The organism is Bacteroides mucinivorans (assembly GCF_034654355.2).
GTDB lineage: Bacteria > Bacteroidota > Bacteroidia > Bacteroidales > Bacteroidaceae > Bacteroides > Bacteroides nordii.
In genome coordinates, this window is record NZ_CP178179.1 from 1,095,761 (window position 1) to 1,557,133 (window position 461,373).

The 461,373-nt window shown below is 41.6% G+C and carries 307 protein-coding genes, 6 tRNA genes, 6 rRNA genes, 3 pseudogenes and 2 riboswitches (1 of these 324 running past the window's edge); of the genes and pseudogenes, 180 read left to right on the top strand and 142 right to left on the bottom strand.

What is annotated here, in order from left to right; genetic code table 11:
- Position 1: 1 nt before the first annotated feature.
- The 21 genes from VCM39_RS03810 to VCM39_RS03910 all read left to right on the top strand — a co-directional run bounded on the left by VCM39_RS03810 (position 2) and on the right by VCM39_RS03910 (position 43,721).
- Positions 2–1,120, top strand: coding sequence for a glycoside hydrolase family 26 protein (locus tag VCM39_RS03810; RefSeq protein ID WP_221650570.1), 1,119 nt, complete (start codon positions 2–4; stop codon positions 1,118–1,120).
- Between the two features lie 44 nt (positions 1,121–1,164).
- Complete coding sequence (locus tag VCM39_RS03815) at positions 1,165–2,577, top strand: T9SS type A sorting domain-containing protein (RefSeq protein WP_255586026.1); 1,413 nt, start codon at positions 1,165–1,167, stop codon at positions 2,575–2,577.
- A gap of 255 nt (positions 2,578–2,832) precedes the next feature.
- Positions 2,833–5,820, top strand: coding sequence for a TonB-dependent receptor (locus VCM39_RS03820; RefSeq protein ID WP_322933767.1), 2,988 nt, complete (start codon positions 2,833–2,835; stop codon positions 5,818–5,820).
- A gap of 12 nt (positions 5,821–5,832) precedes the next feature.
- The gene (locus VCM39_RS03825) at positions 5,833–7,644 is read left to right on the top strand and encodes a RagB/SusD family nutrient uptake outer membrane protein (RefSeq protein WP_322933768.1); all 1,812 of its coding nucleotides are present in this window, start codon (positions 5,833–5,835) and stop codon (positions 7,642–7,644) included.
- Positions 7,645–7,672: 28 nt separating this feature from the next.
- Positions 7,673–8,056 (top strand): hypothetical protein, encoded by a 384-nt coding sequence (locus tag VCM39_RS03830; protein WP_221650566.1) that lies wholly within the window; start codon positions 7,673–7,675, stop codon positions 8,054–8,056.
- A gap of 71 nt (positions 8,057–8,127) precedes the next feature.
- Entirely contained in the window at positions 8,128–9,531 is a 1,404-nt protein-coding gene (locus VCM39_RS03835) for a glycoside hydrolase family 28 protein (protein ID WP_322933769.1), read from the top strand.
- A 27-nt stretch (positions 9,532–9,558) separates the two neighbouring features.
- Positions 9,559–12,264: a glycosyl hydrolase family 28 protein gene (locus VCM39_RS03840; RefSeq protein WP_322933770.1), complete on the top strand. Its 2,706-nt coding sequence runs from the start codon at positions 9,559–9,561 to the stop codon at positions 12,262–12,264.
- Positions 12,265–12,477: 213 nt separating this feature from the next.
- Positions 12,478–15,714: a glycoside hydrolase family 2 protein gene (locus VCM39_RS03845; RefSeq protein WP_322933771.1), complete on the top strand. Its 3,237-nt coding sequence runs from the start codon at positions 12,478–12,480 to the stop codon at positions 15,712–15,714.
- A gap of 65 nt (positions 15,715–15,779) precedes the next feature.
- A complete protein-coding gene (locus VCM39_RS03850; RefSeq protein ID WP_322933772.1) occupies positions 15,780–17,105 on the top strand; it encodes a T9SS type A sorting domain-containing protein in 1,326 nt (441 codons plus the stop codon).
- 291 nt (positions 17,106–17,396) lie between these two features.
- Positions 17,397–19,595, top strand: a complete 2,199-nt coding sequence (locus VCM39_RS03855; protein ID WP_322933773.1) for an alpha-L-rhamnosidase C-terminal domain-containing protein — start codon at positions 17,397–17,399, stop codon at positions 19,593–19,595.
- A gap of 478 nt (positions 19,596–20,073) precedes the next feature.
- The gene (locus VCM39_RS03860; RefSeq protein WP_322933774.1) at positions 20,074–23,316 is read left to right on the top strand and encodes a TonB-dependent receptor; all 3,243 of its coding nucleotides are present in this window, start codon (positions 20,074–20,076) and stop codon (positions 23,314–23,316) included.
- Between the two features lie 16 nt (positions 23,317–23,332).
- Positions 23,333–25,249 (top strand): RagB/SusD family nutrient uptake outer membrane protein, encoded by a 1,917-nt coding sequence (locus VCM39_RS03865; protein WP_322933775.1) that lies wholly within the window; start codon positions 23,333–23,335, stop codon positions 25,247–25,249.
- 32 nt (positions 25,250–25,281) lie between these two features.
- Positions 25,282–26,532: a DUF5000 domain-containing lipoprotein gene (locus VCM39_RS03870; RefSeq protein WP_221650559.1), complete on the top strand. Its 1,251-nt coding sequence runs from the start codon at positions 25,282–25,284 to the stop codon at positions 26,530–26,532.
- Between the two features lie 49 nt (positions 26,533–26,581).
- Positions 26,582–27,286 (top strand): DUF4998 domain-containing protein, encoded by a 705-nt coding sequence (locus VCM39_RS03875; protein WP_322933776.1) that lies wholly within the window; start codon positions 26,582–26,584, stop codon positions 27,284–27,286.
- Positions 27,287–27,946: 660 nt separating this feature from the next.
- Positions 27,947–30,652 carry a glycoside hydrolase family 2 protein gene (locus tag VCM39_RS03880; RefSeq protein ID WP_323674028.1) on the top strand — a complete coding sequence of 902 codons (2,706 nt, stop codon included), beginning with the start codon at positions 27,947–27,949 and terminating at the stop codon, positions 30,650–30,652.
- Positions 30,653–30,660: 8 nt separating this feature from the next.
- Positions 30,661–33,240 carry a beta-mannosidase gene (locus VCM39_RS03885; RefSeq protein WP_221650557.1) on the top strand — a complete coding sequence of 860 codons (2,580 nt, stop codon included), beginning with the start codon at positions 30,661–30,663 and terminating at the stop codon, positions 33,238–33,240.
- A 22-nt stretch (positions 33,241–33,262) separates the two neighbouring features.
- Positions 33,263–34,834 carry a glycoside hydrolase family 28 protein gene (locus VCM39_RS03890; protein ID WP_322933778.1) on the top strand — a complete coding sequence of 524 codons (1,572 nt, stop codon included), beginning with the start codon at positions 33,263–33,265 and terminating at the stop codon, positions 34,832–34,834.
- Positions 34,835–34,918: 84 nt separating this feature from the next.
- A complete protein-coding gene (locus tag VCM39_RS03895; RefSeq protein WP_407934711.1) occupies positions 34,919–36,082 on the top strand; it encodes a glycoside hydrolase family 88 protein in 1,164 nt (387 codons plus the stop codon).
- A 10-nt stretch (positions 36,083–36,092) separates the two neighbouring features.
- Positions 36,093–37,556 (top strand): glycoside hydrolase family 28 protein, encoded by a 1,464-nt coding sequence (locus VCM39_RS03900; protein ID WP_322933780.1) that lies wholly within the window; start codon positions 36,093–36,095, stop codon positions 37,554–37,556.
- A 10-nt stretch (positions 37,557–37,566) separates the two neighbouring features.
- A complete protein-coding gene (locus VCM39_RS03905; RefSeq protein WP_322933781.1) occupies positions 37,567–42,351 on the top strand; it encodes a family 78 glycoside hydrolase catalytic domain in 4,785 nt (1,594 codons plus the stop codon).
- A 302-nt stretch (positions 42,352–42,653) separates the two neighbouring features.
- On the top strand, positions 42,654–43,721 hold the full coding sequence (locus VCM39_RS03910) for an SGNH/GDSL hydrolase family protein (protein ID WP_221650552.1): 1,068 nt from the start codon (positions 42,654–42,656) through the stop codon (positions 43,719–43,721).
- 187 nt (positions 43,722–43,908) lie between these two features.
- Here the strand turns inward: VCM39_RS03910 and VCM39_RS03915 are convergent, their stop codons facing one another.
- From VCM39_RS03915 to VCM39_RS03950, 8 genes are all read right to left on the bottom strand, one after another.
- Positions 43,909–45,189, bottom strand: a complete 1,281-nt coding sequence (locus VCM39_RS03915; protein ID WP_221650551.1) for an ABC transporter permease — start codon at positions 45,187–45,189, stop codon at positions 43,909–43,911.
- On the bottom strand, positions 45,189–46,370 hold the full coding sequence (locus VCM39_RS03920) for an ABC transporter permease (protein ID WP_221650550.1): 1,182 nt from the start codon (positions 46,368–46,370) through the stop codon (positions 45,189–45,191). Before VCM39_RS03920 ends, VCM39_RS03915 begins: the two co-directional genes overlap by 1 nt.
- 200 nt (positions 46,371–46,570) lie before the next feature.
- Entirely contained in the window at positions 46,571–47,563 is a 993-nt protein-coding gene (locus VCM39_RS03925) for an HlyD family secretion protein (protein WP_221650549.1), read from the bottom strand.
- A 204-nt stretch (positions 47,564–47,767) separates the two neighbouring features.
- Positions 47,768–49,237: a TolC family protein gene (locus tag VCM39_RS03930; RefSeq protein ID WP_221650548.1), complete on the bottom strand. Its 1,470-nt coding sequence runs from the start codon at positions 49,235–49,237 to the stop codon at positions 47,768–47,770.
- 364 nt (positions 49,238–49,601) lie between these two features.
- Complete coding sequence (locus tag VCM39_RS03935) at positions 49,602–50,576, bottom strand: IS66 family transposase (RefSeq protein WP_322933782.1); 975 nt, start codon at positions 50,574–50,576, stop codon at positions 49,602–49,604.
- 23 nt (positions 50,577–50,599) lie between these two features.
- On the bottom strand, positions 50,600–51,172 hold the full coding sequence (locus tag VCM39_RS03940) for a hypothetical protein (RefSeq protein WP_322933783.1): 573 nt from the start codon (positions 51,170–51,172) through the stop codon (positions 50,600–50,602).
- A gap of 78 nt (positions 51,173–51,250) precedes the next feature.
- On the bottom strand, positions 51,251–51,523 hold the full coding sequence (tnpB, locus tag VCM39_RS03945) for an IS66 family insertion sequence element accessory protein TnpB (RefSeq protein WP_413544826.1): 273 nt from the start codon (positions 51,521–51,523) through the stop codon (positions 51,251–51,253).
- Between the two features lie 70 nt (positions 51,524–51,593).
- A complete protein-coding gene (locus VCM39_RS03950) occupies positions 51,594–52,097 on the bottom strand; it encodes a hypothetical protein (protein WP_322933785.1) in 504 nt (167 codons plus the stop codon).
- 268 nt (positions 52,098–52,365) lie between these two features.
- Here VCM39_RS03950 and VCM39_RS03955 point away from each other — a divergent pair, with 268 nt between their 5' ends.
- The 5 genes from VCM39_RS03955 (at position 52,366) to VCM39_RS03975 (ending at position 65,622) form a co-directional block, all read left to right on the top strand.
- On the top strand, positions 52,366–54,078 hold the full coding sequence (locus VCM39_RS03955; protein ID WP_322934259.1) for an ISL3 family transposase: 1,713 nt from the start codon (positions 52,366–52,368) through the stop codon (positions 54,076–54,078).
- 496 nt (positions 54,079–54,574) lie between these two features.
- Positions 54,575–58,039, top strand: a complete 3,465-nt coding sequence (locus tag VCM39_RS03960; protein WP_322934097.1) for a SusC/RagA family TonB-linked outer membrane protein — start codon at positions 54,575–54,577, stop codon at positions 58,037–58,039.
- Positions 58,040–58,077: 38 nt separating this feature from the next.
- A complete protein-coding gene (locus VCM39_RS03965) occupies positions 58,078–59,829 on the top strand; it encodes a SusD/RagB family nutrient-binding outer membrane lipoprotein (RefSeq protein WP_322934098.1) in 1,752 nt (583 codons plus the stop codon).
- 18 nt (positions 59,830–59,847) lie between these two features.
- Entirely contained in the window at positions 59,848–61,722 is a 1,875-nt protein-coding gene (locus VCM39_RS03970; RefSeq protein WP_322934099.1) for a hypothetical protein, read from the top strand.
- Between the two features lie 96 nt (positions 61,723–61,818).
- Entirely contained in the window at positions 61,819–65,622 is a 3,804-nt protein-coding gene (locus tag VCM39_RS03975) for an endo-beta-N-acetylglucosaminidase (RefSeq protein ID WP_322934100.1), read from the top strand.
- A 265-nt stretch (positions 65,623–65,887) separates the two neighbouring features.
- Here VCM39_RS03975 and VCM39_RS03980 read toward each other — a convergent pair whose 3' ends face one another.
- Positions 65,888–66,301: a hypothetical protein gene (locus tag VCM39_RS03980; protein ID WP_322934101.1), complete on the bottom strand. Its 414-nt coding sequence runs from the start codon at positions 66,299–66,301 to the stop codon at positions 65,888–65,890.
- 299 nt (positions 66,302–66,600) lie between these two features.
- Positions 66,601–67,473 carry a hypothetical protein gene (locus VCM39_RS03985; RefSeq protein WP_221650543.1) on the bottom strand — a complete coding sequence of 291 codons (873 nt, stop codon included), beginning with the start codon at positions 67,471–67,473 and terminating at the stop codon, positions 66,601–66,603.
- A gap of 353 nt (positions 67,474–67,826) precedes the next feature.
- Between VCM39_RS03985 and mdh the strand changes: the two genes are divergently transcribed.
- Positions 67,827–68,768, top strand: coding sequence for a malate dehydrogenase (mdh, locus tag VCM39_RS03990; protein WP_322934102.1), 942 nt, complete (start codon positions 67,827–67,829; stop codon positions 68,766–68,768).
- Positions 68,769–68,844: 76 nt separating this feature from the next.
- Here the strand turns inward: mdh and VCM39_RS03995 are convergent, their stop codons facing one another.
- Entirely contained in the window at positions 68,845–69,747 is a 903-nt protein-coding gene (locus VCM39_RS03995) for a DUF6268 family outer membrane beta-barrel protein (RefSeq protein WP_322934103.1), read from the bottom strand.
- Between the two features lie 334 nt (positions 69,748–70,081).
- On the opposite strand from VCM39_RS03995, the gene VCM39_RS04000 reads away from it, so the two are divergent.
- Both VCM39_RS04000 and VCM39_RS04005 read left to right on the top strand, forming a co-directional pair.
- A complete protein-coding gene (locus VCM39_RS04000; RefSeq protein ID WP_322934104.1) occupies positions 70,082–70,915 on the top strand; it encodes a sensor histidine kinase in 834 nt (277 codons plus the stop codon).
- A gap of 2 nt (positions 70,916–70,917) precedes the next feature.
- On the top strand, positions 70,918–71,670 hold the full coding sequence (locus tag VCM39_RS04005) for a LytR/AlgR family response regulator transcription factor (protein WP_221650539.1): 753 nt from the start codon (positions 70,918–70,920) through the stop codon (positions 71,668–71,670).
- A 43-nt stretch (positions 71,671–71,713) separates the two neighbouring features.
- Here VCM39_RS04005 and VCM39_RS04010 read toward each other — a convergent pair whose 3' ends face one another.
- On the bottom strand, positions 71,714–73,774 hold the full coding sequence (locus VCM39_RS04010; protein ID WP_322934105.1) for a HelD family protein: 2,061 nt from the start codon (positions 73,772–73,774) through the stop codon (positions 71,714–71,716).
- 138 nt (positions 73,775–73,912) lie between these two features.
- Here VCM39_RS04010 and VCM39_RS04015 point away from each other — a divergent pair, with 138 nt between their 5' ends.
- Entirely contained in the window at positions 73,913–74,497 is a 585-nt protein-coding gene (locus tag VCM39_RS04015) for a phosphoglycerate mutase family protein (protein ID WP_221650537.1), read from the top strand.
- Positions 74,498–74,513: 16 nt separating this feature from the next.
- On the opposite strand, the gene VCM39_RS04020 is transcribed toward VCM39_RS04015, so the two are convergent.
- Positions 74,514–75,281: a LuxR C-terminal-related transcriptional regulator gene (locus VCM39_RS04020; protein WP_221650536.1), complete on the bottom strand. Its 768-nt coding sequence runs from the start codon at positions 75,279–75,281 to the stop codon at positions 74,514–74,516.
- A gap of 235 nt (positions 75,282–75,516) precedes the next feature.
- Between VCM39_RS04020 and VCM39_RS04025 the strand changes: the two genes are divergently transcribed.
- A complete protein-coding gene (locus VCM39_RS04025) occupies positions 75,517–75,957 on the top strand; it encodes a DUF6078 family protein (protein WP_251234563.1) in 441 nt (146 codons plus the stop codon).
- A gap of 255 nt (positions 75,958–76,212) precedes the next feature.
- Here the strand turns inward: VCM39_RS04025 and VCM39_RS04030 are convergent, their stop codons facing one another.
- On the bottom strand, positions 76,213–81,891 hold the full coding sequence (locus VCM39_RS04030) for a C10 family peptidase (RefSeq protein ID WP_413544827.1): 5,679 nt from the start codon (positions 81,889–81,891) through the stop codon (positions 76,213–76,215).
- Between the two features lie 751 nt (positions 81,892–82,642).
- Here VCM39_RS04030 and VCM39_RS04035 point away from each other — a divergent pair.
- The 10 genes from VCM39_RS04035 to VCM39_RS04080 all read left to right on the top strand — a co-directional run bounded on the left by VCM39_RS04035 (position 82,643) and on the right by VCM39_RS04080 (position 93,338).
- On the top strand, positions 82,643–84,106 hold the full coding sequence (locus VCM39_RS04035; RefSeq protein ID WP_322934107.1) for a tyrosine-type recombinase/integrase: 1,464 nt from the start codon (positions 82,643–82,645) through the stop codon (positions 84,104–84,106).
- A gap of 183 nt (positions 84,107–84,289) precedes the next feature.
- Positions 84,290–85,663: an ATP-binding protein gene (locus VCM39_RS04040; protein WP_322934108.1), complete on the top strand. Its 1,374-nt coding sequence runs from the start codon at positions 84,290–84,292 to the stop codon at positions 85,661–85,663.
- 10 nt (positions 85,664–85,673) lie between these two features.
- Entirely contained in the window at positions 85,674–87,017 is a 1,344-nt protein-coding gene (locus VCM39_RS04045; protein ID WP_413544828.1) for a PIN-like domain-containing protein, read from the top strand.
- A gap of 902 nt (positions 87,018–87,919) precedes the next feature.
- A complete protein-coding gene (locus tag VCM39_RS04050) occupies positions 87,920–88,108 on the top strand; it encodes a hypothetical protein (RefSeq protein ID WP_413544829.1) in 189 nt (62 codons plus the stop codon).
- A 143-nt stretch (positions 88,109–88,251) separates the two neighbouring features.
- Complete coding sequence (locus VCM39_RS04055) at positions 88,252–88,572, top strand: hypothetical protein (RefSeq protein ID WP_322934110.1); 321 nt, start codon at positions 88,252–88,254, stop codon at positions 88,570–88,572.
- A 64-nt stretch (positions 88,573–88,636) separates the two neighbouring features.
- The gene (locus VCM39_RS04060) at positions 88,637–88,966 is read left to right on the top strand and encodes a helix-turn-helix domain-containing protein (protein ID WP_322934111.1); all 330 of its coding nucleotides are present in this window, start codon (positions 88,637–88,639) and stop codon (positions 88,964–88,966) included.
- A gap of 4 nt (positions 88,967–88,970) precedes the next feature.
- The gene (locus VCM39_RS04065; protein ID WP_322934112.1) at positions 88,971–90,188 is read left to right on the top strand and encodes a primase-helicase family protein; all 1,218 of its coding nucleotides are present in this window, start codon (positions 88,971–88,973) and stop codon (positions 90,186–90,188) included.
- 331 nt (positions 90,189–90,519) lie between these two features.
- Complete coding sequence (locus VCM39_RS04070; protein ID WP_322934113.1) at positions 90,520–91,362, top strand: DUF3408 domain-containing protein; 843 nt, start codon at positions 90,520–90,522, stop codon at positions 91,360–91,362.
- Between the two features lie 200 nt (positions 91,363–91,562).
- Complete coding sequence (locus VCM39_RS04075) at positions 91,563–91,946, top strand: plasmid mobilization protein (RefSeq protein ID WP_322934114.1); 384 nt, start codon at positions 91,563–91,565, stop codon at positions 91,944–91,946.
- A gap of 6 nt (positions 91,947–91,952) precedes the next feature.
- Positions 91,953–93,338: a relaxase/mobilization nuclease domain-containing protein gene (locus VCM39_RS04080; protein WP_322934115.1), complete on the top strand. Its 1,386-nt coding sequence runs from the start codon at positions 91,953–91,955 to the stop codon at positions 93,336–93,338.
- Positions 93,339–93,641: 303 nt separating this feature from the next.
- On the opposite strand, the gene VCM39_RS04085 is transcribed toward VCM39_RS04080, so the two are convergent.
- The 5 genes and pseudogenes from VCM39_RS04085 to VCM39_RS04105 form a co-directional block, all read right to left on the bottom strand.
- A complete protein-coding gene (locus VCM39_RS04085; protein WP_322934116.1) occupies positions 93,642–94,283 on the bottom strand; it encodes a hypothetical protein in 642 nt (213 codons plus the stop codon).
- Positions 94,284–94,393: 110 nt separating this feature from the next.
- On the bottom strand, positions 94,394–95,500 hold the full coding sequence (locus VCM39_RS04090; RefSeq protein ID WP_322934117.1) for a hypothetical protein: 1,107 nt from the start codon (positions 95,498–95,500) through the stop codon (positions 94,394–94,396).
- Between the two features lie 355 nt (positions 95,501–95,855).
- Positions 95,856–95,928 (bottom strand) — tRNA-Phe (locus VCM39_RS04095).
- Positions 95,929–96,372: 444 nt separating this feature from the next.
- Entirely contained in the window at positions 96,373–97,911 is a 1,539-nt protein-coding gene (locus VCM39_RS04100) for a M20/M25/M40 family metallo-hydrolase (RefSeq protein ID WP_221650532.1), read from the bottom strand.
- Between the two features lie 23 nt (positions 97,912–97,934).
- Positions 97,935–98,252: pseudogene (locus VCM39_RS04105) on the bottom strand (MarC family protein); the annotation flags it as partial.
- Between the two features lie 285 nt (positions 98,253–98,537).
- Between VCM39_RS04105 and VCM39_RS04110 the strand changes: the two are divergent.
- A complete protein-coding gene (locus tag VCM39_RS04110; RefSeq protein ID WP_322934118.1) occupies positions 98,538–99,518 on the top strand; it encodes a linear amide C-N hydrolase in 981 nt (326 codons plus the stop codon).
- Positions 99,519–99,701: 183 nt separating this feature from the next.
- Here VCM39_RS04110 and thiL read toward each other — a convergent pair whose 3' ends face one another.
- The 6 genes from thiL to VCM39_RS04140 all read right to left on the bottom strand — a co-directional run bounded on the left by thiL (position 99,702) and on the right by VCM39_RS04140 (position 106,760).
- Positions 99,702–100,736, bottom strand: coding sequence for a thiamine-phosphate kinase (thiL, locus tag VCM39_RS04115; protein ID WP_322934119.1), 1,035 nt, complete (start codon positions 100,734–100,736; stop codon positions 99,702–99,704).
- Positions 100,737–100,840: 104 nt separating this feature from the next.
- Positions 100,841–101,650: a purine-nucleoside phosphorylase gene (locus tag VCM39_RS04120; protein WP_323674047.1), complete on the bottom strand. Its 810-nt coding sequence runs from the start codon at positions 101,648–101,650 to the stop codon at positions 100,841–100,843.
- Complete coding sequence (gene lpxK / locus VCM39_RS04125; protein WP_322934121.1) at positions 101,589–102,719, bottom strand: tetraacyldisaccharide 4'-kinase; 1,131 nt, start codon at positions 102,717–102,719, stop codon at positions 101,589–101,591. The genes VCM39_RS04120 and lpxK overlap by 62 nt, the downstream gene beginning before the upstream one ends.
- 10 nt (positions 102,720–102,729) lie before the next feature.
- Complete coding sequence (gene sppA / locus VCM39_RS04130; RefSeq protein WP_221650527.1) at positions 102,730–104,508, bottom strand: signal peptide peptidase SppA; 1,779 nt, start codon at positions 104,506–104,508, stop codon at positions 102,730–102,732.
- A 479-nt stretch (positions 104,509–104,987) separates the two neighbouring features.
- Positions 104,988–105,500, bottom strand: a complete 513-nt coding sequence (locus VCM39_RS04135) for a ferritin-like domain-containing protein (RefSeq protein WP_221651557.1) — start codon at positions 105,498–105,500, stop codon at positions 104,988–104,990.
- A gap of 105 nt (positions 105,501–105,605) precedes the next feature.
- Positions 105,606–106,760 carry an AraC family transcriptional regulator gene (locus tag VCM39_RS04140; RefSeq protein WP_221651558.1) on the bottom strand — a complete coding sequence of 385 codons (1,155 nt, stop codon included), beginning with the start codon at positions 106,758–106,760 and terminating at the stop codon, positions 105,606–105,608.
- A gap of 264 nt (positions 106,761–107,024) precedes the next feature.
- Here VCM39_RS04140 and VCM39_RS04145 point away from each other — a divergent pair, with 264 nt between their 5' ends.
- The 9 genes from VCM39_RS04145 to rrf (VCM39_RS04185) all read left to right on the top strand — a co-directional run bounded on the left by VCM39_RS04145 (position 107,025) and on the right by rrf (VCM39_RS04185) (position 117,350).
- Positions 107,025–107,759 (top strand): anti-sigma factor antagonist, encoded by a 735-nt coding sequence (locus VCM39_RS04145; RefSeq protein ID WP_221651559.1) that lies wholly within the window; start codon positions 107,025–107,027, stop codon positions 107,757–107,759.
- Positions 107,760–107,774: 15 nt separating this feature from the next.
- Positions 107,775–108,728: an ABC transporter substrate-binding protein gene (locus VCM39_RS04150; RefSeq protein WP_322934122.1), complete on the top strand. Its 954-nt coding sequence runs from the start codon at positions 107,775–107,777 to the stop codon at positions 108,726–108,728.
- Between the two features lie 10 nt (positions 108,729–108,738).
- On the top strand, positions 108,739–110,685 hold the full coding sequence (locus VCM39_RS04155) for a SpoIIE family protein phosphatase (RefSeq protein ID WP_322934123.1): 1,947 nt from the start codon (positions 108,739–108,741) through the stop codon (positions 110,683–110,685).
- 4 nt (positions 110,686–110,689) lie between these two features.
- Positions 110,690–111,097, top strand: coding sequence for an ATP-binding protein (locus VCM39_RS04160; RefSeq protein ID WP_221651562.1), 408 nt, complete (start codon positions 110,690–110,692; stop codon positions 111,095–111,097).
- A 1,092-nt stretch (positions 111,098–112,189) separates the two neighbouring features.
- Positions 112,190–113,713 (top strand): 16S ribosomal RNA (locus VCM39_RS04165).
- A gap of 153 nt (positions 113,714–113,866) precedes the next feature.
- Positions 113,867–113,940: transfer RNA gene (locus VCM39_RS04170), tRNA-Ile, on the top strand.
- A 91-nt stretch (positions 113,941–114,031) separates the two neighbouring features.
- Positions 114,032–114,105: transfer RNA gene (locus VCM39_RS04175), tRNA-Ala, on the top strand.
- Positions 114,106–114,274: 169 nt separating this feature from the next.
- Positions 114,275–117,160 (top strand): 23S ribosomal RNA (locus VCM39_RS04180).
- A gap of 79 nt (positions 117,161–117,239) precedes the next feature.
- Positions 117,240–117,350: ribosomal RNA gene (gene rrf, locus VCM39_RS04185) — 5S ribosomal RNA — on the top strand.
- Together the 16S, 23S and 5S rRNA genes with 2 tRNA genes alongside form the textbook arrangement of a ribosomal RNA operon.
- 234 nt (positions 117,351–117,584) lie before the next feature.
- Here the strand turns inward: rrf (VCM39_RS04185) and VCM39_RS04190 are convergent.
- Positions 117,585–118,457, bottom strand: a complete 873-nt coding sequence (locus tag VCM39_RS04190; RefSeq protein ID WP_221651240.1) for an NAD kinase — start codon at positions 118,455–118,457, stop codon at positions 117,585–117,587.
- 103 nt (positions 118,458–118,560) lie between these two features.
- On the opposite strand from VCM39_RS04190, the gene VCM39_RS04195 reads away from it, so the two are divergent.
- The 14 genes from VCM39_RS04195 (at position 118,561) to folE (ending at position 130,390) form a co-directional block, all read left to right on the top strand.
- On the top strand, positions 118,561–119,274 hold the full coding sequence (locus tag VCM39_RS04195; protein WP_221651282.1) for a pyridoxine 5'-phosphate synthase: 714 nt from the start codon (positions 118,561–118,563) through the stop codon (positions 119,272–119,274).
- Positions 119,274–119,996: a MotA/TolQ/ExbB proton channel family protein gene (locus VCM39_RS04200; protein WP_221651241.1), complete on the top strand. Its 723-nt coding sequence runs from the start codon at positions 119,274–119,276 to the stop codon at positions 119,994–119,996. The genes VCM39_RS04195 and VCM39_RS04200 overlap by 1 nt, the downstream gene beginning before the upstream one ends.
- An 8-nt stretch (positions 119,997–120,004) precedes the next feature.
- Positions 120,005–120,424: an ExbD/TolR family protein gene (locus VCM39_RS04205; RefSeq protein WP_289293795.1), complete on the top strand. Its 420-nt coding sequence runs from the start codon at positions 120,005–120,007 to the stop codon at positions 120,422–120,424.
- Positions 120,424–121,263, top strand: coding sequence for a TonB family protein (locus VCM39_RS04210; RefSeq protein ID WP_221651283.1), 840 nt, complete (start codon positions 120,424–120,426; stop codon positions 121,261–121,263). The genes VCM39_RS04205 and VCM39_RS04210 overlap by 1 nt, the downstream gene beginning before the upstream one ends.
- Positions 121,264–121,331: 68 nt before the next feature.
- Positions 121,332–121,883, top strand: coding sequence for a DJ-1 family glyoxalase III (locus VCM39_RS04215; RefSeq protein ID WP_221651243.1), 552 nt, complete (start codon positions 121,332–121,334; stop codon positions 121,881–121,883).
- A gap of 4 nt (positions 121,884–121,887) precedes the next feature.
- Entirely contained in the window at positions 121,888–122,550 is a 663-nt protein-coding gene (locus VCM39_RS04220) for a 2-C-methyl-D-erythritol 4-phosphate cytidylyltransferase (protein WP_322933178.1), read from the top strand.
- Positions 122,543–124,639, top strand: coding sequence for an ATP-dependent DNA helicase RecG (gene recG / locus VCM39_RS04225; protein WP_221651245.1), 2,097 nt, complete (start codon positions 122,543–122,545; stop codon positions 124,637–124,639). The genes VCM39_RS04220 and recG overlap by 8 nt, the downstream gene beginning before the upstream one ends.
- A 220-nt stretch (positions 124,640–124,859) precedes the next feature.
- Complete coding sequence (ndk, locus tag VCM39_RS04230; protein ID WP_221651246.1) at positions 124,860–125,324, top strand: nucleoside-diphosphate kinase; 465 nt, start codon at positions 124,860–124,862, stop codon at positions 125,322–125,324.
- 18 nt (positions 125,325–125,342) lie between these two features.
- Positions 125,343–126,224, top strand: coding sequence for a M23 family metallopeptidase (locus tag VCM39_RS04235; protein WP_221651247.1), 882 nt, complete (start codon positions 125,343–125,345; stop codon positions 126,222–126,224).
- A 109-nt stretch (positions 126,225–126,333) separates the two neighbouring features.
- Positions 126,334–126,876 (top strand): DUF1599 domain-containing protein, encoded by a 543-nt coding sequence (locus VCM39_RS04240; protein ID WP_007486889.1) that lies wholly within the window; start codon positions 126,334–126,336, stop codon positions 126,874–126,876.
- Positions 126,866–128,314: a BT_3928 family protein gene (locus VCM39_RS04245; protein ID WP_322933177.1), complete on the top strand. Its 1,449-nt coding sequence runs from the start codon at positions 126,866–126,868 to the stop codon at positions 128,312–128,314. The genes VCM39_RS04240 and VCM39_RS04245 overlap by 11 nt, the downstream gene beginning before the upstream one ends.
- A gap of 65 nt (positions 128,315–128,379) precedes the next feature.
- A complete protein-coding gene (tpiA, locus tag VCM39_RS04250) occupies positions 128,380–129,135 on the top strand; it encodes a triose-phosphate isomerase (RefSeq protein ID WP_221651249.1) in 756 nt (251 codons plus the stop codon).
- A 219-nt stretch (positions 129,136–129,354) separates the two neighbouring features.
- Positions 129,355–129,801: an SPOR domain-containing protein gene (locus VCM39_RS04255; protein ID WP_221651250.1), complete on the top strand. Its 447-nt coding sequence runs from the start codon at positions 129,355–129,357 to the stop codon at positions 129,799–129,801.
- 7 nt (positions 129,802–129,808) lie between these two features.
- Positions 129,809–130,390 carry a GTP cyclohydrolase I FolE gene (folE, locus tag VCM39_RS04260; RefSeq protein WP_002562578.1) on the top strand — a complete coding sequence of 194 codons (582 nt, stop codon included), beginning with the start codon at positions 129,809–129,811 and terminating at the stop codon, positions 130,388–130,390.
- Positions 130,391–130,485: 95 nt separating this feature from the next.
- Here folE and dnaG read toward each other — a convergent pair whose 3' ends face one another.
- From dnaG to VCM39_RS04305, 9 genes are all read right to left on the bottom strand, one after another.
- Positions 130,486–132,501 (bottom strand): DNA primase, encoded by a 2,016-nt coding sequence (gene dnaG / locus VCM39_RS04265; RefSeq protein WP_221651251.1) that lies wholly within the window; start codon positions 132,499–132,501, stop codon positions 130,486–130,488.
- A gap of 111 nt (positions 132,502–132,612) precedes the next feature.
- Positions 132,613–133,386, bottom strand: a complete 774-nt coding sequence (locus tag VCM39_RS04270) for a prephenate dehydrogenase (RefSeq protein WP_002562576.1) — start codon at positions 133,384–133,386, stop codon at positions 132,613–132,615.
- 104 nt (positions 133,387–133,490) lie between these two features.
- On the bottom strand, positions 133,491–134,552 hold the full coding sequence (locus VCM39_RS04275) for a bifunctional 3-deoxy-7-phosphoheptulonate synthase/chorismate mutase type II (protein WP_221651253.1): 1,062 nt from the start codon (positions 134,550–134,552) through the stop codon (positions 133,491–133,493).
- A 102-nt stretch (positions 134,553–134,654) separates the two neighbouring features.
- Positions 134,655–135,839 carry a pyridoxal phosphate-dependent aminotransferase gene (locus VCM39_RS04280; protein ID WP_322933176.1) on the bottom strand — a complete coding sequence of 395 codons (1,185 nt, stop codon included), beginning with the start codon at positions 135,837–135,839 and terminating at the stop codon, positions 134,655–134,657.
- Entirely contained in the window at positions 135,814–136,662 is an 849-nt protein-coding gene (locus tag VCM39_RS04285) for a prephenate dehydratase (protein ID WP_221651255.1), read from the bottom strand. Before VCM39_RS04285 ends, VCM39_RS04280 begins: the two co-directional genes overlap by 26 nt.
- 538 nt (positions 136,663–137,200) lie before the next feature.
- A complete protein-coding gene (locus VCM39_RS04290; protein ID WP_221651256.1) occupies positions 137,201–138,160 on the bottom strand; it encodes a tetratricopeptide repeat protein in 960 nt (319 codons plus the stop codon).
- A gap of 174 nt (positions 138,161–138,334) precedes the next feature.
- Positions 138,335–140,236 carry an ATP-dependent DNA helicase RecQ gene (locus tag VCM39_RS04295; RefSeq protein WP_322933175.1) on the bottom strand — a complete coding sequence of 634 codons (1,902 nt, stop codon included), beginning with the start codon at positions 140,234–140,236 and terminating at the stop codon, positions 138,335–138,337.
- Between the two features lie 127 nt (positions 140,237–140,363).
- The gene (gene recJ, locus VCM39_RS04300; protein ID WP_221651258.1) at positions 140,364–142,082 is read right to left on the bottom strand and encodes a single-stranded-DNA-specific exonuclease RecJ; all 1,719 of its coding nucleotides are present in this window, start codon (positions 142,080–142,082) and stop codon (positions 140,364–140,366) included.
- 787 nt (positions 142,083–142,869) lie between these two features.
- Positions 142,870–143,319 (bottom strand): acyl-CoA thioesterase, encoded by a 450-nt coding sequence (locus VCM39_RS04305; RefSeq protein ID WP_322933174.1) that lies wholly within the window; start codon positions 143,317–143,319, stop codon positions 142,870–142,872.
- Between the two features lie 79 nt (positions 143,320–143,398).
- Between VCM39_RS04305 and VCM39_RS04310 the strand changes: the two genes are divergently transcribed.
- From VCM39_RS04310 to VCM39_RS04365, 12 genes are all read left to right on the top strand, one after another.
- On the top strand, positions 143,399–143,962 hold the full coding sequence (locus VCM39_RS04310) for an L-threonylcarbamoyladenylate synthase (RefSeq protein ID WP_221651260.1): 564 nt from the start codon (positions 143,399–143,401) through the stop codon (positions 143,960–143,962).
- On the top strand, positions 143,963–144,532 hold the full coding sequence (locus VCM39_RS04315) for a sugar transferase (protein ID WP_002562567.1): 570 nt from the start codon (positions 143,963–143,965) through the stop codon (positions 144,530–144,532). It begins immediately after the preceding gene.
- Between the two features lie 8 nt (positions 144,533–144,540).
- Positions 144,541–146,331, top strand: a complete 1,791-nt coding sequence (locus VCM39_RS04320) for a chloride channel protein (protein ID WP_322933173.1) — start codon at positions 144,541–144,543, stop codon at positions 146,329–146,331.
- A 158-nt stretch (positions 146,332–146,489) separates the two neighbouring features.
- Positions 146,490–147,458 (top strand): methionyl-tRNA formyltransferase, encoded by a 969-nt coding sequence (gene fmt, locus VCM39_RS04325; protein ID WP_221651263.1) that lies wholly within the window; start codon positions 146,490–146,492, stop codon positions 147,456–147,458.
- Positions 147,459–147,801: 343 nt separating this feature from the next.
- Entirely contained in the window at positions 147,802–148,395 is a 594-nt protein-coding gene (locus tag VCM39_RS04330; protein ID WP_002562563.1) for an RNA polymerase sigma factor, read from the top strand.
- Between the two features lie 78 nt (positions 148,396–148,473).
- Positions 148,474–148,647: a hypothetical protein gene (locus VCM39_RS04335; RefSeq protein WP_002562562.1), complete on the top strand. Its 174-nt coding sequence runs from the start codon at positions 148,474–148,476 to the stop codon at positions 148,645–148,647.
- A gap of 68 nt (positions 148,648–148,715) precedes the next feature.
- Positions 148,716–149,366: a ribulose-phosphate 3-epimerase gene (gene rpe, locus VCM39_RS04340; RefSeq protein WP_322933172.1), complete on the top strand. Its 651-nt coding sequence runs from the start codon at positions 148,716–148,718 to the stop codon at positions 149,364–149,366.
- A gap of 3 nt (positions 149,367–149,369) precedes the next feature.
- Complete coding sequence (locus VCM39_RS04345; protein ID WP_322933171.1) at positions 149,370–151,478, top strand: ComEC/Rec2 family competence protein; 2,109 nt, start codon at positions 149,370–149,372, stop codon at positions 151,476–151,478.
- Positions 151,479–151,639: 161 nt separating this feature from the next.
- Positions 151,640–152,677, top strand: a complete 1,038-nt coding sequence (locus VCM39_RS04350; protein WP_221651266.1) for a DHH family phosphoesterase — start codon at positions 151,640–151,642, stop codon at positions 152,675–152,677.
- Between the two features lie 221 nt (positions 152,678–152,898).
- The gene (locus VCM39_RS04355) at positions 152,899–153,609 is read left to right on the top strand and encodes a DUF4827 domain-containing protein (RefSeq protein WP_221651267.1); all 711 of its coding nucleotides are present in this window, start codon (positions 152,899–152,901) and stop codon (positions 153,607–153,609) included.
- 46 nt (positions 153,610–153,655) lie between these two features.
- Positions 153,656–155,044: a phosphoglucosamine mutase gene (gene glmM, locus VCM39_RS04360; RefSeq protein WP_221651268.1), complete on the top strand. Its 1,389-nt coding sequence runs from the start codon at positions 153,656–153,658 to the stop codon at positions 155,042–155,044.
- Positions 155,045–155,503: 459 nt separating this feature from the next.
- On the top strand, positions 155,504–156,046 hold the full coding sequence (locus tag VCM39_RS04365; RefSeq protein WP_025868051.1) for a glutathione peroxidase: 543 nt from the start codon (positions 155,504–155,506) through the stop codon (positions 156,044–156,046).
- A gap of 3 nt (positions 156,047–156,049) precedes the next feature.
- On the opposite strand, the gene VCM39_RS04370 is transcribed toward VCM39_RS04365, so the two are convergent.
- Both VCM39_RS04370 and VCM39_RS04375 read right to left on the bottom strand, forming a co-directional pair.
- The gene (locus VCM39_RS04370) at positions 156,050–156,559 is read right to left on the bottom strand and encodes an NUDIX hydrolase (protein WP_221649500.1); all 510 of its coding nucleotides are present in this window, start codon (positions 156,557–156,559) and stop codon (positions 156,050–156,052) included.
- A 20-nt stretch (positions 156,560–156,579) separates the two neighbouring features.
- The gene (locus VCM39_RS04375) at positions 156,580–157,800 is read right to left on the bottom strand and encodes an S-adenosylmethionine:tRNA ribosyltransferase-isomerase (protein ID WP_322933170.1); all 1,221 of its coding nucleotides are present in this window, start codon (positions 157,798–157,800) and stop codon (positions 156,580–156,582) included.
- Between the two features lie 80 nt (positions 157,801–157,880).
- Here VCM39_RS04375 and VCM39_RS04380 point away from each other — a divergent pair, with 80 nt between their 5' ends.
- Positions 157,881–158,933, top strand: a complete 1,053-nt coding sequence (locus tag VCM39_RS04380) for a DUF2027 domain-containing protein (protein ID WP_221649502.1) — start codon at positions 157,881–157,883, stop codon at positions 158,931–158,933.
- A gap of 90 nt (positions 158,934–159,023) precedes the next feature.
- Here VCM39_RS04380 and VCM39_RS04385 read toward each other — a convergent pair whose 3' ends face one another.
- From VCM39_RS04385 to hemW, 10 genes are all read right to left on the bottom strand, one after another.
- The gene (locus tag VCM39_RS04385) at positions 159,024–159,380 is read right to left on the bottom strand and encodes a hypothetical protein (RefSeq protein WP_221649503.1); all 357 of its coding nucleotides are present in this window, start codon (positions 159,378–159,380) and stop codon (positions 159,024–159,026) included.
- Between the two features lie 247 nt (positions 159,381–159,627).
- Positions 159,628–160,230, bottom strand: coding sequence for a lysine exporter LysO family protein (locus VCM39_RS04390; RefSeq protein WP_221649504.1), 603 nt, complete (start codon positions 160,228–160,230; stop codon positions 159,628–159,630).
- Positions 160,227–160,511, bottom strand: coding sequence for a LysO family transporter (locus VCM39_RS04395; protein ID WP_221649505.1), 285 nt, complete (start codon positions 160,509–160,511; stop codon positions 160,227–160,229). Before VCM39_RS04395 ends, VCM39_RS04390 begins: the two co-directional genes overlap by 4 nt.
- A gap of 37 nt (positions 160,512–160,548) precedes the next feature.
- On the bottom strand, positions 160,549–161,352 hold the full coding sequence (locus tag VCM39_RS04400; protein WP_278598987.1) for a hypothetical protein: 804 nt from the start codon (positions 161,350–161,352) through the stop codon (positions 160,549–160,551).
- Positions 161,353–161,357: 5 nt separating this feature from the next.
- On the bottom strand, positions 161,358–162,413 hold the full coding sequence (locus VCM39_RS04405; RefSeq protein WP_322933169.1) for a DUF4249 domain-containing protein: 1,056 nt from the start codon (positions 162,411–162,413) through the stop codon (positions 161,358–161,360).
- Between the two features lie 5 nt (positions 162,414–162,418).
- Positions 162,419–165,100: a TonB-dependent receptor gene (locus VCM39_RS04410; protein WP_322933168.1), complete on the bottom strand. Its 2,682-nt coding sequence runs from the start codon at positions 165,098–165,100 to the stop codon at positions 162,419–162,421.
- A 210-nt stretch (positions 165,101–165,310) separates the two neighbouring features.
- Positions 165,311–166,195, bottom strand: coding sequence for a FecR family protein (locus tag VCM39_RS04415; protein ID WP_221649509.1), 885 nt, complete (start codon positions 166,193–166,195; stop codon positions 165,311–165,313).
- A 67-nt stretch (positions 166,196–166,262) separates the two neighbouring features.
- On the bottom strand, positions 166,263–166,688 hold the full coding sequence (locus VCM39_RS04420; RefSeq protein ID WP_221649510.1) for a hypothetical protein: 426 nt from the start codon (positions 166,686–166,688) through the stop codon (positions 166,263–166,265).
- A gap of 89 nt (positions 166,689–166,777) precedes the next feature.
- Positions 166,778–167,335 carry an RNA polymerase sigma-70 factor gene (locus VCM39_RS04425; RefSeq protein ID WP_221649511.1) on the bottom strand — a complete coding sequence of 186 codons (558 nt, stop codon included), beginning with the start codon at positions 167,333–167,335 and terminating at the stop codon, positions 166,778–166,780.
- 16 nt (positions 167,336–167,351) lie between these two features.
- Positions 167,352–168,485, bottom strand: a complete 1,134-nt coding sequence (gene hemW / locus VCM39_RS04430; RefSeq protein WP_221649613.1) for a radical SAM family heme chaperone HemW — start codon at positions 168,483–168,485, stop codon at positions 167,352–167,354.
- Positions 168,486–169,633: 1,148 nt separating this feature from the next.
- On the opposite strand from hemW, the gene VCM39_RS04435 reads away from it, so the two are divergent.
- The 3 genes from VCM39_RS04435 to VCM39_RS04445 all read left to right on the top strand — a co-directional run bounded on the left by VCM39_RS04435 (position 169,634) and on the right by VCM39_RS04445 (position 174,309).
- Entirely contained in the window at positions 169,634–171,790 is a 2,157-nt protein-coding gene (locus VCM39_RS04435; protein ID WP_007486948.1) for an elongation factor G, read from the top strand.
- A 262-nt stretch (positions 171,791–172,052) separates the two neighbouring features.
- Complete coding sequence (locus tag VCM39_RS04440) at positions 172,053–173,606, top strand: sensor histidine kinase (RefSeq protein ID WP_221649512.1); 1,554 nt, start codon at positions 172,053–172,055, stop codon at positions 173,604–173,606.
- A gap of 1 nt (position 173,607) precedes the next feature.
- Positions 173,608–174,309: a response regulator transcription factor gene (locus VCM39_RS04445; protein WP_002562540.1), complete on the top strand. Its 702-nt coding sequence runs from the start codon at positions 173,608–173,610 to the stop codon at positions 174,307–174,309.
- Between the two features lie 76 nt (positions 174,310–174,385).
- Here the strand turns inward: VCM39_RS04445 and VCM39_RS04450 are convergent, their stop codons facing one another.
- Complete coding sequence (locus tag VCM39_RS04450; RefSeq protein ID WP_221649513.1) at positions 174,386–174,562, bottom strand: hypothetical protein; 177 nt, start codon at positions 174,560–174,562, stop codon at positions 174,386–174,388.
- A gap of 131 nt (positions 174,563–174,693) precedes the next feature.
- Positions 174,694–175,140, bottom strand: a complete 447-nt coding sequence (locus VCM39_RS04455; protein WP_221649514.1) for a MarR family winged helix-turn-helix transcriptional regulator — start codon at positions 175,138–175,140, stop codon at positions 174,694–174,696.
- A gap of 160 nt (positions 175,141–175,300) precedes the next feature.
- Between VCM39_RS04455 and rpsF the strand changes: the two genes are divergently transcribed.
- The 3 genes from rpsF to rplI are packed head-to-tail and all read left to right on the top strand — an operon-like array spanning position 175,301 to position 176,378.
- Positions 175,301–175,645, top strand: a complete 345-nt coding sequence (gene rpsF, locus VCM39_RS04460; RefSeq protein WP_002562537.1) for a 30S ribosomal protein S6 — start codon at positions 175,301–175,303, stop codon at positions 175,643–175,645.
- A gap of 2 nt (positions 175,646–175,647) precedes the next feature.
- Positions 175,648–175,920 carry a 30S ribosomal protein S18 gene (gene rpsR / locus VCM39_RS04465; protein WP_002562536.1) on the top strand — a complete coding sequence of 91 codons (273 nt, stop codon included), beginning with the start codon at positions 175,648–175,650 and terminating at the stop codon, positions 175,918–175,920.
- 14 nt (positions 175,921–175,934) lie between these two features.
- A complete protein-coding gene (gene rplI, locus VCM39_RS04470) occupies positions 175,935–176,378 on the top strand; it encodes a 50S ribosomal protein L9 (protein WP_221649515.1) in 444 nt (147 codons plus the stop codon).
- A 474-nt stretch (positions 176,379–176,852) separates the two neighbouring features.
- Here rplI and VCM39_RS04475 read toward each other — a convergent pair whose 3' ends face one another.
- Together VCM39_RS04475 and VCM39_RS04480 are read right to left on the bottom strand one after the other, a co-directional pair.
- Complete coding sequence (locus VCM39_RS04475) at positions 176,853–177,068, bottom strand: hypothetical protein (protein WP_323673997.1); 216 nt, start codon at positions 177,066–177,068, stop codon at positions 176,853–176,855.
- Between the two features lie 158 nt (positions 177,069–177,226).
- Positions 177,227–178,900, bottom strand: a complete 1,674-nt coding sequence (locus tag VCM39_RS04480; RefSeq protein WP_221649516.1) for a long-chain fatty acid--CoA ligase — start codon at positions 178,898–178,900, stop codon at positions 177,227–177,229.
- A gap of 174 nt (positions 178,901–179,074) precedes the next feature.
- On the opposite strand from VCM39_RS04480, the gene mtaB reads away from it, so the two are divergent.
- Genes mtaB through VCM39_RS04495 form a run of 3 tightly spaced genes read left to right on the top strand, consistent with a single transcriptional unit; the run spans position 179,075 to position 181,955 of the window.
- A complete protein-coding gene (gene mtaB / locus VCM39_RS04485) occupies positions 179,075–180,391 on the top strand; it encodes a tRNA (N(6)-L-threonylcarbamoyladenosine(37)-C(2))-methylthiotransferase MtaB (protein ID WP_322933166.1) in 1,317 nt (438 codons plus the stop codon).
- Between the two features lie 5 nt (positions 180,392–180,396).
- Entirely contained in the window at positions 180,397–181,428 is a 1,032-nt protein-coding gene (locus tag VCM39_RS04490) for a glycosyltransferase family 2 protein (protein WP_322933165.1), read from the top strand.
- A gap of 5 nt (positions 181,429–181,433) precedes the next feature.
- Positions 181,434–181,955, top strand: a complete 522-nt coding sequence (locus VCM39_RS04495; protein ID WP_221649519.1) for a methylglyoxal synthase — start codon at positions 181,434–181,436, stop codon at positions 181,953–181,955.
- Positions 181,956–182,182: 227 nt separating this feature from the next.
- Here the strand turns inward: VCM39_RS04495 and folB are convergent, their stop codons facing one another.
- The 4 genes from folB to VCM39_RS04515 form a co-directional block, all read right to left on the bottom strand.
- Positions 182,183–182,554, bottom strand: a complete 372-nt coding sequence (gene folB, locus VCM39_RS04500; protein ID WP_322933164.1) for a dihydroneopterin aldolase — start codon at positions 182,552–182,554, stop codon at positions 182,183–182,185.
- 63 nt (positions 182,555–182,617) lie between these two features.
- Complete coding sequence (locus tag VCM39_RS04505) at positions 182,618–183,628, bottom strand: acyltransferase (protein WP_322933163.1); 1,011 nt, start codon at positions 183,626–183,628, stop codon at positions 182,618–182,620.
- 121 nt (positions 183,629–183,749) lie between these two features.
- The gene (locus VCM39_RS04510; RefSeq protein ID WP_322933162.1) at positions 183,750–186,452 is read right to left on the bottom strand and encodes a 4-alpha-glucanotransferase; all 2,703 of its coding nucleotides are present in this window, start codon (positions 186,450–186,452) and stop codon (positions 183,750–183,752) included.
- A 675-nt stretch (positions 186,453–187,127) separates the two neighbouring features.
- The gene (locus VCM39_RS04515; RefSeq protein ID WP_322933161.1) at positions 187,128–189,665 is read right to left on the bottom strand and encodes an adenosylcobalamin-dependent ribonucleoside-diphosphate reductase; all 2,538 of its coding nucleotides are present in this window, start codon (positions 189,663–189,665) and stop codon (positions 187,128–187,130) included.
- A gap of 285 nt (positions 189,666–189,950) precedes the next feature.
- Between VCM39_RS04515 and VCM39_RS04520 the strand changes: the two genes are divergently transcribed.
- Positions 189,951–190,691 carry an NADPH-dependent oxidoreductase gene (locus VCM39_RS04520; protein WP_322933160.1) on the top strand — a complete coding sequence of 247 codons (741 nt, stop codon included), beginning with the start codon at positions 189,951–189,953 and terminating at the stop codon, positions 190,689–190,691.
- A 52-nt stretch (positions 190,692–190,743) separates the two neighbouring features.
- Here VCM39_RS04520 and dnaA read toward each other — a convergent pair whose 3' ends face one another.
- The 3 genes from dnaA to VCM39_RS04535 all read right to left on the bottom strand — a co-directional run bounded on the left by dnaA (position 190,744) and on the right by VCM39_RS04535 (position 194,662).
- Positions 190,744–192,174, bottom strand: coding sequence for a chromosomal replication initiator protein DnaA (dnaA, locus tag VCM39_RS04525; protein ID WP_322933159.1), 1,431 nt, complete (start codon positions 192,172–192,174; stop codon positions 190,744–190,746).
- 348 nt (positions 192,175–192,522) lie between these two features.
- Positions 192,523–193,416 carry an MlaD family protein gene (locus VCM39_RS04530; protein WP_221649525.1) on the bottom strand — a complete coding sequence of 298 codons (894 nt, stop codon included), beginning with the start codon at positions 193,414–193,416 and terminating at the stop codon, positions 192,523–192,525.
- 10 nt (positions 193,417–193,426) lie between these two features.
- Entirely contained in the window at positions 193,427–194,662 is a 1,236-nt protein-coding gene (locus VCM39_RS04535; RefSeq protein ID WP_322933158.1) for an N-acetylmuramoyl-L-alanine amidase, read from the bottom strand.
- Between the two features lie 147 nt (positions 194,663–194,809).
- Between VCM39_RS04535 and VCM39_RS04540 the strand changes: the two genes are divergently transcribed.
- The 4 genes from VCM39_RS04540 to VCM39_RS04555 all read left to right on the top strand — a co-directional run bounded on the left by VCM39_RS04540 (position 194,810) and on the right by VCM39_RS04555 (position 197,423).
- Positions 194,810–195,694 (top strand): transporter, encoded by an 885-nt coding sequence (locus tag VCM39_RS04540; RefSeq protein WP_289294080.1) that lies wholly within the window; start codon positions 194,810–194,812, stop codon positions 195,692–195,694.
- 52 nt (positions 195,695–195,746) lie between these two features.
- Complete coding sequence (locus VCM39_RS04545; RefSeq protein WP_289294102.1) at positions 195,747–196,508, top strand: class I SAM-dependent methyltransferase; 762 nt, start codon at positions 195,747–195,749, stop codon at positions 196,506–196,508.
- Between the two features lie 92 nt (positions 196,509–196,600).
- Positions 196,601–197,023, top strand: coding sequence for a hypothetical protein (locus VCM39_RS04550; RefSeq protein WP_322933156.1), 423 nt, complete (start codon positions 196,601–196,603; stop codon positions 197,021–197,023).
- An 85-nt stretch (positions 197,024–197,108) separates the two neighbouring features.
- Positions 197,109–197,423, top strand: a complete 315-nt coding sequence (locus VCM39_RS04555) for a DNA alkylation repair protein (protein WP_323673996.1) — start codon at positions 197,109–197,111, stop codon at positions 197,421–197,423.
- 15 nt (positions 197,424–197,438) lie between these two features.
- Here VCM39_RS04555 and VCM39_RS04560 read toward each other — a convergent pair whose 3' ends face one another.
- The gene (locus tag VCM39_RS04560; protein WP_322933155.1) at positions 197,439–197,957 is read right to left on the bottom strand and encodes a methylated-DNA--[protein]-cysteine S-methyltransferase; all 519 of its coding nucleotides are present in this window, start codon (positions 197,955–197,957) and stop codon (positions 197,439–197,441) included.
- Positions 197,958–198,165: 208 nt separating this feature from the next.
- Complete coding sequence (locus tag VCM39_RS04565) at positions 198,166–199,329, bottom strand: DUF1343 domain-containing protein (protein ID WP_322933154.1); 1,164 nt, start codon at positions 199,327–199,329, stop codon at positions 198,166–198,168.
- Between the two features lie 74 nt (positions 199,330–199,403).
- Between VCM39_RS04565 and VCM39_RS04570 the strand changes: the two genes are divergently transcribed.
- Both VCM39_RS04570 and VCM39_RS04575 read left to right on the top strand, forming a co-directional pair.
- Positions 199,404–199,940 (top strand): HD domain-containing protein, encoded by a 537-nt coding sequence (locus VCM39_RS04570; protein ID WP_322933153.1) that lies wholly within the window; start codon positions 199,404–199,406, stop codon positions 199,938–199,940.
- An 88-nt stretch (positions 199,941–200,028) separates the two neighbouring features.
- On the top strand, positions 200,029–202,740 hold the full coding sequence (locus VCM39_RS04575) for a putative LPS assembly protein LptD (protein ID WP_289294086.1): 2,712 nt from the start codon (positions 200,029–200,031) through the stop codon (positions 202,738–202,740).
- A gap of 108 nt (positions 202,741–202,848) precedes the next feature.
- Here VCM39_RS04575 and VCM39_RS04580 read toward each other — a convergent pair whose 3' ends face one another.
- The 6 genes from VCM39_RS04580 to asnA form a co-directional block, all read right to left on the bottom strand.
- The gene (locus VCM39_RS04580) at positions 202,849–205,233 is read right to left on the bottom strand and encodes a T9SS-dependent choice-of-anchor J family protein (protein WP_322933152.1); all 2,385 of its coding nucleotides are present in this window, start codon (positions 205,231–205,233) and stop codon (positions 202,849–202,851) included.
- Positions 205,234–205,266: 33 nt separating this feature from the next.
- Positions 205,267–206,133, bottom strand: coding sequence for a hypothetical protein (locus VCM39_RS04585; RefSeq protein WP_221649535.1), 867 nt, complete (start codon positions 206,131–206,133; stop codon positions 205,267–205,269).
- 25 nt (positions 206,134–206,158) lie between these two features.
- Positions 206,159–207,655: a RagB/SusD family nutrient uptake outer membrane protein gene (locus VCM39_RS04590; RefSeq protein ID WP_322933151.1), complete on the bottom strand. Its 1,497-nt coding sequence runs from the start codon at positions 207,653–207,655 to the stop codon at positions 206,159–206,161.
- 14 nt (positions 207,656–207,669) lie between these two features.
- A complete protein-coding gene (locus tag VCM39_RS04595; protein WP_322933150.1) occupies positions 207,670–210,663 on the bottom strand; it encodes a TonB-dependent receptor in 2,994 nt (997 codons plus the stop codon).
- A 408-nt stretch (positions 210,664–211,071) separates the two neighbouring features.
- Complete coding sequence (locus VCM39_RS04600; protein WP_221649538.1) at positions 211,072–211,734, bottom strand: uracil-DNA glycosylase; 663 nt, start codon at positions 211,732–211,734, stop codon at positions 211,072–211,074.
- Between the two features lie 14 nt (positions 211,735–211,748).
- Positions 211,749–212,786: an aspartate--ammonia ligase gene (gene asnA, locus VCM39_RS04605; RefSeq protein ID WP_007486978.1), complete on the bottom strand. Its 1,038-nt coding sequence runs from the start codon at positions 212,784–212,786 to the stop codon at positions 211,749–211,751.
- A 219-nt stretch (positions 212,787–213,005) separates the two neighbouring features.
- Between asnA and VCM39_RS04610 the strand changes: the two genes are divergently transcribed.
- Positions 213,006–213,077, top strand: a tRNA-Arg gene (locus VCM39_RS04610).
- Positions 213,078–213,155: 78 nt separating this feature from the next.
- Here VCM39_RS04610 and VCM39_RS04615 read toward each other — a convergent pair.
- The gene (locus VCM39_RS04615; RefSeq protein WP_289294094.1) at positions 213,156–213,878 is read right to left on the bottom strand and encodes an HAD family hydrolase; all 723 of its coding nucleotides are present in this window, start codon (positions 213,876–213,878) and stop codon (positions 213,156–213,158) included.
- A gap of 102 nt (positions 213,879–213,980) precedes the next feature.
- Here VCM39_RS04615 and VCM39_RS04620 point away from each other — a divergent pair, with 102 nt between their 5' ends.
- Positions 213,981–214,457: a DUF5035 family protein gene (locus VCM39_RS04620; RefSeq protein ID WP_025866719.1), complete on the top strand. Its 477-nt coding sequence runs from the start codon at positions 213,981–213,983 to the stop codon at positions 214,455–214,457.
- Between the two features lie 71 nt (positions 214,458–214,528).
- Here VCM39_RS04620 and VCM39_RS04625 read toward each other — a convergent pair whose 3' ends face one another.
- From VCM39_RS04625 to lysS, 3 genes are all read right to left on the bottom strand, one after another.
- On the bottom strand, positions 214,529–215,866 hold the full coding sequence (locus tag VCM39_RS04625) for a glucose-6-phosphate isomerase (protein ID WP_195350742.1): 1,338 nt from the start codon (positions 215,864–215,866) through the stop codon (positions 214,529–214,531).
- A 144-nt stretch (positions 215,867–216,010) separates the two neighbouring features.
- Positions 216,011–217,006, bottom strand: coding sequence for an NAD(P)H-dependent glycerol-3-phosphate dehydrogenase (locus VCM39_RS04630; protein ID WP_002562504.1), 996 nt, complete (start codon positions 217,004–217,006; stop codon positions 216,011–216,013).
- A gap of 86 nt (positions 217,007–217,092) precedes the next feature.
- Positions 217,093–218,820 carry a lysine--tRNA ligase gene (gene lysS, locus VCM39_RS04635; RefSeq protein ID WP_044095590.1) on the bottom strand — a complete coding sequence of 576 codons (1,728 nt, stop codon included), beginning with the start codon at positions 218,818–218,820 and terminating at the stop codon, positions 217,093–217,095.
- Positions 218,821–219,655: 835 nt separating this feature from the next.
- Between lysS and VCM39_RS04640 the strand changes: the two genes are divergently transcribed.
- Both VCM39_RS04640 and VCM39_RS04645 read left to right on the top strand, forming a co-directional pair.
- On the top strand, positions 219,656–221,014 hold the full coding sequence (locus VCM39_RS04640; RefSeq protein WP_002562502.1) for an MATE family efflux transporter: 1,359 nt from the start codon (positions 219,656–219,658) through the stop codon (positions 221,012–221,014).
- A 98-nt stretch (positions 221,015–221,112) separates the two neighbouring features.
- Positions 221,113–222,045 carry an Rpn family recombination-promoting nuclease/putative transposase gene (locus VCM39_RS04645; RefSeq protein WP_195350747.1) on the top strand — a complete coding sequence of 311 codons (933 nt, stop codon included), beginning with the start codon at positions 221,113–221,115 and terminating at the stop codon, positions 222,043–222,045.
- Between the two features lie 11 nt (positions 222,046–222,056).
- Here VCM39_RS04645 and VCM39_RS04650 read toward each other — a convergent pair whose 3' ends face one another.
- Both VCM39_RS04650 and VCM39_RS04655 read right to left on the bottom strand, forming a co-directional pair.
- Positions 222,057–222,632, bottom strand: coding sequence for a Crp/Fnr family transcriptional regulator (locus VCM39_RS04650; RefSeq protein WP_322933149.1), 576 nt, complete (start codon positions 222,630–222,632; stop codon positions 222,057–222,059).
- Positions 222,619–224,001 carry an MATE family efflux transporter gene (locus tag VCM39_RS04655; RefSeq protein WP_289294104.1) on the bottom strand — a complete coding sequence of 461 codons (1,383 nt, stop codon included), beginning with the start codon at positions 223,999–224,001 and terminating at the stop codon, positions 222,619–222,621. Before VCM39_RS04655 ends, VCM39_RS04650 begins: the two co-directional genes overlap by 14 nt.
- 416 nt (positions 224,002–224,417) lie before the next feature.
- On the opposite strand from VCM39_RS04655, the gene VCM39_RS04660 reads away from it, so the two are divergent.
- Entirely contained in the window at positions 224,418–225,080 is a 663-nt protein-coding gene (locus VCM39_RS04660) for an AAA family ATPase (protein WP_025866722.1), read from the top strand.
- 98 nt (positions 225,081–225,178) lie between these two features.
- On the opposite strand, the gene VCM39_RS04665 is transcribed toward VCM39_RS04660, so the two are convergent.
- The gene (locus tag VCM39_RS04665; RefSeq protein ID WP_221649545.1) at positions 225,179–226,846 is read right to left on the bottom strand and encodes a putative transporter; all 1,668 of its coding nucleotides are present in this window, start codon (positions 226,844–226,846) and stop codon (positions 225,179–225,181) included.
- A gap of 230 nt (positions 226,847–227,076) precedes the next feature.
- Here VCM39_RS04665 and mutA point away from each other — a divergent pair, with 230 nt between their 5' ends.
- Positions 227,077–228,975, top strand: a complete 1,899-nt coding sequence (gene mutA / locus VCM39_RS04670; RefSeq protein WP_221649546.1) for a methylmalonyl-CoA mutase small subunit — start codon at positions 227,077–227,079, stop codon at positions 228,973–228,975.
- A gap of 41 nt (positions 228,976–229,016) precedes the next feature.
- Positions 229,017–231,164, top strand: a complete 2,148-nt coding sequence (gene scpA, locus VCM39_RS04675; RefSeq protein ID WP_002562495.1) for a methylmalonyl-CoA mutase — start codon at positions 229,017–229,019, stop codon at positions 231,162–231,164.
- A gap of 302 nt (positions 231,165–231,466) precedes the next feature.
- Here scpA and VCM39_RS04680 read toward each other — a convergent pair whose 3' ends face one another.
- Positions 231,467–232,753 (bottom strand): DUF4861 domain-containing protein, encoded by a 1,287-nt coding sequence (locus tag VCM39_RS04680; RefSeq protein WP_322933147.1) that lies wholly within the window; start codon positions 232,751–232,753, stop codon positions 231,467–231,469.
- Positions 232,754–233,028: 275 nt separating this feature from the next.
- Between VCM39_RS04680 and VCM39_RS04685 the strand changes: the two genes are divergently transcribed.
- From VCM39_RS04685 to VCM39_RS04715, 7 genes are all read left to right on the top strand, one after another.
- Positions 233,029–237,069: a two-component regulator propeller domain-containing protein gene (locus VCM39_RS04685; RefSeq protein ID WP_322933146.1), complete on the top strand. Its 4,041-nt coding sequence runs from the start codon at positions 233,029–233,031 to the stop codon at positions 237,067–237,069.
- Between the two features lie 538 nt (positions 237,070–237,607).
- Complete coding sequence (locus tag VCM39_RS04690; protein WP_195349740.1) at positions 237,608–240,766, top strand: SusC/RagA family TonB-linked outer membrane protein; 3,159 nt, start codon at positions 237,608–237,610, stop codon at positions 240,764–240,766.
- A gap of 21 nt (positions 240,767–240,787) precedes the next feature.
- Positions 240,788–242,278, top strand: a complete 1,491-nt coding sequence (locus VCM39_RS04695) for a RagB/SusD family nutrient uptake outer membrane protein (protein ID WP_221649549.1) — start codon at positions 240,788–240,790, stop codon at positions 242,276–242,278.
- 24 nt (positions 242,279–242,302) lie between these two features.
- On the top strand, positions 242,303–243,940 hold the full coding sequence (locus VCM39_RS04700; protein WP_221649550.1) for a choice-of-anchor Q domain-containing protein: 1,638 nt from the start codon (positions 242,303–242,305) through the stop codon (positions 243,938–243,940).
- Between the two features lie 79 nt (positions 243,941–244,019).
- Positions 244,020–246,182: a T9SS type A sorting domain-containing protein gene (locus VCM39_RS04705; protein ID WP_322933145.1), complete on the top strand. Its 2,163-nt coding sequence runs from the start codon at positions 244,020–244,022 to the stop codon at positions 246,180–246,182.
- Between the two features lie 16 nt (positions 246,183–246,198).
- On the top strand, positions 246,199–247,404 hold the full coding sequence (locus tag VCM39_RS04710) for a glycoside hydrolase family 105 protein (RefSeq protein ID WP_002562488.1): 1,206 nt from the start codon (positions 246,199–246,201) through the stop codon (positions 247,402–247,404).
- A 5-nt stretch (positions 247,405–247,409) separates the two neighbouring features.
- The gene (locus tag VCM39_RS04715; protein WP_322933144.1) at positions 247,410–251,414 is read left to right on the top strand and encodes a hypothetical protein; all 4,005 of its coding nucleotides are present in this window, start codon (positions 247,410–247,412) and stop codon (positions 251,412–251,414) included.
- Between the two features lie 192 nt (positions 251,415–251,606).
- Here VCM39_RS04715 and VCM39_RS04720 read toward each other — a convergent pair whose 3' ends face one another.
- From VCM39_RS04720 to VCM39_RS04730, 3 genes are all read right to left on the bottom strand, one after another.
- Positions 251,607–254,993, bottom strand: a complete 3,387-nt coding sequence (locus VCM39_RS04720; RefSeq protein ID WP_322933143.1) for a LamG-like jellyroll fold domain-containing protein — start codon at positions 254,991–254,993, stop codon at positions 251,607–251,609.
- A 361-nt stretch (positions 254,994–255,354) separates the two neighbouring features.
- Positions 255,355–257,604, bottom strand: coding sequence for an inorganic phosphate transporter (locus tag VCM39_RS04725; RefSeq protein ID WP_322933142.1), 2,250 nt, complete (start codon positions 257,602–257,604; stop codon positions 255,355–255,357).
- A gap of 63 nt (positions 257,605–257,667) precedes the next feature.
- Positions 257,668–259,746 (bottom strand): RNA degradosome polyphosphate kinase, encoded by a 2,079-nt coding sequence (locus tag VCM39_RS04730; RefSeq protein WP_322933141.1) that lies wholly within the window; start codon positions 259,744–259,746, stop codon positions 257,668–257,670.
- Positions 259,747–259,800: 54 nt separating this feature from the next.
- On the opposite strand from VCM39_RS04730, the gene VCM39_RS04735 reads away from it, so the two are divergent.
- Positions 259,801–260,292 (top strand): metallophosphoesterase family protein, encoded by a 492-nt coding sequence (locus tag VCM39_RS04735; protein ID WP_002562483.1) that lies wholly within the window; start codon positions 259,801–259,803, stop codon positions 260,290–260,292.
- Between the two features lie 125 nt (positions 260,293–260,417).
- On the opposite strand, the gene VCM39_RS04740 is transcribed toward VCM39_RS04735, so the two are convergent.
- The 6 genes from VCM39_RS04740 to VCM39_RS04765 form a co-directional block, all read right to left on the bottom strand.
- Positions 260,418–262,760: a GH92 family glycosyl hydrolase gene (locus VCM39_RS04740; protein WP_322933140.1), complete on the bottom strand. Its 2,343-nt coding sequence runs from the start codon at positions 262,758–262,760 to the stop codon at positions 260,418–260,420.
- Between the two features lie 248 nt (positions 262,761–263,008).
- Positions 263,009–268,345 carry an FG-GAP-like repeat-containing protein gene (locus tag VCM39_RS04745; RefSeq protein ID WP_322933139.1) on the bottom strand — a complete coding sequence of 1,779 codons (5,337 nt, stop codon included), beginning with the start codon at positions 268,343–268,345 and terminating at the stop codon, positions 263,009–263,011.
- 12 nt (positions 268,346–268,357) lie between these two features.
- A complete protein-coding gene (locus VCM39_RS04750) occupies positions 268,358–270,349 on the bottom strand; it encodes an alpha-galactosidase (RefSeq protein ID WP_221649557.1) in 1,992 nt (663 codons plus the stop codon).
- 112 nt (positions 270,350–270,461) lie between these two features.
- Positions 270,462–272,930, bottom strand: a complete 2,469-nt coding sequence (locus tag VCM39_RS04755; protein ID WP_322933138.1) for a glycosyl hydrolase family 95 catalytic domain-containing protein — start codon at positions 272,928–272,930, stop codon at positions 270,462–270,464.
- Between the two features lie 101 nt (positions 272,931–273,031).
- Complete coding sequence (locus VCM39_RS04760; RefSeq protein ID WP_322933137.1) at positions 273,032–275,062, bottom strand: VCBS repeat-containing protein; 2,031 nt, start codon at positions 275,060–275,062, stop codon at positions 273,032–273,034.
- A gap of 908 nt (positions 275,063–275,970) precedes the next feature.
- The gene (locus VCM39_RS04765; protein WP_322933136.1) at positions 275,971–280,020 is read right to left on the bottom strand and encodes a two-component regulator propeller domain-containing protein; all 4,050 of its coding nucleotides are present in this window, start codon (positions 280,018–280,020) and stop codon (positions 275,971–275,973) included.
- 538 nt (positions 280,021–280,558) lie between these two features.
- On the opposite strand from VCM39_RS04765, the gene VCM39_RS04770 reads away from it, so the two are divergent.
- From VCM39_RS04770 to VCM39_RS04800, 7 genes are read left to right on the top strand one after another with little or no spacing between them, the layout of a single operon-like run.
- Entirely contained in the window at positions 280,559–283,159 is a 2,601-nt protein-coding gene (locus VCM39_RS04770; RefSeq protein ID WP_322933135.1) for a fasciclin domain-containing protein, read from the top strand.
- Positions 283,160–283,183: 24 nt separating this feature from the next.
- Positions 283,184–286,498 carry a SusC/RagA family TonB-linked outer membrane protein gene (locus VCM39_RS04775; protein ID WP_289293143.1) on the top strand — a complete coding sequence of 1,105 codons (3,315 nt, stop codon included), beginning with the start codon at positions 283,184–283,186 and terminating at the stop codon, positions 286,496–286,498.
- Positions 286,499–286,542: 44 nt separating this feature from the next.
- Complete coding sequence (locus VCM39_RS04780) at positions 286,543–288,099, top strand: RagB/SusD family nutrient uptake outer membrane protein (RefSeq protein ID WP_322933134.1); 1,557 nt, start codon at positions 286,543–286,545, stop codon at positions 288,097–288,099.
- Positions 288,100–288,111: 12 nt separating this feature from the next.
- The gene (locus tag VCM39_RS04785; RefSeq protein WP_322933133.1) at positions 288,112–289,929 is read left to right on the top strand and encodes a fasciclin domain-containing protein; all 1,818 of its coding nucleotides are present in this window, start codon (positions 288,112–288,114) and stop codon (positions 289,927–289,929) included.
- 35 nt (positions 289,930–289,964) lie between these two features.
- On the top strand, positions 289,965–291,524 hold the full coding sequence (locus VCM39_RS04790) for a fasciclin domain-containing protein (RefSeq protein WP_289293146.1): 1,560 nt from the start codon (positions 289,965–289,967) through the stop codon (positions 291,522–291,524).
- Positions 291,525–291,566: 42 nt separating this feature from the next.
- Positions 291,567–294,728 carry a SusC/RagA family TonB-linked outer membrane protein gene (locus VCM39_RS04795; RefSeq protein ID WP_322933132.1) on the top strand — a complete coding sequence of 1,054 codons (3,162 nt, stop codon included), beginning with the start codon at positions 291,567–291,569 and terminating at the stop codon, positions 294,726–294,728.
- A 32-nt stretch (positions 294,729–294,760) separates the two neighbouring features.
- Positions 294,761–296,467, top strand: coding sequence for a RagB/SusD family nutrient uptake outer membrane protein (locus VCM39_RS04800; RefSeq protein ID WP_322933131.1), 1,707 nt, complete (start codon positions 294,761–294,763; stop codon positions 296,465–296,467).
- Positions 296,468–296,580: 113 nt separating this feature from the next.
- On the opposite strand, the gene VCM39_RS04805 is transcribed toward VCM39_RS04800, so the two are convergent.
- Positions 296,581–297,462 carry a hypothetical protein gene (locus VCM39_RS04805; protein ID WP_221649566.1) on the bottom strand — a complete coding sequence of 294 codons (882 nt, stop codon included), beginning with the start codon at positions 297,460–297,462 and terminating at the stop codon, positions 296,581–296,583.
- Positions 297,463–297,476: 14 nt separating this feature from the next.
- Positions 297,477–298,037: a DUF5034 domain-containing protein gene (locus VCM39_RS04810; protein ID WP_221649567.1), complete on the bottom strand. Its 561-nt coding sequence runs from the start codon at positions 298,035–298,037 to the stop codon at positions 297,477–297,479.
- Between the two features lie 152 nt (positions 298,038–298,189).
- Between VCM39_RS04810 and rfbA the strand changes: the two genes are divergently transcribed.
- Both rfbA and rfbB read left to right on the top strand, forming a co-directional pair.
- Positions 298,190–299,056 (top strand): glucose-1-phosphate thymidylyltransferase RfbA, encoded by an 867-nt coding sequence (gene rfbA, locus VCM39_RS04815; protein WP_322933130.1) that lies wholly within the window; start codon positions 298,190–298,192, stop codon positions 299,054–299,056.
- Between the two features lie 21 nt (positions 299,057–299,077).
- Positions 299,078–300,211, top strand: coding sequence for a dTDP-glucose 4,6-dehydratase (gene rfbB / locus VCM39_RS04820; RefSeq protein ID WP_221649569.1), 1,134 nt, complete (start codon positions 299,078–299,080; stop codon positions 300,209–300,211).
- 61 nt (positions 300,212–300,272) lie between these two features.
- Here the strand turns inward: rfbB and VCM39_RS04825 are convergent, their stop codons facing one another.
- Positions 300,273–301,169 (bottom strand): 1,4-dihydroxy-2-naphthoate polyprenyltransferase, encoded by an 897-nt coding sequence (locus VCM39_RS04825; RefSeq protein ID WP_221649570.1) that lies wholly within the window; start codon positions 301,167–301,169, stop codon positions 300,273–300,275.
- Positions 301,170–301,290: 121 nt separating this feature from the next.
- Between VCM39_RS04825 and VCM39_RS04830 the strand changes: the two genes are divergently transcribed.
- Positions 301,291–302,337: a metallophosphoesterase gene (locus VCM39_RS04830; RefSeq protein ID WP_322933129.1), complete on the top strand. Its 1,047-nt coding sequence runs from the start codon at positions 301,291–301,293 to the stop codon at positions 302,335–302,337.
- A gap of 187 nt (positions 302,338–302,524) precedes the next feature.
- Here VCM39_RS04830 and nadD read toward each other — a convergent pair whose 3' ends face one another.
- From nadD to VCM39_RS04855, 5 genes are all read right to left on the bottom strand, one after another.
- Complete coding sequence (gene nadD / locus VCM39_RS04835) at positions 302,525–303,097, bottom strand: nicotinate (nicotinamide) nucleotide adenylyltransferase (RefSeq protein ID WP_221649572.1); 573 nt, start codon at positions 303,095–303,097, stop codon at positions 302,525–302,527.
- Positions 303,094–303,660, bottom strand: a complete 567-nt coding sequence (gene gmk, locus VCM39_RS04840; RefSeq protein WP_221649573.1) for a guanylate kinase — start codon at positions 303,658–303,660, stop codon at positions 303,094–303,096. Before gmk ends, nadD begins: the two co-directional genes overlap by 4 nt.
- 54 nt (positions 303,661–303,714) lie before the next feature.
- Positions 303,715–304,593: a YicC/YloC family endoribonuclease gene (locus tag VCM39_RS04845; RefSeq protein ID WP_221649574.1), complete on the bottom strand. Its 879-nt coding sequence runs from the start codon at positions 304,591–304,593 to the stop codon at positions 303,715–303,717.
- Positions 304,594–304,717: 124 nt separating this feature from the next.
- Positions 304,718–306,316, bottom strand: coding sequence for a histidine kinase (locus tag VCM39_RS04850; protein ID WP_221649575.1), 1,599 nt, complete (start codon positions 306,314–306,316; stop codon positions 304,718–304,720).
- Positions 306,313–308,442 carry a HAMP domain-containing sensor histidine kinase gene (locus tag VCM39_RS04855; RefSeq protein ID WP_322933128.1) on the bottom strand — a complete coding sequence of 710 codons (2,130 nt, stop codon included), beginning with the start codon at positions 308,440–308,442 and terminating at the stop codon, positions 306,313–306,315. The genes VCM39_RS04850 and VCM39_RS04855 overlap by 4 nt, the downstream gene beginning before the upstream one ends.
- A 172-nt stretch (positions 308,443–308,614) precedes the next feature.
- Between VCM39_RS04855 and tsaB the strand changes: the two genes are divergently transcribed.
- The 7 genes from tsaB to rseP all read left to right on the top strand — a co-directional run bounded on the left by tsaB (position 308,615) and on the right by rseP (position 315,434).
- Positions 308,615–309,304 carry a tRNA (adenosine(37)-N6)-threonylcarbamoyltransferase complex dimerization subunit type 1 TsaB gene (gene tsaB, locus VCM39_RS04860; protein ID WP_289293158.1) on the top strand — a complete coding sequence of 230 codons (690 nt, stop codon included), beginning with the start codon at positions 308,615–308,617 and terminating at the stop codon, positions 309,302–309,304.
- A gap of 48 nt (positions 309,305–309,352) precedes the next feature.
- A complete protein-coding gene (locus tag VCM39_RS04865; protein WP_221649578.1) occupies positions 309,353–309,967 on the top strand; it encodes a DUF4290 domain-containing protein in 615 nt (204 codons plus the stop codon).
- 138 nt (positions 309,968–310,105) lie between these two features.
- Positions 310,106–311,410, top strand: coding sequence for a UDP-N-acetylglucosamine 1-carboxyvinyltransferase (murA, locus tag VCM39_RS04870; protein ID WP_221649579.1), 1,305 nt, complete (start codon positions 310,106–310,108; stop codon positions 311,408–311,410).
- Complete coding sequence (gene rimM, locus VCM39_RS04875; RefSeq protein WP_221649580.1) at positions 311,407–311,946, top strand: ribosome maturation factor RimM; 540 nt, start codon at positions 311,407–311,409, stop codon at positions 311,944–311,946. The genes murA and rimM overlap by 4 nt, the downstream gene beginning before the upstream one ends.
- A gap of 76 nt (positions 311,947–312,022) precedes the next feature.
- The gene (locus VCM39_RS04880) at positions 312,023–312,883 is read left to right on the top strand and encodes a M23 family metallopeptidase (RefSeq protein WP_002562453.1); all 861 of its coding nucleotides are present in this window, start codon (positions 312,023–312,025) and stop codon (positions 312,881–312,883) included.
- 3 nt (positions 312,884–312,886) lie between these two features.
- On the top strand, positions 312,887–314,062 hold the full coding sequence (locus VCM39_RS04885) for a 1-deoxy-D-xylulose-5-phosphate reductoisomerase (protein ID WP_322933127.1): 1,176 nt from the start codon (positions 312,887–312,889) through the stop codon (positions 314,060–314,062).
- 19 nt (positions 314,063–314,081) lie between these two features.
- Positions 314,082–315,434: an RIP metalloprotease RseP gene (gene rseP, locus VCM39_RS04890; RefSeq protein ID WP_221649582.1), complete on the top strand. Its 1,353-nt coding sequence runs from the start codon at positions 314,082–314,084 to the stop codon at positions 315,432–315,434.
- 67 nt (positions 315,435–315,501) lie between these two features.
- On the opposite strand, the gene VCM39_RS04895 is transcribed toward rseP, so the two are convergent.
- Positions 315,502–316,386 carry an FkbM family methyltransferase gene (locus tag VCM39_RS04895; protein WP_002562450.1) on the bottom strand — a complete coding sequence of 295 codons (885 nt, stop codon included), beginning with the start codon at positions 316,384–316,386 and terminating at the stop codon, positions 315,502–315,504.
- Positions 316,387–316,751: 365 nt separating this feature from the next.
- On the opposite strand from VCM39_RS04895, the gene VCM39_RS04900 reads away from it, so the two are divergent.
- The gene (locus VCM39_RS04900; protein WP_221649583.1) at positions 316,752–317,375 is read left to right on the top strand and encodes an HAD family hydrolase; all 624 of its coding nucleotides are present in this window, start codon (positions 316,752–316,754) and stop codon (positions 317,373–317,375) included.
- A 139-nt stretch (positions 317,376–317,514) separates the two neighbouring features.
- Here VCM39_RS04900 and VCM39_RS04905 read toward each other — a convergent pair whose 3' ends face one another.
- The 8 genes from VCM39_RS04905 to VCM39_RS04940 form a co-directional block, all read right to left on the bottom strand.
- Positions 317,515–318,915 carry an MFS transporter gene (locus tag VCM39_RS04905; protein WP_221649584.1) on the bottom strand — a complete coding sequence of 467 codons (1,401 nt, stop codon included), beginning with the start codon at positions 318,913–318,915 and terminating at the stop codon, positions 317,515–317,517.
- Between the two features lie 81 nt (positions 318,916–318,996).
- The gene (gene nrdG / locus VCM39_RS04910) at positions 318,997–319,467 is read right to left on the bottom strand and encodes an anaerobic ribonucleoside-triphosphate reductase activating protein (RefSeq protein WP_221649585.1); all 471 of its coding nucleotides are present in this window, start codon (positions 319,465–319,467) and stop codon (positions 318,997–318,999) included.
- A 106-nt stretch (positions 319,468–319,573) separates the two neighbouring features.
- Positions 319,574–321,967: an anaerobic ribonucleoside triphosphate reductase gene (locus VCM39_RS04915; RefSeq protein WP_221649586.1), complete on the bottom strand. Its 2,394-nt coding sequence runs from the start codon at positions 321,965–321,967 to the stop codon at positions 319,574–319,576.
- Between the two features lie 190 nt (positions 321,968–322,157).
- A riboswitch (cobalamin riboswitch) is annotated at positions 322,158–322,342 on the bottom strand.
- 102 nt (positions 322,343–322,444) lie between these two features.
- A complete protein-coding gene (trhA, locus tag VCM39_RS04920) occupies positions 322,445–323,095 on the bottom strand; it encodes a PAQR family membrane homeostasis protein TrhA (RefSeq protein ID WP_289293162.1) in 651 nt (216 codons plus the stop codon).
- A 702-nt stretch (positions 323,096–323,797) separates the two neighbouring features.
- Positions 323,798–325,708, bottom strand: coding sequence for a DUF3857 domain-containing protein (locus VCM39_RS04925; RefSeq protein ID WP_289293110.1), 1,911 nt, complete (start codon positions 325,706–325,708; stop codon positions 323,798–323,800).
- 7 nt (positions 325,709–325,715) lie between these two features.
- Positions 325,716–327,707: a DUF3857 domain-containing protein gene (locus tag VCM39_RS04930; protein WP_322933126.1), complete on the bottom strand. Its 1,992-nt coding sequence runs from the start codon at positions 327,705–327,707 to the stop codon at positions 325,716–325,718.
- 12 nt (positions 327,708–327,719) lie between these two features.
- Positions 327,720–329,738 (bottom strand): DUF3857 domain-containing protein, encoded by a 2,019-nt coding sequence (locus VCM39_RS04935; protein WP_002562442.1) that lies wholly within the window; start codon positions 329,736–329,738, stop codon positions 327,720–327,722.
- A 157-nt stretch (positions 329,739–329,895) separates the two neighbouring features.
- Positions 329,896–330,795 carry a diaminopimelate dehydrogenase gene (locus VCM39_RS04940; protein ID WP_221649591.1) on the bottom strand — a complete coding sequence of 300 codons (900 nt, stop codon included), beginning with the start codon at positions 330,793–330,795 and terminating at the stop codon, positions 329,896–329,898.
- 156 nt (positions 330,796–330,951) lie between these two features.
- On the opposite strand from VCM39_RS04940, the gene ruvA reads away from it, so the two are divergent.
- From ruvA to VCM39_RS04960, 4 genes are read left to right on the top strand one after another with little or no spacing between them, the layout of a single operon-like run.
- Positions 330,952–331,548 (top strand): Holliday junction branch migration protein RuvA, encoded by a 597-nt coding sequence (ruvA, locus tag VCM39_RS04945; protein ID WP_195349839.1) that lies wholly within the window; start codon positions 330,952–330,954, stop codon positions 331,546–331,548.
- The gene (gene sprA, locus VCM39_RS04950) at positions 331,545–338,936 is read left to right on the top strand and encodes a cell surface protein SprA (RefSeq protein WP_322933125.1); all 7,392 of its coding nucleotides are present in this window, start codon (positions 331,545–331,547) and stop codon (positions 338,934–338,936) included. The genes ruvA and sprA overlap by 4 nt, the downstream gene beginning before the upstream one ends.
- A 50-nt stretch (positions 338,937–338,986) precedes the next feature.
- Positions 338,987–339,976: a DUF3843 family protein gene (locus VCM39_RS04955; protein WP_255585550.1), complete on the top strand. Its 990-nt coding sequence runs from the start codon at positions 338,987–338,989 to the stop codon at positions 339,974–339,976.
- 2 nt (positions 339,977–339,978) lie between these two features.
- Positions 339,979–340,116, top strand: a complete 138-nt coding sequence (locus tag VCM39_RS04960) for a hypothetical protein (protein ID WP_221649594.1) — start codon at positions 339,979–339,981, stop codon at positions 340,114–340,116.
- A gap of 134 nt (positions 340,117–340,250) precedes the next feature.
- Here the strand turns inward: VCM39_RS04960 and VCM39_RS04965 are convergent, their stop codons facing one another.
- The 7 genes from VCM39_RS04965 to VCM39_RS04995 form a co-directional block, all read right to left on the bottom strand.
- Positions 340,251–340,988: a class I SAM-dependent methyltransferase gene (locus VCM39_RS04965; protein ID WP_322933124.1), complete on the bottom strand. Its 738-nt coding sequence runs from the start codon at positions 340,986–340,988 to the stop codon at positions 340,251–340,253.
- 214 nt (positions 340,989–341,202) lie between these two features.
- Complete coding sequence (locus VCM39_RS04970; protein WP_322933123.1) at positions 341,203–343,359, bottom strand: TonB family protein; 2,157 nt, start codon at positions 343,357–343,359, stop codon at positions 341,203–341,205.
- Between the two features lie 12 nt (positions 343,360–343,371).
- Positions 343,372–343,734 carry a BlaI/MecI/CopY family transcriptional regulator gene (locus tag VCM39_RS04975; RefSeq protein ID WP_195349826.1) on the bottom strand — a complete coding sequence of 121 codons (363 nt, stop codon included), beginning with the start codon at positions 343,732–343,734 and terminating at the stop codon, positions 343,372–343,374.
- 118 nt (positions 343,735–343,852) lie between these two features.
- Positions 343,853–344,056, bottom strand: a complete 204-nt coding sequence (locus VCM39_RS04980; RefSeq protein WP_221649597.1) for an Arc family DNA-binding protein — start codon at positions 344,054–344,056, stop codon at positions 343,853–343,855.
- Between the two features lie 134 nt (positions 344,057–344,190).
- On the bottom strand, positions 344,191–345,129 hold the full coding sequence (locus tag VCM39_RS04985; protein ID WP_289293096.1) for an SPFH domain-containing protein: 939 nt from the start codon (positions 345,127–345,129) through the stop codon (positions 344,191–344,193).
- A 500-nt stretch (positions 345,130–345,629) separates the two neighbouring features.
- A complete protein-coding gene (locus VCM39_RS04990) occupies positions 345,630–346,862 on the bottom strand; it encodes a PLP-dependent transferase (RefSeq protein ID WP_322933122.1) in 1,233 nt (410 codons plus the stop codon).
- Positions 346,863–346,898: 36 nt separating this feature from the next.
- On the bottom strand, positions 346,899–348,068 hold the full coding sequence (locus tag VCM39_RS04995) for a PatB family C-S lyase (RefSeq protein ID WP_322933121.1): 1,170 nt from the start codon (positions 348,066–348,068) through the stop codon (positions 346,899–346,901).
- 185 nt (positions 348,069–348,253) lie between these two features.
- Between VCM39_RS04995 and VCM39_RS05000 the strand changes: the two genes are divergently transcribed.
- The 4 genes from VCM39_RS05000 to rpiA all read left to right on the top strand — a co-directional run bounded on the left by VCM39_RS05000 (position 348,254) and on the right by rpiA (position 352,592).
- Positions 348,254–348,691 carry a hypothetical protein gene (locus VCM39_RS05000; protein WP_322933120.1) on the top strand — a complete coding sequence of 146 codons (438 nt, stop codon included), beginning with the start codon at positions 348,254–348,256 and terminating at the stop codon, positions 348,689–348,691.
- Positions 348,692–348,765: 74 nt separating this feature from the next.
- Positions 348,766–349,551, top strand: coding sequence for a Cof-type HAD-IIB family hydrolase (locus tag VCM39_RS05005; protein WP_322933119.1), 786 nt, complete (start codon positions 348,766–348,768; stop codon positions 349,549–349,551).
- Position 349,552: 1 nt separating this feature from the next.
- Entirely contained in the window at positions 349,553–351,601 is a 2,049-nt protein-coding gene (locus tag VCM39_RS05010; RefSeq protein WP_221649603.1) for a tetratricopeptide repeat protein, read from the top strand.
- 283 nt (positions 351,602–351,884) lie between these two features.
- On the top strand, positions 351,885–352,592 hold the full coding sequence (gene rpiA, locus VCM39_RS05015; RefSeq protein ID WP_221649604.1) for a ribose 5-phosphate isomerase A: 708 nt from the start codon (positions 351,885–351,887) through the stop codon (positions 352,590–352,592).
- An 80-nt stretch (positions 352,593–352,672) separates the two neighbouring features.
- Here rpiA and VCM39_RS05020 read toward each other — a convergent pair whose 3' ends face one another.
- Together VCM39_RS05020 and VCM39_RS05025 are read right to left on the bottom strand one after the other, a co-directional pair.
- On the bottom strand, positions 352,673–353,185 hold the full coding sequence (locus VCM39_RS05020; RefSeq protein ID WP_289293084.1) for a TlpA family protein disulfide reductase: 513 nt from the start codon (positions 353,183–353,185) through the stop codon (positions 352,673–352,675).
- 179 nt (positions 353,186–353,364) lie between these two features.
- Positions 353,365–354,213 (bottom strand): hypothetical protein, encoded by an 849-nt coding sequence (locus tag VCM39_RS05025; protein ID WP_221649605.1) that lies wholly within the window; start codon positions 354,211–354,213, stop codon positions 353,365–353,367.
- A gap of 154 nt (positions 354,214–354,367) precedes the next feature.
- Here VCM39_RS05025 and VCM39_RS05030 point away from each other — a divergent pair, with 154 nt between their 5' ends.
- Complete coding sequence (locus tag VCM39_RS05030) at positions 354,368–355,801, top strand: CCA tRNA nucleotidyltransferase (RefSeq protein WP_322933118.1); 1,434 nt, start codon at positions 354,368–354,370, stop codon at positions 355,799–355,801.
- Between the two features lie 262 nt (positions 355,802–356,063).
- A pseudogene (locus VCM39_RS05035) lies at positions 356,064–356,483 on the top strand (caspase family protein); the annotation flags it as partial.
- A 94-nt stretch (positions 356,484–356,577) separates the two neighbouring features.
- Here VCM39_RS05035 and VCM39_RS05040 read toward each other — a convergent pair.
- The 3 genes from VCM39_RS05040 to VCM39_RS05050 form a co-directional block, all read right to left on the bottom strand.
- The gene (locus VCM39_RS05040; RefSeq protein ID WP_221649609.1) at positions 356,578–357,738 is read right to left on the bottom strand and encodes a M24 family metallopeptidase; all 1,161 of its coding nucleotides are present in this window, start codon (positions 357,736–357,738) and stop codon (positions 356,578–356,580) included.
- 271 nt (positions 357,739–358,009) lie between these two features.
- Complete coding sequence (gene gdhA, locus VCM39_RS05045) at positions 358,010–359,347, bottom strand: NADP-specific glutamate dehydrogenase (RefSeq protein ID WP_221649610.1); 1,338 nt, start codon at positions 359,345–359,347, stop codon at positions 358,010–358,012.
- A gap of 287 nt (positions 359,348–359,634) precedes the next feature.
- Positions 359,635–361,749, bottom strand: coding sequence for a prolyl oligopeptidase family serine peptidase (locus tag VCM39_RS05050; RefSeq protein WP_289293071.1), 2,115 nt, complete (start codon positions 361,747–361,749; stop codon positions 359,635–359,637).
- Positions 361,750–361,890: 141 nt separating this feature from the next.
- Between VCM39_RS05050 and VCM39_RS05055 the strand changes: the two genes are divergently transcribed.
- Positions 361,891–364,860, top strand: coding sequence for a PEP/pyruvate-binding domain-containing protein (locus VCM39_RS05055; protein WP_221649612.1), 2,970 nt, complete (start codon positions 361,891–361,893; stop codon positions 364,858–364,860).
- Positions 364,861–365,083: 223 nt separating this feature from the next.
- On the opposite strand, the gene VCM39_RS05060 is transcribed toward VCM39_RS05055, so the two are convergent.
- From VCM39_RS05060 to VCM39_RS05070, 3 genes are all read right to left on the bottom strand, one after another.
- On the bottom strand, positions 365,084–365,308 hold the full coding sequence (locus VCM39_RS05060; protein ID WP_221649620.1) for a winged helix-turn-helix domain-containing protein: 225 nt from the start codon (positions 365,306–365,308) through the stop codon (positions 365,084–365,086).
- A 782-nt stretch (positions 365,309–366,090) separates the two neighbouring features.
- Positions 366,091–367,230, bottom strand: a complete 1,140-nt coding sequence (locus tag VCM39_RS05065; RefSeq protein WP_321028960.1) for a PDDEXK nuclease domain-containing protein — start codon at positions 367,228–367,230, stop codon at positions 366,091–366,093.
- Between the two features lie 131 nt (positions 367,231–367,361).
- The gene (locus VCM39_RS05070) at positions 367,362–367,799 is read right to left on the bottom strand and encodes a helix-turn-helix domain-containing protein (RefSeq protein ID WP_221651173.1); all 438 of its coding nucleotides are present in this window, start codon (positions 367,797–367,799) and stop codon (positions 367,362–367,364) included.
- 194 nt (positions 367,800–367,993) lie between these two features.
- Here VCM39_RS05070 and VCM39_RS05075 point away from each other — a divergent pair, with 194 nt between their 5' ends.
- Positions 367,994–368,272, top strand: coding sequence for a hypothetical protein (locus VCM39_RS05075; protein ID WP_025866752.1), 279 nt, complete (start codon positions 367,994–367,996; stop codon positions 368,270–368,272).
- A 161-nt stretch (positions 368,273–368,433) separates the two neighbouring features.
- On the opposite strand, the gene VCM39_RS05080 is transcribed toward VCM39_RS05075, so the two are convergent.
- From VCM39_RS05080 to VCM39_RS05105, 6 genes are all read right to left on the bottom strand, one after another.
- Entirely contained in the window at positions 368,434–369,768 is a 1,335-nt protein-coding gene (locus tag VCM39_RS05080) for an NADP-specific glutamate dehydrogenase (protein ID WP_221651175.1), read from the bottom strand.
- 221 nt (positions 369,769–369,989) lie between these two features.
- On the bottom strand, positions 369,990–370,166 hold the full coding sequence (locus VCM39_RS05085; RefSeq protein ID WP_002562412.1) for a hypothetical protein: 177 nt from the start codon (positions 370,164–370,166) through the stop codon (positions 369,990–369,992).
- Complete coding sequence (locus VCM39_RS05090; protein ID WP_221651176.1) at positions 370,163–372,451, bottom strand: NADP-dependent malic enzyme; 2,289 nt, start codon at positions 372,449–372,451, stop codon at positions 370,163–370,165. The genes VCM39_RS05085 and VCM39_RS05090 overlap by 4 nt, the downstream gene beginning before the upstream one ends.
- Before the next feature lie 217 nt (positions 372,452–372,668).
- Positions 372,669–373,151, bottom strand: coding sequence for a PepSY-like domain-containing protein (locus VCM39_RS05095; protein ID WP_221651177.1), 483 nt, complete (start codon positions 373,149–373,151; stop codon positions 372,669–372,671).
- A 122-nt stretch (positions 373,152–373,273) separates the two neighbouring features.
- Entirely contained in the window at positions 373,274–374,476 is a 1,203-nt protein-coding gene (locus tag VCM39_RS05100) for an ATP-binding protein (protein ID WP_221651178.1), read from the bottom strand.
- Between the two features lie 116 nt (positions 374,477–374,592).
- Positions 374,593–375,438, bottom strand: a complete 846-nt coding sequence (locus tag VCM39_RS05105) for a helix-turn-helix domain-containing protein (RefSeq protein WP_289293066.1) — start codon at positions 375,436–375,438, stop codon at positions 374,593–374,595.
- Between the two features lie 199 nt (positions 375,439–375,637).
- Between VCM39_RS05105 and VCM39_RS05110 the strand changes: the two genes are divergently transcribed.
- The 5 genes from VCM39_RS05110 (at position 375,638) to VCM39_RS05130 (ending at position 382,421) form a co-directional block, all read left to right on the top strand.
- Positions 375,638–376,768, top strand: a complete 1,131-nt coding sequence (locus VCM39_RS05110; RefSeq protein ID WP_221651180.1) for an efflux RND transporter periplasmic adaptor subunit — start codon at positions 375,638–375,640, stop codon at positions 376,766–376,768.
- Positions 376,769–376,790: 22 nt separating this feature from the next.
- Complete coding sequence (locus tag VCM39_RS05115) at positions 376,791–379,988, top strand: efflux RND transporter permease subunit (RefSeq protein ID WP_322933115.1); 3,198 nt, start codon at positions 376,791–376,793, stop codon at positions 379,986–379,988.
- A gap of 31 nt (positions 379,989–380,019) precedes the next feature.
- On the top strand, positions 380,020–381,393 hold the full coding sequence (locus VCM39_RS05120) for a TolC family protein (protein WP_195350137.1): 1,374 nt from the start codon (positions 380,020–380,022) through the stop codon (positions 381,391–381,393).
- A gap of 16 nt (positions 381,394–381,409) precedes the next feature.
- Entirely contained in the window at positions 381,410–382,009 is a 600-nt protein-coding gene (locus tag VCM39_RS05125; protein ID WP_322933114.1) for a TetR/AcrR family transcriptional regulator, read from the top strand.
- 205 nt (positions 382,010–382,214) lie between these two features.
- On the top strand, positions 382,215–382,421 hold the full coding sequence (locus VCM39_RS05130) for a hypothetical protein (RefSeq protein ID WP_322933113.1): 207 nt from the start codon (positions 382,215–382,217) through the stop codon (positions 382,419–382,421).
- 157 nt (positions 382,422–382,578) lie between these two features.
- Here VCM39_RS05130 and VCM39_RS05135 read toward each other — a convergent pair whose 3' ends face one another.
- Positions 382,579–383,859, bottom strand: a complete 1,281-nt coding sequence (locus VCM39_RS05135) for an O-acetylhomoserine aminocarboxypropyltransferase/cysteine synthase family protein (RefSeq protein WP_221651184.1) — start codon at positions 383,857–383,859, stop codon at positions 382,579–382,581.
- Positions 383,860–384,195: 336 nt separating this feature from the next.
- On the opposite strand from VCM39_RS05135, the gene VCM39_RS05140 reads away from it, so the two are divergent.
- Positions 384,196–385,251: an N-acetylmuramoyl-L-alanine amidase gene (locus VCM39_RS05140; RefSeq protein ID WP_322933112.1), complete on the top strand. Its 1,056-nt coding sequence runs from the start codon at positions 384,196–384,198 to the stop codon at positions 385,249–385,251.
- An 87-nt stretch (positions 385,252–385,338) separates the two neighbouring features.
- Complete coding sequence (locus VCM39_RS05145) at positions 385,339–386,277, top strand: homocysteine S-methyltransferase family protein (RefSeq protein ID WP_221651186.1); 939 nt, start codon at positions 385,339–385,341, stop codon at positions 386,275–386,277.
- Between the two features lie 34 nt (positions 386,278–386,311).
- On the opposite strand, the pseudogene VCM39_RS05150 reads toward VCM39_RS05145, so the two are convergent.
- The 4 genes and pseudogenes from VCM39_RS05150 to accC form a co-directional block, all read right to left on the bottom strand.
- Positions 386,312–386,689, bottom strand: a pseudogene (locus VCM39_RS05150) (DUF302 domain-containing protein); the annotation flags it as partial.
- A 361-nt stretch (positions 386,690–387,050) separates the two neighbouring features.
- Positions 387,051–388,586 carry an acyl-CoA carboxylase subunit beta gene (locus VCM39_RS05155; protein ID WP_322933111.1) on the bottom strand — a complete coding sequence of 512 codons (1,536 nt, stop codon included), beginning with the start codon at positions 388,584–388,586 and terminating at the stop codon, positions 387,051–387,053.
- 2 nt (positions 388,587–388,588) lie between these two features.
- Positions 388,589–389,098 carry an acetyl-CoA carboxylase biotin carboxyl carrier protein subunit gene (locus tag VCM39_RS05160; protein ID WP_322933110.1) on the bottom strand — a complete coding sequence of 170 codons (510 nt, stop codon included), beginning with the start codon at positions 389,096–389,098 and terminating at the stop codon, positions 388,589–388,591.
- Positions 389,099–389,178: 80 nt separating this feature from the next.
- Positions 389,179–390,690 (bottom strand): acetyl-CoA carboxylase biotin carboxylase subunit, encoded by a 1,512-nt coding sequence (gene accC, locus VCM39_RS05165; RefSeq protein ID WP_322933109.1) that lies wholly within the window; start codon positions 390,688–390,690, stop codon positions 389,179–389,181.
- Positions 390,691–390,825: 135 nt separating this feature from the next.
- Positions 390,826–391,041: riboswitch (cobalamin riboswitch) on the bottom strand.
- 172 nt (positions 391,042–391,213) lie between these two features.
- On the opposite strand from accC, the gene VCM39_RS05170 reads away from it, so the two are divergent.
- Entirely contained in the window at positions 391,214–393,460 is a 2,247-nt protein-coding gene (locus VCM39_RS05170; protein ID WP_221651191.1) for a cation:proton antiporter, read from the top strand.
- A 61-nt stretch (positions 393,461–393,521) separates the two neighbouring features.
- Here VCM39_RS05170 and VCM39_RS05175 read toward each other — a convergent pair whose 3' ends face one another.
- Positions 393,522–394,700 carry a multidrug effflux MFS transporter gene (locus VCM39_RS05175; protein WP_221651192.1) on the bottom strand — a complete coding sequence of 393 codons (1,179 nt, stop codon included), beginning with the start codon at positions 394,698–394,700 and terminating at the stop codon, positions 393,522–393,524.
- A gap of 314 nt (positions 394,701–395,014) precedes the next feature.
- On the opposite strand from VCM39_RS05175, the gene VCM39_RS05180 reads away from it, so the two are divergent.
- The 9 genes from VCM39_RS05180 to VCM39_RS05220 all read left to right on the top strand — a co-directional run bounded on the left by VCM39_RS05180 (position 395,015) and on the right by VCM39_RS05220 (position 415,187).
- Entirely contained in the window at positions 395,015–399,055 is a 4,041-nt protein-coding gene (locus VCM39_RS05180; protein ID WP_289293051.1) for a two-component regulator propeller domain-containing protein, read from the top strand.
- Between the two features lie 198 nt (positions 399,056–399,253).
- Positions 399,254–400,930 (top strand): T9SS type A sorting domain-containing protein, encoded by a 1,677-nt coding sequence (locus VCM39_RS05185; protein WP_221651195.1) that lies wholly within the window; start codon positions 399,254–399,256, stop codon positions 400,928–400,930.
- A 321-nt stretch (positions 400,931–401,251) separates the two neighbouring features.
- The gene (locus VCM39_RS05190; RefSeq protein WP_322933108.1) at positions 401,252–404,254 is read left to right on the top strand and encodes a TonB-dependent receptor; all 3,003 of its coding nucleotides are present in this window, start codon (positions 401,252–401,254) and stop codon (positions 404,252–404,254) included.
- A 12-nt stretch (positions 404,255–404,266) separates the two neighbouring features.
- Complete coding sequence (locus VCM39_RS05195; RefSeq protein ID WP_221651196.1) at positions 404,267–405,760, top strand: RagB/SusD family nutrient uptake outer membrane protein; 1,494 nt, start codon at positions 404,267–404,269, stop codon at positions 405,758–405,760.
- 39 nt (positions 405,761–405,799) lie between these two features.
- The gene (locus VCM39_RS05200; RefSeq protein ID WP_322933107.1) at positions 405,800–408,973 is read left to right on the top strand and encodes a polysaccharide lyase family 8 super-sandwich domain-containing protein; all 3,174 of its coding nucleotides are present in this window, start codon (positions 405,800–405,802) and stop codon (positions 408,971–408,973) included.
- A 43-nt stretch (positions 408,974–409,016) separates the two neighbouring features.
- Complete coding sequence (locus VCM39_RS05205; RefSeq protein ID WP_322933106.1) at positions 409,017–411,335, top strand: VPS10 domain-containing protein; 2,319 nt, start codon at positions 409,017–409,019, stop codon at positions 411,333–411,335.
- Positions 411,336–411,381: 46 nt separating this feature from the next.
- On the top strand, positions 411,382–412,995 hold the full coding sequence (locus tag VCM39_RS05210; protein WP_221651199.1) for a hypothetical protein: 1,614 nt from the start codon (positions 411,382–411,384) through the stop codon (positions 412,993–412,995).
- Between the two features lie 47 nt (positions 412,996–413,042).
- Positions 413,043–413,891, top strand: coding sequence for an alpha/beta hydrolase (locus tag VCM39_RS05215; protein ID WP_221651200.1), 849 nt, complete (start codon positions 413,043–413,045; stop codon positions 413,889–413,891).
- 474 nt (positions 413,892–414,365) lie between these two features.
- Complete coding sequence (locus VCM39_RS05220) at positions 414,366–415,187, top strand: helix-turn-helix domain-containing protein (RefSeq protein ID WP_289293041.1); 822 nt, start codon at positions 414,366–414,368, stop codon at positions 415,185–415,187.
- On the opposite strand, the gene pncB is transcribed toward VCM39_RS05220, so the two are convergent.
- The 6 genes from pncB to VCM39_RS05250 form a co-directional block, all read right to left on the bottom strand.
- The gene (gene pncB / locus VCM39_RS05225; protein WP_322933105.1) at positions 415,173–416,339 is read right to left on the bottom strand and encodes a nicotinate phosphoribosyltransferase; all 1,167 of its coding nucleotides are present in this window, start codon (positions 416,337–416,339) and stop codon (positions 415,173–415,175) included. The genes VCM39_RS05220 and pncB overlap by 15 nt on opposite strands.
- A gap of 61 nt (positions 416,340–416,400) precedes the next feature.
- Positions 416,401–417,384 carry an Acg family FMN-binding oxidoreductase gene (locus VCM39_RS05230; protein ID WP_322933104.1) on the bottom strand — a complete coding sequence of 328 codons (984 nt, stop codon included), beginning with the start codon at positions 417,382–417,384 and terminating at the stop codon, positions 416,401–416,403.
- Complete coding sequence (locus VCM39_RS05235; RefSeq protein ID WP_322933103.1) at positions 417,381–417,911, bottom strand: hypothetical protein; 531 nt, start codon at positions 417,909–417,911, stop codon at positions 417,381–417,383. Before VCM39_RS05235 ends, VCM39_RS05230 begins: the two co-directional genes overlap by 4 nt.
- Complete coding sequence (locus VCM39_RS05240) at positions 417,911–418,633, bottom strand: hypothetical protein (protein WP_322933102.1); 723 nt, start codon at positions 418,631–418,633, stop codon at positions 417,911–417,913. The genes VCM39_RS05235 and VCM39_RS05240 overlap by 1 nt, the downstream gene beginning before the upstream one ends.
- A gap of 8 nt (positions 418,634–418,641) precedes the next feature.
- Positions 418,642–419,244 carry a TetR/AcrR family transcriptional regulator gene (locus VCM39_RS05245; protein WP_221651206.1) on the bottom strand — a complete coding sequence of 201 codons (603 nt, stop codon included), beginning with the start codon at positions 419,242–419,244 and terminating at the stop codon, positions 418,642–418,644.
- Between the two features lie 191 nt (positions 419,245–419,435).
- Positions 419,436–420,215 (bottom strand): SDR family NAD(P)-dependent oxidoreductase, encoded by a 780-nt coding sequence (locus VCM39_RS05250; RefSeq protein ID WP_289293034.1) that lies wholly within the window; start codon positions 420,213–420,215, stop codon positions 419,436–419,438.
- 709 nt (positions 420,216–420,924) lie between these two features.
- Between VCM39_RS05250 and VCM39_RS05255 the strand changes: the two genes are divergently transcribed.
- The 12 genes from VCM39_RS05255 (at position 420,925) to leuB (ending at position 435,812) form a co-directional block, all read left to right on the top strand.
- Positions 420,925–421,791 (top strand): DUF6845 domain-containing protein, encoded by an 867-nt coding sequence (locus VCM39_RS05255; protein WP_322933101.1) that lies wholly within the window; start codon positions 420,925–420,927, stop codon positions 421,789–421,791.
- A 108-nt stretch (positions 421,792–421,899) separates the two neighbouring features.
- Entirely contained in the window at positions 421,900–422,364 is a 465-nt protein-coding gene (locus tag VCM39_RS05260; RefSeq protein WP_195350067.1) for a MaoC family dehydratase, read from the top strand.
- 1,363 nt (positions 422,365–423,727) lie between these two features.
- Positions 423,728–425,251 (top strand): 16S ribosomal RNA (locus VCM39_RS05265).
- A 153-nt stretch (positions 425,252–425,404) separates the two neighbouring features.
- Positions 425,405–425,478: transfer RNA gene (locus VCM39_RS05270), tRNA-Ile, on the top strand.
- Positions 425,479–425,569: 91 nt separating this feature from the next.
- A tRNA-Ala gene (locus VCM39_RS05275) sits at positions 425,570–425,643 on the top strand.
- A gap of 169 nt (positions 425,644–425,812) precedes the next feature.
- Positions 425,813–428,698 (top strand): 23S ribosomal RNA (locus VCM39_RS05280).
- Between the two features lie 79 nt (positions 428,699–428,777).
- Positions 428,778–428,888, top strand: a 5S ribosomal RNA gene (gene rrf / locus VCM39_RS05285).
- A gap of 528 nt (positions 428,889–429,416) precedes the next feature.
- Positions 429,417–430,913 carry a 2-isopropylmalate synthase gene (locus tag VCM39_RS05290; protein WP_221651489.1) on the top strand — a complete coding sequence of 499 codons (1,497 nt, stop codon included), beginning with the start codon at positions 429,417–429,419 and terminating at the stop codon, positions 430,911–430,913.
- A gap of 42 nt (positions 430,914–430,955) precedes the next feature.
- Positions 430,956–432,347, top strand: a complete 1,392-nt coding sequence (gene leuC, locus VCM39_RS05295) for a 3-isopropylmalate dehydratase large subunit (protein ID WP_221651488.1) — start codon at positions 430,956–430,958, stop codon at positions 432,345–432,347.
- A 78-nt stretch (positions 432,348–432,425) separates the two neighbouring features.
- The gene (gene leuD, locus VCM39_RS05300; protein ID WP_221651487.1) at positions 432,426–433,016 is read left to right on the top strand and encodes a 3-isopropylmalate dehydratase small subunit; all 591 of its coding nucleotides are present in this window, start codon (positions 432,426–432,428) and stop codon (positions 433,014–433,016) included.
- A 54-nt stretch (positions 433,017–433,070) separates the two neighbouring features.
- On the top strand, positions 433,071–434,603 hold the full coding sequence (locus tag VCM39_RS05305; protein ID WP_221651486.1) for an alpha-isopropylmalate synthase regulatory domain-containing protein: 1,533 nt from the start codon (positions 433,071–433,073) through the stop codon (positions 434,601–434,603).
- A 147-nt stretch (positions 434,604–434,750) separates the two neighbouring features.
- Positions 434,751–435,812, top strand: a complete 1,062-nt coding sequence (leuB, locus tag VCM39_RS05310; protein WP_002560888.1) for a 3-isopropylmalate dehydrogenase — start codon at positions 434,751–434,753, stop codon at positions 435,810–435,812.
- Positions 435,813–436,212: 400 nt separating this feature from the next.
- Here the strand turns inward: leuB and VCM39_RS05315 are convergent, their stop codons facing one another.
- Both VCM39_RS05315 and VCM39_RS05320 read right to left on the bottom strand, forming a co-directional pair.
- Positions 436,213–436,878 carry a phosphatase PAP2 family protein gene (locus VCM39_RS05315; RefSeq protein WP_322933252.1) on the bottom strand — a complete coding sequence of 222 codons (666 nt, stop codon included), beginning with the start codon at positions 436,876–436,878 and terminating at the stop codon, positions 436,213–436,215.
- A 51-nt stretch (positions 436,879–436,929) separates the two neighbouring features.
- The gene (locus tag VCM39_RS05320; RefSeq protein ID WP_322933253.1) at positions 436,930–438,762 is read right to left on the bottom strand and encodes an LTA synthase family protein; all 1,833 of its coding nucleotides are present in this window, start codon (positions 438,760–438,762) and stop codon (positions 436,930–436,932) included.
- 88 nt (positions 438,763–438,850) lie between these two features.
- Between VCM39_RS05320 and cysK the strand changes: the two genes are divergently transcribed.
- Together cysK and VCM39_RS05330 are read left to right on the top strand one after the other, a co-directional pair.
- Positions 438,851–439,801 (top strand): cysteine synthase A, encoded by a 951-nt coding sequence (cysK, locus tag VCM39_RS05325; RefSeq protein ID WP_221651483.1) that lies wholly within the window; start codon positions 438,851–438,853, stop codon positions 439,799–439,801.
- 117 nt (positions 439,802–439,918) lie between these two features.
- Positions 439,919–440,737, top strand: a complete 819-nt coding sequence (locus VCM39_RS05330; protein WP_322933254.1) for a tetratricopeptide repeat protein — start codon at positions 439,919–439,921, stop codon at positions 440,735–440,737.
- 10 nt (positions 440,738–440,747) lie between these two features.
- Here the strand turns inward: VCM39_RS05330 and recQ are convergent, their stop codons facing one another.
- Entirely contained in the window at positions 440,748–442,553 is a 1,806-nt protein-coding gene (gene recQ, locus VCM39_RS05335) for a DNA helicase RecQ (protein WP_221651482.1), read from the bottom strand.
- 291 nt (positions 442,554–442,844) lie between these two features.
- Between recQ and VCM39_RS05340 the strand changes: the two genes are divergently transcribed.
- The 7 genes from VCM39_RS05340 (at position 442,845) to hisS (ending at position 450,725) form a co-directional block, all read left to right on the top strand.
- The gene (locus VCM39_RS05340; RefSeq protein WP_221651481.1) at positions 442,845–443,312 is read left to right on the top strand and encodes a helix-turn-helix domain-containing protein; all 468 of its coding nucleotides are present in this window, start codon (positions 442,845–442,847) and stop codon (positions 443,310–443,312) included.
- A 186-nt stretch (positions 443,313–443,498) separates the two neighbouring features.
- Positions 443,499–445,550, top strand: coding sequence for a dipeptidyl peptidase 3 (locus tag VCM39_RS05345; protein WP_221651480.1), 2,052 nt, complete (start codon positions 443,499–443,501; stop codon positions 445,548–445,550).
- 5 nt (positions 445,551–445,555) lie between these two features.
- Positions 445,556–446,215 carry a DNA alkylation repair protein gene (locus VCM39_RS05350; RefSeq protein ID WP_221651479.1) on the top strand — a complete coding sequence of 220 codons (660 nt, stop codon included), beginning with the start codon at positions 445,556–445,558 and terminating at the stop codon, positions 446,213–446,215.
- A gap of 303 nt (positions 446,216–446,518) precedes the next feature.
- Entirely contained in the window at positions 446,519–447,007 is a 489-nt protein-coding gene (locus VCM39_RS05355; protein WP_002560897.1) for a Fur family transcriptional regulator, read from the top strand.
- On the top strand, positions 447,004–448,275 hold the full coding sequence (locus tag VCM39_RS05360) for an adenylosuccinate synthase (RefSeq protein WP_002560898.1): 1,272 nt from the start codon (positions 447,004–447,006) through the stop codon (positions 448,273–448,275). The genes VCM39_RS05355 and VCM39_RS05360 overlap by 4 nt, the downstream gene beginning before the upstream one ends.
- A gap of 125 nt (positions 448,276–448,400) precedes the next feature.
- Positions 448,401–449,081, top strand: a complete 681-nt coding sequence (locus tag VCM39_RS05365; protein ID WP_002560899.1) for a zinc metallopeptidase — start codon at positions 448,401–448,403, stop codon at positions 449,079–449,081.
- Between the two features lie 279 nt (positions 449,082–449,360).
- Complete coding sequence (gene hisS, locus VCM39_RS05370) at positions 449,361–450,725, top strand: histidine--tRNA ligase (RefSeq protein ID WP_221651478.1); 1,365 nt, start codon at positions 449,361–449,363, stop codon at positions 450,723–450,725.
- Between the two features lie 125 nt (positions 450,726–450,850).
- Here hisS and hydF read toward each other — a convergent pair whose 3' ends face one another.
- The 4 genes from hydF to VCM39_RS05390 all read right to left on the bottom strand — a co-directional run bounded on the left by hydF (position 450,851) and on the right by VCM39_RS05390 (position 456,088).
- On the bottom strand, positions 450,851–452,029 hold the full coding sequence (hydF, locus tag VCM39_RS05375) for a [FeFe] hydrogenase H-cluster maturation GTPase HydF (protein ID WP_322933255.1): 1,179 nt from the start codon (positions 452,027–452,029) through the stop codon (positions 450,851–450,853).
- 113 nt (positions 452,030–452,142) lie between these two features.
- Entirely contained in the window at positions 452,143–453,561 is a 1,419-nt protein-coding gene (gene hydG / locus VCM39_RS05380; RefSeq protein WP_322933256.1) for a [FeFe] hydrogenase H-cluster radical SAM maturase HydG, read from the bottom strand.
- A 24-nt stretch (positions 453,562–453,585) separates the two neighbouring features.
- Positions 453,586–454,638: a [FeFe] hydrogenase H-cluster radical SAM maturase HydE gene (gene hydE / locus VCM39_RS05385; protein WP_322933257.1), complete on the bottom strand. Its 1,053-nt coding sequence runs from the start codon at positions 454,636–454,638 to the stop codon at positions 453,586–453,588.
- Entirely contained in the window at positions 454,622–456,088 is a 1,467-nt protein-coding gene (locus VCM39_RS05390; RefSeq protein WP_322933258.1) for a monomeric [FeFe] hydrogenase, read from the bottom strand. The genes hydE and VCM39_RS05390 overlap by 17 nt, the downstream gene beginning before the upstream one ends.
- A gap of 205 nt (positions 456,089–456,293) precedes the next feature.
- Between VCM39_RS05390 and VCM39_RS05395 the strand changes: the two genes are divergently transcribed.
- Positions 456,294–456,449, top strand: coding sequence for a hypothetical protein (locus tag VCM39_RS05395; protein ID WP_002560905.1), 156 nt, complete (start codon positions 456,294–456,296; stop codon positions 456,447–456,449).
- A 154-nt stretch (positions 456,450–456,603) separates the two neighbouring features.
- Here the strand turns inward: VCM39_RS05395 and VCM39_RS05400 are convergent, their stop codons facing one another.
- Together VCM39_RS05400 and VCM39_RS05405 are read right to left on the bottom strand one after the other, a co-directional pair.
- Entirely contained in the window at positions 456,604–458,448 is a 1,845-nt protein-coding gene (locus VCM39_RS05400; protein WP_322933259.1) for a heparinase II/III family protein, read from the bottom strand.
- Positions 458,449–458,466: 18 nt separating this feature from the next.
- Positions 458,467–459,714 carry a hypothetical protein gene (locus VCM39_RS05405; protein ID WP_221650773.1) on the bottom strand — a complete coding sequence of 416 codons (1,248 nt, stop codon included), beginning with the start codon at positions 459,712–459,714 and terminating at the stop codon, positions 458,467–458,469.
- Positions 459,715–460,059: 345 nt separating this feature from the next.
- On the opposite strand from VCM39_RS05405, the gene VCM39_RS05410 reads away from it, so the two are divergent.
- Together VCM39_RS05410 and groL are read left to right on the top strand one after the other, a co-directional pair.
- Positions 460,060–460,332, top strand: coding sequence for a co-chaperone GroES (locus VCM39_RS05410; RefSeq protein WP_002560908.1), 273 nt, complete (start codon positions 460,060–460,062; stop codon positions 460,330–460,332).
- Positions 460,333–460,373: 41 nt separating this feature from the next.
- On the top strand, positions 460,374–461,373 hold the 5' portion of the coding sequence (gene groL, locus VCM39_RS05415) for a chaperonin GroEL (RefSeq protein WP_221650774.1). Its footprint extends 638 nt past the window's final position; 1,000 of the gene's 1,638 nt are visible here — the first part of the coding sequence; the start codon lies at positions 460,374–460,376; its stop codon lies beyond the right edge, outside the window.

The window sequence follows — 461,373 nt, forward strand, 5'->3', positions numbered from 1 at the left end:
CATGAAAAACTGTTTTTTTATAGGAGTCGTCATCATTACTCTTTTTTCCTGCAAAACATCCGTAGAGAATAAGTCTCCGACTGATCCACAAGCTACTCCTGAAACTGTAACACTATACAATCGTTTGTTTGATTTGGCTGAAAAAGGTATTATGCTGGGACATCAGGACAGTCCATTGTATGGGCATGGATGGTATGGTGATGAGGAGCGTTCGGACGTTAAAAATATGGTTGGAGACTATCCTGCTATGTTCGGCTTTGAATTAGGACACATTGAATTAGGTTCCGAGTATAATTTAGATTCAGTATATTTTAGCCGGATAAAAGAGCACGTAATAAAACATCATGCTCGAGGCGGTATTTCTTCTTTTAGTTGGCATGCAGATAACATCGCAACCGGAAACTCAACCTGGGATTGTGTACAGGATACAGTTGTACGTTCTGTTTTGCCTGGAGGTGATCTGCATAAGGAATATCTGGTATGGTTGGGACGTTTGGCTGATTTCTTTTTAGACCTAAAAGATGAAACGGGAACTTACATCCCTGTCATATTACGCATGTATCATGAGCATACCGGAGATTGGTTTTGGTGGAGCAGCCAACAATCTACCCCTGAAGAGTATAAACAGTTGTGGATAATGACAATCGACTTTTTACGAAAAACAAAGCAGGTACATCATTTGCTTTATGCTTACTCATCATCCAATGTCGAGAGTAAAGAACATTATCTGGAGCGCTATCCGGGAGATGAATATGTGGATATTTTAGGATTTGACCATTACTTGAAAGGGCGTACACAGGAAAACGTCGAACAATATAAAAAAGATTTTGAGAGAAATATTAAGATTGTGACGGAATATGCAGTTCAGTCTGGTAAACTACCTGTAGTGGGCGAAACAGGCGAAGAGTCTGTATGGGATACTACCTATTTTACGAATGTAATTTATCCTATCATCAACAACTATAAATTAGGCTGGATTTTATTTTGGCGGAATGCTTGGGAAGCGGATAAACCCGATCATTACTATTTACCTTACCCAGGACATCCTTCTGAAAATGATTTCAGGCAATTTGTTGATATGCCTTTGATTTTGATGAACAAAGATATTAATGAGAAATAATTTTATTATAAACTAATATGTTTAATCTTGAAAAAATTGAAATTATGAAAAGAGAATTTTACAAAAGTATGATTTTAGCATTGTCGGTAACCCTGTTGTCTGTAAATGCAAACGCTCAGTTTGCCGGTGGTACCGGAACAGAGGAAGATCCGTACATTATCCAAACGGCAGAGCAATTGAACGAAGTTCGTAATTATCTGGATGGTAATAATTTTCAGTTGAGTAACGATATAGATTTAACTGATTATCTCGCTGCTAATTCTGCTGAAAACGGTTGGCTACCTATCGGAAATGATCCGGAAAGTGGTATTTCAGGAGCATTTGATGGTAACGGACATGTCATATCTGGTTTTTACATCAATCGTCCTGATCTTACCAATGTCGGGTTATTTGGATCGGTAAAGTCAAGCAAATTGTTCAGTGTGAAGAACTTAGGGATTATTATAACTGAAGGAAAAGAAGTAAAAGGGTTGGACAATGTGGCCGGAATCATCGGACAAGTTCCTTATACTGGTCAAACAATTAAAATAACCGAGTGCTTTGTCATTGGAAATATTACAGCTGTAGGTAATGGTGCCGTTTCCGGATCAGCTACAGGAAATGCAGCTCCTTTTATTGCCATGACCTCTGCATTAGGACGCGTAGAGTTACTAAACTGCTATGCTGTTGGTAAGGTATATGGTTTTGCAAAAGCAGGAGGATTGGTAGGACAGGGATATAGAGGAATAAAGATTGAATCATCATATTCTACTTGTGCTGTAGAAGCCGGTACCAATAAAGCACAGTCAAAAGCCGGAGGCCTTATCGGTGAATGTGGTTTTCCTAACGGAAATGCTATTCGTCATGACATACTTTATTCAATTGCATTGAATCCATCTGTTAAAGCACCTAATGCTGTAGAGGATAATATTGGACGCTTGGTGGGATATGAAAAACCGGATAACACGGGTAAATATAATTATGAGGTTGCTTATGCCTGGGCGGATATGCTTGTGAATGATGCAATTGTAACTAACGGGTTGGAAACGAACAAGAATGGATTGAATCAGACCTCTAATGATGTAATTAAAGAAGTACTTTATTTTGGTGACAATATGAATGATTTTCTGTTTTGGGATCCGGCTGTTTGGTCAATGGGTAACGGAAATTATCAGCTGCCTATATTAAAGGCTTTTACAGCCGAAAAACAGCCCAATACCAAAGTCGCTCATTTACCAGAGAACACTGGTACCGGTTTTATAATGGCAGATTCTGGAAAGTTATCTGTATATCCGTCTGTAGCGAAAGATAAAATTGCAATCGCTAACAAAGAATCCGGAACAGAAGTTTCGATCTATGATCAGGTAGGTAAATTGGTGTTGACAAGTTCTGATTCGGAAATTAATGTATCCACATTAAATACTGGCTTATACTTGTTGAACATACAAGGTAAAGTGGTGAAATTCATTAAAGAATAATCACTGGTATATTATCAGTTAAAGAACTAATAGTGGAAAATATCATCTATCAACTTTCAATAATAAATCCATATTATTTATTCGCTTGTATTTAGTAAACAAAATTCCATTATTAGCTCTTTTTTTAATCTAAAATAATAAAATGACATGATCAAATATGTAAAAAATGGAATCCTTGATACCATGAAAAACAGAAGGCGGTTCATTATATTTATCTCCATATTAATGTCTGTATCATCTGTATTTGGGCAAGCAATGAAAACATTGACTGGAACCGTAACAGATTTATCAGGAGAACCATTGATTGGAGTAAGCATTGTCATAAAAGGAACTACTAACGGTACGGTGACCGATATTGATGGAAAATACTCATTAAGTATACCCAGTGAAAATAAAAAGGCTACTTTGATTTTCACTTATGTTGGATATTTAAAACAGGAAGTTATTGTTGCCGGAAAAAACACATTGAATGTTGTCATGAAAGAGGATGACAAATTACTTGATGAAGTAGTAGTGGTGGGTTATGGTGTACAAAAACGAGTGAACATGACCGGTTCGGTATCTTCAATAAAAAGCGAAAAGATGACAACCATGCCGGTTGCTAATGTCTCGAATGCACTGGGAGGCCGGGTTTCCGGATTAGTTACTCAACAAGCTACCGGTGAACCAGGGAATGATGCCTCAACTTTGTATCTTCGTGGAAACAAAAATCCGCTCGTGCTGGTCGATGGTATCGAAAGCGAGTACAATATGATCAACATGGAAGAAGTAGAGTCTGTCACATTGTTGAAAGATGCATCGGCGGTCGCTCCTTATGGTTTAAAAGGAGCCAATGGCGTGGTATTGATTACTACCAAACGTGGGGGGAATTCACAGGGAAAAATTACCTTCAACTATAACGGTGAGTTCGGATGGCAAAAACCCACCAACACGCCCGAATTTATGAGTGCTGCCGACGGATTGCGTCTTAAAAAACTGGCATATGAGATGGATGGTATGAACGACGAAGCCAATGCCATTACCGATGAAATTCTGGCAGCACACGAAACAGATACAGACGCTTATCCCAATACTGACTGGGTGAAAAATTACATGAATACTTCTACCAGTCAAAAACATAATATCGTGCTTCAAGGAGGTAATGATATCATAAAAGCTTATGTTGCGTTGGGATACATGAAGCAGGGTAGCATGCTCAGTGACGATCAGTATTACCGTCGTTATAATGTACGTGCTAACCTTGATTTAAAACCCACTAAGACTACCACTGTTTCTGCAGACTTGGGGCTTGTGTATGACCGTAAAAGAACCAACGCATCCTCTGCAGAAGCGGCCATGACAAATATCTACCGTGCGAAAGCTACGGAAGCAGATGTATACGGCAACGGATTACCCGCCTTTCAATCGTCCATTGGTGGTAGTATGTATCAAACCATTTATGGCGGAGGAGATAAACGCAATGAGAACAACTATCAGAATCTGAGTTTATCTGTCAATCAGGAACTCTCTTTTATCAAGGGACTGTCGATAAAGGGGTTGTTTAATATGAACCGCAAAGACACAAACAGTAAAAACTGGACTTATCCTTATGAGTATTATGTATACGATGCCGCTAATGACAAATACAACAAATCCGAATTACAGTCTGACGAAGAATTGTCACAGTCTACAAGGATAAATGCTTATTATACTGTTCAGGCATATCTCAATTATGCCAATTCATTCGGCAAACACAATCTTTCCGGCTTGTTTGTTTACGAACGCCGGTGGGGAGGAACAAAGGTAAATTATAGTGCCCGCCGTACACAGTTTGATGTGCTGATACCCGAACTGAATATGGGTTCTAAAGATAATCAATATAACTCCGGAACCTCTTCGGCCGAAGCGCAAGACGGTTTTGTTTTTCGGGTCAATTACGATTTCGCCCAGAAGTATCTCGTAGAATTGGCCGGTCGTTATGATCGTACCTATCAATATGCTCCTGACCGTCGTGCTGCATTCTTTCCTTCCATCTCACTGGGATGGCGCATTTCCGAAGAAGTATTTCTGAAAGATGTCCGTAGCATCGATAATTTGAAAATCCGTGCCTCTTATGGTAAATCCGGAAATCCGGTTGGTAACCCTTTCCAATGGAGTCCTACTTATACAGTGGGTAGCGGCTATGTATGGGGAACCGGTACTCAATCCACTGTTTCAGGTTTGTATGAAAGTGCAGAAGCGAATCCTTATCTGACATGGGAAACTGTATTGAAAGCCAATATCGGTTTTGATCTTTCAATGTGGAATGGATTATTGGGAGTGGAAATGGATGTATACCGTGATTTACGACGGGATAAGATTATCATCCCTACAGACGACTTCCCTACAGAATACGGAATCAAGCCTTCTCAATATAATGCCGGAAAAGAAGAGCGTTATGGAGTTGACCTTACCGTAACCAATCACACGGAAATCAACCGTAGTTTCTCTATCGACAATTCTTTTGTATTCGGATTTTCCCGGGATAAACAAGTTGATATAGCAGAATCAATGGGTACTTACAGTATTCCACGCTTTCGCCGGACTGGTAAATCAGCATCGCAATTAAGAGGTTATATTGCTGAGGGATTATTCAGCAGTCAGGCAGAAATTGACAGTTGGGCATACCAGAGCGCTTCGACTCGTCCCGGTGATATCAAGTATCGCGATATCAATGGCGATGGTAAAATAGACAATGAAGATGAAACGATCATTGGCCGTACCCGTGTACCGGAAATTATGTACGGATATACCTTTAGTGCGAAATACAAGAACTTTGATGTCAGTCTGTTTTTGCAAGGTACAGGACATTCGGATTTCTATATGGGACAAGATGCAAAAGGTTCTTCTGACCGGGGAGTTCGTTTCCCATTCAAAAATGATAAACCCCGAAAGGATCATATCAACTCATGGACTGTAGATAACCCTGATCCCAATGCTAAATATCCACGCTTATCTACCATCGAAGGCATGAACTATGTGACTTCTTCTTTCTGGGTTGTAAATACAGCTTATTTGAAACTGAAATCTCTCGAATTGGGATATAATCTCGAACAGCGTCTGCTTAAGAAAATTCGGGTGGATAACATGCGCATATACTTAAACTTTTACAATTTATGGACTATTTATTCTTCCATGCCAAAAGACTTCGATGTTGAAAACCAAAATTATAATGCTTATCCACAACAGTTTGTAACCTCTTTGGGTATCAATATCACATTTTAATAAAAAGGAATCATGAAAAAGATAATAATATTTGCTACTGTCGGAATAGTCCTTGGATTCTTCAGTTCATGTACAGACTTCATGGATATCGAATCGAGGACATCCATCACTGACGAAGCCGTGTGGTCGAGCAAATCGGCTACCGGACTATATATCAATGAAACCTACCACAGGACTCTTGATGGTCCTTTGTATTGTATGACCAAAGGTATTAGAGACTGGTACTCCTTCGATCATGCTTGGACTGATGATATGGGAATTTCCGGATTTATCTCATTGTCTGAATTTAGTTTTACTGCTGCAACAATTCCCCAGCCAATCAGAGGCAGATGGGATGCTTTATATGAAAACATACGCAGAACCAATCTTGGATTGGAAAAGATAAAAATATCGGAAGTACTGAATGATATCGAAAAAGAGCGGTTCTTGGGAGATATGTATTTTCTACGTGCATTAAATTACTTCGAGCTGTGGCGTTTTTGGGGAGGTGTACCACTGATAAAGAAAGCATTGAATAAAGATGTAGACGATATATACTATCCGAGAAGTTCATCAGAAGAAACTTTGAATTTGATTATAGAGGATTTTAAGGAAGCTGCAAAACGTTTACCTAAACGTTCGGAACTTCCGACTGCTGAATACGGTCGGGCAACCAGAGGGGCAGCCGTAGGCTTTCAGGCTATTGCCTATCTCCATGCTGCGGGTGTAATTGACGCGAAATATTATGAAGATGCTGCAAATACAGCTAATATATTGATAAGCGGTGAACTAAAAGGTGAATATAGTCTGTTCCGTGAAAATGACGGAGACCCTACGGAGAAATCTACTCCCCGAAAGCTAAGTAAAAAAGCGGAGAATTTTGCCAATCTTTTTTTGGAAGCATATGAGGGTAATGAAGAGGTACTTTTTGACGTCCAATATAAAAATCCCGATCGTAATCAGCAAGGTTATCAAACCATTGCAGCTCCCGGATATCCGGGTATAGGCAGTGATTATGGTTGGGGATGCTCTAACCCTTCGCAAATGTTGGTTGATGCTTTTGAGATGCAGGACGGTACCTCTTTCGACTGGAATAATACTGAACAGTCTGCACATCCGTATGAAAACCGGGATGCCCGTTTCTATGCTTCTATCCTCTACGACGGAGTTGTATGGAAAGATTCTACACTCTCACTGAGTACTAATCGGTATGTATGGGACGAAAACAATCGCAGAAAATGGAAAAATGTATCTGACAACCTTCCTAATGGAATGTATTGTTCGAAAGTGGAGTCTACCAAGACTGGTTATTTTATTCGTAAACATCAAAATGAAGAGGTTAGTTGTGGTACTAAAAACCGATATTTGAATATGGACGGTGAAGGCGGAAACCTGATTGTACTGCGTTATGCCGAAATTTTATTAACCTATGCCGAAGCGAAAAATGAAGTATCCGGCCCGGATCAGTCCGTATTTGATGCCATCAATGCTGTACGACGTCGTGCCGGACAACCGGAAATCTCCGGTTTGGGACAAAATGAACTTCGTGAACGTATCCGTAACGAACGCCGTGTGGAATTGGCTTTCGAAAACAAAAGATATTTCGATATTCTACGATGGAGAGCAGGCGATAAGTATCTGACAGGCCCTTTTTACAAAATGGAAATTGTTTACCAAGAGCCTCTTGAAAAAGTACCGACTTCGATCTCTGTACCTATATACAATCCTCGTTCAGTATACTTCGAAAGAATTTTTGATTCACAAAAGAATTATTTGTTACCCATACCACAACATGCAATAAACCGCAATCCTAAATTAGTAGGACACCAGAATCCGGGATGGTAATAGTCAACGAATAAATAAAGAAAAAGTTATGAAAAAAATAATCTATATAGCATTTATTGCTTTGCTTACCGTAACGACAGCCTGTTCAAAAATCGATTACCAAATAAATGAGGCATATGAAACAGCCGAAATAACAGGTATCACTCTCTATGCGGTAAGTGACAAACCGGTTAATGTTGTCGAGTCTTTTGAAATTGATATGGAAAATACATCAGTACAGGCTTTTGTCCCCCAAGGAACTGATCTGACCCATCTAAGATTGGTACTGACAATATCTACCGGAGCTACCGTAACTCCAACTGTGAATGGATTTATCGATTTGAGCGTTCCCAAAGAGTATACTGTTACATCCCCAAACGGTCTGATTAAAAAAAACTGGACGATTGATGTGGATGTCGTTCAGAGCGAATGATCGATAAACGATGATGAAAAGCATTCAGGTGAAATAGTAATATAAAGATAAATTAAAAAAGAAATTCTATAATGAAAAGGAGTTTATTGACACTTATTGCCTTTTTTTGTACGTTAAGTATTTTCTCCTATACAGTTGATATAACCACATTAGGTGCTAAAGGCGACGGAACTACTAATAATACTGCTCTTATACAGAAAGCCATAGACGATTGTTCGGCACATAAAGGAGGAACGGTAAGCGTTCCTCCCGGACAGTTCTTGACCGGAACACTCTTTATGAAATCCAATGTGAATCTGCATCTTAATTTTGGCGCGGAACTCTTGGGTAGCACCGATTTGAGTTCGTATCATAAAGCGTTTCCCGGTCTGAAAGGAAAAGAGACACCCGCCATTATCTTTGCACGTGAAGTCAGTAACATTGCCATAACCGGATTTGGTACGATTAACGGTCAAGGTGCACATCCGAATTTTCAACATGGCAATGACTCCAAAGGAGGTCCCAAACGCCCTAAAATCATCTATTTTATTGGTTGTGAAAATGTCCGAGTGCAAGATGTAACTTTAAGAAATTCAGCTTATTGGGCACAGGATTATGAGAAGTGTGATGGGGTTGTCATACGCGGAGTTAAGGTATACAGCCATGTTAACTGGAATAATGACGGGCTTGATATCGATAGTCGCAACGTGGTTGTATCGGATTGTTATATCGATTGTGACGATGATGCATTATGTTTGAAAAGTGATACTGATACTCCATGTGAGAACGTCACAGTTACAAATTGTGTATTGAAATCAAATTGTAATGCAATAAAGTTTGGTACATCTTCGTACAGCGGATTCAAGAATATTACAATTTTAAATTGTACGATAGATAGAGCTTCGGAAGACCACATCCGTCAGTGGTACAATAACTATCCATGGATCGGTACCACTCAGAAAACTGCTGTAGCAGGTATTGCATTGGAGTCGGTGGATGGAGGAATTATTGAAAACATTTCTATTTCAGACATTGCCATACGAGGTGTACAGACTCCCCTATTTATTCGCCTGGGTGATCGGAAAAGAACTTTCAGCAAACAGATGAGCCGAATTAATGATGTAATGATAAGTCATATTGTTGCCCGTAGTGAAGGAAAGGTAGCTTGTTCTATAACGGGAGTTCCCGGAGGTGATGTTAAAAACGTTATCATCAATGATGTTATCCTTATTACCGATGCTGAAGTTACCAAATCGGAGATAAATACCGAAGTTCCGGAAGCAATTGATAAGTATCCTGAGAACAGGATGTTCGGTACGATTCTGCCGGCTTCAGGTTTTTACTTACGCCATGTTGATGGCATCACTTTCAATAATGTTAGAATGTCTACCTTGAAACGGGATGAACGTTCTATGTTTTATCTGGATGATGTGAAAAACTTCATTCAAAAGGACTGTACGCTCAACAACGCTCAAGTGACAATAAAGAAGAAATAATGGTTGAACTTTAAAAGTTTGAATAATATGAAAACAATAGAAACAAAGGGGCTTCTGAAGTATTGGAGTCTTATTTTCATCCTTTGTACAAGTCTGTCGCTTCACGCTTCGAACAGCAATTTTACTTCTGGTGTGGGAACGGCTGAAGATCCGTTTATTATTAATACGGCTGAGGAATTGAATCAAATGAGAGATCATCTGAATGCGTATTATAAACTGGGAGCAGACATTGACTTGGCTACGTGGATTACGGACAACTCTCCGGAGACCGGATGGCAGCCAATTGGTACGTCAGCTGCCCCTTTTACTGGAAATATAGACGGAAACGGACATGTTATTGAAAATCTCTGGATAAGTATGAATGCCGAAAATGTCGGCTTTTTCGGAGTGATCGGTGGCGATGTAACTATTAAAAGGTTGGGAATAGTGGTTGCAGACGGTAAAAGAATTACAGGAAACAGTAATGTGGGAATCCTTGCGGGGCTCTCTACAAATGTGGGAGGTATTAAGCAAACCCTTATAAAGGAGGTATACGTCGCCGGAAATGTTGAATCCAAAGGTACTTTAGTAGGAGGAATCATTGGAAGAAATAATAATCAGAACATCATCATTACTAACTGTTATGCTAAAGGCAACGTGTTTGCTACAGCTGATGGAGTAGGTGGTATTATGGGAAGTACGTATGGAGGATGTACTACATTAATAGACAAATGTTATACTCTAAACAACATCCAAGTGGATGGAGGAGGATCTACTGGTGGAATAATGGGTACCGCTAGTGTACCCGATGCGGCTATCGGACAAATGAATGCTACTATATCCAACTGTGTCGCTATCAACAAATCAATTACCGTACGGGATGCAACTCCCAGCCGTATCTTTGCATGGGCTAAGCAAGATAAAATAACGCTTATTGCCAATTTGGCCTTTTCGGGTTGTACTATTAACGGGGCTCCTTTCTCCAGTACCGATGCCAATGGTAGAAACGGACAAGACAAAGATGCTGATGAACTTGCCATACAGAACACCTATGATGGTTGGGACTTTGAATCTGTCTGGACAATGGGAAATGGGGCTTATCAGCTTCCGGTCTTGAAGTCAATTTCACTGGCCTTGCAACCCGTCGATGAATATAATCTGGGAATAGAGTCTGACAATCCTTTTGTTGATTTAGTACCTAAAGGAGGAGAGCTGAATGTAGTGGAGTCCTGTGGAATATCGAATAACGGACGCGAGGATGTGACCGATCTGTTACAACAAGCTATCGATGCGTGTTCTATAAAAAAAGCAACAGTAGTAGTGCCCAAAGGTCGCTACCAGATTCGTCCCATCTTTCTTCGTTCCAATATGACATTGCATCTTGAAGAAGGGGCACAGTTGTTAGGAAGTCGTGCAATTCAGGATTATCGTAATGCATTCCCCGAAGCTGGAGCCATTGAAACCAGCGCTTTGGTATTTGGTAAGAATATTGAAAACGTGAAGGTGACTGGTACTGGAATAATTGACGGACGTGGGAATGCACCTGATTTTCAGTTTGGAAACGGAAAAGGAGACCGTCCTAAGGTGCTTCATCTGGTTAATTGCAGAGACGTTGTGGTAGAGAATGTAACCCTTCAAAATTCCGCTTTCTGGACGGCGCATTTTTTATTGTGTGACGGAGTGAAGATCAGAGGAGTAAAGGTTTACAGCCATTCAAACTGGAATAATGATGGTTTGGATATCGACTCCAGAAATGTGGAAATTGATGATTGCTATATTGATTGCGATGATGATGGCATATGCATGAAAAGTGACCGGGGAATTCCGGTTGAAAATGTAATTGTAAAGAACTGTACCATCCGCACCAATTGCAATGCCATAAAATTGGGTACTGCCGGAAAAGCCGGATTTAAGAACATTAGTTATACCGATTGTGTGATAGAAAAAGCTAGTGAAGACAATTTCCGTAAACATTACGAGAAACTTACCTGGTGCGGTATTACCCTACAGGGACCATCAACCATCTCTGGCATAGCTTTGGAGTCGGTAAATGGGGGTATATTAGATGATGTAAGAATTTCAAATATACAGATGAAAGATGTGCATACAGCTATTTTCCTCCGATTGGGAAAACGTGATGGCTCCCCACGAATGAGCGAACTAAAGAATGTTGTCATTTCAGACATCAAAGCTACTTGTGTGAGCAAGGTAGCAAGCTCTATTGTTGGTGTACCAGGAGGTATTATTGATAATGTATTCATTAAAAATGTAGAAATAACTTTGCCCGGTGGCGGCACAATAAATGATGCCAATGCGAATGTGCCTGAGATGATCAACGGTTATCCGGAGTCGAATATGTTCAGTACTCCCTTGCCGGCTTATGGATTTTATGTACGACATGCCAACAATGTCAAATTTGAAAATGTCAGCTTTAAATTGAACGGAACAGATGCCCGTCCGGATTATATATTCGATGATGTGACGGGAGAAGAAATTACCGGTTTATCGCCTGTTGTCGACGGTAAAGATTTCCGGATCACACTTGAGGAAGGATCTTTAAAGATACAACCCAAAGCAGGGAGCTTTATAAATATTGACGTCATTGATATATCTGGAAAAACGGTTTGTTCTGCAATAGATGGTAAAAATGCTATAAACGGTATTATCACAATTAGTTTGCCGGAACGTGGTATCTTTTTAGTATCTATCCGTACAGATAAAGGAAGATTCGTACGTAAGGTTATTAACCTGTAATTTGTCTGAAGATAAGAGAGTAAATATCTTTATAAGTTCCCATGAGGGCATTATATGACACCGGTTTCTCATGGGAATTCAATTTACGATTAAATACCATATGGATTAGAAAGTAAATTATATCGGAAAACTGAATAAAATAATCTGATAATGTAGATATGCTTTTAGAACTAATATGGTATTTCTATATTCTTGATTTTAAATCAATTACTTATGAGAAATTTGATTTTAGTATTAGGCATTATTCTTTCTTGTCAGTTTGCTTTGGGAAATGAGATCGGAAGGCAAAAAATTAACATCAATGCCTGTTGGAAGTTTCAAAGTAAAATATTGTCGAATAATCCGGCATTTGTCGATTTTGATGATAAATCTTGGAGTGTTGTAAATATTCCACATACGTGGAATAACACTGATGCACAGGATGGTGGTAATAATTATTTGAGAACTGTAGGTTGGTATAGAAAATCATTACCATGGAACGATTCCTATAATGGTAAGAAATTATATATCGAGTTTTTGGGAGCTTGTCTACAAGCCGAATGCTTTGTAAATGGTAAATCGGCAGGAATTCATAAAGGCGGATATACTGCTTTTCGTTTTGATATTACTCCGCTGATGAAACCCGGAGAAAATATCATTGCAGTAAAGGTAGATAACCGTCATTCGGAAGAAATTATGCCGTTAGGCGGAGATTTTTCAGTACTAGGAGGTATCTATAGAAATGTATCTCTAATCGTAGTTGATCCGGTACATGTTGATTTGATGGACAATGGTTCTTCCGGACTTTATCTAACTCCTGTCAATGTCAGTGAATCAAGTGCGGATTTGGAGATAAAAGCCCTTATATTTAATCATTCGTCAGAATCCAAGACGGTCATTATTAATGGGAAGTTAAGAAATCCAGATAGTTTTGAATCTATAGCGGACGTACCTAAACCGACATTTGATGTAACTGCCATGTGTCCGGGTGGAAAAGCGATAAAAACATTGAATGAGTTAGTGACAATAGAACCGGGAAAGTCATATCGGTTTGAAAAAAAGATAACCATTGAGCGACCTCACCTTTGGAATGGTAAGAAAGATCCTTATCGTTACCTCGTTGATTTAGAAATTGAAGAAAATGGAAATGTCATTGATGTGGTTTCCGAATATGTAGGGTTTAGATATTATTCAGTAACAAAAGAGGGATTTTTTTTGAATGGTAAGTTATATCCTTTGCGTGGAGTTGGCAAGCATCAAGATAGGTATAATATGGGATATGCCGTTACTGATAAAGAGCAAAACGAAGATTTTGGAATGATATATGATATGGGGGCGAATGCTATTCGTCTTGCCCATTATCCGCACGATCCTTATATCTATGATCTGTGCGACCGTTATGGTTTGGCTGTATGGACCGAAATACCTCTTGTAGACCGTCCGGGAACAGCTGAGTCTTTCAATGAAGTGACCAAAGATCAATTAAGAGAGTTGATTCGTCAACACTATAATTGTCCGTCGGTTTTCTTTTGGGGATTACAAAATGAGATCAGAGAACAGCATGATACTCACATGAGAATCTTGATGAAAGAGTTGAACGAATTGGCTCATGCGGAAGATCCTTCTCGCCTGACTGTCCAGGCTACCAATCACCATACCGCCAAAAATTGGAATTCGGATGTCTTCGCTTGGAATTATTATCCCGGATGGTATGTGCAAAATCCTCTATTCAGCGGTAAATTAGATAGCTTTAAAGATAGTGAATCAAGGGCTACAGCACTTTCAGAATATGGAGCTGGCGGAAGTATTTACCATCATGAGATAAATCCAGTAAAACCAGTAACAAACGGGGGGGATTTTCATCCGGAGGAGTATCAAAATAAAGTTCACGAACAGGCTATCATTGATATCTCTACCCGAGATTTCGTATGGGGAACCTTTTTATGGAATATTTTTGATTTTGCTTCAGACGCTCGAAAAGAGGGTGATCAACACGGAGTGAACGACAAAGGTTTGATCACTTATGATCGGAAAGTAAAAAAAGATAGTTATTATGCCTATAAGGCAAATTGGAGTAATGAACCATTTGTATATATCACCAGCAGAAGATATACAAACAGGAACGAAGAGGTTACTCCTATAAGCATTTATTCTAACTGTGAATCGGTGGAACTGTTCGTAAACGGAGAGTCTAAAGGGAAAATCGTATCAAAAGATGTTCGTTGCGGATTCTTTAAGTGGGATGGTATAATACTTTTGGCAAATACTGAGAATAAGATTAAGGTGGTAGGTACACAGGAGCAGAAAGAATATACTGACGAGGTTGTGTGGACTAAAATCGCCGGTACTACAACTACTTTGCAATCTGATAAGCTTGTTGTGGACAATGATAATAAGCGAATCATCTTTAAGGAAAATATTTCTGTTGAGCAAATCTATTCCTATTTACAAGCTCTTGACGGAGCTACGTTTATTGTCGTAGAGGCTGATGGCAAAACACCTGTTACAAAAGGAATGGTTAGTCTTGGAATGAAAATAGTTGTAACGTCTGAAGATAGCCAAAATAAAGCAACTTATGAATTTATTGCCGGACATATTGCACTAAAGAAAAATATCACAACAGATTCTGAACAGACGAACGAGGATAATTTAGCCTGTTATGCAGTAGATGGAGATTATAATACGCGCTGGGCGTCAAAAGACAAGAACCCTCATTGGCTTGAGATAGATTTAGGAAAAGAGTATGTCTTAAATAAAATTATAATTCATTGGTTTAATCCCAATGGAAGTAGAACTTATCAGTATCATATAAAGACTGCTGGTAATGAGAAAGAATTTGAGATAGAGGTAGACCGTTCAGGAAATACTCAATCAAATGCTGTATCTGATAATCTTCAAAGTAAAAGTCGGTTTGTACAGGTTGAAGTTCTTGGAGGTAATGCCCCAACAGCTTATCCGTCTTTGTATGAAATAGAAGTGTCGGGATGGATGATTGAATCGGAAGAATACGGCATTGATTTTGAAAATCATCAGATAAAGATTTTGAATACGAAAGAAAACGTACAAAACCTTACTACTGAAAGATTCTTAAGTAACATATCTTTTGAAGGAAACATGTCGTATGTTTTGAATAGTATGTCATATTTCATACAAGAGAATGATGAGCTTGTCATAACAGATTATTCGGGAAATAAAACGAAATTCAAATGTGTGTTTACAAACAACTTGACTTCTGTTAAAAATACAGATAGGAAGACTTTTCAAATAACCAGTCAGAATAATACACTAACAGTTAGACTGACGGATTTTATAGAACCTGTCACTTTAGAAATCAGGGGTCTGCTTGGACATACGATTGTTACCGAAGAAATTTCAAATGGCTATACTTGTCGGTTGGACAACGGATTTTATTTGGTTAGTTTATCAAGCCCGCAACTAAGTAGTGAAACAGTTAAATGTTTAATTAAATAATGGTTTTATTCCAAAAATGAAATCAGGATATAATAATTCTTTTTGTTAATATATACTCAAACATTATGAAGAAATATTTATTATTGGCGTTTTTTGCTTGGGCAAACGCAGGAGTTTTTACGATGCAAGTAAGTGCATTCAGTGGTAATGGCAGCGGAAATGCTGAAAGTCCTTATCTGATAACGAAGGCAGTAGAACTGGACGAAGTACGGGATAACCTTACCGCCCATTACAGATTGATGAATAATATTGATTTAACAGACTGGATTACGCAAAATTCGCCAGTTAAAGGTTGGGAGCCGATAAACGGATTTAAAGGCTCACTGGATGGAAACGGTTTTGTTATTTCAGGATTTTGGATCGAAAGACCGGAAACTGAAAATATCGGACTTTTCGGGAGTTTATCCGGAGGTACGATAAAAAGAATCGGTTTAGTTATTCCGGAGGATAAGAAGATTACAGGACTCAAAAATGTAGGAACTTTTGTAGGTCATACTCCTTATTCAACCACAGGGATAGTGATTGAAGAATGCTTTGTGAAAGGGGGTGTGGTTGAAGCAAAGAATTCGGCAGCCGGTGGTATTATGGGATATACTTCTACAACTACTGTGGTGACTATACGCAATTGTTATGTGGCAAATAAGATGATAATAGGTGCTGATGGTGCAGGTGGTTTGATTGGAACGGCCTATCGTGATGTAACGATGGAAAATTGTTATTGCACCAGTGTCGTTAAATCTACCAATAATGATAAATCTGCCGGTGGGCTTGTGGGAGGAACAAACGATGCTGGCAAGAATTATACAGTGAAAAATTCTGTTGCTTTAAATCCTGATATTATTTCTGCAAAATCGGCGGGACGTATCATTGGTTGGGTAAAAAACAGTTCAAAAACTTCATTCTCCGAAAATTTAGCTTTTGATGAAATGTTGATAGATGGTAAAGTTGTAACTGATGGTATGGAAAATAACAATAATGGTTTAGGGAAAACAAAAAAGGAACTAAATGAAGAATCTACTTATCTGGCCCTCGGTTGGAATTTTGATGTGGTTGATGGTGTATGGATGATGGGCAACGGAAAATATTCACTTCCGGTATTGAAAAATATTTCTGTAGATCAGCAACCGAAAGTGACTCCAGAACATTTATATATAGAAGGAATGACGAATGTAATAACCGAGAAAGAATCTTCTTTATTGATTTATCCGCGTGTAACAAAAGAGAAAATCACCATTACAAATAAGGCTTCGGCTTCAATGGTAACCATATATGATTTGACAGGTCGTATCATGCTGCAATCTGACATGTTTATTTTAGATATTTCGTCTTTCACCAATGGAGTTTATTTGGTGAAAATCGAAAATGAGATAGTTAAAATTATCAAGAGATAGGTGTCGTTTTTAGTTTAACGTGGCTTCTATATAATTAGAATATTGTCAGCCGCCCGTCATTACTAAAATTTAGTTCAATGGCGGGTGTCTTGTTGAATAAAATATAATGTTTATATCGAACTAGCGCTATAATACGTAATGTTTTTGGAATTATTCTTTATTCTGTATAGAAAGTCAAATGTTTGCTATTATGAAGAAAGATTTGTAATTCTCTAAATAAATAAAGTGTTATGTTTATGAAATATTTATTGAATATTACTTCGTGTAGGTCACTTTTTTTTTCTCTTCGTAATGTGTTACTGTGTATCCGGATTTTCTCAAGAGGTGAATGTACCGATTCAATTGCGGTGTGATTTGCTGTTACAGACTGATTATCAGTCTGCGCATGGATTCGCTGTTCCGACGGAATGGAAAGCTGCTATGTCAGGCAAGTATGAGTGCGTGAGAATCCTTACACAGACCCCTTCTTTTGGCTGGAATATCCCTTGTTGTGAGTCGGGAGCGACGATGCAGACGGCTTATCAGATTTTAGTGGCAAGTACAGAAGCAAAGTTGAAGGAAAATAAAGGGGATGTATGGGATTCCGGGAAGGTGGAGAGCACACAATCATCCGGTATAATCTATGATGGAAAGCCTCTTGTCGGCAATCATCTTTATTTTTGGAAAGTAAAGATATGGGATGAGAAGCAAACGGAAAGCTCCTATTCTGATGTAGCTGTCTTCTTGACAGATAAGGAATTACAGAAACATGCAACTGCACGGTATCCTCTTCAAAAACAACAGGAAATACCTGTTTATATCCAAAATGTGAAAAACAAAGTATTGGTGGCGGATTTTGGTAAGGCAGCCTTCTGTGGGCAACTTTATCTGACTCTGACTTCAGATAGCGGTCAGGATACAGTACTTGTACATACCGGAGAAGCGATGACATCGGAAGGGTGTGTAAACAGAAAACCCGGTGGTAATATTCGATATGGTAGATATCGTATTGCCTTACGTTCCGGAACTCATACTTATCAGATTCAGTTTCGTCACAGTGGCGGTGGCATTAAGATGCCTGATTATATAGGCGAAGTGGTTCCTTTCCGTTATGTGGAATTGGAAAACTATCAGGGTAGTGCCGATAAAACCTTGTTGGTACGCAATGCTGTGTACTATCCTTATAATGATGAGGCTTCCTATTTTGAATGTTCGGATAGCATTTTGAATCAGGTATGGGAATTATGTAAATACAGTGTAAAGGCAACTTCTTTCACAGGGCAATTTATCGATGGGGATCGCGAACGATTGCCTTATGAAGGGGATAATTATATCGGGCAACTGACAGCTTATTGCGTTGACGATGAATATAATTTGCCACGTTATTCACATGAGTACTCTATTACCCATCCTACCTGGCCTACCGAATGGATTCAGATTTCTGTAATGACGGCATGGTTGGATTATCTTTATACCGGTGATTTGCGTTCTATCCGTTATTATTATGATGATTTGAAAGCCAAATGCCTGATGGATTTTGAGACGGAAAATGGTTTGATTGTTGTATCGGGCACAGAAAAACAGAAGAATCCGCAAATAATGGCAAAGATACATCATAAAAAAAGTATTAAGGATATTATTGACTGGCCGGTGACAGAACGCGATGGATTTGTTGTAGATAATGCCTGCAAATCAGTTATTAACGCATATTATTATCGTGATTTAGTATTAATGTCAAAAATGGCAAGGGCATTGGGTAATGAAGAGGATGAACTCTTTTACAGAAAGAAAGCGGCACGTGTGAAAAAGAGTTTCCAACACCTGTTCTGGGACAGGAAAAACAAACGTTATCGGGACAGTGATAATCCAGAACACGCTTCTTTACATGCCAATATTTTCCCATTGGCTTTCGGATTAGTAGATGAAAAGGATAAGGCGCCTGTTATGAAATATATTCGCAGTAAGGGAATGGCTTGCAGTGTGTATGTTGCACAATTTCTGCTGGAAGCAGTATATGGGGCGGAAGATGGAAATTATGGACTTTCATTGATGAATTCTACCGATGACAGAAGTTGGTATAATATGATTCGTGAGGGGAGTACAGTATCGATGGAAGCATGGGGAAATAAATATAAAGGTAATCAAGACTGGAACCATATTTGGGGAGCTGCTCCCGGTAATATTATTATGCGGGAATTAATAGGAGTAAAACCGGTTTCTCCAGGCTGGAACAAGTTTCAGATTAAACCTCAATTGGGAGAGTTGAAATGGGCGAAAGCTAAAGTACCTACTATTAAAGGGGCAGTAACGGTGGAGTATAATCAGACTGGTGAAACTTTTTTAATGAAGGTAAGAGTACCCGGAAATACCGAAGCGGAAGTGATTCTTCCGGCAAAAAAAGATATAAATAAAGTAAATGTTAACGGACAGTTGGTAAAAACGATATTAAAAGACGGAAAGGTATTTTTGCCGGTATTAAGAAGTGGTGTTTATCATATAGTCTTGAATTGATATTTTTTATTTATACGGATTGGTAATTAAATGTATAAAGGAACAATAATGTTCTAAAAAATACATATTAGGCGAAAACAGATACATTTTTTGGTAAATGGTGTATGCTTTTGGGATCGTGTATTTTGGAAGTATACATCTTTTGTGGATTTATTTACTCTTCTCTTTTTTGTTATCAATAGTGCAAAAATAGTATAATATACTGCAAATGTTGGTATGTTACATTTATGGCGAGATTAGGCATGTTCGTTTGAGGGGGTACGGCATATATTTGTAACAGAAAATAATTCTCTTTTTCAGTTATTTTTAAGGTGAAAATATTTGTTCAGGTGAATTTTTGTTTATTAAATCTTTAATATTATGTATATGAAAAAACATCCTCCTTGATTTGAAATTCGGATAGGTAGAAAAGAATCTTATTATTATCTCTTTTTTAATTTGTAACTATTACTATTTCATTATTAATCAACACACAATTATGCAAAAAACACTTGATGCTCAAAAAAAAGTGACTTGCAGGCATTGTTGGCCTAAAGGTATTATGCCACTTTCTAAAAAGTCAGTTTTAATGGCTACTGTTTTGTCGTTCGGATTGGCAATGACTGTCGAAGCCTATGCATTGGACGAAACTTTTTACTCCGTATCAACGCCGGAGTCGTATGCAACACCACAAGCTACATTTACTGTGAAGGGAAGGGTTAGTGATTCAGAAGGAAATGGAATTCCCGGAGCTACTGTAAGGGTAAAAGGTACTCAAAAAGGAACGGCAACTGACCTGGACGGAAACTACTCATTAACGGGTATTGCACAAGGCTCTGTTTTGGAGTTCTCATTCATTGGTTATATTTCGGCAGAGAAAGTCGTTAAAGATAAAACGATTAATATTATTTTATATGAGGACTCCCGGACATTGGATGAAGTAGAAGTGGTTGCTTTTGGTACTCAGAAGAAAGAGAGTGTAATCGGTGCAATCAGTACGCTGAAGGTTTCTGAACTAAAAGTACCGACCAGTAATTTGACGAATGCGCTTGCAGGGCGTGTAGCCGGAGTGATTTCTTATCAACGTACGGGTGAACCTGGAGTAGATGACTCAAATTTCTTTGTACGTGGAGTTACTTCGTTCGGATACGCCAAATCGCCCTTAATATTAATTGATAATATAGAGGTAAGTACTGCAGATCTGTCGCGTTTACAACCGGACGACATTGAAAGCTTTTCTATCATGAAGGATGCTACGGCAACAGCTTTGTATGGATCACGTGGTGCCAATGGAGTTATTCTGGTAAAAACGAAAGAAGGACAGGCCGGTACCATGAAACTAAATTTACGTGTTGAGAATTCGATCTCAACTCCTACTAAAATGCTGGAACTGGCAGATCCTATTACTTATATGAAGTTGCATAATGAGGCTATCCTGACTCGTGATCCTTTGCATGCATTGTTATATTCGGAAGATAAGATTGATAATACTGTTCCGGGACATCCAACTGCCATTTATCCTGTAACGGACTGGAGAAAGGAACTGCTGAAAAATTATACGATGAACCAGCGTGTAAACTTGAATATCAGTGGTGGTGGTAGTGTGGTTAATTATTATGTAGCCGGCTCGTTCAGTCAGGACAATGGTATACTGAAAGTAGATAAAGCCAACAATTTCAACAATAACATTAAGATACGTAATTATTCGCTACGTTCTAATGTAAACATCAAACTTACTAAAACAACCAAGCTGATGGTTCGTATGAACGGTTCATTTGAAGACTATAATGGTCCGTTGAATGGCGGTTCTGATTTGTATGGAAAAATAATGCAGACCAATCCTGTATTATTCCCCGCTACTTATCCGAAAGATGCTGATCATGCCTATCTGAAACACATCATGTTTGGTAACTATGGCGATGGTAAGTATATCAACCCATATGCGGAACTGGTTAAGGGATACAAAGAGTCCGGACGAGATAAGATGGAAGCACAGTTTGAATTACATCAGGATCTGGATTTTGTGACAAAGGGATTGAAGTTACGCGGATTGTTCAATACTTCCCGTTTGGCTACCTATTCTACCAGTCGTCAATACAAACCGTTCTACTATAAGTTGGGACAGTACAATTATATGGATCAGACTTATATGGTGGATATTATTAATCCGGACGGAGGAACTGAGTATCTGGACTTTGGCAAGGGTGAAAAGACAGTTCAGGCTAATATGTATATGGAAGCGGCTTTAACTTATAACCGCGAATTTGGAAAGCATGGAGTGGGGGGGCTATTAGTTATGCAGTTGCGTAATAATCAGCAACCTAATGCTGAAACTCTTCAGACTACATTGCCCAAACGTAATGTCGGTCTTTCCGGGCGTCTCACTTACTCATATGATAATCGTTATTTTATAGAAGGAAACTTTGGTTATAATGGTTCCGAACGTTTTGACAAAAGTCAGCGCTGGGGATTCTTCCCGTCTGCAGGTATTGCATATGTTATTTCTAATGAAAAATTCTTCAAGCCGGTGACTCCGTATATTCAGAACTTGAAACTTCGTGCCTCTTATGGTCTAGTTGGTAATGATAATATTGCAAAGGATACAGACCGTTTCCTTTATTTATCCGAAATTAATATGAATAACAGTGGTTCCGGAGCAAGTTTTGGTTATAATGAGGGAGCTTATCGCCGAAATGGAATTTCGGTAAGTCGTTATGCTGATCCTAATATCACTTGGGAGATTGCCAAGAAAACAAACTTTGCCTTGGAAATGACCGTTCTGGATGCGCTGAATATTACTGCAGAATATTATATGGAGAATCGTTCTAATATATTCCAGGAGAGAAAAGATATACCTAAAACAATGGGACTTTGGGTAACTCCAAAAGCCAATCTTGGTAAGGCGAAATCTCATGGAGTAGACCTTTCGATGGATTACAATAAATACTTCAGTAATAAAACCTGGTTACAATTGCGAGCCAACTTTACTTACGCTACTAATGAGTATGTAGAATATGAAGAACTGGATTATCCGAATGCCCCATGGAAAAAGCATGTAGGTAATTCTATCGGTCAGCAATGGGGATACATCGCTGAAGGATTATTTGTAGATGAGGAAGAAGTTAAGAACTCTCCGGTGCAGTTTGGAGAATACGGTGCCGGTGACATCAAATACCGGGATGTAAACGGAGATGGTATCATTTCGGAACTTGATGAGGTACCTATCGGATATCCTACCGATCCGGAGATTGTGTATGGTTTCGGAGCTTCTTACGGATTTAAGAATTTTGATATTTCCGTTTTCTTCCAGGGGTTGGCAAGAGAATCATTCTGGATTGATTATGGTAAAGTTTCTCCTTTCTTTGACGATCCGTCAACTGGTGCTCGCGAAAATAATCAGTTGGCAAAGTTTATTGCAGACGATCATTGGTCGGAGAACAATCGTAATATTTATGCTGTATGGCCCCGTCTGGCTAACAGTTCTATTGAAAATAATGCGAAGAAAAGTACTTGGTTTATGCGCGACGGATCTTTCCTGCGCGTTAAGCAAGTGGAAATAGGTTACACATTGCCACAAAACTTAATCCGTAAGGCCGGATTGAAGAACCTGCGTGTGTATTTCACCGGAAACAATCTGTTCTGCTTCAGTAAATTTAAAGAATGGGATGTCGAACAAGCTGGTGACGGGTTGAAATATCCGGTACAGAGAATATATAATATTGGTCTGAATCTGACCTTCTAATAAAAAGAATGATACAATGAAAAAGCTAAATATATTATTATTAGCAGCATCGCTGTCATTGGGATCTTGTAATAATTATCTGGATATTGTACCCGATAATATTGCTACAATAGACAATGCTTTTACAATGCGCACCGAAGCGGAGAAATATCTCTTTACTTGCTATAACTACATGCCGGCCCATGGCTCTAAAAGTGATCCGGGATTTTTGGGTGGTGATGAATTTGTTTTCACAACTTATCATCGTGATAATTCCAACGTGAAACCTGCCTGGTATCTTTCACATGGAATGCAACGTTCCAGTGACCCTTATTTTAATTATTGGAACGGAGCACAGGAAGGGAAGAATCTGTATCGTGGTTTGAGGGATTGTAATATTTTCCTGGAGAATATTGGTAAGGTGCCTGATATGGATGTATCGGAAAAAGAACGTTGGATCTGTGAAGTGAAATTTTTGAAAGCATACTATCATTATTGGTTGGTACGTATGTATGGGCCGATTCCTTTGGTGAAGGAAAACATTTCGGTAGATGCTCCTACAGATGAGACGAAAGTATATCGTAATACGTTGGACGAATGTTTTGAATATATCATTAGTCTGTTGGATGAAGTCATTGATAATCCGTATATGCTCGATAAGATAGAAAATGAGACCGAAGAATTGGGACGTGTGTCCAAAGCGGTTGTCTATGCTATGAAAGCAGAGATAATGATGACTGCTGCAAGTCCGCTATTCAATGGAAATACGGATTATCTCGGATTCACGGATAACCGGGGAGTTGAGATTTTCAATCCCCAAAAATCAGAAGTTGAGAAACTGAAAAAGTGGGAAGATGCGGCAGAGGCTTGCCGTCAGGCTATCGAATTCTGTAAAGGTGTGGGATATGACTTGTTTAAGATGGAGTATTTCGACTATAGTAATATGTCGGATGATGCGAAACAGGTGATGCAGTTACGTCAGATATTGTATGAGAGATGGAATTGTGAAATGATTTGGGAGAATTCCAATTCCTGGTTCCAGTATCAAGGACATTGCATGCCACGTGGATGGACATCTGAGACTGTGAATAATACAAGTGGTGCAACGGGCAACATGGGTGTTTCCCTAAAAATAGCCGAGCAGTATTATACCAAAAATGGTATCCCGATGGAAGAAGACAAGGATTGGAATTATGAAAACCGGTTTGCTGCGGCTAAAGTAGGAAACGATAATGCTGCTTATATGGCGAAAGATCAATGGACGGCTAACTTCAACCTGAATCGCGAACCTCGTTATTATGCTTCTTTGGGATTTGACAGAGGAATCTGGATGGGACAAGGAACTAAAGATGTTTCTAAATCGAACTATCTGAAGGCACGTGCCGGTGAACCTGCTGCCAATGCATTTGAAACTTCTTGGTGTATGTCCGGTATCTGGCCTAAAAAACTGGTACATGATGAAACTGTATTGACAAAGACTAATATTACTTATCAGAAGTATCCGTTCCCGATTATGCGTATGGCTAATCTCTATTTGTTGTATGCCGAAGCATTGAATGAAATCAAAGCTCCATATACAGAGGTACTGCCCTGGATTGATAAGGTTCGTGAACGTGCCGGACTGGAAGGCGTAGAAACTGCATGGACCAATCATTCTACGGATCTGGAGAAGTTTAAAGATCAAACCGGTTTACGTGAGATTATTCATCAGGAACGTTTGATTGAATTGGCTCTGGAAGGACAACGCTATTGGGATATTCGTCGTTGGAAAAAAGCATTGACAGAGTTTAATAAACCTGTTACCGGTTGGAATTTATTATACAATTCGGCGGATGATTATTATAAAGAAACATTGATTTATAATCAGACATTTACTGTACGTGATTATTTCTGGCCGATTGTAGATGCTGAGACCTGGCGTAATAAGAACTTGAAGCAGAATTACGGATGGTAATAAGAAGAAATTTCAAATTAAAAAGAATTCCTATGATTATGAAATATAGTAAATTATTCGTGTTGGCTGCCGGTATTATCTCATTTGCAGCCTGTAACGGTGATGCGGATGTGAATTATGCATCGGGAAGTAAGGAAGCTCCGCAACAGGTAACTGTCAGAGAAGTGAAAAATCAGAACGGAGGCGCTATTATCTATTACACCCTTCCGGATGATCCTAATCTGAAATATGTAAAAGCGGTTTATGAAATGAAACCGGGTGTCGAAGCAGATGCAAGAGCTTCATATTATGTTGATTCACTCGTGGTTGAAGGATTACAGCGTGGAGGTGTGCATCAAGTTAAATTGTATTCGGTAGGGTATGGCGAAGTTGCTTCGGCTCCGGTTATTGTGGACATTGATGCTAAAACTCCGGCCTTTCAGGAAATCTGCCATACATTGGAGTATGATAAAACCTTCTCAGGGGTAAAAGTGAACTTTGAAAATACGACGAAAGCCAAAGTAAGTATCGGAGTTTTGAAAAAGCAGCCGGATGGCAAGTGGACGCAACTCTATATGCATTATACTGAAGCATCTTCCGGAAACTTTGCTGTACATGGACAAGATGCGGTAGAAACTGAATTTGGTTTCTATGTACGTGACCGTTGGGGGAATTTATCTGATACCGTTTCGTTTATTACTACTCCTATACTTGAAGTGGAATGCGATAAGAAGTTATTTAAAAATGCCAAGTTGCCTACGGATGAGTGGGAATGCCATAAATGGGCATCCGAGCAGAGAAATGCAATTGAATGTGTCTGGGATGGAAGGACGATTGGTTTGCCGATGTATCACTCGAAGAATATAACCATGCCACGTCATATTACTATTGATCTGGGTAAGAAATATCAGTTCAGTCGTTTTGTCTATCATACACGCCATGATAATACTTCTGTTGGAGTAGAAGCATATGTGAAGGGACATGTTCATCTGTTCGAACTGTATGGAAGTAATAATCCGAATCCGAATGGGGAATTTGATGAAACATGGACCAAGATTGGTGATTATGAAACGAAGAAGGTTTCAGGAGGCGGTCCGAATGATCCTGTAACAGAAGATGATCGCAAAGCAGCTATTGCAGGAGAAGAATTTGAGGTACCGGCAGAAGCAGAGGCTTATCGGTATATTCGTTTCCGTGTTCTGGAAACCTGGGGAATCTATGGTTCATGGGGAGAATATGAAGCAAGTAGCTTTATATATATACAGGAGTTGACTTTCTACGGAGTAGGCGTTGATGAACCGTAGTATCCGGCAGAAACAGATTTTTATTTTAGAATTTAGTAAAACTATAAATATGAAAAAAGGTATATTATATACATTGCTGACAGCTATTATAGTATGTATGGTAGGCTGTGACGGTATGGATGCCACATATGCGGATTTTATAAAGGACGGGCCTATAGTATATATTGGCAAGGCCGATTCTTTGAAAGCTTTCTCCGGGAAAAATCGTATCAAACTGACTTGGCAGATGCAAAATGACCCGCGTGGTGTAAAGGCGCATATCTATTGGAAAGACCGGACTGAGTCTGTTGAAGTTGATTTGGACCGCTCACAGAAGGAGTTAGAGTATACACTTGAAAATTTGCAGGAAGCATCTTATGTATTTGAAGTAGTAATTTATGATAAGTATGGGCATTATTCGTTACCTGCTGAAATTACGGGTGAGGTGTACGGAGAGGTCTATATAGGTTTTCTGAACCCACGTAGTTACACAAAGAAAAGTGGCAAAGCTGTTTATTTCAACAAGGATACTCAAAAATGGGAGATGATTTTAAATGCTATCCGGGATAAAACATTAGTTAATACGGAGGTTGTTTATAAGGATGAGAATGGCAATGAAAAAACACTTTCATGGAGTGAACGAACAGCTTATACCCTGACTCTTGAAGGATATGCAGAAGGAGGAATGGTTAAATACAGAAGTTGTTTCCTACCTCAGGAAGGGGCTATTGACGAATTCTGGACTGACTATACTTATTTAGCAGGCAGCGAATGAAAACAAGGATTTAGTTGATATAATAGTCTATTCTGTAAAAGTACGTATTTAATGGTGTGTTAAATACGTACTTTTTGTATATAAGAGTACGTATTTTTAGGGTATAAAAGTACGTACTCTTTTCATTAAAAGAATCGTATATGCTTTTTCTGTTAACAATGTTAATCAAATGGTGGATAGCTTAGAAAGAACTCAATAGGGTAATGTATGTATAACTGATTTTTTTCGTTTCAGTTTATGAGCTTTCTGCAATCTGATTATAGATGATTCCAGTAAATGAGGCTTGTCTTTAATTTGTTTTTCTGATATATGATGTATCGTAATTCTTGTTTTTCAAAATAAGAAATTAGACATGGGTGTGTTTAGGTTAATTTTCGCTAAATGAGGACTTAAAAACTGTGTCGGGCTAAAAAACATACACATTAGGCGAGTATGAATACAGACAATTGATTATTTTTTACTAAAATAGCAGGCGGCCTTTTGAAAGAGTTAAAAAACAATTTTTTCTATACTGGCTCTAAGTGTTTGAGTATGCATATGTGCCAAAAGTGTATTTCTGGTGTACATGTCCGGTTTATATCTATATATGGCTAAAATGGGCATGTTGTATCCCTTATTCTTTGTCTACATTTGCTTTCAACAAATTAAGTAACAAGTATGATGAACAAGCTATTATGTTTTTTGCTATTATTTCTGTCTGTCTCTAACACAACACAAGGGAGTAATGTAAATTATGCCAGAAACACTGACAGGATTTGGTTGGATTCTAAGGAGGTCCATCAAGGGGAGTATATTTGGAAAATGAAGAAAGTGGATGAGGTGAAGGCTTCTGCCGGAGAAGTTTCGTCATTTGGATATAATACAAGTGACTGGCTTTCTGCTGTAGTTCCCGGAACGGTATTGAATTCTCTTGTTTACAATGAGAAGTATCCCGAACCTTATTATGGAGTAAATAACAAACTGGAGTCGGATAAAATCCCCGATATATCAAAGGTAGGACGTGAATTTTATACATATTGGTTTCGTACGGAGTTTGATGTTCCCGAGTCTTTCAAAGGGAAGACCATATGGTTACAACCGGATGGTATCAACTACCGGGCAGAAATATGGGTGAATGGCAATCTGCTGAGTACCATTAATGGTATGTTTATAAACGATTATATAAATGTGACGGATTTTGTGAAGACAGGAGGTAAGAATGTACTTGCCGTCAAAGTCTATCCGGTGGATGTACCGGGTACTACAATGTCTAAGCCCTGGGGAGCTGTCGGAGAATTCCATAATGGAGGTAACGGAAACATTGGTTTGAACACAACGATGCTGATGACTGTAGGTTGGGACTTTACCTTTATGGATGGTATCCGTGATCGGAATACAGGTATCTGGAAGAGTATCTCTTTGTATACCACGGGCACAGTGGCTTTACGTCATCCGTTCATTAAATCGGAATTGAAAAAGCCGGGGTATGATGTAGCACGCGAGACGATTTCTGTGGAAGTGAATAATCCTTTGAACTCTACGGATACGATTGATTGTGTGGTGAGAGGAGAGATTGCCGGTGAGAATATTATAGTAGAGAAGCCGCTTCGTATTCTGCGTGGTGAGGACAAAACGGTTACGTTTACTCCTGAGGAGTTTTCTCAGTTATGTATACAGAATCCCCGTTTATGGTGGCCGGTCAATAAAGGACCTCAGAATTTGTATGAACTGAAAATGACTGTTTCTGTGGATGGAGTGGTTTGCGATTCTGTTAAAACGCGGTTTGGTATCCGTGAAATTACTTCTGATACGAATACACCGGATAAATCACGCGTATTCTATGTAAATGGAAAACGTATCTTCATTCGTGGTACAAACTGGATTCCGGAAGCAATGCTTCGTGGTTCGGATGAACGTACTTATGCTGAATTGCGTTACACGAAGCAGTCCGGAATAAATCTGATTCGTTTTTGGGGCGGCGGTATTGCCGAATCTGATTATTTCTTTCAGCTTTGTGATGAATTCGGGTTACTCGTCTGGCAGGAATTCTGGATGACGGGAGATACACGCCATCCGCAGGATAAAGGAGTTTATTTAAGTAATGTGGAATCAACTGTGAAACGTATCCGCAATCACCCGGCTCTGGCCTATTACGTGGCTTCCAATGAAAGCTCGGAAGTGACGGGTACACGCGAATTACTGATGGAACTTGACGGAACACGCGGCTATCAGATGCAATCGGAGTGTGAAGGGGTACATGACGGAAGTCCATATAAGCAGGTGAACCCGATGCAGCATTATGAAAATACAGCCTCTCCCAGAGGTAGCCGTGTAGATGGTTTCAATCCTGAATATGGTGCTCCTACACTTCCTACGGTAGAGATATTGAGGGAGATGATGGATGAAAAAGATCTGTGGCCTATTAATAAAGAGGTGTGGGATTATCTGGATGGCAATGGTTTCCATCTGATGTCTACCATGTATAAAGACTTGGTAAATAACTACGGTGAGTCTTCTTCTATTGATGAATTTGCCCAGAAAGGTCAGTTTGTGGGAGCTATGAACTCAAAGAGTATCTGGGAAGTCTGGAACTATAACAAGCTGGATTATGGAGATCGTTTCTGCTCCGGATTGCTTTTCTGGTATCACAACTGTCCCGTACGTCAGGTCAGTGCCCGTATGTGGGACTGGTCTCTGGAGCCAACTGCATCTCTTTATCATACGGCAAATGCACTTGAACCGTTGCATGCACAGTTTGATTACCTCAAGAATACGGTATCTGTAGTCAATGACTATTATAAGCCTTTTGAGGGTTATACAGTAGTGGCACAGGTGTATGATATAAACAGTAAGAAAGTATTTGAAGAGTCTGCTAAGGTGAACTTACCGTCAGACGGAGTTGTGAATGATGCATTGACAATTCGTTTCCCGGAGGATATCTCACAAGTGCATTTTATTAAGCTCAGGCTGAAAGATGAAAAGGGAAAAGAAGTCTCTTCTAACTTCTACTGGCGTTCCAACGACAAATACGAAGGTAAGGAAACATTGACCGGTCCTACTTCTTCCGGTTTTGAAGATTTAGCTAAGCTGAAACAGGCAAAGCTTAATACCTCTTATAAAGTAAGAAAGACGGAGGATAAGTATTTCGTGGATATCACTTTGAAGAATACTTCCAATTCCATTGCTTTCTTCAATCAGTTGCAATTTCTGGATCAGGAACTCCGCCCGGTTCGCCCGTCATTCTATACAGACAATTTCTTTTCACTCATGCCGGGTGAAAGTAAATCTGTAACGATAGAGACTGCCGATAAGAATCTGCAGAATGCGCCGGTATTGGTTGTTAAAGGGTGGAATGTAGATAGAAAGCAGTTTAACCTGAAGAGATAAATTACCGGATGAAAATAAATAGAATCATAACGTTACTATTGGTTGCGATTCAGTTTTCAGTGATGGATGCCCGCCCCTTGCAACAATTTTTACACGAGGGGTGGAGTTTCCGTCAGGCAAGGGGTACAAACTGGTATCCGGCTACTGTCCCGGGAGTTGTTCATACCGATTTGTTGAACAACGGACTGATTGAGGATCCGTTTTATCGTTTGAACGAACGGGGCGTACAATGGGTGGACAAAGAAGACTGGATGTATCGTACCACTTTTGATGTGAGTCCGGAACTTCTTTCGAAAGAGAATATTATCTTACGTTTCGACGGATTGGATACCTATGCGGATGTTACTTTGAATGGAAAGAAGATTCTTTCTGCCGACAATATGTTCAGGGAGTGGCAGGCAGATGTCAGGTCTCTTTTGAAATTGAAAGACAACCAACTGGAAGTGTACCTGCATTCACCCATTAAGATAGCGATGCCTAAATGGGAGGCGGTTCCATTCCAGTATCGTAGTTCTAATGACCAATCGGAGAATGGAGGACTGTTTGATCGTAAAGTAGGGGTGTTTGTACGCAAAGCCGGTTATCATTTTGGTTGGGATTGGGGGCCGCGCCTGGTTACTTCGGGCATTTGGCGTCCGGTTACTCTTGAAGCCTGGAACGATGCCCGTATCAATGATGTGTTTTACAATCAGAAGGCGGTCACGGAGCGCGAAGCATCTATTGATGTAGTGGTAGAACTGCTGGCAGATAAAGAGGTGACGGCAGAACTGAAAGTGGTGAACTGCACGGATCATCGCACGGAAAACCGTAAGTCTGTGCATCTGACCAAAGGTTTGAATAAAGTGCCTGTATCGTTTACCATGAAGAAACCTAAACTATGGTGGACAAACGGGCTTGGAGAACCTTTCCTGTATGATATGGCTGTGACCCTGGATCTGAACGGGACGGAGGTCGATGTAAAAGAGCAGAAACTGGGAATTCGTTCGTTGAAAGTAATTACTGCCCCCGATCAATACGGAGAGAGTTTCTATTTCGAACTCAACGGGAAACCTCTTTTTGCCAAAGGCTCCAATTATATTCCTTGTGATAACTTTCTGCCCCGGGTTACGGATTCTATTTATGACAAGACAATCCGTGATGCGGTGGCTGCCAATATGAATATGCTTCGCGTATGGGGTGGGGGTATTTATGAGAACGACCTCTTTTACGAACTATGTGATGAGCAGGGCATTCTCGTATGGCAGGATTTCATGTTTGCTTGCAGCATGTTTCCGGCAGAAGGCGACTTACTGGAGAATATTCGCAGGGAAGCGATTGACAATGTACGCCGCCTGCGCAATCATGCATGTATTGCTTTGTGGTGTGGAAATAACGAATGCCTGGATGCCTGGTTCAACTGGAACTGGAAGCCGACTTATGACCGGCAGAATCCTGCCTATTCGGAACTTATATGGAAACAGTTTAAAGATCAGTATTTTGTGACACTTCCTCAGGTAGTCGAAGAATATCATCCGGGAGCATGTTACCGGAAGTCTTCTCCCTATTCGGATGATAAGGGGACTCGTAACCATACGGTGGGTGATATGCATTATTGGGAAGTGTGGCAGGGGTTTAAGCCCTTGTCGGAGTTTAACAAAGAGCGGAGTCGCTTTTTCAGTGAATACGGTTTCCAGTCGTTCCCGGAGTTTGAATCGATCAAACGCTATGCACCTCATGCCGGAGATTGGGAACTTACATCCGAAGTGATGATGGCCCACCAGCGCGGAGGAACAGCTGCCAATAAGCGGATCAACGACTTTCTGCTGACTGAATACCGTAAGCCGAAAGATTTCCGGGCATTCACCTATATGAGCCAGTTACTTCAGGCGGATGCTATGAAGATGGCAATGGAAGCACACCGGCGGGATATGCCTTATTGCATGGGATCATTGGTATGGCAACACAATGATTGCTGGCCGGTGGCTTCATGGTCGAGCCGTGACTATTACGGACGCTGGAAGGCACAGCATTACTTTACAGTAAAGTCATTTGACGATATATTGGTGTCTCCGATAGAAAAGTCGAAAGGGTTATTAGAAGTTTATGCCGTATCCGACCGCCTGAAACAAACTTCCGGAACATTGACCGTCCGTGTTTTAAAACTGACCGGAGGTACGGTGAAACAAGTAGTGAAGAAGGTGAATGTGCCTGCCAATACGAGTACGCCTATATGGACGGGAGATATAGATGAACTGCTTGGGGGACTTTCGAGAACAGACGTTGTTGTGAATGTGAATTACAAAGACAAGGGCGGAAGAGAATATACCAACAACTGTTTTCTGGCGAAACAGAAAGACATGCGTTACCCGGAAGCCCGGATAAAGAAAGAGATCATCCCGGTTGAGGGAGGATATGAGGTTATTTTAAGCAGTGACGTCTTTGCCCGTGGGGTTTTTGTATCAATAGAAGGAGACACAGACAATTTTGTATCGGATAACTATATGGATTTGCTGCCGGGTGAAGCGGTGAAAGTGAGGGTAAACACCTCTTTAGCATCTTCTCCGTTTGCTGCAAATTTGAAGGTGGTTTCTTTCTCTGAAATGTATTAAGGTAAAAAGATTATTAAGAACTATGGTTAGAATTATTTTATTATGTGTACTAATGATAGGTAGTACGATGCTCCGTGCGGCAGAAGCCACGCAGGTAGTTACTTATCCGTTGGCCTCCTGCTATCAGCAGGGTGAGCAGCATACGCTTCGTGTCGGGGAGACGAAGGTTCCGGTACAGGCGTTTACTCCTATTTATGATTTTACTCACTTTTCGTTTTCGGGCAGACAAACGGTTACTATCACGGTGAACGAGGAAATCACGAATTATACGATTACTCCGCTTTCGTTAGGGCTGAAAGCTACGGTGGATGGTAATAAACTGTCGTTTGATATAGAAGGTTCCCGTTATCTGATTGTGAAGATCAATAATCTGAAGGAACTGGCCATTGCAGGAGACAATCTGGAAACCGAGGTACCCGATAGCGAAGGGGAGGGGATTTATAACATTCTTTCCAAACCGTACAAGGCAGATAAGAAAGGAAAGAAACCAAGTACGGTTGCTATTCAGACTGCCATTGACGATGCATGCAGCAACGGCGGTGGAATTGTATATGTGCCGGCCGGTTTGTATTATTGCGGTAATTTGATTTTGCGTAGCAATGTACATATCTATATGGAAGGGGGAGCCGTCATTCGGGGGACGGGAAACCCGAAGGACTATATCACCCATTACCGGAAAGAATCGTTGCAGATGGACGGCACCTGGTTTATCTATACGGACGAGAACACCTCTAATATAAAGATATACGGCCGTGGTACGATTGATGGTAATGGCTCTTACATGCGTAACCAGCATAAGTACCTGAATAACCTATTGATGCCTATGCAGTGCAGTGGTTTTACGGTGGATGGTATTACCTTTATCGACAGTGGTTTATGGGGTGTTATCCCTACTCGTTGTGATCATGTATTGTTGCAAAATACCAAGCATTATAATGAGAACGACAAGGATCATGAAGATGATTCAATCGACATTCAGGAATGCCAGCATGTGCTGGTGAGACATACCATTGCCATTGCAGAAGATGATACTTATTCTACTAAGACGTGGACCCACACTACTGATATTGCTGATAAGTGGTATGGTGATCCCGAACCGCTTGATGATGTAACTTTTGATGACTGCCTGGGATGGAGCCGCTGTGCTACGTTTAAACTTGGATTCGGTGTGGAGCAGGATCAGACGAACCTGCGTTTTGTGAACTCCACCTCTTATAAGAGTATGCGTGCCATCGCTGTCAATCATAAGTGGGGGAAAGGGATAGCCCGTAACGTTCTATTTGATAATATTGATATCGAGGGCTTCTGGCCCAGAGATAAGAACAATAGCCGTTGGCTGGAAATTTATCTGCAAGCCCCTGAGACGGTGGAAGATATTGTGATCCGTAATGTTCGGGTACGTGACAAAGGCAATACCCCTTCTATCATTAAAGGGTACGATGCAAAGCATCCGTTGAAGAATATTATATTGGAGAATATCTATATGTATGATCGCAACGTTCCGGCTTACAGCTTGGAAGAAATGAATATAACCGATGTGAATAAATATATTCGAAACCTGCAACTGATACAGACTTATCATGCCAGCCGGTAATAAATTGTACTTTTGTATTTTATAAACTACTAAGAACTAACAGAATAAACCATGAGAATATCAATAATCGTATTTGGAGCTGTTATGGCCTGCTTTTTGTCCGTTGGGAATTTGTGGGCTGCCACTCCTAAAGGAAAAGTGGATGTGGACAAAGCTTTGGAGAATGCAGGACGTCAATACCTGTTTATGAGAGATGAATTGAAAGGGACGGATCTGTTTCCGAAAACATACGATACAAAGAAACAGAAACCGGAGAACAGTTCGTCCAAATGGTGGTGCAGCGGTTTCTATCCGGGCACTCTGTTTTATCTGTATGAAGCAACCGGCAACAAAGAGTTGTGTGCAGAAGGAGAACGCATGTTGAAGTTATTGGAGCCCGAACAATATAATGTAAGCACGCATGATATTGGTTTTATGATGTATTGCAGTTATGGCAATGCCGACCGTATAGCACCAAAATCAGGGTATAAAGACATTATGGTCAATAGTGCCCGTTCGTTAATTTCCCGGTTTAGTCCCGTAGTGGGATGTATCAAATCTCACAATCGTAAGCCGAACGATTATGTGGTTATTATTGATAACATGATGAACCTGGAACTGCTGTTCTGGGCTGCCGAAGCTACGGGGGACAATACATTCCATGATATAGCGGTGAAACATGCCGATACTACTTTGAAGAATCACTTCAGGGCCGATAATAGTCTTTACCACGGTATTAATTACGATCCGAAAACCGGTGGTATCCAGAATTACCAGGGAGGGCAGGGTGCTTCGGAACAATCAGCATGGGCGCGTGGACAGGCTTGGGGATTGTATGGATATACAATGATGTATCGCTTTACGAAGGACCCTAAATACCTCGATCAGGCAGTCAGGATAGCCGAATTTGTACTGAATCATCCTAATATGCCGAAAGACCTGATTCCTTATTGGGATTATAATGCGCCCGGTATACCGGATGCATTGAGAGATGCTTCGGCAGCTGCCATCAACTGTGCGGGATTGCTCGAACTGTCTCAGTATTTGCCGGAGAAACAGGGAGATAAATATTTTAAAGCGGCCGAGAAGATACTACAGGTGTTATCTTCACCCGAATATACAGCAGAAGTGGGTACGAATGGCGGATTTATCCTGAAGCATTCTGTAGGCAATATGCCCGCAGGCACGGAGGTAGATGCACCTTTGACTTATGCTGACTATTATTATGTAGAAGCTCTGTGCCGATACAAGTCATTAACCAATAAATAAGATACTTGTCATGATAAACAAATGTAAGACAATACTACTGACAGCCTCTTTGCTGTTTTCGTCTACCCTTTTTGCGGTGACGATTGATATAACAAAACGTGGTGCCAAAGGAGATGGTGTTACGGATAATACGATGGTTATACAAAAAGCGGTGGATGAGTGTTCCGCAAAAGGTGGCGGTACTGTCCTTATCCCTTCCGGAACTTATCTGATACGTCCTATTGAACTCAAATCGAATGTGAATCTGCATTTTGACTTTGGTGCATTGTTTTTGGGTAGTACACGCCTGGCGGATTACGATCATGCCTTCCCCTATAAAGAGGGTTCTATGAATCAGTCCTCAGGATTACTGTTTGCACGTGGGCAAAAGAATATCTCGCTTACCGGTTTCGGAACCATAGACGGACAGGGAGGAAGTGAAACGTTCCAGTTCGGCAATGATGGAGACGGGGGGCCAAAACGTCCCAAACTTATTTATTTAGTGGAGTGCCAGGGGATTGTTGTGACGGATCTTACGTTACGCAATTCTGCTTATTGGGTACAGCACTATGAGCGATGTGAAGATGTAACTATCCGTGGACTGAAGGTCTTCAGCCATTGCAATTATAACAATGACGGACTCGATATTGATGCAAAGAATGCAACAATATCCGATTGCTACATTGATGTGGAAGACGATGCCATTTGCTTTAAAAGTGATCATCCCGAGTTTTGCGAAAATATAACGGTGACTAATTGTGTGACGGCAAGTAATTGTAATGCTATCAAGTTTGGTACGGCTTCTCACGGAGGATATCGTAATATAGCTGTCTCCAATTGTGTGGTTCGCCGGGCTGCCGAAGACAACATACGTCATTGGAGCAAACAATTGGAACATATTTCTGCGGAGGTTACTGTGATTTCAGGAGTTGCCATTGAAATGGTAGATGGAGGAATTATTGATGGCATCACTGTGTCTAATATTTCTATGAGAGATGTACAGACACCTGTTTTTATCCGTTTAGGCGACCGGCACCGTACTTTCAGAAAAGAAGGCGGAGTGTTGAAGAACATCAATATCAGTGATATTGTAGCTACTGCCGAGAGCTTGATAGCTTGTTCGATAACCGGTGTTGAGAATTCTTTTGTAGAAAACGTATCTATTAATAATGTACAGGTAAGTTATCCCGGTGGTGGAACAACGGAGATGTTAATGGCTCCCGTTCCCGAGGAGGTTAGCAGTTATCCGGAAAACAGAATGTTTGGGAATACGCTTCCGGCAGCCGGATTCTATGTACGCCATGCCCGGAATGTACGGTTTAATAATGTACGATTCTGTGCCAAACAGCCGGATGCACGTCCACTCTTCTTCTTAGACGATGTAGTAGGGGCTGAGTTCAATCAGTGCAAGGGTGCAGCCCCGGCGGATTCTAAATTCATAAGGACAGTACGGAGTTGTGACATTGTGGCGGATGGTAAATACCTGAGTAAATAAAGAGGCTGCTATGAGAAGATTATTAGTACTATTTTCTTTCGTAGGATTGCTCTTCTCCTCCTTCGCATTTGCGGGAGGAGATGTCAATGCACAAAAAGAACTGGACGAACTGACCCGGCGGCTGATTGCTTCGCATCTGGAAGGAGAGGTCGATGAGGAGGCAATAGGCCGCTTAATGGAGTCTATGCAATCGGATGGTAGTTTTCCGAAGATTGATTATGTCACTGTATTTGCCGGTTTCCCGGCAGGAACGCATCTGAAGCGTCTGAAAGCCATGGCCCATGCCTACCGCAAGCCGGGGAACAAATATTATAACTCGAAGAAACTGCTCAACAAAATACAATTGGGGTTTGAGTACTGGAACCGGATGCAGCCGAAGTCTAAAAACTGGTGGTTTATCGATATAGGGGCTCCCCAGGACTATATGGTGGCATTGATTCTGCTGAAAGATAAAATCAGTGAGAAGAAGCTGTTGCAATACTCCGCTTATCTGGAAGATCGCACAGGTAACCAGGGGCATAAAGGAAAGAACCGTACCTGGGTTTCGGATGTAACCATCCACAAAGGATGCATTGAGAACAATATGGAACTGGTGCGGATTGGATTTGAATCCATTGCTTCCACTATTAAGATTGTGCCCCGGCAAGGGGATGAAGGTATTAAGATAGACGGTAGTTTCCATCAGCATCGTCCGCAACTCTATTCGGGAGGGTATGGACTGTCGTTCATGGATGATCTGGTTTATTACATTCATCTGGTGAACGGTACTGCTTTTGCTGCTTATTTTACTCCGGAAAAAAGACAGATCCTTTCGGATGTTCTTTTGAACGGGCAGCGTCTCTTTGGGTATAGAAGTACGTTTGAATTTGGGGCAACCGGCCGCAACATCACTCGTAAAGGTGGGGTTAACAATGTTTCTGCTACAACATTGAGCCGTATGATACAGAACGACCCGGAGCATGCAGCCGAATACCAGGCATGGATAGAACACTTAGGAGGTGCACCGTTTCCGGTTCCCGGAAACAAGTACTTCTGGAAGTCGGATATCATGACGCAGCACGGTGCCAATTATTATCTGTCGGCAAAAGTACTTTCTACCCGTACCAACGGAACGGAAATGCTCAATAATGAGAATATGAAAGGATACAACCTGCCCTTAGGTGCTACCAATATATTGACCTCCGGAGAGGAGTATAAGAATATATTTCCACTTTGGAACTGGACCCGGATACCCGGCACTACGGCAGTCCAGCACCCCGATTCGGCGCGGCTTGCAGGGTATTTTTACGGTACGAATGTCTTTGCCGGTGGGGTTAGCTCCGGCAGGAACGGACTGATTGCTTATGAGCATGACTATCGGGGATTGCAGGCCAGGAAGGCATACTTTTTTCTGGACGATGTGTTACTTTGCTTAGGAGCAGGTATTACCTCCGATTCTCCGGAAGAGGCAGTTACTACCGTGAACCAATGTTACTTTTCAGGAGAGTTGACCGCTGGTACTGCCGCAGGTTCGGCTTCTTACAAAAAAGATGCATGGGTTGAGAATCCGCTATGGGTATACCATGACAGGGTAGGATATCTTTTCCCTATGGGTGGGAATGTTGGTGTCAGTAGTAAAACGCAGACGGGCTCATGGAGAGATATTAATATTGACGGAGACAAGCGTGTACTCTCAGCCGATATTTTTAACCTGTGGATAAATCATGGCAGAAAGGCTACGGATGCAACGTATGCCTACATGGTGGTACCCGATCAGTCGCTTGCCGATTTTGAGAGATTTGTTACGGATCACACCTATCGAATCATTAAAAACACGGCTGATATCCAGGCTGTGAAATTGGCAAAGGCACAGGCGTATGCCATTGTATTCTATACTCCGGGAACCGTAGATATGGGTGACGGACTGACGGTAGGTGCCGATAAGAAATCCATCGTCTATATAGAGAAGGTAGAGGACGGATTTAAAATATGGGCGGCCGATCCGCTTCATAGCCAAAAGGACGTTCATATCATGCTTAATGGGAGAGAGGTGACGATAGCCTTTCCGGACGGAGCAACTACAGGAAGTACTGCTACAGTAGATATTGCCTGGGTGGAACCTGCCGATTTACAATGCGAATATCTGAAGAATCCGTTAGGGTTGGATGTTCCCCGCCCGCGTTTGAGCTGGAAAATGGGAACTACCCTTACAACACGCGGACAAAAACAGACTGCTTATCAGATTCTGGTAGCAAGCAGCCGGGCACTGCTCGATAAGAATCAAGGCGACTTGTGGGATAGCGGACGGGTGGATTCAGGCGAATCGGTCAACATTGTGTATGACGGAAAACCGCTCGCTACCGGTCAAAAGTGTTTCTGGAAAGTTCGTTTAGTCGATGAACAAGGCAATTGGACATCGTGGAGTGAGCCCGCTACCTGGCAGATGGGCTTGTTTGCCGATGACTGGAAAGCCCGGTGGATAGGTAGTGCCGAAATGGAGTCTCAGAGTGTAGCTGGCCGGCCGATAGACAATAAAATGCCCGACCCGTGGTTCCGTAAAACGTTCACCTTGTCCGAAGCTCCGCAGGAGGCGCTGATATATGTAGCTTCCATTGGCTATCATGAACTGTATGTGAACGGAGAGAGAATAGGCGATGCTGTGCTTTCTCCTTCTGTGACGGATCATAAATCGCGTGCCCGATTCATGACCTACGACGTCACTCGCTTTCTGAAAACCGGAGAGAATGTACTTGCTTTATGGTTAGGTACTTCTTGGGCTATATTTCCCGCTTATCAGCAGGAGGGCCGCCCGGCTATCCCGATGGCATTGGCACAGGCGGAAATTACTTTACCCTCTGGTGAAAAACTCCGGGTGGTGACAGATGACAGTTGGAAGACCCACGCAAGCTCCAATACCTTGATGGGATACTGGGATGCACACCACTTTGCAGGTGAGTTTCAGGATGCCTCTTTAGAGATAGAAGGATGGAATGAAACGGGTTTTGATGATTCAGCTTGGATGGGAGCTAAGATATATCAACCGCAAGTTGTAGTGTCTGCTGATAAGACCGAACCTAATCGGTTGGTGGACGAAATCAAACCACTTTCTGTCAAGGAGGTGAAACCGGGAGTGTACCGGGTGGATATGGGCATTAATTATGCTGGCTGGTTTGAAATGCAGCTTGCCGGACAGCCGGGCGATTCCATTGTTTTCCAGTTTTCGGAGCGGGAGAAGGATGTGTGCAGCTACGGCATACGTAGTATTTATAAGCTCAGTCCCGATGGAAAGGGCATTTTCTGCAATCACTTTAATTATATGACCGGCCGCTGGATTCAGATCAGTGGTCTGCGTACAGCACCAAAGTTAGAACAGATCCAAGGCTGGATGATTCGTCCCGATTACCGGCAGGCATCCGGCTTTGAGTGTGATATGCCTCTGTTGAACGATCTTTATCGCACCACACTGTGGACTTTTGAGAATCTGAGCTTAGGTAATTTTGTTGTAGACTGCCCGCATCGGGAGCGCCGCGGATATGGTGGCGATGCATTGGCTACCACGCGTGCCGGCATGGACAATTATCAGTTGCCCGCCTTCTATACAAAGTGGATGGAAGACTGGCGGGATGTGCAGGCAGAAGACGGTAGTGTTCCGCATACGGCTCCAACCTATATCGGTGGCGGCGGCCCTTCATGGAGCGGATTCTGTATAACCCTTCCCTGGGAGATGTACCGGCAATATGGCGATGTGCGTGTTTTGTCAGAGAGCTTTTCTACTATTCAGCGCTGGCTCGATTTTGTGGAAACAAAATCCAAAGACAACATGCTGGTTCGCTGGGGAAGCAAGTGGAGCTTCTTAGGAGACTGGCTTTGGCCGGATGCCTGGACAGAACGCTCGGCTATGGAGAAACAGGGAAAAGCCTTGGGGGATACCCGGGAGACATTGTTCTTTAACAACTGCCACTGGATTTACAGCTTAGAGACGGCTGCCCGCATCGCGGATGTATTGGGAAATGAAACGGCGGCTACTGCCTGGCGTAAAAGAGCGGCGGAAGTGCGCAAAGCCGTACACACTACTTTCTTCAACTCTCGTGATAACAGCTATGTGAATGGATATCCTTCTTATCTGGCTATCGCCCTGATGGTGGATTTGCCTCCTGAGCATCTGAAAGCAAAGGTTTGGAAACGTCTTGAGCAGGAGATACGCATCAACCGTAAAGGACATTTCTGGGGAGGTATTACGGCAGGTTCTTTCCTGTTCCATACTTTACTGGACAATCATCGGAACGATTTGATCTGCGAGATGGTTACCAAAGAAGATTTCCCGGGTTGGGGAGATATGCTTAAAAAAGGGAACGGCACTTTCTTTGAAGATTGGGAATGCAGAGGGTCTGCCTTGCATAGTTCTTATCTGTATATTGGCACCTGGTTTATTGAGGCATTGGGTGGTATTCAGCGTCCGGAAGCAGGATTCAGGGAGTTCGTCATAGCCCCCTGGATTAATGAAAAAGGACCGAAACAGGTACGCTCACACTACAACTCTATGTATGGTACCATCGTTTCCAACTGGACAGTACGGGAGAATGAACTGGATATCGAAGTGGTGATACCTGCCAATACCACAGCTCTTTTGAAGCTGCCGAATGTCCGTCTTGATTCTGTTAAAGAAGGAAGTATTGGATGGAAAGAGGCAAAGGGAGTACGTTTAGAGTCTCAGAAAAAGGATACGGTTACTTTCGCATTGGAGGCAGGAACCTATCACTTTTCAGCAATGATGTGCTTCCCGCATGGGGAGGTGCGTCAGGCGATGATTGAGTGAATGTAGTATAATATTACCATCTATGTGCGTCTCGGAATGCTAAATGATGTGTTTGTAATGTGCTGATAATCAGTAATTGTATAGCTCGTTTTCCTCCCCGGAGCCGAGCAGCTTCCTCCCCGGAGCCGAAGGGTCTTCTCCTCGGAGCCGAGGTACCCTCTCCCCGGAGCCGGGCATGACGTGCGGCTTCGGGGAAATGTTTTGTGTAAAATAATAATCAAACGCTTTGCCTTTTCCTAATCTCTCTCTTTACTTGATGAATTTTATTTCTTACCTTTGGGGAGTCTTAATTTCAGTAACATATGAAAAATTACATCCTTGCAGTAGCTTTGCTATTTTGTACGTTGGCGTTAAGAAGCCAGCTTGTGTACCATGATGCTTCCGCCTTTCCATTGTTGGGTAAGGCAACACAAAATTCGGCAACCCGCTATGAGAGGCTACCCGATTCTCTAAGGAACATCTCTCGCAAGCCTGTATGGGCATTGGGGCAAAACAGTGCCGGGCTGGCACTGCGCTTCCGTTCCAATTCCACCACCATTGCCGCGAAGTGGGAAGTACTTCTCAATAGGAGCATGAACCACATGACACCGACGGGTATCAAAGGGCTCGATCTTTATTGCCTTCAGGATGGCAAGTGGGTATTTGTCAACAGCGGACGTCCGTCCGGTAAGGTAAACGAGGCGAAGATCATCTCCCATATGAAACCGGTGGAACGGGAATATATGCTGTATCTCCCCCTTTACGATGGTGTGACTTCACTTTCTATCGGGGTCGATTCACTGGCAGAGATCTCCCAACCGGAAGTTAATCTTCCGATACGTGAGAAACCGGTAGTGTTTTATGGCACCAGTATCTTGCAGGGAGGCTGTGCAAGTCGTCCGGGAATGGCGCATACCAATATTATCTCCCGTTGGCTGAATCGTGAATGTGTAAATTTAGGATTTAGTGGAAATGCTTTGCTCGATCTGGAAATAGCCGAGGTAGTGGCTGGTGTGGATGCTTCCGTTTATGTGCTCGACTTTGTACCCAATGCCAATGTACAACAAATGAAGGAACGTGCCGATAAGTTTTATACAATCATCCGGAGTCGGCATCCCGATACTCCGGTTATCTTTCTGGAAGATCCGATCTTTACCCATACCCGTTTCGATCAGCGTATTGCCGAAGAAGTGGCACAGAAGAACGAAACGGTGAATGCTATTTTTCAGTCTCTCAAAAAGCGGGGAGAGAAGAATATCTATATGATCTCGTCAAAAGATATGTTGGGACATGACGGAGAAGCCACTGTGGACGGCGTTCATTTTACCGACCTGGGGATGATGCGTTATGCCGAGTTGGTCTGCCCGGTGATTAAGAAATGTATCCGGTAGTACCATTGCTTTTGAAGAAGGTGTGTTGAAAGCCGGATAAAGCTTCAATATGCAACTTTTAGAAACGCAGATGATCGCTGATTGACGCAGATTTAATTTAATCTTTGCATCAATCAGCGATCATCTGTGTTTGATTGATAATGAGTTTTACTTTTGACACCCTCTCGATTGATGGCGAACTCTTTCCTTACTTCTCCCTTCTCAATTCTCCCTTCTCCCTTGTCTTATCTCCCTTCTCCCTTTCTTTCAGCTCTTTATACCGCTCGATCGCATGTTTGCGGCTCATCAAAATCTGCCAGCGATATACGAGGCAAGTGGTGAGGAAATAGAATCCTGTTTGTAACCACAAGGCTTTGTACTCAAAGGCCACTTCACTTAGTGTGCCTCCCATATTGTTGATCCGTACAAACCCATTAATGCCGAACGTCGACGGGAAGATGTAGGAGAAGTACTTCCAGAACGGAGGGATGGCAGCTCCCGGCCAGGATATTCCCGAAATGAACAACAGGGGAACGGAGGTGAATACGAAAAGCAACATACACGTCTCCCGGTTGCGGATGGCTATGGAAGCAGTCATGGCAAAGAAGATACAGGCTGCCAGATAGGGCAGCATGAACAGTGCCAGGGTACCGGGTTGCCCAATTTGGTTCAGACTGAATATGCGGGGAACTACACAAAGTACGTATACCGATACTAACGAATAAACCATGTAGTAACTCAATCCCTTTCCCATAACGATACGCAATGTTCCGTTGTAGTGCCGGTTGATAGGTACAAGGTCTTTGAAGCGGTTATTTTCCCGGGCAGTTCCCGCCGAGAGGCCGATGCCAAGCAATAATGTCTGTTGTATCAGCAGAATCAATACGGCCGGGATCAGGAAAGCGGCAAAACCATTGGTGGGATTAAACAAGGCAACATCTTCGTATTCTATCGGATAACCGGTGATTTCGTCCTGCCGGGCAGTGGTGTTACCCGCACGTTCTATTTTTATATCCCGGTTCATATCCAGAGACACGGCTGTATTGGCAAGTAACATACTCTTGTAATAGAGCAATCCACTCATGTCACAATAGATGCTGACTTGTGTTTGCTTGCCCCGTGCAATATCCTGGCTGAATTCCGAAGGGATATAGATGATACCATAAGCCAACCGGTCTTTCAACATCTGTTGAGCTTCTTCCATATCGGCACAGTAGGCCACAATATTAATATCCGGAGTAGCATCTACTTTCCGCAGATACTCACGGCTTAGTGAGCTTCGCGAAGCATCCACGACAACGGCGGGAACTTCACGTACCACTTCGTTCGTATAAATGAATCCGTAGATGAGCGGATATACCAGTGGCACGAGTACAAAGAAGATAAGTACCCCCTGGTCACGGAAAGTAGTACGGAACTCTCGCAGCCAAATGTAAAACAGGTCGTTGATGCCTTGTTTCACTTTCTCTTTGAATGTTATATCTTTCATTAGGGTACGTATTTATAGTATATCAATGCTTCTTTCAGGCGGTGAACCACCAGGAAGGGGAGCATCATGAATATCAGTAATGCCATATAGTTGGGCCACGAATAAATCATACTGTAACCGTTGAGTGCCTGGTCTACATAGATCAGGAAATAGTGGCGCAGCGGAAACAGGTTACTCAATGCCTGAAGAATCGGGTGCATTGCCATTACCGGGAATGAGAAGCCGGAAATGGAGAACGAGATAACTCCCCATAAGGAAGCAAAACTCAATCCGAGACGCAGCGTTGGCAGTGTACCTATCATCACGACCCCACAACATTGGGAAGCAAGCACCAGACAAAGGGTAGCCAGTATCATGGGCAGGATACCGCTGTTGCATGGGAAATGCAGAAAACCATACAGGTACACATTATAGAAGATACCCATAATGAAGAATACCACCGTGTGAGGCAACAACTTACCCGCCAATGCAATGTATATGGAGTTGTTACTCATACGAAGCCACTCACGGGCGGTGCGGTCTTTTATTTCCGTACCGATGGAGTAGACGGTGATCATGAATATCATCAGCATGAGTACGCCGGGTACCAGTGTGTTGCACAAATAAACGGAATAGTTCAGCCAGGGATTGTTCAGCGGATGTGTATCGATCACAATGGGTTGCAACAGAGCCATTGCCTGGTCTTCGGTAGCTCCTTTGGCATAAAGCACCGAACGACCGGCAGCTCCGGCAGCCAGTTCGCTCATCATCTTCATATCTTTGAAAAGTAATGAACCGGCTATGAGGTAGGAATTGTTGGTATAGAATGAAATCTTGGGCTGACGCTGGCTTTGTGCATCTGCCGATAGTCCTTTGGGGATATAGAAGAAGCCATAAATCTTTCCTTCCTGCACGGCAATACGGGCATCGGCCACGCTTCCGTAATGTGCTACTACTGCTGTCTGTCCGAAAGCATCCAGATTACGGATCAAATTTCGGGAGGTGGCCGACTGGTCCATATCTACCGCACCTACAGGCAGGTTGGTAGGTAGACCGGAATCCATAAGTGTAGTAAAGAATATGTAGCAGAACAGTGGTGCAATAACCATGCAAAAGAGATAAAGCGGACGTGACACGAGGCGACGGCATTCGCGCTTCATGACCAGCCACAGGGCTATGTATTTCTTTTCTCTTTCTTTCATATGAATAGTGTTCTAATTAATAATGTGTCAATTAAATAATATGTCAATAGGCCAATTAAATAATATAAGAATCGTTCATCATTATATGATACTATTATTGAAACGCAGAAACTCACAGATTCACGCAAAGCATATCATCGCTCAAGTATAGCGCAGCCAATTGGCATATTGGTACATTATCCAATTGGCACATTATTCAATTATTTCTTAATAATCACCGACATGCCCGGGCGCAACCCTTCCACACTTTCCATGGGGCGGGCACGTACTTCAAAGGTCTTCAAGTCAAACTGACCGGTTGTCTTGGTTGCTTTCCAGGCTGCATAAGTACCTAAGTCTTTCATGTAATCTACCTTTAGTTTGATGGCTTTGTTGTCCAGTGCAGGAACAATGGCCTCAAATTCTGCTCCCATAGTGAGGTTCTTCAACAGGTCTTCGCGTACGTTGAAAGTCACCCACATATCTTTCAGAATGGCAATGTTCATGATAGGTGCTCCGGTACCTACCAACTCACCTACTTTAGGGAATATTTCGGAAACCTCTCCAGCCGCCTGTGCAATGAGGAAAGTCTCTTTAACGTAGGACTCTACTTCTGCCACAGCTCCCTTAGCACGTTCTACAAGAGCGGCAGCAGCCATTTTATCTTCGCGTTCAGCACCGTTCTTCGCCATTGTGTATTGGGCTTTTGCTGCTTTCTCTGTAGCAATAGCCGCATTACGTTGCGCGGTCACTTCATCTAATTTCTGTGCTGGCATAACTCCTTGTTCAAACAGATTCTTAACCCGTTTGTATGATTTCTCGGCAATATCAACACCCGCCTGAGCCTTCTGCCACATTTCGTAAGCAGCCTGTATCTGTTCCTGGCGTGCTCCTTTGATTGCTTTCTCATTTTGTGCCTGTGCAGCAGCTTCTGCGGCACGTGCCTGCTCCATTTTAGCAGCAATGTCCGGTGCTTCAAGAATAGCGAGGGTATCTCTCGCTTGTACGGTTTGCCCTTCCTTTACACGAAATTCAAGGATACGTCCCGGGACTTTGCTTGATACACGATATTCATCTACCTCTGCCTGCCCCTGGATAATCTCCGGTCCTTTGCGGAGCATGAAGAAACCAACGACTGCAACCAATGCAATAACTCCCAACAGGGTAAGAAATGCAAGCAGCATATTGCTGTTCTGTGATTTTTGTGATGCCATTGTTATTTAGTTATTTAATTTACAATTTACAGTTGACTATTGACAGTTGCTATGCAGGTGTGCAAGGCAACTCGTTTTCAACTATTGTTATTTACTTATTTAATTTACAGTTATTTAATTTACAGTTTACAATTTACAATTGACAATCGCAAATTGATAGTTGACAGCGCAGCTAACTGTCAATTGTCAATTGTCAACTGTCCACTATTTAAGTGTTCCCAATGACTTCTGTAGATATATCTCCGTCAGTTTTACATCTATCTGAGCGTCTATTTTCTCTGATTGGGCAGATAGCCAGGCGGTCTGAGCTTCGAGTACATTGCTGGTAGCTATTACACCTTCCTGAAATCCCAGGCGGGCATAACGCAAGTTTTCGTTTGCTTTTTCCTGATTCTTTTCAGCCATTACCAGTTTCTTTGTGGCCTCGTTTACTTTGAAGGCAGCTTGATTAACCTGTAACTCTATTTTTTCTTTCGCATCCTCCAACTGATATTGTGCGATGCGGGATTCTGCTTTTGCAGCTTTTACTTTATACATTCCCTCTCCCCAGTGCCAGATAGGTAATTGCACCATAACACCTACGTTCCACATCCCTTTGAATTTATTTTCAAAGCCGTTGAAGACAGAAGGGTTAGTAACCATGTAGTTTCCCATTAATGCTACCGAAGGCAGATGTTCGGCGCGGGTTACGTTTATTTTCTGCTTATATATTTGGGTTGCAAGTTCCAGGCTACGTATCTCCGGACGGTTGGCATAAGCAGTGGTCATGTCAAATTGTGCATTTGATTTTAACAGCGGCAAATCTTCTATGTTTTCATCAGCGAGCGCGATGGGAGTAGTTAAATCAAGCCCGCATAGTTGACAAAGCAACATTCTTGAAAGACTGAGCCCATCCTCTACTTTAGTCAGTGTCATTTCGGCTTCGTTTACTTTCACACGTACAGATAATCCATCGGCTTTAGTTGCTACCCCTTCGGCAATCATCTTCTCTACATCGCTATCTAATTTCTGAAGAAGCTCCAGATATCCTTCCGCCAATTTCTTCTTATTTACTAGTGAAACCACCTGCCAGTAAGCCTGATCCGTACTTAGAATAACTTCTTGTAGGCCAGAATGGTGTTGCTGGCGCGCCAACTCTTCAGCGTATTTAGTGATTTTGTTGTAAGCACGGATTTTACCTCCCATATAGAGGGGTTGTGTCAAGGTAATAGCACCTGCATATACATTTCGGGTGTCAGTGCGAAAGGCATCTACCAAAGATTCTCCTGCTCCGTTGAGAGCAGGGATCATTTCGTTTCCCATTTGTGTGATGACCGGGGCGAGTTTTTGTGCCAATTCAGGGGGCAGTTGCCCTAAAATAGCCTGTCCGGCTTGCTGTAGAGGACCTCCTATACTGTTCCCTAACCCTGATAACGCACCCTTTTGAGCATCATTTAATAGCGAAAACTCTTTTTGATTTCTCATGTAGGCTCCCGTTGCCGAGATATTGGGAAGGTAATTGGTAAAAGCAGCCTTTCGCTGGTAATGTGCAGCATTTATTTTCTCATTACTGATGAGCAACTCTTTATTGTTGGCCAAAGCCAATGCACGGCAACTATCTAAGTTGAGTATACTTTGTGCTTTTGTTGAAAAGAAAATGCTTAGCAGAATTGTCAGAATGAATATTTTTTTCATTGCATCTTGCGTATTATAAAGGTGATACTTCTTTTTTTACAACATAAAATTCAACTACTTTGTTTATGAAGATTTCCTGTTTTTCTCTTAAAACTGACAGAATAATGATTGCATAAACAACGAAACAAAAGTAGAGGCTTTCTATGAATTGGCAAAATGATTTAAGTTTTTTTGAGTATAATAGTAAGGATACTTCTTTTATAGGATAATAAGACGGAATTACGGAACTAATGATACATACTTTTTGCTATAATGCAAAATAAAAGAGATGAGTAGAAATAATGAAGTTTTGTTTTTTCTACGTACAACCGTCCGCGATAGCAGGTACCCCCTAAAAAAGATAGCCGTCCAGATTTATGGGCGGCTATTTTTGTGTCAGTTTCCATCTGTCAGGAAGCAAGTCCCGGTATCGTTCTATCGGGGTGTTTGGTGGCCATGCGGGACATTTATCGATAATCTCACAGAAGTAATCAAAGACATTAACCCCACATCGATGGCAGGTAATGGCTAGAGAATGATACAAAGTTGCGGCTTCGGCTCCGGTATGGAAGCCGATTGTCAGGCGACGACGAGTAAGAGATATGTAGCGGTTTACCCGTTCGACTTCATTGTTGTCAAGGCGATATGTAGGAGAAGTGAAGATCCGGGGGATTTCATTCCACTGTTTGAGGGCGTGCTCGGAAGCGGCAAACAAAGGATCATCGGGAGGTATGCCGGGACGGTCTTTAACGGCTATCAGTCTCATGTGGATTTTTTCAAGCATTACTTTTGAGTAGCATTGTTTCCATTGAAGATGATCTTCGGCCATCCATCCGTCTTTGCCGATTTTATGTTTGTGCTCGAAGTGGTAGAGGAGTCCGAAGAACTTCGCTATTTCCTGCGCCTGAGGATTGTCCTTTATATCAAGGAACTTGCGCTTTATGTGTTGCAAGCATGGGAGGCGCTTGATTCCGTTCATTTCTCCTATGCCGACGTGGCGGTAATCGGAGTAATAGTCGCATTGGAACGCTCCTTCAAAGCCTTTTATCTGATTCTCGAAGACCTCGGCGCTGCGAAAGCCATCGTCGTAGAAGAAGTAGGCCAGCCCGGTGGTCATGCCGACGAAAACCCAGATGTATGCCTTCTTGATTTTCTTTCCCGAAGGAGTGGTTACCTGCAGACGGACTTTCTGATAGGTCTCATCACCGCAGATGTAATTGTCTTCTACAATCGCCTTGGCAAGTGCCTTGTATAGGTTTTCAAGTTGAGCTTTTGTCTTGCTGACAAGTTTTTGTGCGGTTCCCTTGTCAAGGTCAAAGCCATGAGAGCGGAAGTAAGCGACCGCGTTTTCAAGAGGCATTCCATGAAGATAGCGAAGTTCGGCTAGTCCAGCGATAAAAGAGGCGGTGTATTGCGAGTTGAGTAATGGCGTGGTGGAGCGACGCCCTTGAAGATTTTGTCGTCCTGCGCATATTTCTTCACTTTGTAGATTTTCTTGATGAAGCGCATCGGTTTCATCTCGTAACGCACCATATCCACTGCTCCGATATACTTGGCCAGCTCCGGGTTGAAGTCCGGATTGTCGGGCTCGACCTCGATAATTTCCACCTCACATTCGGGGTGTGTTTTCTTTTTCGCGCCGTTGTTTGTGCGTTTTCTTTCCGGTTTCTTTTCCGACTCTTTCGCTTCGGTCGTCGGCTTGACCTGTTTTTCCGATGGCGAACCTTGCAAACGCTGTATCGCCTGACGTGCAGCCTTTTTCTTGCTCACTTCCGCATTCTTACCTTTGATAACATCCTCCAGCGATGCTATCTGCTGGCGTAACTCGTCCACTGTCACCGTCAGCTTCTCATTAGCTAAAGTCAGTGAACTGATAGAAGCCAACGCCTCGTCCGGTTTCCCTTGCAGGAAGCCGACTTGGCGTTGTAATAATTCTATCAACTCGTCCTTTTTCATGGTGTAAAGTTACGGAAAATATCTGGCTCGTACAATTTTTACACCATTTATCTATCTGTATATTAAGATATTAGCTCTTTATTTTGTGGCCATTCTGAAGCGATTCTCGACCATGACTTTAACTGGCGTGAGCCCCCTCACGAGCATATAGAAATCATCCCATTGCAGCCGATGCACACTGTCATCGCCCTTTTTTAGCACCTCCTGGAAACGCCCTTGCGAAAGCGTCTTCGTATACATCAAAAAAACGTCGCCATCCCACTTCAGAGCCTTCATCGTCTTGCGATCCTTCGAGAAAAACACATAGACATCGCCCGAAGCCGGAGAATGTCCCTGCCAAGACCACACCATCTGTGTCAGACCGCGGATACCATACCGCATAGACACCGGCGACTGGCATACCCACAGTCGCAACCCCTAATCAAGACTCCACATGACTGCCCCCCTTTCCAATCCTTTGGACAAACTTTGCAACAACTGCTGGGTCTGTGTCTGCGGGGAAACTGACTACCACTTGGCCGTCAACTTTCACAGAGATCACGTTCGCACCTCCTGCAGGAAGAAATCCCGACTCCTCGAAAATCACATCCTCGAAAGGTATTTCCTGACCGTGAGGTGTACTCGTGCCTGGCGGGCCTTTAAAACCCGGAAGTCCTGCCACCTTGAGTTTGTTACGCCACTGGAAGCCAACCATCTGTTTGCTGGTAATACCGTGCTTCCGGTAATATGCCGTGAAGCTACCCGGTTGCCTGCCCGATGCACAGAGAGACTTAAAATCATAATATATACGTGAGCACAGCATTCCTATGTTGCAATAACCAGGAAGTGTCTTGATGGGTTGGAATTCATCCTTCAGAATCTGGCGCATCTGACTTTCCTTAACTCCATTCTTTCTACAATATGAGCTAAAAGAAGACGGTTGCATCCCTTGGGCGCACATCTCCTTGCATGAGATGAAAACCTGCCTGTATAGTTCTACTTTGTCCATATTTAAAATGGTTCTTCTTCAATTTAGTTGAACCGTGTTTGATAAGTCACTTTTGCAAAGTAGGCTCTATGGGATTCAAAATCATCAACGCTCATTCTTTTATCAGTTTAATGCTCTGTTCACTGATAATAACTGATCTCCTAAAAGAGTTAGGTTTTCCGGCATTTTTGTTATCTTTATATCGCCAAACACAAAGAATCAAGGAATGCCCGATAAACCTAACGGTAACAAAGTTACGATAAAAACCTCATTAAACAATGGCTTGTGTTCAACCCTATTCCATAAAAACAATAGTTTTTCTTTTATTTACGAATCATCCGACCTTTCCATTGAAGATGTAGGGTATGAAGGTAATACGATAGTTCTATATGCCAAAGGTTCAAAGCGGAGTGCGGTATGCCCTTATTGTGGGGGTGAAAGTCATCATGTTCATAGTCGATACACTAGAACAATAAATGATTTGTCCATACTTGGCAAGAAGGTTGTTTTGATCTTGGAATCGCGCAAGTTCTTCTGCAAAAATGCAGATTGCCCCCAAAAGACATTTGCCGAACAACCCGGCAATGAAGTCTTCCGCTACCGCAGGCGTACACGCCGATTAGAGTTAACTGTCATTCGTAATGGTCTTATGATGTCTTCCCGAACCATCAGTAAACTACTTTCGTATTGTGGCGTAGATCTAAGTTCATCAACAATACTGCGTTGCCTACATCAGCTCTGCCCTCCTGATAACAAAGAGATTGAACAAGTTGGAGTTGACGATTGGGCTTGGCGCAAAGGCGTGTCATATGGCAGCATCGTTATCGATTTATTAAATAAGTATCCGGTTGATTTGTTGGGTGACCGTGAAGCGAAAAGTTTCCTCGAATGGATGGAAGAACACCCATGTGTAAATGTCGTCAGCAGAGACAGGGCTACCGGTTATAGTTCGGCCATTGCGTCTACCGGACGGCATGTTGTGGAGGTTGCAGACAAATTCCATCTTATTAAAAACATACACGAATGTATGGACAAGCTCCTAAGCGGGCATTATGCAGCATACTGCAATAAAATCAGGGAGAAAGAATCCATGGACGATTGCCTTTTACAGCCAAAACAGACTGCCATGATCCATATACCTCCAAAGAAAGCGAAAGCAGACTCCCGCATGACAAAGTTTAAAGAGGTGAAAGAACTGCAGCTCAAGGGATTCAACCCCTTTGCCATTTCTAAAAAGTTGGGAATAGCCCGCCCGACTGCACTCAAATTCTGCAGAATGCAAGAACTTGCTCCGCGAAACAGCAAAGCCAGGACCGATTACCATTTGTATGACAAGCACATTGAAGACGGGGTTGTAAATGGAACACCCCTGAGTACCCTTTATGCCCAGATTTGCAACATGGGCTTCAAAGGAAGTCTGGCCCCATTCTATGCCCACTACAGATACTTGAGTGATGGACACAGGGGATTTAGATCCAAATATTTCAAACCCAACCGAAGAGTGAAACAGACCGACGAAAGGTCAAGGATATTACCTCTCAAGCGGATATCTATTATCACTGCCAAATCAATCTATCAAGGAAATATGAATAAGTCGGAAGAAGAACTGATTGAGACATTGTATCAATTCGATTGGTTTAGACAAATGCATGAAGCAGCCAAATCCTTTTATTGTATTATTACAGGCACAGAAACATATGAACTAATAAGATGGATGAAAAAATATTGGAATACAGAGATACAAACGCTTAAAACATTTATACTGGGAATAAGGAAAGATTATAAAGCCGTCAAAAATACAATCAAGTATAACATTACCAATGGGATTACCGAGGGCTTTGTTAACAAACTAAAGGCAGTGAAGCGAACTATGTATGGAAGGGCAGGATTAGAGTTGCTAAGAATTAAGATGGTGATGGAACATGTCTTTTTCAACTAAATTGAAGAAGAACCTTTAAAATTTACGGCAAAATTAGAACTTATACAGACAGGTTTCAAGATGCTATCGCGGACGGTTGTACTTTTTCTACTCACCTCTTTTTTTATTCTGCTAAATATACTTGAATTTGTTTCGTTCGATTATTCGCTCCTTGCGTACTATATTACGTTTTCTCTTGGTTGATACTATCTTTTGTATATTGATCTTACTTGCTAAGAGATTTATTCTACTTAGTTCACTACGTTTATTTTTTAATTATCAGATTTAGACACAAAAAAATATAATAAAATACTTTTCTTGTTTAGTATCATTTGTTTTTGGATTGTAATATTAATGTATGACCTTAAAATGAGAATTAAAATTAATATATATTGTTTTATATTGAATAATGAAGAACATGAATGAAAAAAGTTAATGGAAGAAAATTTGTATTTGGTACAAAATGTACATCTACGATTAAGGTAATAAGTATTTTGTTAACGTTAAAAAATGCCCAATGAAAAAAAATCTAAAGTACAAGATTGAACTCTTGTTGTTTTCCCTATTTCTTTTTGTTCCATTCTTTACGTATGCTACAGCACAAAATGATGTAACAATAAGTTTGGATTTTACGAATGTTCCTTTAAGTAAAGTATTGAATGAGATCGGTCGTCAAACTTCACTACGTATTGTATACAATACTAAAGATGTGAACCCTGACCAAATCGTTTCAGTGAAAGTGAATTATCAGAAACTATCTTCTGTTATGGCGAATTTACTGGAAAACACTAATGCGACATTTACGGTAAAGAATGATTATCTGGTACTTTATTCTTCTAAAGGTGCTAATGCTGTAAAGGAAGTAGCTCAACAGAATAAGCGTATTATTAAAGGTTTGGTTTCTGATGAATTTGGAGAACCGCTAATTGGCGTGAGTGTATTAGTGAAAGGTACTACTACGGGAACGATCACTGATGTTGATGGAAATTACTCTATAGAGATTCCAGGTGACAATGCCGTACTTGAATTTAGTTATATAGGTTATCAAAAAACGCGATTATCAGTGGCTGGTACTACCTTATTTAATGTCGTTATGAAAGAAGATGCTCAGGTTTTAGGTGAGGTAGTTGTAACAGCTATGGGCATTGAACGCGAGGCTAAGTCATTGACGTATGCTACTCAAACAGTAAAAGCTGAGGAAGTGACACGTATTAAAGAACCGAATTTTATTAATTCTCTTCAAGGTAAAAGTGCTGGTTTATTGATTACCCCGAATAATTCAGGAGCTGGTGGGGGATCTACAAAGATTGTATTACGTGGTCAGACTTCTATTTTGGGTACCAATCAGCCATTGATTGTTTTGGATGGTGTGCCGATGTCTAATGGTATGAGTGAACAAGCTACAGAATTAATGTCGGGAGCTGCCAGAGATGGTGGTGATTTACTTTCTACCATTAATCCGGATGATATTGCTTCTATGACAATTTTAAAAGGTCCGAATGCGGCTGCTCTATACGGTAGTTCTGCCAATAACGGTGTGATAATAATTAATACCAAGGCAGGTGAGCAAGGTTCGGTAAAAGTAAATGTTTCAAGCTCTACTTCTGTAGAAACATTGTTCATGTATCCTAAAACCCAACAGGTTTATGGACTAACTCCGAATGCAACATTAGAAGCTTGGGGACCGAAGATCAATGATATGACAGCGGATGATATCGCTTCACAACCTTATTATACAGCTAATCCGCGTGATCCGGTGAAAGATTTTTTCGATGTGGGATTAACATTGAATAATGGCGTGGCATTGAGTGGTGGTACAGAATTGGCCCGAACTTATTTCTCTTATAATAATACGACGCAATTTGGCATGGTGCCTAATAATAAATTCAGTCGTCACAATTTTATGTTCAAAGAATCTTTTTCTCTCTTTAATAAAAAATTGGATATTAGTACTAGTTTGAATTATATTCATCAAAAAACGACTAACCGACCTGTGATTGGACGTGTATTAAGCCCATTACATGCACTTTATAGAATGCCGTCTAATGTAGATATGCGTTATTTCCGTAATCACTATCAGCATACAGGAACTACTGCTGATCAGATGGTATATGATACGGCGCGAGGTAATCCTAAATTGGCGGGACAACCCATTCAGACGTGGTATTGGTATGATCAGCATCTGAATAACCCTTATTGGTTAGCTAATATGATGAACGATGAGGCTTATAAAGATCGAATACTTGGGAATTTGACAGCTAGAGTAAAAATATGGAAAAATATTGATTATCAGGCGCGTGTCAATGTAGATATGACATTGAGTTCCGGGTTGAATACAGAATATGCTACGTCAATGCGTGAAGCGCAGGGAAAAGGTGGTAAGTATTGGACTTCAAGTGGTAAGTCTGTAGATATCTATAACGATCATATGGTGACTATGAGTGAGCGTTTTGACGATAAAATAGACTTGAATATAGCTTTGGGTGCCAGCCTTTCGCGCTCATACAGTCGTTCTCATAATATCACAACCGAAATAGATACGGCAGGTATCCCAAATGCATTTGTTCCACAGAACTCGGCCTACAAGCGTCCGGGTAATCCGAATGGTAGTGCTACACGAGCAGAAGATACATACGATTATTCCGATTGGTCGGCTGCTACTTTCGCTACGGCTTCAATAGGTTTTTGGGATAAAGTATATGTAGACGGAAGTTATCGTTTGGAATGGGCACAATCTTTTCAGCAGTTTGTAAAGCCTGCTTCCGGTTATACCTCATTTAATTATTATTCTGCTGGTCTTAATATTTTATTGGATAAAGTGCTTCCTTGGGATATGCCTGCTGTAAACCAGATGAAGTTGCGTGGAAGTTGGTCGGTTGTTGGTAACCCGATTCCGAATCAATTCTATGCTCGTCAGCAATACAACTTCAGTGATGGTAGCATATCTGCCCGTCCGCCTACATTCGATGATCCTAAACCCGAAACAACCACTGCTTATGAAACGGGATTAGAAGTTTGGATGTTTGATAATAAGTTCAATTTTGATATTACTTATTATAATGCTACGCTTAAGAACCAATTTATGAAGGTTACGACAAGTACCGGGGAAGAGAAACCTGTGAATACCGGTAAAATCAGAAATTATGGTGTTGAGTTTTCGGCTAATTATCGCTGGGCTATTACTCCTGATTTCCGTTGGACAACCGGCTTTAATATAGCCTATAACAATAATAAAATACTTGAAACGTACAAAACAGCGTCAGGAGCTCCTTATACAGTTCAGATAGGTCCTGCCGGTTTCAAAATTAAATATGTAGAAGGCGGTTCATTTGGTGATATTTATGTAAATAGTTTTGAGAGAAATGATGATGGAAGTATCGTGGTGAATAATGCCGGTGACTACGAAAATGCTGTGCCTGCTATGGCTTCCGGTAAATATGAAACATTTGTGGGGAATGCGACTGCCCCGGTTAATCTGGGTTGGAATAACACATTTGCCTGGAAAAATCTGACTTTTTACTTTCTTATCGATGGCAAAATTGGAGGTAAGGTAATGTCTTTAACCGAGCCGGATAGAGATTATTATGGTCTGTCTGAGAGAACGGCTAACGACCGCTTGTTTGGAGAACGTGTCGTACAGAATGGGAAAGAATATATTTTGAAAGTATTACCTGATGGGCAGAAAGTTTCGGTAGAGAAGTATTATCGTACGGTAGGTTCTAATCCGATGGAAGATTATATCTATGATGCTACTAATTTTCGGTTGCGTGATTTGTCATTGGGCTATACTTTCCAGAATGTGTTTGGAAAAGGACGTCACTTGACAGCTTCTTTTACAGTAAAGAATGTTTGTTTCTTGTACAAAAATGCACCTGTTGATCCTGATATTTCAGTTTCTGCCGCTAACGGTATGTCTGGAATTGATTCCTATTCTTTGCCTACGGTTCGTTCTTACGGCTTGAATTTGAAGTTAGATTTTTAATACTTTCATAACGCAAGAATTAATTAAAAATAGAAGATATGAAAAGAAGATATAAAATATTAATGCTTGGCTACTATTCTTTGGGGCTTTTTATAGTTATTGGGCTGACTGGTTGTGGTGATAAATACCTTGATCCATATCCTTGGATTGTAGGTAGTCAAGAAGAAGTGAATGATTCTGAAGGAGAAGATGGATTGGGAGCTACGGATATTTCAGTCTTGGAAGCGGAATTAAAAGGTGCGATTCCTGAGATGATTATTTATTTATCCAAAGGTCATGAGTATCAGTACCAACGTTCTAACTCCATTGATAATTATGCAGGATATTGGACAACCAGTCAGAATAACTTTACATTCGGTGGTCCGTTGCCTACATTGTATACTTATCCGAATAACTATTTGGGTGGTCCGCGTAGTAATGCTGTGTTTATACAGGCAAAGAACGCAATTTTCCATGCAGAGGAATTGGGTAAACCCGAATGGCGTGCGGTGGCATTGATTATTCAGGCTTATGTAGGTCATGAAGTGACTGATTTTTATGGATGTATCCCTTTCAATGATTGGAGAAATGTGAAACGTACTCCTCCTTTGGTTTACGAAAAAGGAGCTGATATTTATAAACAGATTTTTGCAGATTTGGATGAGGCTATTCAGATATTGAAAGATAGGCAACCATCTGCAGTGGAATGGAGTAAAATTGAAGATTCAAAAAGTACTTTGAGTAGAGGTGATTGGAAACGCTGGGTGAAGTTTGCTAATTCCATCAAGTTACGTATGGCAATGAATATCGTGAAGTACGATGCTGCTAAAGCGCAATTGTATGCCGAAGCTGCTGTTAATGATGAAATTGGTGTTTTGACGGAAAAGGATGCCTACGATATCGGTTATTATTATGAGGATACAGCTGAAGATCATCCTTTGTATACTATTAGCAAAAGTTGGATGGATATTCGTTTAGGAGCCTCTCTGGAGAACATACTGAAGCGTTATGAAAACCCATTATTAGGTATTTGGTTTGATAAGAATGTTGCACCAATTAACACGAATACCGGAAATTTTTCAGGCATTGGAGAAAATCAGGATTATATAGGTATACGTCAGGGAGTGGCTATGATTAATAAGAGCAATGAACAGACTGGTTACGGCCCATTTTCTGCTTCTTCCAATTATCTTCGGACACTGCCCAAAGCCTACTTTAAGCGCGTAGAAGCTTTATTTCTGAGAGCGGAAGGTGCTTTGAGAGGATGGAACATGGGTGGTACTGCAAAAGAATTCTATGAAAAAGGTATTCGCTTGGCTTTTACCGAAAATAATTATAATGATGAGGCTTTTATTACCGAATACTTGAATAAAGAAACTGTCAAAGTGGTGGATTACCAAGATCCGTACTCTCCGGGTAACAGTATAAAGGGACGCGTAACGGCCAGCGTAAAGTGGAATGAAGGCGATACAGACGAACTAAAGTTGGAAAAAATTATTACGCAGAAATACATTGCTAATTTCCCGATGGGAGCTGAAGCGTGGACAAACTTTAGACGTACGGGATATCCGCGTCTTTTCCCTGTTAAATTGAATAATATGAAAGATGTGGATTCCGAATTACAGATTCGCCGTATTCCTTTAGTGGAAGATGAAAATAATAAACAAGAGTTTCAGGAAAGTATGATTCCGGCTTTGGGAGGTCCAAATACCGGAGGTACACGTGTATTCTGGGATACGGAGACAGAACTTCGAGGAGAGATCATTGAAGATGGTAGTCAGTGGCAAGTAGTGATTCCTGTTAATTTCTAATTCTAAAAAAAATAAGTGATGAAAAAATATAGAAATATATTCTTTTTAAGTGTTTTCTTTTTCTCACTTCTCTTCATAGTGGGATGCAAAGAAGATAATACTTTAGATGGGGCTGAAGAAGTTTATATTGAGATCAGCCCAAAGGATGGGTATATCATGCTGGGAGATACAGTTTCTCTGAAAGCTGTAGTTAGTAATGTGAGTGGTGATGTGATTGATACGCCTGTAAAATGGTCCGTGGATGATGACCGGGTGTTGAAATTGGAAAATGGTAATATAACAGCAATAGAAGGGGCGCAGGGAAAAACTACCAATGTACGTGCTACCCTACAGAATGGGAAATATGCTATTTCAAAAATGACAGTGACCAATCATATTGTAGATGGTGTAGGAGCTTTGGTGGATACTTATTATTCTTATAATAATGATTTTGACACTATATGGTTTGTAGTCAACCCGAAGAATTTGTTGCTTGATTATGAACCTATAGTGGAGAATTCGAATAAAGAATTGGTAGTACCGAAGGCTACTGCTTTGAAAGTAAACAAAGAAGCTGGTATGGTGGGATATGCCTTCTCTTCTGCACGAGAGGCCGGGGCAGCTACTATTACTTTGTCTATCGGTCCATCTGGTAATGAGAAGAAAGCGTCAACGGAAGTAGTGTTGTGTCCGGTCGTAGAGGCTTCGTTTTCATCCGATTTTAGCTATCCTACTTATGAATACTATACAACGATGGATCTTAATGTAGAAGATACGGTTTGGTTATATACACGAGTAACTCCTGCTCAAAATACTGATTTGGAAAATGCCCGGAAATTCTATAAATGGTCTGCTATGGGAAATGCCGCGCAGTTGGTTAAGAGTGATGTAGAAATTGTGGAGTTTAGAGGACATGATGCTTATATTGCACTTCGTTCTGCCGCTTTTGAAGGGACCTCTCAGTTTAAATTTACTTGTTACGGCTCAGAAGCGACAGTCACTATTGATGTACAGGATTACAAACGTCGTTATCCGGTAGACAAGTTGTATACGGATAAAGAAAGTTATTCTGTGCCAATGGAAGCAACAATTTTGGTTATCCCATCGGTTGAACCTCTATCTTCTTATGCTTATCACCAGCCACATTTTACGGTTGAAGACGAAACACTTGCTGAACTTTTGGGATATGACGGAGGTGCAATGCGTGTAAGGGGATTGAAAGAAGGAAATACAAATCTTATTATTACCTCAAATGATAAAACGATAAGAGTACCCTTAGAAATAACTGAAAAAGTGAATAAGATTATATGGGAATCGGGTAATCCGCTGACTATGTTTGTGGGAACATCTGTGAAATGGAAAGTAAAAGTTGAAACTGTATCCGGGCGCATTTATCCGGTAAGTTGGACTTCACTGAATAATGATATTGCAGTGGCAGTACCTAATGAAGACGATTCATCTATAGCTACTATTACTGCATCTAATGCAGGTCAGGCATATTTCAAGGCGGAAGCTGGTGGTAAAATTACAACTAATAGTCCTATCAAAGTACTTCCAATACCGAAAGAGGATATTGTTTTGACAGATAAGAATACAATTAGCGATGGCAATGCAGCCTATGAAGATTTCGTCGACAATGAATCTGTATTGTCGGTAATACTTACCTCACAGGATTCTGAATATGGTGTGTTTCGTATTTATATTCATGGTTTTGTATCAGGTTCCGATCCAACGGGTACTTATGATGCGACTACTTCTGCGATGACATTGGATGTTGGTGGAGCTAAAGCTGAAATTGTATCAGGAACTGTCTCTGTAGCTTATGATAACGATGGAACATCTATTATCAATGTAAATGTGATAGTTAAGGTAGGCGATAAGAGATTTACTTTGAAAGCATCTATAGGATCATAAAAAATACGTTATCCGGAAAGTATTTCTTTAAAGGATGATTTTCCGGATAACCTTTTTATGTAGATTGTATATTTATTAATTTTAAATTTTAAGACAATGAAAAAAAAGTATCTTATTTTTTCAGGATTGACTTTCTTAGCATTAACGGTGAATGCTCAGGAATTGCAAGAAGGTTACATCGACTGGGGAAAGACGAGTGAAAATTTCAGCACCGTTCTATCCAATTGGTCAAAAGGGAGTAAGGTGACGGAAGACGACAACTTCTTCATTTCCCGTGTAAAGCCTAAACAGCACTTTCGTAATGCGGCTACGCAGGTAAATCAGCAGTTAGATGCAAAAAATGATAAAAAATTAGTGTATTGGGTGCCCATTAATACACCGCCTAACAATGCATTGCCTAACGGTGTATTTGATAGTGAAGTGTTTCCAATGTGGTCGTATGTCACCCACTATGGTAATTGGTCTGCTCCGTTTGTGCGTATGCCGGGTAATTTTGCCGATGTAGCTCATAAGAATGGTGTTGGTGTTTCTGTTGTGGCCGGAGTACCTTATGGAGGCTTAAGTACCGGTTGGGGAAATGAATTGACAGCTCTTACCGAGATCGGTGCGGAAAAGATGGCCGATTTTATGGAATATTATGGTGTAGACGGGTTAGGATACAACTCGGAATTCTCTACAAGAAATTCTGCTCTTCTTGAAAATCTACGGACATTTCACAGTGAACTTTATAAATTGGAGAAAACGTCCGGTAAGAATCCATTGTTTGAAAATTTCTGGTATGATGGAACAAATGATAATGGAGGCATCACTTTTGACCAAGGTTTAGGAAGCCATAATGAGCAAACTTTCGGGGATAGTGATAATCCCAGAACTTCTTTGTTTTTCAATTACAATTGGAACAATGTATCCAGAATGGAAACCTCTATAGCTAATGCAGAAAAGATGGGACGTGATCCGTTGGATTTGTATTGTGGTTTTAATATGCAGGGAGCAGAACCAAAGTCTGGAACTCGTTGGCCACTTTTGGAAGGAAGAAATCTTTCTATTGGTCTCTGGGGAGCGCATAGCGAAAATATGCCTTTTGAATCACGTGGTGAGTTAGGTGCTTTGCCCGAAGTAAAACAGCGTACTTACATGTTACGCGTAGAGCGTTGGTTCAGTAGTGGTTCACGTAATCCGGTGAATGATTTGCCTATTACCAGTGCAATGAATTACAATGCCTATAATTACAATTTTTTTGGTATGTCTAAATTTATGACTGCCAGAAGTTCTTTAAAATGGGATCTGTCTGAAGAGCCGTTTATAACTAACTTTAATTTAGGTAATGGTAAGTTCTTTAATTGGGCCGGTGAACGCCAATCAAACAGCGAATGGTATAATATTGGTATTCAGGACTATTTACCTACTTGGCGTTGGTGGTTTTCTAGTAAGTTTATAGGGCGTGATGTTAAAGATGTTCCTGCATCTGGTTTGGATGCTGAGTTTATCTGGGACGATGCTTGGATGGGTGGCTCTTTGTTACGCATATATGGTACACATGAAAATGAATATTTACACTTGTTTAAGACGGAATTTGGTTTAGCAGCGGGTGACATAATTACAGTCCGTTATAAAGTGATGGGTGGTAGTGCCGACATGACATTAGCTCTCTCTGCCAGAGGTAACGAAAATACAGTATTAGGCGAGAATAATTTGAAAGTAATCGAAAGTGCTTCGATTGAGGTTGGTGAGTGGATAGAAAAAACATTTAGAATTTCCGGAGCCTTGAATGTACTCAATGGTAAAGATTTAGCTATGGTAGCTTTGCACTTTAAAAATGCAAAAGACCTCAACCTATATTTAGGCGAGTTTTCTATTGTTCGTGGTACTGCAACTTCTACTGTTCCGGAAAAACCTGTTATAACTACTACAAAAGTTTTGGTTTCTAACCATAATGGTGTAGACGGAAAGATTATTTTCGAGATGCCTAATGATAAGGGTGATAACATCTGTTATAATTTGGATGTAAAGACTTCGATGTTTAAGCTTTATGCACAGCAGGAAGGAAAAGAGCCAGTTCAGATGAGTGCTACTACTTCATGGGCCGGTATGTATTTTGCTGTTCCGATTGATTATGAAGTATCTGAAGCGAAGGTTCGCTTTGGTGTATCGGCAGTTTCATTGGATATGAAATCTGAATCGGAAATAGCATGGGGTGATTATCTCTCTACTGGTGAATATATAATAAACGATGATATTCAGATAACGAAGACAACAATCAAACCGGGTGAGGATTTTGAAGTTTTCTATGTAGATCCTAAACATGAAGTTGGTACTTGGGAAGTTTTGGATAGTAATGGAAACTCTGTTGTGAAGAAAGAAGGTGTAGCCTTATTCTCTGTTCCGGAAGGTTTGACTGAAATCGGCAACTATACGTTAGTGTTGACTGGTCCGGAAGCAGATGAAAATGGTGACCGTGTAGAAACTACCAGAAGATTCCCGGGTTACATTCAGATTACCAGCAAGAGCGTGGGAGCGTTACCTCAAATTTTGAGTTTAAAGGCCAATGATAAAGACGCTGATATTAGTGTGGGAGTAGCTGAACCGGTCAATATGACTTATACAGGTCGTGAAGCGGACGGTTCAAGTTCTCGAGGCTTGAGTACAGGAGAATTGGGATTTGGATTTAAAGTTGGTGAAATGGCATTGGAGGCTCACAAACCTTTTACTATTGCTTTTTGGGTAAAAGTTAACAACTTTAATGCTGAAACAAATAGCATGTTGCATATCCGTGACAAGAAGGAAGGTTGGCCGATGACAGACTGGGGATTCATGTGGGCTCACATAAAAAATGATGGTAGTATCAATAGAATGGCATTCCGAGGAAAAGGGATTGCTTCAGATAGTTACGAATTGCATTATAATTATGACAAGTCAAGATTAGAAGTAGGCCTTTGGACACATTTGACTTATGTTTTTGATTACGATGCTGCTAAAAATTTCAAATTTACGTTCTATATCAATGGTGAAAAACAAGAAGTTACTTCTTATGATGGAGCAGAAGATGGGTATAAAGTACATACAGGAGAACCCGAATGGTGGCCAAGAGGACAATATGGCTTGAGAGAAGCTCATGTGGTTGCTATAGGTACGGCTTCATCTGGTGTTGGCGGTCTTGACGGTGTTATAGATAATTTCCAATGCTGGAACAAAGCTTTGACTGCTGAAGAAGTTTTGACAACGATGGGAGATGTTGATGTAAATAATGTCCCAGAAAATATGGTTGGTTACTGGACGTATGAAAAAGACCCGAATGAAGAAGGTGGGTTTATGAATGAAGGAAGCAAAGAAGGTGTATTGGGTGGTCTTCATTCTTATACAGCCGGGACAGCTGAAGGTGAAGGTAATTTCCAATGGGAACATGCTTCTTACGCACCTGGATGTCCGTTTGTAGCTGGTACTTCTTATCCAGTGACTACATCTCCGAAGTGGACTATTGATAAGGGTAATATTACAAATGCAACAGGTTCTGACACAGGTGGTAGTGCTCAGGTTACGTTTGCTAAAAATGGTACTTACTCTGCTACTTTAACTCTTGAAAACGGTTGGGGTACTGATTCTAAGACATTTGATTTTATTACAGTAGGTGGTCCAGACGGTGTTGAAGAGGTCGATTTAGCGGCAGAATTAAGAGCATATCCGAATCCATTTATTGACCATGTAAATGTACGGTTTACTGTAGAAGGTGTATACACAGTGCGTATTTGTGATATGAACGGTATGGTTGTTTGTGAGAAAGCACAGCAGGTATCTGCAGGTGAGATGATCCGTATCAATGTTAATGTAGGTGGTGGAACTTATGTAGGACAAGTTCTAAAAGATGGTAAGTTAGTACGTGCTGTTAAATTACTGAAGAAGTAAATGTGTTAAATAGTTATATATCTTAAGCTTAAAGATAGTAATTATAACTTTAAAAAAAGACCGGCTCGGAATATTTAGGATGGGCCGGTCTTTTTATTGTTGTATGTTTGATATATTAACCGAGGATTTACATGATTATTTTTTGTCTGAATTTAGACTATTCTGCTAACGGATACAAACTTTGCATTGTTACCGGTGATTTACTTTGTTCGTTCTTAAAACAGTACTATCATGATTCCTGTGTTTTATCTCGCAAACATTAATATTAAAAAGATGCTGAAATTTTGTAATTTCCGAATTTAGTAAGTGTTACGTATAAACTGGGAGATTTGGTATCGGGAACTTGAACGTAAATAGTACCTGAATTACCACCTTCAAGATGTAGATATGCATATACTTCAATGATATCTCCAGGATATACATCTATTTGTGGCTTAAATTCAATTTGAGAATTACCATATAACATATAACCGTCTCCCCAATATCCTTGATATAAGGGCTGATTATTAATATATAAAAATAGAATTCCAGGCATACCACCATTCACATAAATAGTTAAGTCTACAGGAACAGCATTCTCTGAAGTAATACTAAAAGGCTCTTGAATTTCAGATTTTGCCCATGTATTGAATGTGTAAAAACTGATAAATAAGAATAATAAAAATCTTGTAGTTTTCATAAGCATAAATTTATAGAGTTAATAGTGTTTATGTTTAATACACTTGATAAGTAGATCTTACTAAACTTATATGAAGAATTTTCATATGAGTTTAGAATACTATTTCAATAACAAGGGGTGTTTGTTTACGAGTATTAAGAATTGTTCGAAAAGTAAGGAATATTATTGGATATCACTATCTTTCCTATAAAAAATAAATGAATCGTATTCCAAATTCTCATTTCAACGCAAGACAGAGTTATTGAAAAATTAATCTACTTTATTCAACTCCAATTTAAGAATAGAGATGTGGGCATGAATCATTCAAGGGTAAACCGTTGTGAACCAATCATAGTACCATCTGCAAAAATATCTACGCGGTATGTGCCAGCAGAGAGATACTCTTCTACATTCCAAAAAACGGTAATGGGTTGTTCTTCTCCGTTGTATTCAATATACTTTTTGATAGAATAGGGGAGTGAACGGTTTTCATATTCAAACGTATTGGCAGCGTTCTTTGTCAGCACTTCATTATTGGGTTTGTAGATATTGATATACAGCGTACGTTCACCGGTTTCTGCAGTAATGTTCTTAACAATGGTAAAACCGATAGTAAACTTCACTACATCTTTTACTTTTTTCACTTTTTTGTCACGTTTGTTCTTGGGCTCTATCCAAATATTGGTAGCATCCAGTTGAGCAGCCAGAGTCACTTTTTTATTCAGATTCTTCTTCTCTTCCGACAGATTGTTTATCTGGCGTGAAGCAGCGTTATATTTCTGTGTTACTTCAGCGATCACCTGCTTTTGCTGATTAGTCAGTTTATTGAGAGAGTCAATCTGATTGATATAACCGATCATGATTTTACGCAATGAACTCAATTCTTTTTTCAGACGGCGAATTTCAGTGGCATTACTACTTTTAACTGTACGCAATTCTTCAAGAAGACGTTGGGTCTTGATCTGTTCTTGCTCCAGTAAGACGGATAGTGAATCATTGGATACTGTAAGTTTCAGTTCGTCATATTGCTGGGCGAAACGGGTATATTCGTTTTCCAGATCTTCTTTCTCAAGAGCAAATTCTTCAACCAGTTCGCGATTATTCTGCTTTTCGGTGAACAGTAGATACGTGATGCCGGCAAGAGCAATCACCAATACCGATACGGCGATAATGAGCAGGGTCTTTTTATTCATGTTTCTTTAGTTAGATGATAATTCGCCGCAAATTTAATCATTTCGCTACATAGTAACACAGCGTTTCACGTAGTTTTTTCTTTTAAGAGCTTGTTTAAGTTTTCTTTTCCTGAATATACAAATTAATAATCGTATGAAATACAACTGTCATTCGGATAGTGTACATTTGGTATTCAGATGAAGTGCAACTACCGATTTAATAGAAGAAAAGTATTAGTACAACTACATCTTGGCAGGAGTTGTCTCTTTAACTAAAATTATTACGGAAATATTTCTTTAATAACGATTATCGTTGTACTTTTGTCGTCGCAAAAAGATGGAACTAATTATCAACTTTTTAAAATATAAGTATTATGTCAAAAGTAACCGTAGTAGGCGCAGGTAACGTAGGTGCTACATGTGCAAATGTACTTGCTTTCAATGAAGTAGCAGACGAAGTAGTAATGCTGGACGTAAAAGAAGGCGTTTCAGAAGGTAAGGCAATGGATATGATGCAGACAGCTCAACTGTTGGGATTCGACACTACCATTGTTGGTTGCACCAATGATTATGCTCAGACTGCAAACTCTGACGTTGTTGTTATCACTTCTGGTATTCCTCGTAAACCGGGTATGACTCGTGAAGAACTGATCGGTGTTAACGCTGGTATCGTGAAATCAGTAGCTGAAAACATTCTGAAATATTCTCCCAACGCTATTATCGTAGTTATCTCTAACCCGATGGATACAATGACTTACTTGTCACTGAAAGCTTTGGGTGTACCTAAGAACCGTATCATCGGTATGGGTGGTGCTTTGGATAGCTCACGTTTCAAATATTTCTTGTCTCAGGTTTTGGGCTGCAATGCTAACGAAGTAGAAGGTATGGTTATCGGTGGTCATGGTGATACTACTATGATTCCTTTGACTCGTTTTGCTACTTACAAAGGTATGCCGGTTTCTAACTTCCTGTCAGCAGAACAGTTGGAGAAAGTTGCAGCTGACACAATGGTAGGTGGTGCTACACTGACTAAACTGTTGGGTACTTCTGCATGGTATGCACCGGGTGCAGCAGGAGCATTTGTAGTTGAATCTATCATCCACGATCAGAAGAAGATGATTCCTTGCTCTGTAGCTTTGGAAGGTGAATATGGTGAAAACGATCTTTGCTGTGGTGTACCTGTAATCCTGGGTAAGAATGGTATCGAGAAAATCGTAGAACTTCCGTTGAACGAAGAAGAAATGGCTAAGTTCAAAGCAAGTGCTGAGGCTGTTCGCAAAACAAATGCAGCCTTGAAAGAAGTAGGTGCTCTTTAATAAAGAAGGAGTTATATACTGAAATAATAAAAAAGGGACGATTCTCTGTAAGGGGAAATCGTCCTTTTTTTTCGTCTCAAAACCCTATCTGTAACCCTGCTGAAACATAAGGAGAGACTTGAAAATAATACCCTTTGTCTTGAAACATACTCTTTAGATTTCTGTTGGTCATTTCTGCCGGGCGCATGGCGTGGATACCTGCTGTGATGGGGATTGATACATGCTTCCCAAGTTTTATTACCGGACGAAGCCCTGCCACGAAATATTGGTGAGTGAATATTTTATCTTTTCCGTCTTGTTCCAGCAGAGCCATTTGTCCGTTCATCTCTACTGCCAGATTTAAGTTTAAGTTATTGTTGATAGTATATCCTGCCGACATTTCAATACCTTCTAACATGGCTATCTTAACGGTAAAGCGACCTTGCGTTGTCCAATTAAAATAAATAGCGGGGAAAACCATTGGATACCCGAAAGAATTATTCATAGCGATACCTCCTCCCAATTCAAGGTTCGGTCTCAAATGATAAATGAAAATGGCGCCTATATTTCCCAGTATGTTTTTATATCTGATTTGGGAGAGTTTGGTACATGGCATGTAGATACCTCCACCGATAGCCATCAGCATTGACCACTTACCGTTCAATGGTCTTAAATGACTAAGACTTAATCCGATATTCAGAATTTCATCAATAACCAGGGGCTCTGTAAAGTTCTTATTTTCGAGTTTGGCATATGCTCCTCCCAAGCTGACGGCCCACATTGTGGGGCGATTATTCTCATTCAGTTTTATTGATAAAGGAATATTGATGCCTCCTTGATAGACGACTGCCGATCCTTTGCTGTCTCCTACTTTCTTATCTGTTTCGCCTTCCATCATGCGATAAGCAGAGGTACCAAAGTATTCGGTTTTAAACATGATCTGAGCATTCACACCTGAACAATTAATAACAATAAATAGTAAGAACAAAACTTTTTTCATACGGAAGAGTTTAATCTGAATCTGATAATTTATTGCCAAAATTCGGCTTTTGAACACTTGTGCCGAAATCTTTTTGACGAATGATCAGTTTACCTTTGACGAATGGTAATGTATCTATCGGTTAATACGTTAACTTTGCAGCATGAAAATTGATTGGATTAAGAACGATAAATATATTATTTTCCCATTTTGGATAATGATATTCTTTATTTTTTTGCTTCAGGTTATGCCGCAGACGCAGTCTGTAGTAGAATCCGTTTTGTTTTCAACTTCATTTGTACTTATCATATGCCCTATTGCAAATTATTTAAGTGGACCTCTTTTGTTAAAGGCAATGAAACAAAAGAGAGCAAGGACATTTACCATCCAGTTCTTTTCTTTTTCCATGCTTATTGGGATACTTTTTCTCGCATGTATTTATTTCTTTTTCCATCTCGAGAGAACAGGTGTATTTCCATATTCCCATTATTTTGATTTAACAGATCTGAAACCTTATGTTCTTTTTGTTCCTCTTTCGGCGGGAGTCATTATAAATATTACGATATGTGGACTACGTTTCTTTCTTGAATACATCAAATCACAAAAGATACTTGTTGAATATCAACTCCGCACTTTACAGCACCAGGTGACTCCGCATTTTATGTTTAACGTATTAAATCATATCCATATCCTGATGCAGACGGATGTGGAGTTGGCATCCGATTTGCTGATAAAATATTCGGATATATTACGCTATCAACTATACAATGGGGATAAACAAAGCGTAACTTTGGAACAGGATATACGGTTTTTAAAAGATTTTATCGCTGTAGAAGAAGTCCGTTGGGGTGACAAAGTAGTGGTAACTTGCTCGTGGGAAGTGGAGGATCCACAAAGAGAGATTCCTGCATTGCTTTTTATCACATTCGTTGAAAATGCATTTAAGCATGTCTCGAAATCTGATTTTGAGAAAGGATATATCAACATTTATTTTAAACAGGAGAAAGATAGAATCTGCATGGATGTTGGGAACTCGAAGTCAATATTACCTAAGAAAAAAAAGATTGGAGGAGGATTGGGCCTTAAAAATATAAAAGAACGTCTCGAGATATTGTATTTCGGGAATTATCATTTGTTGATAGAAGAAACTGATACCGATTATCGGACTAAACTTATGATTAATATTTGAGAATGGCAGAGATTATAATGAAACGTAAAGGGGTATATAAGATGAAGTGTCTGGTTGTTGATGATGAATCAATTGCAATAAAAGGAATTGTCAATTACATTGGCAGGCTGGACTTTCTGGAAATTGCCGGTTCTTGTTCATCCGCATTAGAAGCGGCAGATATTCTTAAGACGAAAGAAGTAGATCTTATGTTTCTGGATATCAATATGCCACACCTGTCAGGGCTTGAATTTTTAGAATCTTTAGAGAAACCGCCGCTGACAATTATAACTACAGCCTACTCAGAGTATGCACTTGACGGTTTTCGGCTGCATGTTGTCGATTATCTAATGAAACCCATCGCCTTTCAGCGTTTCTTTCAAGCTGTGTCAAAAGCTCAAAGTATGTTCCTTTCTCAGCTGGTATTACAGAATGAGCATGAAGAAGCTAAATCTAATATGTATGTCCGGCAGGGAGATGCTTTCCAACGGATTGCCTGGGGAGATATTCTCTATGCAGAAGGAATGCAGAATTATGTGAAACTATACTTCAAAGACAAAGTTCTAACTATTCATCAGACAATGGTTTCTCTGGAAGGGATATTACCTAAAGAGTCTTTCTTCAGAATACACCGTTCTTTTCTTGTCAACATATCCTATATCGATTTGATATCCGGAGGCCGCCTGTTTATCAATGGGAAGGAGCTACCTGTCTCAAAACAGAGGCGTGAAGAATTGCTCAATACAGTTGTCTATAAAAATCTGATAAGTAAATGATTGATATCTCTGTAAATTCGATTGTGAGAAGAGTTACCAGAATTTAAGGAACAAGTTTACTCAGCTTTCCGCAATAAGTTATTGTTAATTTATGCATAGCTCTTGTTACTGCTACATAAAGCATACTTTTATCAATTGCCGAACAATAGTTTTTGTCATCCACCTGTGGTATGATGACTTCGTCAAACTCCAGTCCTTTCGCCATGTGCGACGAAGTGATGAGGATACCTTTTACAAAAGTCGAACTTTGGTTCGACAGGAAATAAACATTTTCTATGTGTGCCTGAAGTTTTTCTGCAAGGGATTTTGCCTGAACTTCCGTTTTACATACAATCCCAAGTGACTTATAATTTGATTTCTTAAAAGTGAATATTAAATCTGTAATACCGGATATCTCTTCTTCTGTATTTCTGTATTGAAGAATCACCGGTTGTTTACCATGTCTTATGACAGGTTCTAACTCTTCATTGGGCAGAATTTTTTGTGCAAAACTGGTAATTTCAAAAGTAGAACGATAACTTTTGCATAGTTTCATCACTTCTCCCGTTGTAAATACTCTTTGAATCATATCAGCAGTGGATGAGCCATAGGGATTGACTGATTGGGATGCATCACCCAGAATCGTCTTCCGGCAAGGATAAAGTTTTTGAATGACTTTATACTGTATAGGAGAATAATCCTGCATTTCGTCTATCAGGATATGCTTGACATGGCTGTGAGTTTTTTTTCCCTCCAATGCTATATGCAGGTATGCTAAAGGAGCTAAATCAGAATATTCCAACGTATGACTTTTGCGCATCCTGAACATTTCGCTTTTTCCTGCCCATTCAAAAAAGTTCTTATAAACTTGAATGTCGTTATTACCGGCAAACATTTTTCTTACTTCTTTTTTCAACAGATTTTTCTCTGCGGTAGTAACTGTAAAATTGTATTTGATTGTCATCATTTCCAGAATATAATCGGTCATTGTCTCAAAACGTTGGCGCATTGGGTAGCGGCTGAATCGCTTGAATTGTTCATCAATAAATTCGGCCGGAATAGTAATGTGTCTGGTTAGTTTTACGTCTGTTGCTCTGAAATAGTTATTTTCCATATATAGAATAAACTTATCAAGTAGTGAGATGAAATCAAATGAAGCCTTATACTGTATTCTTTCGATAAATTCTCCCGTAGGCTTTCCAAGTAATTCTGTTACTTGTTCAAAGAAGTTCTGATATTTGTATTTGTTACCGAGTACATCCGAAAGAATATATCCCATACTGGTTTCGGGAACAGTCTCCTCACCAAGTTCCGGGAGTACATTAGAGATGTAATCGGCAAAAACTTTGTTGGGCGAAACCACCAATATGTTTTTGGAGGAAATATCTCCTTTCAGTGTATAAAGAAGATAAGCGATGCGATGTAAGGCGATGGAGGTTTTACCCGATCCGGCAACTCCTTGTATGATAAGTACGTGTGCATCTTCATTACGAATAATACGGTTCTGTTCCCGCTGAATGGTTGTGACAATGTTTTTCATTTTGTCGTCAGCATTCGAACTTAGTTCTTTCTGTAAAATATCGTCATGTACAGTCAGAGAGCTTTCAAGCATATATTCCATTTTGCCATTGCGGATACGGTACTGACGTTTCAGCAAAATCTCTCCGCTTATTTCACCCAAAGGGGATGAATACGTAGCTTTTCCCAGTTCATTGTCGTAAAACATACCTGCGATGGGAGCTCTCCAGTCATATATCCGGTTTATCTTTTTGTTGGTGTCATAAAATGTGTGTATTCCTATATAAACCGGTATTGTCTGGCTTTTCTCCCTTTCTTCTTTAAAATCTATCCGGCCGAAGTAAGGAATGCCTACTATTTTACTCAGTCTTTTGCGCTTGTCAATTACACTTTCACCCAATGCAAAATGATTTAAGATACTTTCCCTCATAGAACGAATTTCATGTGGATCAATATCTTTATTTGACCATAAATACTCTTTGTACTCCTGTAGTGTATCTACGTGTTCTTTCACTGATACACTCGTATTATTAATCACGTCATTGAGGGTGTTGATTATCTCCTGCAAATATTCTTTCTCTTGCTCTTCTGTTTTATTAAATACCATAACTCTTTCATTATTATATTAAAACGGTCTGAAAAGGCAGCAAAGTTAGTTCATTCCATTGGGGGGATAAATAGTTATTTATAGCTATATATCCAGCCTTTTTTCTACTTTTGCACACTTTACTTCAAATGCGGAAAGATGGATATTCTTGATATGGCGGGCCGGAACCAGCAAAAAGCCTGGGAGATAATAGAGAGTACCGGTGTTATCCCGATATGGGAAAGTATTGGTGCAAAAGTGAATTTGGTGGGTTCCTTGAGTACAGGGTTATTGATGAAACACCGGGATATTGATTTGCATATTTATACCTCACCTTTGACTTTGACTGACAGTTTCCGGGCAATGGCGAAACTCTCAGAAAATATAGCTATAAAGAAGATTGAGTGTGTAAATCTTCTGCACACAGTTGAAGCCTGTGTGGAGTGGCATGCCTGGTATCAGGATTCTGAGAGTGAACTTTGGCAGATTGATATGATTCATATCCGGAAGGGCTCCCGATATGATGGTTATTTTGAAAGAGTGGCAGAACGTTTGAGAACTGTTTTAACTGACGAAACAAGGCTGGCTATTTTGAACTTGAAGTATGAAACTCCTGATACGGAAAAGATTATAGGGATAGAATATTATCAGGCTGTTATTCGGGATGGAGTAAGAAGTTATGCGGAATTTGAGGTATGGCGGCAAGAGCATCCGGTTACAGGCATTGTAGAATGGATGCCATGATGTGTTGATATGAGATTTAACTCAACAGCCCCAGTTTCAATCCGGTATTAATGGCTTCAATAGAATTTTGTACACCTAATTTATGTAATAGATTCTGCCGGTGAATATGAACCGTATGGATACTGATACAAAGTTTGTCGGCTATCTCTTTACTTAGAAGCCCTTTCTGAATATACTGTAAGATCTCAGTTTCACGTTGCGTCAGATTTATTTGTGTTGTTGATAATAGAGAGGGAGAGAATATTTCTCCGTTTTTAAGATTCAGTACAGTACAATCTACCTGATTGGATTCCTTTTGATTGGGTGCAATATCCATATTTCCTATTATGAGCCAGGCTTTTCCGTTATGAGCCTGTTCTAAAACCTGTTGTTTGCTGATAACTCGTATATATTGTTGTCTGGCATTGCGTACCCGGAAACTATAGATATTACAATAATCATTCCTTTGTTCGATAGGCAAACCGAATATAAACTTACCAAGATCAACCTGCAACCGTTTTAGTTGTGATAAATCATCTGGATGAATGCGTGATTCTAAATAATCACCTTGTCTTTCCAATGTAGCTATCTTGTGGCTGTCATATCCCAGTAAATCTACGAAGTTGGAGGATGCGAAAGCATACCTGCATTTATAAACATCAACAACGAATGTACAGTTGTGACTTAGTTTGGACATGCGGTGAAGCATGCTTTTGTCACGTTCCCAAAGACTGTAATCAATGTCTGATGCCGATAGATGCTGCTTTGCCCACATTTCTTCCCTGGTTATATTCATTGACCTCATATAGTATAGCTATAAATTATTGTTTTTGTTCCACAAAGGTAAAATTAATCTTTAATGATGGAAATAATTATAGAGGTTAGACATTGTTTTATTACTGGGAATGGTGTAGTTTTACTTCAGCTAAGTTTTCTTTTGGACTCATTTAATGGTAGAATAAAGAAAGAATACACTTATCTTTGTATTAGTGATTGTTTGTAACCGGAATATCACAATAATGCCGGGTGATAATAAAATTATGAAGACAAAAGAAATAGATCGTTTTTCGGAAGTTCCACAAGACTATCCTCTGTGCATTAATTATCAATGCCCTCGGGCATCTACTTGTTTGAGGCAATTAGTTGCACAGGAAGCTGCTGATAGTATAAAGTTTTTAATGATTATCAATCCGAAGCATCAAGCCACTTTGAAAAAAGATTGCCCTTATTATCGCTCAAGTACCAAAGTTCGCTTTGCCAAAGGCTTTATGAATATCATAGAGAATCTGACTCAAAAGCAAATACGGGAAGTAATTCCTCAACTGATAAATCGATTCAGTGAAAGGACATATTATCGTATTCGTAAAGGAGAGCGTTTACTCTCACCTGCCGAGCAACAAAGTGTGGTGAATATTTTTGAAAAGTATGGGGTGGCCGAGCCGATTGTATTTGATGATTATATAGAGGGTTATGAGTGGTAGAGCTGGCTATAGTATAATGTACTTCTTGCCATCACATTGGCAGGACTCTGCCAATGTGATGGCAAGGTGTTGCCAATAGGTTGGCAAAGTCTTGCCAATACGATGGCAAAAGAGGATATCATATCTGTGTAAATATCGAATTACGCATAGGCGATTACATTAAGAAAATAATAAAAGTTGGTTATAAAGGTTTGAAAAAAACTTTATAACCAACTTTTATTATTTTTCAATCCGTATTTGTCGGAAAGGTTATGATTAGAAAATCACTTTGATACCGTCGACTATGTAAATACCCGGATTAAGGAAAATTGTGTTAGAGCCGGGTTTAACGGAGATTGATATGACAGGTATTCCTGAGACGGTAAATATGTCAATATCTTGTTCCACATCCGAGATTATCACAAGATTTGAACCTTCCTTGATAAGTTTTAGTTTTTCACCTTGGAAGAGTGCCTGGTTGTCAACACCGGTTGTGATGTTTACCTTACCAACTTCAAATGAATCCTCAACTTCGGAAGTATTAGCTTTTGCATAGACCGAGAAAGGTGCGATAACAAGATTTGTTTCTTCATCGCCGATACGGTTAAATCTGTAACCTTCATCATCAAGTACGTATGTGTCAGAAGCAGCATTGGTAGAAGTATAATTACCGAATAGAGTGAAATTCCTACCTGCTTTTGAGATAGATTCCGATAGCGGAGTCATAGGTACGTCAAACGTAAGCGATTCGTCTGTTTGTGTAGCGGGTATGCCGTTCGCATAGAATGTAAAGTTGACTGAATCATCCACTTCTCCGTTGAGATGTATCATATACGGTTTATTTGCTTCAATTGAAGGTTGGTTTTCGAGTATTGTAGCGTTGTCGTTGAATGACAATATACTGACTGTATGGTTACCCGAAGTACCGATGGTATAGTCATAACCTTTTCCATCGGACATGCGCGTGGGTACAAACGGTAGGACTATACCTTTCCATTCTTTGCTTTCATTTCCGGATGGGTAGTTCAGTTCAACTGACAGTGAGATGGTCTTCTCACCGAGATTAAAGCTTGCCGGAGCATTGAAAGCATAACCGTCAGTGAGGACGATGTCGGTTGAAGCCACCCGCGTACCACCACTGTTGACCACAATGTTTGACTTCGAAGAGATTGATTTTTCCAAACCTTCTGCAACATATATTATACAGTTGGGATTTATACCCTCAAACGATTGATCGTTTATGCCTGCGGTATTACGTACACGGGTAGAGCCTTGCTCCTTGTCAGACTGTGAGTTTCCGAAAAGCGTGATACTCGTCAACGAAGAACATCCGTCAAAAGCTCCGGCGTCTATCGCATCGACCGAATTGAGTGTCAGCGATTCGAGTTGCGAACAGCCGGCGAACGCATTTTTTCCTATAGAGGTAACGTTTTCCGGAATCACTACATTTGTGAGGTTTTCCATTCCGGCAAATGCATTTGAAGGTATTTCGCTGTTTTCAATGGCAGACATGTCAATGGTTTCCAAAGACGTGAAGTTTTCACGTATGTGTTCAAAGGCCGTATCGGTCATTTCTCCCGACAATCCGAGTTCAACAATCCCATCGGCTTCTTCTTTATCAATATGGATCACTTCTTCCGGTTTAAGAACCGCACCTTCAACAGGAACCATCGTGATTTCAACTTCCATATCCGACTGTAGGTTAGTGATCACATAAATACCGTTTTCATCCGGAAGAGCAACTTCACCGGCTATTTTGACTTTAGGAGTCATATTCGGAGTTTCGGAAACGACCGTAAATTTGTAATCGCAACCTTCCTTGTAGAGGGTTTTACGTTCATTAGAACCTTGAACAAACAGAGCCATATTGACACCATTCCATACATTTACCTCATTAAGGTTTACAAAGTTGACTTTAGATTTTCCGGACACATCTTTGACCTTGATATCATAATGGAACACCACGTCAATGATATGGTTTTGCGGACAAGATAGATATTTTGGATCTGTTACATTACCATAGAATTTCACTAGATAATAACCGCCGGGATTGAAGAAATCAGTGGGATCGAGTGGATCAAGCTGATTTGTTACATCTTGTTTATTGTCATAAAGTTTAAATGCAACTCCAGGACGGTAGGTCGGATTGGGCTTATAAGAGGTTGGCTTAAAATTGGGCAAGCCAAGCATTACAGTTTTAGTTGCACTTCCTACAGGTCCCTCAATTTTGGTCAATGGTTCTCTTTCCGAATATTGGAAAGTTCTGTCCGGGTCAATCTGAATGTTATAGAATACTTTTGAAGTTGTATGTTGGAGTTCTTTCCAGAATTGACTGTTCGTATATGCCGATTCAGTACCTTTGGGCACTTCAAGGGTTATTTGAGTATTCGTTGGGAATGGATTACTTTTCAATGGTACCGGAGTTTTTGACAGAACAACTATCTTTTCAAGTTTAATGCATGCTGCGAAAGCGCCACTTCCAATATAAGCTACTTTTTCCGGAATTGTAATTTCTTTTACATTGATACAACGATAGAATGCATTTTCTTCTATACTCTCCAGATTCTTAGGCAGAAGGATTGTTGACAGAGCCGTTTTTCCCATCGGATTTGATGCTGCAAAAGCATTTGTAGGCAGTGAGTTTGGAGTGGGCAGACTTTTTATTGTCACATCGGTCAAGTCAAGAGCTACAAGTTTATCTGCATTCTTCTGCAATGTCGCAAAATCGGAGGCATTCATCTCACCCATTAGTTTGAGTCGTGAAGGGAAAACTTCGGAAGTTTTTGATGCAAGCTCTCCTGCATGGAGGTTCATAGCTGTATAAGTTTCGTCTCCGGCAGCCACTACTTGTATGGTTATGTCAAGATCTTCACGTACACTTTCAACCTTTATTTGGGCTACTCCCTGACGATCAGCCACAATCTTACCATTGATCGACACCGTTACTGCGTCAGCAACAGAAACCGGCATGATCTTACATGTAAAGTCCATTCCATGGACGATCTGATCAATAGCCCCCTGGATAGTGGCTCCCTGAACAGAAGACGGCATAATGATCTTGTGGTACAACACCTCATTACCTACAACCTTGATTGAATCTTTCACGTTTTCATTTATTCCTTTGACGAGATGCCATTCTTTCTTGTTGTACGAAGTTGCGACACGTACAAGATTGCCCTCACGTACCGAAGCTTCTTTCACCTGACAACTGAAGTTACATGGCAGGTCGCCGTAATTCGTTCCTGAGTTAGTAAATACAGGCGAAATGAATTCTTTAATAGCACCATTAGCATCCGTAAGTACGGCAGCATAGAACATTAAGGCGTCATCCTGAGGAATAGCCAATGCGTTGGCACGTATGGTAAATGTCTTGCCGGAAATAACATTGATTGCGTCGGTTACCAGTCCTACACCACCCCTTGAATCAGTTAACTTCCACGAAGATATGCGAGTAGTAGGTTGTGGCTGAACAAAATTAGCGTGAATCATAGTGTTGGCGTTGACGGTGATGGTATATCGGTTATCAGTTCCGGCATTCAATTTGGTTGTATTGGCGAAAACTTCCATTCTGGCATCACCAAAACGATTGTCAGTTTCAACGGTGAATGAGAACAATGAACCGGGTGTCACTTCAAGACTTTCGGAATCAGGAGTGATCTTTACACCTTCTGTCTCTTCAAGAACAATCATATAAGAAGAAGCCGGAGCAGAGTTTTCCTCAACAATCTCTTTGAAATCCTGCCAGTTCTCCTTTGACGAATATGCTGTTTTTGCGTTAACCGGTACTACAAGTTTAGATTTAGGTGTTCCTGTGAACACACACCAGTTGATCCATGCCGGCGATTGACGGCGTACAATGACTTCTCTCAGATTACTGCAATTTAAGAATATATTGTATTCGTAAGTACCCACTGATGCCGGAATTTCGATTTTTTGCAGACCAGTGGCATTGAAACAGCCATTTTTCAAAATGGTGAGAGACTTTGGCAACTCAATATGTTGTAACGAATAGTAGCCGCTGAATGCTTTAGTGGGAATGGCATTAGCAGGATTCGAGCCATTGGCTACTATGTTCACACCAGAAATATCAAGCATGGTTAGCTTCATACGTTCGCGTATAAATGTGAAATCACGGACGTCGATCGTTCCATAAAGTGTCAGTTCCTTAATCGTTCCGGCATCGGCTTCACTGATAAGCTTCTCAAGGTTACCGGCAGTTACCCATAGATTGCGTTTATTCACTACATCCTCCATTGACTGTACGATAATACGGATTTGCTGGTCAGTGGTGACATTTTCAATTTTGTAAACATTATCGGTACTTGGAGTCAGGATGAATCCGTTTGCTTTGACTGTTATAACCTTGTCGGGGGAAGCGGATTGGACCTTAAATGTGTAGTCACGGCCTTTGATTACTTTTACATCGGCATACGATATGATAGCTCCGTCTACGTTGATCGGTATGTCAATTGAAAAATACGGTATGGAATTGTTTTTTGCTTTAATCTCATTTATTGTGATAAGGTCACCGGTAACCGGTAACCACTCGTCAGAGCCGTTGGCTATAGTGACCATACGAATTATATCATCATTAGCGACAACGGTTTCGGCAGGTACCGAACATGCAAAATCAGAATAAAGTCTTGGCGTCATCACCTGCATTGCTTGGAGTGATAGTCCTTTACCATCATGCAGTAATGTTTTCAATTTCCCATTAGCAGAGAAAAGAGCCACAGAAATTTTTCCTGAGAAATTTTCATATGAAACGTTTTTAAAGGCACCTGCTCTTATGCTGAACTTCATTCCGGGGCTGATATCTACTGCGTCGGAAGTTATACCGATCTGACGTTCGTCAGCTGTGATATGAACAGGTGACCACTTGACAGCTGTTTCGGTGGGCTTGATATTATAGATGATAGTGGTCTGGTCGTTGAAACTGTGTGATGTACTTACAGTGGGGTTGAGAGCATCGGAAGAAAAATAACCGTTGGCCGAACCACCCCAGCCCCAATTGATGTGGAAATAAGGTACTGAACCTTTTATCTCATATCCGTCGCACACAAAAGCATGACCTACTGAGACATCTTGACCACTATAGATCACTGGTCGTCCGGCATTGATCTCGTCAACAATTATGGTATCCCATACAGTTCGGTCGGTTTCCGAACGCTTTTTATAGGATACCCCTGGGTCATATCCGAAAAATGATATAAGGGCGGCAGGAACACGCACTTCAAAAGCACTCGAACCATACATTCCGAAATCTGTTTTTATCGATATAGCACAATGAGCCATCAGTGTAGCTACAGCATCAGCTTCAGCTGTAGAATATCCAAAACGATAGTTGTCCATCCTCATATTGCCCCAATCATATTGGACATTGAAATCCGTACCGTCAAGTGAACCGTTACCCATTGAGGGATAATTATAATATTTCATAACGGTAGCCATAGCGGTTCCGACACAACCAACGAGGCGGCGGTTAGGTATCTGACCGTTGAATGGAGCTTCCTGACTCCATTCCGGAGTTTTGATAGACTTTGTCAGTGAAGTTTGCATACTTACACGCTTGCGAAGCTCGGTGATATTATTTCCAACCGGTTTCACGGCATTGTTGAGCATCATCGTAGTGACATCAGATATTTCATCCGGTATATATAAAGACTCATAAGAGTATCCCACAACCGGGATTGCCTTGTCATCGGCTGATATGATGATAAATCCACGACCATCCTTGGCATTAAACACATAATAAGCAGGTGTCCCGTCACTTTTTTGTGATGTATACGCCAATTCAAAAGCATCGGGATTACTTAGTCTCGAAATGTTACCAGCATTAAAAAAATTAGCAGCGGCTTCAGCAGCTTCTTCTATAGTCAACATTTTGGCATGGAGGCTGTACGGGTAAACAGCACACACTAGAAGAAGCAGTACTTTTAAAAACTGTTTCAGCATAAGATAAATAGCTTTTAATTAAGTTATAAATAATATAAATGTTTAATATGAATTCAGCTAAAATACGAGCTGATTGGAATGTGCAAAGTCTTTATTATTAGTATTTTATGTTATTGATAAAACATATAGTTCTTTCCATAAGCTATTACGGGGCGCGAATTTAACTATATTTTTATAACAAACCATCTGATGCATTTGTTAAAAAATACAAATGACTATGCGGGGTGTTGATGTAACCTCAGAGATATACTTTGTATAAACAATTGATATTTGATAGTGGCATTAGGCTTTTTTGATAATTCAATTAAATTTCCGGTAACATTCGCTTACGGGATGTTTGCCATTTAATAGTGTTTTAGACTTGTATACACAAAATGTTAATGTCCGTGTCCATAAGAAAACTGGTTTAACTTTCAGTTTAAATCATGAGGTAAATAGGTAGATATATAAACAAAAAAGAGAGCTACTATGTTGAGTAACTCTCTTTTTTACAAGTGGTGCCACCAGAACCTGAGTTTCTGAATGAATACGAACAGATTTGAATGTATTATTAAGGCAAAACACTGAATAATAGTATAATATGAATTATGGTGAATTTTGCCGATTTTCAGATTTATTCAAAAAACGTGGTGACCTACGTGGTGACCCGACTTGACAAAATGCGGTTTGGGTTGTTATATTTGCAGAACCGAAGTGGCTGACTGTGAATAACTGTGAACGCCACTATTCAGAAATTTATAGCAACGAAGATATGACAAAATCACCCTCTCCAAAGAAATTGACCCCATTTCACATCCGCACCAAGGATTTGGGGAAAGAGACCGCGACCCTCTTTATCCGCATCCATACCCATAAGATTGATGTGCTGGTTTCAACGATGCTTCAAGTCGAGGTTGCCGACTGGCAGAAGGCTACTGCATCGCCCCGCGCATGGCTGGCGCATCAGAAGAAGAATTATCAATTGCACGCCAAACTGACACAGATTGAGGGCATCGTCAAGGCTCATCTCGCAAAGGTGAACTTTGACCGTGAGGCTCTCGACATGGACGTGCGTTACATTTCCGAGCCGGAGAAGGTAGACGCTGAACGCCGGGCGATGGAGGAAGCCGCCGAAGCCGAGCGAAAGGCTATCGCCAAACGGGAGGCGGCAAAAGAAAAAGCCCGCAAGAAAACCGAAGAAAAGAAACGTATCGAGGAGGAGAAGAACCGTCTTATCTGGCCATTTCTCATTCAGTTTGTCGACGACATAAAGAGCGGTGCGCGCAAGATTGGCAGTGACGACTATGCACCCGGCACCTGTAAGGCGTGGAAAAGTTTTATTGGTGTTTATGAAGGTTTCGACCCATTGCACAAATTTGGGTGGGCAGATATTGACCGCGCATTTGTGTCGCGCTACATCAACTATTTGCAGAAACATGGTTACATGGCAAAGGTCGTCAACAAGCATCTGACAAACCTGAAGGCTCTTATCAACGCCGCCTTCATTGACGGCGTACACGACAACCAACGTGCGGCGGCATTTATTATCAAGAAAAAGATTGAAGACCGCGACAAGGCTGTCGAGATTTATCTCACCGAGGAAGAACTGCAAGCCCTCTATGAAATGCCGCTGTCAGGGAAGAAAGAACATATCCGCGATGTTTTTCTCATTGGCTGCTATACCTGTCAGCGCGTGAGTGATTACAACAACCTTAATGCCGACAACTTTGAGACCACCCGCAAGGGAACGCGCATAATCCGTCTTGTCCAGCAGAAGACAAAGACAGAGGTTACAATCCCCATTCTCAACGAGAACCTTATCACCATCTGCGAGAAATACGACTATAACATACCGAAAGCTAACGAGCAGGTGCTGAACCGTTACATCAAGTATATTCTGAAAGACCTGTCGGAGCAGTTGCCATCACTGAAAGAGAAAGTGCCAACCAAGCTCACAATGAAACAGAAGGAGGCGTTGAAGAAGGAAAAGAAAGAACCAGAGACCGACCTCAACGGCAATGTGATCGTGCCACGCCATGACTGCGTGACAAGCCACACTGCCCGACGTACCGGCATTACCAATATGTATCTAAGTCACAAGTACACCATTCTCCAGATGATGCACGTCAGCGGCCACAAGACGCAAAAGACCTTCATGGACTACATCAAGCTATCATCCGAGGAGATAGCCGATGAAATCGCGGCAATGTCCAAGAAAGAGAGCGATATGTGGTAATGAAAAAAAGTTGCAAAGGTGGACATAATCTGTCTATGTTTGCAACTATTTATTTCTACACTTCATTTCATCCACTCCAAAAAATCGGCATAAATGTCACTTTTGGGGAATAGCTTAATTCGGATTGCTCCTAAATTATTCAGCAATAGCGGCTAATCCAAAATAAATTTGTAACTTTGTATTATGTTAACGGCATCACAAATACAGGAAATGGTAAAAGGCGGCGAGGGCTACAATGTAGACTTCAAGCGCAGTGTGCCATCAAAGGTTAAGGAAATATCCGATGAAGTTGCGGGTTTTGCCAATGCAGTCGGTGGATATGTCCTTATTGGCGTCGATAATGATAATCAGATTATCGGTGCCGAGATTGATAACAATAAGCGTTCTGCAATTCAAGATACGATTGGAGAGATTTCTCCCTCATTGAAATGTGAGTTTTATCCTGTCGATGTCGATGGCAAGAAAGTCTGGGTAATTGATGTTCCAAGTGGCAAGGATAAGCCATACATAACCGGAGGAATCATTTACGTTAGAGAAGGTGCCAATTGTCAGAAACTCCGTTCAGCAGAAGAAATACGCGCATTCTTTGCCGAGTGTGCCAAGATTTTCTATGATGCCATACCCTGCAAATGGTTTGACATTAACGAAGATATTGACCCGCGCAACTTCAAAGAGTTTATGGAGAAGGCGCATTTGTCCAATACACTGCCAATTAAACAGCTCTTTGATAATCTTGAACTCAACACTGATACAGGTGTGCCGAAAAATGCAGCCGCTTTATTCTTTGGAAGAGAGCCGGAACGTAAATTCCCACATGCCGTAATACGTTGTCTGCGTTTTAAAGGTCTTGACAAAGTGCATATTATAGATGACAAGACTTTTGGCGGTCCATTATACCAACAATATCTGGATGCGCTTTCATGGATAGAGAGCAAGCTTGAGGTCGAATATATCATCAAGGGGACAGGCCCGCGTCAGGAAATATGGGAGATTCCGCTTGATGTTTTCAAAGAAGCTGTTATGAACGCCATCTGCCATCGCGACCTATATGAAGAGGGGGCGACCATCATGGTGGAGGTTTATGATGACCGGGTGGAAATATCCAACCCCGGTGGCCTGTTGCCTGTTGTAGAGGCGGAGTTCGGGCACAAGAGTATGAGCCGAAATCCACTTGTGTTCGGTTTATTTACTCGTATGCACGTTGTCGAGAAAGTCGGCTCCGGAGTCCCTCGTATGCGCGAATTGATGAAGGATGCAGGACTGCCAGAACCGATTTTCAGTACCAAGGGCTTCTTTACCGTCACCTTTATGAAGCGAATCAAGCCGAATAGTGCCAATGATGATAGATTAAATGATAGATTAAATGATAGATTAAATTCTCGTGAAAAAAGAGTGATTCAGATTTTGGAAGAAACTCCTGGATTAAGAACCAATGAGTTATCTTCAATGATAGAAGTCAGTATTCCTACATTATCTCGCACCCTAAAGAATTTAATCGGTCTTGGCTTGATAGAATATCGCGGTGCAAAGAAGACTGGAGGGTATTTTATAGTATAAGTTTATTCTCATGAGAAATAATTGGTTTATAATGGATTCAGAAAGAGAATCCAAATTATGGAAGAATAGTGTATTTGTATTTGACACATCTGCTATTGGTGCGTTATATGGTCTTATTCCATCATCACAAGAGGTAATGATGGAAATTCTAAATAAATTCGCTGACAGAACATGGATTCCTGCACAAGTATTATATGAATACATGAAGAATCGGGAAAAGATGATAATGAATCCATGTGAAGAACATTATCAAAATCCTAAGGCTATTGTAAACAGCAGCTTAATAGATAACTTTGACATATACCTTAAGGATTTTGAAAATGAGGATTTTCACCCGAATATGTCACCTGAAGCATTAGACAAGCTAAAGGCTTTTCGGGATGAACTAAACAATACACTTAAAGAAGTAAAGAGAATAATAAAGGCAGAGCACTCTAAACAAAAAGAAAGAATATCCAAAATAAAAGAGGACGACAAAATTCTCGATGCAATTGATAATTTACCTCATGGTAATCCATTCATTAGTTCAGAGATACTTGAGATTATAAAGGAAGGAGAATTGCGCTATCGGAACTCCATTCCTCCTGGCTATAAGGATCGCGACGAGAAGAAAGGAACGCAGATTTATGGAGATTTGATAATCTGGAAAGAGGTGCTTCGATATGCTAAAGACAACAAAAAAGACGTTATTTTCATATGTGATGATGTAAAGGAAGACTGGTATCTTGCAGATGAAAAGAAAAAGTCATTTACTCCAAGACATGAGCTTATAAAGGAGTTCTACGATATGACGGGGCAAGAATGCTGGATTTATCCATTGAGAATTTTTATCGAAAAACTTGAGAAGTATCATAAGGATAAAGAAATTTTACCACTGTTTCGGGGATTAGATGCCATTAAAGCATCTCTTGAAAATAGAGAGAAAAGGCACTTAATGAAAACACTATCAGTCGATAGCTTTCTTGTTACGTGTGATAATTGTGGACATTCTATTGAAGTTGACGGAGATGATATCGACTGGGAATGGGAATGTATAGGTGGTGACGAAAGGTCTATGGGAATAGAAAATCAGTATATTGCTGAGCATTATATTGATTGCCCTGAGTGTGGAAATGAAGTTCATATTACATTTAATGTTTGGGAGTACCCCGTGGGCGCATATAATAATAGCGACATTGATATTGAAGGAGGTTCGTTAGAAACGGATTTTGATTTTCAAGACAGGGTTAAACCTATCTTTGAACAAGATGAAGAAATATGCTTCAAATGTGGTAGACATGGTTCTGTTGGAGAAGAAGGTTTGTGCAGTGAGTGTTTGGATGAACAAGAACGAATACTCTCATCAGACGATTAAAACAGATAAATGTTATAAACGGCAGTGCGATTAGAACAAAAGAGCTGAATAACAGACTAAATTATCGTGCAATTCTATTATAATCCCCCCAAAATGGGTCAAAAGACATAGATTTGGGGGATTATAAGCATATTTAGTGGATCCCGACTGACTATTCTTGCGGACATTTCACGGAAAAGAACGGAACCAGAACGGACATTCACGGACATTGGCCGTAAAAATTTGGAGAATAGAACGAGGTAATATTATCTTTGCCGGGCAAAACGAGGTATGGTAATGCTATACCTGTTGTATATCCTTATATACTTGTACTACCTTGAGGTATATCCGGCCGAAAATATTTGGTGGCAGTGAGAGACAAGGCTTATCTTTGCCATCGAAAAGGAGGCCGACTTCAGTCATATCCCGGTAATAGCCAGACAAAGTGTTAAAAATCGAGGTTGGCGTAAACCTTTTCAACTTTCTTTGAGTTATAGAGATTGCGGTGGCATATTTTGCGACCATAGCGGAGTATCAGATTGCTCTGCCGTGACGGTTGCGCCTTTATCTCTTCCCGGTCCAAGAGAGGACTGGTCTAAGATTCGATTCATAAGGATCGAATATCTATCGCACAATTCCAACAGTGTGTGCTTGATTTCGCAACCGGCTCAGCGACCTATGCGAACACAATCGGTGTGCGGGTATGTACCCGACACTTACACCGATACCGGTGATTGTATTCAAGCGTAACGCTTGTGGCAGTTATTGACACACCTACATCATACCTATGATAACTGACAAGACGGTCTCCACTGACAGGAATTTGTGTAGATTTGGAATCCTCAAAAAAATTTCGTATCTTTATGTAGCGATTGAGAGCAACGCACACCGAAAAGCGACACGTTCAACTTTATAGCCCTGAAATGGAACGATGCTCCCGGACGGATGCAAAACCCGATATTGCGCAACGAAAAGAAAAAGAGGTACCACAAGAAAGACCGAAACACAGGTTTCGGCAGCACGATGAAGAACCTGCTGTTGAAAGCGGAACGTACCGCAACGGTTTAACCCGGCAACAACTCGCCTTAAGGAAGCGATGGTCAACGGATTAAATTCGTGGCAAAACGGCAGAGGAAGAAAGAGAGGCACAGCCAAGAGCTGCCATAGAGCCGTTACAGGCCAACATTTGCGACACCCGTATCTCACCGAGAACCACAGACTATAAGGCGGTGTAGCACGATATGTGTGTCCATAAATGAGCCGTAACGAGCCAATAATCAGAGAGCGGACAGCCATAACTGTGCCCGTACAGAATCTGTACGATAAAAAACAATCAACTAAAAAGAAGAAAGAATGCGTATGCCTTACTCTATGTAAGTCAGACACAACCCTTTGTGTTCGTCTCATATCCGGGACGGATGCCACTCATGCCGTTGCCAATACGCGCGGCATGGAAAAGGGTGAGCTACGCCTTGCGCTGACCCTGACAGGTCGGCAGCAACAACCGTCGGCTTTATCGAAACATAGCCGGCAGCCCTTCTTATGTCCTTTCGGGGACACATCTCCTCTGCCTTAATAGTCGCCGGGGCAGCGGAAGATGCAAGTTGCCTGGCGATATAACTTAATTTCATATTCCATAGATGAAACTAAGCCTTTACGACCTTCTTCAGGTGTCCTCGTCCGACCCTGATTCTCCAAATATCCTTCTCACCGTCCATCTCTCGGACCTTCATCAGTTGGTGGTGGACACAATCGAAGCCACACGAGAGCGTCTTCTCCCCATCTTCATGGAGGCGGAGAAAGACAAGCCGCTCACCAAGAAACAGGCGGCCGAACAGCTCGGCGTGTGCGAGACCACCGTATGGAACATGGTTCGAGACGGAAAGCTGCACCCCTTCAAGGTGAACGGCAGCACACGTTACAGCCAGCGTGAGATACGAGAGATTATAAACGCCCGTAATGAAGACTGAGCCAATGACAGAAATTGACACTTCTCTCGGAGCCGAAGACCGCTTTGAGCGCATCGGCACCACCTACTACAAGATTGTCCGACAGCCCAACGCCGCCGGGCAACTCATAGAGCGAAGCATCCCGTGGACAATCGAGGCGATACGTCAAGACTATGGCAAGGACTTTCTTGCCAACGTACCCAAGTACGACGGGGTCTGCTGTGTTCCCTCGCATCTGGACTATCAGCCCGTAGTCGGCAACTTCAAGAACAAGTATTCACCGCTAAGCCACATCCACGCCGAGGGAGAATGGCAGTGCATCGAATCGCTTGTGCGCCATATCTTCGGCGAACAATACGATCTCGGCCTCGACTACCTGCAAATCCTCTACACTATGCCATTGCAGAAACTACCGATTCTACTGTTAGTGTCGGAGGAACGCAACACCGGTAAGTCCACATTCCTCAATTTCCTCAAACTGCTCTTTGAGGCGAATGTCACGTTCAACACCAACGAGAACTTCCGCAGCCAGTTCAATGACGACTGGAACGGCAAACTCGTAATCGTTGTTGATGAGGTGCTGCTCAACAAGCGCGAGGATTCAGAGAGGTTAAAGAATCTCAGTACCACCCGCAACTACAAGATGGAAGCCAAAGGACGCGGCCGCGAAGAGGTGAGTTTCTTTGCCAAGTTCGTACTGTGTTCCAACAACGAGTATCTCCCCGTAGTCATCGACCCCGGCGAGACCCGCTACTGGGTGCGGAAGATTCCGAAGCTCACCACCGACGACACCACATTTCTGGAGAAAATCCGCTACGAAATACCGGCATTTCTCCACGCTCTGACTTATCGGCAACTGTCAACCGCCGAGGAAAGCCGGATGTGGTTTGACCCAAGATTGATTGACACCGATGCGTTACAGAAAATCATCCGTGCCAACCGCAACCGTGTGGAGCTGGAACTCGCCGAACTGTTGCTCGACATCATGGCGAGTATGCACGTGGATACCGTTAATTTCTGCTTCAATGACATCCTCAATCTGTTTGACTACCAGCGCGTCAAGACCGACCGCACGGCACTGAGAAAAGTCGTGCAAGACTGTTGGAAACTCAGACCCGCACCAAATTCGCTGTCATACACCACCTATCAGATTGGGGTGTCGGTCAGCGAACCGGTATACGTCGAGACCCGCAAAGTCGGACGTTTCTACACTGTTACCCGGCAGATGTTAGAGAGTTTATAATTTTTTTCTCGTTGAATTTTGATAAACTGATGAAAAGAGAGATATGAGATTGTTTCTCAGTACTTTTCCTTTTCATCGGTTATTCATCAATATTTCATCAAAGGATGAAAGGCAATGAAAAAGAAAAAGTAAGGCACCGAGAGAAAACAATAATTCACTTTTCCCTCGCCGATTATTTTCTTCTCACCGCCAAACCACATGATGAAATGCCGATGAACGGATAACACATTGAATCTCACATCAATTCTCTCACGATTCATCAGTTTATCAAATTCAACACCTCAACCGGTCGCCTGGACTTTTTCTCTCAGCGACCACAACAACAATTGATATGGCAAAATCGACCAAATCATCCAAGGCATCAGATTTTGATGCCGATAAATTTCTTGCGGAACTGGAAGAACAGTCCCGTAAGGAGAAAGAAGCCGAACAGAAAAAAGAAGTTCTTATTAAGGAGTATTCGATTCGGTGGAATATGAAAGACGAAGAACCGCCGCTTCCCGGCATGAGGCTGAACGCATGGCTCTGCCGATGGGAACCTGAGAACATCGAGAAATTCATCCGGGAGCATGGCGAGGATTTCAACAAACTCAAAAATGCCGGCATGAATAATCTTGAAGACAATCAAGGTACCGCAAAATCAGAGCCATCTCCAAGCGAAGTATCATCCGCTTCAGCAAGTGTATCTGTACAACCGGAACACCAGAGTACCGATACAACGGATGCACCGGTAATAGATACAAAAGTATCTCCTAAAGTTCAATCCATCTCTAAGGAATCTGTTAAGCCGAAGAGCAAACCTGATGGCATTTCAGAGAATACGACAACGGACGCATCAGAGATAGAAACGACATCGAATAAGTCTGAGCCATCTGCTGACAAGGCAACTGTCGAAGTCGTGGAACAATCCAAAAACACGCGCGTAAGTTCCAAGATGGTCAATGCTGATTTCGATGAGCTCACCCGCAAATATCTCCACATCACCAGTCTTGGTGAGAAGAAGCCCGTATTCCTTCCGCTCGAACTCCGCAACGCTCTGGAAACACTCGCACGGTTGAGTGGTGTACCGAATCTCGCACCATCGCACATCGTCATCAATGTCCTCAAAGCATTCTTTGATGAACACCGCGACCTTATAAACCGCAAACTGTCAGGCGTGAAATTAAGCATCTGATAGTGCTGTAAATCACAGGGCATCCGTATCTACCCGCAGGGGTAATGGAGGGTCTAAGCGAGGTTAGATTTTTGTGACACAAAAATCGTCGTAACCATGTTGCTCCCCTCGCCACCCTCCATTACACCGGGTGGAGCGGTACACCGGTGTACCGAATCCGTTATGCCCCTCCGTTTCTCAACCTTCAATCCCCCCTGCCAATGAAGCCCAAATCTCCAAACCGCAAATCAAATCTTGGAGCAGGACACCGCAACGGTCGTCCTGCTCTGCCCGAAGAAGAACGGCAGACATACGTCCGCCATACCCGATACAACGAAGCTGAGAACGCCCTGCTGCTTGCCAATGTCAAGCGGTCGGGGATGAAGAATGTCAGTGAATATATCCGTTCCGTGACGCTAAACCCCAACATTGTTCCACGGCTGTCAGAATACGAAATGATAATCGCCCGAAGGCTCTCCGGCATGAGCAACAACTTCAACCAGCTTTTGCGGCTCTGTCATCAGCGCGGACTCGATGCCATGACCCGCGATGTACAGTTTTACCTCAATCAGTTCCGCGAACTGTTCGCCAAATTAAACTCTTAAATTCCTATGATAGCGTATATAATAGGCGGTTCCGGTTTCAGCGGATGTGTCGATTACGTGACCCGTCGGAAGCTCGAAGAAAAACTATGCAAGGAGCAGTCAAAGCAACAGAAAGCCGACGAGCGAAAATATGAGAGCAACAGAGGTGAGGATATAATAGACCATCTTTCCAAAGACTGGAAGCTTATATCCTCTTCCGGTGACATCCGCATATATGAAGGTCGCAGGGCAATGGCGGAGGACATAGCCAGACCTTCCCGGCAACGTAAGCCCATAACAGACCCTGTCGGGCATATTTCTCTCGACTTCCATCCAAGCGATGCTCAGAAAATGACAGATGAACTTATGACGGAGGTGGCGCAGGACTATATGAGGCAGATGGGATTGACCAATACACCTTACATAGTGGTTCGCCACTATGACAAGGCTCATCCCCACTGCCACATCGTTTTCAGCCGTGTTGATTATGACGGCAAGATTCTGACACAGACAACCAACTTCAAGAAGAATGAGCGAGTATGCAAGGCTCTCAACCTGAAATACCGTCTGATGCAGGGCAAGAGCAAGCTCAACACCGATGTGTCCAAACTGCGAGGCAAAGAGAAAGTCCGCTATCAGCTCGTTCACGATATTGCAAGAGTCTATCTCACCCCATTTGTCACCGATTGGAAATCATACGTTGACCTGTTGCGCAGGAACGGTATAACAGTGCGAGAGAAAATAGGAAAGTCAGGGCGCGTCAATCTTTATTACGGGGTTGGCAAGCAAGAATTCTGGTACAAGAAACTGGATCCGTTTCTCAGCCGCGAGAATCTTGAATTGAAATTCAAGGCTCGTCGAGAAAAACAGCAAGAGGTAACGGCACAATCCCAGACATCGCCACAACCTCAACCGCAACGACAGTCACAGCCCAAACCAAAGCAGCCTGAGCCGATTGTCATACCCCCATTGCCGGATGTGGTATGTGGCGTAAAGATTGACCAACTCAGACAACAGGCGTATCAGGAGGGCAAGTTCATCAGTATCGGAATATGTGAACCGAGTGGTGTTGTGCCTCTTACCCATTGGATATGGTACGATTTCAACAAACGAGAACCTGTCATAAGCCGGGCATATCCCTCCGACCACAAAATCCCCGAAGCATTCCAACGACAGTTGGCGGCAAAGCAATCCACGGTATCGTCATCACCGGGTGCCGGAATCACGTTGTCATCTCCGTCTCTCGGTGGAACCGTATCAGAAGAACAAAGTTTTGCCCACGGTGGTGGATTGCCGGACGATTTCAAGCATTTCCTTGAAATGCATCCCGGCATGAGCATCGAGGAAGCATTACGCCGTTTCCGTGACGAGCAGAAAGCCAAACTGCTCCGCAAAGGTCCGAAACTACACTAACCAGTAACGCCACCGAGAGAGACTTCTCCTCACTCGGTGGCACCAATAGTATCTACAGTAAATTATGCTACAGCGAGTTTGACAGCAAAGAATACTTATCTCACCACATTATTGAGGAGTATTATAACATCAAAAAGATGGTGGAAGGACTCGCCAACTATTTCAAGTATGAAACCTATGTACGCAAGCTGTTTAACTGAGACTACAATATGGACGCAAATGTCCATGTGTCCTATCGTATCTAACCCAGGGGCTCTCTCCACACAAGGGATTTTTCAAGAGGAAAGGCTCTTATTCTGCCAACTATTTATAAAGCGCCTTGTTAACATGTATATACTTGATTTGTTGAATTATAAAATTTAGTTTTTGAGTTATTGTACAAATCAACATATCACACATTGTATTAGAAATATACCTTGTTGTTCCTATTTTCATTGCATCCCAATAATGGTCAAGGTTTCTGCAACCGTAATACCTTGTGAGGCTAGGAAAATCTGAATGTGTAGATGGTAGTAATATTTCAATTTCTGGAATATTGTCATCAACAATACTTCTCATGAAGTTATCATCAGTTAGCTCTTTTCCGAATGGTGTTATTATTATATTCTTATCTGTACGTATTACTAACGCTTGCTCTCTATCGTCAATCTCCGGAATTTCGTTGATAGATCTATTTATATCCTGTAATAATTGCTGAAACCAATGTACTACCACATCATAGGTTCGCTTATTTATTTCAAGGGTATTCCCAGTAGCTAAAGAATTAGGAGATAATGTATGATTGATAACATCTCGTATATCATTTTTTACTAAACCATTTTCTATCGTTATCCCTTCAAACCGTAGGTTTACTCCATTCAAAGTCCATTTCCCAAAGAGAATTGAACTATGTCCATTACTATTGACAATTGGCAACTCAACGATATTATAGCTGTCGTTTATCATACTGCAAATTTATGAAAATACTGTAAATTTCACGCAGGCTCCTTAGCCAGAAACTCTTGTGCCAAATCTAACACCCTCAGTCCTGTCATTATGCGTCGAAGCATAACGCCTTAGTCTTCCCACCACGTCAATTTTCTTATGTGATAATTTGCTCGTTCTATAAGTGATTCAATATTATCCCATTCTACGACATATGCACCACCTCCTATAATCTTCTCTAAGGATGTAATAAAAGATATTGACATCAAATAAGAGTCAATTCCAGAGTCATTTCTATGCAAACGCGGTATAGCAAGGCGTTCTTCATATTGTCCTAAAGCACTGTCAATAAGAGCAAATATATGATTCTCAAGGGAGTATTCAGAAATTAGCTTATCGCGTATATCTTTAACTTCTTCATTTGATAGCATCCCAGTTTTTAGACCTTTAATTGCCATACTATAAGCAGATGTATACCCGGAATCCTTGTAAATATTTCTGCGTCCAATTTTTATATAATCTTTAAGATAATCATCAAGCTCTTCAATGGGATAAGATATTGTTCGAGTTTCATCAACATAATAACTATCGTCACCACCTACTTTATTTTTGAATATTTCATCCACTTCTACTTGAAGACCCTCTAAGATTTGGGATAAATCTAAATCTTTTATGTTTGAGTATGTCTCTAAATACGTTTTTACATAATTATGAAACTTTTCTCGGATATGTTGAGCAAATACTTCATACATAGCCGTTTCATAGACATACTCAACCCAATATTGCTCTTTTAAAGAAAAGCGTGTTTTATTTCCACCGTTCAAGATAAATAATTCGATGTTCCTTTGATATAGTGAGCGCTTAAAACTAAAGTAATCATCCGCTGCTTCAACTTTAACCAACTTTATGTTATCAAAATCAAGTTCATTGCTTCCTCCGAGAATTAGTCCATCTAAGGGTTCGAATTTATTAACTACATTATTATCTTTATTGACTCTCAATAAGTAAAGACCTCTAATATAGCTTTTTACAATATCGATTAGTTGAAATTCATATGGTTGAATATTATAGACAAGTTTATATTTATTTTCATCAACCGTAAGGAATAAGGATACAACATATTCTATACGATAAGCTGAAAGTCTATCAATTGACCGCAACTCACGTCGTTCCCAATTGTATGGTTTATCGACGGCATAACTCTTTAAATAGATCCCAATTTTGTATTCTGATTCCATAGTGCAAAGTTACGAAATTATTATGAGATTTTAACGGTTAAGCGTGGTGACTCGGCGAAATTTTGGCTGAGGTCACCACATTTTTATCGTCCAATTATAGTTAAAGTCTATTAAAGTTTGGGACTGTGGGGCGGTGATGTGGGGTTGAATGATGCTGAATGATTTTGAATAGATATGATTTGAATGCTGATTATCAGCGTGTTAAATCATTACAAGAATAGATGTGTATCTATGCTGGCACGTATAATCTACAATATCACAGCGCGTTAGCGCGGGTGTGGTGACTTTTGTGGTGACCCGGAGGGGTATAGATGAATAAAAGACCGCTAACTCATTGAGAATTAGCGGTCTTAAGTGGTGCCACCAGGAATCGAACCGGGGACACAAGGATTTTCAGTCCTTTGCTCTACCAACTGAGCTATGGCACCTTTCTTATTTGCGATTGCAAAGGTAGCGAAAGTTTTTTTATCTTGCAAGAGGAGGAGAAATAAAAAACACTGATAAATAGCTACAGTGTTTATTATCAATTATCTATTTGATGAAAATATTTCATTTTATTGAAAAGAATATTTGGTTTATGGCTTATTCATTGAGTATATTACTTGTTGTGTTGTAGGTTATCGGAACGGTAACTATATTTTTCTATAGTCTCCTAATGAAATGCTACTGATATATGTATAAGGGAGATAAATCATTGGATAATTCATTTATATATAAGATATTATAATGTAACTATATTTATAGAAGAAAAGTAATAGCCATTGTCTTTTATAACATTATCCATAGGGGGGGAAGGCTATCCCAAAATTAAATTTTAAGATAGCCTTTTATTTACTAGTGTAGAAATTCTTTCTGGTTATAAGAATCAATGTCTAATAAGTTTTTAGTAACTCCTTAAAATACCATTGTATTTTTCCAAAATTCTCTAATGATATATATTCGTTCTCATTGTGTATTGTACGTTGTTCGTACTGATTCAGACATATAGGCATGAAGCGGTAAATATCATTACTTACTGTTTGATATTTATAAGAGTCTGTACCACCGATTGTTATATAAGAAGTAACTATTGCGTCAGGGTAGATCTTATTTACTTTTTCTTTTATAATTTCAAAGCCTCTTACGTTTTCCGGAGAAATATTTGAGGGGGCACGTTGAGAAATTACCTCTATGGCGATATCGTAACCTTCACATAGTTTTTTCACATGTTCTATGACACCAGAAACTGAATCACCTGGTAAGATGCGGAAATTTACCGTTACTTCTGCTTCGGAAGCCAGAACATTTGGAGCATCACTACCTTTAGCCATTGTTACAGCTGTAGTTGTGCGAACCAGTGCATTGGATGCAGGAGATTTTTCCATTGTTCTCAGTAATAACGGTCTGAGTAACCATTGGTTTGCTATTGTCATACGGGAAAAGAATCCCATCTCATTTCCGACATTATCAAAGAAGGTTGCAATTGGGGAAATAATTTGTGCAGGGAACTGGTCACTGTTCAGTTTCTCAATGATTTCTGCTGCATAGATTAACGAACTTTTTTTCGGAGGCATAGAAGAATGTCCTCCCATTCCTTTTACTGTAAGACGTAAAGTAAGGAAGCCTTTTTCTCCGGTTCCAACTAGGCCTAATGGAACTTTAATAGACTCTATAGCTGAACTTGGAGCAGCAATAATACCCCCTTCGTCATAAATAGCGTCAAAATTCAGTTCTTTATTTTTGAAATACTCTGCTATTTTTACAGCTCCTTGACGTCCACTTACTTCTTCATCATGTCCGAAAGCAAACCAGATATCTCTTTCTGGCTGAAAACCTTCAGCAATTAAATTATCAGCTCCTTCCATTAATGAAAAGAGCATACATTTCATGTCGAGCGTTCCACGTCCGTAGATACGGCCATTTATTACAGCTCCTGAAAATGGTGGATAATCCCATTTGGTAGCATAAGACTGAATTGGAGGTAACGGTTTGTCATTCAACTGAAAAATGGTATCAGCAGGAATCATAGTAGATGGATCATAGCCGGCTACGGGTACAACATCATAATGCGATAAGAATAAAACCGGTTTCAAATTACCGTTTTTTCCCTTCCAATGAAAGATCATGCCATATGTATTAATGGTATCTGTGTCCATTACTTTATATACCTCAGAATAAGAATCGGACAGATATTTCATGAATTCTCCGAAAGGTTTGAAATTGGTTTCTTCATAGAACTCATTACTAATGGTTGGAATACGTATTCCACCGACAAAACGACGTATGGCTTTTTCAGAAGGAGTAGTATTCACAACTTCTTTATTATCTCCGGTTTTTTCTATCTTCTTAAATTGATAGGTGAAAGTTCTTACTATCAGTACGAGAATAAGTATGAGAAATAAAAGTAATAAGAATGTAAAAAATCTTTTCATGGTTCGTTTTTTTTAATTATATATTTTTTATCAGATTTATTTGGAGTACCGGAATTGGATAATAACTCCATTGCCGTTTTACAGATAAGTAACCCTCCTCCCAACTGAATTACAGGAATAGCCAAACCAAAGATCAATAAAAATAAATGCCTTATTACCAAAGTACCTATACCGATCAGAATATAGTTGATAATTAATTTCTGAATAGCTGTTTTGTGCTGATGATCATTCAGCTCGTTCAGAAAATCATTAACGACAAAACCATTTCCCAATGGATTTATTACCGGAAACAAAGCCATAAAAGAAAATGTAAATATAATTAAAAGGTTACTTAATATCATAATCATTATTTTCTTGATACTTTATTATATAACAACAGAATTAAAAAGTTTATCCGGATTCTTTAAATTTATTTTCTTCAATATATAAATATTGTTTTTTACTTTTCTCTTATTTACTTATTAATTAAGGAGAATATTAGATTTCAATAACTTAATTCTAACGTTTTTTGATAGACTTTTTTGTTCTTATTACGAATGATAGCTATATTTTATGGTAGGAGTTCGGTTTGATTGAATTTCATGAATTAATAGCCAATAAATGAACCATTAACTAAAACTTTAATTATGTGTACAAGAGTAGTTTATTCAGGAACAAATGGGATAGTAGCAACCGGTCGCTCTATGGACTGGAAAACAGAAATGCATAGTAACCTTTGGGCATTTCCAAGAGGAATGATGCGTAACGGAGAAGCTGGAACAAATTCGTTGAAGTGGACGTCGAGATATGGAAGCGTAGTAACCTCTGCTTTTGAAATTGCCAGTACGGATGGGATGAATGAGAAAGGGCTAGTTGCCAATTTACTTTGGTTACCCGAAACACAATATCCGGTAAGAGATAAAAATAAACCGGGGCTTGCTATAACAGCGTGGGTACTATATATGCTGGATAATTTTGCAACAGTGGAAGAGGCCGTTTCTTATATTGATGAAGATACCTTTCAGGTGGTATCAGATATGATGCCGGATGGGTCTCGTTTAGCAACATTGCATTTATCTATATCCGATGTTACGGGTGATTGTGCTATCTTTGAGTATGTAGGTGGAAGACTTACTGTATATCATAATAAAGATTATAAAGTAATGACTAATTCTCCTACTTATGACAAACAGCTGGCACTAAATGAATACTGGAAAACGATAGGAGGTTTGAGCTTTTTACCCGGAACGAATCGCGCAGCCGACCGTTTTGCCAGAGCTAGTTTCTATATTAATGCATTACCGAAAACTGATGATGAAAGGATAGCTGTTGCCAGTGTATTTAGTGTTGTCCGTAATGCCTCTGTGCCTTACGGTATATCAACTCCTGAAAGTCCCGAAATTTCTACTACACAATGGAGGACTGTTTCGGAAAGTAAAAGTCTGAGATATTTTTTTGAGTCAAGTCTGACTCCAAATACTTTTTGGGTGGATTTGCGGGATTTGGATTTCTCAGAAGGAGCTCCCGTACTTAAATTGTCTATTGCTAATGGAGAAATGTATCATGGGAATACGGCCAAAGAGTTTAAGATAGCGTTACCTTTCAAATTTATGGGAGTTAGAGGATAAAAGAATTCCGTGAAATAAAAGTGAGTTATTATAGAAAACTCTTTCAAAGAAGCTCATTTTTAAAGAATTTACCCCGCCATAGTTCTTTATGGCGGGGTAAATTTTATTGTTAAAGATGTTTTATTGGTCCAGAGATTCAATTAGTAATGCTAATCTTCAGACAGATATCTGGTGGGTTACATCCTATTTCTCTTCTTGCAATGGGTTCCAGCCTTGTGCTTTTAACTCGAATTCTTGTCCGTCTCGGGTTATTAGTGCACAGCCAAGCTCTGGCTTGGTAATATGTCCTATTAATCGTACACCTTCCATTTCTGAAATCTTTTCATGGTCTGCAATAGGAACAGTGAAGAGTAGTTCATAATCCTCGCCACCATTCATGGCACAAGTCGTGAGATTCATATTAAATTCTTCTGCCATAACAGCCGTTTGATAATCAATCGGGATATGTTCTTCATATACACGGCATCCGGTATTACTTTGAGTACAGATGTGTAGCAATTCGGAAGATAACCCATCAGAGATGTCCATCATAGAGGTAGGGACAATGTTAGCAGCAGCTAGCTTTTCGATGATGTCTTTGCGGGCTTCGGGTTTAAGCTGACGTTCAAGCAGATATTCTTTACCGGAAAAGTCCGGTTGAGCATCTTGTTCACCTTTAAAAACGGTTTTTTCACGCTCCAGCAATTGTAAACCCATATAGGCGCCACCAAGATCGCCACTGACACAGATGAGATCTGTTTCTTTTGCACCGTTACGATAGACTATTTTATCTTTGTCTACTTCTCCGATACAAGTGATACTGATAGCCAACCCTGTCAGTGAAGAAGTAGTATCACCACCTACAATGTCTACATGATATTGTTGGCATGCCAGGCGAAGGCCAGCGTAAAACTCATCCATATCTTCTACACTGAAACGCTTGGAGAGGGCGAGGGACACGGTTATCTGTTTCGGAGTTCCGTTCATCGCATAGATATCAGAGAAGTTTACGATAGCAGATTTGTATCCGAGATGTTTGAGAGGTACATAGGTAAGGTCAAAGTGTACGCCTTCCATAAGCAGATCGGTGGTGACCAATACCTGCTTATCTGAAGGGTAGGAGAGGACGGCGGCATCATCGCCCACTCCATACTTGCTTGATTCATTTTTTAGTTCAATACCCTCAGTGAGATGCTTGATTAGGCCAAATTCACCCAGGGTTGCTATTTCTGTTCGCATCGATATATTTATAATTTACGATTTATTTCCTGTGTTTATAACCACTATTTGGTCATAAACACATGGGATTGTTTGTAATTTAAGATTGAAGTGACTTTAATTTATTAAGCGCGGTTGATAAGTTCGCGCATAATAGTTGTCATTTTCGGTTGAGCTGCATCAGCTGCTTTCTGAACTTCTTCATGTGATACTTCTACAATTTTTCCTTCTACACCCAGGTCAGTTACAACCGAAATACCAAATACTTTGATACCACAATGGTTAGCTACAATTACTTCAGGGACGGTGGACATACCTACGGCATCAGCTCCGAGGATGTGGAATAATTTGTACTCTGCAGGGGTTTCAAAGGTTGGTCCTTGTGTACCGATGTATATGCCATGCTGCACTTTTATACCTTTTTCTTTAGCTATTTCATTGGCTTTACGGATAAGCTCTTTGTCATATGCTTCGCTCATATCCGGGAAACGGGGACCATATGGAATGTTCTTGCCACGAAGCGGATGTTCGGGGAAATAGTTGATATGATCTGTGATAATCATCAGATCACCGATTTCAAAAGCGAGATTAGTACCACCACTGGCATTGGATACGAATAGTGTTTTTATTCCTAATTCACGCATTACACGTACAGGGAAAGTCACTTCCTGCATGGAGTAGCCTTCATAGTAATGGAAGCGGCCTTGCATTGCCATGATATCTTTGTTACCCAATTTGCCGAAGATTAACTTTCCGCTATGCCCTTCAACAGTAGACACAGGGAAGTTAGGAATATCTTCGTACTTTATCTCATACTTCTCAGTGATTTCATTTGCCAAACTACCAAGTCCGGTACCCAGGATGATTGCTGTTTCAGGGCTTGTATGCATCTTTCCTTTTAGAAAAGCTGCTGTTTCTTGTATTTTCTCTAACATAGCCAATAATGTGTTGGTTAAAAATATCTTGTTGATTTTGTAATATCTCTACTTCAATGGGGAGCGCATAGATATGTCTTTTTAACTCCGCATCTAATATGGGATGATGTACCAACCGGGTAGCATCTTTTTCTGTGGTGATAATCAACCGTTGTTCACCTTTCAGCTTGTCAAACCGCTGTTTAATGAGCTGCATATCATGTTGATTAAAATTATGATGATCATCAAATGACAGCAGATCTATATGCGATGTATATCTTTCCAGCTCCTGGATGATAGTAATTGGCGAGGCAATACCGGTAAGGAGCAATACCTGTGTATCTGTTTGCAGGGAAGATAACTTCTGTTCTGTTTTTCCTGCTACCTCTGGAAATACCGGTTGCAGATTTCCATAACGAAATGACGAGAAGAACAACATCTGGTATGGGAATAGGTTCAACCTTTTAGCAATGATATTGAAGTCAATGGGTTTGATGTCGGGTGGACATTTGGTAACAATAACTATTTGTGCCCGGTTCTTTCCTTGAATAGACTCGCGTAGACGGCCTGCTGGTAATAATGCATCATCACAAAACAGACGGTGATAATCCGTCAGTAAAATGTTGAATCCGGCCTTAACATAACGATGTTGGAAAGCGTCATCAAGCAAAACAACCTCGACAGGAGGATTGTCCAATGTGCAAAGCTGTTCAATGCCATGACAACGGTCTTCATCCACAGCTACCCGTATATCGGGAAATTTAGATTTTATCTGAAATGGTTCATCTCCGATACTGCGTACATTGCTTTCAGGGGTAGATAATATATATCCCTTTGTACGACGCTTATAGCCCCGGCTTAATACGGCAACCTGATATTCACGGTGAAGTAACTTTATCAGATATTCGGTATGTGGCGTTTTACCTGTTCCTCCTACGGCAATGTTGCCGATGCAGATGACAGGAACGTCAAAACTCTTTGACCGGAGGTATCCCCAGTCAAAGAGTTTGTTTCGTAAGGCTACTCCTGTTCCATAAAGGAACGAAAGAGGGTAGAGCCATTTATGTATCTTGATAAAGCTTTCTTCCATGCAGAATGGTTTACTTAATATTCAGTTCAAACGGAACACGGGCTTGTATCATAGAGCGTTCGCTTAAATTTTTCAGTAAGCTGAAATCTTTATAATAATCACCCAGTTTGCTTTTCATCAATTGTGATTCTACGTAATTGGTCGGTTTCGTATCAAGCAGAGTAGAAAGGAAATCTTTCTTTTCCGGATAAGAAACAACGGTATAACCATCGAGATTAGCTTTCTTTACAGCGATGTCGAGCGCTTTGTCTATACCACCCAGTTCGTCAACAAGGCCGAGCTTTTTTGCTGTCTCACCTGTCCATACACGGCCTTCGGCAATCTTTCCAATTGCCTCTTTGGTCATATGACGGCCTTCGGCGCAGCGGGTAAGGAATGTATCATACCCTTCGGTTATCATCATTTGCATGAGTGCTTTTTCGTCATTATTGAAAGGACGCATGAGGTTTCCGAAGTCGGCAAATTTATTGGTTTTTACTACATCATAAGTTATCCCTACTTTATCAGCAAGTTCCTTCACATTGGGCACCATACCAAAGATTCCGATAGAACCGGTCAGGGTGGTGGGTTCGGCAACAATTGTGTCGGCTACACAAGAAATATAGTAACCACCTGATGCAGCATAATCACCCATTGAAACGATAACCGGTTTTTCGGCCTTCAGCTCTTTTACGGCATGCCATATTTGTTCGGAAGCAAAAGCACTACCACCCGGAGAATTTACGCGTAATACAACTGCTTTTACATCTTTATCATCTTTAAGCTTGCGTAAGTCGCGAATTACTTTGTTGCCTACGATACCATCTTCGGAAGCAGCCGAGCCTGACTGATCTGTGATTTCTCCTGATGCATAGTAGACAGCTACAATATCACCGCTTTTATCTTTTGGAACATTCTTCTTTACGTTAATCATATCATCAAGGCCTAATATAGGCAGACGGTCGTCTTTATCAACATTTGCAAGTTGTTTGAGATAGTCGCGTACATTATTTTTATAAATAAGTGTATCTGCCAGCCCACATTTTACACTTTCTTCGGCGGGATAAAACATCAGCATGCGGTCTGCATAAGCATTCAGTGAGTCTGGTGATATATTACGAGAGGCAGATACGCCACTTACAACCTGTCCCCAGATAGAACCGATAAATTCAGTTACTTGCTCACGGTTGGCCGGGCTCATTTCAGTTGCGATAAACGGTTCGACAGCTGATTTGTAAGTGCCTACCTTAAATATTTGCATTTCGATACCTACCTTTTGCAATAAGTCTTTGTAGAATATTGGGGCGGAGGCAATTCCTCGCCATTCAATCATACCTTTTGGGTTCAGAATTACTTTATCAGCTACGCTGGACAGGTAGTAAAGTCCCTGTGTGTATCCATCGCTATAAGCTACGATAAACTTTCCGCTTTCTTTGAAGTCGGTCAATGCATTGCGAATGGCTTGTAGAGAAGCATACGGAGAACCTAATGCAGAAGCTTGGATGTAGATTCCTTTGATGTTTTCATTCTCCTTTGCTTTTTTAATGGAAGTAAGGATATCATCGAGACCATAGACATTTGAATTGTCTCCTGTGAGCATGGAGAGTACACCTTCCAGGCTTTCCTGAGTACGTTCTACCAAGGTACCATTTAGGTCGAGCATCATTACTGAGTTTTTCTTCACCACTGTTTCTGTGTCAGATGATGAAACGATTCCGAAAATCACCATAATACCGATGAAAAACAGAACAATGCTTGACAGTATGATACCTGTTACTGTAGCAAGCGTAAATTTAAAGAAATCTTTCATTGTATTTATTGTTTTTTATGCCAGCTCTTTTTAAAGCTAACAAAGATAAATAATTGAGTTGATATTTATCCCATAAGTCGCATAGTTTTTTGTTTTGTCACAGATATAAAGGAAATTAATGTTGTTTTCGGGTGATTCTTCCGCTTTTAATTAATGTGATGTTGGTGCTATATAATTCAGTTCTCTCTCTATTTTTTTTATATTCTGTAAGTGATAAGTACTGATTCAAAATGAGTATACTCTATAAATACGAATTTATTAAAACGCAAATAAAGCGTAAATGATCGTAGATTTTCACGAATTAGATTGTTGTGTGATATTTGAAAACAATATTCTTTACAGAAAATCTGCGTTCATCCGCGTTTCAATAATACCCCGCCCAATAATCATTTATATTGTGATGTATTACTTATAGAAAAAAGAGGGACTATTCCTTTTACAGAATAACTCCCTCTTCCCACTCTTAAAGAAACTACTACTTATTTCTTCAGAAAAGATTCTTTCATTTTGGCAATGTCGTTCAGATAATCCTGCAAATCCTGTTCATGATCTTCCTCTTCAGCCAGAATATGCTTGGCGATATCACATGTAGTATAATCTTTACCATTGGTAAAGTTTGCAATTTCCTGATAGCGGAGGATAGCGCAGCGTTCAGAGGCTACATTCTGATTTAGTAAGCTGACTGAATCAAACTCGGTTGGTGTGTCATACTTGCATCTGGCCAATTCAAACCATTTTTTAGGATCAAGTACCGGAACACCTTCTAGTTCAATGATACGATTGGCTAGTAACTGTGCGTGCTGACGCTCTTCTTCGGCATGTTCTTCGAATTCACTTTGTACGCCGGTACGCATAGTACCTTCAACTACTAATGCACCTATCCAGTATTGATAGTATGCTAACCATTCTTCGGATAATGCAGCGTTCAGTTGATCAATTAAACTTTTTACATCGAGCTTTCCTTGCAGGATTTTCACACTTTCTTTAGCCATAATTTTAAAGTTTAGGTTATAAATATTAAGTTGCTTAAGTAACAGGGGCTAAAGAATTTTGTTTTCAGATGTATCTGATTTAACAATAACAAAAATACTTATTTGTTAAGTGGAAACTGCTTTATTCTCTTTTTGAAGCATTTCCATGTATTCACTTGGAGACATTTTTTCGATATTGGAGAAATAACGGTAAAAACTGGAACGTGAAGTGAATCCACTTTTAAACATTAACTCTTTGACTGTTAATTCTTTTTTTTCCATAGCTTGTTCTTTGAAATATTGTAACCGGTGAAAATTTATATAATCTCTGAATCCGGAAAAACCATCATAGTGCAGGGCTTTGTTAAGTCTGCTTTCATTGGTATTTAGACTTTTAAGTAAATCCTGTAAAGAATATTGTGGATTAATAAAAGGTCGGTCTTGTTTCATCAGCATTTGCAAATGATTACTAAGTTCAAGTACTATTGGGGATACTTCTATTTCTTTAATAGCTTCTATCTCTTCCGATTGTAGATTCTCTACTGGTAATGGAGGCAGCGAGAGTGGGTCTCCATTATATATATACAATATATTCAGATAAATAGTTGGTAAGATAACAAAATACCCGAATAGGTTAAAGCTAAGTCCGCTGGTTCCTAACATTAGCCAGATGTATCCGGACATTATTAGTCCAAAGCAAACCATATAAGTTGTCATACCCCTGCTTTGTTTTCGCCGGACTGGAAGCCACTGCCTTAAATAAGGAAAGAGAAAATTAATAGAAGGCGCTACAACACTTACTATGAATAGTATTAGTCGCATGGCAACATCCTGGCGGGTTATGTTTTGTTTGATATCAGCGAATGATTTGAGGATTGTATATTGTCCGTTAAATAACTCGTAGCAACATGCAATGCATATAATGAGTAAAATGGGAATACATAAATTAAGTATTCTCGTCAGATTCATCCATCCCGGTTTTAGTGAAGCGATGGGGAAGATTGAAAAGAGTTGAAAGAAGACGACAGTGCGTACGATATGCCATAACGACAGGTGGTTTAAAGGTACTTCCGTGAATAATGGCATTCTTTGGACATCTTTATTAAAAAGCCATATCCATTCCGTATTGTCATACAAAAGAAGAAGAGATAGGAAGATAGCCAACATACCCCATGATCGCTGAATGCTGTTGCCGGAAGAGCGTATAAAAACAATGATTCCTGCTACTAAGCCAATAGCATCAAGCAATAACTCAAAACACAACATGATTACACTGACCATCTTTACCTTTTAATTTTGTGGCAAAAGTAAGTCATTCGGGAATATAGCAAAGTGATCCTTCTTTAAAATGCGTCCCATTTAGGGGACTTTAGCTAAAATGGGACTATGCTTAACTTGGAAAGTTGTCCCACTTTGTCTGATACGCTGATATGGGAAGCTTTTTATTGGGACAGATTTCGCTATATGACTTTCAACGAATACCTTTGACGGCTAGTCACAATCAAGACAATTATTAAAATGTATATGATACGTTATCTAAAAAATATGGAAAGAGAAATTATCATCAGTAATAGTTCGAGTGAAATTGCTAAGATCACTCAGTTTATCGAGGAATTATCGTTATCATTACAGTTAAGTTCTTGTGTGACGATGAGTATAAATCTTGCTATTGAGGAAGCGATCATCAATATTATAAATCATGCTTATCCGACAAGTAGAAAAGGTGAAATAGTGCTTCGGGTTAAAGTCAGCTCGCAAGTTCTTACCTTTTTAATTATAGACGATGGTATTTCGTTTGATCCTATCCAGGCAGAAAGTCCGGATGTCACTATGTCTTTAGAGCAACGTCTCACCGAAGGATTACGATTTTGCCTTATTCGCCGTACGATGGATGAAGTTAGCTATCGTACAATTGGTACATTGAATCATTTAACATTGATGAAAAGGATTGATGTGCTTCCGAGGCAAGAGGCAACAATGAAAACAAATCTTTGTAAAATAGAAGACGTTACCGTGCTGGCTATAGAAGGCAGACTGGATACGATTAATGCCAATGATTTTAATGTTGTTATCCAGCCTTTGCTTGCAGATACTACTCCTAATATTATAATTAACTGTGAAGGTATGACATATATTAGTAGTTCCGGACTTCGAAGCTTTATAATATTACAAAAGAGCGTTTCTCTGCATAATGGATGTCTTGCGGTCGAGGCTGTTCAGCCCGAGATTCGTAAGATATTTGATATGACAGGGTGTTCTTCTCTTTTTACCATCCGTTGAATTTATCATACACAAATGAAACAAATCCATTTAGCAAGTGGTCTATTGTCATTATTGACATTTTTTGTTATTGAAGTAAATGCCCAATCTATAACTATTACTCCCAAATGGACTGCCCAAGCACAGTTTGCAGGGTATTATGTGGCAGAAAAGATGGGCTTTTATAAAGAAGAAGGGCTTGAGGTGCACATTCGCCATCCGTTTATTTCGGAAAGCTCTTTTTCTTTTTTAGATAAAGGTTTGGCGCAGGCGGTAGTAATGAACCTTTCGTATGCTCTTACGGAAAGAGCTATGGGAGGCGCACGCGTCGTGAATATAATGCAGACTTCACAGGAAAATAATTTAATGTTGGTAAGTCGTTCACCTTTGAAGGGTATTTCATCATTACAACATAAGAAAATAGCTGTTTGGAATCACTTGAGCCAGAAATTGCTTGATCAGATAGCTCGTTTTTACAACTTGCAAGTAGAATGGGTTCGTTTTAATAGTGGCGTTAATATTTTCCTTTCCGGAGCTGTTGATATTTGTTTGGTAGGAAGTTTTAATGAATATCCGCAACTGATTGAATGTGGAATGAAAATAGATTCTACCTGTACTTTGCGCTTTGCTGACTATGGATATAATTTGCCTGAAGATGGACTCTATATTACTGAAGAATTTTTATACCAACATCCGGAAGCTGTTCGTAAATTAGTACGTGCAAGTATTCGGGGGTGGATATGGGCTAATGAACACCGGGAAGAAACGCTTGATATCGTTATGGAGCAAGTTCATCGTTGTAATGTAGGTACAAACCGTTATCATCAGCGTAAGATGCTTGAAGAAGTACTCCGTTTACAAGTTGATAGGCGGACTGGTAAGCGCACTTATCATTTGAGTCGTGAAGGGTTCAACTGTGCTGTGAATCATCTGTTGCCCGAGGATGTGCAAAAGAGTAACCATATTAGTTATGAAGATTTTGTAAAATAAGCATGTTTTTATGAAATATATCTTTTGTAAATCTTTTGCGACTCAATTAAGCATCTATGTGCTTTCGTTTACGTTGGCTGTTTTTGTTGTTATAATACTCTTGTTCTATACCTACAGTCGTGATAAAATAATAGAGCATGCAGTAGATTATACTCATGGAGTGCTGAATAATATGTCTACGCAAATCAGTGCACAGTTGCTGACAGTGGAAACAACAATGAAACAATCAACCTGGATGCTGGAAGCGAATCTGAATAATCCCGACTCGTTGTACCGGATTGTTACTGCTGTAGTAAGGGAGAATGATCTTATTGTGGGGAGTGGTATTGCTTTTGTCCCTGATTATTATAAGAGAAAAGGGAAATACTTTATGCCCTATGCTTCCTTTCGAAACGGAAAAGATGGGGAAATTGTCTATCAGGTACTGGGTAGTCAGGATTATGATTATCCTTGTATGGATTGGTATCTGATCCCCAAACTACTTAAACAGAATTATTGGAGTGAACCTTACTATGATGCCGGGGGAGGAAATACTATTGTAGGTACTTACTCAATGCCGCTTTATGATGTAAATGGTGAAATATATGCCGTATTTATTGCTAATATATCTTTGTCGCAATTTACTGATATGGTAGGGAAGCTAAAGCCTTATGAATTTAGTCATACCTTTTTGCTTAGTCGCAATGGTGGCTTTCTGACGCATGTTGATCGTACGAAAATAATGAATGAGACTATTTTTTCTGAGGCTTTTGATACACAGAATTCCCAGTTGGAATATATCGGTCATGAAATGTTGGCCGGGCACTCCGGAACTGTGAGATTTTATGATAAAGGGAAGGATTCATATGCATTTTATACTACTATTGCCAATACAGGATGGTCGGTTTGTACAGTTTGTCCGGGATCTATCATTTTGCATGAGTTAGACTCTACTTTGTACCTTTTTATATGTGCCTCTTTGACAATCATGCTGGTTTTGTTTTTACTTATATATAGTATAATCCGTAGGTTGGTGCGGCCATTAGAGAAGTTTTCGGAATCGGCACGCGCCATTGCAACAGGTTGCTTTGATGTAATGCTTCCCGAAGTCAATTCGAATGATGAAATAAAAGATTTGCATGATTCTTTAGCTTATATGCAACATTCTTTGTCAACGTATGTATCGGAATTACAGCAAACAACTGCAATGAAAGAGCGTATTGAAAGTGAACTATCTATTGCTCATGAGATACAAATGAATATGATTCCGAAAGTATTTCCTCCTTATCCTAATCGTGATGATGTAGATATTCATGCAATTTTGCGTCCTGCACGTGAGGTAGGTGGTGATCTTTATGACTTTTTTATTGATAACGAACGACTCTTTTTTGTTATAGGAGATGTGTCGGGTAAAGGTGTTCCAGCTTCTTTATTCATGGCTATAACTCGTAGCTTATTTCGTACTTTGTCGCAACAGGTATTATCTCCGGCTGATATCGTAACAAAGATGAATAATTCGATCTCTGACAGTAATGAATCTAGTATGTTTGTTACTTTGATAGTTGGAATTCTTGATTTACGAACGGGTTGTTTAAAACTTTGTAATGCGGGGCATAATCCACCGATATTAATTCGATCTGGTAGCAATGTTTCGTTTTTAGATTTGAAAACTCATCTTTTTGTAGGTGTTATTAATGATTTTATATATACTGACGATGAAATCATTTTAGAAAAAGGGGATAAACTGTTCCTTTATACCGACGGTGTGACTGAGGCTGAGAATATCTTTAAAGAATTATATGGTGACGAAAGATTATTGAAAATTCTGTCTGCGAATACTCCTCGGTCAGATGCGCGTTCGACGGTAAATACCGTAGTCGGTTCGGTTGCGCAACATGTGCAGGAAGCCGAACCCAGTGATGATCTGACTATATTATTAATATGTTACAAACCTGAAATACTTGACCCAAAAGAATAGTACCATGGAAAAAGAATTAAGAATAACTAATGATTTAAAAGAAATCACTGTTTTGGTTGATTTTGTAAAAGACTTATGTGAAGAGTTAGCTCTGCCTATAGAGACGGAAATGAATATAAATCTGGCTTTGGAAGAAGCCGTTGTTAATGTGATTATGTATGCTTATCCGGTTCAAGAACCACATGATATTTTATTAAAAGTTAGTTCTGATGAAAATCAGCTTATTTTTTTATTAACGGATAGAGGATATTTTTTTGATCCTACCGTGGTGGCTGATGCTGATTTGACACTTTCGATTGAAGAACGTCCTATTGGTGGATTTGGTATTTTTCTCATCCGTCGTATTATGAATGAAGTTTCCTATCAACGTCTGGATGATGAGAATCAGTTGACTATGAAGAAATCTCTTTGAATTGTTTCTTTGTTTGAGGTCTTTCGTATACATTTAATTGGGGGGATATGGGCTTTGGCTTTTGTGCGTATTTTCCCATTTCTATTTTTTTTGTTATCATCAATCCTTACTTGTTTTTAATAAAATAAGTGTACATTTATTATTTTTTTTGTAATCTATTGCTATTCAGCGCGTTGCTATTTTTGTTTTTTCCTCTACGAGAAACGTCCCGTTTCTCTACGACGATCGTCCTGTTTCTCTACGATGAACGTCCTGTTTCTCTACGAGTCTCTCTTTTCTTGTTTCTAATATTTTACATTTCTTTTTTTTCTTTCTAATTCTTCCTTCTTCTTATGTCAGATTCTCTTTCTTTCCTCTTCCCTTTTTCTCCTTCTTTGTTTTTTTCCTCTCGCACGCGTATACGCATGCGCTTATATATTATAATGTGTCTTTGTTTTCCTTTGTTTTCCTTCCTTTCATTTTTATGTTTTACAACACCTTTGCAAATCAGCGTATTACAAAAAAGTTTCATATTTATTCCAAAATAATTCCTGATATGTTTTGTGTATATTGTAAAAAGATCTACTTTTGCATCCGCTTAGCAAGAGAGTCTAAGCCTTTTAAGATTGACATATTGAAAGCGCGGATTACCGGATAACGAATAAACAAAAAAACTTCTGAAAAGATTTGGTTTTAAAGTTTAAAAGTTCTTATCTTTGCAGTCCGATTCGCAAATGAAAAGGCGTTTTTTTCTTTGTAGGTTTTTTCTCCTTTCGCAAGAGAGCTGTTAGAGAATCCTCGGAAAAAAAACTAAAAAAAACTTTCCAAAACATTTGGTAGTTATAAAAAAGTCCTTTACCTTTGCACCCGCTTTTGAAACGAAGCGATTTTAAAAAGAAGCGTTCTTTGAAAAATTGATAAACAATACAAGTAGTACAAGTCCAAAACATTAAAATGTTTTGATAAATTAGAACCGTCAATACTTATATATAGGTATTTGAAATAAGGTCAATAAATAACGGTATCCTGAACAGAGCAACGACTTTACTATTGCCTTTTGGCTATTTCAATCGTAAATTGTCAATTGTCTGATAGTAAATCAAAATAACTTTTACAATGAAGAGTTTGATCCTGGCTCAGGATGAACGCTAGCTACAGGCTTAACACATGCAAGTCGAGGGGCATCAGGATGTAGCAATACATTGCTGGCGACCGGCGCACGGGTGAGTAACACGTATCCAACCTGCCTTTTACTCGGGGATAGGCTTTCGAAAGAAAGATTAATACCCGATGGCATAATATTTCCGCATGGGATTATTATTAAAGAATTTCGGTAAAAGATGGGGATGCGTTCCATTAGGCAGTTGGCGGGGTAACGGCCCACCAAACCTTCGATGGATAGGGGTTCTGAGAGGAAGGTCCCCCACATTGGAACTGAGACACGGTCCAAACTCCTACGGGAGGCAGCAGTGAGGAATATTGGTCAATGGGCGAGAGCCTGAACCAGCCAAGTAGCGTGAAGGATGACTGCCCTATGGGTTGTAAACTTCTTTTATATGGGAATAAAGTGAGCCACGTGTGGCTTTTTGTATGTACCTTATGAATAAGGATCGGCTAACTCCGTGCCAGCAGCCGCGGTAATACGGAGGATCCGAGCGTTATCCGGATTTATTGGGTTTAAAGGGAGCGTAGGTGGACATGTAAGTCAGTTGTGAAAGTTTGCGGCTCAACCGTAAAATTGCAGTTGATACTGTGTGTCTTGAGTACAGTAGAGGTGGGCGGAATTCGTGGTGTAGCGGTGAAATGCTTAGATATCACGAAGAACTCCGATTGCGAAGGCAGCTCACTGGACTGTTAACTGACACTGAGGCTCGAAAGTGTGGGTATCAAACAGGATTAGATACCCTGGTAGTCCACACAGTAAACGATGAATACTCGCTGTTTGCGATATACAGCAAGCGGCCAAGCGAAAGCATTAAGTATTCCACCTGGGGAGTACGCCGGCAACGGTGAAACTCAAAGGAATTGACGGGGGCCCGCACAAGCGGAGGAACATGTGGTTTAATTCGATGATACGCGAGGAACCTTACCCGGGCTTAAATTGCATTTGAATAATTTGGAAACAGATTAGCCGCAAGGCAAATGTGAAGGTGCTGCATGGTTGTCGTCAGCTCGTGCCGTGAGGTGTCGGCTTAAGTGCCATAACGAGCGCAACCCTTATCTTTAGTTACTAACAGGTCATGCTGAGGACTCTAGAGAGACTGCCGTCGTAAGATGTGAGGAAGGTGGGGATGACGTCAAATCAGCACGGCCCTTACGTCCGGGGCTACACACGTGTTACAATGGGGGGTACAGAAGGCAGCTACACGGCGACGTGATGCTAATCCCAAAAGCCTCTCTCAGTTCGGATCGAAGTCTGCAACCCGACTTCGTGAAGCTGGATTCGCTAGTAATCGCGCATCAGCCACGGCGCGGTGAATACGTTCCCGGGCCTTGTACACACCGCCCGTCAAGCCATGGGAGCCGGGGGTACCTGAAGTACGTAACCGCAAGGAGCGTCCTAGGGTAAAACTGGTGACTGGGGCTAAGTCGTAACAAGGTAGCCGTACCGGAAGGTGCGGCTGGAACACCTCCTTTCTGGAGTGATGCCGTAATCATGACTTTATGGTTCTAATAGTACTACTGGTACTTGTTTATTTATAGAATATAGATCAACCATCTATAGAAGTATAGATAGAGATAAACAAGAGAAAACAGAAGCCGGGTCTAATAATAGGCTCAGTTTGAACTAGTCCTATAGCTCAGTTGGTTAGAGCGCTACACTGATAATGTAGAGGTCGGCAGTTCAACTCTGCCTGGGACTACTTCTCGAATTGAAAATGGAAAGTTGAAAGTTGAAAATGATAAATCGTCTTGATTTAGTTCTTCTCGCTTCTTTCTTCTCAATTCTTCGAAGGGGGATTAGCTCAGCTGGCTAGAGCATCTGCCTTGCACGCAGAGGGTCAACGGTTCGAATCCGTTATTCTCCACTCCGATCTTGATTAGTGGTTTGTAATTTCAATTGTAAATTGTAAATCGTCCAATCGTAAATGATCACACGATCTTTGACATGTTGTACATAAAAAAAGTAAATTTAGTAAAGAGCTAAAAGTATATATCGAACCGTACGCTGTTGTTTTGACAGTATAAGGCAAGAGAAAGAAAGTAAGAAAGGGCGCATGGCGGATGCCTTGGCTCTCGGAGGCGATGAAGGACGTGATAAGCTGCGATAAGCTACGGGTAGGTGCAAATGACCTTTGATCCGTGGATTTCCGAATGGGACAACCCAATTGGTTGAAGACCGATTATACTGCACTGCAGTAGGCTAACGCAGGGAACTGAAACATCTTAGTACCTGCAGGAAAAGAAAATAAAAAATGATTCCCCTAGTAGTGGCGAGCGAACGGGGAATAGCCCAAACCAATTATGTTACGGCATAATTGGGGTTGTAGGACCACGTTGTGGGACGAAAGTTGGTGAGTGGAATGATCTGGAAAGTTCAGTCATAGACGGTGATAACCCGGTACACGAAGCCATCTGAACCCTAGTGGTATCCTGAGTAGCGCGGAGCACGAGGAATTCTGCGTGAATCTGCCGGGACCATCCGGTAAGGCTAAATACTCCCGAGAGACCGATAGCGAACCAGTACTGTGAAGGAAAGGTGAAAAGCACTTCGAATAGAAGAGTGAAATAGTCCCTGAAACCGTGCGCCTACAAGCGGTCGGAGCAGCTTTAGCTGTGACGGCGTGCCTTTTGCATAATGAACCTACGAGTTACTTTTTCCGGCAAGGTTAAGCGTCTCAAGACGTGCAGCCGAAGCGAAAGCGAGTCTGAATAGGGCGCCATAGTCGGAAGGAGTAGACGCGAAACCAAGTGATCTACCCTTGGGCAGGTTGAAGGTTAGGTAACACTAACTGGAGGACCGAACCGATAAGCGTTGAAAAGCTTCCGGATGACCTGAGGGTGGGGGTGAAAGGCTAATCAAACTTGGAGATAGCTCGTACTCCCCGAAATGCATTTAGGTGCAGCCTTGTGAGTTACTAATGTGAGGTAGAGCGACTGATAAGATGCGAGGGCTTCACCGCCTATCAAGTCTTGATAAACTCCGAATGCGCATTAGTTCTATCACAGGAGTGAGGGCATGGGTGCTAAGGTCCATGTCCGAGAGGAGAAGAATCCAGACCATCAGCTAAGGTCCCCAAATAAACACTAAGTTGAACTAACGAAGTCAGATTGCTAAGACAGCTAGGATGTTGGCTTGGAAGCAGCCATTCATTTAAAGAGTGCGTAACAGCTCACTAGTCGAGGAGTTTGGCGTGGATAATAATCGGGCATTAAGTGTTTTACCGAAGCTATGGGATCAGTAATGATCGGTAGGGGAGCATTCCACTCTGCGTTGAAGGTGTACCGTCAGGTATGCTGGAGCGTGTGGAAAAGCAAATGTAGGTATAAGTAACGATAAAGGGGGTGAGAAACCCCCTCGCCGAAAGACTAAGGTTTCCTGATCAACGCTAATCGGATCAGGGTTAGTCGGGTCCTAAGGCTCAGCCGAACGGTGATGCCGATGGCAGAACAGGTTAATATTCCTGTACTACCTTTAAGAGTGACGTGGAGACGGAGGCGTGACAGCGCCGCGAACTGACGGAATAGTTCGTTGAAGGGTGTAGATGTTGATTGTGGCAGGCAAATCCACCGCAAGAGTCGAACCTGATAGTATGGAGCGTTCTTCTGAACAATCCAATAGTGCGTGTAAACATACTCCCAAGAAAATCCGCTAAACTTAATCTTAAAGGTACCCGTACCGTAAACGGACACACGTAGTCGGGTTGAATATACTAAGGCGCTTGAGTGAATCACGGTTAAGGAACTAGGCAAATTGACCCTGTAACTTCGGGATAAAGGGTCCCCGTCAGTGATGGCGGGGCGCAGAGAATAGGTCCAGGCAACTGTTTAACAAAAACACAGGGCTGTGCAAAATTGAAAGATCACGTATACAGCCTGACACCTGCCCGGTGCTGGAAGGTTAAGAGGAGATGTCATCGCAAGAGAAGCATTGAATTGAAGCCCCAGTAAACGGCGGCCGTAACTATAACGGTCCTAAGGTAGCGAAATTCCTTGTCGGGTAAGTTCCGACCTGCACGAATGGTGTAATGATCTGGACACTGTCTCAACCGTGAGCTCAGTGAAATTGTAGTATCGGTGAAGATGCCGATTACCCGCGATGGGACGAAAAGACCCCGTGAACCTTTACTATAGCTTAACATTGAATTTGGGTAATTGATGTGTAGGATAGGCCGGAGACTTTGAAGCAGGCACGCCAGTGTTTGTGGAGTCGCTGTTGAAATACGGCCCTTTGATTATTTGAGTTCTAACTCGCTAATGCGAGGACACTGTTTGGTGGGTAGTTTGACTGGGGTGGTCGCCTCCAAAAGTGTAACGGAGGCTTCTAAAGGTGCCCTCACGCCGATTGGTAACCGGCGGCAGAGTGTAATGGCATAAGGGCGCTTGACTGGGAGACTTACAAGTCGATCAGGTAGGAAACTAGAGCATAGTGATCCGGTGTTTCCGTATGGAAGGGACATCGCTCAAAGGATAAAAGGTACTCCGGGGATAACAGGCTGATCCCTCCCAAGAGCTCATATCGACGGAGGGGTTTGGCACCTCGATGTCGGCTCGTCACATCCTGGGGCTGGAGAAGGTCCCAAGGGTTGGGCTGTTCGCCCATTAAAGTGGCACGCGAGCTGGGTTCAGAACGTCGTGAGACAGTTCGGTCTCTATCTATCGTGGGCGTATGAAATTTGCGTGGCTCTGACACTAGTACGAGAGGACCGTGTTGGACTGACCGCTGGTTTACCAGTTGTGCCGCCAGGTGCATTGCTGGGTATCTAAGTCGGGATTGGATAAGTGCTGAAAGCATCTAAGTACGAAGCCAGCCACAAGATTAGATTTCTTAGGGTCGTCAAAGACGATGACGTTGATAGGAGGCAGGTGTAAAGGTAGTAATATCATAGCCGAGCCTTACTAATTGCCCGTTGTCTTTTTTTTTCTTGCCTGTCTGTATGGTTTATATATACGTTTAGTTCGTTTAGTACTGAATTACTTTTTGTACACATGTCTACCTTCTTTAGGTGACTATAGCATCAGGGTTCCACCTCTTCCCATTCCGAACAGAGAAGTTAAGCCTGATCACGCCGATGGTACTGCGTAACAGTGGGAGAGTAGGTAGTCGCCGTTTTTTGAATCCCCTTGTATCTTACGACCGATTGAGTGGTTGTGGTGGATGCAGGGGGATTTTTTTTTGTTTTACCAGAGAGTTTTAATCTTTATTGGAACGCGTATTAGCGCAGATTTTCGCAAAAATACGAATGTAAATCGCTGTGTGTCATCTGTGTCCCCTGTGAAACTCTGTGCCACTCTGTGGGGAGCCAAAGTAAACACCGCCTGGAGAAAACTACCCGTGCGGGAAGCACTATATTCTGTTATCGGCTCCCCACATCAGTTTAGATCGTAAGGTGTCGAAAAAGATATGGTCGTAGCGTTTTACTACTTTGATAGCGTAAGGAGCTTTTCGGATTGTTAGTCGTGTTGTTTCTTTACATGTTTCGCTTCGTCCGTCTATGGCTACGAGGAAATTGTGGCTACGACTTTCCACATCAAGGGTTAACTCCCAATCATCACAAATAACAATTGGACGTACGTTAAGACTGTGTGGAGCTACAGGAGTAATGGCTATTGTTTTGGAATGCGGTACAATGATAGGCCCCCCTACGCTGAGTGAGTAGGCCGTAGAACCTGTAGGTGTTGAAATTATTAATCCATCTGCCTGATACGTAGTGAGGAAAGCTCCGTTTATCGCTGTTCGTATGCTGATCATTGATGAGCTATCGCGTTTTAATATTGCAATTTCATTAAGTGCAAATGGAGAACATTGTAGGTGTTTATCATCGCATATCAGTTGAAGTACACTACGTTCTTCTACGCTATACTGCCCTGTGTATATTTCATTAAAGGTTTTTTCTATTTCTGCCGGAGATATATCAGCAAGAAATCCCAAACGTCCGGTATTGATTCCCAAAATCGGAATATTCTTGTCACCAACTCTGCTGGCTGCTTTCAGAAAAGTTCCGTCACCACCAATGCTGATAACCATATCGGCTGAAAAGTTATTGCCATCAAACAATCCGGCAGGATGGATGTTTAATTTCATATCCGATACCAGAAAATGATAGAATTCTCTACACAGGAATATTTCAGCTCCGTGTTCTTCCAGAATACGGAACAATGTTTCTGCGTGTGATGATTTTTTAGCCTGATACGTATTTCCGAAGATAGCAAATTTCATATGTAACATCATTAGTTAGGATGCAAATTTGGCATTTTTTTTCGGGATTGCTGTTATGGTGTTACTAATATTTGTATTTTTGCAGCAAACAATCCATGTAATGATGACTAGATTAAGTGTGAATATAAATAAGGTGGCTACCCTGAGGAATGCTCGTGGTGGAGATGTACCTAATGTGGTAAAGGTAGCACTGGACTGTGAGGCTTTTGGAGCGGACGGAATAACTGTTCATCCCCGACCTGATGAACGACATATCCGTATGGCTGATGTATATGATTTACGTCCGCTATTACGAACAGAGTTTAATATTGAAGGTTATCCTTCTCCTGAGTTCATTGATCTTGTGTTGAAGGTAAAGCCTCATCAGGTAACTTTGGTTCCTGACTCTCCTTCTCAGATTACTTCCAATTCCGGTTGGGATACAAAGGTTAACTTTGATTTTCTGGCAGAGGTGCTTGATGCGTTTAATACTGCCGGGATTCGTACTTCTGTATTTGTATCCGCTGATGCGGAGATGATTGAATATGCAGCCAAGGCTGGTGCTGATAGGGTAGAACTCTATACAGAACCTTATGCTACTGCTTTTTCTAAAGATCCGGAGGCTGCTGTTGCTCCTTTTGTTGAAGCTGCTAAGGTGGCACGTAAACTGGGAATTGGGCTAAATGCCGGACATGATCTTAGTTTGGTGAATTTGAATTTCTTTTATAAAAACATTCCCTGGCTGGACGAAGTTTCTATTGGACATGCATTGATAAGTGATGCGCTCTATCTGGGACTCGAACGTACTATCCAGGAATATAAAAATTGTCTTCGCTAATGAATGCACTTCTGTTATTGGCCCAAGGGGCTGCAAGTATGGCTGATTCTCTGGCAACAGCCAATCCGGTACTTACTCCTGTAGATGCTCCGGCAGAGATGAATATGCTTGATATGGCTGTGAAAGGTGGCTGGATTATGATTGTACTGGCTGTACTTTCAGTAGGATGTTTCTATATCCTGTTTGAACGTATGTATGCTATTCGAAAAGCGAACAAGGAAGATCCGATGTTTATGGATAAAATAAAAGATTATATTCATAGCGGAGAAATTAAGTCAGCCATAAATTATTGCCGTACTGTAAATACTCCTTCTGCCCGTATGATTGAGAAAGGTATAAGTCGTCTGGGTCGGCCGGTAAATGATGTACAGGCAGCTATAGAGAATGTAGGAAATATCGAAGTGGCTAAACTGGAAAAAGGATTACCTGTAATGGCTACAATTGCAGGTGGTGCTCCGATGTTGGGTTTTTTGGGTACGGTAACCGGTATGGTACGTGCTTTCTATAATATGGCTAATGCGGGTAGCGGGAATATTGATATAACATTGCTCTCTGGAGGAATTTATGAAGCAATGATAACTACAGTGGGTGGTTTGATTGTTGGTATTATTGCTATGTTTGCTTACAATTACCTTGTGATGCTGGTAGATCGTGTGGTAAACAAGATGGAATCAAAGACTATGGCTTTCATGGACTTACTCAATGAACCTGCTCAGAAATAATTATTAATATGGCATTAAAACGAAGAGCTAAAATATCTCCTAACTTTAGTATGGCATCCATGACAGATGTTATATTTTTGTTGTTGATCTTTTTTATGATTACTTCTACTGTAGTATCTCCGAACGCTATTAAAGTGTTGCTCCCGCAAGGAAAACAGCAGACTTCAGCGAAGCCTCTGACACGGGTGATTATCGATAAGGATCTGAATTTTTATGCGGCTTTCGGTAGTGAGAAGGAACATTCTTTAACGTTGGACGAACTGACTCCTTTTCTGCAAAGTTGTGCTGAGAGAGAACCGGAAATGTATGTAGCGCTTTATGCAGACGAAACAGTGCCTTACCGTGAGATTGTGAAAGTACTGAATATAGCGAATGAGAATCATTTTAAAATGGTGCTGGCTACACGCCCGCCCGAAACAAATAAATGATGGACGGAAAGAAAAAGGGTGAATACATAGGAATGTTGGGTGCATTGTTGGTGCATGTAGCTATTATTGCTCTTTTGATTCTGGTGAGTTTCACTCTCCCCAATAATCAGGATGAAGGCGGTGTACCCGTAATGATGGGAGATGTAGATGCTTCGTTAGGGAATTATGATCCTTCCACAATGGTAGATGTAGATATTCTTCCTCCGGAGGACGTACCAGAAGTGGTAGAGCCACAGGAAACTGTGGAGCAGGAGATGATAACGCAAACAGAAGAGGAGACGGTTGTCATAAAGCCTAAAGCTGAGCCTAAAAAGGAAAAGCCTGAAGTGGTGAAGAAGCCTGAGAAGACTGCTGCAGAGAAAGCAGCAGAAGCAAAAAAACTTGCTGAAGAAAAAGCGGAACGGGAACGGAAAGCTGCTGCCGAAGCTGCAGCAAAACGGGTATCGGGAGCTTTTGGTAAAGGTGCTCAGATGGATGGAAGTAAAGGGACAGCCAGCAGCGGTACAGGTGTAGAAGGCAGTAAAGATGGTAATTCGCCGTCCGGAGCTAAAACCGGTACAGGTGGTTATGGTACATTTGATCTTGGTGGACGTTCTATAGGAGAGGGAGGTTTACCTCGTCCTGTGTACAATGTTCAGGAAGAAGGTCGTGTAGTAGTTTCTATTACTGTGAATCCGGCAGGACATGTGATTGCTACCAGTATCAATCGTCAGACGAACACAGTAAACACTGCATTACGCAAAGCGGCGGAAGACGCTGCAAGAAGAGCTCGCTTTAATGCTGTGGAGGGTGTGAATAACCAGACAGGTACTATAACGTATTACTTTAATTTGAGATAAATAATTAACCAATTAACGCGCCAGCCAATTGGTGGATAACTGATTGGTGTTGGCATATTATTTAGAGTATGGGAACTGTATATGCTTTTTTCGCAGACGGGTTTGAAGAGATTGAAGCCTTCACCGCTATTGACACGCTAAGACGTGCCGGATTGAATGTAGAAATTGTATCTGTGACTCCAGATGAGATCGTTGTTGGTGCACATGATATTTCGGTACTTTGCGATGTTAACTTCGTGAACTGTGACTTTTTTGATGCTGATCTGTTATTGTTACCTGGCGGTATGCCCGGTGCGGCTACTCTTGACAAGCATGAGGGGTTGCGCAAACTGATTCTGAACTTTGCAGAGAAGAACAAACCGATTGCAGCTATTTGTGCAGCACCTATGGTACTTGGTAAACTCGGCCTGTTGAAAGGGCGCAAGGCGACCTGCTATCCTAGCTTTGAGCAATATCTTGACGGAGCTGAATGTGTTAATGAACCGGTTGTAGTAGATGGCAACATTATTACAGGTATGGGACCGGGTGCTGCTATGGACTTTGCATTGGCTATTGTAGAAAAACTCGAAGGTAAAGAGAAAGTAGAAGAGTTGGTAGAGGCAATGTGTGTAAGACGCTGATGCTATGACTCATACTGTCTTGATTGTTGCCGGTGGTAAGGGATTACGTATGGGGAGTGATCTTCCCAAACAATTTCTTCCTATTGGCGGAAAACCTGTGTTAATGCATACCATTGAAGCTTTTCACCGTTTTGACGGAACGATGAAAATCATTCTTGTATTGCCCAAAGAGCAGCAAACTTACTGGCAGGAACTCTGTGCAAAACATTCATTTGTTATTGAACATATTGTTGCTGACGGAGGTGAGACCCGTTTTCATTCTGTGAAGAATGGTCTGGGCTGTGTCAACTCCGGATTGGTGGGAGTACATGATGGAGTACGTCCGTTCGTTTCTCCGGAAGTTATAAAACGTTGCTATGAACTGGCTGCCATAAAAAAAGCAGTAATACCAGTAATTGATGTGGTAGAGACAGTGCGTCATATAACAGAAACAGGTAGTGAGACGGTAAACCGTAATGATTATAAATTAGTTCAGACTCCGCAGGTATTTGATGCAGAACTTTTGAAACAAGCTTATGCACAGGAGTATACTCCTTTTTTTACCGATGATGCTTCCGTTGTGGAGGCAATGGGAGTTCCTGTTTGTCTGGCAGAAGGGAATCGGGAAAATATAAAAATTACCACTCCCTTTGATTTGAAAATAAGTAGTGCTTTGGTGAATGTTTGATTTAGCTACACGTGACATAAAATATATATCCGGCGTAGGGCCACAGAAGGCGGGTGTACTCAACAAAGAGTTGGAGATATATTCCGTGCACGATCTTATTTACTATTTTCCTTATAAATATGTTGACCGTAGTCGTATCTATTATATTCATGAGATAGATGGAAATATGCCCTATATTCAATTGAAAGGGCAGATACTGGGCTTTGAAACCTTTGGTGAAGGGCGTCAGCGCAGATTAGTGGCGCATTTCTCTGATGGAACAGGGGTAGTAGATCTGGTGTGGTTTCAAGGAATCAAATTTATTATAGGTAAATATAAAGTTCACGAAGAATATATTGTATTTGGCAAGCCGACAGTTTTTGGCGGGCGCATCAATGTAGCGCATCCCGATATGGATAAGCCATCCGAATTAAAGCTTACTGCTACCGGATTGCAGCCTTATTATAATACAACGGAGAAGATGAAGCGTAGCTTCCTCAATTCTCATGCAATAGCCAAGATGATGGCGGTTGTGCTTCAGCAAATACAGGAGCCGCTTCCTGAAACTTTATCTCCTAAAATACTTACTGATCATCATTTGATGCCGTTGACAGAGGCTTTGCGTAATATTCATTTTCCTGTCAATCCGGAACTTCTGCGTAAGGCACAGTATCGTTTGAAGTTTGAAGAGCTTTTTTATGTACAACTCAATATTCTACGTTATGCCAAAGATCGCCAGCGGAGATACCGGGGATATGTTTTTGAAGTTGTCGGCGAAGTATTCAATACGTTTTATTCCCGTAACCTTCCTTTTGAACTTACCGGCGCACAGAAACGTGTGTTGAAAGAAATTCGTCAGGATGTTGGGTCCGGGCGGCAAATGAATCGTCTGCTACAGGGTGATGTGGGAAGTGGAAAGACACTGGTGGCGTTGATGAGTATGTTGATGGCGCTTGATAATGGTTATCAGGCATGTATGATGGCTCCTACGGAAATACTTGCCAATCAGCATTATGAGACGATAAAGGAGCTCCTTTTTGGTATGGATATTCGTGTGGAGTTACTGACTGGCTCGGTGAAAGGTAAAAAGCGGGAGGCTATTCTTTCCGGTTTGCTCACAGGAGACGTTAATATACTAATCGGTACTCACGCCGTTATTGAGGATACTGTCAATTTCTCATCTCTTGGTTTTGTGGTTATCGATGAGCAACATCGTTTCGGTGTAGCACAACGTGCCCGTTTGTGGAGTAAAAATGTACAGCCTCCTCATGTACTTGTGATGACGGCTACCCCGATTCCCCGTACGTTGGCAATGACCTTGTATGGAGATCTTGATGTTTCCATTATTGATGAACTGCCTCCTGGCAGGAAGCCTATTTCTACTGTTCATCAGTTTGATAACAGACGGGAAAGCCTTTATCGGTCTGTTCATAAACAGATTGCCGAAGGACGTCAGATTTATATTGTTTATCCACTTATAAAAGAGAGTGAAAAGATTGATTTGAAGAATCTGGAAGAAGGTTATCTGCAGATTTGTGAAGAGTTTCCTGAATGTAAAGTCTGTAAAGTTCACGGGAAAATGAAACCTGTCGAGAAGGACGGACAGATGCAGCTTTTTGTGTCGGGAGAAGCACAGATAATGGTGGCCACTACTGTTATTGAAGTGGGAGTAAATGTACCCAATGCTTCTGTTATGATTATTGAGAATGCTGAGCGTTTCGGATTATCACAACTCCATCAGCTTCGTGGTCGTGTGGGGCGTGGGGCCGAACAGTCTTATTGTATTCTGGTGACAAATTATAAACTTACTGAAGAAACCCGCAAACGACTTGAAATCATGGTACGTACTAATGACGGTTTTGAAATAGCGGAGGCTGATTTGAAATTGCGTGGTCCGGGAGATTTGGAGGGTACCCAGCAAAGTGGTATTGCTTTTGATTTGAAGATAGCCGATATTGCCCGGGATGGTCAGCTGCTACAGTATGTCCGTAATGTTGCACAAGAAATTGTTGATACTGATCCGGAAGCTCGTAATCCGGAAAATGAGGTATTGTGGCAACAGCTTAAAGCACTTCGTAAGACGAACGTTAACTGGGCTTCTATAAGTTGAAAAAACGGTTAAACATACAGCTTATTTGCAAAATATGCTGCAAAACATATTTCTTATTATATCTCCTATTTATAGGACTTTAGAACCTATTTTCCTTACTATTTGCTTTTCTGACTATGAAAAAAAGTTAAGGAAGCACCTTGTTTTTCGTCGGGAAATACTATCTTTGGAAGAATTTTATAATAAATGTGCCATTTAACACTTTGAAGGAAGTCATCTTATGATTGAAAAAACGTTAGTTATCTTGAAACCATGTACCGTTCAGCGGGCGTTAATCGGTGAAATACTTCATCGTTTTGAACGTAAAGGTTTACGTTTGGCTGGTATGAAGATGATGAAGTTGACAGACGAAGTATTAAGTGAACATTATGCCCACCTGAGTGCAAAGCCTTTCTTTCAGCGTGTGAAAGATTCTATGATGACAGCTCCTGTTGTCGTTTGTTGCTTCGAGGGGGTGGACGCAATTCAAACTGTCCGTACGTTGGCTGGTCCTACTAACGGGCGTCTGGCAGCACCGGGAACTATTCGTGGAGATTACAGTATGAGCTTTCAAGAAAATATAGTTCATGCTTCTGATTCACCTGAGACCGCGGCAGCCGAATTAACCAGATTCTTTAAACCAGAAGAGATATTCGATTACAAACAGGTGACGTTTGACTATCTGTATGCAAATGACGAATATTAATTGAATTGACGAAAACGAATGAATTTCAATTGTATTAAAACCGTAATGATTGCCGCAGTGGCTATGGTCAGCCTGAACTCTTTTTCTCAGGACTTGATCGCCCGACAGGCCCCAATTGACAAGAAATTAAAAACAGTAGATTCTTTGGCATTGCAAAAGCAGATTCGTGCCGAACAAGCTGAATATCCCGCATTAAGTCTTTATCCGAACTGGAGTAATCAGTATGTACATGCTTACGGAAAGGATGTTATCATTCCCGAAACTTACACCATTGACCTGACTGGTTTCCATATGCCTACTCCAAGTACACGTATTACTTCACCTTTCGGTCCTCGTTGGAGAAGAATGCATAATGGACTTGACCTTAAAGTGAATATTGGTGATACAATCGTAGCTGCTTTTGACGGAAAAGTACGTATTGTTAAATACGAACGTCGTGGATATGGTAAATATGTAGTTATTCGTCATGATAATGGGTTAGAGACTGTGTATGGACATTTGTCCAAGCAATTGGTTGAAGAGAATCAATTGGTAAAAGCCGGCGAGGTGATTGGGCTGGGTGGTAATACCGGACGTTCTACCGGTTCACATCTTCATTTTGAAACCCGTTTCCTGGGTATTGCTATTAATCCGATTTATATGTTTGACTTCCCGAAACAGGATATCGTAGCAGATACATATACATTCAGAAGGTCTAAAGGTGGTGCAAGTAGCAAAACTGGTGCTCATGATGCTCAGCTGGCAAGTGACGGAGCCATCAGATATCATAAGGTAAAGAGTGGAGATACTTTGTCTCGTATTGCAAAATTGCGTGGCGTTTCTATTAGTACACTTTGTAAGTTAAATCGTATTACTACTAAGACGATTCTGCGTCCAGGACAAGTTTTACGCTGTTCATAAGAGAAATAGATTTATTTATAGTGCAAGTAGCCGGACAATGTATGATTGCCCGGCTATTTTTTTCTTTTTTCTTCGATTATTGTTACCTTTGCGCTCTATTTGTAAGGAAATGAAAGATACCAAGCAACAATTTGAGCATGTCACCGCTTTGTGCCGTGACCTATTTTCCAAGAAGCTGCACGATTACGGTCCTGCGTGGCGCATTCTACGTCCGGCTTCTGTTACTGACCAGATTTTCATTAAGGCCAACCGGATTCGTAGTATTGAAACAAAAGGCGTGTCGTTAATTGACGAAGGCATTCGTTCAGAGTTCATTGCGATTGTCAATTATGGTATTATCGGATTGATACAGTTAGAACTTGGTTATGCCGATTCTGCTGATATCAGTAATGAGGAAGCAATGGTTCTTTATGATAAATATGCAAAGGAAGCTTTGGAACTAATGCTTGCTAAAAATCATGATTACGATGAAGCGTGGCGAAGTATGCGTGTCAGCTCCTATACCGATTTGATTCTAATGAAGATTTATCGTACCAAGCAGATTGAGAGTTTGTCAGGTAACACATTGGTGTCTGAGGGGATTGATGCAAACTATATGGATATGATTAATTATTCCGTTTTTGGTTTAATTAAAATAGAATTTGAAGACTAAGAATTTACATATCATTCAAAAGGCGTGGACGAATGCCTGTCGCTTCTTGTTGGCAGCAGCGTTTATATTCTCCGGATTTGTGAAAGCTGTTGATCCGCTGGGATCACAGTATAAGATACAAGACTATCTGGAAGCTTTTGGCATGATATCGTGGTTTCCTTCTTTCTTCCCTTTGTTGGCAGCAGTTATCTTGTCAGCTGTAGAGTTTTCGGTAGGGGTTTGCATGTTTTTTGGTATACGGAAAACAACGACCACAATTCTTGCTTTGCTCATCATGCTGTTCATGACTCCGCTGACTCTTTATCTGGCATTGAAAAATCCGGTTTCGGACTGTGGCTGTTTTGGTGATGCATGGGTATTGACTAACTGGGAAACTTTCAGCAAGAATATTGTGTTGCTGATTGCAGCTTATTCTACATTCCGGTGGAAGAAACAGATTATACGTTTCATTTCGGCAAAGACAGAGTGGCTGGTGTCGCTGTATACTGTATTATTTGTGTTTGCTCTTTCATTTTATTGTCTCGCACATTTGCCTATTCTGGACTTTCGTCCCTATAGGATAGGAAATAATATTCCTGCAGGGATGGAAATACCGGACGGAGCAAAGCCAAATGTTTATGAAACTACTTTTGTTCTGGAAAAGAATGGTGAGAAGAAGGAGTTTGCACTTGAGAATTACCCGGATAGTACCTGGACGTTTGTAGATACACGTACGGTTCTGAAAGAGAAGGGATATGAACCATCTATTCACGATTTCTCATTATTGGAACAGAGTACGGGTGAGGATATCACTGATAAGGTGCTGACTGATATCGGTTATACTTTTTTGTTGGTGGCGCACCGGATAGAAGAGGCGGATGATAGTAATATAGACCTTATTAATGAGATATATGATTATTCGGTTGAAAATGGTTACGGCTTTTATTGCCTGACTTCTTCACCGGAAGAAGAGATAGAACTTTGGCGTGATAAGACCGGTGCAGAGTATCCGTTCTGCCTGGTGGATGATATCACCCTGAAAACAATCATTCGTTCCAATCCGGGGCTGGTACTGATAAAGAATGGTACAATTCTGAATAAGTGGAATGATGCCGATTTACCGGATGAATATGCGTTGACCGATAAGTTGGAAAAACTGGAAGTGGGTAAGCTGAAGAAGGTAAGTGATGTGCATACTATCGGATATGTATTTCTGTGGTTTGCTATACCGTTGCTACTTGTGTTAGGACTGGATATTCTGGTTGTAAAACGTAGAGAAAAGAAAGGAGAAGCGCTGAGAAAAAGAAATGCCGAATTGTTAAAGGTGCTTCCCGCACGGGGAGGTTCGACAGGCGATGATGGTGCTGATCATGCTGAGGAGAATAATTTGATAAATCAGAATCTGGTTGATAAAACTGATGAAACGGGGTATTCAGATAAACCGGGTCACTCTGGCTAACTTCAATCGTCTAATTGTAAATTGTTTAATCGTAAATATATTAACCCTTTTAATAAAAAAACAAAATGAGAAAGAACATTGTTGCAGGAAACTGGAAAATGAACAAAACCCTCCAGGAGGGTATTGCTCTTGCAAAAGAATTGAATGAAGCATTAACAGTTGATAAACCTAATTGTGATGTAGTAATTTGCACTCCGTTTATTCACCTTGCTTCTGTTACTCCTATTGTAGATGCTGCTATTATCGGTGTAGGTGCAGAAAACTGTGCAGACAAGGTTGAAGGTGCTTATACAGGTGAAGTTTCAGCTGCTATGGTTGCTTCTACAGGTGCAAAGTATGTAATCTTAGGTCACTCAGAACGCCGTGCTTACTATGGTGAAACTGTTGAAATCTTGAAAGAGAAAGTGAAATTGGCTTTGGCTAACGGTCTGACTCCGATCTTCTGTATTGGTGAAGTGTTGGAAGAACGTGAGGCGGACAAACAAAATGAAGTAGTTGCTGCTCAGTTGGCTTCTGTATTTGATCTGTCTGCAGAAGATTTTGCTAAGATCGTCCTGGCGTATGAGCCGGTTTGGGCTATCGGTACAGGTAAAACTGCTACTCCTGCTCAGGCACAGGAAATTCATGCATTTATCCGTTCGGTTGTTGCTGAGAAATATGGTAAAGAGATCGCTGATAATACTTCCATTCTGTACGGTGGTAGTTGTAAGCCTTCTAATGCTAAAGAATTATTCTCTAATCCGGATGTTGACGGTGGATTGATCGGTGGTGCTGCTTTGAAAGTTGCTGACTTCAAGGGTATCATTGACGCATTCAAATAAGAATAAAGAGCTATGGGGAGGGGTGTAGAGTTATAAGGTTATAAAGTTATAGAGTGGTGTATGCTTCGGACTTTAAGTTGATAATGACTTATTATGGTTTTCTATAACTTAATAATCTTACCACTCTATACCCCCTTATAATTCCTGTAACTTCTATAGCTTTATAACCCTATAACTCTATGGCTTTATAACTCATAACTTCCTTTATTACTTGCTTTTATGAGAAAACTTGGTTTACTTTTGTTGTTGTTTGCTTTTGCCGGTGCAATGCAAGCCCAGAATATAGTGAAGAGCCTGGAGCGAAATGTTCCCGGACAGGGTAAGGTGACTATCCACCAGGATCCTCGTATTGAGGCATTGCTGGGGATGGAGCATACTGCTACCGGAGAGCAGAAAGTAATTAAAACTTCTGGTTTTCGTGTGCAGACGTATGCCGGTAATAATACCCGTCAGGCAAAGACGGAGGCCCATAATGTGGCAGCGAAGATAAAAGAGTTCTTTCCGGAATTGCCTGTTTATACCCCTTTTAATCCTCCCCGCTGGCTATGCCGTGTCGGAGATTTCCGTAGTATTGAAGAAGCAGACGCCATGATGCGTAAATTGAAAGCAACCGGCGTATTCAAGGAAGTTTCTATTGTTAAAGATCAAATAAATATCCCTTTATAATTTCATTATGTTAGGAAAAGAAGAAATTGTCTCTCCGGCTTTGGAGGATCTGAAAAGTCACTATCGCAGTATTATTACTTTATTGGGTGAAGATGCCGAAAGGGAGGGGCTTTTGAAAACTCCCGAGCGTGTAGCCAAAGCCATGCTCAGTTTAACTAAAGGGTATCATCTGGATCCTCATGAAGTTCTTCGTTCTGCTAAGTTCAAGGAAGAATATAGTCAGATGGTGATAGTGAAAGACATTGATTTCTTTTCTCTCTGCGAGCACCATATGCTTCCGTTTTATGGAAAGGCACATGTGGCTTATATCCCTAATGGCTACATCACGGGGTTGAGTAAGATTGCCCGTGTAGTCGATATCTTCTCTCATCGCCTGCAGGTGCAGGAGCGTATGACATTGCAAATTAAAGAATGTATCCAGGAAACTCTCAACCCATTGGGAGTGATGGTTGTGGTAGAAGCCCAACATATGTGTATGCAAATGCGTGGTGTAGAGAAACAAAATTCAATAACAACTACATCTGATTTTACCGGAGCTTTTAATCAGGCTAAAACCCGGGAAGAATTTATGAATCTGATAAACAGGTAAGCAGTGATTAGCGGGGTAGTGATTAGTGATTAGTGGCTGCGCTATTATACCGCATGGTACTAATCACTAATCACTAATCATTACTGCACTAATCCCTATCTTAGCACCACTCTATCTCCAAGTCTTTTTGCCATTAGACTTTGAATTTCTTTCATTTCTTTGTAGCGTTGCATAAGGGCGGCGCATTTCTCATCATCGTCTTCATTGGCAGGATCTTGCAGGGCATACATGATGTGTTTTAACTCTGCTGCTACAATTGCATTCTTAAAGTTTATCATCAATGTAGGAACCAGTTCAAAGAGGCGTTCCTCGTCTGTAACTATTTTCTGTGTTTTGGAGTGAAATTTACTCAGTTGATACCGGTCACTTGCCAGTTCGGTAGCAATGGAACTGATTTCCGGATCGGAGTGGGCTATAAAATAGCGTTCGGCTATAAATCCGGGATTATGGATATGGGATGCTGCCTCTGTCAGGATACGGCGATGTAAAGGATTATGAAATGCGAGTTCATCTTCTTTTAAGTCATGAACGATGTATTCAATCACACTGACCGGAGTTTCCTGTCCCTCTTCATCCTCCATGTTGCACATTATCTTTTCCCCATAGCGCACTATTGCCTGAAGAATCAATCGTTCGTACCGATAAAACTCCTGGCCTTCTTTTCCTTCCTGGGGGATGTAAGACTGATAAGAATCTTCCAGTTCGTCAGGTGGGAAGGGAGGAGGGAAATCTCCATTTTGCATTTCTGCCGGAGCGCCGGATGAATTGTTAGTGTTGAGTATCGGTTTATTCTCTTTCTCGGCTTGTATTTCTCTTCGTTTGGCAACTTCCGAAACGAGTAGTTTATCTTCTACCCGCAACAATTGTCCGCACTCTTTGATATACACATCACGCACAATTGCTTCCGGAATCACTGAGATACTTTGTACGATGTTATTGATGAGTTCTGCCCGTTTGATCGGATCTTTACCGGCATCTTCCAGCAATAGATTGGTCTTGAAACGGATGAAGTCGGTTTCATGTTCCTTGATGAACGCCTGAAATTCTGTAGCATTGTGTTTCCGCGCAAAGGAGTCAGGGTCGTCACCATCGGGTAGAAGGCAGACCTTAATATTCATTCCTTCTTCCAGCAACATATCAATACCACGGATGGAAGCCTTGATGCCAGCCATGTCACCATCGTAAAGTACGGTGATGTTGTTGGTAAAGCGATGGATCAGACGGATTTGCCCGGGAGTCAATGAAGTTCCTGATGAAGCAACAACATTTTCCACTCCTGACTGGTGCATGGAGATAACGTCTGTATATCCCTCTACAAGAAAACAGCGGTCTTGTTTTACAATGGCTTGTTTTGCAAAATAGATACCGTAGAGTTCATTACTTTTATGATAGATTTCGGACTCCGGAGAGTTGACATACTTGGCGAGCTTTTTGTTCTCTGTACTGAGTACGCGCCCTCCAAAAGCTACGACTTTTCCCGAAAGTGTATGTACGGGAAACATTACACGTCCCCAGAAGCGGTCGCGCAGACGCCCGTCATCTGTTTCGTAACAAAGCCCGGTTTTGACAAGGTATTCCTTTTTAAATCCTTTGCGTATAGCTTCCTGTACCAATGCATCATGACTCTCGGTACTGAAACCAAGCTGAAACTTTTCAATGATATCATCCCGAAATCCACGCTGGCGGAAGTAAGCCATACCAATGCTTCTCCCATCTACATGGTTCTTCAATATATTCTGGAAATAGTCGCGGGCGAAGTTATTAACGATAAACATACTTTCACGTGTACTTTGCGCCTGCTTCTCTTCATTGGTCAGTTCCCGTTCTTTTATTTCGATGTTATACTTCTTAGCCAGGTATTTTAGTGCTTCGTAGTACGACATTTGTTCGTGTTCCATGACGAAATGCACTGAATTACCACCTTTTCCGCAGCTAAAGCATTTGCACAGTCCTTTTGAGGGTGAAACGCTGAAAGAGGGGGTTTTTTCATTATGGAACGGGCACAAGCCTACATAGTTCACACCCCGTTTACGTAGTGTGACGAATTCGGATACTACATCAACAATTTGTGCAGCATCGAGTATACGGTCTATGGTTGCCTGATCTATCATGGATTCTCCTTTGTTTTTTTAGCGGATACAAAGTTACTATAAAATTAGCCCTTATCAAAAACTTATTTGATAAGGGCTGATTAATTTTTCTCTAAGATCTCTTTTACAGGTTTATTTGATCTTTTCCCGTATTTTAGTCAGATACTTTTTCATGCCTTCGGCATCTTTATTTTCTATTATCTCCAGAAGATTTTTCAGTTCTGTCCGTATATTGGCTACTTGTGCCGGAGTACGGGGATTGAAAAGAATCTCTTGCAATAGGTAATCGTCTTCACTCAAAAGTCCTTTGGCAATAGCCATATGTTTCTTGAAAGTGGTTCCCGGGGCTTCCTGATGCTTCATGACAGCAGCGAACACAAATGTTGAAACAAATGGTATGGAAAGTGAATAAGCCACTGTCTCATCGTGTTCGTCGAATGTATATTCAAAAATATTCAGTCGAAGACTGTTGTACAGATCCTTGAAGAATACTTTTCCCAAATGGTCGCTTTCGCTGATGATAATAGCACTTTCGCTACTCAGATTGCTGAGGCTGGCGAAGGTAGGACCAAACATCGGGTGGGTAGATACATAGCGGAAACCGCTCTCTTCATAGAATTTTTTCAGTCCGGTTTTTACGGAAGCGATATCACTAAGTATACAGTCTTTAGGTAGTGCAGGCAGGATTTTACGAAAAGCATCCAGCGTATACTTCACTGTTGCTGCGTTGATAACCAGTTCCGGTTCAAAGTCTTTAATCTCTTCCAGAGTAGTGAAACGATAGGTGTTATAAACAAAACGCAACTGATGTGGGTTGACGTCAAACACGGCCGTCTCGTGCTGAAAACTCAGTATATCAGTGAAAAAAGAGCCCATCTTGCCGGCTCCGAGAATTAAAATTCGCATGTGATTAGTGATTAGCGATTAGTGATTAGTGATTAGTAAGGGGGGAGTAGTGATTAATCATTAGCTGCTAATCATTAATCACTATCCCGCTAATCACTCACTAATCATTTATTAATAATTTCCATTTGTTGACGAACCGATTCTTCGTGTATCGCTTCGAATATTCTTTTCATGAATTCCCCGTCCATACCGCATTGTTCACCTTGTGCACCGCGTTTCTCAAGAATTTCATTGTAACGTCCTCTTTGAAGTATCGTGATATCGTGCTCTTTTTTGTACGTGCCAATTTCGCGGGCTACGCGCATACGCTTTGCCAGTTCCTGAATGATGTTATCGTCACATTCGTCAATCTGTTTACGAAGCTGGCTCAGGTTTTCTGTAGTCTGAGTCTCTTTACGGATTACGAGCAAATTCAGGATATAATCCAATACGTCTGGTGTAACTTGTTGTGAAGCATCACTCCAGGCACAATCCGGATTGCAGTGGCTTTCTACAATTAGTCCGTCGAAGTTGAGGTCCATTGCTTGTTGGCAGAGCGGAGCTATCAGTTCGCGTTTACCTCCAATGTGACTTGGGTCGCAGAAGATAGGCAATTCCGGTAGACGGCGGCGCAGCTCAATGGGGATATGCCATTGCGGCAAGTTGCGGTAGAGTTTTTTGTCATAGCTGCTGAAGCCACGGTGAATAGCACCCAGGCGTTTCAGACCTGCATTATTGATACGTTCCAAAGCACCAATCCAGAGTTCAAGATCAGGATTCACCGGATTCTTTATCAATACAGGTATATCCACACCTTTCAGTGCATCGGCTATTTCCTGTACGGCAAACGGGTTGGCAGTAGTACGGGCACCTATCCACAATATGTCAATACCTGCTTTCAGACATTCGTATACATGTTTGGCTGTAGCTACTTCGGTAGATACATACATGCCTGTTTCTTTTTTTACTTCTTTCAACCATGCCAATCCGTCAACGCCTACACCTTCGAAACCACCCGGTTTGGTACGGGGTTTCCAGATTCCGGCACGAAATATTTTCATTCCTTTGGCTGCCAATTCTTTGGCGGTAGTCATTACTTGTTCTTCTGTCTCTGCACTACATGGGCCGGCAATGACGACGGGTCTTTTTGCTTCGACACCTGGCAGTAAAATTGATTCGAGTTCCATAATTGAATAATGTGCCAATATGCCAATGTACTGATGTGCCAATTGGCTGGCGCTTTAATTGGGTTATTATTTATTTTTCTATTATTCTCTATTATAATTGCCTTATTGGCATATCATTTTAATTCGTTCCAGCGCTTCTGCCAGTTTTGTATCTTTGCAGCAAAGAGAGATACGAATGTATCTTGCTCCGTTACTTCCGAAGATGAATCCCGGAGTGATAAATACACGCGCCTCGTGAAGTATTTTTTCTGTCAGCTCTTCCACATCGGCATATGTATCGGGTATTTTTCCCCAGAGGAACATGCCCACTTGTTGGTCGTCATAAGTACATCCCAGTGTTTGCATGATTTTTCCTGCCAGGTGGCGGCGGTTACGATAGTTGTGGTTGTTCCCTTCGTACCATTCGGTATCGGCTTCCAGGGCTTTGGCAGCAGCCAGTTGCATGGCACGGAACATTCCGCTGTCTATATTGCTCTTCACTTTCAGTATCCACTGTACAAATTGTGCATTAGATGCCAGCATACCGATACGCCAGCCCGGCATATTGTGGCTCTTACTCATGGAGTTGAATTCGATGCAACAATCTTTAGCTCCCGGTACGCTGAGAATACTCAAAGGACGGTCGTTCAGAATGAAGCTGTAAGGGTTGTCGTTTACTATAACAATGCTTTTACGGCGGGCGAAATCGACCAAACGTTCATACAGTTCCATTGTAGCATTGGCTCCTGTCGGCATGTTAGGATAGTTGGTCCACATCAGTTTTACGCGACTCAGATCCATCTTTTCCAGTTCGTCGAAGTCGGGCATCCAGCCAGCATCTTCTTTCAGATTGTAATTTATGACTTCTGCACCCAGGATTTTGCTGAGTGAAGTATAGGTAGGATATCCCGGATTGGGCACCAACACCTGTTCACCCGGATTAACGAAAGCCAGGGTTACGTGCAGGATACCCTCTTTTGAACCTATCAGTGGCTGTATTTCCGTAGCGGGATCGAGTTCAACGTTGTACCATTTTTTATACCAGCCGGCAAAACCTTTACGCAATTCCGGGATGCCTACGTAAGGTTGGTAACCGTGTCCGTTCGGGTTTTGTGCTTCGTTGCACAGTGTTTGGATAGTCTCTTCAGAGGGAGGCATATCAGGACTTCCGATTCCCAGGCTGATTATATCTTTGCCTTCTGCATTCATCTGCGCTACTTCCTTCAGTTTTTTAGAGAAGTAGTATTCGCTTACGCTGGCCAGCCGATTGGCGGGAGCAATGTTATATGTTTGATTTACCTTCTGCATATTCGCCTAATATTTTAAGTTCTTTGGTTAGTGGAGTGATCGCGGTGATTGATTGTTTATATCTCAGATAGTCATTGAACGATACATCTACGTAAAACTGATATTCCCATTCTCTTCCGATGATAGGGAGTGATTGTATTTTAGTCAGGTTGATGTTGTAGAATGACAGGATAGAGAGCACTTGTGACAGACTGCCTTCTGTGTGTGGCAAAGTGAATACCATGCTTGCCTTATTAATAATTACTGAGTGGTAACGGCTGAGTTCGTCTACTTGCCAGGGATCGGCTACTATAAGGAAGCGGGTGAAGTTGTGTTTGTTTGTCTCGATGCTTTCCTGTAGAATTTTCATTCCATAACGTTCGGCGGCTACTTTGGAGCAGATGGCAGCATGTCCTTTCAGGTCTCCCTCTTTTATCATTTCGGCGCTACGGGCAGTATCTTCGCCTTCTACCACTTTGATGTTGGGGTGTTGTTGCAGGAATTCGCGGCACTGCATGAGTGCGATAGGGTGGGAGTTGACCTCTGTGATGTCACTCCAATCTTCCTCGGGCAGGCAGACGAAGCAATGTGAAATACGCAGTTTATGTTCGCCGATAATCTGTGTACCACTTTGACGCAATAATTCATTGTTGTGTAGCAGGCTTCCTGCTATGGTATTTTCAATAGCTAACATACCGATTACCTGGCTGTCTTTGCGGATGGCCTTAAACACGTCTTCAAAAGTAGTGCAGCAGATTAACTCTATATCTTCTCCTTCGAAGTACTTGTGAGCGGCGATATCGTGATACGAGCCGAGTGTTCCTTGAATTGCTATCTTTTTCATTCCTTCTTAATGTGTATTATATAAAAAAATCCCGCATCCATAATGGAGCGGGATTCATATTATTGATTCTTTCCTTTCAGTCCTTAAGCATCACTGTCACTTGATACATACAAACTCCCGCTCTACTTTCTGGCTAAAGTAAAAGTAAAAAAAGAAGTAATATGTAAAGTTAAATACGTTCATACTAACAGTTGCTTTTGTTTTAATTCGGGGACAAATGTAATACTTTTCTTTTAAATGCAAGCAAAAAGTGACTTTTTTTTGCATTGTACAGGATAATATTAAGAGTTTGCCATGATTCGCTGTGTTTTGGTTAGTGTTAATCCGATGTTTCACCACAGAGGACACAGAGTTTTAAATCTTTATTGAAACGCAGATTAACACAGATAAGCGCAGGTTAAAAGACTGTAGATCTTTATTTTATAATTGTTTCCTTTTGCGAAAATCTGCGTTCATCTGCGTTTCATCAGATAAATAAAGCTCTGTGTCCTCTGCGTCCTCTGTGGTGAATTGATTCATTTCCGGTCAGGAAAGCACACTATAATCCCAATACATTGGTTGATGGGGCTGGCTGGTTATTAAACTGTCCGTTCAGATTTTCTCCCTCTTTGGGATTGATTTCAAGTGCTTTCTTCATATCTTCTATTGAACCATTTTTGTCGCCATTCAGCAATTTGGCACGGCCGCGTTCGTGATAGGCTGCTCCGAAATTCGGGTTCAGTTCTATGGCTTCGTCGAAGAGGCTGATAGCTTCGGTTAGTTTTTTCTGAGTGATAAAGAGTTGACCCAGGTAGAGATATGCCTGTTCGTTGAACGGATTCATTTCGGTGACTTTCAAATAGTCAGTTTCTGCCTCTTCGGGAGCTCCTTCTGCTTCTTTTAGTTTGCCATGCAGCAAGATAGCTGCCTCTTCATCCGGATTCTGGGACAGAATTGCGGCTATATCCTCAGCAGATTCCTTGAGCTGATTCATCTTTAGCAAGGCTTCGGCGCGCAACAGACGTGCTTCGGTAAAGTCCTCTTTTAATACAATGGCCTTCGTCAGGTGGGCAATAGTCATGAGGTCATTGTTCATTCCCTGGGTGGCTTTGCCAAGCAGATAATGGGCCATGGCATTACCTTCTTCTATCTGGATGGCCTTATTGGCGGCAGTTTCCATAGCTTGATACTCCTCTTGCATATAGCATACGTTGGCTATGGTAAGATAAGTACTGGTCAGCTCGGGTTCAAGTTCCACCATACGATTCAGTATTTCACGGGCTTTGTCCAGTTCGGCAGATTGTATGTAGAGTTGGCTGAGGTATCCCAATGTTTCGAAGTCTTCCTCGATGGCGAGGGCTTCGGTGAAGCATTTTATGGCATAGTCCGGTCTGCCCATACGTTGAGCACGCAATCCGTCATATTTGAATATCTCAAAGTTCTTTTGTGCAGCTTTCTGCTTTTCGCTTTCCGGGCTTTCGGACTTTCCCGAAAAGAAAGATTTAAAGAAGTTCGGCATAATTTATAGAGTTATTATAAAGTTATAAAGTTGTAAGGTTATAGCTTGCAGATTATAGTATTATAAGTTATAACTTTATAACCCTATAACCTTATTATTGCCTTACAAAGTGCAAATGTAGTAATTCTTATCCGATTTCCGGCATTGAGGCGTGTGGAGTTTCGCGCTCGAGCTTTAACTGATATCTAATATTCCATCCTCTGTTTTTACTGTTCCCTCTTCTGATAGATATTGAATGACTTGTGCCAGTAGATCTTTATCTTCTTTTATTCGTTTGCTGACTTCTGCGGGAGTCAGAGGACCCTCTTTCAGTAAATCCAGTAGTTTCTCTTTTACTTCCTCGAAGGCATTGTCTGACAAACCTTTACTGGCTTTCCCGCTGAGGCATACGTCGCATTGACCGCAATTATGTTCGTTTTTCTCGCCAAAATAGCGGAGAAGCATACGGCTGCGGCAGGCTGTTTCAGAGGTGACATATTCTACCATTGCCTCGATGCGGGTTACGTATCGTTTTTTGCGTTCTTCGTACACGGATGGCGGAATATGCAGGCGGTTAAGTTCTATCCGTTCGCGTGTATATATTATATAAGGTGTTTTTTTGCGGGGAATGTAGTCTATAATACGGCGTTTGGACAGCATCATTAGTAGATTGTATATCTGCGAACGTGTCAATCCGGTACGCAGACTAAGTGCTGTTTCGCTGATGTAAGCGTAATCCGTGAAGATTCCGGTATAAGAACGAAGGACGGTTTGCATCAAAACTTCTGCCTCTTTACCCATTTCGCGAAGTTTGTACAACTCATCGCGACGGATGGTAAAGAGGATACGTGAAGCATTGTCCTGCTCATCGGTATATTCTATATATCCTGCCTGGGTTAGTATTTTCAAAGCACTATCTGCCGGAACCGGAAAATGCTTGAATTTGCGGCAGAATTCCTCCAGATTGAATTCCTTTGTACAATCGAGTCCGTCTCCCATTGCCATCTGATAATAGTATTGCAGATGTTCATACACTTTGATGATGTAATCTTTATCAGGAAAGGTATCGGGGACTCGTTTATGGAGGGTCGTTTTGTCCGATGGGGCATAAAGAATAACAGCGTATGCCTTTTCTCCGTCGCGCCCGGCACGTCCTGCTTCCTGAAAATAAGCTTCTGGAGAATCCGGTAGATCGAGATGGATTACCAGGCGGACATCGGGTTTGTCAATACCCATTCCGAAAGCATTGGTTGCTACCATCACACGACATTCGCCGCTTTGCCAGCGTTTCTGGCGGATATCTTTGACAGCATTGTCGAGTCCGGCGTGATAAAAATCGGCGGTGATACCTTCGTTTAAAAGTAATTCGGTGGTTTCTTTGGTACGGCGGCGGCTACGAACGTAGATGATGGCACTTCCCGGCATTCGGCGAAGAATGTGTAGTAGTTCGGCGGTTTTATTATCTACCTTGCGTACAATATAGGCAAGATTCTTTCGCTCGAAGCTCATCCGGAAAACATTTTCTTCCTTAAACTTCAACCGGCTTTGGATGTCTTTTACCACTTCCGGCGTAGCTGTGGCAGTCAATGCCAGTACGGCTACTCCGGGCAACAGTTCGCGTATATCGGCTATTTTCAGATAGGCAGGCCGGAAGTCATATCCCCATTGGGAGATACAATGGCTTTCGTCTACTGTAATCATACTTATCTTCATGGCACGGAGTTTCTGTTTGAAGATGTCCGTGTCCAGTCGTTCCGGTGATATATAGAGGAATTTATAATCGCCGAAGATACAGTTCTCCAGCGCAATAAGAATTTCCTGCCGTGTCATGCCCGAGTAGATGGCTATAGCTTTGATACCTCTTTGACGGAGATTCTGCACCTGGTCCTTCATCAGGGCGATGAGTGGAGTGATAACGATACACAAGCCCTCTTTGGCGAGTGCCGGGACCTGGAATGTAATGGATTTCCCACCACCGGTAGGCATTAATCCCAGTGTATCACGCCCTTCGCCAATACTATTGATAATCTCTTCCTGTACACCACGGAAGGAGTCATAACCCCAGTATTGTTTGAGTATATCGCGGTAAAACGCCATTTTGATTTACGATTAGACGATTGAATGATTTACGATTTACGATTAGACAATTTACAATTTACGATTGAGTAATCTTAGCGAATTAAGAGTAATTTCAATCGTAAATCGTAAATTGTCTAATCGTAAATCATTCAATGGGTTTAATATCCTCAATCTGCAACTGTACTTCGCCACGCTTGTGCGTGTTTTCTTCGATTGTGTAGCAGATGTCGAATGAACGCTTTGTCTTGATATAGCGTACGTGTGAACTTTGACCAAAAGCGATACCGTTCATTACGTTGTTCGATTTGTTATCTACCAACTCGAGTTTGATATGTTCCTGGTCGCGTCCCACCACTTTACTTGTACCGTAGTCGTAGACATGGTGCGTGCAGAATATGGGTTTCTGATTATCCGGGCCGAAGGGATTGAATTTCTTCAGATCGCTAAAGAATTTCGGAGTGATGTCTCTGAAGTCTATTTCAGCATCGATATCTATTACGGCACTGGTTTGTTCCGGCAGGATGTGTTGTGATACGAATGTTTCAAAACGCTCGGTAAACGCCGGTACATTTTCCACTTTCATTGACAATCCTGCAGCATACGTGTGTCCGCCGAAGTTCTCGAGCAAGTCACGGCAATGTTCTATGGCTTTATATACGTCAAAACCAGAAACTGAGCGGGCAGACCCCGTTGCCATATCATCTGTACGTGTCAATACTACGGCCGGGCGGTAATATATTTCCGTCAGCCGGGAAGCCACAATTCCGATCACGCCTTTGTGCCATTCTTCATTGTAGATGACGATAGAACGGCGGTCTGCCAGTCCTTCAAGATTGGCTACAATCTGGTTGGCCTCTTCGGTCATACTCTTATCCAGATCTTTACGGGTTTCGTTGTACTGATTTATCTGATTGGCTTTTTCAAGAGCTACGGAAAAATCTTTCTCTGTCAACAGATCCACTGCTTCTTTTCCATTCTGAATACGTCCGGAAGCATTGATACGAGGGCCTATTTTGAACACAATATCGCTCACGGTGATATCCTTTTCTGCTAATCCGCATACATCAATGATGGCTTTCATTCCTATGCTGGGATTGCTGTTCAGTTGTTTTAGACCGTGGTGCGCCAGAATACGGTTTTCCCCCATAATGGGCACAATGTCCGAAGCTATGCTGACGGCCACAAGGTCGAGCAGAGGAATAAGGTGGTGAAATTCAATGCCATTGTTGATAGCAAATGCCTGCATAAACTTGAAGCCGACACCGCAGCCTGAGAGGTGTTCATAAGGATAGGTGTTATCCAAACGTTTGGCATTGAGGATAGCTACGGCGGGTGGCAGTATATCGTCCGGTACATGGTGGTCACAGATGATAAAATCAATTCCTCGTTCGCGGGCATATGCTATTTCATCTACGGCTTTTATGCCGCAGTCGAGCACGATAATCAGGCCTACACCAGTTTCGGCAGCATAGTCTACTCCTTTTCGTGAAATGCCGTAACCTTCGTTGTAACGGTCAGGAATGTAATAGTCCAGGTTTGAATAAAACTGCTGGATGAACTTATAGACCAGTGCCACAGCTGTGGTACCGTCTACGTCATAATCTCCATAAATCAGAATGCGCTCTTTCTTTCCCATCGCCTTGTTCAGACGTTCCACTGCTATGTCCATGTCCTTCATCAGGAATGGGTCATGCAGGTCGGGCAGTTGCGGACGGAAGAATTTCCGGGCATCATGTACCCGTGTGATTCCCCGCTGCACCAGGAGCCGTCCCAGGATAGGGCTAATGCCTAATTCCTGAACCAATGTCTGGCTTATCTCTGCCTGTTCTGATGTGATGGGTTGATAATTCCATTTGTGATTCATTTTATATATTGTTTTTTCTTTTTCGTATCTCAGGATGGGAGAGAATGACATTTTCCCCCAAGAAGCTGTAAAAGTACGAAAAAAAGATGAAGCATGGCTGTAATCAGATGAAAATATTTCAGAGGGATTACTTCGGTATGAAAAGGATGTTTACAAAAGGAACGGGGTATTTCTCGCTTGGGAGGGTGGATAATGTGACAAATTGGCTACGCTATGCCGATAAGTATTTAAATCTGAATAGACATGAACAAAATTCACCATAGAGTAACACTGAGTTCCACCGAGTTTAAATCTTTATTGAAACGTAGATAAACGCAGATTTTCGCAAAGGGAAATAAATGTATGATAAAGAACTACAGTTTTTTAATCTGGGTTCATCTGTGTTCATCCGCGTTTCATCAGATAAATACTACTCTGTGGAATTCTGTGTTACTCTGTGGTGAAACATATTCATTACCATACAAGAATAGACATCCTATGATAAAGGTGCGTTAGTTGAATATTTATTACATCAGAGTAAACGCCTTCCGTTGCCAACTCTGCTTTTCTAACCCCCGGCAAATTTTTGGTTGTCCCGGCTCCGGGGAGCAACGTCCTCGGCTCCGGGGAGCGCACCCTTCGGCTCCGGGGAGCAGTCTCCTCCCCGGAGCCGAGGAATATACTTTGCAATGTATTGATAAACAGTGGGTTGAAAAGGATGCTTTCCACCTCTATTTCCACGTCTTTACTCTGCCTATCTCTTGCTTATCAGAAATTAGTGTATTAAAATACTGACAAATGCTGCCCTTTAATCCTTGTTTTCCTGTCTCCTTTTCCTCACATCTCTGCCCTCATATTTGCAAATCGCATCTATCCACTCTTCGGTGAGCGCTTTCGATTCGTACTTATCTAAATCGAATGCTACCATCACGGATGTGCAGATGCACTTTACCTCTCCGGTTTCTACATCGATCACCCGCTGAATGAGGTGAAAACTTTTTGTCCCGATCTCCGAAACAGCCGTTTGTACGGCAATGTGGTCCGATGCAAAGATTTGAGCCAGGAAGTCGGCCTCTATATGGACAACGACAATTCCATCCTTTTCCCAGTCCACTCCGGGGCAGACAGAGGCAAAATATTCTGTTTTGCCAAGATCATAGAATGAGAAGTAAACCGTGTTGTTGACATGACCGAATTTGTCTACGTCATTGAATCGTAGTTGTATAGGCAGGGTGTGGCGAAACTTAATTTCTTCCATTTGTTTTCTCTTAAACTTTGTTATTACCATGCAAAAGTAGTATTTTTGCGCGTTACTCTTATCAGATATAAATCAAGAAATGATAGAAGATATTAAAAAAGCCTGTCAGGTGATGCAGGAGGGGGGGGTTATCCTTTATCCTACCGATACGATTTGGGGATTGGGTTGCGATGCGACCAATCCTGATGCGGTGCACCGTGTGTACGAAATCAAGAAGCGTGCAGACAGTAAAGCGATGTTGGTTTTGGTTGACTCATCCGTAAAGGTGGATTTTTATGTGCAGGATGTGCCCGAAGTGGCATGGGACCTAATAGAACTGGCCGACAAACCACTTACTATAATTTATTCGGGGGCCCGCAATCTGGCTCCGAACCTGCTTGCCGAAGATGGCAGCGTAGGTATCCGTGTGACCAGTGAGGACTTTTCCCGTCGTCTTTGCCAGCAATTCCGCAAGGCAATTGTGTCGACATCGGCCAACATCAGCGGACAGCCTTCGCCGGCCAATTTCAGTGAAATAAGTGATGACGTTAAATCACAGGTAGATTATATTGTAGGCTTTCGCCAGGATGACATCAGTCGTCCCAAACCATCGAGCATTATTAAACTTGATAAAGGCGGAGTGATAAAGATTATCCGTGAATAGATGAAGCAGTTGGTGGATTATATGGTGGCAGCGTTGGTGCTGTTGCTATGTTGCCCATTACTGCTCTATATTGCTATCCGCATTCGCATGCAGGGAGCGGGTAGCGTTTTTTACCAGCAAGAGCGGTTGGGAAAGGGAGGTGTCCCCTTTCGGATGGTGAAATTTCGTACCATGGTGACAGGTGCGGAAGATGGGACACCGTTGCTTGCTGTTTCTGATGATCAGCGGGTGACAGCTTTTGGCCGGACACTGCGTAAACATCATTTGGATGAATTGCCGCAGTTCTGGAATGTTTTGAAGGGAGATATGTCCATTGTCGGACCACGCCCCGAACGTGCTTGGTTTGTACAACAAATATTGGAGAAGACCCCGGACTATAAACGGATATTTAACCTGAAGCCAGGGATTACCTCTTTAGGAATGGTGAAATTCGGGTATGCTAACACGATAGAGAAAATGATTGAACGTTCCCGTTACGACCTTTATTATTTAGAACACTATAGCTTTTGGCTCGACGTGAAAATTCTATTGGCAACCGTCAGAGAAGTGTGGATCGGCAAAGGCATTTAGACAGAAATATGGAAAAAGAAAAGATTAGTCTGCTACAGCATTTTATTCATTGGCGTGAAAACAATATTAAGGAAAAGCAATTCATTCTTATCCTTAGTTTTCTGGTGGGTATTTTCACAGCGATTGCTGCATTGATATTGAAGTTCCTGATCCACTCGATACAGAATTTCCTTACCGACAACTTTAGTGCAACGGGGGTGAATTACCTCTATCTGGTATATCCGGTAGTAGGTATCTTTCTGGCCGGATGGTTTGTGCGGAACATTGTGAAAGATGATATCAGCCATGGAGTTACCAAGATACTGTATGCCATCTCCCGGAGGCAGGGACGCATCAAACGGCACAATGTGTGGTCGTCTACCATTGCCAGCGCCATTACCATCGGCTTTGGTGGGTCGGTTGGAGCGGAGGCACCTATTGTGCTGACGGGATCGGCCATCGGTTCCAATCTGGGAAGCGTGTTTAAGATGGAACACCGCACGCTGATGCTGCTTGTGGGATGTGGTGCTGCCGGTGCCATTGCCGGTATCTTCAAAGCGCCTATTGCCGGGTTGGTATTCACGCTGGAGGTACTCATGATCGATCTGACGATGTCCTCACTACTGCCCCTGCTCATCTCCGCAGTGACGGCTGCTACGGTCTCTTATATCACCACCGGCACGGAAGCGATGTTCAAATTCCACCTCGATCAGGCGTTTGAACTGGAACGTATCCCTTTCGTTATTCTGCTGGGCATCTTCTGTGGGTTAATCTCGTTGTATTTCACCCGTGCCATGAATTCGGTGGAAGGCGTCTTTGGCAAACTCAACAATCCTTATAAGAAACTGGTCCTGGGAGGGGTGATGCTGAGTGTACTCATCTTCCTTTTCCCACCGCTTTATGGCGAAGGTTACGATACGATCAACCTCTTGCTGAACGGTACGAGTAATGCCGACTGGGATACGGTGATGAACAACTCCCTGTTCTATGGATACGGCAATCTGCTGCAAGTCTACCTGATACTGATTATCCTGTTGAAAGTCTTTGCCTCCAGTGCAACGAACGGAGGAGGGGGGTGCGGTGGTATCTTCGCACCTTCGCTCTACTTAGGTTGTATTGCAGGATTTGTCTTTTCACACTTCAGCAATGACTTTGCATTCTCAGCCTATCTGCCCGAGAAGAACTTTGCACTTATGGGGATGGCTGGCGTGATGAGTGGAGTGATGCATGCCCCGTTGACGGGAGTATTTCTCATCGCCGAGCTGACGGGTGGTTATGACCTCTTTCTGCCATTGATGATTGTCTCCGTCAGTTCCTATCTGACTATCATTGTTTTCGAACCGCACAGTATCTATTCCATGCGTTTGGCAAAGAGGGGGCAGTTGTTGACCCATCATAAGGACAGGGCTGTACTGACGCTGATGAAGATGGAGAATGTGGTGGAGAATGATTTCGTAACAGTCCATCCGGAGATGGATTTGGGTGAACTGGTTAAAGCCATTGCTGCTTCACATCGTAATATCTTTCCTGTGACAGATAAGAGTGGCATATTGCTCGGCATTGTCTTGCTGGACGATATCCGTAACATCATGTTCCGGCAAGAACTTTATCATCGTTTCACGGTGAATAAACTGATGACATCGGCCCCTGCCAAACTATTTGATACGGATGGTATGGAACAGGTGATGCAGACCTTTGATGATACAAAGGCCTGGAATCTGCCTGTGGTGAACGAAGAAGGCAAGTATCTGGGCTTCGTCTCGAAATCAAAGATATTTAATTCATACCGGCAGGTGTTGGTACATTTCTCGGAAGACTAGAATAATTATTCAATGTGCCAATATGCCAGTGTGCCAATTGGCTGCGTTATAATAGAGTTGTAATATAACTGGGCTATTGTCACATTGTTGTATTGTCACATTATTTAATACTCTCAATTGGCATATTGTCACATTGTCGTATTGTCACATTATTATTTATGAAGAAAGAAGATTTAAGAATCGTTTATATGGGAACTCCCGATTTTGCAGTGGAGGGTTTGCGTTGCCTCGTCGAAGGTGGTTACAATGTGGTTGGTGTGATTACCATGCCCGATAAACCGGCAGGTCGTGGTCATAAAATCCAGTTCTCCCCTGTCAAACAGTTTGCATTAGACCATAATCTGCCTTTGTTGCAGCCGGAGAAACTGAAGGATGAAAGCTTTGTGCAAGCTTTGCGTGAATGGAAAGCCGACCTGCAAATCGTAGTTGCTTTCCGTATGCTGCCTGAAGTTGTCTGGAATATGCCTCGTTTGGGAACATTTAACCTGCATGCTTCTCTGCTTCCCCAATATCGTGGTGCTGCTCCTATCAATTGGGCGGTTATCAACGGCGATACGGAAACAGGTATTACCACTTTCTTCCTGAAGCACGAAATCGACACGGGAGAAGTCATCCAACAAGTTCGCGTTCCGATTGCAGATACGGATAATGTAGAAGTCGTGCATGATAAACTAATGATGTTAGGTGGCAGGCTTGTTATAGAGACAGTAGATGCTATTTTAGCGGGTACTGTGAAACCTATTCCACAGGAAGAAATGGCTGTAGTAGGAGAATTACGTCCAGCTCCTAAAATCTTTAAAGAAACCTGTAGGATTGACTGGAATCAGCCTGTAAAACGTATCTATGATTTCATTCGTGGCCTTTCCCCTTATCCGGCAGCATGGACTGAACTCATAAATCCTTCGGGCGAACCTGTTGTAGTGAAGATTTTTGAGAGTGAAAAGCGATCCGAAACTCATCAATTGCTTCCGGGTACAATCGTGACAGACGGAAAGAAATCTCTCAAAGTAGCTGTTACGGATGGTTTTATAGGCATTCTTGCTTTGCAGTTCCCCGGCAAGAAACGGCTTAGGACAGAAGAACTGTTGCGTGGTTACAAAATTACCGGGGATATGAGGATGAAGTGACTTGTAATAGAACAATAATGAAGGGATTTACGATTAGATGATTTACGATTAGACGATTTACGATGTACGATTGGGATTAGTCTGCTTTACATTACTGAAACAGGCTATTAAAAGGTAACTTCAATCGTACATCGTAAATCGTCTAATCGTAAATCCTCTCATTAATGAGTATTCCGCAGTAGAAACTGCACGTCAATGAGTTAATAATATGGTTCCCATTAAAAATATTTCTCTTTTCTTTTGGCTCTTTCACTAAGATTCCTTTTCTTTGCCCATTATTAACTCTTTAAATGTGAATGCCTATAGAAACACGTTACGCTAATTATATCTAATCGCATACGTAATGAACACATGGAACAACAAGGCTGACGAAACGTTAGTCTCTCTCTATGCCGAAGGAGAGAATCAGGCATTTAATGTACTTCTAAATAGGTATAAGGACAAGTTGTACTCTTATATTTATTATATTGTACGCAACTCCGAGATGACAGAAGACATCTTTCAAGAAACTTTTATGAAGGCAATTATTACTATCCGTCAGGGACGTTACAATGAAAATGGTAAGTTCTCTGCTTGGTTGCGGCGTATTGCCCATAACTTGATTATAGACTCTTTCCGTCAGGAGAAATCGGAGAATCTGGTGTCTTGTGATGAGCCGGAAGTGAACATTCTGAATAATATCGGTCTGGCAGAAGGGACGATAGAGAATACGATTGTAAATCGGCAGATATTATCTGACGTACGCCGTTTGATGGAATTCCTGCCAGATGAACAACGCGAAGTGGTATATATGCGTTTCTACCAGGATCTCAGTTTCAAGGAGATAGCAGAGCAGACAGGTGTAAGTATCAATACTTCACTGGGGCGTATGCGTTATGCTATCCTTAACCTTCGTCGCATGGCCGAAAAGAACGGAGTCGTTCTTACCGTTGATTAAATTTAACTAACTTGTTATATACTAAAAGGTTTGTTTCCTACGTTCTAAAGGAAACAAACCTTTTAGTGTATAAGGCCTATGAATAAAAAAACTACTCCCTCTCATCAACAGTGTCCCAAAGAAAAGAACTCGGTGGAAAGTAAGAGGCCCCGGGTCAGTGAACAAACGCTGGCTTTTCTACGTTCTTTTGCCGGTAACTATTATGTGGAACAACAATTGCCACAAGGGTTACAAGGGATTATTTTGGGATAAATTTGTTACTTCCGTTTATTCCCTCTACTTTTGTATCATTGTATTAAATTTGTAATAAAAACAAGCTCATGAAACCAATGATATCTCCTTCTATTCTCTCTGCAGATTTTGCTTATTTGGCGAAAGATGTTGAAATGTTAAACCGTAGCGAAGCCGACTGGGTTCATATTGATATTATGGATGGCGTATTTGTGCCTAATATCTCTTTTGGATTTCCGGTATTGAAGTATGTGGCTAAGCTAAGTGAGAAACCACTTGATGTACATCTGATGATTGTACAACCGGAGAAATTTATTCAGGAGGTGAAAGCGTTAGGAGCTCATGTGATGAATGTGCATTATGAAGCATGTCCGCACCTCCACAGGGTGGTGCAGCAAATCCGGGAAGCAGGTATGCAGCCGGCAGTGACCATAAATCCAGCCACGCCCGTCGCAATGCTTCAGGATATTATTCGTGATGTATACATGGTGCTCATTATGAGTGTTAACCCTGGTTTCGGGGGGCAGAAATTTATTGAACATTCCGTAGAGAAGGTTCGTGAGCTACGTGCATTGATAGAACGTACGGGCTCAAAAGCTTTGATTGAAGTAGATGGTGGGGTAAATCTTGAAACCGGTGCACGTCTGGTGGCTGCCGGTGCCGATGTATTGGTGGCAGGAAACGCAGTATTTGCCGCCGAAAACCCTGAAGAGATGATCTACCAGCTGAAAGAGCTATAATTAATGCTCTTTGCCTGGCTGCATCGCTATCCTTTTTTACGCCTGTTATGCCCTTTAGTTGTGGGCATTTATTGTGGCGATGAACTTTTTTTCCAGAGGCAGTCCGAAGGGATTGCCTCTGGCGTTTCTTTACTTTTCCTTCTGTCTTTCGGAGGGCTGATTTTCTTCTTTAACCGGAAACGTTACTCCAGGCGTTGGCTCTTTGGGAGCTGCCTCCTTCTCTTTTGTTTTACTTTGGGTGTCGGATTGATGAACCGGGAATTACGCCAAGCTGGATCTGTGTTTCCACAAAAAGAGACGGCCTATAGGCTGATTGTTACGGAGCAACCGCAGGCGAAAGAGAGAAGTGTGCTTTGCCGCGTACTGTTGATAGAACAGATTGATTCTGTTTCCGGGCGGCTTGCTTTGGATCATAAAGCTCTCCTTTATTTCACTAAAGATTCTTTGAGCGAACACTTGCGTAGTGGGGATGAACTATTGGTTTATACCAAACTTTCTCCTCCGGTGAATAATGGCAATCCGGATGAGTTTGATTATGTCCGTTTCTTGTCCCGCAGGCAGGTGGCTGCTATTGGATTTGCTTACGCAGATAGCTGGAAGGTGATTTCACGGAGTACCATACACACATTTCGTCAGCAAGCGATGGACTGCCGGGAGTCTGTTTTGTCCGTTTATCGTCGCCTTGGATTTCGGGGAGATGATTTTGCTGTGCTTTCAGCCCTCACCATCGGTTATAAAGAGGAGCTAAGTGAAGATATCCGCGAAACTTATTCCATATCCGGTGCAAGTCATGTACTTGCTTTATCCGGTTTACATATAGGTTTTCTATATTTGCTGCTTTGTTTCTGTTTGCGGTGGCTGCCTGAGCGATGGCGGATGGTGGCTTTGCTACGTACTTTACTGATTCTTTTATTTCTTTGGGCCTTTGCCTTTTTTACAGGGCTGTCTGCTTCGGTAGTCCGGTCGGTAGTTATGTTTTCTTTGTTTGCTTTGGCAGGGTTGTCCGGGCGAACCAGTTTTTCGCTGAATACTCTTCTGATAGCGGCTTTCTTTATGTTGCTTTGTCGACCATCCTGGCTATTTGATGTGGGTTTCCAACTCTCGTTTTGTGCAGTAGCCGCTATTCTATTGATGCAACCTCGTATATACGGATTGATTCCTGTGTCGGATTTCCGCGTCGGACGGTACATTTGGGGATTGATGAGCGTTTCTATTGCTGCGCAGATTGGCACAGCTCCACTGGTGCTCCTCTACTTTTCCCGCTTCTCTACCCATTTTCTGCTGACCAACTTATTGGTGATACCGTTGGTGTCACTTATAATGTATATAGCCGTCATTATGTTGTTATTGAATCCTCTGCCTTTTCTACAGGAATTTGCAGCGACAGCACTGAGAGGGCTGGTTGGGGCGTTGAACCATTGTGTCCGTTGGATAGAGCAGCTTCCGTGGGCATCTGTTGATGGGGTATGGGTATATATTCCGGAGGTTTTCGGATTCTATCTGGTTTTGATTTTGGGAGGATGGTATCTGTTTTCACGTACGGGAAAGCGTCTTGTTATCTGTCTTTCCTGTATATTTCTTGTTTGTATTTATCATGTGTCGATGAGAGTCATCGACCGTCCCCGGCAAAGCATTGTGTTTTATAATGTCCGCAATTGTCCGGTGGTTCATTGTGTTGCGTCCAGCGGATCTTCCTGGTTGGCTTATGCCGATAGTTTGCCGGATGAGTCCCGGTTGTACAAGGCTGTTTCAAAGCGATGGAGCCGCCAGGGATTGAAGCCTCCTCAACCTGTTACTGCCGATTATACCTGCCCTGCATTGGTTTATGATCATCACCTTCTTTCCTTTTCCGGTTGCAGGGTTTGTGTGTTGAATGATAATTACTGGCGAAACAAAACGACCCTACAGCCGTTATCTATTGATTATCTTTACGTATGCAAAGGCTATGACGGACATTTGCGTGAATTGACCGACTTGTTTGTCATTCATAATGTGATTCTTGATGCCTCTCTTTCTTACCGTCGTTTACAGGCATATAAAATGGAGTGTCAGCAGCAAGGAGTTCATTTTATATCACTCTCAGATGAAGGTTCTACTGAGTTTTTGCTTTAAGTACGAAGAATTATCGTAATTTTGCCGGACGGTAATATGGCAATTGTGCTGATATGCCATGTGCCAAATTTAAGAATGATAAGCAAATAGAATATTAATCCATAAACAAGCGTGTCTGGTCATCGGCACATTGCCCATTGGCGTATTGACACATAATTATTATGCTGACTAAAGTAATAGAACAAGCTAAGATAGATCATTTCACAAAATGGTTTGAACGTGCTGATAAAATAGTGATTGTATCCCATGTATCTCCTGATGGCGATGCAATAGGATCTTCTTTGGGGCTTGCCCATTTTCTGGATTCACAGGATAAGACTGTAAACGTGATTGTACCCAATGCCTTTCCCGATTTTCTGAGATGGATGCCGGGTAGCAAGGATATCTTGTTGTACGACCGTTACAAGGAATTTGCTGATAAGCTGATAGCTGAGGCAGATGTGATTTGCTGTCTGGACTTTAATGCTTTGAAACGGATCGAGAAAATGGGAGATGCTGTAGCCGCTTCACCTGCCCGTAAAATAATGATCGATCATCATCTGTACCCCGAAGAATTCTGTCAGATTATTATCTCACATCCGGAAATATCTTCTACCTCCGAACTTATATTCCGGTTAATCTGTCGTATGGGATACTTCAGTGATATCTCTCTGGAAGGAGCCGAATGTATTTATACCGGTATGATGACAGATACCGGAGGGTTCACTTATAATTCCAATAATCGTGAAATATACTTCATTATTAGTGAGCTTCTGTCGAAAGGGATTGATAAGGATGATATCTATAGAAAAGTATACAACACTTACTCGGAGAGCCGTCTGAGACTGATGGGGTATGTTTTGTCGAATATGAAAGTTTATCGTGAGTATAATTCGGCATTGATTTCTTTGACAAGAGATGAACAAAGCCAGTTTGATTATATTAAAGGCGATAGCGAAGGCTTTGTCAATATACCTCTTTCCATTAAGAATGTCTGCTTTTCTTGTTTTCTGCGTGAAGATACGGAAACCAGGATGATTAAGATATCTTTACGCTCTGTAGGAACGTTTCCCTGTAACAAAGTGGCTGCCGAATTCTTTAATGGCGGTGGCCATCTGAATGCTTCGGGTGGTGAATTCTATGGTACGATAGATGAGGCAAAGGAAGTATTTGAACGGGCTTTGGAAAAATACTCAGAGCAGTTGACAGTTAACAGTTGACAGTTGACAGTGGACAATTGACAGTTGATAGCTACTATGTAGTGTGATAGCGCAGCTAATTGTCAATTGTCAATTGTCAACTGTCCACTGTCAATTGTCAACCGTCAACTGTCAATTAAATAACTAAATAAGTTAAAAGACTTGAACTTTCAACTTTTAACTCTCAATTTTCAACTAAATTACGGTACATTTGTACGGACATATAGTTAAGATACAGACGAATGAAGAAACTTATATTATTATTTATTTCCCTGTTGGCTCTTGGAGCCTTTTTTCAGGCATGTGATGACACGAAAACCTATGCTGAGATGCTCGAAGAAGAGAGAGACGGTGTCAATGACTTTATTAAAAAGAATAATATTGAAGTAATTACCGTAGAGGAATTCGAAAAGGATACGATTACAGAATGTGAAGACGGGTATCCGGTTCAGTATCCGGGCAAGAATCAGTATGTTGCCTTCTCTAATGGTATTTATATGCAGATTGTACAACGTTACGGGACTCCGCGTGCTGCATCTGAACCTTATCCCAGTCTTGAAGCTGCTCTTCCGTTTGAAACCGGTAACCTGATCCTTACCCGCTTTAAAGAAGTCGATATTTTAACCGGAGAACCAACTTCTGTTTCTAATGTGGATAATCAATATTATCCGCCTATGAATAATTATCCTACAGGGTTTCGTTATACGATAAGCGGAACAAGTATATACGGGCAGTTTATTCAGGAGCCGGGGCTTGATTCCGAATATTATTGGGACGTAACGATTGGCGGTCAGTATGGAACCTCAGTTCCTGCCGGCTGGTTGATGGCTTTACAGTATATTAAAGATGGAGCACATGTCAGACTGATTGTGCCGTCGAAGAGTGGACACTCTTATGCACAGCAGAAAGTATTTCCTTATTTCTATGATATACATAGATTCTCTATCTATTGATACTACACTGATAGAACTAACTTTAATTACCGATATTTAAATCCTTATGACTCTAATCAAATCTATCTCTGGAATCCGCGGAACGATCGGCGGAGGTGCAGGCGAGGGATTGAACCCGCTTGACATTGTGAAATTCACATCGGCGTATGCTACGCTGATTCGTAGAACATGCAAATCTACAAGTAATAAAATTGTAGTAGGCCGTGATGCACGTATCTCTGGCGAAATGGTGAAGAACGTGGTAGTCGGCACCCTTATGGGTATGGGCTGGGATGTAGTGGATATTGATCTTGCTTCTACTCCTACAACAGAGCTGGCTGTGACGATGGAAGGTGCTTGTGGTGGTATCATTCTGACAGCTTCGCACAATCCCAAGCAATGGAATGCGCTGAAATTGCTTAACGAACATGGTGAATTTCTGAATGCAGCCGAAGGCAACGAAGTGCTTCGTATTGCCGAAGCTGAAGAGTTTGACTTTGCAGATGTAGATCATCTTGGTTCTTATCGTAAAGATCTTACTTACAATCAAAAACATATTGACAGTGTTTTAGCACTTGATCTGGTGGACGTGGAAGCTATCAGGAAAGCTGATTTCCGCGTGGCTATTGATTGTGTGAATTCTGTCGGAGGTATTATTCTTCCCGAATTGCTCGAACGCCTTGGCGTAAAGCATGTAGAGAAGCTTTATTGTGAACCTACTGGTAATTTTGCCCATAACCCCGAACCGCTTGAGAAAAATCTGGGTGATATAATGAACCTTATGAAAGGTGGTAAGGCAGACGTGGCTTTTGTAGTAGACCCTGATGTTGACCGCCTGGCTATGATTTGTGAGAACGGTGTGATGTATGGTGAAGAATATACGCTGGTGACTGTAGCCGATTATGTATTGAAACATACTCCGGGTAATACAGTTTCTAATTTGAGTTCTACCCGTGCATTGCGTGACGTGACTCGCAAATATGGAATGGAATACAGTGCTTCGGCTGTGGGCGAAGTAAATGTGGTGACTAAGATGAAAGCTACCAATGCCGTGATTGGTGGTGAAGGTAACGGTGGAGTGATTTATCCTGCCAGCCATTATGGGCGCGATGCTTTGGTAGGTATTGCCCTTTTCCTGAGTCATCTGGCTCATGAAGGAAAGAAGGTGAGTGAGTTGCGTGCTACTTATCCTCCTTATTTTATAGCAAAGAACCGTGTGGATCTTACCCCGGAAATTGATGTAGATGCCATCCTTTCCAAAGTGAAAGAGATCTATAAGAATGAAGAAATCAATGACATCGACGGTGTAAAGATTGATTTTGCCGATAAGTGGGTACATTTGCGTAAGAGCAATACAGAGCCGATAATCCGTGTGTATAGCGAGGCTTCAACTATGGAAGCCGCCGAAGAAATCGGACAAAAGATTATGGATGTAATCAATGAACTGGCTAAATGATAATTCTTTTCTAAGATTATACTTGAAGTGTAAATAAGCGGAGGCTGTTGCAAAGTAATATTTGCAGCAGCCTCTCTTTCTTCTTCCCCATTTTTCATTGGATTTTAAGAACGAAAGAAGGAGATGATTTTTATTGAGGTAAATATTACAATTCTCTTACTCATATGTTGTAAAAGCAGATAAATATTATAAGAAGATTATGGAAAAAAGTTAGTTGTATGGAGTGATTGCAAGGTATGAATATAAAACAATTGATATGGAGTCATTGGTTGGTGAGGATGATTACAGTATTACAAATATTTCTCTGGGACTATCCTACGCATTTAAAATATCAAATTGTTGCAACTTTGTATCTCTTTTATTTGTTATAATTATAAGTCCTAACATTAGCTTTCCACTGATAGTCGTTATTGTCGTTTAGCATAACTTCCGGTGTGGAAAGCACAAATAGAAACAAGTATGAAAACCATTTCTTCCCTCATCGTAGCTCTTGTACTTTCAATCGCTGCCGCTGCGCAGAGCAACTCTTTCTATGACTTCGCCGTAACCACTATTGATGGTAAACCCTATAATCTCTCTCAACTGAAAGGGAAAAAAGTTCTGGTCGTAAATGTTGCTTCAAAGTGCGGACTCACCCCGCAATATGCAGAGCTACAGGAGTTATACGATCAATATAAAGACGATGGCTTTGTTATCATCGGCTTTCCTGCCAATAACTTTATGGGGCAGGAACCGGGAACTAATGAAGAGATTGCTACATTCTGTACGCTGAACTATGATGTCACCTTTCCGATGATGGCGAAGATCTCAGTGAAAGGTAAAAACATAGCTCCCCTCTATCAATGGTTGACAGAAAAGAAACTGAACGGAGTGCAAGACGCCCCCGTGCAATGGAATTTTCAGAAGTTTATGATTGATGAGAACGGAAATTGGGTAGGAATGGTGCCTCCTAAAAAAAGTCCGTTCTCAGAAACTATCGTTCAGTGGATAGAAAAGAAATAACGATCATAACTTGTCGAAAGAGACGCGCTTGAATTCTCCTTCAAAGTTAGGAGTAAATATCCCTTTTCCTATATGCTCTTTTATCTCTTCTAAGGTCCAAAAGCGTCCGCCATCCAGCTCATCGCTGGGGTGGATGTCTCCGTCGTATACCGTTTTGTACACAAAAACCAGTTCGCGTTCGCGGGCGGATTCAAAAACATAACAGGTCAGGTGTTCCGGTATAAAATCTGTAATACCTAACTCTTCCCGAACCTCGCGTTTCAGTGCTATTTCTACGCTTTCGCCCAAATCTACATGGCCACCTACGGCCGTATCCCACTTGCCCGGTTGGATATCCTTCCATTTGGGGCGTTTCTGTAAGTACAAATCTCCTTTACTATTGAATACGTGCAGGTGCACTACCGGATGAAGCAGTTTACTTCCACTGTGGCACTCGCCGCGGGTAGCGGCTCCGGTGATATTTCCTTCCTCATCAACGATGGGAAACATCTCTTCATTATTATCGTTTTGCATGATTAAATGAATTAACTTTTTCAGGGTATCAGTAACGATGAATCTCCGTAACTAAGGAAACGGAAGTCATGATCCAGGGCATAGTCATAAATCGTCCGCCAGTTTCCTTTTACAAAAGCCGAAACCAACAACAACAGTGTGCTTTGTGGTTGGTGGAAGTTGGTGACCATTGCTTTTACTATCTTATAGTTGTATCCGGGTGCAATAATGATTTGAGTACTGGTGTGCAGAGCTTCCATACCGTTGCGATCTAAATATCCTAAAATCTTTTGCAGGGCAACTGTTGACGGAATCTCATCATACTTTTCATAAGGTTGCCACTGTCGCACGTGCAGTTCTTCTTCCGTAGCTCGTGGGTTGGCAGCCAATGTCACTCCGATGTGGTATAGACTTTCTAAAGTTCGCACAGAAGTGGTTCCTACAGCGATGGCACAACCGTTATGATCGATAAGTTTTTTGATGGTTGAGCGTGACACGGATATGTATTCCGTATGCATCTCGTGCCCCTCGATTTCTTCACTTTTCACCGGCTTGAAAGTCCCGGCACCCACATGCAATGTCAGTTCTTCAAGGTCTATACCCTTTTCGCAAAGGGCATCCAGTACCCGCGGTGTGAAGTGGAGCCCGGCTGTTGGGGCGGCCACAGAACCTTTAATCTTTGAATATACCGTTTGGTAAGTCTCTTTATCACTCTCCTGTGTCTCTCTGTTCAGATATGGGGGGATCGGTAATTCTCCGAACACTTCCAGAATATCAGCAAAAGTAACTTCCGGATTGTCCCATGAGAAGTCTATCCAATGGCTTGTACCATGACATTCGCCACGTGTAGCGGTAAGCATAAGTGTATGTCCTTTTACAGTCATTTCCCGATGTAATGCACCCTCTTTCCATTTCTTCAGATTACCAATCATGCAGAGCCATGCGGCATGCCGGGTCTGCTGGAAGTTTAATACGTAGTCATTCGGCTGGATCGGTTCAAGGCAAAATACTTCTATCAGTGCTCCTGTTTCTTTACGAAAATGCAGGCGGGCCTGGATGACTTTCGTATTATTGAATATCATCAGACTACCTTCTGTCAGATATTCAGGAAGGGATGTAAAGACATCTTCTGTAACCTCGCCACGACGGTAGACAAGTAGCTTGGATTGATCGCGCACCGGGAGAGGGAATTTGGCAATACGTTCATCCGGCAAGGGATAGTTGTATTCGCTAATACGGATATGTTTTGGGTTTTCTTTCATCTTTTCTTTCATTGCGACCGCAAAAGTAACTATATTTGCCCTAATTTGTAGATTGTAAATGGTAAATTGTAAATATAAAGATGAAAATAGGTGATAAAGTACGTTTCCTCAGCGAAGTAGGCGGAGGAATTGTGAAAGGTTTCCAGGGAAAAGACATCGTTTTGGTAGAAGATGCAGACGGGTTTGATATCCCGATGCCGATGCGTGAATGTGTGGTGATTGATACGGACGATTATAATATGAAAAGAAAAGCAGCTCCTGCTCCCTCAAAAGCCGAAGAACCGGCTAAGCCAATGAAACCGGAGATGCCCGCGGTGCAACGTCAACCCGAAACGCGTGGTGGTGATATGCTTAATGTGATGCTGGCTTTTGTGCCCGAAGATGTGAAAGCTATCAGCAGTACTTCTTTTGAGGCTTATCTGGTGAATGATAGCAATTACTATCTCTATTATACATACCTCAGTGCCGAAGGAAAGGCATGGAAAGTTCGTTCACACGGGTTAGTAGATCCTAATACAAAGCTCTTTCTGGAAGATTTTGCTAAAGATGTGTTGAATGAGATGGAACGTGTTGCCGTACAATTCATTGCTTTTAAAGATGGTAAGACTTTTGCAATGAAACCCGCCGTTAGTGTGGAATTACGTATTGATACGGTGAAATTCTATAAACTGCATACTTTCCGCGAGTCAGATTTCTTTGAAGAACCGGCTCTGGTGTATGATATCGTAACGAATGATGTGCCTGTCAAACAGGTCTATGTTTCTGCAGAAGATATTCAAGTGGCTTTATTGCAGAAAAAAGAGGTGGAGAAACCCAGATCACAACCGATAGTCAAACGTAGCAGCTCGAATGGTATTATAGAAATAGATCTCCATATTAATGAATTGTTGGATGATGCACATGGTATGAGTAACAGTGAAATCTTGAATTATCAGCTGGATAAATTCCGTGAGGTAATGGAGAAGTATAAGGGTAAACGCGAACAGAAAATCGTTTTCATTCACGGTAAGGGTGATGGAGTGCTCCGGAAAGCTTTGCTTGACGAATTGAAACGTAAATACAGTACCTGCCGTTATCAGGATGCTTCCTTTCAGGAATATGGTTTCGGGGCGACATTGGTGACTATCCGGTGATGAAGGTAACAGCACCTGAAGATAGATAAAAAAAAGAGTGCCGACAGATAAAACTGTTGACACTCTTTTTACATTTATATAATAATCATTTTACTTGTTCAGCTCGATACCTTTATTTTTCAAGGTAATGTTCAGTAATGCTGCATATTTGCTATACTGTTCATTTGTGAGCGTTCTTTTCATCAATTTCAAGTTTCCGTAAATTGCATTGTGCAATTTTGCTTCCTTATTCTTTTTAGCTGAGGCAGCCCGGCTCATTTGTTCTGTGAAATATTCACAGATATTAGAGACCTCTTCGCTCTGCATTGAATTCAGATTCAAATATTGACTTAACTTATTTACATTGATGTTACCTTCCCATTTTGCAGTAGTAGGTTGGTTTCCTGCTGCAAAAGTAGTCGCAGCCAGGCAGAGTACTGCCACTAATGTTAATCCTAATCTTTTCATAATACCTACTTTTTAATTGTTATACCTAAAAACTAATCCTAAAACTAAATCTAATACCTATTGAAAACCGACTTAAGCGCTTAGTCTTTCTTTTTACCTATGCAAATATAAGGATATGTTTTAGAACATAAAAGAAGTTGAGGAGTAAAGTGTGCTATATAACATCATTTCTTGATGTAGATCAAGAATATACTAATAAAAAGAGTGGAATAGAGGAGATTTTGTAATCTAATTGTAATATGTTTGCCTACACGGAACAGAATAATGTTACGAGAAAGGGCACGCTGAAGTCTACTATAAAACCATGAAATATGGAAACGATCACAAATTCTTTTCCGCAGCAGCGGGTTATGATCGGAAGGGTAGTATCCATTGTCGTGGCACCACCTGCAGAAATGGGTGCGAGGCGTCCAAAGTATCTGACTAATAATGGGGCACAAAGCAGAGCGATAATTTCGCGTATGATGTTTGATAAGAGTGCGATAGTACCTAACTCCGGGCCTTTATATTCAGTGATAAAGATACTGGAAAGAGAGTAATAACCAAATCCTGCACCTACTGCCATACAATCGGCCGGTGAACGATGGCTCAGGAACAGACTGACTACAGCACAGCCAGCTAATGTTCCTAATATGGTCATGATGGGAAGAAACACCAGTCGTGGGTTGAGCGAACGGAAGCTTTTCAGTGTATTAGGATCATTGCCAATGCTGACGCCTACACAAAACATGAGTGCGCACAAGGCGTAATAACTTAGTTTGCTATGTATGAAATCAGATGGAATCAGGTGGTATAAGCCACAAAGGGTGCCCACAACGAAGAATGAGACTATGATGAGACTACCTTTCATTGTTTTATCTCCTTTCTATACCTTATATATATAAAGTACCACAATACCCATGCCGCCAATACACTTCCTGCAACAGCACCCAGTGTGATAATGATGGCTTCCAGCCCGATGGTATGCAATCCTTTGATGATGGTTTCATTTCCTCCTACATCAATGCCCAGTAGAAAAAGCAGTAACCATATCAATAGTGTGATAACTTTATGAATCCATGAAAGCTTTTTACTGCGTAGCAGATAGCCGGTGAGCATCCCGGTGAGCATTATTCCTATGATAGTGAACATATCTTTTACATTATTAGGCTGCAAAGATACTATTTTCTCAGGATGCAGCCAGTATCAAGTTTAATTCCTGACAGATATTTTCTACTATTTCTTTGGTTGCTATTGAAAGACATTCGGTCATGGTACGCAGACAAATTTCGTTGGCCTGAACGGAATTTTCGTATCCACGGTCGGGGGCTTGTTGCCGGTAATGGACGGTATAGGTTTTGTCCAGCAGGCAATCGTCTCCTCTTGATAAACGTACAACAATGGATAAGTCGGTATTGGCATCATTGGCACGATGATTGGGGAAAGTGATGTATTCACCACCGAACCACAGGTAACTGCTTTCTTTCAGTTTTACTCCGGAGTAGGTTTCATTATGAAGTATTTTCACTTTCAGGCTTAATGCAGAGTCGGGTAGGGCAGTTGGAATACTGTCTCCTAATAGCTCTCTGGGCATTCGGCGTGCATTTTTCCTGACGGGGCGCACAGGAGATGGTTTCAGGATGAAATCGGGAGTATTACATTCGGTCAGCAAAGCTTCGGTGAGAAATTCACGATAAGTTTGTGTCAGCGAGCCTTCACCCAGGCGGACGTTGAAGCGGTTGGTTTCGTAGATATAGAGGAGTAGAGGAACGGCAAATCCTCCTCTTTTTTTCACTGTGGTATAGTAGTCCAGATTGGAGTAGTCAATAAAGTCCAGATATACGGTTCGTTTGGCTTCTCCCTGATAAGCGGGAGAGGTAAGTTCGTAAAACAGATCGGACTTCATTGGGTTTATCTCCTTCTGCATGCTCCGGCTACTACGGCAGGAACAGAGGAGAAGGCTGGTCAGGAGTAATAGATAGATGGTCTTCATGGCTTTTAATAAGGATTATATTGGTCATATTCTTCGTCGGATATGTTGATTTTTACACTTGTTTCTGTACTGATACTTACAATGCCAAGCCCTCCATGAACATTGCTGGCAAAAGTGACAGGTTCCATGGTTACGTCATCTGCAAAGTCCGATTCGCTAAGATTCAGTGCTTTTAAATACTGGAAATCCGTTTCACTGATACTAAGTATCCGGACGTAAGTATCTAGTGTTCTCCGCGTGACATCGTGGGATTCAAAGAGATAGGGCCAGCTATCTGAGCCGGATGGATACACCGTCATTGTGTACGACTGTCCGGAGAAGCGGCTGTCATCGAATACTCCATATATGTTCTGGGCTTGTTCAAACATGCCGTTTTCATCATCTTCAGAGGTGGTGGGATGTCCGTCTGTCAATACTACATCTTCACGAGGGAGCATTCGGAAATTTTGTTGTGTAAGTACTGTATCTTTTAGTGCCAGGCTGCCACTTATTGTACCCCGTCTGTACATGGTTGCATACAGTGTGTAACGACGTTCCAGAACGAGACGATAGTAGTTCTTTTCGTCCGGACGGTCTGAGAAGGTGATACGGTAGCGAAGCAACCGGTTGTAATAGTTGCCATATTCACAGACAAGAGCAGTAGCGGTATCTACTTTTTCTATAGGCATTGGTGGTTGCGGCACTACTACTTCTGCCCAGGCATGAAATTCTCCGTCTCCGGTGCGGGCATCAATACGTACTTTGTCTCCCGGATGAAATTTGGTGGTGATGAGGAAACGTTTTTGTAAGGATACAAAATCTCCGGTGGGGATAGGTATTGCTTTGGGTGTTTCCACCAATACATCGTTTACCCGCACTTCTACACTGGCATTGGTGACGTCGCTTATAACATATTGCCCTGTTTTATTCAGGTAGAGTATGTTGTTTGTGCTGTCGGCATTGATCAATGCGTTCATTATCAGTTTGGGTGGACGGGCGGCTTTATTGAAGTCTATTTCGTTTTCGCAACTGCAGATGAATATTATTAGCATAAAAAGTGGAAGTATGTATCTTGTTGTCATAATGCTCAAAATTTATAGGTGTAAGTTACTGAAGGAACACAGGGTAATAACGTTAATTTGGTGATCTTTCGTTTGGCTGGTATGTATTGAAGATATACCTTTCCATCTTCCTGGTTTTTGATATAAGAGGTATATCCTCCGGAGTTATTACTGTATATCATTGTTGGATTCATGGCATTGTAAGCGTTGTAAAGGCTTATATTCCAGGTGCGTACTCCATGTTTGGTCTTTTTGTTGAAGTTTACTCCTATGTTCAACCGGTGGCTGGCAGGCAATCTGTAGTTATTGCGTTTCTCTATGTAATCTTTTTGTTGTATGGCATCCTCTCCCGGGCGGATGATGGCAGTAACTTCTTCGGCAATCGTAGCTGTGCCTCCTGTAGAGAATATCCATGAAGCGCCTATATCAATCCGGTTGTTGAACTTATGATTTACCACCAGGCTCAGGTTGTGGCGGCGGTCGTATTTATAGGGAAACCGTTCTCCGTTGTTGATACCTCCTACGGCAAACTTCCGATCACTTTTGGCCAGTGTGTAGGCTATCCAGCCGGTTGTTTTTCCAGTAGTTTTCTGTGCCATGAACTCTATTCCCATGGAACGTCCTTTACCCATCTCTACTTTGTTTTCCCATCCGGAAGAAGAGCCAAGGAAACTGACTCCTTCTTTGTATTCCAGTACGTTGCGCATCTGTTTATAATATCCTTCTACAGAAAATTCCCAGCCTGGAAGTCCCGTGTAGTAGCTTCCCAATGAATATTGGTGGGCTTGCATCGGTTTTATTTTGCTGGTTACAGGCACCCAAAGATCTGTGGGCATAGAGATGGGAGTGGAGGAGAGCAGATGTATGTATTGGCTCATTTTTGTATAAGAAGCTTTTAGGGCGGTATGTCTGGTCAGCTGATACCGGGCTGAAACACGTGGTTGAGCCGAGAAATAGTTTCTCTTCTGTACCCGGAACATCGATAAGTGCAGCCCTACATTCATACGTAGCCGTGAACCTATGTCGAAATTATCTTCTATATAAGCGGATACTTCGTGTGCCTGGATTGTACTGTTGGAGATACTGTTGTAGAGGGTATCCTGTTTGGTTATTCCATCTTCCTTTTCCTGTATTTTGGAGGTAGCTACTTCCGGGCGGAAATCGTGATGGAGATACCCTGCGCCAAATTTGATATGATGGGCAGGCGTGGGGTTATAGTCGAAATCTATCAGATAACTCCAGTCGCAGATGCCCGAGTGGTAGTTGGAGTGGTAATTACTCTCACTTGTGCTTTCAATGAGATCTGTTTTTGTGTATACTGTAGAGTTAGCATCCATCCGGTACTTGTTGTAAGCTACGGTGGTGTTACTGAATAGTTTCTGGTTGAATATATAGTTCCAGCGGGCGGTAGCGATAGTGTTTCCCCAGTTGAGTGACATCTTGTCTTTGTACATTGATGAAGAAGAATCCGTTGTTTTAAAATAATAACTGTCCTTTCCGTTGTAGAAGTTCAGAAACAGGCGGCTTCTGTCTGAGAACCGGTGGTTGATTTTAGCATTTATATCGTAGAAGTAATAGCTTATTTTATCATCTTTCGGCATGAAAGGTTTCGCTATCAAATCTATATAAGAACGGCGTGCCGAAATATTAAAGGATGTTTTGTCCCGGATGATTGGTCCTTCCAACTGGATTTTGCTGGAAAGAAGTCCTACACTGAGCGTGCCGTGATATTTCTTCATATCTCCGTCATTGCTACGCACATCTACCACTGACGAAAGCCGCCCACCGAAGCGGGCGGGAAAGGAACTCTTGAAAAGTGTTACTTTTTTCACTGCTTCCGGCGTAAAAACAGAGAAGAAACCGAACAGGTGGTCTACATTGTATACCGGTACACCGTCCAGCAGGATAAGATTCTGGTCCGGGCCGCCGCCACGTACATACAGTCCGGCGGATCCTTCTACGCCAGCCTGTACGCCAGGCATCAGTTGAATGGTTTTCATCACATCGGCCTCTCCCAGAATACTGGGAGTATTCTTGATTTGTGCAATAGGTATTTCCTGGGTTCCCATTTGCGTGGCGGTTATGCCTGCTTCTGCTTTGTCGGATACAATGACCACCTCTTCCAGCTGGTTGTTGTCTTGCATGAGAACGTTGATCAGAGTGTCTTTACTCAATTCGAGTTTGTACTGTCGGGTGGTGTATCCCAGATACGAAAAACTTAGTTCTGTCTCTCCTGCGGGTAAAGTGATACTATAAAAACCGTAAGGATTGGTAGTAGTGCCTCGTTGTTGACGACTCTCAAGGATGTTAGCACCAATCAGCGTCTCGGAGGACGCTCCGTCTGTCACATATCCGCTGATAGTGAACTTGCGGCTTACCGGTTTTTGTTTTTTCTTTTGCAAAAGGATGTGCCGTCCGGTTATCTGGTATTTTACGGGTTCATTGGCAAAGGCCAGATCGAGTATCTCCGGTATTGTTTTTTGTTTGACATCGAGTGTGATGCGGTGGTTAATCTTCACTTCTTCTCCATAAATGAAAGAGAAACCGGTAGAGTTTTCTATTCGTTTGACGAACTCTTCCAGTGTGGCATTGCGAATGCTGAACGAAAGTTTTGTTTCAGCTTTCTGTGCCTGTGTCTGTAATGCGAAAAGAAGCACTCCGCCTATCAGCATCAGGCTTTTTATAAGAGATATATGTATATGTTTCATGATTGATCAGTTTTGAATGTATTTCACCACAGAGTAACACAGAGTTCCACCGAGTTTAAATCTTTGATGAAACGCGGATGATCGCATAAACGCAGATTAAAAGACTGTGGATCTTTATTATCTATTTGTTTCCCTTTGCGAAAATCTGCGTTCATCTGCGTTTTAATAAATCATCGCTTGTCGCACCTCCCCGTGCGGGAAGCACTCCAGCTATTGCTTTGCATTGATAATTATACCTTTATCGTTTCGTTTGTACTCAAAATCTCTTCCTTGCTGTAGCAGATACAGGATTTCTTCGAGGCTTTCTCCGTTGCTGAATCGTGCTGTAAGGTGGTAGTTGTACAATGCTTCATTTTCAATTTTTATTTCTACTCCGAATGAATTACTGAGTTCCCGGACGATTTGTTGTAGAGGCAGATGGTTGAAAATGAATGATCCGCTTCGCCAGGCTATTTCTTCGGCAGCATTTTGGGGTGTTGCAAGGGTCAGACTTCCGTTTTCCTTATTATATATAGCACTTTCATTAGGGTGTAATATAATACGTTCCGGGTTGTTGGCAATGGTTACAGCTACAGACCCTTCAAACAGAGTTGTTTTTACTTCCGGATCATTGGGGTAGGATTCTATGTTGAAGTGAGTACCCAACACCTGCACTCTGATGGCTTCGGCCCGTACGATGAACGGATGTTTTGCATTCTTGCTTACCTCAAAATAGCCTTCGCCATTTAGCGTTACCTCGCGTCGTTTTCCGCGAAAACGTTCCGGATAGGTCAGTGAAGAGAAGTGGTTGAGCGTCACCTTCGTTCCGTCCGGGAGCTGTATGCTCCTGCATTCGGCAAAAGTGGAGACGGTTTGCATGTCCACCGGACCCATATAGTCATATGCCAGCCAGCTCATCACGCAAAGTAAGATAACTGCTGCCGCTGCTGAGAATATTCGCATGCCCCTCATCCCGAAGGTGCGTTTATTAAGGGCAGGCAGCCGTCTTTCCAACAATTTGTAACTCTCTTCTGCCGAAAACCGTCCTCTTGGAGAACGGGTAGAGGCTATGAGCTTTTCGAGTATTTTCTCTGCTTCTGTTTCTGTATATTTCATTCTGTTTTTGAATAATATGCCAATGCCTAAACATCGCCTGTCGCACCTCCCCGTGCGGGAAGCACCTTTATTTGGGCATCAGTTCAATAGCCAGTTTGGATGTTTGCCCACCTTTCCACAGCGGTGTACAGCTTATCTGGATGACTTGCCCTCTGATAGCCTTCTTCGGAGAGAGTACGATGGTTGTCTTTGCTTCTTTCTTCCCGGCTTTTATAGTCAGCCGGTCGTTGGTCAGCTTATAAATCGTACCTATCCCTGGTATGTTGGACTGGTGAATGTTTAGTTTAACTTCTCTGTCTTCTTTCTTTTTGTCAACGGCAATTACTTTTACTTCCAGCGTTTCTTCCTGATTGGCCGGGTCGTAATAGTAGGTTTGTGTTGAGCGCTCAAACCCTACATAGTTTGTAGGATAGTCTTTTTTCTTGTTGTCGCATGCCAGCAACAAGAGGCTTGCCAACAGTGTCATGGCTGCCTGAGAATAGAATCTTTTCATACGTCAGTCTATTTTTGATTAAAAACATTATTCACTCATAAAGACAGGCGTCTTTGACGGATTCCCTATGCCGTTCTGGTAAATAAATGTTAATCTATCTCGGCACGTATGATCATCTCTTTCAGGCGTCCGGTTGCTTTCTGTAGCTGGGCGTCTACAGTTTTGGTGCTGATGCCCAATTCTTCTGCCACCTGAGCATAACTTTGTTTCTCTTCGCGTATGCGTATAAACACTTCCCGGCAACGTTGAGGCAGGCGGTCCAGTGCTTTCACATAACGGGCAAAAAGCTCTTCGCTGATCAATTCTTCTTCTGGCGAACGGGAAGAGTCCTCTGTTTCATCGGGTAGTTCATGGCTTGTGAGGGTATCCCGTCTCATCTCCTTCTCCAGATAATTGAGGGATGCATTTTTGACAAGTATAAAGCTATAGTCTTCAATGTTTCTCACTTCAGGGAGTGTGCTACGTTGCTCCCAAAGTTTTAGAAACACATCGAGCACAATCTCCTGTGCCCACTCTTCCCGTTTCACATAATAATAGGCAATGCGGAACAGGCGGTCGTACGTCAGGTCATAAAAACGGCGGAAGGCAGTTTGAGAACTCCATTCCTTCATCTGCCGTAGTAGTTTTCGTACTTCTGATTCGGTCATGGTGAAAGTCTTTGTGTTATTCTTCTACTTTAAGTAAGTCGCTCATGATACTGTCGGATATAAATATCCCTTTGCGGGTGAGGCGTAGATTGCCTTCCCTTTCTTCCAGCATGCCGTTTTTAATAGAAGGGGCGGCCATGCTGAGGCAATATTGCCACAGTTCTGTACCGAACTCTTCTTTTAACTTTGTCAGTGAAAGCCCCTGGCTGGTACGTATGGAAGTGATGATACATTCATTGTATCGTGTGGTAGTATCCAGAATCTCTGTTTCGCAAGCCCGTTCTCCGCTTTCAATTCCCTGGAGATATTTATTGAGGGAAGCTATGTTCCATTCTCGTTCACGACGGTTGAATGAGTGCGCCGAAGGGCCGCAACCCAGATAAGGAATTCCCTGCCAATACGAGGTGTTGTGCCGTGAAGGGTATCCCGGGCGGCAGAAGTTGGATATCTCATAATGTTTATACCCGGCTGCCGTGAGCCGGTCAATGAGGCTGGAGAAGAAGTATACGCTGCTTTCCTCATCTACTTCGCTGACGCGGTGTTGTTGCAACATCTTATATATAGGTGTACCCTCTTCATAGATCAGGTGGTAGGCAGAGATATGTTCCGGGTTCAGTGCGATAGCCTGTGTCAGATCGTGTTCCCAGCGTTCTGCCGTTTCTCCGGGCAGTCCGTAGATGAGGTCGATGCTGATATTCCGGAATCCTGCTTCCCGGCAGCGCTCTATGGCAGTGATTGCTTGTGCCGCTGTGTGCCGGCGGTTGAGCAAGCGCAGGGTCGCTTCGTCAAAAGTCTGTAACCCCATACTGATACGGTTGAAAGGCAACTTGGTAAGCGTTTGCACATATTGCGGAGTGAGATCGTCCGGATTGGCCTCTAAAGTGATTTCTTGCACCTGCTTTATTCCGTAAGTTTTTTCAATGGTGTCAAAAACTTGTTGAAAATCTTCTCCGGAAAGCTGCGATGGAGTACCGCCTCCAAAGTAGATTGTCTCTATGGGTTCCCCTTGCAGGTATTGCCGGCGTATCTCCAATTCGCGGCAAAGGGCGTGGATGTATCTCTCTTTGAGTTCACTGTGTGTGGTGGAGTAGAAATCACAGTAGATACAACGGGTTTTACAAAAAGGAATATGAATGTAGATACCTGCCATAGTCTGGTTATGTTGTTTAGTCCGCAAAAGTAAGATTTTAGGTTCATAAAGTGGTTATTGTGTGTGAGGATTTAACTATTTACTATACCTGTTAGTGGAATTGATTCAAATCAGATCCGATATGAATCAGTTCACCACAGAGGACACGGAGGGCTCAGAGATATTATTTTCTCTGATGAAACGCGGATGATCGCAGATGAACGCAGATTAAAAAACTGTAGTTCTTTATTTTATCGTTATTTCCCTTTGCGAAAATCTGCGTTCATCTGCGTTTCAATAAAGATTTAAAACTCTGTGCCCTCTGTGTCCTCTGTGGTGAAATACATTCAAAACCGTATAGTGACGAAGATTATGACCCTATCTTTTCGATGGCGGAAGTACCTGTAGACGGCATCGATCCCCTTGTTCGGTGTTGTACTTTGTCTTTCTCAGAAAGGAATGTTCCTTTCCCCGGTGTGCAGTATTGTTTTAGATGTACATGTAAAGCAGCATGAGATGCACATGTCGTGTTGTCCCACATGCACATGTCGTACTGCTTTACATGTACATCTAAAACAATGTTACACACCGGGGCTTCATACGTTACTCTACGAGATAGAACTTTATCAATACCGGAGAAAGAGACTGATAGCAATGACAAACACCATTAAGTTCAAAACTGAATAGCAATGAGGAAAACTCACTACAGAGTTTCACAGAGCATTATTTATCTAATAAAACGCGGATTAACACAAATAAACACAGATTAAAAGATTGTAGTTCTTTATCTTATATTTGTTTCCCTTTGCGAAAATTTGCGTTAATCTGCGTTTCAATAAAGATTTAAACTCTGTGGAACTCCGTGTTACTCTGTGGTGAAATACACCCAAATCCATACAGAAAGGAATCAAACTTTTCCCCAGGTATTATTATCTGTATTTTAATAATTACCCATCGCCTGTCGCACCTCCCCGTGCGGGAAGCACTCGGCTCCGGGAAGGAGGCTGTTCCCCGGAGCCGAGGAAGATGATTTACACAATGTGTTGCATAACATTGTTTAGTAACACTGTGTCCTTTGTTGCTTTTCCCCTTATTAATTCCTAATTTGCGACACTTAAATAAATGGTATGCGAGAACATACTGAGTAATTCATTTAAATCTTATTGATTATGAAGGTATATCAGACGAACGAAATTAAGAACATAGCCCTCTTGGGAAGTTCTGGATCTGGGAAAACCACTCTCGTGGAAGCAATGCTTTTCGAGAGTGGTGTTATAAAACGTCGCGGAACTATTGCCGCCAAAAATACAGTTAGTGACTATTTCCCCGTTGAACAAGAGTATGGCTACTCCGTTTTCTCCACCGTATTCCATGTAGAATGGAACAATAAAAAGCTGAATATGATAGACTGTCCGGGCTCGGACGACTTTGTAGGAGGCACAGTTACCGCACTGAATGTGACCGACACCGCAATAATTCTTCTCAATGGCCAATACGGCGTTGAAGTTGGTACACAGAATCATTTCCGCTACACCGAAAAACTGAATAAACCCGTCATTTTCCTTGTCAACCAGCTTGATAATGATAAATGCGATTATGATAATATCCTCGAACAATTAAAAGAAGCTTATGGCTCAAAAGTTGTTCCTATCCAGTATCCGATAAATACAGGTCCCGAGTTTAATTCGCTGATCGACGTCCTGTTGATGAAAAAGTACTCCTGGAAACCTGAAGGAGGAGCCCCTATCATCGAAGATATTCCTGCCGAAGAAATGGATAAGGCTATGGAATGGCATAAGGCACTTGTAGAGGCTGCTGCTGAAAATGACGAAGAACTCATGGAAAAGTTCTTTGAGCAAGACTCGCTGACAGAAGACGAAATGCGCGATGGTATCCGCAAAGGACTTGCCGCCCGTGGAATGTTCCCCGTATTTTGTGTATGTGCAGGCAAAGACATGGGAGTACGCCGCCTGATGGAGTTCTTAGGCAACGTTGTTCCCTTTGTTTCTCAAATGCCAAAAGTGACCAATACAGCCGGAAAAGAAATAGCTCCTGATGTAAATGCCCCTACTTCCCTTTATTTCTTCAAAACAAGCGTTGAACCCCATATCGGTGAAGTATCCTACTTTAAAGTTATGAGTGGAAAAGTGCACGAAGGTGACGATTTGCTTAATGCCGACCGTGGCTCAAAAGAGCGTATGGCACAACTTTACGTAGTGGCCGGCTCCAATCGTGTCAAAGTGGAAGAACTTTGCGCAGGTGATATTGGCGCTACTGTAAAACTGAAAGATGTAAAAACAGGCAATACTCTGAATGGAAAAGACTGTGATAATAAATTTAACTTTATTAAGTATCCCAATTCAAAATACTCGCGTGCCATTAAACCTGTCAATGAAGCAGATGTAGAAAAGATGATGAGCATCCTGAACCGTATGCGTGAAGAAGATCCGACGTGGGTTATTGAACAGTCTAAAGAATTGAAACAGACACTGGTGCATGGACAGGGAGAATTCCACCTCCGTACTTTGAAGTGGCGTCTGGAAAACAATGAAAAGCTACAGGTGAAATACGAGGAACCGAAAATCCCGTACCGTGAAACAATCACAAAAGCTTCCCGTGCCGACTATCGCCATAAGAAACAATCGGGTGGGGCTGGACAGTTCGGTGAAGTGCACCTCATTGTCGAACCCTATAAAGAAGGCATGCCTGTGCCCGATACCTATAAGTTTAACGGACAGGAGTTCAAGATCAATGTGAAAGGAACAGAAGAAGTTCCATTGGAATGGGGAGGAAAATTGGTATTTGTTAACAGTATCGTAGGTGGTTCTATTGATACACGCTTCCTGCCTGCTATTCTGAAAGGTATCATGTCTCGGATGGAACAAGGTCCGTTGACGGGGTCTTATGCCCGTGATGTACGCGTTATTGTCTATGACGGAAAAATGCACCCGGTAGACTCCAATGAAATCTCCTTCATGCTGGCAGGGCGTAATGCTTTCAGCGAAGCCTTCAAGAATGCCGGTCCGAAGATTCTGGAACCCATCTATGACGTAGAGGTATTTGTACCGTCGGATAAGATGGGCGATGTGATGGGGGATCTTCAAGGACGTCGTGCCATGATTATGGGTATGAATAGCGAGAAAGGATTTGAAAAACTAATTGCTAAAGTACCTCTTAAAGAAATGTCTTCTTATTCAACAGCGCTTAGCTCACTCACCGGAGGGCGTGCTTCGTTCATTATGAAATTCGCAAGTTATGAACTTGTGCCTTCTGATGTACAGGATAAATTAATAAAAGACTTCGAAGCCAAACAGGTGGAGGAGTAATTATTCGTTTATAATGCTTTAGCCGTCCTTCTTTCGCTCGAAAGGGGGGCGGCTTTTTTGCTTAACAATGATTAAGAAAAGTAGAAATTCCTAAGAGAAAGATTTAATTTTTTATTAAATTTGCAAACCAAAGGATATATTGTTTTGTTATAGTCGTCAGAACATGAGCTAAATACTGCCTTTCGGTTAATTTACGAGAATGGACGATTAAAATAGGTTAATGTGTTAGGTATGTTAATTAGGGAGTGTTAATTTTGTTGCTATGAAAAAGTCAACAATCTGGATATTAGGTATTGTAATGGGTCTTTCCTTCCTCGGATTACTTTACTTACAGGTAAGTTATATAGAGGCAATGGTGAAGATGCGCAAAGAACAATTTGATAACTCTGTGCGTAATAGCTTGTATCAGGTATCAAAAGATGTGGAATTTGCAGAAACCGACCGTTGGCTGAGGGAAGATATTACTGAAGCGGAACGGAAAGCGCTGACCGCTTCCTCTTCTATGCAAGGGGATGATTTGGTTCAGCAAACACAGCGATTTACGGTGAAATCACCGGATGGAAGAATAATGACGGACTTTGAATTAAAAGTAATGACTAACAAACCGTCAGAGTTGCCCAAGATGATGATTTCGCGCAGACATGGTGGAAATACGATTCCGAAAACATCGAAATCTTTGCTCGATGCGGTGAAGAATCGGTATATGTATCAGCGGGTCCTGCTCGATGAAGTTGCACTGCAAATGGTTTACCGCGCCAGTGACAAGTCGATAGGCGAACGCGTAAGATTTAAAGATCTGGACGACTACCTGAAGTCGGCACTCCTTAATAATGGAATAGAGTTGCCATACCACTTTACGGTGATCGATAAAGACGGGCGGGAAGTATACCGCTGTGCGGACTACGAAGGGAAAGGAAATGAAGATTCATATACTCAGCCGCTTTTCCAGAATGACCCGCCGGCCAAAATGAGTATTGTAAAGATACACTTCCCCGGGAAAAAGGATTATATCTTTGATTCGGTGAGTTTTATGATCCCGTCAATGATATTCACTTTAGTACTGTTGATAACGTTTATCTTTACTATATATATAGTATTCCGTCAGAAGAAGCTGACAGAGATGAAGAATGACTTTATCAATAATATGACGCATGAGTTCAAGACACCGATATCAACCATTTCGCTGGCGGCACAGATGTTGAAGGACCCTGCGGTGGGTAAGTCGCCACAGATGTTCCAGCATATATCGGGAGTGATCAATGATGAAACGAAGCGACTCCGCTTTCAGGTAGAGAAGGTGCTTCAGATGTCAATGTTCGACCGGCAAAAGGCGACACTCAAGATGAAGGAGATTGATGCTAACGAACTGATAACAGGGGTGATTAATACGTTCACTTTGAAAGTAGAACGATATAATGGTAAGATTACATCGAACCTTGAGGCTACCGATCCTGTTATATTTGCAGATGAAATGCATCTCACGAATGTGATCTTCAATCTGATGGACAATGCGGTGAAATATAAGAAACCGGAAGAGGAACTGTTACTGAATGTCAAAACCTGGAATGAACCGGGTAAGTTGATGATTTCTATACAGGACAACGGTATTGGTATAAAGAAAGAAAACCTTAAAAAGGTGTTCGATAAGTTCTATCGCGTGCATACAGGTAATCTGCACGATGTAAAGGGCTTCGGATTGGGATTGGCCTATGTGAAGAAGATTATTCAGGACCATAAAGGAACCATTCGGGCAGAGAGCGAATTGAATGTAGGAACTAAATTTATAATTGCATTACCTTTATTAAAAAATGATTGATATGGACGAGAAACTGCGTATTTTATTGTGCGAAGATGATGAAAATCTTGGCATGCTTTTAAGAGAATATTTACAGGCAAAAGGTTATTCTGCTGAGTTGTATCCCGATGGGGAAGCTGGTTATAAGGCTTTCTTGAAGAATAAATATGACTTGTGCGTGTTTGACGTAATGATGCCTAAAAAAGACGGATTTACTTTGGCACAGGATGTTCGTGCTGCTAATGCCGAAATTCCTATTATCTTCCTGACTGCAAAAACACTGAAAGAAGATATTCTGGAAGGATTTAAAATTGGTGCGGATGATTATATCACCAAGCCGTTTAGTATGGAAGAACTTACTTTCAGAATCGAAGCTATTCTGAGACGCGTACGCGGAAAGAAAAATAAGGAAAGTAACATCTATAAGATTGGTAAGTTTACCTTTGATACTCAGAAGCAGATTCTTGCTTCAGAAGGAAAGCAGACGAAACTGACTACCAAAGAATCTGAGTTACTTGGTTTGCTTTGTGCACATGCTAACGAAATTTTGCAACGTGACTTCGCTTTAAAGACTATCTGGATTGATGACAACTATTTCAATGCGCGTAGTATGGATGTGTACATCACTAAATTGCGTAAACACCTGAAAGAAGATGACTCTATTGAGATTATCAACATTCATGGAAAAGGATACAAATTAATTACTCCCGAAGTTGAAAACTAAGAAGAAGAGGAGAAACGAAACTAAAAAAGGTCCGGAAATATTCATTTCCGGACCTTTTTTTAATTCCATTAAAATATTAATCTGCTATTTTCTTATTGATGACAATATAAGAAACAAGACCCAGTACTACTAAAAGTACAGAAGTTCCCAAAATAGTATTGTTATTTACATTACCAGTCAGGGAGCAGGCGATCAGAATGATTACTCCGACCAAAATTAATATTAATCCTAAATTCTTTAATAAGACTTTCATGTGTGTGTATTTTAATAGATTATTTTATTCATGGTCACAAATTAAAGCATAATTCTTTAACGGGCGAAATTATTTATGCAAAAAAACTATTAATCAGCGTAAATAGTCTGTTTTTACATACTTACCGGTGCTTAATCTTTTGTATTGAAGAATATTTTTCTCAAGACCTCCTGGCTCACACTTAATTCTTCCACACTGATGCCTTTTAGGGCTTCCATAAGGGTACGATTGGCTATAATGCGTGCTTCTTCTTCCAGCTCCTTGCCGGTTTTGGTTAAGTGGATGAGATTGGTACGGCGGTCTTTTTTGTCCGAAATGCGGACAACCAGATGTTGACGTTCCATATTATCTATCAATCGGGTCATACTGGGTTTATCTTTAAAAGTTGCATTACACAACTCTTGTTGTGTAACTCCGTCTTTTTCCCAAAGAAAAATGAGTACGGTCCATTGTTCAGGACTGATTTCCAAACCGCCCTGACGGAAGTTACGATACAGTTTCCGGTTTATAGCCGCGGAAACTTTGCCATTAAGAATGGCAAAAATAAGCCGGATGTCAAAGTTAAATTGTTCTATCATGAAATTATTGTTTCAACAACTTTGCAAAGGTATAGCTCTTCTGTGTAAATTCCTATCTTGTGATACAAAAAAAGATTAAAAGTTTGTAGTTCACAATAAAATGCCTAACTTTGCACCCGCATTTTTAAATCAAATAATTTATTTATTTAATTAAACGAGTATGAATCAATACGAAACCGTTTTCATTTTAACTCCCGTTTTATCTGATGTTCAGATGAAGGAAGCGGTAGAAAAATTCAAAGGTATCCTCCAGGCTGAGGGTGCTGAGATTATCAATGAAGAGAACTGGGGACTGAAGAAGTTGGCTTATCCTATCCAGAAGAAGTCTACAGGTTTCTATCAACTAATCGAGTTCAACGCAGATCCGACTGTCATTGACAAGTTGGAGTTGAATTTCCGTCGTGACGAACGTGTTATCCGTTTCTTGACTTTCAAGATGGATAAGTACGCTGCAGAATATGCTGCAAAAAGAAGAAGTGTTAAATCAAGCAAAAAGGAGGATTAATCATGGCACAACAAGTTCAATCAGAAATCAGATATTTGACTCCGCCTTCAGTAGACGTTAAGAAGAAAAAATACTGCCGTTTCAAAAAGAGTGGTATTCGTTATATCGACTACAAAGATCCTGAATTCTTGAAGAAATTCTTGAATGAACAGGGTAAAATCCTTCCGCGCCGTATCACAGGTACTTCTTTGAAGTTCCAACGTCGTATTGCGCAGGCTGTGAAGAGAGCACGTCACCTGGCATTATTGCCTTATGTAACTGACATGATGAAATAAGAAGGAGGAAAAGTATGGAAATTATATTGAAAGAAGACGTAGTAAACTTGGGTTATAAGAATGACATCGTAACTGTTAAGTCTGGTTATGGTCGTAACTATTTGATCCCGACTGGAAAAGCTATCATCGCTTCTCCTTCTGCAAAGAAAATGTTGGCTGAAGACTTGAAACAGCGTGCTCATAAACTTGAGAAAATCAAGAAAGATGCTGAAGCAATTGCTGCTAAATTGGAGGGTGTTTCTCTGACTATTGCAACTAAAGTTAGCTCTACGGGAACTATTTTCGGTTCTGTAAGTAACATTCAGATTGCTGAAGCACTGGCAAAGTTAGGCCACGAAATCGACAGAAAGATAATCGTAGTAAAAGATGCAGTAAAAGAAGTTGGTTCTTATAAGGCTATCGTAAAACTGCATAAGGAAGTTTCTGTAGAAATTCCTTTTGAAGTGGTTGCTGAATAAGATTTGGAACTTACTAAATATAAAGAAGCCTGATCTCGAAAGAGATTGGGCTTTTTTTATGTGCCAAGGTTAGGGGGAGGGGAGCTTGCTTAAAAGATAACTATCTCTTTTGAAGATTTGTAGGATGAGGTGGAAGAAAAGTCTTGTTTAACTGTAATTGGTTGATATTCAATTTGGAAATAATCTAATGTATCCGATATAAAGAATAGTATTTAATAGAGTGTTAAATAGGTACTTTTATGTTCCAGAGAAACGTATTCTTGAGTATGTAAAGTACGTACTTTTATAATAAAGAATTTCTGTATTTCAGATATCTGTTAATAGTGTTAATTGGAAATATTCAATATGGGGTATATATCGAGTACCTGCTAAGTGTATTTTTTTTTATGTTGGGCGGAAAGGGGGAGGTTAAGGCACAAAAAAAAGTCTGTTCGTGTTTTACACGCCAGACTTTCAATTCTCTCAGAGCTAAAATTATTCAGCTACTACAGTTTCTGTTACTGTTACGCTATCAACAGTTACTGTATCCATTGCTGCTGCTGCTTCAGCTGCTGCTGCTTCTACTGCTGCGATTGAGTCAGCGATACGGATAGAATCTGCTTCTGCTTTTGCTGCGTCAGCTGCTTTGTTTCCACAAGATGCGAATGATACTGCTGCGATAGCTGCGAATACTAAAACTAATTTTTTCATTTTCTTTGCTTTTAAAATCTGTAATACAATCAATTGCTTATTAAAACGCTGCAAAGATATGTACTTTTAGAATACGTTGTTCTCGAAAAGCCAACTTTTTTTATATTTTTTTTTGAAGTACACTTTCTATTTGTCTCACAACATGTTTTAAAACATACCTAATTCACTGCTATACTATTATATAGATAGCGTTTAATACTTCTCTTAGGTGTTTTTTCAAATTCTGTTGGGTAGAGTTGTATTTGACTTATCTTCTCATAGTTGGCTACAGTTGCATTCAGATTCTTCAGATTTTCATCCATGATGGTCTTTAAATTGTCCGGTTGATTGAGGCCTAATGAATCTAAAGACTCGTAATCTGCATATACAAGGGCTACCAACTTCTTATTTCTTTCAATAACAAGACTTTCGAGAATGAAAGGCAGGTTATTTAGTTTGGCTTCGATTTCTTCCGGGAATATATTTTGTCCGCTCGAACTTAAAATCATTGTTTTCAATCGTCCGCGAATGAAGATATTGCCATTGGCATCCATGGTTCCCAAGTCACCTGTACGCAGCCAACCGTCTTCGGTGAATACTTCCTTGGTAGCATCCGGATTTTTGTAATAACCGGTCATAACATTCTCACCCCGTACCTGGATTTCTCCTGTTTCGGCTTCGGGATTTTCTTTGTAAATGCGTGCTTCCATAATGTCAAGTATCTTACCGGAAGAGGTAGGGATAAATTCATTCCATGGGGCATAACTGATGAGCGGACCGCATTCTGTCATTCCGTAACCAATAGTAAATGGGAATTTGATCTTGTGAAAGAATTCTTCTACTTCCGGGTTCATAGCGGCTCCGCCAATGATAATTTCTTTGAAACGTCCTCCTAATGCATCGATCAGCTTTTTACGAATCTGACCATAAATCTGGCTATCAAGTAAGGGTATACTTAATGCCCATTTCATACCTTTTTTATTGATAAGAGGCTGGATTGTATTTTTGTATATCTTTTCGATAACGAGCGGAACAGTGATTATCAGATTGGGTTTTACTTCCTCGAAAGCTTTCATTATGATCTTCGGAGAAGGGGTTTTGCCGAGCAGGGTGACGTGCGTACCTACAGCCGTGGCCGTCAGAAAATCGAACGCACAACCATAAGCATGTGCTAACGGAAGGAAGGAGAGTACTTTATCTCCTTTTTTCAGTAATTCGGTGCGGATTCCGAAGGTGACATTTCCTGCAAGATTGTTTCCTGTCAGCATGACGCCTTTACTGAAGCCTGTGGTACCGGAGGTATAGTTCAGCAACATGACTTTATCGTTGGAAAGCGTGGTATATTGCACATCTTCCCGGTGGAATCCTTTGGGGTATGCACGGTGCATTTCATTGTCCAGATGTTTGATGAATTTCTGTATCGTTTCGCCGTCGCGCTGATACAGGCAGCGGAAATCAGTAAGCGAAAATACACCGCGGAGTCCGGTCAGTTTTTCTTCTTCGAGATTGTCCCAAATGGTATCGCTGGTAAAGAGAAAAACAGATTCCGAATGATTCACAATATGGTGTACATCGTTCGGATTGAAGTCCTGAAGAATCGGCACGATGATTGCGCCATAGGTGATTGTTGCCATATAAGCGATGCACCATCGGGCATTATTTTTTCCGATAACGGCTATTTTATCACCACGTCGGAGGCTACAATGTCTGAATAATAGATGGAGGCGGGCTATCTCTTCAGCCACTTGCCCGTATGTGTAACCAGAGTCCTCGTCATAGTCGGTATAACAAGGCAGGTCCCAGTTTTCTTGAAAGCTATTTTCGTATAGCTTAATAAAATTCTCTTTTATCATTGCACGTTTTTTAGTGAATTGTGCAAAAATAGGAATAATAATTTAATTAGGAATTAAAAAATAGTAATTAAAGTCTGTGGAGAGGTTAAATCCTTTAGTTGTTAATTCCTAATTTTTAATACTTAATTCTCATAGATTGTGTAACTTTGCATCCAATATGCGTTTGTTAAAATTATGATAGATACCACTGTATTTCAGGATAAGACAGCTGTTTACTATACTTTAGGCTGCAAATTGAATTTCTCAGAGACCTCGACTATTGGTAAAATCCTGCGTGAAGCAGGTGTGCGTACGGCACGTAAAGGTGAGCGTGCGGATATTTGTGTGGTTAATACATGTTCGGTGACGGAGATGGCAGATAAGAAATGTCGGCAGGCTATTCATCGGTTGGTGAAACAGCATCCGGGAGCTTTTGTTGTGGTGACGGGATGTTATGCGCAGCTTAAGCCGGGCGATGTGGCGAAGATTGAGGGAGTTGATGTTGTGCTGGGCGCTGAGCAAAAGAAGGATCTGCTTCAGTATTTGGGCGATTTGCAAAAGCATGAAGCCGGAGAAGCGTATACAACGGCTACAAAAGATATTCGTTCGTTTGCACCTTCATGTTCACGCGGGGATCGTACCCGTTTTTTCCTGAAGGTACAGGATGGCTGTGATTATTTCTGCTCTTATTGTACGATTCCCTTTGCCCGCGGGCGGAGCCGGAACGGAACGATTGCTTCTATGGTAGAGCAAGCTCGTCAGGCAGCTGCCGAAGGTGGAAAAGAGATTGTACTTACAGGTGTGAATATTGGTGATTTTGGTAAAACTACCGGAGAGATTTTCTTTGATCTGGTGAAAGCGCTGGATGAAGTGGAAGGCATTGAGCGTTATCGGATTTCTTCCATAGAACCCAATTTGCTGACGGATGAAATTATTGAATTCGTATCCCATTCCCGCAGATTCATGCCACATTTCCATATACCCTTGCAATCCGGATCGGATGATGTACTGAAGTTAATGCGGCGTCGTTATGACACGGCTTTGTTTGCTTCCAAAATAAAGAAGATCAAGGAAGTGATGCCCGATGCCTTTATTGGAGTAGATGTAATTGTGGGTACACGTGGCGAAACGGAGGAATATTTTGAAGATGCCTACCGCTTTATTGCCGGATTGGACGTGACCCAGCTGCATGTATTCAGTTATTCGGAACGTCCCGGTACTCAGGCTTTGAAGATAGATTATGTGGTAGCTCCCGAAGAAAAGCATAAGCGTAGTCAGAGGTTACTGGCTCTTTCGGACGAAAAAACGCAGGCTTTTTATGTCCGTCACATCGGGCAGACAATGCCTGTACTTATGGAAAAGACCAAGGCGGGCATGCCGATGCATGGTTTTACAGCCAATTATATCCGGGTAGAAGTGGAAAATGACCCTTCGTTGGATAACAAAATGGTCAATGTATTGCTGGGAGAGCTTAATGAAGATGGTACAGCATTGGAAGGCACTATTCTATAAAGACGATGAAAAAGATATCTGTTGTTATATTAAACTGGAACGGTTGTGAAATGCTTCGCTCTTTTCTTCCGTCGGTACTTTGCCATTCCGATAGTGATGATATAGAGGTTTGTGTGGCCGATAATGGTTCTACGGATTCTTCTGTTGCCATGCTTCGGGATGATTTCCCAATGGCTCGTTTGATCTTGTTGGAAGAGAACCACGGCTTTGCAGAAGGATACAATCTTGCTTTGCAAAAGGTGGATGCAGAATATGTGGTTCTGCTTAATTCGGATGTAGAAGTAACGGAGAATTGGCTCGAACCACTTGTCAGCTATATGGATGCTCATCCTGAAGTAGCTGCCTGCCAGCCCAAAATACGTAGTTGGCGACAGAAGCAGATGTTTGAATATGCTGGTGCGGCTGGTGGATACATAGACCGTTACGGCTATCCTTTTTGCCGGGGGCGTGTGATGAATGAAGTGGAAGAGGACCGGGGACAGTATGATACGATTACTCCGGTATTTTGGGCTACGGGAGCAGCTTTGTTTATCCGCCGGACGGATTATATGGATGCGGGTGGACTCGATGCCCGCTTTTTTGCCCATATGGAGGAGATAGATCTTTGCTGGCGGCTTCGCTCACGCGGGAAGAGTATTGTTTGTATCCCTCAAAGTGTTGTCTATCATGTGGGGGCGGCAACTTTGAAAAAAGAGAGTCCGCGGAAGACTTATCTCAATTTTCGTAATAATCTTGTCATGCTTTATAAAAATCTTCCTCCACAGGAGCTGAATAAGGTGATGCGCGTACGGGCTTTTCTCGACTATGTAGCCGCCCTTCAATACTTATTGAAAGGGCAGTTGGGTAATGTAAAGGCAGTGTTTCATGCACGGAGTGAATATAAGCGGCTTCGTTCTTATTTCCTGAAGGCCCGTGAAGAAAATCTGAGAAAAACTTATGTCGATTCTATTCCCGAACGAATAAAAAGCAGTATCTTGTGGCAGTTTTATGTGAAGGGACGGAAACGTTTCTCCCAATTGTCTGACTTTAAAGGATAACGCAAATGGAAAAGAAGTTAGTAAGAAAAATAGGTCTGGTGGCACATGATGCCATGAAAAGAGATCTGATTGAATGGGTGCTTTGGAATTCAGAACTGTTGATGGGACATAAGTTCTATTGTACGGGTACAACTGGCACACTGATTCTTGAAGCATTGAAAGAGAAGCATCCCGATGTTGAATGGGATATTACGATTCTGAAATCCGGTCCGTTGGGAGGTGATCAGCAGATGGGTTCGCGTATTGTGGACGGAGAGATCGATTATCTGTTCTTCTTTACTGATCCGATGACGCTGCAACCACACGACACGGATGTGAAAGCATTGACCCGTTTGGCTGGTGTGGAGAACATTGTATTCTGTTGCAACCGCTCTACAGCTGATCATATCATATCAAGTCCTCTGTTTATGGATCCCGATTATGAACGGACTCATCCCGATTATTCCGGCTATACCAAGCGGTTTGAAAATAAACCGGTAGTGACCGAAGCGGTAGCATCGGTAAACAAACGGAAGAAAAAGAAGTAGTGCTTCCCGCACGGGGAGGTTCGGCAGGCGATGGGGGGACTCAAAAATGAGTTCCCTTCTGCGTTATCCCCATGCTGAATTCAATCGATTCTTGACTGATATTCCCGGCTCCGGGGAACAGCTTCCTCCCCGGAGCCGAGGACATTCCTCCCCGGAGCCGAGGACATTCCTCCCCGGAGCCGGGGAAAAGTACTCAATAATGGGGTGAAATTCTTCCCCCTCATCGCTCATTTTCTGGTGCAAAACATCTCCACACCTGCCGCATCAATATCTGCTCCCATGGGTGGATTCCGTTTGGACAACTTTATTTCTACTTCTTCAATGGCAGGAAAATCCCGGAATAATCTTTCTGCAATACGTCCGCATACATGTTCCAGCAGCTTGGAGGGGATTCCCATTTCTTCTTTCAGTAGGGTATATACGTCGGCATAACTCACAGTATCCTCTACTGCATCTGTCGTAATGGCGTGTGCGAAATCTACTTTTAATCTCAGGTTAATATAAAACTCATTCCCCACAATCGTTTCTTGTGTAGCTACTCCGTGATGGGCAAAGAAGAGTATATTCTCTAAATGTATATAACTGGCGTTTATATTCATGACTGTATTTAGGCTTGAAAAAATGAATACTTTCACAAAGATACAACAAACCGGATAGAACTCTTACTTGATTCTTATCAAATCTTTCTGTGCCACCACCTGGGGCATTACTTTCAGGAAGAAGGGCGTTACGGCAATACAGATGCCCAATGTTATGAATAGTAGCGTGAAGGCTAATGCCCATTCGTTATGAATATACCGTGATACGAGTTGATCGGAAAAATGAAGTATCGGTGCATGAATACCAAGCGTGATTACCGAATAACGTCCTAAGTAAGAGACTACAGGTATGTGTTTCACCCTCTTGCACAGCAACATAATCATAAAGATACCGGCAAAAGCGGCTATATAGAACTGGAAGATATTGCCATGATAACTATTGGTACGCATCCCCGGGGTGAAAGCAACGAAATACATGATGGCAAGTGCGGCAATGATAAACAGAGGGATCAGCTTGTCGAGCCGATGCGGAAAGAGAAAGAAATTGTAACGGCGTATCCAGAAACCTGCAACGTAGAATGGCAGAGCTGTCATGGCCACATCTATATACAGTGGCAGCTCAAAACGGTATTTCCCCATAAAGAAACCGATTGCTCCGATGAGCAGAGTGAGAACGAATACCAGTTTCAAGTGTCTGTCTCGTAAGAAATGGAGTAAATAGAATAGAATATTACAATTGAACAGTGCAATAAGAAACCAGATAGGAGGGTTGAACTTGATTAAATCGTGCCCGTGAAACACAACAAGTAATTCACTCCATTGCACCGGCAGATGAAATACACCGGGGGCTATTTTCCATACGACATACTTTAGCAGAAAAGCTCCGACATAAAAAAAAGTGAATGGGATAAGTAGCTTGTTGATTTTACGAAGGAAGAACCCTAAGAAGCCTTCATAAGATTTAAAGAAGATACCGGATATGAAGAAATAAAGCGGCATGCGGAAACAAGATACCATGGAGTCTTCATCAAACCTGGTAAATGCTCCGCCAATGTGAGCAATAACCACTAAAATGATGCAAACGCCCTTGGTGAGGTCTACAAAGTCAATGCGTTTGCTTTTGTTATCTTCCATTGTTGTGTTTGTCTCATTTTATAGTCGCAAAGATACAGGATATCTTGATAATAACAACGCCTCTCCCGGTTGATTTAATAGGGAGAGGCGCTTTTTATGAAAATCAGGAGATGACAGGAGCTTATTTTTCCGGCTTTCTTCCTGTCTGTTTAATCAACTCTTTTATTTTCTCGTTCAGGCTTTCTGCTTTCATCAACTGCTCCAGCGTCAGATGCATGCGATAGCGCCAATAGTGCCGTGGGTTGGCAGGTATATTGATACGTTCTTCCTGTACGTTTGGGTTGCGCCATTTTCCATCTATTGCCAACCAGTCCTGCAAAGAGAGGATACAGAGGATGGAATTACTGTACAGGTGGTTGCGGACTACTTCCTCGCACAATTCCGGAGTAGCTACTGCCGGGGCGGCACCATAATGACCAAGCATGGTATTGTAGTAACGCTGTGTCTGTTGATAATCTTCTTCCCACCAGCCACGTAAAGTAGACATGTCGTGCGTTGAGATGGTGCAGACAGAACGGTATGGATACTCATTCAAATGACCGAATTCATAAGTTGGATTCTTTGGCATGCGCTGTATCTCAAGACTGAGAATGCGCAGGTCGTTCATTACCCACGGGACGCAGTCGGGGATCATGCCGAGATCTTCACCGCATACCAACATACGGGTAGATTGTGTCAACTGTGGCAACTTGTTCATTGCTTGCTGCTGCCAGAACTGGTTATGGCGATGATAGTAATACTGATCGTACAAGCGGTTGAAGGCAGCCTTTTCCCAGTCGTTTAGTGAACGGTAGATAAAGTCGTGCTGTACGCTGATACGCGGGTGGTATTTATCTGCTTCCTGGCGGTCGGGCACAAACAATACATCACTGATCAGTGCGTACAGTCCGTCACGAATCCATATACTGCCCTCATCAGTTTTTCCGGCAAAGAAGGCTTCTACTTTACGTTGTGTATCAAACTCATCACGCATACGGTATACCTCCCAGGTATCGGTTGGCTCGATAAATGTCTGTTTCACATAATCGGTGTGTGGCCCGAATAACTGTCCCAGGAAATATTCGTGTATATAAGGTTGCAGGAATTCTTCACGGAAAGGAAGTCCATAACTTTCTATTTCTTCCCGGCTCATTGGCAGGGCGGGTACAAACTGTCCTAACAGTCCGTGAACGGCATGCATCGGTATCTCCCAAATGCGGAAGAAGCCCAGAATATGGTCAATGCGGTAGGCATCGAAGTATTCCGCCATTTTCCGGAAACGTTTCATCCACCAGCTGTAACCATCTTGCTCCATAACATCCCAATTATAGGTTGGGAATCCCCAGTTTTGTCCGTTTACAGAGAAATCATCGGGTGGGGCACCAGCTTGTCCGTTTAGGTTGAAATAATAGGGTTCCGTCCAGGCTTCCACACTGTTACGGCTGATACCGATAGGAATGTCACCTTTCAGTACTACCCCGTTTTCACGGGCATATGTAGTTGCTTCAAGCAATTGCAGGTGTAGGTTGAATTGGATATAGAAATAGATTGAGATAAAGGGATAATCGACAGATCCCGGTTGACACATCTTTTCTATCTCCTCTGCGTTGTATACGTTATGGCGGGTCCATTCGCGGAAGTCAGGCGTTTTGAAAGCATCGCGCAGATAACTGAATACAGCGTATGGCTGCAACCACTCTTTGTTGGCTTCAAAGAATTTCTTGAATGCTTTGGAAGCTAACACCTTTTCACCTTCCTGACGGAAGATGAGACGGAAGTATTCCCACTTTGTCTGATTCACTGCTTCATAGTCTATTGTAGAAAGTACATTTAGCTCTTTCTGCTTTTGATTAAAGGCGGCAGCTACTTTTTTGTCTTTCAGTGTACCCATCTTTTTGAGATCGGCATACATGGGGTGAAAGGCATAGATAGAGATGCTGTTGTACGGATAAGAATCCGTCCAGGTGTGAGTCATCGTCGTATCGTTAATTGGCAGGATCTGTACTATTTTCTGGTTCGTACTTACAGCCCAGTCAACCATACGTTTCAGGTCTCCGAAGTCTCCTACGCCAAAGCTTTTTTCTGATTTTAACGAGAATACGGGCACAGCTACGCCGGCACCTTTCCATGCGGGGATATTAAAATAGACGTACCGGTCGGAGATGACAAGCGTTTCGTTCGCTTTCAATTCCGGGTTAGCCATATAGCGATTTGGATTATTTTCCCATGTTTCGGCACGTTTCTCCTTTTTATTGTAGAGAACGAATTTGTATTCCAATGGGAATTTAAGTTTGCTTGCATCCATCTCGGCCTGCCACTCTGGGAAATTGATATCACTCATTAGCAATGCTTTGTCAGGATTCCAATCACCCAATACTTTCTGATTGCCACAGATAGCCACACAATAGTCTTCGTTGATGCGTGGAGCATATGCTTTTATCACCAGGCTTTTTTTGTAACTTTGAGGTACACCGGCTTTACTGTGATGTGCCAGCAATGATTCAGTGAAAGCTGAACTATAGAAGTACTGCTGTTCCGGAAGATTCTTCCAGCAGTCATTGATGCAGTATCTTTTCTTACTGTCACCTGTTAGATATAGGCGGCGGGGAAAACTATTCCACTCATTGCGGACCACTTTCCCGTCTTGCCAGATGAGATAACTATAGTTCACAAATGCTTCATTGGGGACTTGTATTTCAGTCTCTGCTGTCCAGTGAATTCCATCTACAGTGTGAAGGGGAATGGAGCATTCGGGATTGTCTTCTCCCAATTCGGGGATGGAGCCCGTGACTCTTACTTCTTCTCCCCAGCTGGTACGATATTCAATATTAAATGATACTATCATATATATTAGATTTTGATTATGAACGATTGATTATGCAAGTATAAGACATTCTTTTTATATATTGTGTATCTGAATTCTTAGAAGTAATTTAAAATGTTATGCAAACGTTTGTGTTGGGATGTACTTTTCTTTTGCCTTGATGCAAAAGAAAAGATACCAAAAGAAAAGATACCAAAAGAAAAGATCAAGGCTGCATTTTTTCTCCTACTCACTTCCTTCGTTCCGCTAAAGGGGCTCGAACTCGCTTCGCTCAGACAATCGCCCCTTTTTAACGCTTCACTACGGGCGTTCGCTTAACGGAGAAAAAATGAGGCCGCAACGGTTATGATAGGGCAGGGGGATTGTTTGATTCTTTTGGTTATGTTTTAAGATTCTATTTGCAGATAGAATCTTAGAACCTATCTATCTTTTATTCTGTAACAGATAGCAAATAAATCGCTCCATGATTTAGTCTCATTCATACCATATCAGCGCATTCCTGCCGAATGGTTCCTCGGCCTCATTTACGTAGCGTTAAACAAAACTCCGGCAAAAAGCGTCAAAGGGGCGATTGTCTGAGCGAAGCGAGTTCGAGCCCCTTTAGCTTTTTACCGGAGTTTTGTAGCGAAGTAAATGCAGCCTTGATTTTTTCTTTGGTTCTTTCTTTTGCATCAAGGCAAAAGAAAGAATATCAATTTACCCACACCTTGAAGCCCCACACGTCGTACATATCAGGCATCCTTCCTGATAAACCAGTGTTTCGTTTCCGCAGTTCGGGCATTTCTTACCTTTGGCTTCCGTACCATCCTGGATATATTTCTTCAATGCACGTTCCACACCATTTTTCCAGGTATTGATATTTTCACTATCCAGTTGCAGGGAACCTACCAGTTTGATAACCTGTTCAATTGGCATTCTGTAACGAAGCACTCCGGAAATCAGTTTTGCATAGTTCCAGTATTCCTTGTTAAACTTCTCGGACAGACCTTCGATTGTCATCTTGTATCCGCGCTTGTTCTCAAACTGGAAGTCGTAGCGTTTGTTTCCGTTTTCGTCTACATTCTTAATGATACGGCCTGCAACAACACTCTTCGGAATGAAGATACCTTCGTCATCATCCTGCAAACCGGTGAATATTTCATAAGGATGTCCATCAAGTAAACCTACCAATGCTACCCATTTCTCTTTATTATTCTGGAAACGTACTACGTCGGCTTCCAATACAGATGGGCGGGTTTCAACTACGGTAGGTGGTTTGCAAGGAGGCAAGCCCTCTTTCTTTTCAGGTTTGGCAGAGATCAATACTCCTGAACGTGAACCGTCGCGGTATACTGTACAACCTTTACAGCCCGATTTCCAAGCTTCCACATACAAACGGTTTACGAGATCCTCGTCTACATCGTTTGGCAGATTAATAGTTACACTGATGGAGTGGTCTACCCATTTCTGGATACGTCCTTGCATCTTTACCTTCATTAACCAGTCTACGTCGTTAGAAGTAGCTTTATTATAGGGTGATTTGCTTACCAGTTCGTCAACCTCCTCCTGAGAATAACGTTTAGCAGGGTCGTATCCGTTAGCTTCCATCCAGGTCACAAACTTATGATGGAATACGATATATTCTTCAAAGGCATCTCCCGTTTCGTCTACAAAGTCAACATGGACATTGGTATCGTTCGGATTTACTTTTCTGCGACGTTTGTATACAGGCAGGAACACAGGCTCTATGCCCGAAGTTGTTTGCGTCATCAGACTTGTTGTTCCGGTTGGAGCGATAGTAAGACAGGCTATGTTACGGCGTCCGTACTTTTTCATATCTTCATACAGTTCCGGATCTGCTTCGCGCAAACGATTGATGAACGGGTTATTCTTTTCGCGTTCTGTATCGTATATTTCAAAGGCACCGCGTTCTTTGGCCATTTCCACTGACGAGCGATAAGCGCAAAGAGCTACAGTTTTATGAACTTCTTCAGAGAATTCCGTCGCTTCTTCTGTACCGTATCGCAGACCCAACGCGGCAAGCATGTCACCTTCGGCGGTAATACCTACACCGGTACGTCTTCCCTGACCGCTCTTCTTATAGATCTTTTCCCATAGTTCGCGTTCGGTACGTTTTACCTCACTGTTTTCTGGGTCCTCGTCTATTTTCTTCATGATACGCTCGATCTTTTCAAGTTCAAGGTCGATAATATCATCCATGATACGCTGCGCAAGTGCCACATGTTTCTTGAACAGATCGAAATCGAAGTAAGCATCTGGCTTGAACGGATTAACCACGTATGAGTAAAGGTTGATAGCCAGCAAACGGCAAGAGTCGTAAGGGCATAAAGGGATTTCGCCGCAAGGATTAGTCGAAACGGTTTTGTATCCCAGGTCTACATAACAATCGGGTACAGACTCGCGGATAATTGTATCCCAAAACAATACACCCGGTTCTGCTGATTTCCATGCATTGTGCACTATCTTTTTCCATAAGGTAGAAGCATCAATTTCTTTAGTGGTAGTTGGATTGGCCGAATCAATCGGATATTGCTGTATGTAAGGTTTCTCTTCTACTGCGGCCTGCATAAATGCATCGTCCAATTTTACGGAAACATTGGCTCCGGTTACTTTTCCTTCCGTCATCTTAGCGTCAATAAATGCTTCTGAATCCGGATGTTTGATAGATACGCTCAACATTAATGCACCCCGACGTCCGTCCTGTGCCACTTCGCGGGTGGAGTTAGAATAACGTTCCATGAAAGGAACCAATCCAGTGGAAGTCAGTGCCGAGTTTTTTACCGGAGAGCCTTTAGGGCGGATATGTGAAAGATCATGACCTACACCCCCACGTCTTTTCATTAATTGTACTTGCTCTTCGTCAATTTTGATGATAGCACCATAGGAGTCAGCTGCACCATCTACTCCAATTACGAAACAGTTGGATAATGAAGCTACTTGATAGTCATTACCAATACCTGTCATTGGGCTACCCTGGGGAACAATGTATTTAAAGTGGTCGAGCAGGTTGAATAATTCTTCTGCACTAAGGCCATTTGTATACTTGGCTTCGATACGTGCCACTTCATTTGCAATTCTCCAATGCATGTCTTCCGGAGATTTCTCGTAAATATTTCCGAAAGAATCCTTAACTGCGTATTTGTTTACCCAAACTCTGGCAGCAAGTTCGTCTCCTTTGAAATAACGTAAAGATTCTTCAAAGGATTCTTCGTAAGAATAAATTTGTTTTTCCACGTTGGTATGTGTCTTAGATTACTTTAATAAATAAGAAAATGTGTAGAAGCTTACCTATCATTAACAAACGTGCTGCAAAGCTATGAATGTTTTTTGGTATATCAAAATAAAAATGAGACAAATTGCTGGATGGCTGCAAGTTTCCCATTTCTAAATGATAAGCTATTGATAAACAATAAAATGGTTGTTTTGTTCAATGCTTAAAGTTTTCCAAAAAGAAAATTAATCTATTTAGCATGAATGGCAAAATAAAAATTCTTTTTATATCTTTGCAGGAAAAAAGATATGATTGAGACCGTTAAGAATAGAAGAACAATCAGAAAGTACTTACAAAAAGATATTTCATCTGATTTGTTAAATGATTTGCTTGAAGCTTCTTTCCGTGCTTCTACTATGGGAGGAATGCAGTTATATAGCGTTGTTATCACACGTGACAGCGAAATGAAAGAAAAACTTTCTCCTGCACACTTTAATCAACCAATGGTGAAAGGAGCACCGGTAGTACTTACATTTTGCGCAGACTTTCGCCGTTTCACAAAATGGTGCGAGCAACGTAAAGCAATACCGGGGTATAATAACTTGATGTCATTTATGAACGCGGCGATGGATACATTGCTGGTAGCACAAACTTTCTGCACATTGGCAGAAGAAGCAGGATTGGGTATTTGCTATTTGGGTACTACTACTTATAATCCACAAATGATTATTGATATCTTGAAGCTTCCGGAACTTGTTTTCCCGATAACTACAGTGACGCTAGGTTATCCCGATGGTATTCCTGCCCAAGTAGATCGATTGCCTTTAGAGGCTGCTATTCATGAGGAGCATTATCATGATTATACGGAGAAGGATATTGATAAACTGTATGCTTACAAGGAGTCGTTACCTGAAAGTAAACAATTTGTAGAAGAAAACCGGAAGGAAACGTTGGCTCAGGTGTTTACAGATGTCCGTTATACGAAAAAGGATAATGAGTTTATGTCTGAGAATCTGTTGAAGGTGTTGAAACAGCAAGGGTTTATATAAACAATAAAAAAAAGAGAGGCAATACTTATATTACGATATTGCCTCTCTTTTTTTATTTAATTTCCTTTCCTTTCTTTTTTAGTAATGATTCTATATTCTCCAGGTCAGAACGGAAGCTTTTGTCTACTTCGCACTGTCCTTTTACAGTTTTACAGGCATGGAGTACAGTTGCATGATCTTTATTACCAATAAACTTGCCAATCTTTGAAGTAGAGAAATCTGTATGTGTTTTGGCCAGATACATTGCTACCTGACGAGCTTGTACCACTTCTCTTTTTCGTGATTTAGTATGAATGGCAGTAGTATCTAGTCCGAAATGTTTGCATACCACATTGATGATATCATCAATACCAATGCTTTTGGCTTCATTACGAACAACACCACGTACAATGTGTTGCGCCAGATCGAGGTCTATTTCTTTATTGAAAATAGTAGAACGTGCCATGATAGCAATAACGATACCTTCAAGGTCGCGTACACTTTCATTTACATTCTCTGCAATATATTCAATAACTTCCGGAGGGAACTGTAATCCATCACGATGAATTTTATTACGCAGAATATTCTTGCGTAATTCTACCGTTGGTTTTTCTAATTCAGCTACCATTCCCCATTTAAAACGAGTAAGAAGGCGCTCCTCCATTCCTTGTAATAATACAGGTGCACGGTCAGAAGTTAGAATCAATTGCTTGCCGTTTTGGTGCAGATGATTAAAAATATGGAAGAAAGTATTCTGCGTTTTGGTAACGCCTGCAAATTCTTGAATATCGTCAATAATCAGTACATCGATTGTCTGGTAGAAGTTGATGAAATCGTTTGTAGTATTATTACGAACAGAGTCGGTATATTGTACCTGAAAAAGATGTGCTGATACATACAATACTCTTTTTCCGGGATACAGTTCTTTTATTCTTGTTCCGATGGCATTGGCCAGGTGAGTTTTTCCTACTCCTGATGCACCATGTAAAAACAAGGGATTGAAGGCAGTACCAGCCGGATTTTGAGCTACGGCCTCAGCAACGCTTCTTGATAGCTTGTTACTGTATCCTTCAATGAAGTTTTCAAAATTATAATTGGGGTTTAAATGTGGGTCCAGGTCTTGCGGTGCAGGAGCATGTAATAGGTTGGGTGCTTTATTGCCACTACCACGAATTACACTTGTTTGTGGCACGGCTATAGAACGGTTACTGGCTTCAAGATTTACCGTTTTATTCGGTATTGAAGTCCGGTCTACCATTACATTATACATTAACTTGGTTCCTTCGCCTATGACTTTATACAAAGTCTTGCGTAACAAGTCCACGAATTTATCTTCCAGAAATTCATAGAAAAACTGGCTGGGTACTTGTACGATTAACGTTTTGTCCTCATATTTTAATGGTACGATGGGAACAAACCAAGTTTTATATGTCGATTCGGGAACATTGTCTCTAATTATTTCAAGACAGCGGTTCCACAGCCCGACATGATTGGATTCACTCATAACGGCTATAATACATTTATTAATTAAGCAAAACTTCTACGTTTGCAAAATTGGGAATCTTATTTGAGAAAAACAAATCTATTTTTTCTTGTGTTTCTCGCTGAAAGAATAATGTCTTTACTTTCAGATACTTATGATCCTCCGATAAAATAGCCCCACTGTTGGGGCTATTGCTTTTTTATAATATTCTGTCTAATAGAATGTTATGGTGATATCGCAGGAAAAAGATATTTAAATAAGTATTCCTATATTTTATTTCTTTCAGTCTATCTATGCACTTTTCAAAGCTTTTAAGACTTGCAATTGGATGTGATGTTATTTAGATAAAATCTATATAACGCTAATTTCTTACTTATCTTTCTTTCCAAATAAAGAGAAGTGTACATATCGTTTGGGGTGTTCTTTTAAGTCCTCAAGCAGGCTTGCAGCATTAGCAGTTGTTGCATTCAGATTGTTGTAAAGTTGCGGATCGTTTAGTAACAATCCTACTGTGTTGTCTTTGCTGTTAAGCTTTTCTGTAACCATTTTTACGTTGGCTAGTGTTTGTTCAATTTCCTTGAATGTAGTAGCATAATCAATTTCCTTTAGGTTTCCACTGATGGTAATAAAGTTATCTCCGATTGTATTTAGTTTACCTGTCAACTGTGGAATATCGCGTCCCATTAATACCTTTAGTTGTCCACTTGCTACTTCAAGATTAGCAGCAGTCTTTTCTACAGAGTGCAGCGTGGCGGGAATGCTTTGGTTGTTCAGGATGGTATTTAGGGAGATCATAATAGAATCCAATTTCGGTAACATTTGTTCTATCTGTGGCATGAGTGCAGCTACACTTTCCATCATTCCATTATTCAATTTACCTGGGATTGTGTCTCCTATTGCATATTTTTCCCGGGGATTATTTGCCAGAAGGATATTCATTCTTACACCACCCATCAATTCGGATACCAATTCGGCAGAACTTCCTTTAGGGATGCGGAGCTCTGTATCCAATTCTACTTCTACTATTACATTTTCAGCTTGATTGTAGTCATAATAAATGTCACGTACAATACCGACGCGTACTCCGTCAGCGAAAACGGGGCTTGATTTAGCCAATCCGTTTACATTCTGGAATTTTACATAGAAATAACTTGAAGGTTTGAACATATTGATTCCCTTCAGATAGTTGATACCATAAACGAGTATACACAGGGCAATGATTCCCGCTATTCCTATTCTGACTTCTTTTGTAATGTATTTCATTTCTGTTCTCTTATTTATTTCGTTTCTTTTTAAACTCTGCAATTGCTGCGTTAATATTCATTTTTTCTCCATCCCGGAAAGCTATAATAAAAGCATCCTTAAATTTATCTGTAATAGCACGTTTACTTCTTAATACTTTATTATAATCGGTTGAGGCTCCATAAGTGTACTTATACAATCCTTTTTCTTTATAATAATCTACGTCTTTCAATCCCTTTAAACGTTTATCGTTTTTGGTCAGTGGACTTGACGAAGTTAGTATCTGTATTTTAAACGTTATTTCTCCACTATTTGTTGCACTTTCTACTGTGATAGGACGTTGCTGTGGTTTAGCTTGTGCTACCAACTCCGTTTGGACTGGTGCACTGTCTGTTTTTTCTTCTTTGGGCTGTGTGGCTGCCAGTTCGTTCTCCGACATCTCTTCATCATCAGGAATGATGGTACGGCTGACGCCTGTCAGTCGAATCTCATGTTCTTTCTTATAAGTAAGAAAAGCACGATAGACTCCTTTAGCCAATGTACCGGTTCCTTCTTCGGAGTTGAGATAACGTTCTTCTTCAGGAGTTGAAATAAATCCCAGTTCTACCAGGATACTTGGCATTGCGCTTGCTTTTAGTACAAGAAATCCGGCTTGGTGCACTCCACGATCTACTCGCTTGCAGGTATGGCGGAATTGTTTTTGTACCAGGGACGCCAAATGCACACTTTGCTCCATATATTTATCCTGCATAAATTCAAAGATGATATACGACTCGGCCGAGTTGGGATTAAAGCCGGCATAACGGGTTTTATAATCACTTTCGTAAAGGATTACTGAATTCTCACGTTGTGCAACAGCGAGGTTAGCGTCCGATTTGGCAAGACCGAGCGTCCAGGTGGATGCACCTTTGGCAGTGCGGTTATTGGCTAATGCGTTGGTATGTATGGAAATAAACAGATCGGCTTTGGCATTATTGGCTATTTCTGCACGACGATTCAGTGGGATAAATACATCTTTAGTGCGGGTAAAGATTACTTTCACATCATCACAGTTTTTTTTGATCATGTTTCCCAGCTTTAATGCAACGTTCAAGTTGATATTCTTTTCTTTAGAAATCTTACCTACGGCTCCAGGATCATGCCCACCGTGCCCGGGGTCAATCACGACAACAAAGTCTTTTGCCCATGAATTACTGATACAAAGCGGGGAGCTAAGTAGCCAAAGGCAAATGAATGTATATAATATGTAGTATCTATGACGTCTCATTTTATATGGAATGACGATGCAAATGTAGCAGAATTTTGCTGAAAACTTGCTATTCACTATTAAGTTTTGTATTTTTTTCCATATTTCATGGGTTTATTTCCATGATTCGTTGTTACTTTGTGTTTTAAAATTATAAATGATATAGCGATGCTTAAGTTCCTGAAGAATTGGACATTGCCCATTGCCATGTTGGTGGGGGCCGTTGGTTATCCATTATTTATCACTCTTTCTTTCTTGACTCCGGTACTTATTTTTACCATGTTGCTACTCACTTTTTGTAAGGTGTCTCCTCGTGATTTAAAGCCGAAGCCTCTGCATTTATGGTTACTTTTGATTCAGATATTTGGAGCTATTGCTGTTTATTTACTTCTTTTCCGTTTTAATAAGATTGTAGCAGAAGGAGCAATGGTTTGTATTATTTGCCCTACAGCTACTGCTGCTGCTGTAATTACTTCTAAATTAGGGGGGAGTGCTGCCAGCTTGACTACTTATACATTGATCGGTAATATTGGTGCTGCTATTGCTGTTCCGATTTTGTTTCCATTGATTGAGGTACATGCCGATATTAGTTTCTTTGATTCTTTTTTGTTGATATTGAGTAAAGTTTTCCCTTTATTGATTTGTCCTTTTTTAGTTGCATGGTTTTTACAACGTTTTGTACCTCGCGTACACCGTACATTGTTGAATTATCACGAACTGGCATTCTATCTTTGGGCTGTATCTCTAGCTATTGTTACTGCACAGACCCTCTCTTCTTTAATTAACGATCCGGCAGATGGGATAACTGAAATCATGATTGCTCTTGCAGCTTTGGTAGTTTGCTGCCTGCAATTCTTTTTTGGAAAAACACTCGGTAGTTTGTATAATGATCGCATTAGTGGTGGTCAAGCATTAGGGCAAAAGAATACCATTTTAGCTATTTGGATGGCCCATACATATTTGAATCCTCTTTCCTCTGTTGCTCCGGGAAGTTATGTTTTGTGGCAAAATATTATCAATAGTTATCAGTTGTGGAAAAAGAGAAAGAAATAGGGTGATAATCGTAAGGTAATGATAATTAATAGTTTATAATATGGGAGATAAGATGAATACTGATTATAAGGTAGGTGATTTGATTTATGACGCAAATATTTATGATGGATTAAACACCTTCCTGTCTGATTTGCAATTTTACAAAAAGTGGTTGCCGAAAAATAAGGATGCTAGGATACTTGAACTTTGCTGTGGTACAGGCAGACTTACGCTTCCAATTGCAAAGGAAGGATACAATATTTGTGGGGTTGATTACACTTCATCCATGCTTGAACAGGCAAAGGTAAAAGCTTCTGAAGCAGGATTAGAGATTAATTTCATTGAAGCAGATATTAGAACATTAAACTTGCAGGAAAAGTTTGATTTTATTTTTATCCCATTCAATTCAATCCATCATTTATATAGAAATGAAGATTTATTTAAGACGTTAAAGAGGGTTGAGAATCATCTCAAAGAAGGGAGCTTATTTTTGCTTGATTGCTTTAACCCTAATATTCAATATATTGTTGAAGGCGAAAAAGAACAAAAAGTAGTTGCTGAATATACAACTAGCGATGGAAGAGAAGTATTGATAAAACAAATAATGCATTATGAAAGCGCAACCCAAATAAATCGTATCGAATGGCATTATTTTATAAATGGTGAGTTTCATTCAATCCAAAATATGGATATGAGATTGTTTTTTCCTCAAGAATTAGATTCATATCTGGAATGTGCTGGATTTAATGTTCTTCACAAGTTTGGCGGTTTTGAAGAAGAAGCATTTAAGGATAATTCGGAAAAACAGATATACGTTTTATCATTTAATAAATGACTTTACCAATTTTAGGTGTATCTTGGAACAGTATTTAAAAGTTTATTCATCAATCGGTTAATTCAAACCGATGAAAATCTAAAAAAATCAGAATGGCAGAAATTAAAAGGAAAGGAGCAAGATCTATCAAAGATATTCCTGAAGATGTATTGAATCAACTGAATCATGGCGAAATAGAATCGGCCAACTTGGTGGAGTATCTTGGGGTAGATCGGATGAAATTGCTCGAGAACCTGTTAGGCCAATGCTGCAGGGGGAAATATGTACAACCGATTTTGAATCAGATAGATAAGCTGGAAAAACGAACTCCAAAAACAGTTTATGAAATAATTGCAACAGGGATTTTTGAACAGATAAAGGTTCATAATGACAGCGAACTTTTATATATTATTTCAACGCATCAATCGGATATAGTTAGATGCTGGGCAACTTACATTATAGGAAAAAACACAGAATTGGGTATTGGGCAAATGCTTCAGGAAATAAAGACCATTTGCTACAGACAGACATTTTAATGTTAGAGAGTGTGCTTGGGCTGATGTGAGGAAAAGTATTATACGAAATCTATCTGAAAGCATTGCGATATTGTCTACATGGGCAATGGATAGTGATGAAAACATAAGACGGTTTGCAAGTGAAGCAACCAGGCCACGAGGTGTTTGGTGTGAACATATTGAGGTTTTGAAACAAAATCCTAAATTAGGATTATCTATATTAGAACCATTAAAATCCGATAAATCCAAGTATGTTCAGAACAGCGTTGGGAATTGGTTGAACGATGCAAGCAAGACACAACCTGAATTTGTGAGAGAACTTTGTAAACGATGGGAGAAAGAAAGCGACACGATAGAAACAAAATATATCATTAAAAGGGCATTAAGGACGATTGATAAATCGTTATCCAAGCTTTCTTAGTTTTTTGTTATTCTCTTACAGTAGGTGTTTTATGTCTGCTTCTAATTCTAATAATATCTTTTTGGCTGCTAGCCCACCACCATATCCGGTTAATTTGTGATTGCTGCCAATAACACGGTGGCAAGGGACAAATATGGAAATGGGATTTGCACCATTGGCTGCTGCTACTGCACGGATGGCCTTAGGATTGTTTAATCTTTGCGATAGTTTTGCGTAAGATATGGTTGTTCCGTAAGGAATATTAAGTAATTCATTCCATACGGCTTTTTGAAAGTCTGTTCCGATAAAGGCTAATGGAATATCAAATGCAGTTCTTTTTCGAGAGAAATATTCATCTAATTGCGCCATTGCTTCCGTTATTATTTCAGAATTTCCTATTTCATATTTAGCATGTAGTGTGTTCTGTAGTCGTTTGTCAATTACTGCTCTACGTTCCTCATTCATCCAATCGCACATGCAGAGCTTCTCTTCAAAAGATCCAAGTATTAACTTCCCGCATATGGATTGATAGTATTGTATTTGAATTGTTTCCATATTGCTATGTGTCTATAATTGTTGTTTATTAATTGTTTGATGGGAGGGAGTATATGCTGTCCTTTAAGGTTTCGCTTTGTTTCATTAAGTTGAGAATTTTGTTTCAACCTATTGAGAAAGATTTCTCAATACGGTGAGAATTTAGTTTCAATGCGTTGAGAATATTTTCTCAAAGGATTGAAACAAGATGAAACATTCGTGTTCCGAATCAATATAGTAGATACTTTTCCCGCATTTCTTTGTACTTTTGCAGTTCCGTCTTCCATCCTGCCCGTATTTCTGTTTCACTTTTTCCTGCTAAAATCTCTTTACGTACAGTATCTGTACCCATTAGAAGATCGAACCAGCGTGCCCGGTCGAAGAATGCGCTCCCGGCATTTGATTTCCAGTAAAAGCGCAGGAAGTAACGTAGAGTGAATCCATCTATATTGGCAACTCTTCTTAAATCTTCTCCATAACACAGTTGGTCTTTGTGCATGGGATTCTTGTCAAAACCGGGTAGTGAATGCGGAGTGAATGTAAAGTCACCATACTTTTTATCCGGTGCACCGAGCACCTGAAATGGGAAGGTTGTACCCCGCCCCACACTGATACGGGTTGCTTCAAACGGACAGAGAGAAGCGTATAACCGTATAGCCTGATCATTGGGCAGATTAGGCGAGGGCTTAATGGGAAGAGAATAAGGTTGGCCGTGTTCCCAGCCCGTCATGGGAATGACTGTCAACCGGCAAGCGTCCGGGGTTTTATTTATCCACCCTTCACCATTTATCATGAGAGCCAGTTCGCCAATGGTACAACCGTGGAGTATAGGGATAGGCAATATACCTACAAAACTACGGAAAGCAGGACGAAGAATGGGGCCATCTATATAGTCGCAAGGATTGGGCCGATCAAGTACAATCATCTCTTTCCCATTCTCAGCGCAAGCCTCCATTACATAAAACATTGTACTGATATAGGTATAGAATCGTGCTCCTACATCTTGTATGTCGAATATAATAATATCTATATCCTGCAATTGTTGCATGGTAGGCTTTTTATTATTCCCATAGAGTGAGATGAGGGGAGTTCCTGTCCGACTGTCTTTTCCGTCTTTTATCGTTTCACCTGCGTCAGCATTGCCACGGAAGCCGTGTTCCGGGGCGAACACTTTCACTACATTAATGTTTAGTTGTAAAAGGGTATCGAGCAGGTAGGTTTGTTCTTCACCAACAATGGAGGTGTGGTTAACTACCATTCCTACCCGTTTCCCTTTCAACAGTGGCAGGTATTCTTCGGTACGTTCTGCTCCGGTAACGAGAGTGCCTTCTGCAAAGAGGGTGCTAATGCCGATAAACAGGCTGGTGAGAATGAAGATTATTTTTCGGTGCATCTCGGTATTTTTTAGTAATATTGCACAAAAATATCTATTTGTATTGATTATTACAAGTTATAATAGGTGAAGTTATGAATCCGATTGATATAATTGATAAATACTATCCGCAGGATAATGAATTGAAACATATTTTATTAGTACACAGCCAGTTGGTGGCCGACAAAGCACTGTGGATAGCTGCGCGGCATCCGGAGTTAAATCTTGATGAAACATTTCTTTATGAAGCAGGCATGCTTCATGATCTTGGTATTTTTCTGACGGATGCTGCTCCTATTTATTGTTTTGGAACAGAACCTTACATCTGCCATGGTTATCTGGGAGCGGATTTAATGCGTAAAGAAGGTTTTCCGTTACATGCTTTGGTATGTGAAAGGCATACGGGTGCCGGGCTTTCATTGAAGGAAATTATTCGTCAACAGCTTCCGATTCCTCATCGCGAAATGCTTCCTGTGAGTATGGAAGAACAGGTAATATGTTTTGCGGATAAATTCTACTCAAAGACTCATCTTGACAGAGAAAAAACGGTAGAAGGTGCCCGGAAAAGTATTGCGAAGTATGGAGAGGAGGGACTGTGCCGTTTCAATCGCTGGTGTGAGCTATTCTTGTAGCACTAAAAAATAATTAAAAAGAGAGATTCCGATGTATAATTGATGAAGATTGTGTACTTTTGCCCCTTCAAGCGTAAACTATTAGTTAATGACGCCATTGAAAGCAAATACATTAATATCATTTATACTACTGTTTGTCTTACTGGTGCTTCCTGATGAGGCCATGTCTCAACGTCGCCGAAACAGGGGAGTAGAAGGAGGTGTAGAGACATTTAACCCTCCGGCAGCTCTGAATGCAGATTCTTTGACGACTGACTCGGTAAGAACAGATTCTGTTGTTGCTAAACCCATTAAGAAACAACCGCTGGATGCTCCGGTGATCTATTCGGCAAACGATTCCATTGTTTTTGAAGAAGGAGGATATGCTCACCTTTACGGAGATGGAAAAGTGAACTATCAGAAGGTAGAGCTGGGAGCACAAATTATCACTATGAATATGGATAGTAGTACGGTGTATGCTCGTGGTGTGAAAGATTCACTGGGAGTAGAAACCGGAAAACCTGTTTTTAAAGACGGTGATACTTCTTATGACACCGAGGCTATCCGCTACAATTTTAAGAGTAAAAAAGGATATATTAATAACGTTGTCAGTCAGCAAGGTGAAGGATATGTAACCGGTAATAATGCGAAAAAAGGTGCTGATGATGAGCTGTTTATGCAGAATGGTAGGTATACTACCTGTGATCATCATGATCATCCTCACTTTTATCTTCAACTAACAAAAGCTAAAGTCCGTCCGAAAAAGAATGTGGTAACGGGGCCCGCTTATCTGGTGGTGGAAGATGTACCGTTACCATTGGCTGTACCCTTTTTCTTCTTTCCCTTTTCCAGCAGTTATTCTTCCGGGTTTATTATGCCTACTGTTCTTGATGATTCTGCCCGTGGATTTGGTCTATCGGATGGAGGATATTACTTTGCTATCAGTGATTTGATGGATTTGAAAGTAACAGGTGATATCTTTACGAAAGGTTCGTGGAGGCTGGGGCTGGAGACGAATTACAACATGCGTTATAAGTTTTCCGGTTCTTTGATGGCCGATTATCAAGTGACGAAGACGGGAGATAAGAATATGCCGGACTATTCGGTATCAAAAGACTTTAAGATTGTATGGAGTCATCGGCAGGATCCTAAAGCAAACCCCAATGCTACTTTTTCGGCAAGTGTAAACTTCTCAACCAGTAGTTACGAACGTACCAATATCGGTAACTTGTATAATTCGCAGTTATTGACACAGAATACCAAAACATCAAGCGTCAGTTACTCACGCACTTTTCCGGATATCGGTCTGACACTTTCGGGTACTGCCAATATAGCGCAAACAATGAAGGATTCTTCTATTGCGGTAACATTACCTGACCTTAACATTTCATTGACCCGCCGTTTTCCGTTCAAGAGGAAAAAAGCAACAGGTGCAGAGCGTTGGTATGAAAAGATTTCATTTCAATATACCGGTCGTTTGACAAATTCTATTACAACTAAAGATGATCGGTTGTTTAAATCAAATCTGGTAAAGGATTGGAAAAATGCTATGCAGCACACCATACCAGTAAGTGCTACATTTACTCTTTTCAAATATTTCAATCTGACCCCGTCATTCAATTACACAGAACGCTGGTATACCCATAAGACTGATAATTATTATGATGAGGAAAAGCGTCAATGGGTGGCTACCGATACTATTTATGGATTTAATCGCGTGTCCAATTATAATTTCTCTTTGGGATTGAGTACGAAACTTTATGGTATGTATAAGCCTCTTTTTATGAAGAAGAAAGAGATACAGATTCGTCATGTTGTTACTCCGCAGGTGAGTGTGAGCGGTGCGCCGGGTTTTGGGAAGTATTGGCAGGAACATGAAGATGCCAATGGAAACATGTCGTATTTTTCTCCTTATACCAGTCAGCAGTTCGGTACAGCGCCACGTGAGAAACAGGGGACAGTGACTTTTGATTTGTCGAACAATATAGAAATGAAGTTTAAGGACCGGAATGACTCTATTAAAAAGATAAGTCTGATTGATGAATTAGGAGGTTATATTTCTTATAATATGGCTGCTGAGAAGAGACCGTGGAGTGACCTTACTTTGCGTCTACGCTTAAAACTGACGAAGAACTATACTTTCAATCTGAATTCTACGTTTGCTACATATGCCTATACGTTTGATAAAGAGGGCAGGGTTGTGACTGGTGATCGTACAGAATGGTCTTACGGACGTTTCGGACGTTTCTCCGGTTGGGGATCTTCATTTAATTATACCTTCAATAATGAAACTTGGAAGAAATGGTTTGGGCCTAAAGACGACAAGGATCAGAAGGATAAAGACAAGGATCAGAATGGGGAAGACAGCGAAGATATGGATGCCGGAAATGATACCGGAACCACAAAAAAAGTGGAGAAGGCACAGGCGGACGCTGATGGTTATCAGGTGTTCAAGATGCCATGGTCTTTGAGTGTGAACTATTCATTTAATATTCGTGAAGATCAGAGTAAGCCTATTAATGTGCATTCAATGCGTTATCCGTTTACTTATACGCACAATATTAATGCTTCCGGTAATATCAAGCTTTCAAATAACTGGCAGGTGTCTTTTAATACCGGTTACGATTTTCAGGCGAAAGAAGTAACTCAGACGTCAATGACTATTTCCCGTGACTTACACTGTTTCAATATGTCAGCAAGTCTCTCTCCTTTTGGACGTTGGAAATACTATAACTTTAAGATCAGTGCTAATGCAAGTATCTTGCAGGATTTAAAGTGGGAGCAAAGAAGTCAGACGCAGAGTAATATACAGTGGTATTAAAAAACTCCCTCTGCTTTTAAGTATATATTCCATAGAACTTTAAAGAAATAAAAAAGCCAACTAGTTCGATGACTAGTTGGCTTTGATCTTTTTATTTATAGAATATTTCTATTTTACAATCAGTTTTACTGTTTCTGTTTTTGCATCGGTAGCAATTACAACCAGATAAGTTCCTGAACTAAGTGTACTGATATTCATACTCTGTTCAGATGTTTCATTACCTGTAGCAGTAAGTACAGTTTGTCCGAGTAGATTATGGATCGTAATATTTTTAATCTGGTTTCCATTGGTCTTGATGTTGACCAGCTCGCTTGCAGGGTTTGGATAAAGTGATAATTCTGCTTTCACAGTAGTATCATTTTTAATACCAGTAGGAGCATTCTTGCCAAAGTTTGGACGGATATAAGGAGCACCATAACCAGGTAGTTCACTCATGAATCCATTTTTGGATGCTGCAATTAATCCATCTTTTGATTGGTCACATACTAATCCCATGTTCACTGCACTTTCTTGTTTTACCTCAAACATATATTTACCGGGAGCAAGATTTGTTTCAGGGAGTTTGTAAACGATTTCTTCTCCACCTTTACCCCTGAGTACAGATTTAGTAACCATCGTTGCTCCTATCTCTGAGTTATTATTAGTGTTTATTTTATATACGTTCAGGGTGATTTTATCGTTGGCTTGTTCTTCTTTAAGCATGAAACCAAGGCTGAGTGAGGTTAATACGTCCTCTTTCAGTATAGTGAATGCTGCACCAAATGCAACGGGACCGCTACCACTACCTACACCAAATTTGAAATCGGTTGGGTTATCCCAGGCATAAATAGAATCGGTTACAATCGTTGTAAGCTGAGCTGTATTGTTTACAAGGTCATCATCCTGAGCAATGCTAGCTTCGACAGAGAAAGCAGGTACTTGCTCTTTACTGCTTACTATATTATCCAGATTGAAATTGAAGGTTTCCTTCTTCGTTTCTCCTACAGCCAGGGTCGGGATGGTGGTAGTTGCTAAAACATCATCATAAGCTTTCACGTTCAGTTTGATGTTGTTTTCAACCTGTTGTCCATAGTTTGCAACAGTTACTTCAAACTTCTGTGCTGTATTTTTGATGTGGAATTGAGGAATCATTCTTGGGTATTTCTCTTCGCTGGTGATTGATTCTACCTTAATATCATGTTCCAAAATCTTACTTACGCTGATGCTGAATATCTCAAGATAAGATAATTCGGTTGCGTTGAAGCTGATACCGTAGTTACCTTCTTCGGTTACAGTAAATGTTATATCTTTCTTAACTGTAGTATAATTAGTAAATTCTTTGAATTTCCCTAATTCGCTCCAGTTAGCCATATCACTTCCACTCTTTCCAAATGTAATGTTAAACAGGTCATATTTTATACCTCCGATAAGCAGTTCGCTTCCTGCACTGTAATTGAAGCTGAGACGATAGTTACCCGGTTCCATATGAATACATCTGGATAATAAAGAAGAAGGTACTTCTGCTTTATAAGCTCCGGACTTATAAATCCAACCATTAGGGGTTATAGGATTCCAGTTTAGCAGATCAATGGCTTTCTCGAAGTTAGATTCAAACGGTAATAGGGCAGGTGACAGATTGATAACACGACCAGCCACCGTATCATTGGTAAAATTCGTTTGCCCTGCACACTGAGCTACTACTTTTATATTGTATCCTTGATCTACAGATGAAAAATCAACAGGTGTGGTAAAAGTAACATCCAATGAAGCATCTACAGCTATTATGTCGGTAAATTCTTGTGTTACTTTGATATCTTCATCTTCCAGTTCATAATATAGGCTGAAACCGTTGATAGGTCCTGTTCCTAAGTTTTTGACAGTTACTTTGATAGGGCTACTTCCCAATGTACAATCGGAAGGAGGAAGTATCAGATTTTCCAAAGCAATGTCCGGAACTCCATTAAAACTACCTTCATCAATAGCTATATTATCTATATAGATACTTCCTTTATTCTTTTCTGATATAGCGTGAAAAGAGAAGTAATAGTCTCCGGCTTCTGCTACTTCAAAGTCGTTGATACTGGCAACCCATTCTTTGGATTTTTTGTCTATCAAAGACGCTATGACCGTCATTGTGGAAACGTCACTTGATTTTCCATAGAGTACTTCAAATCTTTCCGGATAATTAGTTGACGATGATGTGCGATAGTAAAAAGAGATACAATTAGCTCCGGCCTTCAGGGTAACAGGATTTTTTGTAGTGAGATAATCATCTGCTGCATTCTTGCTGTTATACTGATACCTTGCTATTCCTATTCCGCCATCAGCGTCGGGGTTACTGTCTCTGTCATTCAGCCAGGTTGATTTGTCATTATTATTATCAAGTACCACCCAATTATTGGTGAAATTCTCTTCAGCTGCAAAGTCTTCATAGAAGAGGTGCTTTGCCGGCTCTTCGGCCATTGCTACCAGTGCTGTTGATTGCAATGCCAACAAAAGTAATAATCTTTTCATAAGCGCATGTTTTTTTAATTGTGAGTAATCTATTTATTGTTTAATGAACTTTAATGGAACCGATTTTCCATTGTCATCAGTGTAACTGCCTACAAGACCTAACCAGCTGTTTAAAGCCGGAATTTCTAAACCGAGAGCATGACCAACTTCGAAGCTGATTACCTTGTCTTTGTAAATACCTGTTATAGGGTCGGAGGTTTTAACCCACATACCACCTGATATCTGTTTGTGAGTGAGTTCGACTCTGTTATCACTATACATTCCTACAGGTTGGCTGGCTATAATAGTCAATTTATACTCTCCTTCATTTTCTGTTTCTTCTACATCTGCGATAGCAGCTCCACCATGTCCAAAGTCTAAATATATCTGTTGGAAGGTATTGTCTACAGAAGTAAGAGTACATGCATAGCCCGTTACTCCGGTTGGAGTCGGAAGCTGGCTTTTTCCTTCCATCGAGTATTTTCCTTCTATAGGACTGTTTTCTACTATATTAATTTTGCACGTATTTATTGAACCGGCAGTTGCCCCTTCTACATCTGCAATTGCTATTGAAAAAGAACGGTTCTGCACTATCTGCTCATTGGCTATTGAAAGAAGGGTTTCAACATTTACTGACTCTGTTCGCATCGGAATGGATAGGTGGTCTTCCGTTATGAGGATCGCTTTTTCACTTTCAAAGCCACTATTGTTTTCTTTCAGGATAACGTGTACTTTTATGAGTCCGTTACGCTCTCCTTTTACTACGATGGGCAGATTAAGGATGGAGGTAAGCTCTTTTACCTCAATTTCAGCCGATTGAAATTCAACAGTAGCTTCTTTGGTATTAAAATCTTCATCACTACTACAAGCAATCATAGTAAATGATAAGAGGAATATGGTTAGTAATTTGAAATAATTCATAACAGTTTCATTTTATGTGTTGAGATTAGTAACCTGGGTTTTGTTGGTTCTTAATTTGAGGATTAGCATCTATCTCCGCTTTAGGGATAGGCCATACCCAACGTATGTTATCAGTTTTTACATTTATATCTAAAGCCAGTTCATAGGATAGTTGTACTGATTGAGGTGTTTGACGTCTGAACTCTTCACCGTATCGTTTTAAATCAACAAGACGGAATCCTTCGCCGAATAACTCACGTTCGCGTTCGGCACGGATTAGATTTCTGAGGGTCAATCCTGTCACCGGTGCATATTGGATGGAGGCATCACGAGCTGACATTAACTCAAATAATATATCATATGCCATTGATTCGTCACCCGCTTCTCCTCTCAGGTAATAGGCCTCGGCTGTGATAAGATATTGTTCAGCAATACGGAAAATTTTGGGTTTATTCACATAGTTATTAACCCCTTCATACATTTCCGGATTTCCGGGATATTTAGTGAAGACTATTAATCTCTGTTTTTGATTTGTTGAGAAAGCTATCTCTTTGAAAGCAAAATAACAGTTGATGCGTATATCTTTCTCTCTGAACGAGTTGATGATATCTTTAGAAGGGAGGAATACCGGTTTGTCGTTGATATCGTCCAGGAAGTAGTTTCCAATAGTAGGAGCCAATTCTTGTTTAGAACAGAATAGTTGGCAGATTACTTCCGTAGTAATATCATTTTTCCACATCTCTTTGAGTTTCGCTTCATTATTGATGAGTGGATACCGTGCACTTTTAAGTAAGCTTTCGGAGCTTTCAATGGCGGTGTCGTAGTCTTTGGTTAGTAAGGCTATTCGTGCTTCGAATGCGCTTAGGGCATCTACTGTCAGGTATTCCGATGATTGCGCTCCTTTAGCACTTAGGTTTTCTTTGGCCAACCTGATATCTTCTTTGATAAAGTCATAGGTTGCAGCTAAAGTAGCACGTGAAGGATATTTAGTGTTATCGGATGTTGGAGCATATTCGTCTACCAAGGGGATACCATATTGGTTTCCTGCAGTAGTCGGGTCATAAACTGCACAGAATTTTTCAGCTAACTGAGAGTAAGCAATAGCACGGATCAGATATGCTTCTCCGAGATAGTTTTTTATTATTGGTTGCTCACTTACCTCAAATATATCTTCCTCCTGAAGTTTTTCTATGCTTTTAATGAGTAAATTACATTGGGCAATAGTGACGTAGCAATTACTCCATACAGTAGAAAAAGCACTTTCTGAGGCGTTTGCTTCCCAACGGTAGATGGCTCCGAGTTGATTGCCAAAGTAAGAGAGCGGAATAAAGCCATCCGCTTGTATTTCAGATGCCAGTGCATTGACTGAAACTCCGATGATCCGCAAGTCGCGGTACATCCCTGTGCGCAATTTCTGGCAATCAGCAAATGACTTGGCAGCACTATCTAAAGGGATCTTGTCATAAGGATACTTGTCCATATCACAGGATACCAGTGTTAGTGTTAAGATAGAGGTTAATATAATTGACTTTAATGTTTTCATATATTTGTAGTTCTTTAAAATTTAACTTCCAGTCCTATTGTGTATTGCCTTGAGTTGGGATAGTCTCCTAATGCCAGGTTCGAATCAATTTCCGGATCTATACCAGAGAATTGGGTGAATGTGAGTAGATTACGTCCGGTAGCAAATACTCTGACTCCTTCTATGATTTTGGTTTTCTTCAATATGTTTTTGGGTAATTCATAAGCTATAGTCAGGTTTTTTAAACGGACAAACGCTGCATTCTCTAAAAAGTAATTGGTACGAAGTAAATTCTCGCTTGCAGTGCCATAGCGCGGTACATCAGTGATGTCACCAGGTTTTTGCCACATGCTGAGCATGCGTTTATTCATGTTAACCATATTTGAATTGGTTGGATTTTCTGTAAAGAAGCGATCGTTGTTAATGAGGTATCTTTCACCTATCCATGAAAAATCTATCATCATGGTTATTCCTTTCCAGCCCAAAGATGTTCCGAAACCACCACTGCAAGGAGCAAACATTTTCTTTCCGGTAAATTGCATGTTGTCCATGGTGAATGTCTTGGTTTTATTACCATTTAAGTCGTAGTACATGAGCGAACCGTCTCTGGGATCTACTCCGGCACATAACACCGAGTAATACTCATTGGGATCATGCCCTACCTGATATTTCAAACCATATTGTGGAAATGCCAGTTCGTCCAGCCCATTGAACAGAGATTCAATTTTGGTTTTATTATAGTTGAAATTGGCATATACGCTCCATCTGAAGTTGTTGGTGTTCAAAAGGTCAAGATTCATATTCAGGTCAACTCCGGTATTCAAGAGAGTACCTACATTTCCCATACCGGTGGAATGTCCGGTAGTGAGTGAGAAGGGTACGTCCATTAGCATATCAACAGTTTTCTTTCGATAGTATTCAATACTGAAATCCAAACGATCGAATACCCGGGTAGATATACCTGTTGAAAAGTTTTTCAAAGTTTCCCATGTCAAATCGGAGTTGCCAACTGTACCAATTACCCAGCCACTTTGATTATTATAGTTATATTTACCACTACCAGCTACCATACCTAAGGAAGCATAGTTTCCGATTTCTGAATTTCCAGTGGTTCCATAACTGACTTTTAGCCGTAAATCATTCAACCATTTTGTGTCCTTAAGGAAAGCTTCGTTTTTGATATTATACATGGCTCCAACAGAGAAGAAAGAAGCCCAACGATGATCTTTGCTGAAACGTGAAGAGCCATCTCTACGGAATGAAGCATCCAGATAGTATCTTTCGTCATAGTTATATTCTCCACGGAAAAAATAGGAATTGAATACGTACTCGGAACGTGCACCGTCAACTTTTGCCGATGAAGCCGAAATGGCGGATAATTGAGTCAGTCGTTTGTCCTCAATACCTTTGCCTGAAGCAGAGAAACCATCTGCATTGTGTATGATTGATTCTTGTCCCGCTAGTAACGTCACGAAATGTTTCTTTGCAAATGTATGTTTATATTCAACTGTGTTGGTGAAAGTCCAGTTGCTTGCTCTTTGAAACTGCTCAGAGACATTTCCGTTGAATTCATTATCTTCCCAAGGGTAGTTTACTCCTCTGTATTTATATATATATCCTTCAAAAGCCTGTGCTCCTTTTATGGTCAGTCCTTTTAGTGGAGTTAGTTCAATGAATGTGTTTAGGTTACCTAAAATTCGTTCATTCTTGATAGATGAATTCCGGAAAATCATCATTGGGTTAGTATATCCTGTTCCCGGTAAATATAGTAAATCTTCTCCGCGTGACCATGTTCCATTTTCGTTCTCTATGATTTCATAAGGAAAATCGATAGGGCGGCCTGTACGTGCCAATATAAGTGGTGAATTAACCCAGGCGCCTTCATTGTTGTCTCTGATACCCAGAGTGGTTGCGTAATCCTGATAGGAAATGGCGGAGTTTACTCCAAACTTTAACCAGTCTTTTAATTTAGTATTGAGATTAACCCTGAAGTTCTCGCGAGTCATGCCCGATTGGAATGAGGTGCCTTCCTGATCAAAATGACCTGCACTTACATAATAATTTGTAGAACCTGAAGCACCGCTTATGTTCGCATCTATAGAATAGGTTGGAGTGTTATCTCTCAATACATAGTCGGCCCAATCCATACTTAAACCATATTTTTCTATCTTGGCTTTATCAGCCTGAAACTGTGCATTATTAGCCAGAGAAGGGTCACACATTAATTTGAACTGAATAAATTCCTGTGCATTCATCATGTCCTTTTTGAAATCTGGTAATTGGGAGATTCCGTATTGTCCGCGAATCGTAATATTTGCCTTTTCACTCATTTTCCCTTTTTTGGTTGTAATATAGACAACTCCATTGGCTGCACGTGCACCGTAGATAGAGGTTGAAGAGGCGTCTTTCAATACTGTTACATTTTCTATATCATTTGGATTGAGAGAAGTGAAAACGTCATTTGAAACCGGTGCACCGTCTAATATATATAAAGGTGAAGTTCCTGCATTGAGGGAGGTGTATCCACGTACTCGCATCGAAGAAGTGGCTGTAGGTTCTCCCGAAGAAGTGAATACCTGCATACCAGCAACTTGTCCCTGGAGTGCATCTGCAAAATTCATAGTTGGTTTTGCTTCTAATACTTTGTTATTAACCGTAGAAACTGAACCTACTACCGAACCTAATTTTTTGCCCGTACCATATCCGATTACTACAACCTCATCAACCAATTGTGAATCCGATTTTAGGATAACTTTCATGTTGGGTTTGATTTCACCTTCGTATGTTGCCAGACCGATGAATGATATTCGTATTTTATGTGCAGCGCTTGGAATGTTTGATAAAGTGAAGTTGCCATCTATGTCAGTAATGGTCCCCATATCAGTACCAATAATTGAAACGGAGGCACCAACGACCGGTAAATTATCCTCTTCAGAGATTACTACGCCCGTTACTTTGGAGGTTTGCGCTATTATTATGTTTGTGCCGACCAGCAAACATGTTAATAATAACATTAATTTTTTAATCATAAGTTTCTTGAGGTTTAATTTTGTATATTATGCCATTTCTGAATGCAAATATATTAATAAATATGAAACTAACAATTTTGTTTATAAAGAAACATTGTAATAATAACAAATGGTTATTAAAACATCTTTATAATATGTTCTAAAGCATCGGTAAAGCTATCTTTTGTGTGATAGTGTAGTGTTAAATAGTCTAAAACGTCAATTCTTGAGTGTATATTTATGCATTATTGCTTGTTCTGTACGGCCTGATTAGAGGAGAGAGGTAGAAAAAGAGAGGCTATATCAGTTAACGGATTGAGAACGGAAGTTATGGTTCTCAGGAAAGTAAAAATTGAGAGTTGAAGATTGCTGTGCTATTATGCTGTATGGCAATTTTCAACTCTCAACTTATAATTTTAGACAAAGTCGTCACCAAACGATTTCTGTTTCTCCGTATGTCTTTAAGTATTCATTAGCTCTACTGAAATGCTTGTTTCCGAAGAAACCATTGTAGGCAGATAGGGGTGAGGGATGTGCAGAACTGAGCACGAGGTGTTTATTACGGTCAATGAACGCCCCTTTGCGTTGTGCATAACCTCCCCAAAGAATAAAAACAAGATGTTCCCGCTCTTCGGCTAATGCACGAATAGCAGCGTCCGTAAATTCTTCCCAGCCACGTCGTTGATGTGAACCGGCTTGATGGGCACGTACAGTCAGGGTGGCATTGAGTAGTAGCACTCCTTGTTCGGCCCATCGTGTTAGATTTCCGGTAGTAGGAGCGTCGGTACCGATATCTGCTTTTATCTCTTTAAAGATATTGATCAATGATGGCGGGAAGGGTACTCCGTCGTTCACAGAGAAACAAAGGCCATGTGCCTGTCCGGGACCGTGATAAGGATCTTGTCCGATAATAACTACTTTTACTTTGTCGAACGGACAGAGATTAAAAGCATTAAAAATCAACTTTCCCGGAGGGTAGATGGCGTATTGACTGTATTCACTTTTCACGAATTCTGTCAGTGTACGGAAATAGTCTTTTTCAAATTCGGGTTGGAGGTGAGCTTTCCAACTCTCTTCTATTTGTACATTCATAGTATGAGATGCTTTTATATAAGGTGTATGTCAAATGCTTCACATTCTTTTCTCATGTCTTCGGGCCAGATACTTGCTTGGATTTCTCCGATATGAGCTTTGCGGAGGTAGAACATGCACAGGCGTGATTGACCGATACCACCACCGATAGACAGGGGTAAAGTGTCGTCCAGCAGGCGTTTATGGAAATAGAGTTCGAGGCGTTGCTCTTGTTTTTCTTCTTTTACCTGACGTAGCAAAGCTTCTTTGTCAACGCGGATACCCATAGAGGATAATTCTATAGAACGTTGTAAAACATCGTCCCATAACATAAGATCCCCGTTTAACCCCGGTAAGTCATTGAGTCCTTTTGTGGTATAATCATCATAGTCGGGTGCGCGTCCGTCATGCTTCTTCCCGTCACCAAGTTTGCAACCGATACCGATGATAAATACAGCACCGTACTTCTGGCAGATAGCATGCTCACGGCATTTAGGTTCCAGAGTGGGATATAGCTGGCGGAGTTCTTCTGCATGAATGAAGTGTAACTTTTGCGGCAGGCAAGGTTTTATTTGCGGATACATTTCGTATACCATATATTCGGTGCGGATCATTGCGGCGTATATGCGATTTACGATTTCCTTGAGAAATTCCACGTTACGCTCTTCTGCTGTCATGACGCGTTCCCAGTCCCATTGATCTACATATAATGAGTGCAGGTTGCCTAATTCTTCATCTGAACGTATGGCGTTCATATCTGTATAGATACCATATCCGGGTTCAATATGATAGTCGGCAAGTGTTAACCTTTTCCATTTGGCAAGTGAGTGTACAACTTCGGCCTGTGCATCTTCCAGATCCTTGATAGGGAAGGATACCGGGCGTTCCACCCCGTTCAGGTCATCGTTGATTCCCATCCCTTTGAGTACGAAGAGAGGAGCGGTGACACGACGCAAGCGCAGTTCTGACGATAGATTCATCTGGAAGAACTCTTTTATCTGTTTGATGCCAAGTTCCGTCTGCTTCAGGTCAAGAAGAGGTTTGTAATTTTGAGGTTTTATAAGATAACTCATAGGTTTATTATATGTTAATTGTCGACAAAGATAGGAATAATATCTATAATATGTATTGCTTTTCGTCTAAAAGAATGTCAATATGATAAAGATTTCCTTGATGTCGGTTTCAAAATAACACATTTTCGGAGGCGGGGATAGAAAGAAGAATGAAAAAATGTCTGAAAGATTAGGAAGATAAGAAGTTTTTATCTATTTTTGTCGTCGCAAATGCAACCCGGCTCTGTAGTTCAACGAATAGAATGTAGGTTTCCGGTACCTAAGATAAGGGTTTGATTCCCTTCGGGGCTACTTTAAGGCTGTGCTTTTTAATAAGCACAGCCTTTTATTTTTATGTATGAAGTAAATGTTCTACTATTGTTCTACGGTTCATTTGCGCTTTTCATCTGCTTTTTTATTTCCTTGTAAGCTGTTGGTAAAGGTGGCCCATCCGTCACAAAGAGCTTGCATGGAAGGATACAGAGCATTTGCACCGGCATCCAGTAATACTTTGTTATCCAGCGGGCCTGTATTGACTGCTATTGTGAAGATACCGGCTGCTACCCCTGCCTGTACGCCGAGTGGAGCATTTTCTATGACTATTGCTTCGTTGGCATTGAAACCACCTTTTTCGAGAGCCATCAGGTAGGGCTCAGGATGTGGTTTGCCGTGTTTTACGTCGAAAGCTGTCACCATCAATTCCGGGTGGAATGTGTTGGGGAAATTGTGTTCCAAGCGGTCCAGTAGTGATCGCTGTCCAGAACCGGTAACTACCATAGGAATTAATCCGGCTTCTTTTATTTTTTGCAATAACTCCCAGGCTCCCGGCATCGGTTCGGGTTCGGGGAATTTGTTGAACTCTTCACTCTTTTCGTGATAAATGTTTTCTATTTCGTCCGGAGTGGCTTCCCGACCCAGTTGACGCTGGCTGACAATGTTGATTGTTCCGGCTCCGGTACGACCTTCGTGCAGATAGGCTTCTTCGCGACTGAGATTGAACCCGTGGGCTTGCATTACTTTATGCCAGGCTTCTGCATGATAGGGCATGGAATTAAACAGAACGCCGTCCATATCGAATAGTACGGCTTTTAAGTGTATTTCTTTCTGAGACATATCTTTGATACCTATTGAATTTTTGTGCTACAAAGTTACGCTTTTTTTGCATATTCGGATATATTATGTATTTTTGTGGCATAATCAAGAGAACTACATAACATGAAAAAGCTACTTCTTGTATCATTATTATTACCGCTGTTAGTTTCGTGTTCTGGCTCGGCAGAGAGCCCTGTTATTGAAATAACGGGGTTTTTCATTGGAGATGATACGAAGGATTATAGTAAAGATATGGCTTCGATGCCTTCTTTGAAAGTAGGCGATGAAATGACTGTTTCATTGAGACTGGATGGAAACGGAGAGGATCTGAATACGTTTATAGTGAAGGAAGCAGCAGAACAGCTTGGTATAAAAGGGTTTGATTTACCGGGTGGAGTTTCTTCCGAATCGGATTTGTCGAAGCCGGAGAATGGTGTTATTACGTTTAAAGATGGGATACAGTATACCGAACTAAAGGTAGAGGTATGTGTAAAGACAGTGGCCGATGCGGATGCCATATTGGCTTTCTACCTGTCTTCGAAAGCTGAATGTGAAAGTGCTCAGGAAAAGATAGAATTGAAAACGGAAACGAAAAAGTAATCTTTGAACTGTATATAAATAGAAAGGGCGGAACTTTTAAAGTTCCGCCCTTCTGATTTATAGCCTTTTATTTATAACTTTGCTCGTATCGCTTTTGATTCTTCTTCGTATCCGGGTTTATTCAACAACGCAAACATGTTCTTTTTGTATGCTTCTACGCCCGGTTGATTGAATGGGTTCACACCCAGCAGATATCCGCTGATGCCACAAGCTTTTTCAAAGAAGTAGAACAGTCCGCCGATGTTATATTCACTCAATTCGGGAAGAACAATGCGCATATTGGGTACACCACCGTCTACGTGAGCCAATTGAGTACCAAGTTCGGCCATTTTGTTCACTTCGTCTACGCGTTTGCCTGCCAGGAAGTTCAATCCATCCAGGTTAGCTTCGTCCGAAGGTACTTCCAGTTTGTGGTTTACTTTATCTACAGAGATAACGGTTTCAAAGATGGTACGTTCGCCTTCTTGGATCCATTGTCCCATCGAGTGAAGGTCGGTAGAAAAATCTACGGCAGCCGGGAAGATACCTTTGTTTTCTTTTCCTTCTGATTCTCCGTAAAGCTGTTTCCACCATTCGCCAATGTAATGCAATTTGGGGTTGAAGTTTACGAGTATTTCGATCTTTTTACCGTTCTTATACAGTTCGTTGCGGGTGGCAGCGTAGAGAGCAGCAGGATTCTCTGCAAAGGGTACGTTCAGCGCGCAAGCCTTTTCCATATCGGCAGCACCGGCTACCAGTTTTTCAATGTCAAATCCGGCCACTGCGATAGGTAGCAACCCTACTGGAGTCAGTACGGAGAAACGTCCGCCTACATTGTCGGGGATGATAAATGATTTGTATCCTTCTTTGTCGGCAGTGATGCGTGCTGCACCTTTCTGAGCATCTGTAACGGCTACAATCACTTTCTTTGCCATCTCTTTGCCACGCTGGTCTTCGCACTGTTTTTTCAAAAGGCGGAAGGCAAGGGCGGTTTCAGTAGTGGTACCTGATTTGGAGATATTGATAACACCGAATTTTTTGTCTTTCAGGAATTCGGTAAGTTCATACAGATAGTCTTCGCCGATATTGTGTCCGGCGTAGATGATAACCGGTGCGGTTTTCTTGTCCTGTAACCATGTGAAGCTGTTTGACAATGCCTCGATAACTGCGCGGGCTCCGAGATAGCTGCCACCGATACCGGCTACGATCACTACTTCGCAATTGTCACGCAATACCTGTGCGGTAGCTTTCAGATCGGCCAGATGTTCCGGGCTGATAGAAGAAGGCAAGTGCAGCCATCCCAGAAAATCATTTCCTTTACCGGTACCGTTTTCCAGTGTTTCTTGTGCGGCTTTTACCTGAGCTTCGTAGGCAGAAACCTTTTCTTTAGAGATAAATCCCAAAGTCTTTTCAATGTTCAAACTAATCATAATGTATATGTTTTAAATATTCTTTTAGTAGTGATTTAGTAGTAAGTAGTTAAGTAGTAAGTAGGAGATGGTTTTACTTGCCAACAAGTAGCAAGTACTATCTTCTACTTACTACTTGACTACTTACTACTAAGCTACTTCTTTTCACCTAAATGAATCTGTCAGCAACTTGATCTCGATCATTGGTGATATACGTTCGTACAGAATGTTGTAGACTGCATCGAGTATCGGCATATTCACATGGTGGTGTTTATTGATCTCTTTGATACATTTCGTACCGTAATATCCTTCTGCTATCATCTCCATCTCTATCTGTGCGCTCTTCACCGAATATCCTTTGCCGATCATGGTACCAAACGTACGATTACGGCTAAAATTAGAGTATCCCGTTACCAACAAATCCCCTAGATAAACAGATTCGTCTACGTTTCTGTTCAATGGATGTACGGTGTCGAGAAATCGTCTCATTTCCTGTATGGCATTGGAGATAAGCACAGCCTGGAAGTTATCGCCGTATTTTAATCCGCTGCAAATGCCGGCGGCAATGGCATATACGTTCTTTAGTACGGAACTGTATTCGATACCTGATACGTCGTCGCTAATGGAAGTCTTTATAAAATTACTTCCCAGCCTGCGGGCGAAGATGCGGGCTTTATCCGTGTCCGGACAGGCAATGGTCAGATAGGAAAGACGTTCCAAAGCTACTTCTTCGGCGTGGCAGGGACCTGCCAACACTGCTATGTTCTCGGGAGGAACGCCGTATTCTTTCGTGAAGTATTCCGATACGATGAGATTGTCGTCGGGCACAATTCCTTTGATAGCGGTAATAATGAACTTGTCTCTTATGCGTGTTTTCAGCTTTTTGAGATGAGTCTTCAAATAAGGGGAGGGGGTGACGAAGACGAGTGTATCCGATTCCTTCACGATGTCATTGATGTTTGAACTGAAATTAATGCGTTTCATGTCAAACTTCACACCAGTGAGGTAAGCCGGATTGTGTCCAAGTCGTTTAAAGTCGGCTATACGATCGTCACGGCGCATATACCAATTGATAGAGTCCTCTTGTGCAAGGAACATCTTGGCTATGGCTGTGGCCCAGCTTCCGCCTCCCATTATCGCTATCTTACCGGGTAGTTTCATATTGTAGAAATTAAAGATTGAAGATTAAAAATTAAAGGGAGGAGGCGAGAGATGCCCCTCCCTGTTTAATTTCTAATTTCTCATTTTTAATTAAGTTTCTGTATCCATTCGGTGACATCGTTCACGGAAGGATTGGTCAATTCCAATTTATATTTCTTATTGATGCCGCAAATATCTTGATGTAACTTCTGCGGATTCACTTCTTTCATCTCTTCTACCAGGTTGTATCCGGCTTTTTGGATAACTGCTACCCAGTCTTGAGGGATGCCTAATTCGGTATATTTGGAATCCGGGTCTTTTTTGATGACCTTTTCCGGGCGCATCTGCGGGAAGAACAGCACTTCCTGAATGAAAGGCTTTCCGGTCATCAGCATAGTCAGGCGGTCGATACCGATACCGATACCTGATGTCGGAGGCATGCCATATTGCAGAGCTTTGAGGAAGTCCTGATCGATGAACATAGCTTCGTCGTCGCCTTTTTCGCTTAGTTGCAGTTGGTCTTTGAAGCGTTCTTCCTGATCGATCGGGTCATTCAGCTCACTGTATGCATTGGCCAGTTCTTTGCCGTTTACCATGAGTTCGAAGCGTTCGGTCAACCCTGGCTTGCTGCGGTGCATTTTGGTTAATGGGCTCATCTCTACCGGATAGTCGGTGATGAAAGTGGGCTGGATAAACGTTCCTTCGCAGAATTCGCCAAAGATTTCGTCTATCAGCTTGCCTTTACCCATTGTATCGTCAATTTCCATGTTCAGCTCCTTGCATATCTGGCGAATTTCGTCTTCGCTCTTTTCGTTGAGGTCGTATCCGGTTTTTTCTTTGATAGCATCGAGAATGGGCAGACGGCGATATGGAGCTTTGAAACTGATTGTTTTGCCGTCGATGGTGGTTTCGGGGCTTCCGTTTACTGCAATACAAATGCGTTCCAGTAATTTTTCGGTAAAACTCATCATCCAGTTGTAGTCTTTGTATTGTACGTACAACTCTATGCAGGTAAACTCAGGATTATGGTTTTTGTCCATACCTTCGTTACGGAAGTTTTTCCCGATTTCATACACACCTTCAAATCCGCCTACAATCAGTCGCTTCAGATAAAGTTCGGTAGCGATGCGCAGGTAGAGGTCCATGTCTAAGGAGTTGTGGTGAGTGATGAAGGGACGGGCACTTGCTCCACCGGGGATGGATTGTAGAGTCGGAGTTTCTACTTCGGTATATCCGGCTTCATCCAGTATGGCACGCATGGTTCTGATGATGGTGGCACGTTTCAGGAATGTTTCTTTTACACCCTCGTTCACAATCAAGTCTACATAGCGTTGGCGATAGCGCAGTTCGGGATCTTCAAAAGAGTCGTACGCCACACCATCTTTGTATTTTACAATAGGTAGCGGTTTGATAGACTTGGCCAGTACAGTCAGCTTTTTGGCATGGATACTGATTTCGCCCATCTGTGTACGAAATACAAAACCTTCGATTCCGATAAAGTCACCTAAGTCGAGCAGGCGTTTGAATACGCTATTATACATCTCTTTATCTTCTCCCGGGCAGAGGTCGTCACGGGTGATGTACACCTGTATACGTCCTTTGGAATCCTGCAATTCAATGAAAGATGCTTTGCCCATAATGCGGCGACTCATCATACGTCCGGCTATGGATACCATGCGGGGTTCGTCTTCGTCTTTGAATTCCTGTTTTATATCGGTAGAGAAAGCATTGGTTACATACTCTGCTGCGGGATAAGGCTCAATGCCCATCGCACGAAGCTCATTCAGACTGTTGCGTCGGATGATTTCCTGTTCACTTAGTTCTAATAGGTTCATTTCGTTACGTATTAACTCAATATTTGGTGGCAAAAATACGAAACATTTTTAATATTACGGCATGAACCGGCTGCTAATTTGCCCGAAGGGGGGTAGGAGGGGGGAATGAAAGGGGGTAAAACCGGTGATTACAGATTGTCAAATTGACAAAATGTATATAAGTAGGGGTAGGAAGACGCTGGTTGTGGTGTGCCGGAGGGTGGGTACTATTTTTTCGATTGTAGGGTGATTAGGAGTATTCGTTTTGCTTGTTATCTGATGCATAATGGTGTGTTTGTCTCTTTATGAATGAAAAAGTAGGGCTATTGTGCGGTATTTCTCTGCTATTTCTTTCATTATGACAGAGGTGAGTGTACCTTTTTGTTGTGTCAGATAGGCGAAAAAGGCGTCAGAAAGTTCTTTTTTTGCTCTTTCGATTGCTCCTCGGTGAGGAAGAAGTTGTTCCCCGGTGAGGAACGAGGTGTTCCTCGGTGAGGAGCGGAGCCTTCCCCGGTGGGGAACAGAAGTTTTGCCGGTAGCAAAAGGAGGCTTTATATGCAGGAATGTTGCATGTATATTCTTTTATTGTGCGATAATTTGCATATTCTTGCGCGTATTATTCATGCGGATTCTCTGGTTATACTATTTTGTATTCGGGTGTTGTTAGTAAATAAGGGGTATTTGTGTTATAAAGATAGTGTTTTGTGCTTTCTTGTGACAAGTGTTAAATGGGCGAATTGCCCGGGGTGAGACTGAAACAGACATAACCTCTTTTACGTAGTTTCAAAAAGTGAACTTCCGTTTGTACACCTCTTTGAAAAACACTACTTTTGCACCCTGAATATAAGAAACAGGTATGACAACAGGACAAAAGGCACCCACAGCGTTGGGTACTGAAAAGATTGGAAAACTTTTGATGCAGTATGCCATTCCGGCTATTATCGCAATGACTGCATCTTCTCTTTATAACATGGTAGACAGTATTTTCATCGGGCATGGAGTGGGACGTATGGCTATTTCCGGCCTTGCGCTGACTTTCCCGTTGATGAATCTTGCGGCCGCTTTCGGTTCGTTGGTAGGGGTAGGAGCAGCTACGCTGGTTTCTGTGAAACTCGGGCAGAAAGATTATGACACAGCCCAACGGGTTCTTGGCAATGTGCTGGTGCTGAATATCATAATCGGTCTGGCATTTACCGTTCTCACGTTACTGTTTCTCGATCCCATCCTTTACTTCTTCGGAGGGAGTGAGGCTACTATCGGGTATGCCCGTGATTATATGGAGGTGATTCTGCTGGGCAACGTCATTACCCATCTTTATCTGGGTTTGAACGCGGTGCTTCGTTCTGCGGGGCATCCTCAGAAAGCGATGTATGCCACTATTGCTACAGTAGTCATTAATACCATACTCGATCCGGTATTTATCTTTGTCTTTGATTGGGGGATTCGCGGAGCTGCCATTGCTACGATTGTAGCACAAGTTATTTCGTTGTTGTGGCAGTTCAGGTTATTTAGTAATAAGAACGAATTGCTACATTTCCACCGGGGCATTTTCCGTCTGAAGCGTAAGATCGTATTCGATTCTCTTGCCATCGGCATGTCTCCCTTCCTGATGAATCTCGCTTCCTGCTTTATTGTGATTCTTATCAATCAGGGGCTGAAACGTCATGGAGGCGACCTTGCTATCGGAGCCTTTGGTATAGTCAACCGGCTGGTTTTTGTCTTTGTAATGATTGTGTTAGGATTGAACCAGGGGATGCAGCCCATTGCCGGTTATAACTTTGGTGCCCGGCAATATCCGCGTGTCACCCGCGTACTGAAACTGACTATTATAGGAGCGACTATTGTTACCACTACCGGTTTTCTGCTTGGCATGTTTATCCCCGATCTGCTTGCCTCCATCTTTACTTCCGACGCCGAGCTTATACAGCTTGCGGCAGAAGGATACCGTATTGTCGTGATGTTCTTCCCTATTGTGGGGTTCCAGATGGTTGCATCCAATTTCTTTCAGAGTATCGGTATGGCAGGCAAAGCTATTTTCTTGTCGCTCACCCGGCAGATGTTATTCCTCATTCCCTGTTTGCTTATTCTCCCGCAATACTATGGGCAGACAGGCGTATGGGTAAGCATGCCGGTATCCGATCTGGCAGCGAGCCTTGTTTCGGGGATTATGCTTTGGTGGCAGTTCCGTCAATTCAGAAAGATGAGCCTTGGATAGAAACGTTGAAAAACTCCGTTCGTCTCTTTTTTCTTCTCTTCTTCTGCATTCTTTCCGATTAATGCGTATCTTTGTAGAAAGTGAAAAGAAGGATCATTATGGGACAGAAAGACAGATACATCCGATTTGACTGGGCAGCGAAGCGCTTACTCAGGAACAAAGCCAATTTTGGCGTGCTCGAAGGGTTTCTTACCGTACTATTGGGCGAGGATATTCATATTCTGGAGATACTTGAAAGCGAAAGCAACCAGCAAAGTGAAGAAGATAAATTCAACCGGGTAGACATCAAAGCCCGCAACAGTAAGGATGAGATTATCATTGTTGAGATACAAAACACTCGTGAACTCTACTACTTGGAACGCATTCTATATGGAGTGGCGAAAGCCATAACCGAACACATTGAGCTGGGCAGTATCTACTCCGACGTCAAAAAAGTATACTCTATCAGTATTCTCTATTTTGACATAGGACAGGGTAATGACTACCTCTATCATGGTCAGAACGCTTTTGTAGGTGTACATACCGGAGACTTTCTGCAAGTGACCACTAAAGAGAAAGGGGCCATTGTGCGTAAACTACCGGCCGAAATATTCCCGGAGTATTTCCTTATCCGTGTCAATGAGTTCAATAAAGTAGCTGTCACTCCGCTGGAAGAGTGGATAGAGTATCTCAAAACGGGCAGTATCCGTCCCGACACCAAAGCACCGGGATTGGAAGAGGCACGAAAGAAACTGATCTATTATAATATGGAGCCAGCCGACAGACAAGCCTATGACAGGCATATCGACGCAATCATGATACAAAATGATGTGTTGGGAACCGCTAAACTTGAGGGTTTGCAGGAAGGAAGAGAAGAAGGCTTGCAGGAAGGAAGAGAGAAAGGCTTACAGGAAGGACGGTTGGAAGGACGGTTGGAAGGACGGCAGGAAGAGAAAAGAGCTATTGCGCGTAATATGAAAGCGCTCAATTTACCCGTCGAAACCATTACCCAAATATCCGGCTTAACAAGAGAAGAGATAGAACAGCTTTAATAAAGAGGTTCTTATTTCCCCTTTCCTATCCCCGCCCTTATCCGGCTTAATGATTGTGGTGTGATCCATAGATACGATGCAATGTACTTCAACGGTACATGCAGCAACAATTCCGGCGTTTCTTTTATGAGTGTCAGGTACCGTTCTTTGGCTCTTGGGCTGTCGGCGCTGATCAGCCAGTTTTCCGTAGTCAGCAACTGGTGTTCCATGAGCCGTCTGCCCAGGTTGGCCAGGCCGATAGAAGTAGAATACAACTCATTTAATGCAGTTTTTGAAATGCAATAGGCGATGCTGTCAGACATCGCCTCTATGCTTATTTGTGAATAAGAGTTATCTGCGTATCCCCATACAGAGAAAGCTGCTTCTCCCTTCGAGGCAAACCATATACTGGTATCTACGCCATCCTTTAGATAATGCCCCCGCCAGATACCTTCTTTTATAAGATAGAGATTTGTATTCTTTGTTCCTTCCTGAACAATTACCTCTTTCTTTTTAAACCGTACCTCTTCCATGTGGCTCAGCAATGCTGATATATCTGCTTCAGACAGTTGATATCTGTTCCGGAATTTCTCTTCAAACGTTTCCATGCTGCAAAGATACATTTCCCCGGTGGGACAAGAAACGATCTTTCAGATAAATTGCTACAATATAGAGAAAAGTCAATAGCTCGGCCAACGGAACGGCCAGCCAAATGCCCGGTACTCCAAAGAAATGAGGCAATGCCAGAAAGCCGATGAACATAAATACCACACCACGCAGCAGGGTGATAATCGTAGCCCTGTGTGCCCGTTCGATGCTTTGGTAATAACCAATGCCCACAATGTTGAAGGCAAAAAAGATGTATCCGATAGCGAAGTATGGTATTCCTGCTACAGCGATGTCATAAGCACCATAGCTGCGGTCGATAAATAACGACACAATGTTGCGGTTGCACAAAACGGTTACTATAAAAAAGCAGATGCCGCAAAAAAGGGCGGTCTTTATAGAGAGTCGGAAGGTTTGCTCTACTCGCTTGCTGCTGCCTGCTCCGAAGTTGTAACTTATAATGGGTTGTGCCGATTGTGCAATGGCATTGTACACCATAAATATAATGGGGAAGAAATAGCAAACGATACTGAAGGCTGCTACCCCGTCTTCGCCTAAATGACGGATAAATACATAATTGCCTAAAAACATCATGCAGGCTATCGAGGCCTCACTGACGAATGCCGAGGAACCTAACTTTACCATATAACCGATGTTGCGGAAAGTCAACTGCCTGCTTTTCCGGCTCAACTTAATGGGATAAAGCCTGAAGGTTCGCGAGAAACGCAGCAGATAAATAAGTATCATCAATCCTCCTATCATTGTTCCCAAACTTGTGGCAAATGCCGCTCCCATCAATCCCCATCCGAAGATGAAAATAAAGACGTAATCGAGTACGATATTGCTAACTGCCGCAATGGCATTACACCACATGGCATAGTTGGGCGCTCCATCCAGGCGCACAAAGAACATACCTGCATTGAGCAACAGATAGAAGGTGAGGAACGGGACATACCAGTTCATGTATTCTACTACCAGCGGCAACAGTCGTTCCGAGCTTCCTAATAATCTGCCTACCGGTTCTACGAAATAGTAACAAAGTGCCGATAAGATAAGTATCAGCAAAGATGAAAACACAAGTGCCTGTGTGATATTAATACCTGCTACTTTACGTTTACCGTGCGATAAGTGGATGGATGCAACTACAGAAGCTCCCACCCCAAACATTAACCCTACTCCGGTAGTAATCATAAACAGAGGGGCAGTAATATTTACAGCTGCCAGTGCGTCGCTTCCTATACCTTTGCCTACAAAGATCCCATCTGTTATTACAAATACAGCGGAGAAAACCATCCCTAATACTGTTGGTATTAATAACTTACGGAACAACCTGGAGATATCCATGCTCCCAAAGTCGATACTGTCCTTCATTTCTATATTCTCTTTCTTTTTCATACTGCAAAGGTATGGCAAGAAATGGAGAGAAAAGTTACCATTTGGTAATAAATAATCCGAATCGATAGTGAAAAACAAGATGTGGTAAATTATAGTTCATTTCTGTATGGTATTTCACCACAGAGGTCGCAGAGGGCACAGAGTTTAAATCTTTATTGAAACACAGAATTCTAAGACCTGCACAAATATTTGCGCAGGTCTTAGAATTCTATGATTATCCGCGTTTTATCAGAGAAAATAATATCTCTGTGCCCTCCGTGTCCTCTGTGGTGAACTGATTCATTTCGGATCACTTATGCACTAAGCAATGCTCCGCCACAGCGCAGCCAATTGGCATATTGGCACATTGAATAATTAGCACATTATTTTTCTTCTTTTCAGAAATATTCCGTATGTTTGCTTCAGAACCAATATACAAATATACTATGAGTAGTAATTATGTTATTAATATCGGTCGTCAGTTAGGTAGTGGCGGAAAAGATATAGGCGAGAGGCTGGCAGCCCGGTTAGGAATCGACTTTTATGATAAAGAGTTGATTAATCTCGCTTCGGAAGAGAGTGGACTTTGCCGGGAGTTCTTCGAGAAAGCCGATGAGAAGGCTTCGCAAGGCATTATAGGCGGATTGTTTGGGATGCGCTTTCCTTTTATCAGTGACGGGGCTATGCCCTGTACCAATTGTCTGAGCAATGATGCTCTCTTTAAAATTCAGAGTGATGTTATCCGTAATCTGGCGGCAACCAAATCCTGCCTATTCGTCGGACGTTGTGCCGATTATATCCTGCGTGAACATCCTCGTTGTGTCAATATCTTTATATCTGCATCGAAAGAAGACCGTATCGCGCGGCTTCGAAGCATACATGGCATCAGTGAAGAAGATGCTGAAGGAATGATGGAGAAGGCGGATAAGAAGCGTTCGGAATATTATAACTATTATAGCTATAAAACCTGGGGAGCAGCAGCAACCTATCATCTTTGCATTGATTCTTCTGTGTTAGGCGTTGAAGAAACGGTAAGGTTTATAGAAGAGTTCGTTGCCAGGAAACTGAAACTATAAAAGAAGGGAGAGGGGAGAATGGAGAAGGGAGAAGTACTATGCAGCGTGATAGCGCAGCCTACTTCTTCCTTCTCCATTCTCCCCTCTCCCTTCTCTTCCTACATCATCAGCAGTAATATCATTTGCCCCGCCAGAATACGCAGGAACATAGTTAGCGGATAGACAGTAGAGTATCCCACGGCAGGTGCATCATTATTTGAAGCCTGATTGGAATAAGCCAATGCGGGAGGGTCGGTGTTACTACCGGCAATAAGCCCCATTAGTGTGAAATAATTCACCTTATAATATAGACGTGCAATTGCACCGATAATCAGCAATGGAATAACGGTAATGAGGAAGCCATAGCCCACATACAATAAACCGTCTCCTTCTACCACCGTATGTACGAAGTTTGCTCCCGCTTCGATACCTACACTGGCCAGGAATAATACAATACCTATCTCACGCAGCATCAGGTTGGCACTCATCGTTGTATAAGTAACCAGATGAAGTTTGTATCCAAAACGGCCGATCAGAATGGCTACCACCAGCGGACCACCTGCCAAACCAAGTTTTACCGGCGTTGGCATACCCGGGAAAGCAATCGGCAGACTACCCAGGAAGATACCCAGGAAAATACCTACGAAGATAGTCACGATATTCGGATGATCCAGACGCTTCAGAGAGTTACCAAGTACACTTGCCACGCGATCTACAGCATCCTGCTGGCCTACTACCATGACGCGGTCACCTACCTGTAAAGTAAGATGCGGGTCGGCAAACAAGTCCATACCCGAACGGTTGACGCGGGTAATGTTCACTCCGAACATACTCCGGAAATGCATATCCCCTAACTCTTTACCGTTTATATCGGATTTGGTAATCAGGATACGGCGTGATACCATCGGCATGTCTTGTTTTTCCCAGTCTACCTGTATCTCTTTTCCAATGAAAGCAATGATAGCCTCTGCATCTTCTTCTGAACAAACAATAAAGACCTGGTCACCCATATGAAATTCGGTTTCATGATTGGGAATACTGACATGCCCTTCGTGCCGGATGCGTGAACAGACAAAAGGACGTCCAAGGAAATCTTTAACCTGAATCAGTCTTTTGCCGTCTATCGATTCATTACGTACCTCAAGGCTCATCAGATGAGGCTTGTGTTTCATATGTTCAGCATCCTGATTTTTGAGTTCTTCTTCCTCTTTCGCAAGGTTGATACGGAAAAGGTAACGAATGGCAATGATGGAACCAATGATACCAACTACACCCAACGGATAAGCACATGCATATCCCAGGGCTATCTGAGGCCCGTTGTAGTTGAGTTGTGTCAATGCTTCCTGTGCAGCACCAAGTCCCGGTGTATTCGTTACGGCACCATATAAGATACCCACCATCATTGGCAATTCAATACGGCCGTTAGCAATGAAATAGATAGTCAACGCCACGGCAATATTCAATACCACAATACCTACAGCAAGCAGATTGAGTGTCATTCCTCCTTTTTTGAATGAAGAGAAGAAACTGGGCCCCACCTGTAAGCCGATACAGAACACGAACAATATCAATCCGAACTCGCGGATGAAATGCAGAATGTGTATGTCGCCGGTAAATCCGAAGTGTCCCATCAGGATACCGGTGAACAAAACAAAGGTAACTCCCAATGAAACTCCGAAGATTTTAATCTTCCCTAAGAGTACTCCGGCAGCTATCACAAAGGCATAAAGAAAGACGATGTGTGCTACGGAGCTGGGATCCCATAATAAACTTTGTATCCAATCCATAGTAGTTTTTTATTAAAATTGCCGCAAAATTAGTCATAACAAAGCAGGTAATCAAACAAATTCTCTCTTTTATTTATTGGTGACACCTTGCTATCCGGCAGTGCGAATTTTCCCTAAAAAAAGTATTGCATTAGAAGTATTTGTCTATCTTTGTAAGGCTATTGGCAGCACTTAGAAAGATTCATTAAGATAAAGATAATATTAATCTTGTTTTAAACTTACAATAAACTATGGCAGACAGTAAAGAAAAGCTCTTCTCAGACTTTTCTCCTGTTTCCACCGAGAAGTGGATGGAGAAAGTCACAGCAGACCTTAAAGGCGCTGATTTTGAGAAGAAACTCGTTTGGAAAACAAACGAAGGATTCAAGGTAAAACCTTTCTATCGTATGGAAGACCTTGAAGGATTGAAAACAACCGATGCACTTCCCGGAGAATTTCCTTATCTGAGAGGAACGAAAAAAGACAGTAACGAATGGCTGGTTCGTCAGGAAATTAAAGTAGAATCCCCCCAAGAAGCAAATACCAAGGCACTTGATATATTGAATAAGGGTATCGACTCTCTCTCTTTCCATGTAAAAGCAAAAGAACTTAATGCAGCTTATATTGAGACTTTGCTGAACGATATTTGCGCAGAATGTGTTGAACTCAACTTCTCTACCTGTCAGGGACATGTAGTAGAACTGGCTAATCTTCTGGTTGCTTATTTCCAAAAGAAAGATTATGATGTGAAGAAGTTGCAGGGATCTATCAACTTTGACTATTTCAACAAAATGCTCTCTAGGGGGAAGGAGAAAGGGGATATGGTTCAGACGGCGAAAGCCTTGATTGAAGCTATTCAGCCGTTACCTTTCTATCGCGTACTCAATGTAAATGCGCTTTCGCTGAATAATGCAGGTGCTTATATCTCTCAGGAGCTGGGTTACGCACTCGCATGGGGTAATGAATATATGAATCAGCTCACTGAGGCCGGAGTACCTGCTGCCATAGTAGCTAAGAAGATCAAATTTAACTTCGGCATTAGCTCTAATTACTTTCTTGAAATAGCTAAATTCCGCGCTGCCCGTATGCTATGGGCCAATATTGTAGCTTTCTATAATCCCGAATGTCTGCGCGATTGCGATAATAAAGGGGCAAACGGCGAATGTCGTTGCGCTGCTAAGATGCGAGTACATGCCGAAACTTCTACTTTCAACCTCACTTTGTTTGATGCTCATGTGAACTTGCTGCGTACACAGACAGAGGCGATGAGTGCTGCTTTGGCAGGTGTAGATTCAATGACGGTTGTTCCGTTTGACAAAACTTATGAAACTCCGGATGAATTCTCTGAGCGTATGGCCCGTAATCAGCAATTGTTGCTGAAAGAAGAGTCTCACTTTGATAAAGTGGTTGACCCGGCTGCAGGTTCTTATTATATCGAAAATCTGACAGTATCCATTGCCAGACAAGCATGGGAGCTTTTCCTGGCTGTAGAAGAAGAAGGTGGATTCTATGCTGCTCTCAAGGCCGGTACGGTACAGGCTGCTGTGAATGAAAGTAATAAAGCCCGTCACAAAGCTGTAGCACAGCGTCGTGAGATCCTGTTGGGTACCAATCAGTTCCCGAACTTCAACGAAAAAGCAGGTGAAAAGAAGCCGGTAGAAGCAAAATGCTGCTGTGGCGGACACGATACCTGCGAAAAAGAGGTGGCTACACTGAACTTTGACCGTGCTGCCAGTGAGTTTGAGGCATTGCGTCTTGAAACGGAGACTTCCGGAAAACGTCCTAAAGCATTCATGTTGACCATTGGTAACTTGGCTATGCGTCAGGCACGTGCACAATATTCATGTAACTTCCTGGCTTGTGCCGGATATGAGGTAATTGATAACTTAGGATTTGAATCGGTTGAAGCTGGTGTGGAGGCTGCAATGGCTGCTAAGGCTGATATTGTAGTACTTTGTTCCAGTGACGATGAATATGCAGAATATGCTATTCCTGCCTTCAAAGCAGTGAATGGCCGTGCGATGTTCATTGTTGCCGGTGCTCCTGCTTGCATGGACGAGTTGAAAGCCGCAGGTATTGAAAACTTCATTCATGTGCGTGTCAACGTACTCGATACACTTAAAGAGTTTAACGCCCAGCTTTTGAAGTAAATTCAATCGTAAATTGTCAATCGTAAATTGTAAATAAGAACATGCGAAAAGATTTTAAGAACTTAGATATATATGCTGCATTTCAGCCCGCTAACGGTGCAGAGTGGCAAAAGGCTAACGGAATCGAAAGTAACTGGAAGACTCCGGAGCACATCAGTGTGAAGCCTGTTTATACAAAAGAAGACCTTGAAGGTATGGAGCATCTGGAATATGCAGCCGGACTCCCTCCTTATCTGCGTGGCCCGTATTCAGTGATGTACACCCTTCGTCCCTGGACAATCCGTCAGTATGCCGGATTCTCTACTGCCGAAGAATCCAATGCTTTCTACCGTCGTAACCTGGCTTCCGGCCAGAAAGGTTTGTCGGTAGCATTCGACCTTGCTACGCACCGCGGCTACGACCCCGATCACGAACGTGTAGTAGGTGACGTCGGTAAAGCCGGTGTATCTATTTGCTCGCTTGAGAATATGAAAGTCCTGTTTGATGGTATTCCTTTGAACAAGATGTCTGTATCTATGACAATGAATGGTGCGGTTCTTCCGATTCTGGCTTTCTATATCAATGCCGGTCTTGAACAAGGTGCACAGTTGGAAGAGATGGCGGGAACCATTCAGAATGATATTCTGAAGGAATTCATGGTGCGTAATACCTATATTTATCCGCCTGCATTCTCTATGAAGATTATCTCTGATATCTTTGAATATACTTCGCAGAAGATGCCGAAGTTCAACTCTATCTCTATTTCCGGTTATCACATGCAGGAAGCAGGTGCAACAGCCGATATTGAGTTGGCTTATACACTGGCCGATGGTCTGGAATACCTTCGTGCTGGTACGGCTGCGGGTATTGATATCGATGCATTTGCTCCTCGTTTGTCTTTCTTCTGGGCTATCGGAACCAATCACTTCATGGAAATAGCCAAGATGCGTGCCGCCCGTATGTTGTGGGCCAAGATTGTAAAACAGTTCAATCCCAAGAACCCCAAATCATTGGCATTGCGTACTCACTCGCAGACTTCCGGTTGGTCACTGACCGAGCAGGACCCGTTCAACAACGTAGGACGTACCTGTATCGAGGCAATGGCTGCTGCGCTGGGACATACTCAGTCATTACATACCAATGCACTGGATGAGGCTATTGCTTTGCCAACAGACTTCTCCGCACGTATTGCCCGTAATACTCAGATTTATATTCAGGAAGAAACATATATCTGTAAGAACGTTGACCCATGGGGTGGTTCTTATTATGTAGAATCTTTGACCAATGATCTTGCCCATAAGGCATGGGAACTGATTGAAGAGGTAGAGAAGTTGGGTGGTATGGCGAAAGCAATCGAAACCGGTATCCCTAAGATGCGTATTGAAGAGGCTGCTGCCCGTACACAGGCTCGTATCGACTCCGGTTCACAGACTATCGTAGGTGTGAACAAGTATCGTTTGGAGAAAGAAGCTCCGATTGATATTCTTGAAATTGACAATACGGCTGTTCGTCTGGAGCAGATTGAGAACCTGAAACGTTTGAAAGAAGGACGTAACGAAGCTGAAGTGCAGAAAGCCCTCGAAGCTATTACCAAGTGCGTGGAAACCAAAGAAGGTAACTTACTGGAGCTGGCTGTAGAAGCTGCCCGGGTTCGTGCTACACTGGGTGAAATCTCTTACGCATGCGAGAAGATTGTAGGACGGTATAAAGCAGTAATCAGAACTATATCAGGCGTGTATTCATCAGAAAGTAAAAACGACAGCGACTTCAAGCGTGCTTGTGAACTGGCCGAGAAGTTTGCGAAGAAAGAGGGACGTCAACCTCGTATCATGATTGCAAAAATGGGACAGGACGGTCACGACCGTGGTGCCAAAGTAGTAGCAACCGGCTATGCCGACTGTGGTTTCGATGTGGATATGGGACCGTTGTTCCAGACTCCGGCTGAAGCTGCCCGCGAAGCTGTTGAAAACGATGTTCACGTAGTGGGCGTTTCTTCATTGGCTGCCGGACACAAGACACTGATTCCGCAGATCATTGACGAATTGAAAAAGTTAGGGCGCGAAGATATCATCGTGATTGCCGGTGGTGTAATTCCTGCTCAGGACTATGATTTCTTGTATAAAGCAGGTGTGGCTGCTATTTTCGGTCCGGGTTCACCGGTAGCGAAAGCGGCTTGCCAGATACTGGAGATTTTGCTGGACGAAGAATAAGCCAATAAGGCTTTTAAGAAATAAGAACAGGGGTAGGAGCCAATTGGCACTGCTCCTGTTTTTTTATTCGGTACAGAAGAGACAGGGCTGTTTCAAGTTGGTATTTTATAAACAGGAGGGTGTGCCCAAAAGTCGGAGAAAGCTTCCATGTACAATATCATAAACGCAGATTCACGTAACTTATCGCAAATATTCATTTATTCTTTGCGTCAATTAGCGATCATCTGCGTTTTAATGATAGCGAGTTTTACTTTTGTCACCTCTCACTAATACATCCCTGAAACAATCTGATTACAAAAAACTTATTTGGATATTTCTACTACAACCGGATTTACCATATTCCGGGCATAGCTATCAATCATATTCATATAATAATCCCTGTTCGTAAATTGTTCGTCTGCCAGTTCCCAGGCAGCATAGGCATTGAACAGGTATTTTCCTTCTTCATTGGGTTTCATTTTTACACACCACGTTTTCAGGATATCCGAACCCTTGTCGGGCGCATTAAAGACATCGGAATAGTTGCTCACCGGCATAATGAGACTCATCCCCATATACCACTCCTTATTGTAAGTTTGCCGGTCATGCGTACTCATAGAAACAACTTTCCGATCATAAGTCTCCAGTCTTTGAGGCATATCGTTGAAGTTTCCTACAATTCCTGTTACCAATACTGCGTTATCGGGTAGAGGAGAAGTTGTTATCTCATTTTCATATCCATACTTTCCTGCCCAAATAGTCATTGTTTCATGTACATCGACTTTGGTATTCCCCACTTGCCATCCATAAAAGTCTAATTTAAAGATAGAGCGCACAGGGCCTTTACAAACAAGTGTGTAACGTGTTGAGTCCACATTATCTACAGTTTCTTCTATAGTAACTCCCATACGTAAAAGGGTATCGGGCAATTGAACAGCTATACCTCCCAGTCCGAAAGAGTTGGCAGCACTCATAATGTCTCTTCCCCAGGGGCGGAGAACGTGATAGGTATCACCCGGAGTTCCGTCGGGACGGATACCTACTGTATCGAGCACAAGATCGGGTATTCTTTTTCCAAACACATCTCTACAATTTCGCCCGTCAAAGTAATGGCGGAATCCCATTTTGTCGTTTTCCCATGATGGGCCGTCTGTCTGGTAGGGATAAGGATTGTTATCGTCTCCACTTCGTGCCAGGTTTTCTTTTCCATGCATGTCGGTTGTCAGCTCTTCTATCACTCCCGGGCGCTTCATTTTGCCATAATGTACATTGGTTCGCACAGAGAAAGCCGGGTAGTTCGCTTCATCTATCCATTCTAATTGTAAAGTCAGTTTCTCTTTTTCGTTTATGTTGTATACGAATGCCAGTTCATCCCATAGTCCGTCTCCGTCCAGGTCGTCTAACTGGGAAGGAATATACTGTCCTCCTTTATCCTTTAGTACGGGAACCAATTTCTGATTTTCCGCACACAGGTCTTTGCGCTTGATTACACAGGCTTCGTCTTGCCGGGAAGTATCTGTTGGATTGGTTAGTGTGATTATATCTGCATTTCTTTCCGCACAGCTTTCGCAGACCACAGCAGCTACTCCCAAAATGAATAAGAATTTCATACTTGTTTTCATGTTTTCAGAACTTATTTAATGTTGGTTACAAAAGTGGTAATATTCTGTTTAAAAAGGTATGAAATCTGATCCATATTCTGGTAAATTTGTATTTTACCCTCTTTTATCGGCTTCTAAAAACAGGTTTATTATACGAAAGTACAAGTACTTGATATAATTTTCACATGTTTCTTATCTATTAAGGTTTATCTTTGTAGCGTTCGCATGATATTTAATTTAATTCCTATATTTGCGTACATTTATACCAATTGTGTGAAAGAAATATGAAAAACATTGTCATTAACAGGAAGTTCTGGCTCATTTGCTTTAGCTTGTGGTGGAGCTTTTTGTCGATAAGTGCTTTGGGTAATGACTATTCTTTTAGGACATTGACTGTGATGGATGGGCTTTCCAATAACTCGGTGAAAGCTATTTATCAGGACTCTCTCGGATTTATCTGGATGGGAACTAAGAATGGACTTAACAGGTTTGACGGATATGAGTCCAAAACTTATTATAATCATAATGAAGAGTTTGTAGGCCAGTCCAATGATGTGATCAATATAACTCCCGATAAGGCCGGTAATATGTGGATCGGGACTTTTAACGGAGTAATGCTGTTCAATCCGTATACTGGTAAATTTAAAGATCTGTCACAGGCTTATCAGGGCGAACTGCCACGGGGAGTTGTTATAAATATCTGGATGGAGAATGATTCAACTGTCTGGGTAGCAACCAAATCGGGGCTTTATTTTCTTAGGGGTAATACAAGTTCCTGTGTGGAAGCCTTCCGGGGGAAGTATATTAATGCGATGGCGGCTTCGGGTGAACATACTTTGCTGATCGATATTGTACAGCAGGGATTAATGGAGTTTAATATAAAAACCAACGTTATCACTCCTTTCAAAGATAAAGAAGAGCGTCCTGTCTCTTCCAAAATAATGCGTGATACAAAGCAAAGGATATGGTGTGCTGCCGATCTGGGAAATATTTTCATTGCTGATTCTGACGGTTATACCTTAAAAAGAGTAGATACCAGTGATTTGAAAATAGGGTTTAAGCAAGCACAGATACATGATTTGTTAGAGTATAATGATTCTACTTTGCTGTTGGCTACCGACAACGGATTGTATGCGTTGGACGTGAGTAATTCTTTGAAAGTTCATCCGGTCTCTGGTATTTTTCCTACCGAATTGGCTAAAGTGAACCGGCAAATGTGTTTGTTTAAAGACCGGCAGGAGTCTTTATGGATCGGAACCTTCAATGAAGGAGCCATGCTTTTCAACTCCAAATATACGAAATTTAAATCCTATTTGTTCCATTCGGAAATTCGTAAAGAGCCTCTCCGTGTAGTAGGAAAGTTGGTTGAATACAAACAGCAGATATGGGTGGGATGCAATATCGGTATTTTTGTGATTGATCTGATCTCCGGACAGTGGCATCGTGTAAATCTGGATAATCAATTGGAGATAGATACCAACTCTGAAATTTATTATGTATATCGGCTGTCAGAGAATCAAATATTATTCTATTTGCTGAATCAGGGAACATTTGTCCTGAATCTGGATACCAGGAAGGTATCACGCTATGATATCGGTTCACCCGCTTCTTCCCAGATCCGGTCTATTGCCAAAGATGTGGATGGGAAGCTGTGGATAGCGCAGGATGAATTATCATTATTTGATGTTGCTCTGCGAAAAAGTTCTGTTGATTTATCAACCAATTACGATGGTACCACCCGTTTTATGTTTACTCAGGACATTCTTCCTGTTGGAAGAGATATGTTGGTAGGAACACGTACCAGAGGTGTGTGGCGCTTCCAGCGTAACCTGGATGATGAGCTTAAATATTTTAAAGGTGAACCCTGGGGAGGAAAAGAACTTGAAAACAAGAATGTGAGTGTGCTTTATGAAGATAGTGAGCGGAATATATGGGTTGGAACGTATGATTCCGGATTATATATGTATGATTCGAAGAGTAATGAGGTGATTCATTTCTTCGGGCAGGATAAGATTGCACACAATACCATCTATGATATTATTCAGGATAAACAGACCGGTATGATCTGGGTTGCCACCTTAATGGGGATTTCCCGGATAACCAGAGATCAACAAGTTTTGAACTATACTTATAAGAACGGATTTCCTATTCATGAACTTTCCGGTCATTCCTTTTTGGAAGCCTCTAATGGAAACATCTTTGTGGGTGGTAGAGGAGGAGTGGTAGAATTACTTCTGAACGAGTTGTACAATACTTCCGGCATTGCCTTACAACCCCGTATTTCTCAGGTAGAGACTCTGAACTCTATTACGGGCTCCAATCATCTTCTGTTTGATAATGCCGAGGCTTTCAAAGAGATTGAACTTAATTATGGAAACTCTTCCGTGCAGATCAAATTTTCGGCTATGGATTATCTTTTCCCGGATGGTGTGAAGTACGCCTACCGTTTGAAAGGGGTTGAAAAGGAGTGGAATTATGTCAATAGAAATGAAGCGATCTATTCCAATCTGCCGGCCGGCATCTATACGTTCCAGGTTAAAGTTTGTAGTAGTGACGGAGTATGGGGAGACGCTATAACGAGCCTGCCTTTGATTGTTAATCCTCCTGTATGGTTGTCGGTATGGGCCAAAATGCTATATTCTCTTTTAGTTTTATTCATGATCTATCTCATTTTGCGGTATTATTATATGAAAAAGACGGCTAAATACCGGTTGAAAATCGAAGAGATAAAAAAGGAGAATATTGAGCGTGATTATAAGATGAAGATTGAGTTGTTCACCAACTTCTCTCATGAATTGCGTACTCCGTTGACTTTGATAAAAGGGCCTGCGGAAGATATACTGTATGATGAGGCCTTGCCCCGGAAGTTTGTTTATTCGGTGAAACAAATATTGAAGAACTCGAACAGGTTGCTTTTGCTGGTGAATCAACTGATGGATTTCAGGAAGATGGAACATGGAGCCATGCAGCTGAATCTGTCTAATGTGAATATGGTCTCTTTTATGACAGAGCGAATAGACAGTTTCTCGGAATTATTACAGAAACGGGGTATTGTGATCCGGTATACCAATGATTACTACGGAAGTAACTGGTGGATTGATGCCGATTTGATGGAGAAAGTGATTTTTAATCTTTTGTCCAATGCCATAAAGCATTCAAAGGATGACAGTGTTATAAAGGTGGTATCTTCCGTAGAAGGTGACAAACTGCTCCTGTCCGTTCAGGATTATGGTGAAGGTATATCACAGGAGAATATAGATAAGATATTCGATCCATTTTTCCAGGTAAAACAGGGGAGCATGTCCAATATGTTCGGTAGTGGCATCGGGCTTAACCTGGCAAAGTATGTAGTAAGCCTGCATCATGGTAAGATTTGGGCAGAAAGTGTTGTCGGGCAGGGAACCACTTTTTTCATAGAGCTTCAATTGGGGAAAGAGCAGTATACAAAAGATGACGTGGTTTATGTCGAAGGAGATTCGGTGGATAAGACATTTGCATTAGAGAAAGAGAGTCTGAAACCAATCGGCGAACCTTTGTGGGAGGATACGAATCCGAATGAAACGGACGAAGCGCCTGTTGTGCTGGTGGCAGAGGATGATGAAGACCTGAGAAAATATCTCGTATTACAATTGTCGGCTTCTTATAAAGTGATTGAAGCTGCCAATGGGCGTGTCGCATTAGAACTGGCACTCGAAAAGTTCCCGGATATCATATTGAGTGATGTGATGATGCCGGAAATGAATGGACTGGAATTTTGTGAACAAGTAAAGTCGAATCCTAAGCTTGCTTATATTCCTTTTGTCATGCTCACGGCAAAGGTGTTGGATGAACATATAAAGGAGGGATATAGCGTGCTGGCCGATGACTATATATTGAAGCCATTCAATATAACTGTTTTGAAAGCTAAAGTAGAAAGTATTATTAAGAACAGGGAACAACTCCGCCGGCTCTTTGGCGAAAAAATGTCGGCTATTGAAGTTCCGATGCCGGAGATTGCTGCAGTGGATCCTTTTATGGATAAGCTGATAGAACTGATAAAAGAAAAAGCTTCTGATTCTGAATTGCAAGTAAGCGATTTGTATGAAGCAATGGGATATGGGCGAATACAATTTTTCAGAAAGATAAAAGCTGTTTCCGGGATTTCACCTAATAAATTGATCGTGAATATACGAATGAAAATGGCTGCTGATATGCTTCGTGAGAATCAATATACTATATCAGAGATTGCTTACCAGACCGGATTTTCTGATCCGTCTTATTTTTCCAGAGTATTTAAGTCTGTATTCCAGATCACTCCTAAGGAATATCAGAAGAATATGAAATAGCATAACTTTTGCTGTTCCTGCCTTGGGGCGGAGGGGTGTTTCAATGCTTTGAGAAGAAACTCTCAATGCTTTGAGAAAGAATTCTCAACGTATTGAGAAACTTTTCTCAAAGCATTGAAACAAAATTCTCAATAGGTTGAAACAAAGTGTTTCATCCTGATGAAACAAAACTCTCATGAATATGAAACGAAATGGAACGATCGGTTTCCTTTTTTGTATAAAGCGGCTTGCTACCTCCTTTATACAAAACTACCAGTGGTGATACTAATTTACCAGATTACAAAATATTTTCAGGTATGACACAATTCTACAGAGGATTGATACGATTCTCCTACTGTTATTGGTGCCGTGCGGATACATTTGCAACAGAAATTAATAGAAATCTTAAAATATAATGCGTATGGAAAAAGTAACGAGTTAACCTGACCACCTTTCAGAATATCTTCAAAGATATCTTCTATCTATCAGATGTATTATAGCATCTATTATATTATTAAAACAAGAATAAGTTTAATCAAAACAAAAATCAAACTTAAGTATGCAAAAACACATTTTGCTAACAAATTCCAGATTCATTTGGGTAACTGCACTGTTATTAATCTGTAATGTAGCTTTTGCACAAATGAAGGTTACCGGAATAGTAACTGACCCATCTGGTGAGCCTGTTATAGGTGCAAATGTTTTGGTGAAAGAAACATCCATGGGAGCCATTACGGATTTAGACGGACATTTCACGGTAAATGCCCCGGAAAACGGTTCTCTGGTTGTTTCTTACATCGGCTATTTAACTAAAACCATTAAGATTTCCGGTAAGAACAATATCAAAGTGGTTTTGAGTGAAGATAGTAAAGCGTTGGACGAAGTAATCGTTATTGGTTACGGTAGTGTAAAAAAGCAGAATCTTACTTCATCGGTGTCTAAAATGACAGACGAAGCTGTCAAGGAGCGTCCTGTAGCTACACTGGGAGAAGCATTGGCTGGTAATCTGGCAGGTGTTCGTGCCCAAAGCACAAGCGGTGTTCCCGGCGAAGAACTGCAAATACGTATTCGTGGTGTGAATACGATCAATGGTAGCAGTGATCCGCTGTATGTTATTGATGGTGTACCCTATGAAAGCATGAGTGATATCAATCCTGCTGATGTGGCATCCATACAGGTTTTAAAAGATGCTTCGGCTACTTCTATTTATGGTGCCCGCGGTGCAAACGGGGTTATCCTGATCGAAACGAAGCAAGGCAGTGACAAACCGGCTGTTACGTTTGACGGTTTCTATGGTCTGCAAGATCCGGAGAAATATGTAAGTATGATGGATGCCAAAGAATGGCTGGCTTTCAATATCTGGAAGAGAAACAACGACCATTTGCGTAGTGGAGGTTCAATGAGTGACCCTATGAGCGCACGTGCCGATGCAAATAAGATTCCGGATTCCTGGTTAGACCCGGACTTGGTGACTACAGATTGGCAAAAAGCAATTACTCAGGTTGCGCCTGTACAGAGCTATCAGTTGTCTGCATCGGGTAAACATAAGATGGGAACGATCTATTTTTCAGGAGGTTATTATGATCAGAAGGGTATCATTAAAGAGACCTACTATAACCGTATTAACTTCCGCCTGAACGGAACATTGAATCTCTCGGATTATTTAAAAGTAGGCGCTAATATTTCCGCTTCACGTAGTAAGCAGGATAATAAAGAGGCACAGGGCAAAGAGACTGTTATTCAGCACGCTTTGATGCAGGCACCGATTGTAAAACTGGATGAAGCTACCCGTGACTGGGGATATCCGAATCTGGGTATTACCGTATATCCTAACCCTTTGGAGCGTTTGAAAGAAACACTGGATCAAACAGTGCAGAATAAGGCAGCAGCATCCGCCTGGGCTGAGATTACTTTTATGAAAGGCCTTGTGTTCAAGTCACAGTATAATTATAGTTATGACGGTAGGGTATATGAGTACTATGTTCCGGGCAATGTTACCTACAATAACAATAATGTAACTTTGGGAAAAAGTAATTCTCAAAGCAATAATAGCTGGTCTATTCAGAACACCCTGACTTATGATGCTTTGTATGGTAACAAACATGCCCTGAATGTTATGTTGGGACAGAGTGCCGATGCAACTGATAAGTATCGTATTGATGGTGAAGCAACCGGATGGCCGTTGGAGAACATTCCGACATTGAATGTGGCTACTTTGGCAAAAAGGGCTTCTACGGAAAAATACCAGGTGCGTACGGCTTCTTTCTTTGGTCGTGTAAGTTATAATTATAAAGAAAAGTATTTGCTTAATGCAACCGTACGTAATGACGGTTCTTCACGTTTCGGTGCAAACAATCGTTGGGGATGGTTCCCGTCATTCTCGGCAGGATGGAAACTCAATGAAGAGTCATTCTTGAGTTCTGTAAAATGGATCTCTTTATTAAAACTTAGAGCATCCTGGGGAAAATCGGGTAACGACCGCATTGGATATTACGATTATCTGTCAGTGCTGACTACTGATAACTCGGCTTATGGCAATACACTTCAGGCTGGTATGGCTCCTAAAAATCTGAAGAATGAAGATTTGAAATGGGAGAGTACAGCCAGCCTTGATTTCGGATTGGATTTCTCAGCTTTCAATAACCGTTTGCAGTTCAATTTTGACTATTATATTAACAAGACCGATAACCTGTTGTTTAATCTGCCTATTGTAATGACAAGCGGTTATGACAGAATCCGTACCAACCTGGGATCCATTCAGAATAAAGGATGGGAGTTGGACATAACAAGTCACAATCTGACAGGAACATTCAAATGGTCTACTTCTCTGAACCTTTCCGGCAACCAGAATAAAGTGCTGGATATGGGAGGTATCGATAGTTTCACCGATTCAATGTGGGATGGCAAGTTCATAACCCGCGTAGGCGGACCGGTATCACAGTTCTACTGTTACCGCACGAATGGTATCTTGACTGCAGATGATTTTGAAAAAAAAGCTGATGGCACTCCGGATGAAAACAAACCTCTGGTACCTGTGTACAAAGGTCAGCGTATTGGTAATGTGAAGATGGTGGACCAACCTACTAAAATGGTTGACGGAAAACTGGTAGGTGACGGAGTAATCACAGAAGACGATCTGGTGCCTTACGGAAATAATATCCCTGATGTCATTTATGGTATAACAAACCGTTTCTCTTATAAGAACTTTGAGTTGAGTGTCTTGATTCAGGGACAGATTGGTGGTGATGTTATGTTCCTTGGACAACGTTCTTTGGACTATGGTTCTCCGGGAGTTAACCAGTTCTCGCATTGGGTACGTTGCTGGAAACCCGATTATCAGGCTGTTTACGGAGATCGCGGAGATCCTACTCCTTACTATTTAGGTGTAGATATGTCATGGGATGGTACAACCCCCAACATCTATAACCGTAATTCTACTTATGAGAATAATTCAGACTTACGTATCTACGATACTACTTACTTGAGAATCAAGAATATCACCTTGTCATATACCTTACCCAATGACTTATTGAAAAAGTCTTTCCTGAAGAAAGCTAAAGTATATGTTTCATTGGATAATGTGGCAACCTTTGACAATTATCCGGGTGTATCTCCTGAAACGAATAGTTATGGTAATTCTACAACAAGAGCCGGGGTGGATTATAGTACATATCCTATGAGCCGAAAATATACCCTTGGTGTAAATCTTGTATTCTAACTCTATAAAAACAATGAAAAAATGAAGCAAATAACATTCATATTATTGTTATCGTTGTCGTTTGTGTTGGGAGCTTGTGATGCTTTTCTGGACATTACTCCACAGTCCGATTATACGGTGGAAGAAGGCTATAAAAAAGAATCGGATTTTGAGCAGGCTATCTCGGCTGTTTACGGAAAACAACAACTTCTGTATGATACGAACTCCTGTTGGTTTATGTATATCAACCACCGTAGTGATGATTCGCGAAATGCAAATAACGTGGGCCGGTTTGTTGATTCACCTAACGAGAGTATCTGGACTACTTCCTGGAAAACTTACTGGTCTATAATTGACCGCTGTAATCTGATTCTGGATAAGATTGATAATGCAGAATTCACAAATGAGGAAAGACGTGATTACATTAAAGGAGAAGCTTATATTCTGCGTGCTTATGCTTATTGGAGTTTGGGTTGGCAGTGGGGAGGCGTTCCTTTGATCACAAAGACAACTCCTTTGGCGGAGATCCGCAAAATACCGCGTTCTACTCAGGAGGCAACTCTCGGACAGGCTATATCCGATTATAAGGAGGCTATCAGATTGCTTCCCGAAGAATGGGGGACGAATGATATCGGACGTGCTACCCGCTATGCTGCTGCCGGAATGCTCGGCCGGTTATACATGTTCCAGAATAATTTTGAAGATGCCCGGACTTACCTGAAAATGGTAGTAGATCAGGAATCTGTACGCTATGAAATGGAGAAAAAATATGAAGACTGCTTCATTGACTCCAAAGACAATGGAAAAGAACGTGTTTGGGAAGTTCAGTTTATCGGGGGACAGATTGGTGAAGGTAATTCATTTATTACCGGTTTTATTCCTGAAAAACTGACATTACCTAACACTGCTTATGTGGCTCCTTTCACCGGATATAGCGGAAATATGAGAGCGTCGGAGAATTTATGGGATGCTTACGAAACCTCTCCGAAAGTGGATAAACGTAAAGCTCTGTCCGTAGTTACCAATGTGAAGATTAACGGAACCTATGATACACAGTCCAAGCTGGTATACAAATATTGCAAGTGGGATACTTACACACCGAAAGAGAAAAATGACTGGGCAAACAATCTCCCTATCCTGCGGTATACAGATGTGAAGATGATGTATGCTGAGGCTCTTAACGAGTTGGGCTATGTGGCTGATATTAACAGTGAACCTTTTAAAATTCTGAATGCCGTACGGGCTCGTGCCGGACTGGATGCATTGACTCCTGTAGAACTGTATGATAAAGACACTTTCCGCAATGCAATTATCCAGGAGAGAAGAGTTGAGTTTGCTTTTGAAGGCCTGCGTTGGTGTGATTTGATTCGTTGGGGAATAGCAGTTTCTACAATGAATGAGCACTTTAAGCATCGTGACGAAGGTTCCGGACAGTATACAGTTCAGGATTATCAGTTGCTGCTACCGATTCCTTTCGCCGAAATGGCAGCTTATAACGATGTGAATATCATGTGGCAGAATGAAGGTTATTAATGTATTATTAAAAAAATAGTTATTATGAAAAAACATTTATTAGCATCTTTGATGATTGCAATGGCTTGTTCCAACCAGTTAGATGCAAAGAACGTGTATGTGAAATTAAGTAGCGATACAGAAGCCTGGAGTCATATTACTCAGGATGAAAACAATGTGGTTGTAGAGATTACCGATGGAAAGTTTAATGGTATATTGAGCAATATTGCTGCCAAAGATAGAGTGTGGGTTGCGAAAGGTATTTATCAGGTGACAGGTTCCATCAATCTGAATGAAGACCGTGCAGGAGTACAGATATATGGTGGTTTTAAAGGAAATGAAACCGCATTGGAACAGCGTATATTGAAAGATCAGGATGAAAATGGCATTGTAGAGCCTTGGGAGTTTGAATACGAAACACAATTCCAGGGAAATACCGATACTGATCCCAGCTATCGCATATTCACTATGAATGCAGAAGGAGACGTGGTAGATGGTATAACGATCTGTGATAATACAAATGTAAATGATCATGGGGCGGGGGCTTACCTGAAAAATAATGCTGTTCTGAGTAATTGTATCGTTCGTAATATTAAAGCGGAAGCCAGTAAGAATAGCGCTGTAAACGGAGCCGGTGTATTTGTGGATGGTGCCGGTTTGGTTAAGAGTTGTTTGATTGAGAATTGTACGAATCAGAATGACGATTCCGACGGTTCTTCTTATGGCGGCGGTATTAATATACAAGGTAATAAAAGTGTTATCAGCAATTCTGTTATTCGGAATAACCAGGTTGTTTCCGGTAAAAACGCATTTGGCGGTGGTATCTTTTTAAATAACAGTGCAGTAGCAGAAAACTGTGTGATATATAATAACTCTTCTGTTTTTCGCGGTGGTGGTGTTTATATCCATAGTGGTAGCGGAAAGTTGATTAATACAACCGTAGTAAAAAATATGGGTGCTAAAGCTGGTGGCGGTGTTTTCTCTAATGGAAATTCCACTATTTACAACTCTGTATTTTGGGGCAATGTGAACGAACAGGGGAATGCGAATAATCTCAACCTGAATCAGGCCGGATATGTAGAGACATTTGCATACTGCGGAATCCAGGGTGCAGGTATCTGGATGGAAAATAAGAACCTGAATACAAACCCAACTTCTTACCAGTTGATTGAAAGCAATGACTTTACTGAAGAGGTAACAGAAGGACTTGCCCCTCGTTTCATTCGTCCGACAGTAGACGCCGGTATTGGTTACGAATTTCTGGAAGGAACGCTGGAAGCAATAGCCAAAGCAAACTGGGGACTTTTGAATGCATCAGACTTGGTAGATAAAGGTGTTAATACCATTCCTGATTATACGATTGCGACGACCGACATTTGTGGTAATGCCCGTCCGGTAGGTCAGAAGTATGATTTAGGTGCTTACGAATTAGGTAGTGGTGCTACTGGTATTACTACTAATCAGAAAGAGCAGAGTCGCTTCACATTGGTTGCTAACAGCAATGGAGTTACCGTATATGGTATTGAAGGGCTTGCTAAGGTAAATGTGTACAATACTTCAGGCGCATTGGTTAAATCCGTACAACTGGGTAATGGAGAAACCATCTCTCTTATTGAGCGTGGAGTGTATTTCCTGTCTGTCTCCGAAGGTGAGACTTCACAATCAGGCAAAATCCTGTTTTAATTAAAAAAACACATCCGGACTACTTAGTCTTGAGTTTAAGTAGTCCGGAACTTTTTCCGGTAATTTTATGAGTGAACCAATGAAAAAACTTTCTATCTGGCTGTGTGTCTTATTATTTATGATAAGTGCTGAAAGTAGAGCGCAGTCTATGATTTCGGGGGCTACCTACGAGAAGCGGTGTGATGCTATGATTCAGTATATGGCAAAGGGTACATCACCTTCCGGAGGTGATCCTAAATATACGGGTCCGTATTATTTTGCACGTTTATATCTTAATTACGATAAGTCACGGGCGATAAACAACCTGGAGGCTATGTATGACAAATATATAGCCGATCCTGATTTGTATTACAACTCTACGGGTTCGGGCGTTGAATTTTATGCTCATGCCACACTACATGGTTATTTGCTGACAAAGGACAATATGCCGGAGTCTTTGAAAGCCAAAATAAAGACGTTTCTTCAGTTAGGTGATTATAATTCAAGAGGAATTACTCTTAATTTGGATATGATACGTTATACGGTCGGCTTTATGGCTACTGAGCAATGGAGTGATTTTACAGATCGGTACGGACGTACAACGAAGCAGATCAGAGATTATAATCGTCCCCGTATTTTGAATTGGCTGAATAAATTCTTCCACAATAATTGTAGTGAAGCAGATGCATTCATTTATTTCTCTACGAATATAATGTATGTACGTATGTTGGCTGAGTTCTGTCAGGATGAGGAAATCAATCAAAAGGCTAATGTGGTTTACCAACAAATGATTGCCAGTTTACTTTCGGCCTGGAATCAGGGACTGTATGTGGCCAATCCACCTCGTTGTAAGGGTTGGGACCAATTATATACAGGTGCCCGTGCTTCCAATTCGAATATAACGGCGCTTGCCTGGTTGTACTTCGGTAATCAGGAGAATAAGTACCTTTTTATTCCGGGACTGACCGTAACCAATAATACGGCAAGTATGAATTTCTGGTTGGCTTATAAACGTAATGTGGCTCCCGACCCGGCTTTGTTGCAGGTTTACGACTCGAAGGAATATCCTTATGTATATACCAGTTACATTAATGATATAGGAGTGAATGGTTCAAACAAAGATGTGTTGAACTGGAAACGTTTTAAATATACATATCAAAGCAACAATTACGGTTTGGCTACTCAAACAGAAATTCCTTATGATTTGTCAAAAGCTACTTCCTGCTATGCCTACAAAGAGACCAAACGTACTTATCTGGCCTGGCAAAGTGATGTTGTAGAGAGTGTGTTTTCTGTTTGTCAGGACAATCCTGCCCGTCCTACCGACAATACAAATGCTAATATTGAAGGATACGGAGAGAACCCTTATCACAGGGTGATGCAATATGAAAAAGCAGCGGTTGGGGTGTATAATGTACCGACTACTTATATTCAGGGAAAGCGTTACCGTATCTATGTGCCTTTCACAAAAAGAGGTATTAAAGAACGTATCGAGGCAGATGGCTGGATCTTTTGTCATACCGGAACGATGCTTTTCGCCTTTAAAACATTGGAACCTTATACGTGGGCGAATACAGATTTTGTAGTCAGCAATCACGATGTTCTTACTTTGGAAGATACCTCTTGCCGAAAAGGAGCCTGGGTGCTGGAAACCTCAGAAATAGAGCCGGAATATAAAGCGGCTACCCGTAGTGAGGAACTGGAGTTATTCAAGAATGCGGTTCTTACCAAGACAAAGATAGAAAAACAGGATTATACTACAAGTAAGCCGGCAGTGAAGTATACTTCACTGAGTGGTGATGTTTTGCAGCTGCAATTCTTTCCGCCTACCGAAGCTTATCAGGATAATTACAAGGTGAACGGAGTACCGTTGACCCTTTCTGAAGAATACCTCTTCAATAGTCCCTATGTACAGCAGAAGAATGACGCAGATGAACTTTTCGTCTATAAAAATGGTGTGTTGGAAAAGACTATCAGCTGGAATGATTCGTCTGTTGGGATTGAGAATGCCAGAGAAGAAGCAGGTTACCACCTTTTTCCCAATCCGGTAAAGGATGAGTTCTATCTTTCTTTTCCGCAGGAAGATAAACCGGAACGTGTGTCGATAGTCAGCTTATCCGGACAGGTAGTGAGGCATTGGAATATTCAGGAAGAATATGAGCAGACAGTTACTCTTTCGGCTGTGGGCTTGTATGAAGGACTTTATTTCCTTCGTGTTGACAATGGCAAAAAAGTATGTATGCTGAAGTTTTTAAAGATTTGATTATATAGTATTAGTTATGAAGAAGAATATTGTTTTCTTTGCATTGGTAATCCTGGGGCTGGCATCATGCTCAAGGCAAGAAGTGAGTTATTTTGATAATTTCCCGGAGGGGGCTGATCCCGTTGAGATTGGTACTAAAATAACTTACCGCTTCTTGGCTCAGGGGCATTCGCAGTATGGCAGTCCTTTACGTATAAACGAACCACGTACTCAGATTACTTATCCGGACGTTTGCACCTGGTTGGGAGGATTGTGGTTTGCTAAGGAATGTGGCAATGCGGAATTAACACAACGGTTGACCGAACGCTTCGAGCCTTTGTTTACTACAGAAGCATTTCTTCAACCGAAACCGAACCATGTTGATAACAATGTATTCGGAGCGTTGCCTTTAGAATTCTATTTGCAAACCGGTGATGAACGGTATAAGAAAATGGGGATGATGTATGCCGATTCGCAATGGGAGTTGCCGGCAGACTGGACGCTCGATCATCAGGATACATGCAAGAGCAGTATGTATGGTGATTTTGTAGATGCAGATGTCTGTCTGCCCCAGCAAAAGGAGTGGGCAGATAAAGGATACTCCTGGCAGACACGTTTCTGGCTGGATGATATGTTTATGATTACTGCTATACAGGCACAGGCTTACAGGGTAACGAACGAACGGAGATACATCGATCGTGCCGCCCGTGAAATGGTGCTTTACCTGGATTCCATACAACAACCTTCAGGCTTGTTTTATCATGCTCCGACAGCTCGCTTCTGTTGGGGAAGAGGCAATGGATGGATGGCTGTAGGTATGGCAGAGTTACTGCGTATTCTTCCGGAAGATAACCCGGACAGGAAAGCTATCATGCAGGGTTACCTCAAAATGATGGTACGCCTGAAAGAGATGCAGGACGAAAAAGGTATGTGGAAACAAGTTGTAGATGATGCATCTATGTGGGAAGAAACATCCGGTACGGGTATGTTTGCGTATGCAATGATCGTAGGTGTGAAAAAAGGATGGCTTGATAAAGACGAGTATGGTCCTGCCGCCCGTAAGGCGTGGATTGCACTCACTTCTTATGTGAACCAGATGGGCGATGTGGAAGGTGTATGCGAGGGTACTATGCTGGGAAATACGAGTGAACATTACCGTAACCGTAAGCCACTGACGGGCGATCTGCACGGGCAAGCTCCGGCATTGTGGTGTGCTTATGCTTTGATAGCTGAAAAAATTTAAAATTGATGAGATATACTGTTATTAGTTTTATTGTGTTGTTGTGCTGGGTATTTGATACCCATGCACAACAATATCGTATTTCTACGGACCATCCGGCTGTTACTTTTGAAAAAGAGAATCCGCTTTTTTTGTCTATATACAGTTGGCCGGAGACTCTGATCAGCTATCCGGTTACTTTTTCTCCGGATAGCAATGTTGAGAACCGTTTGGAGTTGATAGATACCCGGACCGGAAATCCGGTTACTTTTCAACTTTCGGATAAGAAGTACGATAACAATCGTATTTGCTCTGCACGTATCCATTTTTTCGCCTCCATGTCTGCCGGGGGAGGTTTTAAGTATACTTTGCGGTTGGGCAGCCGGAAGATGAAGGCTGATCATCCGGTATACATCGAACGAAAAACGGACTGTTGGATACTTGGGAATACGGATTTTAGTGTTGCCATTCCTGTAACTGCTACCGTGAATGACAATATCGCTCCGGCTCCAATTCTTTCTGTTTCAAAGGGAGAAGGAGCTTCCGGTCGTAACAGGTTGTACTCCGGTCATAAGAAAATAGTGTCCGTAGAGACTTCCGTAAAAGAGAGTGGAGAGCTGTTTGCCGAGTGTCTGGTACTTTATCGTTTGGAGGGAGGAGCCGAGTATCGGACTTCTGTTAAGGTGGTACAAGGCTATCCGTTCGTAATCTTCGATGAAGAGATGAGCGGAATAGAAAAGCAAGACGGAGTTTTTGTAGATATGGAGTGGACCGGCTTCCATCCGACTCATAAATATGCTAACTGGGACCGTCAGAAAGATGTGACCGTTGCTGACGGAGTACCTGTTGAACAACCTCTTTATACCAGTTATTGCCAGGAAGATCCGCATTGGACAGGTGAAGGATGGATAGAACAGGTTGACAAAGAAATGGTATATCGTCTGTTGCCTTTCGGAGGAAACTCTACGCGGGAGCAAGTTCCTGTGATGACCTTTTGGGAAAGTGGGAAGGATGCCCGTGAGTTGGGCGTATTTGTTTATGACCACAATCGCTGGAATGACCGGCAATACGGTATTTGGCAGCCTACTCCCGATCTGTCTGTCTATTTCAGATATGCGGATCAGAAACTCTATTTTAAGTATCCGGTACAAAATGGTACGCGTTCTACAGCAATAGCATTTACCCGGGTCGGTGATACACACCCCAAAGTGGAAGCTTTCAATAAGAGTATTGATGATATTGCGGCTAATGGCGGAAAAGACCATTCGGCCGAAATGGTATTCCGGTATACGATGATGCTTCACCGGCAATATGCGTTACTGAATCTGGATAAGGTGAAGAACTGGGTACTGGAATATCCACGAGAAGCGAAACGCCCCGAAAATCCTTTTGTCAAAAGACCCAAAGAAACTTCTGCCGATCGGTTTTATAAGCAGATGGTCACTTCTCCGATGGCGTATTATATGACCGGGATGAATAGTTTTCCGGGCATTCATTCTATATCTCACCGCCCGGTTTATTCACAGTGGGTACAGGATTATCTGACTTACTACAAAGATTTGTCCGACGAACAACGTAAGACTGTTGAGGCTCTTTTCTTATTGGCCGGTTATGTGAATATGCTTGAACCGATGAATGCCATTCGTACTTCATTGGCAGGCACTGCCAACATGGCTGCCGATGGATGGGCGGTGACCGGACAAACGGCTTTTCTTTTCCCGGAACATCCGATGGCAAAGGAGTGGGCCGATTTCTTTGAGAAGTCGATTGAAGTTTATGGTTTGTTTTATACCCGTCCGGAAGTCAGCTCCTATGAGTCTAAGGGAGGACGTTGGGTAGAAAGTCTGGGAGTGTACAATTGGGCTTATCTGCGTCCTACCGTACATTCGAATATAGCCCTGGAACTGTTTGATGGTAAAAATCGGTTTGCAGATTCTCATATGGCGCAAAGAGCCCGCTGGATGGTTGATATGGTAACGCCGGGACGAGCTTATCCACCTCATGGTGCACACGGTGGCGGCAGATTGGTGCCGCGCTATGCGCCTGTTTATGAATTAGGAAACTGGTTGCAGTATTATGATCCGCTGGTAGCCGAAAATTTACGATGGTTGGGAGCGATAGGAGAAGATGTGGAAGAAAAGGCGAATGATACGAAATGGGTAGAGGTGCATAAGAATACGCATCAGACGAAAGATATCGGTACGAATCCGCATCTGAAAAGTTGCAAATATACCGGGCATGGGATTGTACTTCGTGCTGGAGTTGATTCGGATGAAGAACTTTCTATCCATTTGAATCAGGTAGACAAGGGGCCTAATTACCGCTGGGGACATCAGGGGCAAGGCAATGCAGGCGGTATCTATTTCTATGCACAAGACAAAGTTTATACCGGTCATGAAAATGAGGCGGTAGGAGATCATACCCAGAATAATACGGATGGCGTAACCAATTTCGGAGTCATGAAAAACGGTACTTTCTGTAATATCGGAATGAATGAGCTGGTTGCCCCTTTATATGATCTGGAGATAGCTCAGATGGCTGAAGTACGTTCGGCAGAGGGAAAAGATTCTTTTGCATGGCCCGAATATGTATCCCGCAGTATTCTTCTGGTAGGGACCGATTATTTTCTGATTTACGATCAGACCGGGACTAATTGGAGAGCTTTCAACCGTTTCTCATGGTTCACCCGGAAAGAAGATGAATTTCCGAAGATTGTATTTATGGATAAAGTACGTCCGGAGTATTGGACAACAGCAGGGACTGCGAAGTCGAAAGGCTTTTACCGGGATGGTGTTGGTTCTTTGCTGACGCTGGTTACCCACAAGAAAGAATCGGTACGTGTTTTGGATGGCAAACTCACTGTTCCGGCATTACTGGAAGGAAATGATGTTTATGAATTCGTTCCGGATAAAAACGGGAGGCCGAAGGGGGTAGTGCAGGTCGCTACAGATAAGAGCCGGGATATTATTTTCAGGGACAGCGATCCCATTACCTGGCATTCGGATTCTGTGACTTTCAAAGGAGAAGCAGGGATGGTTCGCCGGATGAAGAACGGAGATCTGCAACTGGCCCTGTTCAAAGGCTCTGAGATTGCTGCTGACGGTTTGGGTATTTATCTTACGGGTGAGACAGAAACAGCCATCGCATTGACACGCCTTGTAAGTGGAGATTGCAAGGGGAGATTGAAGTCGGACGGTCAGACGACGTTGACTTTGACAGGTGTGAAAGGGGGAAAACTCTATATCGACGGAGTGATGTACAAAGGGGATATAGCCGGAGTGAAACTACCCGGCGGAGAACATTCCATTGAATATACAGCCAAAGAACCTGTTCCTATGCCCACAATGATTGAGGATGTTGTTTATGCAAAAGCCGGCAACATGGTTTATTTGTCAAAGCCCCAATCGGTGTCAAAGGTCCGTATGGAACTCTCGAAAGATGGAGGCAAAAGTTGGGAAGTATCAGGCACAACCACAAAAACTATATATATGTTGCCCAAACTGGCAGATGGTAAGTATCATGTACGTGCTGTCTCTGTCAACGGAAAGAAAGAGGCTGCTTCTGCCTGTGAATATCCGGTTTATATAAGTAAGTCTCCTTCTCATTATCCGGAAGGTTTGAAACTGAAACTTGATTCCGGTCGGATTGATCTCTCCTGGGGGCAAGTATTAGGTACTGAAGTTTACAGGGTTTACAGAAGAAAGCTGGGTGAGAAAGAGCTCCTGAAGGTTTATGAAGGGAAAGATACTTCTTTTGCGGATGAGCAGCTTCAGGGAGTTGTTCCTGCCTTTAGTCTGCCTGGTAGCCTGGATAATGCTGATGCCGATAGAAGTGGAATTATTGTATACGAGTATACTGTGACCGCTTTAAATGGAAATGGAGAGAGTGCAATGGCTCCGGTGGTGAACAGTGATCCTGCTTCATGGGCAAACTGGTATCCATCTACTGAACTGAAGTTCAAACGTCGTTCTGCATTCTGGATGGAACCGTATGTTCCGGCTAATGCAGTTCCCGGGAAGTATTATCCCGATTAAATATATTTCACCACAGAGTCACACAGAGTTTCACAGAGTACTATTATCTGATTACTAATAAAAAAACTCTGTGAAACTCTGTGTGACTCTGTGGTGAATTCTCCTCATTATTTGTCAGATAGTATAAGGAGAAAATATAACTTTTAATATAAAACAGATTAACTTCTTATCCTCGTTTTGAGGATTCTGTTTTTATGCTTTTACAATCACTTTCATATTGACTTTTCCATTACGGATAATGTAGAAACCAGCCGGAAGTGAAATAAATGAACCGTTTGTAACTGCTTTTTTCACTATTAAACGGCCTTGTCCGTCGAATACTTCGGCTACACAATCTTGCCCTTCAATCGCAATACCTCCGGCTACACCGGTAAATACTGTTTCCGGAGCATCGTTTACATCTTTGATACCAACGCCTCCCGATGATTCGATCCGCAGAGTAAAGTCGGCAATAGTACCGCCATTATTAGCAATTCCATTTCCTGCTGCAGCGCTTCCACAGGGATTAATATCGTTCCAGTCGATTTTAAAACGGATACGATAGTCTCCTGCAGCGAGGTCTTGAGGTATGATGAAGCGGGGAAGAGCACCGTTAGCACCGACATTATTTTTTTTCCTTTCGCCTAAACTGTTTGTACCATACTCACCTCCGTCTTCTGCATAGAATGTGTATGAAACCAGTTCTCCTTTGTTATTACCATCGGCATTGAGTGTTACATCAAATTCTTTATCCTTATTATAATCTATATACACATAAGCATGCATCCATTCGAAGCCCCATACGGTACTTGCATTTAGGGTAGCACCGGCCTTGGTTTTAATTATTTCATCTGTTTTGTCAACATATACGGCACGAGGTGTTGCCGATGTCTGGATTTGGCTGCTCGTAAATGAATTTGTATCATCGTCGGTCACAGATACAGAGGTCAGATAGCGGGCATGATTTGTTTTTAGATCGGGAGTGCAATAAGCCGGATAAATAAACTCGGCTGTTGCTGCTTTACTATTGAGCATGCCTTCTTTAACTGCTATTGCCTTGATTGTAGTTGATGACGAAACCGAAATAGCGTTCATATATACTTCAGATTGCTCAGTGGGGGTCGTTCCATCCAGTGTATAATGGATTACAGCATCCGGAGTAGCACATGTAATGGCTACTTTAACTGTCTCTCCTTCTTCCAGGCGACCATCGGCCGGGTCAAAAACGGGAGTTTCCACCCGTTCAAGCACTTCACCTGCAGGGGTGTATATATCCTGGCCGCCAGTCAGCCATTCCAAAGAGAAATTCATGAAATAGAGAGAGCAAGCACCTTCCGGATTTTCTTCTACATATGCTCCGATTGTACCGTCGGGAAGTATTGTAAGAGATGAATATACGGAGTTATAAGGACATATCGATTTTACAACCGGCCATGTTTCTCCTTCGTCATAGCTGATAAATATACTTACGTTCTGGCGGGAAGAGGCATTGGGAAGGGAATGTAGCAAGCGATCTTTGTTGAAACCCTTGTCTGTAGCCGTATAGCGGATAATATCACCATTGCAGGCATTGGTGTTGATTTCGTTCCAGCTCGATTGGGCGCTCCAGGTCTCTCCGCCATCTGCAGAGATACTATAGCCACGATAACCGTTCTGACGAATACTCATCAACACGCGGCCATCATTGAGTTCTACTACTTTGGCTTCATCTCCATTGGTGAATGCACGCTCTGATACCGACCAGGTAGCACCGTTATCATCCGAATAGACGGCATAGTTGTGCAACTGGTTTCCGGAACCCATTGCTGCTACAAACAGGATGCGTCCTGCATGTTCTCCACGAATCAGGCGCAAACCATTACCGGAACCGAAGAATGAATGAGCAAAGGCTCTGCGTTCTGTATTATCGCACTTACTTCCCCACAGTAAATCTGTAATGTTCTTAGGTTCTCCCCACGTACGTCCTTTATCATGACTGATAGCGATATACGACCATTGAGGATCGGATTCAGAAGAATTCCAAAGTCCGTTTCCACCCACAAAACCACATACTACGTCACCATTGGTTGCCTCTACAATGACTGCATCGCCGTATCCTTTTTTACGTCCTTTTCCTTCGGCAATGGTTACGGGTTCGCTCCAGGTAAAACCACCATCGGTACTGTAACGTGAAACGATATCAATGTCTTCCGGGAGGTCCGTTTCGTTATATTTACGCTTATCAGTAGTAGTCAGCAAGGTTCCGTCCGAAAGTTGCAACAATCCCGGTATACGCCAGTTTGTTGAATTATAGTCGCCCGGAGCAAATACCAAACGACGTTTCAGCAATATTTCACGGCTTCCGGTTGGAGCGGGGTTTTCAATTTCGAATGTCTGGCTTTCAGTAGTTATTTCATGTAATTCTGCATCTATTTTCGCACCTTCGGCAGCTGTTTCCGAAACTTCGGCACAAAGCCACAGATAACATGTTCCGGACTGAATGGTTGCATCTGTAAATTCGCATGTCATCTCACCTTCGGCCGGAACAAATTCGCCCAACAGAACAGCATCCTTGGCTGTACGTTCGTCGAATGTATTTTGGGATGTCTTATAGAATTTGATCTTGGCAATATCGTTTAAATTGGTAGTACCGTTTAAATTCATTTTCACAGAACGCAATACCTGTGTTGCATCTGTTCCACCCATTACTACAGTGGCTTTAAGAATTTGATCGTGCAGGTTTCCACGACCGGTGAACTTGGTATTCTGGGTAAGAGTAACGGATGCAATTTCCGGAAGATTGGTTGTAAATCCTACCAGTGTGGCGGTATGTCCGTTTCCGCTGATGTCTGTTACTTTCAGACCAGTGATGTTCTGAAAATCATAAGCAGCCACCAAGCCTTCTGTTTCAGCTCCTACTTGGGCTGTTGCATCCGCAGCGATCTCTTCTGCCGAGAGAGCCCGTTTGTAAAAGTGTAAACCGGCAATAGAGCCATTGAGGAAGTAATTAGGAGTATTCTCTTCTGAGAATCCTGCTCCGACAAGTACGTCATACGTATTGCTGCATTCCCAGGGGGCAATGTTTTTACTTCCACTGCTCGCCACCTGTGTTCCGTTATGATATTCGTACATAACGCCTGCTGTGCGGTCAATAACGAAAGCCACATGATGCCATTCGCCGGCATTACCCGTTATCGTTGAATAAACCGATACGGAGTTGGTATGGTCTCCTGTATTGTTGGGACTATTTACCGCGAAATATTTATTACTAACGTCATCTCCCCATAGTTCATACCCCGATTTAACAGTGGCATTGTTTTTCACACGTTTTACGATGAAGCGAGTGTCTTTGACCAGAACATTTCGTTTTACCCAGCATGAAACAGTGAATGACTCAGAAGTCGTAACGTTAAAATCGGCATGATGGGGAATCACCATATACTGATTGGAACCGTTGAACTCAATGAATGATGTAGGAGTATCACCTATTAAATTCTTGGTTTCAACCGTTGATTTGGAATTAGTAGCGGAGTCATTACCATTGGTTGCCTGGTTATTGGCCAGAACTGATGGCAATAACGCTGTGAGCGCCGCCATAGCAAGTAGTTTTCTTAAATTCATAAGTATTGTATTAAAGTTATAAAATAGAACTATTATTAGTTGCTTGGAGCATGTACATTCATTACTTGCTTTGGGCTCTTTAAATAGTATTGTTTATATTAATACAATTTAATGGTGATAGTTACTAAATTAAGAATAAGGTTAGTATGCAAATAGCCGTTGACAGGGGTATCTATATCGAAAAAAAAAGTATCCGGATAGACTTCTTTGGTTAAAATAGGGGTAGAGTGCAAGATTGTACACTTTGGTTATGCAAGGTTGTACACTTTTATTACACAAGATTGTACACTCTTGCATGACAAAAGTGTACAATCTTATAAGTGTTTATTATCAGTTAGTTATGAGCTTGTTTCCCTTTCGGTTAAGCGTCCGTTTCCAGCTGGAATTTACGGCTTACCTTCATCAGATTGATTGTATAAGTTACCACATTTTGTGCTTCTTGCACCATTGTCAGATATATCATACTTACTCTGACGCTGCCTGTTTGATTCTGAATACGTTGTAACTCCTGACGTTTCAGATGTGAAAGTTGGGCATTAAGGTCATTGGCACGACGTACTTCTTCCTCAAAATCATTATAATCGTTGGATTCAAGTTTCTTGCGGCACTGCTGTATCAGATAAGTGATATCTTCGGCTACGTCTCCAAATTCTCCCTTCTGAATGGCATCCAGCGGATTGAAGTTATTGTCTGTGTGTTCCAGACAGGGTTCGCACAGGCGGGCGATACTGTATACCAGTTCGCTGGCAAAATCATTTCCCTGATAATAATAAAGACCTTTTTCGAGTACGGTGTTATTATCCAGTTTGCACATCGCTACGGTTCCCGTTCGCTTCATTTGCTTGATAAGCTGCTTCTCAAACTTGGTGGAACCCATTGAGCGGCGCAATCCGCGCAGGTTTTCGTGAAGGAAGGAAGTGACCGTCAATTCAAAGTTGGTTTCAGCATATTCGAGTACTTTGCCTAACTCTTCGCGGGTGTGCTGGCGCATCAATTGCAAGGCTTCGTCACTGTTGCTGGTTTGCATCAGTTGTTTCAGTGTTTCGTTGCCTTTTTCCTTCTCCTTTTTCTTTTTATAGATTACTTGGCTGCGAATAAGCGAGAGTACTGCCAGAGCGATAAGAGCGATGATAGCAATTGTACCTCCGAAGTAGATAATCATGGCTACGAAGAAGCAGATGGTGAAAGCCGCTCCGGCGGTAAGAAACCAACCGCCAATAACGCTTAGAACACCGGTGATGCGGTAAACGGCAGAGTCGCGTCCCCAGGCACGGTCGGCCAGTGAGGTACCCATGGCTACCATGAAAGTGACATAGGTGGTAGACAACGGAAGTTTCAAAGAAGTGCCCAGTGCGATAAGCAATCCTGCCAATACCAGATTGACCGATGCACGAACAAGGTCGAAGGCAGCTCCGTCGGCAATGATGGCTTCGTCTTTACGGAAGCGGGTGTTGACCCATTTTTTTGCACCTTCCGGTACAATTCCTGAAACACCATTTGCCAGTGTCATACTGATGCGTACCAGCGTACGGGCGATCGGGGTGCTACCGAAAGTCTCTTCTCCTTCGTCCTGGCGGGAGAGGTCTACGGAAGTTTTGATAACATTATGGGCTTTCTTCGATGTACAAAGCGCATATACCATGATCGCTCCTGCACCTATCAGGAAGTACCAGGGAGTTTTGGCAGGGCCCAGCAGAGACGACATGAGAAAATCATTCGGACCTGCTGCCATACCGTTGGTTGTATAGTCAATAAAAGAAGAGTAGCCGGCCAGGGGGACACCTATAAAATTGACAAGGTCATTACCCGCAAATGCCAGTGCCAGTGCAAATGTACCCAGCAATACCACTACCTTAAATACATTCACTTTCAACCAGTGGAGTATTTGCATCAATATAGTGAAGAAGACAAAGAAACATCCGATCAGCATTGCTGTGTTATCCTGTATCCACTGTTTGGCCTCTGATGTCATAAATGAGCTGTCTTTCAATCCTTTGATAAGCATGAAGTAGATGATGGCTGTAGTTGCGATACCACCGAACAGCGCAATGCTGTACTTCATCTTCTTTTTATAGTTGAAAGTAAAGACGATACGTGCCAACCATTGTACCAGCATACCGAAGAAGAAAGCGATGGCCACTGAAACGAAGATAGCCATAATGACGGACAATGCTTTATCCGTATTGATCAGGTCGCCCAACCCCAGCATATCATTGTTGTGGACTTTGATAAGTGCCAGTGCAAAGGTACCTCCCAATAGCTCGAACACCATTGAAACGGTGGTAGAGGTAGGCATACCCATTGAGTTAAACACATCGAGCAGTACGACATCCGTCAGCATCACGGCAAGCAGTATGCACATGATTTCGGCGAAGTAAAAATGCTCGGGTTGATAAATGCCGTGTCGTGCGATGTCCATCATACCATTAGACAACGAAGCACCGATAAATATACCGATGCCTGCTATGAATAATACTGTTTTAAAGGAAGCTGCTTTCGCTCCGATGGCGGAATTTAAAAAGTTAACGGCATCGTTGCTCACTCCGACCATGAGGTCGAATACTGCAAGCACAAATAAGAAGATGACGATGCAAAGATAGATTGTCTCCATAAATGTATTCTGTTTCTGGCTGCAAAGGACGGATTTTCGTATTGCAGAGAAGTGTCATACATATTACAAAGATGTTTCATTTTTCCTTTTCAAGTAATTATAGAAAGTATATTGTGCCCGGATACCCTCTCCTTTAGACTTACTCTTGAACACATTGCACAACTTGTCGTCTACGAAACAAGCTTTGCGATTGTCAGAAAGTTGTATGTTCAGCATGTCGATCATTTCCTGCTGTAGTTCGGGGGACAGTACAGGGGTCACAGCTTCGATCCGGCGATAGAGATTGCGGCGCATCCAGTCCGGTGAACCGAAATAGATTTTCGGATGACCGGCGTTACCGAAATACCACACGCGGGCATGTTCAAGGAATGTATCTACAATACGGGTGACACGAATGTTGCGGCTGTATGGCTGTCCCGGTATCAGGCAACAGATACCTCTGACGATCAGGTCAATTTGTACCCCTCGTTGTGAGGCTTCATACAAGCGGTCGATCATGGCAGGGTCCTGCAATCCGTTCATCTTTAATATGATTCTTCCACCCTGTCCTTTTTCGGCCAGTTCTATTTCGTGGTCGATAAGGCGGTTCAGTTCTGGTATCAGGTTGAAACGTGCTACAAGCAGTGTGCTGAATTTGGGATTCTCCTTCCCCTGCAAAGTACAAAAGAGTGTATAAAGGTCTTTGGTTATTTTAGGATTACAGGTGAATAGTCCGCAATCGGCATAAAGCATGGCTGTCTTTTCATTGAAATTGCCGGTACCTATGTAAGCAAAGTCGCAGGTTTTGGGATCGTCACCTTTACTCTTCCGGCGGATAAGGGCTACTTTGGCATGCACTTTGAGCCCCGGCAGGCTGTAGATGATTTTTATTCCGGTGGATTTCATCATCTCCGCTGTAGCCAGGTTATTCTCTTCATCAAAGCGGGCTTTGAGTTCTACGAATACGGTTACTTTCTTTCCGTTTTGCGCTGCTGCTATCAGTGTATTGATGACCGCAGAGTTTTCGGCTACACGATATTGCGTTACCATGATTTCTTTCGTTTGCGGATCGTGTACAGCTTCATACAGGAAGTGTATAAAGTGTTCAAACGAGTGGTAAGGATAATAAAGCAACAGGTCTTTCTGCTTCACATAGTTGAATATGGATTCTTTTTCATCCAGGCAATTCAGCTTCATAGGTTTGGGCTTTTCCAGTGACTTCAATGCCTTGTTCGGGTTGGGCAGATGACGCAGGTCTTCAAGATTGAGATGTTTGTCGCCCGGAACCAGTTCCTCCCTGTTTATTTGAAAGGCATCTACGAGGAAGTCCAGAAAGTCCGATGGCATGCCGCGATCGTATACAAAACGGCATACAGCTCCTATTTTGCGTTTCTTCACTTTTTTCTTCACCTGTTCCACAAGGTCGGCGGTGCTGGTAGTATCGTCTATCAGTATATCGGCATCCCGGGAGATTTTAATGCAATAACTGGAGTCCACATCGTATCCCGGGAAGATGAGGCCGATATTGGCCTTTATGATATCCTCGATAAACATCAGGTAATAGTTGTCCCCCTGTTTGGGAAGTTCGATGAAACGGGGTACTTTGCTATACGGCATCTTCATTACGAAATATTGCACATGATCCGGGTCGGTCTGCTCCGTGCCGTGCATGAAGAGACGCACCGCGAGATAAAGCCGGTTGTCCCGCAAGAATGACACGACGCGATCTTTGCATACCGGCACCGGTTGGAGGAAGGGGAATATCTCTTCACGGAAGAAGTTCCGGATGAACTCCTGATGGAACGGTTCTACATTCCGGCTTTGATAAAAAATAATGTGGTTCTTGCGTAAGGCAGGCAATATCTTATGTTCGTAGATACGGATACGGTCTTCCAGTTGGCGGTTTACTTCCCGGTTGATATTTTCCAGCAATTCGGCAGCCGATTGTACGGACTCTTCATCGCTTTGGGTGACACCCGATGCCACTGCTTTATGATCGGCTACACGTATTTTGTAAAACTCCTCCAGGTTGGAAGAGTAGATGGATATGAAGTTGATGCGCTCATACAGTGGAAGTCGGTCGTCATTAGCTTCCAGCAGTACGCGATAATTGAATGACAGCCAGCTTATGTCTCTTTTAAAATACTGATAATTGCTTTCCATTGCGTTAAGATTTTCCCAAATATAAGTACCTTTGTGCATATAAACAAAGAAACTATGATGAAAGTTGGATTATTATCGGATACGCATGCATGGTGGGATGAGAAATACCTGGAATATTTTGAGTCTTGTGATGAAATATGGCATGCAGGAGATATCGGTTCGGTGGAGGTAGCCGAAAAGTTAGCGGCTTTCCGCCCTTTGCGTGCTGTTTATGGAAATATTGACGGACAGGAGATCCGTAAGATGTTTCCGCAGGTCAATCGGTTTACGGTAGAAGGTGCTGAGGTCTTGATAAAACATATCGGAGGTTATCCGGGGAAGTACGATCCCTCTATAATAGGTAGCCTGATGGCGCGTCCGCCTAAGTTATTTATCAGTGGGCATTCGCATATCCTGAAGGTGAAGTATGATAAAACATTGGATATGCTTCACATCAATCCCGGTGCGGCAGGGATGTCCGGTTTTCATAAAGTTCGTACCATGGTACGTTTTGTGATAGAGAACGGGGCGTTTAAGGATTTGGAAGTAATAGAGTTAGCAGGGTAAACCGGGAATATTCCCCGGCTCCGGGGAGGGAAATGCTCGGCTCCGGGGAGGGAAATGCTCGGCTCCGGGGAGGAAGGTGCTCGGCTCCGGGGAGGAGAGGGCTCCCCGGAGCCGGGCATTTAGGTCTATTTAGTCACTGTACCCCATGACTTCATCGGTTCCGCTCCCATCTCAATAGTCAGTGTACCCCCTTTTGCAATGTCGGCATGATCAATGAAACATTGGTTATATTCTTTGTCGTTGAGCCATGCGCGCTGGATGTAGATGTTCTTCTTTGAGTTGTTCTTTGCAACGATGCTGAATGTTTTGCCATCCTCCAGCCGGAAAGTTACTTTGTCAAAAGCCGGACTTGTCAGTTCGTATCGGGTTTCTCCCGGACAAATGGGGTGGATGCCGGCTGCTGCAAGTATATACCAGGCAGACATCTGACCGACGTCTTCGTTTCCTGCCAGTCCTTCAATGTCATTTCGATAGGCATTCTCACAGATACACCGGGTCCATTTCTGCGTCAGCCATGGGGCATTCAGCCGGTTGAACATAAAGGGAACCTGATGCACCGGTTCGTTGGAGTGGTTGTAATACTCATTCCACAGGAAGTGCTTGGGTGTTTTCTCAAAGAAGTCTTCCAGATCGTTCAACACCTTCTCTTCGCCACCCATGAGTGCTACCATTCCGTCGATGTCATGAGGTACAAACCATCCCTGTTGGTAGGGGTTCGATTCGATGGAGCCGTGCCATTCCGTCAATCGGCCGTTGGCGGGCCACTCTTCCCAGGCACCGGATTCGCGTTTGGGGCGAAACCACATTTTGTCTTCCGAGTCGAAGATGTTCTTATAGTACAATGACTTACGGGTATATTTCTCGGCGTCGTCCGTTTTGCCCAATGCTTTGGCAAGCTGTGCCACACACCAGTCTGTGTATGCATATTCCAGTGTCTCCGAGATAGAATATCCCTTCTCTACGGGTGTGTATCCTAACTCTTCTTTGTTCCCGATCAACTCGGAAGTACGTACGGCTGCCCGGTAGGCTTTCTCAATGTCATACTTCCGGATGTTCTTGGCATAAGCATCTGCCAGAACTGAGATGGCCGGGTTGCCCACCATACATCCGCTATAGGCATTGAAGAACTCCCATCTTTCCAAATATCCTTTTCCGCTCTCTTCGGCCAGCGTCACCAACGAATTTATCTCGTCATTCACCAACGTGGGGTTGATGATGGTTTGCAGGGGGAACTGGCTTCTGAACACGTCCCAGCCGCTGAAGATGGTTCGCTTCGTGAAATCGGCCGTCTGATGAATCTGATGGTCGCCGCCCGGATACCGTCCGTCTACGTCTGTCATGTTGCGCGGATCGATCATGGTGTGATACAGGGCAGTGTAGAATGCGACTTTCTCATCATGGGTGCCTCCTTCCATTAAGATTTTCGAAAGTTCCTTGTTCCACAACTCTTTGGCCTGTTTCTTCATCCCGTCGAACGTTTGTCCCTGCAACTCTGCTTTGAAGTTCTTTTCAGCGCCCTCCAAGTCGGAGAAGGAGATACCTGCTTTCAGGGTGACCTCTTCCTGATCGGTGGTGGGGAATTCTGCAAAGAAACCTACGTGTTTGCCTTCCAGTGACTTCTTGCCTCTGATAATACTCGATTGGGCGATGCGAGCCTGATAATTGTCGCTCAACACATTTTCGCGTTTGCGTTCCCAATCATCCGGAATGTCGGCACTCCAGAAACCGTAATTGTCCAAAGGTTTGCTGAACTCTGCATAGAAAAATACCGTATAGTCGGGGTTGCCATATCCGTCTCCCCAACCACCTCCTTCGGGTGTACACTTCATCCAACCGCGGATCGTGTTGTCATTGACCACTTCCACGTACTGCGTGGTAGAGGTTCCGCCAACGCGTCTTGCCAGATCGATCTGGATGCGCGACAAGTCGCTGGCAGGGTAGGTAAATTTCAGCGCACCTCCGTGCGGAGAGGCAGTTGCCTCCGTTAGGATGTCATACTTCGTTAAGCGTGCGGTGTAGTATCCGGCAGAAGCGGCTTCCGATGCTTTGTCGTACTCCGAGCGGTATCCCTTCTTCTCCGGATCGCTCTCTTTGCCGGCAACCACCTGAAGTTCGCCGGTAGTGGGCATCACCAGGAAGTTTCCTAAGTCGCCATACCAGCCAATGCCGCTCATTTGGGTGAAAGCGAATCCCTCGATAGTCTTATGCTGATAGCCATATCCCGATCCGTAGTCGCCTCCGGTGATGGTGTTGGGACTTACCTGGGTCATTCCAAACGGAGTCGCTGCTCCGGGAAAGGTTTTCCCCATGCTGTTGAAAGATTGTTCCGTATCGGCTTTGACACTGGTGCCAATGAAAGGATTGACGTAGGATGACAGGTCTTCCGCACCGTCCGTACGGCTTTGGCAGGCGCTCATGCCTGCCAACAATACCAGTGAAAAAGCTGAATGAATGAATTTTCTATTCATAAAAGATAATATTATTGAAAAAGAATGAGCAAAACTCACCACAGAGTAGCACAGAGTTCCACAGAGTACTATTTATCCGATGAAATGCGGATTAACACAGATAAACACAGATTAAAAGACTGTATTTCTTTATCTTATATTTGTTTCCCTTTGCGAAAATCTGCGTTTCAATAAAGATTTAAACTCTGTGGAACTCCGTGTTACTCTGTGGTGAAATACCGATCCCGATATAAAAAACGAATTCTTAATTAATGAATCGTTACTTTCACCGTAGATGCTTCGTTATTGCCATAGGATAGGCGAACAATATAGACGCCTTGTTCCAAAACAGCAGAAGATTGTTGGGCAGCCGTAGCGCATACACCGGCTGACATCATCAAGCCGTTGGCAGACAAGATGGTATACTCTACCGGTTCTTGCCCGTTGTTCTTGATGGTAATCTGTCGTTGAGCGTTGGCATAGGCTTCTACCCCGTCAAAGGCAATTGAGTGGATGCCTGTGATAATATCTTCGCTGATGCTGGCAAACTGACTTCCCAGGTCCGCCTGGTCTACTGCCTGCACGCCGAAAGTATACTTTCCGCTTGCCAGTCCGTTCAGTTCAAAACGGTTGGTCTGGATCAATGGAATCAGGTTCCGGACTTTCAATACTCCGGTTTGAACATCTGTCGGTGCATAGGCATATACAGTGTTGTCGGCATTGTTTTTTACGTACACATTGTAGCGAAGTGCCTCTTGCGGCGTATGGTCGTCTGTTGCTTTGCTCCATGTCAGGATCACTTTGCCGTCCACCGACTCCACTTTCAGATTGGTTGGAACTGCAGGCGCTGCGTTTGCCTGAATATGACTCTTGCTCAGATCATTGAAAGCATACGCGTTTTTCCAGTCATTCTGCCAGCCGAAAGAAGCTACATCCAATGTACCGTCTCCATTGATGTCCACCAGGTTGATGGCTCCGCATCTTTCTGTTATTTCCGACGGAACACCGCCTAAGGCAAATGTATTGTCTCCGTAATTATAGAAAACACGGGTTACAATGCCTTCTCCGGTCACAATCAAATCCATGAAACCATCGTTATTGATGTCTCCTGCCGTAGACTGAACACATTTACCGTTGATAAGGTCGGCACCCTTGACTTTGATAAAATTACCGCTTTTATCGTTCAGGTACAGAGTGGCGCTTGTTTCGTTCACTTCCACAATATCTGAATAACCGTCGCCGTTGACGTCTACCAACGCTGCATCAGAGAATGGCTTCGGAACAAATCCGTCCATGGCTACCTGCTTGAAAGTACCGTCTTGATTGTTGATGTAAAGGTAACCTACATCTTCGGCTGAAGGCAGAAACGCGCGTCCCTGGTTGTAAATGTCGAGATAACCGTCGCCGTTGACATCACCTACGTGCACGGAACCCTGTGTGATGTGTCTGAACTCTCCTCCGTCAACCACCGTCGTCTGGCGTACAAATCCTTTTCCTTCCATGTTTTTGTAGAGGGTAGTGGCAGAAGTTCCGGTAGCTTTGTTATACGGTACATCGCTGGAAACAAGAAGGTCCGTCCAACCGTCATTGTCGTAATCAAAAGCAATCAGTCCGCGTCCGCTGTGTTCGTCTTTCAAGAAATAGTGTTTTAGGAATCCGGCAGCGAGTGTTGTGTTTTTTACATAGGCATACTGATTCTCCGCACCCGTATTTTCAAGAATGAGAGGCAGGCTGGTTCCGCTCGAACCTTTTCCCATCACCACGATGTCCAGGTCGTTGTCATTGTCGTAGTCTATAAAGATAGCTTTCGACCGGGACATTGCTGCCAAGGCGGCATTGTCGCTCTGAACTCTTTTGAACTTCCCGTCTTGAGTCTGCTCATAGAGTGCCAGCGTGCCGGAATCTCTACCTCCTGTGATGAGCATGTCTACTCGTCCGTCGTTGTTGAAGTCACCCCAAATGGCATCTCCCGACTCTAAATAGTGGGGGAACGTACCACCTACTGTCCAAACTACCTCTTCCACCTTCAACGCGGGGTATTTAACGGTAAGGAATTCGCTGGCAACGTCTGCCTGGTCAACAGACTGTACACCGAACGTGTATTTACCATCCGGCAGGTTCCATTCAAATGAGTTCTGATTGATCAGGGTTGTGATGGCTCCTCCTGTCTTCAGCTTGCCGGTAGTGAAATCTGCCGGAGAATAGAAGTATACAATGCCGCTGTTCTCATCTTTGGCATAGACGTTATAACGAATGGCATTGCTCGGAGTGATGGCATCTGCCGCAGGTTCCCAAGCCAGTGTAAACTTTCCATCGGTATAGGTTACGGTCAGGCCAGCCGGAACTCGGGGAGCAATGTTTGCCGGGAGGGTGTTTTGAGACAGGTCATTCAGCACATAAGCACTTGTAAAGCCGTCACCATAACCAAAGTTAGAGAGATCTAAGGTCCGGTCGCCGTTGATGTCTACCAAGTTTAAGTTACCTGAGCGGGCAGTCACCTCTTTGGGCACATCCACGCCTTTGAACGTGTTGTTGCCGTTGTTGTAGTAGATCTTGGTCATGATGTTGAAACCGGAAACCACCAGGTCTGTCCGTCCGTCATTGTTCACATCGCCGGCGGTAATGCTTGTGGCTCCGCTTTTCGTCAAACCGGTCACCGTTTCATCGTATTTGGTGAACGTATTGTCCTGGTTGTTGATAAACAGATTGGCAGCGTTGCTGTTTATTTCGACAAAGTCATCGTATCCGTCTCCGTTGATGTCAGCAAAGACCGTCTCTGCTGCCTGTGAAGCAGTAAAGAGCTGAGAAAGTGCTTCCGAACGGGAGAAAGTACCGTTCTTCTGATTCAGATACAGGTCTGCGTAGAAATCACCGTTCCATCCCTGAACGAAGACATCGGCATATCCGTCATGATTTGCATCGCCCACGTGGACCGATCCTCCACTCACTGCCCGGAAGTCATTACCGTCCACCACATTGGGCATCCGTTCAAATTTCCCCTGGTTGTTACGGAAAAGAGCGGTTACGCTGCTCCCATCGGTTGTTACTCCTGTCAGGATCAGATCCTGCCAGCCGTCGTTATTGTAGTCGAATACTTGCAGGAAGCGTCCCGGGCGATCATTATCACCAGCATTGCCGGAGGTGACGCCCATCAGCTCTGCACTGCGTTCCGTATCTTCCGAGAAGGTGTATTCGGGTGCACCGTTGTTCCGGTATACATGCGTTACGATTTTCCGGTTACCGGAAACCTCGTTGGTTCTTCCGGAGATGATCAGATCGAGATTGCCGTCGTTGTCATAATCAATAGCAGCGGCAGAAGCCCAGTTCAAGGCGGGCAGGGTAGTGGCTTGCAGGGTAAAACCAGCACCACCGTCATTCATATACAGCCCGATGTTACCACCGCCTTGTCCGGCGATGTAGAAGGCATCTTTATAACCGTCATTGTTGAAGTCTCCCCAGATGAATCGTCCGTCGATCACCCAATCGGCAGGAAAACTGCCACCTGACTTCCAGACAGCTTCTTTCAGAACCTGTGGAGTGGGGTTCTTGGGATAGATCTTGAATAGCTTCACATCTCTTGTGGGTATACTTTCAGTCCAGTTACCGGTCTTTATCGATTCCTTATTACCCCACAATTCGCGAACGACGTATTCCGTACCCTGCTCTAAGCCCAGGCGATCGAAATCCATCGCCCGGTTGATCATTGTGCCATAATTAAATGTAGCCACATACATGGTGTCTGCCACAGTGGCATAGAAGCTACGGGCAGCATCCTGGTTTCCTCCGGCCGGAGCAGAATCCACCGGACGGAAAGCTTTGCACTGACTTGCAATTCTTATGATCTCGGGGTTAGTGAGGAGTTTCTTTGCACGTGCTTTGGCGGTGATTACAGCGGCATTGGAATTGTCGCTGAAGTCATCTCCCAATATAAAGATACCCGTAAGGATGGAGGAGGTGATGCGCGAACGGTTTTCGGCTTCCGAATAACCCTTGATCACTACATGGTCAGCATCGTTATACTGATAAACGTGGTCGAGCCACCAGCCGTAGCTCAAGCAGTTCAACACGTATTTAGTGTTGTTAATATCGCCCCATGCGTCACAACTGATGCGACGGCTCTGTGCATACTGGGCAGGGAAAATGGGTGCAATGGACAGATTGACGTAGATTCTTCCGGCGGCATATTTGTATATCTCCTGCATGCCTTTGTTGTAAGCCTGTATACCGGTGTGTACGCTCTTATCGTAATAACTGTCTGCTTCTACCGCACCATGAGACATAAAGTCGATCTTTACATAGCTAAACCCTTTGGCTATATGGCTTTCAATGGCGTTCTTTATGCCAGAAAGTACTGAAGGGTGGGTGGGGTCGAGTGCATAAGCACCGTCGAAGCGGATGTATTCTCCATTGGCTTTCAGGCAAACATCATATGGATCGTCTCCCCAGGAAACGAACGTATTCATGTATCCTCCCACCTTTTGTCCTCTCGCTTTGCATTCGCTGATGAAAGCTTCCATCTTTCCTTCGTCGTCCAGCTTTCCGCCGCCGGCATCCAGTCCGATATACACATCATTCGCTCCGTTGGAGAACTCTTTCAGTTCATTCTTGATGAAAGCGGCCGTCTCAGATGCATTCTGATAGTTTACATCTCCTTGCAGCACTCCCCAGCTGTTCCAGCCGAAAGGTTTGTTACCGTCCCAGACGGCTTTGGGAGCAACAATAGCGTTTACATCCCCAAAGGTTTCCATACCTTGGCGCCAATCGGCAAAGTAACCGATGAATACTTTAGGCGATTTGATGATCTTACCTCTCAGCTTTCCGTGAGGGGTAGGGGTATTGGTCTTGTTATTATTGAACCCTTTGTCCGTGTACTTGTCTCCGCTGTTTTTATAATACGTGTCACGGGTAAATTCGGAGGTTATTCCGCCGTATACTTCCAGATTGGTAACCTCGTTGCTGTTCCTTGTATATGCCACCACCCCTGTCTTCCAGTCGGTGTGCTCTACCGAGCCGAGAATCAGTCCCTGCCGCGTGTCGTCATTGTAGAGTCCGCCCACTTCATAGCTCGTAGAAGACTCAGCTGTCTCTTCGGAGTTGAAGTTATAGGAGCCGAAGCGTACAAAACCATCGTTGTCAAAAGGAACAAACAAGGCTCTGTTTTTATTGGCAGGCAGGAAGCTGACTTCAGTCGTGCTTCGTACGGGTGCCATATAATTGGATGCTAATTCCTGATCGGATGCGATACTGAACTCTGTCAGTATATAGTCATTGTATAAGTAATAATCCTGAGTGACCGTAATACCATCGGTTGTGTTGGCCGTAACGGTTACTCTTTTCCCTGTGCCGAATGGGTCGGCTATCTCTGCCGTCTGAATCGCATATCCACTCAGTTGGTCTTGGAAATACTCTTTATCTCCGTTTTTGAATGCACAACTACTCTCATTGACTACGAGCGTGTTATTGTGGTATACATTTACTTTGGCATTGTTTTCGTTGATGTCGATTCGCCATTTCCCTACCGTTACATCTGCGGCGCAAACCGGATGAGTTGGGAAACAGAGAAATGACAGACAGCAAACAGCTGTTAATAAGAATTTGGTTCTCATGCTATTGGGGTTTTATTGAATTCTGATTAGTTTCACATCTTTTCCCGGAATGGTAATGGCTTTACTCAAGTCAATCTCTGCTCCACTCCAAAGTTCTTTGGCGTTAAGAGTCTCTGAAGGATTGAGACCTATTCTTTCGAGCGGTACATTCACGCTCATTTCTTCTTCTCCGTAATTGAACACTACATAGTAAAGTGTGTTATTATCCTGTCTTATGAATTGATTCTCGGAATTAGTTCCAATGCCCTCTATCGGACGGAAGGATACACCGTTGGCAATGAGATTGACGTCTTCGTTCGTCAGATATTTAGTTGCACGTTCCTTACCTTCTTTTGAGCCGCCTTCGCTAAAGTCGTCACCTGCAATGTAGAGTCCGGTGATGACTGCTGAGGTGATTCTTGCACGATTTTCTCCCTCGGTGGCATCCTTCAACACCACGTGGTCGGCATCATTATATTGGTAAACACGGTCAATCCACCATCCGTACGAAACGGCATTCATGGTATATTCCGTATCTTTTATCTTGTTCCAGGCATCGCAGGCAATACGTCTTGACTGGGCATACTGAGCTGGGAATATCGGTGAGATGGAAAGGTTGATATACATATCACCAAAGTACTTGTTCAGTAAAGCCATTCCGTAGTTATAGCCCTGTATACCTGTCTGTATTTCGGGGTTATACCAATGATCTGCTTCCATAGCTCCATGCGTCATGAAGTCCATCTTTACATATTCAAAACCACAACGGCGGAAGAGTTCGGATGTTTTCTTCATTTGTGCTTCTATTGCCGGATGGGTAGGGTCTACGGCATAAGCGCCGTCCAGTTCCTGTGGCTTGCCGTTTGCATACAAGTATACATCTTTATATTTGTATGCAGGTGCATCATGCAGTACGTTTTCAGCCTGTCGGCCCCAGTCAGTGAAAGGAGTCCAGTATACACCGGCAATCTGTCCGTTTGCTTTGCAACGGTTAACAAAAGCGGTCAGTTCTTGCTCTGAGAAACTGTTCCAACCGGAATCCAGCCCGATATATACGGTATTGTCTGCATTGCAGAAGTGGTTGTTTTGAAGATTGTTCTTAAAGAAGTCCGAAACTTCCAATGCTTTGGGGTAAGTAAGCCCGAACTGCAATACTCCCCAGCTGTTCCAACCGCAGGGTACTGCTTTGTCCCATGCTTTGGGAGATGCTATCAGAGCATTGGCATCGGCATACTCTTCCAGTCCTGTGCGCCAATCGTCAAAAAGTCCGAATAAAACTAACGGTGATTTAATGCTTTTACCCTTTAGGGCACCGTGTGGCTTGGAGTCGCGTGTCAATTCGTCGGCAGCACCTCCATAGCAGATCAATGATTTTAAATTGTTGGCGTCTCCGGATTGCATTTCGATGGCTGTTTTCCAGTTGTCGTGCTCTATAGAACCTACAACGAAGCCTTTTCTACTCTCATTATTGAAAACAGCTGTGACTTCGTAACTGGTTAGCTTATCAAAGGTGAGTGGATGCGACTGGTAGCGTACCCATTTGTCGTTATCGAAAGGAATGAACAGAGCTCTATTGGTTCCCTTATCCAATAGCTGCGGCATTTCATCTATGTTAATTGGGGCCATAAGGTTTGATTCCACTTCGGCTGATTCGCCGTTCAGTGTGAACTCCGTCAGGAAGTAGTTTTTACCGGGGATGGGGTAAAATTGTTGTTCCAGTTGTGGCAGATCTTTTCCGGTGTAAGTGATCTTGACTACCGGTATTTGCCCGAAAGCATTTTCCACTTTCTCTGTGGTCATCCGGACTTTGGTGTAATCTTTAGACGTAATTGTATCGCCATCGTACAGGAAGGAGGCGTACAAGCCGTTCAGGGAATAGTTGTCGCCAGCTTTAATATCAATGGTATTACTTTGCTTGTTGTATTCAAAAGTCCACTGATCCAGATTGATTTTCGTGTTGCTGCAAGAAGACAGGCAACCAACCACGAGAAAGTTTAGAAAGAGATATTTAATAAAGCTTTTCATGTTGTGAAGATTGTTTTATTGCGAGACTGTTGTAATCAGCCTCTTGTTTATACTAATTGAAAATTGACTATTGATAGCTCTTCCTCTTGAAAGGAAGATATTCATAATTGAGTTATTCGATTGCTGTCAGTACGAATTGTTCACCGGGATCTGTTTTGATTCGCAGTTTACTGCCCGACAATATCTCTTTTTTGTCTTTTCGTGACAATGATACTTTCTTTCCATCCCATGGGTTACAAATGACGCACATATTACCTTTTTCGCTGGTTATATTTATTTGGGTTACTTCTTTATTTTTCAAAGTAGCGTCGATCAGGAAAGCCCCTCTGGCACGTAAGGAAGTGAAGGCAGCATCTTTTTTCCAGTCCCAGTTGGGGAATAAAACAATCTCTCCGTTATAACTTTGCATCAGGCATTCATTGATTACCACCGGCAAGGCGAAATTTTCAAACCAGATGCCCATGTTTCCCATGTAAAAGTAATCGGTCTGGTCATTATAACGTCCTCCTATCTGCAATACAGCATCTGTTACCGTCTGATTCGGCAGTGTGGCATAGTTTACTTGGCGCTTGAATTTCTCTAAGTCCAGCAATCCCATGCGGGCTGCTTGTAGATTTACGAAAACAATGTCATTGCCGCCCTCATTTTGGTGGGCACGGTATGTGTTTTCTAAGCGGCGTTTTATATCTTCCGGGGCATTCATGCCATATTCTTCGCCGGGGAATACATGAGTCATATTAGCTGGGACATTATATACGATCTGGTCCGTTTCTCCCGGGACTGATACATATATTTCTCCATCTTCGGGCGATTGATAAGTGGGGTAGGCAGGCATACCGGACAAGATTTTATTTACTTGTCCGGCTAAATTCTTTTCTTGTTTCCCGATCTTTAATATCTGAATCGCTTCCAGATAGGCTTTGAATATGAATTTACTAAGAGCGATGTCTATTTGTGTGTCATAGTTGAATTTAAAATCCGGTTGTAACCCGTACAACTTAGGAGGGATCGAAGGAAAGATGTGATATTTGTGATCTCCCCATTGTTCTCCTTTGGCATCCGGACGGCTCATGTAGTCTACCAGGAACATGACAGCATCTTTCATGGGGATGAATGCTTTTTCCTTTAGAAAATCAGTATCGCCTGAGTAAAGATAGTGCCACCACAGGCCTTGTACCATCCATGGAGTCTCAAACACTTCCCATCCCCAATCAGGTACGGGATAGGGGTGCATAGTCATATCTACCGGGTAGGCGGAGTGTGGGAAAAAAGCTCCGCGCATGTTATAATACTCTTTTGCCCATGCACGACTTACGGGTAGCAGATGATGCACTAAGTCTACATAGGGTATGTTTTTGTCCAGATGATTACTGGAGTAGGTTACCCAAAACGGTTGTTGGGTGTTGTAATTTAAGTGATAATCGCCATGCCATGCAGTCCCTATATTACCATAGCTCCAATTGGCAAAGATGCCCGGACATGTGACACCGGCCTTGACTGAGCAATTGAGGAAATAGAGGTTTCTGTACCATATTTTTTCCAGATCGTTATCTGCCAGCGATACACCGGAGCACTTCCAGTATTCACTCCATTTCTGCATGCTGGCTTTTTCGGCAGCAATATAGCTGTTGGTAGTAATCTTTTCTTTTGGCAATGTGAATAGTGAAGTATCTTCTGCAAGTCCTTCTTTTAAAGATACCATTGCATAAAAAGGAGTTTCAGAAGTGTCCAGATAACGCTCCATGTCCGCCAGATCTTCTTTTATGCCTAATGTTGTTGTACGTTGTCCTTTTAGTAAGGACACGTTAGTGGTTAGATCCAAAGCAAAAGCTTTGTCTTTGGCGTGCCCTTTCTGTATATCATACAAATGTGGTTCAAGATAGGGCAAACGCTGGAAATAACCGAGAGACTTTTCTTGTTCCCGAATTTGGTAATGGGGGATGTCATTGGGAGTAGGCGGATCGGCTATGAGGCGGATGCGATTAAAACAAGAGGGTATGGGATTTCCTTGATCGTCTGTTAATGACAACCATACCTGATCTTTATTCATGTCGGTGAATATCCTTAGTGCTATCTTTTTGTCGTCTTTCAGTAACTGGACGGTACACAATCCGTTGGCAATATCGAGTGTGTGTCCTAATAATTCCACTTCACGCCGGTCAAATCCCAATAATAGTGTGCCACAAGGGAAAGGGCGTGGATAGGGCTTTTGGTAGTTCTCAGCTGTCAGTTTCAGATATTCCGAGAATTCGCTACTGTGATAAATAGAGGGTAAGCCGGTGAGAGTTGTTTGGGCTTTGGTGAAAATTTCGTCGAAAGTACCTATCTTCTCTTTGTTGTTTTCGGCAATGCGTATGTCCCAGACGTTATTATGACCGAAGTGCAGACAAATGGCATCGGGACGGGTTGTTACTACTACTCCCAAGGCACCGTTTCCTAACAAAGCTCCTTCAAAGAAACCGGGAACGGGTTTGTCTGCAATAATAGGATGCTTAGCAGCTATTTTCTGTGAGTCGATGGCATGTGTAGAGATGCTTATTAAAGATAAAATGCCGACTATCAGATAGTGTGTCTTTCTCATAATAATAGGTTTTAGAAACTGAAAAAAGGAACTGTCCCCAATATAGCTGAAATGAAACAGTTCCTTTTCTTATAATAATATCCTGAAAAATCTATTTTACCTTATTTACCTACTTTATAGGTGCGTCCTCCGGTTGTGATCAGATAGATACCGTTTGAAGAAACTGGAATCACGTTGTTTGCTTTATCTTTTGCTACTACTCTTCCAAGCATATCGGTTACTTCAACATCGAGGTCACTGTCTGCTCTTACGATAAAGCCTTCTTTAACTGTTTCGATGCGAACGTTGTTGGCTACTTCGCTCTGAGCAATACCGGTATCTTTACCAAGTAATTGAGTTGTGAAAGTACTTGCACCTTGTGCCTGATCGATGGCCTGTACACCAACGGTGTAGCTATAACCTTCGGAAGCATCTACTTTCACAGAATATGATTTCAATACGCTGCGTACACCTGTCTGATAGTCAGTAATCACTTTCAAACGTCCTGTCTCCGGATTGGCTGGGATAATCATTGAAATCTTTCCGGTATTGTTGTTTTTTACATAAACATTGTAGAACAACGCCTCTGCAGGAGTTACATCATCGGTAGCGTCGTCCCAAGTTACAGTCAACATACCCTTTTCGATTTTGGCGACAACATTGGTAGGAGCAGTAGGAGCTTGGTTCACGAAGTCGGATGTGTTTTTGAACATAGCAACTTCATTTGAAGCATTACCATCCACTCCGAATGCATCTAATTTACCGTCATTAGAGAAATCGGCAATAACAAGTCCACCCTGACGTTCGCCAGCGTTAAATACTTCTTTTACGCCTCCATAGTTGTATGTATTATTGTCACCTTGATAGATGATACCACTAAAATACCCTAAACTATTTGAATATCCCATAAGTGCGGCATCAAGTTTTCCGTCATGATTCATATCTGCAAAAGTACCAGTAGGTACTGCTCTTACCTGTACGAAACCTGAAGTTTCCATATCTACCGGGGTAAAGACAAGGTCACCTTCATTCATGTAGATTGTTCCTCCGCCGGGAGTTGGTGCACCATCACCCAACAAAATAAGATCCATTAGGCCGTCTCCATTCAAGTCTTCTACAAAAAGAGTGATATCATAACCTCCCTGAAAAGTATCATTATCAAACGGTGTCACATCCAAGAATGCAGTACCTTCTTCTATATTCTGATAGATTCGGATTTCTTTTCCGGACTCTCTAATGCTACCATCTTCATTGTCAGCATATCCGGTACAAAAGATATCCAGCCAACCGTCGTTGTCAATGTCTACAAAAGCAACGTCACCATGACTCATCGGTTTAAAATTACCATCCAAACCCTCTTCTCCGAAGGTTTCTGCTATTTTTTGTATAGTGAAAGTTCCGTCGCCACCATTGTTCTTGTAAAGTTCAACGAAGCGTCTTTTAAGGCGTTCCGGATCGTAGTTTGGATTTTCCGGGTCGTTACTCTGATCTTTGTTTTCACATCCCATGAGCAAAACGTCAACAAAGCCGTCTCTGTCATAATCGCCTATAGAGATACCTGTAAGATAATCTTCATTATGTGCTTGGTTGAGTCCGTGATTTTCTACTAATTTAAATTTGTAGCCGTTTTCCGGTCCCTGATTCTCAAGAAGCATTAAATATTCGGATTCATTGGTTAGGAAGTTGTGTTCTCCTTTTCCTCTTATAATAAGGTCCAGATTTCCGTCATTATTGAAATCAAGGAAACGGAAGAAGGACTTTGTACTTATCGGCAGATTGATAAGGTCTTCAACCGGAGTTCCCGGAGCGTCAGGATTATCCTCTGTTCCTGCTTCGTGTTTGGATTTTGCTGAAATAGTAAAATTGTCATTCCCGTCATTCTTTATTACAATGGCTGCACAAAACCATCCTCCGACATCAAACTTACCGCCTTCAACGTAATCTTTATGACTTTGTCCACCCATGATGATATCCATAAAATCATCATTGTTAAAGTCGCCTACGGCAGGGACGGTACGGTGAGTAAAAGGTAACATAGGATTATCTCCGTTACTGGACATTATTTTATCGAATGTTACTTGTGCTGATGCTCCGCAGGTCATTAATAGTGATAGAGCGACCGCACTTTTCTTTAAAGAGAAAATGTTCTTCATAATCTTTAATTTTAATTTTTGGTTAATAGTTCAAAAACTGATGCACAAATGTAGCGTAATAGTTCATTTAGACTGTCACTAAATGTATCGATAACTATAATAAATGTAGAAATTTTCGGCGTTTGAATATATTGTAGCCCGTTTTCTACATTTGTGTTATTAGGTGAGAGTTTTGTTGTATTCTGCCTTGTATTTGAAAAGTTAAATCTTCATGTAGGATATCAATAAAATGATTTTAGAGTAATGTTTCAATGGGTATGGAATATGAAATTAGCTAATATAGATATCTCTGTACGGCACGCTTTGGCAGCATGCAGAGTATGCCTTAGCTTCATGTCGCTGATGTGGAATTTTATATTGGTGATTTTTTTTGTAGTGCTGAATCGTACTGCTGACAATAGCTATATGATAGGAATTATATTCAGCATAATCTCAGAATTGTAGTTATTTCAGAAAATAAGATGACGCAAAAGGAGAGGTGAAGCAGAAGTTGGTGTGCTGAAAATATGATACAGATTTGTAATTGTGTAATATTTTGTAAATCAATGTGTTATAGTGTTTGTTTTTTCCTCTACGAGAAACGGGGCGATTCTCTACGACAATCGAGGCGTTTCTCGTAGAGGATCGAGACAATCTTCGTAGAGAAATGAAATAAAAGTCTGTAAGATTGACAATAGGTGTAAAAGATAAATAAAATAGTTTGAGTTTGTTGTAAGGAAAAAAGGAAATAGGGGTAAAGACATAAAGCAGCTTGTTCTATTATCAAAAATAAGCCTGATATAGATATCCGTTAAATACAATTTACTTTGTTTTTAAAGGCTAATATAAAACGGTAAATGAGCCACAACAGATAATTTATATCTTACTGTGGCTCATTCACCGTTTTATAACAAACTATACCTTTCTATTTAGCTTTTTCCTGCTTTGCTACTTTTGGCAAACTCTTTGGGTGTCATGCCAAATTGTTGGAAGAACATCTTACCGAAATAAGACGGAGAGTTAATTCCTACCATAAAGCAAACTTCTGCTATTTGATATTCACCTCCCTGTATCAGTTCCGCAGCCTTTTTCAGTCTGATTAGTTTGATAAACTCAATAGGGGAGAGTGAGGTTATCTGTTTTACTTTTCGATGGAGCCCTGAACGGCTCATATACAGGTTGTCAGCAAGATATTTCACATTTAGTTCCGGATTAGCAAGATCATGATTGATTATCTCAATAATTTTGTTTAGGAACTTCTCATCATTTTTACTCACTTTCATCTTCTGTACCGGGAAGAACGGTTTGTTCAGGAATGCTTTTTTTTCTTTTTCCCGGTTTTTAAGCAACATATTAATATGCTTATACAGATAGTTGAAAGCCGTAGGTTTTTCGATATATGCATCTGCACCTATCTCAAGACTTTTCATTTTACTATCCATATCCGTTTTGGCAGTAAGCAGAACAAAAGGTATCTGAGCAAGGTCTTCGTTTGATTTTACGTTCTGACACAGTTCCAGACCATCCATTTCGGGCATCATCAAATCACTCAGAATGATGTTAATGTACTTCTCGTTTAAGACTTTCAGTGCTTCAACCCCATTTGTTGCAATGTAGACATTGAAATATTTTTCCAAGCGTTCTGATAGATAGCTTCGAACCTCCGGTTCATCTTCAACTATCAGTATGCTGTTTTCTTTTATTTTCGGTTCTTCTTCTCCCAATTCTTCGTCTTCTTCAGTGTCGGAAATAACAGTTGGAGGAATATTCTGTTCGATGAAAGTTGTAGATTCATTATCCTCTTCCTGCTCCTTTTCCTCTGTATGTTGTCCGTCTGCATTGACGCTGATTGGAATAGATAAAATAAACGTGGTCAGGGAGGCAGTGGTATCAAGTATTAATTCGGCATTATTGAGTTTTGCCAGATTACTGGCAAGAGACAATCCTATTCCACTTCCGGGAATATTGGATACCTTTGTCGTACGGTAAAATGGTTCAAATATCTTTTTACTCAGATTGTCCGGAATAGGAGTACCGTCATTGATAACACGTATATGAGCGATATTATCATCTGTAGCATACAAGTCTACCTGAATTGTTTTGTTTGAGTATTTTAGTGCATTATTCATCAGATTGCTGATAATTTTAATGACTGATTCCTGATCTATGTTGGCTATCAATACATTATCAGTAATGTGAAGTGTAAGTTGTTTCTCTTTTTGCTCAAATGTGAGTTGGAACCGGTTTATGGTTTTAGTTACCAGATTGTTGAGATTGGTATTTGTGGGATTTAATATAAATTTGCGTTCATCTATTTTACGGAAATCGAGTAGCTGATTGATCAGATCGAGCAGACGTTTCACATTCTGTTCCATGATGCGCATATTTTTTCTGATAGCTGGCGGATCTATTTCCTCCTCTTCCAATATGGCCTCGAGCGGGCCATTGATTAGAATAAGAGGGGTTCGTATTTCATGTGCGATATCAGTAAAGAATTCTATTTTAGCATTATATATATCTTTTTCGCGTTGGTTGTCTGCCAGAATCTGTTTTTGGGCATACCGTTTTTTCTGTGTACGGTCATACAGATAAATAAAGGTAATAACCCCTATTAGAAAGAAGAGGATATAACAGTAGGTGGCTATTGTACTTTGCCACCAGGGGGCTTTGATAAATATTTTGATAGATGTTTCATTGTCCCCCCATTCACCCAGGCTATTGGTAGCCCTGACACGGAAAGAATAATCGCCTGGGCTAAGATTGGTATATGATACACTGCGGTTATCATTTGTGATAGTCCAGTCCTTATCGAAGTTCTCCAGTTTATAGGAATATTTATAATTACTTGATGAGGAATAACTGAGTGAAGCAAATTCAAAACCAATACTGTTCTGGTCGTGATTCAGATGGACTTCGTCTGTGTAAATGATACTGTTGGTAAGGGGAGAGCCTTTTTCGTTTACTTTTAATTCTTCGTTAAATATCAGTAACTTAGTAATATAAAGTGGAGCTGTGACGTGAGGGCGTTTAATATTGTTTGGATTTACGGCCATTAATCCGTTGATGGATCCGAAATATAATTTTCCGGACCGGGTTCTGATTCCCGATTTATAATTGAATTGATTGTTATTAATGCCATCTTTTTCGGTAAATACCTGGATTGCTTCCGTCTCGGGATTAAAACGCACCATGCCATGATTGGTACCAAACCATAGTAGGCCTTCATTATCTTCTATTATTTTGTAGGCAACGTCATCGGGTAATCCTTCGTTTTTGGAGTAAGACTTGAAACTATTTGTCTCTTTCATATATTTACATATGCCTCCACGGTCTGTTGAAAACCAAAGATTTCCTTTTCTATCTTCGGTAACGCTACTCACTGAGTTAGAACTTATGGTATTGGGATCTTCCTGCCTGTAAATATAATGCTCAACTATTTTATCTGTTGCTCTTAACTTAAACACTCCATTTCCCATCGTACAAACCCATATATTGCCTCTTGAATCTTCATATATGTCAAAAATGAAGTTGTATCCGAATTCATTGTGGCGTTCAAATTTCAGGTTATTCTTATCACTGGAGTAAACTCCCCATCCATTTCCTAACCAGATTGTTCCTTTTCTGTCCTGATATAATGCCCAGATACTTGATTCGTCAATACCCAATTGTTCGGGGCTGAGATGTTTTCGGGTTTTAGTTTTCAGATTGTGAATATCTATTCCGTTTTTGAATAGACCTACCCATATCTCGTCCTGATTCTCTATAATAGCCTGAGGAATAAACTGAGTACCTCCTGTCGGAGTGATTCTTTCAAAAGATTGCTTTTTAGGGTCAAAGACCGATATGCCGTTGTCTTCGGTACATACCCATATCTTTCCATTCTGATCTTCTTTCAGATCGCGTATAATTCTTCCGTCGATAGAATTTTTTTGTTGGCTGGGGAGATACCTGTCTATTGTCAGTGTTTGAGAAGGAATGTAATTTACTCCTCCGAATACAGTCCCGATCCATATTCCATTCTCATTATCCTGATACATAGCGTAAATTTTGTTGTCGGTCAGACTATTACCTATCATCGGATCACTACGGATTAATTCTATTTTGCCGGCATCTTCATCTATTATATAGATACCCTGTTCCGTACCTACCCATAATTCATTGTTGAATACCTTGACATCTCTGATAATTTTGTGGTGAACGTCGGCGGCATTAACTACAAAAAAAGTGTTATTGTTGTAATCGTATTTTTTTAATTCTCCCTCATGTACACCTAATATAATATAATCACCGTATTCGCAGGTACTGTATATCATGTCATTTTTGATGGATATACCATTCCTGTCTACGATATGTTGCTCGAATTTATCGGTTTTAGTATTGTAATGATACAATCCGTCTTTATTGGTGCCTACCCATATTTCACCGGATTTCAGGATTGTAATACACTGTGGGTGTTTAGAAGCCTGATTGCTTGCAATAATAAAAGGATAGTGTGACAGGCTATTGGCATCAATGTCAAATCTGAACACACCCTGATTAGGTATTATTATCCATATCCTTTGTTCTTTGTCTTCCGCTATCTGAGCTACCCAATCGGATATACCTATTCCGCTTTCTGTAGTGATGTTGAAATGTCTGAACTTTTCGGACAGGGGGTTATAGATATATATACCACGGTCTGTACCTACCCATATATTCTTGTTCTTATCTTCAAACAGGGCGGAGATGTTATTGTTACCGATACCTCTCTTTTCATCATAGCAATTGTATATTCTCACTTTCTTTCCATCAAAACGATTTAGGCCGTTTTTCGTTCCGAACCACATAAAACCTTTATCATCCTGAATGATTGTTTTAACATTGTTTTGAGACAGATTTTGAGCCGAAGTTACGTAGTAATTTTTGGCCAGCGTCTGACAATATACGTTCAGAAAGAGAATGTTGCAGATGAATAGTAATGAAATACGTATTTTATTCATTATATATGATTTAAGTTAACTCGATGTGTTAAGATATATTATATATTGATTATTAGTGTATTAGTTGGGCGTATACTGACGCGAAGCCTCAGGCATTAGTGTTTTTGAAGATAACGATTGGTAAACTTCCCTTGTAGAGGCTAATCCTAAAGGATGTTGCAAATATCGTGATTTATTTGACAGGTTGTATCTGTTTTCCGGTGAAAATTATGAATTTGCTTTGTTGGTAGTTATTTACTTTTGTAAACCCAATAATGAAATGTATAAATCAATATTACAAATGTATACAATTTAGGTGTAAATGTCCATTTTACCCCTAAAAAGGTGGGTGAGTGTACATTTCTTATAGTATATGGCGGCTTTTTGTTCTATTGGAGTTTTATTTCTTCCTACTTTTGTTCTGTGAAATTAATCTAATAATAATTTGTTTATATGAAAAATGCAACTTAGTAAGCCAACTTCTGTGAAGTCCATTTATGGATTCAGTATTTCGATATCCTTAGTTTATAATTGATAAACGTTTAATACTATAAAAGAAATGCATAACAAATTTAATCGAAAGCGATTCATAGCTTTATCGCTTTTTTGTGTGAGCTTATGTTATTTATGCCTTGTGTCGTGTAAAGACGACTATTATTATGATGAGAAAGAACCCGATTTCTTAAGAGGCAATATCTACGATTATTTGAATGAAAGTGGCGAATTCACTTATTTTGTTCGTCTGATCAATGACCTTAATTATAAGGATGTATTGCAAAAGACCGGAAGTAAAACTCTTTTCCCGGCAAAGGATGAAGCATTCAAGCGCTTTTTTGAAACAAACACGCAAGGCATTAGAGGTTACGAGATGCTTTCGATGCCGATGAAAAGAATGATCATGAACTCGAGCATGATCAATATGGCATATCTATCGGGTATGCTTTCCAACCTGACCGTGTCAGGTGAAGGGCCTGCGACAGGGCAGACTTTCCGAAAATTCAATGCAAGTACCTATCTTGACAGTATCGCATTTATTAAAGATCAAGGATTATTTGAGAACTCTTATTGGAATCGTTTCTCAGAGAAAGGAGGGATTTATCTGGTGGATGACGAAAGTTCGTCACCCTTAGTTTATTTTACACCAGAGCACATGATGGTACAGGGAGTGACCAAGGAAGATTTCTCTATATTGAATAATGGTAGAAACTATGAAGATGGAGATGTCTATGTAAATGGGGTAAAAATAATAGAGAAGGACATTATTTGTAAGAACGGGTATATACATGTTATGGAAGATGTGATACTTCCGGCAAAAAACATGTCGCAGTTGATTCGGGATAACGGTGAAACGAATCTGTTCAACCAATTACTAAACAAATTTAGTGCACCTTATTATGAAGAAAATGTTAATAAAGCGGTGCATAATTTTTATGACGGTTTTAGCAATGCCGTTCTTCCGAATGCAGATTCTATTTTTGTAAAACGTTATTTTACAGTAGAAAACCGACTGGATCCAGCAGAAAAGTGGATGGAAAGTTATGGCTTGTTGTACTATGATCCAAGTAATAATGTGTATAGTAGCGAAATGGATATGGGCGCTATGTTTGTACCCACGGACAAGGCTATGAATGAGTATATCAATAGTGATAAAGGGCGTTATTTGAAAGAGGCTTATGGAAGTTGGGAGGATATTCCGACTCCGATTCTTGCCCTGTTTCTGAAGAATCATCAAAAGAAGTCATTTATGAGTTCGTTGCCTCACGCATGGCCGAAGCTAACCGATGAATCGAGCTTTAAAATGGATATCTCTATTGACAATGTGAAAAAAACTTATCTGGGTTGTAACGGGGTAATTTACATATCCGATAAGGTGTTTCCACCGATTGATTATCAATGTGTATACGGACCTACTTTGACAAGTGACCACACGCAGATCATGAATTGGGCGATACAGGATGGAACTATGCGTTTCTTCTTATATCTGCGTTCCATCGAAAATATGTATAATCTGATTGTACCTACGGACGAGGCTTTACAAAACTACCGTGATCCGGTTGCTTGGGCAAAGGGAGTAAGCTATCGTGAAATATGGTCATTTAGATATGTACCTGCTGATAACATGGTGTTTGCCGATGTGTATAAAGCAGATGCAGCTGGAAATAAAACGGGAGCTATTTTGCGGACAGTAAAGAATCAAAATAGTATCATCAATCGTTTGAATGATATTCTTGATATGCACATCGTAGTGGGTAATAAGGATCAGAATGTAATGTCGGGTTATATTGATGACGGAAAGACGAATTATGCACTTACCAAAGGTGGCACTATGCTGAAGATCAGTGGAGAAGGGAAAAACTTACAGATACAGGGTGGCGGAGATATAGAAGTGAATGTAAAGCCTGCTTCGATTGTTATCAATGAAGTGACCGGAATGCCCAGCCGTTATGATTCTGATAACGGACGTACTTATTTTGTAGACCGTGTTTTGCAAGATCCTGTTAAATCAGTATATAACGTATTGGGTGAGCACAATGAATATAAAGCATTTTTTGACCTTTTGCAAGGGGATGACCGTGTATTCAATTATTTTAAGTCCGATAAAGACATTGTTCCGATTTTCGATATGAAGAAGACCTCCGGAAGTATAGGTTTGGGATATGTAGTGAATTCGTTCAATAATTTCCGTTATACTGTTTTTGTCCCAACCAAAGAAGCGTTGGAGAAAGCATTCAGAGAAGACCCTAACTTATTTGACTGGGATGAAATCTATGCTGAGGAAGATCATGACGAAAAGAAGAAAAAAACAATCTACCTATTGAATTTTCTCAAATATCACTTAATGGATAATCTGGCTTTTGTAGATGATAAGGCCCCTATGGTAAATATGAACTTTGAAACGGCTGCACGTAATCCGAGTGGTAAATTTCATAAGTTGACATTGAATACCCAAGGTGGCAGTTTAGAGATTAAGTGCCAGGCTACCACTTCAGACGGACAACCGTTGAAGGCTAAAGTGATAACAACTACTGAAGGAGTATACAATCTGATGGCTCGTGATTATATTGTCAATATTCCCAGTCTGTCTGGTGAGGAAACTTCAATCCTTGCTTCTTCACGTTCTGTTATTCATTTAATTGATACGGCATTAAGGTTTGAATAGTCAAAAAAACAATACTACTAAATTATGAATATTGATAATATAAAAAGCATATTGCTGGTTGTCTTTTCTTGCTTGTCAATGACTGTGGCATCACAATCTCAACAGCTGGTGATAACAGGAAATGTCTCTTCCGACCTGGAAGGGGAGATTATTGGTGCACACGTAACGGAGGTAGATGCCAACGGACGTATTGTAAATGCTACGATAACGGACTTTAGTGGAAACTTTTCACTTTCTATAAAGAGTGTGAACAACAAACTTAAGGTCAGTTTTGTGGGATACGATCCTGTCGAAGTTTCTATTAAGGATAAGCGCAGGTTTAATATAAAGATGAAGGAAAACGCAGTGCTTGATGAAGTTGTGGTAACAGCGAAAGCAATGCATTCGGACGGAACGCTGGCAATACCTAAACGGGAGGTATCGGGTGCGATGCAACATATCAGTATGCGTGATCTTGAAGATATGTCAGTAGCTTCTATTGATGACGCATTACAGGGACGTATTGCGGGATTTGATATATTGGGAAACTCCGGTGACTTGGGCTCCGGTTCGTCCATGCGTATTCGTGGTACTACTTCAATCAACTCAAAATCCGAACCATTAATCGTATTAAATGATATACCTTTCGAAAATAATGTGGATGACTCTTTTGATTATACATCGGCAGATCAGGAGCAATTTGCGAATTTGTTGAATATCAATCCGGATGACATCGAAGAGATTACTGTTTTGAAAGACGGTGCTTCTGCTGCTATCTGGGGGTCAAAGGGAGCTAATGGTGTAATTCTGATTAAAACGAAGAAGGGGGTTAAAGGTCCTACCCGGGTTCAGTATTCTTATCGTTTTTCCGGAGCCCAACAACCCCGGGGATTAAAAATGCTTAATGGAGACGACTATACAATGTTAATGAAACAGGCCTATTTTAATCCTTTTCAGGACGAGTATGCAGCAAATATTCCCGAATTTAACTACGATCCAACTTTTGCCGAATACCAGAATTTTAATAATAATACGGATTGGGTGAAAGCTATTACTCAATATGGATTCACACATGACCATTATGCAACCGTTTCCGGTGGTGGAGACAAAGCCACTTTCCGTGCATCTCTTGGATATTATTCCCAATCGGGAACTGTGATTAAGCAAAATCTGGAACGTTTCACGAATAGAATGTATCTGGAATATCAGGTTTCGGATCGTATAAAGTTTATTTCAGACTTTTCAATGACATACACTGATAATCATAAGAATTATGCTAATGATGTGGGTGATGGAGACAATAAGGAGAATTTGCTTAGTATGGCTTATCGTAAAATGCCTAACGTATCCATTTTCCAGCAAGATGCGAATGGAAATAATACAGATATCTATTATAATATACCACAATCGTCCTCTTTGGATAATTCTCAGAAGGATTTGATGAATCCGGTGGCGTTGGCAAATCTGGCATTCAATAATCAAAAGAATCTTTATATTGTACCTACTCTGCGTTTACAGTATGACATTATCAATCCGGAAAAAGCTCAATTGCGTTATAATGGATATGTATCTTTCAATATTGAGAATACGAAAGAGTCAAAGTTCCTCCCCAAAGAAGTAACGTCCAAATCATGGAATGATGAGACCGTGAATCGTGCTTATATGAAGGAGTCTGAAGGATTGTCTATTCAGAGTGAGCAGAAAATAACATGGATTCCTCGTTGGGGAGATAATCACTCTTTGTTGGTATCGGCTGTGTGGCAGATGAATTCCGGAAACTCACAGTATCAGGAATTTGAGAAATACGGATTACCTTCTAACTCTATAACAGATGCAACTTCCGTAGGTTTTGACAAAGCTTTTAATAGTGGAGCCGGACAATGGCGTTCGTTAGCAATAATGGGTAGAGCGCACTATACGTTTATGAACCGTTATACAATTGATGCAACGTTCCGTCGGGATGGTAGCACAAAGTTTGGTTCTAATAATCGCTGGGGAGATTTTCCAGCCGTATCGTTGAAATGGAACATGGCCGACGAATCATTTATGAAACCTCTGAGAGCTGTTATTGACGAATTAGGTATTCGTGGTGGTTGGGGTATTACCGGTAATCAGCCGGATAAAGAGTACCTGCACTTCAGTCGTTATAATAGTAGCTGGGGAGGTGGGAACAACAACTATATAAATATACCTACAGTGAAGCCGTCATCTATTGAATTGTCGGACCTTAAATGGGAAAAGGTAACCTCTTATAATCTGGGAATTGACTTGCACCTGTTTAATTCTAAGTTGGTATTCGATGGAAACATTTATAAGCGTAAGACGGAAGACCTGTTATTTAAGGATCTGGGTATACCAAGTTCTTCCGGATTCGGTTCACTGTCTTATGTCAATATCGGTGTGATGGACAACACGGGTTGGGAGTTGAGTATCTATACCAATAATCTGATTAAAACCAGAGATTGGAAGGTGGATTTTAATGTTAACTTCTCTAATAACAAAAATAAGATTGTAGAATTGTCACCGGCTGTGCTGAATGCATACAATAAAGATTTCAACTACGATAATGGTTCTTATTTGACACGTTTACAAGAAGGAAACTCGTTTGGTTCCATCTATGGATTCCGCTATAAAGGAGTTTATCAGTATGACAAGTATGAAGAGGGACGTGGCGGAACTGCTCCTGTGGTGAAAGATGCCAATGGAAATGTGGTAAAAGATGCGAATGGAAAACCACTTCCTATGTATTTTGACTATTTCAACTTAGGTAATAAGAGATACCAGTTCCGTGGCGGCGATGCTATTTATGAAGATATAAATCATGATGGAACCATTGATGAATTGGATATTGTTTATTTAGGAAACTCTAATCCGAAGTTAACCGGAGGTTTCGGTACGAATATCACCTTTAAGAATTTCTCTATCAGCGCATTTTTCAATTTCCGTTACGGAAACAAAATCGTGAACTATGCACGTATGGATGCGGAAAATATGCATTCTAATAATAACCAGTCCATTGCTGTAAACTGGCGCTGGCGTAAAGATGGTGATGTGACAGAAATGCCTCGTGCATTGTATAACTACGGTTATAACTACTTGGGAAGTGACCGTTTTGTAGAGGATGGTTCTTTCCTTCGATTTAAAACGTTGACCTTTAAGTATAATTTCAGTCCGAAATCATTAAGGCGCGTATTCCTCAACCAATTGTCTTTCTATCTGACTTTGAACAATTTGGTGACATTTACTAAATATACGGGTGTAGATCCGGAGGTAGGTATTGAGAGTTTTGGTCTTTGTGCGGACAGGAGCAAAACGCCTCGTTCTCAATATTTCACTTTTGGCGTTACTGTCGGATTTTAATAACAGGAGTTCAATTTAATGATTTGACCAAATTATAGACAAAAATGAAAACAAAGAAATATATATTGCGTATAGTTATGATGGCTTTATTGGGAGGAACATTTGCATCCTGTGAAAGCTGGTTTGATATACGTCCCAAGTCGGAGACTGTTTTTGAAGATTTCTGGAAAGATGAAAACGATGTGCTTAGCATGGTGGGTTCATGTTATCGTGGAATGAATGAAACCGGATTTATAGAGCGTGCCATCGTTTGGGGTGAATTGCGTTCGGACAACGTAAAAGCCGGAACAGGTAAATCTGATCCGATCAGGGATATTCTGAATATTAATTTGAATTCCTCCAATTCATACACTTATTGGGGAGAATATTATAGTGTAATTAATTTTTGTAACACAGTGATTAAGTTTGCTCCGGAGGTACAGGCGAAAGATCCGAACTTTAAACGTGAGAATCTGGATGTTTATATTGCTGAAGCAAAAGGAGTGCGGGCATTATGCTATTTTATGCTGTTACGTACTTTCAGAGATATTCCGTTGATCACTGAACCGTATGCGGATGACAGTTTACCTTTTGAAGTGGAACAGGAGAATCCTGATAATTTATTGAATTTCCTGATCGATGATTTGAAGAGTGTAGAGAATCAGGCTGCGGACGAGAAGACGTGGAGTAATCTGCTTTATACAAAAGGACGTATAACAAAGAATGCCATACGTGCCCTTATAGCCGATATGTATCTTTGGAAGAACGATTATAATAACTGCATTATTTATTGTGATAAGGTGTTGGCCAATCTCGGACAGCTTCAGTTGGAAAGCTCACGGGTGTATAATGAATCTGTTTACTATTTGGGAAATTCAAAAGAGAGCATTTTTGAGTTACAGTTCAGTCTGAAGAATTATCCAAATTATGCGATGAATGAAATGTATGGAATGTTTGGAGGGCGTGCGGGACAGGATATGCATAAATTGTCGCCATACAACTTTGAATCAATGAGTCCTTCGCTTTTTGAACCCACTGACTTGAGAGGGAAAGATGCTTTTTTTAGTACCGCAGGCTCTTCTTTTATAGCCAAGTATATGGCTTTGAGGGTAGAAACTTCTTCGAGTACAGTCAGAGAAGGTGACTATGTCTTCAATGCGGAGGCTCCTAACTGGATATTTTATCGTTTGGCGGATATTTATTTGATGAAAGCGGAAGCTTTGGTAGAGATAGGAACCGATCTGCAGGGAGCTCTCGATTTGGTCTCTAAGACATTCGATCGTGCCAATCCGGATTTGGGAAGTGGTTCATTGTCGAATTCTAACAATTACACGCAGAGTGCCATGAGAAACTTGGTTTTTGATGAGCGCCAAAGAGAATTCCTGTTTGAGGGTAAACGTTATTTTGATTTATTGCGTAGAATCCGTAGGGAAGGTGGGAAGCCTGCCAATGTGGTGAATACTTATCTGCTTAAGAAATATAGTAAACTGGATAATACGACTACTAAGAGTAAACTGAGTGAATTAGATGCTTTGTATATGCCGATTAATGTGGATGAGCTGAGAGCAAACACTGCATTAAAACAAAATCCGTTTTATGTAACATCATCAAATATCGAATAAAAATCAAGCGTTATGAAGAAAATAAAATATTCAATATCGGTTCTTATTCTCTTGCTATTTGCAACTATATTGGTGCCCTCTTGTGTGGACGACAATGTAGAAGGGGATGCATTCTATACGTTTACGGGAGAAACTGTTGCTTCCTATTGTAGCAACCGAACTAATTTTACCGTTTTCAATCAGCTTATTAATGATTCCGGAACCTCTTCTTTATTGTCCAGTTACGGACATTTCACTTGTTTCATGCCTACGGATTCTGCTTTTCAGGAATATTTCAAGGCAAAAGAAATTACCTATAATGATTTGACGAAAGAAGATAAGTTGCAGATTGTTTATAATCACGTTATCAAGAGTGAATTAACCAATTATGCGACGGAATCATTTCAGGAGGGTTCACTTCCGGAACCCAGTATGAGCGATCGTTTTATCAATATATCGTTTTCGGGATTTACGGAGGGGAATCAGACAATTCTGGTTAATCAGGAAGTGCCTATTTTGCGGAAAGATATCGAAGTGCACAATGGAATTATTCATGTGATAGGAGATATTGTGGATCCGTCTAATGCCTATTTGACTGGGCTTATGCAGGATAAGGACTATTTCAGTCTGTTCTCTCAGGCTCTTGAAAAGACTGGGATGTGTGATTCGATCATGAAAGTATACGATTTCACTTATGAAAAGCCGGCGGCGGATTTGGTGCTTGGCGGAACTATATTTAAGTATCCGGAAATGAAAAAATATGGGTATACCATATTCGCTGAAACGAATGAGGCTTTCAAAAAGGCAGGCATAGAAACTGTAGAAGAAATGGCTGAGTATGCTACCCGTTATTATGGGAATGAGGATGCCAATGATTATACAAGTAGAAAAAATGCTTTGAATAAATTTGTATCCTATCATATGCTGGAAAGACAGATGTCTACAAATGATTTTCTGTATTCAGGGGCAGCAACGGCTCCGGGTGCTGAAAATGAGAGATTTGAATATTATGAGACGATGCTTCAATACCGGATGATTGAAATAAAATCGGGGAATAGGCTGAACACACAAAAGGATGGCACTCATGTTAGTATCAGTGATTTTCAGAGCAATCTGAATGGATTGAACGGATATGTTCATGCGTTGAATGAGATTCTGGTGTACGATAAAGACATTATGGAGAATGATGTGTTGAATAAACGTATTCGTTTTGACTGTTATTCCATTCCTCCTCAGTTGACAAATAATAACATACGTTGGAAGATGATAGATAATTCTCATACCTTCACGGCTGATTATTGCGGGGATTATTTTCATTTCACCAATGATACCAAACTAAAACTTTGGGCAAGTGAAGACTGGACCAATTATCAGGCGGACGAAATGGTTATGTCCGGGTGGTACGACTTCACGTTAAGGATGCATCCGGTTCCTCCCGGAACTTACGAAATCAGATTGGGATATCGTGCAGAGACATGGCGCGGAGTAGCACAATTATTTATTGATGATGAAATTGTGGGTATTCCGGTCGACTTGAGAATTGTTGGTACCGATCCTCGTGTAGGTTGGGTAGATGATGACAAAACAACTGATGAAGGAGTAGAAAATGATAAGATGATGCGAAACCGCGGCTATATGAAAGCACCGAATTCTATTTATAGTTTGAATGGCCACAAGACATTGCGTCAGGATAATATGAGTCTTCGTATTATTATCGGTACGTTTACTTTCCAGGATTATGCTCCGCACTATTTCAGAGCGAAGAATGTGGAAGCTGACAATCTTGAATTCCATTTCGATTATCTGGAATACGTACCGGTGAGCTATATTGATAAAGAAGGGAAAGATTGATACTAAAAGAGGAATAAATAAAAAAATATACTTTTATGAAGAATACCATAAAAACAGCGTTTCTACTTGCTGTGCTCTTTGTCTCTTTCATGATGTATTCGTGCAAGGATGAATGGAACGAACATTATGACCGGAATCAAACGCTGCCGGATCAAAACCTTTATGAATTAATAAAAGAAAGCAGTTCATTATCGAAGTTTGCCAAGCTCATCAAAGTGGCAGGATATGATACGTTGCTCGTTTCAACTCAGACGTTTACCGTTTGGGCGCCCAGCGATGAGGCGATTGCAGCAGTGGATGAATCGGATCTGGAACAGGTACGTCTGTTGGTTAGCAATCATATTGCACGTTTCAATCACTCTACTTCGGAACCGGATTCTAAAGTGATACGTATGATAAACGGTAAGGTGTATTATTACTCTCATCAGGATGGTTTGACTTTTGGGGGAAGTAGCTTGATATCGAAAGACCGGCTTGCCAAAAATGGTATCTTGCATACAGTAGACAAGCAAATTGTATATGCTCATAATCTCTCTGAATACATTACGGCTCAAAGTAATACGACTAAAATAGCCTCGTTTATTTCGAGATATCTCAAGGAGATACAGGAAGAACAGGGGTATGATACGATCACGACTTGGTATAATCCTTTGCTGGAGGATAAACTGTATGGTTTAGGTAATATTTCTGCCGAAGATTCTGTCTTTACGATGATTATTCCGACGGATGCTGCCTGGGATGCTGCTTATGAACGGATCTCTCCTTATTTTAATGTTTATAACGCAGATGCTGATTTGGCAGATTCAATTAAGAGAGTACAAACTTCACTTGCCATTATCAATGATTTGATTTACAGAGAAAGAATCAATGATCCGGCGGAGTATACGACATTGACATCAACATCGGGAAGTATCATTACAGATGTTAACAATCTTTTCAAAGGAACCAGCCGGGTGAATGCTTCTAACGGTGTGATTTATTTGGCAGATGAAATCAGGTATGATAATACTGAAACATGGAATAAGCCCATATCGGTGGAATGTGAAGAACAGGAAGGACGTGTAACGGGAATTTATACCAGTATCTATACTCGTACGGTAGGGACGAATAGTGGGATAGGAGAAATTAGCGGTAACCGTTATATTGAGGTACAACCGACTAATACTTCTGCACAGCCTTCTGTTACATTTGATATTCCGGACGTACTTTCCGGTAAGTATGATATCTATGCCGATTTTATACCGGCTGTTATTGACGGAGAGTCTTTTGCCAATGACAGTACCAAGCTTTCTTTCCGCATTACGTATATGAATGCTCAGGGTAAATCGACATTCAAAACGATTAAATCTGATGAATTTGTGACCAGTGGAACCCAAAAAACAAGGATTAAGGTAGCCAGTGAATTTGAATTCCCAGTCTCGAATTATTATGATCGTTTGTGGATGCTTGATGAAGAAAGCAGTTTGCTTCCGAAAGATGTGACGACGAATTTCAGAATAGATACAAATGTGTCAAAAACTGAACTCAGTGCTAATATTTTCACTCGAAAATTCCGTGTTGACAGGATTATTTTTGAACCCATTCGTAATAAATAGGAGCAGTGATCAATGAAAAAGATATATTTAAATATGAGATTTATGCTTAAACCGATAGGTCTATGCTTGCTTATGACAATAGGTGGCGGTGCTGTGATGGCTCAGGAAACTGACTCCACAGCGGTTGCCCAGGTAAAGGTTGAACAATATAAACATATTGTGAGAGGACAGGTGGTAAGTTCATCTACGAAACAGAATTTTGCCGGAGCCAGAATCAGTGTGGTAGATACGAGAATCACGACAATGACCTCCGATGACGGAATGTTTGAACTCAAAGTGCCTCATACGAATGTGACATTGGCTGTTGATGCTCCCGGCTATCTGCCTCAGATCATTTCAGTGAAAGGACGTAGTAACGTTAATATACAGTTGTTGGAAGACACAGAGGCAAGCAGTTTTTATGATAAAACGGTTTTATCGGCCAATAAGGCGAGCGTGGTAACAAAGGTTACACCGTCGATTGCAAGTATTGATCAGGATTTTTCAACTCGTCTGAGTGGAGAATTGCGTTCTGTATCACATTCCGGAGCAACGGGAAATGGGGCGGCTGTTTTTATTCGTGGATTGAATTCTCTGAATATGAAGGCTCAGCCTTTATATATCGTTGATGGGGCGATATGGCAGATGCAGGAAGGAATGGCTTCCATTCATGCTGGATTCTTTAATAATCCGCTTGCATTGATTGATCCCAACGATGTGGAAGATATTACAGTGTTGAAAGACGGAACGTCTATCTATGGCAGTAAAGGTGGTAACGGTGTAGTGATCATTAATACAAAGCGTAGTAAGAGTATGGCTACTGATATCTCCGCCTTTATGTCTTTGGGGTATCAGTCTCCTTACAAGACGATTCCCGTGATGGGAGCGGCAGATTACCGGTTGTATGCATCCGATGTATTAAGCGATGTGTATGATAACAGTTCGCTGGTTAATAATTTGCATTTTCTGGATGATGATCAAACGAAGTCTTACTATAAAGCGAGCCATAATAACACGGATTGGCTGAAGCTGATAAACAAGGGAGCAATGAGCCAGAACTATGGTATCAGTGTGAAAGGTGGAGATGCAATTGCATTGTATGCTTTCTCTGTAGGATATAATAAGAGTGAAGGGAATATTGAAAATACAGATTTTAACCGTTTGAACGTACGTTTTAATTCGGATATTCATCTGACTGATAAATTGAAGTTCCTTTTTGACATTGCTTTCGCACAGTCTGAAAATAACATGCGTAACGATGGTATTGATGAGATTGCTTCACCGTCTTACCTGTCACTGATCAAGTCGCCGGTGTATAGTCCTTATCAATATAACCGCGATGGTTCACAAAGCACAAAATTGAGTAATGTAGATGAGTTGGGTGTTGGTAACCCGATCTCTTTGGTCGATTTGAGTGTAGGGCTTTCTAAGAAGTATCGTTTTAATATCAACGCTCTTCCGTCTTATTCTTTTACGGATAAACTGAAGGTAGGATTGATGTTCAGTTATACGTGGGATAAACTGAACGAAGAGTATTTCAAGCCGTCGGAAGGTTTGGCTGAGCAGCCATTGGTGAATGAGAACGGAGAAATATATGCCTACTCGCGCAATATGGTTAAAAACTCCATGGCAAAGCAGACTTCGATTCATTGGAACGCCTTTGTTGATTGGTCTCCGATACGTAACAGTGTTCATAATTTAGATTTGACCGGTGGGTATCGCTTTTTCTCTGATAATTTGGAGTCAAACTACGGTGAAGGGCATAATACCAGTTCAGATCGTATGAACAGCTTGTCGAATACAACTTCCAGCTTGCGTAGTACTTCTGGTACAACAGAGAATTGGCGATCTATGTCTTGGTACTTTAATGCGGATTATAAATATCAGAACCGTTATTTGCTAAATGTAGTTGCTGCTATGGATGCTTCTTCACGTTTTGGTAAAGAAGCCGAAGGTGCCCTCAAAATGGGTGGGCTTGCATGGGGGATTTTCCCTTCTGTGTCTGCCGGATGGATTGTTTCGTCCGAAGAGTTTATGAAAGACATCCGTTTTCTGGATTTCTTGAAGCTGGATGTTAGCTATGGACTTTCCGGGAATGATGACCTGCAGAATTATGCAACTCGTTCGTACTTCAACTCTATAAACTTTATGGGAAGTGCCAACGGCCTTATTCTTGCTAATTACAAGAATGACAAACTGAAATGGGAAACCACGGGAAAAGCAAAATTCGGTGTGGATCTCAGCATGTTCAATAACCGTTGGTCAGTTAGAGCAGACTTTTTCACCTCTACTACCAAAGACTTGCTGATACGTAAGCAGCTTCCTGAAACATCGAGCCTTGAGTATTCATTGACTAACGATGGTAAGTTGAAGAATAAAGGATTTGAGATTATGACGAATGTGCGTTTGCTTAATTTGCGTAATTGGCAACTTGACTTCGGTGCGATGTTGGGACATTATAAGAATAAAATAGTTTCACTGGCAGGTGGTTCATACACCACAGATTTTCAGGGAGCCCGGATTCTTACTGCCGAGAATAGTCCTGCGGGAGTATTCTACGGATACAAGACTAAAGGTGTTTTCAGTACCAGTGAAGAAGCAGCTGCAGCAGGATTAAGTCTTCGTTCCGAATCGGGAGAGCTTATTCCGTTTAGTGCCGGTGATATGCGTTTTGAGGAGGTAGTGGAAGATCATATCATCAATGAGAAAGATCTGCAGGTGATTGGTGATCCTAATCCGGACTTATACGGAAACTTTAATTTCAATCTGCGGTATAAGAATCTGACTCTTGAAACGCTGTTTACCTACTCTTATGGCAATGACGCTTATAACGGACTTCGGGCTAATTTGGAGTCGGGTAGTAATATCTATAATCAGGCAACAAGTATGCAAAACCGTTGGGTAGCCAATGGGCAGAAGACCGATATCCCTCGTGCTGTATACAAGGACCCTATGGGGAACTCACGTTTCTCGGATCGTTGGATTGAGGATGCCTCTTTCTTGAAATTCAAGACCTTGTCTGTATCTTACAAAGTACCACTGAATTTGTCTTATCTTCAGGAAATTACAGTGTGGGGAACCGTCAACAACCTGTTTACTCTCACAAAATATAAAGGTGCGGATCCTGAATTCTCTTATGGTAATTCGGTATTGTATCAAGGTATAGATGCAGGTCTTACACCCCAATCCCGCTCTTTCCTGATAGGAGTTAGAGTTAATTTATAATAACCTTTAGTCTGTAAAAAAACATAAGAGATATGAAAACTAAAATCAAACATACAGGAGCATTACTCACTTTGATCACAGTATTATTCTTTTTAGGGAGTTGTGAGGATATGTTGAATACGGATTCTTCAAGGGTTGCCTTTGAAGATGATAATCAGCTCAAGTCGCCCAACGATTCAATTTATTCTGTGATAGGTATACTCTCACAGCTTCAAAAGGTGGGAGAGCCCTATGTGTTACTTGGTGAGTTGCGTGGTGATTTGATGACTGTGTCTGATAATGCGTCTTTTTCTTTGAAAGAGATTAATAACTTCGATATTACTTCAGAGAATACCTATTTGAATAAGCGGAATTATTATACGATCATCAATAATTGCAACTATGCGATTGCCCGGATGGATACTGCAATCACCATTCGTAATGAGAAAGTGATGTTACCTGAGTTTGCAGCGATAAAAGCGATACGGGCATGGACCTATTTTCAGTTGGCTCAGATTTATGGAAAGGTAAGTTACATTACTGAGCCTATTTTAGATTATGATACGGCTTTAAAAGAATATCCGGTGATCGGGATGGACGATCTGGCATCAAAGTTGATTACCGATTTGCTTCCTTATATTGATGTACGTAGTCTGAATTATGGCTCTATTGACGGTCTGTACTCGCCGTTGTTCTTTATTCCCATTCCGATGTTGCTGGGAGATTTATATCTCTATCAGAATCAGTATAATGAAGCGGCTGGTATGTATTATAAATTGATGGTCGATAAAAACTATTCTATCTCATCAGGCTATATTAGTTATTGGAATTCTCAGGCTCGAGACGGTGCTACCGGTGAACATATCAATTCTTATATTGATGAAGTGATTACTAAAATAGCGTATAGTTCTGTACCGAAAGACTATCACACTGATTTGGTTAACATGTCTTTCAATAATGTAACAAGTCTGCTGCCCACACAAAACTTTATTGACGAAATGTCATTGAAAACACACTTCTTTGCTACCCGTTTGGACGGAACGATTACGGCTTACTTTACAGGCGATTTGCGTGGAAACATAAAAATTCCGTCTACCAATGAAGAATTGGGAGATACGTTTGAATCGGCGAATATTGCAGGTGTGGGGCCGAAGATACTTATTAAAAAGTTTGTGAATGGTGCACAAGAGGAATTTACAATACCTGTTGAGGATAACAATGGATTGCTGGAGAATGCATATATTCTGAGATCGATTCCTCTTTATCGTCATCCTCATCTTTATTTACGCTTTGCTGAAGCTGTAAACCGTGCCGGAAAACCTACATTTGCCTTTGCAGTGTTGAAATATGGGTTGACGGAAGAAACAATTGCCAATCCGGAAAGGGTAAATCCTGCCGAATTGGCTGGTGGAGAATCGTATCTTGATTTCTCGTTTACGTCTTATAATGTAGGTACGGCTTGCCGTGGGCGCGGGATGGGTATTTCGAAAGATATGTCTGACTTTGTAATTCCTGATTTCTCACAGAACCCTCCTGCTGTAGCGTTACAGGATTCTGTCGATTGGGTTGAGCAAAAAATCCTTGAAGAGATGGCTGCGGAAACGGCCTATGAAGGTAACCGTTTCTTTGACTTACTACGTATATCGCATCATAGAGCAGATCATCCGGCATTTATGGCTGAAAAGGTTGCTGTAAAATATGGGAATCCGGAAGCTATGAAAAGTAAACTGATGGATATAAATGCATGGTTTTTGAAATAGAAAACGAAGGAAGATGAGATGACCGCTGGATTTTATTTATAGATAATAAAATCCAGCGGTCATTTTTATATTTGATAAGTTAGAATTTCAATTAGTACAAAGTGGATGGGGACTTATTTGTTACCGGGGAATAGTCCGAATGCTTTTCGTTTATGTTCCATAATCCTTTTCATTCGTTCTTTTTGAGTGGTTTTCTTTTGGGCTGTTTTTTGGGCTCTATTCAGATAAATAGGAAATCCTAAACCGATACTTACAGTAAAGTCACGTCCGATAGTGCTGCTTTTATAGGTTTGTTTTTCTGGTAGTTTGTCATAAAGATTACTTTTTGTATAAGTTACGTGGACATTTTCCAAAGGTTGTACATAAGCCATATCAAGGAATAAATAGCATCTTTTGCTAAGCTTGTAATTAGTACTGATTCCTAAAGTTGCCATAAATATATTTACGTAGTTATCGTATTTGTCCGGGAGATATGTGTTTATGCTGTATAATTCATTGTTACCTTTACCTTTTAGTTCAATATCTATTGTCTGGCAGGTATGGTTGTTTATGCCAATACCCAATCTTGGGTAGAAAGCCCATCTTTTGTTTTCAATCCGATAAGCAACCCCTGTGCTCATATTGAAAGTTGTTTTATTGAGTTCTGAATTTATATAGGGAATATTGTTCTTAATATAATAATTCGCTTCAAGGGGCTGACATATTTCCTGGTAACAGTTTCTTATCTGTTCTCCTATCATTTTTAGTTCCAGGTTGATATACCATCCCCATCTTTGGGAAGGAAAATGTAGTATACGCATATCTAATGCCGGAACTACTTTTCTACGATCGGTAAGTGTAGTCATCATGTTTCTTTCTGTACGGTGACTCAGATCGAAATTGGCTCCGCCGGATAAGTCTATCTGAATTATTCTATTTATTTCTTTCAAGCTGCTTTGTGCTTGTGTGGTTACACAAAACACCGATAGCAATAGTAGTAGATAAATTCTATTCATAAGTTGTGTTTTTTTTAGTACAATGTAACAGGGGTGATCTTACGTTCTATCTTGTCTCCGTTTGCCGTTGTCAGAACTACGCGAAAGCTATGCGTTCCTGCTTGTGGTGTTACCAATAGTGCTTTGAAAATCTGATTGACGGGAGTTACATACTGAATGGTATCTCCTTGGTTGGTATAATCTTTGATCTGATATTTAGTGAGTCGGGCCGGATAATCCTGAAAGCAGGAAGTCACGTCTGCATCTTTTTGAAAATCATTGTTGAACGGTTCTTCTGTATAGATATTGATTTTCACAATACCGTCTTCCAGTTTATAATTGCTGTCATATATTTCTTTATCAGGCTGTGTTCCTGCGTCCGAAGTCAATCGTATCTCCAGTATATAGGCCTCTTTCTTTATTTTTTGTTCTGTTGGGACTTGCGGGGTATCTCCTGCATTATCCCAGGAATATACTTCTATTCCTGTCAAAACACAGGGAATTTGTTTAGATTCGATGTCATAGTCATCGCAGGTCATGGCTGTTACGGCCAAGAATACACAAAGTATCAGTAGTTGCAGGGAGTGTTTTTTCATAAGTCTTTATTTCTTGAAGGTGATTACAAATAGGATTCAATCTACTCTATAAATGTAATAAAAAGCAGAATACTGCTTATACTATTGTCTTTTTATTTTGTCATTTCAAAATTCTTTCCGTTCTTTGTCCTCGTAATTACAAAGAACTACTTATGAAAGGGATTATTCTTGCCGGTGGAAGTGCTACGCGCCTCTATCCATTGTCTAAAGCCATATCGAAACAAATCATGCCGGTATATGACAAACCGATGATTTATTATCCACTCTCTACATTGATGCTGGCGGGTATTCGTGAAGTATTGATAATTTCTACTCCCCGTGATCTACCTATGTTTCGTGATCTTTTAGGAACGGGTGAAGAGCTGGGTATGTCTTTTCAGTATAAGGTACAGGAACAACCTAATGGGTTGGCACAGGCATTTGTACTGGGCGCCGATTTTCTGAATGGAGAACCGGGATGTTTGATACTTGGAGATAACATGTTCTATGGACAAGGATTCTCGGCTATGCTTCGTCGGGCGGCTATGATAGAGAAGGGGGCTTGTGTCTTTGGCTATTATGTGAAAGATCCCCGTGCGTATGGAGTAGTTGAGTTTGATGAGTCAGGAAAGGTCATTTCTCTTGAAGAGAAACCGGTTATCCCTAAAAGTAATTATGCTGTTCCCGGTCTTTATTTTTACGATGCTACTGTTACTGAAAAGGCTGCATCGCTTCAACCTTCTGCCCGGGGTGAATATGAAATTACTGATCTGAATAAGCTTTATCTCGATGAAGGTACGTTGCAGGTTGAGCTTTTTGGTCGTGGTTTTGCCTGGTTGGATACAGGAAACTGTGATAGTTTGCTTGAAGCCGCTAATTTTGTAGCTACTATTCAGAACCGACAGGGATTTTATGTCAGTTGTATTGAAGAGATAGCTTGGCGTAACGGTTGGATCACAACAGCGCAACTTCGTGTACTGGGCGAAAAACTACAAAAGACAGAGTATGGTAAATATCTTTTGGAACTGGCTGAACAATAAAATCAACATAACAGAAATAATATGAAAACTTATCTTGTAACCGGTGCTGCCGGATTTATTGGCGCTAATTATCTGAAGTACATTCTGGCCAAACATGATGATATTCGTGTAGTGGTGCTCGATGCACTGACTTATGCCGGAAACCTTGGCACCATTGCAAAAGACATTGACAATGAACGTTGCTTTTTTGTGAAAGGAGATATCTGCGATCGTGATTTGGCTGATCGGCTTTTTGCTGAATATAAGTTCGACTATGTTGTGAACTTCGCGGCTGAAAGTCACGTTGACCGTAGTATTGAGAACCCTCAGTTATTCCTTATTACTAATATTTTGGGTACACAGAACCTGCTTGACGCTGCCCGTCGTGCCTGGGTGACAGGAAAAGATGAGAACGGATATCCAACCTGGCGTAAGGGGGTGCGTTATCACCAGGTATCTACTGACGAGGTGTATGGCTCGTTAGGGGCTGAAGGGTATTTTCATGAAACAACTCCGCTCTGCCCGCATAGTCCGTACAGTGCTTCAAAAACAAGTGCGGATATGGTGGTAATGGCTTACCATGATACGTATAAAATGCCGGTTACTATCACTCGTTGCTCTAATAACTATGGTCCGTATCATTTCCCGGAAAAACTGATTCCATTGATTATCAAGAATATTATTGAAGGAAAGAAACTTCCTGTATATGGTGACGGTAGTAATGTACGCGATTGGCTGTACGTGGAAGACCATTGTAAAGCTATTGATCTGGTAGTGCGCCAGGGAGTAGAAGGCGAAGTGTACAATGTGGGTGGACATAACGAAAAGACCAACCTCGAAATTGTTAAATTGACCATTGCTACTATACATCGTTTGATGACTGAGCATCCGGAATATCGTAAGGTACTGAAAAAGCAGGAAAAGAATGCTAATGGTGAAATAACTATCGATTGGATGAACGAGAGTTTGATTACTTTCGTGAAAGATCGTTTGGGACATGACCAACGTTATGCTATTGACCCAACAAAGATTACCGATGCGTTAGGCTGGTATCCTGAAACAAAGTTTGAAGTGGGCATTGTGAAAACCATTGAGTGGTATCTGAATAATCAGGAATGGGTGGAAGAAGTAACCAGTGGCGATTATCAGAAATACTACGAAAGGATGTATAAATAGTGATTAATGATTAGTGATAAGTGATTAGTGGCTGCGCTATTATGCCGCATGGTACTAATCACTAATTACTAATTACTAATGACAGTGATAGAAGTATCCCCATAAGCAGCATATTGCGCGAAGTTTCGCCCAGTATGCTGTTTAGCTTTTTACCACTATGTATCTTTACCATTTTGCGCCAGGTGGCGATGTGTAGTGTAAGATAAATAACTGCTGTTATGATGGCTGGAATGAGTGTTTCCGACAATAGCCACAGGCTCAATATTGCGGCAATAATTCCCAATATCAGATATAGATATCTGCCGAAGGGTTCTCCGAAACGGACTACTACCGTTCGCTTTCCGCTTTGTGCATCCGCTTCCCTGTCACGGTAGTTGTTTACTACTAATAGAGTATCTACGATCAATCCGCAAATGAATGAAGCTATTGTTACATTCGAAGTCCATGTGAGTGCTTGTACGTAGTAGGTACCACCTACCGGAACGAATCCGAAAAACAGGATTACCAGTGCATCTCCCCAGCCGTTGTACGAAAGGGGATAAGGTCCTGTGGTATAGAAGAAGGCGAACATTACGCATAATATCCCCACGAGTATCAACTGCCAACCTGCATAAAACAGCAGTATGCATCCGATAAGACATGCTATGACTATGGTGAATAATATTCCCCGTTTCATAGCACTGGGAGAAATCCAGCCTTGTGCGCAAGCCCGTTCCGGTCCCAAGCGATCTTCCCGGTCTGTACCTTTCAGAAAGTCGAATAAATCATTGATAAAATTAGCTGCAATCTGCATCAGTCCGGCGAAAAGAAAACATACCAGTGCAGGCAGCCAGTGAAACTGTCCGTCGGCATAAGCCAGAGCAGTACCTACAAGTACAGGTGTAGCTGCCCCTGCCAGTGTTTTAGGGCGTGCAGCAAGTATCCATGCACGCAACGAATTTTGTTTTATCTCTTCCATACTGCAAAGATACTTCAAAAATCCGTATCTTTGCTTCTCGAAAAATAATTTGCAGCCCGTCTTCGTGGTATCTTTTGGGTAACAAATTAGAAAATTGCTCATTCACTTATTATTTTGACATATGAAGAAGTTAATATACTTCCTGTTTTTACTTTCTTTTCTCTTTTCTTCTTGTAAATCGAAGAAAAATCTGGTAGTATCTCCGTCCTATCCTATACTGAATGTGGATTCTCTTTATTCTGATACTTCCACTCTGTCTTCTACGCTTTTTGCTCCGGATTATTCGACACTAAAGAAACCGGAACGTAACAAAAAGCATCAGAAGCAATCTAAATCTGTTGTGGCTCGTCCTTCTGTTCCGGCAGGAACGGCTCCCGGTACATTAATTACGCATTCTGCAGTAAGTACGTCCTCCGCTTATAAAGGAGTGGACCGAGTGGTGAAGTATGACTTTACTCATCGGGATGTGCCCGAAGCTTTTGATGGTTTCCGTATTGCTTTTATCTCCGATCTTCATTATAAGAGTCTTTTTAAAGAAAAGGAACTGGCTGGTCTCGTTCGCTTGTTGATAGCTGAACGGACGGATGTACTGCTGATGGGAGGGGACTATCAGGAAGGCTGTGAATATGTACCCGAATTGTTTGCTGCTTTGTCTCAGGTGAAAACTCCGATGGGAACGTATGGCGTGATGGGTAACAATGATTACGAGCGTTGCCATGATGACATTGTTCGTGAAATGCAACGCTATGGTATGCGTGTTCTTGAACATCGGGTGGACACACTAAAACGCGAAGGACAACAGATACTTATTGCCGGTGTGCGCAACCCTTTTGATTTGAAACAGAATGCTAAATCGCCTACGCTTGATCTTTCTCCTGAGGACTTTGTCATTTTGCTTGTTCATACTCCTGATTACGTCGAAGATGTTTCTGTTGCAAATACTGATCTTGCTCTTGCCGGGCATACTCATGGTGGGCAAGTGCGTATCTTTGGTTATGCCCCTATTATCCCCTCTCACTATGGAAGCCGCTTTCTTACAGGATTAAAGTATAATACGGCTAATATACCAATGATTGTTACCAATGGCCTGGGTACTTCTAACAGGAATATACGTATTGGTGCTCCGACAGAAGTGGTGGTTATTACGTTACATCAACAGAAGCAGTAGTACGGCTCATACTTCCTTTCGTATCGTTTATTGTATTGGAATGCATGGGAGGGCGTAGTTTAACGATGTACGAGATGTGCATGTCATGCAGTACGAGATGCACATCTCGTACTGTTCCACATGTACATCTGGGGATGTACGACATGTACATGTCGTACAACAACCCTTATTGAGATAAGGAGTATCCCTATAATTCAGCACGCAACAGGCGATAGACAGCCGGATGGAGGAAGTAGCGTACATCTTTTCCTTCGGTCAGAGCACGACGGATAAATGTGGAGCTTATTTCGAAGGTAGGAGAGTCGACGATACGGACTGTTCCGGGTAATTCGTCTTTGTTTACGGGATATCCGGGACGTGGATAGATGAGTATTTGGTTCTCTGCAATAATTCGTTCTGGCTCGCGCCAACGGTTGAATGTCAGCCAGTTATCCGAACCAATGATCAGATGGAATTCCCGTTCGGGATAGCTGCTTTTCAGGCAGTCCAATGTGTGGACTGTATACGAGGGGCGGGGAAGATGAAATTCAAAATCAGAAGCACGGAAATGTGGATAGTCTCCGATGGCAAGCTGTACCAATTGGAGGCGCAATTCGTCGGGCCATAAATCAGCTTGCTCTTTCAATGGATTGTGTGGGCTTACTACAAACCAGACCTCATCTAACCCGCAGAATTCACAAAGATAATTAGCTAATGCAAGATGTCCAATGTGTATCGGATTGAAAGAGCCGCTGAATATTCCGGTTTTCAATTTACTCATAATGTCAGAAACTCTCTGATTACTTTCAACGCTTCCGCTTTGGCTGTTTCCAGATCATCGTTGATAATCACTTTATCAAATTTGGGGGCAAAGCCCAATTCATATTCGGCTTTAGCTATACGATGTTCTATGACTTCGGGAGCATCTGTGCCCCGACCCACAAGACGACGACGAAGCTCGTCCACGCAGGGTGGTTGGATAAACAAGGATAAGGCTCGTTCTCCGTAGAATTTCTTTATATTACATCCACCTACGACATCTACATCGAACACTACATTTTGTCCGGCTTCCAATTGTTGTTCCACCTGTGCTTTCAAGGTGCCGTAGTAACGATCCTTGTATACTTCTTCATATTCCAGAAATTCATTGTTCGCAATGCGCTGGCGGAATTCATCCGGAGAGAGGAAGAAGTATTCTACTCCGTGCTTCTCTTCACCACGTGGCGGACGGCTTGTAGCCGAAATGGAGAATGCAAGGTTTAAATCTTGCGTTAGCAGATAATTTATAATTGTAGATTTACCCGAACCCGAAGGAGCGGAAAAAATAATAAGTTTCCCTTTCATACACAATTTGTGTTAGTAAAACAAGGCTTGCCGCACTTCCCCGTGCGGGAAGCACTACATAATGTTAAGTACCTGTTCCTTTATCTGTTCCAGTTCATCTTTCATCTGGACTACAATCTTTTGCATCTCTGCATGATTGGATTTACTACCCAATGTGTTGATTTCACGTCCCATCTCCTGGGCAATAAATCCGAGTTTCTTACCTTGACCGCTACCACTTTCCATGGTACTGATAAAGTATTTCAGATGATTGCTGAGGCGTTGTTTTTCTTCATTGACATCGAGTTTTTCTATATAATAGATAAGCTCTTGTTCCAGGCGGTTTTTATCATAATCCACGCTTAGAGTTTTTTCGAGGGCGTCTGTAATACGTTCCTTGATCTTCTCAACGCGTTCTTTTTCGTATGGAGTAATAGATTCCAGCAGGTGAGAGATATTTGCTATCTTTTCGCGAAACTTCTTTTCCAGTGCTGCACCTTCTTGTTTGCGGAAATCAACCAGATGTTTTATAGCCTCTTCAATAGCGACGTGCACGGTTTCCCATTCTTCTTCAGTCAGTTCTTGTATTTCTGTTTTTGTCATTACGTCCGGCATACGAAGTAGTGTTTGAAACCAATCTACAGGAACCGGAATGCTCAAATTGTCTGCAATATCTTTTATCTGTTTATAATATCCTTCTATCAGCACTTGATTGATAGGCGTAGCACTTTCGGCACTTTCCTTTTTCTCTACCCAAAGGCTAAAATCTACCTTACCGCGTTCCAGCGTCCGTGAGATTTCATTACGGATTTCCATCTCTTTTTCACGGTATGCCGGAGCAATACGAACAGATAAATCCATTGCTTTACTGTTGAGCGATTTAATCTCTACATTTATTTTCTTTTCGGTCAGCTCAGCAGTCGCTTTGCCATATCCCGTCATAGATTGTATCATATAATCAATTGTTTTTTGCAAAAGTACAGGAATATTTTAAGATTATTGCTTCAAAACCGAAAAAATATGGCGATATATCCCTCTGTTATACCTTTTATTGAAGGGGAATGTGTTGTTATATGTGCTATTGAGAAGAACTTTCTTTATAAGCAGTTTCCAGCATATTGTCCAATGAGGAGGTTAGTTCTTTACAATTGTCAGTAATGATACTGGAGTATCGAGCCCGTTTTTCGGAACTTAACGAATCGTCCGTTATCTGTTTGGTGAAGGTGTTAATGTTATCCAATGGTGCACGTACTTCCCGGCAAATGGATTTGACAAAGACTGATTTCATACGTTCACTTTCCTGCGCTTTCCGGGTATGTCGGATTAATTCTTGCTGAAGCTTTTTAGTACGTTGCAGATTAATATAAAAGTAAATACTGAAGAGGATAGAAATGATTACTAATCCTGTAGTACAATAAAATGCAATACTGTGGATATTACTGCTGATTGCTGCTTTTTCCAGTTTAAGTTCGGATGCTTCGTTGGTCACTTGCATTTCACCGATCTGTTGCAACAACTCTTTTCGTACCAATGAGTCTGTTACGTGGAGAGCTCGTTCGTACACCAGGCAGGCTTCTTCCTGCCGTTTTAGCTCTCTCAGTAATCTTGCCTTTTTCTGATAATGGGTAGTATAATTCACGTTGATTGCTTTTCCACTTTCGATAAGGTTTATTACTGAATCACAGAAAGCCAGTGCTTGTTCCTTGCTTTCCAGACTCTCATAATATTGTTGACTGGCCAGGTAGAAATAGAGTTTGTTACGTAAAAGAGCGTCCCCTTTTCCGTCTCTTGCAAATTTACAATATTTAGTGTAATATTCATTTGTTTTTACCTTACCTATAAGCTTATGGCTAAGCATTAATTGTTGATAGCATATCAGATAAGCATTGTCTTTGTAGATATAAGGACGGCGGTTGATAACTTCTTTCTGGGTGAAGTATTCATCCATTCTTTTCAGATATTCCTCTGAGATTCTGATTAGTTTATCGCTGTTTCCGGTGTTTTTGTACGAAAAACTTAGCATGACGTAAATATTGGCTGTGAAGTTCTTACGGGCAGGGAGTGGAAATTCATCTACCAGCCTCCAGGCTTCTTCCCAGTATGGTAATGCTTCGCTAAAGTCAGAACTCTCTGTCAACGAAATAAATAAGTAGCGTATTACTCCTGTGAGAAAGAGTCGGGAAGCTTTCTGATATCTGTTCTCAGAAGGCTTTTGTGCATTGATCTCTTCTTGAATGCGGTCGCAAATTTCTGCCCGCTCATCTCGTGAAGCCATTTGCAGGATTCGTGCTTTATGTGTCATCTTATAATATTCCGGTATACCATCTTCGGTAGAATTTTTCATAAAGCTTTCTGCCTGGTTGAGAATCATCGACAGAGAGTCTCGTTTTTCCGGATTGTTTATCATACCGATTGTGATTGGCCCCAATGATGCAGATAAAGCAAACTTATCATTGACCTGTTGTGCTTCTTTATATAATTCGCGTGCAATAGAAATTTCATCAGGATCAGAGTCGGACAGGTCTAATATATTAATTAATAGTGTGACCCGTTGAGGGGCATCAACGGTATGTTTCAGTACGTTCTGTAAACTATCTTTCAACGTGTTTTCGGCAGATAAAGCGAACGGTGTACAGAAAAGAAAAAGTAATAATATGTAATACTTTGTAGTGTTCATTCTGTTTGGTTGTTTCCCATAGGGATTGTGAAGATGAATTTACTTCCTTTAGACCAGTTCGGATCTATTTTTATGTTTCCATTCATATGCCTTGCAATAAGACGACATAAGTATAGTCCCAATCCGTTACCAAGAGTAAACGTATTCAGCTTGGTGAAACGCTGGAATACATATTCGTGTTTGTCTGTCGAAATGCCACAGCCGGTATCTGTTACATTAATAATGATTTTTTTATTTTCTTTGTCACAACTACAAGATAAACAAATGCTACCTTTTTGGGTGAACTTATTTGCATTGTTCAGTAAGGAGCGTAATAACAATGAGAGGTATTGTGCGTGGGTATGGGCTATGCACTCTTTCGCAGGAAGATCAAGTAAATATTGTATGCCTTCTTTACCTTCTGTCTCTTGTAGAAATTCCATTTCCATACGGCAAATTGAGGTAACTTCTATATCCTCCAGAGGGAGTGCTTCGGTAAGGCTGTCCAGATTGGCTACCTCTATCAGGCTATCGAGTAGTGAGGTCAGTATTCGCGTATTTTCTTGTATGATGTCTTGATATTCTTTTTTATCTTCTAAAGGGGTCGATTCGTCAACTAGTATCTCAGAGAAACCATTTATAGAGTTTAGAGGAGTACGTATCTCATGGCAAATAGAGTTTATGAAAGCAGACTTCATTTGTTCGCTTTCTTGTGCTTTGATGCTTTGCCGGTAAATTTCCTTTTGAAGTTTACGCGTCTTTTTAAGGCTTTTGTAGTAATACATACTGATAGAAACCACTACGATCAAAATACAGCTGGTGAAGATAAATTCTATCAGTCGGTTTTGGGCAGTCAGTACCGTTTTTTCCAGTTTGAGTTTGTCGATATCATTTTTGAGACGTAATGTTTCAACGCGTTCAATATATTCTTTCTTAATTAAAGAATCAGAAACCTGCATCGCACGCTCATAAGCGATACAAGCATCTTCCGGGCGATTGGCACGGCGGAAAAGGTAGGCTTTATTTTTATAGGTTTCCAATACCCGGGTGAATCCGGGGGCATGGTTGGTTTCAATCATGTGGATGAGTGAGTCACAATTAGCAAGGGCTTCATCTACCCGATGCATATTTCCCAGGAAGAGATAAGCAGTTTCAAAAAGATATATTTTGTTCCGGTCCAAAAAATCTTCTTGGGCAGACAGCATATGCTGGCGGAAAAGGTTATAAATCTTGTAGGCTTCTTCGTCGCTGATATACATAGCACCACGTATCAACTGTGTGTAATATCTCACGTATGTATTGTCTTTATAGAGAAAAGGACGTGGATACACTTCCTCTGAAAGTTTGTAGTAAGCTTTACATTCATCAATTACTTGCCAGGTGATTCTTTTTTGGTTCTCGTAATCTTGCTTCTGATTGTAAGCACCACTCAGAAGGGAGTGGATGGAGCCCAAATAATATCTGCGGACATATTCTCCCGGAAAATCCTGTGCTGTCTTCCAGGCTTCTTCCCAAAGTGGAATTTCAGGTACATAGATTTTAGATTTTCCTTGGTCGTTGAGCTCCCACAGTTGCATCAATCCTTCAAGAAACAAACGCTCCACTTTCTGATATTTATCTTCAGTAACTTGCCTGGCTTTTAGCTCTTTACGTATCTTCCGGAAGATTTTTGTACGTTCCTGCTTGCCGGTTGTAGCACCGATTAATCTGTGGTAGATATTCATTCTGAAGAAGGTGGCTGCTCCTTCGGCAGGAGTCCCTTTTTCTATTTCTTCCAGCGTTTTGATATAATAGTTGTGTAAAGAATCCGACCTTTCTTGCTGATTGGCGTACTTGGTGACTATATGAGTTACTGCCACAAAGGTTGCATAGGAATCTTTCGCTTTTTTACCTTCTTCGAACAATTGTCTTGTATATTGTGTTTCAATCACATTTCCTTCATTAATGTCTTTTAGATTGAGAAGCAAATCGATACGTTTATGAGGATTTGTAGTTTGGTTGAGCAATGATTTCAGGCTGTCTCCGCGAATTACCTGGACAGAAATTAAAGGGATACCGGGTTTGTTCTCTTGGAAAGATTGTGCTAGAGAAATGTTAGTCCCCAGACAGCAGAGAAGGGTATATAGGATACAGCGGAGATAGCTCATGTCATGTTTGTTGTTTATTTATGCCTTTTGCTTGTATAAAATAGTCTGCTAAAGTAAGCAAAAAAAACATTTTAACAATGAATTTTAACTGAAATCTGCTTTAATTCATGCTACCGTGTGGTAATCTGAAAATAATCAGTTAAATTTGCGTCAGTTTAATAATCTGAAAATTATGTCGTGTATCTTACATATTGAAACCTCTACCGCAGTGTGTTCGGTAGCGGTGAGTGAAGACGGACAGACGATTTTTGTGCAGGAAGATATGAAAGGTCCTTCACACGCCGTGTCGTTAGGAGTTTTTGTTGATGAGGCTTTGTCGTTTATCGATAGTCATGCAATTCCTTTGGATGCGGTGGCTGTAAGTTGTGGACCAGGGTCGTATACCGGGCTTCGTATCGGGGTTTCAATGGCTAAAGGGATTTGTTATGGGCGTAATATACCGCTGATTGGTATTCCTACACTTGAAGTATTGTGTGTACCGGTATTGTTGTATCATGAGTTACCGGAAAACGCTCTTCTCTGTCCGATGATTGATGCACGCCGTATGGAGGTATATGCAGCTGTTTATGATCGCAGCCTGAATGTGATACGTCCTATTTCTGCGGATATTATCGATGAGAATTCCTATCTTGATATTTTGGATGAACATCCGGTTTATTTCTTTGGTAATGGTGCAGCCAAATGTAGAGAGAAGATAACACATCCGAATGCACATTTTATTGACGATATACATCCTTTGGCTAAGATGATGTTTCCGCTTGCCGAGAAAGCTGTAGCAAAAGAGGATTATAAAGATGTAGCCTATTTTGAGCCTTTTTATTTGAAAGAGTTTGTTGCTTCCCTTCCTAAAAAGGTATTGTAACAAGTGCTTTGTTCCTATTTTTAACTTTTAATTTTTAATTATTATTTTATGCAGTATAACACCCAACAGAAGAGAATGCCCCTTCCCGAATATGGGCGAAGTATCCAGAATATGGTAGATCATGCACTTACTATCCAAGATCCGGCCGAACGCCAACGTTGTGCAAATACTATCATCAATATTATGGGAAATATGTTTCCTCATCTAAGAGATGTACCCGATTTTAAACATAAACTGTGGGATCATTTGGCTATTATGGCCAACTTCAAGTTGGATATTAAATATCCATACGAGATCATCCGCGAGGAGAACTTAGGGACAAAACCGGAACCTATCCCTTATCCAAGTACTAAAATTCGCTATCGCCATTACGGACGTACGCTTGAGATACTTATTAATAAAGCATGTGAATTTCCGGAAGGAGATGAAAAGAAAAATCTGATCGCTCTTATTTGTAACCATATGAAGAAAGATTATATGGCCTGGAATAAGGATACGGTAGATGATCGTAAGATTGCTGAGGATCTGTCTGAACTTTCCGGTGGAAAACTACAGATGGATGATGATATTGTTCGTTTGATGGCAGAGCGTCTGGCACAGAACTATCGTCCGAAAACGAATTATACCAATAACCGGAATAATAATCAGAGAAGAAAATATTGATTAAGTAGTAAGTAGCTAGTAGTAAGTCGCTAGAATCCATGTGGCGTGTTGTTTGAGCTACCGACTACTAAAATCTGACTATTAACTACTTACTACTGAATTCCAGCTACTAGCTACTAAATTCTAACTACTAATCATATGGCTTCATTTGTAATCGAAGGAGGGCACAAACTGTGTGGAGAGATTCATCCGCAGGGTGCTAAAAACGAAGTGTTGCAGATTATCTGCGCTACATTGCTTACTGCTGAGGAAGTAATAGTAAATAACATTCCCGACATTTTGGACGTTAATAATCTTATTCAGCTGATGAGAGATATGGGGGTGACAGTTGCAAAGCAAGGTGTTGATACGTATAGTTTCAAAGCTGAAAATGTAGATATGGCCTATTTGGAAAGTGATGAGTTTCTGAAGAAATGTTCCAGCCTGCGGGGATCTGTGATGCTGATAGGGCCTATGGTAGCTCGTTTTGGTAAAGCTATGATTTCCAAACCCGGTGGTGATAAGATTGGTCGTCGCCGTTTGGATACCCACTTTATCGGTATTCAGAGTCTGGGAGCTGATTTCAGATACAACGACGAACGTGGTGTTTATGAAATTACTGCAGATAACCTGCATGGTACTTACATGTTGTTGGATGAAGCTTCCGTAACCGGAACTGCCAACATTGTGATGGCTGCTGTTCTGGCGAAAGGAACCACTACCATTTACAACGCTGCCTGTGAACCTTATTTACAACAGCTCTGTAAGATGCTCAACCGGATGGGGGCTAAGATCAGTGGTATTGCATCTAATCTTCTGACTATTGAAGGGGTGGAAGAGTTGCATGGCACACAACATACAGTACTGCCTGATATGATTGAGGTAGGTAGTTTTATCGGTATGGCGGCTATGACAAAGAGTGAAATCACTATAAAGAACGTCTCTTACGAAAACCTGGGTATTATTCCTGAAAGTTTTCGTCGTCTTGGTATTAAACTGGAACAGCGTGGAGATGATATTTATGTTCCTGCACAGGAAAACTTCCAGATAGAATCATTTATTGACGGTTCTATTATGACTATTGCCGATGCGCCCTGGCCCGGACTTACCCCCGACTTGCTTAGTGTACTGCTTGTAGTAGCCACACAAGCCAAGGGAAGTGTGCTGATACATCAGAAGATGTTTGAAAGCCGCCTGTTCTTTGTAGATAAACTGATAGATATGGGAGCGCAGATAATACTTTGTGATCCGCACCGTGCTGTTGTAATCGGACATAATCACGGTTTCAAATTGCGTGGTGGTAATATGACTTCACCTGATATTCGTGCCGGTATTGCTTTGCTGATTGCTGCAATGAGTGCCGAAGGGATTAGTCGTATTCATAATATAGAGCAGATAGATCGTGGTTACCAGAATATTGAGGGTCGGTTGAATGCTATTGGTGCGCGAATTACACGAATATGATAAGAAAAGAAGAAGTATATAAAATAGGATTTTTTAATAAACCTCATGGTATACATGGTGAGTTGTCGTTCACTTTTACAGATGACATCTTCGACCGTGTTGATTGTGACTACTTTATTTGTCTGCTCGACGGTATTTTTGTTCCTTTTTTTATAGAAGAGTACCGTTTTCGTTCTGACTCCACAGCTTTGGTGAAACTTGAAGGAGTAGATACTGCCGAGCGTGCCCGTATGTTTACCAATGTAGATGTATATTTCCCTATAGAGCATGTGAACGAAGCGGAACCGGGAGAACTCTCCTGGGATTTCTTTGTTGGTTTCCGTATGAAGGATGACACTCACGGCGATTTGGGAGAAGTGACAGATGTAGACACATCTACTGTTAACACGCTTTTTGTGGTAGAACGTCCGGATGGTGAAGAACTGTTGGTACCTGCACAGGAAGAGTTTATTAAAGGTATTGATCAGGAACGGAAACTCATTGTGGTTGATTTGCCCGAAGGGTTACTGAATCTTGATGAACTTGAAGAAGAATGAATCAGTGTTAATCTGTGTAATCAGTAGTAGAAAGAATTAGCGAAATGCTTACATTTGTACGCAATACGATAAAATAATGCCAAAGAAGAAACGCAGTAAAGCCTTTTGGAACAATATAAAGTTCAAGTATAAACTCACTATTATCAACGAGAATACACTCGAAGAGGTGGTGGGGATTCGTGTATCAAAATTGAATGGTCTTTCTGTTTTGCTTTCTGTGTTGACTATTCTTTTTTTGATTGCTGCCATTATTATTGCTTTCACTCCTTTGCGCAACTATCTTCCCGGATATATGAATAGTGAGGTTCGTAACCAGATAGTGGCTAACGCTTTACGTGTGGATTCTCTGCAACAACTGGTAGAACGGCAGAATCTGTATATTATGAATATTCAGGATATCTTTAGCGGAAAAGTCCGTGTTGACTCCGTACAAAGTATGGATACACTGACAACTTTGCGTAAGGACTCTCTGATGGAACGTACCAAACGTGAAGAGGAATTCCGCCGCCAGTATGAGGAAGCAGAGAAGTACAACCTTACCTCTATCACTTCGCAGCCTAATGTGAACGGACTGATTTTTTATCGTCCTACGCGTGGTATGATTTCTGCTCACTTCGATGCTGAGAAGAAGCACTACGGAACGGATATAGCTGCCAATCCCAACGAGAGTGTACTCGCTACGTTGGATGGTACGGTTATTCTGAGTACCTATACAGCCGAAACCGGTTATTTGATAGAAGTACAGCACAATCAGGACTTCGTCTCTATATATAAACATTGTGGTTCATTATTGAAACGTGAAGGTGATAAGGTACAGGCAGGAGAAGCCATTGCCTTGGTTGGAAATAGTGGAACACTTACTACAGGTCCTCATTTGCATTTTGAATTGTGGAATAAAGGACGTCCGGTGAATCCCGAAAAGTACATTGTATTCTAAATCATGAATAAAGAGATTAAAAAGAAACAAATAGCTATACTGGGCTCTACAGGCTCTATTGGTACGCAAGCTCTACAGGTGATTGAAGAACATCCCGAATTGTATGAGGTATATGCCCTGACAGCCAATAATAAAGTAGATATGCTTATAGCCCAGGCACGAAAGTTTCAGCCTGAGGCCGTAGTTATAGCTAACGAAGAGAAATATGATCAACTGAAAGAGGCACTGAGCGAATTACCTATTAAAGTATATGCCGGTGTCGAAGCCTTGTGTCAGATTGTAGAGTCCGGACCCATAGATATTGTGTTGACCGCTATGGTGGGATATGCTGGTCTGAAACCTACGATTAATGCTATTCGTGCCCGCAAGGCCATTGCTTTGGCAAACAAGGAAACGCTGGTTGTTGCCGGAGAATTAATTAATGTATTGGCGCAGCAATACCGTACTCCTATTTTACCTGTAGACTCGGAACATTCAGCAGTCTTTCAATGTCTTTCCGGTGAGGTGGGAAACCCTATTGAAAAAGTAATACTGACTGCTTCTGGTGGTCCGTTTCGTACCTATACTCTGGAACAGTTGCAAACTGTCACCAAAGTACAGGCGTTGAAGCATCCTAACTGGGAGATGGGGGCTAAGATTACAATCGACTCTGCTTCTATGATGAATAAAGGTTTTGAGGTGATTGAAGCTAAATGGTTGTTCGGTGTGCAGCCAAGTCAGATAGAAGTGGTGGTGCATCCTCAATCAGTTATTCACTCGATGGTGCAGTTTGAAGATGGTGCTGTAAAGGCACAATTAGGTATGCCTGATATGCGTTTGCCTATTCAGTATGCATTTTCTTATCCCGACCGCGTTGCTTCTTCGTTTGATCGTTTGGATTTTGCCAAGTGTACCAGTCTCACCTTTGAACAGCCTGATACCAAACGTTTCCGCAATCTGGCTCTGGCTTATGAAGCTATGTATCGCGGAGGCAATATGCCTTGTATCGTTAATGCCGCCAATGAAGTGGTGGTTGCTGCTTTTCTGCGTGATGAGATAGGCTTCCTTGCAATGAGTAATGTAATAGAGCAGACGATGGAACGTGCTTCGTTCGTACAGGTTCCTACGTATGATGACTATGTGGCAACTGATGCCGAAGCCCGCCGCATAGCCACTGAACTAATAGTAAATAGTAAATAGTAAAATTGTAAATAAACCGATGGAAACATTCTTAATCCGTGCCCTCCAGTTGATAATGAGCCTTTCGTTGCTTGTTATTATACACGAAGGGGGACATTTTCTCTTTGCCCGTCTATTCAAAGTGCGGGTCGAAAAGTTTTGTTTATTCTTTGATCCCTGGTTCACTCTTTTCAAGTTTAAGCCAAAGAAGAGTGATACAGAATATGCCGTAGGCTGGTTGCCTTTGGGTGGTTATGTCAAGATCTCCGGGATGATAGACGAGTCAATGGATACTGATCAGATGAAACAGCCTGAACAACCATGGGAGTTTCGCTCTAAACCGGCTTGGCAACGATTGTTGATAATGGTAGGTGGCGTATTGTTCAATTTCCTGTTGGCATTGTTCATCTATTCTATGATTCTTTTCACCTGGGGTGATCAATATATTAAAATTCAGGAAGCACCGTTGGGTATGCAGTTCAATGAGACTGCTAAGGCTGTAGGTTTTCAGGATGGTGATGTGCTGTTATCAGCTGATGGTGTGGAGTTTCTGCGTTATGATGCTGATGTGTTGAGCCAGGTTGCTGATGCACGTGAAGTGACTGTACTTCGTGGAGGACAGAAAGCTTCAGTTTATATTCCCGAAGATATGATGCAGCGTTTGATGGCTGATAGTGTGCGTTTTGCTTCTTTCCGAGTGCCTTATGTGGTAGATAGTATAATAGCTAATTCACATGCAGCTCAGGCTGGCCTTATGCCGGGTGATAGTATTATAGCACTTGATGGCAAACCTGTTTCTTATTTTGATTATCTTGAAGAGATGGCGGCACGTAAACAGAAGGCATCAACTTTGAGTAACGATACTGTAGATCTGCATCAGATCACGTTGACTTATGTTCGTGCCGGAGAGATGGATACTGTAACTTTAGGTACAGATTCTGCTTTCCGTATCGGTGTTTATGCACAGCCTATGAATCGGGTGATGCCGATGGTTACTAAGGAATATGGCTTCTTTGAATCTTTCCCTGCCGGTGTGCACTTAGGAGTGAAAACATTGAAAGGCTATGTTGGCAATATGAAATATCTCTTCTCAAAAGAAGGAGCTAAGCAGTTGGGTGGTTTCGGAACAATCGGAAGTATTTTCCCCGCTACCTGGGACTGGCATCAGTTCTGGTATATGACGGCATTTCTCTCTATTATTCTTGCCTTTATGAATATTTTGCCTATCCCTGCATTAGATGGCGGACATGTATTATTCCTTTTCTACGAAATCATTGCGCGTCGCAAACCGAGTGATAAGTTTATGGAGTATGCACAGATGGTAGGTATGTTCCTGCTTTTCGGATTGTTGATATGGGCTAACTTTAATGATATATTGAGATTCTTCTTTTAAGATAATTTCAGTACAGAACATATAGGAGGTACAGAGGATTATATTATAAAACCTCTGTACCTTCTTTTTATTTATAAGCTCTTATTAATCCCTTTCTAAAATAAGGTGGAGTGAGTAACCGGATATTATTCAGGAATATCATCACCCCTTTTGAAGGAGTGATTTTGAATTTTTTTTCGGAAAGCCATTCATAGAATTGATCATAGTCTCCGGCTTTGTGATAAGTGCATAAAGCTATCTTTAGCGGGATGGTGTTCAGATGATTTTCCATTCCATTCAGAACGGTCTGTTCTGCTCCTTCCACATCTATCTTGATAAAATCGGGTCGGTGAGCATATGTTGTACAAAACGTATCGATGCTTATATTTTCTTCATCATTATGATCTGATACATATTGGGGAAATATGGTTATCTTTTCTGCCCATGGTGCGAAGGTAGCTTCGAGTGCTTCTACCCATTCCCGGTCTTTTTCAAATAAGACTGCATGGCTGACTTTCTCTATATTTGAAAGTACAAATATGCCTTCTGCACTCCCGATATCGAATAGAACTTCTTTATTTTCTACCTTAAATTTGCTATCCGTATAACAGTGAGGAGAATCGGGGTCCTGTTCCGTGATAAGTCCACAGTAGCAGAATCTTACGGTTGTAGGATTATAAGATCGTTTAAAATAGAGTTTTTTCTTTTCGTGCATAACATAAAGTAATCCGTTTTTAGGATCTTTGTACACTGCTATATTTTTACTGTCGTATTTCTCAATAAAAGGAGAAAGGAAAGTACATAGTGTATGTTGCTTCATGTATGAAAGTGCTTTGTTTATTTCATCGTCTTCAGAAGGATGTGTTGAATAATATACGCAGATTTCCTGCTTCATATTCTTGAGGGTTTGTTTCCAGAAGTAATTATTATAAGTACATTTTACTTTGTAACTGAGTTTGTTAAGTAGAGTCATAGATGTTGTTTTACTTGATTTTACAAATAACGACTTTTTCTGGTATAATTTAGATAGTAATTATATATGTTTTATTGATAATTATTCTATTTATAGAGAATTTTATGTAGATAACCATAATTGTTTAGTTTGTATAGAGTTATGATTCTTCTTCTTTTGTAGTTGTCTTTATACGAAAAAAGGCCTTGTTTATTATTCTTGCAGTTGCTTTGATCGTTGTCATAGGTCGGATTTTGTTTTTACGGCATTGATGCCAAATCTCAGATTGTACAATGAGTTCTTCTTTTTGATGAAGATCAAGCACTTATACACTGTCTCATAGGAGGATAAGACTTATCTTTGCCCTAAATATAACATCGAGTATTATGGTAAAGAACATCGTATTTGACTTTGGGGGTGTCATTGCTGACATAGATCGTGATAAAGCGGTTCAAGCCTTTATTAAGTTAGGACTGAAAGATGCAGAAACACGTTTGGATAAGTATCATCAGACTGGTATTTTCCAGGAGCTGGAAGAGGGTAAACTGACAGCAGAAGGATTTCGGGATAAGCTGGGAGAGTTGTGCAGACGTGAGCTGACAATGGAGGAGACCAGACAGGCATGGCTGGGATTCTTCACGGGGGTAGATATACGCAAGCTTGATTATATGCTGGAACTCAGAAAGTCTTATCATGTATATATTTTAAGTAATACGAACCCCTATGTAATGTCGTGGGCATGCAGTCCCGGATTTTCTTCTCAGGGAAAGCCTTTGACGGATTATTGTGATAAATTGTATCTGTCTTATCAGATAGGTTGCACTAAGCCTGAACCAGAAATATTTAACTATATGTTGAAAGATAGTGGTATGCTTCCTTCCGAAACACTTTTTGTTGACGATGGAGCTTCGAATATATATATCGGCAAAGAATTTGGGCTACATACTTATCAACCGGAGAATGGTATGGACTGGCGGAAAGAATTGTCACAGCTGTTAGCGGGTCTGTAAAGTACCGGTATGTGAGAACTACTTTGCCTGCATGCAGAGTACGCCTTGGCTGTATGTACGCCGGGCGTATCCTGCATGCAGGCAATATATATACTCTGTGTATCGCTTTTGTTGAGGTATATGGAGGAAATACATGATATTACTTTACTGTTGAAGGTTGAGAAATCCGTAATCCGCTGATAATAGCTGCTACCACTGCAAATCCACTTCCTACGAGCAAGCAGACGGAAGTACTCTTTTCATGTGCTATGAAGCTGAATAGCAATGCAACAAGTGTTGTTCCGAATGTTTGTCCCAATAACCTTGCCATTCCCAACATTCCGCTGGCTCCTCCCGACCGTGCGGTAGGTGCGGAGGATATGATCGTGCTGTTATTGGGTGTTTGAAACAGACCGAAGCCTGCACCACATAGTGCCAATCGCCAGATAATGCTGAGATCGGTTGATTCTGCGGTGAGTGTAGACAGTGAAAAGAGTCCGGTTGCGAAAAGTATCATACCGATACTTCCCAGGATTCCCGGATGGATGCGTTCAACAAGGTATCCAGCTGTAGGTGCGGTAATCAGAGTGGCAATAGGCCATGGGGTCAGTAGTAAACCAGTCATGACCTCACTGTGTCCCAACGTGTTTTGCAGGAAAAAAGGCAGGGAAACCATCGCCAGCATCTGTGCGGTAAACGAACAGATGGAAGTGCTGATGGATAAAGTGAAAATGGGTATTTTTAGTAAATCCAACGGCAAAAGCGGAGAGGATTGTCCCAATTGCCGGCGAACGTAGTAGATGCCTACTATAACCAATATAACTATCTGAATGACAATGTAGTCCATTCGCTCGTGGTGAGCAAATCCGTCCATTGTATAGATAAGTAGCCCGAATGTAACTGCGTTGGTAATAGCACTTTTTATATCAAACTTACGTTTGGAACGTTCTTCTTTCCGGGGTAGATATTTGTGTCCGAGTATCAGGGCTGTTAATCCTAAAGGTATGTTGATGGCAAATAGCCAGTGCCATGAACTGACGGCAAGTATGGCGCTTGCTATGGAAGGTCCTGCAGCTGCGGATATGGCAACTACCATTGCATTGATTCCCATTCCGCGTCCAATCTGGTTGCGTGGATAGATGGTACGTAATTGGGCTGTGTTCACGCTGGTAATGGCAGAAGCACTGAATCCCTGAAAGATACGTGCAAGTGTCAGTGTCCAGAATGAAGTAGACAGTGCGCAGATTAATGAGGTGATGCAAAAGAGCGCTATTCCCGAGAGATAAACACGTCGGTATCCGTATATTTCTCCCAACGAAGAAAAAGATAATAATGAAATTACGATTGCCAGCTGGTATCCGTTCATAATCCATGTGATAACGGAAGGAGATACATCGAAGTCGTGTGAAAGAGTGGGCAACACGATATTTACAATATTAATATCAAGTACCGACATACAAAGCGCAAAAGATATGGCTACTACCGCCCATATCCGTCGCGGAAGGGGCAGACCGTCTGTTTCTTCTTTGTCAGAAGCTTTTGGAGTAAGTGTTTGGTTCATAAACGAAAAATGCTTTAGTCTTGCCAATTAAACAAAACAAAAACATTTTCAGTTGTTGTGGTCAGTTGAATATAAGTTTTTTTAGCGGTGCAGGCGAATCACCCGTTGGTTGCTACTTCCTCTGAATTCCAGATGAGGCGAATAGAGTGCTTGTATGAAACGCCCTTCTACAAGCACATCAATATAAGGTAAGGCTGCTGCTAACCGGGGCTGTGCCTGTATCTCTTCATAGGTATATCCGGTGTAACACCAGATGTTTTGCCGGGTTTCTTCCTTTATCCGTTTCACTAATAAGAGAAAAGCTTCAGGATTGAAAAACGGATCACCTCCCGAGAAGGTTACTCCATCCAATAGTGGATTCGCTTTTATTTCACGGATCATATCCATGATTCGTTCTTCTGTCAGCTCTTCACCGGCACATGGGTTCCAGCTCTCCGGGTTGTGACATCCCGGACAACAATGGCGGCATCCTGCCAGATAAATGGAGTACCGGATGCCTTCACCATCTACTATCGTTTCCGGATAAGTGTATAGTAAGTTGAGAGTCTTCATTTGATTTAATTGAAAATGGAAAATTGAAAGTTGAAAATGGAAAATTAGTTGCGTGCGTTGTCATGCTGAATAGTAATTTTTCATTTTCAACTTTCAATTTTCAACTCTACAAGTGTTTCACTCTGTCTTTTTCTTCCGCCCGCTTGGCTGAATTCCATGAACTTAAATCACCTGTCAGATAGCCGGTGATGCGGCGCATACGCAAAATATTCTCACTTCGGCATACTGGGCATTTGTCATAAATGACTCCTTTGTATCCACAGTTGTGACAGGTATCTACGGGATGATTAATGGAGCCATAGCCGATACCTTCGTCATACATAACCTTTACGATTTTAGCGATAGCACGTATATTCTTCTGTGCTTCACCATCCAGTTCTACATAAGTGATGTGTCCTCCGCGTGTAATGGCATGGAAGGGGGCCTCACGTTTAATTTTTTCTACGATGCTGATAGGCTCTTTTACATCTACATGGAAAGAGTTTACGTAGTAATCATTATCAGTTACCCCTTCAATTTTACCATATTTACGGCGGTCCATCCGGGTGAAACGTCCGGAAAGGCCTTCGGCTGGAGTTGCCAGCACAGAATAGTTAAGGTTATATTTAGCTTTATATTCGTCTACTACTTTATTCATTTCCATCACAGTCTCATACAAAGTATTCCATGCTTTATCGCTGTGACCATGTCCTTTGCCATAGAGTGCTACCATGGCATTGTGTCCGCCGATGAAGCCAATACCCAGTGTACCGCTGCGCAATACATCGCCTACCTCTTCATTTGGATTCAGGCTACCGCCTCCTTTCCATACGTTATTACCCATCATAAATGGGAACTGACGTGCCAGTGCAGTACGTTGATATTGATATCGGGCGTAAAGCTGATCTGCCACCAGAGTGGCCATTTCACGTACTGATTCCAGGAAAATCTCTTTGGCTTTCATCTCGATGGCATCCGTATTGCGCTTGTCTTCAATGATGCTTTCCGCTTTAATGCGTGCCTCAATAGCCAGACGGGGCATATTCAAAGTGGTGAATGAGAGATTTCCGCGTCCTAATGAAGACTTTTCTCCGGCAACGTTTTCAAATACACGTGTACGGCAGCCCATTGTTGCCAATTCATAGCGATAACGTTTCGGATCGTTGGCATCCCATTTTTCGTTTTGGTTGAACGGTGCATCCAGGAACATGAAATTGGGGAACAGTGCCTTGGCTGTTGTACGACAGGCTTTCAGAAAAAGATCGAAGTTGGGAGCACTGAAGGTCATGCGCCCTTCCTCTGCTGCTTCAAAATCACTCATTGCCTTTTGATAATCTTCTTCTGAGTAAGATACTCCGTTTTTCACCTTAAATATTTGAATGGGAAATACAGGTACTTCTCCGCGGGTACCGAGCCCTTCGATAGTGGCTGTCAGTAGTTCTTCAATCACCATACGTCCTTCGGCGGAAGTATCTGTTCCGTAATTTATAGAACTGAATACCACCTGGTTGCCTCCACGCGAATGCATTGTGTTGAGGTTATGGATAAAGCCTTCCATAGCTTGGTGCGTATCTTTACGAGTCTGAAAGTAGGCTTTCTCTATGATCCGTGCCAGATGTTCTTTGTCTATATTGATCTGCAAGGCAGTCAGTGCCATACGTAGTGTTTCGCGTTCCAGTTCGCTGGTTTTGATAGAAGGAAGGTGTTCTTCTATTAATGCGCGGATCGCTTTTTCTTCTACAGCTGTGTTACTTTCCATTGCAACGTAGAAACTGATGAATGAACTCAGATGTTTGCGGAATGACTTACTTACTCCCTTCGCCATGAAGAAGTCGAATGCAGGGATTGCTTGTCCGCCATGCTGCTCATTCTGGTTGGTCTGGAAGATGATAGTGGCGAGTGTTGCATAGCTTTGTATGCTTTGTGGAGTACGGATACTTCCGTTCTTGGTACGGAACCCACGTTCGAAGAGATCGTCCATATCATACTGAATACAAGTCGTCGTCTTTGTCGGATAATAATCCAGATCGTGGATGTGAATGTCGCCCAACTGATGTGCTTCTGCAAAACGTTTGGGTAACAGGTATTTATACGTATAGTCTTTGGTCACTTCAGATGCAAAAGTCATCATCTGACCAGCCGGTGTGTGACTACTCATATTTGCATTACTCAAATTTATATCGTTCTTGTCAATGGCTACAATACCATCCATTACGTGTTTCATTTGAGTTTTTTTATCACGTTCCGTATTACGCCATTCGCGGTAGATAATGTACTTTTTGGCTACTTCGGGCCGTACTTTCATCAATTCTTTTTCTACCAGATCCTGAATCTCTTCTACAGTAATAGTGGGATTGGAAAAACGGCTGATGACATTCATGGTAATGTCAGCCACGAGCTGCTGCTCTTCGGTGATGCCGGAGGCATTGAACGCTTTGGTTATAGCGTTCTTAATTTTACTAATAGAGAAATCTTCTCTTTTACCATCACGTTTGATGATACAAATTTCAGCGTAGTTCATAACTTTAATTCCCGAAAGCTTTGTTCAGTTGACAGTGGACAATTGACAATTGACAGTTTTTGGCTGACCAAAAGGCAGTTGATGTTTGACAACTGAGTGGTTAATAAAAAAAATAGGCGGCAATTAAAATCGGATAAACAGTAATCGCTCACTGCCAACTGTCAATTGTCAATTGTCAACTGTCCATTGTTAATTGTCCATTGGTTCCGGCCGGTCTTCTGACTTATCCCTCCTTCGCACGCCTTCCCATGTATAAAGCACAGTGGCATAATGTGCGGATTCTCAGAGAATTACAGCAGCGGGTACTGTCGCCGATTTGCACAGCGTTCCCTTGTGACTAAACCTCTTTTTAGTTCCGGAACCGGGACAAAGATAAGAGATTTACTTATAGGTATAAAGGCTTTTAACATTAAATTTCGGGAAACTTTTCTTTCTTCCTGATACAGAAAGTTTTCCAAAACGGAAAACTTTTAAGATTTATAAGATTGTCCAGATTGCTATAATATGCCCTACGCTACCTCCCAGGCAGAAGAGATGAAATACTGAATGCATATAAGGTTTACGAAGAGAATAGAATACTGCGCCGATGATGTAAGAAGCACCTCCACCTATCAACCACCAGAAAGCAGGTGAGGCTCCTATCTCCGAAAGACAGTTCATTAATGGTTTCAGGGCTATTAGGATGGAAGCACCCATTCCAATGTAACAACATGTTTCGAGATTACTGTGTTCTTTCAGTTTCTTGAAACTCAGAATAAAACCTGCAAGTGCAGAGAGCCATACGAAGGTGAAGATTCCCCATCCCCATCCGCCGGCATGCCGCATCACTAATAGTGTGAATGGGGTGTAAGTGCCTGCGATATGCAGGTAGATAGCTCCGTGATCAAATTTACGTAACAATTCTTTTCTCGGTCCCGGCCTGGAAGCATGATACCAGGTTGAACTGATATAGGACGATAACATACCTGCCAGATAGACTGTAATGCAGGTAACTGCCCAGTTCGGCTCACTACCGGTAGCTGCTTTTACCAGCAGGAAGTATCCTGCTACAACTCCCAGCAAAATTCCGGCAGCATGACTGAGTGTATTAGCGAGTTCTTCGCCATGAGTATATCGATGATTATCCAATGCTGTACATTTTTAGCTTTCGGCCGTAAAGGTACTCTATTTTTCTAAAACATTTTCCTGTGGCAGTTTAAAAATGGATAATAAGAGCACTTGTTCATATCTGAAAAGAAACGAGCGAAACTCACCACAGAGTAACACAGAGTTCCACAGAGTTTAAATCTTTCTTGAAACGCAGAAACGCAGATTTTCGCAAAGGGGAACAAATGTATGATAAAGAACTACAGTTTTTTAATTTGCGTTCATCTGTGTTAATCCGCGTTTCATCAGATAAATACTACTCTGTGGAACTCTGTGTTACTCTGTGGTGAAATACACTCAAAACCGTACAGTAACGAAGGTTATGGGTATATCTTTTCGGTAGCGGAAGTGTCCCTAAACGACATCGTCACCGTTGCCCGGTGTCGTACTTTGTTTTTCTCAGAAAGGAACGTTCCTTTTCCCGGTGAGCAGTATTGTTTTACATGTACATGTTTCACTGCTCCACATGTACATGTCGTACTGTCCCACATGTACATGTCGTACTGCTTTACATGTACATCTAAAACAACGTTGCCCACCGAGGCATCATACGTTCCTCTATGAGACAGAGCTTTATTGATACCGGAAAAAGAAACTGATGGTAATGACAAACACCATTTTGCACAAAATAGATTCTAATGAACTAAACTCACCATAGAATCACAGAATTTCACAGAGTTTCAATTAACCATCGCTTGGCGCACCTCCCTGTGCGGGAAGCACCTCTTTTTTTAAGATAATCTTACTATTGTATTGTCCTGCTATCTGCTTGCGAAATTCAAGAAAATCTTTATAAGATTCTTTAGGGTAAACGCCTTTGTGCATTAATAAACGGTGTACAATATATATTACCTTACCCTTCACCTGTAAAGAAGAGCTAAAGGTGCCGAATTTGTTTTTCGCTTTATAGCTTTTGGGAAGAGATTCTATGGCATATCCTTCCGGTATCTGCAAAAGAATACTGTCTGTATCCAGATAACCGTAGTTGATATGAACGTCCTGAATACGTTGTTTGAGTTCGGGCGTGGTGAAACCCTTACGAAAGATATTGGCAGGAATAAATAGTCGGTTGCCTGTCTTATTTCCATATTGCTCGGTATCCACCACGTATTGCAGATCAATCTGGGGGATTGCATCTTTTTTCTCGGTTATCTGTACATCACTTATGTTTGCCTGTACCAGATTGATATTAGAGCGCAAATGATCTTTTTGTCGGGCGGGGTCAAGTCGGGTAATGCCTATCATGCTTTCATATTGGAAAAGACAGGAGGTTTCACAAGCCTTTACTTTGGCCCCTCCGGTGGGGGTAAGCGTGATTCGGGCAATTGTTGTTTGTGTATTAAGTGAATCGGGATAGGAGGGTAACCGGTAAAGTTTACCTCCGTCCGGTGTAACGAGGAGAGCATCGTGTCCGGCAATGTCACTGTGTATATATCCAAAAGGTAATTGCGGATTGGTACACTCCAGCCAAAGCGTATCTCCGGGGAGTGGAACTTGCAGGATGACATGGTTCATCTGATTGGCACTGGAAAAGTCGGGCAGTAACCGTTCATTATCCGTGCTGATGGCAGTATATACAGAAGAGATTCCCAGCTCATTTAGCATAGCACGGGTGTAGTTGGATAATCCTTTGCAGTCGCCGAAACCTGCACGGCAGACATCAGCTGCTGCAATGGGCTGCAATCCTCCGATACCTAACTGGATACTCACATAGCGCGTTGTGGTAGCCAGGTAGTTATAGATGGCTTGTACCTTTTCGCGGGGAGTTGTACAATGGACTGTTAATTCGTGCAGTTTTGTTTTTATAGGTTCGGCCAGTTGGTCACGTCCCGTAAGTAAGCCGTTTTGCCATGCACCGTATGATTGCCAGGTACTCATATCTCCTTGTGTGCCATCAAAGGTAAATTGCCCTGGCGAAAAATAAATCCGGGGGATACGCTCGGATAGTGATGCACCGAATGGTTCATATTCGAGGGCGGCTATCGGTCCCATAGATACCTCTGTGAGGGTGTTTCCATCCGGCATTGTTTTTTGTGTAACATTTGCCTGAGTATTGATTGTCCGGTAACGGGTAATCATATTTTGAGGAGTCCGGAGGCTATATACAGCCTTCACTACCGATTGATTGTACATTTTTTGAGGAACAAAATTCGGATAGGCTATTAGCCCATCTTTGCATTTCACTTCCCATTCATATTTTATCGTAAGCGGATAGCGTGGGAGGTTACACTCGTAATAATAGGTATAGTCATCACTGGTTAGCCCCGAAGAGTATTCGGTCATTTGTAAATCCGATTTCTTAATTTTACGGATGACCTTACCGGTCGGGTCTGTAATCTCTCCGGAGAATTTTCGCAGAGAACGAAACTTGTCACACATGCAGAAGAAGTGTGCAGCATCCCGTCCCTTTTCATTAAGAATGGTGATAGTATAACTTTCTTTTTGCAGAGCACTTGTAGCCGATTCGCAGATGATCTCTGTGGAGGCATTTTGTACAACGGAGTAGGCGTCACGAGTAATGTCTACCTGCGCCCGCATGGCAAATGGTACAAGCAAGAGTAACAGAATACTACTGTATAATTTGTTTCTTGTCATGATCGCTTTACAATTTTTTTAGTACTACTGTTTCATTATTCTTTTCTGCTATTACTTTCCAGAAGTGATGTAGCCCGGGATACTCCGTTGGTAGATAAAGCAATTTGTTGGAATTGAAGATGTAATTGATTATTAGCTTATTGCCTTGTACGGCAATATTGTAACGACACATGCCTTGGCCGTCTTCTGTTTTTACCTGTAGTGCCTCCGGCAGTTCATCTACTACATATCCTTCGGGTATGGTCAGATTAACGGACAATGTGATTTGTTCTGCATGGGGATATTCCACAGGAAGCTTTCGTTCGGTTTGAGTGAAGGGATTCTTTTCTGTGTGCAGAAATACAAGCGGATTCAAATAAATGAAGTTATCGTTAACGGTAGCCTGTTTTTCAAATATGATAGTCTCTTTGACCTGCGGAGAGAATTTGTTGATACCTTGTGCATTGAATACACTTATTTTCACGTCTTCTTTCGATGCCAGTCCGTTTACAAATTCGGTACTGTCTTTGGCTGTCTGATATTTTTTTCTGAAGGCAGAGGCATATTGTCCCATATAGCTTGTGTTACGGCTACCGTATATTTTGCCATCCGGACTGATTACTGCACTTACCATGGAGCGTAATTGATTTTTACAGGTTTGACTCAAATCGACCCATCTGCTTTGGCGGCCTCCTATTATTGCCCGTGCCCGGTTTACCATTAGCACGGGAGGGAGTACATTCAGGTAGCCATTGGTTACTGAACCATCCAGATAGACAAGTGTACTGTCTGTGTTGGCTATACCTACAATGAAGGTGTTCAGTTTCTGTATGGTAGGGTGTGCATAAGGAAGTATTCCCATGCTGCGACGGCTCATAACTATCGGGAAAGAGGGAATACCCGCATCCTTGAGCATGCTCATTAGGATGAAGTTGATTTCGGCATTGTTGCCTATACCTTCTTTTACTGTTTTTTTACTTTTACCTCCATAAAGTGCATATTCTTCATTCCAGGATATTTTCTTCTTCAATAAAGTATAAATAGCAGCTATTTTATCTTCGTTACTTTTTAAGTTATCTAAGTTTAAGGCAGCCATTTCTTCCCGATATGGATTCTGTATTTTAAGTTGTCCGCCAAATTCACTGTCATTCAGTAATGCTTCATCTATGTTCTCCCAGGTTTGGGTAAATGATTTATAGAGTGCTCCCGGAAAATCAAGCCCACCCAGTTCAAGATTGACCTGTGTACCGTAATCTTCTACGCACCAGACGTAATTATCGTCATGCAGGCCCGGTAGCTTGTTACCTTTGAAACACAAATGCCGGCCGTTACATTGAAATACTTGTCCTCCGATAACGAGATTGACGCCAACTGTTTCGTCCTCGGTTTGCAGTCGCTCTGTTCCGTGCATGTCCAAATTAAATTTGAAATATTCGGGCACGGTGATATCATATTCTGTATAATGAACAGGAATAGACTGTTGGGCACTCCAGTTATTTATATGGAAATAGAAGTCAGATAATATCTTATATCTGTATTCAATGACGGTTCCCGGTTTTACGTTAGGAACAGAGAATTTGACTTGCATGTATTTGTCATTGAGCCGTTCTTTGAAGATGAATTCCCGTTTCATCTTCGTACGTACTGTTTTACCTTCCTCTATATTATAGGCGAAGGCATCTATCTGACTTACTATCTCTTTCATGGAACTTCCTTTCTTATCTTCATAATAAGGTATAACAACATCGGCAAAAGAGGTTCCCTCTGGTTTGAGTACTTTGATTTTAGTTTCATAAATGTAGTTGATCCGGAAGTCATTGTTGACAACATCATAGAAAACATTCGTCTTCTTGCAGAGTACTACAGCTGCGGCCGTGGTGTCCGGTTCATAAACTGTCATTTTGAGTTCTTCATCCGATGGTTTTCCGAATTTCGTATTAACCTCCGGGACCGTTGTCTCTTGTCCACAAATACCGCTTGTTATGAAACAGGCGATAACAATGAATAGTGTGCGCTTCATTTCTTATATGTTTTAAAGTTTTTTGAGTACAATGAGTGCATTGTTTTTTTCGGCAGTGGCGGCCCACAATGCTTGTAAGTTAGGATATTCTGCCGGTTCGAAGTGAAGCTGTTTCACTATGAACATATATTTCAGTCGGATAACTTTCTCCTCTTTCTCTACATAATAATGACAACTGACCCCTTTTTTCTCGGTGATATATATCTGGCTTTTGGGAATCTCTTCTATTTGATATCCTTCAGGTAATATGAGGGTGTTTGTTATGGTGTACATATAGGTTTGAGGCAGATCTATGGGCATTACTCTATCTGCCTGTATAAAAGGATTTTTGCTGATGTGCGTAAATAACATCGGATTGATATACAAATATTCTCCGTTGGTATTGTCTGCTTTTCGGGTGAACTCTATAGTTTCGTAAACAGAGGAATTGGTTGCATTAATCTCTTTTTGTGTATAATTTATTATGTGGCAATCATTTTGGGTTTCATGTTTTCTGATGAAATCTATACTATCTTTAGCTTGTCTGTACTGATTGATACGGTCGAATGCAAAATGACCTGTACGTTTAATTTCTTGTGTTCCTTTGAGCAGATGTTCGGGTGTCAATGTCGCACGAATCGTCATGTTAATTGTATTATTAGGGATCCGGGTGAGGTCTACCCACTTTTCTTGGTCACTTAATCTGTTAATGATACGGGCTTTTTCTACGGTTAATTTTTCGGGCAATACATTTGGGAAAGCTTCCGGCATAGAACAGTCAAGATAGATATTCTTTTGCTTGTCAGTATGTATGGCAACCACGAAAGTGTTTAGTTTTTGTAGCGATGGGTAATGAATGGGAAGCCTTCCCGTATTGCGCATACGTAATACTACGGGCCATGCTTCAATGCCACAATCACGTAACATATTTATAAAGATAAAATTAAGGTCGGCATTACTTCCTGTTCCTTTTTTTATCGTTTTTTTAAGATCGGGGCTATAGAGTTTGTACTCTCCGTTCCATGTCATTTTCTGTTTTAGTAATTTGAAGATGGCTTCTACTCTCTTTTCAAATGGCATATCTGTTAGTTGTAATGCCGCCATTTCATCACGGTAAGGATTAAACAGGAAAAGCTGCTGGCCGAAATCTTCAAAATCTTCTTTCAGTAAGAAGTTATCAATATCTTCCCAGGTTTGAGTATACGACTTATAATTTTCGCCTTGTTTCACTCCTTGCAGATCAAAAGAAACGCTTACCTTGTGGTCATTGCTACACCATATATATTCTTCGTCATCGGGTAGTGCCGGAAGATGGTGTGCGGTAAAAGTGAGTTCGCGTGCGTGTACCGAGAGAGTTTTCTTGACTTGTCCCAATCCTCCTAAAGTAGTATGTTCTATTGTGTATCCACCGTCTTTCTCTTTTACTTTTATCCGGTCTCTGCCTTGCATTTCGATGTTGAAGATAAAGATATTGGGTATCAGGATACTGTATTCACTGTATATTGTAGGAATTTCTGTTTGCATCACCCAGTCTTCCAGTTGAAGATAATAATCGGATGCCTGTTTATAACGATATTCAATAACGGTTCCTTCTTTTACGGCAGGTATGGAAAACTTGAGTTGCATATACCGTTCATTGATACGCTCTCGTACGATAAAGTCGTTTTTAGTGTTTGTCTTTACTCGTTTACCATTTTCCAGATTGTAGGCATAGGCCTCCAGATCATAGATATTATCTCTGTTCTCTGATGTTTGTTCCGGTGCGTAATAGGGGATATTGATGTCGGCATATTGTTTGCCTTCCGACTTTAGTATTTTTATTTTCACACTACGTTGTGTGATAAGTACGAATTCATTATTAGTATATCTGTAATTGCTTTTCCCTATATCATATAATACAATGGCTGTTGCTGTAGTATCGGGTTCGTAAACAGTCATTTTTAGTTCTTCATCCGATGGCTTTCCGAATTTCAGGGTCGGCTCTATCGTATGTCCGGAGGTGTGCAGACTGCAGAAGAATAGCAGAAATAGTATAATTAGTGTGCATTTCATAGCTATTTGCGTTTTTGTTAATATTGCAAATATATGTAAAAAGATATAATAACGGTTATTTTCAGTATTTTTTTTGTAAAAAAGAAGTAAAAAGAAAAGGGATTACTCGAAAAAAGAGTAATCCCTTTGTATAAATACAGAGTCTGGCTATTATTATTTACACCAAGTGGCCGATCCATTCTTCGCGGTCGCCCGGGAGAAGATCAATTACGGGAATTTCAATCATCGTGTAGCATCCCGGTTGTTGACGCATGGAAGCGCGGGCAACACAAACCAGAACCTGTGCTGTCAGAGCAGGGTTGTTGATGCGCATATTGAATTCAAATAACTGATTTTGTGTTTTACCGGATACCCCTTTACGGGTTAGGTTTACGCCATGGCCCATGTCAAGAAGTGCGTCGACGTTAGGCACTTGCTGTACGTGAGTTTCGTCGTTTACAAAATAAGCGTCAGATTTGATTGCAGCAGCCACTTCATCAAACTTGTAGCCATCTTTCAGTTCGATGTATACCATACGGCGATGGATTCCGGTTCCAGTAGGAATAGTCATTGAAAGGGCAGCTTTTACACCGTCAATAGCTTTTACTGCTACGGTATGTCCCATGCTCATACCCGGACCAAAGTTTGTATAAGTGATACCTTTGGGAGCAATAGCTTCCAGCATAGTACGTACAATGGAATCGCTACCCGGATCCCAACCTGCTGAGATGACAGATACAGCTCCGTGCTCTTTTGCAGAAACGCTGAGCTCACGGCGGAGCGCAGTAATACCTGTGTGAATATCGAAACTATCTACTGTATTGATTCCTAATGCCAGAATTTCTTTGGCGTATGTTTCTACACTGCGGGTAGGGGTACAAAGGATAGCTACATCTACTCCCTGCAGTTCTTTTATATCTTTTACTACGGCATAATCGTTTAGCTCGGTTGGCTTGTTCTCAGCTCCTGCGCGGCGAACTATACCTGCTATTTCAAAGTCCGGGGCTGCCTGGAGGGCTTCCAGTACATAACGGCCAATATTACCATAACCAACAATGGCTGCTCTTACTTTTTTCATTCTTTTATGGGTTTCGTTTAACATATTTCTTTCTTTATGCTGCAAAAATAATCATTTTTTCTGTTTCTACCGGTGAAATGGTTGTTAAAGTTAGTTTTTGTTACTCAAGGTTAGTGAAGCACAATATTTGTCGTGCGCGTGCGTTAATAAAGTATTATGATAGAATACGTCAAAGGCGAGATTGCCGAACTTAGTCCGGCAACAGCAATAATCGATTGTAACGGTTTGGGGTATGCCGTGAATATTTCATTAAATACATACTCTGCGATTCAAGGGAAAAACACTTGTAAACTATATATTTATGAAGCCATTCGCGAAGATGCGTATGTGCTGTATGGCTTTGCTGACAAGCAGGAACGTGAACTCTTTTTGTTGTTGATTTCTGTATCTGGTATTGGTGGCAATACGGCACGAATGATTCTTTCGGCACTTTCGCCGTCGGAGTTGGTTAATGTTATCAGTACGGAGAATGCTAATTTGCTGAAGACGGTGAAGGGGATCGGATTGAAAACTGCACAGCGTGTGATTGTAGATTTAAAAGACAAAATAAAGACTGCTGCCCCTGTAGCAGGGGGAGGGCAGAGTACTTTGTTGTCTGCCATGAATACCGAAATACAGGAAGAAGCTGTTGCTGCACTGACGATGCTTGGGTTTGCTGCGGCTCCCTCACAAAAGGTAGTACTTGCCATTTTGAAGGAAGAACCCGATGCTGCTGTAGAACAAGTGATAAAACTGGCCTTGAAGAGATTATGAGAATGATGTGCCAATATGCCAATGTATCGATGTGCCAATGTGCTGTGCTGTTATATCGCAGACTCATTGGCACATTGGCGCATTGGCATATTAGTACATTGGTATATTATTTCATTGTCATATTATTCTTATTTTTAGGTAGTTTGCCTGTTGCAGCGCAGATACTGCAACCTATGCCCATTGTTGAGGAAAAGGTAGAGTATGATGCATTGACTAACCGCTATTTGATCCGTACTATTATCGGTGGGCAGGAAATGGACGTTCCTATCATAATGACTCCCGCTGAGTACTTAGACTGGAGTATGAAACGCTCCATGCAGAATTACTACCGTCAGCGTAATGACTCCGTATTTTCTAAGGGAAAAGAGGAGTTTGACTTTACGAATATGAAATTTAATCTTGGTCCGGCTGAAAAAATATTTGGTCCGGGTGGTGTTCAGATTCGTACTCAGGGAAGTGCTGAACTCAGTTTTGGAGTAAAGTACAACAATGTTCAGAACCCTACTTTGCCTGAAAGTATGCGTAAAACCTGGGGATTTGATTTCGATGAGAAAATTAATATTAATGTCAACGGTAAGGTAGGAGATAAGGTAAACCTTGACATGAATTATAATACGGACGCTACTTTTGACTTCGATAGTAAAAAACTGAAACTGAAATATGAGGGCAAAGAGGATGAGATAATAAAACTGCTTGAAGCGGGTAACGTGAGTATGACTACCGGCAACTCGTTGATACGCGGTGCTACTTCTTTGTTTGGTGTGCGTGCCGATTTACAGTTTGGAAAGTTAAAGTTGCAAACAGTGATCAGCCAGCAGGAGAGTGAATCAAAAACCGTTAATAGTAAAGGAGGGGCACAGACCATTCCTTTTGATTTCTCAGCAGATGAATATGATGAGAACCGGCACTTCTTTCTGGCACACTATTTTCGCGATACGTATGACCGTAATATGGCACAATTACCTAATATTCTTTCCGGAGTGAAAATTAACCGGGTTGAGGTTTGGGTAACGAATAAACGAGGTAATTATGAGAACCCGCGTAATATTGTAGCTTTTACGGATTTAGGAGAGTCTCAAGCCTATATTAGTAAGGGAGCTTCGTGGATCGCAATCTCTAAGGACACCCTTCCACCTGCTAATGGTGATAATAATCTTTATCAGCAGATGACAAGCACCTATAGTGCTGCACGTAATATAAGTGCAGTAAATTCTGTGATAGGATCAATTCCTGGGATGGAAAGCGGCATGAACTATGAAAAGATAGAGACGGCCCGGTTGTTGACCTCCTCGGAGTATACGGTGAATACTACTTTAGGTTACATCTCTTTAAAGCAGACTCTACAATCAGATGAAGTACTTGCTGTAGCTTTTGATTATACTATTAATGGAAAGACCTATCAGGTTGGTGAATTTTCATCCGATATCAAGGAGACGTCCGACTGTCTTTTCGTTAAACTGTTAAAAAATACTTCCAACTCTCCGGATGCTGCTTGCTGGGACTTGATGATGAAGAACGTTTACTCACTGAATGCCTATCAGGTACAGAAAGAAAAATTTACATTAAATATCACTTATCTGAGTGACACCACCGGAGTTTATTTACGTTATATTCCGGAGGGTAAGATCAATAAGATACCTTTACTTAAAGTAATGAATCTGGATCGCTTGAATAGTAAGAATCAGCTCGGAGGTGACGGATTTTTCGATTTTGTAGAGGGATATACGGTTAATGCACAGAATGGCCGTATCTTTTTCCCGGTAGTAGAGCCTTTTGGATCGTATCTGGAGAAAAAATTTGATAATCCGAACATTGCTAAGAAATATGTTTTCAAGGAATTATATGACTCTACTCTTACCGTAGCGCGTCAGTTGGCTGAGAAGAATAAATTCCGTTTACAAGGTGAATATCGTGCTTCGTCTGCCAATGAAATACGTCTTGGTTCGATGAATGTGCCACGGGGATCGGTACGTGTTACGGCCGGTGGACGGACACTAACTGAAAATTCCGACTATTCGGTTGATTATACAATGGGAGTAGTTACGATTCTCAATCAGAGTATTATTGATGCCGGGACTCCTATCAGTGTAAATCTCGAAAGCAATACGTCTTATAATATGCAGCGTAAGACAATGTTGGGATTGAACTTTACGTATGATTTTTCGCCTGATTTCCAGTTCGGAGGTACTGTGATGTATCTGAAAGAGAAGCCGCTGACTACCAAAGTGGCTATGGGAGACGAACCTATATCGAACACCTTGTGGGGGTTGAATACCTCCTGGAAACGTGAGAGCCAATGGTTAACTAATATGGTAGATAAGTTACCGTTTGTGGAGGCTACTGCTCCTTCCAATATTAATCTCGGATTGGAATTTGCTCAGCTTCTTCCGGGACATGGGGGAGGATTGCAGGACAATTCTTCTTATATAGATGATTTTGAGAGTGCACAAAGTGGTATCGATTTGCATCAGCCTTTGTATTGGCAACTCTCTTCTACGCCCTTTAAGGCAACGGGACCTGATAATCTCGAATTGTTTCCCGAATCGAGATTGTCTGATAGTATTCCCTATGGAAAGAATCGTGCTTTATTGGCATGGTATCATATCGACGGATTATTTACGCGCCGTAACTCTTCACTTACTCCGACACACATTAAGAATGACCTCGATCAACTCTCCAATCACTATGTCCGTGAGGTGTACGAATCTGAGCTGTATCCTAAAAAGGAGTTGAATAATATGGAAGCATCTACTATGTCTATATTGAATGTGGCTTATTACCCTCAGGAACGTGGCCCTTACAATCTGGACAGAGACCTTGACGAAAATGGTAACTTGCTGGAACCGGAAAAGCGGTGGGGAGGTATGATGCGTAAGATTGAAACAACCGATTTTGAGAAGGCCAATATTGAATATGTTGAATTTTGGTTGCTCGATCCTTTTATTTATGCAGATGGAGATGAACCGGGAGCGGATAATACACGTAGAAAAAACGCCCGGAGTACAACAGAGGGCGGATATCTGTATCTTAATTTGGGAGATGTATCTGAGGATATCCTGAAAGATGGTAGGAAGTTTTTTGAAAATGGTTTGCCTATTGATGGTGATGAATCAAAAGTAGACTATACAAACTGGGGGCGTGTTCCTAAAGATCGTAGCCTTGTATATGCTTTTGATAATACGGCAGGAGCACGTAAAAAACAGGATGTCGGATTGAATGGACTTTCGGTAGAAGATGAACGTGCTTATCCTACTTATGTTAAGTATTTGGAAGAAATCCGGCCAAAGTTGAATGCTTCTGTTTTTGAAAAGTTCTACGAGTCGCCTGCAGGTGATAAATATCATTATTTCCGGGGTTCCGATTACGATGCTGAGGAGAAGAGTATTCTCGAACGTTATAAATATATCAATAATACCGAAGGGAACTCGGCTGCTAATGAAGATTCTCCTGAGGGATATCCGACGGCTGCTAAGACTTCTCCTGATATAGAAGATATTAATCAAGATAATACACTTTCGGAAACAGAAAAATATTTCCAGTATCGTATTCATCTGACTCCTTCTGAATTGAAAGTGGGTACGAACAATATTACCGATAAGCGTGTCACTAAAGTGAAATTGCGTAACGGCCAAACGGAAGAGGTGACCTGGTATCAGTTTAAAGTGCCTGTGCGCAGCGGTACACCTGTCGGAAGTATCCGAGATTTCAAGTCGATACGGTTTATGCGTATGTTCCTTACCGGGTTCTCTAAACCTGTAATTTTGCGTTTTGCCACTCTTGAACTGGTGCGTGGTGATTGGCGTACGTATACAGATCCGTTATATAACCTTCAAAATCCTGCACCTACAGTGACAGGTACTTTGGATGTTTCAACTGTTAATATTGAAGAGAATGGAGATAAGACACCTATTAACTATGTAATGCCTCCGGGTATTAGTCGTGTTATTGATCCGGGACAACCACAGTTGCGTCAGCAAAATGAACAGGCTATGAGCTTGAAAGTTGAAAACCTTGCGCCGGGTGATGCACGTGCTGTTTACAAAAATTCTACAATGGATATGCGCCAGTACCGCCGGTTGAAGATGTTCACTCATGCCGGGGCTTTAACAGGTGATGTAACTGACCCTAAAGACGGAGAATTATCTGTTTTCATTCGTCTGGGTTCCGATTATAGCTCTAACTTTTATGAATACGAAATCCCGTTGAAGCTAACTCCGGCAGGCAATTATAATGGAGACTCAGATGTTGATAAACTGATAGTATGGCCTAAAGACAATATGTTGGATATTGCACTTTCTGTGTTTACTGACATAAAGAAAAAGCGCAACCAAACAAAGAATAATTCGCTTTCGGGGGTAAGTTATGGAAAGCTTTATTCTGAATATGACCCCGACAAACCAGCCAATAAGGTAAGTATCATAGGTAATCCGTCACTTGCAGAGGTGAAGACGATGATGATTGGTGTGCGTAATAATTCACGCGCCAAGAAATCGGCCGAAATCTGGGTAAACGAATTGCGTCTGTCCGATTTTGACGAAGAGGGTGGCTGGGCAGCACAGGGAAATATGAATGTGCAGTTGTCGGATCTTGGAAGTATCAGTATGGCGGGACATGTAGAGACTGCCGGTTTTGGTGGACTGGAACAGAGTGTAAGCGAACGTCGCCTGGATGATTATTATCAATACCAGTTTACTACTACGTTTGAGTTGGGACGTTTTTTCCCGAAGGCTGTGAAACTTACCGCTCCGGTCTATTTTTCATATTCCCGTGAGAAGACTTCTCCCAAGTATAATCCCTTGGATCAGGATATGCTGTTGAAAGATGCGCTGGATGCTTTGTCTACAAATGCCGAACGAGATTCATTACGTAATATCGCTAATACGATAACGACCTATAAGAATTTTAGTTTGAGTAATATGCGTGTGGGAGTTACCAGTAAGAATCCGATGCCTTATGATCCGGGGAACTTCACAATGAGCTATAGTCGCACGAACAGACATAATCAGGGTAGTACTACTGTCTATGAGAACGAAACGGACTGGCGTGGAGCGCTTTCTTACAATTATGCGCCTGTGTATAAAGCCTGGGAACCGTTCAAAGGACTGAAGAGTAAATCAAAATGGATGAAGTTCGTTAAAGAACTCAACTTAAGCTATCTGCCGCAGAATATTTCTTTCAATACAGATATGAACCGGCATTACTATGAGCTTCAGTTGCGTGATATGGAGAACTTGAGTGATCCGGCGGAAATACCTGTTAGTGTGGCAAAGGATTTTCTTTGGAATCGTGATTTCTCTTTGCGTTGGGATCTGACTAAAAATCTTCGTATGAACTTCACATCAGCTACCCATGCTGAGATAGAAGAACCTTACGGAGTAGTGAACAGAACACTCGAACCGGATGAATATGAAGCAAAGAAAGATACAATACGGCGTAGTCTGCTTAGTTTCGGACGTCCGATTGATTATCAGCAGACATTTAATGCTACGTATAAATTGCCGTTTGATAAGTTCCCTGTTACAGACTGGATGACAGCAGATACGCGTTTTAATTCTTCTTATAGCTGGGATCGTGGTGTTTCTCTAGCTGATGGGAAAGAAATGGGTAATACAATTGCAAACCAACGGACTTTTGATGTGAATGGCCGTCTCAATCTGGAGACTCTGTATAATAAGGTACCTTTTCTTAAAGAGACTAACCGCCGTTTTGCTACTACCTCTTCGACGCGTCGTCCCGATAGTCGTCAGAAAGCAAAGCCTAAACGGTATGAGAAAGAGATACAGTTGAAGAAAGATACCACTATAACCGTTCGCCACAGTTTAGGTTCGAAAAAGCCTAAGGTTTCAGCACTGACGGTTGATGGTGATCGCTATCCTATCCGCTATAAGGTGATAGATGCTAACACGATTCGTATTGAAACCAGAGACAGTGTCCGGGTGAAGCTGACGGCTATCCAAGGGCCGAAGCCAGAGGATAACCCCTGGTATAAAATTGCACAATCGGCAGCACGTGTTGCTATGATGGTGCGTAATGTAAGCATTACATATAAGAATACATATGCTATGACTTTACCGGGTTTCCAGCCCGAAATAGGGGATATGCTTGGGCAAACGAGAGGGAGTTCCGGTTTCGCTCCCGGTCTTGATTTTGCTTTTGGTATGACAGGTGATGATTATATTGATAAGGCAATCCGGAATAACTGGCTTATTCAGAATAATTCTAATATAGAGCCTGCTACGACTAATGCCCAGGAAGATCTACAGATACGCATGACTCTGGAGCCTCTGCGTGATTTGAAGATAGACCTTAATGCAGGGCGTACACGTAATGATTCCCGCTCCATACAATTTATGTACGATGGAATGCCTGAGGTACAGAGTGGTAACTTTAATATGACTGTTATAACGATTGGTAGCTCTTTTGAACGTCATAATCCATCCAATGGATATTCCTCGTCTTCTTTCAATCGTTTCTTAGGAAATCTGGATGTGATTCAAAAGAGAGTAGAACAATTGTATCAAGGTGTTTCTCTTCCGGGAATGGAGCATTATCCACAGACCTTTAATAGCATTAGTAAATACAATTCGAGTGTAATGATACCTGCCTTTCTGGCGGCTTATACGGGTAGGGATGCGGGTAAAAGTTCGCTGGATATTTTTCCGGGAATACTCTCGATGATGCCTAACTGGCGTATAACTTATAGCGGACTGAGTAAACTTGAATTTTTTAAGAAGTACTTTAAGAGTGTGACTCTGACTCATGGCTATCGTAGTACTTATAGTGTGGGTAGTTATAGTACTTTCCAGAGTTTCCATAGTTATATGGGCGATTTGGGATTTGTGGATGATGTACAAACTGGTATCCCTGTTCCTTCATCTATATACGATGTTTCAGCTGTTTCTATCAATGAGCAATTCTCTCCTTTATTTGGAGTGGATGTTACTTTTAAAAATGGTATCACTACCAAAGTGGAGTACAAGACTACGCGTATTCTGAATCTTAGCCTTGCTGCCAATCAGGTAGTAGAGAGTGGAACGAAGGATTTTGTGGTAGGCATGGGTTATAAGATTATGGGATTGGAACTTTTCCCCGGACGTAATACGAAGAACTCTAAGAATAAAATAAGTAATGACCTTGCTTTGCGTGCGGATGTATCTTTCCGTAATCAGTTTGCACTTTGCCGGGATATTCAGCAAGTCACTACGCAGGCTACCAGTGGTAACAAAGCACTCAAGATATCTTTCTCTGCGGATTATACGCTCAGCCGCTTACTTAGTGTGAGTCTCTATTATGACCGTCAGAAGAATACCCCGCTTGTGTCTGCTTCCTCTTATCCGGTGACCAGTGCTGACTTCGGTATGCGTCTGAAGTTCTCACTCACGCGATAGTATGTCTTGAAAATCATTACCTTTGTCTACGTAAAAAATAAACGTATAGTATGATAAAAAATAGAAAGATACCAATGTCCTCATGGCTACGAAGTCATTCCCGTACAAGGATTACCTCTACTGATGGGTGGTATCTGCGATTTGCTGATGAGCTTTTTTCACTGATCGCTTCTTCCCGGTTGTATGCAGATAAAACACCGGAAAATATACAAAATGCCGCTCTCCTGCTTACTATATATCTGGAAGATAGTATTGCGAATGATGGTGGCTGGAGACGTTTTAGTGATTTATGTTATAAGTTATATGGTCGTAATCTTCCTTTTTATGAAATTCCGGTAGATTATGTCTCTGATGAAATAAATGAAGTGGACATTGCCTTTGTACTGTGGAAGCTTAATTCAAATGATGATGATGAAGCAGTCATTGCCAATCCTTTTGATGAAAAGATATTGGAATTGGCAAATAATGTGTATGAGGCAATGGATATTGTTTTTGAACAAGCACCAATTTGTGAAATTTCTTCCGATGACTGGGTATTGCCTTCTGAGCAATTGTTGAAGGAAAGAACAGAAATACCTTCTATACAGACGGATACAGTCTTACCGGAAAGCGTGAGATTGTTTTTGGCTGCTACGGGAGGGGAGCAACTTATGTATTTCCCGCTTTATGAACAGATGGAGACTTTCTTTGTGGAACATTTGCATTGGAGTCGGACAGATATACCGAATAAGCTGGATGCGGAGTTTGGTAATACGGTTGTTTTTGCCAATCCCAAAGGAATTCTCGTAGCACCTGGCGTAGCATACTTCTTTTGTGATAAGCGTAATGAAGTGGCATACGATAAGGAAATGGCAGTAAAAGAGGGCTATAAGTTGTTTACGGATAAGGGTTATTGCCCGTTTGATTTGTTGAAATATGGTGTAGAACAGAATTTGTTCCCTGATATCCGGTTGCCGTTTGAGAATGGAAAAGAAATATTAGGAAAGAACTGGGATTTTATTGCCCGTTACTTTCTGGGTGAATATTACGAAGGAACATAGTTATGACGATAAGAAATAATAATACCCGTTCTGGTGTTTCCCGTCCTAAAAGTAGCGGAAAGGCAAAGCCTACCGGGAAACGAATTGGAAAGTCAAAACCCGCTAAGGCGAACAATCAACTGAATAGACGGGTGAAATAATGTACTAAATCAGGGGTTGTGTCAAAAGTCTGATAAAGCTCCGGCATGTATAGCTTAAGAAACACAGATTAACGTTAATCTGCACAAAGATAAAATTGTATCTGCGCTAATTAGCGTTCATCTGTACTTTTATTTTAGTACACTTTTGTAGCCGAAACCAGTAACATCATTGGTCTGCGTAATTCTTCTTCCATACCGGGAATGACTCCGAACAACTCTCTGTCCGGTTCCGGTTCTATTAATCCGGTGATATGAAATCCAGCCTGGAGTAATCCGTTTACATAGGTGGTTAGTGTTTTATGGAATTTAGTAATTTCTTCTCCAAGAAAGACAGCTTTGCGTTTTCCTTCTGTGAAATAGTTATCTACAGGCCAGTGTATAGGTTTTCCGTCTTTATCGTAATACCAGTCTTGAGTACCGTAAGCTGTGAAGACCGGGTGTTCCACAGAAAAGACAAATGTACCTCCCTGTCTAAGGCATTTGTATACCTTTTTGCATATATCGCCAAATGATTCCAGATAATGGAATGTCAGTGAACTGATAACAACATCATAAGATTCGGAAGGAAAATCATAATCCTCAATAGCCATACATTGGTATTCTATAGCGGGAGAAGCATTTCTTTCTTTGGCACCCTCTATCATGTTTTGAGAAATATCTATGCCCAAAGCAAATGTAGCACCCTGTTCGATAGCATATTGGCAGTGCCAGCCGAAACCGCAGCCCAGATCCAATACACGTTTTCCTTTGAAGTCCGGTAACATTGTTTTTAGTATGTGCCATTCTCCTGCACCTTTCAAGCCATTTACCGAACGTGACATCTGGCTATATTGGTTGAAGAATTTCTCGTCATCGTATTTATTCTCTTTCATATCTTATTGAAATTTGGACAAAGATAGAAAATCCGGAAGCATTCGATGACTTGCCGGCAAAAATTAATTAATCTCTTTCTGAGTCTGAAGAGATTAAAAATAGATTAAGGGCCATTGGCATCAAACAGTTTCATTTGTAAAATGAAACAAGGAATGACGGCTCCTATGTCCGGCACTCCTTGTTGAAACAATTAAGAGAGAGAGTATTTGTTTATTAATCAGCCTTTAGAGTAACAATAAGTGGAGTAGTGTTCTCTACTTTTACTTTCGCTGTTTTCATATCAATATAGCTGATAGAAAGAGTTGCATTTTTAGGGGCATCCAGTACGAAAGTTCCATCACGGTCTGCAACAGTGCCGATGGTGGTTCCTTCAATAAGTACACTGGCACCTACTACAGGGCTACCGCTTGTGTCTTGTACTTTACCTGCTATTCTGATCTTTCCGTCAGAGGGCATATTTACGCTTTGAACTTCTCCACGAACCCCACGGATGCGTATTCCTGTATCATTTGATCTGGTTATTATTCTTACTTCCGTTTTTCCGGATACATCCATAACTTTTACTCCATATGTGTTACCTTTTTCTGGGCGCAGTGCCTGGATTTCTGTAGCAGAAACAGGTTTGTCATTCAGAAAATAGGAAACGTCTTTAGCTTTCACATTATTTTCTTGATAGAGGGCATCTAATCTTTCACCTAAAGTTTTTGCTGGTTTTTCTTTTTGGGCCGCATATTCTTCTTTGGTTTTCAAATTTATCAGAATAACACCATTCGCTCCGCGTGCACCATAAATAGCAGTTGCCGAAGCATCTTTCAGTACAGAAATAGATTCTATCCAGTCCGGATTTATCGCATTCATCATATTATTACTAATTTCTTTGCCATCTACGATAATGAGCGGATAGTCTGTTTTTTCAATTGGAAAATTTTCTTTAATGGAAGATGAAGTGCTCCCGTCCAGGCGGAATGCTATAGGAAGGGTGTACTGGGTAGCTACTGCTTTGCTTTTTCCTTTCTCGTCTGTTTTCTTGCCGGGGGTCCATTGCGGCATATTCTCTATTAACCGGAGGGCTTCTGCATCTAAGGAAGGATCTACACTACGTGCGATTTTAGGAGAAGTCACTTTCCCTTTTGCATCTACTACAAATTGTACGATAACGCGCCCTTGTGTGCCTTTCTCTTTGGCTTCGGCCGGGTATTTCATGTTTTTATCCAGATACTCCTTAAGGGCTTCTGTACCACCAGGAAACTCTGGCATTTCCTCCATCTCTGATAGAGCGTCTTCTTTGGAAGAGATAGTAACGATAACGGCCTCTTTTTGCTTTGTTTTCACGGTATCCTTCACGGTCAAAGGTGCTGGAATAACTGTTGGATTTACTACGCTACTCTCAGCAGAAGGAATATTTTCTGCCACTTTCGTTTCTACAATTGCTGTCAAATCATTAACTTTGACGGCTGAAATCTCTGCAGCTTTTTCAGAGATCTCGGGGCGGGCAAAGGCTGTTACTGTAATGGCTGCTAACGGGAGTACATACAGATACTTTAAGCGTGCCCATGGATTGGATTTTTCTTTTAACATCATAGTGATACGTTTTTTAAGTGTACTGTGATTAAAGCTGTTGGCCATAGAGTAGAGCCTTGTGCCGACAGTTTTTTTAATTAATAATAGTTGATATTGTTTTGCATCGACGCCTTCTTTAATAACCGTTTCATCTGCTTCATATTCATGAATGTTTTGCAATTCCTGTTTCAGTAACCAGGCTGCGGGATTAAACCATTGGAAGAATATGCAGACGTCTGCTATCAGTAAATCGATAGAATGACGGTTGTGGATGTGTGCTGTTTCGTGGATGAGTATTTCACGCCCGTTTTCCTCGAGATCAGTACGTGAAATAACGATATATTTCATCCAGCTAAAAGGGGCTATCTCCTTATTATGCGTGATAACCTGTATTCCGGAGTGATATTTCTCTTTTTTACCCGAACGGAGCAGTAGTAATAATCGGGTGAGTGAACAGAGATTTCGACAGGCAAAAAACAGAATACCTGCAAGGTAAATAATCAGCCCTATCTGTATGCCCGATAATGTATTGCTATTAGCCTCTACAGGAGTAGTAACACTGACTGTATCCTGATAGAAATTTGCCATTATCAGAAGTTGTTCGAGGGTGAGCATCGTTTTTGCCATTTCGGTGTGCTGCGTAGTAGTGACCTCAATCAGAGGGATGAGCAATGACAGGGGTAGAATCCCGAGCAGGGCAATCCTGTTGAAGCGGTGAAAGGTTTCTTTGCTTAGCAACAGTCTGTAGAATAGATAGAACAATGCCAGGCAAATAGCCGATTTGAGTATGTAGGCAAAAAAGAGTCCCATAGTATTCGATTTTTATTTATTTGCTCGTTCTACTTCATCAATGAGCTGCTTGAGATCATCAAGAGAGATATCTTCTTCCTTGACCAGAGAAGATACTGCACTGAGGTAAGAGTTATTGAAATATTTACTAATGACATTTTTTAAAGTACCCTTACGGAAAGCTTCTTCACTGACGATAGCATAGTATTGATAGGTATTGCCATAAGTATTGTGTGCAAGAAAACCTTTATCCTCCAGTCCGCGGACAATGGTGGACAGTGTATTGAAATGTGGCTTCGGTTCATTATAGAAAGCCAGCATCTCTTTTACAAACAAAGGGCCTTTTTCCCAGAAAAAACCCATGATCTCTTCTTCTTTTGCTGTTAGTCCTTTCATAACTTTATCTATGTTTAAGACAAAGAACGAAAAGTTTTAGTTGATAAACTAATTTTTGTAGTTAATAAAAACTAAAGAGATGATTTATATAGGGAAGTCTATTTAAGTGACTTGCATTTTATGTGTTTTCCTCTTCTTGTTCCGGTTTTGGATTCTTAGATTTTTTAATTCGCCCACTTTTCTTCAACGCTTCGGCGATGATCCACTGAAGCTGGCCGTTCGTACTACGAAACTCATCGGCTGCCCATTTTTCAATAGCATCCATTGTTTCGGCGTCTACGCGCAGAACGAAACTTTTAGTTGAAGATTCTTTTTTAGCCACGGTACTTATTCCAGTTTTTATGCCCTACGCCCCATCATCAATGTCTGATAATGAGGCGCAGAGAGATTTATTATTTTATTATTCAAACACTCTGTTTGCAGCATTAGTGATATTCGCCACGAAACTCATTCTGATTAATGATTCAATGTTCCGGTATTTACTACTGGTTGGGCAGCCTCATCAGCGCAGAGTACAACAAGCAGGTTGCTCACCATTGCTGCTTTCTTGTCTTCATCCAGTTCAACAATTTCCTCCTCCGAAAGTTTATGAAGTGCCATTTTTACCATAGAAACAGCTCCTTCTACTATCTTTTCTCTTGCACTGATAATGGCTGACGCTTGTTGGCGGCGTAGCATGACTGCGGCAATTTCGGGAGCATAGGCAAGGTAGTTGATACGGGCTTCAACAACTTCCATTCCTGCCATGGCGAGCCGTTCGTTGAGTTTTTGTTCCAGTTGTTCGTTGATTTCTTCACCCCCAGAGCGTAGAGTAAGTTCTTCGACGTTGGATTCACTATCGTCATAGGCGTATTGTCCGGCTACCTGTCGGAGGGCGGCATCACTCTGTATCATCACGAAATTCTCAAAGGCATTCATACGACTGGCTACAGCATTACTACCGGTTGCCACGTTGGCCATGGTCTGAGAATCTATCTCAAACATGGCTTTATAGGTATCTTTTAATTTCCATACGAGTACCAGTCCGATAAGAATCGGGTTTCCGATTTTATCATTTACTTTGATAGGTTCTATGTCGAGGTTACGAGCGCGGAGAGAAAGTTTTTTTGCATCCAGGAAGGGATTCATCCAAAAGAAACCGGTTTCTTTGAATGTACCTTTGTATTTGCCGAAGAAAACCATAGTACGGGCTTCGTTTGGTTCCAGGCGATTGAATCCAGGTATAAAAAGCATGGAAATGATAATTCCCAAAAGTCCTGCAGTGACAGTGAAACCATTGGGGCGAGCAATGAGAAAGAACGAAGCAATACTTACTCCCAGTAATAAAGCAATAATAAACAGCATGGCAAAACCATTCATCTTAAAACCAGTGAAAAGAGTTTCTTTTGTTTCCATAAGTTGTGATTTTAGTGATATCATTTTGATATCACAAATATATCATTTATTTTTTGATATAAGCGATGGAAAAGGAAGATATTCTTATATGTATTAATGTTTTTTATGAAGAGAGGTTATAATAACGTAGTTGACTCGTTTTTGTACGGTTTTGAATGTATTTCACCACAGAGGTCGCAGAGGGCACAGAGTTTAAATTTTTAATGAAACGCAGATGAACGCAAATTCTCGCAAAGGGAAATAACGATAAAATAAAGAACTACAGTTTTTTAATCTGCGTTCTGCGATCATCCGCGTTTCATCAGAGAAAATAATATCTCTGTGCCCTCCGTGTCCTCTGTGGTGAACTGATTCATTTCGGATCAGCTTTGAATAAAACTTGAAACAGACTTCTATATTTAGTATATAAAAATTCCACAGACTAATATTTTCTCACAATAAGTGAAACAAAATATTAGTTTGTGGAAAGCGATATAATCCGTAGAATCTCTCAGGCAGGGTTATGCCAATGCCTGGCTGATATCGGTTAGTAAGTCTTCTGCACTTTCAAGCCCAACCGAGAGGCGGATCGTTTTGGGACTGACATCCATACTTTGCCGTTGTTCTTCGGTGAAAGAACCGTAGATGGTACTGGCCGGATGAATAGCAAGTGTTTTATTATCAAATAAATTGGTTGCCCGCCGAATGAGCTGCAAGCGATTCATAAAACGGAAACAGGCTTCGCGTGATGCAAGGTCAAATGTAAGCATAGCACCGGGATAAGCACCAAACTGTTTCGTACTTAATTGATAGAACGGATTGGATTCGAGGCCGGTATAGTTAACCGCTTCCACTTGAGGCAGGGTTTGCAGGCGTTGTGCTAACTGTAGGCAAGTGGCAGCCTGCCGTGCATAGCGTACTTCCATTGTTTCGATACCTAACGTCTGCATATAAGCAACCTGGGGAGTCATGTAAGCACCTAAATTACGGTGGATTTCCTTACGTAACTTCGCAGTAAAGGTAGAAGCACCAAACTGATCTGCCATGGAACGAAGCTTCTTTGAATTACTCCAGTCGAAGGTACCATAATCGAGAATAAGACCACCCAGACTGGTGGCTCCGCCAGAAATGTATTTGGTACTGGACACAATCTCGATATCTACCCCGAATTCATTGGCATGAAAGATGTGAAACGGCACAACAGTAGTATCTGCTATCAAGGGAGCACCCATCTGATGTGCTATGCCGGAGAGTACTTTTAAATCGGCTACTTCAAGCTGGGGATTGGTGATAACTTCAAGAAAGATGGCGCAGGTGTTTTCATCAACCTGAGCACGAACAGCTTCGGGGTTTGTAAGGTCACAAAAGCGCACTTCGACTCCGAATGCAGCGAGCGTACTTTTAAAAAATGAATAAGTATTACCGAAAAGGTGGGCGGAAGTAACAATGTTGGCTCCTGCTTGTGCCAATGTGAAAAAGATATTGCTGATAGCCGCCATACCGGAATTCAATGCTGTGACGCTCAGCGCACCTGTGATTGTTTGAATACGTTTCTCAAAATATTGAACGGTGGGATTGGTTATTCGCGAATATGCATGATCTGCCGTACGTCCGCAAAAAGCTTCCTCCATAGCTTCCGCCGTATCAAATTCATAAGCAGCGGTATTATATACCGGCATGGAGAGTGAATGATAAGCATCTTCTTTATCAAAAGGAGTATGCAGAAGTTCCGCTTCAAAGCTGTTTTTATTCATTTTGTCTTTAGTAATTAATTCTCTGTTTATTATCGTTTATCGGTTGTCACATGCTTCTTTCAATTGTTTTAATGCCTTTTTGAGCACACTGCGCGGGCAGGCTACATTGAGTCGCATGAAACCTTCACCTTCTTTACCAAACATAGTTCCGTCGTTTAGTGCAAGATGTGCACCGTCCACAAAAAGGTCTACCAACTCTTTTTGATTCAGTCCCAACGTTCTGCAATCAAGAAAAACGAGGTAAGAAGCCTGTGGACGAATCATTTTAATATCCGGAATATATTCGCTAAGAAAGGCATCAGTGAAATCGATATTCGACTGAATATAGGCAAGAACCTGATCGAGCCATTCGGTACCGTTACTATAGGCGGCAGCTACACTAAGATAAGCGAACAAGTGTCCTTCGCTAAGCTCGCTTGCCTCCATGTATTCCTGAAAACAGCGACATATCTCTTTGTTCTCAATGATGCAGTACGAGCTTGCCAGTCCCGGCATATTAAATGCTTTGCTGGGAGACATAAACACGAGTGAATTTTGACGTGCTTTCTCTGACACAAGTGCAAAAGTGATATGCTGATACGGTGGTAGGGTCAGATCGGCATGAATTTCGTCAGAGATGACGAGTGTCTTGCTTTCATAGCATATTTCAGCTATCTGTTCCAGTTCTTCCCGTGTCCATACACGACCTCCGGGGTTGTGCGGATTGCTAAGAATCAATAGCTTGCATCCCTGTATGTCTTTACGGAAACGGTCAAAGTCAATATAATACTGTCCGTCGCGAAGTACCAACGGACTATACACCACTTCACGTTTATTTTTCTCTGTTACCAGAAAAAAAGGATGGTATACAGGCGGCATCACCATTACTTTGTCACCCTTCTCTGTGAAACATTGTATGGCGAATGCCAACCCACGGACAATACCCGGCATAAAAGTCAGTTCTTCACGCTTAACTTTCCAGCCATGGCGATTCTGCAACCAATTGATAATGGAAGTATACCACTCTTCGCAGGCAAAAGTATAACCCAGCACTTCGTGTTCCAACCGTTTTCTCAAAGCTTCCATTACGAATGGTGGAGTACGAAAATCCATATCCGCTACCCACATAGGGAGCAGATCATTACGTCCCCAACGTTCGCTCACGGCATCCCACTTTACGGATTCCGTTCCACGACGGTCTATTATTTCATCAAAATTATATTTCATCTTAATATTCTGTTTTAGTACTAATATGCTTGCAAATGTACAATTCATCTGTTGCATAATGAAAACAGAAGTAAGAAAATTAACCCGGAAAGAAAAAAATACCACAAATGTGGTAGGGGATATGCAGTATTTACTATAATTATGCATTTTCTAATAAAGAATGCTAACTAAAAACATCTCATCCTATGAAAAAAATATCTGTTATTCTCCTTTTATTGGGACTTGTTGTTATTGCAGGATGCCATAATGATAAAGAAGAAGAGAGTGTTGTTTGTACGTGTGAGCTCCGCCAAATCAATATTCGTGCTGTTTATACCGATGGAACTCCGGTTGTTTTGGATAAGTTTGAAACGATTAATTTAGAGACCGGACAAAAAATGGAATTTGGCGGCGATACGCATTATATTATGGATGCGTATTATAAAGATAGCGGGCAATATCCGGTTATGAACGATGATTACTGGAAGGAATTGGAAAATAAGCCCTTAAAAATCAAGTTTCTTGGTTATAAGAACGAACAAGTTGTTATAGAAGAAGCCTTTATTGTTTCTGCTGATGAATGCCATGTATATATGGTTGATGGAAATGATAGCGTCATTTTGCCGTTACCCGATAAGCATTAATGTTCGTAAAGATTAAATAAAACCGCAGTCGTTCTACTTCTTTTTTGTACTTTTGTAGCATAAAAAGGAACACTATGACGAAAGCCCTGTTTTTTGATATCGACGGTACATTAGTGAGTTTTGATACGCACGCTATCCCAGCCTCTACTATCGAGGCGTTGATTGCTGCTCACAAGAAAGGAATTAAAATTTTTATTGCTACAGGACGTCCGAAAGCGATTATCAACAATTTGTCTGCCATTCAGGATATTGGATTGATAGACGGTTACATCACTATGAACGGAGCTTATTGCTTTGTGGGCGATGAAGTTATTTATAAGAGTGCTATTCTTCCCGGTGAAGTACAGGCATTGGCACAAATCTGTGAGAAGAAAGGATATCCTTGCATTTTTGTCAGTGAGCACAACTTGTCTGTTTGTCAGCCCAATGAACTGGTTCATCAGATATTTTACGATTTCCTGCATGTGAACAAGATGCCGGTGAAGACTTTTAAAGAAGCCATACAAGAGGACATTTTCCAGATGACTCCGTTTATTACCGTAGAAGAAGAGAAGGAGATACAATCGTTGATTCCGAATAGCGAATCCGGACGTTGGTTTCCGGCTTTTGCAGATATCACGGCAAAAGGAAATACAAAGCAAAAAGGCATCGACGAGATGATTGCACATTTTGGTCTTAAACTGGAAGAGACTATGTCATTCGGTGATGGAGGCAATGATATCAGCATGTTGCGCCATGCTGCTATTGGTGTCGCTATGGGAAATGCCAAAGATGATGTAAAACAGACAGCTGATTATATAACTGCTTCTGTAGATGAAGATGGAATTGCAAAGGCTTTGAAACACTTCGGAGTGATTTAGAGTGGGTGCAACAACAGTAGATACTAACAATAAAGAGTTTCAGGATGCCCTGAATCTTATCCAGTATACCCGCCAGTCCGTCTTTCTGACAGGAAAGGCCGGTACGGGTAAGTCCACGTTTCTGCGCTATATCTGTGCCAATACAAAAAAGAAGTATGTAGTGCTTGCTCCTACCGGTATTGCTGCCATTAATGCAGGTGGAAGTACTATGCACAGTTTTTTCAAACTTCCTTTTTATCCTATTCTGCCGGACGATCCGAATCTGAGCCTTCAACGTGGTCGTATCCATGAATTCTTTAAATATACAAAGCCACACCGGAAATTGCTTGAGCAGATAGAACTGGTGATCATTGATGAGATCTCGATGGTGAGGGCAGATATTATTGATGCTGTGGATCGTATACTGCGGGTATATTCCCGTAATTTACGGGAACCTTTCGGGGGGAAACAAATACTGCTTGTAGGAGATGTATTCCAGTTGGAGCCTGTGGTGAAAAACGATGAACGGGAGATACTGAATCGTTTTTATCCCACGCCCTATTTTTTCTCTGCACGTGTGTTTAGTGAGATTGACCTTGTTTCAATTGAGTTGCAGAAGGTGTATCGGCAGAGTGATCCGGTCTTTGTCAGTGTACTCGACCATATACGCAATAATACTGTCGGAGCAGCCGATTTACAACTACTTAATACCCGATATGGCACACAGATAGAAGAGAGTGAAGAAGATATGTACATCACTCTCGCCACACGAAGGGATAATGTGGACTATATCAATGATAAAAAGCTGGCCGAACTTCCCGGTGATCCGGTAACTTTTGAAGGTGAAATAGAGGGGGACTTTCCGGAAAGTAGTTTGCCCACTTCTAAAGACCTGGTGCTGAAGCCGGGTGCACAGATTATATTTATCAAGAATGACTATGACCGCCGTTGGGTAAATGGTACTATCGGTACCATAGCAGGTATTGACGATGACGACGGAACTATTTATGTAATAACAGATGATGGAAAGGAATGTGATGTAAAACTGGATTCCTGGAGAAATATCCGTTATCGCTATAATGAAGAAAAAAAGGAGATTGAAGAGGAAGTTTTGGGAACTTTCACCCAATATCCCATTCGCCTGGCATGGGCTATCACTGTGCACAAAAGTCAGGGACTGACATTCAGCCGTGTGGTTATCGATTTTACCGGGGGAGTCTTTGCCGGAGGACAGGCATATGTGGCATTAAGCCGTTGTACATCGCTGGAGGGCATTCAACTTAAAAAGCCGATTAACCGGGCGGATGTCTTTGTACGACAAGAGATTGTGAATTTTGCCCAGCGTTTCAATAACCGGCAGGCTATAGACAAAGCGTTGAAACAAGCGCAGGCAGATGTACAATATGTAGCTGCTGCCCGTGCTTTCGACCGTGGAGATATGGAGGAGTGTCTGGAACAATTCTTCCGTGCCATTCATTCACGCTATGACATTGAAAAACCGGTTCCCCGCCGACTGATCCGTCGGAAACTGGAAGTAATAAATACATTACGCGAACAGAACCGGCAACTGAAAGAGCAGATGCGTGCACAGCAGGAATATCTCAAGAAGTATGCCCGTGAATATTTACTTATGGGTAATGAATGCATCACGCAGGCACACGATGCCCGTGCTGCCCTTGCAAATTATGACAAAGCACTGGAACTCTATCCTGACTACATAGATGCCTGGATTCGTAAAGGCATCACCTTATTTAACAATAAGGAATATTTTGATGCCGAAACATGTTTTACTACGGCTATACGCATCAGTCCTGCCAGCTTCAAGGCTTTTTATAACCGTGGGAAGCTCCGTCTGAAATCCGAGAATACGGAAGGAGCCATTGCCGATCTTGATAAGGCAACTTCATTGAAACCTGAACACCCCAAAGCGCATGAACTCTTTGGAGATGCTCTGTTGAAAGCAGGCAAAGAAGCAGAAGCAGCTCTTCAATGGCGTATTGCCGAAGAATTAAAGAAAGCGCTTTCCGCACGGGGAAGTACGCCAGGCGATAATAACAAAAGGGATATTTAATTTGTTATTTATAGATAAACTTGTTTCAGTTTTATTTAAATTTGAAAAGAAATGAGCGAAACTCACCACAGAGTAGCACTGAGTAGTATTTATCTGATAAAACGCGGATTAATACAGATTAACGCAGATTAAAAGACTGTAGTTCTTTATCATACATTTGTTTCCCTTTGTGAAAATCTGCGTTCATCTGCGTTTCAATAAAGATTTAAACTCTGTGGAACTCCGTGTTACTCTGTGGTGAAATACATTCAAAACTGTATGATAATAAACAAAATACATGCTTATGGAATGGAGGAATAACTTGATTACCGGCTTGCAGTGGTCCGATGATATAATTAACAGGGAAGGTAAGGAGCAGGTGGCACACCAGCTGGCTGCACAGGTGAAAGACGGTGAAGTAATTGGTGCAGGTTCCGGTTCCACTGTCTATCTTACTCTTTTTGCCATAGCCGAAAGAATCCGGAAAGAACAGCTTCATGTTGAGGTGATTCCTGCTTCGATAGAGATTTCAATGACCTGTACACAATTGGGGATTCCACAGACAACTCTTTGGGAGAAACATCCGGACTGGGCTTTTGATGGTGCCGACGAGGTAGATCCCTCCCGCAATCTTATTAAAGGAAGAGGAGGAGCGTTATTTAAAGAAAAACTATTGATAAAAAGCAGTGACCGGGTTTTTATTGTTGTGGACGATAGTAAGTTTGTTTCCCGGCTGGGTAGTAAGTTTCCTGTTCCCGTTGAAGTCTTTCCTACTGCGATGGTGTATGTAGAAAATCAGTTGAAAGAACTTGGAGCTTCAAAGATTACCTTGCGCATGGCTAAAGGAAAAGATGGCCCCATACTGACCGAGAATGGAAATTTTATTCTTGATACCTGGTTTGGGGAAATTGGTGAGTCCTTAGAAAAAGAGATAAAGAATATCACAGGGGTGATTGAAAGCGGGCTTTTTATAGGATATGATATAGAAGTATTAGTCGCTAAACAAAAATAAGAATTAGGGTGCTTCCCGCACGGGGAGGTACGCCAAGCGATAAAAAAATGTGGCCATTTGCGTTCCAGGTTATTTCCGGATTATTCCGGAACTTTGATAAGGTTATTTATTTGTGTACTGATTGTTTCTGCAACAACATTGGAAGAGTCATCGGAAGTGAAAACAATAATCCCCTGGGGAGAGGCAATATAAATGCGAGGTATATTCTGTGAAGCGAACTTCTTGAAAACAGCATCATCCTCCTGGGCGGAGTAGGGGATTGTAAGCTGGTTATTAGTCCAGTATTCTGTCAGACTTTCGTATCCCTGAGATCTGCTTATAATTACGAAACGGACAACTTCATTATCTTTGAATTGCTGATAAGCACTTTCTATCTCCGGTAGCTCTTTCCGGCAATCGGGGCATCCGGTATTGACGAATGCAATCAGGCATACCTTACCACGCAGTGTGGCTGTTGATACAATATTTCCATCATTATCCTCTACCGAGAACTCCGGTAAGGCATCTCCCGGTTTCAATGAAAATACATCCGGATCTTCCTGAATACACCTTCCGAATATGAACAGGAGTGAAATTAACAATGCCAATCTCATGAAGGCTGACGCAATTGTACTTTTAGTATAGGGTATTGAAATTAACATTGCTAACGATAAATTAAATGATCCTGTTTTTACTTTGCAAAAGTACGTACTTCATACATACCAAAGTACGTACTTTTATCTATATAAAGTACGTATTTAACACAGTATTAAATACGTACTTTCTTTGTTACTTATTTGGTTTCTTTTTCAGTCGCTTCCTTCTGTTGTTTCTGTTCTATTTTCTTTGTTACAAATTGTATTTTCAGGTTAGCTTCTTCCTGTTCTTTCTTTATTTGCCCGATGGACGACAATAGTTGTGATAATTCATAAATACCGGCAAGTGCTTGTCTGTCGGCAGGGGTCATGGTAGTAGTATATTTGCGGTCTCCAATGTATTCTACTTTGATATTTTTGTCCCGGTTCAGGTAGAGGAATCCCATTACATTGCCGTCTGCCCCCATTTTATAATCGGCTTTTTCTATCTTTTCCCCCAGATCAGTTGTTTCATAACTATCTTTAGATGCAGGGGTTTCGGCAAAGCTGCCATCAGGAGCTATTACTTTCACTGCAAAATGATGAAGGTTACTTCCGCCGCAATAAATAGAGGTCATAGTCATCACTCCTTGTTCATTCACCTGAAATCGCAGGAAGGAGCGGTGTAGATTCTTCTCTACTGTTTGGGTAGGCCAGAAGTAGTTACCCGTTTGTTGGTATTCTGCATCCTTCTCCAGCACATATTTGTTTTTAATCGATTCAAATTCTTTCTGCTTTGTTTGCAAAATACTGTCCAGATAAACCAGGCTTTGCTGTTGTTCTTTCAATTCTATCTGCTGCATCAGGCTTATGCCTTCTCTTCGTGCATCGAAAGCTTTGGGATAGAGTATTTTGATACTGTCTATCTGCAATTTGGCTTCGTTATAATCTCCTTGCTCAAAGGCTATACGGGCTGTAATTAGCCTTTCATTGGCTTTTTTTTCTGCATCGTTACCGCAAGAGGCTAATACAAGCGTGGCACATAGTCCTACAATCAGTTTCTTCATTTTGTTGTTCTTTAGTTATGAATGACAAAAATACAAATTTAGTGTGAAGAGCGTAGCGTGAAGGATGAAAAGTTGTACCTTTGCACTCCAAAAGTAGTAGTTGGCAGTTGGAATTCAATTCCGGCTACAAAATTCTAACTTCTAAATACCAATTATGATAGAGTTGACTCAGGAAGAACTGAAACAGCAATTTAACGATAAGATATTCGGTCAGATTTCAGAAACAGCCGATGCACTCGGATTAGAGTGTTATGTGGTGGGCGGATACGTCCGTGATATTTTTCTGGAACGCCCTTCCAAAGATATAGATGTAGTAGTGGTGGGAAGTGGCATTGAGATGGCGCAAGCATTGGGCAAACGCTTGGGTAAAGGCGCTCATGTTGCACTTTTCAAGAATTTTGGTACTGCGCAGGTGAAGTATCACGGCATTGAAGTGGAGTTTGTGGGTGCCCGCAAAGAATCTTATCAGCGTGATTCGCGAAAGCCCATTGTGGAAGACGGTACATTGGAAGATGATCAGAATCGTCGTGATTTTACGATCAATGCGCTTGCCGTTTGTCTGAATAAAGCGCGGTTTGGCGAGTTAGTCGATCCGTTTGGAGGAATTAATGATCTGAAAGAAAAGACTATACGCACTCCGCTTGATCCGGATATAACATTTAGTGACGATCCTTTGCGAATGATGCGTTGTATCCGTTTTGCTACCCAACTTGGCTTCTACATTGATGATAATACTTTTGAATCGTTGTGTCGCAATTGTGAACGGATTGAGATTATTTCGCGTGAACGGATTGCAGACGAGCTGAACAAGATCATTCTTTCTCCTGTACCTTCCAAAGGTTTTATCGATCTGGAGCGGAGTGGATTATTGCCGCTTATTTTCCCTGAATTGGCAGCGTTGCAAGGGGTAGAAACACGGAATGGACGTGCACACAAAGATAATTTTTATCATACGCTCGAAGTACTCGACAATATCAGTAAGAAAACGGACAACCTCTGGCTTCGCTGGGCAGCTTTGTTGCATGATATTGCCAAACCTACTACCAAACGGTGGGAGCCCAAAATCGGATGGACTTTCCATAACCATAATTTCATTGGCGAAAAGATGATTCCTACCATCTTTCGGAATATGAAATTGCCCATGAACGAAAAGATGAAATATGTGCAGAAAATGGTAAGTCTGCATATGCGTCCTATTGTGATTGCCGATGACGTTGTGACGGATTCTGCCGTGCGTCGTCTGCTTTTTGAGGCGGGAAATGACATTGATGATTTGATGACTTTGTGTGAAGCTGATATCACTTCTAAAAATATGGAGCGTAAACAACGTTTCCTGAATAATTTTAGTTTAGTACGTCAGAAACTTAAAGATCTGGAAGAGAAAGATCGTATTCGTAATTTTCAGCCTCCGGTAAGCGGTGAGGAGATTATGGAAATATTCGGACTTTCTCCCTGTAAGGAGATTGGTTCGTTAAAAAGTGCTATAAAGGATGCAATTTTAGATGGTGTTATCCCTAATGAATATGAGGCTGCCCGTGAGTTAATGCTCAAGAAAGCAGAAAAAATGGGACTTAAACCAATAAAGTAAAAATAGGGATTCAGAGAAAGTACCGGTTGTAATTAAGTGAAATGCAACCGGTACTTTTTGTATGTGTGTCATTTTTATAAAATATTGTGCTGTGACGGAAAACCGTGACAGATCTTGTCTTTTTATTTGTTTCTGATGTTATTCTTTTTTCTTTTCTGTTTTATTTTCAAATAAAACTGTATTCATTCTCGTGAATAAACGTTTCGATGAGGATTCTGTGGCAGTGATACTGGCAGTAATAGAATCTACGCGTTCTGCTTTTTTGAATGAAGCATATAAAGAACTGGCTGCGTATCCGGTGAAAGGTGCATACGTATTTCTCGATGCTTGTTTCAGTGGTGGCTATAAGAGTGCTACCCCGCTGCTTGCACAGAAAGGAGTACGCGTAGTGCCGAAAGTAGGATTGCCTCAGGGTAATACTTTGAGTTTCTCTTCAAGTAGTGGTGATCAGACCTCAAGTGTTTATCACGATAAAAAGCAAGGCTATTATACTTACTTCCTGATTAAAACGATTAAGGATGCAAAAGGAAACCTTTCAATGAAAGAACTCTTTGAGAAAACCAGTACTGCCGTGAAGAAAGCAACTGCTATGATTGGTAAAATACAGGAACCGCAGTGCATGGTTTCTCCTACATGGACGGAGTGGGAGAGTTTGAGGCTGGAAACTCAGATGGAGGAGTAGTGATTAGTGAGTAGTGAGTAGTGATAAGTGATTAGTAGGCTGCGCGTCATGCCGCATGGTACTAATCACTAATCACTAAACACTAATCACTATTTCAGAGTTCGATAATCTCCTCATTACAGATCGTCAGTTTTTCAACTCCTTCGCTGGTGACAGCCCATGAGTTTTCAATACCAACAGGACCGACACCTGGTAAAACGATTTTGGGTTCTAAAGCAAATACCATACCTGGTTCCAGCTCTTGCTTCATACGTGGTGCAATTACAGGCATTTCGTTAATTTCCAATCCGATGCCATGACCAATGAAACGTGCCTGCTGGCTGATGCCCATGAAGTTTTCTGCAAATCCGGCTTTGGTAACCATATCAATGGCAGTGTTATACAAATCTTCACATACAGCTCCAGGCTTAGCCATTGAAGCAACCTCGTTTTGTATATCCAGACAAACCTGATGTGCGGCATAGGCTTTTTCACTCAGTTTGCCGATAGAGAACACGCGACTCATATCGCCCATATATCCGTTGAAGTTACCACCTAAATCCACCATTACGCTTTGGCCTTCTTTCAGCGGAGAACCATTTACTCCTCCCGGCAGTGCCGGATCGAGTCCTTCACCTCCCAAAGCAAAGTCGTAGGGAGAAGGTACAGCTGCGTTATCGCCAGTCAGTACGCTTCCCATAAAGATTTCCATACTTTGACCAAATACGCGGAAAATACCCAGTGATCCTTCCAGGCGCATCAGACGTTCAATTTCAATAGAGAATTCGCGATCAGTCATTCCCGGACGATAAGCAGAAGGAATCTGGTTGTATGCTTTGGCATGTGCAATTCCCGAGCGACGGAACAATTCTATTTCAATAGCTGTCTTTATACTTCGTGCCTGGCGGATAAGCGGGGTACCATTAACGACTTCTATATCCGGAAATATGGCAGCCAGTCGTACGTATTCCGTATAGGGCAATTCGTCACCTTCGAGCATCAGTTTAGTAGGCATGGGCAATTTCTCCTCTTTCAGGATATCTATGATTTGTTCCGGTTTACGGACAGAGAAGATATGTTCGCCTGATATATTGTTGGGACGTTTTACAAATAAGCGGGCGGGAGCGTTAAGAGGCAAGTATAAGTATCCGCTGACAACACGGCCGTACGTATAGAGCAAGTTTACATTACAAGTGATTAGGGCGGCATCAATACCTTGTTGAGCCATCAGCCAGCGTATTTTATCGCGGCGCAGTTTTAATTCCGGTTGTAACATCTCGTTATTATGTTTTGATTTTGAGATGCAAAGTTAGGCTATTTTGGTTGAAAATGAAACCTTCTGGTAAAAAAGTGCGCTACCCACGTCCTGTCACAGGAGGAAAGTAGCGCAAACCACAAATACAAATACAACTAAACAAAGTTTTTCTATTTACGATTAGACAATCCAAAGATTTACGATTAGACGATTTACCATTTACGATTGAAGTTACTTGTGAATAAATAGATGTAATTCCAATCGTAAATAGTAAATCGTCCAATCGTAAATCTTAAATAATTCCTTGTCCAAGCATCGCATGAGCCACTTTCATGAATCCTGCAATGTTGGCACCTTTCATATAATTGATATAGCCATCACTTTCAGTACCATATTTTACGCACTGGGCATGAATATCGTTCATAATCTGATGCAGATTCTTATCTACTTCTTCTGAAGTCCAGGAAATATGCATTGCATTTTGAGTCATTTCAAGACCGGAAGTTGCTACACCGCCTGCATTGACTGCTTTACCCGGACCATACATGATACGTGCAGCAAGGAATGTATCAATGGCTTCGGGGCGGCATCCCATATTAGATACTTCACCTACACACATCACTCCGTTAGCAACCAGTTGTCTGGCATCTTCTTCGTTTACTTCATTTTGAGTGGCGCAAGGCATAGCGATATCTACTTTCTGTTCCCAAGGCTTTTTACCCGGGTAGAAAGTTGCATTCGGATATTCTTCGGCGTAAGGAGCTACAATGTCATTACCACTGGCACGAAGTTCGAGCATATAGTCTATTTTCTCACCGGAAATACCATCCGGGTCATAGATGTAGCCGTCAGGACCGGAAATGGTAACCACTTTGGCACCCAATTCTGTAGCTTTAATAGCAGCACCCCATGCCACATTTCCGAAACCGGAGATAGCCACTGTTTTACCTTCAAAACTGGTCCCTTTATCTTTCAGCATTTGCTGAACGAAATAGCAGGCGCCAAAACCGGTAGCTTCGGGACGGATACGGGAACCGCCGAACTCCATGCCTTTACCGGTGAAAGTACCGGTATGTTCGCGCGTCAGCTTTTTATACATACCAAACATATAGCCTACTTCACGACCTCCTACACCTATGTCACCGGCAGGTACATCCATATCCGGACCTATATGGCGCCATAATTCAAGCATGAAAGCCTGGCAGAAACGCATGATTTCAGCATCGCTCTTTCCACGGGGAGAGAAGTCGGAACCACCTTTACCACCACCCATCGGCAGGGTAGTCAATGCGTTTTTGAATGTTTGTTCGAAGCCCAGGAACTTCAAAATGGAAAGGGTTACAGATGCATGGAAACGAATACCGCCTTTATACGGGCCGATAGCATTATTGAACTGTACGCGGTAGCCTAAATTGGTTTGTACTTCACCTTTATCATCTACCCATGTTACACGAAACGTAAAGATGCGATCTGGTTCGACAAGTCTTTCTATTATTTTGGCTTTTTCGAACTCTGGATGCAGATTGTATATATCTTCAATAGAGAGAAGTACTTCTTTGACTGCTTGGAGGTACTCAGATTCACCGGGATGCTTCGCCTCAAGAGAGGACATAATTTTCTGAATGTTCATAATACTATGTTTTAAAAGGTTCATTCTGATAAAATGTCAACTACTGACACTGCAAATATAGGAAAACTTTTCTATAAACCTCTTTTTTATGGTGATATTTTGATTAAATAATGATAAAATGACAATTTGATTTACGATTAGACGATCTTAATATTTACGATTAGACGATTTACGATTTACGATTGGGATTACATAAAATTATAAGTAACTTCAATCGTAAATTGTAAATCGTCTAATCGTAAATCTCCGAATCTTCGGATTGTCTAATCGTAAATCCCCTTAATAGTTTAAAGTTTTGTTGGATCCATTCCTAAATTATACATAATAAATCCGTATATATCGGCTTGCTCTTCCAGTACTTTTTTCATTGGTTTACCCGCTCCGTGTCCGGCTTTGCTATCGATGCGGATAAGGGTTGGATTAGTACCGTCATTGCACTCCTGCAATGTAGCAGCAAATTTGAATGAGTGGGCCGGAACTACGCGGTCGTCATGATCGGCAGTAGTAACCATGGTGGCCGGATACTTCGTGTCTGGTTTCAGATTGTGTAACGGAGAGTATCCCTTAAGGTATTCGAACATTTCTTTACTGTCTTCACTTGTTCCGTAATCACTGGCCCAGTTCCAGCCGATGGTAAACTTATGATAGCGGAGCATATCCATAACTCCTACCTGCGGAATGGCTACTTTGAACAGATCGGGGCGCTGTGTCATACAGGCACCTACCAGCAAACCACCGTTTGAACCACCTACAATAGCTATTTTATCCGGATTGGTATACTCATTGTTGATAAGGAATTCTGCGGCAGAAATAAAATCATTGAACACATTTTGCTTTTGCATCTTAGTACCGGCAACGTGCCATTCTTCACCATATTCATTACCACCCCGCAGGTTTACCTGTGCATAGATACCTCCGTTTTCAAGAAATGGAATACGGTTGATACTGAATCCCGGGTTGAGGCTGATACCAAATCCTCCGTATCCGTAAAGGAATACCGGATTTTGGCCGTCTCTCTTCAAGTCTTTTTTATACGTAAGAAATATCGGAATCATAACACCGTCTTTGCTTGGGAAGAAGATCTGTTCGGTTATAAAATCGTCTGGATTGAACTTTACTTTCGGAGCACGGTATAACTCTGAGGTATTTGTGTCTATGTCGTACTTATAGGTAGTTCCCGGAATAGTAAATGAAGTGAAGCCAAAGAAACATTCCTTATCATCTTTGGTACCACTGAAACTTACAGAACCCAATGAAGGGAGTTCGATTTCGTGTAGTCTTTTCCCGTTAAGATCATGAACATAAGCATGGTTGGATGCATCCTTGTCGTAAGTCAGAAAGAGTTTGCCACCAATTATTTCTGCATCCGAAAGAACCGAAGCTTTTTCGGGTACGAGTTCTGTCCAGTTTTCCAGCAGCGGGTTATTGATATCGGCTATCATGATCCGGTTTTTCGGAGCTCCGTAATTAGTAAATATGTATATTTTGTTATCGATAACTTCGATAGGAGAGTATTGGTAGTCGAAGTCGGTGGTTAATTGCAAGAGTGTTGCATTGGGGCTCTTTAAATCTTTTATAAATAGATTGTTACCTCTTCCGGCTCCCGATTCATATATAAAGAGAATACGTTCGTCTTTGCTTGTACTGGCAGAGTAGAAGCGTTTTGGGTATGCAGGATTCTCGTATATCAGTTTATCCTCGGTTTGAGGAGTACCGATTTTATGATAATATATCTTATGATTTTCATTGACGTTGGAAAATTCTTTACCTTTTGCCGGAGCATCATATGCACTATAGTAAAATCCATCTCCTTGCCAGGCTGCTCCTGTGAACTTGGCCCAGTTAATATGATCTTCGAGCAGTTTACCTGTGGCGGTATCCATTACATAGATCTCGGACCAGTCCGAACCACTCCGCGAAATGGTATATGCCGTATATTTACCATCGTTGGAAAAAGAGAGGCTGGTGAGTGCTACCGTACCATCATCCGACAATTGGTTCGGATCCAGAAAAACACGGGCTTCTCCGTCTAATGAGTCTTGTACATATAATACACTCTGGTTTTGCAATCCGTCATTTTTATAAAAATAGTATTTTCCATGTTTCTTGAATGGAGTACCTATTTTCTCGTAATTTGCCAGATCGGTTAAGCGTTTCAACAGTTGCTCACGGAAGGGTATTTGAGCAAGATATGCATTGGTTACTTTGTTTTCTGCTTCTACCCAGGCGGCAGTAGCTGCACTGGTATCGTTCTCCAACCAGCGATAAGGATCGGAGACTTTTGTCCCGAAATATACATCTACACTGTCTACTTTGGCTGTTTTAGGATAGACCAATTTTTTTTGTTGGGATGTACATGACATGACCATAATTCCACTTAATAATAAGACTGTTTTTTTCATTATAAATAGTTGTTTGTAGTGAGAAAAGTACAAATATATACAGAAGCGGTGAAATAACCACCTTTAATTCTATAAAATTCATTTGCATTTCCCGATAAAAAAGGCGAATTTTGTCTTTCAATTTTTAACTACAGGAAATCCATGCTCAGTAAATACAAATTAAATCAGCTTTATTTCAAAGATACGCAGTTTGCCAATCTGATGACGCGGCGTATTTTCAATGTCCTGTTGATAGCCAATCCGTATGACGCTTTTATGCTTGAAGATGACGGGCGTATTGATGAAAAAATTTTTAACGAATATACTTCCTTGTCGCTTCGCTATCCTCCCCGTTTTTCGCAGGTTTCTACAGAAGAGGAGGCTCTGGCACTGCTTGCAAGTATGACATTTGATCTTGTTATTTGTATGCCGGGTACGGGAGATAATGACAGTTTTGATATCGGGCGTCACATTAAGAGTCTGTATGAGCACATTCCTATAGTCATTCTTACGCCTTTCAGTCATGGTATTACAGCGCGTATTGCCGATGAAGATCTGAGTGCGTTTGATTATGTATTTTGCTGGTTGGGTAATACCGATCTGCTGGTATCTATCATTAAATTGATAGAAGATAAGATGAATCTGGAGCACGATGTGGCAGAAGTAGGGGTACAGCTTATTTTGCTGGTAGAAGACGGTATCCGTTTCTACTCTTCGGTGTTGCCAAACCTGTATAAGTTTGTCTTGAAACAGAGCCAGGAGTTCTCTACTGAGGCCCTGAATGCCCACCAGCGTACTTTGCGTATGCGTGGACGTCCTAAAATAGTGCTGGCACGTACGTATGAGGAAGCTATTACGCTGTACGAAAAATATAAAAACAATATACTTGGGGTGATTACCGATGTACGGTTTCCTCGCGTAGAGCGTGGAGAAAAAGATGGGTTGGCAGGTATTAAACTTTGTGCTGCCATACGAAAAGAAGATCCGTTCGTGCCCCTTATTATTCAGTCGTCCGAATCGGAGAATTCTGCTTATGCTGCCAAATATGGTGCCAGTTTTATTGATAAGAATTCCAAGAAAATGGATGTGGATCTGCGCCGTATTGTTTCTGATAACTTTGGTTTCGGAGATTTTGTCTTTCGTAACCCCGAAACGGGAGAGGAGATTGCCCGTGTGCGGAACCTGAAAGAACTGCAAAATATTCTCTTTGCTGTTCCGGCCGAATCATTTTTATATCATATTTCCCGTAATCACGTGTCGCGCTGGTTATATTCGCGGGCTATGTTTCCTGTTGCCGAATTCCTTAAACCTATCACCTGGAATAGCTTGCAGGATGTAGATGCTCACCGGCGGATTATCTTCGAGGCCATTGTGAAGTATCGTAAGATGAAAAATCAGGGTGTAGTGGCTGTTTTTAAGCGCGATCGCTTCGACCGTTATTCCAATTTTGCCCGTATTGGCGATGGGTCTTTGGGAGGAAAAGGACGTGGACTGGCTTTCATTGATAATATGGTGAAGCGCCATCCTGAATTTGAAGAATTTGAGAATGCCCGTGTTGCCATTCCGAAGACGGTAGTACTCTGTACGGATGTCTTTGATGAGTTTATGGATACGAATAATTTATATCAGATAGCTCTTTCCGATGCCGATGATGATATAATTCTGAAATATTTCCTGAAGGCAAAGCTGCCGGACAGACTGGTGGAAGATTTCTTTACCTTCTTTGATGTAGTGAAGTCGCCTATTGCCATTCGTTCTTCTTCATTACTCGAAGACTCACATTATCAGCCATTTGCCGGAATTTATAATACTTATATGATTCCTTATCTGGATGATAAGTACGAGATGCTCCGTATGCTTTCTGATGCTATCAAGGGGGTGTATGCTTCTGTCTATTTTAAAGATAGTAAAGCATATATGCAGGCTACCTCCAATGTGATTGATCAGGAAAAGATGGCTGTTATTCTGCAAGAAGTGGTGGGTAACCAGTATGGCGACCGTTATTATCCGTCTATGTCCGGTGTGGCTCGTTCGCTCAATTACTATCCGATAGGAGATGAGAAAGCAGAAGAAGGTACTGTCAATCTGGCTCTTGGTTTGGGAAAATATATCGTAGATGGCGGAATGACGCTTCGTTTCTCTCCCTATCACCCCAACCAGGTATTACAGACCAGTGAAATGGAGATTGCCTTGAAGGAGACGCAAACCCGTTTTTATGCGCTCGATCTTAAAAATGCCGGAGAAGACTTTTCTATTGATGATGGATTCAATCTGCTGAAACTTCATGTGAAAGAGGCGGAAAAAGATGGTGCGTTGCGTTACATTGCTTCTACTTATGATCCTTACGATCAGGTGATTCGGGATGGATTGTATCCGGGAGGGCGCAAAGTGATCACGTTTGCCAATATCCTGCAACATGATGTATTCCCTCTGGCTCGTATCCTGCAATTGGTTCTGAAGCATAGCGAACAGGAAATGCGTCGCCCTGTAGAGATAGAGTTTGCTGCTACTTTGAGCCGCGAACAGGATAAGACGGGTACATTCTATCTGTTGCAGATTCGTCCCATTGTCGATACAAAAGAGATACTTGACGAAGATCTCACCACCATTCCGGATGAAGATGTCATTCTGCGTTCTAACAACTCATTAGGGCACGGAATCATGAATGAGGTGTGTGATATCATTTATGTTAAGACCGACGGATACAGTGCTTCCAATAATCAGGCTATTGCCTGGGAGATAGAAAAGATGAATCAGCAGTTCTTAAACGAAGGGAAGAATTATGTGCTGGTTGGCCCCGGACGATGGGGAAGTAGTGATACCTGGCTCGGTATTCCGGTGAAGTGGCCGCATATCTCTGCTGCCCGTGTCATTGTGGAAGCCGGGCTGACGAACTATCGGGTAGATCCCAGCCAGGGAACACACTTCTTCCAGAACCTTACTTCGTTTGGAGTGGGTTACTTCACTATTAATGCTTTTATGAATGACGGTGTTTACAATCAGGATTTCCTGAACGCACAGCCTGCTGTTGAGGAAACTAAATTCTTGCGGCATGTGCGGTTTGAGAAACCAATAGTAGTGAAGATGGATGGTAAGAAAAAGCTGGGAGTGGTATTGATGCCACAAGATTGATTCTTTTGGTGGCGTTTTACTTTCAACTTTCACTATAGAACTCTGAGAGACAGTTTTGATTTAGCTCTGTTATGTAGTCTGTTTGTTATTGAATGCGTAATGGAGCTGAATCAAAAGTTACAATATTTTGAACGCAAATATCCCCACATATCCACTTTATTAAATTTTTAGTAGTGTAGATCATAAAGTAGATTTCCACCTTAAATGTAATTTAGTTTCCACTTTAGCCAAAAGAAAATTCAACATTCTCAATGCTTGCAAAAAGCATTCCTTCTTTTTTTCTTAAAAAGACTTTGCTTTCTCTGGCCAACCAACCAATAGCAAGAGCTACATCTTCAAACGTCAAACCCAGCTCATGGCATAAATCGAACATGGAAAGTTCACCTTTTTCATTTAAGATACGCCACACTTTTCCTGCATTTAAGCCAATTTTATTCTTTTCCATAATGCAAACTTTAGAAGATTAAACAATTTATTTATCTATAATTTAATCATTGTGAGCATATGAAAATAATGTTATACACATTACCTATCCACAAAGATAACATTTTTACAGAAAAAAACAAACTTAATCTGTATTAATTGGAAATGAAATCACCTTGAATTACTCTCATATTGAAATAATTATATTTATCTTTTTGTAATTATTTAGAGATGTAGAAACGGTGCGAAAATGGAAAGATAGGATAGCTTGCAAGTTGGAAAAATATTACAAGGAATAAGGTTTTTAAATGCTTGACTATTAGTGTTATATGTAAGCGGCTTTTTTCTCTACGAGGAATGGGTCGAAACTCTACGAGGAATGGGGTGAAACTCTACGAGAAATGAATCGATTCTCGTAGAATTATAAGTCGGATGTTTGCAATATTTTACAGGTAATATTTATAAAGAGAAATTATCTTGTTCTTGTTGTAATAAAAAATGCTTCAATTTATGGGTAGAATATTAGAACCTGTTTTCTGTTGAATAAGAATGTACACTTTGGTATCCTAAGAATGTACAGTTTTGCTATACAAGAATGTACATTCTTATTATACAAAAGTGTACATTCTTGTAAGTGTTGATTATCAGATTGTTATAGGTGTGATTCTAACTTGCTGAATTACGAATTCTATAGTAGTTTGATTCGTTATTATTCAGTATAAAATTAATCCGGCTAACGGGTAGTGCATCTATAAGAATGCAGGCAATTTCTATTGGTTGTTATTGGTATATAGGTTATATATGACTTTAGATACCTTTGGAAATGAAATCTTTAATCTCTTCTTCACTAGGTAGCTGGACTTTGTATTTTTGCACAAAAATATTGGGGTCTAAACCTGCTGTTGCATAACGGACTAAAGTGTCTCCTTTTTCCGTGCACAATAAGATACCAATTGGAGGGTTATCATCAGGTTGCATTATTTCTGCTTTGAAGTAGTTGAGATACATATTCAGCTGGGATGCATATTCATGGTGGAATTTGTCAATTTTCAATTCCACTATTACATGGCATTTCAATATACGGTGATAGAATACAAGATCGGCAAAGAAATAATCTTCATCTATTAATATACGTTTTTGGCGAGCTTCAAAACAGAAACCATGTCCCATTTCCAACAGAAACTTTTGTAAATTATCAAGGATAGCTCGTTCTAAATCATTCTCTGTAACCAGTACTTGCTCGTTTAATCCTAAGAATTCTAAGGTTATTGGGGTATTAATTACATCCGTAGGTTGAAGTTGTGTCGTTTGTTGTTGTACTAATGCGGAAAGTGCTTTTTTATTCTTGGATAAGCCACTACGTTCGTAATATAATGAGTTGATTTGTCGACCTAATTCTTTATATGACCAACATCCACGAATTGTTTCCATTTCATAAAAAGCACGTTTGACGGGATTGTCAATAGCTGATATTAAAGACAGGTTAGAGTAAGTAAGTTTATTGAATAGCTTATCAGCTGGAATCATCCATTTATGTATATCCATCAATTCGGCGGATGTCATCCGCCGAATCTCATTTTCATATTTGGCGGATGCCATCTGCCGAATTGGGGTAGCGAATTCTGTAGTCAGTGACCAACGGATTTCCGGGTTTGACATAACATATCCTAAGACTTCTTCTTTTAATTGCGGATAAATTAGATACAAACGTCTGAATTCCCGGAATCTACGCTCATTTAACCCTTTGGTGTTTAATCGCTTTTCTAAATTCTTTAAAAGTTGCTCACCGTAGGTTGCACGGTCTTCGCCATGCTGTTCAAACTCAACAATGTAGCATCCCATTAACCAATTGCGGGAAGTTAGTGCAAGATTTACAGAATGTGCAGCTTGTGCTTGCAAGGTATTCTGAATGGCACTGATGTGATTAACTAAAGATTCAAAGTTCATATTTTTACTCTTTAGAAGACATAAGCACATCTTGCAGATAATATATAGACTGCACCATTATCTTTATGTGAGTTTGATTCGTTATTATTCAGTATAAAATTAATCCGGCTAACGGGTAGTGCATCTATAACTTACTTCTGCTTTTCCAGATTTTGAATACGTTGCTCAAGCGCGGCGTATTTTTCATCTTTCTCTTTTAGTAAGCGTTCATAAAGTTCGGTGATTTTGTCGATAGGATTAAAAGCATTTTTTAGATTATTTGAATAACCTGTCGGAACAGTTACTCCCTCTTTATTATCATGTACATCATTTGTTATACTTTCAAATACCACTGATGGCGCATCTTCTTCCAGCGTTTTCAGATATTCTACCGGTACATTCAGTGCTCTGGCAAATCTTTGCAGTATTTCATCATCAATCGTTTTGGTTCTTTCGTATCTCGAAATAGCCGGTTGTGACAGATGTACAAGCTCAGACATGGCATCCTGTTTGATCCCTTTTTCAATGCGGGTGCGTCTTATATTATGTCCATGATGGACATTCAGGTTCTGTAATTCTTCTGTTTCCATGTTTTTTTAGTTTTTCAACAATTACTATCAGCAAAAAGTTTCATCCGAAGCAAATATACGAAAAAAACGAATAGAATGAATAAAATGAATGTCACTTTGCTCAAAATGAAATAAATTGAATGTATTTATATTTGCTGGTGTAGTTTTTTTACATTTAATTTGTAAATTCAAGAATGATTAAAATAGGAGGTGAAATGATTAAGTTATTGACAACTAAAGAGTCTACGTTATTAAGAAAACTGGCTAACTTATTGAAAGAGTATGATGCTATCATCTCCTGTGATACTTCGGATGAAGTTAAAATTATTGTTTTTGAAGGAGATAAAGATGTCAAAAGGGTGCCTATAATACTCCCGAAGAGTTTTGATGAAGAGGATATTGCGGATCTGTTAAATGAAACAAGCAGGCGGATAGAGTGGATAGCCAAAAATAAAGAAGTTAATTTCCTCCTTCCGGATGAAGAGGAAGGCTGAGGCTTCTACATCTAATGATGAATAACAATAGTTGTGACGTTGCATAACAATATATGTAGTGGTACATAACAATAGATGTAATTTATAACATGAAAAAGCCGCTCCCTCGTAAAGAAGCGGCTTTTCATATTAACTATAGCTTTTTAAAAAAGGGTTGCTGATTATAATATACCCTGAGCCATCATTGCTTTGGCAACCTTCATGAATCCGGCTACGTTGGCACCTTTCACATAGTTTACATAACCATCGGCTTCAGTACCGTATTGTACACAAGCTTCGTGGATATTCTTCATGATGCTCTTCAGTTTTTCATCTACTTCTTCAGAGCTCCAACTCAGTTTGATAGAGTTCTGAGTCATTTCCAGGCCGGATACGGATACACCACCGGCATTGGCAGCTTTACCCGGAGCATACAGGATTTTTGCATCCTGGAATACTTTGATAGCTTCCGGAGTAGAAGGCATGTTTGCACCTTCGCTGACTGCGATACATCCGTTTGCAACCAACTGACGGGCATGGTCACCATTCAACTCATTCTGTGTTGCAGAAGGCAGAGCGATATCGCATTTTTCACCCCAAGGTTTAGCTCCTTCTACATATTTGCAACCGTAAGTTTCGGCATATTCGCGGATACGGCCACGGTAGAGGTTCTTCAGTTCCATGATGTAATCCAATTTTGCGCGGTCGATACCGTCCGGATCGTAAATGTAACCATCAGAGTCGGACATCGTAACTACTTTACCACCCAGTTCCAATACTTTTTCTGCTGTATACTGAGCTACGTTACCAGAACCTGAGATAAGACAAACTTTGCCTTTCAGATCGGTACCCTGCCTTTTCAGCATTTCCATCAGGAAGTAGATGTTACCATAACCGGTAGCTTCCGGGCGAATCAGTGAACCACCAAATTCGCGGCCTTTACCTGTGAATGTTCCTGTGAATTCGTGAGCCAGTTTCTTGTACATGCCGAACATGAAACCTACTTCGCGGCCACCTACACCGATGTCACCTGCCGGTACGTCGGTCTCAGGACCGATGTGACGCCACAATTCCAGCATGAAAGCCTGTACGAAACGCATTACTTCGGCGTTTGACTTTCCGCGTGGAGAGAAATCGGAACCACCTTTACCACCACCCATCGGCAATGTAGTCAGTGAGTTTTTGAATGTTTGCTCGAAGGCAAGGAATTTAAGAATACTAAGGTTTACTGAAGCATGGAAACGGATACCGCCTTTGTACGGGCCGATAGCGTTGTTGTGCTGAACACGGTAACCCATGTTGGTCTGCACATTACCTTTATCGTCTACCCAAGTTACACGGAATTGATACACTCTGTCGGGAATGCAAAGACGCTCAATCAGGTTGGCTTTGTCGAATTCAGGATGTTTGTTGTATTCTTCTTCAATAGTAGCAAGAACTTCTTCTACTGCCTGATGATACTCCGGTTCATTGGGAAACCTTCTCTTCAAATCTTCTAATACCTTAGCTGCATTCATAATTCTTTTTCTTTTTATTAGTTGAGTTTATAAGTTGACAAATGAATGATGAGAACAAGTTGGCAGGGAAATCACCTGTCTTACTATCTTTTGTCTTGTTTCTCTCTTTTTGATGTTGCAAAAGTAAATATAAAAATTGAACTTGCAAACATTTTATAAAGAAAAACGGCATAAAATATCAATTTTGATATTTTATGCCGCAAATATGGAATAAAAAGATATTATTTATTCTTTTTGAGCGATTTGTAGACAGGAATGAACACTAATGCTGCCGAAATGATAAGCATAAGTATTGTTGGACCGTCAATACGCTCGGCGTATACTAATACTATGTAACAAAGCGCTACCCAAAGCAGAATGATGCAAACTATTTGTGATTTGGATAACGGGCGTTTCATATCCCTGCTTTTTTCTTGTCAACAATCGCATCGATAACCGCTACGGCTGTGATATTTACAATATCGCGCACGGAGCTTTCGATATCGGTAAAGTGGATAGGCTTGTTCAATCCCATCTGGATAGGGCCAATCAGTTCTGTATCCGGAGTCATTGCCTGGATCAGTTTGTAACCGGAGTTGGCAGAACTGAGGTTGGGGAATACCAGTGTATTGACATCCTTACCATTGAGGCGGGTGAACGGGTATTTAGCATCACGAAGTTCGCGATTCATGGCGAAGTTTACTTGCATTTCACCATCAATAGCCAGTTCCGGGTACTCTTTCTGCATATATGTTACAGCCTCGTGTACTTTCAGCGGACTACCTGCCTGATCGGAACCAAAGTTAGAGTAGCTCAGCATAGCGATAACCGGAGTGTGATTAAAGAACCTTACTGTCTGATCTGCCAGTTTCGCAATATCTATCAGGGTTGAGGCATCCGGATGACGGTTGATCAAAGTGTCGGCCAGGAAGTAGGTTCCCTTCTTGGAATTCAGGATGTGCATCGTTCCGAAGTGGTTGTATTCGGGACGGATTCCGATTACTTCTTTGGCTACTTTGATTGTATTGCTATATTTGGTATACAATCCGGTGATAAAGGCGTCTGCATCTCCGGTTTCCACCATCATCATACCAAAGTAGTTACGCTCAAACATTTTATCTGTTGCTTCGTCATACGTAGCACCTTCGCGGGCACGCTTTTCTGCCAGTATCTTTGCATAGCGTTCGCGGCGTTCTGTTTCGCGGTCGTGGCGCAGGTTGACAATTTCGATACCTTCCAGGCTCAGGTCAAGTTCATGTGCCAGTTTCTCGATACGTTCTTCGTTACCTAATATAATAGGATGGCAGATACCTTCTGCTTTTGCTTCAACGGCAGCTTTCAACATATTGGGGTGGCCACCTTCGGCAAATACGACGCGTTGCGGATTACGGCGGGCCGTATCATAAAGCTGGCGGGTGAGCTGTGACTCTTGTCCCATGAGTTCGCGAAGATGCGTTCTGTAAGCGTCCCAATCCTCGATATTTTTGCGGGCTACACCACTTTCCATGGCAGCACGGGCCACAGCGATGGATACTTCTGTAATCAGACGAGGGTCTACCGGTTTCGGAATGAAATATTCCGGTCCGAAGGTGAAGTTGTTTACATGGTAAGCTTCGTTTACTACATCGGGCACGGGTTGTTTTGCCAGGTTGGCAATAGCATGTACGGCAGCGATTTTCATTTCTTCATTAATGGCTTTGGCCTGTGTATCCAGTGCACCACGGAAGATATAAGGGAAACCAATCACATTGTTGATCTGGTTCGGATAGTCCGAACGTCCGGTTGCCATTAATACATCGGGGCGGGCAGCCATAGCATCTTCATAAGAAATCTCCGGCGTCGGGTTGGCAAGTGCAAACACAATAGGAGAGGCAGCCATGCTGCGTACCATATCTTGTGAAAGTACATTTCCTTTTGACAGGCCGAGGAATACATCTGCTCCTTTGATGGCTTCTGCCAGTGTATGAATGTCGGTACGGTCTGTGGCAAAGTATCTCTTCTGTTCGTTCAGGTCGGTACGGGCTTTGCTGATAACGCCTTTGCTATCCACCATTACGATGTTTTCGAGGCGTGCACCGAGTGATACGTATAGTTTTGTACACGATACGGCAGAAGCACCTGCACCGTTTACAACGATTTTCACATTCTCAATTTTCTTTCCGGCTACTTGCAGGGCATTGATCAGTCCGGCGCTGGAGATAATAGCCGTTCCGTGCTGGTCGTCGTGCATGACAGGAATGTCGAGTTCTTCTTTTAACCGGCGTTCTATTTCAAAACACTCCGGCGCTTTGATATCCTCCAGGTTGATGCCGCCAAAAGTCGGTGCAATTGCTTTTACAGCTTCGATGAACTTGTCCGGGTCTTTTTCGTCTACTTCAATATCGAACACATCGATACCTGCATAGATTTTAAATAATAGTCCCTTACCTTCCATTACCGGTTTGCCACTTAGTGCACCTATATCGCCCAGACCGAGTACGGCTGTACCGTTGGAGATTACAGCTACCAGGTTTCCTTTGGCTGTATATTTATATGCATCCTGCGGGTTCTTTTCGATTTCGAGGCATGGTTCTGCCACACCGGGAGAGTAAGCAAGCGATAAGTCGGTTTGTGTACTATAGGGTTTGGTAGGAACTACCTCAATTTTACCGGGTTTGCCCTGTGAATGATAGAGCAAAGCGGCCTCTTTTGTTATTTTAGCCATGATACTGCGTTTTTATAAAGGTTATCATTTGTCTGCAAATGTAGGAATAAAAGTTAGAAACTGTAGTCTATCTGTTATAAATTCTATTAAATTAATAACAAAAAGGCACAAAAAGAGAGAAATAGTACCTCCTTTTGTGCCTTTTACGTATATATATTCTAATTCATTTTCCGACCTTCATACTCTGTCTTTTATTTTTTATTCTTCGTTCTTTAATTTACAGGAAAGTTCCCGGACCCAGTATATCATACATATTGCTCACATCCCGGGTACGCAACAATTGACCGTTGGGGGTATAAAACAGCTGGTATTTCATATCTATATTGGCTTTTCCCACTTTAATAACAATAATGGGTTCCCATTTGGGGAATTCAACGTAGGTGACATCTTCAACAATTCCGTCCGCATAGTCGCTGGCGGCAAAAGCATTGTATACGGCAGGAGAGAGGCGGTCTACACTTACCAGTTCTGTCTGGGTCATGGCCCATTGTGCCTGGGCATTGAACCATACATTCTTTTCAAGGCCGTTCATCATGAAGTCGGCACAATAATAACCGTCATCCTGTGACCAGGCAATATCTTTGGCAGTGGGGTACATCTTTTTTAAAGCTGCCTGTACTTGGGCAGGAGCATAGCCGGCAAAGGCGGTGGTAGAAGCTATCAGCATAGCAAGCAATACACCAAGTTTTAATTTAATCATAGTTAAAGTGTTTAGTTAGGTGGATATTTTTGCTACTAACACTCAGTGCTGCTTTTTGTTTAGCTAAGAGTGCTTCCCGCACGGGGAGATACGCCAAGCGATGGTTAATCTGCGTTTTATTCTTATAAAAAGTTATAACTTGAAACGACTTTAATAGTCAGGTCTTCTATTTGAAAAACGTCTTCCTGATTTAATGTTACGATGTAACCCTCATTGAGGTGATATGTTTTCATGGCATCTATTAGTCCATTGAATTCACGTGTCTGATTATCTATGTCAAGTTTCAGGCAAACCTGAATAGCTTGTGTAATGGCTCCTTTTTCTATGGTGATAAAGTCACATTCACCTTTTCCTTTATGATAATATATTTCTTTATATTTTAATCGTAAAGCGTTATAAACCATGTTTTCTAACTTATGTCCTTCTTCTCCTTTTATTTTATTGACGTTAGCTGCTACTAACCCCATGTCGATTGCATAGATTTTTTTAGGATTGACCGTTTGTTTCTTTAATGAATAATCAAACATGGGGACTAAATTTATTAAATAACTTTGTTCCAGATGAGAAATATATTCCAGGATTGTAGTAGTAGAGCTAATGCCGGAAGGTTCCTTCAGCTTGTTTGCAGATGTCAGATTACCTATGTTTGAAAGCAGATAAACCATTAAACGTTTTAATCCGCGTGTATCTTTTATACCATATCGCACAGAAATGTCCCGTATGAGTATATCATCAAGTAGATTTGCCAATATTTCTTCAAAAGGAGCTTTTAAGTATTCAGGAAATCCACCTAAACGCATATACTCTTTAATAGAATCTTCGTTATGATCAAAATCTTTAAAACGACAAAATTCGTCATATGAGAAAGGGAATAGTTCTATAGTTAAGTGTCTTCCTGTTAAACTGGTTCCCAGCTCTTTACTTAATAAAGATGCATTGGAACCAGTAACGAAAACCTTAAAACTTTCGTCTAACTTTTGGCGGACATAACGTTCCCAACCTGTAACTACTTGTATCTCATCAAACATCAAGACTTGATTTCCTGCTTCTGCTATGATCATATCCAACTTCTGGAAATCAGATATTTCAAAATCATATAATCGTGGATCGTCAAAGTTAATATATAAAGCTTCTGTGTGTTTCTGTTTTAATAATTGATGTAGAAGGGTACTCTTTCCACATCTTCGAACACCAGATACAATGAGAGCATAGTTGTCAATATCCGGTAAAGTCTTTAACTCATTCCGAAGCATTCCTTTCTCTTTAATTTGCAGCATCTCTTTTTGTTGGCGGATTATCTCCTGTAGAAAATCTTTTTGTATCATAACATATTGCATTTAGATACAGGCAAATATAAAGGTTTCCATTGTAAATGCAAAATAGTTTCCATTCTAAATGGAAACTACTATCCGTTTAGAATGGAAGCTATTTATCTAACTCTTTATTTTTCTTTCCCATTCCGGTATTCCGCCGGAGACATTCCCTCATGCCGTTTGAAGTACCTGCCCAAATAAGACTGATCCGGAAATCCCAATTTATCGGCTATTTCCTGGATGTTCAATTTAGAAGATTGGAGTAATACTTTTATTTCCAGTATGGCGAAGTTATCAATTATTTTTTTAGCAGAGTTGCCTGTCACACTCCGGCAGATTCCTGTCAGGTATTTGGTAGAGATGCAAAGCTTGTTGGCATAGAAGGTTACATCACGCTGTGAGCTGCAATGTTCGTGTACCATGGCAACGAATTTACCAAATATCTCATCCTGGCGATTGCTGCCTTCAATCTCACTTTTAGTAAAGTAACGGTATGTTTTATCGTAAATATCAAGTAGAAAACTTTGCAAATGATTACGGGCTATCTGATTACGAAAACGGTTTTCGTAGTCAATGTAGATGGCGGAAGTGGCATCCATAAGCCCATTTATACTTCTGGTTGCATCTTCGGGGAGCGTATAGCAAGGGTTTTCTTTCAGAAAATGAAAGAAGGGCGGGTCGAGCCGCAGACAGGCTTCCCGAAACATTTCGCCATAGGAAGCGAAAAAAGAAAGGTTGAAGTCATCACTTTTTCCGTCCAGGCTGATTACGGTTCCGGGTAATAAAACAATCTGGGTGTTTTTTACTATCTCATATTTCCGAAGGTCGATAGTAATTTGTGCCCAACCGCTGCGACAGAATAAAATGACAGCGCAATCGAGTTTGTTCAAACGGTTGTGAAAAGCAGCAAGATCGCCTGTCCCGGCTATGAAAGATCTTTCCAGAGAGACGGTGAGCGGGTTTTTATATTCCATACTTTGTTCTTTATTTCACTGGCAAATATAGGAGTTTTAACTGAAAATAGAGATATGTTGTTCCGAAAATGAACAAAACTGTGGATGGTATGAAAAGTTTTCTGCAAGGAAAACGTTCTACCTTTGCCGCGACAAAATAGATAAGTCAACCAGTTGAAGGATCAACTGTATAGTAGAGAACATTAATTAAATGGGTATTATGAGCAAAAAGGTATGTAGAATGAAGCACATTGTGATGCTATCATGTTGTTTGGCTGTTGCAGGATGCAAGCAGGCACCACAAGTACAAATGGAAAGCGGATATGAGGTGATGACGGCATCACCGTCCGACCGGGTATTGTTCAGTACATATTCGGCGACAATTCGCGGTCGGCAGGATATTGAGATTTATCCGCAAGTGAGTGGTACGTTGACTAAAGTATGTGTCACAGAAGGTCAGCGGGTAAAGAATGGGCAGGCATTGTTTATCATAGACCAGGTGCCTTATGAAGCGGCTTTACAGACGGCTTTGGCCAATGTGGAAGCAGCAAAGGCTACACTGGCAACGGCACAATTGACGTATGACAGCAAGCAGGAACTCTACAGACAGAATGTAGTTTCCGAATTCGATCTTAGCACGGCAAAGAACTCATTGCTGGCAGCCAAAGCACAATTGGCACAGGTGAAGGCCCAGGAGGTGAATGCCCGTAATAACCTTTCTTATACGGTAGTGAAAAGTCCTGCCGATGGAGTTGTGGGAACTTTGCCTTATCGTGTAGGAGCGTTGGTTAGTGCCAGCCTGCCGGAAGCGTTGACTACCGTTTCTGACAATTCGGATATGTATGTTTACTTCTCTATGACCGAAAATCAGTTGTTAGGATTGATCAGGCAGTATGGTTCGAAAGAGGAGGCACTGAAACAGATGCCGGCTATTGATTTATTGTTGAACGACAAATCTGCTTATTCGGAAAAGGGAAGAATTGAGACGATTAGTGGGGTGATTGATCGTAGTACGGGAACTGTTAGTCTGCGTGCCGTATTCCCGAATGAGGGAGGGTTGCTTCATAGCGGTGGTGCCGGTAATGTGATTGTACCTGTGCAGAAATCAGGAGCTATTGTTATTCCTCAGGCAGCTACATATGAAATTCAGGATAAGGTATTTGTATATAAGGTAGTAGACGGCAAGGCGCAATCGGCTCCCGTGCAGGTGACCCGTGTGAACGGTGGGAAAGAATATATCGTAGATAGTGGGTTAGAGTCTGGTGAGGTGATTGTAGCAGAAGGAGTAGGATTACTTCGTGAGGGTACCCCAATTCAACCGAAAGACGCATTGCATGGCACATCAAAGTAATTAATGAAATAAAGACAAAATAATGAACTTAAGAACTTTCATTGAACGGCCGGTTCTATCGGCTGTCATCTCTATAACGATTGTCGTTGTCGGGATCATCGGACTGTTCACGTTGCCCGTCGAACAATATCCTGATATTGCTCCTCCCACCATTATGGTGAGTACCAGTTATTTTGGTGCCAGCGCAGAGACTTTGCAAAAGAGTGTGATTTCTCCGCTGGAAGAAGCAATTAATGGTGTGGAAGATATGACTTACATGACCTCTTCGGCTACCAATGCCGGTACGGTTTCCATCACTGTTTACTTCAAACAGGGTACCGATCCTGACATGGCGGCAGTAAACGTGCAGAACCGTGTTTCTAAGGCTACAGGCCAGCTTCCGGCGGAAGTGACCCAGGTAGGAGTTACTACCTCCAAGCGGCAGACCAGTATCTTGCAGATGTTCTCTTTGTATAGCCCAGACGATTCTTACGATGAGACTTTCCTTTCCAACTATATCAGTATCAATCTGAAACCTGAAATTCTCCGTATCTCCGGAGTAGGAGATATGATGATTATGGGCGGCGAATATAGCTTGCGTGTATGGATGAAACCGGATGTGATGGCACAGTACAAACTCATTCCGGGTGATGTAACCTCTGTACTTGCCGAACAGAACATTGAATCGGCTACCGGATCATTCGGTGAGAACTCCGACGAAACCTACCAGTATACCATGAAGTATAAAGGCCGTCTCATTACTCCCGAAGAGTTTGGTGAAATTGTAATCCGCTCCACGGACGACGGCGAAGTACTGAAACTAAAAGATATTGCCGACCTTGAATTGGGACAGGAAAGCTATGCCTACAAAGGTACTACCGATGGACATAATGGTATTTCCTGCATGATATTTCAGACAGCCGGTTCTAATGCTACCGAAGTGAACAATAACATTGATAAATTTTTGGAGGAAGCCCGGAAAGATTTGCCGAAAGGGGTAGAGCTTACACAGCTGATGAGTTCCAATGACTTCTTGTATGCTTCTATTTATGAGGTAGTCAAGACGCTGATTGAAGCTATTATTCTGGTAATCCTGGTGGTGTATGTCTTCTTGCAGGACATTCGTTCCACGCTGATTCCGTTGGTAGGTATTATTGTTTCTTTGATCGGTACGTTTGCCTTTATGGCACTGGCGGGTTTCAGTATCAACCTGATCACGCTGTTTGCTTTGGTATTGGTCATCGGTACGGTGGTAGATGATGCCATTGTGGTGGTCGAGGCGGTGCAAGCCCGGTTTGATGTGGGGTATAAATCTTCTTATATGGCAAGTATAGATGCAATGAAAGGTATCAGTAATGCGGTAATTACTTCCTCACTGGTATTTATGGCGGTATTTATTCCGGTATCTTTTATGGGAGGTACCTCCGGAACCTTCTATACGCAATTCGGATTGACAATGGCGGTTGCTGTGGGTATTTCCGCTATCAACGCCCTCACGCTGAGTCCGGCGCTTTGTGCACTGTTGCTGAAACCTTATATTAATGAGGACGGAACACAGAAGAATAATTTTGCTTCCCGTTTCCGCCGTGCATTTAATGCAGCTTTTGATGTGGTGGTAGATAAATATAAAGGCATCGTATTGTTTTTCATCAAACGCAGATGGCTTACATGGTCTTTGCTGGCTTGTTCGATGGCTTTGCTTCTGTTCTTCATGAATACCACGAAGACAGGGTTGGTACCGGATGAAGACCAGGGAGTGGTGTTTGTGAATGTCAGTACTGCTGCCGGTAGCTCACTCAAGACTACGAATACGGTCATTGAACGTATCGAGAAGCGTCTGGAAGATATCCCGCAGGTGGCACATGTGCAGAAGGTGGCAGGTTACGGATTGTTATCCGGGCAGGGAAGTTCATTCGGTATGCTGATTCTGAAGTTGAAACCCTGGGACGAACGCCCCGGCAAGGAAGATAATGTACAGGCTGTTATCGGTCGGGTATATGGCTGTACGGCGGATATCAAGGATGCTACAGTATTTGCCATTTCTCCGGGTATGATTCCGGGTTACGGTATGGGTAATGCACTCGAACTGCATATGCAGGACAAACAGGGAGGCGATATAAACACTTTCTTCCAGACCACACAGCAATATCTGGGTGCTTTGAACCAGCGTCCTGAGATAGCAATGGCATATTCTACATTTGATGTACGTTATCCGCAATGGTCGGTAGAAGTAGATGCTTCCAGATGTAAACGTGCAGGCATTACGCCGGATCAGGTACTCAGCACTTTGTCGGGATATTATGGCGGGCAATATGTGTCCAACTTCAACCGGTTCTCAAAAGTATATAAGGTAATGATACAGGCCGATCCTGAATATCGTCTGGATGAGACTTCACTGAACAATACTTTTGTGCGTATGGCGAATGGGGAAATGGCTCCGCTGAGTCAGTTTGTAACATTGACACGCGTGTATGGTGCCGAATCACTGAGCCGCTTCAATATGTACAACTCTATTGCGGTAAATGCGATGCCTGCTGAAGGTTACAGTACCGGTGACGCAATTCGTGCCGTGCAGGAAACTGCCGCCACTTCATTGCCCAAAGGCTATGGTTATGATTATGGAGGTATCACTCGTGAAGAGAACCAGCCGAGTGGCACTACAATTATCATATTTGCTATCTGTTTCCTCATGATTTACCTCATCCTGAGTGCACTTTATGAGAGTTTCATTGTACCTTTTGCCGTACTTCTGAGTGTGCCCTGCGGACTCATGGGAAGTTTCCTTTTTGCCCGTATGTTCGGACTCGAGAACAATATCTATTTGCAAACGGGGCTTATCATGCTGATTGGTCTGTTGGCAAAGACAGCGATCTTGCTGACGGAATATGCAACCGAGCGCCGTAAGGCAGGTATGGGACTGATTGCTTCGGCACTGAGTGCATCCAAAGCCCGTTTCCGTCCTATCCTGATGACGGTTCTTACAATGGTTTTCGGTCTGTTGCCTTTGATGGTAGCTTCCGGAGTAGGAGCCAATGGTAACCGTTCACTCGGAACCGGTACGGTAGGTGGCATGGTGGTTGGTACACTGGCGTTGCTATTCATTGTTCCTTCACTCTTTATAGCCTTCCAGTGGTTACAGGAACGTTTGCGTCCGGTACAGCCTCAGCCTACCCACGATTGGCAGATTGAGGAAGAGATTGTGAAGAGCGACCGGGAAAAACAAGAAGCCGGTAAGGAATGACCTTAACCAAATTATTAAAAAGAAAAGAAATATGAAGAAGATAATTCTATTATCTGTGGCAACGACTTTTATACTGAGTAGTTGCGGCATTTATTCCAAATACAAACCTGCTACGGAGGTTCCCGAAGGGCTTTATGGGGCTACTGATACGCTTGTGTCCGCTACCGATACCGCCAATCTGGGAAATCTCTCCTGGCGTAAGGTATTTACAGACCCGCACTTGCAGATGCTCATTGACTCTGCCCTGGTGCGCAATACTGATTTGCAAACCGCCCATTTGCGTGTGAAAGAGGCTGAGGCTACATTGCTTTCTGCCCGTTTATCCTATCTGCCTTCTTTCTCTCTTTCTCCGCAAGGCACGGTGAGTAGTTTTGATGGTGCGAAAGCTACGCAGACGTACACATTGCCTGTTTCTGCAAGCTGGGAGATTGATCTCTTCGGACGTATCACCAACGCCAAGCGCCGTGCAAAGGCGGTTCTTGCTCAAAGCCGGGAGTATGAACAGGCTGTGCAGACCCAACTGGTGTCGGCCGTAGCCAACAATTATTATACCTTGCTGATGCTCGATGCCCAGCTTGAAATATCTACAGCCACCGAGGCTGCCTGGGCGGAGAGTGTGACTGCCACCCGTGCTATGAAAGCAGCCGGTATGGTGACCGAAGCAGGGTTGGCGCAGACCGAAGCTACCTATTATAATATCCGTACATCGCTGCTCGATTTGAAAGAGCAGATCAATCAAGTGGAGAATGCCCTTTCCCTGTTGCTGTTTGATGTTCCTCAGAACATTCGGCGCGGCAAGCTTGAAGGGCAGCAATTGCCCGAAGACCTCTTCGTTGGTGTACCTCTTCAGATGCTTGCCAACCGTCCCGATGTGCGCAGTGCAGAACAGGCTTTGGCACAGGCTTTTTATACAACCAATAGTGCGCGTTCTGCTTTCTATCCCTCTATCACGTTGAGTGGTAGTGCCGGATGGACTAACTCGGCAGGTGCTCTGATTGTCAATCCCGGTAAGTTCATTGCTACGGCAGTTGCGTCGTTGACGCAGCCGTTGTTCAACCGGGGACAGAATATCGCCCAGCTCAAAATAGCGAAGGCACAGCAGGAGGAGGCACGTCTCAGCTTTGAACAGACGTTGCTCAATGCAGGTAGCGAGGTTAACAATGCACTGGTACAATATCAGACAGCCCGTGATAAATCGGAGTATTTCACTAAACAGGTTGCCTCACTGGAAAATGCCGCCCGAAGCACCCGTTTGTTGATGAAGCATGGCAATACCACGTATCTGGAAGTATTGACTGCCCAGCAGACATTGCTCAATGCACAACTGTCTCAGGTAGCCAACCGTTTTACTGAAATTCAGGGAGTTATTACATTGTATCAGGCCCTTGGTGGCGGAAGAATGTAAGAAGAGGAGGAATGGAATGAAACCCGAAACTGTTCGTCGCCGAATAATTGATTATACCAAGCAGGAGATGATTCTGCACGGCGTCAGTCGTTTGACTATGGATATTATTGCTCAGGGCATGGGCATGTCCAAACGGACGCTTTATCAGCTTTTTCCCAGCAAAGTCTGCCTGGTACGTATTTGCCTGGCAGAGTTTGCTGCCGAGAAACACAACCGGTTGCTTACCGGGCAGAAACAAGAAGAGTATTCCTGTACTGAGATTCTTTTCCGTACGATGGATGCTTATACATCGCTGATACATTGTCAGGGTAGTACATTGTTGTCTGATCTGGCAGGAGATCCCGACTATCAACCTATGTTGGAACGTGAAAAGACTTTCTGGTTGCAGCAACTGGCCGATGCGCTGAATCTTTGCAAGGCTTGCGGGGTGTTGGTAGCTGATGTTAATCCCGACCGTTTGGCGATAGAAATACTCACTATCCTTTATGAGAACTGTTTGCGTGGCGCTTCCTATGCCACGCAACGGTTACTTGCTTATTCGTTGCTGCGTGGATTCTTTAAAGTGGATGATATCCTCTATATTGATAAGTGCTTGCCGATAACGCAGAAAGGATGAGGTGTTTATTTCACCACAGAGAACGCAGAGGACACGGAGTTTTAAATCTTTATTGAAACGCGGATTAACACAGATTCTCGCAAAGGGAAATAATGATAAGGTAAAGAACTACAGTCTTTTAATCTGTATTAATCCGCGTTTTATCAGATAAATAATACTCTGTGGAACTCTGTGCTACTCTGTGGTGAGTTTTGCTCATTTTTGTATGGCTTTGAACTCAGTAACCAACTACTCGGAATGGAGAGTTAGATTGTTTTACATGTCCTTCCTTCCCCAAGCCATGCGCATTGCCCGGCTCCGGGGAGAAGGTCCCTCGGCTCCGGGGAGGACGTTGCTCGGCTCCGGGGAAGAGGCTGTTCGGCTCCGGGGAGAAAATGTACTTGTAAAGTCTTTGATTATCAATTTGTTGTAGGATAGGCTTTTTATCTTCTCTATTCTATGGGTGTGGTAATATTGCTTTACATCATACAAAAATATCACTTTGATGAATGGTTACTCTTATAAAGAAAGAGACACGAAGCAAATTGGCTTCGTGTCTCTTTCTTTATATAAGATTGTAATGTATGGGCTTATGCGTTCAGCGCCTGTTCAATATCTGCAATAATGTCTTCGGCACTTTCTATACCCACCGAGAAGCGGATCAAGTCCGGGCGTACACCTGCTTCCATGAGCTGCTCATCAGTCAGCTGACGGTGTGTGTGGCTGGCAGGATGCAGTACACATGTACGGGCGTCTGCCACATGAGTCACGATAGCAGCCAGTTGCAGTGAATCCATGAATTTGATAGATACTTCGCGTCCGCCTTTCAGTCCGAAAGAGATAACGCCGCAGGAACCGTTCGGCATATATTTCTGGGCCAGTTCGTAGTATTTGTTTCCCGGAAGACCGCAATAGTTTACCCAGGCTACTTTGTCATTCTTAGCAAGATATTCGGCCACCTTCTGTGCGTTGCCACAATGCTGAGGCATGCGGAGATGCAACGTTTCCAGTCCTAAATTCAATAGGAAAGCATTCTGCGGGCTTTGGATACTACCTAAGTCACGCATCAGTTGGGCAGTGGCTTTGGTTATATATGCCATTTTACCGAAAGAGGTTGTGTAAGTCAGTCCATGGTAAGACTCATCCGGTGTGCAAAGTCCGGGGAACTTATCAGCATGGGCATCCCAGTCGAAATTACCACTGTCTACGATACAGCCGCCTACGCTGGTGGCATGTCCATCCATGTATTTGGTAGTAGAGTGTACCACGATGTCTGCTCCCCACTCAAACGGGCGGCAGTTGATAGGAGTAGGGAATGTATTGTCTACAATCAACGGAACGCCATTGCTATGAGCGATGCGGGCAAACTTTTCGATGTCCAGTACTTCGAGAGACGGATTGGAGATTGTTTCGCCAAACAGTGCCTTGGTGTTAGGGCGGAAAGCCGCGGAGATTTCTTCCTCACTGGCATCGGGGCTGACAAAAGTAACATCAATACCTAACTTCTTCATCGTCACTCCGAACAGGTTGAATGTACCACCGTAGATGGCCGATGAACAAACAAAATGATCGCCTGCCTGGCAAATGTTGAATATGGCATAAAAATTGGCTGCCTGCCCGCTGGAAGTCAGCATAGCAGCTACACCTCCTTCGAGTGCAGCAATTTTGGCAGCTACGGCGTCGTTGGTAGGATTTTGCAGGCGGGTGTAGAAATAACCACTATCCTCAAGATCAAACAAACGGGCCATCTGCTCACTGGTTTCATATTTGAAAGTAGTACTCTGATAGATGGGCAGCACGCGCGGCTCACCCTTTTTAGGAGTCCATCCTGCTTGTACACACAGGGTTTCGGGTTTGAATTGTTTTGCCATAATTGTTATTGGGTTTTCGAATTTATTGCCTTAAAAAAGTTATATCGACGCAAAAGTAGAGAAAATAATTGGTTTAAAAGGTTATCTTTGCGGAGTTATTCAATTGACAGTTGACAATTATTTAATTGACAGTTATTCAATTGACAGTTGACAATTGACAGTTATCCAGTTGGCAATTGTTCAACGAACGGTTACCTATTGACATTGAACACATAACTCTGTATCCGCGCAGCCCACTGTCAATTGTCAACAGTCAACTGTCAACTGAATAACTGTCAATTGTCAACTGTCAATTGTCAACTGAATAACTGTCAATTAAATAATTTTCAATTAAATATGAATCGTCTCCTCTGTCTTTTTCTGTTTATCTCTTTCCTGTTTGTTGCCCCGGATATGTGGGCGCAGCAGAAAGCTACTCCGAAAGCTGGTGAGGGAATTTCGTCTTTCCTACTGCGCCACAATCGTGCTCCCAAGAAGTACTATGATGATTTTGTTGAGTTGAACAAAGCTAAATTAGGAAAAGATAAAACACTTAAAATGGGAGTTATCTATCTGATTCCTCCTGCAAAAAGTTCTGTATCTGCTGCTACGGCTAAGTCTGCTCCTGCCGGAAAAACCGTTGAGAAGCAGGATAAACCCAAACTTACACGGCGGACAGAAATCAATGAACCTCTCTTCGGAAAATTGCTGGCAAACACAAAAGTTACCTCCAATCGCTTGGCCGGTGCCTGCTTTTATGTGGTCAGCGGGCATGGCGGACCTGATCCCGGAGCCATTGGCAGGGTGGGGAAGCACGAACTTCACGAGGATGAATATGCCTATGATATTGCTCTGCGTCTGGCACGTAACCTGATGCAGGAAGGAGCAGAAGTACATATCATTATTCAGGATGCCAAAGACGGAATCCGTGACGATGCTTACCTCTCTAACAGTAAACGGGAGACTTGTATGGGCGATCCCATTCCCTTGAATCAGGTGCAACGTCTGCAACAGCGATGTGACAAAATAAATGCCCTGTATCGCAATGACCGTAAAAACTATAAGTATTGCCGTGCCATTTTTATTCATGTAGATAGCCGTAGTAAAGGAACGCAGACGGATGTGTTTTTCTACCACTCCAACCGCAAAGCTGATAGTAAACGATTGGCGAATAATATGAAAGATACTTTTGAGTCGAAGTACGGAAAACACCAACCAAACCGTGGTTTCTCCGGAACAGTGAGCGGACGGAATTTATATGTATTGGCCCATACAACCCCTGTATCTGTATTTGTAGAACTGGGTAATATCCAGAACACACTTGACCAAAGACGATTGGTTATTCCTTCCAACCGGCAAGCATTGGCGAAATGGTTAATGGAAGGTTTTCTGAAAGATTATAAAGGGATGTGAATTTAGCAAGAACGGACAACCGGACTGTGAGAATAAACCCTATATTTGTTGGCGAATACGAAGTAAAAACCTAAAAACTTACCTTACATGAATCAGTTGTCTTTTGTCGGCACTTATCGGACTTCTCCTTATATTCTTACTGAAGGAGCCGTTGTAGAGCGTTTGCGTCGTGAATTTCATATCCCTTTGGATGAAGATCTTATCCATGCAGCTTTGATCTATAATACTTCTTACCGTGAAGTCCTGGCAGGCATTTATAAGCAATATATTGACATTGCCGCCCGGTATCAGTTGCCCTTGATGCTGATGACACCTACCCGCAGAGCTAATGCAGAAAGAATCTCCGGTTCGGTTTACCGAAACCGGGATATATTGCGGGACAACGTTGCCTTTCTTTCGGAACTTCGCGATACAGCTTCTACTCCCGTCTATATTGGTGGCCTGGCCGGTTGCCGGGGCGACGCTTATGATGGACGCTACCATCTCTCGGTAGAAGAAGCAACACAATTCCATTATCCCACCGTTCGTGCCCTGGCTGAGGCAGGTGCCGACTATTTGTTTGCAGGCATTATGCCTCAACTCACCGAGACCATTGGTATGGCCAATGCAATGGCAGCAACCGGATTGCCCTATATCATCAGCTTTATGATTCGTCGTGACGGACGGTTGTTGGATGGAAGTTTTATCCATGATGCTATTGATACAATAGATAAAGAGGCAACCACCCGTCCACTTTGCTATATGGCAAACTGTGTACATCCCGATGTGCTGCACCAGGCTTTGTCACATTCGCATAATGATACTCCTCTGGTGCGCGAACGCTTTCAGGGGCTTCAGGCTAATGCTTCTACATTAACTCCCGAAGAATTGGAAGGGCGTACCGATCTGGAATCTTCTTCTCCTGATGAGCTGGCCGACAGATTGATGACGTTACTTTGGGATTTCCCGTTAAAAATTTGCGGAGGCTGTTGTGGCACAGACGAGCGGCATCTCAATAGCTTTGCAGAGATTCTGACCCAACGCTGACCTTTTTTTATAGCGATAGATACTTTATCTCTTGTCAGCGGGCATTTACTGACTGGGATGCTATCTTCTCCAGTAATTCCTGCATTTTACCAATTACAGGGTGGTCCTCCATTCCGTAGTTGGCTGCTATTTGCTTTATTAGTGGAATGCTGAGCCATACGTTTCTATCCTTATCTTCCCATACTGATATCTTTAGTGGTAATTCGATTGATATAGCCGGATTTTCTTGCATGAGTACAGTACCTACTTTGGGTGAACCGAAAACAATGACCTGATTTGGGAGGAGTTGCAGCCCTGCTTCTTCTGCATTCTTCTCATGATCGAATTTGGCAAATACAGGGATATCCATGGTTTTTAATATCTGTTCTGTACGCATCATTGTTTCGGATACGCCGAACTGGCTTTTATAAGACTTATTCATAACTCTTCCTCCGTTTTGTGCCAATATCGTGTTAGAAATCAGCATGATGATTATAATTAGTAAACTCTTTCTCATAACGCATTCAGTTTTCCTTTTGTTTTTTGATCTCATGATGCAAAGATAGAGTGTTACGGTATTTGAGGAAATGGCTATATTACCTGTTTAGCTGGCTATTATTCCCGAAAAGAGAGCTTATTTAGTTGAAAATTGAAAGTTGACAATGGTCAATGAAGAGCTCCCAACTCTATAACTTTACAACTCCATAACTTTCAACTAAATAAAGAAGTACTATACAGCGTAACAGCGCAGCCAATTTTCAATTTTCAACTTTCAATTTTCAACTAAACAAGCTCTACAATGGCATATTTCCGTGTTTCTTAGGCGGATTGGTCTGCATCTTATTTTCTGTCATTTCCAGGGCCTGGATCAAGCGCTTCCGGGTCTGCTTCGGTAGGATTATTTCGTCAATAAAGCCCAATTCGGCAGCCTGATAAGGGTTGGCAAACTTTTCTTTATAGGCTTCCAGCTCTTTGGCTTTTGTTTCTGTATCTGCTTTACGGAACAGAATATTTACCGCACCATCAGCGCCCATTACCGCAATTTCAGCACTCGGATAAGCAAAGTTTACGTCTGCCCCGGTCTGCTTAGAGTTCATTACGATGTAGGCACCACCGTATGCTTTACGGGTGATAACTGTGATTTTAGGTACGGTTGCCTCTGCAAATGCATATACAATCTTTGCCCCGTGGCGTATGATACCGTTATTCTCTTGCGTATATCCCGGCAGGAATCCCGGAACATCTTCAAAGGTGATCAACGGAATATTGAAACAGTCGCAGAAACGAATGAAACGGCTCGCCTTATCGCTGGCATCAATATCGAGCACGCCTGCCAGATAAGCCGGCTGATTGGCTACGATACCTACCGAGCGTCCGCCCAAACGTGCAAAACCGATAAGGATGTTCTTGGCAAAGTTGGGCATTACTTCAAAGAAATAGCCATTGTCTACCACGCGCTCAATGATATCTTTCATATCATAAGGTACGTTCGGGTCAGCCGGGACAATTGTATCCAGTGATGCATCTTCACGGTTGATATCATCGGTATTGTTTTGCTTCTTAGCTTCGTCCATATTGTTTTGTGGCAGGAAGGAGAGCAATTCGCGAATACTCATCAGCAGCTCTTCTTCGCTGTTGGCCATGAAATGAGTCACTCCGCTTTTGCTGCTATGTGTCATTGCACCACCCAATTCCTCTTTACTCACTTCTTCGTGGATCACCGTTTTTACTACATCCGGTCCTGTCACAAACATGTGGCTCTTTTCTTTTACCATAAAGATAAAGTCCGTCAGTGCGGGAGAGTAACAGGCACCGCCGGCACATGGACCCAGAATGGCAGAAATCTGAGGAATTACCCCGCTTGCCATTGTGTTCTGATAGAAGATATCAGCATAGCCCGAAAGGCTTTCGATACCTTCCTGGATGCGGGCACCACCCGAATCGTTCAAAGCGATGATAGGAGCTCCGTTTTTTAATGCCAGCTGTTGTACTTTCACAATCTTCTTTGCATTGGATGCCGAAAGTGAACCACCATATACCGTGAAGTCATAAGCATAAACAAAGACCTGGCGGCCGTCTATTTTCCCATAACCGGACACAATGCCATCTCCGGGAATCTTGTTTTTGTCCATACCGTAGTTGGTACACCGGTGCACCATTAACTTATCCAGTTCTACGAAAGTACCTTTGTCCAACAGCATGTCAATACGCTCGCGGGCAGTCATTTTTCCACTTTCGTGTTGCTTTTCTATCTTATCGACACCTCCACCAAGGGAAGCGATGCGGTCACGTTCTTCAAACGCGGCATATGCTTTATTTATTTCTTCCATTTTTACTCTATGGCTTCAAGGGTTATTAATGTCTGGTCACCAGTGATACTATCACCTTCCTGCACCAGTATTTCTTTAATGCGACAGTCCGAAGTTACTTTGTAGTTACTTTGCATTTTCATTGCTTCAATGACAATGGCGGTATCTCCGGCTTTTACTTCCTGGCCCACACTAACGGGAATTTTCACAACCTTGCCCGGCATTGGAGAGATGATGCGGTCATTCTGTTCTTCATCTCCCTTTTTGCGCATGCGCAGGTATTTTGCCTGACTGTCTACAATTTCTACATTGTAACTGTTATAGTGTGTATTTACCTTATAACTCTTTCCGTTCTCACCACGGATCAGCTGTGCATTGGAGCTGTGTCCATCCATCAGGATGTTACAGGTTCCGTTTTCTGCCATCACTACATCTGCTTCAAACGTCTGTCCGTCTATGGTAAGTACCACTTTATTATCTTCCTTGCTGACCAATTCTATCTCGGCCACACGGTTTCCTATATGAATTTCCATAATTAATCATTTAAATAATGTACCAATGTCTTTCGGCAATACAGCGTAGCCAATTGGCACATTAGCATATTGGCACATTATTATATTCTTAACACTCCTTTATGCAATCCGAATTCTTTCCACTTGCTGATAGGGCGGTTATCGGTAGACGATCCGCTATTTTCTTCAAGGTTCATCAGATAGTCCATATAGGCGGCAATCAAGGCTATTTTCTCAGAACGTTCACTGGTGTGGGTGATACACTTTTGTAATGCTTCGCCGTTCTTTGCAATAAAACCTGTATCATAATGCCCTTCTACAAAGTCGGTGGTATCCATAATACAACGCAGGTAACTGATGTTGTTTTTCACCCCTGTCAGTTTGTATTCGTGGAGTACCCGGCGCATGCGCTCAATGGCGTATTCACGGGTGGTAGCCCACACAATCAGTTTACCGATCATCGGGTCATAGTAGATAGGGATTTCATATCCTTCGTATACGTAGCTATCAATGCGTACACCGATACCGTTTGGCTCAGTAATTTGCTTGATCACTCCCGGACTGGGCATGAAGTTCATTTCGGTATCTTCTGCACAGATACGGCATTCAATAGCGTGTCCGCGTTGCTTGATATCCTCTTGTTTTAACTTTAACACCTGGTTATCTGCCACTTTGATTTGCTCTTTTACCAGGTCTACCCCCACAACTTCCTCTGTAATAGGATGTTCTACTTGTAAACGGGTATTCATTTCCAGGAAGTAGTAGTTGCGGTGTTTGTCTACCAGGAACTCAATTGTTCCTGCACCGATATAGTTGACGGCTTTGGCGGCAGCTACTGCCTTTTCGCCCATGTCTTTGCGTAATTCGGGTGTTACGAATACCGAAGGACTTTCTTCTACGATTTTCTGGTTACGACGTTGTACGGAGCATTCACGTTCGCATAGATGAATTACATTGCCGTGTTTATCACCCAGAATCTGAAATTCAATATGATGTGGTTCCTCAACGAACTTTTCCAGATATACGGTGTCGTCTCCAAATGAGGAGAGCGATTCGCTTTTGGCTGTAGTATAGGCTTCTTCTACTTCACCGGCATTGTGGATCAGTCGCATTCCTTTTCCGCCACCGCCCATAGAAGCTTTCAGCATTACCGGGTAGCCTATTTGGTTGCACAGTTCTACGGCTTCTTCCACGCTTTTCAGATTTTCCTGCGTACCTGGAACTACCGGAACCCCCGCTTCAATCATTTTGATACGGGCAGCAATTTTGTCTCCCATTGCCTCCATTGTTTCCGGATTCGGACCGATAAAGATGATTCCTTCTTCCTGACAACGACGGGCGAATGTGGCATTTTCCGATAAGAAGCCATATCCCGGATGTATGGCATCTGCGTGGCACATCTTCGCCACCTCAAGGATCTTTTCTATATTCAGATAACTCTCTTTTGATGCGGCCGGACCGATGCAGTAAGCTTCATCGGCGTAGAGCACATGCTTTGCGGTGCGGTCTGCCTCTGAGAAAACAGCGATACTTGCTATTTCCATTTCCCGGCAGGAGCGCATTACTCTCACGGCTATTTCTCCGCGATTGGCAACTAAGATTCTTTTTATCATATTCATTTCTCAATTAAATGCATATACGTATTAGTGCTTTTCCACCCTGCGGACACATTCCACCCGGTGAAAACACAGTATTTCTAAGATTTGGGGCTAAACGGCGATACTTTCTTTCCTAACCCACGAGGTGAGAAAGTATAAATTTTGACTGGCAGGTCTTCTGACTGACTCTCATCTTATGGGCCTTCCCGATGGATTTTTTACCTCCGTCAGTGGCGCGAATCTGGTTAATTTATAAGATGTTGTACAGAGCTTCACAGCAGCGGGACTGTCCGGGAGTTACACCCGATTCCCTTTTAATCTTCATCCGTTGACCACGGATTCCGAACCAAATCGGGCGCAAATATAGAGAATTATTGAATAGGACGAATCTTTTTTGCACGAAAGTTTACTTTTTGTGCAGTCTGAATAAAAAAGCAGGTGTAAAAGCCTGACAGTTGAAACACAATGCCCTCTTTTTTGTTATTTTAAATGAGGTATGTAACCTTATGCAAAATAAAAACCTATAAAAATACATTTCATGTCGCATTTGCCAACTTTAATTGCTGACCTTGCACTGATATTGATATCCGCAAGTATTATAACTTTATTGTTCAAATGGTTAAAACAACCTTTAGTTTTAGGTTATATTGTTGCCGGATTACTGGCTGGTCCTTATGTCCATATTTTCCCTACTGTAGGAGATATAGCAAATATTAATATCTGGGCCGAAATAGGAGTTGTATTTCTGCTTTTTGCTCTCGGTCTGGAATTTAGTTTCAAGAAACTTATCAATGTGGGTTCAACAGCTTTTATCACGGCAACTACCGAAGTTATCAGTATGTTATTGATTGGTTATATGGTAGGATATCTGCTGGGATGGGGTACCATGAATTCTATTTTTCTGGGTGGAATGCTGTCTATGTCATCTACTACCATTATTATCAAGGCTTTTGATGATCTGGGGTTGCGTAGCCAGCGGTTTACAGGCATTGTATTCGGTACACTGGTTGTGGAGGACCTGATTGCTATTTTGATGATGGTTCTTCTTTCTACGATGGCAGTGAGCAAAGATTTTATGGGCGAAGAGTTGCTGGTAAGTGTACTGAAAGTTGTTTTCTTCCTGATACTGTGGTTTCTTATCGGTATTTTTATCCTTCCGGCTTTCTTGAAAAAAGCAAAGAAGCTGATGAATAATGAAACGCTTCTGATTGTGTCTCTCGGCCTTTGTCTGGGAATGGTAGTACTGGCTACCTATACCGGATTCTCGGCTGCTCTGGGTGCATTTATTATGGGTTCTATCCTTGCTGAAACGGTTGAGGCGGAACACATTGAGCATATTATACAGCCGGTGAAAGATCTTTTCGGAGCAATTTTCTTTGTGTCTGTCGGTATGTTGGTCAATCCGGCTGTATTGGTTGAATATGCTTGGCCGGTTATTATTATTACACTGGTTACCATTATTGGAAAAGCCATATTCTCTTCATTGGGTGTTCTTCTGTCCGGAGAGTCACTTAATATTTCCATCAAGTCCGGGTTTAGTTTGGCACAAATCGGAGAATTTGCTTTTATTATTGCCGGATTGGGTGTTTCGCTCAAGGTACTTGATCCGTTTATCTCTCCGATTATTGTGGCTGTATCCGTTATTACAACTTTCACTACTCCCTATTTTATTCGTCTGGCAAATCCTTTTGCCGAATGGCTTTATAAAGTATTACCACCCAAAGTTCAGGAAATACTGGCTCGTTATGCTTCTGGTAAAAAAACGGTGAACCATGATAGTGACTGGAAGAAGCTATTAAAAAATATTGTTGGCAGAGTCATTATTTATAGTGTACTGCTCACTGCTATTTGGCTACTGTCTGTGAAAACACTATATCCTGCTGTCAGTGAACTGTTTACTCCTGTGACGATCTGGGTTAATCTGGCGATGTGTCTGGCTACTCTTTTACTTATGACTCCTTTTTTGTGGGCGCTTATCTCCAATAAGTACAATTCTTCTGCAATATTTCTGAAACTGTGGGAAGATGAGAACTACAATCACGGTCGCCTGGTTGCTTTAGTGCTGTTCCGGGTGTCTGTTGCTATTTTTTTTATTTCGGCTGTAGTCATCAGCTATTTTCATCTGAATTTTGGGATAGGAGTGGTTATTGCTGTAGCTGTGGTGGTTCTGATTCTTATCCTTCGGGAAGATCTTACTCAATATTCGCGTCTGGAAACTCATTTTCTGACCAATCTTAATCTACGGGAAGAGGTTGCCAGAAAACATCATCCGTTGAGAACGAGTTTCAACAGTGAGTTCAATAATAAAGATCTTGAACTTACCTCTATTCTTGTATCTCCTTATTCCCGTTATATAGGCAAATCTTTGGGAGAGCTCTCGTTCCGGCGGGATTTTGGTGTGAATGTAGTAGCCATTGTGCGTGGTGATCTTAAAATATATATCCCCAAGAGTTCTGAACGGATTTATCCACAGGATAAACTGGCAGTGGTTGGTACGGACGGGCAACTGCAAAAGTTTCGTGACGAAATTGAAAGCCCGCAAGGAGCACCGGATACAGAGGAGGTGCGTCAAGAGATGACTCTGCACTCTTTCACAGTGAATGAGGCTTTTCATTTCCTGGATAAAAGCATTGTTCAATCCCGTTTGGGTGAAAAGTATGATAGTATTGTTGTAGCTATTGAGCGGAATGGTGAGCTGGTTCCTCTGGATAAGGATACTACTTTTCTGTTAGGTGATTTGGTATGGTTTGTCGGAGAGAGGGAGAAGATCAGACAACTCTTTTAAGGAGTTGCCCGAAAAGTCTGTATCTACATAGATTTTCCACTTTGTTCAGGTAGATTTCTACTTATCTATATTGAAATTTTATATTTCTGTTTTTTCCTCTTGTCAATAGGAGTGTACAAAATGCACAAAACACGATCAGTATCGAGGTCGAAATCAACATATTGCCCAACCCTGCCAAAGGAGAGCAAATACCACCTACAAAAAAGGTAAGGAAACCAAGAATAGCCGATGCATTACCGGAACTCTCACGTACGGGTTCCAAGGCCAGTGTAGTAGAGGTGGGAAGTATCATACCCAGGAATACTAACAGAATGAAAAAAGCTGTTTCTACATAATAAACAGAGAAGTTACAGGTCAGTGTTATAGCTACTACAATACTCAGTAGCAGGAATCCCCGTACGCCGATTTGTAGTGCTGTCTCTACTTGTCGGAAGCGGATGACGAGCAGACTTCCTCCCATAATACCCAATGCATTGATACCGAAACAGAGGCTATATGTGAGTGGCGATAATCCGTAGTGTTCCTGAAAGATGAAAGGTGACGCAGCGATATAGGCAAACATAACTCCCATTGCCATAGCTTGTATCAGTACATATCGCATAAAGTGATGATTACGCAATACGGGTAGATAAGCTTTAAAGGTGTCTTTCACTTTACCTTGATTACGTATTGATAGGGATTCGTGAAAGTAAGTGGTGAAAAATAGCAGAAGGATTCCTATGCCCAGTAAAGTCAGGAAGATACCTCGCCAGTCTGTTACCATGAGTAATAATCCTCCCAGAACGGGAGCACAGATAGGGGCCAGACCTTGTACACTACTCAGTATGGAGAAGAAGTGTGCCAAGCGTTTTCCTTTATACAGGTCCGTAGCGATGGATTTGGAAATGACCACTCCGCCTGCTCCTGCTACCCCCTGTATAAATCGGAAGATGAGGAACTCATAAATAGTAGTGGACGCCAGACAAGCCAGGGTAGACAGGACAAACAGAATGAGCGACGCCAAGAGTGGGAATTTCCGTCCATAGCGATCGGAGAGGGGACCGATGAAGAGTTGTCCTATAGCCAACCCTACCATGCTGACAGTGAGGGTAAGCGCTACCATAGAGGCGGAAGTGTCAAAATAGATACCCAATGCCGGAAGTGCGGGTAGATAAAAGTCGGTAACGAATGGACCGAAAGCTGAAATTGCTCCTACTAACAAAAGGATATAAAGGGCAGAATTGCCGGTCTTCTCTTTCATAATGATCTTGTTTTTGATTTTCGGTGGCAAAGTACGCTACAATGTACCGGATGTTTTCGTTCTGTCCGGTGTCTTGTTCGGCCTGATTGTCGCTAATAAAGTTATTGGTATTATAAAAAGAACAGAATCTTGTACATACATCATTGTTTGGTATACAAAGATACGGATAGAATACGAGGATAGCCGAATGCTTACTGTAGACTATCGTATGGATAATAACAAGCATATTTTTATATTTAAAAGTTGAAAATAGAGTTTTTGTTTTTATAAATTTGCCGAAAGAATGTATTTGTAATCGTGTATATACTAATATTATGAAAAAAGAATTTGTTGCAGGATTGATTGTTACTTGTTTCGTGCTCTGTTGTAATGTACTTTATGCAAATGGTATTTATTTTTCCAAATTGGGTATGAAGCAGGGATTGTCTCAGCCTTCAGTAATGAGTATTTATCAGGATGAATTAGGCTCTTTTTGGTTTGGAACTCGTGAGGGGTTAAACCGTTATGACCAGAGTGGAATGCAGGTTTTTACTCCTGAACCTGGTAATTCAAATTCGTTGTGTGGTGAACGAATTAGACAAATATGTGGGGACCGGAATGGAAAAGTATTTATTCTCACAAATCGGGGCGTTTCAGAATACGATTTAAAGACCAACAATTTTTTGACTTTAAAAGAGAATGTATGTACAGCTGTTTCCTACGGTTATGGTCACCTTTGGATTGCAGAATATAACCATTTGTATATCTATAAAGATGGGGCTATTGAAAGTTTTCTTCAATTTCCATATCAGGTAAATATATCAGCAGTAAAAGAACTGAAAAATGGAAATCTTATTGTTGGAACATTTTCTTCGGGAGTATACTACTTGGATAAAAACAAGCAAGTTACGCAATTATTACCGGATATAGGACGAGTTTCTGTTGTATATGAAGATTCGAAAAATGATGTTTGGATAGGTTCTTATACCACGGGGTTGTATTGTTTTCAGGATACTCGTTTGGTAGAGCACTATTGTACGGTAGCTTCGAGGAAAGAGTGCCGGTTGTCGTCAGATTTTGTGAGGGATATTTGTGAAGATAATAAGGGGGGAATTTGGATCGGTACATCGCTCGGAATTAATCGCTTGGATGAAGATAAACAGAATTTAGCGTTTTTCGATGAAGGAGAACGTGATTCGTGGAAATTGTCTGATTGTTCTGTTTGGTCGCTGTATAAAGATGTACAAGGGACTATCTGGATTGGTACATATTATGGTGGAGTAAATTACTTTAATCCCGAAATTAAATCATATGCTTATCTTGATTTGCAATATCCTGGGAAAATAAATGTTTCCGGTCCTATTGTCGGAAATATTATTAAGGATGAGTATGAAAATCTTTTTTTGTGTACAGAAGGTGAAGGAGTTATTTATTATGATGTAGAAAAAAAACAATGCAAACAATATTCTATTGAAAGATCTCGCGGCAAATATATATTTAAATCGAATATAAAAACTGCATATTATGATAAAAATAACCATATATTGTGGTTAGGACTACATTTCGGAGGATTATGTAAATTTAATATGTCTACGCGGGAATATATAATATTTGATGAATATCACAATTCCCAAGATGCAGTTGGAGATGCGGTATCGATACGAGTTATCAAACCGTATGGGAAAGACTCGTTATTGGTTGGGACTCATTCCGGATTATACCTGTTTGATATGCGGACGAATAAATTTTCTCTTTTTTCTGAATGCCTGCATAAGCACAATCCCTTTGTTGTGGACATATTATTTGATAAAGAACAGAATCTTTGGGTTGCAGGGAAAGGATTGTTATGCTTTGATACCAAAAAACAAAAGTTAAAAGAATATCTGTATGATCCGAAAGAAGAAACTTCTTTAAGCAGTAATAATATGGAGAAACTTTTTCTGGATTCGCAGAATAGATTATGGATAACGACGGGTGGAGGAGGTCTAAATTTATATGACGCAAAAAATGATTGCTTCCATCGGTTTGATCAACGTAGTTGTGGATTGAAGAATAATTATATCGGTAATATTGCTGAATCCAAGAATGGGTATTTAATTCTTTTACATACTGAAGGAATTTCTTTGCTTGACCCTCGGAATAAGAGAGTATATAATTATGGGGTGGAAAATGGATTCCCGCTTTCTTCTGCTTATGGCGGGGATGTTTGTGTCACTTCTGACGGACAGATTTACCTTTCGGGGATAGATGGTATTATTTCCTTCACGGAAAAAGATCTGAAACAGGAATATACTCCCTTTAAAATTGAATTTCAGGAACTTTTAGTTAATAATCATAGAGTTATTCCCGGTGATTCTACGGGGATATTAAAGTCGACGTTGGCATTTACAAATAAAATCGATTTGAAGTATGATCAAACAATACTTTCAATTTCATTTATTTCAGATAATTATATTCCATCTAACCGTTGTGTTTATGAATATCAGATGTCCGGATTGTCAAATCAATGGGTTAAAATACCTCCACATGTATATAGTCTGAATTTTATGCACCTTGCAGAAGGGGATTATGTACTTAAAATTCGGGGGAAATGGGAGGGTACCCAGCAAATAGCTTGTGAAAAACAGTTATTGATTCATGTTTCCCCTCCATTTTACAGATCATGGTGGGCATATCTGATATATGTATTTATCGTTATTTCTTTAATTTACATTTATTTGTCTTCGATCAAATCGAAGTTGCTGTTAAGGACATCGCTTGAGTATGAAAAAAAGGAAAAAGATCGTATAGAACAGACTAATCAGTCAAAATTATGTTTTTTTACAAATATATCGCATGAGTTTAGAACACCTTTAACTCTTATTTTGGGGCAAGTTGAAATGTTACTACAAACTTCTCGTGTTTCTCCTGCGGTTTATAAAAAGATTCTTGCAATTAAAAGAAATGCTTACCATATGCAGAATCTTATAACCGAACTGCTCGAATTCCGAAAATATGAACAGGGATATTTGCTATTGAAAGTTTCGCAGGTGAATATGGGAGATTTTCTGGATGAGATATATGTATCTTTTACAGAATTGGCTCGTTTGAGAAATATAACATTCCGGTTGGAGAAGGGCGAAGATGATATTTTTGTATGGATTGATCCTATACAGATGCAGAAAGTATTTTATAATCTTATTTCCAATGCTTTTAAGTTTACACCTGAACAGGGGTGTATTGTGGTTGGAATGAAGGAAATGAAAGATAGAGTCTTAGTTTCTGTAACGGATAACGGTATAGGTATTTCAGAAGAATATATTGATAAAATATTTCAATGTTTTTATCAGGTGGATAATAATGTACAGGTGAGTAGTATGACACCTGGAACTGGAATTGGGCTAGCTTTGTCAAAGTTGATCGTAGAGTCTCATTCTGGAGATATTTCTGTATCGAGTGTTCCGGGTGTGGAGAGTTGTTTTGTTGTTTCTATACGGAAAGGGAAATCGCATTTCAAACAGTCTGAAATATCAGAGATAGAAAATGCAGATCAGATTTGCATAAAGAAAATATTGGAGTCTGAAACAGATATAGCTTCTGAAATTGTTCGTGAATCTGAAAATGAAGATGGCGATAAGCCGCAAATATTGATTGTTGAAGATAATATGGAACTTCGGCTTATGTTGAAAGATGTTTTTTCTCCGGTATATAATGTTGCTTTGGCAGCTGACGGAGAGGAAGGTTACCGGAAAACGATAGAGTTGCAGCCGGATATTGTTTTGAGTGATATAATGATGCCTTTTTTATCTGGTTCGGAGTTATGCCGGAAAATAAAAGAAAGTTTGGAGCTTTGTCATATTCCAGTTGTATTATTGACAGCTCGTACTACGATAGAGAGTAATATAGAAGGATTAAAAAATGGGGCGGATGACTATATTACTAAACCTTTTAATATAGAAACTCTTATAATTCGTTGTAATAATCTGGTTAATAACAGAAGGATACTTCAGAAAAAATTTAGCTGCCGCCCGGATGTTTCAGCTAAAGTTTTGGCAACTAATGAACAAGATCTTACTTTTATAGAAAAGGTTTGTGAGGTTATAGAAAAGCATATTGATGATTCGGATTTTGACATTCCGGTATTATGTGCCGAGCTCAATATGTGTCGTACGAAGTTGTTTGCTAAATTGAAAGGAGTTACCGGTCAGACACCGAATGATTTTATTATGAATGTGAAATTGAAAAAAGCTTCTGTTTTTCTTCGTGATAATATGGAAATGTCGGTTGCCGATATTGCATATACATTAGGATTTGGATCTCCAAAATATTTCGGAAAATGTTTTAAAGAACAATTTGGAATATCTCCTACCGCTTATCGTAAGGGTACTTCATTTTAAAAGTTGATTAATAGAGATTTGGAGGGGAAATAAATATTTACTCTCCAATGTATATTCTTGATAAATAGAGCATTCCTGTATTCTGAGACGGAAAATATTGGGTTGTTTTACGTACAATTTTATCCAATCTTCCCTTGTTTTTAACCCTATTTTTGTGGCGTATTAAAAATAAAAGTTAAACTATTAAATTGAAATGCCATGAGAAAATTGTATCTCTTTTTATCATTAATGTGTATGGCGATTTGGGCAAACGCTACAGTGTATTATGTAAAGCCGAATGTTGAATCTACGGCTTGGAGTGATAAAAATCCGGGACTGGTTTATACGGATATAAAGATGGCTTATGAGGCTGCTGCTTCGGGAGACCAGGTATGGATAGCTGCGGGTATTTATATGATTAAAAATGAGGAACTAGATGCTTCTAAAGTGTATTTAACCATGAAATCCGGTACTTCTTTGTACGGCGGCTTTGCCGGAACTGAAAGTAAGTTGGAAGATCGGATAAAGGTCGAAGGGGGGCAGCCGTGGGACTTTGTTAACCAGACGATACTTTCGATTGACGCTGCGGCTACAGCCTCTAATATTACAAATCAGAAGACTCAATTCCTGAATGAAACGTTTATTGACGGTATTACTTTTGAGAAGAGTAAAGGTTCGGCGGTTACTGTAAGAAAAGGTGGAGTTGTGCAGAACTGTATTTTTCGTGAGAATGTGTCGACTTGGGGAGGCGGCGGTGTACAAATGTATATGGGCGGTAAAGTGCAATATTGTTATTTTTTCAATAATTCGTCTGCCGCGAATGATAAAAACGGTGGTGCGGGATTGTATCTTTCCAGTACATCAGTTGAAGATGTGAACTATGTTGACCATTGTGTATTTGATAGTAACCGAGGATTGAAATGGGGGAGTATATGTGGTGGTGGTTTGCGTGCTGCTGCAGCAGGTATGATAACTAATTGTATCTTTTATAACAATATATCCGGGAGTGCTGCTGATGGATATGGTAAAGGTTCGGCTATTGCAGCTAATTGGTCCTCTAATACGATTTTAAATTGTTTGGTTTATAATAATACAGGTTATCCAATTTATACGGACAGGGGGGCTATGTTTATTAATATGACTGTGTGTAATAACCTGACCGGTGATCAAGGCAGTTATTCAGTTTTTTTTGATGCTGATGGTGGTGGTACATTGGCAAATAGTGTGGTCTGGAACAATATGACTACTTCCGGTAGTAAGGCTTACATGTATACGCAAGCCGGTTCGACGGTTAGTTATTTCGATTGCGTAGCCTCTAACAGGGGATCTGAAGATATAATAACTAAAGCGGAAAATTCGGACTGGTCGTTTTATCCTCTATACCGAATATCAGATGATAATATGGGAGAGGATGTGGAAGTGAATTACGCAAAATTTATTAAACCGACATCATTTGTGGGAGCTGTATCTTCTACGGATATTGACGCACTTACAGAGATTAGAAATGCTAACTGGAAAATGAATGAAACATCATTTCTGATTAACAAGGGTAACAGTTATTATGATGCGTTAGTTGAATTTGATTGTGATATTGTTGGAAAAAAGCGGGCCATGACCGATGAAGATCCTGTTGACTTGGGAGTATATGAAGTGGACCCCGCAGGTGGTATTGTTTCTGTACAGTCAATTTTTGACGGAAAGGAAATCTACGCTAGTTCGGGTGTTTTATATGTAAATGTGGCAAATAGCAATGTTACGGTGTTTGATATTACAGGAAAGTGTGTGAAATCTTTCTATACGGGTGATTTTTCCAAATCGACAGTATTGGAGAAAGGAACTTATATTGTGAAGATAGAGAAGAGTGGACACTCGATGACAAAGATGATTATATTATAAAGGTATTCAGTGATAAAAAGATTGTTATTAGGTACTTGTCTTGTTATCAGCGGTATTCCACTGATAACAAGATATATATCTGATTTCAGGTGGTTTTACATCGAGGACAGGTAGATATGAACCGGCTTCTGATTTAAGTGCTGTAATAAAAAAGTGCTGTAACAGGAGATGAAATCAGGATAGTCGGCGAAAGCCTTATGTACGTGCCCATGTATATTATAGTAACTGTTGGATAATCGGATACTTATATTGTGCGTATTAAGGTTGCTGATGATATACAACGTCAGTAGATAATAATTAAAATTTAATGTGAAGAGTATTATGATTAAACGACAAATACTGTTTTTAGCCCTTCTATTATTGGGAATGGAAGGGGTGGCTCAGAATATAGTGTTAAGAGGGAGTGTGGAGAGTAGGTCTGGAGAAAAAATTCTCGGAGCCTCTATTTTCGCGAAAGATACCCAAAAAGGTACGATAACAGATGAAGAAGGGAATTTTACCTTACAATGCGATTCGAAAACTGTATTACAGGTTTCGTATGTTGGGTATAAAACCAGACAGGTATCTGTGAACGGGAGAAGTACGATAAAAATAGTTTTAGAAGAAGATAACTATGATCTGGATGAAGTGGTAGTAGTGGGATATGGCGTTATGCGTAAATCGGATCTGACAGGATCAGTCGCTTCGGTGAAGGCTGATGAAGCTTTGAAACAGATGCCGGTATCGAATATTACCGATGCTTTGCAGGGAAGGCTCTCGGGAGTGAGTATCATATCTGCTTCCGGACAACCGGGCTCAGAAGCTACAATACGAGTACGTGGTGTTAACTCAATACAAGCTGATACAGGCCCCCTGGTAGTGATTGACGGTTTTATTGGAGGAAGCCTTTCCTCTTTGAATCCTGCTGATATAGAATCGATCGAAGTACTTAAAGACGCTTCAGCAACGGCTATATACGGTTCGCAAGGTGCAAATGGTGTTATTTTGGTAACTACGAAAAATGTTGAAAAAGGAAAGATTACGGTACAATATAATGGCTATATCAATTTTAAAGCTCCTTATTCTTTACCGGACATGATGACATCGGGTGAGTTTGCACGGTTGGCAAACGAGTATGGTAAAGAATTTTATACAGCTTCGGGTACTGAGGTCAGAGAATTTTATACTGCGGATGAGATAGTTGCTTTTGATAATGGTAGTATCGGATATGATTATGTCGATAATATATTCAGAAAATGTGCGGTGGAACATGCCCATGAAATATCGATTTCTGGTGGTGAAAATAAGACTCAATATCTTATTTCTGGTCGTTATTCTTCTAATGAAGGTATTGTAGAGACATCTTCTAATGAGAAAGTAAACTACCGTGTAAAAGTTGACAGCGAAATAAAATCATGGTTAAAGACGGGAGTAAACTTATGGGGAGAGTATACGACCTCACAAGGTCCGAGATTCTCTCAGTACAGGGGGGTATTAATAGAAAGCTTGATTTTCCCAAATACAATATCTCCCAAAGATGAAAATGGGAAATATAACAATCTTAATTTATTGGGTAGTGCACAGTATAACCCAATGGGACATATTTGGGAACAGGATAAAGACGATTATTCTCATAAAATACGCTTACAAGGATATGTCGACTTAAAATTACTACCAGGTTTGTCCTTACGGATGAATCAAAGCTTCAATTTTGGATCGAGTATTTATCGGTCTACTTTTAATGAGGATTGTTACGAAACTTGGGCAGGAACTTCTCTTACCTCGTCAAGGGCGCAGAGCAGCCATTCATACAGTTGGATAAATTCTAATATATTGAGCTACGTGAAAGAGATAAATAGTAATCATCGGTTGAATACAACGTTTGTTTTTGAACAAAGCTATAGTGATGACTTTATCAATACCTCTTCGGCATCTGGACTTGCTTCTATTGAAATTGGAGCGAATAATACATCTTTAGGAAAAGTGATCGGTGGTGAGTCTTCTCGAATAAAAACGGCAATGATGTCGGCTTTGGCACGTGTGAATTATGTTTTTATGAATCGATATATGCTGACTGCGTCATATCGTTGGGACGGTTCTTCTCGATTGGCGTATGGTAAACGTTGGGATAATTTCCCCTCTCTTGCTTTGGCTTGGGATATCAAACAGGAAAGATTTATGGATGGAGTACCTTTTGACCAATTAAAATTGCGCTTAGGGTACGGTCAAACTGGAAATCAGGCGGTAGCAGCGTATTCGGCATTTAACGAATATATAACTAGTCGGAATGCTAATAATGACTTGGTACTTTCCTTGAAACGGATCGGAAACCCTAATTTGGGATGGGAACGTACCGAGCAATACAACATTGGTCTTGATTTCGGTCTTTTTAATAACAGGTTGGTGTTTAATGTTGACCTTTACCATAAGTTGAGTAAAGATGTGCTGATTAATGTCAATGTACCTCTTCATACCGGACAGGAAACGAAGTTGGCTAATGTCGCCCATATTTTGAATAAGGGTGTTGAAGTTACTGTTAACATGACGCCTGTGGCTGTAAAAAACATTACATGGAACAGCGTGCTCACCTTATCGCACAACCAAGGAACTTTTAAGAAGTTTTCGGATGATATTGATATGATCATGCCTTCGGGAGGATATGAAAATGACTATTTCCGTTATATAAAGGGAGGACGGATAGGTACGATATGGGGATACCAATACGAGGGTATCTGGAAAATGGCCGAAGTGTCCGGATTGCCGGAATCGGAAAACCGTCCGGAAGCCGGTTCCTATAAGTTTAAAAATCTCGATGATAATCCTTTGATTACAATAGATGACCAATGTGTTATTGGAAACGGGCAACCGAAATTTAATTGGGGATGGAGTAATACTATCAATTGGAAGAATTTTGATTTTAACTTGTTTATGATCGGGTATCATGGATTCGATATCTATAATTATACCCGTCAGGTGCGGACAATTGGTTTGACTCCTAATCCCGAAATGTATAAACGTTGGCGTCCGGATGATGAGAGCGGATATCTCGAAGGATTTATCAAGACACCGACAGGGGGACGGATATCTTCTTTATTCGTAGAGAAGGGAGATTTTGTAAAAGTGAAAAGTATAACAGTCGGATACACCTTGCCGCAGAAAGTTTTGCAAAAGCTGCGGGTGTCGTCTTTGAGGTGTTATGTATCCGTACAGAATCCATTTTTGTTTACCGGATATTCAGGAATAGACCCGGAAGTAACTTTGAAAACTCCGTTGGCTTCGGGTATTGATTGGGGATATTATCCGAATGGACGTAATTACATGTTAGGATTGAATTTCTCATTTTAAAAGATGGAAAAAATGAAAAAAATTATTGGAATAGTTTTCAGCGTTTTGCTTTTATCGGGGTGTGTGGATCTGAAGCAAGAGCCTCTCAGTTTTCTGACTCCGGAGAATATTATATATGATGAAGCAAATTTAACTAATACGGCGAATGGGCTGTATCGTACTCTTTGGCATTGGAATTATGGTTATTGCTGCCGATTGTTTACCTTAACATTGGGGGCTGATGATGTAATTTCCGGAATGTTGAGTAAATCACGTACTATTGTTATTGATGAGTTACGTGCGGATGCTACAATTAGCGAGTTGGATGTTCATTGGTTTTGGAAGAATATGTATGATCTGATATTAAATTCTAACTTAATGATTGAAGGTATTCGTGGTAGTAATGAAGATGGAGTGTCAGAGAATGAAAAACAAGCCTATTTGGGTGAGGCTTATTTTATGCGGGCTTTTGCTTATTATAACCTAGTACGGTTATTCGGAGATGTTCCGGGTATAGTCGATTCCAAATCGACTCAGGATATATTGGGTAACGAGAATATCGGACGTAATAAAGTGGCGGATATATATGATAAGATTATCGTTCCCGATTTGATTCTGGCCGAAACCTATCTGCCAGAAACCCCTCGTACAAAAGATAATTCTTCTGTTGGGAAAATTGCTGCGCAGACCTGCCTTGCAGAGGTTTATTTGACAATGGCCGGATGGCCATTGCACAGGACTGAATATTATGCGAAGGCGGCACAGAAAGCCAGGGAAATAATAGAGGCCCCATATAATCATCATGACTTGGTGGATCATTATGCCGATTTGTGGAAAGAGGTTACGAAGAATGATAATACGGAACATATATTCGCTGTGAACTGCTCTCGGGCTACGAATATGGCGAGTCAGTATGGAATCTCTTTTCTTGCTCAAGAAGAAAAAGGATGGAGCGATTATCTGGGAGATGCGGAGTTTTATTTGAAATATCCGGATGATGAACGAAAAGAGTGGAACTATCAGACTACTTATGCGGTTCCGGGAAGGCCCCAACCAAATTCGTACTTGCAGTCGGCCATGAAATCTCCTTTTATAAAGAAGTATCGCGATTATGGAATTACTGCAGCACAGTCAGATGGAATTATTCCTATATACCGATATGCGGATGTACTACTTATTTACGCTGAAGCTCAGAATTTGGCTAGTAACGGACCGGATGACTTGGCGTATGACTGCATAAACCGGATACGAAAAAGAGCTATTGGCGGAACGGCCAACAATGTCCCGGAAGGTCTCTCTTGTGAGCTTTTCGATAAATACGTTTTTGATGAACGGGGATGGGAGTTCTTTGCGGAATATAAGAGATGGTTTCAGTTGGTACGCCGGGAAAAAGTGGAAGAGTGTAACTTGTATAATGAACGTGTTGTTGCGGCAGGAAATATAAATAGGAATAAGGAAAACTATCTTATGCCACTCCCTCCAAAACAGGTAGAATTATGCAAGTTTACCCAAAATTCGGGATATTGATATTTTGGAATGTAAACCCTTATTAAGAGATTATTGGGTATGAAAAAAATAATAGTTATTTTGTTTGGTATACTTGTCACCGTTTCAATGAAGTCTCAAACTCTTTTTACATTTGAAGACGTCATACCGTCAGATTGGACGGTGACAGGAGGACAACTCGCTTTGACAGCAGTTACATACAAGGAAGGGAAAAGCTCATTGGAATGGATGGCTAATACAAACTCGAATATTTCCTTTCCTTTGGCTTTTAAAGCGTTATCTACGAATGGAACGTTTTTCTACATCTATTCTCCAAGAGTTACAAATGATACGATAACCATCTCGTTCATAAACGGGAATACGGTTAAACGAAGAGCTAATGTCTTATGTAATTTCGTGGGTTGGAGGGAGTTTAACCGTACTTATGTGGAGTATAAGACCAAAACAGCTACGAATATAACTCAAGTGGAGATTGCGCTGAAGTTGAATAAAAATGTAGCGGGAAGTCGGAGGATATTGTTTGATAACATGGAGTTTAATAACTTAACGAACCTTGAGATGAAAATACATGGTCCTCACATGGTTCTCGATAGGGAATATCTAAAAGGAAGAACTTCTTATCTTGAGCTTTATGCATTTGAACGGGATATTCCAATATCCCAACCTTCGTTTGAGGAACTGGCCGACTTGGCGTTAATTCGAGAGAGGCAGCATAGAATACTGACAACTCCTACTACATTGCAGGTCAGGAGAGCGTTGGATTTTGTAAATGCTCTGAATATTGTTGAGAATATGGATGGAACATTGTGTGGAAAAATTATTGATACCACTTATGGTGCGTTGAATGACTCTTATATACAAAGTATATTCGTACATTTGGCCAATTTGTCAAAAGCCGGTATTTATCAGGAAATGTTCTTGAGGGCGGTACGTTATATTCTTGACCAAGGAATAGGAGAAGGATGTAATTATGAGATGTCCTCGACGATGAATTTTTATACTGCGGGTAAAGAAATTCCTGCTGCTGTATTAGATGTTGCATATGCTTGTGAGGGTGATTTAAGACAACGTCTTCTCGATTTTGTGCAATGGTTTTGCTATTATAATGAAGCGTATCGTCCGGAAGAAACATATAAAGTGAATCTTGTATCAGATTATGTGTATTTATATCTGCCTCATTTTCTGGCTATAGCAGCTTTACAGACAGATGACGCTGTTGCCGTAAGGGAGTTGAAAGCTGTGAAACGTTATATCGAACGTAATACGGAATATACTCCCGGTAGTAAAGGGATATTGAAGTCTGACGGTACGGGATTTCATCATAATACTCATTATAATAATTATATGTACTCCTATATGCCTTGGACTCAATGTATGTGGGGATTGAGAGGAACTTCTTTCTGCATAGCGGAGGACGCTTATGAACGTTTTAAAAAAGCTGTACTTTCTGTGTATATAATGGCTACAAAAAGCTTTTTGGATGGGAATCATTTCTTTTCCAATACGTTTGCCGGGCGTAATTGTTTTGGAGGAGGAATCTCATTAGAGTACAGTAGAGAACATTTTAAGCAGTTGATAGAAACGGGTGATGATATTAAGGGAAATGACGAAGAATTGAAAGCTGCATATAATTATTTTTTTGAAAATAGTGATTATACCGTAGATGCGGTAGATTATGCGGGCTTTTATGCATTTAATTATAGTCCGGCAGCTATCTTTAGAAAAAAAAATTGGGTCGTGTCAATGCGTTCAATTACTTCTAAGTTTTGGGGAGCAGAAATATATAGTGGGCAAAATCGCTTCGGACGTTATCAAAGTCATGGTAGTTTGGATGTACTTTATGATGGGAGTTTAGCTGCTAATGGTTATCCGACAAATAATGCCGTAGGCGGTTGGGATTGGAATGTAGTGCCTGGTACGACAACGGTACATTATACTTCATGGTTGGATATGATGCCGGCTCAGTCAACGACCCAGCGCTTTGACCAATACAGTAAAGAAAAGAATTTTTCGGGTGCTTTGGCTATGGATTCAAATGGAATCTTTGCCACTGATTTTTCACAGATAGATAAATGGGGAAATACGGAGTGTTATCTTCCTACTAATCTGGAATTTAAGAAGAGTATGTTTGCGTTTGGAGATATGATTATTTGTATGGGGAGTGATATCACTTCTTCAGGTATGTATAGTGATGATATGATTACAGCAACCAATCTGTTCCAGAATATTGTGACAGATTATGTCGGAGATTTGGTTGTGAATGGAGAAATGGCAATCCAGGGAGAGTCGCGGATCATGGGTGATAATGATAACTGGTTTATTACGCCTGCGGGTACTGGTTATTTTGTTCCTAAAGGGAATGATCCAATTGTCTTAGCATACGGAGAACAGACTACTCCAAGCCAAACAGGTGCAGATTATGCTAGTCCGACAGGAACAGCAATGGCAGCAAAAGCGTATATTGATCACGGCGTGAAGCCAACCGGGGCGAAAGATATCTTTGTCGTTATTCCGTCGGTTACAGTGCCGAAGATGATTGCCCTTTCTCAACAGCTACAGAATCATGGGGGAGAACTATTTCGGGTTGAGGCACAATCTGCCAATTTACACGCTCTTACGTATTTACCGGGCAACACTACTGCCTATGCGTTTTTTGATGCAGTGGATGGTTTGGACTTTGGAATCGTAAAGGCAACGACTTTCAGGCATTTGTTGATGGTACATCAGGATGCCGTTAAGAATCGTTATAAATTTGCAGTCTGTAATCCTGATTTGTGCCCAAAAGACGATGTAAGTTATGGATGGCATTCTACGTCTAGTTCTACAACATTGACAGTAAATGGAAATTGGGAGTTGGTTGAGCCAGTCGATGGAGTTACGATTTGTAGTAATTCGCAGGCAGAAACACTGATCAGCGTAATTATGAATGACGGAGCACCTATTTATTTCGAATTGAAAACTCCAGATGATACAGGATTGAAAGAATGTGACAGTTGGGAAGATAATATTCGGGTAAAAAAGGTTCTTGGTGGAGTTCAGCTCATATTTAATAATCGGGTACGTTCGCAGACCAATGTTAAAATGATATCAATGGATGGTAGAGTATTATTTGATTCTTTGTTTTCCGGAGAAAACTTGGAATATTTCATACCAAATTCATCACTTCTAAGAGGCGTGAATATTATTCAAGTAGTGCGTGATGGTAAAATGAAAGTTATAAAGTTTATATTCTGATCATTAAATCAGATTGTGAAACTTAGTATTATAAAAAAGCAACATGAAAAATATTTTTTTTATTGTAATAGTTATTGTTCTGTGTGTGAATGTCTCTGCCGTGGGACAACCTTTAAAAATAGATATGCGGTCTACCGCTAAAGGGGATTATTCCGTACAGGTTTATCAAACTGATATGGGCGGAGGGGGATACATCGTTGGTATTATACAGGATATTATTAACCCAGAAGTACTTTATGCTCGTTCGGATGTTGCCGGTGTTTTTAAGAGTGTGAATGGTGGAAAATCCTGGATGCCTTATAATGCTGGTCTTGATAAAATGTCTGACCATTATTGTCATTCTTTGGCTTTGGATCCTTTTGATAATCAATCTTTATTACGTGCATCTGGAGATGTTCGGGATTTTTGTTTTGTAGGAAGAATACATCGTTCTACGGATGGTGGTAAAAGCTGGTATTTAGTAAAAGATGGATTGGATTATTATGGAAACGGACCTACGCGCCAATTTGGAGAATTGATATGTTATAATCCTGATAGAAAAGGGGAAGTTACAGCGGGTACCTATTCTAAAGGGATTTGGATTAGTAGAGATAGCGGAGAATCTTGGAAATATTCGGGATTGTCGGGCGATCGTATTTCATGCGTGAAGTATTATAATAACCGGATCTATGTAGGAACTATTTCTGATCAGGCGATGTTTAAGGGTGAACTTGTAAAAGCACAAATAAAATATAAACTTGGTGAACTTCAAGATTTTCCACGAAATAAACCTGGTAGGTTATATATGTCAGAGGATGGAGGAAAACATTGGCAAGTACTTTTTGAAGGGAATGATATAGCTTTATACGAGTTGGTGATTGCAGGCAATGGGGATATAGTGTTGTTTGCTTCCCAACAAGGGGTATATCGTAGTTGTGACGGAGGAAGGACATTTGCGAAAATAGAAGATTTACCGCAGGAATCAAAATACCGTACATTAGTACAATCAGTTCAAAATCCGGATGTTTTTTATGCAGCTGAAGAATTTCCAACAAAATATCCGGTGACAATTTATAAATCTGATGATAGAGGGAATTCGTGGTATCCTCTTAGTCCCGATTGCAAACCAGAAAATATGTTTGAATTTCCAGAAGAATGGCATGGGCGTAATCCTGGTAAAATAGGAAGTGCCATATCTCATATTTTGCCGGATTGTGAAAAGCCGGATAAATTATTTATTGCTAATTGGTGGGGAGTAACCACGACTTATGACGGAGGTAAAAATTATTATGGTCATCAATTTAAAGGAATAGGAATAATCTGTTGTGAGACATTAGTAAAACATCCTGTTCGTGAGGGTGTTTGGGCATGTGGAGTATGCGATCATGCTCCGGCATTATCGTTTGACGATAGTGAATCGTATACGATGGCTCCCATAACGGTTGGTCCTGGAAGAACGGTAAGTTTTTCTATGCGTGAGCCGGATCTTATGTTATTTGCTTCCCAACGTAAAGGACAATATATGAAATTATATAAAAGTGACGATTTGGGGAAGACCGGTCGTGTCGTTTGGGAGAGGAAAGGGGATAATTTTATACAGGATATAAAAGAAGATCCGTTGGTACCAGGTCGCTTTTGGGCTTATATGGAGGGTAATATAATTGCAAAGACTGAAGATGAAACTTCTGCCGGTATCTATATGAGTAATGATTACGGAGAAAATTGGAAAAAAGTTTGTAATCCTTGTTGGGGAAATATAGATACATTACCGGCTGAAGAATTTCAGATTGATAAAGATCTGACTCCTATTGTGAATCATCAGCGTAAGAATGGGTGTGGAACCGGGCAGATGATAGCTCTCGATCCTTTTAAAAAGGATGTGATCTATGTGGGAGAATGGACCGAAGGTGTTTTTAGAAGTGATAATGCAGGTAAAAGCTGGGTTAAAATAAGTGATAAACTGCCATTCGATAAAAAGAGAAACACTGTCTTGGCATTGGTATATGCCGATCCGTATCGAAGTGGAGTGATATATGCGGGTTTTTGGAATGGGGGATTGTGGAAAAGTGAAGATTATGGGCTCTCATGGTCTAAGATAAAACCTTTTGGGAAGAAAAAATATAATGCAAGTTCCATGTCGATAAGCAGGGATGAGAACGGACGGAGTTTGATGGTTTTAGCCTGTTCGAATCATCCGTTGGGAGATACTCCGGTACAGCTTCTTATCAGTACCGATGAGGGGAATGAGTGGACGGATATCTATGATTCTTCACTTGGCTGCTTACGTTGGATCTCTGTAGTTGCCGATGCAAAAAAACAGCGAATACACACGGCAACTGCCGGAAGTGGTATATTTTATTTCGATATTATAGATAATCAATAGATTTATGATTACGAAAGTAATTTTAATATGTATAAATATGTGAATTATGTTACAGATAAATATAAAAAAAATAGTTGCAATATTTGTTTCCATTATTACGGTTTCTAATCTGAATGCTCAGAAGTTTGAATCATATGAGAGTTTATTGGGATTGGATTTTGAACAGTTGAACAAACAGGCACTTGTGGAATATTTAACTCCGATCAGGCCGGGAGATGGGATAAGTATTCCGTTTTGGAATAAATATGCAAAGGCCTTTACTTATGCGCCAGTTTTCGAGTTTGTTCCGCAGAAAAAAGCGTCGTATTACATTTTTACTATTAATGATACTATAAGTTTTAGGACAAATTCGATATTATCTCCATTATCTACTGTTTGGGATAAAGTTCCGGTAGGAAAGAATGAATTAGTTGTGGCATCTTTTGATAAAAAAGATCGATACATAGGTGAGGCAGGACGACGTAGCTTTGAAAAAAAGTATCCGTTTATCGGTCCTTATGTTCCGAGTGTACGTTCTTATAAAGAAGCTGCTATGAAAGGTTTGTTCTATTTCTGTCACCAGCCGTATTTTAAACATTGGTTGACGTCATCGGAACCGGATATGAGCTATATTCATAATGCCTATCCCTGTAAAATTGTTGGAGCTACTGTTTCTGTAGCGGTAATGATTGCTAAATTAAATTCTGACTACAAAGAAAGTGCTATAGAAATAGCAAAGAATGCTGCGCAATTTTTAATTGACAACAGTCTTCCAGTAGATGCTCCGTTGGCTTTTTTCCCTCCAACTTATTATGGAAAGGAACTGACAGCAAGGAAGGAAGAAAATATTGGTAAGGCAATGATGATGGAGGCGGTTTTTGTTGCTGATGCTTTTTTGGATTTATATGATTTGATTCATGATAAAAAATATCTTGACCACGCACTTGGAATTGCTAGAACGTATTTGAAGAATCAAGCGGATGATGGTTCGTGGCCAGTAAAAGTTGATTATGAAAGTGGGATTCCAGTTAATGATGCTAAAGCGATACCAACTTCTTTGATTTCTCTTTTTGACCGGTTGAGAATATGTGGTTATACTGAATTCGAGACAGCTCGAGAAAGGGCTTATAATTATATAAAAAAAGATATATATCCGGCTTATGACTGGCATGGTCAGTTTGAGGATATGACGGTTTTTATTCATCGTTATGAGAATATGACAAACTGCACGGTAGCTCCGTATGCGGAATTATTGTTGAAAGATGAAGAATCTACAGCTCAGGATATTAAGGATGCGTTGGATTTGATACGTTTTTGTGAAGATCAGTTTACCATTTGGAATGTAGAAGCGGATAAAAATGGTATTTATCCGATAGGAACTCCTTGCGTCTTCGAACAATATCATTATCAAACTCCGGTAGATGATAGTGCGTGTAATGTGATTAATGCTCTTATGGCGGCTTATGATAGGACTAAAGATCCGTTATTGTTGGCAAAAGCAATAAGTCTGACCAATACAATAACAATCTGGCAAGATGCTTCTTCTGGTTTTCTGGCTACATTATGGATGGTGAGACCTGGAAAAAGTTTTTGGATGAACTGTACTTACAAATCTGTGAAAACACTACTTTTTATGGACGAGTATTTAAACAGACTAGTTAATAGCGATTCTTGTAATTAGATAAAATCAAACTAATCGATAAGGAAGTTCATATAAAATATTTTATTATGGTATTGAAGTCGTTATTATTATTGATTTGCTTATGGATATGTATTCCGATTAACTCCTCTGTTGTTGATACTATTAAAGTGAAAAGTGAAAAAATGAATCGGGATATACCTTGTATTGTTATTGCGCCCGACACAAAAAAAGCTGAATCGCGTTTCCCGGTTTTATATTTGTTACATGGCTACAGTAATAAAGGATATCATGATAGTCATAAAGTGTGGATTGATAAGATTAAATCGGATTTACCTATACTTGCTGATCAATATGGAATTATGATCGTTTGCCCTAATGCCGAAAATAGTTGGTATTGGGATAGTCTTGAAGAACCAAAGTCTCAGTTTGAAACTTTTATTACTAAGGAGCTGGTAGAATATATTGATGAAAATTATGTCACAGTATCGGACAGGAGAGGGCGGGCTATAACAGGTGCAAGTATGGGCGGACATGGAGCTTTATGGTTGGCTATTCGGCATCAAGACATATTTGGTGCTGCCGGAAGTATGAGTGGAGGAGTTGATATAACTTTGTTTCCTGATAAATGGGAAATAAAAAAACACTTAGGTGAACAGTCATCTAGTAAACAGATCTGGGAACATTATACTGTTATAAACCAAATTGATAAATTAAAAAATGGGAGTTTGTGTTTGATAATAGATTGCGGATATAATGATTTCTTTTTTCAGGTAAATAATAATCTTCATCAAAAACTTCTTAAACAAAAAATTGCACATGATTATATTGTTCGTCCGGGAGGACATACTTTTCAATATTGGAGTAATTCTATAGATTATCAGTTGTTGTTCTTTAGTAATTTTTTTAAGAATATATCCGAAGTAAATTTACCATGATTATGCTGACGAATGGAGATATAATAGAGAATATACAGGATAATACCAAAGATGTTCTTATCTTGATTAATTAGTAGTCATCTATTTTAGTATCTTTTCTGTTCTACTTGTTAGGGCAGAGGGATACTTTTCTTCATTTATTATTATAATATCGAATCTATTTATTACTTGTGTAATCGTAATGTTAACAATCTTTCATTACTTAAGTTTATTTTTTCTTTTCCATAATAATAAAGCTTTTAATATTAATAAAAGTTTGTATTTCTATGAGTTATTATTTTTTGTTATAACAAGTTATTTGCTGTCAAGTTGGATATAAGTGTCTAAATTGTATCATCAAGAATAGGTATATTTGTAACAAGTTTATTAGGATAAATATGAACTAATGTAATGTGTGATTTATTGATAGTCATTTGTGTGTAAAGGTAGAACATTTGCACACTCCTGGATTGACACATTGGAAAAGTATTAAAAATGGAAACTTCTTTCTTTATATCTGATGAGGCAGGTGCTTTTTTTCGTTTTTTTCCGATTGGAGGATCACAACGTAATGCGATGGTTGGACTTGTGTTTGTACTTACTACGGCCGGGCAGGCTACGGTAGAGATAGACAATCATTCGTATACATTGTCGGCTGGGGCATTGCTCACTTTGTTGCCTTCACGTTTGTTGCGTTCGGTGATGTGTACTGATGATTTCCGTTGTCTTACGTTTGCTTTTCGTTTCGATTCGATGACTGATTTTCCGTATGTGCTTCCTACACTTATTTCGGAAAAGATAGAGCATACCCCGTTTCTCTTTCTTACGGCTATAGAGCAAGAGCGGTTGGAGAAGTGGCATGCAGCCATAAATACTCATTATACATTTAAAACGCATCCTTCTTATAAGCAAATACTTCGTTCCCTAACATTCATTTTTACTGCTGAGGTGAGTGCTATTTATGCCAATTATCCGATAAAGACTACTGCCACTCATCGGGAGGAATTGGCAGATGGATTCTTTAGTCTTTTGCATGAACATCTTCCTATGCATAGGGAGACATCTTTCTATGCCGATCGGCTTTGCATTACTTCCAAATACTTGGCGCGGGTGATACAACAAGTCACCGGGCATACTCCGTCATATTGGATAGCCGACTTTACCGTACGTGAGGCAAAGACGCTACTGAAGTCTACTACGCTTACTGTTACCCAAATCTCAGAACGGTTTAATTTTCCTAACTCTTCTTTTTTTGCCCGTTATTTTAAGCGTTATGCAGGAATGGCTCCACAGGAGTATCGGTTATCCCAGTCGTAAATCGTATAAACATGCCCGCACTTCTTCCGGGCTACCGATATGTTTGCCTATATCATCAGACAGTTTTACGCATTCGCGCCATTCCTGATTGACATTCATTTTACATTGGGTCAGCTTCATTACAATGTTAGAAGGTTTAAATCCGGTGTCGTTCGTCAGATTGGTACCGATACCGAAAGCACATCTTATTTTTCCACGGCAATATTCATGTATTTCCAGTGCTTTGCCAAAGTCGAGTGCATTGCTGAACACGATTGTTTTAGTTGTTGAATCGATACCAAGTTCTTTATAGCGTGCAGTCAGTTTATCGATGAATTCTAATTCATTTCCCGAATCGCATCGTACACCGTCAAATAGTTTTGCTTGTTTGCGGCTGAGATTAGTCAGGAAGATGTCAGAAGTATAAGTGTCGGACAGTGCGATACCCAGATCGCCGTCATACACATTTACCCAGTTTTCCAGTGCTATGTAATTGGCATGTTTGTAACCGAACTGCGCTCCATGAAACATGAACCATTCGTGTGGATGCGTTCCCATCATCTTCATCTTATACTTCATAGCAAAGTAGCAGTTCGATGTGCCTGTGCAGTAGTGTGCAGATTTCTTTAAATACCCTATCACTCTGTCCTGCACATCAAAAGAAAATCGTCTTCGCGTACCAAATTCAGAGAATGACAACTGATGTTCATTTGAGAGTGCCACCTTTTCGGATAGTTTGCAGATTATCTCTTCCGTGTTGGCTACGTTTCCCTGTATCTGGTTTTTTATTTCTGAAACAATGGCGAGCAATGGTACTTCGTAAAGTGTCGATTTATAGAGGTAATCCGTTATTTCGATATTCAGGTGATGTTCTTTATCCAGATGGATGTCTATTTTCTCCGGTTGGAACCGGAAAGAAGAGAGCCATTCCCAGTATACCGGTGGTAGGAATCTGCAGTTACGGGTCATATATTCCAGTTCTTTATCAGCCAATGTCACTTTAGCCAGGTTGGCCACTTCTGTTTTCAGTTTACTCAGAAATACTTCTGTGTAGGCTGTTTCATCTCTGTCTTTAAAACTAAAAGTCCCCATTGCATAGGGAAACAACTTTATATAAGCATACGAAGTGGTAAACTTGTAGAGGTCTGTATCGAGTATGGTATGAATCATCATCTGTAGGTCTTTTTTTAAGAAAACACTATAAAGTTAGTATTTGTTGAGAAGAAACGCTACTCTACTCAGATATAATTACTTCATTTCTCTCTTTTCTGGGAGAGTAAGGCATTGGTTTGGCATATCCTATACGCAACAATACTACCGGGATTCTTTTTTCTTTTCCTGTTTGGTGAATTACTTCACATTGCATTTGCTCCGCCAGTACTTTCAATTCGCAAGGTTGATTAATGAAGGCGGTGGCAATGCCTGCTTCCGTCGTTTTTAGTAAGAAGTGTTCCAGTGTGCGTCCAAGTTGAATCCACTCCGGGATAGAATCATTTTCAACAGTGAAAAGTACAACATGAGAGGAGGAGTTTACTTTCTTTTCATCACTTTTGTTTTGCATCCCGGGTGTCAGACATGCTCCCATTATGAGACGTGATAGCCATTTGGGGAGGTTAGGAGCTCCGAATACAGCATAACTCAATCCGTTCAGGGTTTGTTGCTCATCCCTCTTGTTAAACCGCATCCAACTTTTCAGTTCGTTTTTGAAACGACTGTCGCTCATTTGTATTTTATTTCCTGCCAGTACGTAATCCCGTATTTTGTTGAACTCTATGCTCTGTTTCTGCCAGCAGTATATCCCGATGTATTCTTCTTTTTCAAGGGTAAGTAACTCTCTGATTACCTCTTCCGGAATTTGTTTTCCATTATATATACTTCGGTTGGTCTGCCTTTCGGCTATTTGTCCGGAGAGTAATGGCTTTTTCTGATTGTCCACGGAATGAAGTTCTATGGAGATGATTCCTTCTTCCGAAACATGTACCTTGCTGGCATATCCTATACTTTCGGCTGCTATACATAGATTTTCCGTGGCACACCCCAGTGAAACAAACATTTCTCTTCGGTTTCTGTCTACCACATGCAATGTTTTCCGGTTGTCCGGATGTATTTCAATGCTATCTTCGCAGATACGGAACAACCATGGCTGTGTATTATGTCCCGAAGGTGCTTTTGTGGCTTGTTCTACCATGAATAGATAGTCAGCTTTTTTTTCTTTCATAGCGTCAATCCTATTTTGAAGGTTATTGAATTGTGGGATAAATGTTCTTCAAACTCCGTTGTGAAATATTCGTTCGAGTCTGTTTTAACCCGTTTCAGTTTCTGCAATTCGTATCCTATAGCCAAATTTACTTTCAGTTTATGCGATATCTTCAGTTGCATTCCGACGGAGGGAGAGAGGTATAGACCTCCATTGGCTTCTTTGCCAGGAGTAAATGCGCTGCCGGCATTACATGCAAGATATGGAGTCAGCTTTTTGGGGTTGGTGACGAAGAATTGCACGTTTGCATAAAGGGGTATAAGTACTCTTTCGTACACTGAAAGCCCTGTACCGGCACCTATTGCAAATCGTTGACTAAGGTGATAATGTCCCATAACCTCCCATGTGAATGGTGTATGGGCCGGAGAACTCATCGGAAGTCCTGTTCCCAAATTGGTAGTATAGGAAATCTTTTTTGTATCGGTTTGTCCCAGAACAGTTATCGTTGAGCTAAATAATACAAATAATGGGAGGATAAATCGTTTCATTATTTCAGGTTTATAGTTATGCTTTTTACAATGTTCAGTGCGGTTGTTATTGAGGAGATGTCCGTTGTAATACCTCCGTCACTTCCGTCCGGACTACTATGTCCAATGAGGTTTAACTGAAACTCTTTTTCTCCTGACGTCAGATTCACTTCCGCTGCGTAGACCAGTGCCGGTTGCCCACTTCCTTCTTTTCCCCCTGAGTAGTTGGAATCTCCTTGCTGAGCCGATTTCGGATAGGCATCATTCCAGTCGGTTGAGTGATTTATTTCCACTTTTACAATGAATTTCTTTATCTTTCCCGTTGGAGTTAGTTTTACATCAAAACTTCCTTTAGGAGTTGCTCCGGTGACAGCATCTGTCAGGGGTGATTTTTTGGTTGGCAGGTATAGTCCGTCTTCATACTTTACACCTCTGGAATAACACCAATGCGGAAGTGCTTCTTTTCTTCGGTTTCCTCCTGCCGCTTGCCAGGTTTGCGTAGCTATTTTGTGTGTTACATAGATTGTAGAGAGATAATGTCCTTCTGTATTTTCCGTCCATATTGCAATTTGTGGCGGGTTCTTTTTATTGATTCCTAAAAACAGAGGGAAATCATGTAACCATCCATCTCCCTTTTCAATTGATATCCTGATGTCGTTGCTGTGATATTCCACCAAATCTTTGTTGCATCCACCCGATAACAGGGCAAAAATGCAGATTCCTATTATTGTCATCTTGTTCATTTTCTTTTTTATCGTTTTTCTAACCAAATATCTATCAGTATATTAATGCCCTCTTCCAATTCTTTCCAGCCGTCCTCGGTCTGAATGTTAATCCCGTTAAAAAACGGACAGTTTTCTTCCAGCAAGCTGAGATAGCTGATTGCAGCAGTGAGAATACTTGCCATTGCTGCGGTTTCTTTCTGAGGATGTTTAGATAGTTTGCTGACAGCATCTACCAGCCATATTCCCTTTGCTTCCCTCTTTTCCCGTAGTTCTTTAATAAAAGTATTGTTGGATGTCAATTCCCATCGGTATAATCTTCGGAGTGTGTAACTTTGTCTTAGCATAGCAATTTGTCTCTTGAATATTTCTTTGATAAATTCGCCTATGTGCTCTTCGTCCGGCAGTTGTTCGTCGAAGTTTATCCAGTAATCATGTTGCTGGATGTAAGCTGCTATTAATCCATCCAATGAATTGAAATAGCGATAAATTAGCATTTTGGAAACTCCGGCTTTAGCCGCTACAGCATTTATACCCAATCCTTCGAATCCGTTTTCTTCGATAAGTTCGTCAACGGCTTTGATAAGATTCATTTCTGTGGTTTGCCTGTTTTTAATTACTTCTTTTTCCATTATTCTGTTGTTGTTACTACTTGGTCACAAAAGTATGTTTCCTATCGGTAACATCAAAAAGAAAAAGGGAATAAATTTTAAGAGCCTGTTTAAAATTTCCTTGGGATAAGCTGAAGAGAGTTTTTAAGAGGAGAGTTTAAACAGGCTAAGTGGTTAGTTTTAAGAAAAATATAGTATAGCTGATTGAGAGGTTATGCCAATTCTACTGTCGGGTTATGTATGGTCAGTCCTCCATCTGCTACTATGGTTTGTCCGGTGATGTATCGTGCATCTTCCGAGGCCAGAAAGGCAATAGTAGCTGCGATGTCCTGCGGTTCTCCCAGATAAGGAGTAGCGCACTGTCCTAAGAAAATATTGCGTACATCTTCATTCATGTTGTTTAAAGCAGCAGGAGTGAGTACAAGTCCGGGAGCTACGGCGTTGCAACGGATATTCTTTTTGCCTACTTGTGTGGCTATGTATCTGGTCAAGTTAATTACTCCGGCTTTACTTGCACCATAAAGTGTACCACTTGCATCAGCAGTAATTCCGCTGATGGAAGCCACATTAACAATATTACCTCCACCGTGTACCTTCATTATAGGTATAATGAGTTGTGAAAGATACATTGTACAGGATAGATTAAGATGAAATGCTTCGTCAAAATAGTCTATGTCCAGTTTTTCGATATTGCCATCTCGTTTGGGGTCGGTTCCGCCCACATTATTTACCAGTACATCTACCTGCCCATATTCTTTCATGGCAAATTCTGCCAGTTCTTTACTACTTTGAAGTACGGTTGCCGAGAAATAAGTGGCACGCACATCTGCTCCGGACTGAGTTAGTTCGGTAGCCAGTTTGTCAGCCTTTTCTTTAGAATAATCAGCGATTATTACTTTCCCTCCTTCGGATACGATACGACGGGTGGTTGCCTCTCCAATACCGCTGGCTGCACCGGTAATGATGGCTACTTTATTTTCAAATCTGTTCATGATAGAATGGTTTATGTGGGTTCTTCTGTTTTAAAACAATCAGCTATAAGAAAAGGTTATTTTTCTATATCTTGGTTTAATACGATTTCCGTTTTCATTAGTGACTTTTGCATCTGCCATTCTTTTATCGGTTCATTTGTTTATAAATCTGTTAAATGTTAACGGAATACACTGAATGTGTTAATGGCCGGTCGATTCTATTAAACCATGTTATAATACACCCCGTTATGTCACGGATATTTGGAGGTTTCTTGAAAATCTGTACCTTTGCATTGTGTTTTTCATAGTATTAGATTTAAGGTTAACAAAGATTGGCTGTCTGGGATAGATAGCCTTTTTTTATGTCCATATGTGACCTCCTCGGATTGTGAATGTATATGTTAATTGTTAACGTAATAAGTCTAAAGTGTTAACGCGATCTCTTTACCATTAAACCATGTTATAATATGGCCTTTAAAGGCTCTGAAATTTGCTGATTTCCTGAGAATCGGTATCTTTGTACAGTGTTTTTTTCATAAGTATTAGATTTAAGGTTAACAAGGATTGGCTGCGCGTGATGCGTAGCCTTTTTTTGTTTATATGATAAATATCTGCTTCTTTTTTAAATTTATAAAATATCCGAAAGCAAAACGTCATTTATATTGTTATTAGTGCAATGTCGCCTGTCTTTTGGCTTATCTTGTTTATAAAATTATTAAAGAAAAGAATTATGAGAAAGAATTTATTATTATTTGGAGCACTGATCGGTGCCTTTTTGCTAACCTCTTGTTCGGGAGGAAATAAGAGTCAATCAACTACTTCTGTGAGTACGGCAAATGTAGAAGATGCAATGGAAGTAGTTAAGTATTACAATACTTCTCTTAGTGTACTGAAAGATGTAGTGAATGAGAAAGACGTAAATGCCGTTCTGGGATATATGGAACAGAAAGGTAAAGCTCCTGCTCTTACGCCCATTACACCTCCTGTCATTTCTGAGAAAGATACTGTGATGCTGATGAATCCGGGTACTTGCTTTAACGAAGAGACCCGTCAGAACCTGAAACAGAATTATGCAGGTCTGTTTCGTTCAAGAGCTCAGTTCTATTCCAATTTCAATACCTATTTGTCTTATTTGAAAACAAAGGATTATACTAAGGCGAACCAGCTTCTCGAAGCGAGTTATCGGCTGAGTATAGAGATGGCCGAGTATAAAATGAATGTTTTTGATATTCTGAGTCCTTTTACCGAACAGGCTGAACAGGTGCTTCTGGCAGACAGTCCGTTAAAAGAACAAATTATGTCTGTTCGTAAAATGGCATCCACGATGCAGAGTATTATTAATTTGTATGCCCGTAAGCATGTTGTGATGGAAACTGCACGCATTGACCTGAAAATAGCCGAACTTACCAGGCAATTGGAGGCAGCCAGAAAACTTCCTGTCGTAGCTGGACACGAAAACGATATGAAAGCTTATCAGGCATTCTTGGCACAAGTTGAAACTTTCATCAAGCAAGCACAGAAAGTACGGGAAAAAGGAGAGTATACAGATGCCGATTATGAAATGTTGACCAGTGCATACGAAACGTCTGTCATATAAAAACTCCTGCTTAATCCAAAAAAATTATATCTTTGTGGCATTTTAGTACGTATGTGACAGTACGTACTAAAATGTTTTTTTGTAAAATATCAATTTAATATAAGAAATATGGAGAAGGTTATTATCAATTCGTATGAGGAATTTGAAAAGTTAGTAGGTCAGCAAATCGGAGTTTCGGATTATTTGGAAGTTTCGCAGGAACGTATTAATCTTTTTGCCGATGCAACTTTGGATCATCAGTGGATTCATGTCGATACAGAGCGTGCCAAAGTAGAAAGCCCGTATCATAGTACCATTGTTCATGGTTATCTTACTTTATCGTTGCTTCCTTATATGTGGAACCAGATTATTGAAGTGAACAACCTGAAGATGATGATAAATTATGGTATGGATAAGATGAAATTCGGCCAGGCTGTATTGCCAGGGCAGAGTGTTCGTATGGTGGCAAGTCTTCATTCTCTGACCAATTTGCGTGGTGTAGCAAAAGCTGAAATTAAATTCGTTATTGAAATTAAAGATCAGCCAAAGAAAGCGCTCGAAGGTATTGCTATATTCTTATATTACTTTAATTAAAGCTTCTGAGAATTTGTATTATGAGAGAAGCACATTGCTTATGAATGAGATTCTACAAAAATCTTGTATTCTTTCTGTTTTATAGAGAATATCCAACTTGTACAATGTTCCTATTTTTATCAGTATGCTTTTATATATGTAAGCAATAGCTTTAATAATGAGAATAACTCAAGGATTAAGAAACCACAACACCCGGGTGTTCTTATAGGAAACATCCGGGTGTTGTGGGCTAAAACATCCGGGTGTTTTTGACAAGAACATCTGGATGTTATAAATATAAGAGAGTTGTATTATCATCAATATGATATTGGTATTTAACGTGTTATATATGTATTGTTCATACTATAAATCTTCGCTTAGTATCTGTGCGTATTTTCCCATTTCTATTTTTTTGTTATCATCAATCCTTACTTGTTTTCAATAAAAAAAGTGTACATTTATTATTTTTTTGTAATCTATTGCTATTCAGTGCGTTGCTATTTTTGTTTTTTCCTCTACGAGAAACGTCCCGTTTCTCTACGATGAACGTCCTGTTTCTCTACGAGTCTCTCTTTTCTTGTTTCTAATATTTTACATTTCTTTTTTTTCTTTCTAATTCTTCCTTCTTCTTATGTCAGATTCTCTTTCTTTCCTCTTCCCTTTTTCTCCTTCTTTGTTTTTTTCCTCTCGCACGTGTATACGTGCGCGCTTATATATTATAATGTGTCTTTGTTTTCCTTCCTTTCGTTTTTTATGTTTTACAACACCTTTGCTTATCAGCGTATTACGATAAATTTTCATTTTTATTCCAAAATAATTCCTGATATGTTTTGTGTATATTGTAAAAAGGTCTACTTTTGCATCCGCTTAGCAAGAGAGTCTAAGCCTTTTAAGATTGACATATTGAAAGCGCGGATTACCGGATAACGAATAAACAAAAAAAACTTCTGAAAAGATTTGGTTTTAAAGTTTAAAAGTTCTTATCTTTGCAGTCCGATTCGCAAATGAAAAGGCGTTTTTTCTTTGTAGGTTTTTTCTCCTTTCGCAAGAGAGCTGTTAGAGAATCCTCGGGGAAAAACTAAAAAAAAAACTTTCCAAAACATTTGGTAGTTATAAAAAAGTCCTTTACCTTTGCACCCGCTTTTGAAACGAAGCGATTTTAAAAACGAAGCGTTCTTTGAAAAATTGATAAACAATACAAGTAGTACAAGTCCAAAACACTAAAATGTTTTGAGAAATTAGAACCGTCAATACTTATATATAGGTATTTGAAATAAGGTCAATAAATAACGGTATCCTGAACAGAGCAACGACTTTACTATTGCCTTTTGACAGTTTCAATCGTAAATTGTCAATTGTCTGATAGTAAATCAAAATAACTTTTACAATGAAGAGTTTGATCCTGGCTCAGGATGAACGCTAGCTACAGGCTTAACACATGCAAGTCGAGGGGCATCAGGATGTAGCAATACATTGCTGGCGACCGGCGCACGGGTGAGTAACACGTATCCAACCTGCCTTTTACTCGGGGATAGGCTTTCGAAAGAAAGATTAATACCCGATGGCATAATATTTCCGCATGGGATTATTATTAAAGAATTTCGGTAAAAGATGGGGATGCGTTCCATTAGGCAGTTGGCGGGGTAACGGCCCACCAAACCTTCGATGGATAGGGGTTCTGAGAGGAAGGTCCCCCACATTGGAACTGAGACACGGTCCAAACTCCTACGGGAGGCAGCAGTGAGGAATATTGGTCAATGGGCGAGAGCCTGAACCAGCCAAGTAGCGTGAAGGATGACTGCCCTATGGGTTGTAAACTTCTTTTATATGGGAATAAAGTGAGCCACGTGTGGCTTTTTGTATGTACCTTATGAATAAGGATCGGCTAACTCCGTGCCAGCAGCCGCGGTAATACGGAGGATCCGAGCGTTATCCGGATTTATTGGGTTTAAAGGGAGCGTAGGTGGACATGTAAGTCAGTTGTGAAAGTTTGCGGCTCAACCGTAAAATTGCAGTTGATACTGTGTGTCTTGAGTACAGTAGAGGTGGGCGGAATTCGTGGTGTAGCGGTGAAATGCTTAGATATCACGAAGAACTCCGATTGCGAAGGCAGCTCACTGGACTGTTAACTGACACTGAGGCTCGAAAGTGTGGGTATCAAACAGGATTAGATACCCTGGTAGTCCACACAGTAAACGATGAATACTCGCTGTTTGCGATATACAGCAAGCGGCCAAGCGAAAGCATTAAGTATTCCACCTGGGGAGTACGCCGGCAACGGTGAAACTCAAAGGAATTGACGGGGGCCCGCACAAGCGGAGGAACATGTGGTTTAATTCGATGATACGCGAGGAACCTTACCCGGGCTTAAATTGCATTTGAATAATTTGGAAACAGATTAGCCGCAAGGCAAATGTGAAGGTGCTGCATGGTTGTCGTCAGCTCGTGCCGTGAGGTGTCGGCTTAAGTGCCATAACGAGCGCAACCCTTATCTTTAGTTACTAACAGGTCATGCTGAGGACTCTAGAGAGACTGCCGTCGTAAGATGTGAGGAAGGTGGGGATGACGTCAAATCAGCACGGCCCTTACGTCCGGGGCTACACACGTGTTACAATGGGGGGTACAGAAGGCAGCTACACGGCGACGTGATGCTAATCCCAAAAGCCTCTCTCAGTTCGGATCGAAGTCTGCAACCCGACTTCGTGAAGCTGGATTCGCTAGTAATCGCGCATCAGCCACGGCGCGGTGAATACGTTCCCGGGCCTTGTACACACCGCCCGTCAAGCCATGGGAGCCGGGGGTACCTGAAGTACGTAACCGCAAGGAGCGTCCTAGGGTAAAACTGGTGACTGGGGCTAAGTCGTAACAAGGTAGCCGTACCGGAAGGTGCGGCTGGAACACCTCCTTTCTGGAGTGATGCCGTAATCATGACTTTATGGTTCTAATAGTACTACTGGTACTTGTTTATTTATAGAATATAGATCAACCATCTATAGAAGTATAGATAGAGATAAACAAGAGAAAACAGAAGCCGGGTCTAATAATAGGCTCAGTTTGAACTAGTCCTATAGCTCAGTTGGTTAGAGCGCTACACTGATAATGTAGAGGTCGGCAGTTCAACTCTGCCTGGGACTACTTCTCGAATTGAAAATGGAAAGTTGAAAGTTGAAAATGATAAATCGTCTTGATTTAGTTCTTCTCGCTTCTTTCTTCTCAATTCTTCGAAGGGGGATTAGCTCAGCTGGCTAGAGCATCTGCCTTGCACGCAGAGGGTCAACGGTTCGAATCCGTTATTCTCCACTCCGATCTTGATTAGTGGTTTGTAATTTCAATTGTAAATTGTAAATCGTCCAATCGTAAATGATCACACGATCTTTGACATGTTGTACATAAAAAAAGTAAATTTAGTAAAGAGCTAAAAGTATATATCGAACCGTACGCTGTTGTTTTGACAGTATAAGGCAAGAGAAAGAAAGTAAGAAAGGGCGCATGGCGGATGCCTTGGCTCTCGGAGGCGATGAAGGACGTGATAAGCTGCGATAAGCTACGGGTAGGTGCAAATGACCTTTGATCCGTGGATTTCCGAATGGGACAACCCAATTGGTTGAAGACCGATTATACTGCACTGCAGTAGGCTAACGCAGGGAACTGAAACATCTTAGTACCTGCAGGAAAAGAAAATAAAAAATGATTCCCCTAGTAGTGGCGAGCGAACGGGGAATAGCCCAAACCAATTATGTTACGGCATAATTGGGGTTGTAGGACCACGTTGTGGGACGAAAGTTGGTGAGTGGAATGATCTGGAAAGTTCAGTCATAGACGGTGATAACCCGGTACACGAAGCCATCTGAACCCTAGTGGTATCCTGAGTAGCGCGGAGCACGAGGAATTCTGCGTGAATCTGCCGGGACCATCCGGTAAGGCTAAATACTCCCGAGAGACCGATAGCGAACCAGTACTGTGAAGGAAAGGTGAAAAGCACTTCGAATAGAAGAGTGAAATAGTCCCTGAAACCGTGCGCCTACAAGCGGTCGGAGCAGCTTTAGCTGTGACGGCGTGCCTTTTGCATAATGAACCTACGAGTTACTTTTTCCGGCAAGGTTAAGCGTCTCAAGACGTGCAGCCGAAGCGAAAGCGAGTCTGAACAGGGCGCCATAGTCGGAAGGAGTAGACGCGAAACCAAGTGATCTACCCTTGGGCAGGTTGAAGGTTAGGTAACACTAACTGGAGGACCGAACCGATAAGCGTTGAAAAGCTTCCGGATGACCTGAGGGTGGGGGTGAAAGGCTAATCAAACTTGGAGATAGCTCGTACTCCCCGAAATGCATTTAGGTGCAGCCTTGTGAGTTACTAATGTGAGGTAGAGCGACTGATAAGATGCGAGGGCTTCACCGCCTATCAAGTCTTGATAAACTCCGAATGCGCATTAGTTCTATCACAGGAGTGAGGGCATGGGTGCTAAGGTCCATGTCCGAGAGGAGAAGAATCCAGACCATCAGCTAAGGTCCCCAAATAAACACTAAGTTGAACTAACGAAGTCAGATTGCTAAGACAGCTAGGATGTTGGCTTGGAAGCAGCCATTCATTTAAAGAGTGCGTAACAGCTCACTAGTCGAGGAGTTTGGCGTGGATAATAATCGGGCATTAAGTGTTTTACCGAAGCTATGGGATCAGTAATGATCGGTAGGGGAGCATTCCACTCTGCGTTGAAGGTGTACCGTCAGGTATGCTGGAGCGTGTGGAAAAGCAAATGTAGGTATAAGTAACGATAAAGGGGGTGAGAAACCCCCTCGCCGAAAGACTAAGGTTTCCTGATCAACGCTAATCGGATCAGGGTTAGTCGGGTCCTAAGGCTCAGCCGAACGGTGATGCCGATGGCAGAACAGGTTAATATTCCTGTACTACCTTTAAGAGTGACGTGGAGACGGAGGCGTGACAGCGCCGCGAACTGACGGAATAGTTCGTTGAAGGGTGTAGATGTTGATTGTGGCAGGCAAATCCACCGCAAGAGTCGAACCTGATAGTATGGAGCGTTCTTCTGAACAATCCAATAGTGCGTGTAAACATACTCCCAAGAAAATCCGCTAAACTTAATCTTAAAGGTACCCGTACCGTAAACGGACACACGTAGTCGGGTTGAATATACTAAGGCGCTTGAGTGAATCACGGTTAAGGAACTAGGCAAATTGACCCTGTAACTTCGGGATAAAGGGTCCCCGTCAGTGATGGCGGGGCGCAGAGAATAGGTCCAGGCAACTGTTTAACAAAAACACAGGGCTGTGCAAAATTGAAAGATCACGTATACAGCCTGACACCTGCCCGGTGCTGGAAGGTTAAGAGGAGATGTCATCGCAAGAGAAGCATTGAATTGAAGCCCCAGTAAACGGCGGCCGTAACTATAACGGTCCTAAGGTAGCGAAATTCCTTGTCGGGTAAGTTCCGACCTGCACGAATGGTGTAATGATCTGGACACTGTCTCAACCGTGAGCTCAGTGAAATTGTAGTATCGGTGAAGATGCCGATTACCCGCGATGGGACGAAAAGACCCCGTGAACCTTTACTATAGCTTAACATTGAATTTGGGTAATTGATGTGTAGGATAGGCCGGAGACTTTGAAGCAGGCACGCCAGTGTTTGTGGAGTCGCTGTTGAAATACGGCCCTTTGATTATTTGAGTTCTAACTCGCTAATGCGAGGACACTGTTTGGTGGGTAGTTTGACTGGGGTGGTCGCCTCCAAAAGTGTAACGGAGGCTTCTAAAGGTGCCCTCACGCCGATTGGTAACCGGCGGCAGAGTGTAATGGCATAAGGGCGCTTGACTGGGAGACTTACAAGTCGATCAGGTAGGAAACTAGAGCATAGTGATCCGGTGTTTCCGTATGGAAGGGACATCGCTCAAAGGATAAAAGGTACTCCGGGGATAACAGGCTGATCCCTCCCAAGAGCTCATATCGACGGAGGGGTTTGGCACCTCGATGTCGGCTCGTCACATCCTGGGGCTGGAGAAGGTCCCAAGGGTTGGGCTGTTCGCCCATTAAAGTGGCACGCGAGCTGGGTTCAGAACGTCGTGAGACAGTTCGGTCTCTATCTATCGTGGGCGTATGAAATTTGCGTGGCTCTGACACTAGTACGAGAGGACCGTGTTGGACTGACCGCTGGTTTACCAGTTGTGCCGCCAGGTGCATTGCTGGGTATCTAAGTCGGGATTGGATAAGTGCTGAAAGCATCTAAGTACGAAGCCAGCCACAAGATTAGATTTCTTAGGGTCGTCAAAGACGATGACGTTGATAGGAGGCAGGTGTAAAGGTAGTAATATCATAGCCGAGCCTTACTAATTGCCCGTTGACTTTTTTTTTCTTGCCTGTCTGTATGGTTTATATATACGTTTAGTTCGTTTAGTACTGAATTACTTTTTGTACACATGTCTACCTTCTTTAGGTGACTATAGCATCAGGGTTCCACCTCTTCCCATTCCGAACAGAGAAGTTAAGCCTGATCACGCCGATGGTACTGCGTAACAGTGGGAGAGTAGGTAGTCGCCGTTTTTTGAATCCCCCTTTCGTCAAGATGATTGATGGAAGGGGGATTTTTCGTTATTGGTATTCACCACAGAGTTTCACAGAGGAACACAGAGTTTCACAGAGGAATAAGTCGTATTCTTATTTATTCTGTTTATGCAGGATAATTAATACTCTGTGTTCCTCTGTGAAACTCTGTGGTGAAAGAATGATTTGTGTGATTTACGCTTTATTTCTGATTTTCTGTTATATATTTGTTGTTAAAACTGCCTATATCTTATAGAATGATATTTTTTTGAATAAAAAAGTAACGTTTTATTTGGTGGGAAAGAAATAATCTCTACCTTTGCACCGTTAAATAACAAAAGAGATAACTAAGATGAATCAATCATTTATACATATTCTACTGTGTGGTATTATTATTCTGCTGGCAAAGGTCGGGGGAAGTGAGTGTTGCGCGTAAATGTGTATAATGAAAATATACGAAAGCCTTTCTCACTTCCTGGTGCGAAAGGCTTTTTTAATAGTGTATAATCAGATTAAAAACAATAAAAGATGAGTGACAGATTATTTATTTTCGACACCACCCTCCGTGATGGTGAACAGGTTCCGGGATGTCAATTGAATACAGTGGAAAAGATTCAGGTAGCGAAAGCACTGGAGACACTGGGAGTAGATGTGATTGAAGCCGGATTCCCTATTTCCAGTCCAGGGGATTTTAATTCGGTAATTGAAATATCTAAAGCCGTGACATGGCCTACGATTTGTGCGTTGACACGTGCGGTTCAGAAAGATATTGATGTAGCAGTAGATGCATTGAAATTTGCTAAGCGTAAACGCATTCATACGGGAATTGGTACATCTGATTCACATATTAAATATAAATTCAATTCTAACCGTGAAGAAATAATCGAACGTGCAGTAGCTGCTGTTAAATATGCGCGTCGTTTTGTAGACGATGTGGAGTTCTATGCAGAAGATGCAGGACGTACGGATAATGAATATCTGGCACGGGTGGTAGAAGCGGTTATTAAAGCTGGTGCTACTGTAGTGAATATTCCTGATACAACAGGATATTGCCTTCCTTCGGAATATGGAGCGAAAATTAAATATCTGGTAGATCATGTTTCTGGCATTGAAAATGCAATAATCTCTACACACTGTCATAATGATTTAGGTATGGCTACTGCTAATACAATGGCTGGGGTGCTGAATGGTGCACGCCAGGTAGAGGTGACCATTAATGGTATTGGCGAACGTGCAGGTAATACGGCACTTGAAGAAATAGCAATGATTATCAAAAGCCATCATGAAATCGAGATAGAAACCAACATTAGTACACAGAAAATATATCCCACCAGCCGCATGGTATCTAGTTTGATGAATATGCCGGTACAACCTAATAAGGCTATCGTGGGACGTAATGCTTTTGCACATTCGTCGGGAATACATCAGGATGGCGTACTGAAGAATGTACAAACCTATGAAATTATTGATCCTAAGGATGTGGGTATTGATGATAACTCCATCGTATTGACTGCACGCAGTGGACGCGCTGCTTTGAAAAATCGTCTTTCTATGTTGGGTGTGACGCTTGATCAGGAAAAATTGGATAAGGTATATGAGGAATTTTTGAAACTTGCTGACCGTAAGAAAGATATTCATGATGATGATATTCTAGTATTGGCAGGGGCAGATCGTAGTGAGAATCACCGTATTAAACTGGAATATCTTCAGGTGACAAGTGGGGTAGGTGTACGATCGGTTGCCAGTCTGGGTCTGAACATTTCCGGAGAGAAATTTGAGGCAGCTGCTAGTGGTAATGGTCCTGTTGATGCAGCTATCAAAGCATTGAAACGAATTATAGATCGTCATATGACACTGAAAGAATTTACTATTCAAGCCATTAGCAAAGGTAGCGATGATGTAGGTAAAGTGCATATGCAGGTAGAATATGATAATCAGATGTATTACGGATTTGGAGCAAATACGGATATTATTGCCGCTTCAGTAGAAGCTTATATTGACTGTATTAACAAATTCACCAAGTAATTTCAATCGTAAATTGTAAATCGCTAAATAGTAAATAAACAGATGAATACATTATTTGATAAAATCTGGGATGCACATGTGGTTACCACAGTAGAAGATGGTCCCACTCAGCTCTATATCGACAGACTGTACTGTCATGAAGTAACGAGTCCGCAGGCTTTTGCCGGACTGCGTGAACGTGGAATAAAATGTTTCCGTCCGGAAAAAATATATTGCATGCCCGATCATAATACACCGACGCATGATCAGGACAAACCCATTGAAGATCCGATATCAAAAACACAAGTGGATACTTTGACGAAGAATGCGAAAGATTTCGGGTTAACTCACTTCGGTATGATGGATAAAAGGAACGGTATTATCCACGTAGTGGGTCCCGAACGTGGATTAACTTTACCTGGAATGACTATTGTTTGCGGTGATTCACACACTTCTACCCATGGTGCGATGGGAGCGATTGCTTTTGGTATCGGAACAAGTGAGGTAGAGATGGTACTTGCTTCGCAATGTGTATTGCAGTCTCGTCCCAAGACGATGCGTATTACTGTGGATGGAAAATTAGGCAAGGGAGTGACTGCGAAAGATATTGCACTCTATATGATGTCTAAAATGACAACCAGTGGTGCTACCGGATATTTTGTAGAATATGCAGGTGAAGCCGTTCGCAGTTTGAGTATGGAAGGCCGACTGACGTTGTGTAATCTCTCTATTGAGATGGGAGCACGTGGCGGTATGGTAGCTCCGGATGAAGTGACCTTTGAATATATCAAAGGACGTGAAAATGCTCCGAAAGGAGAAGAATGGGACAAAGCAATGGAGTACTGGAAAACACTGAAAAGTGATGCTGATGCTGTTTTTGATAAAGAAGTACGTTTTGATGCAGCCGATATAGAGCCGATGATCACTTATGGGACAAATCCCGGTATGGGTATGGGTATCACACAGTCTATTCCGACTACGGAAGGAATGAATGAAACGACTAAAACTTCTTTTATTAAATCTTTGGATTATATGGGATTTAAACCGGGTGAACCGTTACTGGGTAAGAAGATTGATTATGTATTCTTAGGTGCATGTACCAATGGACGTATTGAGGACTTCCGTGCATTTGCTTCTCTGGTAAAGGGCAGGAAAAAGGCGGAACATGTAATAGCATGGCTGGTACCAGGGTCTTGGATGGTAGATGCACAAATTCGGGAAGAAGGATTGGATAAAATATTGGAAGAAGCCGGATTTGCGATCCGTCAGCCGGGATGTTCAGCTTGTCTGGCAATGAATGATGATAAGGTTCCTGCTGGTAAGTATTCAGTTTCTACAAGTAACCGGAATTTTGAAGGACGTCAGGGACCGGGAGCGCGTACGTTGCTGGCAAGTCCTCTCGTAGCTGCTGCGGCAGCTGTGACAGGAGTGATAACAGATCCGAGAGAACTTTAATTGTAAATCGTAAACGTACCTATGTGATAAAGATTAAATAATATTTATGACCGTAGGAAATAAATTGTAAATAAACAGATGAAAGCAAAATTCAATATCATAACAAGTACATGTGTACCTCTTCCTTTAGAAAATGTGGATACAGACCAGATTATTCCGGCACGTTTTCTGAAAGCTACTACCCGTGAAGAAAAGTTTTTTGGCGATAATCTCTTCCGTGACTGGCGCTACCATCCGGATGGTTCATTAAATAAAGACTTTGTGTTGAACAATCCTATTTATGGAGGGCAGATATTGGTAGCAGGAAAGAACTTTGGTTCGGGCTCTAGCCGCGAACATGCTGCATGGGCAATAGCCGGATATGGCTTCCGTGTAGTGGTAAGTAGCTTCTTTGCTGATATTCATAAGAATAATGAGTTGAATAATTTTGTATTGCCTGTAGTGGTGACAGAGGAGTTTCTGGCGGAATTGTTTGATTCTATCTTTAAAAATCCTAAAACAGAGGTGGAAGTAAATTTGCCGGAACAGACTATTACTAATAAAGCTACCGGAAAGAGTGAACACTTCGAGATTAATGCATATAAAAAACATTGTCTGATGAATGGATTGGACGATATTGATTTTTTGTTGACGAATAAGGATAAGATAGAGGCGTGGGAAAGAAAATGAATTAATTCCGTTGTCCGTGTGCCATAAAAATGATAACAACAATATTAAATAACGATGAAAAATAATCATCCCAAAATAGAAATCATGGACACTACTCTCCGCGATGGTGAACAAACCAGTGGAGTATCTTTTGTGCCTCATGAAAAACTAATGATTGCCCGACTGCTGTTGGAAGAGCTGAAGGTGGACCGTGTAGAAATAGCTTCGGCACGTGTGTCTGAAGGAGAATTCGATGCGGTAAAGATGATTTGCGACTGGGCAGCGCGGAGAAATCTGTTACAGAAAGTGGAGGTGCTGGGTTTCGTTGACGGTCGTACTTCACTGGATTGGATACATGCTACCGGATGCCGCGTTATCAATTTGTTGTGTAAGGGATCTTTGAAACACTGTATGTATCAGTTGAAAAAGACACCGGAGGAACATATCGAAGATATACTTGCTGTAGTGAATTATGCCAATGAACTGGATATTGAAGTCAATGTATATCTGGAAGATTGGAGCAATGGTATGAAGGATTCACCCGAATATGTATTTCAGATTGTCGATGCATTGAAAGAGACAAGTATTAAGCGTTTTATGCTGCCTGATACATTGGGGGTATTGAATCCGTTGCAAGTCATTGAATTTATGCGGAAGATGAAGAAGCGCTACCCTGATACACACTTTGATTTTCATGCGCATAACGACTATGATCTGGCAGTGAGCAATGTACTTGCAGCTGTACTAAGTGGAGTTAAAGGACTTCATACAACAATTAATGGATTGGGTGAACGTGCAGGTAATGCACCTTTGGCAAGTGTGCAGGCTATCTTGAAAGATCATTTTAATGCTATTACCAATATCGATGAAAGTCGTTTAAACGATGTAAGTCGGGTAGTAGAATCTTATTCGGGTATTGTGATACCTGCCAATAAACCGATTGTAGGTGAAAATGTATTTACGCAGGTGGCCGGGGTACATGCTGACGGAGATAATAAGAGTAATCTTTATTGTAATGATCTTTTGCCCGAACGATTTGGCCGGATCCGTGAGTATGCTCTCGGAAAGACTTCGGGTAAAGCGAATATCCGTAAAAATCTTGAAAGTCTTGGCTTAGAGTTGGATGAAGAGTCTATGCGGAAAGTGACTGAGCGCATCATCGAATTAGGAGACAAGAAAGAACTTGTCACACAGGAAGATCTTCCATATATCATCTCTGATGTCTTGAAACACGACGGTATGAATAATAAAGTAAAACTGAAAAGCTATTTTGTGACGCTGGCGCATGGGTTAAAACCGATGGCTACGTTGAGTGTTGAGATAGACGGGCAGATTCATGAGGAAAGTTCGTCGGGTGATGGTCAGTATGATGCCTTTGTGCGTGCTTTACGCAAAATCTATAAGGTGACGCTGGGACGGAAATTCCCAATGCTGATCAATTATGCAGTAAGTATTCCTCCCGGTGGGCGTACTGACGCTTTTGTACAGACTGTTATCACCTGGAGTTTTGGTGAGAAAGTGTTTCGTACCCGTGGTTTGGATGCCGACCAGACAGAAGCGGCTATCAAGGCGACTATTAAGATGTTGAATATAATAGAAGAATATTAATAATAGTGATTAATTTTAGTGATTAGTGAGAAGTGATAAGTGATTAGCAGGCTGCGCTATCATACCAAATGGTACTAATCACTAATCACTTATCACTAATCATTGATCACTAATCACTAATCACTAATCGTTAAATCATTAATTAACATGGATTTTAAAATTGCAGTATTAGCAGGTGACGGTATTGGGCCCGAAATCTCTGTACAAGGGGTAGAGGTAATGAGTGCCGTTTGCGAGAAGTTCGGACATAAAGTAAATTACGAATACGCCATTTGTGGCGCAGATGCAATCGATAAAGTGGGGGATCCCTTTCCGGAAGAAACTTATCGGGTATGTAAGGAAGCAGACGCTGTACTTTTTTCAGCCGTAGGTGATCCGAAGTTTGATAATGATCCTACAGCTAAAGTTCGTCCGGAGCAGGGACTGTTGGCTATGCGTAAGAAGCTGGGACTTTTTGCCAATATCCGTCCGGTACAGACTTTTAAATGCCTGGTTCATAAGTCTCCTCTTCGTGCAGAACTGGTAGAAGGAGCTGATTTCCTTTGTATTCGTGAGCTGACAGGAGGTATGTATTTTGGTGAGAAGTATCAGGATAATGACAAAGCCTATGATACGAATATGTATACTCGTCCGGAGATAGAGCGTATACTGAAGGTTGCTTTTGAGTATGCAATGAAACGCCGCAAGCATCTTACGGTGGTAGATAAGGCGAATGTTCTTGCATCCAGTCGTTTATGGCGTCAGATAGCACAGGAGATGGCACCTGCTTATCCTGAGGTAACCACTGACTATATGTTTGTGGATAATGCAGCAATGAAAATGATTCAGGAGCCGAAGTTCTTTGATGTGATGGTGACTGAAAATACTTTTGGCGATATCCTCACGGATGAAGGTTCGGTTATAAGTGGTTCTATGGGATTGCTCCCTTCTGCTTCAACCGGCGAAAGTACTCCGGTATTTGAGCCTATTCATGGTTCGTGGCCGCAGGCAAAGGGATTGAATATTGCTAATCCGCTGGCGCAAATTCTGTCGGTAGCTATGCTGTTTGAGTATTTTGACTGTAAAGAAGAAGGAGCGTTGATTCGCAAAGCAGTAGATGCATCACTGGACGAAAAGGTACGTACTCCGGAGATTCAGGTAGAAGGTGGTGAAAAGTATGGAACCAAAGAAGTTGGTAAATGGGTGGTTGATTATATTAAGAAGAGCTGATGATCAGTAAAAGAACTTCGATACAAAAATAAAAAGGGCCTAAAGCTTGACTTTAGCCTTTGAAAATTGTATCTTTACCACTGTAATCATAAAATATATTCAGTTAGATTACACTTGAAGGAGAAAGTTTATCGCTTTCTCCTTTTTTGTGTCTATATCCTATATAAAGCTTCTGAATAGGGTATTTATTACCGGTCAGAAGGTATATTAGCCAAAATAAGAAGGTATGTTACGGTGAATCACATGCCGTGTTGCGTTAGATTACATACTATGTTGCGATGCAAATGCCATTGTGTTGCGATGCAACATACGGCAAGACGAAAAACTGAGCTTGTTTCGTTAAGAATCAATAAATCTGCTCTTGACAGAAACTCTGTCTACCTCTTTTTTCTGTCTCTTATTATATCACTTGTATAGTCGAGTAGATCAGTATACCTATCACCGTAAGTAATCCTGTATAAATGATAACTTGTGTTTGACGTGCTTTTCTGAAATCTTCTTTGGTAACTCTTGTGAGCAGATAGTACATCAACATAGCTCCACCTAATCCTACTAACATTCCTACCACTAAATCTCCCGGATAATGCAATCCCAGATAGATGCGCGTGTAGCAATTAACGGCTGCCCATGTACAAATGAAAATGCTGAGCCAGCGTTTGCGGAACAGGAACACCAGAAAGAACGCTAAACCAAAAGAGTTGGAAGCATGGCAAGAGGGAAAACCGAAGCCACCTCCACGTCTTCCGTTGACGATATGTACGAGGTCTGCAATGGGACTGGCAGGGTTAGAAGGGCGGGGACGTTCTACGATGGGACGAATGACGGTTGCACAAACCTGATCGGCGAAAGTGATAGTCAGCGCGATGCCTATGAGGCAGAATAGAACGACTTTCCAGTTGAAATTTTTAAGTAATACATATAGTATACTTGCGTACATGGGTACCCATATCCACTTTCCGGTGAAAACGGGCATGAAATAATCTCCGAATGTATTGTGAAATTCATTAAGATAAAGTAATAAATTCTGGTCTGCTTCAACAAGTGATTGTAATAGTCCGTATGTCATATTGTTTAATATTAATTCAAATTTAGAGTCGGTAGGGGAGAATAGAACAACTTATCTTTTTGCAATGTCATCATATAGCTTTTGTAAGTATGTTTTTCCCTTATCCAGATTTTCACCTTTGTGGGTACCTTCATCCAGTACAACAGAGTTTGATTCGCAATCAAATACAACTGCGTTATCGGGCGTTACCATTCCGAATGCATTTGGGAATGTGAAGAATGCAAAATGAGGAGAACCTGGGTTCAACATGTTCTTGCTGAAAGTGAATTCGTCGTGTGGTAATCCTAATTGTGCCAATAAAGTAGCAGCGATATCTATCTGAGAACCGTAAGTCGTTATTTGTCTGGGTTCCTTGACTGCACCTCCGGTGAGGATTAACGGAATAGTGTAGCGGGCAGGTGAGAGGTTGTTAATATCCTCCGGATAGACTCCCAAATGATCTGGTACAAGAATTACTACGGTATTCTTCCAAAGCGGAGTTTCTTTGAGCTGACGAACGAAATCTCCGGTACAACTATCCGTATAGGCAAATGCGTTCAGTCTGGCATTGGATAGCTTGCTGTAAGGCACTTCAAATGGTTCGTGGCTACTGGATGTTTGCAATATTTTGAAGAACGGCTCTTTTTGTGGTTTGGTTTTCAGATCGGTTATCATCCGGTTGAATACGATGTGGTCATGGGCACCCCATTTACTGAGACGTTCGGATACAGGAAAATCATCTTCGGAGATAATATCTTCAATACCAGTAGAAACAAGGAATGAACGCATATTGGTGAAGTCGGCATCTCCCCCGTAATAATATTGCAGGTCGTATCCTGCTTTTTTCAGACTGGCAGGAATAGAGGGCAGACTTTGTGTTTTGCGTGTATACTTCATGATACTGGTGGTAGGCTGCGCCGGATAGCCACTGATAATGGATACCAGTCCCCGGTCGGTGCGGAAGCTATTGGCATAGAAATGGGTGAACAAAACTCCTTCATTGGCAAACTTGTCCATGTTGACTGCTATACCCGGCTCTCCACCGAGAGTTTCCATTAAGTGAGAAGAGAAGCTCTCGAGCACTATCATGATGATATTGGGATGTTCGGTGTTAAATAATTGCGGGATCGAATCTGTAACAGGTTTATCTGTCAGTTCTGCGAACAGGTGGTCTGCTTCTTCGGCTGGCAGAAAACGATATTGTTTATCAAAAGCAATTTGCCGGGAGAAAGAGTCCATCAAGCTAAAACAAGGATTGATGGCTGCGTGATTCAGTTTTTGATTGGAGCTGAAAAAAACTTTTCCGAGGTTCATGGTTGCAACACTGAATCCTCCGCGTATGGGTATAAACAATAGGGCAGTGGCCAATAACAGAACGCCGGATACACTTACCCGGCGAAAAGGTATCTTCAAGGGGCGTTTGGCGTTGTTCAATATGAAAGATAATAAGAAATAGAGGAGCATTGCGTAAACTACCATGCCCAATATACCTCCCAATACTACCCAGATACTGACACTGGCCAGTGCGTCTTTGGGCGAAGAGAAGAAATAGAACAACGGTGTGGTGTCAAGCCGGAATCCCCAATAACCATACAATCCAAGATCGCTTATAAATATGCAGGAGAGTAATATGGATACTATTATGATATAGATGCGGCGTATCTGTTGTAGTTTTTTGGAATTAGTCCAGGCAGATGCAATCAGCAGTAATCCAGGGATTACAGTCAGATATCCTGCCATCGAAAAGTCGAGCGGAAGCCCATGCCACATCACGCTGAACCATTCTGTCCATGATACCTTATTATATAAGGTGTGATAATAAGCCATAAACACAGGCTTTTGCAGGATAAATATAAATACAAAAAGGAAATAGGTAGTAACGAATTGTATAAGTCTTCTTTTCATACTATATACTTAAAAAGATTGAACGCAGGCAAAGGTACTATACTTTTCTTTATCTTTGTGCATTAACTGACGTAAAACAGTGGTAATTATGAAAAAAATAGCAAAGAATCTGATCGGTTTGATAGGACATACACCCTTGATGGAACTGTCTGGCTATAGTTCAAAACAAGGTTTGGCTGGTAATATTGTAGCAAAACTGGAGGCATTCAATCCGGGTGGAAGTGTGAAAGACCGTGTAGCACTTTCGATGATTGAAGATGCTGAAGAGCGTGGAATCCTTAAACCGGGAGCAACGATAATAGAACCTACAAGCGGAAATACCGGTGTAGGTCTGGCGATGGTAGCTACTATTAAGGGATATCATTTAATATTGACTATGCCCGAAACGATGAGTCTGGAACGTAGAAATCTGCTAAAAGCTCTGGGAGCACAGATTGTACTGACAGACGGTCTGAAAGGAATGGCAGGTTCTATTGCAAAAGCACAGGAGCTGAAAACTACTATTTCCGGTTCGGTGATACTTCAACAGTTCGAGAACCAGTCTAATGCGGCAGTGCACCAGCGTACTACAGGTGAGGAAATTTGGGAAGATACAGATGGTCAGATAGCTGCTTTTGTGGCCGGTGTAGGTACAGGTGGAACTGTATGTGGAGTGGCCCGTGCATTGAAGAAGCACAATCCGGATGTTTATGTACTGGCTGTTGAGCCTGCCGCCTCTCCGGTGTTGGCAGGTGGAGAAGCAGCTCCTCATCGGATACAAGGTATTGGCGCTAATTTTATTCCGAAGATTTATGATGCTTCCGTTGTAGATGAGGTAATGGGAGTACCTGATGATGAAGCAATACGTACCGGGCGTGAATTGGCGGCTACGGAAGGATTGCTAGCAGGAATATCTTCGGGAGCAGCTGTTTATGCGGCACGAAAGCTGGCAGAGCGCCCAGAATTTGCCGGAAAGATGATTGTGGCATTGTTACCCGATACCGGTGAACGCTATTTGTCGACGGAACTGTTTGCATTTGATGCTTATCCGCTTGAATAAATAGTGATGAGTGAGTAGTGATTAGTGATAAGTGCCATGCGGGTCTCACCGTTCACTATCTCATCGCTACTCACTATTCACTAATCACTTATCACTACTCACTAACCACTATTTAAGATGAAATCTATATTTATCCTTTTTCTTCTCTTTTTCTCTTTATCGCTTTCGGCACAAACGTATAGTGAGTTGTCGGAACAGGCAATTGATTGTATAGAGAAAGATAGCCTTGTTCGGGCGGAAGAGTTGCTTGTTCAGGCCATGAAACTTGAACCTTCTAATCCTCATAATGCTTTGCTCTTTTCCAATTTAGGATTAGTGCAGAAACGTTTAGGGCGTTATGATGATGCACTTCAGTCGTATACTTATGCACTAAACATTGCTCCTACTGCTGTGCCTATTTTGCTGGATCGTGCCGCTCTTTATATGGAAAAGGGAATGACGGATCGTGCTTATCTGGATTATTGTGAGGCTCTTGATGCCGACAAAGTGAATAAGGAAGCTTTGTTGATGCGTGCCTATATTTATACGATCAGACGTGATTATAAAGCTGCTCGTGCGGATTATGACCGCTTGCTGGAAATTGCCCCGAAGAGCTATAGTGGACGCCTTGGGTTGGCTACTCTTGAACAGAAAGAGGGAAAATTTCGTGAGGCGCTTGAGGTAATCAATAAATTGCTGGTTGAGAATCCGGATGACGCGACTCTTTATGTGGCGCGTGCCGATGTGGAACGTGAAATGGAACATGTAGAATTGGCTCTTGTTGATCTTGAACAAGCTATCCGCTTATCGCCATCGTTGATTGATGCTTATTTACTTCGGGGGGATATCTATCTGCTTCAAAAGAAAAAAGGTCTTGCCAAAACAGATTTTGAAAAGGCGATTTCACTTGGAGTACCGCAATCCGATCTCTATGAGAGGTTGAAACAATGTAAATAGTAAGAGCTCTCTACCCGAACTGACGTATTACTTCTACAAATTCTTTACCGTATTTCTTCTTCTTGAACTCACCGATGCCGCTGATATTTCCAAACTCTTCAATTGTCATGGGGCGGGAAATACTGAGCAAGTGCAAAACTTTGTCTGATAATACAATATAGGCAGGTATTGCTTCCTGGTCTGCCAATTGTTTACGAACTCTTCGCAGGGCTTCAAACAAGTTTTCATTTTCTGTAGAAGGTGCTTCTAAAGGTAGTTCTTTATTGATAATTATCTTCTTTTTCTTTCCTTTCCGATTTTCGTTTTCGTCTCGTTTTATAATCACTAATTTCGCTTTTTGACGTCCAAATAGTACGTCATTTCCGATTTCCGTAACTTTTAAGTGATTATTTTCATTGTATGCAATTTCAAAGTACCCTATTTGCAACATTTGTAACAAATAATCCTGCCAGTCGCGTGCCGGAATATCTCTTCCGACTCCAAAAGTTTTTAGTTTATCATATCCTTTTTCTGTTAATTCAGCAGAGAAAGATCCGCGTAAAATGTCAATTAACATGCTTGTACCTATTTGCTGCCCGGTACGTGCAATTGCACTTAATGCTTTTTGTACGATAATAGTTCCGTCAAAACGTTCCGGAGGGTTTCTGCAAACATCACAATTACCACAATCTTTCTCCGATTTTTCTCCGAAATAACTTAGTAAGATACGCCTGCGGCAAATGTCTGCTTCGGCATATTGCTGCATACGTTGCAGCTTCTCAAGATTGATGGTTTGCTGGTTACTTTCGGTGGCAAACTTTGTCAGTAGAATTAAATCCCCTAACGAATAGAATAAGACTGTATCGCTTGGCATTCCGTCTCTTCCTGCACGACCTATTTCCTGATAAAAGCTCTCGATGCTTTTGGGAAGATTATAATGAATCACCCAACGGACATTTGACTTGTCAATACCCATTCCGAAGGCGATTGTGGCACATACTACCTGGATGCGGTCATTGATAAAATCGTCTTGTGTATTGTCTCGCTGATATGCTGAAAGCCCGGCGTGATAGACTCCACAGTGTATTCCGTGTTTTTGTAACATCTGTGCTACAGTTTCCGTTTTACTGCGACTCATGCAGTAGATAATACCGCTTTCGCCAGCGTGGCGGTCAATAAATTCCAGTATCGCTTTACTCTTTTCTTTTTGCTGATAACCACGCTTTACAGTGAGGCTGAGATTAGGCCGGTCGAAAGAAGAAATGAATACTTTAGGGTCGGTCAGATGTAGTTGGCGGATGATATCTTCACGGGTAATTTTATCCGCTGTTGCCGTCAGTGCGATGATGGGTATCTGGGGAAACATCTGGTGTAATATTCCCATTTGAGCGTATTCCGGACGGAAATCATGTCCCCATTGTGAAATGCAGTGTGCTTCGTCAATGGCAAAGAGAGAAAGGTTCATATCACGTAACAGGTAGTCTGCTTCTGTGATCAGTTTTTCGGGAGATATATATAAGAGTTTTAGCTTTCCTTCTATACAGGCACGGCGCAGATTGGCATTCTCAGTTTCATTATTGCTACTGTTCAAGGCTCCGGCAGCTATTCCGTTGGCGCGGAGTGCTTCTACCTGATCTTTCATTAGTGATATGAGTGGTGACACAACTACAGCAGTTCCTTCGCAAAGCACAGCCGGGAGTTGGTAGCAGATGGATTTTCCACCTCCGGTGGGCATTAATACCAGACCGTCTTTCCGGTTCAGCAGATTCCGGATAATTTCTTCTTGTAAAGGGCGGAAACTTTCATAACCAAAGTAGGTTTTCAGCGTTTGGATCATGGTTCGTATATTGAGACTTTTTGCAAAGGTACTATTTTCTTTTATCTATCATAATACGTATCTACAAGATGGGGGAAATAAACTCTCTCCGTGGACGAAAACGGGATGCTAAAAAGTTAAAGTTTCTTATTATGGCGTTTCTTCTCCCCTATTTTGACGTTTTTAACTACTTTGCTATAAAAAATATATACGCAAAATTTGTGTATGTGAAAATAATGTATGAAATTTGTAACATAATAATGTTACTGCATTGTAGCAATAATTAAAAACAAACCCTAACCAGTTAATTCAATGAGTGATTTAGAAAACAAAAAACAGGAAGAGGCTCCTAAAAAGCGCCCTTACAATCTGAGGGAGAAGAAGGAGAAAAAAGCTGCTTACCGTTCTTTAATAAGACCGGAACTAGCAGATGAGTTGTATGACAAGATTTTGAATATCGTTGTCGTTCAAAAGAAGTACAGAGACCCGGATTATTCAGCAAAAGATCTGGCCAAAGAGTTGAAGACGAATACGCGTTATTTATCCGCAGTCGTTAATTCTCGTTTCGGACAGAATTATTCTTGCCTTTTGAATGAGTATAGAGTGAAGGATGCTCTTCATCTTTTGACTGATAAGAGATATGCCGATAAGAATGTAGAAGAAATCAGTGCAATGGTTGGTTTTGCCAATCGTCAATCTTTCTATGCTGCTTTCTACAAGAATGTAGGCAAGACTCCTAATGGCTACCGTAAAGAACACGTTGAGAATAGCAAAAAGTAATCACGTATTTCTTTAGTTGAATAAAAAAGGAAATATTCCGGACGAAAAGTTTCGGGATACTTCCTTTTCATGTTTTTAGAAGATGGGGTGAGGGATTTATGAATTATGAATTGATAGTTCGCATAACTCATATTCCATAACTCTATAACTCATAACTTTATAACTTATAACTCTTATATACTACTTATGAAAAATCATCTTATTATTTCAGTTGCTACTGCTGCTGTTTTGTTGACAGGGTGTAGCGGGACTAAAAAAACAACTGCCCAGGCAGATAAATTTGATTATACAGTGGAACAATTTGCCGATTTACAGATATTGCGTTACCGGGTTCCGGGATTTGAGGACCTGTCGCTTAAACAGAAAGAATTAGTTTATTATCTTACTGAGGCTGCTCTTGAAGGACGAGACATCCTTTTTGATCAGAATGGGAAATATAATCTTCGTATCCGCCGGATGCTTGAAGTTATATATACTAATTATAAAGGTGATAAAAATAGTATCGATTTTAAGAATATGGAGACTTACCTTAAACGGGTGTGGTTCTCTAACGGTATTCATCATCATTACGGGTCTGAGAAGTTCGTACCCGGATTCTCTCAGGATTTTCTCAAACAGGCTGTGTTGGATGTAGATCCGGCACTGCTTCCGTTGGCTGAAGGGCAAACTGCAGAGCAGCTGTGCGAAGAGATCTTTCCGGTGATTTTTGATCCCACTATTATGCCCAAACGGGTCAATCAGGCTGATGGGGAAGATCTTGTGTTGACTTCTGCCTGCAACTATTATGATGGAGTGACCCAGGCTGAAGCTGAAGCGTTCTACGCTAAGATGAAAGATCCGAAAGATGAGACTCCGGTTTCTTATGGTTTGAATAGCCGTTTGGTAAAGGAGAATGGTAAGATTCAGGAGAAAGTGTGGAAAGTAGGCGGACTTTATACGCAGGCACTTGAAAAGATTGTCTATTGGTTGAAGAAAGCTGAAGGGGTAGCCGAAGATGATGCTCAGAAAGCTGCTATCAGCAAGCTGATTGAGTTTTATGAGACCGGTGATTTAAAGACCTTTGATGAATATGCCATTTTGTGGGTGAAGGATCTGAATTCCCGTATCGATGTGGTAAACGGGTTCACGGAAAGTTATGGTGATCCGCTTGGAATGAAGGCGAGCTGGGAGTCTTTGGTTAACTTTAAAGATCTGGTGGCTACACAGCGTACTGAAATTATCAGTAGTAATGCGCAATGGTTTGAGGATCACTCTCCGGTGGAGGCACAGTTTAAAAAGAGTGAAGTGAAGGGGGTATCAGCAAAGGTTATTACTGCTGCTATTTTGGCGGGGGATCTTTATCCTGCAACAGCCATTGGTATCAACCTGCCGAATGCTAACTGGATTCGTGCTCATCATGGTTCAAAGTCTGTGACTATTGGCAATATTACCGATGCTTATAATAAGGCTGCCCATGGCAATGGTTTTAATGAGGAGTTTGTGTATAGTGATGCCGAACGGGAACTGATTGATCAATATTCTGACCTGACGGACGAATTACATACCGACCTGCATGAATGCTTGGGACATGGTTCGGGTAAGTTGCTTCCGGGAGTAGATCCTGATGCATTAAAAGCTTATGGCTCCACTATTGAAGAAGCACGTGCCGATTTGTTCGGTTTATATTATGTGGCTGATCCGAAGTTGGTTGAACTTGGTTTACTTTCCAGTGACGAGGCATACAAAGCACAATACTATACCTATCTGATGAATGGTCTGATGACCCAGCTCGTGCGTATTCAGCCGGGTAATACGGTGGAAGAGGCACATATGCGTAACAGACAGCTCATTGCCCGATGGGTGTTTGAGAAAGGGGCTGCCGATAAGGTAGTAGAACTGGTGAAGAAGGACGGGAAAACATATGTTGTTGTGAACGACTATGAGAAGGTACGCCAGCTTTTCGGTGAATTGCTTGCTGAGATACAGCGTATTAAATCTACCGGTGACTTTGCTGCTGCCCGTGCATTGGTTGAAGATTATGCAGTGAAGGTAGATCCTGTGCTTCATGCCGAAGTTCTTGAACGCTATAAGAAACTGAATCTGGCTCCATATAAAGGGTTTGTTAATCCTAAATATGAGGCAGTTACTGATGCAAACGGAACGATTACTGATGTGAAGGTATCATATGATGAAGGTTATGCAGAGCAAATGTTACGTTATAGTAAAGATTACTCTCCGTTGCCTTCTATAAATAACTGATCTGAATGGATATAAAAGAACAATTAAAAGATATAAAGACACAGCTCCGGCTCTCTATGAACGGGGTTGTGTCTCAAAGTATGCGTGAAAAGGGGCTGAATTATAAGCTTAACTTCGGAGTGGAGTTGCCCCGTATCAAAAGTATTGCTGCTGCTTATGAAAAGAATCATGATCTGGCGCAGGCATTGTGGAAAGAGGACATTCGTGAATGTAAAATTCTGGCAGGCATCTTACAGCCGGTAGATACTTTCTTTCCGGAGATAGCCGATATCTGGGTAGAGAATATGCCGAATATCGAAGTGGCAGAACTTACCTGTATGAACCTTTTTCAAAATCTGCCTTATGCTCCTGCCAAGTCTTTCCATTGGATAGCTTCGGAAGAAGAGTATGCACAGGTTTGTGGCTTTCTTACCATTGCCCGTTTATTAATGAAGAAGGGAGATATGGCCGAACGTCCGGCAGGGGAGTTTCTTGATCAGGCAATTTGTGCAGTGCTATCCGGTACTTATCACGTACGCAATGCCGCTTTGCTTGCTATCCGCAAATATATGCAACATAGCGAGGAGCATGCTTTCCAGGTATGTCGCATGGTAGAAAGTATGAAAGACTCTACTGTAGAGGCTGAGCAAGTATTATACAATGTGGTGGCGGAAGAGGCAGAATAATTAAATAATGTGCCAATATGCTAATGTGCCAATGTACCAATTACTGTGCAGCATGATAGCACAGTATATGGGTATATTGGCATATTATTTAATTGGCATATTGGCACATTATTTAATTGGTACATTGACACATTGACGCATTCTTTAATTGGTATATTGGCATATTGTCATATTGGCACATTATTAATTGGCATATTGGCATATTAGCACATTGACACATTATTAATTGGTACATTATTTCTCATATTATTTTTGCTTTCCGCAAAAAAGGCTTAACTTTGTTGGCGCTAATTTCGTGCCGATATGGAAACTCAGAACGTAAAAGATACGGTAAGACAGATATTTACAGAATATCTTAATGCGAACGGGCATCGTAAGACCCCCGAACGTTATGCCATACTTGACACTATATATTCCATAGATGGACATTTTGACATAGATATGCTCTATTCGCAGATGATGAACCAGGAGAATTTTCGTGTAAGTCGTGCGACACTTTATAATACCATCATTCTGCTTATTAATGCCCGGCTGATTATCAAGCATCAGTTCGGAACTTCTTCCCAATACGAGAAATCATACAATCGCGAGACGCATCATCACCAGATTTGCACGCAATGTGGCAAAGTTACAGAGTTTCAGAATGAAGCGCTGCAAAATGCTATTGAGAATACCAGGTTAAGCCGGTTTCAGCTTTCACATTACTCCTTGTATATTTATGGGGTTTGCAGTAAGTGTGACCGTGCCAATAAACGGAAAAAAGTAAGTAACAACAATAAAAAAGAAAGATGAAAGTAGATGTACTATTAGGATTACAATGGGGCGATGAAGGTAAAGGTAAAGTAGTCGACGTATTAACTCCGAGATACGACGTGGTAGCACGTTTCCAGGGTGGCCCGAATGCCGGTCATACACTTGAGTTCGAAGGACAAAAATATGTGCTCCGTTCCATTCCTTCCGGTATTTTTCAGGGAGATAAGGTAAATATCATCGGCAATGGTGTTGTGTTGGATCCGGCTTTGTTTAAAGCAGAGGCTGAATCACTTGAAGCATCGGGACACAACTTAAAAGACAGGCTGCACATTTCAAAGAAAGCGCATCTCATTTTGCCTACACACCGTATTCTCGATGCCGCTTATGAAGCTGCTAAGGGGGATGCTAAAGTAGGTACTACCGGAAAAGGTATCGGCCCGACTTATACTGATAAGGTGAGCCGTAACGGTGTTCGTGTAGGTGATATCCTTGATAATTTCGACCAGAAATATGCTGCTGCCAAAGCTCGCCACGAACAAATCCTGAAAGGACTGAATTATACATATGATCTGACAGAGATTGAAAAAGCATGGATGGAAGGTATTGAATACCTGAAGCAGTTCCATCTGGTAGACAGTGAACATGAAGTAAACAACTTGTTGAGATCGGGTAAGAGCGTTCTTTGTGAAGGTGCACAGGGAACAATGCTTGATATCGACTTCGGTTCTTATCCGTTTGTAACTTCTTCAAATACGGTTTGTGCGGGTGCTTGTACAGGTTTGGGAGTAGCTCCTAACCGTATTGGTGAGGTATATGGTATCTTCAAGGCTTATTGTACACGTGTTGGTTCAGGTCCGTTCCCTACCGAGTTGTTTGATGAAACAGGCGATAAGATCTGTACACTGGGACATGAGTTTGGTTCGGTGACTGGTCGTAAGCGCCGTTGCGGATGGATTGACCTGGTAGCGTTGAAATATTCTGTGATGATCAACGGAGTTACTAAGCTCATTATGATGAAGAGTGACGTACTTGATACATTTGAGACGATCAAGGCTTGCGTTGCTTATAAAGTGAATGGTGAGGAGATAGATTATTTCCCTTATGACATCAATGAAAATGTAGAGCCTGTATATGCCGAACTTCCGGGATGGCAGGTTGACATGACGAAGATGCAGAGTGAAGATGAATTCCCCGAAGAATTCAATGCTTATCTCTCTTTCCTTGAAGAACAGTTGGATGTAGAGATTAAGATTGTTTCAGTAGGTCCGGACAGAGAACAGACTATTGAAAGATATACGGAAGAATAAACGCATTTTTAGATAATTCTTCATAAAACAGGAGGGAAACTATTGTGATATACAAAGTTTCCCTTTATTTTTGGCAAGCTATTTGTACAGATGTTTGTAGTATTCATTTTAATTAAAGAAAGTATATGATATCGTATTGGGTATTATTTATCGGAATTGCCGTAGTAAGCTGGTTGGTACAGATGAACTTGCAGAACAAGTTCAAGAAATATTCTAAGATACCTACCGGAAATGGAATGACAGGACGCGACGTGGCTATTAAGATGTTGAATGATAATGGAATCTATGACGTCAAGGTGACTCATACTCCCGGACAATTGACTGACCACTATAATCCTGCCAATAAGACAGTGAACCTGAGTGAAGGTGTATATGAAAGTAACAGTATTATGGCTGCTGCCGTAGCTGCTCATGAATGCGGACACGCTCTTCAGCATGCGCAGGCTTATGCTCCGCTGACGATGCGTAGCAAACTGGTTCCTGTAGTGAGCTTTGCTTCTCAATGGATGACCTGGTTGTTGCTGGCAGGTATCTTGTTGTTGAATTCGTTCCCTCAGTTGTTGCTGGCAGGTATTATCCTGTTTGCTATGACAACTCTGTTCAGTTTTGTCACTCTTCCGGTGGAGATCAATGCAAGTAAGCGTGCATTGGTATGGTTGAGCGCTTCGGGTATCACGAATTCGCGTAATCATGCACAGGCAGAGGATGCGCTTCGTTCGGCTGCTTATACGTATGTGGTAGCTGCACTCAGTTCTTTGGCTACGTTGATTTATTATATTATGATATTCCTCGGCAGAAGAGATTAAGCTGCTTCTGTTGTTCACCACAGAGGACACAGAGAGCACAGAGTTTTATTTTATTGAAACGCAGATTAACACAGGTTATCGCAGATTAAGATATTGTTATTCCTTGTCTTATATTTGTTTTCCTTTGCGTTAATCTGCGTTTTATATAGATAATAAACTCCGTGCCCTTTGTGTCCTCTGTGGTGAAATATAGATACGAGTGAGATTAACCCCAGATTCCCATGAATAATCAATAATTTCCTATAACTTTGCAGTTCGATAAATAAAACAGTTAGATTTATGGCAGCAAAACCAAGTATACCGAAAGGAACACGTGATTTTTCGCCCGTTGAGATGGCGAAGCGTAACTACATATTCAATACCATCCGCGATGTTTATCATCTTTATGGATTCCAGCAGATAGAAACTCCGTCTATGGAAATGCTTTCTACCCTGATGGGAAAGTATGGCGATGAAGGCGATAAACTTTTGTTTAAGATACAGAATTCGGGAGATTACTTCTCCGGCATCACTGATGAAGAATTACTGAGCCGTAATGCAGCAAAGCTGGCAAGTAAGTTTTGTGAAAAAGGATTGCGTTATGACCTCACAGTTCCGTTTGCCCGCTATGTGGTGATGCACCGTGATGAAATCACTTTTCCTTTCAAGCGTTACCAGATTCAACCCGTGTGGCGTGCGGATCGTCCTCAGAAGGGGCGTTACCGCGAGTTTTATCAGTGCGATGCCGATGTGGTAGGTAGTGATTCATTACTGAACGAAGTAGAGCTGATGCAGATTGTAGATACGGTGTTCACCCGTTTTGGTATCCGTGTCTGCATTAAGATCAACAACCGTAAGATCCTGACCGGTATTGCCGAGATTATCGGTGAAGCAGACAAGATTGTAGATATTACGGTGGCTATTGATAAGCTTGATAAGATCGGGCTGGAAAATGTGAACAGAGAGTTAGCTGATAAAGGAATCAGTGAAGAGGCGATTGCCAAGTTACAGCCTATTATCTTGTTGAGCGGAACGAATGCAGAGAAGTTAGCTACTTTGAAAACCGTACTTGCCGACAGCGAAATCGGAATCAAGGGAGTAGAAGAGAGCGAGTTTATCTTGAATACGCTTACAGCTATGGGGCTGAAGAATGAGATTGAATTAGACCTTACGCTGGCACGCGGCTTGAATTATTATACAGGAGCTATTTTTGAAGTGAAAGCACTGGATGTACAGATTGGTAGCATTACCGGTGGTGGACGCTACGATAATCTGACAGGTGTATTCGGTATGGCAGGTGTATCGGGGGTAGGTATCTCTTTCGGTGCCGACCGTATTTTTGATGTACTCAATCAGCTGGAACTTTATCCGAAAGAAGCTGTAAATGGTACGCAATTGCTCTTTATTAATTTCGGAGAGAAAGAAGCAGCTTTTTCAATCGGTATTCTGGCGAAGGCTCGTGCGGCCGGTATCCGTGCAGAGATTTTTCCGGATGCTGCAAAGATGAAGAAACAGATGAGCTATGCCAATGCGAAGAACATCCCGTTTGTAGCTATTGTAGGCGAGAATGAGATGAATGAAGGCAAAGCGATGTTGAAAAATATGGAAACGGGAGAACAGCACCTTGTTTCGGCAGAAGAGCTGATTGAAACCCTTTTGAAATAGGCTTTTCGCTCCCCGGAGCCGAGGACCTTGCTCCCCGGAGCCGAACCATCTCCTCCCCGGAGCCGAGAGATATCCTCCCCGGTGCCGCGTAAATGGCGCAGCACCGGGGAGTTTTTTTATGCTTTTCAGAATTCTATTTTGTCAAGTATTCCGCTTAGCCAGGCGATGGCTATTCCATAGTTTGTCATAGGTACTTTCTGTTCTTTGGCCTGTGCGATCCGGCTGAGTACATATTTCCGGTTGAACATACAAGCGCCACATTGGATGATAAGGTCGTACTTCTCCAGATTGGCCGGGAAATCATTGCCCGATACGATGTCTATCTGCAATCCTTCGCCTATTTTCTGGCGGAGCATACGAGGGAGTTTCACCCGGCCGATATCTTCCGACAGGGGAGCGTGCGTACAGGCTTCGGCTATCAGTACACGGGAGGTTTCTTTTAGCGTACCTATAGTGGCTGCACTGGCGGTGTAGTAGCCGATATCTCCTTTATAAGCGGCAAAGAGCACAGAGAAGGAAGTCAGTTTACTTTCTGCCGGTTTCCGTTCATATACGGTTTTGAAGACTTGTGAGTCGGTAATTATCAACTTTGGAGGGCGGGAGAGAGCCCGAAGAGTAACCTCCATCTGGTCGGTAGTACAACTCACGGCGATGCATTTCTTATCCAGCAGTTCCCGCAGGGTCTGTGCCTGTGGAAGAATGAGCCGCCCTTTCGGTGCCTGTATATCCTGCGGCATGACAAGTAAAACGAGGTCACCTGCCGAAACAAGCTTTCCTGTGATGCTTTGTGCATCGAAGTCTTCGGGTAGATGCCGGATGATAGCCCGGCGAATGTCTTCCATACCCTGCCGGGTGTTTGCACTGACGATGAGGGGAGATTCTCCGGTCTTACTTTCTATTACTGAGGCTATGGACGCTGCATCTTCCAGGATATCTGCCTTGTTGAGCAGCAAGATTACCGGGATATTCTTCTCTTTCAACTGTTGTATCCATTGAAGCTCTTTGTCCATATCCGGATGGCAGAGCAGGATGGCAATGTCTGTTTTTTCGGCTGCTTTCAGGGTGCGGGTCATCCGCATTTCGCCCAGCTCACCTTCATCGTCATATCCCGGAGTGTCGATAAAAAGGCAAGGGCCGACGTCCTGAATTTCCATTGCTTTGAGCACAGGATCGGTCGTTGTTCCCGGAGTATCGGAAACCAGTGCTACATCTTGTCCCGTCAAAGCATTGATAAGGGAAGATTTACCACTGTTTCGCCTTCCGAAGAGGGCGATATGGAGGCGGTTGGAATTGGGAGTCATCATAATTAATTAGTTGACAATTGACAGTTGACAATTGACAGTGGACAGTTAGCTGCGCTATCATTGCTGCGTAATATCGCGCAGCTAACTGTCAATTGTCCACTGTCAATTGTCCATTAAAAACGGAAGTCCCTTTTCCCTCCAGCTATTTCTTTCAGGTTTCTCAGGGCTATTTCTTTTATCTTCGGGTTGGGGATTTTTCCGGCTTCCCGTATGATCAGTTCTTCTCCTTTGGCACGTGTGGCGGGTGAGGCGTAATCTTCCAGATATTCTTTCAGGGTAACCAGTGCATTCGGAGCGCAGCAATTAGCTATCTGCCCGGATTTGACGAGTGACATGAACCGGTCGCCCGTTCTGCCTGCCCGGTAGCAGGCGGTACAGAAGCTGGGGATGTACCCCATATCGAGTAGCCAGCCCACAATTTCGTCCAGCGTACGTGTATCGCTCAGGTCAAACTGAGCAGAGTTTTCCGATAATGGTTCCGGTTCGGCATAACCGCCTACGCTGGTTCGCGAACCTCCGCTGATCTGTGATATACCGATATCAAGCACTTGCCGGCGCGATTCCTGCGATTCGCGGGTAGAAATGATCATCCCTGTATACGGCACGGCAATGCGGATCACTGCCACGATGCGGCGGAAAATCTCATCCGATATGGAGTTGGGAAAGTCTGCTGTATCAATATCGTCCGCCGGACAGATGCGTGGTACGCTAATCGTATGTGGCCCTACTCCGAAAGTGGCTTCAAGGTGTTCTGCATGCATCAGCAGACCGACAAAGTCATATCGGAATGTATTCAGGCCGAAGAGTACTCCGATACCTACATCATCAATACCTCCCTGCATGGCGCGGTCCATTGCTTCGGTATGCCAGGCATAGTTACTTTTGGGGCCGGTGGGGTGGAGGAGCTCGTAATTTTCCTTGTGATAGGTTTCCTGAAAGAGGATATAAGTGCCGATTCCTGCATCCCTCAGTCGGGTATAGTTCTTTACTGTTGTAGCTGCAATATTCACGTTTACCCGGCGGATTGCCCCGTTCCTGTGTTTGATGCTATAGATGGTGTCGATGGATTCAAGAATGTACTCAATCGGGTTGAGAAGCGGATGTTCTCCGGCTTCCAGTGCAAGGCGTTTGTGCCCCATGTCCTGTAAGGCGATTACTTCCCGGCGGATCTCTTCCTGTGTGAGCTTCTTGCGGGCAATGGTTTTATTCTTCAGGTGATAGGGGCAGTAGGTACAACCGTTGACGCAATAGTTGGAGAGATAAAGCGGTGCAAACATAACAATGCGGTTGCCGTAGAACTTCTGTTTGATTTCTTTGGCGAGGTGGAAGATGCGGTCTGTCAGTTCCGGCTGGTCGCACTCTAATAGCAAGGCTGCCTCGCGGTGAGTGAGTCCTTTGCATTGGGCGGCTTTCTCGATGAGCTGCTCGATAAGGGCGCGGTTGCTTTTGTGGGTACGGGCATATTCCAGCGTATCCAGAACCTCCTGGTGGTCAATGAACTCTTCTGCTTTCAGTGAATTGAGCTTATACATACATTCTCTTTTTTTAATTATCTCTTAGTACTCATCGCCTGGCGAACCTCCTCGTGTGGGAAGCACTGCATCTCCGCGTGTGGGAATTGCCGTGTATCCTTTTAGTGTGGGAAGCGTTCCGAAGGGATCTTCCCCGTGCGGAAAGTACTTGTTATATAGTTCGTACTTTCCCCTTACTTCCTGTGGAGAAAGGTTGGGCATCACTACATTGGCTCCTGCCAATATTCCCCGTTCGCGTCCGTCGGCGGCGAGGGTGGCGAGTGCCGTTGTCGCGGGGATAAGTGCTTGCGGATGCATCAGCCGGAAGATAGACAGCAGTCGTAACGTTTGTTCTACACTTCCCGAAGGTGACCCGGCAAAAGGGGTATTGGGATGCGGAATAAAGGGACCGATACCGATCATCTGCGGACTGAAACGCTCTATGAACCGAATATCTTCAATGAGATGTTCTGTTGTCTGTCCGGGGCTTCCCACCATGATGCCCGTTCCCGTCTGATAGCCTATCTCCTTTAGCCATTGCAGGCATTGCAGGCGGGTATCCTGCCGCATTTCTGCCGGATGCAATTGGCGGTAATGTTCTTCATTGTAGGTTTCGTGACGTAACAGATAACGATTGGCCCCGGCACGGAAGAAGCGTTCATACTCTTCGCGTGATTTCTCCCCCAAAGACAGCGTGATGGCACAATCCGGAAATTCCCCTCTGATGGCCGCCACAGTCCCCTCGATCCAGTCGGAAGATTGTGCCGCATCTTCACCTCCTTGCAGCACAAAGGTACGGAATCCGAGTTTATATCCCTGTCGGCAACAGTCGAGAATCGTTTCCCGGCTAAGCCGGTAGCGTTCCACCTGTATGTTTCCTTTTCGTATGCCACAGTAGTAGCAGTTGTTCCGGCAGCAGTTGCTTATTTCAATCAGCCCCCGGATGTAGATGTTGTTTCCGAAATTTGCCAGCGTCACTTCACGGGCCTGGGCGTGCAGATACGAAAGGACGTCTGCATCCCGGCACGTCAGAAGCGCTTTGTAGCCTTCCGGTGGGAGGCTATGTTCTTGTCTGAGTCTGTCAACTCCTATTTTCATAGGTTTCTTTTCGTTTGAGCAAATCCTGTACTAACTGTCGGCGGCCGGAAACAATATCGTTGTGTGTGCTTGGTCCGGTGATACATCCTCCTTCGCAGGCCATAACTTCGATGAACTGTCCTGCTGCCTTGCCCGTTTTGGCGCAAGCACGCAGCAGTGCTATGTTTTTCTTATTGATGTCCGATACCTGAAGCGCGTTTATTTTATCAGCTTCTTCTTTCAGATAGGCTTTGACAGCTCCCATCACACCGCCTGCCTGGGCAAAACCGTGTGCTTCGCGGACAGAGGTATATACCAAAGAGAACGGCTGTGTCTGTTCCAGCTGAATGTCCATTCCGTCGAGAATGGAACCTATCTCCTCAAATGTAAGGATAAAGTCCACAGCTTCGTCCCGGCGTATCTCTTTGCGCTTGGCTACACAAGGGCCAACGAATACGATCCGGGCATCCGGATGTTTTGCTTTCGCAATACGTGCAGCGTAGTACATAGGCGATCCGGTTGTAGATACATACGGTTTCAGTTCCGGGATGTGCTTCTCTACCAGTTCGATGTAAGACGGGCAGCAAGAAGTGGTCATAAAAGCCTGGCCTTCTTCCAGTTTTTCCAGTAACTCGTGGGCTTCGTTGCTGGTAGTATCCATGGCACCTTGTGCCACCTCTATCACATCTGCGAAACCTATTTCGCGGAAGGCACCGTATACATGTTCTATACTTGTCTTAAACTGTCCGAGGATGGAAGGTGCTACGATGGCTACCATTTTCTCTCCTTTACGGATGCGTTGCAGGATATCAAAAGCCTGCGATACTTCAAAGATTGCACCGAACGGACATGCGTTCATACACTTTCCGCAATAGATACATTTGTCTTCGTTGATGTGTTCAATACCGTTTGCGTCTTTGCTGATGGCTTTCACCGGACAGGCTTCTTCGCAGGGGACAGGGATGTAAACGATGGCATGATACGGGCAGCTTCTATGGCAGATACCGCAACTGACGCAAGTGTCGTGGTCAATCATCGCCTGTCCGTTTTTCTTGAAGCGGATCGCATCTTTAGGACAGTTCATGTAGCAACTGCGTGCCACGCATCCACGGCACAGATTGGTTATCTCATAGTTGATCTGTACGCAAGACGAACAGGCTTCGTCTATCACGCAGAAGATGTTTTCTTTGGTACATTCTTCTCTTTCCAGTGCTTGCCGGGCATATTCCGAAAGGTTAGTCAGTTCGTCATGCTCGTCTGTCATGTCAAGTCCCATCAAGGGGAGACATTTGTATTTCCACACAGCGCGTTCCTTATGGACGCAGCAACGGCCCAGAGGTTTCGATTTTTTGGGACTAAGCTCAATGGGAAGCCGGTCAATTTTGTCAATTAATTCATCTTTCTTCCAGAGTCTTACGAGGTCCGCCAGCAGTTTGTGGCGAACGATCATAACGTTGTTAGTAAATGCCATAATGTTTTTTTAGGGTTGTTAGGGGCTGCAAAGATAGTGAACTGTTTGCTGAAAAACTAATATTCGTTAAAGATGATTGTAATATGTACTGCGGGGCATTGAAAATGGAAATGTTACCGGTTTGTAAGCGTATTGTAAAACCCGGACTTTACTTTTGTAGCATGAATGTTTTACCGGATTAATCCATAATGAGGAGGTAACTGATATGAATAAGAATGAATGGATACAAAGAAGCCGCTTTGCCATGATTGGTACATTGATGACGATTGCAAGCCTGATGTTTTTGTTTTACATAGGTAGTTCGCTTATGGGCACTACGAAGAAATACCATGCTCAGGAGATAACACAGAGCCTGTTCTGATAATATGTTTCACCACAGAGGGCACACAGAATACAGAGTTTTAAATCTCTGATGAACCGCGGATGGACGCAGATTATCGCAGATTAAAATTCGGTTATTCTTTCTCTTATTTTTGTTTTCCTTTGCGACAATCTGCGTTTCAATAAACCACCGCCTACCGAACTTCCCCGTGCGGGATACACCGTACTTTTAATGTTTCCTTTTGTCCTGCTTTCAGCCCTGCATCAAAGAAAATACGAACCGAACCGGGATTGGGTGAATCATAACTCTGTACCGGTGTATTATCGGCTATGGAGAAGGAAGCGGAGGCCGGACTATCGATAATCAGATGTAACTTTTTACCTTCTTTGGTCAACTCTATCGTATGCGGGTCCAAAATTTTCGGAGTGGCGGAAGTGACCAGTGTCCAACGGACAGAGGCAGGGTTTGCAGCCGCCTGTACCCGGTCTGTTATTTGTAGATAACTCTCCTTGATAAGAACCACCTCTCTCGTAGCCTTTTTCAAATCGCCTTCAAACAGCGAAGTTAAGTCTACCGTAGCTCCCAACTTGTCATCTTTCGTATAGGTTTTCGTGATAGGGGCAAAACCTTTCACATTGTGTTTCTTACCGTTTACGGTTAGTGTGTTGTGCACAAAATTGTTATAGCGGAAGATATCCCAGCGCTGTCCGTTCTGGTTGCTATCCCACAAACGTACATTCTCTTTCTCCAGCGAATAATATTCCTGCATACCCAAATCCTGTGCCCAGCGTACTCCCAAAGCTTCGAACACAAAAGAGCCTGCATCCATATGTGCATGGCTGGTAGAGGCAGTCCCGCCTTTGATACCCACATAACATCCTTCACCTTCTTTCCAGGAAGTGTGTACCAGTGCTACCGGAGTTTTACCATGTCCTACCCATATTTTTGCAGTCGGGGGAGTAACTTCCTTCATGTCAATAAGAGAACCGTAAATGAGTATAATGGGCAGAAAACGGGTCTCTTCGGCTGTGAAATGAGTATCTGCACGTGATAAGAATATCTTCTCATTCCATAGCAAAGAAGGATCTTTCTGGCGGGCAGCGAACCAGAAGGTAGCCGGTAAAGCCTGGATGGTTTCGCGTGCATCGCTGAAGTTAAAGGCAAGTCCGGTAGTTCCTGCCATATATTCCATATAGCGGGCGGACTCCATGAAGCCTTCCACCTTGCACAATCCGCCATCGGAACCTAAGGCAGATTCCAGTGCAGCAATCAGGAAAACATTAAAGGTGGTTCCGTATCCCCAGTAGTTGTATCCTTCCGGATAGTTGCCGTCCGGCGCATATCCTTTCACCGAAATACCGATGGTAGACATAGCCCGTTCGATGATTTCGATTGCTTCTTCCCGATGATCCTCCATAATAGCGAGTGCTCCGTATACCATACCGGCGTTGCAAACCTGGTTCCAGTTATTCTCTGTCCGTAGGAAAGAGTTGTATTGGCGGTCTTTGGATGGGGCAAAACCTTTATTCAGAATCGATTCTTTAATCAGTTTCTTTGTTTCGGGCTGCAATTTATCATAAAGCCAGTCATAACCTAAAGAGACAGCCAACGTCATCTCTCCCGTATCCAGAAAGTGAGAGGGATTCCAGTCCTGGAAAGAGCAAACGGCAATCATCTCCTGCTCGGCACGTAACCGGTATTTTTCATCATTCGTCATTCGGTAGACGAACGAAAGGTAGAAAATACGTCTTAGCGCTTCGCGGGATACAGCTAAAAGGCGGCGTCCCTCTTTCTTATAGATCAGTGTAGGTCGGATGAGTAATTTGTCGGATTCATACAGCATGTAATTATACACCCGTTGTAGTTCGACGCTTTCGCTGAGGCTTTTGTGAATACGTTGTTCTTCGCCTTGTTTCAGTAATAAGCGGGGATGCTCTTGCAGCTGACTGTAATTGAACGTTTGCGCTTTAAGGTGTGTTGCACTTCCTATGCACAGGCACAGACAAGTGTAAATAAGAACAAGTACTTTGTTATTCATGGCCGGGATAAATTAGTATTAAAACATAAACATGGCAACTCCTACAATACGGTTGTTGCAGACGGAATGGGTATCTTTTATTTTTCCGTTAGAGGCATCCATTGAACCGTACCAGGCAGAACTTAATGTATATTCGAGTCCGAATTTCCAGTGGGCTACATTGTAAGTAAGTTCGGCTCCTGCCATTACTACCTGGTCAACATCGGTTCCTGTACCGTAAAGTTTGGTGACGGCATCACCTGTTCCTAAATTTTTGGTATATCCTAAGAAGATACCCGGTTTCCACTTCTGACCGTACACTACGTTAAGCCATGAGCTGGAATTCAGAATAGAAGCATACTCCTGTTCACCTGTCCATTGATTGGTGGACTTAACACCGTAACCGCCCAACATCGAAGTTTGTGTCAGGTTACTGCCAAGTACACTTTTGGCTGCAATGAACCAGTCTTTATTGGTGTATCTCACATGTGCTTCGTAGGAGAGGGTAGTGAGGCGTTCGTCCACTTTATAAGTTTTGCTGACTTCCGCCTTTGTAACCGGATCAACTATCGTTACCGTTGATTCCGTTCTTGGTTTGAGAGACAGTAACTCAAGACCCACACCTGCCAGCCAGTTTCCTGCCTTATAGTCTATACCGGCATAAATCTCCGGTACGCAACTGTTTTTAATATAATTCTGGCTCTTTACATTATTCGGTCCTACCGACAGATATTGTGACTGCCAGATAGCTGCTGCCGTCAGTTGCATGTTCTTGTTCTTGAATTGATAGCGTATCTGCGGAGCACGGCTGAAGGGCTGAAAAGGGGCTCCTACCGATAAGTTTAATATTTGCGGAGAGACATCACCAAACAGGGGATGCCAGGTCTGTCCCAATAATAGAGCAGATTTCCCCCAGTCCAGATTCAGATAGGCGTGTCTCAGGCGAACAGTGGAATAGCTTGTTCCTGAACCTCTGAAGTCTACTTCTACTTTGGCTGATGTTTTGGCTTTTCCGAGTTTCGGACCGGTCACATCCACTCCAAGCCGGGTGTATAAGGTATAAAAACTTCCATTAGCAGTCGCATTCAGGTCTTTACCATTTGCATCCAGTCTTTCGTCGAGTGGATACATGTAGAATAGCCCGTCTACTGTTTCCTGATTGGCACGGCTATTATAATAAAGGTCTGTACGGATCTGACCATAAAATTTATAACTGAAATCTTTCTTCTGGGCCGATCCGTTTATTGCTGCCAGAAGGCATACTGTAAGTAGTAGATTCTTTTTCATAAGTAAAATGTTTGCGTAAAATGACGTGCAAAGGTAGAAAAAAGTAGTTGGAATTTAGTAGTAAGTAGTTAGAAACTATACAGTATATTCTGTAATAAGTATTGTATTCTAATTAAATGATAGTATCATAGAAACGCAGATTATCGCAAATTTATGGTACACAAAGATAATAACGGATGTATTTTATTTTGCCCTCTCTTGTCATTTTGTCAGTCTTTGTCTGCCAAACCAACATCTTTCCAATATCTTTTCGCTTTGGCACAGTTTTCGCAATTTGTTTTTCGTCCTTCCAAAAGGATGACGAATAATATAATTATGTATAACATATAAAACAAAAAAGTAACTATGAACATTAAACCATTAGCAGACAGAGTGCTTATACTCCCTGCACCTGCAGAAGAAAAAACAATTGGCGGTATCATTATTCCTGATACAGCAAAAGAAAAACCTTTGAAAGGTGAAGTTGTGGCAGTAGGTCACGGTACAAAGGACGAAGAGATGGTATTAAAGGTAGGTGACACCGTTCTTTATGGTAAGTATGCCGGAACAGAACTTGAAGTGGAAGGTGCAAAATACCTTATCATGCGTCAGAGTGATGTTCTCGCTGTTTTGGGATAATTCATAATTGAAAATTAATAATTTATAATTGATATAGACTTATGGCAAAAGAAATATTATTCAATATCGATGCCCGTGACCAATTGAAAAAAGGTGTCGATGCTTTGGCAAATGCAGTAAAAGTAACACTTGGCCCGAAAGGACGTAACGTAATTATTGAAAAGAAGTTTGGTGCTCCTCACATCACTAAAGATGGTGTAACAGTGGCTAAAGAAATAGAACTGGCAGATGCATACCAGAATACAGGTGCACAGCTGGTTAAGGAAGTTGCTTCTAAAACAGGTGATGATGCCGGTGACGGTACAACAACTGCAACTGTTCTTGCTCAGGCTATCGTAGCCGAAGGCTTGAAGAATGTAACTGCCGGTGCAAGCCCGATGGATATCAAACGTGGTATGGATAAGGCTGTTGCCAAAGTGGTTGAGTCTATTAAGAACCAGGCTGAAAAAGTAGGTGACAACTATGACAAGATTGAACAGGTTGCTACTGTTTCTGCCAACAATGACCCGGTTATCGGTAAATTGATTGCTGATGCCATGCGTAAAGTTTCCAAAGATGGTGTGATCACTATCGAAGAGGCTAAAGGTACCGATACTACTATTGGTGTAGTAGAAGGTATGCAATTCGACCGTGGTTATCTGTCAGCTTACTTTGTGACTAACACAGAGAAAATGGAATGTGAGATGGAGAAACCTTACATCCTTATATATGACAAGAAGATCTCTAACCTGAAAGATTTCTTGCCTATCCTTGAACCGGCTGTACAGACAGGTCGTCCTCTGTTGGTGATTGCAGAAGATGTGGATAGCGAAGCACTGACTACTTTGGTTGTGAACCGTCTGCGTTCTCAGTTGAAGATTTGTGCTGTGAAAGCTCCGGGCTTCGGTGATCGTCGTAAAGAGATGCTGGAAGACATTGCTATCCTGACAGGTGGTGTGGTGATCAGCGAAGAGAAAGGTTTGAAACTGGAACAGGCTACTCTCGAAATGCTGGGTACTGCTGACAAAGTGACTGTTTCTAAAGATAATACAACCATCGTAA

Coding starts and splice junctions, on each gene's coding strand:
- VCM39_RS03810 (WP_221650570.1), top strand. CDS start 2: ATGAAAAACTGTTTTTTTATAGGAGTCGTCATCATTACTCTTTTTTCC.
- VCM39_RS03815 (WP_255586026.1), top strand. CDS start 1,165: ATGAAAAGAGAATTTTACAAAAGTATGATTTTAGCATTGTCGGTAACC.
- VCM39_RS03820 (WP_322933767.1), top strand. CDS start 2,833: ATGAAAACATTGACTGGAACCGTAACAGATTTATCAGGAGAACCATTG.
- VCM39_RS03825 (WP_322933768.1), top strand. CDS start 5,833: ATGAAAAAGATAATAATATTTGCTACTGTCGGAATAGTCCTTGGATTC.
- VCM39_RS03830 (WP_221650566.1), top strand. CDS start 7,673: ATGAAAAAAATAATCTATATAGCATTTATTGCTTTGCTTACCGTAACG.
- VCM39_RS03835 (WP_322933769.1), top strand. CDS start 8,128: ATGAAAAGGAGTTTATTGACACTTATTGCCTTTTTTTGTACGTTAAGT.
- VCM39_RS03840 (WP_322933770.1), top strand. CDS start 9,559: ATGAAAACAATAGAAACAAAGGGGCTTCTGAAGTATTGGAGTCTTATT.
- VCM39_RS03845 (WP_322933771.1), top strand. CDS start 12,478: ATGAGAAATTTGATTTTAGTATTAGGCATTATTCTTTCTTGTCAGTTT.
- VCM39_RS03850 (WP_322933772.1), top strand. CDS start 15,780: ATGAAGAAATATTTATTATTGGCGTTTTTTGCTTGGGCAAACGCAGGA.
- VCM39_RS03855 (WP_322933773.1), top strand. CDS start 17,397: ATGTGTTACTGTGTATCCGGATTTTCTCAAGAGGTGAATGTACCGATT.
- VCM39_RS03860 (WP_322933774.1), top strand. CDS start 20,074: ATGCAAAAAACACTTGATGCTCAAAAAAAAGTGACTTGCAGGCATTGT.
- VCM39_RS03865 (WP_322933775.1), top strand. CDS start 23,333: ATGAAAAAGCTAAATATATTATTATTAGCAGCATCGCTGTCATTGGGA.
- VCM39_RS03870 (WP_221650559.1), top strand. CDS start 25,282: ATGATTATGAAATATAGTAAATTATTCGTGTTGGCTGCCGGTATTATC.
- VCM39_RS03875 (WP_322933776.1), top strand. CDS start 26,582: ATGAAAAAAGGTATATTATATACATTGCTGACAGCTATTATAGTATGT.
- VCM39_RS03880 (WP_323674028.1), top strand. CDS start 27,947: ATGAACAAGCTATTATGTTTTTTGCTATTATTTCTGTCTGTCTCTAAC.
- VCM39_RS03885 (WP_221650557.1), top strand. CDS start 30,661: ATGAAAATAAATAGAATCATAACGTTACTATTGGTTGCGATTCAGTTT.
- VCM39_RS03890 (WP_322933778.1), top strand. CDS start 33,263: ATGGTTAGAATTATTTTATTATGTGTACTAATGATAGGTAGTACGATG.
- VCM39_RS03895 (WP_407934711.1), top strand. CDS start 34,919: ATGGCCTGCTTTTTGTCCGTTGGGAATTTGTGGGCTGCCACTCCTAAA.
- VCM39_RS03900 (WP_322933780.1), top strand. CDS start 36,093: ATGATAAACAAATGTAAGACAATACTACTGACAGCCTCTTTGCTGTTT.
- VCM39_RS03905 (WP_322933781.1), top strand. CDS start 37,567: ATGAGAAGATTATTAGTACTATTTTCTTTCGTAGGATTGCTCTTCTCC.
- VCM39_RS03910 (WP_221650552.1), top strand. CDS start 42,654: ATGAAAAATTACATCCTTGCAGTAGCTTTGCTATTTTGTACGTTGGCG.
- VCM39_RS03915 (WP_221650551.1), bottom strand. CDS start 45,189: ATGAAAGATATAACATTCAAAGAGAAAGTGAAACAAGGCATCAACGAC.
- VCM39_RS03920 (WP_221650550.1), bottom strand. CDS start 46,370: ATGAAAGAAAGAGAAAAGAAATACATAGCCCTGTGGCTGGTCATGAAG.
- VCM39_RS03925 (WP_221650549.1), bottom strand. CDS start 47,563: ATGGCATCACAAAAATCACAGAACAGCAATATGCTGCTTGCATTTCTT.
- VCM39_RS03930 (WP_221650548.1), bottom strand. CDS start 49,237: ATGAAAAAAATATTCATTCTGACAATTCTGCTAAGCATTTTCTTTTCA.
- VCM39_RS03935 (WP_322933782.1), bottom strand. CDS start 50,576: ATGCCTCTTGAAAACGCGGTCGCTTACTTCCGCTCTCATGGCTTTGAC.
- VCM39_RS03940 (WP_322933783.1), bottom strand. CDS start 51,172: ATGAAAAAGGACGAGTTGATAGAATTATTACAACGCCAAGTCGGCTTC.
- tnpB (WP_413544826.1), bottom strand. CDS start 51,523: ATGGTGTGGTCTTGGCAGGGACATTCTCCGGCTTCGGGCGATGTCTAT.
- VCM39_RS03950 (WP_322933785.1), bottom strand. CDS start 52,097: ATGCAACCGTCTTCTTTTAGCTCATATTGTAGAAAGAATGGAGTTAAG.
- VCM39_RS03955 (WP_322934259.1), top strand. CDS start 52,366: ATGCCCGATAAACCTAACGGTAACAAAGTTACGATAAAAACCTCATTA.
- VCM39_RS03960 (WP_322934097.1), top strand. CDS start 54,575: ATGAAAAAAAATCTAAAGTACAAGATTGAACTCTTGTTGTTTTCCCTA.
- VCM39_RS03965 (WP_322934098.1), top strand. CDS start 58,078: ATGAAAAGAAGATATAAAATATTAATGCTTGGCTACTATTCTTTGGGG.
- VCM39_RS03970 (WP_322934099.1), top strand. CDS start 59,848: ATGAAAAAATATAGAAATATATTCTTTTTAAGTGTTTTCTTTTTCTCA.
- VCM39_RS03975 (WP_322934100.1), top strand. CDS start 61,819: ATGAAAAAAAAGTATCTTATTTTTTCAGGATTGACTTTCTTAGCATTA.
- VCM39_RS03980 (WP_322934101.1), bottom strand. CDS start 66,301: ATGAAAACTACAAGATTTTTATTATTCTTATTTATCAGTTTTTACACA.
- VCM39_RS03985 (WP_221650543.1), bottom strand. CDS start 67,473: ATGAATAAAAAGACCCTGCTCATTATCGCCGTATCGGTATTGGTGATT.
- mdh (WP_322934102.1), top strand. CDS start 67,827: ATGTCAAAAGTAACCGTAGTAGGCGCAGGTAACGTAGGTGCTACATGT.
- VCM39_RS03995 (WP_322934103.1), bottom strand. CDS start 69,747: ATGAAAAAAGTTTTGTTCTTACTATTTATTGTTATTAATTGTTCAGGT.
- VCM39_RS04000 (WP_322934104.1), top strand. CDS start 70,082: ATGAAACAAAAGAGAGCAAGGACATTTACCATCCAGTTCTTTTCTTTT.
- VCM39_RS04005 (WP_221650539.1), top strand. CDS start 70,918: ATGGCAGAGATTATAATGAAACGTAAAGGGGTATATAAGATGAAGTGT.
- VCM39_RS04010 (WP_322934105.1), bottom strand. CDS start 73,774: ATGGTATTTAATAAAACAGAAGAGCAAGAGAAAGAATATTTGCAGGAG.
- VCM39_RS04015 (WP_221650537.1), top strand. CDS start 73,913: ATGGATATTCTTGATATGGCGGGCCGGAACCAGCAAAAAGCCTGGGAG.
- VCM39_RS04020 (WP_221650536.1), bottom strand. CDS start 75,281: ATGAGGTCAATGAATATAACCAGGGAAGAAATGTGGGCAAAGCAGCAT.
- VCM39_RS04025 (WP_251234563.1), top strand. CDS start 75,517: ATGAAGACAAAAGAAATAGATCGTTTTTCGGAAGTTCCACAAGACTAT.
- VCM39_RS04030 (WP_413544827.1), bottom strand. CDS start 81,891: ATGCTGAAACAGTTTTTAAAAGTACTGCTTCTTCTAGTGTGTGCTGTT.
- VCM39_RS04035 (WP_322934107.1), top strand. CDS start 82,643: ATGACAAAATCACCCTCTCCAAAGAAATTGACCCCATTTCACATCCGC.
- VCM39_RS04040 (WP_322934108.1), top strand. CDS start 84,290: ATGTTAACGGCATCACAAATACAGGAAATGGTAAAAGGCGGCGAGGGC.
- VCM39_RS04045 (WP_413544828.1), top strand. CDS start 85,674: ATGAGAAATAATTGGTTTATAATGGATTCAGAAAGAGAATCCAAATTA.
- VCM39_RS04050 (WP_413544829.1), top strand. CDS start 87,920: ATGGAACGATGCTCCCGGACGGATGCAAAACCCGATATTGCGCAACGA.
- VCM39_RS04055 (WP_322934110.1), top strand. CDS start 88,252: ATGAGCCGTAACGAGCCAATAATCAGAGAGCGGACAGCCATAACTGTG.
- VCM39_RS04060 (WP_322934111.1), top strand. CDS start 88,637: ATGAAACTAAGCCTTTACGACCTTCTTCAGGTGTCCTCGTCCGACCCT.
- VCM39_RS04065 (WP_322934112.1), top strand. CDS start 88,971: ATGACAGAAATTGACACTTCTCTCGGAGCCGAAGACCGCTTTGAGCGC.
- VCM39_RS04070 (WP_322934113.1), top strand. CDS start 90,520: ATGGCAAAATCGACCAAATCATCCAAGGCATCAGATTTTGATGCCGAT.
- VCM39_RS04075 (WP_322934114.1), top strand. CDS start 91,563: ATGAAGCCCAAATCTCCAAACCGCAAATCAAATCTTGGAGCAGGACAC.
- VCM39_RS04080 (WP_322934115.1), top strand. CDS start 91,953: ATGATAGCGTATATAATAGGCGGTTCCGGTTTCAGCGGATGTGTCGAT.
- VCM39_RS04085 (WP_322934116.1), bottom strand. CDS start 94,283: ATGATAAACGACAGCTATAATATCGTTGAGTTGCCAATTGTCAATAGT.
- VCM39_RS04090 (WP_322934117.1), bottom strand. CDS start 95,500: ATGGAATCAGAATACAAAATTGGGATCTATTTAAAGAGTTATGCCGTC.
- VCM39_RS04100 (WP_221650532.1), bottom strand. CDS start 97,911: ATGAAAAGATTTTTTACATTCTTATTACTTTTATTTCTCATACTTATT.
- VCM39_RS04110 (WP_322934118.1), top strand. CDS start 98,538: ATGTGTACAAGAGTAGTTTATTCAGGAACAAATGGGATAGTAGCAACC.
- thiL (WP_322934119.1), bottom strand. CDS start 100,736: ATGCGAACAGAAATAGCAACCCTGGGTGAATTTGGCCTAATCAAGCAT.
- VCM39_RS04120 (WP_323674047.1), bottom strand. CDS start 101,650: ATGTTAGAGAAAATACAAGAAACAGCAGCTTTTCTAAAAGGAAAGATG.
- lpxK (WP_322934121.1), bottom strand. CDS start 102,719: ATGGAAGAAAGCTTTATCAAGATACATAAATGGCTCTACCCTCTTTCG.
- sppA (WP_221650527.1), bottom strand. CDS start 104,508: ATGAAAGATTTCTTTAAATTTACGCTTGCTACAGTAACAGGTATCATA.
- VCM39_RS04135 (WP_221651557.1), bottom strand. CDS start 105,500: ATGGCTAAAGAAAGTGTGAAAATCCTGCAAGGAAAGCTCGATGTAAAA.
- VCM39_RS04140 (WP_221651558.1), bottom strand. CDS start 106,760: ATGGTCAGTGTAATCATGTTGTGTTTTGAGTTATTGCTTGATGCTATT.
- VCM39_RS04145 (WP_221651559.1), top strand. CDS start 107,025: ATGGAAAGAGAAATTATCATCAGTAATAGTTCGAGTGAAATTGCTAAG.
- VCM39_RS04150 (WP_322934122.1), top strand. CDS start 107,775: ATGAAACAAATCCATTTAGCAAGTGGTCTATTGTCATTATTGACATTT.
- VCM39_RS04155 (WP_322934123.1), top strand. CDS start 108,739: ATGAAATATATCTTTTGTAAATCTTTTGCGACTCAATTAAGCATCTAT.
- VCM39_RS04160 (WP_221651562.1), top strand. CDS start 110,690: ATGGAAAAAGAATTAAGAATAACTAATGATTTAAAAGAAATCACTGTT.
- VCM39_RS04190 (WP_221651240.1), bottom strand. CDS start 118,457: ATGAAATTTGCTATCTTCGGAAATACGTATCAGGCTAAAAAATCATCA.
- VCM39_RS04195 (WP_221651282.1), top strand. CDS start 118,561: ATGACTAGATTAAGTGTGAATATAAATAAGGTGGCTACCCTGAGGAAT.
- VCM39_RS04200 (WP_221651241.1), top strand. CDS start 119,274: ATGAATGCACTTCTGTTATTGGCCCAAGGGGCTGCAAGTATGGCTGAT.
- VCM39_RS04205 (WP_289293795.1), top strand. CDS start 120,005: ATGGCATTAAAACGAAGAGCTAAAATATCTCCTAACTTTAGTATGGCA.
- VCM39_RS04210 (WP_221651283.1), top strand. CDS start 120,424: ATGGACGGAAAGAAAAAGGGTGAATACATAGGAATGTTGGGTGCATTG.
- VCM39_RS04215 (WP_221651243.1), top strand. CDS start 121,332: ATGGGAACTGTATATGCTTTTTTCGCAGACGGGTTTGAAGAGATTGAA.
- VCM39_RS04220 (WP_322933178.1), top strand. CDS start 121,888: ATGACTCATACTGTCTTGATTGTTGCCGGTGGTAAGGGATTACGTATG.
- recG (WP_221651245.1), top strand. CDS start 122,543: ATGTTTGATTTAGCTACACGTGACATAAAATATATATCCGGCGTAGGG.
- ndk (WP_221651246.1), top strand. CDS start 124,860: ATGATTGAAAAAACGTTAGTTATCTTGAAACCATGTACCGTTCAGCGG.
- VCM39_RS04235 (WP_221651247.1), top strand. CDS start 125,343: ATGAATTTCAATTGTATTAAAACCGTAATGATTGCCGCAGTGGCTATG.
- VCM39_RS04240 (WP_007486889.1), top strand. CDS start 126,334: ATGAAAGATACCAAGCAACAATTTGAGCATGTCACCGCTTTGTGCCGT.
- tpiA (WP_221651249.1), top strand. CDS start 128,380: ATGAGAAAGAACATTGTTGCAGGAAACTGGAAAATGAACAAAACCCTC.
- VCM39_RS04255 (WP_221651250.1), top strand. CDS start 129,355: ATGAGAAAACTTGGTTTACTTTTGTTGTTGTTTGCTTTTGCCGGTGCA.
- folE (WP_002562578.1), top strand. CDS start 129,809: ATGTTAGGAAAAGAAGAAATTGTCTCTCCGGCTTTGGAGGATCTGAAA.
- dnaG (WP_221651251.1), bottom strand. CDS start 132,501: ATGATAGATCAGGCAACCATAGACCGTATACTCGATGCTGCACAAATT.
- VCM39_RS04270 (WP_002562576.1), bottom strand. CDS start 133,386: ATGCGAATTTTAATTCTCGGAGCCGGCAAGATGGGCTCTTTTTTCACT.
- VCM39_RS04275 (WP_221651253.1), bottom strand. CDS start 134,552: ATGGAACTCGAATCAATTTTACTGCCAGGTGTCGAAGCAAAAAGACCC.
- VCM39_RS04280 (WP_322933176.1), bottom strand. CDS start 135,839: ATGCAGAAGGTAAATCAAACATATAACATTGCTCCCGCCAATCGGCTG.
- VCM39_RS04285 (WP_221651255.1), bottom strand. CDS start 136,662: ATGAAAAAGATAGCAATTCAAGGAACACTCGGCTCGTATCACGATATC.
- VCM39_RS04290 (WP_221651256.1), bottom strand. CDS start 138,160: ATGCCGAACTTCTTTAAATCTTTCTTTTCGGGAAAGTCCGAAAGCCCG.
- VCM39_RS04295 (WP_322933175.1), bottom strand. CDS start 140,236: ATGGCGTTTTACCGCGATATACTCAAACAATACTGGGGTTATGACTCC.
- recJ (WP_221651258.1), bottom strand. CDS start 142,082: ATGAATCACAAATGGAATTATCAACCCATCACATCAGAACAGGCAGAG.
- VCM39_RS04305 (WP_322933174.1), bottom strand. CDS start 143,319: ATGGAAGAAATTAAGTTTCGCCACACCCTGCCTATACAACTACGATTC.
- VCM39_RS04310 (WP_221651260.1), top strand. CDS start 143,399: ATGATAGAAGATATTAAAAAAGCCTGTCAGGTGATGCAGGAGGGGGGG.
- VCM39_RS04315 (WP_002562567.1), top strand. CDS start 143,963: ATGAAGCAGTTGGTGGATTATATGGTGGCAGCGTTGGTGCTGTTGCTA.
- VCM39_RS04320 (WP_322933173.1), top strand. CDS start 144,541: ATGGAAAAAGAAAAGATTAGTCTGCTACAGCATTTTATTCATTGGCGT.
- fmt (WP_221651263.1), top strand. CDS start 146,490: ATGAAGAAAGAAGATTTAAGAATCGTTTATATGGGAACTCCCGATTTT.
- VCM39_RS04330 (WP_002562563.1), top strand. CDS start 147,802: ATGAACACATGGAACAACAAGGCTGACGAAACGTTAGTCTCTCTCTAT.
- VCM39_RS04335 (WP_002562562.1), top strand. CDS start 148,474: ATGAATAAAAAAACTACTCCCTCTCATCAACAGTGTCCCAAAGAAAAG.
- rpe (WP_322933172.1), top strand. CDS start 148,716: ATGAAACCAATGATATCTCCTTCTATTCTCTCTGCAGATTTTGCTTAT.
- VCM39_RS04345 (WP_322933171.1), top strand. CDS start 149,370: ATGCTCTTTGCCTGGCTGCATCGCTATCCTTTTTTACGCCTGTTATGC.
- VCM39_RS04350 (WP_221651266.1), top strand. CDS start 151,640: ATGCTGACTAAAGTAATAGAACAAGCTAAGATAGATCATTTCACAAAA.
- VCM39_RS04355 (WP_221651267.1), top strand. CDS start 152,899: ATGAAGAAACTTATATTATTATTTATTTCCCTGTTGGCTCTTGGAGCC.
- glmM (WP_221651268.1), top strand. CDS start 153,656: ATGACTCTAATCAAATCTATCTCTGGAATCCGCGGAACGATCGGCGGA.
- VCM39_RS04365 (WP_025868051.1), top strand. CDS start 155,504: ATGAAAACCATTTCTTCCCTCATCGTAGCTCTTGTACTTTCAATCGCT.
- VCM39_RS04370 (WP_221649500.1), bottom strand. CDS start 156,559: ATGCAAAACGATAATAATGAAGAGATGTTTCCCATCGTTGATGAGGAA.
- VCM39_RS04375 (WP_322933170.1), bottom strand. CDS start 157,800: ATGAAAGAAAACCCAAAACATATCCGTATTAGCGAATACAACTATCCC.
- VCM39_RS04380 (WP_221649502.1), top strand. CDS start 157,881: ATGAAAATAGGTGATAAAGTACGTTTCCTCAGCGAAGTAGGCGGAGGA.
- VCM39_RS04385 (WP_221649503.1), bottom strand. CDS start 159,380: ATGAAAAGATTAGGATTAACATTAGTGGCAGTACTCTGCCTGGCTGCG.
- VCM39_RS04390 (WP_221649504.1), bottom strand. CDS start 160,230: ATGAAAGGTAGTCTCATCATAGTCTCATTCTTCGTTGTGGGCACCCTT.
- VCM39_RS04395 (WP_221649505.1), bottom strand. CDS start 160,511: ATGTTCACTATCATAGGAATAATGCTCACCGGGATGCTCACCGGCTAT.
- VCM39_RS04400 (WP_278598987.1), bottom strand. CDS start 161,352: ATGAAGACCATCTATCTATTACTCCTGACCAGCCTTCTCCTCTGTTCC.
- VCM39_RS04405 (WP_322933169.1), bottom strand. CDS start 162,413: ATGACAACAAGATACATACTTCCACTTTTTATGCTAATAATATTCATC.
- VCM39_RS04410 (WP_322933168.1), bottom strand. CDS start 165,100: ATGAAACATATACATATATCTCTTATAAAAAGCCTGATGCTGATAGGC.
- VCM39_RS04415 (WP_221649509.1), bottom strand. CDS start 166,195: ATGAAATATACAGAAACAGAAGCAGAGAAAATACTCGAAAAGCTCATA.
- VCM39_RS04420 (WP_221649510.1), bottom strand. CDS start 166,688: ATGAAAAGATTCTATTCTCAGGCAGCCATGACACTGTTGGCAAGCCTC.
- VCM39_RS04425 (WP_221649511.1), bottom strand. CDS start 167,335: ATGACCGAATCAGAAGTACGAAAACTACTACGGCAGATGAAGGAATGG.
- hemW (WP_221649613.1), bottom strand. CDS start 168,485: ATGGCAGGTATCTACATTCATATTCCTTTTTGTAAAACCCGTTGTATC.
- VCM39_RS04435 (WP_007486948.1), top strand. CDS start 169,634: ATGAAGGTATATCAGACGAACGAAATTAAGAACATAGCCCTCTTGGGA.
- VCM39_RS04440 (WP_221649512.1), top strand. CDS start 172,053: ATGAAAAAGTCAACAATCTGGATATTAGGTATTGTAATGGGTCTTTCC.
- VCM39_RS04445 (WP_002562540.1), top strand. CDS start 173,608: ATGGACGAGAAACTGCGTATTTTATTGTGCGAAGATGATGAAAATCTT.
- VCM39_RS04450 (WP_221649513.1), bottom strand. CDS start 174,562: ATGAAAGTCTTATTAAAGAATTTAGGATTAATATTAATTTTGGTCGGA.
- VCM39_RS04455 (WP_221649514.1), bottom strand. CDS start 175,140: ATGATAGAACAATTTAACTTTGACATCCGGCTTATTTTTGCCATTCTT.
- rpsF (WP_002562537.1), top strand. CDS start 175,301: ATGAATCAATACGAAACCGTTTTCATTTTAACTCCCGTTTTATCTGAT.
- rpsR (WP_002562536.1), top strand. CDS start 175,648: ATGGCACAACAAGTTCAATCAGAAATCAGATATTTGACTCCGCCTTCA.
- rplI (WP_221649515.1), top strand. CDS start 175,935: ATGGAAATTATATTGAAAGAAGACGTAGTAAACTTGGGTTATAAGAAT.
- VCM39_RS04475 (WP_323673997.1), bottom strand. CDS start 177,068: ATGAAAAAATTAGTTTTAGTATTCGCAGCTATCGCAGCAGTATCATTC.
- VCM39_RS04480 (WP_221649516.1), bottom strand. CDS start 178,900: ATGATAAAAGAGAATTTTATTAAGCTATACGAAAATAGCTTTCAAGAA.
- mtaB (WP_322933166.1), top strand. CDS start 179,075: ATGATAGATACCACTGTATTTCAGGATAAGACAGCTGTTTACTATACT.
- VCM39_RS04490 (WP_322933165.1), top strand. CDS start 180,397: ATGAAAAAGATATCTGTTGTTATATTAAACTGGAACGGTTGTGAAATG.
- VCM39_RS04495 (WP_221649519.1), top strand. CDS start 181,434: ATGGAAAAGAAGTTAGTAAGAAAAATAGGTCTGGTGGCACATGATGCC.
- folB (WP_322933164.1), bottom strand. CDS start 182,554: ATGAATATAAACGCCAGTTATATACATTTAGAGAATATACTCTTCTTT.
- VCM39_RS04505 (WP_322933163.1), bottom strand. CDS start 183,628: ATGGAAGATAACAAAAGCAAACGCATTGACTTTGTAGACCTCACCAAG.
- VCM39_RS04510 (WP_322933162.1), bottom strand. CDS start 186,452: ATGATAGTATCATTTAATATTGAATATCGTACCAGCTGGGGAGAAGAA.
- VCM39_RS04520 (WP_322933160.1), top strand. CDS start 189,951: ATGATTGAGACCGTTAAGAATAGAAGAACAATCAGAAAGTACTTACAA.
- dnaA (WP_322933159.1), bottom strand. CDS start 192,174: ATGAGTGAATCCAATCATGTCGGGCTGTGGAACCGCTGTCTTGAAATA.
- VCM39_RS04530 (WP_221649525.1), bottom strand. CDS start 193,416: ATGAAATACATTACAAAAGAAGTCAGAATAGGAATAGCGGGAATCATT.
- VCM39_RS04535 (WP_322933158.1), bottom strand. CDS start 194,662: ATGAGACGTCATAGATACTACATATTATATACATTCATTTGCCTTTGG.
- VCM39_RS04540 (WP_289294080.1), top strand. CDS start 194,810: ATGCTTAAGTTCCTGAAGAATTGGACATTGCCCATTGCCATGTTGGTG.
- VCM39_RS04545 (WP_289294102.1), top strand. CDS start 195,747: ATGAATACTGATTATAAGGTAGGTGATTTGATTTATGACGCAAATATT.
- VCM39_RS04550 (WP_322933156.1), top strand. CDS start 196,601: ATGGCAGAAATTAAAAGGAAAGGAGCAAGATCTATCAAAGATATTCCT.
- VCM39_RS04555 (WP_323673996.1), top strand. CDS start 197,109: ATGGATAGTGATGAAAACATAAGACGGTTTGCAAGTGAAGCAACCAGG.
- VCM39_RS04560 (WP_322933155.1), bottom strand. CDS start 197,957: ATGGAAACAATTCAAATACAATACTATCAATCCATATGCGGGAAGTTA.
- VCM39_RS04565 (WP_322933154.1), bottom strand. CDS start 199,329: ATGCACCGAAAAATAATCTTCATTCTCACCAGCCTGTTTATCGGCATT.
- VCM39_RS04570 (WP_322933153.1), top strand. CDS start 199,404: ATGAATCCGATTGATATAATTGATAAATACTATCCGCAGGATAATGAA.
- VCM39_RS04575 (WP_289294086.1), top strand. CDS start 200,029: ATGACGCCATTGAAAGCAAATACATTAATATCATTTATACTACTGTTT.
- VCM39_RS04580 (WP_322933152.1), bottom strand. CDS start 205,233: ATGAAAAGATTATTACTTTTGTTGGCATTGCAATCAACAGCACTGGTA.
- VCM39_RS04585 (WP_221649535.1), bottom strand. CDS start 206,133: ATGAATTATTTCAAATTACTAACCATATTCCTCTTATCATTTACTATG.
- VCM39_RS04590 (WP_322933151.1), bottom strand. CDS start 207,655: ATGAAAACATTAAAGTCAATTATATTAACCTCTATCTTAACACTAACA.
- VCM39_RS04595 (WP_322933150.1), bottom strand. CDS start 210,663: ATGATTAAAAAATTAATGTTATTATTAACATGTTTGCTGGTCGGCACA.
- VCM39_RS04600 (WP_221649538.1), bottom strand. CDS start 211,734: ATGAATGTACAAATAGAAGAGAGTTGGAAAGCTCACCTCCAACCCGAA.
- asnA (WP_007486978.1), bottom strand. CDS start 212,786: ATGAGTTATCTTATAAAACCTCAAAATTACAAACCTCTTCTTGACCTG.
- VCM39_RS04615 (WP_289294094.1), bottom strand. CDS start 213,878: ATGTCTCAGAAAGAAATACACTTAAAAGCCGTACTATTCGATATGGAC.
- VCM39_RS04620 (WP_025866719.1), top strand. CDS start 213,981: ATGAAAAAGCTACTTCTTGTATCATTATTATTACCGCTGTTAGTTTCG.
- VCM39_RS04625 (WP_195350742.1), bottom strand. CDS start 215,866: ATGATTAGTTTGAACATTGAAAAGACTTTGGGATTTATCTCTAAAGAA.
- VCM39_RS04630 (WP_002562504.1), bottom strand. CDS start 217,006: ATGAAACTACCCGGTAAGATAGCGATAATGGGAGGCGGAAGCTGGGCC.
- lysS (WP_044095590.1), bottom strand. CDS start 218,820: ATGAACCTATTAGAACTAAGTGAACAGGAAATCATCCGACGCAACAGT.
- VCM39_RS04640 (WP_002562502.1), top strand. CDS start 219,656: ATGACAACAGGACAAAAGGCACCCACAGCGTTGGGTACTGAAAAGATT.
- VCM39_RS04645 (WP_195350747.1), top strand. CDS start 221,113: ATGGGACAGAAAGACAGATACATCCGATTTGACTGGGCAGCGAAGCGC.
- VCM39_RS04650 (WP_322933149.1), bottom strand. CDS start 222,632: ATGGAAACGTTTGAAGAGAAATTCCGGAACAGATATCAACTGTCTGAA.
- VCM39_RS04655 (WP_289294104.1), bottom strand. CDS start 224,001: ATGAAGGACAGTATCGACTTTGGGAGCATGGATATCTCCAGGTTGTTC.
- VCM39_RS04660 (WP_025866722.1), top strand. CDS start 224,418: ATGTTTGCTTCAGAACCAATATACAAATATACTATGAGTAGTAATTAT.
- VCM39_RS04665 (WP_221649545.1), bottom strand. CDS start 226,846: ATGGATTGGATACAAAGTTTATTATGGGATCCCAGCTCCGTAGCACAC.
- mutA (WP_221649546.1), top strand. CDS start 227,077: ATGGCAGACAGTAAAGAAAAGCTCTTCTCAGACTTTTCTCCTGTTTCC.
- scpA (WP_002562495.1), top strand. CDS start 229,017: ATGCGAAAAGATTTTAAGAACTTAGATATATATGCTGCATTTCAGCCC.
- VCM39_RS04680 (WP_322933147.1), bottom strand. CDS start 232,753: ATGAAATTCTTATTCATTTTGGGAGTAGCTGCTGTGGTCTGCGAAAGC.
- VCM39_RS04685 (WP_322933146.1), top strand. CDS start 233,029: ATGAAAAACATTGTCATTAACAGGAAGTTCTGGCTCATTTGCTTTAGC.
- VCM39_RS04690 (WP_195349740.1), top strand. CDS start 237,608: ATGCAAAAACACATTTTGCTAACAAATTCCAGATTCATTTGGGTAACT.
- VCM39_RS04695 (WP_221649549.1), top strand. CDS start 240,788: ATGAAGCAAATAACATTCATATTATTGTTATCGTTGTCGTTTGTGTTG.
- VCM39_RS04700 (WP_221649550.1), top strand. CDS start 242,303: ATGAAAAAACATTTATTAGCATCTTTGATGATTGCAATGGCTTGTTCC.
- VCM39_RS04705 (WP_322933145.1), top strand. CDS start 244,020: ATGAAAAAACTTTCTATCTGGCTGTGTGTCTTATTATTTATGATAAGT.
- VCM39_RS04710 (WP_002562488.1), top strand. CDS start 246,199: ATGAAGAAGAATATTGTTTTCTTTGCATTGGTAATCCTGGGGCTGGCA.
- VCM39_RS04715 (WP_322933144.1), top strand. CDS start 247,410: ATGAGATATACTGTTATTAGTTTTATTGTGTTGTTGTGCTGGGTATTT.
- VCM39_RS04720 (WP_322933143.1), bottom strand. CDS start 254,993: ATGAATTTAAGAAAACTACTTGCTATGGCGGCGCTCACAGCGTTATTG.
- VCM39_RS04725 (WP_322933142.1), bottom strand. CDS start 257,604: ATGGAGACAATCTATCTTTGCATCGTCATCTTCTTATTTGTGCTTGCA.
- VCM39_RS04730 (WP_322933141.1), bottom strand. CDS start 259,746: ATGGAAAGCAATTATCAGTATTTTAAAAGAGACATAAGCTGGCTGTCA.
- VCM39_RS04735 (WP_002562483.1), top strand. CDS start 259,801: ATGATGAAAGTTGGATTATTATCGGATACGCATGCATGGTGGGATGAG.
- VCM39_RS04740 (WP_322933140.1), bottom strand. CDS start 262,760: ATGAATAGAAAATTCATTCATTCAGCTTTTTCACTGGTATTGTTGGCA.
- VCM39_RS04745 (WP_322933139.1), bottom strand. CDS start 268,345: ATGAGAACCAAATTCTTATTAACAGCTGTTTGCTGTCTGTCATTTCTC.
- VCM39_RS04750 (WP_221649557.1), bottom strand. CDS start 270,349: ATGAAAAGCTTTATTAAATATCTCTTTCTAAACTTTCTCGTGGTTGGT.
- VCM39_RS04755 (WP_322933138.1), bottom strand. CDS start 272,930: ATGAGAAAGACACACTATCTGATAGTCGGCATTTTATCTTTAATAAGC.
- VCM39_RS04760 (WP_322933137.1), bottom strand. CDS start 275,062: ATGAAGAACATTTTCTCTTTAAAGAAAAGTGCGGTCGCTCTATCACTA.
- VCM39_RS04765 (WP_322933136.1), bottom strand. CDS start 280,020: ATGAATAAAATACGTATTTCATTACTATTCATCTGCAACATTCTCTTT.
- VCM39_RS04770 (WP_322933135.1), top strand. CDS start 280,559: ATGCATAACAAATTTAATCGAAAGCGATTCATAGCTTTATCGCTTTTT.
- VCM39_RS04775 (WP_289293143.1), top strand. CDS start 283,184: ATGAATATTGATAATATAAAAAGCATATTGCTGGTTGTCTTTTCTTGC.
- VCM39_RS04780 (WP_322933134.1), top strand. CDS start 286,543: ATGAAAACAAAGAAATATATATTGCGTATAGTTATGATGGCTTTATTG.
- VCM39_RS04785 (WP_322933133.1), top strand. CDS start 288,112: ATGAAGAAAATAAAATATTCAATATCGGTTCTTATTCTCTTGCTATTT.
- VCM39_RS04790 (WP_289293146.1), top strand. CDS start 289,965: ATGAAGAATACCATAAAAACAGCGTTTCTACTTGCTGTGCTCTTTGTC.
- VCM39_RS04795 (WP_322933132.1), top strand. CDS start 291,567: ATGCTTAAACCGATAGGTCTATGCTTGCTTATGACAATAGGTGGCGGT.
- VCM39_RS04800 (WP_322933131.1), top strand. CDS start 294,761: ATGAAAACTAAAATCAAACATACAGGAGCATTACTCACTTTGATCACA.
- VCM39_RS04805 (WP_221649566.1), bottom strand. CDS start 297,462: ATGAATAGAATTTATCTACTACTATTGCTATCGGTGTTTTGTGTAACC.
- VCM39_RS04810 (WP_221649567.1), bottom strand. CDS start 298,037: ATGAAAAAACACTCCCTGCAACTACTGATACTTTGTGTATTCTTGGCC.
- rfbA (WP_322933130.1), top strand. CDS start 298,190: ATGAAAGGGATTATTCTTGCCGGTGGAAGTGCTACGCGCCTCTATCCA.
- rfbB (WP_221649569.1), top strand. CDS start 299,078: ATGAAAACTTATCTTGTAACCGGTGCTGCCGGATTTATTGGCGCTAAT.
- VCM39_RS04825 (WP_221649570.1), bottom strand. CDS start 301,169: ATGGAAGAGATAAAACAAAATTCGTTGCGTGCATGGATACTTGCTGCA.
- VCM39_RS04830 (WP_322933129.1), top strand. CDS start 301,291: ATGAAGAAGTTAATATACTTCCTGTTTTTACTTTCTTTTCTCTTTTCT.
- nadD (WP_221649572.1), bottom strand. CDS start 303,097: ATGAGTAAATTGAAAACCGGAATATTCAGCGGCTCTTTCAATCCGATA.
- gmk (WP_221649573.1), bottom strand. CDS start 303,660: ATGAAAGGGAAACTTATTATTTTTTCCGCTCCTTCGGGTTCGGGTAAA.
- VCM39_RS04845 (WP_221649574.1), bottom strand. CDS start 304,593: ATGATACAATCTATGACGGGATATGGCAAAGCGACTGCTGAGCTGACC.
- VCM39_RS04850 (WP_221649575.1), bottom strand. CDS start 306,316: ATGAACACTACAAAGTATTACATATTATTACTTTTTCTTTTCTGTACA.
- VCM39_RS04855 (WP_322933128.1), bottom strand. CDS start 308,442: ATGAGCTATCTCCGCTGTATCCTATATACCCTTCTCTGCTGTCTGGGG.
- tsaB (WP_289293158.1), top strand. CDS start 308,615: ATGTCGTGTATCTTACATATTGAAACCTCTACCGCAGTGTGTTCGGTA.
- VCM39_RS04865 (WP_221649578.1), top strand. CDS start 309,353: ATGCAGTATAACACCCAACAGAAGAGAATGCCCCTTCCCGAATATGGG.
- murA (WP_221649579.1), top strand. CDS start 310,106: ATGGCTTCATTTGTAATCGAAGGAGGGCACAAACTGTGTGGAGAGATT.
- rimM (WP_221649580.1), top strand. CDS start 311,407: ATGATAAGAAAAGAAGAAGTATATAAAATAGGATTTTTTAATAAACCT.
- VCM39_RS04880 (WP_002562453.1), top strand. CDS start 312,023: ATGCCAAAGAAGAAACGCAGTAAAGCCTTTTGGAACAATATAAAGTTC.
- VCM39_RS04885 (WP_322933127.1), top strand. CDS start 312,887: ATGAATAAAGAGATTAAAAAGAAACAAATAGCTATACTGGGCTCTACA.
- rseP (WP_221649582.1), top strand. CDS start 314,082: ATGGAAACATTCTTAATCCGTGCCCTCCAGTTGATAATGAGCCTTTCG.
- VCM39_RS04895 (WP_002562450.1), bottom strand. CDS start 316,386: ATGACTCTACTTAACAAACTCAGTTACAAAGTAAAATGTACTTATAAT.
- VCM39_RS04900 (WP_221649583.1), top strand. CDS start 316,752: ATGGTAAAGAACATCGTATTTGACTTTGGGGGTGTCATTGCTGACATA.
- VCM39_RS04905 (WP_221649584.1), bottom strand. CDS start 318,915: ATGAACCAAACACTTACTCCAAAAGCTTCTGACAAAGAAGAAACAGAC.
- nrdG (WP_221649585.1), bottom strand. CDS start 319,467: ATGAAGACTCTCAACTTACTATACACTTATCCGGAAACGATAGTAGAT.
- VCM39_RS04915 (WP_221649586.1), bottom strand. CDS start 321,967: ATGAACTACGCTGAAATTTGTATCATCAAACGTGATGGTAAAAGAGAA.
- VCM39_RS04925 (WP_289293110.1), bottom strand. CDS start 325,708: ATGACAAGAAACAAATTATACAGTAGTATTCTGTTACTCTTGCTTGTA.
- VCM39_RS04930 (WP_322933126.1), bottom strand. CDS start 327,707: ATGAAGCGCACACTATTCATTGTTATCGCCTGTTTCATAACAAGCGGT.
- VCM39_RS04935 (WP_002562442.1), bottom strand. CDS start 329,738: ATGAAATGCACACTAATTATACTATTTCTGCTATTCTTCTGCAGTCTG.
- VCM39_RS04940 (WP_221649591.1), bottom strand. CDS start 330,795: ATGAAAAAAGTAAGAGCAGCCATTGTTGGTTATGGTAATATTGGCCGT.
- ruvA (WP_195349839.1), top strand. CDS start 330,952: ATGATAGAATACGTCAAAGGCGAGATTGCCGAACTTAGTCCGGCAACA.
- sprA (WP_322933125.1), top strand. CDS start 331,545: ATGAGAATGATGTGCCAATATGCCAATGTATCGATGTGCCAATGTGCT.
- VCM39_RS04955 (WP_255585550.1), top strand. CDS start 338,987: ATGATAAAAAATAGAAAGATACCAATGTCCTCATGGCTACGAAGTCAT.
- VCM39_RS04960 (WP_221649594.1), top strand. CDS start 339,979: ATGACGATAAGAAATAATAATACCCGTTCTGGTGTTTCCCGTCCTAAA.
- VCM39_RS04965 (WP_322933124.1), bottom strand. CDS start 340,988: ATGAAAGAGAATAAATACGATGACGAGAAATTCTTCAACCAATATAGC.
- VCM39_RS04970 (WP_322933123.1), bottom strand. CDS start 343,359: ATGGGACTCTTTTTTGCCTACATACTCAAATCGGCTATTTGCCTGGCA.
- VCM39_RS04975 (WP_195349826.1), bottom strand. CDS start 343,734: ATGAAAGGACTAACAGCAAAAGAAGAAGAGATCATGGGTTTTTTCTGG.
- VCM39_RS04985 (WP_289293096.1), bottom strand. CDS start 345,129: ATGGAAACAAAAGAAACTCTTTTCACTGGTTTTAAGATGAATGGTTTT.
- VCM39_RS04990 (WP_322933122.1), bottom strand. CDS start 346,862: ATGAATAAAAACAGCTTTGAAGCGGAACTTCTGCATACTCCTTTTGAT.
- VCM39_RS04995 (WP_322933121.1), bottom strand. CDS start 348,068: ATGAAATATAATTTTGATGAAATAATAGACCGTCGTGGAACGGAATCC.
- VCM39_RS05000 (WP_322933120.1), top strand. CDS start 348,254: ATGAAAAAAATATCTGTTATTCTCCTTTTATTGGGACTTGTTGTTATT.
- VCM39_RS05005 (WP_322933119.1), top strand. CDS start 348,766: ATGACGAAAGCCCTGTTTTTTGATATCGACGGTACATTAGTGAGTTTT.
- rpiA (WP_221649604.1), top strand. CDS start 351,885: ATGGAATGGAGGAATAACTTGATTACCGGCTTGCAGTGGTCCGATGAT.
- VCM39_RS05020 (WP_289293084.1), bottom strand. CDS start 353,185: ATGAGATTGGCATTGTTAATTTCACTCCTGTTCATATTCGGAAGGTGT.
- VCM39_RS05025 (WP_221649605.1), bottom strand. CDS start 354,213: ATGAAGAAACTGATTGTAGGACTATGTGCCACGCTTGTATTAGCCTCT.
- VCM39_RS05030 (WP_322933118.1), top strand. CDS start 354,368: ATGATAGAGTTGACTCAGGAAGAACTGAAACAGCAATTTAACGATAAG.
- VCM39_RS05040 (WP_221649609.1), bottom strand. CDS start 357,738: ATGTTACAACCGGAATTAAAACTGCGCCGCGATAAAATACGCTGGCTG.
- gdhA (WP_221649610.1), bottom strand. CDS start 359,347: ATGAACATTCAGAAAATTATGTCCTCTCTTGAGGCGAAGCATCCCGGT.
- VCM39_RS05050 (WP_289293071.1), bottom strand. CDS start 361,749: ATGAAAAAAACAGTCTTATTATTAAGTGGAATTATGGTCATGTCATGT.
- VCM39_RS05055 (WP_221649612.1), top strand. CDS start 361,891: ATGCTCAGTAAATACAAATTAAATCAGCTTTATTTCAAAGATACGCAG.
- VCM39_RS05065 (WP_321028960.1), bottom strand. CDS start 367,230: ATGAACTTTGAATCTTTAGTTAATCACATCAGTGCCATTCAGAATACC.
- VCM39_RS05070 (WP_221651173.1), bottom strand. CDS start 367,799: ATGGAAACAGAAGAATTACAGAACCTGAATGTCCATCATGGACATAAT.
- VCM39_RS05075 (WP_025866752.1), top strand. CDS start 367,994: ATGATTAAGTTATTGACAACTAAAGAGTCTACGTTATTAAGAAAACTG.
- VCM39_RS05080 (WP_221651175.1), bottom strand. CDS start 369,768: ATGAATGCAGCTAAGGTATTAGAAGATTTGAAGAGAAGGTTTCCCAAT.
- VCM39_RS05085 (WP_002562412.1), bottom strand. CDS start 370,166: ATGAAACGCCCGTTATCCAAATCACAAATAGTTTGCATCATTCTGCTT.
- VCM39_RS05090 (WP_221651176.1), bottom strand. CDS start 372,451: ATGGCTAAAATAACAAAAGAGGCCGCTTTGCTCTATCATTCACAGGGC.
- VCM39_RS05095 (WP_221651177.1), bottom strand. CDS start 373,151: ATGATTAAATTAAAACTTGGTGTATTGCTTGCTATGCTGATAGCTTCT.
- VCM39_RS05100 (WP_221651178.1), bottom strand. CDS start 374,476: ATGATACAAAAAGATTTTCTACAGGAGATAATCCGCCAACAAAAAGAG.
- VCM39_RS05105 (WP_289293066.1), bottom strand. CDS start 375,438: ATGGAATATAAAAACCCGCTCACCGTCTCTCTGGAAAGATCTTTCATA.
- VCM39_RS05110 (WP_221651180.1), top strand. CDS start 375,638: ATGAGCAAAAAGGTATGTAGAATGAAGCACATTGTGATGCTATCATGT.
- VCM39_RS05115 (WP_322933115.1), top strand. CDS start 376,791: ATGAACTTAAGAACTTTCATTGAACGGCCGGTTCTATCGGCTGTCATC.
- VCM39_RS05120 (WP_195350137.1), top strand. CDS start 380,020: ATGAAGAAGATAATTCTATTATCTGTGGCAACGACTTTTATACTGAGT.
- VCM39_RS05125 (WP_322933114.1), top strand. CDS start 381,410: ATGAAACCCGAAACTGTTCGTCGCCGAATAATTGATTATACCAAGCAG.
- VCM39_RS05130 (WP_322933113.1), top strand. CDS start 382,215: ATGGCTTTGAACTCAGTAACCAACTACTCGGAATGGAGAGTTAGATTG.
- VCM39_RS05135 (WP_221651184.1), bottom strand. CDS start 383,859: ATGGCAAAACAATTCAAACCCGAAACCCTGTGTGTACAAGCAGGATGG.
- VCM39_RS05140 (WP_322933112.1), top strand. CDS start 384,196: ATGAATCGTCTCCTCTGTCTTTTTCTGTTTATCTCTTTCCTGTTTGTT.
- VCM39_RS05145 (WP_221651186.1), top strand. CDS start 385,339: ATGAATCAGTTGTCTTTTGTCGGCACTTATCGGACTTCTCCTTATATT.
- VCM39_RS05155 (WP_322933111.1), bottom strand. CDS start 388,586: ATGGAAGAAATAAATAAAGCATATGCCGCGTTTGAAGAACGTGACCGC.
- VCM39_RS05160 (WP_322933110.1), bottom strand. CDS start 389,098: ATGGAAATTCATATAGGAAACCGTGTGGCCGAGATAGAATTGGTCAGC.
- accC (WP_322933109.1), bottom strand. CDS start 390,690: ATGATAAAAAGAATCTTAGTTGCCAATCGCGGAGAAATAGCCGTGAGA.
- VCM39_RS05170 (WP_221651191.1), top strand. CDS start 391,214: ATGTCGCATTTGCCAACTTTAATTGCTGACCTTGCACTGATATTGATA.
- VCM39_RS05175 (WP_221651192.1), bottom strand. CDS start 394,700: ATGAAAGAGAAGACCGGCAATTCTGCCCTTTATATCCTTTTGTTAGTA.
- VCM39_RS05180 (WP_289293051.1), top strand. CDS start 395,015: ATGAAAAAAGAATTTGTTGCAGGATTGATTGTTACTTGTTTCGTGCTC.
- VCM39_RS05185 (WP_221651195.1), top strand. CDS start 399,254: ATGAGAAAATTGTATCTCTTTTTATCATTAATGTGTATGGCGATTTGG.
- VCM39_RS05190 (WP_322933108.1), top strand. CDS start 401,252: ATGATTAAACGACAAATACTGTTTTTAGCCCTTCTATTATTGGGAATG.
- VCM39_RS05195 (WP_221651196.1), top strand. CDS start 404,267: ATGAAAAAAATTATTGGAATAGTTTTCAGCGTTTTGCTTTTATCGGGG.
- VCM39_RS05200 (WP_322933107.1), top strand. CDS start 405,800: ATGAAAAAAATAATAGTTATTTTGTTTGGTATACTTGTCACCGTTTCA.
- VCM39_RS05205 (WP_322933106.1), top strand. CDS start 409,017: ATGAAAAATATTTTTTTTATTGTAATAGTTATTGTTCTGTGTGTGAAT.
- VCM39_RS05210 (WP_221651199.1), top strand. CDS start 411,382: ATGTTACAGATAAATATAAAAAAAATAGTTGCAATATTTGTTTCCATT.
- VCM39_RS05215 (WP_221651200.1), top strand. CDS start 413,043: ATGGTATTGAAGTCGTTATTATTATTGATTTGCTTATGGATATGTATT.
- VCM39_RS05220 (WP_289293041.1), top strand. CDS start 414,366: ATGGAAACTTCTTTCTTTATATCTGATGAGGCAGGTGCTTTTTTTCGT.
- pncB (WP_322933105.1), bottom strand. CDS start 416,339: ATGATGATTCATACCATACTCGATACAGACCTCTACAAGTTTACCACT.
- VCM39_RS05230 (WP_322933104.1), bottom strand. CDS start 417,384: ATGAAAGAAAAAAAAGCTGACTATCTATTCATGGTAGAACAAGCCACA.
- VCM39_RS05235 (WP_322933103.1), bottom strand. CDS start 417,911: ATGAAACGATTTATCCTCCCATTATTTGTATTATTTAGCTCAACGATA.
- VCM39_RS05240 (WP_322933102.1), bottom strand. CDS start 418,633: ATGAACAAGATGACAATAATAGGAATCTGCATTTTTGCCCTGTTATCG.
- VCM39_RS05245 (WP_221651206.1), bottom strand. CDS start 419,244: ATGGAAAAAGAAGTAATTAAAAACAGGCAAACCACAGAAATGAATCTT.
- VCM39_RS05250 (WP_289293034.1), bottom strand. CDS start 420,215: ATGAACAGATTTGAAAATAAAGTAGCCATCATTACCGGTGCAGCCAGC.
- VCM39_RS05255 (WP_322933101.1), top strand. CDS start 420,925: ATGAGAAAGAATTTATTATTATTTGGAGCACTGATCGGTGCCTTTTTG.
- VCM39_RS05260 (WP_195350067.1), top strand. CDS start 421,900: ATGGAGAAGGTTATTATCAATTCGTATGAGGAATTTGAAAAGTTAGTA.
- VCM39_RS05290 (WP_221651489.1), top strand. CDS start 429,417: ATGAGTGACAGATTATTTATTTTCGACACCACCCTCCGTGATGGTGAA.
- leuC (WP_221651488.1), top strand. CDS start 430,956: ATGAATACATTATTTGATAAAATCTGGGATGCACATGTGGTTACCACA.
- leuD (WP_221651487.1), top strand. CDS start 432,426: ATGAAAGCAAAATTCAATATCATAACAAGTACATGTGTACCTCTTCCT.
- VCM39_RS05305 (WP_221651486.1), top strand. CDS start 433,071: ATGAAAAATAATCATCCCAAAATAGAAATCATGGACACTACTCTCCGC.
- leuB (WP_002560888.1), top strand. CDS start 434,751: ATGGATTTTAAAATTGCAGTATTAGCAGGTGACGGTATTGGGCCCGAA.
- VCM39_RS05315 (WP_322933252.1), bottom strand. CDS start 436,878: ATGACATACGGACTATTACAATCACTTGTTGAAGCAGACCAGAATTTA.
- VCM39_RS05320 (WP_322933253.1), bottom strand. CDS start 438,762: ATGAAAAGAAGACTTATACAATTCGTTACTACCTATTTCCTTTTTGTA.
- cysK (WP_221651483.1), top strand. CDS start 438,851: ATGAAAAAAATAGCAAAGAATCTGATCGGTTTGATAGGACATACACCC.
- VCM39_RS05330 (WP_322933254.1), top strand. CDS start 439,919: ATGAAATCTATATTTATCCTTTTTCTTCTCTTTTTCTCTTTATCGCTT.
- recQ (WP_221651482.1), bottom strand. CDS start 442,553: ATGATCCAAACGCTGAAAACCTACTTTGGTTATGAAAGTTTCCGCCCT.
- VCM39_RS05340 (WP_221651481.1), top strand. CDS start 442,845: ATGAGTGATTTAGAAAACAAAAAACAGGAAGAGGCTCCTAAAAAGCGC.
- VCM39_RS05345 (WP_221651480.1), top strand. CDS start 443,499: ATGAAAAATCATCTTATTATTTCAGTTGCTACTGCTGCTGTTTTGTTG.
- VCM39_RS05350 (WP_221651479.1), top strand. CDS start 445,556: ATGGATATAAAAGAACAATTAAAAGATATAAAGACACAGCTCCGGCTC.
- VCM39_RS05355 (WP_002560897.1), top strand. CDS start 446,519: ATGGAAACTCAGAACGTAAAAGATACGGTAAGACAGATATTTACAGAA.
- VCM39_RS05360 (WP_002560898.1), top strand. CDS start 447,004: ATGAAAGTAGATGTACTATTAGGATTACAATGGGGCGATGAAGGTAAA.
- VCM39_RS05365 (WP_002560899.1), top strand. CDS start 448,401: ATGATATCGTATTGGGTATTATTTATCGGAATTGCCGTAGTAAGCTGG.
- hisS (WP_221651478.1), top strand. CDS start 449,361: ATGGCAGCAAAACCAAGTATACCGAAAGGAACACGTGATTTTTCGCCC.
- hydF (WP_322933255.1), bottom strand. CDS start 452,029: ATGATGACTCCCAATTCCAACCGCCTCCATATCGCCCTCTTCGGAAGG.
- hydG (WP_322933256.1), bottom strand. CDS start 453,561: ATGTATAAGCTCAATTCACTGAAAGCAGAAGAGTTCATTGACCACCAG.
- hydE (WP_322933257.1), bottom strand. CDS start 454,638: ATGAAAATAGGAGTTGACAGACTCAGACAAGAACATAGCCTCCCACCG.
- VCM39_RS05390 (WP_322933258.1), bottom strand. CDS start 456,088: ATGGCATTTACTAACAACGTTATGATCGTTCGCCACAAACTGCTGGCG.
- VCM39_RS05395 (WP_002560905.1), top strand. CDS start 456,294: ATGAATAAGAATGAATGGATACAAAGAAGCCGCTTTGCCATGATTGGT.
- VCM39_RS05400 (WP_322933259.1), bottom strand. CDS start 458,448: ATGAATAACAAAGTACTTGTTCTTATTTACACTTGTCTGTGCCTGTGC.
- VCM39_RS05405 (WP_221650773.1), bottom strand. CDS start 459,714: ATGAAAAAGAATCTACTACTTACAGTATGCCTTCTGGCAGCAATAAAC.
- VCM39_RS05410 (WP_002560908.1), top strand. CDS start 460,060: ATGAACATTAAACCATTAGCAGACAGAGTGCTTATACTCCCTGCACCT.